The 357,535-nt window shown below is 36.8% G+C and carries 267 protein-coding genes, 2 tRNA genes and 1 rRNA gene; 144 read left to right on the forward strand and 126 right to left on the reverse strand.

Annotation, left to right across the window (positions count from 1 at the left end):
* Nucleotides 1-209 precede the first annotated feature (209 nt).
* Together rrf and O0955_RS15660 are read left to right on the forward strand one after the other, a co-directional pair.
* Nucleotides 210-321: ribosomal RNA gene (gene rrf / locus O0955_RS15655) — 5S ribosomal RNA — on the forward strand.
* Between the two features lie 364 nt (nt 322-685).
* On the forward strand, nt 686-2,455 hold the full coding sequence (locus O0955_RS15660) for a S8 family peptidase (protein ID WP_269428502.1): 1,770 nt from the start codon (nt 686-688) through the stop codon (nt 2,453-2,455).
* A 38-nt stretch (nt 2,456-2,493) separates the two neighbouring features.
* Here O0955_RS15660 and O0955_RS15665 read toward each other — a convergent pair whose 3' ends face one another.
* The 6 genes from O0955_RS15665 to O0955_RS15690 form a co-directional block, all read right to left on the reverse strand.
* The gene (locus tag O0955_RS15665) at nt 2,494-3,273 is read right to left on the reverse strand and encodes a polysaccharide deacetylase family protein (protein WP_269428503.1); all 780 of its coding nucleotides are present in this window, start codon (nt 3,271-3,273) and stop codon (nt 2,494-2,496) included.
* Complete coding sequence (locus O0955_RS15670; protein ID WP_269428504.1) at nt 3,274-4,206, reverse strand: glycosyltransferase family 2 protein; 933 nt, start codon at nt 4,204-4,206, stop codon at nt 3,274-3,276.
* Between the two features lie 329 nt (nt 4,207-4,535).
* A complete protein-coding gene (locus tag O0955_RS15675) occupies nt 4,536-6,134 on the reverse strand; it encodes a SusD/RagB family nutrient-binding outer membrane lipoprotein (RefSeq protein ID WP_269428505.1) in 1,599 nt (532 codons plus the stop codon).
* Nucleotides 6,135-6,143: 9 nt separating this feature from the next.
* Nucleotides 6,144-9,245: a SusC/RagA family TonB-linked outer membrane protein gene (locus O0955_RS15680; protein WP_269428506.1), complete on the reverse strand. Its 3,102-nt coding sequence runs from the start codon at nt 9,243-9,245 to the stop codon at nt 6,144-6,146.
* A gap of 34 nt (nt 9,246-9,279) precedes the next feature.
* The gene (locus O0955_RS15685; RefSeq protein ID WP_269428507.1) at nt 9,280-10,302 is read right to left on the reverse strand and encodes a FecR family protein; all 1,023 of its coding nucleotides are present in this window, start codon (nt 10,300-10,302) and stop codon (nt 9,280-9,282) included.
* Nucleotides 10,303-10,353: 51 nt separating this feature from the next.
* Nucleotides 10,354-10,995 carry an RNA polymerase sigma-70 factor gene (locus O0955_RS15690; RefSeq protein WP_269428508.1) on the reverse strand — a complete coding sequence of 214 codons (642 nt, stop codon included), beginning with the start codon at nt 10,993-10,995 and terminating at the stop codon, nt 10,354-10,356.
* A 279-nt stretch (nt 10,996-11,274) separates the two neighbouring features.
* Between O0955_RS15690 and O0955_RS15695 the strand changes: the two genes are divergently transcribed.
* The 7 genes from O0955_RS15695 to O0955_RS15725 all read left to right on the forward strand — a co-directional run bounded on the left by O0955_RS15695 (nt 11,275) and on the right by O0955_RS15725 (nt 22,846).
* A complete protein-coding gene (locus O0955_RS15695) occupies nt 11,275-12,174 on the forward strand; it encodes an ROK family protein (protein ID WP_269428509.1) in 900 nt (299 codons plus the stop codon).
* 135 nt (nt 12,175-12,309) lie between these two features.
* Nucleotides 12,310-15,459 (forward strand): SusC/RagA family TonB-linked outer membrane protein, encoded by a 3,150-nt coding sequence (locus O0955_RS15700; RefSeq protein ID WP_269428510.1) that lies wholly within the window; start codon nt 12,310-12,312, stop codon nt 15,457-15,459.
* Between the two features lie 39 nt (nt 15,460-15,498).
* Nucleotides 15,499-17,136, forward strand: a complete 1,638-nt coding sequence (locus O0955_RS15705) for a SusD/RagB family nutrient-binding outer membrane lipoprotein (protein WP_269428511.1) — start codon at nt 15,499-15,501, stop codon at nt 17,134-17,136.
* A gap of 77 nt (nt 17,137-17,213) precedes the next feature.
* Nucleotides 17,214-18,695, forward strand: coding sequence for an EndoS/ChiA family endoglycosidase (locus O0955_RS15710; RefSeq protein WP_269428512.1), 1,482 nt, complete (start codon nt 17,214-17,216; stop codon nt 18,693-18,695).
* A 131-nt stretch (nt 18,696-18,826) separates the two neighbouring features.
* Nucleotides 18,827-20,455 (forward strand): LamG-like jellyroll fold domain-containing protein, encoded by a 1,629-nt coding sequence (locus O0955_RS15715; protein ID WP_269428513.1) that lies wholly within the window; start codon nt 18,827-18,829, stop codon nt 20,453-20,455.
* A gap of 564 nt (nt 20,456-21,019) precedes the next feature.
* The gene (locus O0955_RS15720) at nt 21,020-21,274 is read left to right on the forward strand and encodes a hypothetical protein (protein WP_269428514.1); all 255 of its coding nucleotides are present in this window, start codon (nt 21,020-21,022) and stop codon (nt 21,272-21,274) included.
* A gap of 6 nt (nt 21,275-21,280) precedes the next feature.
* The gene (locus O0955_RS15725; RefSeq protein WP_269428515.1) at nt 21,281-22,846 is read left to right on the forward strand and encodes a DGQHR domain-containing protein; all 1,566 of its coding nucleotides are present in this window, start codon (nt 21,281-21,283) and stop codon (nt 22,844-22,846) included.
* A 32-nt stretch (nt 22,847-22,878) separates the two neighbouring features.
* On the opposite strand, the gene O0955_RS15730 is transcribed toward O0955_RS15725, so the two are convergent.
* From O0955_RS15730 to dndC, 10 genes are all read right to left on the reverse strand, one after another.
* A complete protein-coding gene (locus tag O0955_RS15730; protein ID WP_269428516.1) occupies nt 22,879-23,721 on the reverse strand; it encodes a restriction endonuclease in 843 nt (280 codons plus the stop codon).
* Between the two features lie 24 nt (nt 23,722-23,745).
* A complete protein-coding gene (locus O0955_RS15735; protein WP_269428517.1) occupies nt 23,746-24,195 on the reverse strand; it encodes a hypothetical protein in 450 nt (149 codons plus the stop codon).
* A gap of 2 nt (nt 24,196-24,197) precedes the next feature.
* On the reverse strand, nt 24,198-26,162 hold the full coding sequence (locus O0955_RS15740) for an AAA family ATPase (RefSeq protein ID WP_269428518.1): 1,965 nt from the start codon (nt 26,160-26,162) through the stop codon (nt 24,198-24,200).
* 1 nt (nt 26,163) lies between these two features.
* On the reverse strand, nt 26,164-26,364 hold the full coding sequence (locus tag O0955_RS15745) for a CxC ATPase DNA modification system associated small protein (protein WP_269428519.1): 201 nt from the start codon (nt 26,362-26,364) through the stop codon (nt 26,164-26,166).
* Nucleotides 26,365-26,374: 10 nt separating this feature from the next.
* Nucleotides 26,375-28,423: a DEAD/DEAH box helicase family protein gene (locus O0955_RS15750; protein ID WP_269428520.1), complete on the reverse strand. Its 2,049-nt coding sequence runs from the start codon at nt 28,421-28,423 to the stop codon at nt 26,375-26,377.
* 365 nt (nt 28,424-28,788) lie between these two features.
* Nucleotides 28,789-29,940, reverse strand: a complete 1,152-nt coding sequence (locus O0955_RS15755; RefSeq protein ID WP_269428521.1) for a DGQHR domain-containing protein — start codon at nt 29,938-29,940, stop codon at nt 28,789-28,791.
* 1 nt (nt 29,941) lies between these two features.
* Nucleotides 29,942-31,408 carry a nucleotidyltransferase family protein gene (locus tag O0955_RS15760; protein WP_269428522.1) on the reverse strand — a complete coding sequence of 489 codons (1,467 nt, stop codon included), beginning with the start codon at nt 31,406-31,408 and terminating at the stop codon, nt 29,942-29,944.
* 59 nt (nt 31,409-31,467) lie between these two features.
* Nucleotides 31,468-31,863 (reverse strand): DndE family protein, encoded by a 396-nt coding sequence (locus O0955_RS15765; RefSeq protein WP_269428523.1) that lies wholly within the window; start codon nt 31,861-31,863, stop codon nt 31,468-31,470.
* A 6-nt stretch (nt 31,864-31,869) separates the two neighbouring features.
* Complete coding sequence (locus O0955_RS15770; protein WP_269428524.1) at nt 31,870-33,990, reverse strand: AAA family ATPase; 2,121 nt, start codon at nt 33,988-33,990, stop codon at nt 31,870-31,872.
* The gene (gene dndC / locus O0955_RS15775) at nt 33,984-35,309 is read right to left on the reverse strand and encodes a DNA phosphorothioation system sulfurtransferase DndC (RefSeq protein ID WP_269428525.1); all 1,326 of its coding nucleotides are present in this window, start codon (nt 35,307-35,309) and stop codon (nt 33,984-33,986) included. The genes O0955_RS15770 and dndC overlap by 7 nt, the downstream gene beginning before the upstream one ends.
* A gap of 1,383 nt (nt 35,310-36,692) precedes the next feature.
* Here dndC and O0955_RS15780 point away from each other — a divergent pair.
* Nucleotides 36,693-38,246, forward strand: a complete 1,554-nt coding sequence (locus tag O0955_RS15780) for a recombinase family protein (protein WP_269428760.1) — start codon at nt 36,693-36,695, stop codon at nt 38,244-38,246.
* Here the strand turns inward: O0955_RS15780 and O0955_RS15785 are convergent.
* A tRNA-Met gene (locus O0955_RS15785) sits at nt 38,203-38,279 on the reverse strand. The two genes, O0955_RS15780 and O0955_RS15785, sit on opposite strands and share 44 nt — an antisense overlap.
* A 137-nt stretch (nt 38,280-38,416) precedes the next feature.
* Between O0955_RS15785 and O0955_RS15790 the strand changes: the two genes are divergently transcribed.
* The 3 genes from O0955_RS15790 (at nt 38,417) to O0955_RS15800 (ending at nt 41,603) form a co-directional block, all read left to right on the forward strand.
* A complete protein-coding gene (locus O0955_RS15790; protein ID WP_269428526.1) occupies nt 38,417-38,797 on the forward strand; it encodes an START-like domain-containing protein in 381 nt (126 codons plus the stop codon).
* A 28-nt stretch (nt 38,798-38,825) separates the two neighbouring features.
* Nucleotides 38,826-40,256: an LptF/LptG family permease gene (locus O0955_RS15795; protein ID WP_269428527.1), complete on the forward strand. Its 1,431-nt coding sequence runs from the start codon at nt 38,826-38,828 to the stop codon at nt 40,254-40,256.
* A gap of 135 nt (nt 40,257-40,391) precedes the next feature.
* Entirely contained in the window at nt 40,392-41,603 is a 1,212-nt protein-coding gene (locus O0955_RS15800) for a bifunctional 3,4-dihydroxy-2-butanone-4-phosphate synthase/GTP cyclohydrolase II (protein ID WP_269428528.1), read from the forward strand.
* Nucleotides 41,604-41,678: 75 nt separating this feature from the next.
* Here O0955_RS15800 and O0955_RS15805 read toward each other — a convergent pair whose 3' ends face one another.
* A complete protein-coding gene (locus O0955_RS15805) occupies nt 41,679-46,109 on the reverse strand; it encodes a translocation/assembly module TamB domain-containing protein (RefSeq protein ID WP_269428529.1) in 4,431 nt (1,476 codons plus the stop codon).
* 74 nt (nt 46,110-46,183) lie between these two features.
* Between O0955_RS15805 and tsaD the strand changes: the two genes are divergently transcribed.
* A complete protein-coding gene (gene tsaD, locus O0955_RS15810) occupies nt 46,184-47,185 on the forward strand; it encodes a tRNA (adenosine(37)-N6)-threonylcarbamoyltransferase complex transferase subunit TsaD (protein ID WP_269428530.1) in 1,002 nt (333 codons plus the stop codon).
* Nucleotides 47,186-47,223: 38 nt separating this feature from the next.
* The gene (locus tag O0955_RS15815; RefSeq protein ID WP_269428531.1) at nt 47,224-47,430 is read left to right on the forward strand and encodes a hypothetical protein; all 207 of its coding nucleotides are present in this window, start codon (nt 47,224-47,226) and stop codon (nt 47,428-47,430) included.
* A 75-nt stretch (nt 47,431-47,505) separates the two neighbouring features.
* On the opposite strand, the gene recA is transcribed toward O0955_RS15815, so the two are convergent.
* The 3 genes from recA to O0955_RS15830 all read right to left on the reverse strand — a co-directional run bounded on the left by recA (nt 47,506) and on the right by O0955_RS15830 (nt 50,318).
* Nucleotides 47,506-48,519, reverse strand: a complete 1,014-nt coding sequence (recA, locus tag O0955_RS15820; protein ID WP_269428532.1) for a recombinase RecA — start codon at nt 48,517-48,519, stop codon at nt 47,506-47,508.
* 135 nt (nt 48,520-48,654) lie between these two features.
* On the reverse strand, nt 48,655-49,320 hold the full coding sequence (gene nth, locus O0955_RS15825; protein ID WP_269428533.1) for an endonuclease III: 666 nt from the start codon (nt 49,318-49,320) through the stop codon (nt 48,655-48,657).
* Nucleotides 49,321-49,358: 38 nt separating this feature from the next.
* Nucleotides 49,359-50,318, reverse strand: a complete 960-nt coding sequence (locus tag O0955_RS15830) for a hypothetical protein (protein WP_269428534.1) — start codon at nt 50,316-50,318, stop codon at nt 49,359-49,361.
* A 207-nt stretch (nt 50,319-50,525) separates the two neighbouring features.
* Here O0955_RS15830 and O0955_RS15835 point away from each other — a divergent pair, with 207 nt between their 5' ends.
* From O0955_RS15835 to O0955_RS15850, 4 genes are read left to right on the forward strand one after another with little or no spacing between them, the layout of a single operon-like run.
* Complete coding sequence (locus O0955_RS15835) at nt 50,526-51,161, forward strand: hypothetical protein (protein WP_269428535.1); 636 nt, start codon at nt 50,526-50,528, stop codon at nt 51,159-51,161.
* 15 nt (nt 51,162-51,176) lie between these two features.
* Nucleotides 51,177-52,274 carry a fatty acid desaturase family protein gene (locus O0955_RS15840; protein ID WP_269428536.1) on the forward strand — a complete coding sequence of 366 codons (1,098 nt, stop codon included), beginning with the start codon at nt 51,177-51,179 and terminating at the stop codon, nt 52,272-52,274.
* Complete coding sequence (locus O0955_RS15845) at nt 52,264-53,340, forward strand: fatty acid desaturase family protein (RefSeq protein ID WP_269428537.1); 1,077 nt, start codon at nt 52,264-52,266, stop codon at nt 53,338-53,340. The genes O0955_RS15840 and O0955_RS15845 overlap by 11 nt, the downstream gene beginning before the upstream one ends.
* Before the next feature lie 4 nt (nt 53,341-53,344).
* Nucleotides 53,345-53,926, forward strand: coding sequence for a hypothetical protein (locus tag O0955_RS15850; protein ID WP_269428538.1), 582 nt, complete (start codon nt 53,345-53,347; stop codon nt 53,924-53,926).
* Here O0955_RS15850 and O0955_RS15855 read toward each other — a convergent pair.
* The 3 genes from O0955_RS15855 to O0955_RS15865 form a co-directional block, all read right to left on the reverse strand.
* The gene (locus O0955_RS15855) at nt 53,923-55,119 is read right to left on the reverse strand and encodes an MFS transporter (RefSeq protein WP_269428539.1); all 1,197 of its coding nucleotides are present in this window, start codon (nt 55,117-55,119) and stop codon (nt 53,923-53,925) included. The two genes, O0955_RS15850 and O0955_RS15855, sit on opposite strands and share 4 nt — an antisense overlap.
* Before the next feature lie 238 nt (nt 55,120-55,357).
* Nucleotides 55,358-55,549, reverse strand: a complete 192-nt coding sequence (locus O0955_RS15860; RefSeq protein WP_269428540.1) for a hypothetical protein — start codon at nt 55,547-55,549, stop codon at nt 55,358-55,360.
* An 88-nt stretch (nt 55,550-55,637) separates the two neighbouring features.
* The gene (locus tag O0955_RS15865; RefSeq protein WP_269428541.1) at nt 55,638-56,222 is read right to left on the reverse strand and encodes an RNA polymerase sigma factor; all 585 of its coding nucleotides are present in this window, start codon (nt 56,220-56,222) and stop codon (nt 55,638-55,640) included.
* A gap of 261 nt (nt 56,223-56,483) precedes the next feature.
* Between O0955_RS15865 and uvrA the strand changes: the two genes are divergently transcribed.
* The 3 genes from uvrA (at nt 56,484) to O0955_RS15880 (ending at nt 60,406) form a co-directional block, all read left to right on the forward strand.
* Nucleotides 56,484-59,297, forward strand: coding sequence for an excinuclease ABC subunit UvrA (gene uvrA, locus O0955_RS15870; protein WP_269428542.1), 2,814 nt, complete (start codon nt 56,484-56,486; stop codon nt 59,295-59,297).
* A gap of 8 nt (nt 59,298-59,305) precedes the next feature.
* Nucleotides 59,306-59,956 carry a LysE family transporter gene (locus tag O0955_RS15875; protein WP_269428543.1) on the forward strand — a complete coding sequence of 217 codons (651 nt, stop codon included), beginning with the start codon at nt 59,306-59,308 and terminating at the stop codon, nt 59,954-59,956.
* Nucleotides 59,957-60,076: 120 nt separating this feature from the next.
* Nucleotides 60,077-60,406, forward strand: coding sequence for a hypothetical protein (locus O0955_RS15880; RefSeq protein WP_269428544.1), 330 nt, complete (start codon nt 60,077-60,079; stop codon nt 60,404-60,406).
* Nucleotides 60,407-60,461: 55 nt separating this feature from the next.
* Here O0955_RS15880 and rimO read toward each other — a convergent pair whose 3' ends face one another.
* From rimO to O0955_RS15910, 6 genes are all read right to left on the reverse strand, one after another.
* Nucleotides 60,462-61,793, reverse strand: a complete 1,332-nt coding sequence (gene rimO / locus O0955_RS15885; protein WP_269428545.1) for a 30S ribosomal protein S12 methylthiotransferase RimO — start codon at nt 61,791-61,793, stop codon at nt 60,462-60,464.
* A 22-nt stretch (nt 61,794-61,815) separates the two neighbouring features.
* Nucleotides 61,816-62,778 carry a signal recognition particle-docking protein FtsY gene (gene ftsY / locus O0955_RS15890; protein WP_269428546.1) on the reverse strand — a complete coding sequence of 321 codons (963 nt, stop codon included), beginning with the start codon at nt 62,776-62,778 and terminating at the stop codon, nt 61,816-61,818.
* A gap of 83 nt (nt 62,779-62,861) precedes the next feature.
* Nucleotides 62,862-63,017, reverse strand: a complete 156-nt coding sequence (locus O0955_RS15895) for a DUF4295 domain-containing protein (protein WP_010599808.1) — start codon at nt 63,015-63,017, stop codon at nt 62,862-62,864.
* 86 nt (nt 63,018-63,103) lie between these two features.
* Nucleotides 63,104-63,286, reverse strand: a complete 183-nt coding sequence (rpmG, locus tag O0955_RS15900) for a 50S ribosomal protein L33 (RefSeq protein WP_010599807.1) — start codon at nt 63,284-63,286, stop codon at nt 63,104-63,106.
* Between the two features lie 43 nt (nt 63,287-63,329).
* The gene (gene rpmB, locus O0955_RS15905) at nt 63,330-63,563 is read right to left on the reverse strand and encodes a 50S ribosomal protein L28 (RefSeq protein ID WP_131535406.1); all 234 of its coding nucleotides are present in this window, start codon (nt 63,561-63,563) and stop codon (nt 63,330-63,332) included.
* An 89-nt stretch (nt 63,564-63,652) separates the two neighbouring features.
* Entirely contained in the window at nt 63,653-64,153 is a 501-nt protein-coding gene (locus O0955_RS15910; protein WP_269428547.1) for a hypothetical protein, read from the reverse strand.
* 124 nt (nt 64,154-64,277) lie between these two features.
* Between O0955_RS15910 and acs the strand changes: the two genes are divergently transcribed.
* Nucleotides 64,278-66,173 carry an acetate--CoA ligase gene (gene acs / locus O0955_RS15915; RefSeq protein WP_269428548.1) on the forward strand — a complete coding sequence of 632 codons (1,896 nt, stop codon included), beginning with the start codon at nt 64,278-64,280 and terminating at the stop codon, nt 66,171-66,173.
* A 56-nt stretch (nt 66,174-66,229) separates the two neighbouring features.
* On the opposite strand, the gene O0955_RS15920 is transcribed toward acs, so the two are convergent.
* On the reverse strand, nt 66,230-67,597 hold the full coding sequence (locus O0955_RS15920; RefSeq protein ID WP_269428549.1) for a RagB/SusD family nutrient uptake outer membrane protein: 1,368 nt from the start codon (nt 67,595-67,597) through the stop codon (nt 66,230-66,232).
* A 14-nt stretch (nt 67,598-67,611) separates the two neighbouring features.
* A complete protein-coding gene (locus O0955_RS15925) occupies nt 67,612-70,623 on the reverse strand; it encodes a SusC/RagA family TonB-linked outer membrane protein (protein ID WP_269428550.1) in 3,012 nt (1,003 codons plus the stop codon).
* Between the two features lie 355 nt (nt 70,624-70,978).
* On the opposite strand from O0955_RS15925, the gene O0955_RS15930 reads away from it, so the two are divergent.
* The 6 genes from O0955_RS15930 (at nt 70,979) to O0955_RS15955 (ending at nt 84,021) form a co-directional block, all read left to right on the forward strand.
* Nucleotides 70,979-75,121, forward strand: coding sequence for a hybrid sensor histidine kinase/response regulator transcription factor (locus O0955_RS15930; RefSeq protein ID WP_269428551.1), 4,143 nt, complete (start codon nt 70,979-70,981; stop codon nt 75,119-75,121).
* Between the two features lie 110 nt (nt 75,122-75,231).
* Entirely contained in the window at nt 75,232-78,315 is a 3,084-nt protein-coding gene (locus tag O0955_RS15935; RefSeq protein WP_269428552.1) for a SusC/RagA family TonB-linked outer membrane protein, read from the forward strand.
* 21 nt (nt 78,316-78,336) lie between these two features.
* A complete protein-coding gene (locus tag O0955_RS15940) occupies nt 78,337-79,821 on the forward strand; it encodes a RagB/SusD family nutrient uptake outer membrane protein (protein WP_269428553.1) in 1,485 nt (494 codons plus the stop codon).
* Between the two features lie 115 nt (nt 79,822-79,936).
* Nucleotides 79,937-80,995 carry a glycoside hydrolase family 130 protein gene (locus O0955_RS15945; RefSeq protein WP_269428554.1) on the forward strand — a complete coding sequence of 353 codons (1,059 nt, stop codon included), beginning with the start codon at nt 79,937-79,939 and terminating at the stop codon, nt 80,993-80,995.
* On the forward strand, nt 80,985-82,277 hold the full coding sequence (locus tag O0955_RS15950; RefSeq protein ID WP_269428555.1) for an MFS transporter: 1,293 nt from the start codon (nt 80,985-80,987) through the stop codon (nt 82,275-82,277). The genes O0955_RS15945 and O0955_RS15950 overlap by 11 nt, the downstream gene beginning before the upstream one ends.
* Nucleotides 82,278-82,302: 25 nt before the next feature.
* On the forward strand, nt 82,303-84,021 hold the full coding sequence (locus O0955_RS15955) for a hypothetical protein (RefSeq protein WP_269428556.1): 1,719 nt from the start codon (nt 82,303-82,305) through the stop codon (nt 84,019-84,021).
* A 93-nt stretch (nt 84,022-84,114) separates the two neighbouring features.
* Here O0955_RS15955 and O0955_RS15960 read toward each other — a convergent pair whose 3' ends face one another.
* Nucleotides 84,115-87,045: a M16 family metallopeptidase gene (locus tag O0955_RS15960; protein ID WP_269428557.1), complete on the reverse strand. Its 2,931-nt coding sequence runs from the start codon at nt 87,043-87,045 to the stop codon at nt 84,115-84,117.
* Nucleotides 87,046-87,266: 221 nt separating this feature from the next.
* Between O0955_RS15960 and surE the strand changes: the two genes are divergently transcribed.
* The 19 genes from surE (at nt 87,267) to O0955_RS16055 (ending at nt 117,022) form a co-directional block, all read left to right on the forward strand.
* A complete protein-coding gene (surE, locus tag O0955_RS15965) occupies nt 87,267-88,112 on the forward strand; it encodes a 5'/3'-nucleotidase SurE (protein WP_269428558.1) in 846 nt (281 codons plus the stop codon).
* A 10-nt stretch (nt 88,113-88,122) separates the two neighbouring features.
* Entirely contained in the window at nt 88,123-88,395 is a 273-nt protein-coding gene (locus O0955_RS15970; RefSeq protein ID WP_269428559.1) for a stationary phase survival protein SurE, read from the forward strand.
* A 43-nt stretch (nt 88,396-88,438) separates the two neighbouring features.
* Complete coding sequence (gene lpxB, locus O0955_RS15975) at nt 88,439-89,548, forward strand: lipid-A-disaccharide synthase (protein WP_269428560.1); 1,110 nt, start codon at nt 88,439-88,441, stop codon at nt 89,546-89,548.
* A gap of 236 nt (nt 89,549-89,784) precedes the next feature.
* Complete coding sequence (locus tag O0955_RS15980) at nt 89,785-90,789, forward strand: LacI family DNA-binding transcriptional regulator (protein WP_269428561.1); 1,005 nt, start codon at nt 89,785-89,787, stop codon at nt 90,787-90,789.
* A gap of 521 nt (nt 90,790-91,310) precedes the next feature.
* A complete protein-coding gene (locus tag O0955_RS15985) occupies nt 91,311-94,511 on the forward strand; it encodes a SusC/RagA family TonB-linked outer membrane protein (RefSeq protein ID WP_269428562.1) in 3,201 nt (1,066 codons plus the stop codon).
* 21 nt (nt 94,512-94,532) lie between these two features.
* Nucleotides 94,533-96,092, forward strand: coding sequence for a RagB/SusD family nutrient uptake outer membrane protein (locus O0955_RS15990; RefSeq protein ID WP_269428563.1), 1,560 nt, complete (start codon nt 94,533-94,535; stop codon nt 96,090-96,092).
* 311 nt (nt 96,093-96,403) lie between these two features.
* Nucleotides 96,404-98,848 (forward strand): glutaminase family protein, encoded by a 2,445-nt coding sequence (locus tag O0955_RS15995; protein ID WP_269428564.1) that lies wholly within the window; start codon nt 96,404-96,406, stop codon nt 98,846-98,848.
* 44 nt (nt 98,849-98,892) lie between these two features.
* Nucleotides 98,893-102,087 carry a SusC/RagA family TonB-linked outer membrane protein gene (locus O0955_RS16000; RefSeq protein WP_269428565.1) on the forward strand — a complete coding sequence of 1,065 codons (3,195 nt, stop codon included), beginning with the start codon at nt 98,893-98,895 and terminating at the stop codon, nt 102,085-102,087.
* 12 nt (nt 102,088-102,099) lie between these two features.
* On the forward strand, nt 102,100-103,920 hold the full coding sequence (locus O0955_RS16005) for a RagB/SusD family nutrient uptake outer membrane protein (protein WP_269428566.1): 1,821 nt from the start codon (nt 102,100-102,102) through the stop codon (nt 103,918-103,920).
* A gap of 129 nt (nt 103,921-104,049) precedes the next feature.
* The gene (locus O0955_RS16010; protein WP_269428567.1) at nt 104,050-106,215 is read left to right on the forward strand and encodes a hypothetical protein; all 2,166 of its coding nucleotides are present in this window, start codon (nt 104,050-104,052) and stop codon (nt 106,213-106,215) included.
* Between the two features lie 17 nt (nt 106,216-106,232).
* Nucleotides 106,233-108,503: a GH92 family glycosyl hydrolase gene (locus O0955_RS16015; RefSeq protein ID WP_269428568.1), complete on the forward strand. Its 2,271-nt coding sequence runs from the start codon at nt 106,233-106,235 to the stop codon at nt 108,501-108,503.
* A gap of 231 nt (nt 108,504-108,734) precedes the next feature.
* On the forward strand, nt 108,735-109,646 hold the full coding sequence (locus O0955_RS16020) for an ROK family protein (RefSeq protein ID WP_269428569.1): 912 nt from the start codon (nt 108,735-108,737) through the stop codon (nt 109,644-109,646).
* A 28-nt stretch (nt 109,647-109,674) separates the two neighbouring features.
* Complete coding sequence (locus tag O0955_RS16025) at nt 109,675-110,343, forward strand: basic secretory protein-like protein (protein WP_269428570.1); 669 nt, start codon at nt 109,675-109,677, stop codon at nt 110,341-110,343.
* 51 nt (nt 110,344-110,394) lie between these two features.
* Nucleotides 110,395-112,683 (forward strand): GH92 family glycosyl hydrolase, encoded by a 2,289-nt coding sequence (locus O0955_RS16030; protein ID WP_269428571.1) that lies wholly within the window; start codon nt 110,395-110,397, stop codon nt 112,681-112,683.
* Nucleotides 112,684-112,918: 235 nt separating this feature from the next.
* Nucleotides 112,919-113,614: a ribose-5-phosphate isomerase RpiA gene (rpiA, locus tag O0955_RS16035; RefSeq protein ID WP_269428572.1), complete on the forward strand. Its 696-nt coding sequence runs from the start codon at nt 112,919-112,921 to the stop codon at nt 113,612-113,614.
* A gap of 255 nt (nt 113,615-113,869) precedes the next feature.
* Entirely contained in the window at nt 113,870-114,259 is a 390-nt protein-coding gene (locus tag O0955_RS16040) for a LiaF transmembrane domain-containing protein (RefSeq protein ID WP_269428573.1), read from the forward strand.
* A gap of 352 nt (nt 114,260-114,611) precedes the next feature.
* On the forward strand, nt 114,612-115,019 hold the full coding sequence (locus O0955_RS16045; protein ID WP_269428574.1) for a VOC family protein: 408 nt from the start codon (nt 114,612-114,614) through the stop codon (nt 115,017-115,019).
* A gap of 32 nt (nt 115,020-115,051) precedes the next feature.
* On the forward strand, nt 115,052-115,609 hold the full coding sequence (locus O0955_RS16050) for a dihydrofolate reductase family protein (protein ID WP_269428575.1): 558 nt from the start codon (nt 115,052-115,054) through the stop codon (nt 115,607-115,609).
* Nucleotides 115,610-115,702: 93 nt separating this feature from the next.
* On the forward strand, nt 115,703-117,022 hold the full coding sequence (locus tag O0955_RS16055) for a DUF3887 domain-containing protein (RefSeq protein ID WP_269428576.1): 1,320 nt from the start codon (nt 115,703-115,705) through the stop codon (nt 117,020-117,022).
* Between the two features lie 79 nt (nt 117,023-117,101).
* Here O0955_RS16055 and O0955_RS16060 read toward each other — a convergent pair whose 3' ends face one another.
* On the reverse strand, nt 117,102-117,524 hold the full coding sequence (locus tag O0955_RS16060) for a secondary thiamine-phosphate synthase enzyme YjbQ (RefSeq protein WP_269428577.1): 423 nt from the start codon (nt 117,522-117,524) through the stop codon (nt 117,102-117,104).
* Nucleotides 117,521-121,546: a hybrid sensor histidine kinase/response regulator transcription factor gene (locus O0955_RS16065; RefSeq protein ID WP_269428578.1), complete on the reverse strand. Its 4,026-nt coding sequence runs from the start codon at nt 121,544-121,546 to the stop codon at nt 117,521-117,523. The genes O0955_RS16060 and O0955_RS16065 overlap by 4 nt, the downstream gene beginning before the upstream one ends.
* 398 nt (nt 121,547-121,944) lie before the next feature.
* Between O0955_RS16065 and O0955_RS16070 the strand changes: the two genes are divergently transcribed.
* The 7 genes from O0955_RS16070 to O0955_RS16100 all read left to right on the forward strand — a co-directional run bounded on the left by O0955_RS16070 (nt 121,945) and on the right by O0955_RS16100 (nt 133,593).
* Nucleotides 121,945-125,262, forward strand: a complete 3,318-nt coding sequence (locus O0955_RS16070) for a SusC/RagA family TonB-linked outer membrane protein (protein WP_269428579.1) — start codon at nt 121,945-121,947, stop codon at nt 125,260-125,262.
* Between the two features lie 10 nt (nt 125,263-125,272).
* The gene (locus O0955_RS16075) at nt 125,273-127,033 is read left to right on the forward strand and encodes a RagB/SusD family nutrient uptake outer membrane protein (RefSeq protein ID WP_269428580.1); all 1,761 of its coding nucleotides are present in this window, start codon (nt 125,273-125,275) and stop codon (nt 127,031-127,033) included.
* Between the two features lie 152 nt (nt 127,034-127,185).
* Nucleotides 127,186-129,090, forward strand: a complete 1,905-nt coding sequence (locus tag O0955_RS16080; RefSeq protein ID WP_269428581.1) for a heparinase II/III domain-containing protein — start codon at nt 127,186-127,188, stop codon at nt 129,088-129,090.
* A gap of 335 nt (nt 129,091-129,425) precedes the next feature.
* The gene (locus O0955_RS16085; RefSeq protein WP_269428582.1) at nt 129,426-130,619 is read left to right on the forward strand and encodes a glycoside hydrolase family 88 protein; all 1,194 of its coding nucleotides are present in this window, start codon (nt 129,426-129,428) and stop codon (nt 130,617-130,619) included.
* A gap of 28 nt (nt 130,620-130,647) precedes the next feature.
* The gene (locus tag O0955_RS16090; protein WP_269428583.1) at nt 130,648-131,883 is read left to right on the forward strand and encodes a DUF2264 domain-containing protein; all 1,236 of its coding nucleotides are present in this window, start codon (nt 130,648-130,650) and stop codon (nt 131,881-131,883) included.
* An 84-nt stretch (nt 131,884-131,967) separates the two neighbouring features.
* Nucleotides 131,968-132,807 (forward strand): 5-dehydro-4-deoxy-D-glucuronate isomerase, encoded by an 840-nt coding sequence (gene kduI, locus O0955_RS16095; protein WP_269428584.1) that lies wholly within the window; start codon nt 131,968-131,970, stop codon nt 132,805-132,807.
* A gap of 18 nt (nt 132,808-132,825) precedes the next feature.
* Nucleotides 132,826-133,593, forward strand: a complete 768-nt coding sequence (locus tag O0955_RS16100; RefSeq protein WP_269428585.1) for an SDR family NAD(P)-dependent oxidoreductase — start codon at nt 132,826-132,828, stop codon at nt 133,591-133,593.
* 73 nt (nt 133,594-133,666) lie between these two features.
* Here the strand turns inward: O0955_RS16100 and O0955_RS16105 are convergent, their stop codons facing one another.
* Nucleotides 133,667-134,293: a carbonic anhydrase gene (locus O0955_RS16105; RefSeq protein WP_269428586.1), complete on the reverse strand. Its 627-nt coding sequence runs from the start codon at nt 134,291-134,293 to the stop codon at nt 133,667-133,669.
* Between the two features lie 138 nt (nt 134,294-134,431).
* Nucleotides 134,432-135,016, reverse strand: a complete 585-nt coding sequence (locus O0955_RS16110; protein ID WP_269428587.1) for a Crp/Fnr family transcriptional regulator — start codon at nt 135,014-135,016, stop codon at nt 134,432-134,434.
* 109 nt (nt 135,017-135,125) lie between these two features.
* On the opposite strand from O0955_RS16110, the gene O0955_RS16115 reads away from it, so the two are divergent.
* The 11 genes from O0955_RS16115 (at nt 135,126) to O0955_RS16165 (ending at nt 145,506) form a co-directional block, all read left to right on the forward strand.
* Nucleotides 135,126-135,821 (forward strand): HAD family hydrolase, encoded by a 696-nt coding sequence (locus O0955_RS16115; protein WP_269428588.1) that lies wholly within the window; start codon nt 135,126-135,128, stop codon nt 135,819-135,821.
* Nucleotides 135,818-136,465, forward strand: coding sequence for a chloramphenicol acetyltransferase (locus O0955_RS16120; protein WP_269428589.1), 648 nt, complete (start codon nt 135,818-135,820; stop codon nt 136,463-136,465). The genes O0955_RS16115 and O0955_RS16120 overlap by 4 nt, the downstream gene beginning before the upstream one ends.
* Before the next feature lie 368 nt (nt 136,466-136,833).
* Nucleotides 136,834-136,910: transfer RNA gene (locus O0955_RS16125), tRNA-Ala, on the forward strand.
* Nucleotides 136,911-137,172: 262 nt separating this feature from the next.
* Entirely contained in the window at nt 137,173-138,633 is a 1,461-nt protein-coding gene (locus tag O0955_RS16130) for a hypothetical protein (protein ID WP_269428590.1), read from the forward strand.
* Nucleotide 138,634: 1 nt separating this feature from the next.
* The gene (locus tag O0955_RS16135) at nt 138,635-139,147 is read left to right on the forward strand and encodes a hypothetical protein (protein ID WP_269428591.1); all 513 of its coding nucleotides are present in this window, start codon (nt 138,635-138,637) and stop codon (nt 139,145-139,147) included.
* Between the two features lie 135 nt (nt 139,148-139,282).
* Nucleotides 139,283-139,462 carry a hypothetical protein gene (locus O0955_RS16140; RefSeq protein ID WP_269428592.1) on the forward strand — a complete coding sequence of 60 codons (180 nt, stop codon included), beginning with the start codon at nt 139,283-139,285 and terminating at the stop codon, nt 139,460-139,462.
* 504 nt (nt 139,463-139,966) lie between these two features.
* Nucleotides 139,967-140,506: a hypothetical protein gene (locus tag O0955_RS16145; protein ID WP_269428593.1), complete on the forward strand. Its 540-nt coding sequence runs from the start codon at nt 139,967-139,969 to the stop codon at nt 140,504-140,506.
* Between the two features lie 313 nt (nt 140,507-140,819).
* Nucleotides 140,820-141,377, forward strand: coding sequence for a hypothetical protein (locus O0955_RS16150; RefSeq protein WP_269428594.1), 558 nt, complete (start codon nt 140,820-140,822; stop codon nt 141,375-141,377).
* A gap of 70 nt (nt 141,378-141,447) precedes the next feature.
* The gene (locus O0955_RS16155; RefSeq protein ID WP_269428595.1) at nt 141,448-141,945 is read left to right on the forward strand and encodes a cupin domain-containing protein; all 498 of its coding nucleotides are present in this window, start codon (nt 141,448-141,450) and stop codon (nt 141,943-141,945) included.
* A gap of 174 nt (nt 141,946-142,119) precedes the next feature.
* Nucleotides 142,120-142,848, forward strand: a complete 729-nt coding sequence (locus O0955_RS16160) for an acyl-CoA desaturase (protein ID WP_269428596.1) — start codon at nt 142,120-142,122, stop codon at nt 142,846-142,848.
* A gap of 207 nt (nt 142,849-143,055) precedes the next feature.
* Complete coding sequence (locus tag O0955_RS16165) at nt 143,056-145,506, forward strand: TonB-dependent receptor (RefSeq protein ID WP_269428597.1); 2,451 nt, start codon at nt 143,056-143,058, stop codon at nt 145,504-145,506.
* Between the two features lie 245 nt (nt 145,507-145,751).
* Here O0955_RS16165 and O0955_RS16170 read toward each other — a convergent pair whose 3' ends face one another.
* Nucleotides 145,752-147,386: an ABC transporter substrate-binding protein gene (locus O0955_RS16170; protein WP_269428598.1), complete on the reverse strand. Its 1,635-nt coding sequence runs from the start codon at nt 147,384-147,386 to the stop codon at nt 145,752-145,754.
* Nucleotides 147,387-147,432: 46 nt separating this feature from the next.
* Here O0955_RS16170 and O0955_RS16175 point away from each other — a divergent pair, with 46 nt between their 5' ends.
* Nucleotides 147,433-147,885, forward strand: coding sequence for a substrate-binding domain-containing protein (locus tag O0955_RS16175; protein WP_269428599.1), 453 nt, complete (start codon nt 147,433-147,435; stop codon nt 147,883-147,885).
* A 368-nt stretch (nt 147,886-148,253) separates the two neighbouring features.
* On the opposite strand, the gene O0955_RS16180 is transcribed toward O0955_RS16175, so the two are convergent.
* A complete protein-coding gene (locus O0955_RS16180; RefSeq protein WP_269428600.1) occupies nt 148,254-148,775 on the reverse strand; it encodes an NADPH-dependent FMN reductase in 522 nt (173 codons plus the stop codon).
* 181 nt (nt 148,776-148,956) lie between these two features.
* On the opposite strand from O0955_RS16180, the gene O0955_RS16185 reads away from it, so the two are divergent.
* The 11 genes from O0955_RS16185 to O0955_RS16235 all read left to right on the forward strand — a co-directional run bounded on the left by O0955_RS16185 (nt 148,957) and on the right by O0955_RS16235 (nt 165,460).
* Entirely contained in the window at nt 148,957-149,760 is an 804-nt protein-coding gene (locus tag O0955_RS16185; protein ID WP_269428601.1) for a ParA family protein, read from the forward strand.
* Nucleotides 149,761-149,767: 7 nt separating this feature from the next.
* The gene (locus O0955_RS16190; RefSeq protein WP_269428602.1) at nt 149,768-150,676 is read left to right on the forward strand and encodes a ParB/RepB/Spo0J family partition protein; all 909 of its coding nucleotides are present in this window, start codon (nt 149,768-149,770) and stop codon (nt 150,674-150,676) included.
* Nucleotides 150,676-151,404: a DUF5683 domain-containing protein gene (locus tag O0955_RS16195; protein WP_269428603.1), complete on the forward strand. Its 729-nt coding sequence runs from the start codon at nt 150,676-150,678 to the stop codon at nt 151,402-151,404. Before O0955_RS16190 ends, O0955_RS16195 begins: the two co-directional genes overlap by 1 nt.
* Before the next feature lie 87 nt (nt 151,405-151,491).
* On the forward strand, nt 151,492-152,226 hold the full coding sequence (gene dapB, locus O0955_RS16200) for a 4-hydroxy-tetrahydrodipicolinate reductase (protein ID WP_269428604.1): 735 nt from the start codon (nt 151,492-151,494) through the stop codon (nt 152,224-152,226).
* A 110-nt stretch (nt 152,227-152,336) separates the two neighbouring features.
* Nucleotides 152,337-153,527 carry a signal peptidase I gene (gene lepB / locus O0955_RS16205; protein ID WP_269428605.1) on the forward strand — a complete coding sequence of 397 codons (1,191 nt, stop codon included), beginning with the start codon at nt 152,337-152,339 and terminating at the stop codon, nt 153,525-153,527.
* A 176-nt stretch (nt 153,528-153,703) separates the two neighbouring features.
* Complete coding sequence (gene lepB / locus O0955_RS16210; RefSeq protein WP_269428606.1) at nt 153,704-154,894, forward strand: signal peptidase I; 1,191 nt, start codon at nt 153,704-153,706, stop codon at nt 154,892-154,894.
* A gap of 138 nt (nt 154,895-155,032) precedes the next feature.
* Nucleotides 155,033-156,220: an ROK family protein gene (locus O0955_RS16215; RefSeq protein WP_269428607.1), complete on the forward strand. Its 1,188-nt coding sequence runs from the start codon at nt 155,033-155,035 to the stop codon at nt 156,218-156,220.
* Nucleotides 156,221-156,336: 116 nt separating this feature from the next.
* A complete protein-coding gene (locus tag O0955_RS16220; RefSeq protein ID WP_269428608.1) occupies nt 156,337-159,603 on the forward strand; it encodes a SusC/RagA family TonB-linked outer membrane protein in 3,267 nt (1,088 codons plus the stop codon).
* A gap of 20 nt (nt 159,604-159,623) precedes the next feature.
* A complete protein-coding gene (locus O0955_RS16225) occupies nt 159,624-161,231 on the forward strand; it encodes a SusD/RagB family nutrient-binding outer membrane lipoprotein (RefSeq protein WP_269428609.1) in 1,608 nt (535 codons plus the stop codon).
* 57 nt (nt 161,232-161,288) lie between these two features.
* Nucleotides 161,289-162,719 carry an alpha-L-fucosidase gene (locus O0955_RS16230; RefSeq protein WP_269428610.1) on the forward strand — a complete coding sequence of 477 codons (1,431 nt, stop codon included), beginning with the start codon at nt 161,289-161,291 and terminating at the stop codon, nt 162,717-162,719.
* A gap of 26 nt (nt 162,720-162,745) precedes the next feature.
* Nucleotides 162,746-165,460 carry a glycoside hydrolase family 3 C-terminal domain-containing protein gene (locus tag O0955_RS16235; RefSeq protein ID WP_269428611.1) on the forward strand — a complete coding sequence of 905 codons (2,715 nt, stop codon included), beginning with the start codon at nt 162,746-162,748 and terminating at the stop codon, nt 165,458-165,460.
* 104 nt (nt 165,461-165,564) lie between these two features.
* Here O0955_RS16235 and O0955_RS16240 read toward each other — a convergent pair whose 3' ends face one another.
* The 3 genes from O0955_RS16240 to O0955_RS16250 all read right to left on the reverse strand — a co-directional run bounded on the left by O0955_RS16240 (nt 165,565) and on the right by O0955_RS16250 (nt 170,274).
* Nucleotides 165,565-166,650 (reverse strand): Ldh family oxidoreductase, encoded by a 1,086-nt coding sequence (locus tag O0955_RS16240; RefSeq protein ID WP_269428612.1) that lies wholly within the window; start codon nt 166,648-166,650, stop codon nt 165,565-165,567.
* A 48-nt stretch (nt 166,651-166,698) separates the two neighbouring features.
* Nucleotides 166,699-168,285 (reverse strand): bacillithiol biosynthesis cysteine-adding enzyme BshC, encoded by a 1,587-nt coding sequence (gene bshC, locus O0955_RS16245; RefSeq protein ID WP_269428613.1) that lies wholly within the window; start codon nt 168,283-168,285, stop codon nt 166,699-166,701.
* Between the two features lie 138 nt (nt 168,286-168,423).
* Nucleotides 168,424-170,274, reverse strand: a complete 1,851-nt coding sequence (locus O0955_RS16250; protein ID WP_269428614.1) for an alpha-L-fucosidase — start codon at nt 170,272-170,274, stop codon at nt 168,424-168,426.
* A gap of 197 nt (nt 170,275-170,471) precedes the next feature.
* Between O0955_RS16250 and O0955_RS16255 the strand changes: the two genes are divergently transcribed.
* Nucleotides 170,472-173,246 (forward strand): TonB-dependent receptor, encoded by a 2,775-nt coding sequence (locus O0955_RS16255; RefSeq protein WP_269428615.1) that lies wholly within the window; start codon nt 170,472-170,474, stop codon nt 173,244-173,246.
* A gap of 69 nt (nt 173,247-173,315) precedes the next feature.
* Here the strand turns inward: O0955_RS16255 and O0955_RS16260 are convergent, their stop codons facing one another.
* The 4 genes from O0955_RS16260 to O0955_RS16270 form a co-directional block, all read right to left on the reverse strand.
* Complete coding sequence (locus O0955_RS16260; protein ID WP_269428616.1) at nt 173,316-174,326, reverse strand: bestrophin family protein; 1,011 nt, start codon at nt 174,324-174,326, stop codon at nt 173,316-173,318.
* A 163-nt stretch (nt 174,327-174,489) separates the two neighbouring features.
* On the reverse strand, nt 174,490-174,831 hold the full coding sequence (locus tag O0955_RS18225; RefSeq protein WP_428982469.1) for a zinc-ribbon domain-containing protein: 342 nt from the start codon (nt 174,829-174,831) through the stop codon (nt 174,490-174,492).
* Nucleotides 174,832-174,988: 157 nt separating this feature from the next.
* Nucleotides 174,989-176,890, reverse strand: coding sequence for a DEAD/DEAH box helicase (locus O0955_RS16265; protein ID WP_269428617.1), 1,902 nt, complete (start codon nt 176,888-176,890; stop codon nt 174,989-174,991).
* Nucleotides 176,891-177,240: 350 nt separating this feature from the next.
* The gene (locus O0955_RS16270; RefSeq protein WP_269428618.1) at nt 177,241-177,708 is read right to left on the reverse strand and encodes a DUF4293 domain-containing protein; all 468 of its coding nucleotides are present in this window, start codon (nt 177,706-177,708) and stop codon (nt 177,241-177,243) included.
* Nucleotides 177,709-177,792: 84 nt separating this feature from the next.
* Here O0955_RS16270 and truA point away from each other — a divergent pair, with 84 nt between their 5' ends.
* From truA to O0955_RS16330, 12 genes are all read left to right on the forward strand, one after another.
* Entirely contained in the window at nt 177,793-178,545 is a 753-nt protein-coding gene (truA, locus tag O0955_RS16275; protein ID WP_269428619.1) for a tRNA pseudouridine(38-40) synthase TruA, read from the forward strand.
* A 92-nt stretch (nt 178,546-178,637) separates the two neighbouring features.
* The gene (locus tag O0955_RS16280) at nt 178,638-180,407 is read left to right on the forward strand and encodes an ABC transporter ATP-binding protein (protein WP_269428620.1); all 1,770 of its coding nucleotides are present in this window, start codon (nt 178,638-178,640) and stop codon (nt 180,405-180,407) included.
* A 54-nt stretch (nt 180,408-180,461) separates the two neighbouring features.
* Nucleotides 180,462-181,484: an isoaspartyl peptidase/L-asparaginase family protein gene (locus O0955_RS16285; protein ID WP_269428621.1), complete on the forward strand. Its 1,023-nt coding sequence runs from the start codon at nt 180,462-180,464 to the stop codon at nt 181,482-181,484.
* A gap of 57 nt (nt 181,485-181,541) precedes the next feature.
* On the forward strand, nt 181,542-182,828 hold the full coding sequence (dctA, locus tag O0955_RS16290; protein ID WP_269428622.1) for a C4-dicarboxylate transporter DctA: 1,287 nt from the start codon (nt 181,542-181,544) through the stop codon (nt 182,826-182,828).
* A 139-nt stretch (nt 182,829-182,967) separates the two neighbouring features.
* Nucleotides 182,968-183,966, forward strand: coding sequence for a 23S rRNA (adenine(1618)-N(6))-methyltransferase RlmF (rlmF, locus tag O0955_RS16295; RefSeq protein ID WP_269428623.1), 999 nt, complete (start codon nt 182,968-182,970; stop codon nt 183,964-183,966).
* A gap of 271 nt (nt 183,967-184,237) precedes the next feature.
* Entirely contained in the window at nt 184,238-185,110 is an 873-nt protein-coding gene (sucD, locus tag O0955_RS16300) for a succinate--CoA ligase subunit alpha (RefSeq protein WP_269428624.1), read from the forward strand.
* Nucleotides 185,111-185,257: 147 nt separating this feature from the next.
* A complete protein-coding gene (locus O0955_RS16305; RefSeq protein WP_269428625.1) occupies nt 185,258-185,650 on the forward strand; it encodes a GxxExxY protein in 393 nt (130 codons plus the stop codon).
* 215 nt (nt 185,651-185,865) lie between these two features.
* Entirely contained in the window at nt 185,866-186,366 is a 501-nt protein-coding gene (locus O0955_RS16310) for a methionine-R-sulfoxide reductase (protein ID WP_269428626.1), read from the forward strand.
* Between the two features lie 199 nt (nt 186,367-186,565).
* Nucleotides 186,566-186,946 carry a septal ring lytic transglycosylase RlpA family protein gene (locus tag O0955_RS16315; RefSeq protein ID WP_269428627.1) on the forward strand — a complete coding sequence of 127 codons (381 nt, stop codon included), beginning with the start codon at nt 186,566-186,568 and terminating at the stop codon, nt 186,944-186,946.
* 447 nt (nt 186,947-187,393) lie between these two features.
* Nucleotides 187,394-188,368 carry a ribonucleoside-diphosphate reductase small subunit gene (locus O0955_RS16320; RefSeq protein WP_269428628.1) on the forward strand — a complete coding sequence of 325 codons (975 nt, stop codon included), beginning with the start codon at nt 187,394-187,396 and terminating at the stop codon, nt 188,366-188,368.
* Between the two features lie 186 nt (nt 188,369-188,554).
* Nucleotides 188,555-190,939: a ribonucleoside-diphosphate reductase subunit alpha gene (locus O0955_RS16325; RefSeq protein ID WP_269428629.1), complete on the forward strand. Its 2,385-nt coding sequence runs from the start codon at nt 188,555-188,557 to the stop codon at nt 190,937-190,939.
* Between the two features lie 226 nt (nt 190,940-191,165).
* Entirely contained in the window at nt 191,166-191,408 is a 243-nt protein-coding gene (locus O0955_RS16330) for a cysteine-rich CWC family protein (RefSeq protein ID WP_269428630.1), read from the forward strand.
* Here O0955_RS16330 and O0955_RS16335 read toward each other — a convergent pair.
* On the reverse strand, nt 191,405-192,262 hold the full coding sequence (locus tag O0955_RS16335) for a hypothetical protein (protein ID WP_269428631.1): 858 nt from the start codon (nt 192,260-192,262) through the stop codon (nt 191,405-191,407). The genes O0955_RS16330 and O0955_RS16335 overlap by 4 nt on opposite strands.
* Nucleotides 192,263-192,543: 281 nt before the next feature.
* Between O0955_RS16335 and O0955_RS16340 the strand changes: the two genes are divergently transcribed.
* The 4 genes from O0955_RS16340 to fabG all read left to right on the forward strand — a co-directional run bounded on the left by O0955_RS16340 (nt 192,544) and on the right by fabG (nt 197,595).
* A complete protein-coding gene (locus O0955_RS16340; RefSeq protein ID WP_269428632.1) occupies nt 192,544-194,508 on the forward strand; it encodes an SPFH domain-containing protein in 1,965 nt (654 codons plus the stop codon).
* 132 nt (nt 194,509-194,640) lie between these two features.
* Nucleotides 194,641-195,516, forward strand: coding sequence for a carbon-nitrogen hydrolase (locus O0955_RS16345; RefSeq protein WP_269428633.1), 876 nt, complete (start codon nt 194,641-194,643; stop codon nt 195,514-195,516).
* Nucleotides 195,517-195,645: 129 nt separating this feature from the next.
* Complete coding sequence (locus O0955_RS16350) at nt 195,646-196,722, forward strand: agmatine deiminase family protein (RefSeq protein ID WP_269428634.1); 1,077 nt, start codon at nt 195,646-195,648, stop codon at nt 196,720-196,722.
* A 129-nt stretch (nt 196,723-196,851) separates the two neighbouring features.
* On the forward strand, nt 196,852-197,595 hold the full coding sequence (fabG, locus tag O0955_RS16355) for a 3-oxoacyl-[acyl-carrier-protein] reductase (protein ID WP_269428635.1): 744 nt from the start codon (nt 196,852-196,854) through the stop codon (nt 197,593-197,595).
* 71 nt (nt 197,596-197,666) lie between these two features.
* Here fabG and O0955_RS16360 read toward each other — a convergent pair whose 3' ends face one another.
* Nucleotides 197,667-198,401 (reverse strand): L,D-transpeptidase family protein, encoded by a 735-nt coding sequence (locus O0955_RS16360; protein WP_269428636.1) that lies wholly within the window; start codon nt 198,399-198,401, stop codon nt 197,667-197,669.
* A 105-nt stretch (nt 198,402-198,506) separates the two neighbouring features.
* On the opposite strand from O0955_RS16360, the gene O0955_RS16365 reads away from it, so the two are divergent.
* Both O0955_RS16365 and O0955_RS16370 read left to right on the forward strand, forming a co-directional pair.
* Entirely contained in the window at nt 198,507-200,591 is a 2,085-nt protein-coding gene (locus O0955_RS16365; protein ID WP_269428637.1) for a hypothetical protein, read from the forward strand.
* A 12-nt stretch (nt 200,592-200,603) separates the two neighbouring features.
* Nucleotides 200,604-201,215 (forward strand): trimeric intracellular cation channel family protein, encoded by a 612-nt coding sequence (locus tag O0955_RS16370; protein WP_269428638.1) that lies wholly within the window; start codon nt 200,604-200,606, stop codon nt 201,213-201,215.
* A 105-nt stretch (nt 201,216-201,320) separates the two neighbouring features.
* Here O0955_RS16370 and O0955_RS16375 read toward each other — a convergent pair whose 3' ends face one another.
* The 3 genes from O0955_RS16375 to O0955_RS16385 all read right to left on the reverse strand — a co-directional run bounded on the left by O0955_RS16375 (nt 201,321) and on the right by O0955_RS16385 (nt 204,262).
* The gene (locus O0955_RS16375; protein ID WP_269428639.1) at nt 201,321-201,617 is read right to left on the reverse strand and encodes an FtsB family cell division protein; all 297 of its coding nucleotides are present in this window, start codon (nt 201,615-201,617) and stop codon (nt 201,321-201,323) included.
* Nucleotides 201,618-201,795: 178 nt separating this feature from the next.
* Nucleotides 201,796-203,091, reverse strand: coding sequence for a phosphopyruvate hydratase (gene eno / locus O0955_RS16380; RefSeq protein ID WP_269428640.1), 1,296 nt, complete (start codon nt 203,089-203,091; stop codon nt 201,796-201,798).
* 322 nt (nt 203,092-203,413) lie between these two features.
* The gene (locus tag O0955_RS16385) at nt 203,414-204,262 is read right to left on the reverse strand and encodes a DUF2911 domain-containing protein (protein WP_269428641.1); all 849 of its coding nucleotides are present in this window, start codon (nt 204,260-204,262) and stop codon (nt 203,414-203,416) included.
* A 221-nt stretch (nt 204,263-204,483) separates the two neighbouring features.
* Between O0955_RS16385 and O0955_RS16390 the strand changes: the two genes are divergently transcribed.
* Nucleotides 204,484-205,248 (forward strand): hypothetical protein, encoded by a 765-nt coding sequence (locus O0955_RS16390; RefSeq protein WP_269428642.1) that lies wholly within the window; start codon nt 204,484-204,486, stop codon nt 205,246-205,248.
* Here O0955_RS16390 and O0955_RS16395 read toward each other — a convergent pair.
* Nucleotides 205,238-206,371 (reverse strand): alpha/beta hydrolase-fold protein, encoded by a 1,134-nt coding sequence (locus O0955_RS16395; protein ID WP_269428643.1) that lies wholly within the window; start codon nt 206,369-206,371, stop codon nt 205,238-205,240. The two genes, O0955_RS16390 and O0955_RS16395, sit on opposite strands and share 11 nt — an antisense overlap.
* A 166-nt stretch (nt 206,372-206,537) precedes the next feature.
* On the opposite strand from O0955_RS16395, the gene O0955_RS16400 reads away from it, so the two are divergent.
* Nucleotides 206,538-208,886 carry a mechanosensitive ion channel family protein gene (locus O0955_RS16400; RefSeq protein WP_269428644.1) on the forward strand — a complete coding sequence of 783 codons (2,349 nt, stop codon included), beginning with the start codon at nt 206,538-206,540 and terminating at the stop codon, nt 208,884-208,886.
* A 40-nt stretch (nt 208,887-208,926) separates the two neighbouring features.
* Here the strand turns inward: O0955_RS16400 and dacB are convergent, their stop codons facing one another.
* From dacB to O0955_RS16415, 3 genes are all read right to left on the reverse strand, one after another.
* Nucleotides 208,927-210,336, reverse strand: a complete 1,410-nt coding sequence (dacB, locus tag O0955_RS16405; RefSeq protein ID WP_269428645.1) for a D-alanyl-D-alanine carboxypeptidase/D-alanyl-D-alanine endopeptidase — start codon at nt 210,334-210,336, stop codon at nt 208,927-208,929.
* Nucleotides 210,337-210,353: 17 nt separating this feature from the next.
* Nucleotides 210,354-211,376 carry a DUF2931 family protein gene (locus tag O0955_RS16410; protein ID WP_269428646.1) on the reverse strand — a complete coding sequence of 341 codons (1,023 nt, stop codon included), beginning with the start codon at nt 211,374-211,376 and terminating at the stop codon, nt 210,354-210,356.
* A gap of 377 nt (nt 211,377-211,753) precedes the next feature.
* Nucleotides 211,754-212,743 (reverse strand): aspartate-semialdehyde dehydrogenase, encoded by a 990-nt coding sequence (locus O0955_RS16415; protein WP_269428647.1) that lies wholly within the window; start codon nt 212,741-212,743, stop codon nt 211,754-211,756.
* 62 nt (nt 212,744-212,805) lie between these two features.
* Between O0955_RS16415 and O0955_RS16420 the strand changes: the two genes are divergently transcribed.
* Nucleotides 212,806-215,397 (forward strand): lamin tail domain-containing protein, encoded by a 2,592-nt coding sequence (locus O0955_RS16420; protein ID WP_269428648.1) that lies wholly within the window; start codon nt 212,806-212,808, stop codon nt 215,395-215,397.
* 47 nt (nt 215,398-215,444) lie between these two features.
* Here the strand turns inward: O0955_RS16420 and O0955_RS16425 are convergent, their stop codons facing one another.
* The 10 genes from O0955_RS16425 to O0955_RS16470 all read right to left on the reverse strand — a co-directional run bounded on the left by O0955_RS16425 (nt 215,445) and on the right by O0955_RS16470 (nt 225,913).
* Nucleotides 215,445-216,317, reverse strand: coding sequence for a sugar phosphate isomerase/epimerase family protein (locus O0955_RS16425; RefSeq protein ID WP_269428649.1), 873 nt, complete (start codon nt 216,315-216,317; stop codon nt 215,445-215,447).
* Between the two features lie 12 nt (nt 216,318-216,329).
* A complete protein-coding gene (locus O0955_RS16430; RefSeq protein ID WP_269428650.1) occupies nt 216,330-217,223 on the reverse strand; it encodes a hydroxypyruvate isomerase family protein in 894 nt (297 codons plus the stop codon).
* 2 nt (nt 217,224-217,225) lie between these two features.
* A complete protein-coding gene (locus tag O0955_RS16435; RefSeq protein WP_269428651.1) occupies nt 217,226-218,443 on the reverse strand; it encodes a nucleoside permease in 1,218 nt (405 codons plus the stop codon).
* Nucleotides 218,444-218,563: 120 nt separating this feature from the next.
* A complete protein-coding gene (locus tag O0955_RS16440; RefSeq protein ID WP_269428652.1) occupies nt 218,564-219,244 on the reverse strand; it encodes a 3-keto-disaccharide hydrolase in 681 nt (226 codons plus the stop codon).
* Between the two features lie 170 nt (nt 219,245-219,414).
* Nucleotides 219,415-220,872 (reverse strand): Gfo/Idh/MocA family protein, encoded by a 1,458-nt coding sequence (locus O0955_RS16445; RefSeq protein WP_269428653.1) that lies wholly within the window; start codon nt 220,870-220,872, stop codon nt 219,415-219,417.
* Nucleotides 220,873-220,899: 27 nt separating this feature from the next.
* Nucleotides 220,900-221,280, reverse strand: a complete 381-nt coding sequence (locus O0955_RS16450; RefSeq protein ID WP_269428654.1) for a c-type cytochrome — start codon at nt 221,278-221,280, stop codon at nt 220,900-220,902.
* Nucleotides 221,281-221,290: 10 nt separating this feature from the next.
* Nucleotides 221,291-222,349, reverse strand: coding sequence for a sugar phosphate isomerase/epimerase family protein (locus tag O0955_RS16455; protein WP_269428655.1), 1,059 nt, complete (start codon nt 222,347-222,349; stop codon nt 221,291-221,293).
* A 6-nt stretch (nt 222,350-222,355) separates the two neighbouring features.
* Nucleotides 222,356-223,513: a Gfo/Idh/MocA family protein gene (locus tag O0955_RS16460; RefSeq protein WP_269428656.1), complete on the reverse strand. Its 1,158-nt coding sequence runs from the start codon at nt 223,511-223,513 to the stop codon at nt 222,356-222,358.
* 80 nt (nt 223,514-223,593) lie between these two features.
* Nucleotides 223,594-225,294, reverse strand: coding sequence for a GMC oxidoreductase (locus O0955_RS16465; protein WP_269428657.1), 1,701 nt, complete (start codon nt 225,292-225,294; stop codon nt 223,594-223,596).
* A gap of 34 nt (nt 225,295-225,328) precedes the next feature.
* On the reverse strand, nt 225,329-225,913 hold the full coding sequence (locus O0955_RS16470; protein WP_269428658.1) for a gluconate 2-dehydrogenase subunit 3 family protein: 585 nt from the start codon (nt 225,911-225,913) through the stop codon (nt 225,329-225,331).
* 442 nt (nt 225,914-226,355) lie between these two features.
* On the opposite strand from O0955_RS16470, the gene O0955_RS16475 reads away from it, so the two are divergent.
* Nucleotides 226,356-227,303, forward strand: coding sequence for an NAD-dependent epimerase/dehydratase family protein (locus tag O0955_RS16475; protein ID WP_269428659.1), 948 nt, complete (start codon nt 226,356-226,358; stop codon nt 227,301-227,303).
* Nucleotides 227,304-227,388: 85 nt separating this feature from the next.
* Nucleotides 227,389-228,117 carry a YebC/PmpR family DNA-binding transcriptional regulator gene (locus O0955_RS16480; RefSeq protein WP_269428660.1) on the forward strand — a complete coding sequence of 243 codons (729 nt, stop codon included), beginning with the start codon at nt 227,389-227,391 and terminating at the stop codon, nt 228,115-228,117.
* A 238-nt stretch (nt 228,118-228,355) separates the two neighbouring features.
* Here the strand turns inward: O0955_RS16480 and O0955_RS16485 are convergent, their stop codons facing one another.
* The 12 genes from O0955_RS16485 to O0955_RS16540 all read right to left on the reverse strand — a co-directional run bounded on the left by O0955_RS16485 (nt 228,356) and on the right by O0955_RS16540 (nt 249,124).
* On the reverse strand, nt 228,356-229,138 hold the full coding sequence (locus O0955_RS16485; RefSeq protein WP_269428661.1) for a carboxylesterase family protein: 783 nt from the start codon (nt 229,136-229,138) through the stop codon (nt 228,356-228,358).
* Between the two features lie 65 nt (nt 229,139-229,203).
* The gene (gene bglX / locus O0955_RS16490) at nt 229,204-231,498 is read right to left on the reverse strand and encodes a beta-glucosidase BglX (protein ID WP_269428662.1); all 2,295 of its coding nucleotides are present in this window, start codon (nt 231,496-231,498) and stop codon (nt 229,204-229,206) included.
* Between the two features lie 41 nt (nt 231,499-231,539).
* Nucleotides 231,540-233,297: a family 43 glycosylhydrolase gene (locus tag O0955_RS16495; protein ID WP_269428663.1), complete on the reverse strand. Its 1,758-nt coding sequence runs from the start codon at nt 233,295-233,297 to the stop codon at nt 231,540-231,542.
* 14 nt (nt 233,298-233,311) lie between these two features.
* Nucleotides 233,312-233,713: a hypothetical protein gene (locus O0955_RS16500; RefSeq protein WP_269428664.1), complete on the reverse strand. Its 402-nt coding sequence runs from the start codon at nt 233,711-233,713 to the stop codon at nt 233,312-233,314.
* 66 nt (nt 233,714-233,779) lie between these two features.
* Entirely contained in the window at nt 233,780-235,144 is a 1,365-nt protein-coding gene (locus tag O0955_RS16505) for a glucoamylase family protein (protein ID WP_269428665.1), read from the reverse strand.
* A 91-nt stretch (nt 235,145-235,235) separates the two neighbouring features.
* The gene (locus O0955_RS16510) at nt 235,236-236,903 is read right to left on the reverse strand and encodes a glucoamylase family protein (RefSeq protein WP_269428666.1); all 1,668 of its coding nucleotides are present in this window, start codon (nt 236,901-236,903) and stop codon (nt 235,236-235,238) included.
* Nucleotides 236,904-236,976: 73 nt separating this feature from the next.
* The gene (locus O0955_RS16515; protein WP_269428667.1) at nt 236,977-237,801 is read right to left on the reverse strand and encodes a LamG domain-containing protein; all 825 of its coding nucleotides are present in this window, start codon (nt 237,799-237,801) and stop codon (nt 236,977-236,979) included.
* A gap of 17 nt (nt 237,802-237,818) precedes the next feature.
* The gene (locus tag O0955_RS16520; protein WP_269428668.1) at nt 237,819-239,303 is read right to left on the reverse strand and encodes a RagB/SusD family nutrient uptake outer membrane protein; all 1,485 of its coding nucleotides are present in this window, start codon (nt 239,301-239,303) and stop codon (nt 237,819-237,821) included.
* 11 nt (nt 239,304-239,314) lie between these two features.
* The gene (locus O0955_RS16525) at nt 239,315-242,329 is read right to left on the reverse strand and encodes a SusC/RagA family TonB-linked outer membrane protein (RefSeq protein ID WP_269428669.1); all 3,015 of its coding nucleotides are present in this window, start codon (nt 242,327-242,329) and stop codon (nt 239,315-239,317) included.
* Nucleotides 242,330-242,584: 255 nt separating this feature from the next.
* Nucleotides 242,585-245,473, reverse strand: a complete 2,889-nt coding sequence (locus O0955_RS16530; protein ID WP_269428670.1) for a triple tyrosine motif-containing protein — start codon at nt 245,471-245,473, stop codon at nt 242,585-242,587.
* A 150-nt stretch (nt 245,474-245,623) separates the two neighbouring features.
* Nucleotides 245,624-246,565, reverse strand: a complete 942-nt coding sequence (gene trhO, locus O0955_RS16535; protein WP_269428671.1) for an oxygen-dependent tRNA uridine(34) hydroxylase TrhO — start codon at nt 246,563-246,565, stop codon at nt 245,624-245,626.
* A 111-nt stretch (nt 246,566-246,676) separates the two neighbouring features.
* Nucleotides 246,677-249,124, reverse strand: coding sequence for a DUF5686 and carboxypeptidase regulatory-like domain-containing protein (locus O0955_RS16540; protein ID WP_269428672.1), 2,448 nt, complete (start codon nt 249,122-249,124; stop codon nt 246,677-246,679).
* Between the two features lie 248 nt (nt 249,125-249,372).
* Between O0955_RS16540 and kbl the strand changes: the two genes are divergently transcribed.
* The 4 genes from kbl to O0955_RS16560 all read left to right on the forward strand — a co-directional run bounded on the left by kbl (nt 249,373) and on the right by O0955_RS16560 (nt 252,737).
* The gene (kbl, locus tag O0955_RS16545; RefSeq protein WP_269428673.1) at nt 249,373-250,560 is read left to right on the forward strand and encodes a glycine C-acetyltransferase; all 1,188 of its coding nucleotides are present in this window, start codon (nt 249,373-249,375) and stop codon (nt 250,558-250,560) included.
* Between the two features lie 145 nt (nt 250,561-250,705).
* Complete coding sequence (gene pheS, locus O0955_RS16550) at nt 250,706-251,746, forward strand: phenylalanine--tRNA ligase subunit alpha (RefSeq protein WP_269428674.1); 1,041 nt, start codon at nt 250,706-250,708, stop codon at nt 251,744-251,746.
* Complete coding sequence (locus tag O0955_RS16555; protein ID WP_269428675.1) at nt 251,746-252,159, forward strand: Rieske (2Fe-2S) protein; 414 nt, start codon at nt 251,746-251,748, stop codon at nt 252,157-252,159. Before pheS ends, O0955_RS16555 begins: the two co-directional genes overlap by 1 nt.
* A gap of 2 nt (nt 252,160-252,161) precedes the next feature.
* Complete coding sequence (locus tag O0955_RS16560; protein ID WP_269428676.1) at nt 252,162-252,737, forward strand: TetR/AcrR family transcriptional regulator; 576 nt, start codon at nt 252,162-252,164, stop codon at nt 252,735-252,737.
* Between the two features lie 43 nt (nt 252,738-252,780).
* Here O0955_RS16560 and O0955_RS16565 read toward each other — a convergent pair whose 3' ends face one another.
* From O0955_RS16565 to carA, 5 genes are all read right to left on the reverse strand, one after another.
* Nucleotides 252,781-253,473 (reverse strand): XAC2610-related protein, encoded by a 693-nt coding sequence (locus tag O0955_RS16565; RefSeq protein WP_269428677.1) that lies wholly within the window; start codon nt 253,471-253,473, stop codon nt 252,781-252,783.
* Nucleotides 253,474-253,561: 88 nt separating this feature from the next.
* On the reverse strand, nt 253,562-254,638 hold the full coding sequence (locus O0955_RS16570; RefSeq protein WP_269428678.1) for an ABC transporter permease: 1,077 nt from the start codon (nt 254,636-254,638) through the stop codon (nt 253,562-253,564).
* A gap of 107 nt (nt 254,639-254,745) precedes the next feature.
* Nucleotides 254,746-255,510, reverse strand: a complete 765-nt coding sequence (locus O0955_RS16575; RefSeq protein ID WP_269428679.1) for an ABC transporter ATP-binding protein — start codon at nt 255,508-255,510, stop codon at nt 254,746-254,748.
* Nucleotides 255,511-255,611: 101 nt separating this feature from the next.
* Nucleotides 255,612-256,469: a hypothetical protein gene (locus O0955_RS16580; protein WP_269428680.1), complete on the reverse strand. Its 858-nt coding sequence runs from the start codon at nt 256,467-256,469 to the stop codon at nt 255,612-255,614.
* Between the two features lie 74 nt (nt 256,470-256,543).
* Nucleotides 256,544-257,656: a glutamine-hydrolyzing carbamoyl-phosphate synthase small subunit gene (gene carA / locus O0955_RS16585; protein ID WP_269428681.1), complete on the reverse strand. Its 1,113-nt coding sequence runs from the start codon at nt 257,654-257,656 to the stop codon at nt 256,544-256,546.
* A 334-nt stretch (nt 257,657-257,990) separates the two neighbouring features.
* Between carA and panB the strand changes: the two genes are divergently transcribed.
* The 3 genes from panB to O0955_RS16600 all read left to right on the forward strand — a co-directional run bounded on the left by panB (nt 257,991) and on the right by O0955_RS16600 (nt 260,095).
* Nucleotides 257,991-258,806, forward strand: a complete 816-nt coding sequence (gene panB / locus O0955_RS16590; RefSeq protein ID WP_269428682.1) for a 3-methyl-2-oxobutanoate hydroxymethyltransferase — start codon at nt 257,991-257,993, stop codon at nt 258,804-258,806.
* A 19-nt stretch (nt 258,807-258,825) separates the two neighbouring features.
* Nucleotides 258,826-259,512, forward strand: coding sequence for an RluA family pseudouridine synthase (locus tag O0955_RS16595; RefSeq protein ID WP_269428683.1), 687 nt, complete (start codon nt 258,826-258,828; stop codon nt 259,510-259,512).
* Between the two features lie 160 nt (nt 259,513-259,672).
* Nucleotides 259,673-260,095, forward strand: a complete 423-nt coding sequence (locus O0955_RS16600) for a hypothetical protein (RefSeq protein ID WP_269428684.1) — start codon at nt 259,673-259,675, stop codon at nt 260,093-260,095.
* Nucleotides 260,096-260,141: 46 nt separating this feature from the next.
* Here the strand turns inward: O0955_RS16600 and O0955_RS16605 are convergent, their stop codons facing one another.
* The 17 genes from O0955_RS16605 to O0955_RS16685 all read right to left on the reverse strand — a co-directional run bounded on the left by O0955_RS16605 (nt 260,142) and on the right by O0955_RS16685 (nt 279,757).
* Nucleotides 260,142-260,609, reverse strand: a complete 468-nt coding sequence (locus O0955_RS16605) for a hypothetical protein (RefSeq protein WP_269428685.1) — start codon at nt 260,607-260,609, stop codon at nt 260,142-260,144.
* Between the two features lie 129 nt (nt 260,610-260,738).
* A complete protein-coding gene (locus tag O0955_RS16610; RefSeq protein WP_269428686.1) occupies nt 260,739-262,181 on the reverse strand; it encodes a glycoside hydrolase family 30 protein in 1,443 nt (480 codons plus the stop codon).
* A 282-nt stretch (nt 262,182-262,463) separates the two neighbouring features.
* Nucleotides 262,464-263,873 (reverse strand): RagB/SusD family nutrient uptake outer membrane protein, encoded by a 1,410-nt coding sequence (locus O0955_RS16615; protein WP_269428687.1) that lies wholly within the window; start codon nt 263,871-263,873, stop codon nt 262,464-262,466.
* 11 nt (nt 263,874-263,884) lie between these two features.
* A complete protein-coding gene (locus tag O0955_RS16620; RefSeq protein ID WP_269428688.1) occupies nt 263,885-266,791 on the reverse strand; it encodes a SusC/RagA family TonB-linked outer membrane protein in 2,907 nt (968 codons plus the stop codon).
* A 289-nt stretch (nt 266,792-267,080) separates the two neighbouring features.
* Nucleotides 267,081-268,979 carry a 7TMR-DISM family protein gene (locus tag O0955_RS16625; RefSeq protein ID WP_269428689.1) on the reverse strand — a complete coding sequence of 633 codons (1,899 nt, stop codon included), beginning with the start codon at nt 268,977-268,979 and terminating at the stop codon, nt 267,081-267,083.
* 63 nt (nt 268,980-269,042) lie between these two features.
* The gene (locus tag O0955_RS16630) at nt 269,043-270,347 is read right to left on the reverse strand and encodes a sensor histidine kinase (protein ID WP_269428690.1); all 1,305 of its coding nucleotides are present in this window, start codon (nt 270,345-270,347) and stop codon (nt 269,043-269,045) included.
* 32 nt (nt 270,348-270,379) lie between these two features.
* Nucleotides 270,380-271,057: a response regulator transcription factor gene (locus O0955_RS16635; protein WP_269428691.1), complete on the reverse strand. Its 678-nt coding sequence runs from the start codon at nt 271,055-271,057 to the stop codon at nt 270,380-270,382.
* A gap of 45 nt (nt 271,058-271,102) precedes the next feature.
* A complete protein-coding gene (locus tag O0955_RS16640; protein ID WP_269428692.1) occupies nt 271,103-272,305 on the reverse strand; it encodes an aspartate aminotransferase family protein in 1,203 nt (400 codons plus the stop codon).
* Nucleotides 272,306-272,342: 37 nt separating this feature from the next.
* Complete coding sequence (locus tag O0955_RS16645) at nt 272,343-272,786, reverse strand: hypothetical protein (RefSeq protein ID WP_269428693.1); 444 nt, start codon at nt 272,784-272,786, stop codon at nt 272,343-272,345.
* 80 nt (nt 272,787-272,866) lie between these two features.
* Nucleotides 272,867-273,520, reverse strand: a complete 654-nt coding sequence (locus O0955_RS16650) for a hypothetical protein (protein WP_269428694.1) — start codon at nt 273,518-273,520, stop codon at nt 272,867-272,869.
* A gap of 33 nt (nt 273,521-273,553) precedes the next feature.
* Complete coding sequence (locus tag O0955_RS16655; protein WP_131535719.1) at nt 273,554-274,114, reverse strand: RNA polymerase sigma factor; 561 nt, start codon at nt 274,112-274,114, stop codon at nt 273,554-273,556.
* Nucleotides 274,115-274,209: 95 nt separating this feature from the next.
* Nucleotides 274,210-275,166, reverse strand: a complete 957-nt coding sequence (locus tag O0955_RS16660) for a transketolase family protein (RefSeq protein WP_269428695.1) — start codon at nt 275,164-275,166, stop codon at nt 274,210-274,212.
* A 131-nt stretch (nt 275,167-275,297) separates the two neighbouring features.
* Entirely contained in the window at nt 275,298-276,143 is an 846-nt protein-coding gene (locus O0955_RS16665; RefSeq protein WP_269428696.1) for a transketolase, read from the reverse strand.
* A gap of 57 nt (nt 276,144-276,200) precedes the next feature.
* Nucleotides 276,201-276,665: a thioredoxin-dependent thiol peroxidase gene (gene bcp, locus O0955_RS16670; protein ID WP_269428697.1), complete on the reverse strand. Its 465-nt coding sequence runs from the start codon at nt 276,663-276,665 to the stop codon at nt 276,201-276,203.
* A gap of 99 nt (nt 276,666-276,764) precedes the next feature.
* A complete protein-coding gene (locus O0955_RS16675; RefSeq protein ID WP_269428698.1) occupies nt 276,765-278,498 on the reverse strand; it encodes a M23 family metallopeptidase in 1,734 nt (577 codons plus the stop codon).
* Between the two features lie 3 nt (nt 278,499-278,501).
* Nucleotides 278,502-279,113, reverse strand: a complete 612-nt coding sequence (locus tag O0955_RS16680) for a fumarylacetoacetate hydrolase family protein (protein WP_269428699.1) — start codon at nt 279,111-279,113, stop codon at nt 278,502-278,504.
* 116 nt (nt 279,114-279,229) lie between these two features.
* On the reverse strand, nt 279,230-279,757 hold the full coding sequence (locus O0955_RS16685; RefSeq protein WP_269428700.1) for a T9SS type A sorting domain-containing protein: 528 nt from the start codon (nt 279,755-279,757) through the stop codon (nt 279,230-279,232).
* A 178-nt stretch (nt 279,758-279,935) separates the two neighbouring features.
* Between O0955_RS16685 and O0955_RS16690 the strand changes: the two genes are divergently transcribed.
* Complete coding sequence (locus O0955_RS16690) at nt 279,936-281,915, forward strand: KUP/HAK/KT family potassium transporter (protein ID WP_269428701.1); 1,980 nt, start codon at nt 279,936-279,938, stop codon at nt 281,913-281,915.
* A complete protein-coding gene (locus O0955_RS16695; RefSeq protein ID WP_269428702.1) occupies nt 281,915-282,073 on the forward strand; it encodes a hypothetical protein in 159 nt (52 codons plus the stop codon). Before O0955_RS16690 ends, O0955_RS16695 begins: the two co-directional genes overlap by 1 nt.
* A 99-nt stretch (nt 282,074-282,172) precedes the next feature.
* Here the strand turns inward: O0955_RS16695 and O0955_RS16700 are convergent, their stop codons facing one another.
* Nucleotides 282,173-284,122: an amino acid permease gene (locus tag O0955_RS16700; protein WP_269428761.1), complete on the reverse strand. Its 1,950-nt coding sequence runs from the start codon at nt 284,120-284,122 to the stop codon at nt 282,173-282,175.
* A gap of 301 nt (nt 284,123-284,423) precedes the next feature.
* Between O0955_RS16700 and O0955_RS16705 the strand changes: the two genes are divergently transcribed.
* Nucleotides 284,424-285,644, forward strand: a complete 1,221-nt coding sequence (locus tag O0955_RS16705) for an MFS transporter (protein WP_269428703.1) — start codon at nt 284,424-284,426, stop codon at nt 285,642-285,644.
* Nucleotides 285,645-285,740: 96 nt separating this feature from the next.
* Here O0955_RS16705 and O0955_RS16710 read toward each other — a convergent pair whose 3' ends face one another.
* From O0955_RS16710 to yihA, 4 genes are all read right to left on the reverse strand, one after another.
* The gene (locus O0955_RS16710; protein WP_269428704.1) at nt 285,741-286,478 is read right to left on the reverse strand and encodes a hypothetical protein; all 738 of its coding nucleotides are present in this window, start codon (nt 286,476-286,478) and stop codon (nt 285,741-285,743) included.
* 66 nt (nt 286,479-286,544) lie between these two features.
* Nucleotides 286,545-288,260, reverse strand: a complete 1,716-nt coding sequence (locus O0955_RS16715) for a M3 family oligoendopeptidase (RefSeq protein ID WP_269428705.1) — start codon at nt 288,258-288,260, stop codon at nt 286,545-286,547.
* 76 nt (nt 288,261-288,336) lie between these two features.
* The gene (locus tag O0955_RS16720) at nt 288,337-289,194 is read right to left on the reverse strand and encodes a UbiA-like polyprenyltransferase (protein ID WP_269428706.1); all 858 of its coding nucleotides are present in this window, start codon (nt 289,192-289,194) and stop codon (nt 288,337-288,339) included.
* Nucleotides 289,195-289,213: 19 nt separating this feature from the next.
* Complete coding sequence (gene yihA, locus O0955_RS16725) at nt 289,214-289,837, reverse strand: ribosome biogenesis GTP-binding protein YihA/YsxC (protein ID WP_269428707.1); 624 nt, start codon at nt 289,835-289,837, stop codon at nt 289,214-289,216.
* Nucleotides 289,838-289,984: 147 nt separating this feature from the next.
* On the opposite strand from yihA, the gene ubiE reads away from it, so the two are divergent.
* The 13 genes from ubiE (at nt 289,985) to murI (ending at nt 302,037) form a co-directional block, all read left to right on the forward strand.
* On the forward strand, nt 289,985-290,716 hold the full coding sequence (gene ubiE / locus O0955_RS16730) for a bifunctional demethylmenaquinone methyltransferase/2-methoxy-6-polyprenyl-1,4-benzoquinol methylase UbiE (protein ID WP_269428708.1): 732 nt from the start codon (nt 289,985-289,987) through the stop codon (nt 290,714-290,716).
* Entirely contained in the window at nt 290,713-291,510 is a 798-nt protein-coding gene (gene porT / locus O0955_RS16735; RefSeq protein ID WP_269428709.1) for a type IX secretion/gliding motility protein PorT/SprT, read from the forward strand. The genes ubiE and porT overlap by 4 nt, the downstream gene beginning before the upstream one ends.
* Nucleotides 291,511-291,601: 91 nt before the next feature.
* Nucleotides 291,602-292,363 (forward strand): SDR family NAD(P)-dependent oxidoreductase, encoded by a 762-nt coding sequence (locus O0955_RS16740; RefSeq protein ID WP_269428710.1) that lies wholly within the window; start codon nt 291,602-291,604, stop codon nt 292,361-292,363.
* Between the two features lie 131 nt (nt 292,364-292,494).
* A complete protein-coding gene (locus tag O0955_RS16745) occupies nt 292,495-292,941 on the forward strand; it encodes a GatB/YqeY domain-containing protein (RefSeq protein ID WP_269428711.1) in 447 nt (148 codons plus the stop codon).
* Between the two features lie 192 nt (nt 292,942-293,133).
* A complete protein-coding gene (locus tag O0955_RS16750) occupies nt 293,134-293,898 on the forward strand; it encodes an alpha/beta fold hydrolase (RefSeq protein WP_269428712.1) in 765 nt (254 codons plus the stop codon).
* Nucleotides 293,898-294,560 carry a CBS domain-containing protein gene (locus tag O0955_RS16755; RefSeq protein ID WP_269428713.1) on the forward strand — a complete coding sequence of 221 codons (663 nt, stop codon included), beginning with the start codon at nt 293,898-293,900 and terminating at the stop codon, nt 294,558-294,560. Before O0955_RS16750 ends, O0955_RS16755 begins: the two co-directional genes overlap by 1 nt.
* Before the next feature lie 9 nt (nt 294,561-294,569).
* Nucleotides 294,570-295,451 carry an NAD kinase gene (locus O0955_RS16760; protein WP_269428714.1) on the forward strand — a complete coding sequence of 294 codons (882 nt, stop codon included), beginning with the start codon at nt 294,570-294,572 and terminating at the stop codon, nt 295,449-295,451.
* A 1-nt stretch (nt 295,452) separates the two neighbouring features.
* Nucleotides 295,453-296,250, forward strand: a complete 798-nt coding sequence (gene porG / locus O0955_RS16765; RefSeq protein ID WP_269428715.1) for a type IX secretion system protein PorG — start codon at nt 295,453-295,455, stop codon at nt 296,248-296,250.
* 19 nt (nt 296,251-296,269) lie between these two features.
* Nucleotides 296,270-297,010 carry an undecaprenyl pyrophosphate synthase gene (uppS, locus tag O0955_RS16770; RefSeq protein WP_269428716.1) on the forward strand — a complete coding sequence of 247 codons (741 nt, stop codon included), beginning with the start codon at nt 296,270-296,272 and terminating at the stop codon, nt 297,008-297,010.
* Nucleotides 297,011-297,161: 151 nt separating this feature from the next.
* Nucleotides 297,162-299,705: an outer membrane protein assembly factor BamA gene (gene bamA, locus O0955_RS16775; protein WP_269428717.1), complete on the forward strand. Its 2,544-nt coding sequence runs from the start codon at nt 297,162-297,164 to the stop codon at nt 299,703-299,705.
* Nucleotides 299,706-299,955: 250 nt separating this feature from the next.
* Nucleotides 299,956-300,486, forward strand: coding sequence for an OmpH/Skp family outer membrane protein (locus tag O0955_RS16780; protein ID WP_269428718.1), 531 nt, complete (start codon nt 299,956-299,958; stop codon nt 300,484-300,486).
* A 59-nt stretch (nt 300,487-300,545) separates the two neighbouring features.
* Nucleotides 300,546-301,121 carry an OmpH/Skp family outer membrane protein gene (locus tag O0955_RS16785; protein ID WP_269428719.1) on the forward strand — a complete coding sequence of 192 codons (576 nt, stop codon included), beginning with the start codon at nt 300,546-300,548 and terminating at the stop codon, nt 301,119-301,121.
* A gap of 97 nt (nt 301,122-301,218) precedes the next feature.
* Nucleotides 301,219-302,037: a glutamate racemase gene (gene murI, locus O0955_RS16790; protein ID WP_269428720.1), complete on the forward strand. Its 819-nt coding sequence runs from the start codon at nt 301,219-301,221 to the stop codon at nt 302,035-302,037.
* Between the two features lie 29 nt (nt 302,038-302,066).
* On the opposite strand, the gene O0955_RS16795 is transcribed toward murI, so the two are convergent.
* The 4 genes from O0955_RS16795 to O0955_RS16810 are packed head-to-tail and all read right to left on the reverse strand — an operon-like array spanning nt 302,067 to nt 308,874.
* Nucleotides 302,067-303,206, reverse strand: coding sequence for a cytochrome-c peroxidase (locus O0955_RS16795; protein WP_269428721.1), 1,140 nt, complete (start codon nt 303,204-303,206; stop codon nt 302,067-302,069).
* A 3-nt stretch (nt 303,207-303,209) separates the two neighbouring features.
* Nucleotides 303,210-304,790 carry a DUF6850 family outer membrane beta-barrel protein gene (locus tag O0955_RS16800; protein WP_269428722.1) on the reverse strand — a complete coding sequence of 527 codons (1,581 nt, stop codon included), beginning with the start codon at nt 304,788-304,790 and terminating at the stop codon, nt 303,210-303,212.
* A 32-nt stretch (nt 304,791-304,822) separates the two neighbouring features.
* Nucleotides 304,823-306,145 carry a DUF4876 domain-containing protein gene (locus O0955_RS16805; RefSeq protein WP_269428723.1) on the reverse strand — a complete coding sequence of 441 codons (1,323 nt, stop codon included), beginning with the start codon at nt 306,143-306,145 and terminating at the stop codon, nt 304,823-304,825.
* 5 nt (nt 306,146-306,150) lie between these two features.
* The gene (locus tag O0955_RS16810) at nt 306,151-308,874 is read right to left on the reverse strand and encodes a TonB-dependent receptor (RefSeq protein ID WP_269428724.1); all 2,724 of its coding nucleotides are present in this window, start codon (nt 308,872-308,874) and stop codon (nt 306,151-306,153) included.
* A 259-nt stretch (nt 308,875-309,133) separates the two neighbouring features.
* On the opposite strand from O0955_RS16810, the gene O0955_RS16815 reads away from it, so the two are divergent.
* A complete protein-coding gene (locus O0955_RS16815) occupies nt 309,134-311,035 on the forward strand; it encodes an amidophosphoribosyltransferase (protein ID WP_269428725.1) in 1,902 nt (633 codons plus the stop codon).
* Between the two features lie 380 nt (nt 311,036-311,415).
* On the opposite strand, the gene O0955_RS16820 is transcribed toward O0955_RS16815, so the two are convergent.
* Complete coding sequence (locus O0955_RS16820) at nt 311,416-312,042, reverse strand: LysE family translocator (protein ID WP_269428726.1); 627 nt, start codon at nt 312,040-312,042, stop codon at nt 311,416-311,418.
* Between the two features lie 230 nt (nt 312,043-312,272).
* Here O0955_RS16820 and O0955_RS16825 point away from each other — a divergent pair, with 230 nt between their 5' ends.
* The 5 genes from O0955_RS16825 (at nt 312,273) to O0955_RS16845 (ending at nt 318,364) form a co-directional block, all read left to right on the forward strand.
* Nucleotides 312,273-313,706: an MFS transporter gene (locus O0955_RS16825; protein WP_269428727.1), complete on the forward strand. Its 1,434-nt coding sequence runs from the start codon at nt 312,273-312,275 to the stop codon at nt 313,704-313,706.
* Between the two features lie 65 nt (nt 313,707-313,771).
* Entirely contained in the window at nt 313,772-314,227 is a 456-nt protein-coding gene (locus tag O0955_RS16830) for a deoxycytidylate deaminase (protein WP_131535753.1), read from the forward strand.
* A 79-nt stretch (nt 314,228-314,306) separates the two neighbouring features.
* On the forward strand, nt 314,307-315,836 hold the full coding sequence (gene guaA, locus O0955_RS16835) for a glutamine-hydrolyzing GMP synthase (protein WP_269428728.1): 1,530 nt from the start codon (nt 314,307-314,309) through the stop codon (nt 315,834-315,836).
* Nucleotides 315,837-315,944: 108 nt separating this feature from the next.
* On the forward strand, nt 315,945-317,162 hold the full coding sequence (locus tag O0955_RS16840) for an ABC transporter substrate-binding protein (protein ID WP_269428729.1): 1,218 nt from the start codon (nt 315,945-315,947) through the stop codon (nt 317,160-317,162).
* A gap of 41 nt (nt 317,163-317,203) precedes the next feature.
* Complete coding sequence (locus O0955_RS16845) at nt 317,204-318,364, forward strand: RsmB/NOP family class I SAM-dependent RNA methyltransferase (RefSeq protein ID WP_269428730.1); 1,161 nt, start codon at nt 317,204-317,206, stop codon at nt 318,362-318,364.
* Between the two features lie 201 nt (nt 318,365-318,565).
* Here the strand turns inward: O0955_RS16845 and O0955_RS16850 are convergent, their stop codons facing one another.
* From O0955_RS16850 to O0955_RS16860, 3 genes are all read right to left on the reverse strand, one after another.
* On the reverse strand, nt 318,566-319,132 hold the full coding sequence (locus O0955_RS16850) for a MarC family protein (RefSeq protein WP_269428731.1): 567 nt from the start codon (nt 319,130-319,132) through the stop codon (nt 318,566-318,568).
* 106 nt (nt 319,133-319,238) lie between these two features.
* The gene (locus tag O0955_RS16855; RefSeq protein ID WP_269428732.1) at nt 319,239-320,924 is read right to left on the reverse strand and encodes an amino acid permease; all 1,686 of its coding nucleotides are present in this window, start codon (nt 320,922-320,924) and stop codon (nt 319,239-319,241) included.
* A gap of 136 nt (nt 320,925-321,060) precedes the next feature.
* Nucleotides 321,061-323,313, reverse strand: coding sequence for a sodium-translocating pyrophosphatase (locus O0955_RS16860; protein WP_269428733.1), 2,253 nt, complete (start codon nt 323,311-323,313; stop codon nt 321,061-321,063).
* Between the two features lie 242 nt (nt 323,314-323,555).
* Here O0955_RS16860 and O0955_RS16865 point away from each other — a divergent pair, with 242 nt between their 5' ends.
* Nucleotides 323,556-324,971 (forward strand): APC family permease, encoded by a 1,416-nt coding sequence (locus tag O0955_RS16865; RefSeq protein ID WP_269428734.1) that lies wholly within the window; start codon nt 323,556-323,558, stop codon nt 324,969-324,971.
* A gap of 84 nt (nt 324,972-325,055) precedes the next feature.
* On the opposite strand, the gene O0955_RS16870 is transcribed toward O0955_RS16865, so the two are convergent.
* Nucleotides 325,056-325,268 (reverse strand): hypothetical protein, encoded by a 213-nt coding sequence (locus O0955_RS16870; RefSeq protein WP_269428735.1) that lies wholly within the window; start codon nt 325,266-325,268, stop codon nt 325,056-325,058.
* A 70-nt stretch (nt 325,269-325,338) separates the two neighbouring features.
* On the opposite strand from O0955_RS16870, the gene mnmL reads away from it, so the two are divergent.
* From mnmL to O0955_RS16890, 4 genes are all read left to right on the forward strand, one after another.
* Nucleotides 325,339-326,286, forward strand: a complete 948-nt coding sequence (gene mnmL / locus O0955_RS16875; protein WP_269428736.1) for a tRNA modification radical SAM protein MnmL/YtqA — start codon at nt 325,339-325,341, stop codon at nt 326,284-326,286.
* Nucleotides 326,287-326,611: 325 nt separating this feature from the next.
* On the forward strand, nt 326,612-328,000 hold the full coding sequence (locus O0955_RS16880; protein WP_269428737.1) for an ammonium transporter: 1,389 nt from the start codon (nt 326,612-326,614) through the stop codon (nt 327,998-328,000).
* A 26-nt stretch (nt 328,001-328,026) separates the two neighbouring features.
* The gene (locus O0955_RS16885; protein WP_269428738.1) at nt 328,027-329,034 is read left to right on the forward strand and encodes an outer membrane beta-barrel protein; all 1,008 of its coding nucleotides are present in this window, start codon (nt 328,027-328,029) and stop codon (nt 329,032-329,034) included.
* Between the two features lie 88 nt (nt 329,035-329,122).
* Entirely contained in the window at nt 329,123-329,701 is a 579-nt protein-coding gene (locus O0955_RS16890) for a DUF4468 domain-containing protein (RefSeq protein WP_269428739.1), read from the forward strand.
* An 18-nt stretch (nt 329,702-329,719) separates the two neighbouring features.
* On the opposite strand, the gene O0955_RS16895 is transcribed toward O0955_RS16890, so the two are convergent.
* A complete protein-coding gene (locus tag O0955_RS16895) occupies nt 329,720-330,187 on the reverse strand; it encodes an SRPBCC family protein (protein ID WP_269428740.1) in 468 nt (155 codons plus the stop codon).
* A 135-nt stretch (nt 330,188-330,322) separates the two neighbouring features.
* On the opposite strand from O0955_RS16895, the gene O0955_RS16900 reads away from it, so the two are divergent.
* Nucleotides 330,323-332,581, forward strand: coding sequence for a family 20 glycosylhydrolase (locus O0955_RS16900; protein WP_269428741.1), 2,259 nt, complete (start codon nt 330,323-330,325; stop codon nt 332,579-332,581).
* On the opposite strand, the gene O0955_RS16905 is transcribed toward O0955_RS16900, so the two are convergent.
* On the reverse strand, nt 332,578-333,051 hold the full coding sequence (locus tag O0955_RS16905) for a ribonuclease H-like YkuK family protein (protein ID WP_269428742.1): 474 nt from the start codon (nt 333,049-333,051) through the stop codon (nt 332,578-332,580). The two genes, O0955_RS16900 and O0955_RS16905, sit on opposite strands and share 4 nt — an antisense overlap.
* 217 nt (nt 333,052-333,268) lie before the next feature.
* On the opposite strand from O0955_RS16905, the gene O0955_RS16910 reads away from it, so the two are divergent.
* Genes O0955_RS16910 through O0955_RS16925 form a run of 4 tightly spaced genes read left to right on the forward strand, consistent with a single transcriptional unit; the run spans nt 333,269 to nt 337,781 of the window.
* Nucleotides 333,269-333,487: a hypothetical protein gene (locus tag O0955_RS16910; protein WP_269428743.1), complete on the forward strand. Its 219-nt coding sequence runs from the start codon at nt 333,269-333,271 to the stop codon at nt 333,485-333,487.
* A 48-nt stretch (nt 333,488-333,535) separates the two neighbouring features.
* Nucleotides 333,536-334,840 carry a DEAD/DEAH box helicase gene (locus O0955_RS16915; protein ID WP_269428744.1) on the forward strand — a complete coding sequence of 435 codons (1,305 nt, stop codon included), beginning with the start codon at nt 333,536-333,538 and terminating at the stop codon, nt 334,838-334,840.
* A 39-nt stretch (nt 334,841-334,879) separates the two neighbouring features.
* Complete coding sequence (locus O0955_RS16920; protein WP_269428745.1) at nt 334,880-335,110, forward strand: DUF1456 family protein; 231 nt, start codon at nt 334,880-334,882, stop codon at nt 335,108-335,110.
* Nucleotides 335,097-337,781, forward strand: coding sequence for an outer membrane beta-barrel protein (locus O0955_RS16925; protein WP_269428746.1), 2,685 nt, complete (start codon nt 335,097-335,099; stop codon nt 337,779-337,781). The genes O0955_RS16920 and O0955_RS16925 overlap by 14 nt, the downstream gene beginning before the upstream one ends.
* A gap of 67 nt (nt 337,782-337,848) precedes the next feature.
* Here the strand turns inward: O0955_RS16925 and ettA are convergent, their stop codons facing one another.
* On the reverse strand, nt 337,849-339,528 hold the full coding sequence (gene ettA / locus O0955_RS16930; protein ID WP_269428747.1) for an energy-dependent translational throttle protein EttA: 1,680 nt from the start codon (nt 339,526-339,528) through the stop codon (nt 337,849-337,851).
* Nucleotides 339,529-340,007: 479 nt separating this feature from the next.
* Between ettA and O0955_RS16935 the strand changes: the two genes are divergently transcribed.
* From O0955_RS16935 to O0955_RS16945, 3 genes are all read left to right on the forward strand, one after another.
* A complete protein-coding gene (locus O0955_RS16935; protein ID WP_269428748.1) occupies nt 340,008-342,557 on the forward strand; it encodes an ATP-dependent Clp protease ATP-binding subunit in 2,550 nt (849 codons plus the stop codon).
* Nucleotides 342,558-342,693: 136 nt separating this feature from the next.
* A complete protein-coding gene (locus tag O0955_RS16940) occupies nt 342,694-343,200 on the forward strand; it encodes a CAP domain-containing protein (protein WP_269428749.1) in 507 nt (168 codons plus the stop codon).
* A 355-nt stretch (nt 343,201-343,555) separates the two neighbouring features.
* Complete coding sequence (locus O0955_RS16945) at nt 343,556-345,193, forward strand: discoidin domain-containing protein (RefSeq protein ID WP_269428750.1); 1,638 nt, start codon at nt 343,556-343,558, stop codon at nt 345,191-345,193.
* 60 nt (nt 345,194-345,253) lie between these two features.
* On the opposite strand, the gene O0955_RS16950 is transcribed toward O0955_RS16945, so the two are convergent.
* The 10 genes from O0955_RS16950 to O0955_RS16995 form a co-directional block, all read right to left on the reverse strand.
* The gene (locus O0955_RS16950) at nt 345,254-346,318 is read right to left on the reverse strand and encodes a PA0069 family radical SAM protein (protein ID WP_269428751.1); all 1,065 of its coding nucleotides are present in this window, start codon (nt 346,316-346,318) and stop codon (nt 345,254-345,256) included.
* Nucleotides 346,319-346,476: 158 nt separating this feature from the next.
* Entirely contained in the window at nt 346,477-347,709 is a 1,233-nt protein-coding gene (locus O0955_RS16955; protein WP_269428752.1) for a carboxypeptidase-like regulatory domain-containing protein, read from the reverse strand.
* Between the two features lie 94 nt (nt 347,710-347,803).
* Nucleotides 347,804-349,027, reverse strand: a complete 1,224-nt coding sequence (locus O0955_RS16960) for a carboxypeptidase-like regulatory domain-containing protein (protein ID WP_269428753.1) — start codon at nt 349,025-349,027, stop codon at nt 347,804-347,806.
* A 54-nt stretch (nt 349,028-349,081) separates the two neighbouring features.
* Nucleotides 349,082-350,734: a DNA repair protein RecN gene (gene recN / locus O0955_RS16965; protein ID WP_269428754.1), complete on the reverse strand. Its 1,653-nt coding sequence runs from the start codon at nt 350,732-350,734 to the stop codon at nt 349,082-349,084.
* 116 nt (nt 350,735-350,850) lie between these two features.
* A complete protein-coding gene (locus O0955_RS16970) occupies nt 350,851-352,707 on the reverse strand; it encodes a M56 family metallopeptidase (protein WP_269428755.1) in 1,857 nt (618 codons plus the stop codon).
* A 72-nt stretch (nt 352,708-352,779) separates the two neighbouring features.
* Nucleotides 352,780-353,151 (reverse strand): BlaI/MecI/CopY family transcriptional regulator, encoded by a 372-nt coding sequence (locus O0955_RS16975; RefSeq protein WP_269428756.1) that lies wholly within the window; start codon nt 353,149-353,151, stop codon nt 352,780-352,782.
* A gap of 235 nt (nt 353,152-353,386) precedes the next feature.
* Entirely contained in the window at nt 353,387-354,283 is an 897-nt protein-coding gene (gene porD / locus O0955_RS16980; protein ID WP_269428757.1) for a type IX secretion system protein PorD, read from the reverse strand.
* Nucleotides 354,283-355,476, reverse strand: a complete 1,194-nt coding sequence (gene coaBC / locus O0955_RS16985) for a bifunctional phosphopantothenoylcysteine decarboxylase/phosphopantothenate--cysteine ligase CoaBC (protein WP_269428758.1) — start codon at nt 355,474-355,476, stop codon at nt 354,283-354,285. The genes porD and coaBC overlap by 1 nt, the downstream gene beginning before the upstream one ends.
* Nucleotides 355,477-355,555: 79 nt before the next feature.
* Nucleotides 355,556-355,882: a DNA-directed RNA polymerase subunit omega gene (locus O0955_RS16990; RefSeq protein ID WP_056094546.1), complete on the reverse strand. Its 327-nt coding sequence runs from the start codon at nt 355,880-355,882 to the stop codon at nt 355,556-355,558.
* A 3-nt stretch (nt 355,883-355,885) separates the two neighbouring features.
* On the reverse strand, nt 355,886-356,818 hold the full coding sequence (locus O0955_RS16995; RefSeq protein ID WP_269428759.1) for an outer membrane protein assembly factor BamD: 933 nt from the start codon (nt 356,816-356,818) through the stop codon (nt 355,886-355,888).
* Between the last annotated feature and the right edge of the window lie 717 nt (nt 356,819-357,535).

Below are 357,535 nucleotides of genomic sequence, written 5' to 3' on the forward strand. Positions count from 1 at the left end.
AGCCCACCAGAGCCGATGGTACTGCGGTAACACGTGGGAGAGTAGGTCGGTGCCAAATCTTAAACTGCTAACAGCAGATTAATAAGAAACCCTGTAACTATCAGTTGCAGGGTTTTCTTGGTTATATACAAGGGTATAGTTAAATCAATAGCTGTTGATTATTGCCTTGCCCATAGTGAATTGAAATATTGAAATCGATATAAAAACATTTAGGTGCCTATATCGGTGGTGTCCACCTCTTCCCATTCCGAACAGAGAAGTTAAGCCCACCAGAGCTGATGGTACTGCGGTAACACGTGGGAGAGTAGGTCGGTGCCAAATCTTAAACTGCTAACAGCAGATTAAAAGAAACCCTGTAGTTCAATCTGCAGGGTTTTCTTGGTTTATAACCATTCAAGCTAAAACCCATCAATTGAAATGATTTGTGCATTATTCCTATAAAGCACAGCCTTTGGTCAGTTAAACCTGACCGGCATGGAAATCCTTTTTGGTGAAGAGCAAATTACCTTTAAAAACCCATGCTCCAAAAAGATTGTAATAAAGGGCAGGGCGACTGGTACCGATAAAACACCGGCAATCGTTTCTTAATCTCCAATGAAAAATGCTTTTTAATACGTTAAAAAATCATAAATCTTTCCCTCAGGATGCAATAAAACCGTATAATTGCAGTATTACGTAAATCGTTATGATGAATTCTAACTTAAAGAAATTGATGTTTTTCATCTTTTTCCTTTGCTTACAAACATTATCCTTCGCTCAGAGTAAAAAAGTACAGCTGCCTGCAAACTGGCATAATCTTGATTTATTGGAAAGTGGTTTTTTCGGCATTAGTACGGAAAAGGCTTACCGTGAGGTTTTAAAAGATAAAAAACCAAAAGAAAAAATTATTGTGGCTGTAATTGACGGAGGAGTAGACATTAATCATGAGGATTTAAAAGACGTTTTGTGGACAAATACGAAAGAAATTCCGGGTAATGGCATAGATGATGATGGGAATGGTTATGTTGATGATGTACACGGCTGGAATTTTATAGGTTCCAAAAAAGGTAATTTACAGTTTGACAACCTTGAACTGGTACGTTTATTAAGAATTTATACTCCAAAATATCAATCCACTACTAACCTTACTCCTTTGGACAGCACGCAGAAAGAGGAATTTAGACTATATAAAAAGATGGTTGGCGATTTTGGTAAAAAATATGAGGATGCAAGTAATACATTTTCGGTTCTTATTGCCATTAATAAGGTTTTAGATTCTGTTGCAAAAATTAATAATAAAAAAATACCTTCTTTAGAAGACATTGACAGGTATAAAGCAGATGATGAAACAGAAGAGCAGGTGAAGACGATTATTAGAAAGGGAGCAAAGGAAGATGGAAGTTTCGAGAAGTTTTATAAAAATATTAAGGATGGTTACGAGCAATACGATGCAATGCTTAAATATAACCTTAATCCTAAATATGATAAAAGAGCGGAACTGGTTGGTGATGATTATTCAAATGCAAATCAAAGAGATTATGGTAACAATGATGTAAAAGGACCGGATGCGGTGCATGGTACACACGTATCGGGCATTATTGGCGCTAACAGGGTAAATAACGTGGGAATTATAGGTGTGGCTGATTATGTAAGTATTATGGCGATAAGGGTAGTGCCAACGGGCGATGAAAGGGATAAGGATGTGGCTAATGGGATTAGATATGCGGTAGATAATGGTGCAAAGGTAATTAATATGAGTTTTGGGAAAGGTTATAAATGGGATAAGAAAGCGGTTGATGAAGCGATTAAATATGCAGAAACTAAAGGCGTTTTATTGGTGCATGCAGCTGGTAATGATAACCAAAATAATGATGTTGATGAGAATTATCCAAATAAATATTTCGACAGTAAAGAAGCTGAAGACTACAAAATAGCCCATAAAGTAAAAGCCAGACCTGACTTTGTGCCACCAAAAAATATAGCGCAAAATGGTATGGGGATGCGCCCCCCACTGGATGGAAGAGTTATTGAAAAGCCGTTAGCTTTAGATTCGGCTAAATTTAACCTTCCACATGCTAAAAACTGGATTGAGGTAGGGGCAAGTGCTTATAAAGATGACGACAATTTAAAGGCTGATTTTTCAAACTATGGCAAGTATACCGTTGATGTATTTGCGCCTGGATTTTTAATAAATTCAACCATTCCTGACTCTAAATATGAAGATTTGGACGGTACGAGTATGGCATCGCCGGTGGTTGCCGGTCTTGCAGCTTTAATTTTAAGCTATCATCCCGATTTTACTCCTGTGCAGGTTAAGGATATTATTATGAAGTCGGTTTCGAAAGTAAATCATAAGATAAAATACAAAAATGAAAAAGGCGAGAATGTTCGCGTATTTTTTTCTGAGATCTGTGTAAGCGGAGGCATTGTTAATACTTATAATGCATTAAAACTTGCCGAAACGTATAAGAAATAACATCTCTTATAGATTAGCCGTATTGAAACAATAGAATATTATAAGTGATTACGCTCAATGAAATGTTGAAACGTTCCAAAACTATATTTTTTTGACTTCATCCAGAAGATTAATGCATCCATTCTTGCGGTCATTTTTGATCCGGTGTTTTTTCTAACGTAACCAGGAAACCCAAAACGGTTAAAATCGCTTAAATCTGTAAATTCCCAGGGATGAAAATAAATATTGAGGTACTTATCTTTTTTATAAGTCCAGCTGGATAGGAATTTATAAATCCCAAGCGGAAGATTATGAAAGGATAACCAAAATAGCGGAAACCGGATAAGCGGACTTACTGAAGCCGGAATTTGCAGTACATTTTCCTTTCTGAAATACGTTCTGGAAATGTTGAAATTATTGTACCGGCCCGGTAAATAAGTTGGGTTAATGGAAGTATTGTAGGTATAGCCCGCTTTGAAAATTTCATGCTCATCCACCGGCATCATTCTCGCCATGCGATAACCGGTTATTGCTTTACCAGATAATTCTTCTAATTTCAATTTGGATTGTAAAAGATGTTCAGGTTTAAAATCAGAGTGATAATAACCATGTGATGCCAGTTCGTGGCCACTTGAGATAATCCTTTCAATTAAATCGGGAATGTTTTCAGCAAAAGTTACTGTGCAGAAAAAGGTTGCTTTAACGTTATGTTTGTCCAGCAAATCTAAAATAGAAATAGTACCAGCTCTTGAAATGGCAATCTGATCTTCAAAAGAGATATCCTTGCCGTATTCAAATGGCATATCAAACTCTTCAATATCAAAACTTAAAAGAATCATTTATTTATTTTGAATGTTTGTTGAGCGGATAATATAATTCGGACGATTTTTAGTTTGCATAAACATCTTACCAACGTATATACCAATAATGCCTAAAATAATTAATTGTAGTCCTCCAAAGAAAACAATAGTCATAATTACGGAGGCCCAACCCGATACTTCAACATTATTTATAAAAGAGTAAAGTACATAAGGAATGTATAAAACGGAAGCTAAGGAAAGGATAAAACCTAAATAAACTGCAGTATAAAGTGGTTTTATGCTAAATGAAGTTACACCATGCAACGCAAGCCTGATCATTTTTTTAACGGTATACTTACTTTTTCCTGCAAAGCGGGCAGCAGGATTATATTTTAGTGCATATTGCTTAAAACCGAGCCATTTGACAAGGCCTCTTAAAAAAGGCTCATTTTCATGAAAATTTCTAAAAACATTTACAACTTTCTGATCCAGAAGGCGAAAATCTGCAGAGCCTGGTTCCAGTTCAATATCTGATAAATTGTTTAATACTTTATAAAACAAACTGGATGAACTTCTCTTGCTTTTGGATAAGGATTTATCGTCTTCGCGGATGGTGTAAACCACTTCATTTCCTTCTTCCCATTTCTTTAGCATTTCAGGAATTAAATCCGGTGGATGTTGCATATCGCAATCCATAGAGATTACGCAATCGCCAAAAGCATGATCCATACCAGCTTTTACTGCTAATTGGTGACCAAAATTTTTAGAAAATTCAAGAAAAAAGACATTAGCCGATGTTTCAGCATATTCTTTAATTTTTTCGAGTGTTTGATCTGCACTTCCATCATCAACAAGAATAATCTCGTGATCGTAATTAAGGTTTGAAAATACGTTTTTGATACTTTCTATAATTACAAAAATATTATCAGCTTCGTTGTAAGCGGGAATAACTATTGAAACTAATTTTTTCATTTATAAGCAGTCAAATGGCAATCTAAATTATTCTTCATCATCTGGCACAATAGGGTTCCCAAATAAAAACGCAAAAGAGGTATTAGAATTTGCTAAAATAAATTCTTTTAGAAGCGTCTGAAAACAATTGTTGTCGGTAAAACGAAAACAACAACAATTAGGCTACAGATGAAATTACAAACTGGCGTTTCCGGCAAATGTAATTGCTCTTATTAATTTAAAATCACTAATGGAGTTATTTATTTGGTGTTGCAAGATATGAATTTTAAAGAAAACTTATCAATAAAGTTACATTGTTGCAACGATTAAATTCCTTAAAAATAATTCGGTTATTTATCCCACCAAACCCTTGAGGTTAACACGTCGCCTCCTGCCAGGCGGCTTACCGCAGCTTTGTAATTATTGGTATTATTCAGTATTTCGGTAGATAGATAAATCATTCTTCTCGGAATAGTAGCGTTAGTTACATTGCCGGTATAATTAACAGGTACAAGTTCTGGATAACCACTGCGTTTCCAGTTTAACCAGGCTTCGATAAAATTGAAGTTTGTTCCGGTCGTAATCCAGTATTGTGTATTAATGGCTTTAAAAGAATTTTGAATACTGCTTTCATCCAGGGGATTTTGAGCAACATAATTGCTGATTACTGTGGGGTTTATTTCTGCCAACGGATCCAACTGACTCATGGATCGCAAGGAAGCTGTTAAACCATTGTTATAATGAAGTTTGGCCGTACCAGTTACATTCCAGCCTCTAACCTTAGCTTCGGCGAGCAGAAATTCGGTTTCTGCGTAAGTCATTACAAAAATAGGACCGCCCAGTTTCAGGTAAACCGATGTTCTCGGTCTTGAATATTTTCCTAAAGGGGCAAAATCCGTACCCGTTCCGGTGCCGCCGGGGTAGCCTGGCGAATTGCGAATATCAGTAGTGCCTTCCTGCAAATCAAATCCATTTGGCATTCCTATCTGAACTGCAGGATCATTATTGCCTTTTAAATTTTGATTTGAATTTTGAGCTAAACCATCCAGCGGAACTTCTCCAATTACACCCAGTCTGGGATCATTGGTGCTTTTTAACTGGTCTATTAAAGTTTTACTCCATCGAACTTCCAGATAATCTGAAAAAGTTCTTAAGGCAAGAGAGATTCCATTCTGACTGTTAAAAGATAGCATATCTGTAATTAAAATAGCATTGTCATCAACTCCGGAGAAAGTTTTACCGACCGTTTTTTCTGCCCATTCTCTGGCTTTTTCCGGGTTAACTTTGGTTAGCCTCATGGCAACCCGAAGCATTAAAGAGTAACCGAATTTTTTCCATTTATCAATATCCCCTTTGTAAAATAAATCTGCGGTAGGTTTAGGTTTTTGAGGATCAAGGTTGTTAATTGCATTTTCAAGATCATGCAGCATGGTATCATAAATATCTTCCTGCTTATCGTAAACGGGGTATTTAATGCCCTGCATTGCTTTTGCAGCTTGCAAATAAGGTACATCACCATAAGTATCGGTTATTCTTTGTAAAATTAATACAAACATGATGTCGCCGATATTGATCAGGTTAGAGTTGGCCTGCTGGTTTTTTAAACTTGCCAATCTTTGCATTTCTCTAATGGTAGAAGCCTGCGCATAGCCTTCATTAAAAATTCTTCCCTGATAATCGGTAAAACTGGCCACATTAATATACTTGTCGCCATTGTTATAGTAATAATAGGTAGAAGCAAACAATTGCATCATAGTGCTTTGGTAAAGCAGCTGATGATAGCCAATATTGACATATTTTAACTGTGCTGATGAAAGCAAATCATTAGGGTCATAATTTTTTTCGGTTACCTTAGTCGGATCGGTATTTATTTCATCCAACTTTTCTTTAGAACAACCTGAGTAAATTAAACAGAAGAAACCAGCCATATAAATCATTGCTTTTTTCATGATGTGCTATTACTTAAATTTTAAATTAACGTTTAAACCAAAGGTTCGTGTGGCAGGTAAAGATGCGCCCTCAATACCTGCGTATGCAAGTACAGGGGAAAACTCAGACTCCGGATCTATATTCTTTGTATATTTTAACAATGTAAATAAATTTCTGCCAACCAAATCAATACTAATGTTTCTAAAAGGTGTTTTCTTTAAAAAACTTTCTTTAAAAGCATAACCAAGAGTTGCCTGTCTTAATTTGATAAAACTTCCATTTAGTACCGACAATGCAGAAATATTGCTGGCCAGCTCAGGATAATAATTATAGGCGGCTACAACCGTTGTATTCCGGTTTCCATTTTCGTAAACACCGTTGGCAATAATTCCGCTTTCTCTGCCGGGTATGGTGGCCTGATTTAATCCGTTTACATAAGAATAGTCTTCAGTTGCAGATAAAATTTTATTTCCAAACCTAAAATCAATTAAAAAAGAGATATTAAACTGTTTAAGGGTAAAACTATTATTTAAGCCACCATATAATGAAGGAATGGTGCTTCCCATCGGGATAAAATCACCCCGTTTAGGTATGCCATCAGACCCAATTATAACATTGCCGGCATCATCACGCTGATAATCATAGGCCATAATTTGTGTAATTGGTTTTCCTACAACTAAGGCAGTATTGGCATTTAAAGGACGGTAGGCACCTGTTAAAGTATAATTGCTGCTGCCATCAATCGATAATAATTTGTTTTTTACCTGAGTAAGATTAAAGTTAAGCTGCCATTTTTTATTCTTGCGTAAAATTGGAATATATTCTATGGCAAGTTCAGTTCCGGTGTTTTTTGTTTTACCTAAATTAACATAAGCAGAAGTAAAGCCAGTTGTTATAGATTGCTTGGCATTAATAATTTCATTATGGGTTACCCGGTAGAAATAAGTAAAGTCAATATCAAGTCTGCTGCCAAAAAATTTCAAATTTAAACCAGCTTCAAATTCACTTAACGTAAAGGGTTTTAAATTGTAATTTGGTAAATCTTTCGAAAAACTACCCACAGGCACTCCGTTAACCTGATTATCAGATGAATAATAGATCTGTGTAGTGTAAGGCACAATGGGCTCGCCACTGGTTTTTGCATAATCCAGTCTTAACTTTCCAAAGCTTAAGTTTTTAATGGAAAGGAGATCAGAAAAAACAAAACTTCCTGAAATACCCGGTACAAATATGCCTCTGTTATTGGAGGGGAGTGTAGAATAGATATCGTATCTTCCGGTTAAAGATAAATTAAGGAATCTTTTGAAGGCTAAATCGGCAGTATAATAGGCAGATTCAGTCACTATTTTTGAGGTGGTGTTGGTATTCGTTCTGGTAATTAAATTTTCTGGCGTGTAGAGGTAAGGAATAACGAATTGTGATCCCTTTATTTTTCTGGTATTGCCATTTCTTTCCGTATAATTTGCACCTAAGGAAATATCAAGGTTTAAATCCTTAGTCAGATCTCTTTTAATAGAAAGAAGGAAATCTGTATTTAGTTCTGAAGTTTTTAATTTATCAAATGCATTTAATCCCCCTTGCCGGCTCACTGAAAAAGCAGTTCCTGTTGGTAAAACACTTAATATATGGTCGTTACTAATGTCGTAACCAAATCTACCTTGAACAGAAGCCCAGTTATTAAATTTATATTTTACTGATGCCGAAGAAATGTAGCGGTTTCGTTTAGCAAAATCAGTTTGCTTGTTCATCAGGAAATATGGGTTCGTTTTATATTCGTCTGCGTTCCAGCGGGTTTCATTTCCGGTTACCTCGTCATATCCCGGTGCTAAAAGTGCCTGATCTAAACTGGTTGCTAAAGCGGCAATACCATAATTTGCATTAAGCGGACCATCACTTAAATAGCTCTTGTTTTTATTGTTTTCGTAAATAAAATTGGCATTAAAGCTTAAGGTTAGTTTTTTTGTTAAATCAAAAGAGCCATATATATTGAAAGTTTTTCTATTGAGATGCCCGTTTTTTAAAATGGAATTATAATCCAGATTGGAAGCGGAAACACGATAAATATTTTGATGTGTGCCACCAACCAAAGATAGGGTATTGGTAAAAGCCGGAGCAGTTCTGTAAAAATTTGCAATATTGTTTTTGGCGGGTAAATAAGGTTTGGATGAACCATCAATTTGTGGACTAAGTGCACCATCCATTTTTTCTCCCCAGCTTAAAATTCCGGTTGAGGCGGCGTTATAAACATTAACCGGTCGTTTGTTTTGCGAACCCTGGCCATAAATATATTGGAAATCCGTATGGTTCACCGGGCTTTCTAAAGAAAGATTGGTGTTATATTCGATGGTTGGGCCGGCATTATCTTTACCACTTTTTAAGTTGATGAGAATAACACCATTTGCTGCTCTGGCTCCATACAGGGCCGATGCCGCAGAGCCTTTAAGAATGGTTATGGTTTCTATGTCATCCGGATTAATGTTACTGATTCCATCACCATAATCTGCCCCTCCATATTCGTTGGCACTTCCGCGAAGGCTATTATCTATGGGGACACCATTAACCACAAATAAGGGAGATGCTGCAGACATGCTGGCTACGCCACGGAGTAATATCCGGGCAGAGGAGGAGGGACCTCCGCTAACGCCGCTAATGTTTAAGCCGGCTACTCTTCCCTGCAGGGCCATAATCATATTGGATTCTCTGGCCCTGCTTATTGAACTACCCTTGATTGAAGTTACCGCATAGCCAATTTTTCTGTTGTCCTTTTCTATGCCTAAAGCAGTAACCACCACTTCGTTCAACATCTTTACGCTATCCGGCTGGTTTGTGTTTGCAGCAACAGGTTTAATTACAATCAGCGCATTAGGGAGCAAAGCATATTCATAATCTGTGTTTTTTAAAATTCGATTAAGTACCTGAATAACCTCAAGATCATTTACACGGATGGTCACCTTTTTTTGAGGAATTTTTGATTGGCTAAAAACGAAATGATAAATCGTTTGATTTTGGATGGCTTCAATTACGTTTTCGAAATCTGCAGATTTAAAGTCAAGCGTAACTTTTGTTTGCGAATAGCTATTTACTGAAATTAAGAGAAATGTTATAAATAGTAATTTCTGTGCAAGCTTCATAAAAGGGAGTGCGCATAACCTGGGTTAGAGTTGCTTAATTATAAAGATAAACAATTTTACCCTGTACGTTAAAATTAAAATGCTCAATCATTTTTAACGCTTTCAAGGCATCGATAATGCTTTCTCCCTTAAATTTACCAGTAAATTTAAACGATTTTAATGCTTCGTTCTTAAATACAATTTTAACATCATACCATCTTTCAAAAAGTCTGGAAATAGAGGCGAAATCATTGTTTTTAAACATCAGTTCGTGTTTGGTCCATGATGTTTCTATAATTGAATTTACATCACCGGCAAAAAAATATGTTAACTTACTCAAACTGGCTTTATGGTCGTGATTGGTCAGTACGAATTTTTCACCCGGATTAAGAATAAATGGCGTAGCGGTATTATCTTTTAGTCTGATTTCAACCCGTCCTCTGATGAGCGTAGTTTCAGTAAAATCATCATTTGGATAGGCTTTAACATCAAAAGCAGTACCCAAAACTTTAACCTGTATTTTATCCGTATGAATGATAAAAGGACGTTCAGCATCTTTTTTAACATCAAAATAAGCTTCACCAGCTAAATAGACTTCTCTTGTATCGCCCTTAAAATTTGCCGGGTACTTAAGCTGACTGGCTGAATTTAGAGTGACTGTTGTACCATCGGCCAGAGTAAGATTTTTCTTTTCTGAAGCAGGTACATTAATAGATTGCCAGTTAATCCGGTCATTATTAAAATAACTCTTATAAAGCACAACGCCACTTACAAAAAGAATAAGAACAGCGGCAATCTGAAACCAGATTTTAAAATGATGTTTTGACTGGGTTGGTTTAATAATTACTTCCTCATCAACTTGTTCGGGTATTGCAATTCTGGATTTTATCCGGTTAAAAACTTCATCAATATGCTCATCCGGGCCTTCTTTTTCATCAAAATAGGCATTTAGTGATTTATATTCCTGGCGATAGCTTTCGTCGCTGCTCAATAATAATTCCAGCTCATTAGATTCTTCCGGCGAAATTTCACCAGTCAGTTGTTTGCCAAGCAATTCTGTAAATCTTTGATCTGTCATTTATCTTTTACCCTGTTTATACTATATAGTACCTGTTTGCTCCAAAATTGCCTACAAAATATTAAAAAAAGATATCATGCCCAGTATAATAATCAAACTTATAAGCCTTTCTGCAATTTCTTCTCCGGCATTATTTTGCTGGCTCGGCCTTAAAATTAACCTGAGTTTGGCAATGGCCCTGAATAATTGGGTTTGCACAGTTCTCGGACTAATTTCCAAAACTTCCGCAACCTCTTTATACTTCATTCCGTTTTCTTTAATCAACCGAAAAATAATTTTAGCCTGAGATGGTAAAGTCTCTATGGCATCATCTAATTTTTTATGCAGTTCCTTTTGTTCTAAAATACTTTCCGGATTAAAATAATTAACCGGATCATGCACTCCGGTATCTCCTAAATCGATAAACGTAACACCCGAATTTTTTTTTAGATGTTTTAAGGATTGATTTCTAATGGCAACGAAAAAGTAACTTTCGGGATTTAAAATATGAGTGCTAACCTTTCTGTTTTCCCAGCACTTCACAAAAACCTCTGCAACAATATCTTCTGCAATTTCTCTGCTGTTAACGTAGTAGACCGATAATTTAAGCAAACCCGTATACAGATAACGATATAAAGCTTCGAAGGATTTTACATCATCCCCGAGGCAAACATTTGTCCATAAAACAAGAAGATCCGGCTTGGCTGCTTTCAATTTCGGTCAGATTTATTTGATCAATGTAAGGTAATAAATAAAAATAATTTTCAAAAAATGTATTTGCCTGTAGGCATTTTTTTTAAAAAACAGATTCTTGTTAATAACGGCACTCTGGTTTTAACTCCGGTTATAATTTATACCAGCCTAACCAATATAAACCATTTACTATATGAGCAAACACCTGCAGGATACTTTTCTGTTTTTTAAATCTTTTTACATAAAAGGATTTACCTATTCTGTTCAGTTTCTTAATCGATCAAGCTATAACCAATAAAAATGATGACAAATAAACATGTACTAGGCGTAGACATTGGCGGATCGCACATTACCGCGGCCGTATTAAATATGGAAGACAGGTCACTTCTTGGAAATTCATACACCCGAACATGGATAGATTCTCACGGTAAGCCGGAGCAAATTATCCAAAGCTGGACCAATACTATAAATCTTGCTTGTCAAAAGACAGGTTTAAAAGTAGAAAAATTCGGAATTGCCATGCCTGGGCCTTTTGATTACGATCAGGGCATTTCTTACATCGCAGGCAATGATAAATATGAAGCCTTTTATGGCTTAAATGTTAAAAATATGCTGGCCGGGGCACTTAATATTTTACCTGATGATATTTTGATGAAAAACGATGCCTCTTGCTTTTTAGCCGGCGAAGTATTTGCGGGGGCCGCAAAAGGGTATGAAAATGTAATCGGCATTACACTGGGTACAGGTTTAGGTTCTGCGGTTTTAAAAAATAAGGAAGCGAAGGATGCGAATCTTTGGTGCTCCCCATTTTTGGATGGCATTGCAGAGGATTACCTCTCTACCCGGTGGTTTTTGAAACGTTATTATGAAATATCCGGACTTAACATATTAAATGTGAAGGTGATGACTGGATTGTATAATTATAGTCCAACGGTAAGGGAAATATTTATGGAGTTTGCCAATAATCTCGCTGCCTTTTTGAAAGTATTTCAGCAAGAAGTTAAGGCTGATGCCATTGTTATTGGAGGAAATATCGCTAATGCCTCTGAAAATTTTCTTCCATGGGTGATTAAGCAATTAAAGACATTTAACATAGAAATTCCGGTACTGATATCAACATTAAATGAGCATGCCGCCATTGCAGGGGCAGCAAGCTGCTGGGAAAATAAACCAACAGCAGGTCGTTCCGTAAACATCTAAAAAATAATTTACATAAAACGATTTTCTTGTAGGCAATTCATTTAAAATAATGCTCTCTACTAATAACTGCACAGCCGAGCCTTTTGGTTGTGCTGCAATTAACCAAATAATAACCAAAGTTTATTCTTAATGAGTATGAAAAAATCATTACAATTAACATGTTTATTGCTTTATGCATCCACAAGTTTATATGCGGCTGAAATTGTCAATAACCTAAAACCATCAGCATCTTTTAGTGCTTTTTATCAGGATCCGGTAAAAGGAACCGTAAAAGATGCAACGGGCACAACCGTGCCGGGGGTAACCGTGAGCGTTAAAGGTGCTCAGCTGAGTACACAAACAAATGCTTCAGGGCAGTACACCATACAAGCCAAAGCCGGTGATGTATTGGTATTTTCATCTATTGGTTACCAGAGAAAGGAAATTACGGTTGGTACACAAAGTGTTATTAATGTAACGCTAACAGATGATTCTAACGATCTGGAAACGGTTGTGGTAACGGCTCTGGGCATAACCAGACAAGCCAGAACTTTGACTTATGCTACCCAAACCATTAAAAGTGAGGATATAAACAATGTTAAAACACCAAATTTAATTAACAGTTTAAACGGTAAAGTAGCAGGTGTGCAAATCAACCGTACCTCGGGCGGTGCCGGTGGTTCGGCCAGGATAACGCTGCGTGGAGATAAATCTACACGCAACAGTCAACCTTTATTTGTAATTGATGGGATGCCTATTTTGAATCCCACAGGAGGTCCAAACGTAGATATTTATAGTTCAATGCCAGATAACGGGGATATTTTAAGTACCATGAACCCTGAAGATATCGAAAGCGTGAACTTTTTAAAAGGCGCTTCTGCTTCTGCATTATATGGTAGTGCCGGTAGTAATGGTGTAATTTTAATTACAACACGGAAAGGAAAAAATGGAGTAAGTAAATTTGATTTTTCAAGTAGTGTAACTTTCGACAGGGCTTCAGTACTTCCTGAATTACAATACAGCTATTTGCAAACTACAGCACCAACACCAGCTTCAGGAGCTATTGATGCAACCGCAGGAAGCCGTGAAAGCTGGGGAGCAAAAGGAACATCACCTGATTATGTAGATGATTTTTTCCAGACAGGAGCAACCTGGGTTAACAGCGTAAATTTTACTTCTGGAAATGAACGTTCGAATAATTTTTTCTCTTATTCAAATACTGCAAATAAAGGTATAGTTCCAACGAGTAAGTTTGATCAGAATACCATTAATTTTAGAAATTCTAGTAAGTTTTTTAATGATAAATTAACACTTGATGCAAATTTTATGGGCTCTTTGCAAAAAGTGCTCAACCGTTCTAATCCAGGCACTTATTTTAATCCATTAACGGGATTATACCTTTTTCCACGCGGATTGGATTTTGATAATTACAAAAATAACTATGAATATGCATCGCCATCAAGATATTTGAATGCGCAAAATTGGTGGAATCTTAATTTAGACAAGAAGTTTACAGGTTCTGATGAACAGCAAAATCCTTACTGGATTTTGAACCGTAATCCAATCACAACCAACAATAAAAATGCCTATGCTGCTGTATCCTTAAACTATGCTATTAACAATTGGTTAAGTGTACAAACAAGAGGTAACTATAACTATTATTATTCAGAAGCTGAAAGAGATGTATATGCAACCACATCTTCAGTAATTAGCGGTACTAACGGAAAGGTTTATAACAATAAATTAGATTCTAAAACTTTTTATGGCGATTTACTTTTACTGGGTAATAAAAACCTGAATAAAGATTTCAACTTAGGGTTTACTTTAGGTGCTTCTATTTCTGACAGCAAAAAGCTAAATACAACCTTAGAAAATGGTTTCCTTTCTTATCCAAACATTTTTGCCATGTCTAACCTTATTTTTCCAGGTACAAATGATAATGGAAGACATCTAAGGTTAGAAAATCACCACATTCAAACACAGTCTTTATTTGCCAGTGCACAAATTGGCTATAAAAACAAATTGTTTTTGGATTTAACCGACCGACAAGAATGGTCTTCAACCTTAGCATTCACGCCTCAGCAAACTTATAACTACTACTCGATCGGTGCAAATGCTATTTTAACCGATTTATTTAAGTTTCCAACAGCTGTAAATTTTGCTAAAATAAGAGCATCCTATGCAACAGTAGGTAATGGAATTGAAGATAACAGAACAAATCCTCAACCTAATATAGATGCCGGTACTTATGTTGGACCTGATGGTGCCCCGGTTACAGTAGGCGGTTTATATTTAAGGCCTGAGCAAAACCAAACGATTGAAATCGGTACAGAATGGCGTTTATTAAATAATAAATTATCACTGGATGTAACCTGGTATAAATCTAATATCAAACATCAGTTCTTTAAAGATGTTTCTATTACAGGTGGTGTTGCTGCCGGAACCAAAGGTGATATTAGTGCCGGAAACATTCAAAATACAGGGCTAGAGGCTACTTTATCTTACAAAGCATTTGTTGAAAATGATTTTAAATGGACTACGGGACTTAACTTTTCAAGAAACAAAAACAAAATTGTTCAATTGTTCCCTTCCGAAGTTAGTGCAGATCCTAACGCAAAATACACCTTATCAGGCGGCGGACTTAATTATTTGAAACAAGGTGGTTCATTTGGTGATATTTATGGCGCAACATTTAAAAGAAATGCTGCAGGTAACGTTATTGTTGATGCAAATGGTGCGCCTGAAAGAGACGAAAAGAATACTTATTTAGGCAATCCAAATCCTAAAGCCATCATAGGGTGGAATAACAGCTTTAGCTATAAAAACTTTACCCTTAATGTATTGGTTGATGGCAAGTTTGGCGGTAAGGTGTTGAGCTTATCAGAGCCGTATTATGATGCAGCAGGTGTAAGCAAAAGATCAGCTGATGCCCGTGATGCAGGTGGTGTAACGGTTTCAAATGCGGTAACAGAATCAGGAACAGCCTGGACAGGTACAACCACAGCTCAAAATTATTACACGGCAATAAGTGGTGGTGGAAAAAATGTAATCCACGAAGCTTATATGTACAGTGCAACTGCAATTCGTTTAAGAGAACTTTCTATAGCTTATCGTGTGCCTGTTAAAAGCAAAGTATTACACGATTTAACATTGAGTGCAATTGGTTCAAATCTGTTTTTCTTCAAAAAAGATGCTCCGTTTGATCCTGAACAAGTTTCGGGTGTAAATGCGGGCGGTGTTGGAGTTGATGTATTTGGAGCACCAGCATACAGAAGTATAGGGTTTAGTTTAAAATGTGGTTTTTAATAAATAACCAAATTTCTTTATCTGTTTAAAATTATAGAAATGAAAAATAATTTAAAAATAATAGGCTTTTCAATGGCAGTAGCTATGTTGTTCGGAAGCTGCAAGAAAAACTTTGAGGAATATAATACCAGCCTTTCGGGTGTAAATGATGAAGTATTAAATGCTGACTTTACAAAAGTGATTGGCCCGTTAAGAGAAGTGCAAAAAAATCTGATTAATCAAACCAACTGGGTTTATCAGCTTCAGCAAAACTTAAATGCAGATGTTTATAGCGGTTATTTTATGAGTCCTACAACTTATGGAGGAGATAATAACACCAATTACTTTATGAAAGATGGCTGGAATGATCGTATTATGATTAATCAGCTGGATGATGTGATGCAAAAGATTAAGAATTTTGAAACAGGTACTTTAGTTTACCCTTCAACAAGTTTTAATCATACCAGAGGATTTGTAACCATTCTTAAAGTTATCGAAGGACATAAAGTATCTGATATTCATGGACCGGTAATTTATACCAAATTTGGTAAGCCCAATGCAGATTTATCTGTAGACTTCGATTCGCAAAAGGATGCCTACACTGCATTTTTTGCTGATCTTGATGCCGCAATTACAGGTTTAAAAGCTACTGCAAATACAGGCGATGATAAAGTTTTTACTACAGCAGATATTGTTTACGGCGGTGATGTAAATAAATGGATTAAGCTGGCCAATACACTACGTCTTCGTTTGGCAATAAGAATTAACTATGCCGATGCAGCAAAAGCAAAACTGGAGGGCGAAAAAGCACTTAACCCTGCAAATGGCGGCCTTCTTGAAAATAATGACGAAAACGCATTTATTAAATATGGCTCAGCACACCCAATAAATGATATTATTAATGCATGGGGTGATTGCCGGGCAGGTGCACCAATCGGATCAATTTTGGGCGGTTACAACGATCCAAGATTAGCTTCTTATATGTTGCCTGCTACCGATGCGGCCGTAAACGGTCAGTTTATTGGCATCAGAAACGGTATTACACTAGTTGATAATGACAGATACAGAAGTTATTCTAAACCAGCAGCAAAATCAGCAGCGGGCGATTATTTTAGCAGTACAAATGGTATGGCTAAATTATCATGTGCAGCCGAAACATGGTTTTTAAAAGCAGAAGCAGCATTAAATGGATGGGCAGGCGCAGGCGATGCACAAACCAATTACGAAACTGGTGTAAAAAGATCATTTGAAGAATGGGGGCAAACCGCTGCAAGTGCTACAACCTATCTGGCCGATAATACCAGTACGGCAAAACCTTACATTGATCCTAAGGCAGTAGTTGCCGGTCAAAACGATGTGCTTGCCGGTAGCCCATATTTAAGTACAATTACCATTAAATGGGATGCAGCTGCAAATGCAGAGAAAAAATTAGAACGGATCATTACACAAAAATGGATTGCAACTTATCCTGACGGACAAGAAGCATGGTCAGAATTCAGACGTACAGGTTACCCTAAATTATTCCCGGTAATTAATAACGCAAGTGGAGGAACAATTTCTACTACTGCTTTTATTCGCAGATTACCTATTCCCAATAAGTTTAAAGATAGTAACCCGGGCGGTTATCAAAGAGCGGTTGCAACACTTGGTGGCCCTGATAACGGAGGCACCAAACTTTGGTGGGATAAAAAACCTTAAAAAACCATCAACAGGGCTAAATTACCCTGGCCCTGTTGATTCCTTAAACTAACCATTTATAAACCAAATTTGAACCTATGAAAAAATTAATTTTAGTTCCAGCATTTGCTTTAATTGTTGGTTCCTTTTTTTTGCAGTCATGTAAAAAAAACGATCAGTTAAATAGCGATAACCCGGCTATTGGATCGATGTATATGGCCAATAGTAACAATCAGGCCCTAAGCGCAACATCAAATCCCGATCTCATTGCCTATAAACAAAGCAATCATCAAATATCTGCCGCATTCTTCAGGGTGTTTAAAGATGTAACCAATGGCGGTGCAGCCAACGTCGCAACTTTTTCGTCTTTACCAGATAGTTTAGATATTGCAATAGCATTTGTATTTAACAACAATTCGCCAGTTGCAGTAAAAAATGCAATGAAAAATACTTACATACCTGCACTTCATGCAAAAGGAACCAAAGTTATTGTTACCGGAAATTTAGATATTCCTTCAGGTGTTGCTCATAATGCCGCGGGTTATAATATTACGGCCAAACTTATTATGGATAGTATTGTAAATAAATACGGATTTGATGGCTATGATATCGATGTGGAGAGTAACCCTACCGGATCTACCTTAACAGATATGGTGGGTGTTTATAAGGCTTTATCCCAATATTTAGGGCCAAAATCAGGAACCACTAAACTATTAACATTTGATACCAATCAGGATGGTAATAATAATATGTTCAGGCAGGTTTACGATTTAGTTAACTACGTATGGTTACAGGCATATGGCAGGCCGGCCAGTTCACTTCAAAATACCTGGAATACCTTTTCTCCATATATCCCCGCAAGTAAATTTATACCGGGTTTCTCATTTTATGAAGAAAATGGATATCCATCCAACGTTTGGTACGATGTAAGTTATCCACGCAATGGTACCGGCCGGGCTTACGACTTTGCAAACTGGCAACCAAGTGGTACCACTAAAGGAGGTGTATTTTCTTATGCTACCGATCGGGATTGTAACTTATCATCATCAACTGATAACTCAACCAAATTACCGGATTATAGAGTAACAAATGACCTGATCAAAATAATGAACCCGGTAACAACCTCTTCAGGCATTGTTTCAGGATCTACCTATCAACTAATTTCTGCACTAAACAACAGTAGTGTACTTGATGTTACAGCCAGCGGTACAACCGATGGAACCCTGGCAGAACTGTGGAGTGCTAATAACCCTAAAACTAATAATCAGAAATGGAAAGTGGTTAGTGTAGGAAGTGGTTATTATAAATTGCAACCTTTAAATGCACCCACCAAAGCATTAGATGTGAGTGCTTCAGGAACGGCAGATGGAACGCAGATTCAAATTTATACGGACAATGCCACAAACGCCCAAAAATGGAAAATAACCAGCACAGGAGATGGGTATTATACATTAAGCCCTGCTAATGCACCTTCTAAAAACCTGGATGTTAATAATTCCAGCACAGCAAATGGTACAAAAATCCAAATCTGGACCCCTAACGGTACCAATGCCCAAAAATGGAAATTCGTTCTGCAATAAAAATTATAGCTTAAAGGATAAGTACACTATAAAATTTTGAATTATTATATAACCCAATCCACCTGTTAACAGGTGGATTGGATTATCCTGTTAAGATTTAAACTAACCATTTATAAACCAAATTTAAACCTATGAAAAAGCTAACCATCTTCGGAGGGGTGATTGTATCCCTGTTCCTGTTACTTTATGCCTGCAAAAAAACAACAACAGCCGGGGCTACAACCGAAACAGCCAATGCAAAAGGGGCTATGATGGCTGCAAGCCCGGCAGCTTTATCACTGGCATCAGGCCCTTTTGTTACTGCTTATGTAGAAGTTAACAGCAACAATTTTGTAAACCCCGGCTGTTATACCTACGGTGCTCCGGCCAATCAACTATTCGGTATCTCGGTAATTTTTGCTGCAAATATTAATTCAACCAACGGCGTACCAACTTTGTATTTTAACCCACAAGTGCAGGATGTACTTAACTCCGGTAAAGTAGCCTATTTGCAATCGTTAGGCATTAAGGTTTTGCTAGATGTATTGGGCAATCACCAAAATGCAGGCTGGGGCTGTTTTACTACTTACGCTGCTGCTGATGCATTTGCCGTACAATGTGCCAATGCCGTACAGCAATATGGCCTTGATGGAATCGATATTGATGATGAGTATTCAACCTGTACCGCTAACAATAGCTCGCTGGTATTGGCTGCCGCGGCATTAAGAGCAAGGTTAGGTACCTCTAAAATCATCTCTATGGCTGCGTTTGGCCAGTCTAATTATTTTACAGCAACCTATAACGGCCAAAAATTAGGCGATATTTTAGATTATGTTTTTGAGCAAACCTACTTTTCATCTGATTATGCAGGCCGTTTACAGCCCTACATTAACGCCGGGGTGCCTAAAAGTAAACTCGGTTTAGGTACAGATTTAAGCAATAGCGATCAGGCTGCTGTAGCCACTTATGTTAAAAATAATGGCCTTGCAAGCGCTATGGTTTATAATGTAGCCAATAATTCGCAAACCAAACTCTCATCAATATCAAATGTACTTTACGGTTCGGCAACGGCCGTTAAACCTAATTGTATTGATGGAACAGGAACCCCTCCGGTAACGGCTGCAAATATGTCGCTGGTATTTGACGGAACAAATGAATATTTAAATTCCAATACCTTTAACCTGGCAGGTACCAGTTTAACCTACGAAGGATGGATTAAACCAGCAGCATTTAAATCGGTTTTCCCAAATATCTCAACAATTATGGGTATCGAGGTAAGCGATGCCAATGTAGCTTTGCTTCGTTTGGGCGATGCATCCCTGGCCAATAATAAATTACAATTTGTTTTAAATACAGGCGGCGCAACACCTAAAAAATTAAGTTCCGTATCGGCCTTAAACGCCAATACCTGGTATCACGTTGCTGCTACTTATGATGGTGCAACCATGAAAATTTACATCAACGGCGTTTTAGATGCCAGCTTAAGTGCTACGGGTACCATATCGGCAAATGGCGCATTTCAGGTTTCGAGAAGCTGGGATGCAAACCGTGGGTTTAACGGCCAGTTTGATGAACTAAGAGTTTGGAAAACGGCCTTATCGCAAACCTCTATCCAGGCTAATAAATGCAGTGTGGCGGCAAACAGCACAAGTTTAGAAGCTTACTGGAAATTTAATGAAGGTACAGGTACATCTATTGCTGATGCGACCGGCCACGGGCATAACGCAAACCTGGTTAATATGGAAAGCACAGATTGGTCTACCATTGTGCCCTGCCCATAAAATTTTTAACCATTAATATTTCTTAAACATCATCCTTGGCATACTTGCATAGGGTGATGTTTTTGTCTATAGAGATTTACTAAAATTAAACCCCTAAATAGGTTTTTAAACAAAAAAAGCCCATCTTTCGATGAGCTTTTGATCAGTAGCCGTTACTGGACAGATTTCGAATTTTTTCTTGGCTGATTTACAGGAATTGGCGAAAGTTGCAAATTATCTCAGATGATAGAACAAGATTACTGGACAAGTATCGAACTTTTTAAATAGCACTTTCATTGAAAATTGATAGGTCAGCTTTAGTTGACTTAATTTATGTCAGTTTTTGCTAGTGGTAAAAATTAATTGTATTATTATGCGCTAAACGTCTCTTCAAGCATGAGAATCTTCACGGTTATTTGTTATTTTTTCCTGACTATAATTATATTCGCTTCAACAGGCGTTGTAATTCCTTATATTTTGGAGGCTATCTAAGATACCCCACATAAAATCCGGGATTTAAACCAGAACATTGTTACATACTTCATAGCAATCTTCGCTTCAGCCTGTTTGGATCTGATCCTAAAATTGATCGACAAAGAATCTCGTTCCAGAAAAGCTGTTATTCTGGCCTTACTAATCATCTGTATACTAGTGGTTGCCGGAACTGCGTTTTTACTCTATTACAACGCTAATGGGGGCCAGAATGGAATAAAAACATACTTATCTATTGGCGTTATTCTATCATTTGTGATGTGGTGGATTGCGCACTACAAAGACGAGGCTTTCAATCCCCCGGTAAGTTCATTGGGAGGAAGTACAGATAAACCTTTAAGAAACTGATAGGCAATGGGAAATTTTTTAGAATTACAGGCATTAAAGGTTAACCAACCATTAGGGGAGTTTTATGTCGTTTCGATTTCGGCTAAAGATTTACTCTCTGTATCGTTTTCAGAACCCCTGAGATACATTGATAGTTCTGGTGCCGTTCAAGGGAGCCAACGTGTTCAGGATGATAAGCGGTTGAAGGAAATTGCAACTTATATTGAAACGGTTGAAATGGCATTTCCAAATTCTATCATCTTGGGGGCCAATTATAACAAAAATGGCATTATTTCAAAAGATGGGGATGAGCGTTGGAGAATCACCAAAGACGAAAACTGTGGAACTTTCAAATTAATTATACCGCAGGAATTGCCCCTAGCTGCAATCATTGATGGGCAGCACAGGCTTAAGGCCTTTCAACATGTTACCAAGCAAGAGCGGTTTGATGACCTGCAGCTGTTATGCTCTGTGTATTTTGATCTACCAAACTCTTACCAGGCATTTCTATTCGCAACAATAAATTCTAATCAGAAAAGAGTCAATAGGAGTGTGGCGTTAGAGCAATTCGGTTACAATGTTGACGATGAACCGGAAATGGCCTGGACGCCTGAAAAATTCGCTGTATTCCTTTCGCGTAAGCTTAATGTTGATAGCATCAATTCTGCTTTCTACCAGCACATTAAAGTGACCCTGTTAGACGGTGATAAACTTTTTCCAGATGGTTTGAGACCAGGATGGGAAGTATCTACTGCTACTATTGTTGATGGAATAGATGGCCTTATTACTTCAAATGCAAAGCGTGACCGGGTAATGATGCAGGAAGTGAGTGTTTTTAAAGGGCGAAATAGGAGTATGATCAAAAAGGTTAAGGATGTTTCGCCTTTGAGAGAACTATTTATTAACGGAAACGACCAGGCAATTTATGATATAATCACTTCCTTTTTTAATGCATTCAGGAACCAATTTTGGTTGAGCTATAATGAGAAATCGTATATTTTCAAGACAGTCGGCGTTCAAGCGGCATTCGACGTACTGAAACTTATTTTAAACAAAGAATCTGGGACACTGTCCGCAAGTATAGATTTTGAGAATTATCTGGCGAAGGCCAAAGGCATTGATTTTTCTGACAAGTTTTTCCAGGCGTCAGGTATCGGGCGCGGGCGAATAAAGAATATCATTGCATTGGCTACAGGCTTGATTGGAGAATCAAAAATTAAAAAAACTGATATCCCGTTTTATTTAAACATTATAAACGGCAAAACCACGGATACTGAAAAGGAAATCATGCAATGGGATGAGGATGCAGAAAATGCCGTAATTGCTGCTCTGGAAAAAACGAACTGGAATTATGATAATAAAAGTGTCAGCATAGATCTCAATGAAGACTATGAAACGTTAGAGACTTTTACCAAGTATGATGCGTTCTATTCGCATTTGGTCTCGCTTGCCGAAACGGGGTATGCAGGAAGTTTGCCAACTGATCCCGATTTCGCAGAACAACAAAGGGAAAATTTCGATCCGGAAGATCTGGTGAATAGCTGTTTAATTGAATATGAGGTTAACTTGAGGAAGTTAGGGTGGGCTCAATAAAATGGATGCCATCAGGTAAATTTTAAACGATCTTACTCGATGTCCTGTAATACCAGGTCAATCGCGTTGGTGTAAATTGGCAATACTTCCTTTTCAATTCCAAAATTCTTTTCTATCATAATGTCAACAATGGCTTGACCGTCAATCAATACGATCGGTACCGCTCCGTTTTGAAAGGATACGCTTTTTGCATCGTTGCTAAATTTTGATGTGGTAAAAAATATCCCCTGCTGATATTTTCCCTGAATATCTCCCCGGAACTGATTGATCTTCGGCCTTCCTATTGATGCTTTTGTCCATCTTTTGCATTCGAAGGCAACTTTCATATAGACCAGACCGATTTTCAATTCGCCATAGCCATCGATTCCACCATCTTTTGTTTTGCTGGTTACCTTGAGATTCTTGAAGCCGTAAACCAATAACAACCTTTTACAAAATTCCTCAAAAGAAAATGGATCAAGTTGTGTTAACTGATGCAGGGTAGAGGCTTTGAATTCAAGAAGATATTTTTCATGTAAGCTTTTTATCTGCTCAAAATTTGATTCCAGTGGCAGCTGTTCTACTTTTGCTATTGCTGTAGGCGCACTTTTATGGGGAACCCCTTTTACCCAGTAATGCCCGTCAGTTAGAAAGATGAAATGTTTGGATTTATGGGCCGTTGGAAAATTAAGGTTTTCACTATGCCTTCTCAACTGTGTCCTGACAATGTGCTCAGGGTTTATTGCGTTGAAACGGTAAAGGTCATCCTCGATTATTCTTTTATAAATGTCCCCTACACGTAAAGGCTGTCCCTCTCTTTTTAATGCTTCGGCAATCGCTTCGTTGATGGTTTTTTTAGGCATATGTGTTTTGGCTGAATTAAATATTGTTTTCAATGATCATTTTTTAGTGGCCGATCACTATTCATTAATAAATTTATAAAATCCCACTAAAAAACCATCAAGTGTACGTGGCTGCTCTGGAAAATGTTCGATCAGTTCCAGAAAGCCACCATAGGCGTACCGGTTTAATATTTTCATCCCGTCATCACTCAACTTGGTAGCAGTGGCGGGGTCAATCAATGTGGCCAAAACTTTGTTCAGAGCGTTTCTTTCTTTAAAGGAAATCGCCAGCGATGTTAATTCGGTATGGAGAAACAATGCAATGATAAAATGTCGGTGCTGCTTATACTCCCCGGGGAACTGCTGGACAATTTCCGTCGTGTCACTGTTTGTATAAGGATGCTTTTTGCCTTTTTTCAGCCCGGTGATCAGGCAGAAGTAAAAACTGTCAAATTCGAGCTCAAAACCATTTTTTTTGGGAATATGGGTAAACCATTCCCTGGCCTTATCTGGTAGTCTGAATGCCATTTCTATTGTTTGTCTGTGTGAAAATTTTCAAAGTATGCCTGGTCTGTCAACCATATACCATCTTCGCTTTCCTGAAATCCTTTAATGGTTCTTGCACCGGCCTCCAGATCACCACCGTCTTTTCGGAATAGTGTTATGAAATTAATCTGACCCGGTGCTGCTTCAGCCATTGGCCTGACAAAACCGCCTCTCTCACTGGAGATAACAAAGGCTATAAACTGATCGGCCAGATTTGGGATTAGCTTTGCAATTTGTGGCCTGATGTTTAGGTCAATTGGACCCGATGGACTATCTACAACTGATGGCAGGCTGTAACTGTGGTTTCCAAACAGTGAGGAAAGGAACGCATATCCAACTGCCAGGGTTTCTCCCATACTGCCACCATCCTTATCCGCCAATTTTAAAGACCGGTCAATGGCCGCAATTCGGATATTGTTGCTTGGCATAAGCTCCTCTATTCTCTTATTGGCAACCATACAGACTTCTTCGTTGATCGATGCCTTGGACTGTTCAAAAGCATTATCCAGGATACGGAACAATATATCTTTCCTTTCTTTTAAGCCTTTTGTTTTTGTTACCGCTGCAAGATCTTTTTCGGCCTGGTCGTGTCTGCGCGTCAGGATATCAAGGTTCCAGCTGGTATCGGAATCATTTGTTCTATCTTCATATTTATATAAGGTTGTCTGAAGTCGGCCAACCTCGACATGGAGCTGTTTTATACGATCGCTTATCTCTTTGGTTTTAGGATCCCGTTCACTGGCAAGTTCGCGTATCGTGTCAAGGTTCTGTTTCGCAAAAAGCTGTGTTTGTTGGGCTGATTCAAGCTCCTGGATGAGTTCAGGTAACGTTATAGACTGTGCATCTTTTGAGCTTATCCGGTCTTTGATATCGGATTTCATTGCGTTTAACACTGCGACTTCTTCAGATCCAAGATACTGGTCAGCCCTGCTCCTGATCATTTCCTTGATCACGTGGTCTATCGGGCGTCCACAGATACAGTCATCTTCATCGGCAATTTCATCAAAGAATTCACGTGCTGCCACACCTGGTAATTTAACACGGTCTAAGTTTCCCTTAAGTTCAACTATGTTTGCGGCGAAGCTGGGGTTCAATTCCACCGGGTTTTTGATGAAGGTAATTACGGTTAAACTTTTCTCTGCAACTTGCTGCTCGGCTACCTTGAGGTTATCGTTTGCCTGGCTTAGTTGCTGCGTTAGCTCACTGTCCTTCTCAATTTCTTTCCGGAAATCTTTTTCTAATTCATCGATTTTGTTCGTCGTCTCAGTAAGCTTTAATTGATATCCTTCACTTTCAGCCTTTACCTGATCCATTCTGGCTTTTAACGCTTGTACTTTATTCATCCTGGTAGTCAATTCCCTTTTGCCTCCGGTAGTCCCGCTCTTGTTGGCCTCTTCTGTCCAATGTTCATCGATCCGCGCCTTTACCCGGTCAAAAAAATGCAGCTGGTATATCGCTTCTATTGAGTTTTGCGCATTCGTCGATTCTGCATCCAGTAAATTCGCTGCCAGTTCGCCATCAAACATTAACAGATTTACAAAATCAGGTGTCAAGATTGGGCGTAAAATAGACGGAATATTAAAACCTTCGTCCTTTCCGGCCAGTCCAGTAGTATAATAGGTAACTTTCCCGTGATCGTTAAAATTGAAATTAAGTTCAATAGTTAGCCGCTTGGATCCATTGTATAAGAGCCTTAATTCAAAAGAACCGCTGGCAGTGTTTTTGTTTTTTCTGAACTGTAAAGCGATGTCGTGTCCGTTTGACCATATTTCGGGACCCGCCAGAGCTGCCCGTAATAACTTTAAAGTGGTGGTTTTGCCCGTGCCGTTTGGCATTTGTAACAGTGAAATCTTGTGTACAGAATTTTCCCCCTTTGTAAAGGACAAATCATGGTCGGGACAACGCAGGCCCTTTGCTGACCATCCCAGGATTTTTATTTCAATGGCCATATTATTCGGTTAGATCGTTATTTACTATAGTGGTTTCAAAGCATACCCCGGTTCTTCTGCGGTAGGTTTCCTGATCGGCAATGTCCTCGTTGCCTTCCATCAGTTGCTCCATCCACGCAACAAGTTTGGCTGCAAGCTCTGGAGGCTGTCCTTCCTGTGCAACCGCCGCTTCAATCGCACTTTTTATTTTTTTATGTATCATAGCAGTCAGGTTAAGGTCTTATTTTAGAAAGTGATTCCAGGAACTGTTCCCGTTGCGCATCACTGTTCAGGTATTCATCATTGTCACTGTGCCGTATGAAGTCTATCACATTGGCGACTTTTGATGGGTTGTTGGGATCTGTTCTTAAACACCGGCCAATACGCTGGATCGTTTCAAGCATCGCTTTGGACGAAGAAAAAAGGATAACGTTGAGCAAAGATTTAATATCAATACCCTCGGAAATGCGGTGACATGTAAGCAGGCAATCGATCTCGTTATTTGAGAAACGGTTTAAAACGGAAGGATCGTCCTCGCCGAAATAAGTGTGGAAATCAGCATGGTACTGGTGGATAATATCCAGGATACCCTCACCATATTCCTTGGTTTCTACAAACACAATGGTGCGGTCGAGCATTTCGCTGTGCCGTGAGATGAAATCCTTAAACGCGGGAACCTTGCCTTCGGCAGTTTTATATACCCTGGCGATTTCATTGTAAAACTCTTCATCCGAAAGCGGATTTCCCTCCTTTAAACGTGCAGCCTTCTTGCTGTATACATTTTTTAACCTGATTTTGTCATCGGCTGAAAGTTCATAAGGAATCGGGTAGTAGTTGAAAGGTGCGAGTATACCGCCTGCAATTGCCTTTTCGAGCGGGAACTCAAAAATTATAGGACCAATATGATCAAGGATAAACTGTGTTCCTTCTTCGTCATAATCCCTTTCAGGAGTAGCACTTAATCCTAAACGGAACCTGATCCCTTCTGAAAGTCCCTGCAGCTTGGTACGGTTTCCTGCGCTTCCCAACTTGTGTACCTCATCGTGGATCATTAAAGTCCTTCCTGCGATTTTTTCAGGCAGGCTTTTTAAGCTCTTGTGTAACTGAAGCCGGGATGTTAGCAGGATTCTATTGACCGGATTTAACCGGAATGTCTCACTGTCATGAAAATCAGAATAATTCTTTAATACAATCCAGGGAATGTTCTCATTACGCAATAGCTTCAATAACTCAACTTTCCACTGGTTTAGCAGGTCAGTTCCATCACAGGAGATAATTATACAATCGATCTGTTTTCTTTGAATCAGTTCTTTACATATCCTCAATGAGGTCCGCGTTTTGCCGGTACCGGTCGCCATATTCAATACCCCGCGCTCTTGTTCCAGAAATTTTGAAATCGCGTTGTCCTGATGTACCCACTTATTTGGGGTTTGCTGTTCAGGTTCAATGGCCTTGGTATCAGAAGTTAAGCGCTCGCCAATTTTCGACATCTTCGCCACCATCTGCCTCAGCTTTTCGCGCGCAAGGGGAGAAGTCCCTGGATGTTTAATGACCTCGGTAGCCAAAACACATTCTGTTTCAACTAATTCCTTTAAGGTCTTTTTTGGATATTTTTTCTGTAAGGCTACTTTAACATTCTCCAAGGGGATAACCCTAACGGCAGGAGAGGTGCCGTGCCAGGTATTTTCAAACAAACGGATCATCTCCGCAATCCGTTTCTCGGCTATTCCCTGGGCATCCCAGCTGTACTCGCACCAAATGCTTTCAACATTATAATTAAGCGCATATTGTGAAAAGTTCAGTGAACCGTTAAATGCTGCCTGATTGCCCTGTTCATCGGTAAATATGCCGAATTTATGATGTACTATACCAACTTTGTTTTTTCTTGGAACAACTGCAATCAATTCTAGACGACCTGATGAAACCAACCAGGAAAGGCAGTCAAAAAAGTGCTGGTTTCTCTTGGTGAGTGTTTTTGTTAAATTTTCGATATCTTTAATTAATTCCTGCTCATATTCTTCATCACTTTTCTCCTCTGCACCTTTCAAGAGTGCTGCTTTATCTTTTTCGGCCAGGCTGTCATTGATGATAAAACGCATCGTTCCGCCACTACTCAAAAAAGAAGCAAACCCAATGGCAAGTGTGGAAAAACCGGTTGACCTGAAAAATCCAAGTCCAAGATCGAAGCGCTGGCTGTTTATAAGGCCATCAAAAAGGAATTCGCTGGGTTCAGCATCTTCCCCGGAGGTGTAAAATGGTTTGAAGTCAACGTCTTTTAGCATTCGCGAGAGCTCTAGCCTCCAAACAATGGTTTAGAGGAATTTAGATAAACTAATTAACAAATATTTTTTAAACTATACAACGAATTCTCTGTAACTAAATCGTTGACGAAAAAATCCGGTTTTTGGAAAGGCAATGGGCATGGAAATACATAATGTCTATTTGTATGCTTTAAGATTTTGCGTCGGATACTTAATCTGCTAATCCTTTTTGATTTTGGAACCGATATAAATTTCATTTAAAAGCAAAAAGGAGGATAAACCACTGTTATCCTCCTTTGTATGTCTTTTGCTCGTTGGTGTTAAAAGTATAAACAATCCCGATTATGAAGGTGTCTATATTCTATACATGGAGTTCCCAGGATTTTCTAAATAAATAGGCTTAAACCATCTCCCTGAATATAATCTTTAATTTTTTTGAAGCCGGATTCAGAGTTGAAGCCCGAAAAAGGACCGCCGTTTTGCCAATGCTCAATGCGGACTTTGCTTCCCAGGATGATGTTCTTTAACAGATCAATGGATGCTTGGTTCATGCCTTGGTCTCTTACAACATCGCCTATCAGTGGGTTTATCGATTTGATGCCTAGACCTTTCTGGATGTAATAATTTTTATTGTAATATACCTTTACGATTTCACCCTCTTCGCTTCTCACAATATCCTCTTTAAATGCCCCAGCCCATTTTACCTTCACTAAATCGTTCCATATTGCATTTACGAAAAGACTGACTTCCTTTGCCGCTGTTGAACAATATTCTATCAGAGGCTGGCCAGCTAGTGTTTTATATTCAGGGTGGTCCAGTAAATACCGCTCGATCACTTTCTCTATTGATTCCGAAAAGATGGTAACTCCGATGATTCCCAGTGCGTTTTCAGAATGGATGTCGAATTTGATCCCATAGTGCCACACACTGTCTTTAAAATCGGTTTTGAGGTGATATGCAGTTTTTATACCGATGTGCCGGTTGATTTCGTTTAATTTAATACGGTTTTCTTTGATCTGGTAGTCAAACTTGGCAAGTTCTGCAAGATCGGTATTGATCCTTTTACTTTTTGAGTTGATATCGGTAAAGATTTCGAGTTCAATTGAACGTTTATTTTCCGGGGTAAGCAAAATCACTACACTTAAGGAAAAACTATTATATTCTTCCTCTTTTTTTGCAGCTTCCCGCAGTCCGAAGACCCTGTGCTGGCCATCAACAATCCGGAAAAGCTTTAGATCCGAGGGGATTTCGAGGGTTACATGGCCGTGCTCGTCAACTGTGAGGAACTTTTCAATAACTTCTATATCCGCTCCCAGGATGATGGAAGTTGGAAGCTTAAAGTCGATGTCCGGATTGAGCGCAGCAGACTTGATTTTATTATAATGGACAGGGTTCGGCTGCCTTTGATAGCCATCCTCGTCTACAGCATATACTTTTACTTCACTTGCAGCGTCTAAAACAGAGAATGGAAGGATTAAACTTAAATAAGATGTATCCTTCTGATTATACCTGATTACCGGAAATTTTTGTGATGCCATACTATTTAGTTAAATTTTCCAAAAAGTTTATTACTATCTCTTCAACTTTGTCATCAATCGGGTTGAGTTTATCCGAAACCTGGTCTTTGATTGCGAAAATTGCTGAATTTATGTCGATCCCTTCGCCTTCAAGACTAGTTACAAAATCAGCATGATTACCATTAAAATATAAAATGCTGAATAGATTTGCAACTTTTTGAAGAAGATCTGCTTCACCCGAGTATGTGTCCTCCAAAATTTCTTTCACCCGGTTCTGAATTGCCAATACGTCCTGATGTTTCAGGGGATTTAAGAAAATTTCAGCACTTGCACTATAATTGATGAGCGTTTTAAAATATGTATCAAAATTGAATTCGGCATCCTCAATGCTTTCTGATACAAATTCGGATAGTGTCTGAAGGTAGACGAGAAGTACCTCATCAATGTTCTGTTGCTCTACATTTGTTCCCGATAATTGCAACCAGTTCAGGTAAATGGTTTCCAGGTTCATCAGAACAAGACTGTTTGAACGTATTCCGATATACTTCTTTAAGGTCTCATCTTCCGGCTTTAAATCCAGATAGTCAAAATTTAAATCCTGTAGTTTCTGGTTACCCAATTCAAATTTAGTTTTGAAATGCCTTAGGTAACCCGATAATTCCCGGATATTGTAATTTACCCCATATTTTGCCATTAGAAGAGGGGACAGTTCATCTTCAAATGCTTTTTGTATACTTAAGTAGGCTGAATTGTTATCATATTTTCCACCTGATTCCCTTAAATCGAAAAGCAGGGCTTCTATCTTATCCAACAAAAGACCAACATTGTTCATCGTAATCTGAACAGTGTCCTTGATCGGGGAAATGCTATAATCTTTATAAAATAAAGTATGGTCCAGATCCCCCCAGGTTTCATTTATCTTGCTCTTGATTTGGAGTTCGAACCCATAAATGCCCTGAAAGCGGCCTTTGAGACGGTAAATTTCTAAGCCGTTACGCATTTTATCAGGTTGTTGTACTGTTAAATTCTCAAATTTGATATCGTTTGTTAAAAATACGTCTACACTGTTTATTAATAGATTGTGGACACTCTGACAATCCTGCTTCAGTTCAGTCACGATCCTTAATCCAATGATGTCATCCAGTTTTTGAATGGCATTGATAATATCACCCTTTTTTTCGTCAATGACATCTTCAGTTTTGGAGAGCAGGTCCAGCTGGTTAACCAGTTTGACACCGACTTCTTTCCTGATTAACTTCTCATAAAAACTCGAAGGGGCTTTTATCCTGGTTTTGATATAATAATATTTGGTATCATAAACCGAGTTTTTCTTACTCAAGTGATATTCTTGCGACTTTGAATCTAAAAGATCGGAGAAGATTTTTTTTAGTTTATCTGCAGGCGTCTGCAGGTTTTCGAAAATACTTTCGGTATATATTTTTTGTAACCTACGGTATATATTTATACTGTCGTTAATGATATTGGACATATTGGAGCGTTAAAAACATTTAAATATATGCTATTTAAGCATGGGATAAAATTAATCGTTTAATAAAAGTTGGCCAGTCCTTTTTCGATCTCGTTAATCAGGAAATCATTTCCCGATATCGTGTCTTTTTCTGTGACCTCTTTATTTATCAGCGCAAGCCCATCGTCGATGTGCATTTTTACGTATTTTGATATATCTTTATCGGCAGCGGATATTCCGTAATGTGTTGCAATCAAAGCAATGTAGATGTCGGCATAATTTCCGAACAGCACCTTGATATTGTATTCCTTTCCCTGCGCATCCCCGATTTTTTGCAGGTCCATTTTCGTATCCCTTGCCAAAGAATAACTAAAGGCCAATCTGGCAATGACATTTTCTGCCCCTAAATTAAGCTTGTTGGTAAGCTGTGTTACCAATTCCTTATTTGCTTTTGAAGTTTTAATACTGGTGAACATATCGGGTTATGCTTGATTAAACTGTGTGAACAGGTCAGCCGGCCAAAGGTCCGAAAAACTCGAGACATAGTTTTCATCCTGATTGATGAGGTAGGCTTTGCCAACTTTCGGCAACAGCATCTCGTATTCCTGCTCAGAGAGTTCCTTTTCCAAAAGTGGGAATAATACCACCTGTCCGGAAACAGACGGGTAAAATTCGGTTATGATATTTTTCGCGTGGTACTTATCGAGTTTCTGTAGCGGGCTGTCAATAAATACCGGGAACTGGATGTTGGATTCAGTGACCAACGCCTTTAATAAGGCCGTTGCATAAAGCTGTTGCTCTCCCTTGGAAAGCCCCTCTTTATTGATCAGATTTCCAGTAACGTCATATAGGTCTATATCAATCAGGTCGCCGGTTATCTGGACATCCACATAATCAACAAAGTTAGTTTTATGCATCAGGGCATTCAGCTCCTTTTTAATGTTCTTTTCCAGGGAAGCCTTTTTCTTGAGTTTTAGCTCATATATAAACGCTTCAAGCTGTTTGATCAATCGTGTCGAGGTTTCGATTTTTTGTTGATCCTGTTTTTCTACCTTGATGTGCTTTGTATATTCTGATAGCTGGCGGTTTAACGTCACCAGTTCTTTATCGTAAACACCAAGATCCACATTGATGCTGAGGATTTTTGCCGATAGGTTTTCCACGGTGGAATTTAACTCCCGGTGGGACACCCGTAACTCCTTGATTACCGGATCTCCTGATTTGATATCGGCATCCTGTACTTTTTTATTGGTGATATTGTAACTGCTCTGTAAGCGTTTTCCTTCTGCTACCAGGGTTTTAAACTGTTTCGCATAGGACTTCAGAAGATTGTTATAAACCGCATTGAAGTGATTGACCTGGACTTGGGTAAATCCGAGTATAATTGATTCGTTGGTGCTTTCTATCTTATCCAGATGGGTCCTTAAGATTAAATCAATTTCGTCCTGTTGCGCAATGGCAGATCCGCTGAAAGCATTTTTAAGCAATTCGTATTTCTCAGACAAAAGTTCGTTGACCAGATTGATATGTTGTTGACGTTCTTCCAGGGATATCTGATGGTGGACTTTTTGGATTTTATCCATCAGCATTGCAAATGGTGCAAGCTCAAGCAGCTCGGTAAAATTACTTTTGTTCCTGGCAATAGCTTCGCCCAAATTGATCTTCATTTTCCGGTAATCCTGAAGCTCTTCAACAGTCAGAGCACTTCCCAACCTGATCAGTTTTTCAAATATTTCAGACAGATCGTTCTTTTTAACGATCAACTCCTGCTCTTTTCTGTCCAGATCCTCTTTTTTAATTTCAATGAGTTGGGATAACTGGGATTTTCTTTCCTGCAGGTCCTCAATTTTCTTAATGTCTGCTTTCGCGGCTGATTTTTTGGCTACACGTAAAATTACGTTTTGCAGGCTCTGCTTTAAGTCGGTATATTTTTTGATGCCAAGAACTTCGTTATAGGCTTTGCTAAAATAGAGTTTTTCATCTGTACTCTTAACTTCCGCCAGGGCAGTGATTTTCTCCGCATCAAAGAAAAAGAATTTGGCTATTTCCTTGGGTAAAATAAAATCATTGATAAATATTTCAGATCCAATGGTTTTGGTAAGCTCATTGGTTTTTCCGTCAATCAATATTTCGAGTTCCTCGGTGTCGTTTTTTGTATTATATGATCTGTTAACCGTAACTTCATTACAGGCAAGGTGGGGAATAAAAATATTGGTCAGGGTTATGCTACCCCCAAATGTATATAACTCATTGATCTTTTCCTGGATTACACCTTGTTCCAGAACGTTTTGAGTTGCCGCCATTTGAGTGGTCAGCTCATCTAAAGCATGTCTGGACTGCTGTAGGGCAATTCTATTCATTAATTTAAAAACATAACGCTGATAGCCACCGCTCTCATGTATTTCTTTACGGTAACGCTCATCTACATCGACCATCAGCTTACCATATAAAATCCATACAAGTGCAGTTAAAAAGGATGTTTTACCAAAGCCGTTCTGTCCGGAAATTATTGTTACGTGTTTGGACGGATTGGTCGATAAGGAAAGGCTCTGCTGACCTTTATAAGCCCTGAAGTTATTCAGCTTAATCTGATCAATTAACATGCTGCCCTTTTGTTTGTATGTTTAACAATGTGGTTTTCGATATCATTTTGAATACCGTATCTATTGACTAGTATTATTTTTGCTTTTTGCAGCTCCAGCAACTCATTGATCAGTTGGAAATCATCTTCGTCTGCACAAACCTTTTTTAACAGGTCTTTTTCAAATACCTGGTCATCTGAAAATTCCTCCTTGGTCATCTGGGTCTGGTAAACCGAATTATAAATGTCCGCAACATTATGATCGAAAATAGAATCGCGGTGCCATGTTACCTGTATGGCTACGAGTTCCTGATAGTTGATCAGAATAAGGTTGGGATCTTCCTGCTGTACTTCTTTTTGTGCCTTTAAAAGCCACTCTAACATAAAAGCTCTTTTCTCAGGTAAATATGGCCCCCAGTTATTCTCATCCGCATCATCCTGATCCTGGTTCCGGCGCCAGGTTTGCCGCCAGTCACGGTTATTACGTTCATCTACCAGCATATCCCTGAACTCAACCAAGGGTTCCATCCATTCTTCTCCGTTATCTACCAATGCCTCCATTGATTTATCGCGTTTTACAACGCTGCATACCCAGCAACCAAATCTGCTTTGTCCACAGGATGGGGTCGTGGTATCGATTACCAATGGACAATCACCACCGGAAGCATTTTTATAAAGCGTGATCAAATCCCTGTGTGTTCCACCCCAGGGGGGATTGACCTGCAACAAATATGTCCATAGCTCATCTGTTTCAACGTCTTTGATTGGGGCAAAAACAAAAGCATTCGGTAGCACATGCTTGCGGAGCCGTTCACTATCTATATGGATTTTGGTGCGCTCGATACTTTTAGCGCGGTTGGAGCTTTCATCACTTCTGGTTCCCAACAGGATTATCGCTTCTCCAACTTCTGAGATTTTTGATTTGATAAACTGGGTTGTCGGGTCGATTTTCAAACGGTCAGTACACCATCTGAAAGAATTGTTCGGGGCAGGGTAGCCTTTCCCCAATAGATTAACCCAAAATGTATCTTCTAAGCGTGGACTTGTCTGTTGCACTGAAATAGGCATCCCTTCCGCTGCTGCTGCTTTTTGGATATGGTCCAAAGTCACATGAATAAATTTCGCAATTCTTGGATTTTCGACCAAAGTATCATTACACACTACGTATACATGTCGATTTCTCATCAAAGGGTCTATCTTTCGCAGGGCAAGCCATACCAGTTGCAAAAGCATGGTTGAGTCCTTCCCTCCTGAGAAACCCAATATCCATGGACGCGGGTTGTCATCGTTAAGGTACTGGTCCTGTATTTCAGACGCTAAGAACTTTAAATCTAATGCCATATCGTGAAATAGCCAAATATTCAGTGTTTAGTTACCCCAAAGATGGGGATTAATACTCCAAAATGACGCATCTGTTTGTAAGATTTTTTATTTTATCTAATAAGTACTAAATATCTTGTCGAGGGATATTTTTTGTTTTTTTGATTATTAAAATTGAAATCTAGTTATATAAGTAGGTGTACACTTAAACGCTGAGCATTGAAAGTAAACTCTTACGATAGCCCTATCGCTAACTGTCCCATTTTAGGTAATAGAATTTAATATCTCTTAAAGTTATACCTGAATTGATTATATTTCATATTAGTTGTTCTGAAGATGCTTTCCAATAAGAAGGACGTGCAAGCCAGGTAAGTCTGAGTTTTTACTACGAATTTTTGGAGACTATCTTAAAGGCTGTTTAAAAAAAAAGACTATTTAAATCAAGAACTACACTAATATATAGATCGGTGTTCTTTTAGGGTATCTGTAACCACCCGATGATAGATTGTAGCAAACTTTGTAATTGCTTTTAAAGCATAAATAAATTTATTAAATACACTTAAAGAAATCCTTCAACCACTCGGGTGTTTTGCAAGATGTATTTTTGTATACACAAAAAAATCTTGCGCCCTTGAGGTCGGGTATTTCCTCGGAACTCGGAAATACTTAAAACACTAATAAATCATCCAAAAATTCTGCAATACCTAATTGGTAATGTATTCTAAAAAATAATAATCTAGGGTTTCCTAAAGGGAGGACGTGTTTTAACACTACGAATATGCGAGATTTATATCGGTAAATAAGATATCCCTCGTGCAGAGGAAGAAAGCTGAAAATAAGAATGCTTTTATGTCACCCTATAATTATAAGGGTAGTCGTAAAAACCTTTTCAAAGGCAGAAGTTATCTAAGTTTCGAACAAAATTAGCATCATAGTAGTTAAAGATCTGACTAGGTTCTGCTATCATCCGCTTTAATTTATAATCAAGATTGGAACAAATTTATAAAACGCTTTTACAATGGCTAGCGCTCATCTGTGGCTTGTGGGCCCCACCATAGCGTACTGCTAATTTGCTTCTACCGATAAATTTTGATTTCAAAAAAATTATCCGAATCACTATTGTGAAGAAAAGGTCTAAATCCAGATTGCATAATTCCAAAGTAGTACATATGGCAAAAAAAACACGGGATCCCGAACGTAATATACAAGTGCTCATTTAACGTGTAATTAATTTTAGGTTTATCCACAGCTTATGAGACATCTTCCGATAGAGCGAATTACCCCTGAGAAATTAATGAAAATGTTAAAGAAAAAAGGTGTAAAAATGTCTATAAATCAGGCGAAGGAAATCTTGGATTTGCTATATATTTTAGCTATTTTGGAAGTAGAGCAAGTTTTAAAAAGATGATTACAGCAGATTTATACATTAGAGTAAGCACTGATGAACAGGCTGATAAGGGATATTCGCAACGCAACCAAGAGGAGGTTCTTCAGAAATATTGTTTCGCCAGAGATATCAAAGTGAGGAAAGTCGTTTTTGAGGACCATTCCGCCAAAAGCTTCGTGCGTCCCGCATGGCAGAAATTATTGGCTGATCTAAAAAAGAAGAGAGGGCAAACGGATTTGGTGCTTTTCACCAAATGGGACAGATTCAGCAGAAATGCGGGGGATGCCTATCAGATGATAAAAATATTAGGTGATCTTGGTATAGAGCCTCAGGCCATTGAGCAGCCTCTTGATATCTCCATTCCTGAAAACAAAATGATGCTGGCTTTCTATCTCGCAGCTCCCGAGGTTGAGAATGATAGAAGAGCGCTCAATACTTTTCACGGAATGAGAAGAGCAAGGAAAGAAGGGCGATGGATGGGGCCTGCTCCCATAGGTTATACTAACAAAGTAACCGAAGAGGGACGAAAGTATATTTGTCCTGTAGAGCCCCAAGCGTCAATAATGAAGTGGGTATATGACGAATTATCTACGGGTAAGTGGTTCATTGATCAGATCTGGAAGGCAGCATCGGATAAAGGGCTGAAAACAGGCAGAAAAAATTTTTGGCAGATTATTAGAAATCCCATTTACTGCGGTAGGATACCCATTGCGAAATATAAGGACGAGGAAGCCCATACAGTTATAGGGCAACATAAAGCGATAGTTTCGGAAAGAATCTTTTATAAAGCTATGGATGTTTTGAACGGCAGAAACAAACCAAAAAAGACGACTATATCTTCTCCTGATGCCCTTCCCTTGCGTGGCTTTCTGATATGTCCAAAGTGCGGCTACATGCTCTCAGGTAGTGCTTCAAAAGGTTACAGCAAGCACTATCACTATTACCATTGCTTTTCTAAATGTGGGGTGAGGTATAATGCGGACAAAGTCAATAAACTTTTTGTGGAGGAGTTAAAAAAATACACTATAGATCCACTCTTGCATGAGGCGTATGTTATGATTTTGAAGCAGGTTTATCAAGCTTTTGCAAGTGAAGATAATAATGAATTGTCAAATGTAAAAAAACAGTTGGAGGAGTTTAATAATAGAATTTCGAAAGCTAGGGACAAAATGCTCAATGATGTAATTCTTGATTTTGAGTACAGGAAAATAAAATCAGACTGTGAAAGAAATATCCTTATTCTTGAAAATAGACTCATCGATTTATCCAGGGGAAAAGAGAATATTGGTGAATTAATCGGAAAAGCGACTGGGTTGCTCAAAAACCTTCATGAAATATATATAGAGGCAGGTTCTGAAGGAAAAAGGCGATTAATTAGTTCGATCTATCCCCAAAAACTCACTTTTGACGGAACACAACATCGAACTGTTCGAATGAATGAGGCTGTACGCGTTCTAGGTACTTTAAAGGCCGTTTTTGAGGGCAAAAAAAAGGGGCAAACCAAACAAAAATTTGATTTGCCCACTATGGTAGCGGGGAGCAGGATCGAACTGCCGACCTCAGGGTTATGAATCCTGCGCTCTAACCATCTGAGCTACCCCGCCGGGTTTAAATATTTATGTTATATTACAAATATTTGTGTGGTTATTTTTTGGAGTTGCAAATATAGAATAAAATCCTTTTCTTTAGAAAAATAAAATAAAAAAAATCGTCCGGAAGATTATTCTGGTAATGAATTAACATGGCAGAAAAGAAAAAATTTACGCTAGAGTACGAGGTTAAATCGTCACCAAGAATACTGTATAGTTTTATAAGTGAGCCTAATGGCTTGTCGCAATGGTTTGCTGATGACGTTGTTTTTCGTGATCAGGTTTATACCTTTACGTGGGATGACGAACAATTAAAAGCCAAGCTGGTTTCTATAAAAGAAAACAAATTAGTGAAGTTTAAGTGGATTGATGACGAGCCACAGTGTTATTTTGAAATGGAAATTGTACAGGATGAACTCACCAACGATGTTGCCCTTTCAATTACTGATTTTTCAACAGAAGAAACACTTTCTGAGAAAAAATTAATCTGGGATAACCAAATTGATTACCTCATTAGTGTTTTAGGTGCATAATATTTAATGCTTTGTTTACCTTTGTAGGGTGAAAAAAATACATCTTCTTTTAGTTAAAGCATTTATCTGGCCATTCATTACCACCTTTTTTGTGGTTATGTTTATCCTGTTAATGTTTTTTCTATTCAAATGGGTTGATGATTTAATAGGAAAAGGCTTTGAGTGGTACACCATTTTAGAGTTAATGTATTACGCATCTGCGGCAAACGTATCTATGGCTTTGCCGCTATCTATTTTGCTTTCATCTATCATGACATTTGGCTCTCTTGGAGAAAACTATGAGCTGGTGGCCATCAAATCTGCAGGTATTTCTCTTCAAAAAGCTATGCAGCCCTTATTTGTTGTTATTATTATCCTTACCATAGGCTCTTTTCTATTTTCCAATTACATGCTGCCAAAAGCCAATTTAAAATTTGGCTCGTTGCTTTACGATGTAAGGAATAAAAAGCTTTCTTTTTTAATTAAACCAGGTGTTTTTAACAACAGCATTCCAAATTATTCTATTCGCGTAGATAAAAAGGATGATGACGGAACCCTGCATAACATTATGATCTATGATCATAAAGGAAATGGTGGTATTCCTAAAATTATAATGGCTAAGCAAGGCTTGATGGAAAAAACCAGTGATGGTAAATTCCTGGTATTAAAGCTAAAAGATGGTGTACAATACGAAGAACAAGCTAATAATAGCGGTATTTACAATCCCAGACAGATTTTTTACCGAAACAGATTTAAAGAAACCGAACCCCGCTTTGATCTTTCATCCTTTGAAATGAATCGGACCGATCCGAATGCTTTTGGCAACAGCACACCAATGCTTAACCTAAAGGGGATTGCCAGAAAACAAGATTCATTAACCAAAGTGCTGGATACTTTTAACCGGAACACGGGCATTAATATGGCCAATAACTTTAAGCAAAATAACATTGCAAAGGGCTATACTAAAATAAAAGCACCGGTTAAAAAAATCGATGACGTTATTTTAAAAACAATTCCAAACGGGTCCAGAAAACAAAGTATCGAAAATGCATTCGGCTCTGTAAGTGCCATTAACCAAAGCTTAACCAATGATGCCCCAAGAGCGAAAGACTTAACAGGAGAAATTATTTTCGCCCGGATAGAGTATCAGCGCAAGTTTACCCTTGCAGCCTCTTGTATTTTATTGTTTTTTATCGGCGCTCCGTTGGGTGCTATTATCCGCAAGGGCGGTATGGGCTTACCGGTGGTAATGGCAATTTCATTTTTCCTGGTGTACCATATTTTAACTACCGTTGCTGAGAAATCGGCTAGGGAAGGGTCATTAAATCCAATTTTTGCCATGTGGATTGCTGTAATTGTACTGTCGCCGCTGGCTGCATTTTTAACTTATAAAGCAACCGTAGATTCGGCCTTGTTTGATGTCAATTATTACAAACAATTCTTTACAAAGCTATTCAGGATAAAACAAAGACAGCCATAAGTCAGCTTCTTTTCCTTTACTTCAAAATGATATAATATTAATTTTATTGTCTAATAAGGTTGTACCTTTGTATAGCTTTATAATATTACAAGTATTGCTTAGCAAATAATAATCAAATCTTATTGCTTTATAAAAATGCAAACAAAATTAAACACCATACAAGAGGCTATAGAAGATATAAAAGCCGGTAAAGTTATTATCGTTGTGGATGATGAGGGAAGGGAAAATGAGGGCGACTTTGTAACGGCTGCAGAAAATGCAACACCCGAGATCATTAATTTTATGGCAACTTATGGGCGTGGTTTAATTTGTGCACCACTTACTGAAGAGCGTTGTGATGAATTGAATCTGAATTTGATGGTAACCAAAAATACTGCCGTACACGAAACCAATTTTACGGTTTCTGTTGATTTGGTTGGTCATGGTTGTACCACCGGTATTTCTGCCAGCGACCGTTCAAAAACTATGCTCGCCTTAGCTCATCCAAAAACCGATCCTGAAGAACTGGGAAGACCAGGCCATATTTTTCCGTTGAGAGCTAAAGATGGTGGTGTAATTCGCAGAGCAGGGCACACAGAGGCTGCTGTAGATTTAGCAAGATTAGCCGGATTTCAGCCTGCAGGGGTTTTGGTAGAAATTTTAAAAGAAGATGGCGAAATGGCCAGACTTCCTGAATTACTTAAAATTGCAGAACAACACCAGCTAAAAATCATTTCGATAGAAGATTTAATTGCTTACCGTTTGGGTATAGATAGCCTGATTAAACAGGAAGTTTCTGTGGATTTACCCACCCAATGGGGCAATTTTAAAATGACTGCTTATACACAGTTAAATAATAACGCAAATCACCTGGCTATTTCAAAAGGCGAATGGGCAGCAGACGAACCTATTCTGGTACGCGTGCACAGTTCATGCGTTACCGGTGATATTTTTGGTTCTTGCCGTTGCGATTGCGGACCTCAGCTTCATAAGTCATTAGAAATGATCGAAAAAGAAGGTAAGGGCATTGTAGTTTATATGAACCAGGAGGGCAGAGGTATTGGACTGATTAATAAATTACGTTCGTATAACTTACAGGATGCAGGTTTTGATACCGTAGAAGCGAACATTAAGCTGGGCTTTAAAGGCGATGAACGTGATTATGGTGTGGGTGCGCAGATATTAAGATCAGAGGGCGTAACTAAAATGCGTTTAATGAGCAACAACCCAACTAAAAGAGCCGGCCTTATCGGTTATGGTTTAGAAGTAGTTGAAAATATTCCAATTGAAATTGAAAGTAATGTGCACAACGAACGTTATTTGAAAACTAAGCGTGATAAAATGGGACATTCCATTATGAAAGGATAATCTTCTTAATTCAATAATAAAAAAAGGTTGGCCATGTAAATGACCAACCTTTTCTTTTTTATATCCTGTACTCAATTATCTCCTTGGGTTGTTTTTACTTTGATTAATGATAACCTCTTTGCTGATCGACTTATTAACCTTAGGTTGCTGCTGGCTTTGCTTTCTCTTCAAGTTTTTGCGGTAAGCGCCCGAAAGCTTTTGAAGAAACTCTTTAAAAGTATCAAACTGCTGCGTATAAACTAAACCTAACGATGTTACATTGGCCGTGGCACTAATTCCACTGTTTAAGAAAATGCTTTGTTGTGTAGGCGGTTTATTGGCTAATTTTCCAACTAAACTACCATCTTTCTTAATTAAAAATAAAGCCTCAACCTCGCTACCTACATTGTTTTTTGAGAAATCGATAATTGAAAAATCATTCAAACTATTCCGGTCAACAATACCAGCATTTATAATTAACCGATCATTAAAAAATTTGAATGATGCATTAGCCTCACTCAGTGATTTAACATTTAAATCAACAAAGTTTAGGTTTAACGAAGATAGCACATTGTTAAACTGATTAAATACCAGCTCCGTAGCCGTACTTTGCACCGTAGAGCCCAATTGGTTACCAATAGATTCTCCGCCGTTTCCAGGCGCAAAACTTCTTCTGATAATTAAACTGAAAGCTTGTAAATTCAAATTATTCTGATCACTCAGATAAGTTTGCAGCTCTTCTTTAATGGCTGGTTGGGATGGGAAGTTAATGTCCAGTTTAATATCTGGTTTTAATAGCAAGCCCGTTAAACCCATTTCTACTTCAGTATTTACCCGCTGATTAGCGTTACTGCTGGCATCGCGGTTGGCAGCTTTAAACAACTCGTTTAAGTTTGCCCGGAGTGCATATACAGCCTTTAAGTTAATTTGTGCTGCAGTAGGGTTTCCTGTCCACCGGATGGTACCGCCTTGTCTGATCTCGAATTTTTTATTGATGACTTCCTGGGCCGTAAAATCAAAACTTCCGGTTTCGATAATATAATCTCCTGACATTTCGAAATCCCCAAAACTGTTGATATTTAGATTAAGTTCAGCATTACCTTTACCACTTAAATTACCCAGAGTGGTAAAAATGTTGGCTGTTGTATTGGGGTCTATCGTTAATTTAAAGGTTAAGGTTAGTCCGTCAAAGCTGGTTGCCTTTTTAACGACCTTGGTCGAATCCCGGCTTATAAAATTGATAAAGTCATTATCCGATACTGTTTCAGAACTGTTTAATGGCAAATTAAAAATTGTACCCTTCTCCGTTTTGGCTTTAATATCAATTTTCATCTTGTTGGTGGGACCGGTAAATTTGAAAACACCCGTTCCGTAAGCCTTTCCGTAGTAAACCGAATTGTCTCTTGCCGTTGTATTTAAAGACAGGAAGTTTTTAGCATCCACCACTACTTTCAAGGTTGGGTTATCCAGGTTATTTAAATCTACAGTACCATTGGCAATGGCTTCGTTACCCTCTAAATCATTCAGTTTAAAGTTGTCAAGGTTAACTACACTGTTCTTCACCTCAACCTTATCGGTAATTACATAAGTGGTTTTTAAGTAATTAACCATGAGCTGGCCTTTATCCAGTGCAAGCGTACCGTTAATTTCAGGTTTGCTTAACGGGCCTTTAATTTTCAAATCTGAAGAAATATTTCCTTTAAGATTTGAAACCAGTTGTTTTACAAAAGGCTCTAAAATCGTCAGTTTACTATCATTCATCTTAACAGCCAAATCAATCTGTTTTTCCTTTAGATCAACATCACCGGTTAATTTAAAGGTCTCAGTATCATCAGCCATAATTTTGGTAAACACATTGATTTTATTCGATCCTGAGTTAAACGACGAAGTATCTGTTAAAGTTCCGATATAGATGTCGTTAAAATTAAGCGAATCAATCTTAACATCGTCATTGGCCTTCAAGCCCTTCAAAACCCCATACAAGTCGGTTTTACCGTTTACATTTCCACTTAACTTAACACCAAAGCCCTTGGTAAAAGGATTAAGCGTTCTAAGGTTGAAATCTTTAAAACCAACCTGCAATAAATCCTTTGTATCTTCTGATATTAAACCATTAATCGTTATTTGCTGGTTATTGTTTGTTAAATCAAAATTGCTGATTTCAGTTTTGCCGTTGTTAAGAACGATGCGAACTTTTTCCTGGATGCGCCATTCTTCGTTATTGACTTTTAATATAGAAGGCAAAATGCTTAGCCTCGCGGTGGTATCCTGGTTTTTTGTAAACTCCACCAATCCGTTTAAATCGAGTTGGTTGTCTTCATCCGCGTTAGACATTTTTACGTTGAAGGCCAGACTATCATTTCGCAGGGTATTGGAAATGTTTACATCCTTAATATATAAACTATCGTTTAGCCTTACACGGTCAGACGTAATGTTTAGCTGTAACTGCTGCGGTGTCGTGTTCTCATCCAGGATGATGTTATTAACCACAACGCCCCGATAGTCTAATTGTTTAATAAAACCGTTTAAAGTGGCAGTATTGTTCCTGGAATCGAAGTTGCCTATAAAGATGGCGCCTTCTTCGAGTTTTAAACCGGGCGATATAATCTGCGCTAAAGGTTCAAACTTTTTAATCTGCAGATTAAATTTAAAAATCTGATTCTTATATTTTATAATATCCGCCTTTAAAGAAGGAACATAGGTTTTAGCAATAGCTTTATAGTAAGAACCGATTGAATTTAAATCATATTCTCCGGTAATACTGGCATCTAAAATGTCAGATTTAATAGTCAGGTTACGGTTAACACCTGTTCCATTAGCCAGTAATTGTACCGAATCTACATGATAAATGCCTTTCGGATTTTCTAATCTGATTTCCTGAATTAATAAACTACCTGCAATATTATTTAAGTTAGTGCCCGAAAAGTTGGTGCTGAATTTGGCATCAACCATTAAAGAATCGCTTAATAATTTAAGCGCTTTAAGTTTAGCTTTAGTAATGGTTGCATTGAAATTAAATACCGGCAATTTTGGATTTAAATTAACGCCGCCATCAAAAACAAGCTTAACATTTTTATCATTTATGCTCAGCTTACCATCAAAATACTTTTTATTAAATGTGCCGTCAATCTTAACATTCCGGTAACGGTAATTATTAAAATCTATATAATCTACATCACCATTAATTTTTTCCGAAAGGCTTTTAAGTTCAGTTCCGCGGCCTTTAACATATAACGAAGAACTTATTCTGCCTAAACTCTTCTCATCAAGCAAATTACCAATGTTAAAATCGAATGTTTTTATGTTTCCTGTATAAGAAGGAACATCATTTTTATCGATTTTCATGTTCACATCAGAAATAAACTTACCCAATTTGGTTTTAAATTCTCCGTAGGCAATAAAATCATTTTGAAAACCGGTGAAACTACCGTTAAAGTTTATATTTCCGAATTTATTTACAATAGAAGGAATGATTTTAGATTTCTTTCCAGTAATGCCACCAATTACTTCTTCAAGATCAGCTTTATTGGTGCCGGCCATTTCAATTTTAAGATCCATAAAGGTTTCTTCCCATTTTGGAAGGCCCTTTATAATAAAATCGCCTTTGATGTAGGTAGCCTTGCCCGATTTTATGGAGAGTTTTTTAGCTTTCAGGTTATTCACCAAGCCTGTAATCTGACCATCAACATCTACATCGAGCTTCATTTTACCCATTTCAGGCGCAAAAAATGAAATATCTTTAGAGGTGATGTGACTTTCTTTAAATATGGCTTTCATCCTAACATTATCAACATAGTGGTTAAAGTCTTTAAAACTTTTAAACTGCATTTGATAATAATCTGTTAATCTGCTTTGATTGGTTTCAAGCAATAAATTTTTCAGCTCAATAGCATTCGTGTCAACCGTTGTTTCTGCCGTAAGATTTTTTAAGAAAAAGCCACTTTTTTCTCTGAAAGTTAAACCCTTAATATTTGTTTTCAGTAAGTGATCTTTGGTGTCAAGGCCCTCAAAAATCCCACTTAAACTATTTAAACTTACATCGTCAAAATTTACACTCTGTTTTAAAATAGTATCTTTAGCTGCGTAATTTTTATACTTAAAGCTAATTTTATTTAAAATAATCCTTCTGAAATCTATTTTATAAGGTTCCGGTTTCTTTTTCTTTACAGTAGGTTTACCAGAATCGAAGTAGTTAATAATGAAATCAAGATTAGATGTCTTATCTTTATAATCCTTTAGGAAAAAGCTGCCGTTATTAATTTGGACAGTGTTTACATCAATTATTCTTTTCTTTATGGAAAGCTGATTAATGTCTACAAGAAAAGCAGGCGTACTTAATAAAGTGTCTTTTTGCTGGTCCAGAACCAGTAAGTCTTCAAGTACAATAGATTTAAAAGGTTTAATGTATAAACTCTTTATAGAGATTGTAGTGTTAAGTTCTTTAGATAAATAGGCTGCAGCTTTTTGGGCAACATAAGTTTGAACAGGCTTAAACTGTAAAGAAAAAATAACAAGCGCCAGCAGCAAAATTATTGATGCGATTACCCAAAGGAGTATTTTAAATAGTTTTTTAATAATTTTGCAGCTTAAATATAAATAATTTGTCAGTCATACTTGCTATCGAGTCCTCTTGCGACGATACTTCAGTTGCTATATGTAACAACGGCAAAATTACTGCCAATGTTATTGCAAACCAAACAATTCATCAAAATTATGGTGGCGTAATCCCCGAATTAGCATCAAGGGTACATCAGCAAAATATTGTACCTGCAGTACAACAAGCATTAATTGATGCTAAAGTTACAAAACAGGACATAAATGCCGTCGCTTTTACGCGTGGTCCTGGTTTGTTAGGTTCGCTTTTAGTAGGTGTTTCTTTTGCGAAATCTTTTGCATTAGCCTTAAATATACCTTTAATTTCTGTAAACCATATGCATGCGCACATATTGGCGCATTTTATTGATGACCCTAAACCTAATTTTCCTTTTTTATGTTTAACGGTTTCTGGTGGTCATACGCAGATTGTTTTGGTTAAAGATTATTTTGACATGGAAATTGTTGGCGAAACTTTAGATGATGCAGCAGGAGAAGCTTTTGATAAAACCGCTAAAATTTTGCAACTCCCATATCCCGGCGGACCACTTATTGATAAACATGCACAAAAGGGTAATCCTTTAGCTTATAAATTTGCAGAACCTCAAATTGCAGATTTAAACTTTAGCTTTAGTGGTTTTAAAACCTCTATTCTTTACTTTATAAGAAAGCAGGAAAAAGAGAATCCAAACTTTATTGCCGAAAATTTAAATGATATTTGCGCTTCAGTTCAGCATAGTATTATTCAGATTTTGATGAAAAAGCTAAAGAAGGCTGCTGTTGAGTATAACATTAAAGAAATTGCTATTGCTGGCGGAGTATCGGCAAATTCGGGTTTGCGTAATACCTTGCAAAATATGGCTGTTGAGTTGGATTGGAAAGTTTACATTCCGGCTTTTCAATATTGCACAGATAATGCAGGGATGATTGCAATAGCCGGGTACCAGAAGTTTTTAAAACAGGACTTTGTAGGGCAGGAGGTATCACCTATGGCGAGAATGGAATTTTAACTGAACAATTGTAAATAGAATATAGATTTTTAAATGATATGACTGGAGCATCGCTAATATTTTGGATCGTTTGTGCAATTCCTTTAATGGGCACATTGTACTGGATGGTTAGAAAAGATAAAAATAAATTGAGTGGAAGTTGGGGGGTAATTATTTTAGGTGCTTTGCTAATTGCAGCAATCCTGGTTATCGTTTATGTAACGAAAGATTTTAATGCCATTTTTAGTCAGGACGCATCAAAATAGATTTGTTTGCTGATCATAAAAAAAGCCCTGCTTAAATTTTTTAAGCAGGGCTTTTTATTAAAATATTAGCTAAGCTTATTTCTCTGCTAATTTATCTCCGGTTACTTCTGCTTTAATTTTAACTTCTAATTCCTCAGCCAATTCGGGGTTGTCTGACAATAATTGTTTAACGGCATCTCTTCCCTGACCTAATTTTGTATCCCCATAAGAATACCATGATCCTGCTTTTTTAATGATGCCAAAATCAACACCTAAATCTACAATTTCTCCGTTTTTAGAAATTCCTTCTCCAAACATTACATCAAATTCAGCAATGCGGAAAGGTGGAGCAACTTTGTTTTTAACGATTTTAACTTTTACACGGTTACCTGAAACTTCGTCTGAATCTTTAATTTGCGAAATACGACGGATATCTAAACGTACAGAAGCATAAAACTTTAACGCATTACCACCTGTAGTCGTTTCCGGGTTACCAAACATTACACCAATTTTATCACGCAACTGGTTAATAAAAATACAGCAACATCCGGTTTTAGAAATCGTTCCGGTTAATTTACGCAATGCCTGACTCATTAAGCGGGCATGTAAGCCCATTTTACTGTCACCCATTTCACCTTCAATCTCACTTTTAGGAACCAAAGCAGCAACAGAGTCAATAACAATTACATCAATAGCACCAGAGCGGATTAAGTTATCCGCAATTTCTAAAGCTTGTTCACCATTATCTGGTTGAGAGATTAACAGGTTATCGGTATCAACGCCAAGTTTTTTAGCATAGAACTGATCAAAGGCATGCTCTGCATCTATAAAAGCTGCGATACCCCCTTTTTTCTGTGCTTCGGCAATAATATGGGTAGCCAAAGTTGTTTTACCCGAAGATTCCGGACCATAAATTTCAATAACCCGTCCTTTTGGAATGCCACCAATGCCTAAGGCAATATCTAAACTGATAGATCCTGTAGAAATAAAATCTATGGGTTCAATTGCGGTATCGCCCAGCTTCATGATGGTACCTTTACCGTATGATTTTTCTAATTTATCTAAGGTTAGTTGTAGGGCTTTTAATTTATCTGGATTTGCGCTGCTCATGTTTTATCTGTCTGATTACGTGTAATACTATTATTTAATCGGCAATAAGCCTTATCATTTTAAATTTAAATACTAAAATATTTAGCTAAGTTAATTGTTTTTTAGCTAATGTCAATAGTAAGTGTAAAATATTTTTTAAGCTTTTAATTTGTCTCTTTCATTTTGTGCGGTTAACCTTTCAAAATACCTGCACATATAGGTAATTTCGCATACCTCACATTTTGGTTTCCTGGCCAGGCACACATAGCGGCCATGTAAAATTAGCCAGTGGTGGGCAATATGAATATCCTGTTCCGGTAAATTTTTAACCAAATCTTTTTCAACTGCCAGAGGAGTTTTACCATTTGTTAAACCTAAGCGATTGGCTACCCTGAATACATGCGTATCTACAGCCATTGCAGGCGCATTGTAAATTACAGAGGCAATTACATTAGCTGTTTTTCTGCCCACACCCGGCATTTTTTGTAAATCATCTACATCAGCAGGAACCACATTGTTGAACTCATTTAGAAGGATGTTGGCCATACCCACTAAATGTTTTGCTTTATTATTTGGATAGCTAATGCTTTTAATATAATCAAATACAATATCTGGCGTAACCTCCGCCATTGCTTTGGCATTTGGAAAGCGTTGAAATAAGGCAGGTGTAACCATATTTACGCGTTTATCGGTGCATTGGGCAGATAAAATAACGGCAACCAAAAGCTGATAAGGATTGTTGTAATGCAATTCTGTTTCTGCATCAGGTTGTTTGACAGAAAAATGGTCTACAAAAAGTTTGTAGCGTTCTTTTTTAAGCATATTGCAAATATAAGTAATAGATTGTTTCCGAATTTTAATTAGCCATTGTTTATTTCTCTAATCAGGTTGTCGCATTCTGCGAAAGCATTATAGAGGTATTTATTCCGGTGTTTTTCGCCCTGGCCACTAAACGAAACCGATTTCATAATTAATCCCTGCATCCAGTGTTTGGTTTGTTTGCAATAGGCCTGGTCTTCCGTTCTTAAATAATTAAAAGTATTAAATCTATTGTAGCAGGCCATGCGGTCTTTAAAATCAACTAAGTAAGAGATGCTTCCCAAAACATCGCAATTGTACCAGTTGAAAGTATGGTTAGGGTCGATGGTTTTTTTACTGCTAATGGCATACATATTCATGTCGGTAAGGCAATATCTTACCTGCTCTACAATTTTTATAGCCAGTTCGGTATCGGTAAGATGCCCGGCTTCAAATGCATACCTGATCTGTTCCAGTGTGCCTGTTACGGTATCTTTAGACCATATTTCGGTACTAGGTATTTCTAAATAAGTGGCATGCAGCTCTTGCGAAATTTTAATAATTTCATCAGACAGGAATGAAGAATTAAACGGCATTTCCAGGTTATTGGCACTGTTTGACCAAAAGAACAGTTTAAAACTGGTGAGTTCGGGATATTTGAAAAAATGAAATATGGGTATATCGTCTGTGGTAATGGTGATGTGTTTTTTGTTGCTGTTTTTGATGGCTTTGATATTATCCAGTAAGTTTCGGAGGTAACCAATCATGTCTAAATCTTCATTTACACTTAAATAGCTAAAGGTAACCGATAACGATTGTTTCGGGCTATATAAAAATGGAACATCGAAACAATCAGATAATTTGATGATTTGCTGGAAAGTGAGATTGCTGTCGCCCCTGATTTTCTTATAGGCCTCATTGGTGCTTATTCCTAATTCTTCGGCTACACTTAATGCCAGGTTTTGGTAATCGGGTAAAGCTGACTTAATGGCCTGAAAAAATAATGCTTGTTGATTATCCATAAAGATTAATTTATAAGTGAAGTATCGTTAATTTTAATAATCAAAAGGATTGTTTTGAGGCTTTAATTTAATAATTATAATTTGTATTAACCTTATTAGATGAAATATTTCTTTTAAGGATGTATTTTATATATGATATAATCTTTAAGATTAATTCAGGAGAGTTGAGTGTTTTAGATTTGACCAACGAATTTAAAACTCAATCAAATGAATACTTCAAACTCAATTAAGCCCCGTGCCAATGGTGTAAGGCCAAATCAAAAAACGATCAGCTTTAAACTTGCCATTTTTATTCTTGGTCTGTTTCTTTCTGGTTGCGCTTCTTTTTCTGATCGGACCATCAATCAGTATAAAGTTAAGTTATCCGAAGAGAATGTATCCAGGCTTTCCGGAACTTACCGGTTATTTCCAGATTTAATCTACACAAAAAGAGGGGATGCCGAAATACTTGGTTACCAACGTAAAACTGAACAGTTTCACCGGCACATCAGTAAAAATAAAATCGATTTTAGCCCTTCAGACAATCTCTCTGTAGATGTTAAGGTTTTAGAAAATAATCAGATCAGTTTTCTTTTTAAAAAAGATAATTTTCTTCTGGATAGCGTAACGTTATCAGCCAAACTACAATCAAGAGGATTGCTGTTATTGGGCAATAAGTATGTGAAATTTCATGGTGTTCCCTATATCCTGGGCGGTTCGGAAAGTGCAAAAACCAGAATTGGTTTAGCAAGTGATGGGGGGCTTATCCTTAATCATGCACATGATAGGTCAGGTGCACTTTTGTTGTTTATTGCTGCAGGCAGATCTTCTGATTATGCATATCACTTTAAAAGGATTAAGTAAACTAAAAATATAGACATGAAAAAATTAAGATTTATAAAAGATGAAGGCTCGGATTTTTATAAGGAGTTAAATGAACAGGTGGAGTTATATTTCACAATAAATGAGTTGAAGAAAACCGGAAACTATACGATGTATTTCAAGATTTTTTTCTATTTCGGGCTTGATATTTTGTTCTACACCTTAATGATTAATAGCAACTCGGTTGCCCCATTCTTTGCATACTACCTTTTGATGGGTTTGTCTGTTTTACTTACTGCTTTTAATATTTCTCATGATGCCGCTCATGGTGTTGCCGTTAAAAGCAAATTCTGGAACCGGATTTTGTTTTCATTGAGTTTTAACCTGCAGGGGAATAATGCATATGTTTGGGGTAAAAATCATAACGAATCGCACCACCTGTATACCAATATTGAAGGGAGCGATATTGATGTGCTGAATAATCCACTTTTTAGAATGACGGAGAGTCAGGCATTAAAGTGGTATCATCAATATCAATTTATCTATGCGCCCTTTCTTTACCTGTTTTACTCCATTAACTGGTTCTTTTTTAGAGAGGCATTGATGCTTTTCAGGTTTTCGAGCAGAACAATTGAGATCAGCATACCACGAAAGGAAATGATCAAATTGGTGTTTTATAAACTCCTTTATATAGGATATATGATCATTTTACCGGTTTTTTTATTGCCATTTGGTTTGCCAACGGTATTAGTGGCTTTTTTTCTTAATCATTTTATCATCTCCATTTTATTTGTTTCGGTACTTGGTGTTGCGCACCTTTCTGACTTTGTTGCACATCCAACGCCCGATGAAAACAATAAACTGAATATGAGCTGGCCCAAGCTGCAAATGCTCACTTCTATAGACTACAATGCCGAAAGTAAATTTTTGAACTGGACATTGGGTGGCTTTAACGCCCACGCAGTGCATCATTTACTGCCGAATATTTGCCATGTGCATTACCTTAAAATTATTCCAATTTTTAAACATTTGGCTAAAAAGCATAAACTCATTTATATGGAAATGTCCTATCTGGAATCTTTGGCTTCGCATTTCAGGTTTCTCAAAATGATGGGAAACAGTAAACAAATTAAAGTTAGAAATTATGAAAGATAAGCACATTCATGTTCCGGCAGACAGCCAACTGCTTAAGGAAATTTACAGACGGGTGGCAAGTGGAATTGTTATAGAAAAGCCGGCTTTTACCCGAATGATTACCCTTAAATTTGTGTTCTATTTTTCGCTTAGCATTTTTGCTTACACGGGTTTGTTTCAAATCAACAATCCGATGCTGTTTGTGCTATGCTTTATTGCCTACGGACTTATTTCGTTACTATTTGCATTTAACTTTTCGCACGATTTTTCTCACAACACCATTTTCAAGCGTAAAAAATTAAACCATATCGCTTTCGTAATCATTTATACTATTGTAGGGGCACATGCCGAGGCCTGGAAACTTCGTCACATTAATTCTCATCATTATGCGCCTAATGTGGAAGATTATGATTCAGATCTTAAAATATCAAAACTAATCCGGGTAATCCCCGATAGTAAATGTTATTGGTTTCACCGCTATCAACACTTTTATGCCCCGCTTGCCTATACTACATATTCATTGTTTTGGATATTTATTAAGGATTTTGTAATTCTTTTCTCTAAAGATGAATACCGTCAAAAAAAGGGTTTTAAGTATCACTTATCGTTTTGGGTTCAAAAAATTGCTTATGTAAGCTTAGTGGTGATTTTGCCCTTACTGCTTGCACAACAAACATGGACAATTGTTTTAACCGGTTTTTTGATGATGCATTTAATTCAGTCCCTATTTCTGCTGTTTACTTTTTTTATGACCCACCACGTAGAGCAAACAGAATACCCAAAAACGGATAACGAAGGTTACATTAAAACTTCCTGGTTAATGAACCAAATTAAAAGTTCCAATGATATGCATCCTTTTAGTAAGCTTGCAAATTTTATTTTAGGAGGCTTTAATAATCACATTGCACATCACTTATTTCCACATTACCATCATATTTTTTACCCTCAAATCAGTAAGATATTGTATAAGGTATTGCTGGAAAATAACATTAAGCCTAATGTTACAACCTACTTTGGTGGTGTCGTTTCGCACCTGAAACTTCTGAAGAAAATGGGAGAAAGTTCAAAAAACTCAACTAAAATTTAGCACAATGAAATATTTAATCACCTGTTTTTTAATGCTGATCTTATCAAAAGGATTTGCACAGCAAGATACACTTCACAAAAACCATAAAATTTATTTTGCATTGGGCTTTGGTGCTGGCGTTGGAACTGAAAGAGGAACTTATAGTGACAGTTATCTGTCTGTACAGCACAAAACAAACTATATTGCAGTTAAGGCTTCAGAAATGGTAGCCATACGGCTTTTTAGTGATGAACCAACACCAAGTATATCAGATGTTTCTGTACTGGTTGGCAAAAGTTATACTTTTAACCGCTACCTGAATGTGCAGTTTGGAACCGGGATTGCCTTTACCAGGCAAATATCGCGGGGTGCATTTTTATACAATACCTGCCATTCAATGTTTTGTATATTCGATCATGATGTTTACGAAACCGTTGACAGACGTTCAATAGGCTTGCCTTTAGAAATAAAATCTAATTTTATGCTGGGCAGAATTGCAGCGTTTTCAGTAGGGCTAAATGCAAATTTTAATAAACTTAATACCTTTTGCGGCATTTCTGCTGGTTTTAGTTTTGGACGTTTAAGAGACCGGATTCGTAAATATTAATGCAGGGCAATGCATTCCTCTTTTATTACCGTTTCTTCCGCTGCTGCTTTAGCAGAGTTGTTCTTAATTAACCAAAAAGCAAAAAATGCCCCAATTAAAGCCATTGCCGCACCAACATAGGCAGGAGAGGTGTAATCAAAACCATAAACCAGCGGTAAACCTCCAAAAAATGCGCCTAGTGCATTACCAATATTAAAACTGGCCTGACTGGCAGAGGCTGCAAGCATTTCTGAACCTTTTGCCGATTGGATCATTAACATTTGTATAGGCGCAGCCAATGAAAATGCAATTGCTCCGGTAACAAACGTCATCACTAAAGCTAAAGTTTGATTAAAGGATACAAAATGTACAATAACTAAAGTAACAACCATGGCGATCAACAAAAACGCCGATGCCTTTGCAGGCGAAAATCGGTCTGCCAAAATTCCACCAACAAAATTTCCAGCCATCATGCCCAAACCCGCAAGCATTAATATATAGGTTACATTTTCTGCTGAAAAACCTGCAACATCTGTCATAAGTGGCGAAATATAACTGTACCAGGTAAATAAGCCACCCGTGCCGATAGAAATCATAAAGACAATAATCCAGGCGTCGCGTTTTTTAAAGAAATTGAGTTCCGATTTTAAATCCCTGTTTTTAGTTGCTGCTAAGGCCGGTAACCACAATCTAAGACTTAATAAAGTAACGAGCCCAACTAAAACGACAACCGCAAATGAAATTCTCCACGAAAAATTATGTCCTATGTAAGTGCCAAGTGGTACACCTAAAATATTGGCAATGGTTAAGCCTGCAAACATTAGCGAAACAGCCTGAGCCGATTTGCCTTTTTCGGCAATGCGGCTGGCCACCACTGAACCGACCCCAAAAAATGCACCATGAGGTAATCCGGATAATAACCGGGCAATAAATAAGGTATTAAAGGTAGGAGCGAAGGCCGAAAAAGCATTAAATACGGTAAACATAACCATCAGCGCCAGCAAGATTTTTTTAGGCGGGTATTTACCGGCAATCATAATTAATAACGGCGCACCAATAACTACGCCCAAAGCGTAGGCTGAAATTAAATGTCCGGCCTGAGGGATGGTAACTTTAAGATCTTTTGCTATATCCGGAAGTAAACCCATCATTACAAATTCTGTTATACCAATACTGAGACCACCCAGGGTTAGTGGAAGTAATTTTTTGTTCATGCCTTAGTGTTTAAATTACACTATGCAAAGGTAAGGCTTTTCCCAAAAGAGAATTGTAATCGTTGCGACATTTTGAGAGGAGATGTGTGTCAATCTTGATGACATTGCATCAAAAGGAAATACAAATCCAGGCCTTCATTAATAGGAAGGTCAAATATTTAGAAAATAAAAGGGAAATGCTATAAAGACAAAAAAAGCTGCACCAATATCAGGGCAACTTTTTTTGCTCGTGTAAATTTTACTTATTTCTGCTGTAAGTTAAAATCCTGTTGATGGTTTCATCCTGAGGATTTTTAACCAACCCATCTAACTTATTTTTGATTTGATCATAAAACAAGTCGATTTCGGCATCAGATTCATTATCAGTAGTAAGCTGAAACATGTTTTGAGGTAAATTTACATTTTGTTTTGATGTAGAGGTTTTTGTCATAAGCAACTAAATGTGATAAGTTTTATAAACTTAACGATAGTTACTTAGCTTTATTTTACTGCACCAAATTTTTTTTGTAATATTTATGCTACCCCTTGTATGTCACTTCTTTAGTTTTTAACATTTTCCGCAAATTGCTCAATGCATAGCGCATACGGCCAAGGGCTGTATTGATGCTTACATCAGTTAAATCGGCTATTTCTTTAAAACTTAAATCTGCATAATGGCGCATTAAAAGCACTTCTTTTTGTTCATCAGGTAATAAATGAATCATTGCTTTTAAATCCTTATGTGTTTGGTCGCGAAGCATCCTGTCTTCTGCGCTTTCATCATAGAATTGTAGCATATTAAACACATCCATGCCATCAGAACTGGTGATGATTGGTGTGCGTTTTTCTTTTCTGAAATAATCGATTACTAAATTGTGGGCAATACGCATTACCCAGGGTAAAAACTTACCCTCCTCGTTATACCGTCCTGATCGCAGCGTGTTAATTACTTTTATAAAAGCGTCCTGAAAAATATCTTCGGCTAAATATTGGTCCTTTACCAACAAGTAGATAGAAGTATAAATTTTACTTTTATGTCTTTTTAAAAGCTCCTGCAATCCAAGTTCGTTCCCGGCAATATATACCTTTACCAGGTCCTGATCATTATATGATTGTAAATTCATAGGTTTACCTACACTAAATCCCGTACTATTTGCTAAAAATTAATTTGTAGATGTTTAATTTCTATAGCTTATCTCCTATGTTTTTTTGACTGTTGTTAGTTTGGTTTTGAGCGTGTTGATATTCAAAGAAAGTGTTTTTTTTATCAAAAAACAAAAAATAAAATGTTAAAAAATAAATAAACCGTCTCAGTACCTTATTTTTGTATGTTTTAAAAACCCAAAATATACTTCCCGGGTTATATTTCATATCTTAATAAATACATGAGCAAAAAAGAGGCCGAAAAAGATCCGCATAAAAATATTATTATAAAAGGTGCCCGTGTGCACAACCTTAAAAATATAGATGTTACCATTCCGAAAAATAAATTAGTGGTGGTAACGGGTATGTCTGGGTCAGGAAAATCCTCCCTGGCATTTGATACTTTATATGCCGAAGGACAACGTCGCTATGTAGAAAGTTTATCTGCTTATGCCCGTCAGTTTATGGGTAGAATGAATAAACCCGATGTTGATTACATTAAAGGTATAGCACCGGCAATTGCAATTGAACAAAAAGTAATTACTTCTAATCCGCGTTCTACCGTAGGTACATCGACGGAGATTTATGATTATCTGAAGTTACTGTTCTCCCGGATTGGTAAAACAATTTCTCCGGTTTCCGGTAAAGAGGTTAAAAAAGATTCGGTTACCACTGTGGTTGATTATGTAAGCGCAATGCCAGAAGATACAACAGTGACGATTTTTTGCCCCTTATTTCCACATAATAACCGTACAATAAAAGAAGAACTGGCTATTTTACTACAAAAGGGCTTTTTAAGGGTGCTGATTAAAAATAGAATAGAGAAAATAGAATCTGTTTTAGATGATGCAGATTTTAAGGATGCTGAATTGACGGATAGTGACACTGTTCAAATTTTGATTGACCGGATTGTGGTTAATCAGGAAGAAGAAACTTTAAGCCGTTTAGCTGATTCGGCCCAAACTGCATTTTTTGAAGGTAAAGGTGATTGTTATGTAGAAGCGGGAGGAAAAACCAAACACTTCAGTGATCGTTTTGAATTAGATGGAATCCGTTTTGAAGAACCGACACCTAATTTCTTCTCTTTTAATAATCCATACGGTGCTTGTAAACGATGTGAAGGTTACGGGAATGTAATTGGTATAGATGAAGACTTAGTGATACCCGACAAGAGCAAAAGCGTTTATGATAATGCAATAGCTCCATGGAGAGGGGAGAAAATGAGTATCTGGCTGCAAAATTTTATTAAAGCATCGGCAAAATTTGATTTTCCAATTCACCGGGCTTACAGCCAGTTAACCGAGAAGGAACAACAATTACTCTGGACTGGAAATAAATACTTTGCAGGTTTGGATGCCTTTTTTAAGGAATTAGAAGAACAAACCTATAAAATTCAGTACCGGGTAATGTTATCGCGGTATCGTGGAAAAACGGTTTGTCCGGATTGTAAAGGCTCGCGCTTGCGTAAGGATGCATCTTATGTTAAAATAGCTGAAAAATCAATTATTGATGTCGTTTTAATGCCACTGTCAAAAGCATTGGTTTTCTTTAATGAGTTAAAGCTAAATGTAAATGATGCAAAAATTGCCAAACGTTTACTGGCCGAAATTGATAACCGGTTTCTTTATTTAAATAATGTAGGTTTAGGTTATTTAACCTTAAACAGGCTATCGAACACCTTATCGGGAGGAGAATCTCAGCGGATTAATCTCGCTACGTCTTTAGGAAGCAGTTTGGTTGGTTCTATTTATGTTTTAGACGAACCCAGTATTGGTTTGCACCCACGCGATACCAATAAGCTGATAGAGGTTTTATTATCGCTTAGAAATGTGGGTAATACTGTTTTAGTGGTTGAGCATGAAGAAGAAATGATGCGTGCTGCAGATCATATTATTGATATTGGTCCTGAAGCCGGTACGCATGGTGGTAATCTTGTGTTTAGTGGCGATTATGAAGAAATTTTAAAAGATAAGAACAGTCTTACAGGTCGTTATTTATCCGGGGCGGAAAAAATAGCCATTCCTGATCAGCGCCGTAAATGGAAAGACCATGTCTTGATTAAAGGTGCCAGAGAAAATAATCTTCAAAATATTGATGTTAAATTTCCATTAGGTGTTTTTACTGCAGTAAGCGGGGTTTCCGGGTCAGGAAAAACCAGTTTGGTTAAAAAGATTTTATATCCTGCTTTGCAAAAAGCAATTGGAAATTACGCCGGAGAACAAACCGGTGCTTACGATGGCATTTTTGGGAATTATGATTTGGTCAGTGCTGTAGAAATGGTTGATCAGAATCCTATCGGCCGTTCAAGCCGTTCTAACCCGGTAACCTATGTTAAAGCATGGGATGATATCAGAGCCTTATTCTCCGCACTTCCAGCTGCTAAAGCTGCAGGCTTGAAACCGGCCGCATTTTCTTTCAATGTAGAAGGTGGCCGTTGTGATGTTTGCCAGGGTGAAGGAGAGGTTAAGATTGAAATGCAGTTTATGGCTGATATTTATTTGCCATGTGAAGCCTGCGGAGGCAAACGTTTTAAACAACAGGTTTTAGATGTTACTTACAAGGAAAAAAATGTTTCAGAAATTTTAGACATGACTATTGAAGAGGCGGTCGATTTCTTTAAAGACGAACAAAAAATTCTGAATAAATTAAATCCATTGGTTGATGTTGGTCTTGGCTATGTTCATTTAGGGCAATCTTCCAATACACTATCAGGTGGTGAGGCGCAACGTATTAAGCTGGCATCTTTCTTAATTAAAGGTAATAATGCCAATAAAACGATGTTCATTTTTGATGAGCCAACCACCGGATTGCATTTTCACGACATTAAAAAATTGCTGAAGGCGTTGAATACACTGATTGAGCAAGGAAATACCATATTGGTGATAGAGCATAATATGGATATGATTAAATGTGCAGATTGGGTCATCGATATTGGCCCTGAAGGTGGTGATGGGGGTGGTCAGCTTGTTTTTGAAGGCATTCCCGAAGACCTGGTAAAAGAGAAAAAATCTTATACCGGAAAATATTTAGCTGCTCATTTGAATATAAATCCATAATTTCGGCAATGCTTTTTCTAACGTTTTTCATTGGCATCGTTCTCAACGCCATGGGTTATATTCCTCCGGGAAACATTAACTTAACTGTAGCCAAGCTTGCTATAAACCGTGGCATGCGACAGGTATGGTACTTTATCCTGTCATTTTCTATTGTAGAAGTGTTTTTTACTTTCGGAATGATGCGCTTTGCCCGCTGGGCCATGAGTGATATTAATCCCAATGAGGCCGTTAGTGAAGTGAGGTTAAGTACATTGGTAGATTGTTTTATGATTATTATGTTTCTGGTGATGGGAACCATAACGTGGAAAAATCGTAAAAAGGCGCCAAGAACAAGTGATAAAGAAGATAAACGGAGCGGAAGTGTGCTTTATGGACTGATTTTAGGGGTGCTTAACCCAGTTCAAATTCCGTTTTGGCTATTTTTTGGCAATTATGTTATTCTTCATCAATGGATAGAAACTGATTATTTATCGCTGGTTATTTTTGCATTAGGCTCAGGCGTAGGCTCTGCTGCGGCATTATATTTATACGGGCACTTTGCAAAATACATTCAGGAAAAATTTGCACTGAGCAGTCTTTTAATAAATAAATCTATTGCTATTTTTCTTTTTGTACTGGCTGCATATTTAATTATTAAACAGGCTATAGTTGTTTTTTAAGTAAAGATTTTAGACTTTAAATTAAGCCAAAATTTGTTTTGTATTATTTTTGTTAAAAACTTATATCCTTACAAAAACAAAAACAATTCTTAATCGTTATTATAAAAATTATAGATGATTATGAAAAAGAAATTCATTTTTGGACTACTAACATTAGCTTTATTTGGTGGTTTAACTCTAAGTGTTAATGCACAGGAGAAAAAAAGCGGTGTTGAAAAAGCCGGACAAGCTATAGGCAAAACTGCGGATAAAGTAGGTAAGAAAACTGCTGAGGTCGCGGTGAAAGGCGCTTCGAAAGTAGCGGATAAAACCTATAAAGGCAAAATGGCACCAGACGGATCTGATGTTTATATTAATGGCAAGAACGAAAAGTACTACGTTAATAAAAAAGGCGCTAAAATTTGGTTAAAAGCAAGCCAGATTAGAAACAGACCAATCGAGAAAAAATAAGAATAAAAAAATCCCGGTAGCAAAACTACCGGGATTTTTTTATGTGTTTTTGTTTTTAAACAATTGTGCCATATAAATCGAAATCTTCAGCCCGGTCTATTTTAACATTTACAAAGCTCCCATTAGCCGCATAACCAGTGGTGGCATCGATTAAAACTTCATTGTCTACTTCCGGAGAGTCAAATTCGGTACGTCCAACAAAGAAACCGCCTTCTTTTTTATCTACTAAAACTTTAAAGGTTTGGCCAACTTTTTCCTGATTGATATCAAAAGAAATGCTTTGCTGTATTTCCATAATATCATCCACACGTTGTTGTTTTACTTCTTCAGATACATCATCAATTAACGTATGAGCATGTGTTTTTTCTTCATGAGAATAAGTGAAGCAGCCTAAACGATCAAACTTTGTATCTTCAACCCATTGTTTCATTTCCTCAAAATCATATTCAGTTTCGCCCGGATAACCACAAATTAAGGTCGTACGCATGGCAATATTCGGAACTTTATCCCTGATTTGATTAACCAAATCAATTGTTTTTTGTTTGGTTGTACCACGGCGCATCGATTTCAGCATATTATCTGTAATGTGCTGTAAAGGCATATCCAGATATTTGCAGATGTTATCACGCTCATTCATTGCATCTAAAATTTCCATCGGGAAACCAGAAGGGTAGGCGTATTGTAAGCGAATCCATTCAATACCCGGTACATCAGACAGGCGACGCATTAATTCATCCAATTTACGAACGCCGTAAAGATCAAGGCCGTAATAAGTAAGGTCCTGAGCAATTAAAATTAGTTCTTTTGTGCCGTTTTTAGCTAAAATTTTAGCCTCATTAACTAATTCCTCCATGGGCTTGCTTAAGTGCTTGCCACGCATTAAAGGAATCGCACAGAAAGAACATGGACGGTTGCAACCTTCTGCAATTTTAAAATAAGCAAAATGAGAAGGAGTGGTTAACAAGCGTTCCCCAATTAACTCGTGTTTGTAATTTGCACCTAATTCGTGCAATATATTTTGTAAATCGTTTGTGCCAAAAAAGGCATCTACGTTTGTAATTTCAGCTTGCAATTCGGGTTTGTAGCGTTCGGATAAACAGCCAGTCACAATCACTTTGCCTACTTTACCAGCTTCTTTAAGTTCACTGTATTGTAAAATAGTATCGATAGATTCTTGTTTGGCATTGTCAATAAAGCCGCAAGTGTTAATTACAACAATATCATCTTTACCAACTTTGTCTGCTTCGTGAACAACATTTAAGCTGTTTCCACGCAACTGTCCCATCAGCACTTCCGAGTCGTAAATGTTTTTGGAACAACCTAAGGTAATTACATTGATTTTAGGTTGTTTAACCGCGACTTTGTTTTTTACTATTTTAGTATTCATCTTTTACACTTAATCTGTCTAATTATTTAAAAAGGCTGTTTACAAATTCCTTTTTATCAAAAAGCTGAAGGTCATTAATTTTTTCACCTACGCCAATGTATTTTACCGGGATTTTAAATTGGTCAGAAATGCCAATTACAACACCGCCTTTAGCCGTTCCATCTAATTTGGTAATGGCTAAAGCATTAACATCAGTAGCTTCTGTAAATTGTTTACATTGCTCAAAAGCATTCTGACCTGTTGACGCATCAAGAACCAATAAAATTTCATGAGGTGCATTAGGCACAACCTTTTGCATTACCTGTTTAATTTTACCAAGTTCGTTCATTAAGCCAATTTTATTGTGCAAACGACCTGCAGTATCAATAATAACTACATCTTCATTATTTGCAACGGCCGATTGTAAAGTGTCGAAAGCTACAGACGCAGGATCTGATCCCATAGCCTGTGCAACAACCCTTACGCCAACACGCTCGCCCCAAAGTTTAATCTGGTCTACAGCGGCGGCTCTAAAAGTATCAGCTGCACCTAAAACAACTTTTAAATTTGCTTCTTTTAATTTGTGGGCTAACTTTCCGATGGTTGTGGTTTTACCAACACCATTTACACCAACAACCATAATTACATACGGTTTATGATCGCCATATTCAAACTGGCGAAAATCATTGCTGTTATTTTCAGAAAGTAATAATTGAATTTCATCACGTAATATAAAGTTCAATTCAGATGTTGAAAGATATTTGTCCCGGGCTACACGTTCTTCAATCCGTTTGATAATTTTTAGGGTAGTACTTACACCAACATCAGAAGTTACTAAAACTTCTTCGAGGTTATCGAGTACCTCATCATCTACAGAAGATTTTCCGGCAACAGCTTTGGTTATTTTGTTAAAGAAACCATCTTTAGTTTTTTCTAAACCTTTATCCAGTGCTTCCTGATCTTCAGGTGCAGCCTCTTTCTTTTTGAAAAAATCGAATAAGCCCATATCTAAATTTTATATAACAAAAAAAGCCCTTCCGGTTAATACGGAACGGCCTTTAATATTTTCAATATTAAAAAATATTAACCTTATTTAGATGCGATAGCATCTTTAACATGGTCGTTATGTACGATAAGTTCTTTAAATGAATAAGCACCAGTTTTTGGTGATTTAACCATTGTAATTACCTTCGAATATTCTTTACCAGTTCCGGTTTTAAGGGTTGCAACTACTTTCTTTGCCATGATATTTTAATTTTAATGATTAAATGAAATGTGTGTTAGAATGATTGAATGTTACAATTCAATCATTTAATCAAACGATCATTCAATTATTTTATCTCTTTATGTACGGTTACTTTTCTCAATACCGGATTGAATTTTTTCAACTCTAATCTTTCGGTAGTGTTTTTACGGTTTTTAGTCGAAATATATCTAGACATACCTGGCATGCCACTTTCTTTATGCTCAGTACATTCTAAAATAACCTGAACTCTGTTACCTTTTTTTGCCATTTTAATATAAATTTAAACTGTTAATCTCAACAGTTAATGTTTTTTACAAAAATCCTTTTTTTACAAAACGACTAATCGCTTCGCTAATACCCACTTTGTTAATGGTTTTTATCGCTGAAGTAGAAACTTTCAACGTAATCCAACGATCCTCTTCAGGGATATAAAATTTCTGAAGTTTTAAGTTAGGATAAAATTTGCGTTTGGTTTTAACGTTCGAGTGAGAAACATTATTACCTTTCATCGCCATTTTTCCTGTTAAATCACAAACTCTTGACATGACTTGTATATATAGTTGTTAATATCGCTACTTAATTTTTTTAAGAGTGTGCAAATATCTGAATAATTATTGTAAAAGACAATAGTTGTTTAATTATTTTTATAATTAATATTCACATCCCAGCGTCCAGGCTCTTTTAATTCAAATTCAACTATTTCTTTACCTGATTGCATCCTTAATCTCAAAGGATAATTAATGTTTTTAATGGTATAAACGTTTTGATCTGCATTTAGTTTATCAACCTTAATGTCATCATAACCACCATTTAATACATCTATTTTATCAAATAAAGGGCCTACTCTGTTTCTTTCCTGTTCTGATAATGATTTTCCGGAAATACCAGTAGCAGTTGTATTATTATTAATTATTTCTAATTTTTTTATGCCTAAGGTAACATAGACTGTGTTGCCTCCTTTTTTGATCTTTCGGATATTTACAGTTTCAATCCCACCAGTTTTGCTAAATAATGCATAGCCAGTATTTTGGGTTGTATCAATTTTTACTTGTTGAGGCTCTTTTACAAACGCAAACGTGTTGGTCACTGCTATTCCTAACAGGAATAGTATAGTGTATAAAGCGTGTTTTTTCATACTCAAATATAAAAATATTACTGATTATTTTAGTCCAAATATTCATTTTGATACAACTTTACAGCCTTATTCACTCAATATTATTTAAATTAGCGGCTACTAATCCAAAATATATAAACGAGCAATGCAAATTACATCTTTTAAGCAGTACGAAGAAGATTATAAGAAAAGTGTAGAAAACCCCGAACAATTCTGGGGTGAAGTAGCGCAAAACTTTCAATGGCGCAAACCATGGTACAAAGTGCTATCGTGGAATTTTGAAGAACCAAATATTAAATGGTTTGAAGGTGCAAAACTGAATATTACCGAAAATTGTTTAGACAGGCATTTAGCCAAGGATGGAGATAAACCGGCCATTGTTTGGGAACCAAATAATCCTGAAGAAGAAAGTGTTACACTTACTTATAAGATGCTGCATGAGCGGGTTTGCCGTTTTGCCAACGTATTAAAAAGGAACGGAGCCCAAAAAGGCGATCGCATTTGCATTTATATGCCTATGGTGCCTGAATTGGCCATTGCCGTATTGGCCTGTGCCCGTATTGGAGCTGTACATTCGGTCGTTTTTGGTGGATTTTCTGCTAAATCTATTGCAGATAGAATTAATGATGCCGAATGTAAACTGGTCATCACGGCCGATGGGGCTTACCGTGGCAATAAACAAATTCCTTTAAAAGATGTAATTGATGATGCGTTGATTGGCTGTCCGACAGTATCAAAATGTATTGTGTTAACTCACGTACGTACGCCTGTTTCGATGTTGAAAGGGCGAGATGTTTGGTGGGAAGATGAAGTAAAACACGTAAATCATATTTGTGAGGCGGAAGAAATGGATGCCGAAGATTTATTATTTATTTTATATACTTCCGGATCAACAGGAAAGCCAAAAGGCGTAGTACATACTTGTGGAGGCTATATGGTTTATGCCGGATATACCTTTGCCAATGTGTTTAATTACCAGCCGGGTGAGGTTTATTTTTGTACGGCAGATATTGGATGGATTACCGGGCATTCTTATATTGTTTATGGCCCTTTATCTCAGGGCGCTACATCTGTATTGTTTGAAGGAATTCCAACTTATCCAAGCCCATCCCGTTTTTGGGATATTGTAGAAAAACACAAAGTAAATACCTTATATACTGCGCCAACTGCAATCCGTTCTTTGATGAGCTTTGGTGATGAGCCTTTAAACGGAAAAGATTTAAGTTCTATTCGTGTTTTGGGTTCGGTAGGAGAGCCGATTAACGAAGAAGCCTGGCATTGGTTTGATGAAAAAATTGGACATGGTAAAGCGCCGATAGTTGATACCTGGTGGCAAACAGAAACCGGAGGAATTATGATTTCGCCGATTGCTACAGTAACACCAACCAAACCAAGTTATGCCACTTTACCATTACCGGGTATTCAGCCTATTTTAGTTGATGAAAACGGCAATGAAGTAGAAGGTAATGGTGTAAACGGAAATTTATGTATAAAGTTTCCATGGCCAGGCATGTTGCGCACTACCTACGGAGATCACGAGCGTTGTAAACAAACTTATTTCTCTGCTTATCCAAATCTTTATTTTACTGGAGATGGTTGCCTTCGTGATGAAGATGGTTATTACAGAATTACCGGTAGGGTGGATGATGTTTTAAATGTATCCGGACATAGAATTGGTACTGCCGAAGTTGAAAATGCAATAAATATGCATGCCGGAGTAGTAGAAAGTGCTGTTGTAGGTTATCCGCATGATGTAAAAGGGCAGGGGATTTATGCTTTTGTAATTTATCCGGAAATGCATGGAGAAGCCGATTTATCTAAAAAAGATATATTGCAAACTGTTACCCGCGTAATCGGGGCAATTGCAAAACCAGATAAAATATTATTTGTTTCTGGTTTACCTAAAACGCGTTCAGGTAAGATTATGCGCCGTATTTTACGTAAAATAGCAGAAGGCGATATTTCTAACCTGGGCGACACTTCAACTTTATTAGACCCTGCAGTTGTAGAAGAAATTATAGAAGCTTCTAAGAAATTGTAATTTATTCCAAAAAAAGCCCGGTACCAATTGGTACCGGGCTTTTTTTTGGACAATTCTTAGTATCCAGGATTTTGAACTAATGCTTTGTTAGCAGTCATTTCTCTATCCGGAATTGGGAATACCAATTTTGGATCGTTATAAGCAAAAGCGCCTATTGATCTTTTTGTTCTTTTGTAATCATGAAGTCTGAAACCTTCATAATCCAATTCCTTTTCACGTTCATTTAAAATGATTGCTAATGTTGGAACAACATTTCCTAATCCGGCTCTGGTTCTTAGCGTATTAATATCACTTGCCGGTGTAGCACCAATTGCCGTACTTAATCTAAAGTTACATTCCGCACGGATTAAATATTGTTCAGTAATTCTGCAAACCGGAATGTTATCGTAAAAGCTGTACCATTTTTTAGTAAACAAACCAGTTCTGGCTCCCGTACCGTTATAAATCATTTCGGTTTGTCTTTTATCTCCTGCTTCAAAAGAGTTGTAAAATGTTGGATTAACCAATGCATCCGCTCTTCCTACATCGCCGCCTGTATCGTTTTGGTAACTGGCATAAAAAGTAGCTAATCCATCATTGGATGTTCCTGCATTACTTTGTTCGTTTTGAGCAATTTCAAAAATACCTTCGCTCGATTTTTTTGTTCTAAAAGGAGCTTCAAGCGAATTTGTAATTAACTGATAAGGACTATTGGTAATAATATCATTGGCCATATCTCTGGCTAAGCTATACTTACCTTCCTGTAAATAAACCCGGGCTAAAAATGCTTTTGCGGCATACTGATCATTAACAGATGCTAATTTTGTAATTGCAGATTTTAAATCATTTTCCACTGCCGTGTACACTTCGGCAACCGTATTTCTGGCAACCGTATTATTTACATCACCTATACCTTTTACCGCTTTAGTGATAATAGGAACCCCTAAATTGGTGTTAGCACCTGCTGCATCATAAGGTAAAGCGTATAATCTTACCAATTCGAAATGCATAATTCCCCTGATAAATAAAGCTTTACCTTCGATCACATTTTTAGTATCGGCATCGCTCACTACGTTTAATGCTGAAAGCACAATATTTGCCGTATTAATAGCGCTATAGGCTGTTATCCAGGTTCTGGTTACATCGGCATTATTTGATATAATCGCTTTGCTTGAAATGTTACGGTAGGTACTAAAACTTCCCCTCCAGTTCAGGTAATCATCACTGGCATAAATATCTGGTATAAAAACAAGATTTGTACCATATAAATCGCCTGTAGCCAGGAAAGTATATGCACCAATTAATGCGTTTTGCACATCTGCTGTAGTATTTAATGCAGCATTGGCATCTATATTTTGTTTGGGATCTATTTCTAATTGTTTTTTACAGCTGGATACACTTAAAACGAGTAAAAACGCAGCTAATATATTTTTATAATTTTTCATATTTTAAGTATTTTTTATAAGCCAATGTTTACACCAAAAGTGATTGTTCTTGCCTGCGGAGGAGTATAAAAGTCATGACCTAATTGAATGTTTGCAGATTGGGTTGTTGAGCCTCCAGGAGTATTAACTTCCGGATCGTAACCTTTATAACCGGTTATGGTGAAAAGATTAAGCGCTGAAACATATAATCTTAAATTTTGCAATTTATACTTGTTGGCAAATGATTTAGGAATACTATATCCAAATACTACACTTTTTACCCTGAAATAAGATCCATCCTGAATGTACCTGGATGATGGACTTGTACCATTTCCTTCGTTAAATCTAGGTTGTGGAACATTGGTATTGGTATTGGTCGGTGTCCAGTAATTTAACTGATCGATGGTTTGATTATCAAAATAATCACCGTTGGCAGATTGGAAACCGCCTGCCATATTGTAAATGTCGTTACCGGAAACAAATTGAGTTTGAATGTCTAAATCAAAATTTTTGTAGGAGAAATGATTTCCAAATCCTCCAAAGAATTTAGGATTAGGATCGCCTAGTTTTTGATTTTGAGCAGCATTATAATTATTTGTTGTTGTTGATCTTGAAGCATCAACATAATAAAGTGCATCACCGTTAGCAGGATCTACACCAGCATAGGCTTTTCCATAAAAGTAACCAAGAGGTTCTCCAACGGCAACTCTACCCAGTAATCTACCACCCGGATAAATTGGCTGATCGTTAACCAAACGCAAAACTTTATTTCTGTTTAACGATATGTTGAAAGAGGTAGACCATTTAAATTCTCCAATTAAGTTTCTGGTGTTTAAAGAGAACTCAAATCCTTTGTTTTGCATATCGCCAATGTTTTGTACGATAGACGAAAAACCATTTGTTGCTGCAATCGGAGCATTTAATAATAAATCTGTTGTTTTCTTTTTATAATATTCAACGGTTCCGGAAACGCGGTCAGAGAATAAGCCAAAATCTAAACCGATGTTGTAATTCTGTGTATTTTCCCAGGTTAAATTCGGGTCTCCCAGCTGACTTGGGCGTGTACCGCCAACACCAGCGTAGTTAACACCTCTGTATAAATTTCTGGAAGCAAAATCACCAATTTCTGCATTACCCGTTAAGCCAAAACTACCTCTGATCTTTAATAAACTTAACCAGCTGCTTGATTTTAAAAACTCTTCCTGGTTAAGAATCCAGCCTGCAGAAACTGCAGGGAAAGTTCCATACCGGTTGTTAACACCAAACCTGGATGAACCATCTGTTCTTACTGAAGCGCTTAATAAATACTTTTCCGCATATTTATAGTTTACCCTGGCTAAATAAGAAACAAAAGTATGTCTGGTTTCTGATGAAGTACCGGCAGAAATAATCGCAGCACTTGCAATCTTGGTAAAATTATCCGATGGTAATGTCGTTCCTTCAACTGATGAGAATCTAAATTTTGTATCCTGAAATGCAAAACCCGCCATTACATTTAAATTGTGTTTTTCGTTAAATGTTTTGGTGTAATTTAACGTATTGTTAGTGTTAAAGTTTATTGATTTTGCCATATAATCAGAAGCATAACCTCCGGTACTGCCGCCATCCTGAGTTTTTGAGCCTAAAAACTGCTCTTCTTCTAAATTATTAAAATCAAAGCCATACTCACTTCTAAATACTAAATCCGGTGTAATTTTTAGACTGGCATACGCATTTGCAAAAGTTCTGTATGTAGTTGACAAATTTTTCCCGTTTTCTATATCAATTAAACTATTGTAATACACGGTCGAGTTGTTTAATTCTCCTGATGCATCATATATAGGTTGAATAGGCGGCAATGCATTTAACTGCAAAGGATTGGAGAATGCATTATCGGTTGGTAAACGGTAATTATCAACTTTTGATATACTAACAGATCCGCCAACATCCAAAATTTTTGAAACCGTGTGGTCTAAACTCAAGCGACCGCCGGTACGCACATACCTGTTACCCACAATAATCCCGTTATTATTATTATAACTTCCCGAAAGCATAAATCTGGTTTTTGCATCACCACCATTAATATTCAGGTTATATTGTTGTGTGTGCCCTCTTCTCAACGCAGCATCAACCCAATTGGTGTTGTTATTTGAATTCCAATCGTCTGTGCCTGTATAATCCTGCCACATTTCTGCAGCATTACTATAGTCACCATCATCATAGTTGTTATATTTAAATGCTGCATCTAATAATTGACGATATTGATCCGCATTTAAAAATTCCCCTTTTCTGGTTGGGTCACTAAAGCCCGCATAATATCCGAAATCGATATTCGTTCTGCCTTGTTTACCTTTTTTAGTGGTGATCAATACCACCCCGTTGGAACCGCGTGCCCCATAAATAGCCGCAGAAGCCGCATCCTTTAAAACCTCCATTGATTCTATATCATCCGGACTAATCGCTGCCAATGGGTTATCCGCTTCTGTATAAGTACCCAATGCTTCACTTACAATAGGCACCCCATCAATTACAAACAAAGGTTGGTTGCTTGCCGAGATGGAAGAAATACCCCTAACACGAATTTGTAAGGCCTGGCCCAATTTACCGCTACTCGAATTTATAAAAACACCCGGGGCTTTGCCCTGTAATGCACTCTCTACAGTAGGGAGAGGTCTATCTTTTAAATCAGCAGAAGTAACCTTAGCAATTGACCCGGTTAAATCTTTTCTGTTTTGAGTACCATAACCCACCACCACGATATCGTTTAAGGTGGCAGCATTATCTTCCAGTGTAATGTTAAATGTGGTTCCGTTAATGGCCACCTCTTTACTTTTATAGCCAATAAAGCTAAAAACCAGTATTTTAGCATTATTTGGAACACTTAATGTAAATGTACCTGCTGCATTTGTTTGAGTTCCGTTACCCGGAGCATCTTTAACAAAAACGCTTACACCCGGAAGCGGAAGCGCATCACCTGAGGTAACCTTTCCGCTGATAACCTTGTCTTGCGAGAAAGCCTGCGATATCGCAAAGCAATACAATATGAAACATAAGAGTAGTTTTTTCATCAAATTTTTAATTTTAGTTAATAATAGTTTGTTAGCAAATGATGACACAATGTAACAAAAAATAAAGACATAAGTGATATTAATGTGACATAAATAGCCTTTTTTATACTTGCTTAAATATCAATTAATTATTGGCTGTTGTATTTATAAACACCTTGCTAATTTAAAATGCCCCAGTACATACAGTTTAAAAACCCTGGAAAATAGAACTGGTTACCGGTCTAAATAAAATCAGGAGAAACGAGCAGTACAGGTGTGTTTACGTTTTTCGGTAATTGCCAATATTTTTACTTAAATTTAAACATCCTCGAAAAACGCTAAGCCAAATAACTTAATTTTCAATACTAACCTCAAAATGAGAAAAGCGTTTGTTTTTTTATCATTATTGATAAGTTTATCATTTCTTAAAAATGTTAATGCACAGGAGGTAAAACCTGGTGTGTCTTTTTATTCCAGGCAACTGGATAATCGAAATGGTTTATCCAACAGTTCTGTAAATGCAATTCTTCAGGATAAAGACCAGCTTGTATGGGTAGGCACCTGGGATGGCTTAAACCGCTATGATGGTGTTCATTTTAACGTATACAACCACAATATTGATAAAGCCGAAAACAGCATCGGAAGTAATGTAATTCAATCCATTAAAGAGGATAATCAAAATAATATCTGGATTAATACAATCGGAGGAATCTCCAGATACAATAAAAGCTTGGGTACCTTTAAACGCTATTTTTACAAAAATACCTCAACTCAAAAAATTAGAGAAAATGAATATGAACTCGTCGTTAGTGGCGGCGGAGAGGTATTTTGTTATGCCGCCGATGGTATTTTAAGTAAGTATAATACTAAAACAGATCAATTTGATCATTATCAAAAACTGATAGGCAAAGCGGGCATTGTAAAAATGTGTTTTGCTGAAAATAATCTTGTTTATCTAAATAAGAACGGAGATTTAATTATTGCCAAAACTGGTGCAGATAAATTGGAAAAGGTTAAAACCTTTTCGGTTCCAAAAAAAATAAATAATTTTTTTACAGCCAATCATCAAATCTTCTATTCCGATAATGACGACAAACATTCGGTTATTGGTACAGATTTGATACCTAAACCCATTAATCTCAGTACTAAAAAAATAAAAGCAATTGCCTTTTATAAATCCAATTATGTTATTGCCTGGGAGAATCAGGGGGTAAACGTTTACAATAGTAAATTTGAAGCCACAGGGTTTTTAGAAAATGAAATAAAAGCAATCGAAAATTTAAAGGTAACTACTTTAAGCGTTGGGCAGGATAATGTGCTATGGCTGGGCACCGATGGAAATGGATTGATACAAATTTATCCAAAAGAAAATTACTTTGGTTTACTGACTAAAATTAATGGTACAAGCATAAATAAACCAATAAGGGCATTTGCAGAAGATGGCCCCAATTTATGGGTTGGAACAAAAGGAAGCGGTGTGCTTGTTTTCAATAATTTTTGGGGAACGGGTCACGTGGTTTCCAGGCCTCAAAAAATAGACCTCACAAACGGACTTGAAAATAACTCTGTTTTTGCCATTAAAAAAGGAGTAGATCAACTCATCTATATAGGTACAGATGGAAAAGGTTTATCCGTATACGATCAGCAAAGCCATAAAATAATTAGCTGGAAAAATATTAAGGGCAGTGATCAGGTTCCTGATTTCAGATCGGTTTATGCCATTATTCAGGATAAAGACAGTTCGGTTTGGCTGGGCACAAGTGGTTATGGTTTGCTGCATTTAAAACTCATCCGCAATACCGACCAAACCATTTCTGTTAAAAATTTGAAGCAGTATTATTCATCATCCAGCGAGAAAAATGGTCCGGCAAACGATATTATTTATGCCCTGGTTCAGGGTAAAGATGATCGTTTATGGATTGCCTGCCGGTATGGTGGTTTAAGTGTGTTTAATAAGAAAACCAGTCAGTTTAAAACGTATAAGGCTTTTGGTTACGAAGGAAGTTTATCGCATAGTGATGTCTTGTCTTTATTTTATGATAGCAAAAACACACTTTGGATAGGTACAAGTTATGGCTTAAATTACCTCTCGTATGCCGAATCTCTTAAAGATAAGCCCAGGTTTAGCAAAATAACAATGGAAAAAGGCCTGCCCAACAACACCATTCATGCCATACAGGAAGATGGAGACGGAAATATATGGTTAAGTACCAATAAAGGATTGGCCAAAATAAATCCACTAAATAACAGCATAGCCAATTACCAGGAGAGTGATGGTTTACAAAGTAATGAATTTAGCGATGGTGCTGTTTTAAAAACATCAAATAATAACCTGCTTTTTGGTGGTATTTATGGCTTTAATTATTTTTTGCCTAAATACATCACCGAGAATAATAAACAACCCAACCTCTTAATTTCTGATTTGCAATTTGGGGGCAAGCAGTTTCATAATAATCAATATTTAATTATTAAAGCCAAACAACAACCTGTACAGGCTTTTGATTTGGAAAGAAAAAGTAATTTTTTTCAATTCTCTTTTAATGCACTGAATTATTTTAGCGCTTCAAAAAACGAATTTGCCTACAAGTTAAAGGGGCTTGATCAAAATTGGCGCTATACGGGCACTGATGGTAAAATAGCTTATTACAATATTCCACCGGGCAATTATGAATTATTGGTGCGCTGGAGCAATGGAGAAGGAATATGGACCAGGGATGTAGTTGCTTTAAAACTTAATGTTAAACAATATTTTTGGTTAACTTATCCTGCCTATGCCGTTTATTTTATCCTTTTAATGATCGGCGGTTATGCTTTTCATTTATACCGGAAAAATAAAATAGAGATGAAATTTAAGCTGGAACGTGAATATTTGTTCAGGCAAAAAGACGAAGAATCGCACCGGCAAAAAATAAATTTCTTTACCAATATCGCTCATGAAATACAAACCCCGTTAACTTTGATTTTGGGTTCTGTTGAGCACTTTATGCAAAAGAGAAATATGGCAGATAAGCCGGTTGATAAGAATTATTTTCTTTCACTGGTACATCAGCATACGGCTCGTTTAACTTATTTGGTGCAGCAGCTGCTGGAGTTTAGAAAAGCCGAAGCCGGTTATTTGAAGAGAAATGATGATTATTTCGACATTACCAAGTTATTGAACGGCTTAACACAATTGTTTATTCCGGCGGCTGAGAAAAATGCACAAAAATTTACCCGGAATATACAGCCAGGTATAGCGGGTTTTATTGATAAAGATAAGTTTGAGAAAGTACTTTTCAACCTGTTGTCAAATGCTTTTAAACACTCGGGAGAAAAGCAGGAAATTGTTTTTACTGTAAATTATGAACAACAAAATCAACAGTTGGAAATTACCGTAGCCAATTCAGGATGTAAACTGAAAGATGAAGATTTAAAGGATATTTTTAAAGAGTTTCATGTTGGTGGTGATCACCAGTTTGAAAAATTTCGTACAGGTATCGGGCTTGCCTTTACCAAAGAATTAATCTCCATTATGGATGGAAGTATAGAGGTTTCACTTCAAAATGACTGGATAAGTTTCAATTTCAAGCTTAAAATTAAGCAGATGGTTGAAGGTAAACATGATGAGGTTATTGCTTCGGCACCTTCTTATTTATTCGAATCTATTTTAAAACCTTATGAGGATGGAGTAACCGGGAGTATAGAAGAAAATAATAAGATTGCTTTAATTGACGATTTGAAGGGGGGATCAGCATGCAGTATTTTAATTGTAGAGGATGATGTCGCATTGCGTTTTCTGATTAAGAATATTTTGAAAGATCAATACAATGTTTATGAAGCCGAAAACGGTCTTTCAGCTTTGGAATTCCTTAAAAATAATACTCCGGATATTATCATCAGTGATGTAATGATGCCGGATATGAACGGACTGGAGCTTTGTAAATATATTAAAACCGCTCCAGCCACTTGCCATATCCCTTTTATTATGCTTTCTGCCAGGGGTACCGAAGAAAATAAAACTGAAGGTTACGAAACAGGAGCTGACGCTTATATTTCAAAACCTTTTCATATTAATTATTTACAAATGCGGGTTAGGAAACTTTTAGATTACCGCAACCGGATGAACCATTTAATTAAGGATAGAAACATTAATAATCAATTTATCGATGTTGATTTAGAACAAGGCGATAAAGAGTTTTTAAATGCGCTGGTTAAAGCGGTTGAAGATAACCTGGCTGAACCGGATTTGGATGCTTCGAAATTGGAAGATGCACTGTGCATTAGTAAAATGCAATTGTACAGAAAGCTGAAAACTTTAGCCGGAATGACACCATCCGAATTTATTAAAAGAATTCGTTTAAAACATGCTGCGGTTTTACTTCAAAATTCAAAACTTAATGTGTCTGAGATCTTTTACTTAACCGGCTTTAACAACAAATCTTATTTTTTCAGAGAGTTTAAAAAGATATACCATCTGGCCCCTAACGATTACCGGCAAAAACAATACGAAGGATCGGCGACTAACGAAATTACGGAGTAAAATGGCCTTAAATAAGCTGTTTTGCAACAATAGTGAACTAAAATGTAAATATAGTGCACCTTTCCGGGGATACTGTTGGTCTATATTTGTGTTAATCAAATATAAATCAAATGAAAAAAAACAGACGTATTTATGTATCGTTGGTTTTCTTTCTGTTAGCCATGTCCGGTTTTGTGGGTTATGCACAAACCAGGGTAAGCGGTAAAGTAACAGATGAGAATAACCTGCCTTTACCAGGGGTTGTGGTTGTGCAATCCAACACTTCAAATAAAACTTCGACAGACAGTAATGGTGCTTACCAAATTACATTACCTGCCGGAACAGCACAATCTTTAACCTTTAATTATATCGGTTACAATTCGGTAACCCTCTCCGCTAGCGGAAGCAGTTTAAATGTATCATTAAAACCCTCGTCACAATCTTTAAATGATGTAGTAGTTGTGGGGTATACCAGTCAGAAAAAGGCTTCTCTTACGGGTGCTGTTTCTACGGTAGATATGAGCGATTTACAAAAAACCAGAATTGTTGACGTTGGCCAGGCTTTACAGGGGCAAGTTGCGGGTGTTTTTGTTGCGGCAAATACCGGAGCGCCGGGTGATGGTATCAAACTTAGAATCAGGGGCGAAGGAACATTAGGCAATAACGATGTTTTATACGTTGTTGATGGTGTGCCTACCCAAGATATTTCTTTTCTAAACCAGAGTGATGTAAAATCAATGACGGTTTTAAAAGATGCTGCGGCCGGAGCAATTTACGGCTCACGTGCGGCCAATGGAGTCGTGATTATCACAACGGTAAACGGTAAAAAGGGTAAGGCAAATATCAATGTCGAATATTTTGCAGGTTTCCATCAGGCAACCAATTTACCTGAAATGCTAAATGCGGATCAGTACTTAACTATTAAAGACCGGGCATGGCACAATTCTGTAAATGGAGTTGGCGTACAAAATACAGGTATTAGCCCCTATCAGGCAGCAAGAAGCAGAACAGATTTGGCAAATACAAATTGGCTGGATGAATTATTTGAAACCGGCAAATCCAAAAATCTTCAGGCATCAGTAAATGGAGGATCTGATGATGTTCAATACCTGATCTCTACCGGCTATTATAAACAGGATGGTATTGTGGTTGAAGATCATGATGGTTACGAGCGTTTCAATTTCAGAACAAATGTTAATGCCAATGTTACTGATCGTTTTAAAGTAGGTACAAATTTGCAGCTTAGTTTTGCAAAGCAGGATAAATTATCATCAAGCGGAGATGTTCCCGGAGTAATTCGTCATGCCTTATTGCGCCCGCCAGTTTTGGGGGTTTATAAAAATATAACCGATCCTACCTATAACGCAGCAAATCCATATACCGATCTGCCTTTTTATACCGGAAATAATAATGGCTGGGATAAAAACTTCGAATTTAGCAGTAACCCAATCGCTATAGTTCACTTTACCAATGATAAACGAAAAACATTTAAAACCTTTGGAAATCTATATGCTGAATACGCTTTTTTAAGTGATAAATCTTTAACATTCAGATCAAGTGTTGGGGTAGATATCAGTTTTTCACACAATAAAAACTTTGCTCAAAACTTCGGAGATGATAATGACAATAATCCCGATGAGCTTTATCCGGGTAAAGGAAGAAATAACAAGCCTAATAATTTAGATGAAAACAGAGGTGAGATCATGAATTTCACTTTTACCAATACTTTAAATTATGCAAAAATCTTTAACCAAAAGCATAATGTTAACTTCCTGTTGGGTACAGAAAACATTTCAAGTAAATCATCCGCCATTGGGGGCAGCCGACAAAATTTCGATAAAAGTACCTCCGGTTTTCAATACCTGGATTATGGAAGTTTAACTAATATTTACAATTCGGGTTCGGCCGGTAGTTTTAACCTGGTTTCGTTTTTCGGAAGTGGCACCTACAATTTTGATAATAAGTATTTTGCTACGGCAACGTTAAGGGCAGATGGTTCTTCCCGCTTTGGCCCGAACAATAAATGGGGTTATTTTCCTTCTGCATCTGCAGGATGGATGATTTCCAACGAAAGTTTTATGAAAGATGTTCAATGGGTTTCCGAATTAAAACTAAGGGGCAGCTGGGGACAGGCCGGTAATCAGGAAATTCCTAATAATACTTACCAAACATTGGTTTCAGAGTCTGGTGGTATTGTTAATGTGGTTAGGTATGGTAACCCGGATATTAAATGGGAAACCACTACGCAAACAAACTTTGGTTTAGACGTTGGGGTGTTAAAAAACCGACTTTCCTTTTCTGCCGATTACTTTGTGAAAAAAACGAATGATATTTTGTTAACCGTAGGTTTACCGGCAGTAGCTGTTGGGGTAATCGATCGCACTTATGTAAATGCAGGCGAGGTTACAAACAAAGGTTTTGAATTCGGTTTAAATTTTCAAAATAAAGAGCACCAGTTTAAATACAACATTAATGCAAACATTGCTATACTAACCAACCGGGTTGATAAACTTCAGGAATTTGTTAAAAATATTACTGATGATAATACACACACCAAAACAGAAGTAGGTCAGCCAATCAATTCGTATTTTGGATTGGTTTTCGATGGCATCTATCAAACAGCAGGAGAAGTAAGCAGTCATTTATTCTCCAATCCAAACGGCACATTACCGGGTGATATTAAGTTTAAAGACCTGAATGGTGACGGGCAGATTAACGCAGACGACAGAACCTTTATCGGAAATCCGGTGCCTAAATTAACCTATGGTTTTGCCTTTTCATCATCATTTAAACAATTCGATTTTTCATTCTTACTTCAGGGTGTTCAGGGGGTTGACCGCTATAATGATTTAAAGCAGATTATCAATTTCGACAGCCGTCCGTTTAATTCAATGGTTTCTGTTTTAGACAGCTGGAATGGACCGGGCACAAGCAATACGCTACCAAGATTAACCTTTAATAACAATGGAGGAGGAAATGTTTCCAGCGTTTTCGTAGAAGATGCATCATACCTGAGGTTAAAAAACATTGAAGTTGGTTATACTTTCAATGTAAAAAAGATTGGGGTTAAAAATGTTCGTTTGTATGCTTCGGGCCAAAATTTATTAACGATAACCGATTATACTGGTTTAGATCCCGAATCTACTTCGTTAATCGATAAAGGAACCTATCCGCAATCGAAGGCTTTTATCATCGGTTTAAAAATTAATTTGTAAACCTTCCTTGAAAAAAATATTATGAAAAAATTATCTTTTATATGCCTAATGTTTGCTCTGGCAGCATTGGCTGGTTGTAAAAAACAACTCACTACAGAGGCGGTTGGTTTAACAACTTTAGAACAGGTTAACTCTACTCCAACGTTAGGTACGCTTGAAAACTCCGTAAATTCTTCTTATCAGTTATTATCAAACCGGTTAAACATTTTGGCTCAGTGGGATTGGGCCGGTGGTTTGGTTTTTCAAAATGATTTGGTTATGCAAGACATTGCATCGGATGATATGGAGAAAAAATGGAACCCTGACGGAGACCAGCCCTGGATGGATGATATTAATAATTTCACCTTTACATCCACTAATGGCGGTCCTAACGGGCTTTGGAAATATGATTATGAAGGAATCAAAAGATTAAACATTGCCATTGAGCTGTTAACCAAACCAGATATTGAAGCCATTACAGGCATAACAGCGGCTAGAAAAAATCAATTGCTAGGCGAAGCTTACTTTTTAAGGTCATACTATTATTTCTCTTTAGTGACAAACTTCGGCGATGTGCCATTAATCCTTAAACCTGTAAGTACATATCAGGAAGCTTTTGAAGTGGCCGTAAAAGCAGATAAATCAATTGTTTGGGATAAAATTAAGTCGGATTTAGTTTTGGCTAAAGGTTTATTGCCGAATGCTAAATACAGTTCAACTACGGAGAAATGGAGAGCGAATAAAGGTTCGGCTATTGCGTTACTGGCTAAAGCAGCACTATATACTGAAAAATGGGCGGATGTAATTACAAACGTTAATGAACTGCAGGCACTTGGTTTTTACAATCTGAATGCCAATTACTTTGACAGTTTCGATCAGACTAAAGAGTTTGCCGAAAATGAAGTGATCTTTTGTTATGATCATCAAAGTAATCAGAACCCGCTAAAAGGAAATGGTATTTGTGCACCTCTGGGGTGGGGATTTTTTGCGCCGAGCACAGATTTTCTTAACGCTTTTGAAGCCAATGATCCACGAAAACTTTATACTGTAGATGTACCCAACCAAAATGTAAATAAATTATTGGGTAGTTTAAACGGATCAAATAAAGGAAATGATGACGCGGCAAACAATAAAATTTACATCAGATATGCCGATGTTTTACTTTGGAAAGCAGAAGCGCTTAACGAATCAGGCCAGTTTCCTGAAGCTATTGCCATCATCAATCAAATTAGAGCAAGGGCCAGAAAAAGTGTTAGCGCAACCGGGACAGTTCCTTCGGCTGGTACTTTGCCAGACAGAGCCGCATCAACCGATAAAGCCACTATTAAGGCTTGGTTAATCTCGGAGAGAAGAGTAGAACTCGGTTTCGAATCCCAAAGAATGCAGGATCTTAAAAGGTGGAAACTTGCAAAATCTGTTATGACCTCAAAAGGTAAAAACTTTCAGGATAAGCATTATTTGTACCCAATCCCTCAGGGAGAAGTTGATGCTTCTGCAGGTACTTTAAAACAAAATCCAGGATACTAATTGTTAAGTAGTTGTTATTTACACCTCAACCGGTGTAAATAACAACTACTTCCTGACATTCTTAAACTCATTCCACAGCCATTTACCGGCAAAGGACATCTATTACCTAAATATTATGACTGACAGCGCCAAAAGATTTTTACAGAACCCAATATTATCGCCCAAAGATTTAAGCCCAAGTATACCCGGTTTAGAGATTGCTTGTTTACTTAACCCCGGTGTTTTCACCTTTCAGGGTAAAACCTGGCTACTAATACGGGTAGCCGAAAGACCAAAACAAAAAGAAGGGCTAATTTCTTTCCCTGTACTAAAGGGTGAGGGGATTGAAATCATCGAAATACAAGAAAATGATCCGGATTTGGTTGCGGATGATCCCCGGGTAATTAATTATAAAGGAGCAGATTATTTAACTACGCTCTCCCATTTACGTTTGGTTTGCAGCGATGATGGCATTAATTTTTATCAGCCAGAGGGATATCCGCTTTTACAGGGAGAAGGAGAAGATGAAGTTTTTGGTATTGAAGATTGCCGTGTGGCCTTAATTGATGATACTTATTATTTAACTTTTACAGCTGTTTCTGAGCATGGAGTGGGCGTAGGTATGCGTACCACAAAAGATTGGAAAACATTTGAAAAACATGGAATGATTATTCCGCCACATAATAAAGACTGTGCTGTTTTTGAAGAAAAAATTAATGGCAAGTTTTATACGCTTCATCGCCCAAGTAGTGTTGATTTAGGAGGGAACTACATCTGGCTGGCCGAATCTCCTGATGGCATTCACTGGGGAAATCATAAATGTATTATCAAAACCCGTAAAAATAAGTGGGATAGCAAGCGGGTTGGCGCAGGGGCCGCTCCAATTAAAACCGAAAAGGGCTGGCTGGAAATTTACCATGGCGCCAATGCTGAACACCAATATTGTTTAGGCGCTTTTTTAATGGATTTGAATGACCCTTCAAAAGTAATTGCACAAACCGACGAGCCAATAATGAAACCAATTGCCGAATATGAATTGTGCGGTTTCTTTGGTCAGGTTGTTTTTACCAATGGGCATACCATTAACGGTGATGAATTGACCATTTATTATGGTGCTGCCGATGAATTTGTTTGCGGTGCTAAATTTTCTATCCAGGATATTTTATCCCAATTAAAATATAACCATGCTCAATAAACTAAAATCAGAAATTACCCATTTCAAAAATCAATCGTATAATTTCCGGATACTTACACTAACCAATTTAATTTATAGTGTTGTACTTCCGGTTATCGATATTTTTGTAGCCGCCTATGTGATGCGCAGCTCAAACGACCCCACGAAGGTGGTTATTTATCAGCTGACCATTTATACGGGCATACCCATTACCTTTTTTCTTAATGGTTACCTGCTTAGTAAGTTTTCCATTAAAACATTATACTCTTTGGGCATGATGCTGAGCGGAGTTTCCATGATGGTGATGATGTCTTTAACAACCCTGGATAATACCGGGATAGGAATAGCAGGGTTAATTATGGGTATGTCCTTCGGTTTTTATTGGGCCAACCGTGATTTCCTTGCACTGGCCATTACCAATGATGAAAACCGCAATTATTATTATGGTTTAGAAACTTTTTTCTACACGATTATTGCAGTGGTAATCCCTGTTTTAATCGGATGGTTTATTGAATTTAATGCAGCCGGTGGCAATGCACATCTGGCTTACAAAATTGTAACCGGTTTAGTTTTCGTCGTTACCATATTAGCCTCCATTATGTGTTTCAGAGGAAAGTTTATCAACCCGACAGAAAAGAAATTCGTTTATTTTAAGTTTGATCCTTACTGGTATAAACTTTTAAGGTTAGCCACACTGAAAGGTTTGGTTCAGGGCTTTCTGGTTACTGCTCCGGCTATGTTAATTATGCTTTTGGTTGGTAAAGAAGGTGCTTTAGGTACTGCTCAGTCAATTGGTGCAATTATAGCAGCGGTAGCCATGTATATTATTGGCCGAAATACTTCTCCTAAACACAGGCTGTATGTATTTGGTGCAGGCTTATTGTTATTTGCCATAGCAGCTGTTATAAACGGTATCTTATACAGCAGTTTAGGTGTAATCTTATTTATGCTATTTTTATTGCTGGCGAAACCCTTATTAGATTTAGCCTATTTCCCAATTCAGTTTAGTGTAATTGATATTTTAACTAAAAAAGAAAAGCGCAGCGAATTTGCCTATATCCTGAACCATGAAGCCGGATTATATATTGGCCGTTTAACGGGAGCCGGTACTTTTCTAATTCTGGCCTATTGCTTTTCGGTAGAAATTGCCTTACGGTATGCCATTATTATTGTAGCCATATTACAGTTATTATCGTACTGGGTAGCCAAAGGAATTATTAAACAAGGCAAAATTGAAAATATGCAGGCAGCGCCAATATTAAGCAACGAAGAACCCGGAACTATTGCCCCCATTTCTAGTTAAAAGCACTTATTTTTAAGAAAATCAGATGAAAAAATACATTAAGTTAGGAACAGCAATAATTTTAGCCCTGTCATCACTAGCTGTTACAGCCCAAATTAAACAACTAAAGCTGAACCGGGTAGAGGAAATGCCGGATTTGCCCCAGCCATTAAAAATAATAGACTGGAAACTAATGGCCCAAAATTTTGATAAAACCATTTACAATTTTAACGCTAAAGGCGATTATTGGCCGATGGTTTGGATGGACAGCACCAACAAAAATTTTAACCAGCCGGTTATGGGTATTTATACCGCTGTTGGTGATGTTCGGCAGGGAAAAAACCACAATAAAGGCATGTTTCATGAAGCTTTAGCCAATATGGGTGCCGTAATGGGCGCCAGTTTAGTGGGTATTGATAAAAGCAAGCAAAATGGAATGAATTATGCAGCTATGCTTAAAAATTATTTCAACCGCGATACCAAATGGAACATCATGATGAATAATACAGCTCCGGAAGTGGCGCTTTTGGGTGGCGGTTATGGAAGAGACTGGTGGTATGATGTTTATCCAAATGTTTTGTTTTACGCCGTTTGCGAACAATATCCAAACGAAAAGGATTTTGACTGGATTGCCAAAAGCATTGCAGAAAAATTTTATAAAGCCGATTCTATTTTAAAAGGCGACTACAACTATTCTTATTTTGATTATGGGCAAATGAAACCAATGAAAAATCAGATCTGTGCCCAGCAGGATGCCGCGGCCGGGCATGCATGGGTTTTATATGCCGCTTACAAAAAGTTTGGCGATGAACGTTATTTAAATGGAGCGATAAGTGCAATGACAGCCTTAGAAAGCAATAAAATTAATCCAACGTATGAATTGCTGATGCCTTTTGGTGCTTATCTGGCAGCGAGAATGAATGCCGAACAAGGAACCAAATTTGATGTGCAAAAGCTGCTGGGCTGGACATTCGACGGAACTGCTGTTTGCCGTGAAGGTTGGGGTGTATTAACCGGAAAATGGAATGGATATGATATTTCAGGTGTTGTGGGCAGCACGGTAGATCATGGCGGTTACGGTTTTTTAATGAATACTTTTGATGCAGCCTGGCCTTTAATTCCTACTGTTCGTTATGATCCTGCGTATGCAGACGCTATAGGAAAATGGATGCTGAATGCCGTAAATGCATCACGCTTTTTTTATCCGCAATACATGCCGGCAGATCGTCAGACCATTCCACAATTTGCAGATGTAACCAAGGGCGTAATTGCTTATGAAGGTTTTGCTAAAACCTCAACTTTCGATACGCTTTATATGGATAAAAAAGGACCTGTTGCACAAGGAGACGGGCCTAAATGGGTGCCGGGACAAAATCCGGATGTATCGCAATTTAGTGTGTATGGCAGCGGACACGTTGGGGTTTTTGGTGCTATTGTAGAAAAAACCAATATAGAAGGCGTGTTAAAGCTGGATGTTTTAGCGACAGATTTTTATAGAAATAAAGCATATCCAACCTATTTGATTTACAATCCTTATAACAAAAGCAAAATCATTACTTATAAAGTTAAAAGCGCTAAAAAGGTAGATTTATATGATGCGATTGCTCAAAAATTTATCGCAAAAAATGTTTTAGCTAAAAGCAACATCCTGATTGCTGCAAATCAATCGGCTTTAATTGTTGAAACACCTGCAAATAGTAAACTCATTAAAAATAAGGGCAAATTATTAGCCAATGGAATTGTAATTGATTACCAAAAGAAATAATTAATGAATTAAACCTTTGCAATGAATCATAAAAAAAGCGTTCCGGTTTGTACCGGAACGCTTTTTCTTTTTGCATTAAGCTATTAGCTTATTTTAGTATCCAAAAATCTGCTCTAAAGTTAACTTTGTAACCGGGCCAAATTTTTCTAAATCAGCTGTACTTACTTTCTTTTCAGAAGCTACAATACAATAGTTGTAAGGTTTTGCAGATAAATTATTTTGGTGGAAAGTTTTAATGTCAGCAAATGTTAATGGTTTTAAGTTTGTATAAAGATCAATTCTTGAATCATGATCGAAACCTAATTTTTTATCTGCCAAATAAGAGTAGATAATACCATCTTTAGTAATACGTGAGGTTTCCAGGCCATTTAGGCTACTGCCTTTTGATAAGTTGAAAGATTTATCAGACTCTGGTAAAGTTGTTAGCAACTCGTTCATACCTACAACCGCATCATTCATTTTATCCGCTTGTGTACCTACATAAGCCACAACTGTATTTTCTTTTTCTTTACTGTTTGGTGTAGAGTAAAAGGCGAAAGTAGAGTAAGCCAGGGCTTTTGATTCGCGAATGGTTTGGAATACGATTGAACCCATGCCACCACCAAAATAATTATTAAATAAATCTACTTTCGAAGCATTTGCAGCATCGTATAATCCCGAATTGCGTACCCAACGGATTTCTGCCTGTACCATGTCGTAGTCAGCAAAGTAAACTTTGTTGGCATCGGTAGTGGTATAAACAAATTTCTTCATTGGTGCTTCTGGCGTAAACTCTTTCGGTAAAACGTGAACTTTAGCAATGTCTGCGGAGAACGTTTCTGCGTCTTTCGGACCAAAATAGGTAATGGTATGTTTATAATTGGTTAGGTTATGCAAAAGATAAATTAAATCATCAGACTTCATGTTTTTAATTTCATCATTCGTTAAGCCATAGTTAGATGGGTTATCCGAACCGTATTGCGCATAACTCATTAAACCGTTCATAATGGCAGCTTTGTTTAATTTGTTATTTTCTCTTGATTTTAAAAGACGGCCCTTTAAGTCTTCAAGTGCTTTTTCGTTTGGTTTACAATTGGCCAAAACATGTTCTACCAAAGCAACAGCTTTATCAAAATTTTCCTGCAAACCACTTATCGATATTGTTGTTGCATCAGTGCCTACGTTAATGCTGTAAGAACAAGCAATGTTGTAAAATTCTTTACTAATTTGCTCAGCGCTATACTTATCGGTACTTAAAAAAGTTAAATACTGCGAGGCATAAGGTAATAATCTGTAATTGTAAGAACCTTTATCAAAACGATAGGTCATGCGGAAAATACTGTTCTCTGTGTTTTTAACAGAAATTACGTCTGCAATTCCGGCTTTACCAAAATTAAGATCCTTTGCATAATCTAAAAATTTAGGAGCAATTGCTTTTACAGGCGCATCAATAATTGATTTGGTAAAAGGAGAAACCTCATTTACATTAGTTTTAACAGCAGTAATAGCCGGTTTTTCTACTTTAGCAATGCTTTTGTCCTCACCTTTATGTTTAAAAATAACAACGTAATTGTTAATGAAAAACTTATTCGCAAAATCAACAATTTCCTGCTTGGTTACCTTGGCCATTGCATCAGTTGCAGATAAAGTTTTATCCCATTCTGCGCCTCTGTTTTGAATAAAAGCATTCATCGTTGCATCTGCACGAACATCATTGTTGTCATAAGCTTCCAGTTCGCTTAATTTAGTATTGGCAACAGTTGCTTTAATTAAGCTTTCATCGAAATCACCTTTTTTAAGCAAATCAATTTGCTCCAGCAATAACTTTTGAGCTTCTTCAAGGCTCTGTCCAGCTTTTGGCGATGCAGATACAATAAAGAAACCATAATCTTTAAACTGACCATAGCCAGCGCTTGATCTTAACACTTTTTGCTGTTTATTTAAATTAATATCCAGCAAACCCGCTTTGCCATTTGATAAAATGCTGCTGATTAAATCTAACAACAAGCTTTGATGCGAGTTTTGAGCATAACCACGATAAGCAATGTTAATACTTTCGGCACTTGGTCCGTAAACATCAACTTTTTGTATTTGGGTTAATGGTTTTTCAGGAGCAGGATTGTACAATGAAAGTGGCTTTGGAGCCATGTAAGCAAAATCTTTATCAATTTTTTTAATCAAATCATCGTAGTTAATATCACCCGACATAATCAGCGCCATGTTATTAGGCACATAATACTTGTTGTAATATTTTCTGATTTCAACCAAAGATGGATTTTTTAAGTGCTCAATGGTACCAATAGTACTTTGCTGACCATAATTATGTGTTGGAAATAAAGCACGGAGTCTGGCTTCATATACTTTACGGTTATCATCATCAAGCCCTCTGTTTTTTTCTTCGTAAACAGCTTCCAGTTCAGTATGGAAAATACGGAAAACCGGAGCACGGAAACGTTCGGCCTGAACCGCTAAAAATTTATCAATTGCATTAGAAGGAAGGTCTTCTTCGTAAACGGTTTCTTCTACAGCAGTATGCGCATTAGTTTGCTCGCTCCCTATAGATTTCATCATTTTATCGTACTCATTTGCAATAGAATAGTTTGATGCTTCACCAGAAGTTTTATCAATTTCTTTGTAAATCTCTTTACGCTTTGCCGGATCTGTAGTTTTATTATAAACTTCGTAAAGCGATTCAATTTTGTCCAACAAAGGTTTTTCTTTTGCATAATTTAAAGTGCCAAACTTATCGGTTCCTTTAAATAAAAGGTGCTCTAAATAGTGCGCTAAACCAGTATTGGTTCTTGGATCGGTATTACTACCCGCACGGACAGCCATTTTATACACAATCTTTGGTTCTTTGTTATTTTGTGATAAAATAACTGTCAGACCATTTTTTAAAGTGTAAAAACGTGATTTTGTAGGGTCATTGGTTACATATTTATACGTGTAACCGCCCGATGTACCTGTTTTCCACTGGTAGGTTTGTGCCTGTGCGGCAACACCAGTAACCAGAAAACAAGCTAATGTAAAGAGTTTTAATTTCATCTAATTGAGGTTGATTGATGATGTTGAGTAGCTATAGAAATTAATTAAATATTTAGATAACACTCATTAATAATAAGTTATTTATCCAAATATATATGCTTTATTTTACGGAATGAAATGCTTTTTCTTTTTATCTATTAAAAACTTAGTTTAAATCATTATTGCACATAAAATTTGGCTTTTTTGTAATCCGAAAGCTTATAATCCGTATTTTTACCCCTATGACAAAGCAAAGTACAAAACCCAATATTTTAATCGTAAATGACGATGGCATAACAGCAACAGGGATAAAAAACCTGATGGAAGTGATGCAGGAGTTAGGTAATGTGGTTGTGGTTGCACCCGATAGCCCGCAAAGCGGAATGGGACATGCAATAACCATTGGTAAACCCATTCGTTTTGATAAGGTAGACCTTTACAATGGTGTTGAAATGTATAAATGCAGTGGTACGCCGGTAGATTGCGTTAAAATTGCAGTCAATAAAATTTTTAAAGGTAAAAAACCTGATTTATGCGTTTCAGGAATTAATCATGGATTAAATAATTCCATCAATGTCATTTATTCAGGCACTATGTCTGCTGCGGTTGAAGGTGCCATTGAAAAAATTCCTTCCATTGGTTTTTCATTAGATGACTTTGGCGCCGAAGCTGATTTTAGTCACTGTAAAAAATATATTAAAAACATTTGTGAGCAGGTATTAGAACATGGTTTGCCTGAAGGAACTTTATTGAATGTAAATTTTCCAAACGGACCGGAGATAAAAGGAATTAAAATTTGCAGACAAGCCAATGCAAAATGGGCAGAAGAGTTTGAAGAAAGGGTAGATCCTTATAAAAGACCTTATTACTGGTTAACAGGGGTTTTTCAAAACTTTGATAAGGGCGAAGACACAGATGTTTGGGCTTTAGAAAATCACTATGCTTCTATTGTTCCTGTTCAATTTGATTTAACCGCACACCATGCAATTCAAATGCTGAACAGCTGGTCGTTTATTGATGATAAGAAATCAAAAGCAAGCGAGGTTAAAAATACGGTTTCAGCACCAGACGGATTAAATTTAGGTTAAAACCGGGGTCATGAACGATCGTTTAAAAAAACTGAAAAATAATGTTTGGGTTGGCTTAGGCATTGGCTTATTAACACCTGCTATTTTATGCTCTATCGCCTGGTATTTAATTCATCATGTATTTTATCTTGCTAAAGCAGATTTGTTATACATTGGCGGGATTGCGGTAAACGCTTTTACTATGCAATACTTTTTTAAGTACAATAAAGAAAACATTGGACGAGGAATTCTTGCAGCGACTTTTTTATGTGCATTTGTGTTTTTCTTTTATAAAGTAAGCTAAGGATGGAAATTCCGGCTTAATTTTTTCTCTTTACATTTAACTTATGAAATACTACCTCGTAGCCGGAGAAGCATCAGGCGATTTACACGGTGCCAATTTAATTAAAGCCTTGAAAAAGGAAGATGCCCAGGCTGATTTCCGATATTTTGGTGGAGATAAAATGCAGGTCGAAGGCGGGGAGCTGGTAAAACATTATGCCGATATGGCCTTTATGGGTTTTACAGAGGTGGTATTGAATTTAAGAACGATTTTTAAAAACCTGAAATCCTGCAAAACGGATATTCTTGCCTGGCAGCCCGATGTGCTGATTCTGATTGATTTCCCTGGATTTAATTTAAAAATTGCAGAATTTGCCAAAGCCAATAACATTAAAGTTTGTTATTACATATCGCCAAAAGTTTGGGCCTGGAATCAGAAAAGGGTTCTGAAAATAAAACGGGTTGTCGATCATATGTTCTGCATTTTACCTTTCGAAGTCGGTTTTTACAAAGAATGGGGAATGAAAGTTGATTATGTGGGTAACCCTTTGCTGGATGCCGTAGATCAGTTTAATGCTGAACCCGATTTTAGGGAACAACATCATTTAGGTGATAAAAAGGTAATCGCACTTTTGCCCGGAAGCCGGAAACAGGAAATTGAAAGGTTATTGCCTGTTATGCTCAGTATTACCGGCCAGTATCCGGATTATGTTTTTGCTATTGCCGCGGCGCCAACTTTTAACGAAACTTACTACAAACAGTTTACCGGAACAAAGAAAGTTCATTTATTGTTCAATGCAACTTACGATCTTTTACAAATAGCCGAAGCTGCAATTGTGGCTTCAGGTACTGCAACATTAGAAACAGCTTTGTTTAAAGTTCCGCAGGTAGTGGTGTATAAAGGTGGTGCCATTTCCATTGCAATTGCCAGAATGCTGGTTAAAATTAAGTTTATTTCCCTGGTCAACCTGATTGTAAATAAAAAAATCGTAACCGAGCTTATTCAGGAAGATTGTAATACCCAAAAAGTTAATGAAGAACTTCGTTTTATTCTGAACGGAGCAGGAAGAACTTCCATGTTGAATAATTATGACGAGCTTCTGGGGTTAATGGGGAAACCTGGCGCATCAGAAAAAACTGCCCAACTGATTTACAATTACATGCAGCACAAATAGTCCTTCATTAATTTGCTATTAGCAAGTAAACCTCGCTGCTCTGTGTTTGGTAATGAAAGTTAGCTTATTAAGCTTTTTTGTATTTTAATCGTTGTATACAAACAAAAAATCTTAAATTTTTGTTAAAAACAAGGCTAAAAAGATCAGATTTCCTAAAAATCGATGATTAACTATTATATTAGCCAAAATCGAATACTCAATTTATAATCAAATAGATCCTTTAATAATTATTCATAATGAAAAGCCTCTCTATAAAAGATATTGCCTTAAAAGCGAATGTATCCATTACTACGGTTTCCTTTATTATCAATGGAAAAGCTAAAGAAAAATCAATTAGTGAGGCGGTAATTAAGAAAGTTGAAAAAATTATCATTGAAAGTGGTTATAAACCGAACCAAATTGCAAGGAGTTTAAGAACAGGGAACTCTAATATTATAGGATTGATTGTAGAAGACATTTCAAATTCTTTTTTCTCAAAAGTAGCCCGCCTTATTGAAGATAAAGCTTATAAAAAAGGATATAAAATTATCTACTCAAGTACCGAAAATAGTGTAGAAAAGGCTAAAGAGCTTATTAATATGTTTAAATCGAGAAAAGTTGATGCCTATATCATTTCTCCGGTGGCAGGTATTGAGGATGATATTAAACTGCTTTTAAATGATAACAAGCCTGTAATTCTATTCGATAGGAATTTACCAGGTGTAGACACCAACTATGTTGGCGCTAATCATTTTACAGCAACCTACCAATCAATAGAAAGTTTTATCAAAGAAGGTAAAAAAAATATAGCGCTGGTTACAACAGATGTCAGTGTTCAGCAAATTATTGAACGTTTCGATGGTTACAAGCAGGCTTTAACAGATTTTAAACTGCCATATAATGAAAATTTAGTTTTAAAAATACCTTTTGGACAAGCGGAAGAAGAGACCATCAGTAATATAAAGGAGCTTTTTAAAAATAATAAAATAGATGCTGTTCTTTTTGCAACCAACTACTTAGCAATAAGTGGCTTAAAAGCCGTTAAACAGATTAATAAAACGATAGGGAAAGACCTTTCGGTAATTGCTTACGATGATCATGAGGCTTTCGAATTGCATACACCGTTAATTTCGGCGGTGCAACAACCCCTTGAAGAAATTGCAGAGACGGTAATCAAGCTAATTTTAAATCAGCTTTCCTCAAAAACAAAACTGGCAAACCAACAAGTGATTATTCCAGCTAAATTAATTTCAAGGAATTAAGTAACTTTCTTTTTGCCCAAAAAGCCGGCTTTCAAAAAATCATTTTTAAATATAACTACAAAAAGATATGTTGTCAGGCATCTCTTTGTAATATAAAGGATAGTCTAATCCTGATTTTTAAAATACATCAAATTTGTATTTCTACTACTACCAAATTAGAGGGAAATTGTTTAGTTGATATTTGTTGTAACGGGTATGTTACTTTTTGGCGACTTGATTATGACGTAAAATCATTATTATTGATCTGATAAATCGTTTTATCAAAACCAAATGTATGTATGAGCTCAGGATTAGTACTTCCGTATTATGCAATTTCTGGATGCATAATTTATTTAGTTACCTGGATAATCTGCTTAAAAAAATGTAGATCCAACTTACATACTGTTCGTTCATTTTTAAACATTTTCTTATGATTTAGAAAACAAAAAAGCCCGGCGGGCAAATTCTATAAATAATTAGTAAAACGTTTTAACCACTATGAAAGAAAACTAAATTTTAATTAATCATTAACTAAAAAACCTATGAAAATTAATCTACTAAAGATTTCAGGGCTTTCTGCGCTTTTTCTGCTCAATAGTCCTGCTTTCTCGATGAATCATGATGGAAAAGCATCCGGAGGATCATTGACCAGGAACGTACCTTCAACGCTAATCAAGGTTCGAAAAGTAATTACGGGAACCGTACTGGATGAAAAAAATCTTCCTCTTCCGGGCGTTGGGATTAAAAATATCACTTCTGGAAAATCGACAGTTACAAATGATTCTGGTAAATTCAGTATCGAGGCAAATCCAGGTGATGTTCTTCGCTTTTCTTATGTTGGTTACGAAAGTAAAGATGTAACCGTTGGCAGCGAAAATAGCCTCAATATTAAAATTTCACCATCTGAAGCCAGCAAGCTTGATGAAGTGGTGGTAATTGGTTACGGTACAGTTAAAAAAACCGATTTAACCGGTTCTGTTGGAGTAGTAAAAGCCACCGAACTACAGGAACGTCCGGCAGCATCTTTAAACCAGGCCTTAGCCGGAAGGATTTCAGGTGTACAGGTTAATACAAACTCTGGTCGTCCGGGTGGGCAAACCAATATTAAAATCAGGGGCTTTAGTTCCATTAATACCAGTAACAACCCACTCTATGTTGTTGATGGAGTGGCTTTGCCGGTTGGTTCGCAAACACAGAACAGTAATGCCATTGATTATATAAATCCGAGCGATATTGCATCTGTTGAAGTACTTAAAGATGCCTCTTCAACTGCAATTTACGGAGCAAGGGGTGCCAATGGAGTTATTTTAATTACAACAAAAAAAGGTACTGCCAATTCGCAGAGAATTACCTACGATGCTGATTTTGGGGTGAATACTTTATCCTCGCATCACGTTAAAATGCTGGATGCTTATGAGTACATAAAAGTGCAGGATCTTGCTTATGAAAACATCAAAGTTTATGATCCGGCTGGCTGGGCTGCAGGAAATTATGCTTCCACACCGGTTCCAAAAGCAGCTAGGATTGCGTTACCTCAGTTTTTTGATGGTAATGGCAACCCTTTATACAATACAGATTGGTTAAAAGAATCTACGCAGAACAAATTATCACAAAATCATCAGCTTGGTTTTACTGGCGGTAATGAAAACAGTACTTATGGTGTTTTTGCAGGTTATCGCGATGATGAAGGTCTTTTACTTAATTCATTTTTAAAACGTTATTCAGGACGGTTTAACTTTGACAGTAAAATTAAACCCTGGTTAAAAGTTGGTGGTAATTTAAGTTACAATAACCAGGTTGAAAATATTGTAGATCAAGGCACCGGAGGGTTAAATTCAGTACGTATGATCACGGAAGCCTTTCCTTTTCTTCCTGTAAAACTGCCAAGCGGTACCTGGGGCGATAATAAATTAATTCCATGGGCAGAGGGTGGTTCTAATCCCGTTCATATTTTAACCGATCAAAAATATGGTATGATTACCCAAACTTCTTTGGGAAGCATTTATTCTACCATAACCTTTAGCAAAGATTTAGAGTTTCGCACACAGTTAGGCGCCAACATTGTAAGCAGAAATATTAACGAGTACAATGCAAAACAACTTTATGGTATTTCTGACGGGCAAAATGGTACTGCCAACGTAACCAACGACAGAGAAACATTCTGGTCATTGGAGAATTATTTAACTTATAACAAACGCTTTGCAGAGTCGCATGCGGTAAATGCTTTATTGGGTATATCATGGCAGGCTACAAATTTCTTTAGTAATACCAGTCATGCAGAAAACTTCGTAACCGATTTCTTTGGTAATAACAATATGGGATCGGGTAGTAAATCTATCACTGCAGGTTCAAGCCGAAACAAATCGGCCTTTAACTCTTATTTTGGAAGAATAAACTATGCTTACAAAGATAAATACCTGGTTACTTTTACCGGCAGGGTTGATGGATCTTCGAAATTTGGAGAGAATCATAAATTCGCTTTTTTCCCTTCGGCAGCATTAGCCTGGAAAGCTTCAGACGAAGAGTTTCTTAAAGGAAATAAAACCATTTCTAATTTAAAATTACGGACCAGTTACGGTTTAAGTGGTAACTCTGAACTTCCTGCTTATCAGTCTCTATCAACACTGGCTAATAATTTCGCCATTATAAATGATAGCAAAGTAACAGGAATTGGAATTGGCCGACTGGCGAACCCTGATTTGGTTTGGGAAAAAACGGCACAGTATGATGCAGGTATCGAATTAGGCTTGTTCAACAACAGAATTAATCTGGAAGCCGATGTTTATTACAGAAAAACAACTGATATGTTATTGGATGCACCTGTTCCAAGAACAACGGGTTATTCAGTAATTAGAAAAAATATAGGTTCAATGCAAAATAAAGGTTTAGACCTGGGCATTAATACCATCAACATTGAGAGCAAAGACTTTACCTGGAAAACGAGTTTCAACATCTCGTTAAACAGAAACAAAGTGCTTTCTTTAGCTACACCTGATGATATTTTTGGCGTGGGTAATCCTAACTTCACTAACCAAACGGGTATTATCAGAGTAGGGGAGCCAGTGGGTTCTTTCTGGGGCCTTGTACGCTTGGGTACCTGGAGCGAAGCTGAAAGAGCAGAAGCCGCTAAATATGTAAGTTACCGTGGTGGTAAAACCTTGTTGCCGGGCGATATTAAATATCTTGATGTAAATGGAGATCACGCCATAACGGATGCTGACCGTCAGATTATTGGAAACGGAACGCCAAAAGGCTGGGGATCATTCTCCAACTCTTTCCGCTACAAAAACTTTGATTTGATTGTGGAACTTCAATATTCTTATGGTAATGATGTACTGAATATGACCCATCACTCAGGTGAGGACAGACAGGTGCAGGCCAATAGTTTTGCGAGTGTATTAAATGCATGGACACCGCAAAATCAAGATACCCCAATTGCAGCAATCAGAGATCAATCGGCAGGTTATGTAACCAATGTGGATACCCATTGGCTGGAAGATGGTTCTTTTATTCGTGGAAAAAATCTTTTACTGGGTTATACATTTGACAGAGCACTTGTAGAAAAGCTGCATTTAAGCAAATTACGTGTATATACCTCGGTTCAAAATTTCTTCATTTCTACGAAATACACAGGCAATGATCCGGAGGTAACCACTTATGGAAATGCCTTTGCACAAGGACAAACATTTTTTGATTATCCAAAACCGACCACATTTATGGTTGGATTAAACATTGGGCTATAACATTATTAAGAAAGAACAACAATGAAAATAAATATAAAAAACATCACTGCAATGTTGCTTCTGGGTGGAGCAATAATTGGTAATTCAGGATGTAAAAAGTTTTTAGAAGAAAAAGATCCTACAAATTTAGCACCGGGTAGTTTTTATACATTGCCTGAACATGCTGAAGCGGGTATTGCAGCCATATATTCTGAAATCAGGTTTATTGGAAACGGTGCTGGTATTTACTCCAATAACTGGCAAATGCTGGATGCGCCAACGGGGATACAGTCTACGGAGACAGCCCAGAATTCAGATTTAAATAACTTGTATTCATTGATTTACGATGGAACAAACCTGCATATAAACCAAAATTGGAATGGCTTTTATAAGGTTATTGCACAAACCAATTTATTATTGGATAAGGTTCCGGGTATTAATCCAATGGATGCCGTACAGAAAAAAAGGATTTTAGGAGAAGCATCTTTTTTAAGAGCCTGGGCTTATTTTTATCTGGTACGCTTATGGGGCGATGTACCTTTAATTGTTAAGCCGGTAACCAGTCCTAATGATCCTGATTTTTATCCTTCAAGAACACCACAGGAGCAGGTTTATAAGCAAATTGTAGATGATTTGATATCTGCTGAAGCCGCAGGATTGCCTTTTATGGATGGAAGTGGCCGGGTTTCTACCGCTGCCGTTAAATCAGAACTGGCCAAAGTTTATTTAACAATGGCTGGTCAGCCGCTTAATAAAGGCGTTGCCTATTATAAACTAGCTGCAGATAAGGCTAAAGAAGTAATTGATTACGCCAACGGCAATCCAGGATCGTTAAATCTTTTCCCTGCGTATGGTGCATTACATGATGCCAAGAACGACAATAAAATTGAACACATTTTTGGTATTCAATATAATGATGCAGCAGGTGCAGGCAATCCGCTTCAATCTACTTATTTGCCTTTACACCAGCCGTTGGTTTCTAAAATAGACGGAATTGGAACAGCTATTCCTACAAATGATTTTTACGCATCTTATGAAGCCGGAGATTTAAGAGCAAAAAACAGAGATGGTTATTTCTTTACAGATTATTATACAGATGGATTTAAAATGCCATTGGTAAATCGTGGAAAACCTTATATTTTTAAACATTTCGATGTGATTGCTAACGGAACATTGGGCGTAGAAGGAACGAGCAGAAGTGATTTAAATATTCCTCAAATCAGGTATGCAGAGATTTTATTGATCTATGCCGAAGCACAAAACCGGGCAGATGGATCACCGAGTGTTGCTGCCTATACAGCTGTGAATGCAGTAAGAAAAAGAGCATTGCTGGGCGATTTAACAGGTCTTGGGCAAACACAATTTGAAGAAGCCGTTTGGAAAGAACGCTGGCACGAGCTATGTTACGAAGGCATTCTTTGGTTTGATATGCTGCGTTTACGCAAAGCCTATAATGAAAGCACAAACAGCTTTGATAACTTTGTGGGCCATATTAATAAAAGTGTAAATCAGCCATTACAGACAAAAAATCTTTTATTCCCGATCCCAACATCCGAGATAAAGAATAACCCAAAATTAACTCAAAACCCAGGTTACAATTAAATTGTTAATCTATTGCAAAAAGGGATACCTTAACCGGTATCCCTTTTTCATGTACTTATAAATCAGGAGCTTCCTTATTTTATAATAAATTGTATCGTAATAGATATGTTACTGATTTTTGTTTCATTGATCTTTTTTTTTGTTTAAAATTGATTTAGTAAAACGTTTTACTTTATTAAAGCCTAATTGAATAAAAAACAATGCTGCGCTTAATAGCAAAACAATTCAAATTTTTAGTCTTCTTTTTATAGAAGATTTATTTTTGAGCGTATACTAAAACGTTTTATCAGATTTTAACCAGATAACTAATTATGAGAAATTTTTACTTACTAGGGCTATGCCTGTTCTTTTTTATTTTTTCGAAAGCACAAGACAAGGCACCAGCTTATCCTTTAATTACACACGATACTTATTTTAGTATTTGGTCTTTTGGCAACGGTTTAAATCAATCCGTTACTAAACACTGGACCGGGAAAAAACAATCTTTACTGGGCGTTATTAAAGTTGATAATCAATTTTATCGTTTTCTTGGTGAGGAAACCAAAGATTATAAAACCATTTTACCAGCTGCTGATGAAACGGCTTATAATGCAAGTTATTCGTTTAATCAGCCAGAAACAGGATGGAATGCCACAACCTATAATGATGACAGCTGGAAAAAAGCTGCTGCACCTTTTGGAGACGATAAAACGGCGAAAACCAAATGGGATACCGATAACATTTATTACCGCAGGAAGTTTTCAATCGAAAAACCCTCAAAAAGCAAAAAATATCTAAAGCTTAGCCATGATGATAATGTTATTGTGTATCTGAATGCTAAAACGATTTATCAAAAAGAAGGATGGGTACATGAATACATTTATATTCCTATTGAAGATGGTATTTTAACGGCAGGAGAAAATACCTTAGCCATTCACTGTAAAAACACGGCAGGGGGCAGACACCTGGATGCCGGTATTGTGGAAGAGGTTCCTCAGGGCTCGAAAATATTAACTGCAAAACAAACCAATGTGGCTTTTGAGGCCACCACAACCCAATATACATTTAACTGTGGTGCGGTTAATTTGCAGGTAACTTTCACTTCTCCTTTATTACTTAATGATGTTAACCTCACAGCCAGACCAATCAGTTACATCAGTTATGTAGCTAAATCTAATGATGCTAGAGCGCATCAGGTGGATGTTTACTTTGGTGCATCCTCTAATATTGCTGCAAATACCAATAATCAGCCAGTTTCTGCATGGAAAACTGCAAAAAACAATCTTTCTATATTAAAATCGGGTACTGTTGAACAACCTGTTTTACAGAAAAAAGGTGATGACCTCCGGATTGACTGGGGCTATATGTATGTTGCTGTGCCGGCAAAATTCAAGGCCCAGCAATATATAGGAAAGCAAGATCAAAATATAAGCAGTTTTATTGCTCAGAAATATCCGCAACAAAATCAGCTGCTTAATTCAAAAGAGTTGGAGCTCAGTACCGTTATTCCTTTTGGTGCTGTTAGCGCTGCTCCAGTCGAAAAATATGTAATGATTGGTTACGATGATGTAAAATCAGTAGAATATTTTAAAGAACAATTATTGCCTGTTTGGAAAAAATCAGGAGATCAATTATTCGAAACACAATTGGCCAGGGCAGATCAGGAATATTTTTCTCTAAAGAACAAATGTGCTGAGTTTAACAAAAAACTTGTCGCAGATGCCACAAAAGCAGGAGGAAAAGAATATGCTGATTTATGCAAAATGGCTTACCGCCAAAGCATATCGGCCCATAAAATTGTGTATGCCCCAAATGGCGATTTGCTTTTCCTGTCAAAAGAAAATTTTAGTAATGGATCAATAAACACGGTAGATATTACTTATCCATCTGCTCCGCAATATTTAATTTATAATCCCGAATTACTGAAAGGAATGATGAGTGGTATTTTCTATTACTCAGAAAGCGGTAAATGGAATAAACCTTTTCCTGCGCATGATTTGGGTACCTATCCAATTGCAAATGGTCAAACCTATGGCGAAGACATGCCTGTAGAGGAAGCCGGAAACATGATTATTTTAACTGCTGCAATAGCAAGGGCAGAAGGAAATGCCAGTTATGCAGAAAAACACTGGGCAACAATTTCTGTATGGGCAGATTATTTATTAAAGGAAGGTTTCGATCCGGCTAACCAGTTATGTACGGATGATTTTGCCGGGCATATGGCCAGAAATGCAAATTTATCCGTAAAAGCAATTGTTGCCTTAGGCGGCTACGCTCAATTGGCTCAACAATTAGGTAAAAATGCTGAAGCTGCAAAATATAGAGAAGCCGCTTTAACTATGGCAAAAAACTGGATGAAATTAGCTGAAGACGGCGATCATTACGCATTAACATTTAACGATAAAAATACCTGGAGTCAGAAGTATAACATGGTTTGGGATAAACTTTTAAAGCTTAACCTTTTTCCGGATGAAGTTTATAAAAAGGAAATCAATTTCTACTTAACCAAACAAAATGAGTTTGGTTTACCATTAGACAGCCGTAAAACCTATACTAAATCTGACTGGATTATGTGGACCGCTACACTGGCCGATAACCAGACCGATTTTCAAAAATTTGTTAGCCCGGTTTACAAATTTGTTGCCGAAACCGAAAGTAAAGTTCCAATAAGCGACTGGCACGAAACCACCACTGGAAAAATGACCGGATTCCAGGCAAGAAGTGTGGTTGGTGGATATTTTATTAAACTTTTAGCTGATAAATGGAACATTAAATAGCATAACCAAAAAAAATAAATAACCAAGTACAAACCATTTCCATTATGAACAAAAAATTTACTAGGCTCATTAAGCGCAAGCTTATGACGAGGGAGCGTGCAATCAAAATTGGCGCTTTATCCCTGGCTTTGGGTTTAACCTTTAGCGCATCCGCAGATGCAATAAACATTAATTCCAGTACGCCAATTGCCAAAAAAGAACTGAAAAGCGCTGTTGCAGACATTGTAATCAGGGGTATTGTTAAAGATGAAAGCGGGTCAGGGATTCCGGGGGCAAGTATTAAAGTAAAAGGATCTTTAACCGTTGCCGTTACCGATGTAAATGGTGCATTTAGCATTAATGTACCATCTGAATCAGCTGTATTAATTATTTCTTACGTAGGTTATGAGCCGAAGGAAGTAACAGTTGGCAGCCAAAAAAACATTTCCATTCAACTTGCTCCAAGCTCAAAAGCTTTGGAAGAAGTTGCGGTTGTAGGTTTTGGCACGCAGCGTAAGGTTTCTTTAATCGGAGCACAATCTACTATTAATTCAAAAGAGTTAAAACAACCCGTAGCGAGTGTAACACAATCATTAGCCGGTAGAATTGCCGGTGTGGTTGGTGTACAAAGAAGTGGAGAGCCAGGTAGAAGTTCAGCTGATATCTGGATTCGTGGTATTGCTACTTTTAGCGGTTCAAGTGCACCCCTGGTTTTGGTAGATGGTGTTGAGCGTTCAATCACTGCAATCGATCCGGAAGATATTGAATCTTTCACTGTTTTAAAGGATGCATCCGGTACAGCCGTTTACGGGGTTAGAGGTGCCAACGGTGTAATCATTGTTAAAACTAAAACGGGTAAAGTGGGTAAACCCTCTATCTTTTTTGATTACAATGAAGGGATCAGCACATTTGTCAAACATCCGGAATCACTAGATGGAGTAAATTATATGAATCTTGCCAATGAAGCATTGACCGGAAGAGGTCAGGTAGCAAAATACTCGCAAGATTATATTAACAAAACCGCATCTGGTGCTGATCCATTGGTTTACCCTAACGTAAACTGGATGAATGAGTTATTCGATAAATACAGCAGTACCCGCAGAGCCAATTTAAATGCAAGTGGTGGGGTTGATAATGCGCAGTATTATGTATCGCTAGCTTATTACAATGAAGGTGGTTTCTTAAAAACGGATGATTTAGCACAATACAATTCGGCTTTAAATTATACCCGTTACAACTTTACCAGTAACCTGAACCTGAAATTAACCAATACCACCAAAATGGATTTGGGTATTCAGGGTTATGCGTCTACAGGGAACTATCCTGGTGAAAATACAGAAGATATTTTTCGTTCAGCATTGGATGTATCTCCTGTTGAGTATCCTAAAATGTATCCAGGCGGTTTAATCCCTGGCCGGTCATCAAATGGTGGTTTCCGTAACCCTTATGCCGATTTAACCAGAAGAGGTTACCGTACCGAATTTAAAAACCAGTTGTACACCAACCTGAGGTTAACCCAGGATTTAAAAATGGTTACCGAAGGTTTAACGGCTACAGCTATGGTGGCTTTCGATTCATATAATGAAAATTTCACCAGAAGATCGAAAAGAGAAAGCACTTATTTCATTAAAGACATCAACAATCCTTACAAAGCAGATGGTTCTTTAGATTTGTTTCAATCTTTTACCAGCGGTGGTAATTATTTAAGTTACGAACCATCGAGATATGGCAATAGGAAATTTTATACAGAAGCAGCTGTTAATTACGATAGGGCTTTCGGAAAACATCGCGTTGGCGGATTAATTTTAGGTTATACCCAGGATTATACCAATCCATTTGCCGGAGATTTTACTTCATCAATTCCCGAGCGTTTTATTGGCGTTGCAGCCCGTGCAACTTACTCTTACGATGACCGTTATTTTGCAGAGGCTAACTTTGGCTACAACGGATCCGAATTATTCTCTCCAAATAAAAGATACGGAACTTTTCCGGCATTCGGTATCGGATGGATTCCATCAAACGAAAAGTTTTGGGAGTCAATGAAAAGTACCATTTCTTTCTTAAAATTTAGGTATTCTGATGGGGTTACCGGTATTGGTAAAATCTCTGATGCAAACTTAGTCGGCAGAAGATTTGCGTATTTAACCCTTGTGTCTGACGGTGCTGCTGGTTATCAGTTTGGCAAAGGTTATGATAATGGAATTAGCGGTATCAATGTTTCCGATTATGGCGTAGATGTAGTTTGGGCCGAATCGCGTAAACAGGATTTAGGTATGGAGGTTAGGACGTTAAAAGATAATTTATATTTAATTGTCGATTTATTTAAAGAACAACGTACAGGTATTTTCTTTCAGCGTCAGTCTATTCCAGGTTATGTTGGGTTAACGAATCAGCCTTATGGTAACTTAGGCGAGGTTGATAACCGCGGTATTGATGCCACTTTAGAATATAACTTCAAAGTTGGTCAGGTAGATTTTGGAATCAGGGGAACATTTACTTATAATAAAGATAAAATCCTGAAAGACGACCGTCCAATTCAACCTTATCCGTGGATGAGCCGCATCGGAACCAATGTATTATCGAGATTTGGTTATGTAGCAGAGAAACTTTATGATAGTCAGGCAGAAATTGATGCGAGCGCAGCACCAGGATCAAAAAGTAATTTAAGACCGGGCGACATTAAATACAAAGATTTAAACAACGATGGTTTAATTAATGATTACGATAAAGCGCAGATTGGCAGAGGTGACGTTCCAAATAAAGTTTACGGTTTTGGCCTGAATGTATCTTACAAAGGATTTGCTTTATCTACCTTTTTCCAGGGGACACATGGAGCTGATATTTTGCTGGGTGGTTCAGGAATATTTCCATTCAACGGTGGCGGTGGCTTAAGTAATGCTTACAGTGTTGCTCTTGACCGCTGGACACCTTCGAATCCTAATCAAAATGCATTTTATCCTCGCCTGGCTTATGGCGAAGCCGATAATACCAACAATACTTTAGAAAGTTCGTGGTGGGTTAAAGATGTGAATTTCCTGCGTTTAAAATCAGCGCAGTTAAGCTATAACCTTCCAACAAAATTTGCTCAGAAAATATACCTTAAAAACGCAGCAATTTATTTAATCGGTAGCAACTTGCTAACGTTCAGCGATTGGAAACTTTGGGATCCGGAGCTTAACACCAACAGTGGTGGCAGAGCAAACGGTGCTAAATATCCAATCAACAGAACATTATCCCTGGGTATAAATGTTAAATTTTAAGAATCAGAAATCATGAAAAAATATATTTGTATTGCATTTGTAGCTTGTTTAACCCTTGCTACATCCTGTAAAAAAGGTTTCTTAGATCAGGTACCTAATGATAGGTTAACCCTTGACGAGACTTTTACCAACCGTGCTACGGCAGAAAAATTTTTAGCTAATGTTTATAGTCTTATTCCGGATGAGTTTGGCCAAAGAGACCCTGATGTAGGCAGAAGTGCCGGTATATGGACGGGTGCTGCCGATGAAGCAGAATTTGTTTGGGGATTTAACCAGGCCAACAATGTAAATATTGGAAGCTGGGATGCGAACTCCGGTTTTGTAAATGGTTACTGGAATAACTTTTACAGAGGTATCCGTTCAGCAAGTTTCTTTATGGCTAATATTGACCGCGTTAATCAGGATATTACCCCTCAGTTAATTACGCAATATAAAAATGAGGCAAGAGCATTAAGAGCAATCTATTATTTTTACTTAGTTCGTATTTACGGCCCGGTAATTATTTTAGGCGAAGATGTAATCGAGCCTGATGCACCTTCAGAGAGCATTCGTTTACCAAGAAATAGCTTCGATGAATGTATCAACTACATTACTGCTGAACTTCAGGCAGCGGCCGATAATTTGCCGGTTACACCAATAAACGATAGAAATTATGGTAGAATAACAAAAGGTCAGGCCCTGGCTTACCGTTTACAAGCTTATCTTCTGGCTGCAAGCCCACTTTATAACGGTAATGCCGATTTAGCTAATCTTAAAAACAAAGATGGTAAGCAACTGGTTAATCAAACTTACGATGCAGCCAAATGGAAAAGAGCATCCGATGCTTATAAAGCTTACATTACTCAATTTGTTCCGGGTACTTATAGCCTGTACAAAAAGAATAATTCATCAGGTACTTTCGATCCATATTTATCATGTCGTGATATCTTTTTAGATAAATTCAACAATGAAATTATCATGTCGAGATTAGACGCATCAATCGAGGGCAGACAATATGAAATGACGCCATACCACAGTGGCAAAGCTTCTGAAGTTAGAGGTTCGGCTGGTTTAGGCGCAACCCAAAATCAGGTTGATGCATTTTTTACAGCGAATGGACGTAGTATTGATGATCCGGCTTCAGGTTATGTGAATACGGGTTTTACAGATTATAAAGCCCCTGGAAGTCCGATTGCAACCAATACCTTCAATCAGTGGGTTAACCGCGAGCCACGTTTCTATGTTAATATTACTTACCATAACAGTGTTTGGTTAAATACCTCGTTCGGTAACATCATTACAGAATTTAACAATAATGGCAACTCTGGTAAAGCAACCGGCGGTAATGATTATACCGTTACGGGTTATGCGGTAAGAAAAGCAATGGGTTTAGGCAACTGGAGAGAAAGTAATCGTGCCTGTATCCTTTATCGGGTAGGTAATTTATTTTTAGATTATGTTGAAGCATTAAATGAATCAACCCCGGGCGATGCTGACATTTTAATTTACTTAAACCAGATCAGAGAAAGAGCAGGTATCCCAACTTATGGTGCGGGTGCCGGCCAGATTCCTGCTCCGGGAGATCAGGCGGCCATGAGAACGGCAATCAGAAAAGAACGCAGATCCGAACTCGCTTTTGAAAACGTAAGGTTTTTTGATACCAGAAGATGGAAAATTGCCGAAACAACAGATAACGGTCCAATTTACGGTTTGAACATTACCAAGAACCTGCCGGAATTTTTAACCGTAGTTCCTTTTGAAACCAGGGTATTTAACAAAAGACATTATTTATTCCCAATTCCATCAAAAGATGTGAATTCTGATGACTTAATGGTACAAAACCCAGGCTGGTAATGATTAGTTAATAAGGATGATTTCAGGTTGTGCCCGCTAATTTGGCAGGCACAACCCTGATTTCTCTTGCCCTTGAAGTCATCATTAATCATCATAACTGGTTTTTAAATATTGAAGAAATCATTCCAAATGAAGAAAATCAACTTTTATGCAGCCCTTGCTGCTGCTGTTTTTATCTGCGGGCAAAACAATGTCTTCGCTCAGCTAAAAACAAAAGAAAAAACATCCTTTCAGGCTTCAGCACCATGGAGCCCTGATTACGATATCCGTGCAGATATTGCCATGGTTTACGGTATAAACGATGATGGCGGCAAATTTGAAGAACGTGTAAAAAGTTACCGGGATAAGGGTTACGAAGTACAATTTATGACCGGAATTGCCTGGGGACAGTATAAAGATTATTTTCTGGGCCAATGGGACGGCAAAAAACACCTGGATGAAGGTCAGGTTATGCGCAATGGCGAAACCATTTGGCATGGCGAAAATGTGCCCTACATTGTGCCTTCCGAAAATTTTTTAGCCTATATGAAAACCCATGTTAAAAGGGCTATTGACGCAGGTGTTACCGCAATATATCTGGAAGAACCTGAATTTTGGGCTAGAGCAGGTTACGGCAAAGCTTTTGAAAAAGAATGGCAGGCTTACTATGGTTTCCCCTGGATGGCGCAACACGAATCACCTGAAGCAACTTATCTGTCATCCAAATTAAAATATCAGCTTTATTTTAAGGCTTTAAAAGAGGTTTTTAGCTACGTAAAATCTTACAGCGAAAGCAAAGGAAAAAGAGTTAAATGTTATGTGCCAACACACTCATTAATTAACTATTCGTCCTGGCAAATCGTAAGTCCCGAAGCCAGTTTGGCCAATCTGGAAGGAATGGACGGCTACATTGCTCAGGTATGGACCGGAACATCAAGAGAGCCTATATTTTTTAATGGTATAGAAAAGGAAAGAGTATTTGAAAATGCTTTTTTAGAATACGGTTCGATGGTTTCGATGACCGCCCCAACCGGAAGGAAGATTTTTTTCTTAACCGATCCGATAGAAGACAGAACCAGATCATGGGATGACTACAAAGTAAATTATCAGGCCACTTTTACAGCACAACTGCTGTACCCAATGGTTGATAATTATGAGATTATGCCCTGGCCAAACCGCATTTATAAAGGTAAATTTAAAGTAGAAGGCCAGACAGAAAAGCAACCTATTTCTCCTGCCTATGCCACACAAATGCAGATCATGGTTAACTCGCTTAATCAAATGCCCCTGTCAAAAAATAAGTTGAATGGCAGCCATGGCATTGGCGTTTTATTATCAAACTCAATGATGTTTCAGCGCTTTCCAACACACGCAGGTTATGATGATCCTCAATTGTCTAATTTTTATGGAATGGCTATTCCTTTATTAAAAAGAGGCATTCCCGTAGAAACCGTTCACATCGAAAATCTGGCCAATAAAAATACGCTGAAAGATATTAATGTGCTGATTATGAGTTATGCGAACATGAAGCCACTATCAGCCGATTACCATAACGAGCTGGCCAAATGGGTTAAAAACGGAGGTACACTTTTATATTACGGAAGAGATAATGATCCTTTTCAAAACGTAAAAGAATGGTGGAATACCAATGGAAATACATACAAAGCACCATCCGAACATTTATTTAAACAACTGGGTATTAATGTAACCGAAGGCGTTATCGAATATCAGGCGGGAAAAGGAAAGGTGTTTCTGGTTAGAAAAGATCCTAAAGAACTGGTGATGCAAACCAATGGTGATACTGAATTTTTAGCCACTGTAAAAAAAGCATATGAAAAAAGCGGAAAGGAATTAATTACAAAAAACAATTTTGTTTTAGAACGCGGACCATTTACCATTGCTGTGGTTTTAAACGAAATTAAAGATGAACCGATGATTTTAAACGGACAGTTTATTGATTTATTTGACCCCGCGCTACCTGTGCTTGAACAAAAAACGATTCAGCCCGGTACACAAGCTTATCTTTACGATATTAATAAAGCCGAAAACAAGGGCAAGCCACAAGTATTGGCTTCTGCATCAAGAGTAACCAATGAAGTGGTGGGCAAAAAACAATATTCATTTATTGCAAAAAGCCCGGCTAAAACCAATAACATGATGCGGATTTTATTACCCGTAAAACCATCGGGTATTACTGCAAAAACCAAAGGCCAAAATTTATCCCTGACTCAAAATGTTTGGGATGAAAAATCTAAAACCCTGTTACTGGGATTTGAAAACTACAGTGAAGGTGTAGAGGTTAGCATCAATCTGTAAACAAACGAAACACACAAATGAAATTTAAATTAACAACAATAGGTTTATGCTGTATGTTGGTGGCCAAAGGGTTGTTGGCGCAACAGCAGGATTTGGTACATTATGTAAACACACTACAAGGTACAAACTCCAAACACGAATTAACAAGGGGAAATACATACCCCACAACAGCCCTGCCTTTTGGAATGCACACCTGGTCGCCGCAAACCGGTAAAAATGGTGATGGGTGGAAATACCAATACTTTAAAGATAAAATCAGAGGGTTTCAGCAGGCGCACCAGTGCAGCTCATGGACAAGAGATTATGCTGTTTTTTCTTTTATGCCGGTAACTGGTCAATTGGTGGTCGATGAAAATAAACGGGAAGCTAAATTTAGCCATGCAAATGAGATTGCTAAACCCAATTATTATAAAGTAAAATTTGATAACGGAATTACAACAGAAATTTCTCCTTCAGAACGGGGAGCACATCTGCGGTTTACTTACCCAAAAGGAGAAAAGAGCTTTTTAATTTTGGATGGTTACACCCGTTTAAGCGGCGTTAAAATTGATGCGAAACAAAATCGGATAACCGGATATGTAAATAATGGAGAGGGTTTTAAAGAAGGCTGGAAAAGTTATTTCGTTGTTCAGTTTGATCAACCGATTAAAGCATATGGAACCTGGGAGAATAAAAAAAATACCATTAATGCAGATTCAACCTTTGCGGACGGTTTAGGAAAAGGGGCTTATGTTGAATTTAATGCCGGAGCAAAAGTTCAGGTTAAAACCGCTTCATCTTACATTAGTTTGGAGCAGGCCGAATTAAACTTAAAAACAGAATTAGGAAAAGATAAAACTTTAGAACAAACTAAAGCCAATGCTGCGGCTGTATGGAATAAATCATTAGGTAAAATTTTGGTTGAAGGAGGATCGCAAGCAGATACCGAGACTTTTTATTCTTGCTTTTTTAGGGCGAGTTTATTCTCCAGAAAATTTTATGAATTGGATGAGGCTGGCAAACCTTATTATTTCAGTCCTTACGATGGCAAAGTTCATCCAGGTTATATGTTTACTGATACCGGCTTTTGGGATACTTTCAGGGCACAATTTCCTTTAAATACTTTAGTACAACCCGAAATGCATGGCCGTTATGTTAAAGCCATGCTTGATGCCTACGAACAATGCGGATGGCTGCCTTCGTGGTCTTTTCCGAGCGAAGCAGGCAGTATGATTGGTAACCATGCCATTTCTTTGCTAACGGATGCATGGGCAAAGGGAATAAGAACATTTGACCCTAAACAGGCTTTGGAAGCATATTTACACGAAGCAACGAATAAAGGGCCCTGGGGACCCGCGAATGGGAGAGACGGCTGGAAAGAATATTATCAGTTAGGTTATGTTCCTTATCCTAAATACAGAGAGGCCACAGCTAAAACCTTAGAATATGCTTACGATGATTACTGCGCTTATGAACTGGCAAAAATGACCGGGAATAAGTATTACATGGATATTTTTGAACGCCAGATGTATAACTACAAAAATGTTTACGATCCGGGAACCAGGTTTATGAGAGGGCGTAATGTGAATGGACAGTGGACCTCAAAATTTGATCCGATTGAATGGGGCGGACCATTTACCGAAGGAAATGCCTGGCACTGGCAGTGGTCGGTTTTTCAGGATACCAAGGGCCTCATTAATTTAATGGGCGGAAATAATCAGTTCACTTCAAAACTCGATTCCGTATTTACCGAGCCCAACAAAGTTAATGTTGGAAGTTATGGCGGTATGATTCATGAAATGACCGAGATGGTGATGGCCAATATGGGGCAATATGCTCATGGAAACCAGCCTATACAACACATGGTGTATTTGTATAATTATGCCAACCAACCCTGGAAAACGCAATTTCATGCCCGTGAGGTAATGAGAAAGCTATACGATGCAACAGAAAACGGTTATCCGGGTGATGAAGATCAGGGGCAAACCTCTTCGTGGTATGTGTTAAGCGCTTTGGGTTTTTACAGTGTAACCCCAGGCACAGGAGAATATGTAATTGGAAGTCCGGCATTTAAAAAGATCACTATTAATCTGGAAAACGGAAAGAAGTTTATTATTGATGCTGTAAGAAACGATGCCTCAAACGTATACATTAAATCAGCTTCGTTAAACGGAAATACTTATACACGTAACTTTTTAACCCATCAGGATATTTTAAAAGGTGGAGTATTAAAACTGGAAATGGACAACAAACCTGCATTAAACAGAGGCTTGCTGGAAAGCGATAAACCATTTTCATTAAGTAAGTAATAATGACTAATTATTTGAAAAACAGAGGGACGAACATAATCACAATAAGGTGGTTGATTATCCAAAACTTTTTATAATTTCATAAATCGTTTTACCTGTTCAAATGAAAATATAATTTATTGTAAAACAGCAATCTGCACAAAGACTATGCTGAATAAAATAAGGCATTAAACCTGATCAGGTAAAAATTAAGAGTATTAACAGATAGAATTAGCAGCGTTTGGTTTTTTAATGAAAGAAGATAGCATAACAACGAAATTAAAGCCTGTAGCATTAGGCGTGGATATAGGTGGTTCTCATATAACAACGGGTATTGTAGATATAGAAGAGAAAAAACTGGTTGAAGGATCCATAAAAAGAGCGTTTATAGATTCTAACGGAACAGCTGAAAGTATTTTAGTAGGATGGTGTAAGGTAATCCAGGATTCTTTTAGCGGGCATGAAACGGCAGAAAAAACCATTGGAATTGCAATGCCGGGTCCCTTTAATTATGAAAAAGGGATCTCTTTGATTAAAGATCAGGATAAATTCAGGGCACTTTATGGGGTTAATATCAAAACAGAGTTGGCTTTGCGTTTAAATGTTCCTTCAGAAAATATCCATTTTATAAATGATGCAGCAGGTTTTTTACAGGGCGAAGTTTTTGCCGGGGCAGCTAAAGGAAATGCAAGCGTTATGGGTTTAACTTTAGGAACCGGACTGGGTTCTGCATTTTGTTTGGATTATAAAGCAACCGATGCCGCCTTATGGAACTCTGAGTTTTTAAATGGCATTGCCGAAGATTATTTATCAACCGGCTGGTTTGTAAAACGTTATCAGCAGCTTACCAACAAAACGCTGTCGGGCGTAAAAGAACTTGTTGAACTGATTGATACAGACCACATCGCAACCCGGATTTTTATGGAGTTTGGAAATAACCTGGCTAAATTTTTAATTCCCATCATTCAAAAATATAAAATTGAAGTCGTGATTTTTGGCGGAAATATTACCCAGGCTTTCAGCGAATTTTCTCCGGAGTTAATTGCAACTTTAAAAGGAAACCAAATCAATACGGCCATTAAAATATCAGAGTTAAAAGAAAATGCAGCATTAATTGGAGCAGCCAGCTGTGGAGATTTAAGTCTGTTAAAAAACAACGCTTAATTATTAATCAATTCCTAAAAATAATCAAATGAAAAAAATAGTTTTATTAAGCATTTTAGCCCTGCTAATTAGTCCGTTTACAAACTTAAAAGCACAGGAAACCATTAAAAAGAATGGTTATACCTTAACCTTTGAAAGTAATTTTGATGCACTTAATCCGCAGCTAAAGAAAAGATTAATGGAAACCTTTTTTATAGTTTATCCTAAATTAGCAAAAGAATATAATCCTAAAACACTTAAAGCGGTTAAGTTTTTTGTAGACACAGCTTATAAAGGTGTTGCGGCTACAAGCGACGGAAAAGTTACTTTTAGTTCCATTTGGATGGTTAAACACCCTGAAGATATTGATGTGGTTACGCACGAAGTGATGCATATTGTACAGGATTATGGAAATAGTGTAGGCCCGGGTTGGTTAACCGAAGGAATTGCAGATTATGCCCGTTATAAATTTGGTGTAGATAATGAAGGCGCCAAATGGGCTTTGCCGGCATTAAAACCAGAACACAGTTACAAAAATAGCTACCGCATTACAGCAAGATTTTTTGCATGGATAGAAAAAAATGTAAAGGCAGGAACGATAAAAACGGTAGATGCATCTTTGAGAGATCATAGCTATACCAATGAAATCTGGACCAAACTAACCGGAAAAGATTTAGATGCACTTTGGGCAGATTATGTTAAAAATCCGGCACTGTAATCAAGCGTAAAACAAATAAAACCGAATACAACTGAAAACAAAATTATATAGATGAAAAAGTTATTTATCGCCTTACTCAGTTTTGCAGCGTCAACCAGCTTTGCACAAAACGTAGGCAAAATTACCGATCCGGTTGAGTGGATTAATCCTTTAATGGGGTCGCAATCTAAGCCCGATTTATCCAATGGTAATACCTACCCGGCAATTGGTTTGCCCTGGGGAATGAATATGTGGACACCACAAACCGGAAAAATGGGTGACGGATGGGCTTATACTTATGACGCAGACAAAATCCGCGGATTTAAGCAAACACATCAGCCTTCTCCATGGATGAATGATTATGGTGCATTTGCAATTATGCCAGGCACCGGAAAAATAAAAATTGCCGATGATGAACGTGCGAGTTGGTTCAGCCATAAAGCTGAGATTTCCAAACCCTATTATTACAGTGTTTATTTGGCTGATGCCGATGTAACAACGGAAATTACACCAACTGAAAGAGCTGCTCAATTTAGGTTTACCTTCCCTAAAACAGATAGTGCTTTTGTTGTTGTAGATGCTCAAAATAAAGGTTCATACATTAAAATTCTTCCTAAAGAGCGTAAAATTATAGGTTATACCACCAAATACGCACGTGGCCCCTTGCCTAAGAATTTTAAAAACTACTTTGTCATTTATTTTGATAAAGATTTTACACTGGCTAAAACCTGGAGCGGTAAAAAATTAAATAACCAGGATTTAGAACTGGAAAGCGACCACAGTGGAGCTGTTATTGGGTTTAAAACTGCAAAAGGCGAAAAAGTTTCAGCTAAAGTTGCTTCTTCATTTATCAGTTTTGAACAGGCTGATTTAAACTTAAAAAGAGAATTGGCCGGCGATGGTTTCGATGCTACAAAAGCTAAAGCCAAAGCAACCTGGAACAAAACTTTAAGCCGTATTTCGGTTGAGGGTGGAACGATTGATCAGATGCGCACTTTTTATTCTTGCATGTACCGCACGTTATTCTTCCCTAATAAACTTTACGAAGTAGATGCTAAAAACCAGGTTGTACACTGGAGCCCGTATACTGGCGAGATTAAACCCGGTTATATGTTTGCAGGTACAGGTTTTTGGGATACTTTCAGAGCACTTTATCCATTCTTAAATTTAGTTTATCCTTCTATTAACAAAGAAATGCAGGAAGGCTTAATTAACGACTATAAAGAAGGCGGATGGTTGCCTGAATGGAGCAGCCCGGGTTATGCAAATATTATGGTGGGTAATAATTCGGCTTCGGTTGTGTCAGATGCCTATATAAAAGGCCTCCGTGGTTACGATATCAATACTTTATGGGACGCTTTAAAACATGGTGCAAATAACGAAGGACCTATTGAAGCGGTAGGGCGTAATGGTGCAAAATATTACAACGAATTGGGTTATGTGCCATTTGATGTTAAAATCAGTGAAAATGCAGCTAAAACTTTAGAGTATTCTTATGACGATTTTACCATTTATCAATTGGGAAGAGCTTTAAATAAACCAGCTTCAGAAATTGAAATTTATAAGAAAAGGGCAATGAATTACAAAAACCTTTTCGATCCGGCTTCGGGTTTAATGAGAGGTAAAAATGCTGATGGAACTTTCCAAAGCCCTTTTAGTCCGTTTAAATGGGGTGGAGCATTTACCGAAGGAAACAGCTGGCATTATACCTGGTCGGTGTTTCAGGATGTTGATGGTTTAGCCAAACTGATGGGTGGTCATGATAAATTTGTAAACAAACTGGATTCGGTTTTCTCTATGCCGCCAATATTTGACGAAAGCGCTTATGGCGGTGTAATTCACGAAATCCGGGAGATGCAAATTGCCAATATGGGCCAGTATGCACATGGAAATCAGCCTATTCAGCACATGATTTATTTATACAACTATGGCGGTGCACCTTATAAAACTCAGTATTGGGTTAGAGAAACTATGGATAGAATGTATAAAGCCACTCCGGATGGTTACTGTGGGGATGAAGATAATGGACAAACCTCAGCCTGGTACGTATTTTCAGCAATGGGCTTTTACCCGGTTACCCCAGCGGTAGATCAGTATGTTTTAGGTGCTCCATTATTTAAGAAAGTAACGCTAAATTTAGAAAACGGTAAAACAGTTGTGATTAATGCGGCAGAAAATAGCAGCGATAACCGCTATGTTGAGTCTTTACAGCTGAATGGAAAACCATATTCTAAAAACTGGATCAGCCATAGCGGATTACAAAAAGGAGCAGTTTTGAATTTTGGTATGACATCGACTCCAAATAAACAAAGAGGTTCTAATCCTGCAGATTTTCCTTATTCTCTCTCAACGGAGAAATAAAAAAACTATAAAAAAGAAAAAAGTCCTGATTTTCGTCAGGACTTTTTTTATGCTTAAAATTTGAGCAAAAAGAAATGGGGATTCCACTAGTGCAGAATCCCCATCATCTAAATTAACGCTCTCAGATATATAAACGATATAACCAGGATTTATTGTACGACAGATAAATTTTTTTAATAAAACATATTTTCTTTTCCATTACAGGCAAGGGAATTTCTTTTTCTATTTTTACTTTATGGAAGTCACGGATCAAAATCAACAGGATGCTGAAAAATTACTAGCTGCAAAAGAAGCCATAAAATTTGTAAAAGATGGTGATGTGGTTGGGCTGGGTACTGGTACAACCACTACATTTGCCATAAAAGAACTGGGCAAAAAAGTAGCCGCAGGTTTAAAAATAACTGCCGCTTCAAGTTCGGTGCGGTCAGAAGAGCTGGCTAAATCTTTAGGCATACAAATTCTTGATCTGGGAACTTTGTCCTCTATCGATATCAGCATTGATGGGGCCGACGAATTTACCGATACCCTTAATCTGATTAAAGGTGGCGGTGGTGCTTTATTCAGAGAGAAAATTATTGCTTCACTGAGCAAAAATTCGATCATCATTACAGATGCCTCAAAACAAGTTGAAAAATTGGGTGCTTTTACAGTTCCTGTTGAAGTTTTCCCTTTAGCATTGCGATATGTTGCCGATCAGCTGATTAAGTTGGGAGGTAAAGGGATTTTAAGAAAAAAAGAAGGTGAAGTTTTGATTACAGACAATGGTAATTACATTATTGATGCTGATTTCGGTTTAATCGATGACCCTGAAAAACTGGCTACAGATTTAAATCAGATAACAGGTTTACTTGCTCATGGTTTATTTATCGGGCTTACCTCGAAAGTGATTATGGCCAAAGGCAGTGAGATTGTAAGTTTTGATAAGAAATAAAGTAAAAAGCCTAAAGACAAGAGTTAGAATGCCTGATAAGATTTGTACCTCATTGAAATAAATTTCTTAGGTGGAGTACGATATAGGAAGAATGCGTAATGAAGAGTTATTTCACCGGTATTTTGAACATTTCAATAAAAACAAAATATTTTAACCGCCATTTTAATTCCATTTACCGACAATTTATATTCGTTTAAAGAAAAGCCATAGACTGGTGTTCATCTGCGTGATACATTTGAATAAAAAAACAAAGTCATGGAAACTTCAATCAAAAAAAATAGCACAGATAAGCAGTTAGGTTTAGGCATTTTAATCTTAGTTATTGGAGCCGCATTTTTACTTAGAAATATCGGCCTGGATATTCCGCACTGGGTATTTAGCTGGCATACTATAATGCTTGGCGCCGGGTTATGGATCGGGTATCGTAAAAATTATCAGGGAAGTGGCTGGCTGGCCTTAACCATTATTGGAGCTGTATTTACTCTAAATGACATCACCCTTTTTGATTTTGCCTTGTCTAAAATTACGACTGCAATTATTTTAATCGGTTTAGGTTTATATATAATCATTAAGCCTAAAAGAAATAAAAATTTTGATGATTATTTCAAAAATACAAATCAGGAAGCGTCAGAAATAAAAAGTTAAAATCCTCAACTCCATCATATAACTGAAAAGGGACATTTTTGAATTGTCCCTTTTTTTGTGAATTATAAAGTAAAAAGAAATGACGTTCCAGGAAATCTGTAAAAAGAAACGGGGACGTCGCCGAAGCAGCATCCCCGTCATCTAAATTAACGCTCTCGGTAATATAAACGCTCATTTTAAGAATTATTGTGTAGCACCTTTATTTTTTTTAAAAAAAATATAATCTTCTGTTTTCTGTCAGTCATTAACTTGTCGCAAAACACCCCTTCAATTGTCTTTAATACACATTACACTTATCCGTTTCGCTTGCTAAGTTTGTGTTAGTTAATTGATCACCTAAAATATAGAAAACATGGCTACTAAAATTTTTGTCAATCTACCGGTAAAGGATTTAAATAAATCCGTTGAATTTTTCACCAAACTCGGTTATACTTTTAATCCACAATTTACAGATGAGAACGCAACTTGTATGATCATCAGCGAAGAAAATTTTGTGATGCTTATTGTTGAACCTTTTTTTAAAACATTTATTAAAAAAGAAATTTGCGATTCGACGAAAAGTACGGAATCCTTAATTGCATTATCGGCAGAGAGTAAAGAAGAAGTACAGGAAATAGTCCGTAAAGCAATGGCCGCAGGCGCCAAAAAAAATATAGATCCGCAAGATCATGGCTTTATGTACGAAGAGAGCTTTCAGGATTTGGATGGGCACATCTGGTCTTACTTTTATATGGATATGTCAGCTATGCCACAGCAATAAATTTTGCAAAATCCCCATTTAACCTATGAACAATGAGAAAATTAAAGTTACAAATACAAACGTCTATAGATGGGTTTGTTTCAGGTACACTGGGCGAAATGGATTGGGTGATGGGGGATTGGTGTGCTGATCTTAACCAATTTGCAAAGGATCTAACCGATCCTGTGGATACCATTATTTTAGGTCGAAATCTTGCTGAAAAGCTTATTCCTGAATGGATTAAAACAGCAAATAGGCGTAAAAAAGACGATTTTGCAAAGAAAATGGCAAATACAACCAAAATTGTTTTTTCCAGAAATCCGGATCAATCTCTTTGGGAAAACACCAGCACGGCTAATAACCTTGTTGAAGAAATAAAAATGTTAAAACAGGCAAGTGGTGGAGATATGATTGTATATGGGGGTGGTCAGTTTGTTTCGGCACTGATAGAAAATGGATTACTGGATGAAATACATCTTTTTGTTAATCCAGCAGTTCTTGGAAGAGGGAAAACCATTTTTAAAAATAAAGCCTGTTTAAGTCTCATTGGTACTTATACTTTTAACTGTGGTATTGTTGTGCTGACTTACGAACCTTTAAGAAATGAATAAAAACTAAAAGATTAGTTTATTTTAATCAGATTCAGAATCAAATATTATTAACTTTGATATATTGTACTTAACCAAACAATACATTCTGAATACATGAAAAAAAGTATTTTATTCGTAGCAGCCTTATTTTTATTTACAACAACGGCCTTTTCGCAAAACGTTATAAACCTGTTTAACAGTGCCAATCAATTTTTTACTTTAATGCAGGAGGGGAAATTTCCGGAAGCACACAATTATTTTGATGAAAGTGTAAAAACTAAAATTACACAGGAGGCATTGCAAAAACTTTGGACTGATTTAAATGCCAAGCTAGGTAAGGCCGATACTTTCGATGCCATTCAGAGTAAAGTTCAGGGCGAATATTTTACAGTAACTGTTGAAGGTAAATTTGAAAATGGAAGTCAGAACTTTATATTGGGTTTTAATAAAGCTGAAAAAATTGTAGGTCTTTTTCTGACGCCGGCTCAGGGTGCCAAGGCATATTTAAAACCTGCTTATGCAGATACCAATCTTTATGCAGAAAAATCTGTGTACCTGAATACACCGGGGCATCAGCTTGCTGCGATAGTTACAACGCCAAAAAACGTTAAAAACTTTCCGGTAGTTGTTTTTGTTCACGGTTCCGGTCCCGGCGATATGGATGAAACTGTTGGCCCAAATAAACCTTTTAAAGATATTGCAGCAGGGCTGGCTGCAAAAGGAATTGGATCAGTAAGGTATGTAAAAAGAACACTGGTATATCCGAATGATTTTGCAAAGGTTTTTACGGTAAAAGAGGAAGTATTAGACGATGCAACGGCTGCAATTGCAATGGCTAAAACCGTTTCTGGCGCTGATCAAAAAAATATTTATTTATTCGGCCATAGTTTAGGTGGAATGCTTGCACCAAGAATTGCAGCTTTAACCCCGGATTTGGCTGGTGTAATTTTAGCCGCCGCACCAGCAAGAAAATTGACGGATATTATTCTGGACCAAAATAAATACATGTTCGAGCTATCGAAAGATACAACTGAAGCAAACCGGAAAAATTTGGCAGATGCAATAACCCAAATTGAAAAAAGCCGGATTACCCAACTTGGCGCAATTAAACCAGATTCTATTGTTTTAGGTTTGCCTGCAGCATATTGGTCTGATTTAAATAATTACGATCAGGTTGCGGCTGCGAAAAAAATGAGCAAAACCAGGATATTTGTGGTTCAGGGTGGAAATGATTTTCAGATTGGTCAAACCGATTATAATTTATGGAACGAAGCCTTAGGTAAAAAGAAAAATGGAAGACTTAAATTATATCCGGAATTGAATCATTTATTCAGTCCTCAAACTGAAAAAGGCAGTACTGCTCAATATCAGGTTGCGGTAAGTGTATCAGAAACGCTGATTAATGATATTGCTGCATGGATTAAGGCTAAATAGAAATTGCCTTTAACGATAAGTTTTAAAAGAAGAGCTGGTTTAACCGGCTCTTTTTGTTTGAGATAAAAATGGGTTCAGATTATTCTCCCCAGGCCGAAATAATCAACTTCCTCGATCCGCCGTAGTTACGGTGTTCACACAAATAAATACCTTGCCAGGTGCCCAGAGCAAGTTTACCGTTTCGAATTGGAATGGTAACCGAATTTCCCAGTAATGAGGCTTTTAAATGAGCGGGCATATCATCAGCACCTTCATAATCATGCTCATAGTCCGGATCATTTTCAGGAACCGTTTTATTAAAATACATTTCAAAATCAACCCTAACCGTTGGATCTGCGTTTTCGTTAATGGTTAAAGAAGCGGAGGTATGCTGAATAAAAACCTGACAAATCCCTATTTTTAGTTCAGAAATTTGAGGTAAAGCATGCTCGACTTCGCTGGTGATTAAATGGCATCCTCTGCGTTTTTGATTAAGACTTAAAGTTTGCTGGTACATTTTCATACATGCTGCTCTTGTGTAAATTCACTTGGTGTTTTGCCAAAATACTTTTTAAATTCCAAACTAAAATATTTGCGGTCGTTAAAGCCAACACTATAGGCAATTTCGGAAATGTTGCCCTGATTTAATTTAAGCAGTTGAGCAGCTTTCTTTAATCTGATGGATTTTATAAAATCATTAACCGAGAGATCTGTCAGCGCCCTTATCTTTTTATATAAAACCGGCTGGCTCATGCCTATTTCTGTTGAAAGAGTTGGTACATCAAAATCAGGATCAGTAATCCGATCTTCAATAATGGCAATGATTTTATTCAGGAAGTTTTGCTCTGTTGTGTTAATGATTAAATTTTTAGGCTCGAGCTTAACTACCTGGGCAAACTTCTTTTTAATGGTTTCGCGGGCATTTAAAAGATTACTGATGTTAAGCTCTAAAATCCTCAGGTTAAAAGGCTTCATGATATAGGCATCTGCGCCATTTTCAAAACCATTAATCTGATGCACATAGGCCGATCTTGCCGTTAACAATACAATGGGGATATGACTGGTTCTTTCATCGGTTTTTAACTTTCTGCACAATTCAAGCCCATCCATATTCGGCATCATCACATCGCTGATAATGAGATCAGGAATGGTTTCTATTGCATTTTCCCAACCCTTCTGTCCATCTTCACTTTCAAAAATGGTGTAATGATTTTGCAAAGAGTTTTTTATAAAATTTCTAACCTCAGCATTGTCTTCCACTAATAAAATGCTGTAATCTTTCTTTTCAGCTGTTCTTGTTAATGCAGCATCAGGCAACAGCTCTGCCTTTTCATTTCCGGCAACTTTTACGGTGTAATTGGCTGCATCATCATAGTAGATATAATCCTGAATAAAATCTGAAGGTTGAAAATGATCTTTCCCGGTTTTTAAATTAATACTGAAACAGGTAAAGCCAGGTTGGTTATTTTGCTGCGGGCTGCTTTCAAAAGAGATGTTTCCTTTATGCAATTCTGTAATGCTTTTTGAGAAAGATAGCCCCAAACCTGTACCAATATTATCACCTGGATTGGCCTGATAAAAGTTATTGAAAAGGTTGGCTTGATTTTCAACCGGAATTCCCTTTCCATTATCACAAATATTAATGTGAACCAGGTCTTTTTCCAAGCCTATTTTTAAGTTGATTTTGCCTCCTTTTGGTGTAAATTTGAACGCATTGGAAAGAATATTGAAAAACACTTTTTCGAGCTGAACTTTATCGAAGTAAATTTTAATCTCCTCAGCTTCGGTTTCAAAAGTGTAATCAATATTATTGCTGATGGCCATATTTTGGAAAGCCAGAAAAATTTCTTTGCAAAATTTAACGACATCACCTGGGCTTACCTGCAAAGTCATTTTACCACTTTCAGCCTTTCTAAAATCCAATAATTCCGTTACCAGATGCATTAACCGGTCGGCATTATTTTTAATCGGTTGCAGTTGTTTATTCAGTTGAGGGTTATCCTGGGTATGCTCAATAATGTTTTCTAAAGGACCAACGATTAACGTTAATGGCGTTCTGATTTCATGAGAAATATTGGTGAAAAACTCCAGTTTATGCTCGTTAATTTCTTTCTCTTTCTTTAAAACTGCCCTGATTAATAAATAACGTACCCCTAAAATTAAAATCCCGGTAAGTATGCAAAAGTAAAGTAAATACGCCCACCAGGTTTGGTAAAAAGGAGGGAGGACTTTAATGGTTAACTCCGTCGAATTTTCGGTCCATAAGCCATCATTATTGCTTCCTTTAACCAATAATTTGTAATTGCCGGGCGATAAATTGGTATAACTGGCCGTTGGTGTGCTTACATAGTTCCAGTTTTTTTCAAAGCCAATAAGTTTATAAGCGTAGGCATTTTTATCAGATTTAATAAAATTTAAAACGGTAAAGTCAATCGAAAAAACATTTTGATCCGATTTAAAGGTTATGGTGTTCAGTTTACTGATATTGGTTTTTAACAAGCCATCATCTGCATTTAATTTTACAGGTTTGTTAAATAATTTAAGTTGTGTAAAAATTGCATTTGGAGCAACCTTATTCTCCTTAATTTCGGCAGGTATAAAACTGATAAAACCACTTAATCCACCAAAAAAGAACTCGCCATTACTATCCTTTAGTAAGGATTTATAATTGAATTCATTTCCCGGCAAACCATCTTTAATGTTATAGGTTTTAAAAGATTTTTGATCCGGATTATATTTACATAAACCATTATCCGTACTAATCCAAAAATTACGGTTGTCATCTTCCAGTATACCTACAATGTTGTCGCTTGGTAAGCCATCTTTCTGGCTAAGTACTCCAATTTTACGGTTGGAAGCATCCAGTTTATAAATTCCGTTGCGCAAGGTACCAAGCCAGATTACACCTTTTTTATCTTCGGTAATACAGCTTATAGTTTCATATGGTAAAAATTTAAAGCGGTCAGAATTGTGGTCAAGAATGTATAACGCTGAGTTTGTCGCAACAAAGAGTCTGCGTCGCGAGTCTTCAAAAATATAAAATACAGCATCCGATAGTCCGTTAATTTTTTTTCTGACGAACTTCCCTGTGTTGGGATCAAGTGAATTTAAGCCATTACTGGTTCCAATCCAAAAACGGCCATAACTGTCTTCAAAAATACTGGAAATTTCCGCATCAGAACTAATAGTTGATGGATCATTGGGTTTGTTGGTAAAGCGGATAAAACTGTTGCTTTGCGGAACATACAGATTAAGACCACCCAAATGTGTGCCCACCCAAATTCTATTCTTTTTATCTCTGAAAATTGATTTAACCAGATTTGAACTTAAGCTTTTAGGATTGTTAGGGTTGTATTTAAAATGAGTGTAGGTGTTTTTTTTTCGGTCGAAATAGTTTAACCCTTCACCCTCAGTGCCTATCCAAAGGTTATGATTGGTGTCTTCCGTTATCGAACTAATCACATTACTGCTTAATCCATTTTTTGAACTTCTGTATACATTAAAGGGGGTATAATTTGGATAAATCATATTAATGCCACCATAATAAGTCCCCACCCAAATAATACCCTGTTTATCCTGAAAGATATCGTAAACAGAGTTTTGACTCAAACTTTTCTTGTTTTCAGGTTCATTTTGTAAGGTGCTGAAGGTTTTTGTCTGAGGGTTATAAATACTGATTCCATGTAAAGTACCAATCCAGAGTTTACCTTCCTGATCTAAGATGATTTTTCTAATGTTATTGCTGCTGATTCCATTTGTATTTGAACTGGAATATTTAAAAGTTACAAAATCTTTAGTTTGTAAATTTAGCCTGCTTAAACCAGTTTGTTTGGTTCCAATCCAAATGTTATTTTCCCGATCTTCAACTATGCTGGTTACATGGTTATCATTTACCTGATTAATCTGATCGCTAAAAGCTTTTAAAAACTGAAAAGTTGCCCTGCCATTTTTAATCTTCATGATCATTAAACCATTGGAAGTGCCAATCCAGATGTCGCCATTATGGTCCTGAGCCAGAGCGTAAATCTGTTGAGGTAATTTTTTATGATATAGAAAATGCTGGAAGTGATATTTCTTTTTATCCGTTAGCAGGTTTAAACCATTAGCAGTACCAACCCAAATTCTGTTTTCCCGATCCTGAAAAATACAGTTTATCCGTGATTCTGTTAGGCCCTCAGGCTTTTTTGAATCATGAACCATATGGTCAAAATTATCCTGATCTTCATTGTATTTGTTTAATCCCGAAGGCGAACCAATCCAGATTGTTCCGTCTTTTGCCAATAAAATTGTTGATAAAGTTTCTGAATTAATTAAGCTTCCCGGATCATTAGGATCATGCTTATAAATTTTGAAATTCCTTGAATCGTATTTGTTTAATCCAAAGCGGGTACCGAACCACAAAAAGCCCCTTGCATCCTGAGTGATAGATAAAACTGAACTTTGTGAAAGACCATGTTCGACATTAAGGTGTTTAAAAGAATTATTGTTTTGCGCAAAATTGGTCAATGAATAAAACAATAAAAAAAATGTAAACAGCTGTTTCATGTTAAAACATTGAAAGGGGATGGTTAGTGTTTGGTGCAATAAAAATACAATTAAGTTTTGCTTTTCATTACAATTTTTTCAGACCCTGAGACTTCAAAAATTAAATATGAAAATTGTTTTATAAAAGAATGTAAGATTATTTATTTCTGCTGAAATATAGCTTTCTGGCTCTTTAAAATCATTAAATGATAAAATTTTACCCCTATTTGTTAAGGATTTTACCCCCCTTGCTTTAAAATAAACCAACAAATTTGGAATAGTTAATATTCAAAGAATGCTTAATGAGAAGCTTAGAATCATTAACTCAGTTTAAGCTAAATCTATATTATAAGCTTAAACCCTTTTATAATGTTTTTCCTTGCTAACCAATTTAATAAAACAATATAAAACCAAATAAGATGGATAAACTTTACAATGATTTCCAATTTAAACATGATTGGAGCATTAGTCGCAGGAATCTGCTCAGACTATTTGCTGTCATCATGTTTCTGAACCTTATGGCACTAACAGCCTTTGGTCAGTCAATTAAAATTTCCGGTACAGTAAAAGACGCTCAGGGAGGTTCTTTACCCGGCGTTAGTGTAACTGTAAAAGGTACTTCCGTTGCCGTGGTAACAGGTGGCGATGGTAAATATACTATCGGTGTACCTTCTGCCCAAAGTACTTTGGTGTTTACCTATATTGGTTACGATACCAAAGAAATATTGGCCGGTAATGCTACAACCTTAAATGTTACGCTGCAGGAACAGAATAACAGTTTAAATGATGTGGTTGTGGTAGGGTATGGTGTACAGAAAAAAGTTAATGTTATCGGTTCAGTATCAACCATTGATGCTAAAGCCATTGAAAACAGACCTGTTACCAATTTATCATCCTCCCTTGGTGGTTTAAGTTCAGGTGTATTTGTTCGTCAGTCGTCTGGTAAACCAGGATCTGATGGGGCAACCATTAGGATTCGTGGTACGGGAACCTTAAATAACAATAACTCCTTAGTGGTAGTTGATGGTATTATTGGAAGCATGGATGCGGTTAACCCAAATGATGTTGAAAGCGTATCTATATTAAAAGATGCTGCTGCGGCGTCTATTTATGGCTCATTAGCAGCAAATGGGGTTATTTTAATTACCACTAAAAGAGGAAATACTGGAAAAACTACAGTAAGCTATAGCGGTTTAGCATCAATTGCAAGACCCGCAAACCTGCCAACTTTTATTTCGGATTACATTACCCACATGAATCTGGTTAATGAAGGTTACCGTAATTTAGGCCAAAACCCGATTTATACTGATGCAACCATAGCGCAATGGGCGACTGCAAATGCTGATCCTAACGGATTGACTCCACAAGGTGTACCCAATTATATTGCTTATCCAAATACAAACTGGGGCGATGTTATTTTTGAAAATAATGTTGTTCAGCAACATAACATTTCCTTAAACGGAGGATCAGAAAATACAAAATACTTATTATCGGCAATGTACCTTAACAATCCGGGTACAATGGCAAATACAGGTTCTGATAAATACAGCTTGCGTATAAACCTGGAATCTAAAGTGGCTAAATTTTTAACGGTAGGAACACAAACTTTTGCGTCTATGCAAACCTATGGTTTAGCCAATACCGATAATGCATTTAACTTTCTTCGTCAAACTACACCGGGCGTATATCCGGTTTGGGATGGCAAATTTGGTTTTCCTGCTGCTGCTGAAGAATCATCTACAGCAAATAACATTTCATCTTATTTGTACAGTACAGGTGGTGACGATAAAGAAACCCGCATCAATACGACGGTTTTTGCAAAATTCGACATCCTGAAAGGCTTAAATTTTGAAACCAGATTTAACTATCAAACCCGTCAGGAAGAGTTTAATAACCACAGCATTACAAATGAGCGCTGGAACTTTGCAACCAATACCTTAAAAACGGCTAAAACCACACCTGATCAGTTAAGTACAACCTATGGTTTTAATAAAAACTACGGAATGACCATAGATAATATTTTAAAATATAACACCACAATAGCTAAGGATCATGACATTAGTGCATTGGCTGGTTACAATCAATATTACTATAACTATTATAATTTCGGGGCAACAAAAAAAGGTTTAATTGACGAAACGATTACGGTTCTTACACCAGCTACAACCATAACCTCAGCAACAGGTGGTGAGTATGATTATGCCATGCGTTCTGTTTTTGGCCGTTTAAATTATGCTTATAAAAGCAGATACCTTTTAGAAGGCGTATTCAGGTATGATGGTTCTTCGAAATTTGCAGAAGGTCGCCGTTGGGGTTTTTTTCCGGCTTTCTCAGCAGGATGGCGTGTTTCTCAGGAGCCTTTTATGAGCGGACTAAACGATTACGTTGGAAATTTGAAACTTCGTGCTTCATGGGGTAAAACAGGTAACAACGTAATGAATACCGACGCTTCTTTAGGAAACTATGATTATCAGGCCCTTTATGGCTCAACTAACTATTCATATAATGGCATTCAATCCAATGGTTTGGTATCAACCAAATTTGCCAATCCATTTTTAGTTTGGGAAACCACCACCACCACCAATATTGGTTTGGATGGTAATTTATTCCATGGTAAAATGAATTTTGAAATCGATTTGTACAGAAAATATACTGATGGAATTTTATTTACACCAACCATTCCTTTAACCACCGGAACGGCGACTGCAGCAACTCAAAATATTGCAGAAGTATCCAATAAAGGTTTAGAGGTTACTTTAGGTTATAACGGCAAAATCGGTGAGTTTAAATACGGTGTTTCAGGTAATTTTGCTTATAACTTCAACCGTGTAACCAAATATAAAGGTACTTATCAGGCGGGTTATACAACAGATGCATTGGGCAACAGGGTATATAAAACGAATCTGGGCAGTGTTTCAAGCGGCGGTACAAACCGGGTGTTAGAAGGTCATGAAATCAATGAATATTACCTGCAAAAAGTATATAAAGGCGATGGAAATTATTTTACCGATGGCAAGGTTAATATTAATGGCGGGCCAAAAGATGGTATGATCCGTACACCAGATGATATGGCCTGGTTAAATGCGATGATTGCTGCAGGATATTCTTTCCAGCCAACCGGCGGTGTGGGTAAAACCAAAACCTATTATGGCGATTTAATTTATGCAGATAATAATGGAGATGGACTTTATGGTAATGATGTTGATGCACAGTTTATGAATAAATCTTCCACACCAAGATTTAACTATGGCTTTAGCATGAACTTATCTTATAAAAACGTAGATCTTTCTATGTTATGGTCTGGAAGTGCGGGGATGTGGTATTACTGGAATTCAACAGGATATAACAACTCCATTGTATCCTTAGGTAATGCCGTGAGTACTTTAATTGCTAACGATCATTATTATTACAACGATGCAAATCCAAACGATCCGGCTAATAATATTACCGCAAAATATCCAAGATTAAAAAACACTACAGATGCACAAAATGCAGCAGTAGCTAGCGATTTTTACCTGTATAACGCTTCTTATTTGAAGTTGAAAAACTTACAGATCGGTTATACGCTGCCAGAAAAAATTTCTAAAAAAGCAGCCATGAGCAGAGCAAGGATTTTCCTTTCAGGAGAAAACCTGTTTACCATTACAAATTATCCGGGCTTAGATCCTGAAATTGGAGCAGGGGTGTCTTATCCAACTATGCGCCAGTATTCTTTAGGCTTAAATGTTACTTTTTAACGGAAACAAAATGAAAAAGATTTTAACCATAATATTTGCAATTGCTGTATTTACAGGTTGTAAAAAAGATTTATTAACCACTACACCACCGTCACAAATTGCTTCAGAAACAATGTGGACGAGTGATAACTTAACCGACCAGGGTATAACTGGCATTTATGCTACCTTAAGATACGGCATGGCCTCTGGCGGTGCATCCGGACTGGAGCTTTACCAGATGGATTGTTTAGGTTTTACCGGACAAACTTCAGGTGCAGAATCCTTACTTTCAGGCACTATAACGGCCAGCAATGGGTATTTCAGTTCGCACTGGCAAAATCTTTACGAAGGCATTCAGCGTGCAAATGATGCTTTAAAAAATATTCCTGAAAAGTCGCCTTCTTCAACAGAGAAAAAAGCCAGGTATATTGCGGAGGCTAAATTTTTAAGAGCCTATTTCTATTTAAGACTAAATCAGTTGTATAAAGGTGTACCAATTTACCTGGAACCTTATACTGCAGATCAGGCTACAAAACCACGGTCTACTGAAGCAGAAGTTTGGGCGCAGGTAATCAGTGATTTAACCGCGGCCATTGCTGAACCAAATTTACCAGATCGTTATACCAGTGGCAACGGCTCATATGGTCACGCAACCAAAGGTGCAGCTTATGCCTTGCGTGGTAAAGCCTACATGTATACCCAGAAATGGGATCTTGCTGCTGCAGATTTTCAAAAAGTTAAAGATGCCGCTTATGGTTTGTTTGCAAATTACAGCGCATTGTTTAAAACCGCTAATGAGCAATCTAATGAAATGATCTTTTCGATTCAAAACATTGGCGTTTCTGGCTTTGGTTCAACTACCCAGTTTTACTGCGGTACCCGTTCCTCTTTTGGTTCTTGCTGGAATACGTATCATGCTTCTCCAAATCTGGTTGATCTTTATGAAAATGCAGACGGTTCTAAATTTAACTGGGATACAGTTTTACCCGGATATTCATCACTTTCTGTTGCAGAAAGAGAAGTTTATTTTTTAAGAAATAACTTAACAGCAGCCGAAATTACAGCGGCAACAACAAGAGGCGCTAAAATGAGCTTGTATTTGCCAACCGGAAACGAGGCTCGTATTGCGCAGGCTTATGCCAACCGCGATCCTCGATTAGCCGCAAACGTGATTACACCTTACTCCACCTATGTAGGTGTATTTAATGGTGTTAATGCCATCGTTACCTCAAGGTGGCCTTACCGTTCTGAAGGCGCTACAAATGGCGATTTACGTACCGATACGCAAAGTTTATTCTATTATTTATACAGAAAATATGTTTATGAAGGCACCACAGAAACACCTGCCAGAGATTATGGACCAACAGATTTTGTTTTGATCAGGTACGCTGATGTATTATTAATGTGGGCCGAAGCGTTAAATGAGCAGGGGCTAACTGCTGATGCAATTGCTAAGGTTAATGAGGTGAGAACAAGGGCCGGAGTAGCGGTATTACAAACTGGAAATGCAGCTTTACCAACTTTTGTATCCGGTCAGGTTGATTTAAGAGAGCGCATCCGCAACGAAAGAAGGGTAGAGTTTCCAAATGAAGGCATTAACTTTTTTGATGAAATGAGGTGGAAAAGCTGGAAAGATAAAGTTTTTTATACAGGTAATGGTGTAAAACAAATTTGGGGTAAAGTAGTTTATGCCTATTCTTTTAAAGGAGATTATTTATACAACTGGCCAGTACCAGCAGTAGAAATTGAAAGAAATCCGAATCTGGTTCAAACACCAGGTTGGGTAAATTAATAAGTAGTTAGTTGTTAAAGGTCGCCCATCATCAGGTGGCGACCTTTTATTACATTTTAAAGATTGCCGTTTAAAGATTTTCTAACCACATCATGCTTAAAAATAAATTAATCCCATTCTGTTGTCTTTTAATTGGCTTTTCATTTAACAGTATGGCGCAAACTACTGTAAAAAGAAATTGGTTGTTCAATGCTTATCAGCAAGTGTATCCTACTGGAAATGCCCTGCCTGAACTGATAAACTGGCAGCAGAAACAACAAACAGCAGGTTTGAAAGCAATTGCAATCTTGCCTGACAGCACAAAAGAAAAACTCATTCACAATGCAGAACGTGCAAATAATTATAAATGGCCCTCTTTGCCCTCCTCGTTATATTTAGATTATAAATTAACCGGTACCCGTGTAAATTATGAAAACCTGCAGGGAGAAAGAAGAAAAATGCTTTCGCATTTGGTAATAGGAGAATTGGTTGATAACAAAGGAAAATATATTCCCCAAATTGTAAACGGACTTTGGCTTTTGCTTGAAGAAAGTACCTGGGTAGCTCCTGCGCATATTGTTATGCAAAAGGAAGGTGCCGATTTAGCCAATATCGAAAACCCATATATTGATTTAAACGCTTCGCGTACAGCCTTAACGGTTGCCAGTATTTACAGTATGCTTTCTCCTAAATTTGCCGCATATTCTAAAGTGATAAACGGACGTATTTTATATGAGCTGAACCGCCGCATTTTTGATCCATACCTAAAATATGATCATTTCTGGTGGATGGGTTTTAAAGATAATCCGGTTAACAACTGGAATACATACGTTAATGCCAATAGTTTGCAAGCGGCTTTACTGGTCCTTAAACCAGGTGCTAAATTAGATAGTTTAACAGCTAAACTCTTAAAAAGTACAGATAACTTTATTAATCAATATCCCGAAGATGGCGGTTGTGATGAAGGTCCTTCTTACTGGGATATGGCTGGGGGCAGGCTAATCCAGTTAATGCTTATCCTGAATCAGGCATCGGAGGGTAAACTGGATTGGAGTAACAAAGAACTGTTGCACCGAATAGGCACTTACACCTACAAAATGCAGATTGCCGGTAATTACAATGTTAATTTTGCCGATGCGAATGCATTGTATACTCAAAATCCGGAAAGTGTTTACGAATATGGATTGATGTTTAAAGATAAAACGCTTCAGGAATACGCTTCATTTCTATTTAAAGAACGTAAAAATCAAATTCCTGCAGATGACATCAGCGATTTCCTTGCCAGTGCAGGTATTTATAACGACTTAAAAAATCTGCCGGCCAGTGCGCCTTATCCTCAGTATTCGGTATTGCCCGATTTACAGGTTTTTAATGCACGATTGAAAGAAGGGGAAACCAAAGGGTTATTTTTTGCTGCCAAAGGAGGCAACAATGCCGAGAGCCACAACCACAATGATATTGGTAATTTTATTGTTTACGCAGATGGCAAGCCTGCTTTAATAGATGCCGGAGTAGGCACTTATACGGCCAAAACCTTTAGCGATAAACGTTACGAATTATGGAATGTACAATCGCAGTGGCACAACTGCCCAACCATTAACGGAGTTAACCAGCAGGATGGAAAGAAATTTGCCGCAAGTGATTTTAAATATAGCAACACCAATACATTAGCTTCGGTATCTATGGATATTGCCCATGCCTATCCTGCAGCGGCTCAAGTTAAAAAATGGAACAGGAGCATCACCCTTAACCGGTTAGAAAATGAAATCAGCCTGGCCGATGTTTTTACCCTTAACGCTTACAAGGCACCAACCGAATTGAACTTTTTAACACCCTATGTGGCAGAACAAAAAAAGGGGGAACTCTATTTTAAAGAAGCCGGAATAACGATGAGTTTTGATGTAGCTAATTTTGAGGTAAACATGGATGAAAAGCCTATGGATGATATTCGGATTGCTAAAATTTGGGGAGAAAAGCTATACAGGATACGCTTAACCTCAAAAAATAAAAATACATCAGGCACTTACAAAATTTTAATCCGCGAAACTAAATTCAGTAACAATAATAATAGCAGATAAGCTTTTACATGATACACAAAACGCATATTTTAGATCATTTACCAGATGATTTTTATACTGATACAATTGATACAAATGCTGAACGGATTGAATTTAATAGCTGTTGTTTAAACTATTTTGCCTTTGAATTAAAAACTAATCAAATGACAAAAAAAGTTTTGCAAAAATTAATACGGCAGATAAGGCTCAGGATATATTTCAAAAAGCAGCCCACACCGTTCCGTCTGCAAGGCAATTGCGATGGCAACAGTCAAAACTTATTGCATTTTTCCATTAACACCGGCCGAATTTGGCCTTTATAAACGCTCAACACCATAAAACACGCATTCGACACCATGAAAAAAGTAAATTTAATTGCCGTACTCATCGCTTTAACCAGTGTTACATCATTCGCACAAAAAGCGGCGTTACCACAAAAGAAAATGGCTCAGCTTATTAATGATGAATTTAAATTCGCAGCCGATCAGTACAAAATTCTGAGTAAAAACATTCCCGAAGGAAAAACCCCTCAAAGTTTTGAAAAAGGTAAATCTGTAAACTACGATATCAAGTGGTGGTGCAGTGGTTTTTACTCAGGCAGCCTATGGTACATTTATGAGCAAACAAAAGATAATGCCATTAAAAATGAAGCCGAAAAAGCATTAAAAACAATTGAACCAAACCAAACCTTTACCGATAACCACGATTTGGGTTTTATGATGTATTGCAGCTTTGGCAATGCCTACCGCTTAACCGGAAAACCTGAATACAAAGCGGTTATTCAGCGCTCGGCAGAATCTTTAGCCACCCGTTACCGTCCCGCTATAAAATCTATTCAATCCTGGAATAAAAATAAATACTGGGAATGCCCGGTTATTATTGATAACATGATGAATTTGGAAATGATGAACTGGACAAGCGATAATGGCGGCGATCCTAAATATAAAGAAATAGCCATTACACACACCAATACCACTTTGAAAAATCATTTCCGCCCTGATTTTAGCTCTTACCACGTTATTGATTATGACCTAAAAACAGGTGCCGTACGTAGAAAAGCAACCTGGCAGGGTGCGGCAGATTGCTCTGCATGGGCCCGTGGACAAGGCTGGGCTTTATATGGTTTTACAATGATGTACCGCTTTACTAAAAATGAAGCATACTTAAAACAAGCAAAAGGTATTGCGCACTTCATATTAAATCACCCTAATTTACCGGCAGATAAAATTCCTTTCTGGGATTTTGATGCACAAGGTATTCCTTTTACAAAACGTGACGCTTCAGCAGGTGCATTAATTGCTTCGGCTTTGCTTGAACTTGGTCAGTACAGTACTGAAAGTGAAAAAAATGAATTTAAATCTGCTGCCGAAACCATGATTTACTCTCTTTCCAGTGAAGCTTACAGAGCTAAACTGGGTGATAATGGGGGCTTTTTATTAATGCACAGCACAGGTGCACTTCCTTTAAACAGCGAAATTGATGTACCCTTAATTTACGCCGATTATTATTACCTGGAAGCATTGGCCAGATATAAAAAATGGTATTTATAATTTTAGTTTGATTTATAACACTTGCAATATGAAATTGATTTTTAAAATTTCGCTGATCGTAATGGTGTGCTGCACATTTACGAGCGTTAATGCTCAAAATAAAAAAGCAACTACCGGTCAGCAAGATCGTGCTTTTTGGGCTAAAACTTTATACCGCATTTCCTATCCGGTTATCCATAATCTGGCAAACGGAACACTGAAGCAAAACATGCCTAAAGAAATAGGTCCGCAATACTACCTGAATTTAGAGAAAGTAACTTACCTGGAAGCGCTTGGTCGTACCATTGCAGGGGTAGCCCCATGGCTGGCTTTGCCTGATGACAATACTGAAGAAGGTAAAATGCGTAAACAATTGCGTACTGAATTATTAAAAGGACTGGCAAATTCTGTAGATCCATCTAATCCGGATTACATGAATTACAGAACCGAGCAGCAGCCCATTGTTGATGCAGCTTATGTGGCCCATGCTTTTTTACGTGCCCCAAAAGCACTTTGGGAACCTTTAGATGAAACCACCAAGAAACGTTTTGTTGAAGAATTTAAAGCCCTGCGCACCCGTACCGGCGCTTACAATAATTGGTTGCTGTTTTCGGGCTTAACCGAAGGTTTTTTATTAAGTATTGGCGAGCAATATGATCCTGCACGTGTTCAGTTTTCCATCAATAAAATGAAAGAATGGTATGTTGGCGACAGCTGGTATAGTGATGGCGCATTGTTTAGCATGGATTATTATAATTCTTACGTAATCCACCCAATGCTGGTTGATTTGCTGAAAGTACTGGTAGATAAAAAGAAAGCGCCACAAGCAGATTACGATCAGGCTTTAAAACGCATGGTTCGCTATGCGGAATTTTTGGAGCGTGTAATTTCACCTGAAGGTACATACCCGGCTTATGGGCGTTCAATTACGTATAGAACCGCTGCTTTTCAGGCTTTAGCCCAAACAGCATTAATGGAAAAATTACCAGATTATGTGTTACAGGCCCAGGTTCGCGGAGGTTTAACCAAAGTAATGCACAATATGTATGATGGCAATCAGAATTTTGATGATAAGGGCTGGCTCGTATTAGGATTTAACGGACACCAGCCAATGATTGCTGATCAGTACACTTCAACAGGAAGTTTGTATATGGCAACTTTAGGCTTCCTGACTTTGGGGCTTCCGGCCGATCATAAATTTTGGACAGATGCGCCTGCACCATGGACAAGTCTTAAAGCCTGGACAGGAGAAGCTGTTAAAAAAGATTATAAAGTTGAATATTAGTTCTGATTATAAGATTGTATAAATATATTTGTGATTAAGATCCACGACCGAAGCAGATCTTAATCACATCTCAAATTTTAATTAATGAATAAATTCGAAAGCCGTTACGCTCAAAGCCCAAAAGAAGTTAAACAAATGGATACCGCTACTTTGCGGGACAATTTTTTAATCGAAAATGTATTTGAAGCCAATCAGGTAAATTTAACCTTATCACACTTTGATCGTTATATTGTGGGTGGCGCTATGCCAGTTGATCAAAAAATAGATCTTCCAAACCCTGATGATTTAAAAGCAAATTTCTTTTTAGAACGCCGTGAATTAGGCATGATCAACGTTGGCGGAAAAGCAATTGTAACTGCAGATGGTGAACGTTTCGAATTGGAATATAAAGAAGCTTTATACATTGGCAAAGGAACCCAATCGGTTTCTTTCGAATCTGCAGATCAAAATCAACCTGCAAAATTATATTTAAACTCAGCACCTGCACACCATAGTTACCCAACTAAAAAAGTAAGCAAGACAGAGGCCGAAATTGTAGAATTGGGATCACCAGAAACGGCTAATCATAGGATAATTAATAAACTTTTGGTAAACAGTGTATTGCCAACCTGTCAATTACAAATGGGCATGACCGAGTTAAAATCTGGCAGTGTTTGGAATACCATGCCTGCACATACGCACGACAGAAGAATGGAAGCTTATTTCTATTTCGAAGTACCGGAAGGACAAAGTGTTTGTCATTTTATGGGGCAGCCACAAGAAACCCGTCACATCTGGATGCAGAATGATGAAGCGGTGATTTCTCCAAACTGGTCTATTCATTCAGGGGCAGGAACCAGCAATTACACTTTTATTTGGGGTATGGCCGGAGAGAATTTAGATTATGGAGATATGGACCATTGTAAAATTACAGAACTAAAGTAATCTATTTAACTCAACAACATGTCTTTAAATATATTTGAACTAAAAGGTAAAACGGCCCTGGTAACCGGTTGTAAACGAGGCATCGGAATGGCTATGGCCATTGCTTTAGCCGAAGCAGGCGCCGATATTATTGGGGTTTCGGCCAGTCTTGAGCTGGAAGGAAGCGCCATTGAAAAAGAAATTACAGCACTGGGAAAGAAGTTTTATGCTTATCAGTGTGATTTCAGTAAGCGTGAAGCCGTAAACGTTTTTATTAAAAAAGTTAAAACCGATCATCCGGTAATAGATATTTTAGTTAATAATGCCGGTACAATTTTACGCAAGCCCATTGCCGAACATCCTGATGAATATTGGGATGAGGTAATTGCGGTTAATCAAACGGCTCCATTTATTTTAACCCGAGAAATTGGTAAAGAAATGGTTGCCCGCGGCAGCGGAAAAGTGATCTTCACCGCCTCGTTATTGTCTTTTCAAGGCGGAATTACCGTTCCGGGTTATGCGGCAAGTAAAGGTGCTATTGCCTCTTTAACTAAAGCATTTGCAAATGAATGGGCATCTAAAGGGGTAAACGTGAATGCAATTGCGCCGGGTTATATTGCCACCGATAATACTTCCGCTTTACGTGAAGATGAAGATAGAAGTGCTTCAATTTTATCACGTATCCCTGCAGGCAGATGGGGGACACCAGAAGACTTTAAAGGGCCAACCGTTTTTCTTGCCTCAAAAGCAGGAGATTATGTACATGGCACCATTTTAACGGTAGATGGTGGCTGGATGGGAAGATAAATTATCAAGCCAACAGTTTACAATTTTCAACTGGCAGTTTTCAATTATAAACTGAAAACTGCCGGTTAAATACTTAATACAGTTTATAAATCTCCATTATATTTTTCAGAATCGCGTCGAAATCTATTTTCAAATCAATTAAACGCCCGGTATGGATATCAAAAACCCATCCATGTACGGTTAATCCACGTTCATTATAAGCTTCCTGTACAGCTGCGGTTTTAATCAGGTTTACACACTGCTCCTGAACGTTTAATTCAACCAGCCGGTTATAACGCGACTCCTCATCTTCAATTTTATTTAATTCATCACGGTGGAGGCGGTACACATCACGGATATTCCTTAACCAGGGATTTAAAATGCCTAAATCTGCCGGTTGCATGGCCGCTTTAACGCCACCACAGTTATAGTGCCCGCAAACCACAATGTGATTAACTTTTAAATGCCTTACCGCATAATTTAAAACCGACATTACATTTAAATCAACATTATTAACCAAATTGGCAATGTTGCGGTGTACAAAGGCTTGCCCGGGTTGTATGCCCATCAAATCTTCTGCAGTAACCCGGCTATCAGAACAACCGATGTATAAAAATTCAGGGCTTTGGCCCTTTGCCAGGTTGGTAAAATAGTCAGGATCAATAGCCAGTTTCTCAGCGATCCATTTTTCGTTATTTTTAAATACTTCTTCTACGTTCATTCGTTTTACATTTAAATTATGAGATCAAAAATTAACGATGGAATATCAATTGTAAAAAGGGTAAACCTATTCCGTTATAAAACTAAAAAAAGATTTCCTCATATCCATTAATTCATCACTGGTAATCTATTTTCAAGCTCAATTACGATGTATATTCTTTTGTTTTTGCTGTTTTAAAAGCCTATTAAAACTTCTGGTTGATATGCCAAGATAAGCGGCCATATCTTCTTTCGAAATGGTGATGTGTTCTTCAGTTTGTAATTTTAATAATTTATCCAATCCATACTCTAAAGTGTACAATTGCTGAAAAGAAGCCCGGGTACTGGTTTGAATAATTCGAGTAGATAACTCCTGAAGCAGAATATTGTTAAACTCCGTATTTTCTTCAACCAGTTTCAGGAAAAAATAATCCGGAATAGCGTAAACTGTAACCTCACTAATGGCTTCTACATTGCACAGACAGTTAATTTTTTTCAGCGCTTCCAGTTCGCCAACCACTTCGCCCTTACCCAAAAACTCGATAATAAAATCTTTGCCGTTCTCTTCAGAGATAAAACACTTTGTTATTCCATCCTTAACAATATAAATATTTTTAATGGTATCGCCCTGCTCAATAAACCTTGTCCCTTTTGGAAAAGATTTGAGCCTGATGTTTTTTTGCTGATCCACTTCCGTGTAAAAACGCTCTATAAAAGATAAAAATGTAAGGTTTGTTCGTAACATAATTTAAGTCAGGACAATTGTCCTTTCCTGCAGGTTTTAATTGGTTTATTTTTGCAGCAATAAAAGTAAAAATAACTAAGCAATCATACCCATAAAGATATACACACTGATGAAAAATAAGATTACCGTAATTGCTTTTGATGCCGACGATACCCTTTGGGTAAACGAGCCTTATTTTAGAGAAACGGAAACACAATTTGCCGGCCTTTTAGAAGATTATTTGCCTCATCATAGTGTAACTGCCGAATTGTATAAAACAGAAATAGCCAATTTACCCTTATATGGTTATGGAATTAAAGGTTTTATGCTGAGCATGATTGAAACCGTTTTAAGAATATCAGAAGGAACGGTTAACCCGGTAATAATAAGCAAAGCCATTCAGTTGGGGCAGGAAATGCTGAACAAGCCGGTAGAATTGCTTGACGGAGTAGAGGAGGTTTTAAAAGCATTATTCGGCCGTTATAAATTAGTGGTGGCTACTAAAGGAGATTTGCTTGATCAGGAAAGGAAACTAAAAAAATCAGGACTGGATCATTATTTCCATCATATCGAAATTATGAGTGATAAGCAGGAAAAAGACTATTTAAAATTGCTTAAACATTTAGATTGTCCGGCCGATGAGTTTTTAATGCTTGGTAATTCTTTAAAATCGGATGTTTTACCTGTGTTGGCCATTGGCGGTCATGCCGTTCATATTCCTTACCACACCACCTGGGTACACGAACATATTGATTACAGCATTGAGCACGCTAATTTTTATCAGATGGAAAGCCTGTCGGATGTTTTACCAAGATTAACCGCATGAGAAAAAAAATAGATATAAACACCTGGATCAGAAAAGATCATTTTAACTTTTTCAATACCTTTGATGAGCCTTTTTTCGGCGTTACCGTTGATGTAGATTGTACCTTTAGCTATAATGAAGCCAAAGCAATAAACGTTTCATTTTTTCTGCTTTACCTGTATAAATCTTTAGAGGCTGCCAACCACATCGAAGCATTTAAATACAGAATTATAAATGATGAAGTTTGGCATTATGATCAGGTACACGCTTCAGCAACCATTAGCAGGCCTGATGGCACCTTTGGTTTTGGTTATATGGATTTTTACAACGATTTTTCTGAATTTAAAACTGAAGCAATTGCAGAGATTAAAAGGGTAGAAAATACTACAGGATTAATTCCAGCCTCTTCCGGGCAAAACGTTATTCATTATTCGGCCCTGCCCTGGTTAGATTTTAAATCCATGTCTCATGCCCGAAAGTTTTCTTTTCAGGATAGCTGCCCTAAAATTTCATTCGGAAAGGTGAGGAGCGAAGGAGATAAAAAAATCATGTCAGTTTCCATTCATGCCAACCACGCTTTAATGGATGGCTTTCAGGTAAGTCAGTTTGTTGATGGTTATCAGCAATTACTTAATCAGAATATAAAGCAATTAATGCCGGGCTAATATTCTGTTAATAAACAGGGTTTAATTTAGGTGTATGCTTGTGGCTGCATTTATTATCCCTATTTATATTCTCGGATTTATTGCAATGTTTTATATGGATTCTCTGCTTAAAGCTTTGCAGTTTCTGTTTATGATCATGGTGGTTACATTTATGCTCTATTTATTTATCGTTTATCCCTTTCAGTCTGCATTGTTTGTCAGTAGTTTAATGCTCATGTTTACCGTAAAAATGAAAGACTAATCAGATCAACTTTCACTTTAATTTGTAAACAACAAACAAATTGCTATTTTTGCCAACCACAAAGGCAATTGGCTGATCAGGCTCAGGCTTAAAAAGCATAGTTGACAATTGGAAATAAACATAAAACGGGGGATTAGCTCATTCGGCTAGAGCGCTTCGCTGGCAGTGAAGAGGTGATCGGTTCGAATCCGATATTCTCCACCATATTAATGGCTACCTTTAAGGTGGCCATTTCTCGTTTAAAGAGGTTTTCTTTTCTAGTATGATGATCTATTGGTTAATTACTAAATGTTATAGTCCGTTTAAGTTTTTAATTATCTGTCTTTAAACTTTCTTAATGTCCACGTATTAATTGTTGTTTTATTAATGTAGGTTTAATATAATTTATTTTTGTATTTAGGATATTACACATATATTCGCTTAATCATCCCTGAAATTTGTAGCTAAACAATTAAATTTTAAGTAGATGAGAAAAATTAATGCCCTCTCTTTGCCATTAAAGGCAACCGGACTATGTATAATAATCCTAATTTACTTTATTACATCTTGTAAAAAGGATAGTCTGAACAATGAAAAACTTTCTAATGATGAACTTACAATCTTAAAAGGCTGGCAAAGCAAAAACTTTGATCAAAAAAGCATTTTGTTTTCAGGTATGGTTCCAAACTGGAACACTGTCTATGTAAATGAATTAAAGGATAAAACCGTATATGAGGTTGACTTAACAAGTACGGATAGTGCTTTTATAACCAATGGTTTTTTAAGTAAAGGTGATAAAAATAACTATCAATCAGTTAGCAGGTTTAAGCTGTTAATATTTAAAGATACTAAAACAGGTAAAATAACCGATGGTTACTATATGAGCAGTTTATCAAATGAGCCTGTACATTATACTGAGGTAAATAATTTTACGGGCTATATTTATTTTTACAATAGAAAAGGCAATTTTATCAACGGATGGGTTTTTAATGCTGGTAAAGCTTTACAAGCCATTAGCCAGGGTAACGAAGCAGGTTATAGAGAAACTCTTAATGCAGGTTTGAAAGAAAAAATCAATATGAACAATTTTGGTAACGGAAAAATTCAGGTTGCTTCGCAAGAATTCTGCTATACTATTGTAACCCCAATTTATGGCATAAGTTGTATCCAGGCTGGTGATTCACCAGAGCCAGTTTGTAGTACCTACATTAAAGGTTATAACTATGGTAGATATTGTACATCTGTAGAAATACCAACCGATGGAAATGGTGGCGTAACCCCTGATCCTAATAATCCACGTGGACAGACGCCTAATATACCAACTCTGCCAACGGTTCCTGATGAAGGTCGTGGTGACATAGTTAACAAAATTAAAGACCCATGTTTAAAAGCTATGGTGCAAGCTTTATTAGATAAAGGAATTGAATTTACAGCCGAACAAACTTTAAATAGTATTTTTGGAGATAATAGTAGTATTAATTTGAGTTTTGACCAAGCTACATATACCAGTGATCTTACAGATGGAAGCACTACGCCACCAATAGTAACATTCAAAAATGATGGATCAATTAATACTTTTAATATTACAATAAAATTAAATGAAAAGACCCTGCCTAATGCATCAACTGAGTTTATAGCTTCAACTATTATACATGAAACTTTACATGCTTACTTTAGCTATCGTGACAAGGTGTTTGATCCGGATAGACAACATGATGAAATGGCAACTGAACAATATATAGCTTGGTTTCAAGCAGCGATTAAGAAAATGTATTCGCAAATGGATAATACAGATGCTTTAGCTTTAGCATGGGGTGGATTAGAGGGTACTCCTGCTTATGATACTTATAAAACTAATGATCCCTATAGTGTAGGTCAATTATGGCTGACAAATTCTGAGTATGCAGACGGAACAAAAGGTATAAAATGTCCACAAAAAACGAATTAAAATGAAAAGTTTTTTTATAACAATCTTACTAGTAATTGCAATTGCTATACATATAAAAGCACAGAGTATTGCTCAGTTAGATTCTCTAAATAACCTAATTTCTAAGCATTATATAAAGCTAGATTCAATTTTTAAAGACTGCCAGTTGCATTATACATTAATGAAAATGGAGGTTGATGACCATAATAAAATAATTGAAATTAATTCTTTGAATTCTATTCCAGAAGCTTTTTTAAAGTTCTTTAAGCCATTGCAGGAAATGCATTTTTCAAAAGAAACAAATGCTAAAAAAACAATTTTGTTTTTATATGTTGTTTACCCGAGAAGAAAATGCAGCATTAGTAATGGAGAGTCTTATGCTAAATCAGATCTTAAAGCATTTTTACCTGAAATAACATTTTTGTTGGCAAAACAAATAAAAGAAAATCCAAAAACAATTTATGACGATGGAAGTGTCATTTACAGCTATCCCGAATATTTAGAGACCAGGCAAAGGGTGAAGACAAAAAATTAAATAAAAGCCACATGAAATATTTTCGTGTGGCCTTGTTGCTTTTTATGAAGCGATATTACAAATAATGTAGATGATCCGTGTTTAAAAACTATGGTTCCGAAAGAAATAGATTGAGATATTAACTTTTCAGCAACTATGAAAAAAATCTATCCGAATATGGGGGATGAAGATGCATTAGCATTGGGAGGCTTAGAAGGCACTCCTGCTTATAATGCTTATAAATTAGCAGAACCTTATAAAGTAGGTCAGATGTTTTTAGCTAATTCAGAATATAGAGATGGACCAAAAGGAAGTAAATGCTCTACAAAACAATAACAATATGAAACGATTTACTAGTACACTTTTTTGCATTATGCTATAATTTTTATTGGAAATAAATTAATGTCACAAGATGTGGTACAAACAGACTCTGTTGGGAAACTAATTGTTAAATGGGATAAAATTAGATTCCATCTTTAAGGACTGTGAATTGCATTATGCAATGATAAAATGGATATAAATAAGCTTAGCCAAGTTACCGATGTAAGTGCTTTAAATAACATTTCTAATGAATTCTACAATATCTTCGCCCCTTTAAAAAAAATGGTTTTTCCTAAAATTAAGGGTTCAATTAAAAAATGAGTCGTATTTATCTAAGTTATTTATCCCTGAAGGAAATGCAATCCCGCTGAAGTTTCATAAATCTACTTTCACTTATTGTATTCCGGAATTTACGCATTTACTTGCTGAGCAAATAAAGCAAAATACTAAAACAATCTACTATGGATTAATAGAAACTTATCCGGAAAAAGAGTAACTAATAGAAATGAATAAAATGATATGAAAGAACACGCTAGATTTATCTATTTAATAATAGTCTTTTTAGGAATTGTTCCTATGCTTTCTGTTGCCCAAGCTTCCCGTACAGAAACAATTCCTGATTGGCAAAAAAAAGTATACAAAATACTGATGAGAGATAAATCCAGCACAGTTCTGGAAGATAGCATCGCTATGTATTCTTTTAATTTCAGGTTAAAAATTGTTAAGTCAAAAGAAAATAAAATAAAAGTGGATCAATTACTGGTTAGCGATAGTTTGCTATATAAAATATTCCCAACTTATAAAGAGCTTTACAATATTGATTATAGTTCTTTATTAAAAACGCGTAAAAAACTAAATCTTGTTATTCCAATTTTAATATCCAATACTTCACCTACCGGAAAGAGCAAATATGAAAGGCAAAGTGAACAACCACTTGTAAGTGTTGAATCAGCTATGGATATTGCTCAAAATTCGCTAACTTCTATAATTACAAAAAATGAATTTGAAGATATATTACTTTTAAATCCGGTTGTTATTAAAATAGTTAATATAAGATAGAGAACCCATTTTGGTGAAAATTACGGCCTTTAATCTAAATTTTGATGCTTCAGAGGCATTACCTTTAACCGAAACCGGGATTATTCGACGACTTAATCAATCGGAGTTTCAAACTTACAAGTGCACAACTCGATACTTTAAGAGCCGGTGGTATAGAGAAAAAGCAAATCTCATCATCGCAACAGAGTATAGATAATTTGATAGAAACGTTTGGCAAACTAATAGAACTTTTACTAACCGTTACCATCTAACTTGCTAAAGTTCAACAGAAAAAGTTCTTATCTTCATCATAACTTAAATTATTCTGATTGTTATGAAAAAAATGATGACCATTTGTTTTTGCCTGATCATTTGTATCGGGGCAAATGCGCAAAAAAGTGTTCCTGAAATTAAACCCGGTTCAATAATGAATGCAATGGCTTTGGTAAACGGGCAGGAATTTCCGCTGGTTTTAACTGTAAACAGTTTAACAGCACCCCTAAGTATTGGCTGGTCTGTTGATGGTTATGGCGAAGGTGCTTTTGAAATGAGTGCCAAAGCGGTAGATAATGCTACTAAACTACTCAATGTAACCCAGCCCGCTTTAGGTGTAACCAAATTGGCTGATGATGAAACCTTTTGCATTTTATCAAAGGAGGCTTATAAAAGTTTAGTTGATCAAAAAACGTTTACCTACAACGGCATCAAGCTTAAAATAAAATCGCCTGACGATGCCACTCAATTTAAAATTAATGGAAAAGATACCGATGTAAGTCATGTAGTTAGCGAAGATGATAAACTACATCTTTGGATATTAAACAATGCAGCTTTGCCCTTAATTGTACAATCAACGGGCTTAACCACTGATATTACCATAAGTGAAATAAAATAGATTTATTCTTTGAAAAAAATATAAGCCCGAAAGGGCTTTTTTAATTTATAAGCCTTATTTTTACCACCTTATGCAAAACGATAAAAAAGAAATATTCGAAAGCGTTGCACAACGTTTAAAAATTGAAGGTTTTAATGTAGTAAACCGTGATGAAACCCGTCCGTGGGGAGGTTTTTTTGTAATTGATGAAGCTCAGGCTCAACAATTTGCCGATACTTATTTTGATGGCTTAAATGTAGAAGATCTTAAAATAGGCGGTAAATTAAGTCCTAAAATTTTAATTGTAGCGCCTAATACACGCCTTTCGTGGCAATATCACCACCGCAGAGCTGAAATTTGGCAAGTGGTTACCGGTACAGTTGGCATTAAAACCAGCGAAACCGATGAAGAAGGTGAAGTGAAAAAATATAACCCTAAAGATCAGATTAAATTACAACAAGGCGAACGTCACCGTTTAATCGGTTTGGATGATTGGGGCGTTGTAGCCGAAATTTGGCAGCATACAGATGCTTCAAATCCATCTGATGAAAGCGATATCGTTAGAGTACAAGACGATTTCGGAAGATAAAATAATCGAAGACTGTATTAATAATTCCTATGGTTTGCTGAATAACTTTCAGTAATTTCCGATTATTAATACAGTCTTTTTATACCTGAAAACTTAACCTCCAACAGGTTTTATATCTCTTTGAAACCAAAACCCCAAAAAATTCGTTAATAACAGCATACACACAAATAGTAAATGATTATCTTAATATTTTTTCTTGCACATTGGTTTTTATCTCTTTTTAGTCAAACCTTTTTCCTGCACCGTTATTCATCACATAAAATGTTTAAAATGGAGCCTTTCTGGGAAAAGTTTTTCTACCTGGTTTTATTAATCTCGCAAGGTTCTTCTTTTTTAAATCCAAGGGCTTACGCTATTCTACACCGCATGCATCATGCCTACAGTGATACGGAGCAGGACCCGCATTCGCCACATTTTTTTAAGGATGTATTCGGAATGATGATCGCTACAAAAAATATGTACCTCAACTATTTGCGTTATAAAATTGAACCGGAGCCTGCTTTTCGTGGTAACTATCCCGAATGGCCACTTGTTGACCGCATTGGTGATTCATGGATATGGAGAATTTCCTGTGGTTTATTTTACATTGGTTTTTATGTTGCTTTTGCTAACCACTGGTGGATGTTTTTATTATTGCCCATTCACTTTTTAATGGGGCCATTACACGGTGCTATTGTAAACTGGTGCGGACATAAATATGGTTACTCCAACCACGATAACGACGATCATAGTAAAAACTCGCTTCCATGGGATTTTCTGTTAATGGGCGAGTTATTTCAAAATAATCATCACAAAAAACCAAACAGTCCAAATTTTGCCACTAAATGGTGGGAGTTTGATCCAACCTATCCGGTGATGAAAGTGTTGCACTGGATGCGGATTATTAAAATCAGGAAAGTGTAAACCCCGGTTTGCGCAAATGCAAATGGTTTATTCGGTAAGGGCCTTATTCGTCGTTAAAAAACAGCGTAAATAGTAATCTATTGTTATTTACCGGCTGAAGACGTTAGTTTGCCGGTTAATTTGTTTGTGTTGCGTAAAAAGTATTTTGTTATTGTGTAACAAAATGCAACTTGCGTGGACTAATTACAAAAAGAACTAACAATTAACATGAAACGACTTCTACTCTTAATTTTCACTTTAGTAATATTTATAAATGCCCGGGCTCAAATGCCTGGAATGCCAGGAATGGGCGGCGGAGCTAAAAAAACTTCAGTTACTGGGCGTATTACGGCAGTGATCTTAGATTCAGTAACCAAAGCGCCCATTGATTACGCAACAATATCATTAATAAATGCCGGTAATAATAAGTCGGTTAATGGTGGCGTAACAGATCCTAAAGGAAAAATTACTTTACAAAATGTATCGCCTGATACCTATAAACTAATGATAGGTTTTATGGGTTACAAAACAAAATCCATTACGATAACAACAACACCATCTAAACCGGATAATAATATTGGAACGATTTATATTTCATCAACTGAGAATACTTTAGCTGATGTTCAGATTCAGGGTACAAAAGCCATTATTGAAAATAAAGTAGATAGAATGGTTTACAATGCAGAAGCTGATGGAACCAATGCCGGTGGCGATGCTACAGATGTAATGCGTAAAGTACCTATGTTATCCGTTGATGCAAATGGCGATGTACAATTACGTGGTGCGGCAGTAAGGGTTTTAATTAATGGAAAACCATCCGGCACCATGGCCAGCAGTGTTGCTGATGCCTTGAAAATGATTCCTGCAGAGCAGATTAAAAGCGTTGAGGTTATTACCAGTCCATCCGCTAAATATGATGCCGAAGGTTCAGGTGGTATTATTAACATCATCACTAAAAAATCAAATGCACAAGGCGTAAGTGGTAGCATTAATGCATCTGCCGGAACGCGTCAAAATAATGGTGCTTTTAATTTAACGGCTAAAACAGGTCGTTTAAGTGTAAACACCTCTCTGGGAACAAACTTAGCTTATGCCCAAAATTCGCAAACCTCTTTTGTAACCAATACTCAATATAACGACGGTACTTTTAATAACCTGTCTCAGGATGGATTTTCTAAATGGAGCCGTAATGGTTATAACGGTAGTTTAGGTTTAGATTACGATTTTAATGCTTATAACAATATTAGCAGTAACGTTAAATTTAATCACTTTTCTAACGGCGGTCCGGGTGCATCCGTATATAATATTAGCAATAACGCTGGTAATATTATAGCGAATAACATCAGCGATATGGATATGACTTTTAACAATATGGACTGGAACGTTGATTATAAAAAAACCAGTAAAAAAGAAGGTGAGGAGTTTACCATTTCCGGTCAATTATCAACAGGAAGAACACCTACTAGTTTTAGTAATACTATATACAATACATTTTATCCAAATGGACATGAAACACTAAGTAGCAATACTGGTAGAAATAACGAATATACAGCCCAGACAGATTACACCTATCCATTTAGCAAAACGACCACCTTAGAGGTTGGTGCTAAAGGTATATTTCGTGAAATAAAAAGTGAATATGCTAATACTGCAAGCCCTGATTTTAATTATGGACAGGATATTGCCTCAGCTTATGGTGTATTAAGTTTCGATTTAACAAAAAAAATTAAGTTTAAAGGTGGTTTAAGAGCTGAATATACTAACATATCATTTAACACATTATCTGGTGATACGCAGAAAAACGACTACTTAAACCTGTTTCCAAGTGCAATTTTATCTAAAACATTAAAAGGAAACGGAACTTTAAAATTAAGCTATAACCGCAGGATGCAAAGGCCATCATTATCTTATTTAAACCCTTTCCGAAACGAAAGTAACCAGTTTAATGTAATGCAGGGTAATCCTTATTTAAACCCTGAGTTGAGTGATAATTTTGAATTAGGTTATTCAACTTTTATAAAAGGATCTATTATTAATGCATCGGTTTTTTATCGTCGTACCAGTGATATTATAGAAAGTTCAATTTCTCCATTAAGAGGAGACACAACTAAAACCAGCTATATTAACGTTGGTACTTCACAAACCTATGGTTTTAACATTTTTGCATCGTATAATCCTAAACCAAAATGGACTTTGATGACTAATTTTTCTGGAACCACGTACTCTATAACCAATTCCCAAACCAATATAAATACAGGTACTTATTTCAATTTCAACTGGTTTGTACGTTCGGCTTATGGTTTTGGTAAAGGTTATAATTTCGAGGTTTTTAATGTAATTACCTCTAAAAAACGTACCTACCAAGGGGTTACAGATCCTTTTTACATTTATGGCGCATCAATTAAAAAAGATCTTTTTCATAAAAAGGGCAGCATTGGTGTAAATGTATTAAATCCATTTACAAAAAACTTACACATCAAAACGGTTAATAACTCATCAGATGCTACCGGAACGGTTTATCAAAGTACAAACATTTATTATCCGTTACGCTCTTTCGGGGTTAACTTTAGTTATTCATTCGGTAAACTTAAATTTACGGAGAAGAAGAAAATTAAAAATGATGATGCTAAACAAGATCAACAGCAACAAGGTGGGGGAATGGGTGGCATTCAACAATAACACCATTTACCAGTAAATAATTTAAAGCCTTTCAGGAATACCTGAAAGGCTTTTTTGATGTCATACGTTTTTGATATTGATGCAGATGACATATCGTTTTACCACAAATGATTTGGAAAGCAGGTTTCTACTGGTATTGGGTTTAGTCCTTCTTTCTGCTGTATCCCTGATGAAAAAATCAGGGGATGCCGCTGCAATAGGGTTTAAAAACCCGGGACAGCAAAAAGCAATTAAAAAATTAATGCTTATTTCTTTTTTACCCTTTTTAAAATCATCAAACTTAATGGGTTCATTGGGTAACCACTAATGTTATTTTGAAGCATTACCACCGATTGATCATAAAAAATAGGTACAACCGGAGAATAATCCATAATCATTTGATCCATCTGACGGTAAAGTTTAAAGCGCTTTTCGTTATCCGGTTCATAGTAACTTTGCTCAAATAGCCTGTCAAAAGCATTATTGTAAAAAGCGGTGTAATTGGGTCCGTAGGGCACTTTGTTTTTAGAGTAAAACATAGATAAATAATTTTCGCCATCCGCATAATCAGCAATCCACGATCCACGGAAAAAATTCACATTGTTTTTTGCCATTAACTCTCTCAGGCTCGCACTTGGGCTAACATCTATCTTAGTTCTAATGCCAATGGCGCTCAGTTCGCCTTGTATAAATTCAATCAGGTCTTTATAGGTTGTTGTGGTATTTAAGGTAATTTCTTTTAAACCCTTGCCTTCCGGGTAGCCCGCCTCAGTAAGCAGTTTTGCAGCTCGTTTTGGGTTGTAAGGATAACCATGAACAGCCGAACTGTCAAAGCCCGGCATGCCTTTAGGTATAAAACCCGATGTAGCCGGTATTCCAATTCCATTCCGTAAATATTTAATTAATTTATCCCGGTCAATAGCGTAATTAATAGCCTGCCTGATTTTTTTAACCTTTAAGGGCGAGTTTTTTACAATAGCCAGCGAGCTATCGACCAAAATACCCACATATTCTGTACATAAATAGGGCCCTTTTTTAAGCTGAAACTTTCCCTTGTATTTAGTGGTCATGTTTCCACTTTTTGTTAAAATATCGTCGCGGTAACTTCCATCCACACTATAATAAAAATCCAGGTCTTTTTTCAAAAAGCTCATAAATCCACTTTGTTTATCGGTTATGAAGCTGGCTTTTAAAGCATCTATATAGGGTAATTTTATGCCTGTGCTATCTTTTTCCCAATAATGATCGTTTTTTAAAAGCACTAAAATTTCGCCCTCTTTCCAATATTTAAAGCTAAACGGGCCGGTACCAACCGGATGGCTTCTAAAATCTTTACCATAATGTTCAACAACTTCTTTGGGCACAACAGAACAATACTGAGAAGTCAGTAAACTCATTAAAGGAGGGAAGGGCCTGATCAGTTTAATCTGAAAAGTAGAATCGTTAAGTGCAATAAAATTGTGCTGATCTTTAACCTTATCACTAAAAATCCATCCCCCGGATGAAGCCACTTTAGCATCAATTAAACGATAAAAGCTGTAAGCAAAATCTGCTGCAACCACTTTACGCCCTTTCCCGTTTTTAAAAATCGGATCGTTGTGAAAGTAAACATCCTTACGCAAGTTAAAGGTATAAGTAAGTGCATCAGCAGAAATTTGCCAGGTTTTGGCAATGCAGGGCACCGTTTTCAGGGTAGAATCTATCTGTACCAGGCCGTTAAATATTTGGTTGGTCATCCAAATGGCATTCTGGTTTCTGGCAAAGGCAGGATCCAAAGAGGTTAAACCCTGATCGAGGTTAATGTTAAAGACTTTTTTATTTTGATCTGCGGATTTCTCCTGACAGGAAATAAAAATAATGCTGCAAAAAATCCAAAATATATACTTAAATGAGCCTCGCATGAATAAAGGAATGTTATTTTTGCACAAATTAATAAATTTAATGCAGATGTCTTTTTTAAACGATTTATTTATTGGCCTTGATGCTGCTAAACAGGAAGAACTACAGGAACGTTTGGATATTGTAGAGCATAAAATTAAATTTATGGATAAAATTCCGGTTGCGTGTTTAGATTTAAATAACAACCCGAGTTATTTTTTATCAGAAGAAATTGCACAAGCTGGCGGGATGATCGAATCTGATGTGATGAGCGCTGTTTATGTAGTTTATTATCAGCCAGGTAAAACCCTTACCGATTTAATGAGAGAGGTGCCGGCAATGCTTCAGGCAGATTGGCAATCGGTACAAAACAATAGGATTGTTTTATTAAATGACGATGTAAACCGGGAGCGTTCTGCAGAAAATGTGGTTGCTTTAATTGAAGATTTTGCTGAAATGTTGCATCCGGGTTCATTTATTTTTGGCCATGAAGGCGATAAATGGATCAGATTTGGTGCATAAACATTTCGCTGCTGATCGCTTCATTTACGGTTTACGCCTTAGAAAAGCAGAACTAACCTGCTTTGCAGTATCTGAGGTTTTCTAAACCTGATGGAAGCGGAAATCCTTTTTAATTTATAGAGGCCTTGAATATGCTGTCAGGCTGAGGTACGAAGCATCCGTTTTATAGCCGTAAACAGGACCGCGGTTATTAAAAAGATTGCAGCAAACAGCAGGAAAAATTTTAAAATGAAATACAGGTTTTCCTTTTCAAACCTTTTAATTCAATCCTCAACTTTTGTAACCAATAGAAATGCTATTCTTTAAGCTTTCTGCTTTAGTCTTTTAAGGAATGCTATTCTTTAAGCTTCCTGCTTTAGCCTTTCCGCTTAAAACCTGATCAACTTTTCAACCTGTTCACTGATAAATTTAAGGGTATCTTCTTTAATTAAATTCCCTTCGGCATCCAGTTCTGTTTTGATGTTTGGAATGTGTAAACGCAGCGGCAAAATATTGAGGTGGATATAATGGCAAACGCCTGTAAAATGATCTACCCCGCGGATGTTGCCATATTTACCTGAAGAAAGGCCAACCAAAGCCGCCTTCTTATCATAAAAACTATCGGGAAAATTGCTGGCATCAATTAACACCTTTAACACCCCGGGATAACTTCCATTATACTCAGGCATAATAAAGACGAACTTATCGGTGGCGGTAATTAAATCCTGTATTTTTTGAAAAGCTTCTGATCTTTTGCCATACATATCGGTGTTTAAAACATCTGCAGGCAGGTGTTCCAAACTAAATAAACCAGCCTCTACGCCCTTTATTTTAAGCTGGTTTTGATAATATTTAGCAACTTTAAGCGTATTGCTATTGGATCTGTTTGTGGCTGCAATAATTGTAATCATGTGCAATTGTTAATAAGATGTTTAAAACGTAGGCAGCCTTATTGCTAAAATTGCCATATAGTTTGTATCTTAGCTGATTGTGAAAAAGGGCGTAAACAGTGCAAAAATAGAACTTTTTGCCGATTAAATCGCATTAAATAATACCGCCCAAATAAACGTTAAGTAAATTTCGGATAGATAAATGAGCAAAATTATTGCATTAGCAAATCAAAAAGGTGGCGTTGGTAAAACAACATCATCTATAAACCTGGCTGCGAGTTTAGCCGTATTAGAATATAAAACCTTATTGGTTGATGCTGATCCTCAGGCAAATTCAACTTCAGGCATTGGTTTTGATCCCCGGAATATAAAAGACAGTATTTACGAATGTATCATCAACGATATTGATCCAACTCAGGCTATTCAGAAAACGGATACCCCTAATCTGGATTTGTTGCCTGCACATATTGATTTGGTGGGGGCAGAAATTGAGATGATCAATTTGAACAACCGCGAGTACAAAATGAAAGCGGTTTTAGAGAAAATTAAAGATCAGTATGATTTTATTATCATCGATTGTTCTCCATCATTAGGTTTAATTACCATTAATGCTTTAACTGCTGCCGATTCGGTAATTATTCCGGTTCAATGCGAATATTTTGCATTAGAGGGTTTAGGTAAACTGTTAAATACAATTAAAATTGTACAGAACCGTTTAAACCCTGAGCTAGAAATAGAAGGCATTCTTTTAACCATGTACGATGTACGTTTACGTTTATCAAACCAGGTAGTAGAAGAGGTTAGAACGCATTTCCATGAATTGGTTTTTGATACCATTATTCAGCGTAATACCCGTTTAAGTGAAGCGCCAAGTTACGGCGTTTCCGTAATTATGCATGATGCAAATTGTAAAGGAGCCATTAATTACTTAAACCTTGCCCGGGAGATTGTGAAGAAAAACGGCTTGTTAAAAGAAGAAGAAAATATAGGTACAGCAAATTATTAAATTATAGATGACATCTTTTCAGCGAAAAACAGGTTTAGGAAGAGGGTTAAGTGCGCTTTTAGATGATAGCGAATCTTCTCATCCGCCAAAACAGAGTGTAAACCCTGTAAGCGAGACCGAGCAGGTTGGTACCATCAGTCATGTAAATTTAACAGAAGTAGAAACCAACCCATACCAGCCACGTACCGAATTTGATCAGGTTGCTTTAAACGAGCTTGCTGATTCCATCAAAATACAAGGTTTGATTCAGCCCATTACGGTTAGAAAACTTTCTGCAAATAAGTATCAGCTTATTTCAGGAGAGCGCAGGTTCAGGGCTTCAAAACTTGCTGGATTAACTCAAATTCCTGCCTATATAAGAAGTGCCAACGATCAGCAAATGCTGGAAATGGCGCTTATTGAAAACATCCAGCGTGAAAACTTAAATGCGATTGAAGTTGCACTGAGTTTTCAAAGGATGATTGATGAAGTGGGTTTAAAACAGGAACAATTGGGCGAGCGTGTGGGTAAAAACCGGACAACGGTAACCAACTATTTGCGTTTACTAAAACTTCCACCTGCCATACAAGCTTCTATCCGCGATCAAAGGATTTCTATGGGCCATGCCCGTGCATTAATTAATGTAGATGGGGTAGATAAGCAATTATTTATTCACCAGGAAATAGTAGAAAAAGGACTTTCGGTGCGTAAGGTAGAAGAACTGGTGCGCAACCTGCAACATGTTCCACTAAAAGAAAGCGAAAAACCTAAAGAGAAAAGCGTTTCGTTCCAGTATAAAAAATTACAGGATGATTTGGCTTCTAAATTTGCGACCCGTGTAAAATTAAAAGTTGGTCAGAACGGAAAAGGAGCCATTGAAATTCCTTTTATGAGTGATGATGATCTAAACAGAATCTTAGAATTATTAGATTGGTAATGCAAAAAGGTAGGCTGATTATACTGGTTTCTTTGTTTACTTTTTTTCTTGTAAATCTGGCAGCTGCGCAGGTAAGGGATAGTGTATTAAAGCCTGTTGATACCTTAAAAGCTAAAACAGCGGTTAAACCTTTGCCAAAAGATACGGTTAAAAAAAGCAATAGTGCCAAAGCCAATTATGTAAACCCAGGTAAAATAGCTGGGCGTAAAGCCGTACTCAAATCGTTAATATTACCCGGCTTAGGTCAGGTTTACAATATGCAGTTGCTTAACGATGGTTATGGCGAAAGGGCAGGTAAAAGTCAAGCTTTCCAAAAAATATATACCATTGCTAAAATTGGGGCTATTTATGGAGGCTTTACAGTACTTACACTTTCTTACATCGATAACAGCAATAACTATAAAATATTTCTGGCAGAAGCACAATATAGAGAAGCCCGGAAGACAGGTACAACAAATTTGGTTGCAAACCCCTCATTAGCAAGGTATTCTGATGCCGGTATTCTTACGGCCAAAAGTACTTATAAACGGAATCAGCAAATTGTATTATTTTCTTACGGTTTGGTTTATTTTGCCAATGTTGTAGATGCTTATGTTGCTGCCCGTTTGCATTTCTTTAATATAGATGATAAACTTACCTTTAAAGTAGTGCCAACGGTAATTAATAATAATAGTTTGTATAGTTTTAATACGGCAACACCAGCTTTAAAGCTATCTTTAACTTTTTAAAATATAAATCATCATGATTTTCGACATCAAATTGAGTATGGAATCAATCATGATATCCTCATCACAATTTAAAATAAACGTATAAAGATGAAAATTGCGCTTTTAGGTTATGGCAAAATGGGACAAATTATTGAAAAATTTGCACTTGAACGTGGTCATGAAATCGTTTTAAAAATATCAATTGATAACCAGGAAGATTTAACCCGGCAAAACTTAAAATCTGCCGATGTAGCAATTGATTTTAGCACACCTGATTCGGTTTTGAATAATATTAATGCTTGTTTTGATGCCGGCGTTCCTGTTGTAGTGGGTACAACCGGTTGGTATGGCAAACTGCAGGAAGTTAAAAATGATTGCAACACCAGTAACAACACACTGCTGTATGGGTCTAATTTCAGTATTGGCGTTAATTTGTTTTTTAAATTAAATCAAACTTTAGCCAAGCTGATGAACAACTACCCGGCTTACGAAGTGCAGGTAGAAGAAATACACCATACACAAAAATTAGATTCGCCCAGCGGTACGGCCATTACAATTGCTGAAGGCATTGTAGACAGTTTGGAGCGGAAAACAGAATGGTTAAATGAAGTTGTTGGCACAGATGTAGAAGTTTTTCCAAAGGCCGAACAATTGCTCATAGAATCTCATAGAATTGAAAATATACCCGGTACACATACGGTAATTTATAGCAGTGAGGTTGATGAGATTGAAATTAAGCATACAGCACATAGCCGTGCCGGATTTGCTTTAGGCGCTGTTGTGGCCGCAGAATGGTTACAAAATAAAAAAGGTTTCTTCAATATAACCGATATATTTGAGTAAAATCCCTGTAAAGTCATTCAAAAAAGGATGCTTTATTGTTAAACATCATGAATTGCAGATAATAGTTAACCGATTATACCAATAACCAGTTAATCTTGTAAAATAAAAATATGAATTATAAATTCTGGCAGAAAAAAAAGGATGCCGATAAAAAGAAAAAAACCAAAACCCGCGAATGGGTAGATGCCATTGTTTTCGCTGTAATAGCGGCAACCATTATCCGTGTATTTTTTATTGAAGCTTATACCATACCTTCAGGTTCAATGGAAAGATCATTACTGGTAGGTGATTTTCTTTTTGTAAGTAAAGTAAATTATGGTGCAAGGATCCCGATGACACCCGTTGCTTTTCCTTTTGCGCACCATACCATGCCTATTACGGGTACAAAAGCTTATTGGGATGGCGTACAATGGAAATATCGTCGTTTACCCGGACTTTCGGATATTAAAAGAAATGATGTAGTTGTTTTTAACTTTCCGGAGGGAGATACAGTTGCCCTAGAAAATCAAAACCCAAGTTATTATGATTTGGTTCGTAATTCAGACTGGAAAACAGTAAATAGTCAATATACCATAACCAGCAGACCGGTTGATAAACGCGAAAATTATATTAAACGCTGTATTGGTATTGGTGGCGATGTGGTGAGTATGACTAATGGAATAGTGAGCATTAATGGAAAAGCCGAGCCTTTAAAAAATACCGGCATGATGCCATATAAGGTAGAATTTAAAACCAATGATATTAATTTTTCGGTTTTTAATGATATCGGTTTAAAGATTTCTGATATTCAGCAAACCTCAAATCCTATGGTTTATGTTTTAAACGCATCTTCAGAAATGGCAGATGAAATCAGGAAATTTGATTTTGTAAAATCTATAAATATGGCTGCAGAACCTGCTGGCGAAGACGGAGGTTTATTTCCACACGATCCAAACCGTAAATGGAATGTAGATAATTTTGGTCCTGTTAAAATTCCTGCAAAAGGAATGACCGTTCAAATTGACAGCAACACTATGCCAATATATTACCGTGCTATCCGGACTTATGAAGGAAATAAGGTAGAGAAAAAAGGCGACGGCTGGTATATTAATGATAAACTTGCCACATCTTATACTTTTAAAATGAACTATTATTGGATGATGGGCGATAACCGTCATAATTCAGCAGATTCCCGCTACTGGGGTTTTGTGCCGGAAGATCATGTGGTAGGCAAGGCTTTATTTATCTGGATGAGCTGGGATAGTGAAGCCTCATTTTTCCATAAAATCAGATGGAGCCGGTTATTCAGAGGGATTAACTAAAAGGAATTTCAATTGATGAAAAGCGGAGGATTTAAAAATCTTCCGCTTTTTTTATGATCAATTTTTATGGTTAGCTAGAATATAAAGTTAGCTGATGTAACAATATAAGGGCTAATTGATCTAAAAACGTATTACAATAAACGGTTCCAATTAAAAACCTTACCAAATCGTTAACTATGAACTGGAAATTTTGGCGGAAAAAGAGTAATGTCGATAAGAAGAAAAAAACTAAAACAAGAGAATGGTTGGATGCCATCATCTTTGCTGTAATTGCGGCAACAATTATCAGGGTATTTTTTATCGAAGCCTATACCATTCCCAGTGGTTCAATGGAAAAATCTCTTTTAATTGGCGATTTTCTTTTTGTAAGTAAGGTAAATTACGGAGCCCGGGTTCCAATAACGCCTGTTGCTTTTCCATTTGCCCATCATACCATGCCTGTTATTGGAACAAAAGCCTATTGGGATGGTATACAATGGAAATATCGTCGCTTGCCAGGCTTATCTGAAATTAAAAGAAATGATGTAATCGTTTTTAATTTGCCTGTCGGAGATACTGTAGCACTTGAAAACCAGGAGCCCAGTTATTATAATTTAGTTCGTCAATCAGACTGGAAAACGGTGAATAGCCAATATACCATAACCAGCAGACCAGTAGATAAAAGAGAAAATCTGATCAAAAGATGTATAGGTATTTCCGGCGATATAGTGAGTATGAAAGATGGTATTGTAAGTGTGAATGGAAAAGCTGAGCCACTAAAAAATACAGGACAAATGCCATACAAAATTCAGTTAAAAACCACTGATGTTAATTTTGATGTATTTGCGGAAATAGGTTTTACAGTTAGTGAAATGCAGCAGATTAATGCAGATACTTATATAGCCAACGCCAGTCCGGAAATGATAGAGAAGTTAAAAAAACTTGATTTTGTAAAGTCCGTTGCTTTAGAGGTGAAACCAGAAACAGCAAACGATGGCGATCTTTTTCCATTAGATCCTAACCGGAAATGGAACGTAGATAACTTTGGACCCATAAAAATTCCGGCAAGGGGCTGGACGGTTCAGCTGGATAGCAATACCATACCATTATATTACAGGGCAATAAGAACTTACGAAGGAAATAAGGTAGAGCAGAAGGGAAATACCTGGTATATTAATGATAAACCCGCTACATCTTACACTTTTAAAATGAATTATTATTGGATGATGGGCGATAACCGGCATAACTCGGCAGATTCCCGTTACTGGGGGTTTGTACCTGAAGATCATATTGTTGGTAAGGCACTTTTTATTTGGATGAGCTGGGATAGTACGGCTTCTTTTTTCCATAAAATCAGATGGGGCAGATTGCTAAGCGGAATTAATTAAAAACGATATAAATAGATGAAAAACGACTCCCATTATTGGTAAGTCGTTTTTTTATAGACAATTAATCTTTTTAATTTTTTTAAAAAGATATGTATTGTTTTATATTTTTTTATTAAGTTTGTTTTAAAACCAAATTAAATGTCTGTTATAATAGAAAAAGGTCAGCGATTAAAAGCGGATATTATTAAGTTTCTTTATTATAAGAAAGTACTGTCGTTAACAGATTTAAGTAAGCTTACTCAAAAAAGTTTGCCTTTGATTACCTCTATTGTGAACAGTTTGGTTGAAGAAGGTCAGGTTATTGAGCAGGGCCTTGCTCCTTCAACAGGAGGTCGCAGACCGATCATGTTTCTTTTAAATCCCGATTATAAAAAGTATATAGTTGCCGTGGCAATGGATCAGTTCATTACCCGTCTTACTATTTATGATTTGTCTAATAAAAAAGTTCTCCCAACCCAGCTGGTTAATTTAGATATGTCTGCGGCAGACAGTGCAGATGAATTAATTGAATTTATTAATCGATGCATTGCTAAATCCAATATTGACAGAGAAGATTTGTTAGGTGTGGGCATTGGAATGCCGGGTTTTGTGAATGCAGAAAAAGGCATGAACTATTCCTTCATGCAAATAGAAGATGGTTCAAGTCTTCAGGATTATCTTTCTAAAAATTTAAACTTATCCGTTTTTCTCGATAATGACTCCAGTTTAATTGCACTTGCAGAACTAAATTTTGGTGAGGCTATAAATTTAAAAGACGTGTTGGTTGTGAATATTGGGTGGGGAACAGGGTTAGGAATGATTGTTCATGGACAATTGTACCGTGGCAGTAGCGGTTATGCCGGTGAGTTTAGTCATATACCTTTATCAAACTCAGATGCTTTATGCTCTTGTGGTAAACGTGGCTGTCTGGAGGTAGAAACTTCATTATTGGTTATGGTTCATAAGGCAGAAAAGGCCGTTAATGATGGTGCTGAAACCAGTATGAAGACACTGTTTAAAGATAAAAGTAAAAGTCATGCAGATCATTTCCTTGATGCAGTGGTAAAGCAAGATCCTGTAGCCATTTCTATCTTATCTGATGCTGCCTTTCAAATTGGTAAAGGTTTGGCTACGTTAATTCACATTATGAATCCAGAAAAAATTGTATTAAGCGGGCGTGGCGCCAGAGCAGGGAAAATGCTTTTACCACCTATTCAACAAGCTATAAATGAGTTTTGTATTCCAAGGGTGGCGGATCAAACAACGATAGTACTTTCTAAACTCGCAGAACAGGCAGAATTATTAGCAGCAGCAAGTTTACTTGTTGAGCATAGTCATTTCAATTAATCAAAAGATATACAAACCCTCTAAACCTAATATTATGATGAAATAAAGACCCTAACAAATAAAATCATCTATTTGACCGACAACTAACTAAATAAATTACTACTAACTACAAAAAAATGAAAAAAATGTACTTAATGTGTTTAAGTACGCTATTGTTAACCATTTTTACAATAGCTGCTTACGCACAAAAAACTGTTACGGGAACAGTGAAGGATGCGTCAGGTGTAGTGCCGGGTGTAAGTATTTCTGTAAAAGGAACATCAAAGGCTACCCAAACAGACGGGAACGGAAAGTTCTCTATTTCAGCCAATCCAACTGATGTACTTGTTTTTAATGCAATCGGTTTTGCCAGACAAGAGGTAGCCGTGGGCGATAAAACTACATTTGTAATTGTATTAAAGGAAAGCGCTAACCAACTTGATGAGGTTAATGTAGTAACTACTGCATTAGGTATAAAGCGCCAAGAAAAGTCGCTTGGTTATGCTGTTAGTACAGTAACTGCAAAACAATTAACTGAGGCTGGTAATACTAACTTTGCTTCTGCATTGTATGGTAAAGCTGCAGGTGTAAAAATTACAACAGCTCCGGGAGGCGCAAGTAGTGCTGTAAATGTTCAAATTAGAGGGATTAACTCTATAAACTACAACCAGCAACCACTTTATGTTGTTGATGGGGTTATGATCAGAAATGATGGCCAAAATGGTGCTGCAGGTGCAAACAACAATAACTATTGGGATGATCAGCGTGTTAGAGGTAATGGTATTTTAGATATTAACCCTGCGGATATTGAAAGCTTAACTGTATTAAAAGGTGCTAGTGCATCTGCATTGTATGGCTCCGATGCTGGTAGTGGTGTTGTGGTAATTACCACTAAAAAAGGTTCAAAAAGCAGAGGTTTAGGAATTGATTTTAACTATCAGGGTTCAATGGATCAGGTGGCTTTTTTACCTAGATTTCAAAATACTTATGGCCCAGGTTACGATAGAGAAACAAACGTAGCAAATGGAGCTACAGAAGAAGGTTGGATCGCAGACCCAGCTTCTCCAAGTGGTTTCAGACCATATTTTAGATCTTATGCGAATTTTGGACCTAAAATGGAAGGTCAGCAAGTTAGATGGTGGGATGGCTCAATTCGGTCATATTCCCCTCAACCTGATAATTATAAAAATGTATATCAAACAGGTTATACTTCTAATGCAAACATTGCAATATCTAACCAGACTGAAGCATTAAACTATCGTTTTTCTGCATCAAGATTAGATTACAGAGGAACACAACCTGGAAACACAGGATCAAAAAACTCTTTCAATTTAAACTCTACAATTAAACTTGCACCAAAATTATCGGCAGATGTAATTGTAAGCTATGTAAATACGATTACCAGAAACAGACCATATCAATTAGGTCAGGTATTGGGTTCTTTCGGAGGTTTCTTTAGCCGTGCCGAAGATATGGACTTAATGAAAGAAAAATTCCAAACTAGTAACGGATACAAATATGCAACCTTTGATCAAACCAATCGTCCAGAGCCTTACATATTTAACATCAGAGCAACAAATCTTTTAGATTTTTACTGGCAGCAATTAAAAAATACTTACGATGAGAATGAGAACAGATTGTTATCAAGTTTCACTTTAAATTATGATTTTGCTAAAAACTTAAAATTTAGAGGTCGTATTGGTAATGATTATACAGGTGCCAGAACAGAAAATCGCCAGTATACAGAAATTCCAAGTGCATTAAATGGCAATACCAGTACAGGAGCTTATACAACTACACAAGGCCAGTATGCAATTTTATATGGTGATGCGTTAGTAACTTATTCAAATAAAATTGGTGAGGACTTTAATGTGTCACTAAGTGGAGGTTATCAGGGTAGAAAAGAGAATTATAAAGATCAAAAATCCAATACTAAAGATGGTTTAGTATCGGAAAACTGGTTTGCTATAACCAATTCATTTGGTGTTGCTGAGACTTCGGATACCCGTAAAGAGCAATTGAAATATGCCTATTTAGGGATGTTAAACTTAGCTTATAAAGATTATTTATTCTTAGAAGGAACCGCTCGTCAGGAATATGTGTCTACACTTCCGCCAGCAAACAATAAATATTCATACTATTCAGTAAATGGAGGTTTTGTTTTTAGTGATTTATGGAAATTACCTTCGTTTTGGAGCTATGGTAAATTAAGAGCTTCTTACGGTGTTGTAGGTAATGCGCCACCAATATATGAATCAAGTATTCTGTATAAACAAGTTTCTCTTCAAACCATAAATGGTTCAGTTCCTGCTTTAAGTTCTGCAAGTGCTTATGGAAATCTAGACTTACTGCCAGAGAAAAAACATGAGGCAGAATTTGGTTTAGAAACTCGTTTTCTAAACGGCCGTATTGGTTTAGATGTAAGTTATTACAACAATAAAATTAAAAATCAAATCATACCATTAGATGTAACATCTACCAACGGTGCAAGAAGTCAAATTGTGAACGTTGGAGAAATTGGTAACCAGGGATTTGAGTTAGCATTTAATGCAACTCCTATAACAGGTAAATTTAGATGGGATACCCGATTAAATTTCTCTACAAATAAATCAAAAGTAAATTCATTGAAAGATGCTAATTCTGAAATTAACTTTTATGCATCAGATCAATCAACAGCTAAAATAGTAGCAAGAACAGGCGAAGATCTTGGAAATATTTATATCCGCCCAAGAAAAACTGATGCCAATGGAAATTATCTTATCAATAATGATGGTTTTTATGTAATGGATAATTCTACTTACGTTAAAGCTGGTAACATTATGCCTAAAGCAGTTGGAGGTTTCTCAAACACTTTTAGTTATGGTAATTTAGCTTTAGATTTTACAATTGATTATCGCTTTGGTGGTAAAATGATTGCTCCAAACCTTAAATACATGAGAGGTGCTGGTATGCTAGAAAACTCTATGGAGTTTAGAGATGCAGCAAGTGGTGGCTTAGCCTATACCGCAAACGGCAAAACCTATAATGATGGTGTATTGCTTCAAGGCATTAATGAAAATACAGGTTTACCAAATAGCAAAGTTCTTTCTGCAGCAGATTATTACTTAACAACATATAACTGGGGTGAAGGTTCTTTAACAGAAGCTGAAATTTTTGATAATAGCTATGTTAAAATGAGAGAAATAACTTTGAGTTATAAAATACCTGCTTCATTTACTAAAAAGTTAAAAATTACCAATTTAAGATTTTCGGTAATTGGACGTAACCTGTTTTACATCTATCGTACCCTTAAAGATTTAGATCCAGAGGCCCCTCTTGGAAACAAATGGTGGTCGCAAGGAGTGGATGTAGGTTCAACAGCAGCATCAAGAAATTTCGGATTCTCTTTAAACGCAAATTTTTAGCCTAAAAATTAATTGATATTATGAAAAAGTTAATTATAAAAGTAAGTTTTCTTTTGGTTGCGATAACAGCTATAGTTGGCTGTAAAAAGGAGCTTGAAGATAAATTTAATAATCCGGAACAAGCAAAAGATGCCAATGTTGCCGGCTTGTTTACAGCTATGTTAAATAATGACAGGGTAGCTGCAAAATATTGGAATGTACGTACATTTTTAAGTCAAATGCCTGGCGTATACGCCCAAACTGCTTATATATCTAATAGTAATTCTATTTATCAGCAAAGTGATGGATATTCTCAAAACTATTGGGATGATTTTTATTCCACAAATGGTAATGGTAGTGGTGTTATGGCGCTTTATAGAGCAATGGAAGTGAAATTCAACTCTTTGCCTGCAAATGAGCAAGCTACTCAAAAAATTATTATGCAAGCTGCTAAGGTTGTGTTGATAGAACAAGCTGCTAAAATGGTCGATTTATGGGGAGATATCCCATATTCTGAAGCAGGAAATCTTCCATCAAATAATACAATCAAAAACCCTAAATACGATGAGCAAAAAGCATTATATAATACTTTTTTAACTGACCTTGCAAGTGCATCAACTTATTTTAAAAGCAATGCATCCAATGCGGCATTCTCAAAATCTGATATCCTGTTAAAAGGAGATGTAAACAGATGGGCTCGTTATGCAAATTCATTGCGTTTAAGATTATTAATGCGCATTTCGAAAACAGATGAAGCAACCGCCAAAACTGCTGTATTAGAAATGTTAAACAATCAGGCAACTTATCCTTTGGTTGATGGTGGAAATGTAGGTCAATACAATCCAGCAACAGCAGATATTTTATTGCAGCCCCTTAGCAATAGCACGAGCGATTTACACGATGCTTTTTTAGAGGGTAGCTTTTACGCTACAGATTACATGTTAAATTCAGTAATGTTGCCAGCAAACGATCCACGTATTCCTGTTGTGTATGATAAATTTGGACGTACCGTTAAAATTAATGGTAAGGACGTTTTTGTGCCAAACAAAAACTATAAAGCAATGCCAGTTACGTTTACCACAACGGAGCAGGAGAGCAGTTTCCCTGATTATTCAGTATTGGATTCTGCAACATTCCTTTACAATCAAAAATTACCGGGTATCGTAATTACTGCTTCGGAAGTTAACTTATTAAAAGCAGAAGCATACGAAAGATGGGGAAGTACTACAGATGCTAAAACTGCATATGATAATGCATTAAAACAATCAGTAGCTTTCTATTATTACTTAAATAATTTAAATCAAGGAAATGGTTATGTAAATGTAACTGCTCCTGCCAGCACAATTGTTGATACCTGGGTAGATGCATCATCTGCGACTTATTCAGGATCATCTGCAGATAAACTGACTAAGATTTATACCCAAAAGTGGGCACATTTTGGCGTTTTACAAGCTACAGAAGCATGGTCTGAATATAGAAGAACTGGTTTTCCTGTTTTAACTTTTCCATCTAATGGTAAATTATCAGGATACGACAGTCCACCAACTCGTTTAATATATCCTGCTAAAGAGAAGACATTAAACAGTGTAAACTATCAAGCTGTACAAGCCAAAGATACACGTAAAGCAAAAATATTCTGGATGCCTTAATCCATTTATTAATTAATCCCGGCAGTATTCCTGTCGGGATTTTTTATCTTTCGTAACATGAAAAAAAGCATCTCTTTAATCGTATTTATCTGCTCTTTTAACATTTTATTTGCCCAGCAAAATGGCATTCATCAGCAATCAACCAAGTACGAATGGCCTTCAGATCCTTTAGTTAAAGAAAAACTAAATAACTGGCAGGATAAAAAATTTGGGATGATTATTCACTGGGGTTTATACTCTGTTCCCGGAATTATGGAATCATGGAATCTTTGTTCAGAAGATTGGATTGACCGCGATAGTACCATTGCTTATGAAGACTATAAAAAATGGTATTGGGGTTTGAGTAAAGATTTTAATCCCGTTAAGTTTAATCCGGAACAATGGGCAAAGGCTGGGAAAGATGCAGGAATGAAATATTTGGTTTTTACGACCAAACATCATGATGGTTTTGCCATGTTTGATACAAAGGAATCTGATTTTAGTATTGCCAAAGGTCCTTTTGCGAATAACCCCAAAGCTGATGTAGCAAAATACGTTTTTGATGCTTTTAGAAAAGAAGGTTTTATGATTGGGGCATATTTTTCTAAACCCGACTGGCATTCGCAATACTATTGGTGGCAAAAATATGCAACCGCCGACCGCAACAATAATTATGACATTAAAAAATACCCATGGCGATGGAATAAATTTAAAGGTTTAGTTTATAACCAAATTGGTGAGTTGATGCACAATTATGGTTCTGTAGATATTCTTTGGCTTGATGGTGGTTGGGTACGCCCTTTAGAAACGGTAAATGAAGAAGTGCTTTCATGGGGTGCTAACATTCCGAAATGGAGTCAGGATGTTGATATGCCTAAAATTGCACAAATGGCGAGAAAGGCACAGCCAGGATTGTTGATGGTTGATAGAACGGTGCATGGTCCTTATGAAAATTATCAGACACCGGAGCAGAAAATTCCTGAGAAACAATTGGATCACCCCTGGGAAAGCTGTATGACATTAGGTAATAACTGGGGTTTTGTGGCCAACGAACCTTATAAACCGGCAAAAGAGATTATCCATAAACTGATAGAGATTGTAGCAAAGGGTGGTAGTTTGCTTTTAGGTGTCGGACCGAAACCGGATGGAACATTACCTGATGAAGTTATCAAAAGATTAAATGAAATTGGCAATTGGACATCTGTAAATGGTAAGGCGATATACAATACCCGCATCACTAAAAATTATAATAGCGGACAAACCTGGTTTACGCAAAGTAAAGATGGAAAAGTAAAGTACGCTCTATATTGTGTTAAAAATGATGAAAAACCAGCTAAAACCATTGTTTGGAGTGGCAATACACCTAAAAAAGGTTCATCGGTTATTTTATTGGCAAGCGGAAAAAAATTAAAGTGGAAAGCTTTAAATGGGCAGACAATGATAGAGCTGCCTGCTGATATTGGGAGCAACGAACAGATTGCTTTAGCTTTTGAATTTACAGCAGAATAAATTTAAACATCCCTAAGAATTAGCTAATGAAATTTAATAAAATAATTTGTAGCCTGTTTTTACTTATTGCACTTGGTTACACTGCCTTTGCAGGTGAGTCTATAAAAAAAATCGGCAAAAGAGTAAATAAAAAAGAGAAACCGGCTGACCCAATATATAAAAACCCGAAAGCAAATATAGAAGACCGGGTAAATGATTTACTCTCCAGAATGACGCCCGAAGAAAAATTCTGGCAGCTGTTTATGATTCCGGGAGATTTAGATGGCGTAGATAAAAGCCGGTATAAAAATGGGATTTTTGGCTTGCAGGTTAGTGCTGTTTCCCAGGGCGGAGGCGGAGCAAACCAAATGTTAAGCTACAATACGCAGGAGAATGCTTATACACTGGCTAAAAAAATCAATGCTATTCAACGCTATTTCATTAAAGAAACCCGTCTTGGGATTCCAATAATTGCATTTGACGAAGCGCTGCATGGCCTGGTTAGACAAGGCGCTACAGCCTTTCCACAAGCCATTGGTTTAGCTGCAAGTTTCGATACGTTAATGATGAGCAGGGTTGCAGGTACCATTGCACAGGAGACTAAACTAAGAGGCATTCGGGATATTCTGACACCAGTGATCAATATTGCATCTGATGTGCGCTGGGGAAGAACTGAAGAGACTTATGGTGAAGATCCTTTTCTAACTTCGCAAATGGGACTGGCTTTTGTTAAAGCTTTTGAAACTCAAAACATCATCACTACCCCAAAACATTTTGTGGCAAACGTTGGCGATGGTGGCCGCGACAGTTACCCAATCCATTTTAACGAACGTTTGTTGGAGGAGATCTATTTTCCTCCTTTTAAAACAACTGTGCAACAAGGTAAAAGCAGGTCTTTGATGACGGCGTATAACACTGTTGATGGTACACCAGCAACTTCAAACTATAATCTTTTAACGCAAAAATTAAAAATAGACTGGGGCTTTAAAGGCTTTGTTATTTCTGATGCTGGTGCAGTTGGTGGTGCAAATGTATTGCACTATACTTCTGCTAATTATGCGGAAGCTACAAAACAAGCCATTATAGGTGGTCTTGATGTGATTTTTCAGACGGAGTTTGATCATTACAAATTATTTATCCCTCCGTTTTTAGATGGTTCAATCCCGCAAAAAAGAATAGATGATGCCGTTGCACGGGTGCTCAGAGCAAAATTTGAATTGGGTTTATTTGAAAACCCTTATGTATCAGAAAGCGAAGCCCAAAAAGCAATAAATGATAAAAGCCATAAGGTTATGGCTAAAGAAGCGGCATTAAAATCGTTTGTTCTGTTAAAAAATGAGAAATCCGTATTGCCTTTTAAAGATGTAAAGAATATTCTTGTACTTGGTGAAGATGCAACTGAGGCCCGTTTAGGCGGATATAGCGGAAGCGGAAATGGGAAAATCAGTATTCTGGACGGATTGAAAAAAAGAGCCGGACAAAATGTAAACATAGTTTATAGTAAAGGCAGCAGCAGAATCCCTGTTTTGTATACACCAATTGATCAGGAGTTTTTAAAAGCTGATACAGCTAAAGGTCTTGCGGCGGAGTATTTTGATAACCTCAGCTTATCCGGTAATCCTGTTTTAAGCAGAATTGATCAGGTGATTAATTTTATGTGGACACTCCATTCGCCCAATAAAAAATTAGCAAAAGATCAGTACTCCATTCGCTGGAAAGGAACAGTTTCTGCTCCAAAATCCGGAACCTATCAAATTGGTTTGGAAGGTAATGATGGTTATCGTTTATATCTGGATGGTAAATTATTAATCGATCGCTGGGAAAAAAGGTCTTATCATACCCAGTTGGTTCCTTTCCGTTTTGAAGCAAATAAAAATTATAATATTCAGGTAGAGTTTAAGGAATCGAAGGGTAATGCTTACATCAAACTGGTTTGGGATTACAATGTTCCGAATACACTTAATCAGCAATTGGAAGAAGCCGTTAAGCTTGCTAAAGATGCGGATGCTATTGTAGTTGCCGCCGGTATAAAGGAAGGAGAGTTTCTGGATCGGGCTATGTTAAGTTTACCGGGCAATCAGGAACAGTTGATTAAGGACATGGAAAATACCGGTAAACCTGTAATTGTTTTATTGGTTGGTGGCAGTGCCATTACAATGAATAATTGGTTTGACCAGGCCGCAGCTGTTTTAAATATCTGGTACCCGGGTGAGGAAGGCGGAAATGCCGTAGCAGAAACTTTATTCGGCGATTACAACCCGGCAGGAAGATTGCCTATAACTTATCCAATCCACGAATCTCAGTTGCCTTTAATTTATAACCACAAACCAACCGGCCGTGGCGATGATTACAATAACCTCAGCGGCGAGCCGCTTTTCCCCTTTGGTTTCGGTTTAAGTTACAGCACTTTTGATTACAAAGATTTAAAATTGTCTAAAAAACAGATTAATGCTAAAGAAAGTATTACAGCCGATTTTACACTTCAAAACACAGGGAAATATGATGGAGAAGAAGTGGTACAATTATACATCCGCGATTTACTTTCAAGTGTTGCACGACCTGTTTTAGAGTTAAAAGGGTTTCAAAGAGTTAAACTAAAAGCAGGTGAAAGTAAAAGATTAAGCTTTGCCATTAGCCCTGATATGCTCCAAATGCTTAATGCAGAAATGGAAACCTTAACAGAACCGGGTGATTTTAGAATTATGATTGGTTCTTCAAGTAAAGAATTACAGCTTAAGGATACGCTTACCGTAATAAAGTAGAAATATTACTTTAAAAATCCTTGCCCTTTATGGTGGGCATAAAACCATTGTACTTGGTCAATATTGCCGTAGATCCTGGTTAGATCTGCGGCTTTTTTATGTCATTAATTTAACGGAGCGATGCCCAGTTTTTCAGCAAGTTCGTTTAAGTCTTTAACTACAACATCAATAATCGGAATCCCTGAAACTTTTCTTTCCTGTTCAAATTCATGTTCAGGCTCACCGGGAATAATTACTTTTTTATCCGAATTTATTGTTTTAGCACTTTTAAAACGTTCAATCCAGTTGTCTAAATGATCTTTAAATTCTGTTGCAGGACGAAAACCATCAACCCGCATGGCACCCAGGAAATGACCAAGTCCTTCGCCCACTGGATTTGCTGAAGGTTCTAAAAATGCGACGAAAGGTGGCACCCAAGGGCCGTAATTTGCACCAGAAAGCACCGCTGATAAAATATCTACAGTTGCACTCAAACCATAACCTTTATGACTGCCATGGTCTTTATCGCTTCCCAGCGGCAGTAAAGATCCACCATTTTTTAATTCATTCGGATCAATAGAAGCATTGCCATTTTTGTCCTGCACCCAGCCATCCGGAACATTTTTATTGGCTCTTTGAGCAATTTCCAGTTTTCCGTTTGCGGCAGCAGCAGTAGCCATGTCTACAATTACCGCAGGATATTTTCCCGCCGGGAAAGCATAACACATTGGATTGGTGCCCAACAAACGTTCATTTGCATAAGTAGGGGCAACTAAGGGGCTTGCATTGGTCATACTAACCCCAATCATATCTTTTTCTACCGCCATTAAAGCATGATAACCTGCAATACCAAAATGATTGGAGTTTTTAACAGAAACCCAGCCACTACCGTATTTCTCTGCTTTTTCTATGGCCACTTTCATGGCAAATGGAGCAACAACAAGGCCTAATCCGCCATCACCATCAACCGTTGCTGTTGTAGGCGTTTCATAAACTACTTTAATATCCGGCGTTGCATTTATTCTTTTCTTTTCCCACAAACGAACATATCCACTTAACCGGGCTACTCCATGTGAGTCAATTCCTCTGAGATCAGAACGCAGTAACACATCAGTTGCCAAGGTTGCATGTTCATCAGAACAGCCAATCTTTTTAAAAACGTTATAAGTAAAAGTTCTGAGTTCGGTTTCGGTAAAAGTGATGAAGTTCATTTTTTTATCAAATAGTGAGTATCAAGGTCAAAACATTTGCTTAAAGCTTTACGGTAGCAGCAAAGTAAAATCGCCACCTAAAGGTTCAAAGTTTTCAATTAATGAAGAAAGAAAATCTTCTCCATAATTTACGTACATAGGCGCAATATTAGAAATTCTTTCCTGCAATGTGCCATTTGGGAAAAGCCTTTTCTTTACATTTTCTATTTGTTGCAAAGAAAATTCATGTTTCCTTTTTTCCGCTCTGAACAATTTTTTCTCCAGATTGGATAAAAGATGATTGGTTTTTTGTCTGGCAGAATCCGTTGAAGCCGAAAGCGTTTTATCGACTTTAAAAGAATTCAGTTTAATCTGATCAAAAATACTGTTAACGGCTCTTATTTCATCTGAAAGACTCAATTGTGCAGTCGAATTTTTCTTTACCCAGATGTTTTTTAGTTCTTCGGCAGGAAGGAAAATATCTTCCAGCGTAAAACCTAAACTATGAAGATTTTCGGCACTTCGTTTATCAATTAATAAAGCCGAATTCCGCAAAAGCAATACCGGGAAATCAATTTTATAAAAATCGAAATTGGCTTTAAGCTGCATCCAGTATGATACTTCTGCACCACCACCGATGTAGGCAATATTTGGTAAAATTAATTCCTCGTACATTGGGCGCATCACCACATTAGGACTAAAACGCTCCGGGTTTGAATTAATTTCCACTTTTAATTCTTCTTCTGTAAAATGAATACTGGTATGGTTTACTTTATAAGTTTTGCCTTCTAGAATAATTCTTTCACGTAATTCATCCTTAAGGTAAAAGAAGTTAATATCACGGCCGTTAACCTGGGTTTTATAACCTAAATCTTCGAGTTTTGAAGAGGTTTCCTGAATAATTCTTTCGCTATTTTGCTGCAAAATATCAGCTGTTATTATAGGCGCAAAAAGGCTTTTTAACCGTTTATCATCTGCATTTACAATAACAAGCCCATATTTTTCGAACAAACTGTTCACCATAAATCTGGTGGCATCCGCTAAATTATCATGCTGCAAATAGGCTTGCTCAACCAGTTTGGCAATTCGTTTACCGTTTTTTGAAATACCCAGATAACCTTTGTAAGCCGTAACTGCTGCGGCAACAGTTTTGGTACTCAATCTTCCGGTTGCACCGTTAGTGGTTTGTATCCAGCTTATGTTTTTTTCATCAACACTTACGTGATTAATTTCATCAAAGTCGTGATCTTCTGTTGCCATCCAGTACACCGGAACAAAATTTTTATCCGGATGTGCGATTTTTAGCTCTATGGCCAGGTTTATTGCCGTTACAATTTTATAAATAAAATAAAGCGGCCCGGTAAATAAATTTAACTGGTGACCTGTTGTAACTGTAAAAGTTTGATCTGAAGCTAAAAGTTCAATGTTTTTACTTACTGATTTATTAACCTGCAGGTGTTGGTATTGTTGTTTTAAAACATCAACTAAAATGGTTCTGTCGCCTTTAAAATTTCTGTTTGCTATGGCTTGTGCCAAACCATCCATATCGGGGCGGTAACTGTAAAAAGGAGCAAGTTGTTCCTCGTTATTTATATAATCTAAAACCAGTTTGGAGAACGAACCGGTTTCCTGATAAGAAATATATTTTGCCTGCATGATTTGCGAATTAAGGCAAATTTAAGCAGAAATTGTTTTTAGCCTGCATATTTTACAAATAGTAGATAAAATCGTGATTGGATTAGACTATGTTATTGGGTTAATTTGAAGGCGAGTCTGCCTCCGGCCACTGCTCAATTACAAATTGCTTTCTATGGCACCTACTTTCTCTCTGTACAAATCAATTGGTCCATCCAGTAATACGGCAATTACCGTTAAATTTTTATCTAATTTATCTTGTGGTACAGGAATATAAATAATGCCTGGTATTTTACTCCAATATAGTTTATTGTAAACTTCGTGTGGAAGCATGGTCCCCTCGCCAACAATCCTGATTCTGCTGATTTGATTTTTAAGTCCTTTTATTGCAATAGGGCCGGTTGGTTTCCCTTCTACAAATAAGTAAAGCGTTTGCTTATCTGCAGATAAGGTCGTATTCCCATCGTAATGACCTGCGGGAATACCAGCAGTTGTTTTATACAATACTTCAGCATTTTTAACAATCCATTCTTTTGCTTCAGTATCCAATGGTTTTACATCAGAAGTAAAGCTTAATCCATCGGCCGATAAATTTGTATTATTAAAAATGTTTGTTCCTTTATTTAAATCGGTTGAAAGCTTTTTAAGTTTGGAAACCGTGGAAGATTTTGTTTGAGCATTTAATAAAGTAGCTAAATTCAGCGTAGCACCAACCGGATTAACTGTTTTTATTGCTTCATCAAATTTTACAGCAACTACCGTTACATCTTTATCGTAAGCATTTTCCGGAACTTCAATGATGTAATTTTGATTATCAGCTGCTTTAAAATTAATCTTGCCCTCATAGCCAATAACTGAAACGGATTTAATTTTAGTCGCTAAACCTAAAAGTGTTATGCCTGCTTTATCCTGGTAATCCAGATACAGAAATAAGGTTTTTTTATCCTTAGACAAAGCTGTTTTTCCGTTAAAATGTCCCGGCTCTAATCCAGATTGTGTACCGTAAATGGCTTCTGCATTTTTTTTAGTCCAGCGACCCAAATCTTTCAATATCGAAACCTGTTCAGTCGCAATTGTACCATCTGCTTTCGGACCAATGTCCAGTAGTAAATTTCCACCCATGCTGATGCAATCCACCAGGGTACGAATAATCATATTTGAGCTTTTATACTTTTGATCGTAAGGTTGAAAACCCCAGGAATCATTCATGGTATAACAAAGTTCCCAGTAAGGTGCGTTTGGCTTTACAACAGGTACGCCTTGTTCTGGTGTCTCGTAATCTCCGTGTTCATCCAGGCGGGAATTAATAATGATGTTCGGATTATAACTACTCAATAACTTACGTACTTTGTCGGTCTGCCATTCTGTTGCAGAATGCTCCCAGTTCCCATCAAACCATAATAAATCTGGTTTAAATTGAGCCGAAAGTTCATTTAACTGGCTTTGGTAATAGGTTAGAAAAGAATTCCAGCGTTTTGGGTCAGCTTTGAAATCATAACGCTTGCGGTCTCTGGTAAAAACGTCATAGTTTTCATAACTCCAATCCGGTAAAGAAAAATATAAACCAGTTTTTAAGCCAGATTGCTTTAAAGCGGCAACAAAAGGTGTGATTAAATCTTTTTTTGCTGCACTGTTTTTTAGCGTGGTTGTAGCATCAATGGCCTTTGTATTCCAAAGAGATACACCATCGTGATGTTTGGTCGTTATTACCGCATATTTTGCCCCACTTTCTTTAATTAACTGAACCCAGTTGGCAGGATCATATTTGGAAGCATTGAAACCTTCCAATTGCTTCATATAAGCCTCGTGATTAGTGTAATTGTTAAAAAAAGACCAGGATTCTGAAATTCCATTTACAGCATACACGCCCCAATGGATAAAAATGCCAAGTTTAGCATCTCCAAACCATTCCATTTTACGATTCGGTTCAATAGGTTTAGCGGTTTGTCCGTAAATGTTTCCGGTAATTGCAAGGAGTAATAAGCAGGTAACTATCTTTTTTAAGTGCATTTTTATATTAATAACCTGTAAATGTATTTTATTTGGCGGATAACTTATTGAACTTAAAAGGTAAAATATTAAGTGTAATTGGAGTCAAGGCCTCTTTAGGTAAATGGTAACGAAAAAGTTATAGTATATTAAATCTATAGATTTTATTCGTATATTTGTGATTTACAATTAACATGTAAATTAATACAAATTAGCTTATGAAAAATAAATTTTACCTGATTATTTCTTTATCTTTTTTATTTGCATCGGGGCTTAAAGCTCAGGTGGTAAGGGGAGTAGTGAGCGACTCGCTTCAAACAATTATCGGGGCAACTATTTCTGTATCAGGCCAAAATATTAAGGCTGCTACAAATGCACAGGGAAAATATGAGTTGAAATTTCCTGCAGCGGGAACCTATACCATTAATGCGGCTTATGTGGGCTACCAAAGTCAGCAGAAAAAGATTACTATTGCTGCAGGAGAAACTAAAGAATTAAATTTTGCACTTGCAGAGAACAAAAACGACCTGGAAGGCATTGTAGTTGTAGGATCAAGAAGTGCACCACGTTCTCAAATGGAAACGCCTGTGCCTGTTGATTTAGTCGATGTTAAAAAGATTGCTCAAAATTCACCTCAGGTATCTTTGGCTCAGATTTTAAATTATGTAGCACCCTCATTTACTTCAAACGTGGCCAACCTCACCGATGGAACCGATCACATAGATCCGGCTTCTTTACGTGGCCTGGGACCAGATCAGGTTTTGGTATTAATTAACGGGAAACGCCGTCACACCACTTCACTGATCAACATAAATGGTAGTTTAGGAAAAGGCTCAGTAGGAACGGATTTAAATGCAATACCTACAGCTGCAATTAAAAGGGTAGAGGTTTTGCGTGATGGGGCAGCAGCGCAGTACGGTTCTGATGCCATTGCAGGTGTAATTAACATCATTTTAAATGAAGATGTGAATAAACTTTCTGCCAGTATCACCGGTGGTGGCTTTGCAGGTAAACATTCTGACGGCTTAGATGGGGAAACAGCTCAGGCGAATGTAAACTACGGTGTTAAATTAAATGATAAAGGAGGTTTCTTAAATCTTTCCGGCTCTTTTGATTACCGTGATTTCGCTTCACGCACCACTCCTTACCGTGGTGTTATTTTTACCGATTACAATAATCCAACTTTGTACCCTGCGCCTACAGGAGTGGATATAACCGATGCTGAATTGGCCAGAAGAGGCCTAACCCGTGGAGATTTTGTTCCAAATATTGGTCAAAGCAAAAACCGTGGCGGTGCATTATTTTTAAACTCAGTGATTCCCGTTTCTGATGGTGCTGAAATTTATGCTTTTGGTGGTTTAAACTATCGTAATGGTACATCAACTGCATTTTACAGAACACCGAGACAATTAACACAAACCAATGCAACCATTTATCCTAATGGTTTCCTGCCGGAAATTATAACAGACAATAACGATCAGTCGCTGGCAATTGGTATCCGTGGAAATTTAGGTGAATGGAAAGCTGATTTCAGCAATACTTACGGACGCAATTATATTAATTTCACGACGTCGAACACCTTAAATGCTTCTTTATTAACCGCATCTCCAACTTCATTTGATGCAGGAGGTTATGATTTTGTGCAAAATACAACCAATTTGGATTTTACCCGCTTTTTTAAAAATACCTTAAACGGAATTAACGTTGCATTTGGTGCAGAACACCGTTACGAAAACTATAAAATTATTGCCGGTGAAGAAGCTTCTTACGTAAATTATGGTAATGCCATTAATGTAGGTACAACAGCTAACCCAATTCTAATTCCTGATCCAAAAGGAAATGTTTCTACACGTTTTGCTGCCAATGGAGCTGCTTATGGCGGTGGTGCACAAGGATTTCCGGGTTTTAGTAAAGATAATGCAACCAACGTTGGCCGCTCATCTGTTGCCGCTTATGGTGATGTTGAGGTTAATTTTACAGATAAATTTTTAGTAGATGCAGCTTTACGCTTTGAAAATTATTCTGATTTTGGTTCTACCCTTAATTTCAAATTAGCGGGCCGGTATAAATTCTCTGATCAGTTTGTATTGCGTGCTGCGGCAAGTACAGGTTTCAGGGCACCTTCGTTACAGCAACGTTATTTCAATGCCACATCAACGGTATTTATTGATGGTAACTTTGTTGAATCGGGAACTTTTGCAAATGACAGCCGTGTAGCACAACTTTTAGGAATTCCTAAATTAAAAGAAGAAACATCGACCAGCTACAGTGCCGGATTTACTTCAAACTTAGGAAAGTTTAAAATTACGGTAGACGGATATTTTATTCGTATTAACGACCGAGTGATTTATACAGGTCAGTTTAGCGGAAGCAATGCTGCATCTGCATCCGCTCAGGATAAAGAAATTTACAATCTTTTGCGTTTGGCTAATGCCAGTACGGCACGTTTCTTTGCAAACGCCGTAAATACTGAAACCAAAGGTATTGATGCGGTAGTTACCTATACAACCAGTTTAGGTAAAGGTACTTTGAGAACAGATTTGGCCGGTACAATTTCTAAAACTTCATTGATTGGCGGTATCAATACCTCTCCTTTATTGGCTGGTAAAGAAAATACTTATTTAGATGAAGCCAGTGTGATTTTATTAACAAAAGTGGTTCCACGTATAAAAGCTAATTTAACATTTGATTATACCCTGAATAAGTTTAACGTGTTTTTGCGTAATGTTTATTTTGGTAAAGTATCGCAACCCACCAATGTTGTGGCCAACAGACAGGAATTACCAGGTCGGGTAATTACCGATTTAGGCTTGGGTTATAACCTGACTAAAAACCTGAAATTAACTGTTGGAGCCAATAATATTTTTGATGTTTATCCGGCAGAACTTTTATTAGGAAGCCAGGGTACTTCGGGTATTTTGTATCCAAACCAGGCACCGCAATTTGGTTTCTTGGGCCGTTATGTGTTTACCAGAATCAATTTGAATTTCTAGTTATTAACCTGATATTTAATACAAAAGGTCTGCAAATTTAATTTGCAGACCTTTTTTGTTTTATAGTCTTTATAAGATGATGTTGTTTTTTGGCTGAAGGGCAGGAGGTAAATCGGTTTCACCCAGCATTTCTCTTAAATCTATTTCTATGGTGCGGCTCATTTGTGAAATAGGGACATCATTTGCACTGCCTTCAAATGGGTTTTCTGTACTTTCACCCACTTGTTCTAATGAAGTATAAACCCACGAAATTAAAACGCTGAAAGGAATAACCAGCCAAACCATATTGCCTTTCATCATTCCCTCTACGCTTTCATTGAGTTTATCAAATTCTTTTAACATTCCGAAAGGGAGTAAAAGGCAAAACAACTTAATGAAAAAAGCATTTATCGTGGCAAACTGGCGTGGATAAGGAAAGTTTTTGATTCTTTCACTGCGTCCTTGCTGATCATAAAAATCTCTTATCATTTTTTGCAGTTCGATAAACTGAAGCATATCTATTGCCTTGGCGGCCAATAATTCTTTAACCGTTTTAGATTGTAAACTCATTAATTGCACAGCCCTGTTTTTGGTACCTAAAATATAATTCAGCTCTACTGAAGGAATATATTTAGCGAGTTCGGTTTCTAAAGCGCTTTCTTTTTCCGGAATGGTAAAGAAATTCCGGTATTCGGCATTGTAAGATTTGTTGCCGTTTTCCCACACCCGGCTGTCTCTCATTTGGTAACGCAATGCCGTTAACCAGGCAAAATGACGGTAAATAAGTTCTTTTGTTTTTTGAGGATTGTCGGTTAAAAAGTCCCGGCTCATGGTTCCCCAGGTTCTGCTGCTGTTTAAAATGGCACCCCAAATTTGTCTGGCTTCCCAGGTACGGCTATACGTTTGTGTATTTTTAAAACCTACAATAAATGCTGTGGCTGTACCCAGCAAAGCAACAACTGTCCAGGGTATGGCTAGCCAGGTAAACCCAAATATTTTATATAAAACGGTTGGAACAACACCTATAAAAAATAGGATAAAAATGTTTCTCCTTGTCCACAGGAGAAATTCGGACAGCCTGTAAGATTTACCGGAATGCATAGTTTGTTATCTGATTGTGAATTTACTAATGAGCATTCCGGGCAGGCACAACAAGGCATAACCCGACCGGAAATGTTCAGGCATGAAGTTACGGGTTTTCTGTAATGATTATTGAAACCGGTTTAAAAAACCAATATTTCAGACCATTAATAAAACAAGTAATTTATTTTTTGAGAATTGAAGATACTATAGCAAAAAGAATTGGTATAGAAATTAAAAACAAACCAATAAAATGCCAGATAGGTGTTTTGGCTCTCTGCGCAATTTCTGTAAGGCTATTTCTATACTCATTAGGCATTTGTCTTTGTGCCAATGTTTGTTTGCAATGTGTACAATACGAATAGTATTTTTTACCTATTGGAAAAACAGGTATCCAAAACACATGGAAATAGCTGGAAATAGCAGTGATGTAAATCGTGTCTTGCTGCTGGCAATGAGCACAAGTACAGTAGTTTAGCTTTTCTGTAAGTACTGTCGAACTTCTCGTCCCGAAGAAAAAAATCATAATAGTCTTTAGTTTACGGGATGAAAAAAATAGGGAGCGTTTTTATCTGATGCCCCGAAAATATAAATAATTTTCTAAAAGTTTAAATATTTTTTAAAATCATAAAAAAACCGGTTTTGAATTAACAAAACCGGTTTTAAATATTTGGATTAGGGTGTTACCACTTTTTTCTGCGTTCGCCACCACCTTCTCTGCTTCCACCTTCACGTCTTCCGCTACCGCCAGTGCTGCCACCACGATCTTCGCGTTTACGGCCAGAGAAATCTCTGAATCCGCCACCGCTGTTTCCACCTTCACGTCTTTCGCCACCACCAGAACTTCTTCTGTCGCCACCATAACTGCGTCCACCTCCGCCACTTCTTCTTTCTCCGCCAAAACCACCGCTGCGTCTTTCGCCACCATCACGTCTTGGTCTGCCATCACTTCCGTCACGACCACCATCACCGCTTTTCTCGATACGAACATTACGGCCTTTGAATTCTACAGCTTTGAAACCTTCGAAAACTTTCTCAGCAACATCATCTTCAACTTCGAAGAAAGAATAAACACCTTTTAAATCGATTTTACCAACGCTTTTGCCACCAATTTTTGCATTATTGCAAATAAAAGATAACATATCGCCACGGGTAAATTCATCAACAGAACCTAAGTTGATAAACAAACGGGTGTAACCTTCGCTACCTCTGTTGTTACCACGTACGCGATCACGTTCGTTACGATCTTCAGCTACTGCAGCATTTAAATCAGGTGCTTTAGAATAATAATCTAAAAAGCGGTTAAATTCTAAAGATGCAAAACGTTTGATCACTTCTTCTTTACTTAACTCCGCAAATTCGTCCATAATACGGGGAATGTACTGATCTATTTGCTCGGTATTTACTTCTACATTATGTACTTTGTGTACTAAAGAGAATAATTGTTTTTCGCAAACATCAAATCCTGTAGGAAGCTCAGCTTTAGTAAATTGTTTACCAATGATGCGCTCCAGCTGACGGATTTTACCAACTTCTTTAGAGTTGATGATACAGATTGAAATACCTGTTTTACCAGCACGGCCTGTACGACCAGAACGGTGGGTGTAACTTTCAATTTCATCAGGTAAAGAGTAGTTAATTACGTGTGTTACGTTATTAACATCGATACCACGGGCGGCAACATCAGTCGCAATTAACAATTGCATGTTACGCTCACGGAAACGTTGCATTACTTTATCACGTTGTTGTTGTGATAAATCACCGTGTAAAGCGTCAGCGTTGTAACCATCTTTAATTAAATGCTCTGCAACATCTTGTGTATCCAGTTTGGTTTTACAAAATACTACTGCAAAAATTTCAGGGTTAAAATCTACAATCCGTTTAAGGGCTGCATATTTATCACGTGCACGAACGATGTAATATTCGTGTTCGATGTTTACGTTACCTGTGTTTTTAGTGCCCATGGTTAATTCAACAGGCTCGTTCATGTATTTTTTAGCAATACGGCGAACTTCTGCAGGCATGGTAGCCGAGAATAACCAGGTTTTTTTGTCATCCGGAGTGGTTGATAAAATGTCGTTGATGTCATCCTGGAAACCCATGTTTAACATCTCGTCAGCTTCATCAAGCACAACATATTTAACACCAGAAAAATCAATTGCCTTACGGCCAATGATATCCAGCATACGGCCGGGCGTGGCCACTACGATTTGTACGCCCTGGCGTATTTCGCGTAGTTGTTGCATAATGTTAGCACCACCGTAAACGGCAACTACATGAGCATTAGCAACGTTTTTAGAAAAGTTTTTAAGGTCGTTAGCGATCTGTAAACATAATTCGCGGGTAGGGCATAAAATTAATGCCTGCGGTTTATTGCTTTTAAAATCGATTAGTTCTAACAGCGGCAAACCAAATGCGGCTGTTTTTCCTGTTCCTGTTTGGGCCAAACCAACAAAATCATTAGTGCCTTCTAACAGTACAGGAATACTTTGCTCCTGAATAGGCGTTGGATTTTCAAATCCAAGGTCCTTTACGGCATTAACGACGTCATCACTTATCCCCAATAATTGAAATGGGTTTGTCATTCGTCTTTTTATTATTTTAATTGAGCCGCAAAGGTACGGTTAATAATCCGTATTTTATTGATAGTTAAGGAAATAATAAATTGAGGTAATTATTTGAGAATTAAGGAGAAAGGGCAAGTATAGATTGAAAGCATTAAAAACACAATAGATATTTAACCAAATAATCTTCTTGATTGTTGATAGGGCTTTAATTTTCTAATGATTATTTTTATTAGCTATTACAATTCTCGTTTCATTATAAAAGCATGTTCTTTACATTTTAGTGAAGAAATCCTGTCATCCTGAGGCACGAAGGATCTGGTTTTGCTAAGAGATGCTTCCTTTGTCAGCAAGACAGTTTCTGCTTGCCACTATCTCAGTCTTTCGGCAGAACGGATTAACTTTTCGTCTTTATTGATGCCGATGATAGCCATTATACAAAACAGGATTGATACTGCAGGCAAATAAGCACCGAAATCAAAACGTGCCCCATCGATACCCCCGGGCAGCTTTTGAGCAAAAATACTACACCAAAATGCAAAACCACCTATTGCAATGATTGAAAACACAGCAATGCGCTTTTGCATTGTTCTTCTTTTAAAATTAAAAATGTTAATAAAACAAAGCACAGCAACCACAATATTTGTAATTAAAAGTGGGGTAAATTGCTCCATTAAAAGACCGGGGCCTGGTTTTCCAACAACATCCTTATATAAGCCTACCGTGTGAATTTCTGTTTCGGTAGTTTTATTTTCTTTGCTTACCAATGGTAAAAACATCATTAAAATCAATGCTATCGTTGCAAGTAGTAACCAGATGGACTGTATTCTTTGTATCATGTTAATCAAATATTTTTCACAAATATATTTAAATCTGATTTACCAGCTCATCTAATAAAAGGAAAAAAGTATTTTTGCATCGCTTTGAGTAAAAAACGATATTTCATACAACTTGCTTATGATGGCAGCTTATACCACGGCTGGCAAATTCAACCGAATGCAATAACGGTGCAGGAGTGCCTGGATAAAGCTATGTCTATTTATTTTAGGCAAACCATCGAAACCCTTGGTTGTGGCAGAACGGATACCGGAGTGCATGCAACAGAATTTTTTGCCCATTTTGATATTGAAGATGTAGCAGAAGAGTGGGTATTAAATGCTATATCAGGCATTAATGCTTTGCTGCCATATCAAATCGCTGCTAAAAAAATAATTGCAGTAGCTGACGATGCTCATGCCCGTTTTGATGCAACAGCAAGGGCTTATAAATATTACATTCACTTTGAAAAAGATCCCTTTAAGCTTAACCGGTCCTGGTTGGTAAAAGATAAGCTGGATGTTGTTTTAATGAACGAAGCTGCAAAAGAATTGTTTAATTATCAGGATTTTTCCTGTTTTAGTAAATCGAATACACAAACATTTACCAATAATTGCACAATTAGCAAAGCTATTTTTGAAGAAACAGAAGGAGGCTTGGTTTTTACCATTAAAGCCGATCGGTTTTTGAGAAATATGGTACGTGCCATTATGGGTACACTGATTAGGGTTGGTAAAGGCGAAATTGATATTGAAGACTTTAAAAAGATTATAGAAAGTAAAAACCGAAGTAAGGCAGGTCAATCTGTTGCGGCCTGTGGCTTATATTTGGTAAGGGTAGAGTATCCTTATTTGGGGTAGCAATTGGTTCAGTTAACCGCATAAATTGGTTAACTGGTTAATCGAAAATTAAGCCACTTGTATAATAACAATTTAAACAATTAACCATAAAAATGGCAATAACGGGCGACGTATACAATACAGGATTATTAAAACGTATTTTTCAATACGTAAAGCCTTATCGTACCGTTTTTATTTGGTCGGTAATTTTAACGGTTATGCTGGCGGCCATTTCTCCAGTTCGTCCTTTTTTAATTAAATATACACTCGATAATTATATTTTAACAAGCAAATATTCTGGTTTGGTTAACATGACGATGCTGATGGTTTTCATGTTGATTCTGCAAACCATTATTCAATATAATCATACGCTTTTAACCAACACTTTGGGGCAATCGGTTATCCGGGATTTACGCATAAATGTTTTTAACCACATTACTAAACTCCGGCTTAAATTTTTTGATAAAACGCCAATTGGTCAGCTGATTACCAGAACGGTTTCTGATTTGGAAACCATTGCTGATATTTTTTCTGAAGGATTAATTTCTATGATTGGTGATACTTTGCAAGTCATTGTAATTATCGGAGTAATGCTTTATACCGATTGGGAGTTAAGTATCGTGGTGCTTTTACCCATCCCCCTGTTAATTGTCGCGACAAGGAAATTTCAAAAATCTATAAAGGTTGCTTTTCAGGAAATCAGAACGGAGGTTGCAAACCTGAATACCTTTTTACAGGAACATATTACCGGTGTTTCAATTGTGCAGTATTTTGCGAGAGAGAAACAGGAGTACAGAAAGTTTAATGCAATTAATAAGCGTTACCGCGATGCAAACATTCGTTCTAACTGGTACTATTCTATATTTTTTCCGGTGGTTGAGTTAATATCAGCCATGTCATTAGGTTTATTGGTTTGGTATGGGGCAAAAAGTATTCTCGCTAAACCAATGGATGTAACTCCTGGCACTATTACCCAATTTATTATGTATCTGGGTATGGTTTTTACGCCTATCCGCCAACTGGCAGATAAATTTAACACCCTGCAAATGGGTATGGTTGGTGCCGAGCGTGTTTTTAAGGTATTGGATACTGATGAAAGTACACCTAACGAAGGGAAACAAAAGCTATCACATCTGGAGGGTAATATTAAATTCGAAAATGTTTGGTTTGCCTATAATGATGATAACTATGTGCTTAAAGATTTGTCATTCGAGGTTAAATCCGGACAAACTGTTGCTTTGGTGGGGGCTACCGGTGCCGGGAAATCTTCTACCATTAATATTTTAAACCGTTTTTACGAAGTTAAAAAAGGCAATATTACAGTTGATGGTATTCATATTCAAGATTTTGAACTGGATTATCTGCGTAGTAATATTGCAACGGTTTTGCAGGATGTTTTCCTGTTTTCGGATACGATATTAAATAACATTACCTTAAATAACCCTCAAATTACTCTTGAAGAAGTGGTTAATGCGGCTAAAAAGGTAGGGGCGCATGATTTTATTGAACGTTTACCGGGTGGGTACCAATATAATGTAATGGAAAGGGGGGCAACGCTTTCGGCCGGACAGGCACAACTCATTTCATTTATCAGGGCTTTGGTTCATAATCCGGCAATTTTAGTTTTAGATGAGGCAACTTCATCGGTAGATACTGAAACAGAATTGCTGATTCAGAAAGCAATAGATAATTTAATGGATGGGCGTACTTCTATTGTAATTGCACACCGTTTATCAACCATTCAAAAAGCCGACCAGATTATTGTACTGGATAAAGGGGAAATAAAAGAAAAAGGGACGCACCAGGAATTATTGAAACTAAACGGTTATTACAAAAAGCTTTACGATTTACAATTCTCTTCCGAAGGAATAGCGAAGGCTTAATGCTTGGTTATTCAGTAGTTTTCTTAATTTAACGTCTTCAAACTAAATAGAAAGATGAAATCATTAAAACTACTTCTGGTCATGTTATTTTCTTGGGTAACATTAGCGGCTTCTGCACAGCAAAAATATGTTATGGTTATTCATGGTGGCGCCGGAACCATTCTAAAAAAGAATATGACCCCTGAAAAAGAGGCGGCCTATATTGCTGCTTTAACACAGGCACTAAAGGCAGGTTATGCAGAGATTAAATCCGGAAAGTCTAGCCTGGATGCCGTGGAGGCAACCATTCATGTGATGGAAAATTCTCCTTTATTTAATGCAGGTAAAGGTGCCGTTTTTACACATGATGGCCGGAATGAGTTAGATGCAGCCATTATGAATGGCAAAACTTTAGAGGCGGGGGCAGTTGCAGGTGTTACGACCATTAAAAATCCAATTTCTGCCGCACGTGCAGTTATGGAGAAATCAGAACATGTGATGATGATGGGTGCCGGTGCAGATCAGTTTGCTAAAGAAGCCGGGCTTGAAATTGTAGATCCAAAATATTTCTGGACTAAGGAAAGATGGGATGGTTTACAAAAAGCAATTAAAGAAGATTCTACAAAAGCAGTATTGGATCACGGAAGTAAGAAATCTGAACTTTTAGGCATCAAAAATCGTGATTATAAATTTGGAACAGTAGGCTGCGTAGCTTTAGATAAAGCAGGTAATTTAGCTGCCGGAACTTCAACAGGGGGCATGACTAATAAAAAATATGGCCGCGTAGGAGATGCACCAATTATTGGTGCAGGCACTTATTGCAATAACGAAACCGCTGGTATTTCCTGTACCGGTTGGGGCGAATTTTACATTCGCAACGTGGTGGCCAAAACCATTTCAGATTTAATGGAATATAAAGGTTTATCAGTTGCCAAAGCATCGAAAATTGCGTTAGATAAAGTGGGTAAAATGGGTGGTGATGGTGGTTTAATTGCGCTGGATAGAAAAGGAAATGTAACCATGCCTTTTAATACCGAAGGGATGTACAGAGGTACAATTACGGCTGATGGTAAGATAGAAGTGCTTATTTATAAATAGATATTTCCCGTGCCAAATAAAAAAATAGTTCTATATTTCGTTTCCCAAACAAGGTAAATGACATTTTTAAAATTTGCAAAGCAGGTATTCTCCAATTTAACATTTCAGGTTATTATTGCCATTATATTGGGGATATTTATCGGTACTTATTTTCCAGGCTTTGCGCCAACAGCCAAATTAATTAGTCAGGGCTTTATTAACCTGATTAGCATGTTAATTGCCCCGATTATATTCTTCACCATTGTTTTAGGTATCGCACACATGGGCGATATGAAAAAGGTAGGCAGAGTGGGCGGAAAAGCACTATTGTATTTCGAAATTGTAAGTACAGTAGCTATTGCAATTGGCTTATTAGTTGCTAATATTTTAAAGCCGGGTGCCGGAATGGTGGCTAAAACTGGCGATGCTACAAAAATTGCAGGTTATGCTGAGCAGGCTAAAGATATGAACTGGGCAGAGTTCTTTCTGCATATTATTCCTCATAATATTATTGCATCATTTGCCGAAGGGAATATTTTACAGATTTTATTATTTGCCATTCTTTTTGGTTATGGTTTGAATAAATTGGGTGGAGAGGGCACAGCGGTTTTAAATGCCTTTGATAAAATCTCGAAAGTGCTCTTCAAAATCATGAAGGTAATTATGCGTTTAGCGCCAATTGGTGCTTTTGGCGGAATGGCTTTCAGTATTGGTACGCATGGTTTACAAAGCATAGTGGGTATGGCGAAACTAATGGGCTCAGTTTATTTAACCTGTATTTTGTTCATCTTTGTGATCTTAAATGGCATTTGCAGGTATTATAAATTCAGTTTGTGGCAATATTTAAAATACATCAGGCAAGAAATTTTAATTGTTTTAGGTACTTCATCATCCGAATCGGCACTACCCAGTATGATGCAGAAAATGGAGGCAATAGGCTGTGATAAATCAGTAGTAGGTTTAGTTATTCCAACCGGTTATTCGTTCAATCTTGATGGAACTGCCATTTATCTGGCAATGGCGGTAATTTTTCTTTGCCAGGTTTTTCATGTCGATTTATCATTAGGACAGCAGATTACCGTTTTGGGTGTGCTTATGGTTACCTCTAAAGGTGCTGCTGGCGTAACCGGAAGTGGTTTTATTGTATTGGTATCTACACTTACGGCACTTAAAATTATGCCTATTGAACACATTTCGATCTTAATAGGTGTAGATCGTTTTATGAGTGAAGCAAGGGCTATAACCAATGTAATCGGAAACGGTGTTGCCACAATTGTTATTGCAAAAAGTGAAAACCAGTTTGACGAAGCGAAGTATTTAAAAGCAATTAGTCCGGCTGAGATTGAGAGAATTGAAGAAAGTTAATTTGGAGTTTTCCGCTCAAATCAAGCGCTATTCCTTTTTTAAAGTCCTCCGTTAAACTGCTCCCTAAAAACTCCCAACTCTTTTCGCTACCTTTGCAATAGAAATAAGCACACAGCTTATTTAATTAATCCATAGCATATTGGCTCAGCAAAAAGAAAATAGCCGCTCTGAAAAGAGCGAGCTGCACCCACGCAACAAACACCGTTCGCGTTACAATTTCAAACAACTTATTGGTACCTCCAAAGAACTTAAACGTTTCGTTTTTAAAAACGACCACGATGAAGATTCTATAGATTTTGCAGATCAAAGTGCGGTAAAAGCACTTAATAAAGCTTTGTTGAAACATTTTTATAATATTCCGCAATGGGATATTCCTAAAGATTACTTATGCCCGCCAATACCTGGAAGAGCAGATTATATCCATTACGTAGCCGATCTTTTAGGATCAAGCAATAAAGGTAAAATTCCAAAAGGAAATAACATTAAAGTGCTTGACATTGGAATGGGGGCTAATTGTATTTATCCGATTATCGGACATCAGGAATATGGATGGAGTTTTGTAGGGTCTGATATCGATCCGCTTTCTATTGAATCTTCGAAACGTATTATTGATGCCAATAAACCTTTGCAAGGTGCCATCGAACCCCGTTTGCAGGCCTCGAAGATGGGGATTTTCAGAGGTATTGTTGGTGCAAAAGAACAATTTGATGTAACCATTTGTAATCCACCATTTCACGCTTCATTAAAGGAGGCAGAGCAAGGAACCCGTCAAAAATGGAGAAACCTTAAAGGCGAAGCCGAAGTAAAACACGTTTTAAATTTTGGTGGAAATAAAGCCGAATTATGGTGCCCTGGAGGAGAGCGTGCTTTTGTTGAGCAAATGATTATTCAGAGTGCGCAGATTTCGAATCAATGCTTATGGTTTACCTCTTTGGTTTCTAAAAGTGCAAACTTAAAAAGTATTTATAGCGCATTAATTAAAGCGAAAGCTTTCGAAGTAACCACTGTTCAAATGTCGCAGGGACAAAAAATCAGTCGTTTTGTAGCCTGGACTTTCCATAATGAAGCTGCGCAGGTAGAGTGGGCAAAGAAATGGAAAACTGAAAATAAAAAGACCGAAGAAGTTAAAAGTCTTTAGTCTGTATAAATATCAATAAGCAAAGCCTGATTAACAATTAATATTAATCAGGCTTTTTGCTTTGCTTTAAGTTTTCTTTTAAGCCTTTATTGAAAGTATTCATAAAGCTGATTGTGAAGATCCCGGTATCAAATCGGGAGAAGCGTAAAACAGAACAGAAGTCGAGATATTGTAATTCCTTACATTTACATGAAATTTACAACTAAATAATATGCTTTTGGGTTTGACTTTCCAGTCAATAATATTAGCTTTGCACAAAAAAAATTGATACATGAGCGTTTTAGTAAATAAAGATTCTAAGGTTATCGTTCAGGGTTTTACCGGAAACGAAGGAACTTACCACGCCGAGCAGATGCTGGCCTATGGTACAAACGTAGTTGGTGGTGTAACGCCTGGCAAAGGTGGGCAATCGCATTTAGATAAGCCTGTTTTTAATACTGTTAAAGATGCCGTTGATAAAACGGGTGCAAATGTATCTATCATTTTTGTGCCACCAGCTTTTGCTGCTGATGCAATTATGGAAGCTGCCGAAGGTGGTATTAAAGTTATTGTTTGTATTACTGAAGGTATCCCGACAAAGGATATGATTCAGGTTAAAGAATATATTGCTGACCGTGATGTTACGCTTATTGGCCCTAACTGTCCTGGTGTAATTACTGCTGATGAAGCTAAAATTGGTATTATGCCAGGTTTTATCTTCAAAAAAGGTCATGTAGGTGTGGTTTCTAAATCAGGAACTTTAACATACGAAGCCGTAGATCAGGTTGTTAAAGCTGGTTTAGGTATTACAACGGCTATCGGTATCGGTGGTGATCCAATTATTGGAACGCCAACTGTTGAAGCAGTTAAATTATTAATGAACGATCCTGAAACTCACGGTATCATCATGATTGGTGAGATTGGTGGAGGTATGGAAGCTGAGGCTGCCCGTTGGATTAAAGAACATGGTACTAAGCCAGTTGTTGGTTTTATCGCTGGTCAAACTGCGCCTCCGGGACGTAGAATGGGGCACGCTGGTGCTATTGTTGGCGGTGCTGACGATACTGCCGCTGCTAAAATGAAAATTATGCGTGAGTGCGGTATTCGTGTAGTAGAAAGTCCTGCTGAAATTGGTGCTGCAATGGCAGAAGAATTAGCCAAGTAAGATTTAAAATTTATATATAAAAAAGCGTTTCGATTTGGTTCGGAACGCTTTTTTTTTAAAAAAATTAGCCACAGAAACGCAGAGAACACGGAAAAATAAAAAGGAAAACATTAAAATTATAATTAAATTGGTTAAAAATTATCGCTCATGGATTATCAAATTAAACAAGATTATTTTCCCTATAAAAATGAAACTGATTTAATTATTAATGCTGCAATTGAGGTTCATAAAAATCTTGGTAATGGTTTCTTAGAAATTGTATATAAAGATGCTCTTTGTATGGAATTTGAATATAGGAGTCATTTTTATGAAAGAGAGAAACATTATCCTCTCTATTATAAAGATGTTCTATTACCTCATAGTTTTTATGCTGATTTTGTAGTTTTTGATTCAGTTATATTGGAGACAAAGGCAAAGAGTGGAATAGCTAATGAAGACTTAGCTCAAACCATAAATTATTTAAAATGCTCTGAATGTAAAGTAGGATTGATTTTAAACTTTGGAAAACCACTCCTTGAAATAAAAAGAGTTGTATTATAACAATTCAGTGTAATTCTGTGCTTCCGTGGTAAAAAGTGTAACTGGCACTCAACTTATCAGATGCCGAAATCTGTATTTCTATGTATCAACCCTAACGAAATATAATTTATCACCAATTTGTAAACTGTACTATAAATTTTTATAACAACAAACCAAAATCAATAGCTTAGCGTATATGTGTTTATAAAGCCATTGGCTATTTAAATACACACAAAATGAAAACGATGTTAAATAAACTAATTTTAGTTTCCGCTGTTATTATAACAATGGGATTTAGTGCTTGTGCACAGAAGCAGGATAAGCAGGCAAAACAAGCCAAAGAAACAGAACAAATAACACCAAAGAAAAAGATGAACTGGAATCCATTAACACCCGAAGAAGAAAGAGTAATTGTTAATAAAGGAACTGAATACCCTGGTACCGGAAAATACGAACATACTACGGATAAAGGAACCTATACCTGTAAAAGATGTAATGCAGCACTTTACCGTTCAGAAAGTAAGTTTGATGCACATTGCGGATGGCCAGCGTTTGATGATGAAATTAAAGGAGCAGTTAAACGTATTCCGGATGCAGATGGATCACGTACAGAAATTGTTTGTGCAAATTGTGGGGCCCATTTAGGTCACGTATTTTTGGGAGAAGGATTTACCAATAAAGATACCCGTCACTGCGTAAATTCAATCTCTATGAATTTTGTGCCGGATAAAAAATAAGAGTTGGATAAGTTGGGTTAGGATAAGGTGTAAAACGAAAGTTTTACACCTTTTTTTATGTCCGTTTAAAATGTTGTTACCCTTTTTAACCCGTATAATTTATTGGCTTTAACTTGTGTTGAATGCTGATTTTTCGGTTAAAAGTTTGATTATAAACTAAATGCTTATATTTGCAGGCTCTTTAAAAAAGATTTAGCTTATGAGATACCTTCTGTTATTAAGTAGCTTGTTTTTGTTTTTACATAGCAACGCACAAAATTCTGATTCGAATAATGAACCGGACAGCATCAAAAAAACAGGATATGCAACCTATTACCACAGAAAATTTGAAGGCCGCCGCACCTCAAGCGGGGTAAAATACAGAGGCAGTAAACTAACGGCTGCACACAGAACACTTCCATTCGGAACTAAAGTTACAGTAACTAATCTGGTTAACGGAAAATCGGTAACGGTTAAAATCAACGACCGGGGTCCATTTGTTAGAAAATACGCCATTGATTTATCAGAAAGTGCTGCAAAAAAAATTGGCATCTTCCGTTTGGGTACAGCTAAAGTACAGCTGAGCTATATTGTTGAATAATACTCTTTTTAAGTCTAATTTGGAGACCAAATTTAAGTTATTAACACTCGTTTTGGTTTCCTAAACCCTTAAAAAGAAATGATTAGCTTTTTTTTCCATCGAAAATGATATTTATCTGATCGTTTTCTCCACCAAATCAAACCCAGTGTTAACAACTTTGATTAACAAAAAAGGGCTCACTTCTATATATTTGTTTAACAAAGTTCTTTAAGTTCTTGCGTTTGAAAACAAATATAAAAGCTTAGTTTTTAGTAATTTAAAAAGCGGATCTCCTGATTTAAAAATTAAATTTCCTTAACTAAAAACCAAGTTGTTTGCCAAAAGCCGGGCTTAGCACTTTCACAAAAGAGTTTTGATACAAGACCAAACAATCATCATATAAAATTGATGGCTGCGGTGCTTTGTCTGCTCTGATTAAATGGATTAAAAGATTAAAAATATCAGCGTATGGAACAGGATGAATTACTATTAAGAGAAAACAAAGACCGATTTGTGCTTTTACCAATTAAGTATCCGGCAATCTGGGAGATGTATAAAAAAACCGAAGCCAGTTTCTGGACTGCAGAGGAAATCGATCTTTCTGACGACCAAAAGCACTGGGATAATTTGAATGACGGTGAAAGACATTTTATCTCTCATATTTTGGCTTTCTTTTCTGCCAGTGATGGTATAGTAAATGAAAACCTGGCTGTAAACTTTATGAGTGAAGTTCAGTTACCTGAAGCCCGTTGTTTTTATGGTTTCCAGATTATGATGGAAAATATCCATGCCGAAACATACGCTTTATTAATTGATACTTATATTAAAGATCCGGAAGAAAAAGACCGTTTGTTTCATGCTATCGATACTGTTCCGGCTGTAAAAAGAAAAGCAGAATGGGCGCTTCGCTGGATTGAAAACGGAAATTTTGCAGAACGTTTAGTTGCTTTTGCTGCAGTAGAAGGTATTTTCTTTAGTGGTAGTTTCTGTTCTATTTTCTGGTTAAAAAAACGTGGTTTAATGCCAGGTTTAACGTTCAGTAACGAACTGATCTCAAGAGATGAGGGTTCTCACTGTGAGTTCGCATGTTTGTTATACAGTATGTTAAGCAATAAACTATCCGAAAAACAAGTGCACGCCATCATTAGCGATGCAGTTGAAATTGAAAAAGAGTTTATTACAGATGCCTTACCGGTTGCTCTAATCGGTATGAATGCAAAATTAATGAGTCAATACATCGAGTTTGTAGCCGACAGGTGGTTACAGGAACTTGGATATAAAAAGATATACAATGCATCAAATCCATTCGATTTTATGGAAATGATTTCATTACAGGGAAAAACAAACTTCTTCGAAAAACGCGTGGGCGATTATCAAAAAAGCGGTGTGTTAACATCTGCTGATAATAAAGCACAGGCATTTTCATTAGATGAAGACTTTTAAATAGAGCTTAAAAACTAAAGCGTAAAGATTGCACCTCCCTTCATTTGCGAAGCACGAAGCAATCTTAACGCAATAGCAAAAAATAAATAAAATTATAAAATGAAAGCATAACGGATAATTGAGCATATCAATTTATTCAAAACCTACTCATTTACCTTTAAACATTAAAACTAAAATCTCAAATATATGTTCGTACAAAAAAGAGATGGCCGCAAAGAAGCGGTACAATTTGACAAAATAACTGCCCGCATTCAAAAGTTATGCTACAGTTTAAATTCTGATTTGGTAGATCCTATTGATGTAGCCAAGAAGGTTATTGAAGGATTGTATGATGGTGTTACCACTTCTGAGTTGGATAATCTTGCGGCTGAAACTGCTGCATCGTTAACGACGAAACACCCTGATTATGCTTTGCTTGCATCGCGTATTGCGGTTTCCAATTTGCATAAAAACACTATAAAATCATTCTCGGGTACGATGAAAATGTTGTACGAATATTTCGACCCGAAAGCACAGAAAGCTGCTCCGCTTATTGCTGATGATGTATATGAAATCATTGAAAAACATGCAGATATTTTAGATAGTTCTATTATTTACGATCGCGATTTCGGTTTCGATTATTTCGGTTTCAAAACTTTAGAAAAATCTTACCTTTTAAAAGTTAATGGTAAAATTGTTGAGCGTCCTCAACATTTGTTTATGCGTGTTTCGGTTGGTATTCACAAAGAAGATATCGAAAGCGCTATTAAAACCTATAACTTGATGAGTGAGCGTTGGTTTACACATGCTACACCAACATTATTTAATGCAGCTACACCAAAACCTCAAATGTCATCATGTTTCTTGTTAACCATGCAGGATGATAGCATTGAAGGTATTTACGATACTTTAAAACAAACTGCTAAAATTTCTCAAAGCGCTGGTGGTATTGGATTAAGCATTCACAATATTCGTGCAACAGGATCATACATTGGTGGTACTAACGGTACAAGTAACGGCATTATCCCGATGTTACGTGTATTTAATGATACCGCACGTTATGTAGATCAGGGTGGAGGTAAACGTAAAGGTGCTTTCGCAATTTATTTAGAGCCATGGCATGCAGATGTTTTTGAGTTTTTAGATTTGCGTAAAAACCATGGTAAAGAAGAAATGCGTGCCCGCGATTTATTCTATGCACTTTGGATTAACGATTTGTTTATGCAACGTGTTAAAGATAATGGCGACTGGACCTTATTCTGCCCACATGAAGCACCAGGTTTAGCAGATTGTTTTGGCGCAGAATTTGAAGAATTATATACCAAATATGAAGCAGAAGGCCGTGGCCGTAAAACGATAAAAGCACAGGAACTTTGGTTTGCAATTTTAGATTCGCAAATTGAAACCGGTACACCTTATATGTTGTTTAAAGATGCAGCGAACAGCAAATCTAATCAACAAAATTTAGGTACCATTAAGAGTTCTAACTTATGTACCGAGATTATTGAGTACACTTCAAAAGATGAAGTTGCTGTTTGTAACTTAGCATCATTAGCCTTACCTCGTTTTGTAATTGGTGGGCAATTTGACCACCAAAAATTATATGATGTAACTTATCAGGCTACATTAAACTTAAATAAAATCATCGATCATAACTATTATCCGGTTCAGGAAGCTGAAAACTCTAACATGCGTCACAGACCAGTTGGTTTAGGTGTGCAAGGCCTGGCAGATGCATTTATTTTAATGCGCTTACCTTTTGAAAGTGATGAGGCTAAACGTTTAAATAAAGATATTTTCGAAACGATCTATTTTGCTTCAATGAGTGCTTCGCATGATCTGGCGGTGAAACATGGTCCTTACCAAACTTTTAAAGGTTCTCCATTATCTAAAGGTAAATTCCAGTTTGATCTTTGGAATGTAACACCAGATAGCGGTCGTTGGGACTGGAATGCATTACGTAAAAAGGTTGTTAAAGATGGGGTGTATAACTCGTTATTGGTTGCGCCAATGCCAACTGCATCTACTTCACAAATTTTAGGTAACAACGAATGTTTTGAACCCTATACTTCAAATATTTATACCCGCCGTGTATTAAGCGGAGAATTTGTGGTGGTAAACAAACACTTATTGAAAGATTTAGTAGCGTTAGGTTTATGGAACAACGATATGAAAAACAAAATCATATTGGCGAATGGTTCTATCCAGGCTATTGACGAAATTCCTGATTATATCAAAGAATTATATAAAACAGTTTGGGAAATTAAAATGCGTAACATCATTGATATGGCTGCCGATCGCGGTGCTTATATCTGCCAGTCGCAATCTTTAAACCTGTTTGTAAATGCACCAAATACATCAAAATTAACTTCGATGCACTTCTATGCATGGGAAAAAGGTTTAAAAACCGGTATGTATTACCTGCGTACACAGGCAGCTTCTCAGGCGGTGAAATTTACAGTAGAAAATCAGGGCGGTAAAGCAATTGAGGCGGTAATTCCGGCTGAAATGTCACAAGATCAGGTTGCAGAAGAAATCGTTGACGGACCAGTTTGTTCAATGGAAGAAGGTTGCATTAGCTGTTCAGGTTAAGGCAAAATAGCTGAATGAAGAAAGCTTAAGCGAAAACCTGCCCAATTGTCGCCATTGCGAGGCACAAAGCAATGTTAAAATCGCTTCTCATTATAAAGCAATAAAATTAATAAGGTTTTGGGCAAACGCTCAAAACCTTATTTTTTGTTTATACTTTTGCGCTAAGCTAATTAGTTCATTAGCCAATGGTTCATTAATTTCTAAAGTGCCAAACATCAATGAACTAATGACAATTGAACCAATGAGCAATACCTTAAAACATAGCGCTAAACACGAAATCATTCCCTGCGAAAGATGTAATACTGCTATTGAATGCAAGGCAAATTCTTATACCAAATGCCAGTGCAGTGTGGTACAGCTTAGTATTAACGAAGTACAATACATCAGCGAATTATATGATGGCTGTCTTTGTGCCAAATGCTTAAAAGAACTTCAGGAAGAATATCAGGAAGAACTGGGGGTTAGTTAGCGATAGGTTAACCAATCAATACCAAACAAACCTCCGTGCGTTTCAATAAATACATAATCGCCCTGTTTAAATCTTTTAAATACTTTCCATTTCATTTTTCGACGCTCATAGTTTAAATCTTTTTGCATCAAAAAATAGTATCTTAAACGTGTTCCTGGCGGATACCCAGAAGAGATAAATCTTCTTCTTATGGTGTCAGTTACCTTTTTCTTATCAAATATTCTATAGTGCTCATTACCTGATGTTGCAAATTTGTGTTTATAAATACCGCTAAAATTATTATGAATTTGTTCACTTACTTCAACCCATTTTGCAGGCTCAATAGCTTTTGGAGCAGGTACTAAATCAAAATAATAATTGTGCACATCAATACCTTCTGAACTATTATCAGTGCTGGTTAGTTCATGGTTGTCAATAAGATAATATCTTTTAGTGGCAGGTTTAGAAAAGTCGAAAGTATAATTAACCGCAAAGAAAAAAGGTAAAATATAAAAGCACATAGTAGTGAAAAACCTGTTGTGGTTATTGGGGAGCACGTGTGTGGCTACAATACAGCTGTAATAAATAAGGGTAGGTATCAACAATACAGCAAGCCCCAGCCAGTAAGAGAAATCATAAACTGCTAAAATATGCATCGTTACAAAAGCATATAGTATGGGCATAATAGACATGGTAACCATGTTGGAGCCTTCTTCCATTTCATTCTCAGTGGCTGTATAAATAACGTACCTCAAAATGGGAATACAGAAAATGATCACTATAGTGTATTTAAATCCGTTAGACAGGGGATCCTGGAGCACCAAAAATATGCATAAAGCAATACGGGTGTAAATGGAGAAAACTATTTTATTCAAAAACCACTCAACTGATTTTAGGTAAATTTCTGACCTCATAGCAATATTAATAATAGCGTTGTTTAGGGAAATACAATATACCAATAAATAATTGTTATTTAATTTTTGTGTTTTCACTTGAACAAAATGCTTTTAAATCGTTTAAACCCAAATGCTTTTTACTGGTAATTTTTTTGAAAAAAAATATGTTAAAAAAAGTAACAATTAATAGGGTGCTGTATCTATATTGTGCTCGATGAAATAAATCATCTTGTGAAAAAATTAACTAAAAAATAAATATTATGGAATCGCTCGTTTCTAATTACTGGTGGATTTTAGTGGCACTGTTGTGCGTGGTTTTATACAAATACATTTTACGTTTCTTATTCGGAATGGTTATCGTTCCGGAAGATAGAATTGGTTTAATAACCAAAAAATTTGTTCTTTTTGGTTCAGACCGGGAGTTGCCTGACGGTCGAATTATTGCAATTAAAGGTGAAGCTGGTTTTCAGGGTAAAACATTAGCCCCGGGATTATATTTTGGAATGTGGTTTTGGCAATATAGTGTTACAATGGAACAGTTTACCGTTATCCCGGAAGGTAAAATCGGGTTGATTATGGCAAAAGATGGTGCCGAAATTCCTACAGGAAACATTTTAGGACAAAGAGTAGACTCAGATAATTTTCAGGACGCTGTGAAGTTTTTGGAAAATGGTGGTCAGCGTGGCCGTCAAACTTCTTATATCACTTCCGGTTCTTACCGGATCAATACCATGTTGTTTCAGGTTTCAGTTACCGATATGATCCGGATTCAGGAAAGTATGGTAGGTATTGTAACTACTTTGGACGGTTTGCCGATTGAAGCCAATCAAATTGCTGGTAAACTGGTTGATGGACACAACAACTTTCAGGATTTTGATTATTTCATTAAAAATGGAGGTAATCGTGGCTTACAACCCCAGGTTATTCTTGCAGGTTCATATAACTTAAATCCATGGGCCATACAGCTGGAAGAAATTCCGATGACTGAAATTGCCATTGGTTATGTGGGCGTTGTAATTTCTTTTATCGGTACCGATGGAAATGATTTAACAGGTGCAGATTTTAAACATGGCAATATTGTTGGAAAAGGCTCTAAAGGTGTGTGGCTGGAGCCGCTTGGCCCGGGTAAATATCCAATTAATAAATACATTATGAAGGTAGAACTGGTACCAACAACCAATTTGGTTTTAAACTGGGCATCGGCCAGAAGTGAGGCACATAATCTCGATAAAAATTTATCAACCATTACGGTGCGCTCAAAAGATGGTTTCCCGTTTAACCTGGATGTGGCTCAAATTATCCACGTTCCAACAACCGAAGCACCAAAGGTAATTGCCCGTTTTGGTAATATGGTTAACCTGGTTTCGCAGGTTTTAGAGCCCACTATTGGTAACTATTTCCGCAACTCGGCGCAGGATAGTGATGTAATTGCTTTTTTAAGTACCCGTAAAGAACGTCAGGAATCTGCCAAAGAACACATCCGCAAAGTGCTGGATGAATATAATGTGAATGCGGTGGATACCCTTATCGGAGATATTGTTCCGCCGGAATCGTTGATGAAAACCTTAACCGACCGTAAAATTGCAGAAGAACAAAAGGTGACCTATAATACGCAGAAACAGGCTCAGGAAACTCGTCAGGGAATGGAAAAAGAAACTGCGATTGCAGATATGCAGAAAGATATTGTTAAGGCACAGCAAAGTGTTGAAATTGCCGAACGTACTGCAAGTGCAACGGTAAAAAAATCAGAAGGTGATGCCGCTGGCGTTAAACTGGCTGTAGGAGCAGAGGCTGAGGCTACAAAAATGAGGGCACATGCTGAAGCTGAAGCAACTAAAGCAAGAGCACAGGCAGATTCAGAAGCTATAAAATTAAGGGCATCTGCAGAGGCCGAACAAATTTCGTTAACAGGTAGTGCCGAAGCCGGAAAGATTTTAGCAGTAGGTAAATCAACTGCCGAAGCTTATGAGCTTGCAGTAAAAGCGCTGGGTGGCGAAAACTTTACCCGGTATAAAATTACCGAAGAATTATCTAAAGGTAATGTTAAGCTTATTCCTGATGTATTAATTGGAGGAAATGGCAATAACGGTGGTTCAGCAATGGATGGTTTACTAGGGTTGAAATTAATGGAATTAATGGATCCCGAAAAACGTAAGGAAGTTGTTGCGGTAGCTGAAATCGTAGAAACAAAACCAAAGCCTAAACAGGATAATATCAATCCTTAATCAGATAGCCAAAAGCCTCGATGAAAATTGAGGCTTTTTGGTTTTTATTCATTTCGCTTTCGAAAACAATTACATAATTATGCCGTTCTACATTTAAACAAAATAGTAACTTTGCGTTTTAATTTTTTAAGGATGAGTAAAGTAAAAGTTGGTCTGGTACAGATGACCTGTACTAAAGATAAACAGGAAAATTTAGATAAGGCAATTGTAAAAGTTAGAGAAGCCGCTGCAAAAGGTGCACAAATTGTGTGTTTGCAAGAGCTTTTTACTTCGTTATATTTTTGCGATGTGGAAGATTATGACAATTTTGATTTAGCCGAAGCCATTCCGGGTCCTTCAACTGATGCTTTATCAGTAGTGGCTGCAGAATTGGGTGTGGTTATCATTGCTTCTTTATTTGAAAAACGTGCTCAGGGTTTATACCACAATACCACAGCCGTTTTAGATGCTGATGGTAAATATCTGGGTAAATACCGTAAAATGCACATCCCTGATGATCCTGCCTTTTATGAAAAATTTTACTTCACGCCGGGCGATTTAGGTTATAAAGTTTTTGAAACCAAATTTGCAAAAATCGGAATCTTAATTTGTTGGGATCAATGGTATCCTGAAGCCTCACGTATTACGGCGCTAATGGGTGCTGATATTATGTTCTATCCAACAGCAATTGGTTGGGCAACCGATCAGGATGAAGAAACCAATCAGGATCAGTATAATGCGTGGCAAACTATTCAACGTTCTCATGCGGTAGCAAATGGTGTTCCGGTGGTTAGCGTTAACCGTGTCGGTTTTGAACAGGATGGTGCCATGAAATTCTGGGGCGGAAGTTTCGCAACTAATGCGCAGGGTAAATTACTTTATTTAGCCTCTCATGATAAAGAAGAAACTGAAGTAGTAGAATTAGACCTGAACCAAAGTGATTTTATGCGTAAGCACTGGCCATTTTTAAGAGATAGAAGAATTGACTCTTATCAGCCGATTACTAAAAGATATATAGACGAAGACTAAGCTGAAAGGTTAAAGGCCATAGCTTAAAGTGAAAAACCGTAAATTAGTGTTATACTGAGTCCTGTAGAAAGACTAAACATTTCGACAAGCTCAATGTGACACTTTTTTTAACTTATAAGACGAAAAAAAATGTCACATTTTCCTCCAAGAAAAGAGTTAAATATTAATCAATTTGATTATTCGCCAAAACAACAAGGATATTCTTTCCCTGCTGAATGGGCTAAACATGAAGCAACCTGGTTAAGCTGGCCACACAAAGAAGCAAGCTGGCCGGGTAAAATAGAAAGTATTTACAAGCCATATTGCGAATTTATAAAAGCAGTAGCAGAAGGCGAAAAAGTCCGCATTAATGTAAAAGATGAGGCAATGAAAGCATCTGCTGTTGCAGAACTGGAAAAGGCAGAGGCAGATTTAAGTCAGATTGAATTTTATTTTAACGAAACCAACGATGCCTGGTGCAGGGATCACGGGCCTGCATTTATATTAAATGGAAGTCAAAAAGCCATTGTAGATTGGGGATATAATGCCTGGGGTGGAAAATATCCACCTTTTGATCTGGATGATGTTGTTCCGACGAAAATTGCCAAACATTTTAATCTGCCTCTATTCTTGCCTGACATTGTGATGGAAGGTGGTTCGGTTGAATTTAATGGTGCAGGAACGGTTTTAACCACTACAGCTTGTTTGTTGAACGAAAATCGTAATCCGCATTTAACAAAAGAGCAGATTGAAAAATATCTTCAGGAATACTATGGCGTTGAACAGATTTTATGGCTTGGCGATGGTATTGTTGGCGATGATACCGACGGGCATATTGATGATATTACGCGTTTTGTAAATGAAGACACAGTTTTAACCGTAATTGAAAGTAATCCTTTGGATGAAAATCACCTTCTTTTAGAGGAAAACTACGAAATGCTAAAAGGAATGAAATTAAAGGATGGCAGACCTTTGAAAATTGTAAAATTACCAATGCCATCTCCAGTTATTCATGAAGATACCAGACTGCCAGCATCTTATGCTAATTTTTACATTGCAAATGCAGCGGTTATTGTTCCAATATTTAATGATGTGAATGATCAGATTGCTTTAGATATTATTCAGGGTTGTTTCCCGGATAGAAAAGTAGTAGGCATTAATTCTGTAGATATTATTTGGGGCCTGGGAAGTTTCCATTGTTTAAGTCAGCAGGAACCTGCAGTTTAAGCTGAAAAGGAAGAAAGTATTATTTAAAGAAGACTGGGAAGAGATTGACGGATTATCTAACCTTAAAAAGGAAAAATAGATATATTTGGTTTTAAACAGGCTCAGACGGACAAACAAATAAAATAACGAATGAAATTATTAGAAGGAAAAACAGCATTGATTACCGGTGCATCAAAAGGTATAGGTCGTAAAATAGCAGAAAAATTTGCCGAACAAGGTGCAAATGTAGCTTTTACCTATTTATCTTCAGTAGAAAAAGGACAAGCGTTAGAAGAAGAACTTAAAAGCTTTGGAACCCAGGTTAAGGGCTACCGTTCTGATGCTTCTAAATTTGATGAAGCTGAACAATTGATTAATGATATTGTTGCAGATTTTGGTGCTTTAGATATTGTTGTAAACAATGCAGGGATTACTAAAGACGGTTTACTAATGCGTATGAGCGAAGAAAACTGGGATGATGTAATTAATGTAAACCTTAAATCGGTTTTCAATGTGACTAAAGCGGCTTCTAAAGTTATGATGAAAGCCCGTAAAGGTGTTTTTATTAATATGAGCTCGGTAGTTGGTGTTACAGGTAATGCTGGACAAGCGAATTATGCAGCATCAAAAGCCGGGATAGTTGGCTTTACCAAATCGGTGGCAAAAGAGCTGGGTTCAAGAAATATACGTGCTAATGTTGTTGCGCCAGGATTTATCCGTACAGAAATGACAGAAGTTTTAGACCCTAAAGTGGTTGAAGGCTGGGAAAAAGATATTCCTTTAAAACGTGCCGGAGAAACTGAAGATATTGCTAATGTTTGCGTGTTTTTAGCATCAGATATGAGTGCTTATGTAACCGGACAAACCTTATCGGTTTGCGGCGGAATGTTGTAATTTAAGCTGAAAGCTTAGAGACAAAAGGATAAAAGACAAAATCTGCTGGAGTTAACTTTAGCAGATTTTTTTTATTTTACAATATATTTTCCCTTAACCTCTTTAACTTCTGAAAAACTCTTGTTTTTTTGGAAAGCATTATAACCTTGTTGCAAGGTCTTCCAAAAATTAACTTGCTTAGGAAATTGTACTGAATATTTCTTCAAATTAGCATCAGTCATTTTAAAAGGATAAATGTTAACCGGTATTCTCTCTTGTCCGGCGTTACGTGCTTCAACCCCTAAAACATACACTTCTTTAATCTTTTCATCCGTTAATGGAATACAACCAACGGTTACACAATTTCCATGAATGTAAATATCGCCCCCGGGCTTTTTGTCTTTCCCTGTTCTGGCATAATCTACATTGTTTGGGTAATTTACACCTAACGAGAGATGAAAATTGCTCATTGGATTAAAAACATTTACATAATAAAATCCTTCAGGCGTCTGGCCATCACCTTCTATAACTTTTGGACCAATAGTGCCTGAGTGCGCACAAAAATCATAGGTTCTAAATAATGTATATTTCTTATCGGTATTATTTTTCAACCAAATTTCCAGTTTGCCTTCAGTTTTATAGGCATTAATCACCATAGAGAAACGATCTCCGAAACCATCATGCTTCAGGATTTTTTTTAAGTCCGTCCATTTTTCCTTGTATGCTGTTTTAACCCGGTCGAATTTGAGTTGTTGGGCTTTAAAATCATCCTGAGCTTTAGCGCTAATGGTTAGGGATAAAAGGATCATAAAATAAAATAACTTCATAAACTTTGGTTTAAAGTAAAGCTAATAATTTCTTCGAAATAGCAAGGCGTGGTTTAAGCTTAAAAAAAATTGAAAGTTTCTCTAAAATTATCATCTTTATAAATTATGAATGGCTTTTTTTCCGGTACTTCTATTTTATTTTTTCTGGGTTGTATAGCGTTAGGCCTGTTATATGCATGGTTGCTTTATCGTGGGAATAAAAATCTTGAAAAAAAACTTCAATATATTCTTGCAACTTTAAGAGTAATAGTGGTTTCGGCCATTGCCTGGTTGCTTTTTGCTCCACTCATTAAAACCTTAAACTATACTTTAGATAAACCAATTATTATCATCGGGCAGGACAATTCCTTGTCGGCAGGACAGATAAAGACCGCAGGATTCGATCAGAAATTATATGAACAAAACTTAAAAGCCTTACAAAATAAGTTAGCAGATAAATACGAAGTTAAAACATATAACTTTTCTGATTCCGTAGCCGATGGTTTTGATTTTAAAAATCAGGGGAAACTAACTGACGCTTCAGCATTGTTTCAGAAAGTTAAAGATGAGTATACCAATAGAAATGTTGGTGCAATTATACTGGCAACCGATGGGATATTTAACCGGGGTGGTAATCCGCTTTATAGCATCAATCAAATCAATGCGCCGGTTTATACAATTGCTTTAGGAGACAGTATTCCTAAAAGAGACGTACTGATTGCGAATGTTAACTACAATAATATCGTTTACCTGGATGATGATTTTACGATTGAAGTACAGGTACAGGCTTACCAGAGTGATGGCGAAAGTACAAGTTTAACGGTTACACAAAATGGGGGTAAAGTAGAGCAACAGAATCTAGCCATTACAGGAAACGCTTTTGTAAAAACCATTCCGGTTAAACTGCATGCAGGTAAAATTGGTGTCCAGAAATATACGGTTCAGCTCGGGGTATTAAAAAATGAAATTACAGGCAGAAATAACAGCCAGACTTTTTATGTTGAGGTTATAGATGGACGACAAAAAGTATTACTCGCTGCTGCCGCTCCACATCCCGATCTGGCTGTATTAAAAGAGGCTATTTCACTTAATAAACATTATGAGGCTAAATTGGTCATGGCTGATGATTTAAATGCTGCAGACCCTGCTAATTTTGATCTGATTGTTTTATATCAACTGCCAGATGCACAAAGTACATCTAAAGCCTTTTTACAAAAACTTACAGGTTTAAATAAACCTGTTTGGTATATTTTAGGTGCACAAAGCAATGTAGCCACATTTAATCAGATGCAAAATCAGGTTAACCTTTCTTCTTTTAACGGTTCAGTGCAGGAAGTCTACCCTGATCTCGCTGATGGTTTTACTACTTTTAACTTATCTGAAGAAGAAAAGAAACAATTCTTAACCTTCGATCCGTTGCTTATGCCATTTGGCAGGTTAACGGTAAATGCAAATGCAACACCTGTTTTTAATCAGCGCATCGGAAAAGTAAGTACCCAATCTCCATTATTGTTTTTTACAGTCGAAAACGGCTCAAAAGCTGGTTATTTAATGGGAGAGGGCCTGTGGCGGTGGAAATTAGCAGAAGCTGAAAATGAAGCACCTCAATCTGTTTTAAATAATTTAATTTCCAATACGGTTCAATACCTTTCAGTAAAAGATGATAAGCGAAAATTTAAAGTGTTTACATCTAAATCAGCTTATGATGAAAACGAAAGCATTCAGTTTAATGGTACGCTTTATAATGAGAGCTATCAGCCTGTAAACGAACCGGAAGTGAACTTACAGGTGAAAAATGAAGCTGGTAAAGTTTTTAGCTATACCTTTTCAAAAACAGAAAGCGGTTATCAGCTGGATGCCGGAACCATGCCTGCCGGAAATTACACTTATATTGCCGGTACTACTTTAGGTGGGAAAAAGCTTACTGCAAGCGGAAGTTTTTATATCAATGCTTTAATTGCTGAATACCAGCAAACAACAGCTAACCATCAATTGTTAAATACAATTTCTAAGCAAAGTAATGGCAAGCTGTTTATGCCTGCTGATTTACTGAAAATTGCAGACGAAATTTTGAAGAATGAAAATATTAAAACGATAAGTTACGAAGACCGCAGGTATGATGAACTCATTAATATGAAATGGTTATTCGGATTAATATTAATTTTGCTGGGTACAGAGTGGTTTTTAAGAAAAAGAAACGGAGAATTATAAGATTCTAACCAGATGGATATAAGTACTACAGAAACGATTGAGATTTTAGGAACCATATCTTTTGCGATATCGGGTACTTTTGCGGCCATGCAAAAGCGGCTGGATCCTTTTGGAGTACTTATTATAGCCTTTGTAACATCTATTGGCGGTGGTACAGTACGTGATCTGCTGTTGGGCGACACTCCTGTTGCATGGATGCGTGATGTAAGAACCTGTTTATTGATTTTGTTTACCTCCATTGCAACCATCTTTTTTAAAACCCATATTAAAAAGTTTAAAGTAACCCTTTTTCTGTTTGATAGTCTTGGCCTTGGACTCTTTACGATGTTAGGACTTCAAAAAGGAATCGCATTTGGGCTTAGTCCGGGTATTTGTGTGGCTTTAGGAACCATTACAGGTTGTTTCGGTGGCATTATCAGAGATACACTGTTAAATACCATTCCTTTAATTTTCAGAAAGGAAGTGTACGCTACGGCTTGTATTTTAGGCGGAATCCTTTACTTTATATTAATCCAGTTTACAATAAGCGTAGTGGTGGCAAAACTAATTGTTATCGCTTTTATATTCGTGCTGAGGATTTTGGTTGTAAGGTATAAATTAACGCTTCCGAAATTCGTTTATTGAAACAGAGGAAAAAGCTAAAAGCATTAGATTGAAAGTAGAAGGCCAGATAAGTTCTTCCAGCGTTCGGGTGGACAAAAAATAAGATGGAGTATTTAAAGGGAAATTTTATTTTTTCTCTTCGTGGATAATTACATAAACATCTTCATTATCTTTTTTCATGAAGTATTTTTCGCGGGCAAATTTTTCTGCAGTATTCAGGTTGGTATTCAATTCGTTTAAATCTTTTTTAACCTGAGCCGTTTCTTTCTCGAAATATTCTTTCTCTTCCTGAAGTTTATTGGCCTGACTGCGGTACTCATACTGAGAAAGCATATCATTTTTATCGAAAAATAGCATCCACATTACAAAGGCAACTGTTGCCAGAAAATATTTATTGCGGAAAAGGTCTATTAATCGTTTCATAATATTTTTAAAAGATCGTCATTGCGATGAGGTAAATGTAAATAAAAACATCCGAAGATTTAAAATCTCCGGATGTTTTACAAATAAGTTTTTCAACTTATTAACAACTGATATTATATGTTGAAGTTGTAAAAACATCATTATCAAATGCTTTCTACAAATTCAGATCAATAAAAGCTTATTTTTTAGCGTATTTGAAGTTTTTACCGATGAAACGAGCATTTTCACCTAATTCTTCTTCAATACGCAATAGTTGATTGTATTTTGCAATCCTGTCAGAACGTGATGCTGAACCCGTTTTAATCTGTCCACAGTTTAACGCAACCGCTAAATCAGCAATCGTAACATCTTCAGTTTCGCCTGAACGGTGACTCATTACGGATGTATAACCATTAGTTTGAGCTAAAGTTACAGCATTAATGGTTTCAGTTAACGAACCGATTTGGTTTACTTTAACTAAAATTGAATTCGCTGTATCTTCGTCAATACCACGTTGTAAACGAGTTACATTGGTTACAAATAAATCATCACCTACCAATTGAACGCGGTCGCCGATTTTTTCAGTTAATAACTTCCATCCAGCCCAGTCATTTTCATCCATACCATCTTCAATAGAGATAATTGGATATTTAGCTGATAAATCTGCTAAGTATTGAGCCTGCTCTTCGCTTGAGCGAATAGCGCCTTTATCGCCTTCAAATTTAGTATAATCGTATTTTCCATCTTTGTAAAACTCAGATGAAGCACAGTCTAAAGCCAAACAAATTTGTGAACCTGGTTTGTAGCCTGCTTTTTCAATCGCTTTTAATACTGTTTCAATTGCATCTTCAGTACCTTCAAAAGTAGGGGCAAAACCACCTTCATCACCTACGGCAGTAGATAAACCTCTATCGTGAAGAATATTTTTTAAGTTATGGAAAACCTCAGTACCCCAGCGTAATGCCTCAGAGAAAGATGGCGCACCAACCGGCATAATCATAAATTCCTGAAAAGCGATAGGCGCATCAGAGTGAGAACCACCATTAATGATGTTCATCATCGGAATTGGTAAAGTGTTTGCATTAACACCGCCAATATAACGGTATAAAGGCTGACCAATTTCATCGGCTGCAGCTTTAGCAACTGCTAAAGAAACGCCTAAAATAGCATTAGCACCTAAATTACCTTTGTTTTCGGTAGCATCAAGGTCTAACATAATTTTGTCAATTGCATTTTGCTCAAAAACATCAACACCTCTAAGTGCAGCGGCAATTTTAGTGTTTACATTTTCAACTGCTTTTAAAACACCTTTGCCTAAGTATGTAGATTTATCCCCGTCACGTAATTCAACAGCTTCGTATTGACCTGTAGATGCACCGCTTGGTACAGCAGCACGGCCGAAAGCACCAGCTTCTGTTACTACTTCTACCTCTACTGTTGGATTGCCTCTCGAATCGAGAATTTGTCTGGCATGGACATTAATTATTATGCTCATTTTATTTGATTTTTGTTGATTTTTTATTCTGCTTAGTGTATAAAGTACAATTACTAAGTCTAACACCAAAGTTAATATATTTTTTAAATAAATAAAGTGTTTTGGGCGTTAATGTTAGGATAGTTTTTATCCGTTAATTTAAGGTTAATTTTAAATTAATGACTGGTTTTTGAGCAACTAAAACTTATAACTCCTTTATTAAAACCGGTTCTGCTTTTTGTGATAATGCCCGTCATCCATAAGAGGTTTGTTTTTGAGATGCTACAGAAATAAAAAAACCGCTGAATTTAATTCAACGGTTTTGAAGAGTAGTGTGATCGTTTTATTTTTTTGCCTCTGCCAGTAATTCAGAATTTAAACGTACATATTCGTCAATTTTTGCTGCTTTTGCCAGGTCAATACCCGTTTGTGCTGTAGCCTGTGCACCGGCTTTATCGCCCATTTTTAATTGTATGCGGCCTTTCCAATATTTAAACCAGGGTGCTTTCATATCCGATTTTTCGGCTTCGTTCATCCATCCTAATGCTGTTTTCAAATCCTTTCCGTTTTGATAGTAATACATTGCTGAATTAAAATAAGGTTTCTTTTCACCTTTCATTGCCTCTGCAATATTGGCCATCACCTGCTCATCAATGGATGTAGTAATGTTTAAAGCAAAAGCAGTATTCTCCCACATTAAACTTAATTGCGCCGAAGTTTCGGTAACATTGATAAATTGCATATTAAGGGTTTCAACCTTATCCTTCAACGCTATTGGTTTTACTTTTACGCGTAATATGTCGGCACTTTCCTTATAGTCGTATGCGCCCCATTGATCGGCCGTTTTGTTAAAAATAATGGTCCATTCTTTTTTGCCTGGGATACTGAACAGGGCATATTCGCCAGCTGGTAGGTCTTTGCCTTCAATTTTAACAGCATCAGTAAATTTAATTCGGGTGGCCGCATTTGCACCTGTACGCCAAACGGCTTCCATTGGTTCCATTCCGCCAAAAATTTTACGGCCTTTTACATTCGGACGGGAGTAAATTAAAGTTATTTTGCCCAACCCAAAATCCTGGATGATGGTTTGGCCGCTACTGGCCTGGGGAAATTTTGCTCCCTGAGCATTTGCAAAATCTGCTGCGCCCAAAAGCACAATAAACAGCATCACTGATTTAATCGATAATTTCATTGCTTTGTTGTTTTTGGTTTATACGAATTTAGGCAATAAGCTTCAGTTTTAACACAATTTTTAAATGTTTTATTGTCCGTATATCAAAATGTAAATAATAATTAACCTGAACATTTAAACCGTTTTTATCAGGGGAAAACGAAAATCTGTTTGATCAAAAAAACTATAATTATAATTTTATTTAGTTAATATTACGCTACATTTTAATTAGTTCTATCACATTGAATAAAAAAGCAGGCATTGGCGCAACATCAATTCTGGTTGTTTTTTTGGCATTGGGCAGAATGTTTATTGCTGACCAAAAGGAAAAAATTGAAGCTGAAAACAATAAATTAATGGAAGGCATTAGAAAAGCTTACACATTAAAGAAAAAACGTGCCGATTTTTCGATAGACAGCCTTCTGAATGCTCAGGGCAAAATTTACCTTTATACAAATGATCGTTCTGCAAAATTGGCCTGGGCACCGAATATAGAAAACAACAACTACGCTTCAGGTAAGGCTATGGTTTATGATGCGATAATGGCAGAAAAATTTGTAAATAAAAAAGATTCGCTTGGATTTTTATTGCTTTTAAAAACTGGGAGCAATGCAATTTATCCGGTTAATCAGGGCATATTTTTAAATCAAAGCGATGCAACTAAAAAACTATGGTTTGTTGGTTTGGAGGATAAAAATAAAAAGCCGGTCGATGCTGCAAAAACTAAATTAAATAGTGATGTTTTTTACACCAATTGGGGGATAGGTTTTAGTGATATTAAAGAGATAAATGTAGAAAAACTTAGCAGTACGTCCGCATTGGGGTGTATCTACCTGGCTAAAAACAGCGATAGCTTTCTTTTTTATATGGTGGGCTATCAGAAAGATAATAACCAATTGGGTATAGATTCTACAGATTTTGCTAAAGCAACAAAAGCATTTGGTCATTTGCTTCAAAAGGAAGGCATTAGGACTAATAACTTTGCTGTAAAAATGTTTAATGAGTAGCAATAAATCTATAAAAAGGTACAAATTCGCGGTGCCAAAACCATTCCGAGTGCTTACCATCCTCACGTGCTGTAAAAACAACATTTTTATTGAAACCGTCAGGATTTAAAATGGTAAACACTTTTTTCATATCAAGAATCATCGATGATCCTTCTTTATCACCTGCAACAAAAAATATCCTTTTATTCTTTAACCCGGGTAAACGTTCAGTTAAATCGGTGTAAATCTTTGGGGCCAGCCAAAATGCAGGACTAAAAATTCCTGCTGAACCAAAAACCTTTGGATATTCGGCAATGGCATACATCGAAATTAAAGCACCCATTGAACTGCCTGCAATAGAAGTATTTTTTGCATCTTTTAATGTTCTGTATTTTTGATCAATAAAGGGTTTTAAAGTCTCAACCAGAAATGCTGCGTAAGCTTTCCCTTCGCCTTTACCGTATTGACTATCGTAAGGATTATATTCTTTCAGGCGATCATTGCCACCATGATCAATTCCTATAACGATCATTTCTTTTGCACCTGTGCTGATCAAACTATCCATTACAGAATCTACTGCCCACTCGTTATTACGTGCAGGATTTGAATGAAAAAGATTTTGGCCATCCTGCATATAAATTACAGGGTATTTTTTTTTTGAATTTTTGTAGCTTTTAGGAAGATAAACCCAGATTTTTCGATATTTATTTAACTGAGGCATATAAAATGCTGAATCAACTACTTGTATGTGATCGCCAAAGCGGTATTCTTCTTTCACCTGTTTGAAATTATCGGCCCAATCGGCAATTCTTAGATCCATAACAGTATCAACATGGAGATTTAAACCTCTGTTTGCAATTGGTTTCCCATCAATCTGTGATTCCACTTTATCCCAATTTCCACGTGTAATTTTAAATTCATGATTTCCCTTTGGTAAATTCAATTCAATAAAATAAGTCAGGCTGTCTTTTTGTTCTAAATTAAAGGCTTTGTTTTTTGGATTCCAATCATTAAAATTTCCTGCAATAAATAAACTATCAACTGTTCTTTTTGAGATATGCACCGTAACATAAACTTTAACCTGTGCAGTTAAAGCAAAAGGAATTAAAGAGAGTAAAATTGCCTTAAATATAAGTTTTAGCATCACACTTAATTATAAAATTGATTTGCAAGGTATTTAATCTTAATGATATGTTAAAATACTGATTTAGTCGGTTATAAATTCTAATTTTGCATTCCCTGTTTAGGCTCACACTTAGTTGTACAGGCTATATTTAAAAGTTTATAGAAATATGTTTTTAAAAAATCTTTTGAAAAATAAGGTTCTTTCTTTTTTAATTGTAATCGTTTTATTTTCTGTTCAGCAGGTAGTTGCGCAACATAAAACCAACACAAAAGAAAAGCCTGAAACCAAAGAACTGGAAGAAAGCCAGGTGCCGGTTTTAGTGAATAAAATAGAAACTTACAATTTTATAATTGACCGGAATAAATTTTTATTGCAGCGGGGTTACGACGTAAGTAAGATTGAAAATGCCCTTCCTGATATCGAAAAAAAGATAAAGGGCTTTAAAACCAGATTTGAAAAAAACGGGCAGCAAATGAATTTACGCAGTTTAAACAGTGCAGTAATTTTATTGAGCGAGGTTTCAGATAATTTAACGGATTATAAAAAGATTCTTTCAGAATATACAGCGGAGCTGGAAAAAAGTGAAAAAGATTTAAAGAAAATTATTAACGATATTGGTTTAAAGGTTGCTGTAGAAGATTCGACCTTAAGAACGCAATTATCGGATGTTATAAACGAAGGTAAAAATGCAAATATTTTAGAGCGTAGAACGCAGACTAAAATAAATTTATTAAGCAGCCGGATTTCTGTCAACCTTTTGCAAACCAAAAATCTTTCTTCTGATATGCTTTATTTATCCATATCGAAGAAAATCAATATGTGGTCGCAGGAAGAATCTCCACTGTTTAAGGCCAAACCTAGCGAGTACGAAAGCTCATTGTTTGAGGTGGTCACTAAGGCATTAAGCCGGTCTGGGAAAATTATTGTTATTTATTTAGGTGCTAAAATCCATATTATAGTACTGAGTCTTTTGATTTTAATCGTGGTAACCGGTTGGATGATATCTAACATGCGCAGAATTAAGAAAATGGAGGATTCTGAAAGCATTTTAGCACAGGTAAAGTTTTTAAAACGAAGTGTTATTGTAGGGTCTTTAATGGGTTTCTTTACCTATATCCCTTTTTTATTTGCTAATCCAACGATGTCGCTGCTACATACCTTCGAACTGCTCAGGTTGGCAGCGCTGTGTTTTCTACTTCCACCATTTTTAACCCGTGAAGCAAGAATAATGTGGTTTACATTAACTGGCTTATGGGTTTTTTATGCACTGGATGATATTCTGTTAGATTCGGCATTTGGCGAACGATGGTGTTTATTCATTGCCGCTATTATATTATTGGTTTTGTGTGTTAAAATTATTAGAAACCGGACAAAACTTTTTATAGGTCTGGATGCTTCACCGGCAACAAAAGCACTGGTTATTTTTACAATTTTTCAGATCGTTCTGTCGATCATTTTTAACCTGACTGGTCGTGTTTCACTGGCAAAGATTTTTGGCGTAAGTGCGGTACAATGTTTAATGCTGGGCATTACTTTAAAAGTTTTTTGCACAATGGTTTTAGAGAGCATCTATTTACAAACCGAAGCTTATCAATCCAGCCGTTTTTCAGATTTTATAAACTTTAAAGAATTACAACACCGTTTTCAAACCTATTTATGGGTGATTGCTTCTGTTGTATTTTTCATTTCATTTGTTAGAAACCTAACATTATACGATTTGCTAACGAGTTCTGCTTCCCAGTTTTTTTACGAAACAAGAAGCATCGGCAGTTATAAATTCACCTTTGCCAGCATTGCCATATTTATTTGTATTATTTGGCTTTCCTCAATTATATCGAGCTTTATCAGCTTTTTCTTTGGACATGAAAAGGCGGTTTCAGGAGGTAAAAGAAGTAGTTTAAATTCTATGATGCTGCTTATCCGTCTGGCCATTTGGACGGTTGGATTTTTAATTGCGGTTGCAGCTGCAGGAATTCCTATCGACAGGCTTTCTATTATGCTGGGTGCATTGGGAGTCGGTATTGGTTTTGGTTTGCAAAATATCGTAAATAACCTGGTATCGGGTGTTATCCTGGCTTTCGAACGTCCGATCCAAATTGGAGATCAGATAGAAATTGGAACAAAAGCAGGAGTTGTAAAAGAAATTGGTGTACGTTCGAGCAAAATACACAGTGCTGAAGGTTCGGATATTATTGTGCCCAATGGTGATTTGCTTTCGCAGCATTTAATAAACTGGACTATGCAGGATCGCAGCAAAAGGGTTGAGTTTATCATTGGCGTTCCTTACAGTACTAATTTGGAAGAAGCCAGAAAATTAATTTCAGATAAACTAGCACTCAATGAAAGGGTACTTCCTATTCCAAAACCTGTTATTATTCTTCAGGATTTTGGCGAATACGCCATCGGAATCAGGGTGTTATTATGGGTTGCTGATTTAGCTGTAGCCGGAGAGGTTAGGACAGAGGCTATGATTGATGTTAAAGCTGTTTTATCTGAAGCTGGTATTCAACTTCAGGTAAGGCCATTAAGCTAATATTTTAGTATAAATTATATTGCCTGGACAAGACAAAAAATTATTTCAATTCGTCCAAAACTTTGAATAATTTTTTATTGATGCCACTGCCGCTGTAATTATTAATGTTGATCACAATGATATATTTGTTCCCATTGGTATCGGTATGGTAGCCTGCAAAGGCTGAAACATCATTTATGGTGCCGCTTTTTATTTTCATACCATTATATTCAGGTAGTGCTTTATAAAAGTCAGGATACCAGCTTTCCTTTTGAATTTGGAATAAAACACTAGCCATTGCAGCAGTTGTAATCCGGTTACCCGGAGATAAACCACTGCCATCGATAATATTTAGTGCACTTTTATCTATTCCTTTATCTGCCCAAAAGTTAATTTCTGTTTCTGCGCCTTTAGCTGTTGTAGCGGCTTTACCAGATTTTAAGGCAATGGTTTTTAAAAGGGTTTCGCCATAAAGATTAATGCTTTTCTTTAAAAACCAATAAGTCATTTCACTTAAAGTTGGTGAGCTAATGGTATTTATTTTTTGTGTAACCGCCGGAACCGCTTGATTATTTAAAGTTAATAATCTGGCAGTGGTTGCTTGCTGGCCAGCATTTATGCCTAAACGTTTTAAGGTATCTTGCAAACGGTAAGCACAATCAAAGGCCGGATCAGGCAATGCAATAGAAATTCCTGATTTGTTAATGCCCATTCCCCAGCTGCCACGCAAATAAGCCACATTGCTGTAAGGTGGTAGAAAAGCATAGGCACGGTCGCCAGATCCTGTGCTTCCGGTTTTTAGTTCGTTTACAATTTTTATATAATCGGTCTCCGGAACTGTTTTTATAATCCCAACGGCATCAGCAGTGCTATTTCCAGGCTTTAAATGTACATCAAATTGGTTTTCTCTCCAGGCCAGTCCAGAAGTTCCGGCACCATAATAGTTTCCAATATCTTGCCAAACCCAACCTTCGGGGGTAGTTTGTGTACCAAAAATACGATCATCACCAATAACTGAACCTTCAATTTTTTTGATTCCTGCTGCTTTAATGGCTTCTACCCATTGCGTTAAAACTACATTTTCTTTATTCTGATAACGATAAGAGCCAAGTGTCGGATCGCCACTGCCGGTGATAATCAAATTGCCTTTTAGAGTACCATCTGCGGTGATATTTCCGGAGTAGCCTAAAGTAGTTTGAAACTGAAAATCTTTACCTAAAATGCTAAAAGCTGTTGCTGCGGTTATGGTTTTTAAAGTTGATGCTGTAGCTAAACCAATCTCCTCGTTTTTAGCAAAAAGTATTTTCCCGGTGCTGGCATCCAATACACAAAGTGAAGTAATGGCATGTTTGGTTTGTTCATCAGCCAGCAAATTATTAAAGGCACTTTCCAGTTTTTGAATCCTGGTTTGAGAAAAAGCTACTGTATTGAGCAATAAGAATAGAAATATTAAAAATTTTTTAGACATCATATTTTAAAATCAATCAACTAATCTTCTTTTTGTGGTACCCGTTCGTAAATTTCAGCGTCAAATCTGGATTGGAGATCAATAACTGTGCTCCCTTTTTTCAAACTAACCGTAACCTTATTATTTGTATCATTTACTTTAATCTGTAAAACCATTTGATTGTTTCCTGGTAAAGATTGTAACCTTTTGAAGGCCGACAAAATATCTCCATCTTTAAAATAACATTCTGTTGAGTATTCCTTTTGGTCATTACCCCAGGTGAAACTAATGTTTTTAGGGATATTTTTAAAAACGGGTATTTCAGGCTTCTCCTTATCCAGGTGCCAGTTAGCCTGATTATAAGGCTCAACATCTAAATTACGTAATGATAAAGACTCAGGAGAATGCACTTCTATTGTATGTGGATATTGATCCATAACCAGAGCAACTTGTGTGGGGATATCTATTTTATCCGGTTTCTCATCACTGTGGCGATCATCAAAAATTTCCCATGTCCTTTTTACTTCTTTAGCCTGATATTTGCCAATTTCCAGATATTTTGTTCTGTCGCTTAACCATACCGTTAATTTTCCACCGGGCAATAACTCCGCAAAAAAGTAAAGCTCTATGTGATCAGGATAAGTTTTTGCATAATCGCTGTATTCTTTGGTTGTACTGCGAAGCTCTTTTGCCATATCCTTAATGAGCCTGTAAGGCAATAAGAAATCGCCTTCATAAAACTTTCGTTCCGTGTAAGAGAACCAGCAAATCTTCAAACTGTCAGGATAAAAAGAGTTGTCTTTGCTATTTTCGGTATAGTTTATATTCTCAACGCCGCTATTTAATATTTGATCTTTTCTAACCGGGTAAGCCCAATAGCCCGAGTGGAAGAAATTGCATTCGGCTACCTGAACCGTATTGCCCGGCCTGGTATAAACGCCACTACGCCATTCAAATCTTTCACCACCCTTATAGTTGATGACCTTAATAATAATGGCAATAATGATAAACCCGAGAATGGCACCTAAAACGATATTGATGATATTTGCTCTTTCTTTAAACATATGCTGAAATTAATGTGAAAAAGCTCCGGAAAGCCCGGTAAGATAAATCAATATGGCTATTGTAAAGATGAAGATCACACTCCAAATTATTAAAATGATTTTAAATACCTTGCGGTACAGCGTATTCTTATTGCTGAAAAAGAAGATGAATAAAAGCAGTACTTCTATAACTATAGGAATTACAAATTCCGCCGCACCTTCAGACCGATCTTCGCCAAAACTAAAAAAATACATAATGGATAAGGCAATCGCAAACAGAAGGAAAAGGGTTACAAAAACTTTCATTACAGGATATGATGCTTTGCGGTTATTTGTGACTCATTAAAATAAAAAAAGTGATGCTGTTTGAGCATCACTTAAATTATGGAATTAATTTTTTAAACTAATTCTTTCTGAATTAAGTATTCTGCAATTTGAACTGCATTGGTTGCAGCGCCTTTACGCAGGTTATCTGCAACAATCCAAAGGTTTAAAGCTTTTGGTGCTGATTCATCTCTGCGGATGCGCCCTACAAAAACTTCATCTTTTTCGTGTGCATCTTTTGGCATTGGATATTTTAAATTGGCAACATCATCAACTACAATAACGCCGGGTGCTTTTTCTAAAATACTGCGAACTTCAGCAAGGTCGAAATCATTTTCAAACTCGATGTTTACCGATTCTGAATGTCCACCCATTACCGGAATACGAACAGTTGTAGCCGTAACCTTGATGCTATCGTCGCTCATAATTTTATTCGTTTCCTTAACCATTTTCATTTCCTCTTTTGTATATCCGTTTTCAGTGAAAACATCAATATGAGGCAATACGTTTAAGTCAATTTCATATGGATAAGCTTTTGGCCCGTCAATACCTTTACGTTCATTCATTAATTGCTCAACAGCTTTAACACCTGTTCCGGTTACCGATTGGTAAGTAGAAACCACTACACGTTTAATTTTGTATTTATCGTGCAAAGGTTTTAAAACCACCACCATTTGGATGGTAGAGCAATTTGGGTTAGCAATGATTTTATTATCAATAGAAAGCTCATGTGCATTAACCTCAGGTACAATTAATTTAACTGAAGGATCCATACGCCATGCAGATGAATTATCAATTACGGTTGTACCAGCTTCTTTAAAACGGGGTGCATGCTCTAAAGAGGTTGTACCACCGGCAGAAAATAAAGCGATATCCGGTTTCATGCTAATTGCAGTGTCCATGCTAACGATTGGAAACTTCTTACCCTTAAAAGTAATTTCCTTACCAACGCTCTTTTCTGATGCTACGGGAATTAACTCTGTTAAAGGGAAATTTCTTTCTTCCAATACTTTTAACATTACGGTACCAACCAAACCAGTTGCACCTACTACTGCTACTTTCATTTTTTAATTTTAATTATTATATTAGTTAAACATTTGATATAAGCCCAAATATGATAAAAAATTTGCTTATATCCCTATTATTGCTCTCTAAAATTGCACACTCCCAGGTTAACGATCATTTCGATGATGGCGATTTCTCCCAAAATGCCGTGTGGCTTGGTGATGTAAATTCTTTTAAAATTAACCCAGTCAAGCAGCTGCAGTCTTCGGGACTGCAAGTCGCATCACAAACAATTTCTCTTTCTACAGCCAATCAGCAAAGTTTAAATGCCAAATGGGAATTTTTTGTGCAGCTTAATTTTGATCCAACGGCCACTAATTTTACCCGGGTTTACTTAACCTCTGATCAGCAAGATTTAAAAGGTACTTTAAATGGATATTTTTTACAGATTGGAGAGACAGGAAGTGTGGATGGCTATCATTTGTATAGACAAACGGGTACCTCCATCAGCAAAATAATTGGTGGTGCGCCAAAAATAAGACCAAATGCTAATGTGTTGATGGCGAAAGTTAAAGTAACCAGAGATGAAAGTGGTCAATGGACAGTATACACCGATATAACAGGTGGAAGTAATTATAGTTTAGAAGGTAGCACTGTTGATAATACGTTTAAAACTTCCGCTTTCATGGGGGTATACTGTAAATATGCTACAGCATCCAGGTACAATCAGTATATCTTTGATGATTTCGAAGTAAATGATCTGGTGCCTGATGTTATCCCTCCAACGGTAAAAAGCGTAGCTGTAATAGATGCCTTACACCTGGATGTAACCTTTTCTGAGCCGTTGGAAAATTTATCAGCGTTGCTGTCGTCTAATTATAATTTATCAAGTCAGGGTAGTCCGGTCAGTGTGGAAGAAACTTCTTCTGATACTTATCGTTTGACTTTTTCTGCCGCGTTTGAAACCCAAAATTACAAACTAAGTGTAAGCAATGTAACCGATAAAAAAGGAAACATCATAACTGCTGATAATAGTGTTGATTTCTTTTACATTAAGCCTTATATAGCTAAATATGGGGATATTGTAATCAATGAAGTATTTGCAAATCCGGGCGGGACTTCGACTTTACCGCAGAAAGAATTTGTTGAGCTTTGGAATACAACAAACCAATATATTTTAACCAAAGGCTGGAAATATGCCGATCAAACCTCCACTTTTGCATTTGCACTGGATACCATTAAACCAAATCAACACGTTGTTTTATGTGCAAAAGCTGATACGACATTGTTTAAAGCTTACGGAAAAACCATTGGACTTTCGCCATGGCCAAGCCTGAATAATGATCATGATGTTTTAACGCTAAGCAGTGCTTCAGGTATATTGATAGATAAGGTAGCTTATTATGATACCTGGTATAAAGACGAAGTTAAAAAGAAAAGCGGTTTTAGCCTGGAGTTAATCGATCCGGAAAATGTTTGTACAGGCATTCAAAACTGGATGGGGAGTAATGATGCGGCAGGAGGAACCCCGGGAAAACCAAATTCGGTTTACCATGCTCAAATCAGTACCGAGATTCCAAAATTAATAAACGCAAGTGTTACGGATAGCCTTTCGGTTTTGGTTCAGTTTTCAAAAACTGTTGACAGTCTGTCTGCTTCCAAATTAATAAACTATTCTATAAACAATGGGATTGGAAAGCCGGTATATGTAGATGTTCAATCGCCTTTGTTTAATTCGGCTGTTTTAAAATTTGGCCAGCCTTTAGCAAGGGGAATAGAAAATACATTAGTTATTGAAGGGTTAACCGATTGCGCAGGGAATTTAATTAGCAATACCGCTAATACAGCAAAGTTGTTTATAGCAAAGAAAATTGGAGTACATGATCTTTTGATAGCCGAAATTCTTGCTAACCCTGGATTAAATGGAGTAGACTTTGTCGAAATTTACAATGCTACCGATCATGTTTTGGATTTAAAAGATTTGCAATTGGCGAATGTAGATAGCCTTGGAAAACCTGCCAGTATAAAAAAGGTTTCTGCTTCAAATCTTCTCATTCAACCGGGTGCTTATTGGGTGCTAAGCAGTAATGTGGACAAAGTAAAAGTGAATTATTTTAGTGAGTATCCAGATCATTTTACGCAGTTAAGCAGTATGCCGGTTTACAATAATGATAAAGGAACAGTAGTTTTGCTCAACAATCATTTAATTGTTGATCAGTTTGATTATAATGCTAAAATGCACAATGCTTTATTGCGGGATGCAAATGGAGTATCTTTAGAAAGAGTTTCTTTTGTGAAAGGAGCAAATGAATTCGGAAACTTTAAATCTGCGGCGGCCTCGGTTGGTTTTGCTACACCGGGTTATAAAAACTCTCAGGAACTTAATGGGGAAGAAGCTTATGTGAAACTGTTATCTAAAACTTTTTCACCCGATCATGATGGATTCGAAGATCAGCTCCAGTTGGATTATCAACTTACAGAAAATGCCAGTTTAGCAACCATTAATATATTTACGGATAAAGGTATTTTGGTAAAAAGACTATTGAAAAATCAAACGGTTGGCACCAAAGGAAGTTTATTTTGGGATGGTCTGAATGAAAACGGGCAACTTTCAGGTGTTGGAATTTATGTGGTGGCCTTTGATGTTTTTGATTTGAACGGCAATACCCATCGATACAAAAATACCTGCATGCTGGCAGCAAAATTGAATTAAAAATTATCGGATGAGTAAATACTGAACTCATCCGATAATAAAATATTTTAGATTAAATTGGCTTTAATATATGCACAGCTTGCCGCAACAGAACCCATTGGATTAGGTTTGTAATTGGTTTCATGCTCTACAAAGAAATGTTTCATGCCAGATAGTTTTGCATCAGCAAAAATGGTTTTGAAGTCTATAGAACCCGTTCCAACTTCAGCATTAAGTGCTGGGTTAGTTTTGTCCATATCTTTAACGTGCCACATTGTAAAACGACCTGGATTTTCTTTAAATAATTTAATCGGATCGTTACCCGAGCGTACTACCCAATATAAATCCAGCTCGAAATCAACGAGGTTCTTATCTGTATTTTTTAATAGAATTTCGTAACCGGTTGTATCACCTTGTTTTTCAAACTCAAAATTGTGATTGTGGTAAGCTAACCTTAAACCAGCATCTTTACACATCTTTCCAGCAGTGTTAATTCTTCCGGCAATTTTCTTGTAATCTTCAGGGGTTTTTCTAATGCGTTCGTCCAACCACGGAATGGTTACATATTCACTTTTTAAAACTTTAGCAGCTGCAATAGCGGCCTTAAGTTCATCTGTATTTCCATCAGCAAGATAAGTGCCTAAACCATAGTGACCGCTAACCGCTTTTAAGCCATTGTCATCTAAAATTTTCTTAAATTGAACCGGTGTTAAGCCCCAGAATTGATCTTTGATAGAGAAACCATAAGTTTCAACTTCTCCAAAACCTGCTTTTGCTATTTTTTCTAAAGTACCTTTAACATCTTTAGGAAGTTCATCTCTTAAAGAGTAAAGTTGTAGACCGACCTTCCTTTTTCCGGCTGCAAAAGCCAGCGAAGGAATTAAGAATGCAGCTGCCGCAGCCATACTGCTATTGATTAAAAAACTTCTTCTTGATAACATAGTTTAAAATATTTAAATGTCGCAAATAGAGATGGCCTTTTTTAAGGAAGCCAGTTTATCTGCATTTTTTGGAATAAACTCTTGAGCAACAAAGCCTTTAAAGCCGGTATCGGCTATGGCTTTCATAATTGCCGGGTAATATAATTCTTGTGTTTCATCAATTTCATTACGTCCCGGAACACCCGCAGTATGGTAATGTGCAATGTACTGATGATAATTTTTGATGTTGCTGATCACATTGCCTTCATCAATCTGCATATGGTAAATATCATATAACAGCTTAAAATTTTCAGAACCTAAACGCTTGGCAAGTTCTACACCCCAGGCTGTGGTATCACATTGATAATCTTTATGGTCTACTTTGCTGTTTAACAGCTCCATAACCAAAACTACGTTATGCTTTTCTGCCAATGGTATTAACTGCTTTAAACCCTGTACACAGTTGTTCCAGCCTGTTTCATCACTTTTACCTCTACGACTTCCGCTAAAACAGATCAGGTTTTTATATCCTGCTTCTGCAACCAGAGGAATCATGGCTGAATAATTTTTGATCAGCGTGTCATGGAATTTGGTATCGTTAAACCCATCAACTAAATTAATTTCTGCGCCATTACACATAGAAGAGGTAAGGCCATATTTTTTTAATGTTGGCCAATCTTTCGGCCCAACTAAATCAATGCCTTTTAAGCCCAACTTCTTCGCTTCAGCACAAAGTGTATCTATATCTAAATTGCTGAAACACCATTGACAAACGGAATGGTTTATATTTCCTTTCAGCTTTGCTGCTGATTTTTTTAAATCTTGCTGATCCATAGCCAATGCCGAAAATCCAGAAGAAACACCGATTGCTGCGGTTCCTGCCAGGATATTTTTTAGGGCTGTTCTTCTATTTAAGTTCGATTCCATGGTTAAACTTCAGTAGCTTCGGTCACTGCCTTATTTTTATCTCTAAAGAATAATATGAATAATAAAGCAACCAATGCAGCAATTGCAGCAGGAATGATCCAGATGCTTTGCCAGATATGGCCACCATCAACAACATATTTGTTAACAACCATTCCTGAAATGATAGAACCAATTAACATACCAACTCCGTATGTTGCCAGTGTTATAAATCCCTGAGCTGCACTTTTAAATTTTTCTCCCGCAAGTCTGTCTGTATAAATTTGCCCGGTAACGAAGAAGAAATCATAGCAAATGCCATGAAGTACAATACCTCCGATAAGCATCCAATAGTTTGAATCTGCATTTCCAAATGCAAAAAACAGGTAACGGATAACCCAGGCAATCATTCCAATAGCCAACATTTTTTTTACGCCAAGACGAACAAAAAACAGAGGCATTAACAACATAAACAAGGTTTCTGAAACTTGCCCTAATGATTGGACACCTGCGGCGCCTTTCATGCCAACCTCATTCAGAAATGGGTTTGTAAAATTATAATAAAACGCCAGCGGAATACATATTGCAACTGAAGCCAGGAAAAAGAGCAGATAAGATTTATTTTTTAATAAACCTATTGCATCTAAACCGATAATTTCGCCAATAGTAGTTTTTTCGCCTTTTTTAACTGGTGGCGTATTTGGAAGAACAAAACTTAACAAGCCTAAAATTATCGAAGCTACTGAAGCCATTTTGAAAGTTAGCACTAAACTTCCCGATTGTTCCCAGTTTAACCATCCGATTACTAATCCGGCAATAATCCATCCAATGGTTCCAAATACACGGATAGAAGGAAATTCTTTACCCGGATCTTTCATTTGCTTAAAAGAAATTGAATTAACCAGGGCCAGGGTTGGCATGTAAGCAATCATATAACCCAAAATGAATGGGAAAAAGCTGTCAAAGTTTAGCGATGTGCCGGCAAACCATAAAAGAGCACCTCCAACCAGGTGCAGCACGCCTAAAACCTTTTGTGCTGAAAAAAACTTATCGGCAATTAAACCGATAATAAATGGCGCAATTATAGCACCTAAGGACTGGGTACTGTAAGCTGAGCCAACTTGTACATCATTTGATAATAAGTTTTTGCCAAGGAAAGTTCCCATGGTTACAAACCAGGCGCCCCAGATAAAAAATTCCAGGAACATCATGGCAGAGAGTTTAAAACGGGTAGTGGTATTCATTTGGTTTATATAAGGTTAGGTTAAGGAATAAGGTCGGGGTATAAGGTTTATTGTTTGAGTTTAAGGTGTAAAGTTTTAGAACTTCAACCTTTACCTTACACCCTTTACCTACTACCTCAATTATAGTTCTTTAATCAGGATGTTTTTGAACCAAACTTCATCACCGTGATCCTGTAATGCAATTTTTCCGGTTTTATAAGTACCAAAACCTTCCCATTTGGCAAATTTACTTCCTGCAATCAGTGTTTTCCAGTTTTCATCCCAAAGGGTGGTATTTACCGTTTTAACGCCGTTTAAAATCAGCGTTAATTTACCATTTTTACTGATAATTTCTGCCCTATTCCATTGGCCAACCGGTTTAACAGGTTCCGAGTAACTTTTAATTAAATCGTACAAATCTCCTGAGCGGTGTTTGGTTATTTTGCCATCCGGATGACCATCATTATCCAATACCTGCATTTCAGGTCCTGTAGAATAGGTTGCATGGAATTTAGGCTCTTCGTGAACGAAAAAAATTATACCACTATTTGATTTAGGCGCAACTTTCCAATCTAATTTTAAGTGGAAGTTTGAATATTCTTTATCGGTAACTAAATCGCCACCGCCATCTTGCCCTTTTTTAGAAGGATCTAAGTGTAGGGTGCCATCTTGTACTTGCCAGGCACTTCCAACTGTTGTTTTGCTATAAGTATGCCAGCCAGTAGTTGTTTTGCCATCAAATAAGGGTTTGAAACCTTTTTGAGCTTTTGTTATTTGTGTTACTGCAAGCAGGATGCAGGCAGAAAGGAAGATTTTTTTCATGGTTTTAAATTTTTTGCCACTGAACTTGAAAATACACCGAAAAATGATCTTGTGTATTATCCGGACTTCCGTGGCTAATGTTTTTTAATTTTAAATTTTGTCACATTGAGCTTATCGAAACGAATTATGATAAAGTCTTTCGACAAGCTCAGGATGACAATTTTAATATTTTAAAGGGTTAAATTATTCCAGCCTTTGCGGTATTCGCGTTTAACAAACTGGTTAGCTTCATCAAAATTGGTAATCTTCATGTTGTCGTTATCCCAAAGCATTTTTATGTATCTGCCTGGGTAAGAATCTTTTCCGTTAACCGTTTTTTTAATGTCAAAACTTCTGATCGCTAAATTGGCCATTAACAAGGCTTCGGTAAGCGGACCAGCGATTTCAAAAGGAGAACTTACTTCTTGTTTACCATAACCAGCAATTGCAGCTTCTACCCATTGGGCGTAGTGGCCATCGGCACCTCCTTTAACACGGGCATATTTTTCAGGAACTTTAATATCCTTATTTCTGCTTAAAGGCAATAATTTCGGATTGGCGCTATAAGTTTCGCTCATCATTTTACCTTTGGTACCAATAAATAATGTTCCGTTACCACCATCACCAAAGGTTTCGTTTGCTTCTAACTCTGCAGGGCGTTCTGGCTGAATACCACCATCCATCCAATGCAAGGTTACATCGCCTTTAGTTTTATTGGTTTTAGGGAATTTTAAAGTTACATGGCTTGATGGCGGACAGCTTTCCGGGAAATAACCGCGTTTAAATTCATCCACATATACAGAACCTACACTTGCCTCAACTTCTTTGGCGTATTTTAAATTTAATACACTAAAAGGCGCTTCAATCAAATGACAACCCATATCACCTAATGCTCCGGTTCCATAATCCCACCAGCCACGCCAGTTAAAAGGAACCAGTTTATCCACAAAATCTTTTTCCGGTGCAGTACCTAACCACAGGTTCCAGTCTAATTCTTTAGGAATTTCGGCTTTTCTTGTTGGCCAAGGAATACCCTGAGGCCATACCGGACGATTTGTCCAGGCATAAACGGTATGTACATCACCAATTAAACCTGCTTCGTACCATTCTTTCATTTGTCGGGGCCCATCATTTGATGCACCCTGATTTCCCATTTGGGTAACCACTTTATATTTTTTCGCAGCTGCCGTTAAAATACGGGCTTCGTGAATGTCATGTGTTAAAGGTTTTTGCACATACACATGTTTACCCAGTTGCATAGCAGCAAGGGCTTGTATCGCATGGTTATGATCTGGTGTAGATACAGAAACGGCATCGAAATTCTTGTGTTCCTTATCCAGCATTTCACGCCAGTCTTTATAATACTTGGCCTTTGGAAATGCCTTTACACTATTTGCTGCACGGCGATCGTCTACATCACATAAAAAAGCAATATCTGCTTTACCACTTTTGGCAAACATGGCAATATCACTTTGTCCTTTTCCACCCGCACCAATACCAGCAACCAACAGGCGATCACTAGGCGCTAAAAATCCTTTTCCACCCAACACATGGCGTGGAACGATCATAAAGGCTGCCGCAGCAATTGCACTGGTTTTAATAAAATCACGGCGGTTACTCGTGTTTTTATTTTCTTGCTCTGTTTTCATAATTAGGGAAGTTTATACAGGTTTATTTTATTTTTTTAATGATAAAATATATTTAACCATCAATTTAGCATCGTCTTTTTTAACAGTAGGGTGGGCCGTCATTGGCATGCTTCCCCAAACACCTGTGCCCCCTTTAATAATCTTATCAGCAAGGTAGTTGATGTTTTTTTCGTTAGCCGGATATTTTTTAGCGATCTCTACATAAGCAGGGCCGATAATTTTATTCACTTTATTGTGGCAACCAATACAATCAGATTTATTAATCAATTTTTCGCCGGCAGACATTTGCAATGCATGATTGCTTAAAGTTGACGTGGCTACAACTGTTTTCTCTTTCTCTAAATCTGCTTTCGAAAATGACGCCATAAAAATGACTACAGCGCCTAAAATTAAAAATGTTTTTTTCATGTGTGTTTTGTTAATCTTTTAGTCCTAATATTCTTTTATTGAAAGCGCTATCACTTCCTGATGCAGCAAAATCATCAAATGCCTTATCAGTTACGTTAATGATGTGATTTTTTATAAATTCGGATCCCTCGCGGGCGCCGTCTTCCTGGTTTTTAATGCAACATTCCCATTCCATTACAGCCCAGCCTTTAAAATCGTATTGAGCCAGTTTACTAAAAATGGTTTTAAAGTCTACTTGTCCATCTCCCGGAGAACGGTAGCGGCCTGCACGGTTTGCCCAGCTTTGATAACCACCAAATGTGCCTTGCTTACCGGTAGGGTTAAATTCTGCATCTTTAACATGAAAGGCTTTAATGCGTTCGTGGTAAAAATCGATGTATTGAATATAATCCAGTTGCTGCAGCACGAAATGAGATGGATCGTATAATAAACAGGCTCTGGGATGGTTATTGACGGCTTTTAAAAACATTTCATACGTTTCGCCGTCAAATAAATCTTCACCCGGGTGAATTTCATAACAAACATCCACGCCGCATTCATCAAATTCATTTAAAATTGGTGTCCAGCGTTTAGCCAGTTCTGCAAAACCTTCCTCTACCAAACCTGCCGGACGTTGTGGCCATGGATGAAAATATTGCCATAATAATGAACCGCTAAAAGTTGCGTGCGCATTTAATCCTAAATTTTGAGATGCTTTTGCCGCAAATTTTAATTGCTGAACCGCCCATTCAGTTCTTGCCTTTGGGTTTTTATGAAGCGCTTTTGGTGCAAAAGCATCAAATAAATCATCATAAGCAGGGTGTACTGCAACCAGTTGCCCCTGTAAATGGGTAGAAAGTTCAGTAATTTCTAATCCATAAGAAGCAATGGTTCCTTTTAGTTCATCTGCATAGGTTTTACTCTCAGCAGCTTTTTGTAAATCAATAAACCTTGTATCTAAAGTTGGCATCTGGAGGCCTTTAAAACCTAAGCCTGCAGCCCATTTACAAATATTATCAAGGGAGTTAAACGGCGCTTTATCGCTAATAAACTGAGCTAAAAATACCGCTGGTCCTTTTATTGTTGTCATTTTTATTTAGATTTTAAAGTCTAACCATTTTTGATCTGATTTCCCTGAAGCTATTACATTCTCTATAAAAGTCATGCCACGAACGCCATCGTCTACACCTGGAAAATCAAGCATCTCTGGAGTTGCCTCTCTGCCCTCAAGTTTTGCAGATAAGGTAAGGGCGAAATTTTTATACAAATTGGCAAAAGCCTCTAAATAACCTTCAGGATGACCACCCGGAGTACGTGTATTAAAAGCAGCAATCGGATCTAAATAGCCACCACCAGCACGGTAAATTTGTGTTGGTGCATCTAACCATTTTACCAACAGGGTATTAGGTTCCATTTGGTGCCATTCTAAACTGCCTTTTTCTCCGTAAACTTTAATTTTTAAAGCATTTTCTTCCCCTGCAGCAATTTGCGAAGCCACTAAAATCCCGTTTGCACCATTGTCAAATTTCAATAGCACATTTCCATCGTCGTCCAGCTGTCTGCCTTCTACAACAATGTTAATATCTGCGCAAATTTTTGAGATTTTTAGGCCCGAAATGTATTCTGCAAGCTGCGCAGCATGTGTGCCAATATCGCCCATGCAACCGCTTATTCCACTTTTAGATGGATCTGTTCGCCATGCAGCCTGTTTATTATCGTCTTTTTCTGATAAGGTGCTTAACCAACCCTGAGGGTATTCGACCATTACTTTTCTGATTTTCCCAAATTGACGGTCGGCTACCATTTTACGGGCCTGTTTTACCATCGGGTAGCCAGAATAAGTATGTGTAAGACATAAAATTAAACCAGTTTCTTTTACCATTTGCTGAAGTTTTTTAGCTTCATCAAGGGTAAGTGTAATGGGTTTATCTATTAAAACATTAAAGCCATATTCCAAAGCCATCATTGCGGGTGCAAAATGGGCAAAGTTAGGTGTAACAATACTTACGAAATCCATGCGTTTCCCGGCAGGAAGATTACTTTCAGTTTTAATCATTTCTTCATAAGAACTGTAGCATTTATCTTCAGGCAGGAATAAATCTTTACCAGAGGCTTTAGAAATTTCAGCATTAGAGCTGAATGCTCCGCAGTGTAATTCTATTAAACCATCTATATTAGCAGCAATACGATGAACGGCGCCTATAAAGGCATTTTTTCCGCCACCAATCATGCCCATTTTTAATTTTCTATTCATAAGGAATAAGGTGTAAGGTATAAAGTTTAAGGCCCGGAGGTTAATTCCCTATGCCTTTTACCTTATACCCTAAACCCCTTTTAAATGTTCTTTTTCTTTAATTCTTTAACAGCATAATCTGCAGCACGTGCAGTAAGTGCCATAAAGGTTAATGATGGGTTTTGACAAGCAATAGAAGGCATACATGATCCATCGGTAACAAATACGTTATTTACTTCGTGCATTTGGTTCCATTTGTTCAAAACAGATGTTTTTGGATCATTACCCATTCTGGCAGTACCCATTTCGTGAATCGCCATGCCCGGATAACAACCATTATCGTATGTTTTTACGTTTTTCATACCTGCTGCTTCCAGCATTTCTGCTGCATCATTCATCATGTCAACACGCATTTTCTTCTCATTTTCTTTGTATTCGCAATCAATTGCCAATACAGGCTGTCCCCATTTGTCTTTTTTGGTTTTATCAATATATACCTTGTTTTCATAGTAAGGCAACATCTCCCCAAAACCACCCAATCCCATCGACCATTTTCCAGGTGTAGTCATTTTATCTTTAAGGTCGGCACCAAAAGAAAGTTCGGCAACATCATTTTGCCAGTTGCTTCTGCTTGCACCACCCTGATAACCAAAACCACGTAAATAATTACGTTTATCGTTGCCTACGTTTTGATACCTTGGAACATAAACGCCATTAGCCCGACGACCATAAGTGTATTTATCATCAAAGCCTTCAGCCTCACCTGATGCACCGCAACGGAAATGGTGATCCATTAAGTTATGACCTAACTGTCCACTTGCATTACCCAAACCATTTGGATGAGCCTCTGAAGTAGAGTTTAATAAAATGAAAGTAGAACCTAAAGTAGAACCATTAACGAAAACAATTTTAGCATAAAACTCCATTGTTTTGTTGGTTTGGGCGTCGATAACCATTACACCTTTAGCTTTTTTGGTGTTTTTGTCGTAAATAATATGGTTTACAATAGAATATGGTCTTACAGTAAGACGTTTAGTTGCCATTGCTGCAGGTAGCGTAGACGATTGAGTGCTGAAATAAGCCCCAAACGGACAACCTCGGCTACATAAATTTCTGTACTGACAGTTTCCACGGCCTTTATGCGGTACGGTTAAGTTGGCTACGCGTCCGATGGTGATAATGCGTTCTCTTTTATAATGTTCTTCAACACGGGCTTTTACTGATTTTTCAACACAGTTTAAATCCATTGGAGGTAAAAACTGCCCGTCGGGTAGGAGTGGCCAGTTTTCAGCCTGCCCGCTGATTCCTGCAAAACGCTCTGCATAATCATACCATGGTGCTAAATCTTTATAACGGATTGGCCAGTCGTTACCATGACCATCTTTAGCATTATCTTCAAAATTATGATCGCTTAAACGGTAACTTTGACGGCCCCACATCAGTGATTTACCACCCACGTGAAACCCACGGTACCAGTCAAATCTTTTATCTTCAGTGTAAGGGCATTCTAAATCGTTTACCCACCACTTTGCAGTTGCCTCATTATAAGGATAATCTCTTTTTTGAACCGGATGGGTTCTTTTCATTTCCTCGGTTAACTTACCTGCATGTTTAATGTCCCATGGGTTTTTCATTGCAGAATCATAGTCTTTAATGTGTTCTATGTTCATGCCTCTTTCCAGCATTAAAACGCGAAGACCTTTTTCTGTAAGTTCCTTTGCAGCCCAGCCGCCACTAATCCCTGATCCTATAACAATAGCATCGTATGTATTTTCTGCTTTTAAATTTGTATTTAAATTCATGATGTTTTGCTCGAAGTTGTTGTTGATTGTTGAATTAGGTTGCCCAGGATCTTTGTCCAGGTTTTAAAGGCGCACTACCATCGTATCTGCCTGGAATAAGTACATATTCGCGGGCTTTGGTACAGCCAATTTCCGATGAATAATACCCGAGAAGTGTTAAATCTCTTGCGGTAATAAAGAAATAAGCCAAATCATTGTTTTCTTCAGCTTTGGTTTCCTTTTGAGCAAGAGTTATGGTTCTAACATCTCCCATTAATTTTTCACGGTCCTGAACACTTAACAGTGCAAAACTCTTTCCTAAGTCTTGTTTTGATTTTGCTTCAAATGCTGCTAAACCTTTAGCAAATGAGGTTTGCTTGGTCGCCGGGTAGCAATCTTTAATCATCATTGGAATAAAGGTTCCAACTCCAGCGGCTTTGGCACCGGCTGATGATTTAGTTGTTGGAACAATGATATCAGCAAATTCTGCTAAAATCTTTTCTTCCTCAGGGCTAAATGAAACAAAATTCTTCTCATTTTCGGGCAAGGTAAAACTCTCAAACAAAATGCCCATACTACTTGCTGAGATGGCTCCTCCCAGCAATAAAGCAACGCTTTTTAGTGCTTCTCTTCTATGCATCGTCTTTATGATTTTATATTTTGGTTATCTATGTGTTGAATTAGTAATATTAGAAAAAATATACCAGAAACTGCACGATAAAATCATTAAATTATCAGTATGCAATAGGATTGTTACCCCATAGAATTGTTCTAAATAAATGTATTTTATTTGTTTTAATAGATTACTAAAACGTTTTTTCTTTTTATAAATCCTTGGTGTAAAAAATACATTAAGATTATCCCCGCATCTTTTTTTAATTCGGGGATTAAAAAGTCAAAAATTAGCGTTTAAAAATGAACTTAAATTCAGCAGTTTGTTGGTTTTATTTCTCTTTTTAAATTGAATTATTCTAGGCCTTAATTTATTGAGCTTTAAGCAATTTTTATAAAGTGATATAAAGAATAAATATTTATGTTTCTTTTTACCTCATTTTTTTACCTTTGCTAAATTTCGATAAAATATGCAGGAAAAAATAGTTGTTTTAGGCTCTAACGGGCAAATAGGTACAGAGTTGGTAACCATGTTACGCAAAATTCATGGTGATGATAATGTTGTTGCGTGTGATATTCGCAGACCTGACTATGATATTAAAAACGCAGGACCTTTTGAATTCGTTAACGTTTTGGAAAAAGATATCATTAATGGTATTTTTCAAAAATATAAACCGACCCAAGTTTATTTACTTGCTGCATTATTATCTGCAACAGGTGAGCAGAATCCTAAACTTGCATGGGATTTAAATATGAATGGTTTACTTAACGTTTTAGATTTAGCCCTTGAATATAAAACAGCTAAGGTATACTGGCCGAGTTCGATTGCTGTTTTCGGACCAAACTCGCCGAAAGACAATACACCACAATATTGCATCATGGACCCGAATACGGTTTATGGAATTAGCAAACTGGCTGGCGAACGCTGGTGTGAATATTATCACCAAAAATACGGATTGGATGTTCGCAGTATCCGTTATCCTGGATTAATCAGCTGGAAAGCTGCCCCGGGTGGTGGAACTACAGATTATGCCATTCATATTTTTCACGATGCATTAAAAAAAGGCAGCTACCAGAGCTTTTTAAACGCAGCTACTGAATTGCCAATGATGTATATGGATGATGCCATTCGTGGAACTATTGAGTTGATGGATGCACCTGCAGATCAGATTAGCGTAAGAAGCAGTTATAATTTTGGAGGGGTACATTTTACACCTGAGGTTTTAGCCGCTGAAATCAGAAAACATATTCCGGATTTTAAATTAACTTACACCGATAACGATCCTCGTCAGCAAATTGCAAATAGCTGGCCACGTTCTATCGATGATAGTTATGCAACAAAAGATTGGAACTGGAAGCCTGAATTCGATTTATCGAAGCTTACAATTGATATGTTGAATAACTTAAAGAAATCATAAAAGATTATTGATTACTGTTTAAATTGGTTAATGATCCAGACCAGTTTTTGCAGTTAACCGATAACCAAATTGTACAAGAAATAAAATGGGAAGAGCATTCGAATTTAGAAAAGAGAGAAAATTTAAGCGTTGGGCCAAAATGGCTGTTCAGTTTACACGTATTGGTAAAGATATCGTAATGGCTGTTAAGGAATCGGGACCTCATCCTGAAACCAATTCTCGTTTACGTACGGCTATGCAGAATGCAAAAGCGGTAAATATGCCAAAGGACAGGGTTGAGGCTGCAATTAAACGTGCATCTGATAAATCGTTGGCTAACTATGAAGAAATCGTTTACGAAGGATATGCACCGCATGGGGTTGCGGTTTTAATTGAAACTGCTACAGATAATACCAACCGTACGGTAGCTAACGTACGGAGCTACTTTAATAAAACAAATGGTACTTTAGGTAAAACAGGTTCATTGGATTTTGTTTTTAACCGTAAGTCTATCTTCAGATTTGTACCGGCTGAGAATTTAGACCTTGAAGAATTAGAGTTTGAATTAATCGATGCTGGTCTGGAAGAATTATATGTTGAAGCCGATGAAGAAGGAAATGATGTGGCTGTAGCACAAGGTGCTTTCGAAAACTTTGGTTCTTTACAAAAAGCTTTGGAAGAAAAAGGAATTGAATTGAAAAGTTCAAAATTAGAACGTATTGCACTTTCTCACCACGAGGTAACAGAAGAACAGGCTGCTGATGTATTAAAATTAATTGATAAACTGGAAGAGGATGATGATGTTCAGGCGGTTTATCATAACATGGCAGAATAGATTTTAAAATCTTTCATTTATAAATAAGGCTTAAAGATTATTTCTTTAAGCCTTATTTGTTTGGAAACCTAAAACTTGTTTAAGAGGGTAATTAAATATCAGGAAACGAACCTGTAGTAGTTCTTTTCAAAATTAGTCCCGCCATTCGCTGCTTCCGATGAAGAATCGGAAACGCTGCTGTCGGGTTTATTTTACAGCGGTTAACCCAAGCAATTTTAAATTTGTCGAGTTTGAAAGATTAATTCCTTTTATGCGAAAATAACCAGGGTAATAATTCAGGTTCTGCAAAGGCACTATCCCAGCTGTTGTGGTTATCCTTTGGATAAAGGCTAAATTTAACTTCGTCGCCCACAACTTTTAAACGTTCTGCAATGGCAATAGAGAAAGCCGGATCAACTACATCATCTTTGGCACCATGAAAAATCCATAATGGGATGGTCTGATATTTTTTGATGTTATTGGTGTTGTCTCCGCCACAAATAGAAAAAGCTGCGGCAAAAGTATTTCGTTTGCGTCGTAATAATTCAAATGTGCCCATACCGCCCATTGAAAGACCGCCCACGTAAACCTGCTTTTTATCGACAAAAGGTTTTTTTAGAAAATCTTTAACCATACCTGTTAATGCATGCATAATTTTGGTTGGCTTGCCACCTTCAATAAAACTTATTCTGTTTTTTCCTTTATCAGTAGTTGAAAAGTTAATATTGGCCCAAAAATCATTTGCCGGACATTGCGGAAAAATAACTATTGCAGGAAATTTCTTACGTAAATCATCTTTCAAAAATAATTTACCACCATGAACGAGTTGTTTCTCATTATCGTTTCCACGTTCGCCACTTCCATGAAGAAAGAAAATAACCGGATATTTTTTAGAAGCATCAAAGTTTTCAGGAAAAAGAATTCTGTAATAAATGGAGTCTTTACCTTTTATAAAGCTTCCTTTATCATATTTCTTAAAATCCTGAGCCTTAGAAAAAAGCACACACAACAATACTATGGTTATTAGGGATAACTTCTTCATATAACAAAAATATAAAACCCCGGCTATTAAACAATAGACCGGGGCTTGTGTAAGGTGTAATTTTTTTATTTTAATGTAAAAGCAGACTCCTTAACATCGTGGGAGTTAGCGCCGATAAATAATTTAAAATCACCAGGCTCAGCTATATATTTTAAGTCTGAATTGTAGAATTTAAGGTCATTTTCTGAAATCGTAAAACTGACTTCTTTACTTTCACCAGCTTTCAGGCTGATTTTTTGAAAGCCTTTTAATTCCTTAACGGGGCGGGTACTGCTTCCAACCAAATCTCTTGTATACAACTGAACAACTTCTTTACCTTCCACAGCACCATTATTGGTTACGGTTACTGTTGCGGTAATTGATTTCCCTTTTGTTAAAGTATTTGAGCTTAATTTAATGTCGCTGTATCCAAATGTAGTATAACTCAATCCATAACCAAAAGGGTAAAGCGGGTCGTTGCTAACATCTAAATAGTTTGAACGGAATTTAGTAAACCATTTTCCTTCAGCTAGCGGTCTGCCTGTATTTTTATGGCTATAATAAATTGGCACCTGACCAACATTTTGAGGGAAAGTAACCGGTAATTTTCCAGAAGGGTTAACATCACCAAATAATACATCACCGATTGCATTTGCAGACTGAATACCTCCAAACCAAACATTTAAAATAGCGGGTACATTTTCACTTTCCCATTTAATGGCTAGTGGTCTGCCGGTAAATAAAACCAAAACAACAGGTTTTCCAGTTTTTAGTAATGCAGCAAGCAACTTTTTTTGCGTTTCAGGGATGCCAATATCGGTACGGCTCGAACTTTCGCCACTCATTTCAGAACTTTCTCCCAGTGCAGCAACTACAACATCCGCGTTTTTAGCAATTTTTACGGCTTCTTCTATAATTTCTTCCTCTGGTCTGTTATCTCTTGGAATATCACGGCCAAACATGGTAGAATGCGTTTGTAAAGTTGCATCAGCGGTAAGATTAGCGCCTAAAGCATGTACAATTTTAACCTTATTACCCGCAACATTTTGCAATCCTTCCAATAAAGATGGGGTGTTAACCAAATCTGCATTTACACTCCAGGTACCGGGCATGTTTGCTCTTGTATTGGCCAATGGACCAACCAATGCAATGGTACCCGATTTTTTTAAAGGAAGTGTTTTATTGTCGTTTTTCAACAAAACAAAACTTTGCGTAGCAGCTTCTCTCGCTGCTTTTAAATTGGCTGGTGTTAATATTTCGTTTTTAGCACGCTCGTCGTTACAATGTCTGTAAGGATCTTCAAATAAGCCTAATTTATATTTTGCTTCTAAAATTAAACGGCAGGAGTTATTGATTTGCGCAAGGGTTACTTTTCCTTCCTGTAATGATTTTTTTAAGGTGGTTAAAAAACCTTCGCTAACCATATCCATATCATTACCTGCGTTTAAAGATTTTGCGGATACGGTTTGAAGATCACCTAAACCATGCTCAATTAATTCGCTAACACCGGTATAATCCGAAACTACAAAACCATCAAAGCCCCATTGTTTACGCAGAAGATCGGTTAACAACCATTTGTTCGCGGTTGCAGGTACACCATTAATATCGTTAAAAGAAACCATGATACTCCCTGCGCCAGCATCCAGGGCGGCTTTATATGGCGGCAGGTAATCGTTGTACATTCTATCTAAGCTCATATCGGTTGTATTGTAATCACGGCCGGATTCTGCAGCACCATACAATGCAAAATGCTTAACACAGGCCATAATGGTGTTAATTTTTTTCAAATCATCACCCTGATAACCCTTAACCATTACTTTTGCAATTTCTGAACCTAAAAAGGTGTCTTCTCCGCTACCTTCAGAAATTCTTCCCCATCTAGCATCGCGGGAAATGTCAACCATAGGAGAAAACGTCCAGTTTATTCCATCAGCACTTGCTTCTGTTGCGGCAATACGGGCAGAATTCTGAATCATTGGCAAATCCCAGCTTGCTGCCAATGCCAATGGAATAGGGAAGGTGGTTTTATAACCATGAATTACATCCTGACCAAAAATTAGAGGAATTTTCAACCGGCTTTTCATGGCCACTTCCTGGGTTTTTCTAATTTTTTCTGGCGTAGTCATGCTGAAAATGCCACCGACACTTCCTTTTGCAATTTTAGCCTCAACATCCGTACTCACTGTTGATCCGGTTGTTGCTTCGCCGCCTGTTACCAAATTTAACTGACCAATTTTTTCGTCTACCGTCATCTTCGCCATTAAGCCGGAGATGAATGCATTCATTTTTGCCTGCTCTGCAGAAACAGTTTTTTTGGTTTGTGCCATTGAATTCATGGCGGCAAGGGCTAGTAAAATAAATAGGAAATTCGCTTTTTTCATGCTGTGTGTTTATTATTTAATCAAATATATTTTTGTGTGTATTATTCAACCTTTATCACCTGAGTTTTTTGAGAAACGCCGTTTTCGTTAATGGCTTCGATGGAAAAGTAATAAGGTTTTTGATTGTCCATTCCTTTATACCAGTATTCGTTTGCGCCATGAACCATCATGCAGTTGTACAACTTATCGGGCGCAATACCAATGTATATGTTGTAAGCATAAGCATGATTTACAGGTTTCCATTTCAACCAGGCGCTTCGCTTATCTTTTTCAGTACGTAAAACGATGAAATTTTTAACTTCTTCGGGTTTAGCGCCACCACCATTACCAAAAACCCTTAACCCGCTGATGGCAAATTTTCCGGTTGGCATATGCATGTTAACCAGTTTAATGTATCTGGCTTTAACAGGTTCTTTTAATTCAATATAATCATGCGGAACATCGGTTTTGTTATTGCTTTTATCGGTCAGCATTTTCCAGCTTTTGCCATCGGCAGAATAAAATAACTGATATTGATGATAAATGTTAAGTTGTTTGCCTAAAAATTCAGCATCCTGATCTGCATAGTTAATCTGAACAGCGTTTACCGTTGAAACCTGGCCTAAATCACTTTGAATCCATTCTCCTTTATTTGCAGTTGCGGCACTCCAATAAGTTTTAATGCTCTCATCAACCGTATTATTTGCATTGTAATTGCCTAAGGTTGAAGAAACCTGAACGGGCTTGTTATAATTTAGCAACATCCAGCCTGTAAATAAAGACCTTATCCCAGGCCTGGCTTCACCATCCAGAGATGTCGGTAAATAAGTAGGGTAATCGCCAAAAGCAGTATTGGTGTACATGTTGTTATCCTGATCAAAACCTGCAGGCCAGATCCCAATCCTGCGTTCAAAATTATTTTTAACCGAAAGTACCACCGTGGATACATGCCAGTAGTTATTAAAATTATCCTGAAAAGTTGCGCCATGTCCTGCACCACGGGCAAAGCCGCCAGGTTTCCATGAAAGGGGTAATGATTGGTGTTCAAAGGGGCCTAATGGATTTTTTGAGGTGGCTACGCCATCTGCATATCCGCTAAATTCGGTTCCCGGTGCACCATATTGTAAAAAGTAAGTTCCATTGTGTTTGGTCATCCAGGCGCCTTCCATAAAAGGATCTAAAAAGGTGTTATCCAATTCCTCTCCAAAACGCTGCCAGCCAAATCTGCCGGGGTTTAAAAGTAAAAGTTCTTTACGTGTACCAATCGGTTGAAAGGTTTTTCTGTTTAATTCTATTCCATAAAGTGGGTAAGAATTACTGCTCCCATTATACATGTACAGTTTTCCATCTTCATCAACGAAATGTCCAGGATCCCATCCGCCAATTTCAAATTCATGTACTGCCTCTTTCCATTCGTTGCCTTTAGGATTGGTACTCATCCAGATGGGGAAGTTTTTCGAATAAGTTGAACCAAAAACAAGCATGGTATCGCCCTGAATCCAAACCGAGGGTGCACAAAGATCATCGTAAACTTTATGCTCTGGTCTTAAAAAATGGCGGGAAACAAATTTCCAGTTGGCCATATCGCTGCTGTACCAGTAACCCCATTGATTGGTAGAGAATAAATAATAATCGCCTTTAAAATTAACAATTACAGGATCTGCAGTTGCCCTGTGCTTTCCCCATTCGGCAAAATTGGGAATAGGCGTATAGCCATAATCTACGTTAACCGGATTGCAGTATGTTTTTTGCTGTGCGGATACATAAATACCGGACAACAGCAATAAAATGAAAAATGTTTTGAATAAATGCTTAGCCATTATAAGTACTGGTGTTAATTAAAAATGTTTATTCGGGCACAGCTTGAACAGCCAATCGACATCCCGCTTACACTCAGGCCGGTAACATGCGATTGATGTTCCCAATAAATCCACATATCGTGCGCACCTCCAGTTGAAGTCAATTTTGCAGTATAACTGTCACTATTTTCAGGTATTTGTCCAATTATAGTTCCATTTGGTGAGTTTGGAGGGATAAAGAATACGTAAGCACCACCACTTGTATTGTTTTCTAATCTTACATATACACCGTCGCTGGTAGAGTTTGTGGCAGTTACATTTACATTGGCAAATTTTGTTTTTATAGAAGTATGTTTACCCTTCGAAATTGTTGTAAAACTTGAATTCAGGATGGTGAATCCTATCATTGCTGTTAAAATTAAAATTATTCTTTTCATGGTTCTGTAGATTTAGTTTGAAATAATTTAAAATATATAATGGCTAAACATTTAATGAGCAATTGATTATTGTTTTGTGAATTGAAAATCTAGTTTTTTTAATCCACTCTGTACATCACTATTTTGCATAAATAATTTCCAAAGTAATCCCGAGCGATAGTTCTCAATCATCACGACCATTGGCCCCTGATCTATACCTAAATATCTTTTTGGATACCAATTATTGGTTTCAGAAAAAGCATCATAAAAGCCATATTTCCCCCACACTTTATCGCCCAGGTCTTCGTATAAATGCCTGATGACTTTCATAGATTCTTTAGGCGTATATGGAATAGATGAAATGGCTGCGGTAGGAGAGATTACGCCCAAATCTTCCTGTGGGCTGTGGGCCGAATAACCCCCAATAGAATAGCTAGCGGTTAAGCCCCAAGTATTTTCTCCATAACCTTTAAATTTCTTCGGATTAGCTACACAGTAATCGTGAATGGCCAATGTTTGATTAACATTGTTTTCCCAGTAATCGGCGTAGCGGTCTTTTAGCCCTTTGGGATTTAAACCTAAATATGAATAATGCGCCCAGAATAAAGGCCCCACAGAATTTTTTGCGCCTTGATAATCTAATGGTATCTGGTGACCATAGCGTTTGAAATTTGCTTTAATGGCTCCGTTTCTTGCCCATCCTTTATGGTATACTTCGGCAGGAATAGTATGAGTAGGAGAGGAAGCCGCCATAACGTACATAATTAAACATTCGTTATAACCTTTTACCGGAAAGTTCATTTCCCATTGATATTGTGGCGACCAATGCCAGTACAATACGTTTTGATTGTTACGGAACCAACTGAAATCAATGTCTTTCCAAAGCTCATTTGCTTTATTGGCCACTGATTTTTCTTCGTCTGTACCGTTTTTGTAATATTCATTAATACAGATTAAAGCTTGAGCAACAAAAGAGGTTTCTACTAAATCGCCTCCATTATCTTTTTTGCCGAAAGGACGAACCTTTCCGGTTTCTCCATAAAACCAGTGTGGCCATGCACCATGGAAACGATCTGCTTTTGATAAGAAATTTAATATTTTATTTAACCGGGTTAATCCTTCAGCTTTGCTCACATAACCTCTGTCTATACCGCTTAATATAGCCATTAAACCAAAACCGGTTGCACCGGTGGCTACTGTACTTTTATCATTTTCAGGATAAACATTGTCTACATGGTAACGCTCTCTGGCGGCCCCTGAAGTCGGTTCTGCACCATCCCAGAAATAATTGAAGGTTTGTTTTTGTACCAGATCAAGTAAGGCCTCATCAGATAAACCTTTTTCTATTTTTTGGTGGGATATAGAATCCGTTTCTTTAGCAGGTTTATTTCTAACACAAGAGTGTGTTAAAATACAATATAAAATAAGTGGGATGATGATGATTTTTTTCATCTGTAAAATTTGTTTTCAAAATTGATAAACTACTGAAGCATATTCTTTTTTGTTTACAGGATATACTTACAACGGTTTTGTTAAATAATAATTAGAGATTCGGGCTATTAAAGCCTAAACCTTTCATTCCACTTTTAATTTCTGGCGCACTCATAAATAAATTCCATAATAAACCACTTCGATAATTTTCGATCATCACAATAATTGGCCCCTGATCTATGGCTAAAGTAGAATTGGCAAACCATTGATCTTTTAAAGAAAATGCATCATAAAAACCATATTCTCCCCATGTTTTATTGCCCAGTTTATAGTAGAAATATTTTAGTGCCTGCATAGATTCGGTTGGGGTATATGGAAAAGAAGATAAAGCGGCTGTTGGTGCAATAACGCTTACATCGTTTCCTGGAGCGCTAGCTGTGTATCCATTTGGAACATCGCTTGCAGTTAAGCCCCAGCAATTTTCACTATAACCATAATAATTTAAAGGATTTGTCTTCGCGTAATTGTAATTTATTAAAGTATGCGCTTTAGTTTGGGTTTCATAATTTGCATAAGCATCCGTTAAGCCCTTAGGGTTAATACCCAGAAACGAATAATGAGAAAAAAATAAAGGCCCACCGTTTGTGGTTCCCAAGGGAAGCTGAATGCCATAGTAGGTATTGCCATTTTTAATGGCTCCATTTTGAGCCCAGCCATTATCATATACTATTTTTGGAATAGCGTAAGTTGGAGATGAAGCAGCCATAACATAGGTAATCAGACATTCGTTCCAACCCTTTACAGGTAGGTTCATATCCCAGTTATAATTAGGACTCCAATGCCAGTAAAGCGTGTTGCTATTGTCTTTTCTGTACCAGTTCCATTCTACTGTATTATAAATGGCATTTATATCTGTTCTTAAAGCTGTTTCACTTGCATCAGTCCCATTAAAGTACTGACGAGCTGTAATTAGTCCTGCCATTAAGAAAGATGTTTCTACGAGATCGCCACCATTGTCTTTTGCGCTGAATGGAATTACTTTTCCGGTACTTCCATCCAACCAATGTGGGTAAGCACCATGAAAACGATCGGCGGTTTTTAAGAAAGTAACCATTTTCTGAATTCTGGTTAAACCTTCGGTTCTGCTAATAAAACCACGATTGATGCCGGCTATCATAGCCATAACTCCAAAACCTGATCCGCCGGATGTTACGATATTGCCAGACGTATTTCTTTCTCTTGCCAGTCCACTTGTTGGATGACCAAAATCCCAGAAATATTTAAAAGTTTGTTTTTGTACCAGTGTTAAAAGTTCATCATCGGGTATGCGGGCAAATTTGTCAGTATCATCAATAGCAGTAATTAAATTTAATGCAATACTGCTTTGAAGCTTGTCGCCGGTTTTTGATAAAAGACCAGTATTAATGGTTAAAATATATTTTGTAATGGGTTGTAGACTTGTTGGAATAATAACAACCGTATTATCATTGTTTTCTAAAGTTGAAGTAAATGCTGCCGAATTTCCAGAAGCATCGGTAAGGGTAATATTTTCGCTAAGGGAAGAAGCGTTGATTGGAGATGAAAAAGTAATTTTTATAACTGGAATATTGTTTAGACCATAATAGGTAAAACCATTGTAAGTATCATTTACTTTTAAATCAGTAAAAGAATAAGAGGTTTGTGAAGGCGTTTCAGGACCAACAGCTGATGGAGTATCTCCTTTTTTACAGGCAACTACAAAAAGAAAAAGAATTAAAAAGTATTGGAGTATTTTTGTCATCATGCATCGTTAAAAAGGGTTGTCAAATCTGACAACCCTTAATATATTTAGTTGCCCTTTATGAATTCAAGGATTATTTTCCTCTGCTTTCAAGAATAGATAAAGCACTGATTTCGGCATCTGATAAAGCTTTATCGTAAACTCTCACTTCATCTATCTGTCCGGTTAAAAAACTAGCCCAATCCTGTTTGGTTGTTCCGGAGGTTTGACTTGGTGTAGTTTGAAATTGAACGGTTCCGAAAACGAATCTTCCTGTGTTTGTAAATGCAAGCGGACCAGTAACAGTAGATGCAATTGCTGCAACTCTTGAGCCATTGATGTAAACTTTAACCATAGATGTCGTTTCATCATAAGAAAGACTTAGGTTAACCCATTTTCCAAAAATGCTTTGCAGATCATTTACAGAGTAGGTTTTATCGCCTCCTCCCTGATTTAGGTGTATTCTTAGTTGACCATTGGTAGCTGTACTGCCATTTTCAATGAAGATTTCAATATTACCCCAAAACTGAGTGGTATTTGCTAAGCTAAATAATCCAATGATCCCGGTGGTTGGGGCAGGGCTGTTAAACCATTCGGTAACGGTAAAACTTTTTAAAGCATTTACTTTAGCGGATGGTGTTCCCAATACATAACTGTTTAAAGCGCCCTGTAAAGATTGTTTTTTAAAACCGGCTCCAAATGTCGTACCCGTATTTACACCTGACGTGCTTGATGCACTGTCAATCAAACTGCCATCAAATGCATAGTAGGCTACAAGGTTATTTGGTGCAATTTGTTTTGCACTTGTGTAACCACCAATATTTAATGCTGGCGCATAACTTGATGGATCAAATTTTTTCTGGCAGGACGATAACCCTAAAGCTACAGTTGCCATCAATAAAAAATATTTTGTTTTCATTTCTATTAAATTAGCGGTTAATAACCTGGATTTTGAATGATTGTTCCTGCACTTTTTTCGATTTCCTGTGAAGGAATTGGCCAAACTTCGTTTTTGCCTGCTTTCCAGCCTTTAGGACCAAAAACGGTAGCAGCACGTCCCTGACGAATTACATCGAAGTAACGGTCAGATTCCATAGCTAACTCAACAAATCTTTCTTTCCAGATGGCCTGACGCAGTGCATCTTTATCTGTTGTGGTTACATCAGGTAAAACACCAGCAACGCCACCTCTTGCACGAGCTCTTACTTTATTTAAAGATGATTGAGCAAGCGTAATATTTCCCAATTCATTAGCAGCTTCAGCATTCATCAATAAAACTTCAGCATAACGCATTACTCTAACGTTTTGATCAGCGCCCTGATTAAAACTGGTAACAATTTTATTAAAAGGCACGTATGCTTTTTGGTTGTACATTGGATTATCTGCAGTATTAGAAATAGCATCACCCTGGGGAGTAGTTTCGCCTCTGTAAAGAATAGTGGCGTTACGGCGTACATCACCTGGTTCGTAAGCAGATTCTAACGCTGTTGTTGGTACGTTAAATCCCCAGCCTGTATCAGGTGTATTTCCTCTTGCCCCTTGTACCTGACTGTATTGAGAGTTAGATGCATCTTTATTATTTAGCAATAATTCGCACTGGATCTCGAAAATAGATTCAATATTATTTTCATTATTTAAACGGAAACTTTGCTCGTAGTTAGGGAACAAATTGTATCCTAAAGTCATAACAGTGTTGGTTAAAGCCAATACCTGATCCCATTTTTTAAGATACATAGCCACTTTTGCGTGAAGTGCTAAAGCAGCTCCTTTTGTTGCTCTGCCTAAATCTGCTGCCGGGTAGGATTGAGGCAATACTGCTGCTGCTTCATCTAAATCTTTTTCAATTGCAGCATAAACCTGTGCTTTTGGTGTTCTTGGAATATTAAATTCAGAAGCATCTTTAGGCACATTTAAACGTAAAGGAACATCGCCAAATGCACGTACCAATCTGAAATAAGAATAAGCACGAACAAATTTTGCTTCAGCTAAATAGCGGGCTTTAAGATTAGCATCCATACTAATTGCTGGAACATTATCTAATACCTGGTTACAAAGGTTGATGTTTTGATACTGGCCTTCCCAAAAACCATTTAACTGTATAGTAGTAGAAGAGGCCGTAAACTGATCATACTCATTCATATAACTTGAATCATTTGGGCTACTGCCTTTTTCAGCTTCATCACTTCCCATGCTTTCTATTGCAAGTGCTGGAAATGCTGTATTGGCCCAGTTTCTCAGGTTTCCATAAATAGAATTTACAGCTGCGGTTGCATCATCAGCAGTTTTCCAAAATGTAACTGCAGGTTGTTTTGCCTGCGGATCTACATCTAAAAAACTCTTTTTACATGCAGACATTACTAAAAGAGAGGAGCATATGGTCAGCATTCCAATCTTTTGTATATAAGTATTTTTGTAATTCATTTTCGTAATAATTAAAAAGTAACTTGAACACCAAATCTGTATGTGGCTTGTAAAGGATAAACATTTGAATCTATACCTGCATTCATAGGCGTGCCACCTACCTCAGGAGTAAAACCTTTGTAACCAAATAATGTTACCGGGTTTTGTGCATCAACAAAAACACGCAGTCTTTGCATTTTCCACTTGTTTACTAAAGCAGAAGGCAGTACATAACCTAATTGTACATTTCTTAAGCGGATATAAGATCCATCTTCTACATAAAATGAGTTAGGAGCAGAATTGGCCGTAGTACCCAGATTTACTGATGGATAAGTATTTGAGGTGCCTTCGCCATGCCATCTGTTATCATAAAAATCCTTAGTGAAGTTTTCGTTACCAAAACGCGATGCAATATTAGCGTTATATATATCTATCCCAGCTACACCTTGAAAATCAAGGGTAAGATCAAAGTTTTTATAACCTAAATTTGCACTTAAACCATAAGAATAAGTTGGATTTGGATTTCCTAAAACAATACGGTCATTGCCGTCAACTACACCGTTACCATCGGTATCAATATATTTAAAATCACCAGGTTTAGCCCCTTTTTGGGCAGAGGCTGCAATCTCTGCTGCATTTTGGAAAATGCCTGCAACCTGATAGCCAAAGAATTCGCCAATAGCACCGCCTTGTATAGTACGTGTAGAAAGACCACCGTTGGTAAGGCCTGTACCACCCTGATAAATAGGGTTTCTACCTGTTACAACAGATAAAACTTTATTTTTGTTATAACCTAAATTACCACTAATGGAGTAAGAAAGACCAGCTTTGCTTACATCTCTCCATGTTGCTGAGAATTCAAACCCGCGATTTCTTAAATCGGCCTGATTGCCAATTAAATCACCTGAACTTGTACCAATAGAAGTTAAGACAGGAATTCCGAAAATCGCCTGTTCGGTTTTTTTGTTATAATAGCCAGCCTCAATATTTAATCTGTTTTTTAAGAAAGCAGCTTCAAAACCAATATCTGTTCCGGTAGTACGCTCCCAGTTTAAAAACGAAGGAACTAATGAACTCACGTTTTTACCGGTATAAGCTACACCATTAAATATAGCCACATAGCCACCAGGTTGTGATATGGTTAAAGTTGTAGGGTTCACTGGTACGCCAGCATTACCTACCTTACCCCATGAAGCTTTTAACTTTAAATTATCAAATATCGTTTGGTCTTTCATGAACTCTTCCTGAGTAATTACCCAACCTGCACCCACTGAAGGGAAATAACCCCAAAGATCACCGCCATTAAAAAATTGAGAAGCAGCATCCGCACGAAGGGTTGCATTTAATAAATAACGATTCTTAAATGAGTAATTTACTCTTCCGAAATATGAAGCATAAGTTGTTAAAGCTCCACCATCAGTAACCGAACGCGTACCTGCATTACCAAGAGTTAAATATAAATCGCCCTCACTTGAATAAGGTACATCAAATGCAGTTGCATTTACGAAGTAAGACTTTCTTCTTTGTGCTGTTTGACCTGCTAATACAGTTAAATTATGATTTCCAAATGTGTTTTTATACGTTAAAGTGTTTTCAATGATCCAGTTTCTGGTTTCATCACGTTTAACATCTAACTGACTTTGAGTGCTTGACTGACCTTGAGTAGCTTTGTATACAGGAATGTAAGCTCTTACTTCATTTTGACCAAAATCTCCGCCTAAACTGGTTTTGAATGTAAAATTTTTAGCAATGGTTAATTCTGCATATACATTTCCATTTATTCTGTAGTTCAGAGATTTTTGATTAAAGAAATCTATCGTTGCCTGAGGGTTAAAGTTATTACCTCCACCCAAACTAAAATCGTTGGCATCACCATAAGAACCATCAGCGTAATAAACAGGGACAACCGGACCTGCTGCATATAACTGACGGAATATTGAACCTGGTATATCTTTAGATTTGATTGCTGTACCAGAAACGGTATAACCAATTTTTAAAGGTTTTAATATTTGAAAATCATTAGACAATTTTGCTGTGTATCGCTGATAATTTTGTGTTTTTACAATCCCGTCTTCATTGGTATAGCCTAAAGAGAAATTATAGTTTGTTTTCTCAGTCCCACCATTTACCGATAATTGATGGTTAGTTTGCAGTGCGTTTCTAAATACTTGATTATACCAATTGGTACCCGTGCCATAGCTGGCTGGATTAGCAAACAGGTTAGGTTTGCCATTTGAAGCTGATAACTCATTTATAACTGTTGCATATTCTGTAGCGTTAGCCATTTCTATTGGATTGGTTACAACTTTATAACCTACAGATCCGTTATAGCTGATGACTGCCTGACCTTTATTGCCTCTTTTAGTCGTAATTAAAACAACTCCGTTGGCCGCTCTGATACCATAAATAGACTGTGAAGATGCATCTTTCAGAATACTTAAATTTTCAATGTCAGCTGGATTTAAAAAACTTATGTCATCATACCACACGCCATCAACAATATATAAAACGCCTGTGTTGCCATAAATTGTTCCGGTACCGCGAATGGTAATTTGAGGAGACGAGCCTGGAGCACCATTATTGGTAATGGATACACCTGCTACTTTACCCTGTAATGCACTTATCGCGTTAGTTGATGCCTGTTTTGAAATGTCTTCTCCTTTTACAGAGCCTACCGATCCTGTTACATCAATTTTTCTTTGTGTACCATAACCCACAACCACAACTTGCTCCAGTTGTTGCGCAGATGATTGTAAAACTACATTAATGGTTGCTTGATTGTTTACTGCAATCTCCTGGGTGGTATAACCAAGGTAAGTAAATACTAAAGTTGCATTTGCAGGAGCGCTGATGCTGAAAGCACCATTCGCATCTGTTTGTGTGCCATTTTGTGTGCCTTTAACTAACACGCTTACGCTGGGAATGGTGGTTTTGTCGCCCCCATCCGTTACCCTACCTTTTACGGTAATGTTTTGCGCAAACGCTACGTTAATCGCGAGTAAACAAATTCCGACCAGAACAGAAATTCTTGTAAAAATTCTTTTCATGCTTTTTATAAAATTAGGTTTAATTGTTACTTAAATGTGGGGTTGTTTTCCCGCTTGTGCAAGTGGTTTTACCTCAACATTAATACATCATTTTAAAGACCTGGACATCTCAATGAACAAAACCAATATCGATTTGAGCCCAAAAACACAGTTTTTGGAATTACAATGAAATAATTTTAACTATACAAGTGTAAAAAATACACGAAGTATTTTTGTGGGGTTGCAGAAGGTGGTATGAGAGGTAATGATGTAGTATTATAACTCCATTAGAAACTCGGTAAGGTTCTTATCATGGGGTACTTCCAGTTTTTTACGCAACCGGTAACGACGAATTTCTACTCCCCTTAAAGAGATATTAAGTAATGATGACATTTCTTTACTACTCATGTTCATTCTCAAATAAGCACATAATTTCAGGTCATTCGGCACAAGATCGGGGTGTTGTGCTTTTAGCTTTTTAAAGAAACTTTCGTGTGCTTCGTTAAAGCTGTTTTCAAATAAATGCCAGTCGCGTTCGTCATTCATTCCGTCATTAATTACCTTCTGAATTTTTCGGGTTTGATCTTCAGACAGCTTCTTGCCATTTTCGTCTTTTAGCTTGGTTATTTCATCGCTTAACTTTTGCAATAACTCATTTTTGTAAACCAGGGTCATGGCAGAGTTAGCCAGTTCCCTGTTTTTTGAAGCCAGTTCGGCCTGGAGTTTTTCTGTTTGAAGTTTTATTATTTGCTTTTCGTTTGCTTCTGTCTCCTGCCTTATAATTTCATCCTGTTCAGCTTGTAAACGGTCACTAATTTTTTTACTGTCTTTCTCCAGTTTTCGCTCATAAATTTTCTTTCCTAAGATTAAAACAATTGCAAATAGTATAAAATAAAATAGTATGGCCCAATTGCTTAGATACCATGGCCGAAGCACGGAAAATTCAAATGTTGTAATTTCACTGACCGATGAATCGTCTATTTTAGCCCTTACCTTAAACTGGTAATGACCGCTGCTTAAATTGGTGAAGTCTTTTTGTGTTGCATAACTCCAGTCAGACCAATCTTTAGAATAACCCTCTAAAAAGTATTGAAACTTTATCTTGGCTTGCCGGTAGTAGGGCAGAGCGAAAGATATACGGATATTGTTTCGGCTATAGGGAACCTCTGTGGGTTCTCCATTGTTGCCGGTTTCACTAATGGTAAAGTACTTATCCGTAATATCGTCAATTCTTCTGATCAATACTGAAGGAAGTTTGTTCTGTTTTCCACCAACTAAATCCAGTGTTGGGTTGTAAATTACAAATCCATCATCTACACTAATTAAATAGATGGAGTTACTAATACGGCTTATATTTTCGTAATATTGAACCATTCGCCCATCTAAAAGGCTAAACTGATTAGAATCTATTTCAGTTTTTCCCGGTTCAGTAAAGTTTACTAAAGCGGTTTTTCCATGATTTATAAACCAGTATTTCTTCTCGCCGGCATTTATAATTTTATTTGAGGTTGCAAACGAGCCAAGTTTATGGTTTAAAACATCGTACTTGGTAAACTTATTGCTTAACTCGTCATAAGTATAAAAACCTGCATCAGAAGAAAAAACAATCTTGTTCTCCAGGTTAAACATATTGATGTTGTAGTTTCCCGGAAGTCCGTTTTGCTCATCGTAATATTTGGTGCTGGTAACTTTTCTGTAATCGGCACTTAAAGTTACTTTATATAGGCCCTTATAAGCATGACTTACCCATATGTCGCCTTTATTATCCTGTTCTATATATCTTGAGGGTGCATCGAATCCGCTCACTTTGGAAATAAATTTAAAATCAGAACCTGGCGATTTCATAAATAAGGATAAGCCCGTGTAGGTTCCCTGAATAAGATAATTGGGATTAGAGTTCAATTTTTTAATGGTCCAGCCACCACTTATAGTTGATATTTTTTCTATTCTGTCATCTATAATTCTGAATGTGCCGCTATTATGGCCACAAATTAATTGGTTATCAACAATAGAAAGTTCCCAAACCTGACCCTGAGAATTTGGAATCAATCGAAAATTAAAAGGTAAAAGTTCTTTGTTTGTAGACCATTCGCTATAAAATATGCCCTGATTGGTGCCGAGATAAATTTTATTGTTAAAAATAATGCTGGAATAAACAGTACCAAACTGCCCGGTTTTATCAAAATAAAAGTATAGCGGAGAGTTAAGCTCTATACGGTCTATACCATTATCAAGTCCTGTCCAAAGGTTTTGCTCATTATCAGCGTATAAACTTAAAACGGTGTTGTTTTGTAAACCACTTGATTTATTAATCCGGTGCACAATCCGTCCGTCCTCATCAATAATAATTAAGCCATTTAAAATAGTACCGTAAGCATAGTACTTACCCAGTAATCTTACTCCGTTATTGAGCTGATATGTTTTTAGGTAGGCATTTGCGGGTGTATTTAATGGAGTAAAATTCTTGCCATCATAGGTAAATAATCCGTTTTTTACGGTACCGATGATAAAACCACCATTTTTATACGGAAGAATGGATAGAATACCTTCTTTGCCCAATTGTTCACTTAAAGGCACATGAACAAGTTTATTTCCAATAAGCTCAAAAAGGCCTTTTTCCAGTACCTCAACAAAAAATCTGTTATTTACCCTATGAAGAAACAGAAAGGATGAAGGACCCGTAACAATTTCAATTTTATTATTTTTATAGATGTAAATAGTTTTGAAGGATTGAAAAATAACACGGTCTTTTTCTACATAAATCTTCCAGATTTCATCGTTAACACTTTTGCCCTTTGGTAAAAGTGAAATTAAGGAGTTGTAGTTTAATTTATTATTTTTTATTGCCCAGTAACCAAATTCTCCAAAACAACCTGTATAAATTTTGCCATTATTATCAGTTGCTACCGATCGAACAATTTGCCGGTTGGGCATTTGATATTTTTGCCAGTAACGCCCATCAAAAGTAAGCAGGCCTTCGGCATTGCCAAAATACATCACTCCGTTTTGGTCTTTAGTAATGCTCCAGTTTTGGTTTCCGGCTGAATAAACAGATTTAGGAAAATTTTCTATGTAAGGTACGCCGATGCTTTTTATATCAGCAGCGTAAATACTCGTATGGGCACAAATGATAAGCAGAAAAAGACAACGCAGAAGTTTTTGCATGTAATGCTAATTAGGAAAGCCTGTTTAATACACAAAGTAAATAAAAAAATAGGAATTGGTTAATCTGTTCATCAATACAAACAAAAAAGCAGCTGCGGCGTGATTGTTTCACACTGCAGCTGCCTTTTATAAAGAAGCTTAAAATTAAGCTTAAGCTAAAGTAATTTTTCCAACAGGCTGAGGAACTTTTACGTAGTAACCAGTACCATCATACGGGCGTTTACGTGGGTTTGTAGTACATGCTGTTGAGCAGCATCCTTCCAGTTTTTCACCACAATCATCGCATTGTGTAATGTGCTCATTACACTCCGGGTTGGCACAGTTAATCATTTTTGGCGTTGTTTTGCCACAGTTATAGCAAACAGAAACAATTGTAGGATTTACCTCGTTTACATCAACGGCAATGCGGTTATCAAAAACATAACATTTGCCTTCAAAATCTTTTCCGCCTGCTTCTTTTCCGTATTTTATAATGCCGCCATGAAGCTGGTACACATCATTAAAACCGTGGTGCAACAGCAAAGCCGAAGCTTTTTCACATTTGATCCCCCCGGTACAATAGGTTAGGATTTTTTTATCCTTGTATTGTGCCAGTTCGTTTATCTTATCCGGAAAATCACGGAAATTTTCGATATCCAGTGTAACTGCATTTTTAAATTTGCCAAGATTATGCTCGTAATTAGACCTTACATCTAAAATCACTACATCTTCATCATCCTTCATGGCCATAAAATCAACAGGCTCCAAATGTTTACCGGTTTGCTTATTAGGGTTGATAATTGAAGTATCTCTCAAGCCCGAATGCACAATTTCAGATTTATAACGGCAGTGCATTTTTATAAAAGAAGGCTCTTCCACAGCATCAATTTTAAATTCTGTTTTAGCAAACCTTTCATCAGCATGTATTGCTTTCATATAAGCTTCGCAAGCTTCAACAGTACCGGATACGGTGCCATTTAAACCTTCCTCAGCCACAATAATTCTGCCTGTTAAGTCTAAAGATTTACAAAATTTAAGATGATCTGCAGCATATTGTTCTGCATCGGCTATGTAACTATAGCAATAGTAAAGTAGTGTTTGATATTTTTTCATAACGCTGTTGATACCGTTGCAAACGGCGTTTAAAGCAGGGCAAAGATAGTAAAATAAGCTTAAAGCAAAAAGCCCTTAGCTTTAAGATTTAAGCATTCGGAATTAGATTTTTTAAAATCCGTAACTAATCCTAAAACCCTGGGATATTTTCTTGCCACCATCGTAAGCAAAACCATAACTGGCTCTTAATATCAAACGTTGTATGCCAAAATAAAACTCCTTATAATTTCTCTTTTCAGGTGAAGATAAATAACCACCGCCCATAAATTCTTCAAGTTTTAATTTACGCAGTAAAGGAACTTTATTTAAGAAGAAACCTGCAAAATTGTGTTCTACATGTGCTTCAAAATATTGCTTATTGGTGCTGAACTGATAGAATTCAAGGTATTGGAATTTTCTGATGTTAGGTGGGAAAATGGTTGAAATATTACCCGAGAAATGTTTATAATCCGGGTAGTACATTTTATTGTTGTTTAAAAACTTTCCTGCTCCCACTAAAAATGAGGTATAGCCCCAAAGACCTAAACCAATTCTTTCCTGCGAAACTTCTGCTTTTACAAAATCGTAGTCCACGTCGCTTTCTAATACATTTTTAAATCCTTTTTTATACAAAGCTGTAATTTTTGGATATTTTGATTCGGTATAAAACTTGCCATCAGGGCGGCTAATGTATTTCTGCCCAATGGTATAAGTTAAATTTACGGTTGCACTTAAGGTGTTATAAGTTGGGAACAAAGGAGTTTCAACTTCAGGTGAAAAGGGGTTGTTTGAAGTAAATTCTCTATCCTTAGCATCAATAAACTTAAAGTTTGAACTGTTGGTTAAAGTTTTATTTTTGCTGTAATCAATATTTACCGTTCCCTGCAAGCCATTTATCAACTCTCTGGATGTATTGATGTTAATGAAGTTCTTTTCATAAAATTTAGAGAAATTCTTCTCGTAAAAAAGGGAGTTTATAGAGTTCCCTAAAAGCGTCATGGAGCCCAGATTGTTGAGATCGGAAATGCTGTTTCCAAAGGAAGCACCAACACTTGCCCGTTTTAAAGGATTGTAAAAGTAATATCCGGTTAAACTTCCGGTTAGTTTTTGATTGGCAAAACCATATCTAAGCTCAGGTCTGATGCTATAAAAACGGTTATTTTCAAATACTTTGCGGTAAGTAACTCCATACTTGATGCCAAAACCTTCTACTGTGTTGTAAAAGATTGCCCTTAAAACAGGATCGAAACTATAATACTCCTTATCGTAACGATCGTTAATGCTATAGCCATGAAGCAAGAGTTTTAAAATACCGAATTTATTATTTTCTTTTTCCAGTGAATCCAGATAATATTTAGATTCTTTTCGCTTCGCAATACTATCTTTTTTAACATAGTTCAGGCGCTCATCGGCTGTTAACGGAATTGGCCGATTGTTTTTCCAGTATATAGAATCTTTTTTGTTGACCATTTCGGTTACTTTCAAAATCTCTCCGCTAAAGTAATTTTTAGGAAAAACCGGTGCAACGTCATAATTGCTGTAAACCCCTAAGTAATAACCCGAAAATTTGAAACCTAATACATTACCATCAAATTGAAAGTTAATGTTGGTTGGCATGTAAACATCTTTAACCTTAGTAAATTGCTGACTGATATTTAAGGTATCGATAAAATTGATCCCTGCATTTTTGGTCAGGTATAAATCTGTATTGTAAATTCTCCAGCTATCTTCCAAAATGTAAATAATACCTCTGAAAACCGGATCGTTGGTACGGCGTGGAATCACTTCAATTTTATTCACAACTTCGCCATTTTCTCTGGTTTCGCCGAGATATTTGTATTTGTAGTAAAACATGGCATTATCTGCAATTGGCGAAACAAACCCCCTTGCACTTAAAGTGTTTTCCAGTAAGTAATTGTCGTAAAAATTAATAACCAAATCAGATGCTTTATTAAAACTAAAAGCGTTGTTCCGTCCGGCAACTTTTGAAGATATCATTTCTTCATGTACATCATTCGGGCGTCTGAAGCTAAATTTACTTTCAGATTCCGATAAATAAATAATCCCTTTTCTATTGGTATCAAGCTCCAAAACCTTTTGAATATCCTGTCCGAAGAATTTTTTTGGTGCGCCTTTCAAGCGTTGTACACCTTTAATGTATACATCGCAACTAAAAGCATTCACTTCATTTAAATGTGCTTTACGTTGCTTAATGGCTTTACGGATAATTTCATAAGCCGGATCTTCTGCATTACCTTTAATGTTAACGTTATTTAAAGTATAACTTTCAGATGCCAGAATAACATTTAAAACCTGATTTTCTGTTCCATTAACCTCCCGGTCCTGTTGTTTGTAGCCAACTGCTCTAAAACTTAAAGTTTGTTCACCTTTATTTAATTTGATGCTGTATTTGCCATCCACATTTGCTGAAGTACCTTGTGTGGTATTTTTTACATAAACCGAAGCAAAAGCAACAGGTTGTCCGCTTGTATCTTTAATTGTTCCTGTAATGGTAAGGTTTTGTGCAATTGCTACGTGGCCGAGGCCGCAAAGAAGGACGAGTGCGCAGAATCTGATCATAGAGTATTAAGTAGTTAAGCTATAAATATCGAATAAGTTTTTACACTATACATATAGAAGGGTGTTAAAGTTTGTTAATGTATATTATTTTGTAGAGTATTTTAACAGAGCAATGGTTGCATAGCCAACAAAAAATAATTTTTTTGCAACATTTGGGCCAAAAAATTACAAAATCGATAATTGCGGATTATGCATGCTAAAATAGATTTTTTTATAACTTTGGCAGCTAATCAATCATTAAAAAAGCCATGTATAAAACACTACAACCGGTTCTGCAAAAAGAACTTGAAGAGATACAAAACGCAGGATTATTTAAACGCGAAAGAATTATAATTTCCCCACAAGGTGCGGATATTAAAATAAGCAGCGGTGCTGAGGTGATCAATTTTTGTGCAAACAACTATTTAGGCCTTTCTTCGCATCCAAAAGTTATAGAAGCTGCAAAAAAAGCGATAGATGATCACGGTTATGGAATGTCTTCAGTACGTTTTATTTGTGGTACGCAGGATGTACATAAAGAGCTTGAAGCAAAAATATCTAAGTTTTTAGGTACCGAAGATACCATTTTATATGCAGCAGCTTTTGATGCAAACGGTGGTGTTTTTGAACCGTTGTTTAATGCAGAAGATGCGATTATTTCTGACGAATTAAACCATGCTTCAATTATTGATGGGGTTAGACTTTGTAAAGCACAACGTTTCCGTTTTAAAAATGCGGATATGGAAGATCTGGAAAAACAGTTAATTGCAGCGAAAGATTGCAGACACAGAATTATTGTTACCGATGGTGCTTTTTCAATGGATGGTTCTGTTGCGCCATTGGATAAAATCTGTGACTTAGCAGATAAATACGAAGCCCTGGTTATGATTGATGAATCTCACTGTACTGGTTTTATTGGTGCTACAGGTCGTGGTACACACGAACATTTTAATGTGATTGACCGTATCGATATCATTACCGGTACACTTGGTAAGGCTTTAGGCGGTGCATCCGGTGGTTTTACATCCGGTAAAAAAGAAATTATCGATATGTTGCGCCAGCGTTCACGTCCATATTTATTCTCTAATACCCTTGCGCCAGCAATTGCGGGTGCGTCGGTAGCGGTTTTAGATATGTTAAGTGAAACAACTTCTTTAAGAGATAAACTTGAGAATAACACTAAATATTTTCGTGAAAAAATGACTGCGGCTGGATTTGACATTAAGCCAGGTTTTCACCCGATTGTTCCGGTAATGCTTTATGATGCTAAGATTGCTCAAAATTTTGCAGCAAAAATGCTGGAAGAAGGTATTTATGTAATCGGATTTTTCTACCCGGTTGTACCACAAGGAAAAGCCCGTATCCGTGTTCAGTTATCTGCTGCGCATGAGCAACATCATTTAGATAAAGCTATTGCTGCCTTTACCAAAGTGGGTAAAGAATTAGGGGTAATTTAGTTTTAAAAATAAAATAAAAAGAAAAGCTGCGTAATCGCAGCTTTTTTTGTTTCGGGTTCATTTTCTTTTATAATACTAGTGTAAACAGATTTTTTGAACCCGTTAACATTAAAAAAATAAGATAATTTGACGTATATTTGAAGCCATGTTACAGGATAAAATAACACAGTATACCGAAAAAATTAATGCTTTTGTAACTGAAAAAGCAGATGAATTAGAGCAGTTCCGTATAAAATATTTAGGAAGTAAAGGGATCATTAAAGAAGTTTTTGATGACTTTAAGTCTGTTTCCATCGAAGAGAAAAAATCATTGGGTAAGGTTTTAAATGAGTTTAAACAACTTGCCGAATCAAAATATCTGACCTTAAAAGAATCTACGGAGCGTTTAGACCTGAAAACTGAAAACTCTGAACAGGATTTAACTTTACCGGGAGAAGGATTTGAAATTGGTTCCCGCCATCCTTTAGCATTGGTTCGCCGTGAAATTGTGGAAATTTATGCTAAACTTGGTTTTACTGTAGCAGAAGGACCGGAAATTGAAGATGACTGGCATAATTTTTCTGCTTTAAACTTTCCTGAAGAACATCCGGCAAGAGATATGCAGGATACTTTCTTCATTAAAAAAGGTGGAGAAAAAGGCGATATCGCTTTGCGTACACATACTTCATCGGTACAGGTTAGAATGATGGAGCAAGGGCAACCGCCTTTCAGGGCGATTATGCCGGGGCGTGTTTACCGTAACGAAGCCATTTCTGCCAGAGCACATTGTTTTTTTCATCAGATTGAAGGTTTATATGTAGATGAAAATGTGTCGTTCGCTGATTTAAAACAAACCCTGTTTTATTTTGTCCAGGAACTTTACGGGGAAGGTACTAAAGTACGTTTCCGTCCATCATATTTTCCGTTTACTGAACCATCTGCTGAAATGGATATTTCCTGTACCATTTGTAAAGGTGCCGGTTGCCAGTTGTGTAAATACAGTGGCTGGGTAGAAATTTTGGGCTGTGGTATGGTAGATCCGAATGTACTGGAAAACTGTGGCATTGATTCTAAAAAATACAGTGGTTTTGCATTTGGAATGGGAATTGAACGTATTGCAAATTTGAAATATGAAATTAAAGATTTGCGGTTATTCTCTGAAAATGATGCCCGTTTCTTAAAACAATTTAAATCGGCTTTAATATAATGAAGAAGGTAATTTACAGCATATTATTTGCACTTGTTTTGTTTACAAGCTGCGGTAAAGAAGATAATTATATCCCGGAAGTTGCTGTTAATTTTACAACTCAGTTAACCGATCCCCGTTTAAGTGGATTAGTTTCCGGAACGCCAATATTTATAAACGGTTATGGAGTGGCTGGCTTAATTCTTTATCGCTCTAATGGCCGTTATATGGCTTATGATAGATGCAGTACGGTTAATCCACAACAGAAATGTGCGCTGATTAATGATGAATCTCAGGGCATAACCGTTACCGACCCATGTTCTGGTGCTAAATTCCTGCTTTTGGATGGTAGTCCTGCAAAAGCACCGGCTGAAAAATATTTAAAACAATACACGGTAGCGGTAACCTTAAATACAATAACCGTTAGCAATTAAAAATGGAAGCTGAAAAAATAAAGGAAACTGTAAAAAAAGCAGCTAAAGAACTTTTTAGAAAATATGGTTATCATAAAACCAGTGTAAACGAAATTGCGAAAAAAGCACGTATAGCTAAAGCAACTATTTATAAATATTTCGAAAGTAAAGAGCAGGTATTGGATAGTATTTTAATGGATTATCTGGATCAAAACCTGCATGAGATTTTAAATAACAAGATCAGCTACAGTTCAGAAGAAGAGCATTTAAAGGCTTTGGTAATGAAAACAAGCCGTTTATCTTTTACAGCCTGTAATGAATTTATTGGCTGGGATTTTGTTCGTGAAAACGCAAACTCGCAAGAGTTTTTAAAACATTTATCTGATCAGCTGGAAGCTTTGCTATTGGCGGCCTATTTACAGCTCGATAATTTCAAAAATAACCCTGCCCGACGTGAAGGTTTGGCGTTTTTGCTGAAAGCTAGTAAAAGTATTGTATTCTCGTTTGCGTTTACTTCGGTCAGCGACTCTGATGTCCGCAAAAACTTTGTAAGTTTTCAAAAGGAAATTCTTCCTTTTTTAGTTAAAGCTGCACTATAAAATAAAGTTTGATATTGCCATAGAAAGTAATATCAAACTTCAACTAGTTATCTTCTTTGTAATATTCTTTGGTTTTAAATCGTTCGATGGTTCTTTTGGTTTTACCATCAACAAGTTTTTGGGTAATCACGGTTACATAATCTCCAATGCTGGAATCTTCTATTACCGAAGACACTTCTAATAAACCCTTTTTAACGTCTAATCTATAATTGGTGGTTTTATTGTAGCAACAGCCATCTTTTTTATAAACAGATAATTGTTTGCTTTTCCGGTCTATTTTGAACATGCCCGAATTGCTGCTGGCCAATGTTGTTAATTCTTTATCCAATGCAAATTTGTTTTTGCCATCAAAGATGTAAACATCATAGGAAGGATCGTTGTAAGCACTTTTACTGCCATTTCTTATTGCAATATCCTCATTTCCATCAAAGTTAAAATCACCAAATATTAAAGGACTTTGGTATTTGCCTAACTCTACCGTACTTGTTTTAGGATCCTGATTTGTTTTTAAGGAGAAATCCAAATCGTTAGAACGGAATGTCTGAATTTCCTTTCCTGTTATTTTATCAGATAAAATAATCGTTGCCTTGCCACTGCACAAACCATCGATGCAATTTTCTACATTTATTTTAGCCTCATATTTTTCCGAACTGGAATGATCCGCAAGTTTATATTGGGCTATAGCACAGTTGCTTAAAAAAGGTGTTGCGAAAACCAGAAATAATTTCTTCATCATGTTCTGCAAAACTAACTCAATATAACTTGCCAAAAAGTTAAATAAAGTTAATACGCTTTTTTCCCTTTGAGATTTCTAAGCAGAAAAATTATTCCCACTTAAATACTTTCACGGCAACGGCATAAATTCCAATACCCCAGATAATTAAAATTAAGATTTGCTGTTTTACATCCCATAATCCCTGTCCTTCAAAAGCTACTTTACGCATAGCATCATTTAAATAGGTAAGTGGTAAAGCCCTGCTGATGGGTTGCAGCCATGATGGGAAGGCCTCTATTGAAAAGAATGTGCCCGATAACAGAAACTGTGGTAAGGTTACAATATTTGAAATAGGAGGTACCATGCTTTCATTTTTAGCTATACCTGAAATGATAAAGCCAAAGCCCATAAATACAATTACACCCAAAGTAGCCAGTATGAGCATATTGAGGACGGTTAAGGCGCCATGGACCAATGTAAAACCGAAAAAGAAATGCCCAAGTAAAATGATGAATAATGCACCAATTAAGGCAAAACCAATTCTGGCAATACCCTCGCCAATTACAATGCTCGACCGTTTAACGGGTGTGGCAAAAAAACGCTTAATTACAAGAGTTTGGCGCAAACTTAAAAATACAAAAGCGGTACCAAACACACCGGTACTTAAAAGAGAGAAACCCAGCTGGCCTGGTAAAATAAAGTCGATGGTTTTATATTCTCTACCTTCAACTGTACTTTCTTTAATTTCGGCTACCGAAGGTTTAAGTTGTTTATCATAAAAAAGGTTATTCAATACCGATTTTAAAATACCGCCTTTATCTCTGGAAGCGGAAGTATAGGCAACATTTACGGAGTAAGCTACTGAATTTATTTTTCTGTGCACATCAATTACAGCATCTACATTTCCTTTTTCCAGTAGGCGTGTTAAATCTGCTTGTGATTTGTTTTTAACAAGACGAATCATACCGGTTTTCTCCAAAGTTCCGATCACAGGATTGTTTACATCTGAGTTTGGTGCAATACCAACATCGATGTGTGTACCTCCTCCACCTAAAAACCCAAATACCAGAATAAAAATTAGTGGAAAAGCAAGAGTAAAAACCACTGCTGATGGGCTTCGCATAATGGAACGAAAACTGGCCTTTGCAAGGGCTAAAGTTGCTTTTGTATTGCTGTATTGTTTCATTTACTATTTTAATTTAATAGTGGTATGGTTTATACAGGTCTCGTCTTTTATCCCAAACGGACCAAATTGATTGATTTAAAATTTGTTTTTCCAGTAAATCAGGGCATTTATTCCCGCCATTCTTTGCCGGTAAGATGGATAAATACATCTTCCAGGTTGGCCTTTTTTACTTCTTTTTTACGCTCGAAACCGCTGTTAACCAGGTTATCAATAAGCTGATCTGGCGTGTCTAAGGCAATAATTTGTCCCCGCTCTACAAAAGCCACCCGATCACAAAGTTGTTCAGCCTCATCCATATAATGCGTAGTAATAACCACCGTTGTACCATTACTGCGGATATCAGTAATTAAATCCCAAAGATTTCTTCTGGCCTGCGGATCCAAACCGGTAGTCGGTTCATCCAGGAAAATAATTTTAGGCTGGTTAATTAAAGTTGTCGCAATTGAAAAACGTTGTTTTTGGCCCCCGGATAATGCTTTGTACCTGGCTTTAGCTTTATCCTGCAGATTAACTTTTTCAAGCATTTCCATAGGTTTAATATCTGCACCGTAAAGACCAGCAAATAACTCCAGTAATTCTACGAGGTTAAGATTGGGATAATAACCTGCCGCCTGTAATTGTACACCTATAATTTGCTTAATTTCCTGAGCTTGTTTGTCAACGGAGAAACCATCGACAATAATTTCGCCGGATGTTTTATCTCTTAAGGTTTCTATAATTTCTAATGTGGTGGTTTTTCCGGCACCATTTGGGCCTAATAAACCAAAGATTTCATTTTCATAAACCTCAAAACTTAAGTCCTGAACGGCTACAAAATCATCATACTTTTTTACCAGATTATTAACGGTGATAATGGCCTTTTTTGTTTCCATGAGTCTAAATGTAAGCAGCTTTAAATGAATAGAAAATGAATTTCGATATAATCGCAGAAAAATGTCGGTAAAATGATGTTTACAGTAGGTAAAGTCATGTTTTAGTTATTGCTGCGGGTTAAAATAATGATATCCCGGTCAATTGAATCTATTTTGTAGGTGTTTTTTGAACGATTAAATGCCTCGTCAAAAACAATTTTATCCTTTGAAAATTTAAATTTCCCGCTGGTATTTAAGCTGTCGTCAGCAATAGAATAAGATTCCCGGTAAGTTCTGTCATATTCCCTTCTATGCTTCCAGGGATTTTGATATTTGCCTATTTTTTTACCCCTATAGGTTCCATTTGAATGAAGGGATACAAAATAAGTAGTTTTTAAATCATAGGATTCAGCACTCCATGTAGTATCGGGTTTTTTTGCAGATCTGAATTTATAGTCTAACCCATAATCCATTTTTTGCACAAAATCGCGGCTATTCGTTACCGAATTATAAGGCCTGAAATTGGTATTTGTACCATATAAAGTATCGAGATTTTTATTCGCCGCAAATTTCCAATTAGAATAGATGAAATCTTCAACTTTGATAACCTCATTTATTCTTTTGATATAAATTGTATCCAGATTGGCTGTTGCTCCTTTACTTTGCCCGCCACCAAATCTGTGAAAGGCTTCAATGCTATAATTTAAAAAACCTTCTTTTTCAATTTTCTCCATATAATGAAGCGGAGGGGCCTCCATGTAGAACATTTCAGGAATAAAGAACTTATTATATCTGATTTCCTTTAAATAAAACTGACCATTTGCATCAGTCATGGTTTCCCCAACTTTACAGCCAGCAACAGGTTTGTTTTGGTAATCCTGTATAGTCCCTGTAATTGCTGGTCTGGCCAGTCGGGAAATACAAGCACTTAAAAGGCTGACCGAAACGATGAGAAATATAAAAAAGAGTTTTTTGTACATGTTCTAATTTAAATAAAAAAACACTGCCAATAGAAATGGGCAGTGTTTTAATGTTTTAATTGAAGGCCTGAAATTTACCAGGTTAATTCGCCTGTCATTACCTTTACAAAATCATCAAATAAATAACGGGAATCATGCGGACCCGGAGAAGATTCAGGGTGATATTGCACCGAGAATGCCTTTTTACCTTTAACACGAATACCTTCAATAGATTTATCGTTTAAGTTAATATGGGTAATCTCTACTTTATCCGAGTTTCTAACCTCATCAGGAATTACACCAAAACCGTGATTTTGAGAAGTTACCTCGCAATGATTTTTAATTATATTTTTAACCGGGTGGTTTAATCCGCGATGACCGTTAAACATTTTCATGGTTCCAATTTCATTCGCTTCTGCCAATAATTGGTGACCCAGGCAAATTCCGAACATTGGCTTGTTGGCTGCTAAGATTTGTTTTAAAGTTTCAACTGCGTACGGCATAACGGATGGATCGCCGGGGCCATTTGAGATAAAATAACCATCAGGATTCCATTTTTCCATTTCTGCAAAAGTGGTTTTCGCCGGGAAAACCTGAACATATATGTCACGATTTTCGAAGCTGCGTAAAATATTTTTCTTAATACCTAGGTCTAAAGCAGCCACTTTTAAAGCTGCATCAGGGTTTCCATAAAAATATGGCTCTTTGGTACTTACTTTAGATGAAAGTTCTAAGCCTTCCATCGATGGTACTTCAGCAAGTTTATTTTTTAATTCGTCCAAATCTGTAATTTCTGAAGAAATGATGGCATTCATTGCTCCTTTATCTCTGATGTGACGAACTAATGCTCTGGTATCAATGTCAGAAATCGCAACAAGATTATCATTTTGAAAATAATCCTGAATAGATTCTGTCGCTTGCTTACGGCTATAAACAATGTTATAGTTTTTACAAACTAAACCTGCAATTTTTATCGAGCCAGATTCGATTTCATCTTTATGGATACCATAATTACCAATATGAGAATTGGTGGTAACCATTATCTGTCCAAAATAACTTGGATCGGTAAAAATTTCCTGGTAACCTGTCATCCCGGTATTAAAACAGATTTCGCCGGTTGTGGTACCAATTTTTCCGGCAGCTTTGCCGTAAAAAACAGTGCCGTCGGCCAGTAATAAAATCGCAGGTAACTTGGTGTAGTTGGTCATGTTAATTACAATATGGATTTTTGATTAAAAAAGAGTTGAAAAAAGAATGGCTGTCGGCAATAAAGCCGTTTTTGCAGGGGGCAAAAAATGATGAATATATCCCTTCCATTTCGGGGTACAAAGATAGGATTAAAGATCGGTAATGTAAAGAGAAAAATGAAATAGATATAAGATGATGATGATCGCTATTTTGCTCTAAAAGTGATTTCTTATACAGTGGGGCGACTTATATTTTTATATTTAGTAACCTAAAATAAGGCTTTTGTCATATACGTTTTACGATACACCTTTTTAAAGAAAAATATAATACTTTTGACAGCATAAAACAAAACAGATGTCGGTACATAAAGAAATAAAACGCATTACCACGCATATTTTGCAAGAAATGAAACAGCGTGGAGAAAAAATATCTATGCTTACGGCTTACGATTATTCAATGGCAACGATTTTGGATGATGCCGGGCTTGATGTTTTGTTGGTTGGCGATTCTGCCTCAAATGTAATGGCTGGTCATGAAACAACTCTTCCAATTACGCTGGATCAAATGATTTATCATGCTGCATCGGTAATCAGGGCAGTTAAACGTGCTTTTGTAGTGGTAGATTTACCTTTTGGTTCTTATCAGGGCAATTCGAAAGAAGCTTTAAATTCGGCAATCCGTATTATGAAAGAATCTGGCGCCCATGGTGTAAAATTGGAAGGTGGAGAAGAAATTATTGAATCGGTACAGCGCATTATTACTGCAGGTATTCCGGTAATGGGCCACTTGGGTTTAACGCCACAATCTATTTATAAATTTGGAACGTATACCGTACGTGCTAAAGAAGAAGAAGAAGCAAATAAACTTAAAACAGATATTATTGCTTTACAAAATGCTGGTTGTTTCGCTGTTGTTTTAGAAAAAATTCCAGCAGCGCTGGGTAAAGAAGTATCAGAAAGTTTACTGATTCCAACAATTGGTATTGGTGCAGGTCCGCATTGTGATGGACAGGTTTTGGTTGTTAATGATATGATTGGATTAACCAAAGGATTTAAACCACGTTTTTTGCGTCAGTACATTAATTTATATGACGAAATTTTGGGTGCGGCACAATCTTACATCCGTGATGTAAAAGCCAACGATTTTCCGAACGAAAAAGAACAATATTAGTTTCTTCTTAATCTAAATAATGCCAATTACAGATCAAGACATCCTTTTTGAAGATAACCATTTGATAGCCATTAATAAAAGGGCAGGGGATATTGTGCAGGTTGATGAAACGGGTGATGAACCTTTAGATGAACAGGTAAAAAAGTACATTGCAAAAAAATACGACAAACCTAACGGTGCATTTTTGGGTGTTGTTCATCGTTTAGACAGACCGGTTAGCGGTGTGATTTTATTTGCCAAAACAAGTAAGGCGCTGGAGCGTATGAACGCTGCATTTAAAAACCGGGAAGTAAAAAAAACGTACTGGGCCGTAGTTAGAAAAAAACCTGAAAAACCAGCAGGTACTTTAGTACACTGGCTGATTAAAAATCCGCAAAAAAATGTGGTAACTTATTATAATTCAGAAGTGCCTGGAAGCCAGCGGGCAGAATTATCTTATCGCTTAATTACGCCTTTTAATGATTATTACCTTATCGAAGTTGATCCTTTAACCGGGCGCTCTCACCAAATCAGGGTGCAATTATCATCAATGGGCTGTCCAATTGTTGGTGATAACAAATATGGTTACCCTCGCGGGAGCAGAAAAGGGAGTATTTGCCTGCATGCACGCCGGTTACAATTTATACACCCTGTTAAAAAAGAACCTGTAAATATCTTCGCTAAATTGCCTGTTGATGGTTTTTGGGAAAAATTTGAAAACTTTTAAGGTTAATGCCATCTTTTTGTAGACTTTTTACTCAGGTGTAGAAAAAAGTACTCGTAATATGTCCTGTTTTTATTATGTTAACTCTTGCTGATATGGTCTTTTATGACAATTCACAATTTGGCATAATATTTTACTGTGTGTTACAAACAATAAAACAAAAATGAAAAAAGTAATATTATCTGTGGCAGCAATAGGCTTGCTTGCTACGACTTTAGTTTCTTGTGACAGCACTAAGAAAACAGAAACTACAACAGATTCAACTGTTTCGGCTAATGGCGATACTACAGTTAAAGTTGTAACTAAAACGACTGAAACTACAAGAACTGAAGCACCATCTTTTTCAAGCGAAGAAGTTAATAAAAGTCTTGCTGATTTTAATAAATTGAAAGATGATTATGTTGCGGCATTAAAAAGTAAAAATGCAACTGAAATCCAGGCTTTGACTGAAAAATATAAAGTTTGGTCTCAAAAGGCAACAACATTTGCGGCTAAACTGAAACCAGAAGAAATTCAAAAATATACTGACTACGTTTCAAAAGTTAGCCAGGAGTGGAGCGAAGCAGCACAAGAAGCTATTAAATAATTTTAATTTATAAGTTTAAAGGTTGTACCAAACGGTACAACCTTTTTTATTTGCAATCGGTTTTAGAAAATTCGATTGCCTTGCCAAATTTTAGCTTACTGATGTTTTTGAACTTCACTTTGCCATCCGCTTCTTCCACATCGCCAAAACCTTCAACAAGTTTGCCCGATTGTTTTAACCATACAATTTGTCTTACGGATTGCATGCCTTCTGATTGGAAAGTATAATCAGCAATTAGTGTATCGCCTTTAACAATTCCTTCAATTTTACCGGTATTTTTATCTTTTTGGAAGAGGTTGTAGCTTAAATCTCCTGAAATCAGGGTATCTGTAGTATTAAGCTTTAATGTAGCAGTATCTCTATTTTTAGCATACAAAAAACACTCACTGGCATTTGCTGCATCATCGCTTTTTGTAGTTGTCGAATCTGTTAACTTATTGTTTTTCGTGGTATTGCTTTGGCAGGATGTCATCAATACAGTCGTAACTGCAATTATTGGAAGGATATTTTTCATGATCTATAGTGTTGATTATTGGTATGTTATCAAAGTGCCTGCCAAGATTGACTTTATAGCCCGGATAACCCCTTAAAAACAGAAAGCCCCGCAAATGCGGAGCTAACTCACAATTAAACTTAGATTTTTTTACCAAACGTAGGTGGCAACAGCTCCCTGACCTAAAGTAGAGGTTACACTTTTTCCATTATATTTAATATTGAAGGTTGTATCACTATTATTGTTGTTGCAAATAATTAAAACGGTTTTACCTTCGGGGGTTTTAAAAGCTACATTTTGCAGGTTATTGGTTAGGTTAGATCCAATACGAACTGAACCGGGTGTCACAAATTTTGAAGCATGCCCGATTACGTAATATGCTACATTTCTGCTCAGGGCAGGCGCAATGGTAATGGCACCCAAACAACTGGTACAGCCACCCTGATCGGTATGTGGATTATAATTTGCATCGGCAGCTAAATTCCACTCCAATACAGTACGACTCCAGTTGCGGGTTGCCCCAATAATCAAAGTCGATACATGCCATTTTAAGTCCTCAGGGAAATTACCCGGACCACCAACCCATTGCTCTGTGAAGTATACGTTTTTATCCGGGTGCGCATCGTGTACTTTGGTAAGCGCAGAGATGTTACCTGCATATAAGTGAAAAGCAGAACCATTGACATATTTCTTTGCTTCGGGATCATTTAAAATGGTAATCGGGTATTCAGGTTTATCCGCATTGTGATCGTAAACAATAATTTTAGTTTCAATGCCTGATGATTTGAATACAGGGCCTAAAGCAGTTTTAATAAAATCAGCCTGTGCTAGTGCATCCATATACATACTTGGATTATTGCCGGGATGCAGCGGTTCATTTTGTGGGGTAATGGCATCAATAATAATACCTTCGGCTTTCATAGCCTGAATATATTTAACCAGGTATTTGGCATAAGTTTGATAATAGACTGTTTTTAAACTGCCGCCAATAAAACTGTTATTAGTTTTCATCCAGGTAGGGGCTGTCCATGGCGAACCCAAAAACTTAATAGACGGGTTTATGGCAACAATTTTTTTAAGTACCGGAATTAAATCTGCCTGTTCTTTTGAAAGAGAAAATTTAACCAGATTTTCATCCGTTTCACCATCTGCAAGGTCATTGTAAGTAAAAGGAGTGGCACTTAAATCTGATGCACCAATACTTAAGCGGATATAGCTAACACCAATAGCTTCATCTGTTTTACCAAAAAGCTCATTTAATAATTTATCTTTTTCGGTTGGTGGTAAGGCGTTGATCAAACTTGCACTTCCTCCGGTTAATGTAAAACCAAAACCGTCTATACTTTGAAAAGTTGTTTTAGGATCTACCTCTATTGTTGGATTGTTATTTGTGGCCTCGCTAAAATTGAGGGCAATATTTTGTTTTTGGAGTAATGCAGACTGATCGCCTTTGGTGAGCCAGAAACTAACGTCAGTTTTAACTGGCGTTGTACCCGTCTGTGGATTTCCGATGTCGCCGGTTACGGTCTTTTTAGAAGCACAGGATGTAATTAAAAGACCTAATGCTAGGCTTACGCTATAAATTGATTTCATGTATTTGTGGTTAATAAACGATAGATTGTTACAATAAAAGGATGAAGGGACTATTAATCCCTTTCATCCTCAGGTTTTAATTTGTGTAATTGAAATTAATTTTCTGATCACCGGTTTGAACTTTAAATCCTCCGGTGTCAGTTACCTAGCTTTGTTTTTATCTTGAGCGTGAGCAACAATAACGGTACCTAATGTGAAGAGTGACAAAAGAGTTTTTCGGATCATAAGGGATTTTTTATAAAACAAAGGCGACAATTGCCGCCTTTGTAAATTGATGAGTAATTAACGAAGGTTTGGATTTCTGTCCAGTTCGGTTTGCGGAATCGGGAATAAAAGCTTTGCAGCTGTTACATTGTAATTTAAAGCATTACCGTTTCCATCTTTTTGAGCGTTCATAACTGCAATCGCCCTGTTTGTTCTTAACAGGTCGTACCAGCGGTGACCTTCAAACGCCAGTTCTAAACGGCGTTCTTTTTCAATTGCCAAACGCATACTTGCCTGATCGGTTGCTGGTGTTGCACCTAAATTAACACGACCACGAATGGTATTTACAATATCTTTTGCTGATGACCACCCGCTTGCACTGGCTTCGTTTAAAGCTTCTGCTTTTAAAAGCATAATATCTGCAAGGCGTAAAAGATAAGTATCTGTTTTATCGTCAGCTCTGTATTTATTGATATGGGGATAAACTGCAGCATCTTTCCAATAATCATCGTCCCATCCAATGCCATCAATTAAAATGCTCGATTTTTTACGAACAACATCATTTTCTGCATTGAAAACATTGACTAAATCGTTGGTAGGTGTGTTGAATTTTTTCCAGCCGGCTCCAAAAAGCTGACTTGGCATCCAGTTACCATGTAAACCGCCCCAGCCATCGTATTGCATTTCCCAAATGGCCTCTGAGTTGTTTTTATGCTGAGAATCCCATAGGAAATCATAATTAGATACCAAAGAATAACCACCGCCAATTACTGCATCGGCATAGGTAATTACTTTTGCCCAATCTGGATTTGTTTTGGTTGCATACACCTTAGCCAATAAAGCATTGGCCACACCTTTGGTCATAATGCCTTTGGTTGCCGCTGTTGTACGGGCATTAGCTGCTCCATATTCTAAATCAGCAATAATTTGAGCGTAAATCTGATCAGCAGTAGCTTTAGAAGGAGATAAATCTTCGGTGGTTACCGGAATTTTTACTACAAGTGGAGCCGAACCCCATAATCTCACAATGTTAAAATAAAGGTAAGCACGCAAAATTCTCGCTTCTGCTAAAATTTGTTTACGTCTGTCGTTAACATCCAGTTTAGGATCTGCAATTTTAGGAACATTATCTGTCACCAGGTTACAGTTTTTAATGTCCTTGTACAAAGCCGTATAATCTCTGCTTACATTGGCATTTGTGTTGCTTACGGTAAACAAATCAAGCTGAATATTATTAGGGTTATCACCACCTGCATAACAGTTGTCGGCAACTACATCACCATTTGTCATGAAATCCATAATGTGGAAATCGTTATACATACCATCATAAACACCCTGGATTAATTTCTCTGCTGCTGCTGCATCGGCAAAAGCAACATCGGGCGTTACCTGACTGATTGGCTGTTTATCTAAAAAGTCTTTCTTACAGCTGCTTAACGCCAATGTAATGGTGCCGGCAGCGATTATTGAATATATTTTAAGTTTCATTCTGTTTAAAATTAAAAGCCTACGTTAACACCAAATAAAAATGTTCTGGATTGTGGATAGGTTCCATAATCGATACCCATTGACGGGCTGTTCGCATCATAACGCTGTACCTCCGGATCGAAACCTGTATACTTGGTAAACGTTAACAGGTTATAACCGGTTGCAAAAATGGTTACTTTGCTCATGTTCAGTTTTTTAAGCGTATTTGCACCAAAATTGTAAGATAATGTTGCTGATTTTAAGCGTAAGTAAGAACCATCTTCAACAAATCTGCTTGATGTACGGGAGTTATCTGTATTTCCTTTGGTCACTTTTGGAATATTGGTTACCTGACCAGGAGTTGTCCATCTGTCTAACACGGCTGTCGATTGATTTTTAGAATCATATAAACCTTCTAAATCAATTCTTGAGGCATTAAAAATGTCATTACCCTGTACACCCTGGAAAAAGAATGATAAACCAAAAGAACCGTAGGTTAAATTATTGTTTATGCCATAAGTGAATTTTGGTTGTGCATTTCCAATATAAGTACGGTCATCGGCATCAACGCTACCATTTTTATTTAAATCTGCATAAACAGCATCGCCCGTTTGTGGGTTAACACCCTGATAAACATAACCATAAAAAGCACCCAAAGGTTGTCCTACCTGTACTCTGATGGCCTGATCACGGCTATCAATTCCACCAAAATCAATTGATGATAATGAATTACCTAAACTGGTTACCTTGTTGCGGTTTAATGAGAAGTTTAAATCTGTAGACCACGTAAATTTACTTTTAACAAAGTTTTTGGTCGATAAAACAAATTCCAAACCTTTATTTTCCATTGAACCTACATTTCTCGCCTGCGTATCAAAACCTGTACTAAGCGCTAAAGGCACATTTAAAAGCAAGTCGTTTGTTTTCTTTAAATACGCATCTGCTGTAAAAGTAACTCTTGAATTGAACATGCTTAAATCCAAACCAATATTGGTTTGAGTTGTTTTTTCCCAGGTTAAATCAGGGTTAGCCAATTGAATAAAGTTATAAGAACCTTGTGTAGTTGGCTGGTATAACTCTAAGTAAGCATAATCTCCAATACCTTCGTCGTTACCCACTTTACCCCAGCTACCTCTGATTTTTAAATCATTAATGGTTTTGCTTTCTTTCATAAAGTTTTCACCCGAAATACGCCACCCTACCGAAGCGGAAGGGAAGTATCCGTAACGTTTTTCTGGTGCAAAACGCGATGAACCATCCGCACGGAAGTTGGAACTGAATAAATATTTTCCATCATACGCATAGGTAACACGTGCTAGGTATGAGCGTTTAGACCACTGTGCAAATGCAGGTAATGTTGGTGAAATTGAAGTTGCAGCCGGTAAAAGATTTTTATTGGCATCTAAATATTTAGAATCCTCATAAGTGTAATATTTGTAATCAGACTCCTGAATCGTCATACCGCCAGTTGCTGTAAATGCATTTTTACCTACATTTTTGGTGTAGTTTAAAATATTTTCATTTAGCCAAACATTGTCTTTAGTTCTGTTGCTTTGGAACCTTCCTTGCTGAGTTCTGCCGTATTCAGACATGAACGGATCAAGAAAACTTGTGTAGCCATTTCTATTTAAATTGGTACTAATACTTGATTTTAAATATAAATCTTTAGTAAAGTTAACCTGAGCAGCAAACGAACCTAGAAAGCGGAAATTTCTTGTACCGTTAGTCATGCGGTATGCATATGCAATCGGGTTCTCCCAACCACCCTGATTTGGGTTACCCGCATATTGTCCTAAATCGTTATAAATGCCAATTGTTGGAGGTGTTGAAAGGGCGGATAGAATTACTCCACCACCTGAAACACCGCTGTTATCGCCAACATCAACTGATTTTCTATAGGTAAAAGCAGCTGTACCGGTTAATTTTAACCAGCTTGTAATGTTTTGAGAACCGTTAAAGTTGGCTGTATATTTATCTAAAACAGCCGGAGCAACCGTACCTTTATCTTGTTGATAACCTGTAGAGAAATAATATTGACCACCTTTAATACCACCGGATAAAGAAACCTGATAGTTGTTTTGTGTTCCCGTACCGAAGGTAACGTCCTGCCAGTCTGTATTCTGGTTCCCAAATGTAGTATAATTCATGTCTTTCATTAAGGCATTATATTGCGATGCATTTAAAACATCGATTTTTTGCCATAAGTTAGAAAAACCCGTAAAAGCATTAAATGCAACTCTCATCTTATCAGAACTTCCTTTTTTAGTTGTGATTAAAACCACACCATTTGCACCACTCGAACCATAAATGGCTGCAGCAGATGCATCTTTTAAAATGGTTAAGGTTTCAATATCGCCTGGATTTAAAAAGTCAGCATTTCTGGATGTTACTCCATCAATTACATATAAAGGGCTGTTTGAAGCAGTAATAGAAGTATTCCCCCTAATGCTAACCGATACACCAGAACCTGGTTTGCCTGATTGAGAAATAACCTGCACCCCCGCTGCTTTACCCTGAATGGCTTGCAATGGATTGGTTACCGGTTGATTTTCTATATCTTTTGAAGAAATAGAAACGACTGCGGTTGTTAAATCTTTTTTAGTGGTTGTACCATAACCAATAACCACAACCTCATTGAGCTGCTGGTTATCATCAGAAAGGGTTACGTTAATGCTGCTGCGGTTATTTACAACTTCTTCAAGGGTTTTAAAACCAATGAATGAAAATTCTAGTGTCGCATTGTTAGGAGCACTAATGGTATAAGAACCATTATCTTGTGTAGAGGCGCCCTGGTTAGTTCCTTTTACCTTTACAGAAACTCCCGGCAAGGGCAGACCTTTCTGGTCTTTTACCAGGCCTTTTATAGTTACATTCTGTGCCATACTCAGAGAGATACCGCATAGAATACATACCATAAGCAATGTAAATTTTTTTCTCATAATTTGCTTTTGTTAATTAATATGAAGTAAAGTTAACACCGATTTAATCTAAAATGCAAGCTTTTTGGATAAATATTTTATCGTAAGTTGTTGATAGTTAGTTTGTTGTGATAAAATCGATACGCTTTAATACCGTTGATGCAATCTGCGTTTTAACGTTGATTATCAGGTGTTAAGCATTGTAATTACGAAGGTTTGCTGTACGATTTTGATACGCTTAAATACCTGTTCAATTCTGCATAAAAAATATGCAAAACAACAACATTGTGACTGATAAATGAGGTCGTTATTACTCGATTACGAGCTGACTCCAGCCATTTTTAGCTGATTTCTTTAACGTTTTCTTCCGGTCATCCATTACCTTTTTTATGCGGGAACCAAAAGTCCAGCAAGTACTTTGTCTGATGGAAAGTAATTCGGAAAGTTTATGAGATGATATTTTTCCTTTAGATGAATAAATGAGGAAGATCATGTAAAAGGCTTTATTAATCGGAATTCTTGTGTTATGAAAAATGGTATAGGTGGTTACCGATTCTTCGTATCCACATTTACTGCAGCGGCGGCTATGCAAAATATGTCCATTGAAATAATGATCGTTGCTGCATTTGCGGCAATGGTAACCATTACTCCATTTAAGTGCTGCTAAAAAATCATAACAACTTTCTTTATCCGGGTATATTTTGCTGAATTCTTCAAAATCTACCTCAGTAGACATAACCCTGTCTCTGGATACCTTTTCCACGCTGGTCTGTAATTCCTCATTGTCATGTTCAAGCAAAACATTCATCCTCGAAATTTCTTCTGCCTGATGCTGTAATAAAGCATTCGCTTCTTCCAATGCCTGGTTTTTGCTTTCGATAATCAACGATTTATGGTAAACCTCGCGTGTACGCTCTTCAACCTTACTTTCAAGCTCCTGGTTTAAGGTATCTTTCAGCTTTGCATTAACAGCCATTTGCCTGATCATTTTCTGCTGAACGCTATCCTTTTTCTTTTTTAAAATCCGCACCTTATCACCAATGGCAAAAGAAAGGAATACCATTTCTAAAACAAAGCAAAAGCTTAAGCTATAATAACTGACCACACCAAAATTTAGCCAGCTAATGCCCAGCATAATTAAAAACTTTAAAGTAAAGCCGGCAAAAAGGAAGCTGTAGCCCAATACAAAGAAACGGGCAGGCTGATAACCATTTTTATAGATGTAAATTCCGGTAAAAAAGGCAACGGAAAGTGGAATGGCTTCTATAAATTTATAACTGAACAGGGATTGATCAAACAGGTAACAATAAATAAAGAAGATCAACCGGCATACAATAACCGCAATAATAAGTTGATTTAATTTTGGCGCTTTGATTTTAACCAGCAATAATTCTCTGGTAAAAAGCAAGGCAAAAATACTGGTTGCGCAGAGGGCAAAGGCATACGCTACCTGATTCCAGCCGGGCGCATTAGGCCATAAATACTGATAGGCAATACCATCTGTACTCATTTCAAAAAAGCCAACACTTAAATTGTACAATACGTAGTATAAATATTGTTTTTGCCTGATGGCGATAAACATGATGAGGTTATAGAAACTGAAAACCAATATCATCCCATAAAAAATACCGAAATAGAAATATTCATCCAATGCATAGGAAATGAACCATTCGGCACTGCGCAATACGATAATTACATCAGAAATTTGAGAAGATTTAATCTTAAAATAATAGGTTTGTAACGTTTTTCCATCATTTTGAAGCGGTATTTCGAAATTTTTATGATGAATCAGTCTTTTGTTAAAAGGATTTGAATCGCCCAATTCCTCTACTTTAAAACTTTGATCACTTTGTGGAATGTAAGCGGTTATCTGATCTATGGTCTGATCAAAAAACTCCAGCAGAAAAGGTTTTTTAGTTAAATCGTTGCTTTTTATTTTAATCCTGAACCAATACGTTTTATTCAGATTTTTAGTTTGAGGTGTGCTGCTGGTACCTGCTATAAATTTTTGATTAAAAGACTCACTCTTTACGTCCTCAAATGAATATTGGTCCTTATCATCCTCAAGTACTTCAATTTCTTTGAAGGTAAAAATATGCTGAGGTACTGAATCCTGAATTTGCACAACTTTCTGAGCCTTTAATCCGGTTATGGAAAAAGCTAAAAAGGAGCAGATGAAAAAGAATTTAATTTTAAAAGGATTCAACATAAACTACAAAGGTACTAATTTGAGGCCATGTGTTAATGATCAGGTGATCAGGCGAATTTCATTTTAAAAACTTAACACGATGGCTGTACCTTTTCCTTCTTCTGACTGAATGCCTACTTCAATTTTATGGAATTTAGCTATACTTTGAACAATGGCAAGGCCAAGACCAAAGCCATTCTCTTCTGTATTGCCCCGTTTAAACCGGTCAAAGGCATTGTCAAGTACCTCTTTATTCATGCCTAAACCGGTATCCATTATCGTCAGGATAAATTTTTCCTGTTGCATTTCGCCTTTTATATGGATAGAACCACCTTCAACATTATACTTAATCCCATTATTAATGATATTCATAAGTAAAGTATGGATAAGGGCTTTATTTCCTTTGAATTTAAAATCATGCTGTAAAGCAATATGAAAATTGATCTTTTTATCAGTAATCCGGTCTTCCAGATCTTCGTAAATATCCGCAAGCTCCTGTTTGATGTCGATTTCTTCGGTTTTTAAATACTGATTATTTTCTACTTTAGAGATTAATAACAAGCTGTTTATAATCACTTTAAGCCGGTTTAGTGTTTTTAAAGAAGCAAATATTTTGTTTTCGTGCTCAATTGGAATATTTGCAGTACTTAACATGTTCTCAAACCGGGTACTTAAAATAGAAATAGGGGTAAGCAACTCATGAGAAACATTTGCAATGAACTGCTTTTCGAGTAAAAACAGGTTATTTATCTTCCGCATTAAAGAGTTAATACTATTATCCAGAATTTTAAAATCGTCAGTATTTGTTGGAATATTATCGTAATTGTAATGCAATGGATCATCGACAAGATTGATTTTTTTATCAATGATTGAATAAAAGGGCTTTAGCAGAAAATTTGAAAAGGCATAATCCGTTATCAAAGTGATTAATAATGCCGCAATAAGCACAATTAACATGTAGAAACGAATGGCATTTTTAATAGACTGCATGGAAGTCATGCTTTCGCCAATTTCCAAATTGTACCAGTTGGTGTGGTAAAGAAACTTATAATTTAAAATTCTGTAGAATTCCACATCGCCTTCAATTTCTCTCTCTTCGGTAATAATTACGTGTGCCGAGTCTTTTTGGTCATCAGGAATATCAGTTAAAGTGATGAATTCTTCCTTTAATATGTTGTAATCGGTAAAGGATTGCTGATTATTTAAAAGGCTGTCAATTTCATTATCGCTCAGGTTTTCAATGATTTTTCCTTTCTTTTTGATTAGCCTGTTATCGAGTTGGTTGTAGGCAAGTTTGTCGAGTGAAAATAAAATAATTGCCCCTAAAACCAGGATAATGGCAATTTTGGTCACTGCATTATATAAAGAAAACTTAACCTGTAATTTCATTTTTGTCTTTATACCTTGAATTTATGCTGTTTTTAGCAGTTAATGCGATAACCAATGCTTCTAACGGTTTCAAACCAATCGGTTTGATTTACAGCTGAAAGCTTTTTACGAAGGTTTTTTACATGGACATCTACAAAGTTTGAATCGGAATTTACCTCTAAAATATCTCCCCAAACATGTTCTGTAAGACTCATTCTGGATACCACCCGGTTTTTATTCAGCACCAGGTAATTAAAAATCTCGAACTCTTTTTTGGTTAAATTTAATCGTTCATCCCCAAAAGAAACTGTTCTGTTTTGGATATTTAAAAGGAAATTATGAATATTAATCTCATTCTTTTCCAATTTATGTTTTCTGCGGATGATGGCATGCATGCGGGCCAGTAATTCGTTTAAAGAAAATGGTTTTGGCAAATAATCATCTGCACCTTCATCCAAACCTTTAATACGGTCGTCTACGGCACTTCTGGCTGTTAAAATAATAACGGCATCATCACGATCTTTTAATGTTTTGAGTTGCTTTAAAACATCAAAGCCATCGCCATCCGGTAAACCTAAATCCAGCAGGATGAAATCGTAGTTGTTTACGAAAATCTTTTCTTCAGCCGATGCTTTTTTCCAGGCATGTTCTACAATAAATCCTTCATTGCTTAAAAATTCATCCATTTCAAGCGCAAGGCTTTTTTCATCTTCAACAATTAAAACGTTCATTTATCAGCAGTTTTTGATGAGTGGTTTTTCCATGTTTGCCCATAACTAATTACTGGAATCGCCAGCAACTAAGTTAATGTTTTTCAAAATTATAGTACAGGCTTCGGTAATTTCTTCTTTGGTGATAATAAGAGGGGGGGCAATCCGCATAGAATTGCTGCAGTGTAAAAACCAATCGCTTATAATACCATCAGCAATACAGGCATCAATGATTTTTTTGTTAATTTCAAAATTTTCGAATTCTGCTGCAAGCATCAGGCCTTTTCCTCTCACTTCTTTAATTGCAGGATGTTTTAACAAACTTTTAAAAAGCTGTCCTTTTTCTTCAACCCCGGCAACAATCTGATCGTTTGTCAATGCATTCAGCGTAGCTAAACCTGCAGCGCAACAAACCGGATGACCTCCAAAAGTTGTCATATGACCTAAAATAGGATTATTAGAGAGCACCGACATAATTTCGGCTGAAGAAATAAATGCGCCAATGGGCATACCGCCACCAATGCTTTTAGCAAGCAATAAAATATCGGGAACAATATTGAAATGTTCAAAAGCAAACATTTTACCTGTGCGACCGAAGCCACTTTGTATTTCGTCGAAAACCAGCAGCGTTCCGGTTTCTGTACATTTTTTTCTGAGTGCATCAAAATAAGCTGTATCTCCAACACGAATTCCGGCTTCACCCTGAATAGGTTCGATAAATACAGCTGCAGTTTCGGTAGTGATCAAACTTAAATCGTCTGATTTATTGAAATTAATAAAACTCACATTGGGCAGGAAAGGGCCGTAACCTGAAGAATAAAAATCGCTCTCCATTAAACTTTCAGCACCTTGTGTACTGCCATGATAAGCATTTTTACAAGCTATAAAACCCTTTCGGCCAGTATAACGTTTAGCCAGTTTCATGGCCCCTTCTACGGCTTCGGCGCCGGAATTTACAAAATAAGTACAACTCAGGTTTCCGGGTAAAACATCGGCTAGTGCTTTTGCAAAATTTACCTGTGGATTTTGAACATATTCGCCATACACCATTAAGTGCATATAGGTTTCGGCTTGTTGTTGAATGGCCTTTACTACCGAGGGGTGGCAGTGACCAACATTGCTTACGCCAATGCCGGCGATAAGATCCATATATTTTTTGCCTTCCTGATCGTAAATGTATAAGCCTTTGGCTTTTACAAATTCCAATAAAAGAGGCTCGGGTGATGTTTGTGCATTATGTTGTAAAAACAACTGACGTTGTGTAAGCATGGCACAAAAGTACGGAAATGATGCAGGCTTTTTGTTTTTAATTTCCAGGCTTGCCGCCTTTATATCTGTTAAGCAACTCCCGCTTAAAGCCTTCCTGCGCTCTGTAATATTTGCCGATAATTTTTATAGGTAAAACAGATTTCATTTTGGCGTAGTATTTTTTATCGAGATTAAGGTCCCTTTGTTTAAAATCAAATTCGCTGGTAATTAAACTTTGGATTTGTGAATCGCTTAAATTATCGATTTCTGTTACTTTTCTGAAAGAGATCATTTTTTGCATGCGTTCTTTACGCAAGTCATTTTGTTCTCTTTGCATTTCATTATAAATTGGCCAGAATACCTTGGCTTCATCTGGAGATAAATCAAGCTTTTGAGTAAAATAAGCTATTTTAAGTGATTCTATTTCTTCTCCTTTTTGTCTTTGCGCCCAAAGTAAAGTTGGTAATAGGAATAGTAAGCCGGCGAAAAATAAGTTTTTCATCTGTATAAATTTGTTTTCAGCGATGATGAAATGATCATGATTTATTTACTGTATTTGAAAATCATGATGATTCATGGTCATTAATTGTTTAATTCCTGAGCTAAATCGTTTGAAGAAAAATTGCTCAATATATAGTTTTCCATTTCTGTATCTGACGCAGAAGTAGTTTTTGTATCTGGTTTTGTGGTATTTTCTGCTTCTAAATGATCGATGATGGTACTTTCATCAATATCATAAAGCATTTGTTCATTAGCAAACTCTGCAGATTGAATCTGATTTGCAGAACTTCCCTGATTTTGGTAAAGATAAAACCCAAAAGAAGAGATTAAAAGAAAACAGGCTGCGCTTGCATATTTAACTAAATTTCTGCTCCAAAGGGAAACCACTTTAGCTTCTTTTTTCGGTTCTGAAGCTTCAATTTTGCCGGCAATTCTACTTTGTAAGGTATCAAAATAATTTTCAGGTACTCCGAATGTGCTTTCTGCTTTAGGCATTGCGGCCAATGCAATTTTGGTTTCAATACGTTCTGTTAGTTCTTCAAAATAATTTTGCGGAACTTTAAAGGCATTTACATCTGTTTTTTGCTTTAATCCATCCACAAAAATGGATGAAAAAATCGTTTCACCGAAATTATCGAAATATCCATCAGGAACACAAAAAGGATTACGCCTGCTCATTGCCGCCAGGGCAGGGGCTTCATTAATCCAATCGTTATTTTCTATATTTTCATTCATCACAGATATATGATACAATTCAGATCAAAAGGTTTAATAGTCTATTTCATCATTTGTGATAATTGCTTCAATTTTTTTTGCAGCAATGTGAAATGATGCTTTTAAGGCTCCAACTGAAGTGCCTAAAACTTCAGATATTTCTTCATATTTCATATCATCAAAATATTTCATATTGAAAATAATCCGTTGTTTTTCGGGTAAGGTTAAAATGGCTTTCTGAAGTTTAAGCTCTAATTTATCTCCATTAAAATAAGAAGATGCGACAAGATTATCTGCCAGTTCAGATGATACTTCATCTAAAGGCGTATTGTTTCGCTGCTTTTGCTTATTTAAAAAAGTAATAGATTCGTTTGTCGCGATCCGGTAAATCCAGGTGTACAGTTGGGAATCACTTCTGAATTTATCCAGGTTTTTCCAAACTTTAACAAATACTTCCTGTATCAGGTCGTCACAATCATCATGATTGAGCACCAACCGCCTGATGTGCCAGTATATTTTTTGCTGATATTTTTTTAAAAGCAGGTTAAAGGCTTCATTTCGAGTTTTCTCGACAGCAAACATTGCAAGAATTTCTGAATCTTCAACTTGTTTCATTAAAGCCTTTGCTTTATATAACTACAAAGACACAAAACTTGCAAAGCTTTATTATCGCTTCGTAAGCTTTGTGTCTGAGCGGTTTGTTCTTATAATTATTTTTTTCTGCTGATTACCTTTTGTACAGCTTCAACAATGTTTACAGCATCTAAGCCATATTTAGCCATTAACTGATCTGGTGTACCGCTTTCGCCAAAAGTATCATTGGTTGCAACAAACTCTTGTGGACTTGGTAATTCAGTTGTTAATAAACGGGCAACACTTTCGCCTAAACCACCAAATTTGTTATGTTCTTCGCAAGTGACTACACAACCGGTTTTCTTAACAGATTTTAAGATTGCTTCCTCATCCAAAGGTTTAATGGTGTGGATATTTATAATTTCTGCATCTATACCCAATTCTGCTAATTTTTCGCCAGCTTCAATTGCTTTCCAAACCATGTGGCCGGTGGCAATAATGGTTACATCGGTACCTTCGTTAACCATCCATGCTTTACCAATCTCAAATTTTTGATCAGGATCTGTAAATACAGGAATAACCGGACGACCGAAACGTAAATAAACAGGGCCTTCGTATTCGGCAATGGCTAATGTTGCGGCTTTAGTCTGGTTATAATCACAAGGATTAATCACCACCATACCCGGTAACATTTTCATTAAGCCTATATCTTCTAAAATTTGGTGGGTGGCACCGTCTTCACCCAGAGTTAAACCAGCATGTGAAGCACAAATTTTAACGTTTTTATTTGAATAAGCTACTGACTGACGAATCTGATCGTAAACACGACCTGTAGAGAAGTTAGCAAAAGTACCTGTGAAAGGAATTTTACCGCCAATTGTCATACCTGCTGCTATACCGATCATGTTTGCTTCAGCAATACCAACCTGAGTAAAACGCTCAGGGAAATCTTTAATAAAAGCATCCATTTTTAATGAACCAACCAAGTCGGCACATAAAGCCACAACATTTTCGTTTTTCTTTCCAGCTTCATGTAAGCCAGCTCCAAAACCAGAACGTGTATCTTTTTTCTCTGTGTATGTATATTTTTTCACGATGTTTTATATTTTTTATTTAACTGCGTTCAAGCTTGCTTCGCAGGTTTTCATAAACCAAATCCCTGATGGGACTTTATTTGTTAGTGTGAAATGTTATTTTAATTTTGCCAAAGGTGTAAAGGAAGATTTTAGTAATCTCCCAAAGTTTCTGGTAATTGCGCTAAAGCGGCAGCCAATTGCTCATCATTTGGAGCGGTACCATGCCATTTGTGCGATCCCATCATATAATCTACACCAGCACCCATTTGAGTACTCATTAAATTTAAGATTGGTTTACCTTTTCCTGTTAACGTTTTAGCATAATGTAAACCTTCTACAATGGCTTGCATATCGTTACCATCGGTATTAATTACATGCCATCCGAAAGCTTCAAATTTAGCTTGCAAACTATCTAAAGAAAGAACTTTATCTGTTGGCCCGTCAATTTGCTGACCGTTATAATCAACAGTGCAAATCAGATGGTCTAATTTATGGAAAGGGGCAAACATAGCTGCTTCCCAGTTTTGGCCTTCCTGTAACTCTCCATCACCATGTAAAGTAAACACATAAGAATTATCGCCGTTTAATCTTTTTGTTAAAGCTGCTCCAATTGCTACAGACATGCCCTGACCTAATGAACCAGATGCAACACGTACTCCCGGAAGGTGCTCGTGTGTAGTTGGGTGACCTTGTAATCTTGAATCAAGTTTACGGAAAGTAGCCAATTCAGATTTATCGAAATACCCTGCATGGGCTAAAGTACTGTACCAAACCGGAGAAATGTGGCCGTTTGAAAGGAAGAATAAATCCTCACCAATACCGTCCATTGTAAACTCTTTTTTGTGGTTTAAAACTTCGAAATATAATGCTGTAAAAAAGTCTGTGCAGCCTAATGAACCACCCGGGTGGCCAGATTGACATCCGTGAACCATTCTTACAATATCTCGTCTTATCTGCGAAGCAATATCTTCTAATTCTTTAATTGTATGTTTCATTAAAATAAGCGGTTGTTGTTATATAACAAAGGTAATATTTTACCTGCTATATCATAATTAGTTATTGATTAAATCGAGTACTTGCTGTGTTGAGTTTTTTGTATCTACTTTTTTAATAATATGTGCTATTTTACCTGCTCCATCAATCACAAAAGTAGTTCTTACGGTACCCATATATTTTTTGCCGTACATATTTTTTTCTGCCCAAACCCCGTAGTCATTTACGATTTTCTGGTCAGCATCTGCAAGCAGGGTAAAGGGTAAATTATGTTTGGTTACAAATTTCTGATGTGATTTTTCATCATCAACACTCACCCCCAAAACAATAATGCCTTTAGCCGTCAGGCCCTGGTAGTTATCCCTGAAATCGCAGGCTTCGGCTGTACAGCCGGGGGTATCATCCTTTGGGTAAAAATAAAGTATAACAGTTTTACCTTTGTAATCACTTAAAGAAATAGAATTTCCATTTTGGTCTTTTGCTGTGATAGCTGGTGCCTGATCACCTTCTTTTAACTCTGCCATTTTATTTATAATTAATTTATTTCACCATGTTTATTGCCAGGCTAAGTTACCAATACCTATGGCTAACCGTAAGCAAATCAACAATTAATTGGAATAATTTTACTTAAAAAAGGAAATTGAATATCGCTTTACATTATCCTTCATATCCGCAACAACCAATTCGAAAGTATGTTTCCCCTTGGCTGTTCTTTCATCAAAGCTGTGCCACAGCGTTGCTGATTTTGTATCAAATTCCATTAATACCCATTTGCCATCTATATAACCGTTAAAACTTTTAATCCCCGAAAGGTTATCGCTGATTTTAAAGGTCATTTTAGAAAGGCTGGCCATGTTTTTTCCATCGGCAATATTAACGGGTGTAATATTTGGTGCAATGCTGTCGACAGAAATAAAGAAAGCACCAAAACTTTTAGGATTGGCTTTTACATAACCATTTTCATAATAACCACCTTGAGCAGAACGGTTTGCATTTACGATTAAAGCTTTATTCCTCATGTTTTCCGGTAAATTATCGGCTTTAATCCACAGTTCAAAACCCACATGAAGGGGGGTATAGGTATTTTGTATCTGGTGCATAGCCGACCAGGCATTGACCGTTGGTTTAGGCAAAAGTTTATAAATGAAATTTAAATCATTGTATAAAGTTCCTTTTGGTAACAGCACCTTAATGCTCTCTGTATTAAACTCATTTACTTTGTTATACGGAAAAATAGTTCCTTTTGTTTCAGCTGGAGAAAGTACTGCAGCATTACCGGCGTTAACCGCAAAAGATAATACAGATGCGTTCCCTTTTGAATCTGTAATCACATAGCGAAGCTGATGTACAGCACCATCTGTAAAATTAATCCGTCCGTTATTTACCAGGTTGCTGTATATTTTTAGCGGGTTTCCGGGGTCAACAAAACTTTTCTGAATACTTCTTTTGGTATTTAAATAGGTAGGATAATCAGTATGCGAATTTATGGCCTTACTATCTTCAAATGCAAAACGTTCTAAAGCAGAAGTATAAACCATTTTGCCATTTACTTCCAGTTGAATAGAATAGACGCCATTAATACCTGATAAACCATTGTGTTTGTCGGTAGTAACTACACCAAAGCCAACCTCACCACTTAAATTTAACGGGGCAGATGTTTTATAAACGCCATTTGCTCCGCTAATGGCAATAGCTTCTTTTGGTGTAAACTCGCTAAAAGATTTGCCATTAAGACGGTAAACATATAAACCATGGATGACCGGAGGAATATTATCCGGAATATTGATGCCGAAAAACTGAGGATTTATGGTTTCTTCGGTTTTGGTATCTCTGATTTCGAAGTGTAAATGCGGTCCGCCGGAACTGCCACGATTGCCAGACCAGGCAATAATATCTCCTTTGTGTACCGGAATTAATGTGGCATCAGGAAATTCGTCTATTTCAAAAGATTTTTTCTCGTATTCGAGGTTTTTTACAATCGTTGCAATTTTAGGTGCAAAACGTTGCAAGTGACCGTAAACTGTGGTAAATCCGTTTGGATGATTGATATAAATTGCCTGCCCGAAACCACTATTTTGCACGCGGAGCCTTGATATGTAGCCATCTGCAACTGCATAAACCGGATAACCTTCGCGTTGATTTGTTCTGAAATCTATTCCCGAATGAAAATGGTTCCCCCTGATTTCACCGAAAGAGCCCGCAAGTGCAGGAGGTGTGATATCCAAAGGCTGTCTGAAATCTGTGATGGGATATTTATTGGTGCTAAATATTTGCTGTGCTTTTGTTAGTGGGGTAATTAAAATATTTAAAACGAAAAGGGAGATGTAGATTTTAAAATTGAATGGTCTTTTACACATGCTTTACTTCACATCAAAATTTAAGAGTTGTTTACCTTCTAACCAGGCTTCCAGTTTATCACCTTTATTTACTTTGCCTACACCTTCAGGCGTACCCGTAAAAATTAAATCGCCTTTTTTTAAGGTAATGTATTGCGAAACGAAACTGATTATCTTCTCAAACGAGAACAAAAGATCTTTAGTGTAACCCTTTTGTCTGGTTTCGTTATTTACTTTTAACTCAAAGTTTAAATCGTAAAGGTTTTCAAAATCACTTTTTGGAATAAAAATACTAACCGGAGCAGAGTTATCAAATGCTTTGGCAAGTTCCCAGGGTAATCCTTTTTCTTTATGTTTAGTCTGAATATCACGGGCAGTAAAATCTACACCTAAACCAATTTCATCATAATAATTTGATGCGAACTTTTCTGCAATGTGTTTTCCTTCTTTACAAACTTTTAAAACAACTTCCAGTTCATAATGAACATCGTCAGAAAAATCAGGAATGTAAAAAGGTTTATTGTCTTTTAATATTGCCGTGTCGGGTTTTAAAAATATAACCGGGGTAGTGGGAACAGGATTATTTAACTCTTTGGCATGCTCAGCATAATTTCGGCCAATGGCTATAATTTTCATTCGTATTATTGTAAAGAACCTGCACCGTTTGAAATAGAAATGCAGGCGAATTTAAAAATTGACAATTATAAGGAACAGATTAGCTGTCCTGTTCAAAAATAGAAAAGAAAATGGTGTTATAAAACAGATATTCTTTTTACCTGGCTTTCTGAGCCTGCAATTACTCTTAAAAAGTAAATTCCGGCATTTAAGCGGCTTGGAATGGTGAAAGATTTGGTAATTTCTCCGGCGCTTAAGCGTTCATTAGATAAGGTTACAACTTCGTTTCCTAACAAATCCATTATTTTAATGCTTACCTGAGTATCTTTACCTAAAGATAAAATAATGTTCAGTTGATCTTCAACCGGGTTAGGATAAATTTTAACAATGGTTAAAAGCTTGTCTTTATTTACGGTTACGCCAGCAGGTTTTGTTGTATTGGAATAGGTATTAAACATACCGGCTCCTCCTATAGAAAGAAATGAAGGTTTGTAAGGTTGTATGTTTGCTTTGATTTCCGGAACGCGGCTAACCTTTTTAGTCCTTGGCTTTAAACCAATTTTTAAACTGTCCGTTTGTGCCCAAGAATTTACGCTGCATAACAGTACAATACACAATGTGCATGCAAGTTTTAGGAGAAGCGTTATCTTAGTACTGAGTTTCATCAAATTTATATAGCAAATGTATTAATTTAAAACAAAGAAATTAAACATTTTGTTTAAAAGCCACAATTTAACACATTTTAACATAAAAAAATGTATTTCTTTGTGTTAAAAATACACAATAAATTGGTTGTTAAATTGTTATAGTTAGTTTACTTTTGCCGCACTAAAAAATATTAAAGTGTCAAATCATAAAAATGTAAATGCATTAACCGCCGGTGGGGTTCTGATTAGTTTAGGAATCGTATTCGGAGATATCGGTACTTCTCCCTTATATACGCTGAATGCCATCTTCAAAATTATTTTGGGTGTACATGGCGGTGTTGTTGCAAGTCCAGGGGCAATTACGCCGGATGTTGTATTAGGTGTTCTTTCCTGCATCATCTGGACATTAACCTTACAAACAACCATAAAATACGTAATTATTACTTTAAGAGCGGATAATAAAGGGGAGGGTGGAATTTTCTCTCTTTTTTCTTTAGTACGCAAAAAGGCAAAATGGCTCGTAATTCCGGCAATTGTTGGTGGTTGTGCGCTACTTGCTGATGGTATTATTACGCCAAGTATTACGGTAACCTCTGCAATTGAAGGTTTGACCAATAAATTTGATGTGCCGGTTATTCCAATTGTATTAAGCATTTTAACGGTATTATTTATTATCCAGCAATTCGGAACCAATCTGGTTGGAAAGCTTTTCGGGCCGGTAATGTTTATTTGGTTCGCAGTTTTGGGGCTGCTTGGTTTAATGTTTATTGTCAAAGATTTAAGCATTTTAAAAGCACTTAATCCATACTATGCGGTACATCTGTTAGTTACCAATCATAATGCTTTTTATATTTTAGGTGGTGTATTTTTATGTACAACGGGAGCTGAAGCTCTTTATTCGGACTTGGGTCACTGCGGTAGAAACAACATCCGCATCAGCTGGGTTTTTGTTAAATTAACATTGATTCTTAATTATTTAGGACAAGGTGTATGGATTTTGCAAAATTCAAACAGCTTTGTGCCTGGTGCGAAAATGAATCCATTCTTTCAAATTATTCCGGAGCAATACCAGATTGCGATGGTTATTTTGGCTACCATGGCCGCAATTATTGCCAGTCAGGCCCTAATTAGTGGTTCATTTACTTTAATATCAGAGGCTGTTCGTTTAAACCTTTGGCCTAAAATCAAAATTATTTATCCAACAGTTTCAAAAGGACAATTATATGTGCCTTCCATTAACTGGATGTTATGGATTGGATGTTGCGGTATTGTTTTACTGTTCAGAGAATCGGAACGAATGGATGCTGCGTATGGTTTATCAATTACCATTGCCATGTTGATGACGACTATTTTGGTAAGTTTTTATCTCAGAAGCCGGCGTTTTCCAAAGTATTCAATTTTAATATTCTTTTTAACCTATATCATTATTGAGGGTACATTTTTGGTCAGTAACCTAACTAAATTTGTACATGGTGGTTGGGTAACGGTATTAATCGGCTCCTTATTATTTACCATTATGTGGAGTTGGTTTGTTGCTCGAAAAATTAAAAACCGCTTTGTAAAATATGTCGAAATTGAGGATTATTATGAGATTATTAGTGAATTAAGTAATGATGAAACGGTTCCAAAATATTCTTCTCAGTTGGTTTATTTAACCAGCGCTAACTTTAAAACTGAAATAGAATCTAAAATTATTTACTCTATTATTCAAAAAGAGCCCAAACGTGCAGATGTGTATTGGCTGGTGCACGTAGATGTAATGGACGAACCATATACTTTAGATTATAAAGTTGAATTTTTAATTCCGGGTAAATTAATCCGTATTGATTTTAAACTGGGTTTCAGGATAGAGCAAAGGGTAAATCTTTTATACCGTAAAGTGGTAGAAGAACTGGTGAAAAATGGCGAAGTGGACATCACAAGTCAATATACATCGTTAAACAAACATAAAATTGCCGGTGACTTTAGATTTGTTCTTTTAGAAAAACATCTTTCTAAGTTTACCAAATTGAGTTTCTACGAGCGTACCATCATGGATTACTACTTTATCCTTAAGAAATTAAGTTTATCTGAAGAACGAAGTTTTGGTTTAGATAGCAGTTATGTAGATGTAGAAAAAGTACCGCTAATTTTTGTAACACCTGATGATATTGAGTTAAACAGGCTTCCTGTATAATGGCAAGAAATAGCTTAATTATACTGGCAATAGTGTTATTTATTGCAGGTCCGGTAGCAAAGGTTAATGGTTTGCAGCATAGCGAATATTATCTTATTCTTTCTGCATTAGGATTAGTTATTTTAACCGTTCTGATGTTTAAGAAAAAGTCTTCATAACAAGATTTAGATATAAATGAAAAACTCCTCAGTACGACAAGTGCTGAGGAGTTTTTTTATAGAGAATGAAATTTATCTCCGATCTTTGATAATGCTTAATTAGTCTTCAGCCTTTGCCAGTTTGCTATGCTTATAACCATACATAAAGTAAATTACAAGGCCTATAATCAACCAGATGCTAAAACCGATCCAGTTAGAAATTCCAAGTTCACACATCATGTACAAACAACTTACTAAACCAAGCACCGGAATCAGGGAAAGGTTTTTAGTAATGCTGAAATAAGCAATAAACACACAAATAATCAAAAAGATCCACATCGGAATTTTATGTTTAAATAAGCTCCAGCCGTTTTCATATTTCTTATCCATTGAAACTTTAGAGGCGGAGATAAATTGCTCATAACGATCAGCAGGCAGGCTGCTTAAATAAGATTCAGCATCTACTTTCTCTGTCAGGATAATTTGTGGAGCCGCATTTTTAACAATCTCCTCCTTCACAATTTTAAGTTCCTCTCCATTTAATGAGGTTACGAAGGAGATGGTTTCAATGGTTTTAGGGCTGTTAAAAACGAAAGCTTTTGTTTCTTTATTGTATTTTGTAAAAGCGAAAACAATGCAGGCGATAAAGACTACCGGGATAATGTATTTACTGTTTACATAAGGAATTTTAAATTTTCCTCTTTGTACATCAGGTCTGTTTTGTAAAACTAAAACACCTGCACAAACCAGCACAAAGGCAAATAAGGTGCCTATAGAACAAAGGTCGGTTACGATGGTCAGGTTCATAAATAAAGACGGTACCGCAACTACAAAACCAACCACAATGGTTGCAAAAGAGGGTGTTTTATATTTTGGATGAATTTTGGAGAACGATTTTGGCAATAAACCATCACGGCTCATGCTCATCCAAATACGTGGCTGCCCCATTTGGAACACCAAAAGAACACTTGCCATTGCAAATACTGCACTTACAGCAATAATTCCACTCATTAATTTCAGGTCAATCTGATCAAAAACAAAAGCTAGCGGATCGCCAACGGCTAGTGTGTTTGATTTTACAATTCCGGTTAAAACAAGCGCTATGGCCACATAAAGTATGGTACAAATGATAATTGCCCACATCATTCCGCGGGGTAAATCACGTTGAGGGTTTTTACATTCTTCAGCTGTTGTAGAAATGGCATCGAAACCGATGTAGGCAAAAAATACTGCAGAGACACCTTTTAATACACCCGAAACGCCATTCGGGGCAAAAGGATTCCAGTTTTTAGTATCGACGTAGAAGACACCAACAGCTAAAACTAAAAGGATAACGGCCAGTTTAACTACAACCATGGCATTGCTGGCATTGCGACTTTCTTTCATACCACGATAAACCAACCAGGTAATAAATATGATAATGGCTAAGGCAGGAAGATCGGCTACGATGTGAAAACTACCAATTTTTGGAGCCGAAAGCCATGCACTGTTTGCTGCTGCTGTTACGGCATCCAGACTGTTAATGCTTTTACCCGCATTTATAAGCGCTTCAGCATGTTTATGTCCGTTAAATGCACTTAGATAATCCATGGTCATCCAGCCCGGAAGATTAATTCCGTCTATTCCCCATGCCGGTATTCGAATGGAGGAGAGGAGCCCGGTAAAGTAATCGGACCAGGAAATGGCAACGGTTATATTTCCAATGGCATATTCCATAATGAGCGACCAACCGATAATCCAGGCCACCAATTCACCAAAAGCAACATAAGAATAAGTGTAGGCGCTACCCGAAACCGGTACCATGGATGCAAATTCTGCATATGCAAAAGCCGCGAAGCTACAGGCAACGGCCGTAAAAATAAAAAGAAAGATAACTGCCGGACCACCGTCTGCACTGGCTTTACCAATCGTACTAAAAATACCTGCCCCAATAATTGCTGCAATACCAAAAGCCGTTAAATCGCGGACACCGAGTGTTTTATGAAGTGAACTTTCATGATCGCCATAGCCTTTTGCTGCATCCTGTAATATTTTGGAAATAGATTTCTTTCTGAATAGCTTTTCGAACATCGTTAGTTTGGTTGTTGTATTCTCCAAACTTAAAAAAATATGTTCTAAAAGTTTCTAATGATGGGCATAAATTTCATTACATAAAAAAATGGGGCTCTACAGTTCTTATAGAGCAGAAACCCCGATGAATTACCTGAATTATTAGATTAAAGTAAAATTCGAGATTACTTTCAATGGAATAATTGATTCTTTGATTCGCATAACTCTATATTCTGTTAAAAGCCTAATTTTGCCACTCAGATATAGAATAATCAATTTTTTAAGTTTGATTAATGCTATTAAATAATAATTATTGAGGGATATGAGAACAGCTACTAAAACAAAAAACATAAAAGAAAGTCATCAGGGCATAGCAACACTTCTGGCTTTTGCATTAATTCCACTATCAGGCTTCGCAACAGATATTTACATCCCGTCCCTGCCAACAATGGCCGGGGTTATGAATATTTCGAGTATTCAGGTGCAACTTACCTTGAGTCTTTTTTTAATCAGTTACGGCGTTTCACAACTTTTTATAGGCAGCGTGCTGGATAGCTTCGGGCGATATAAAATTGGTTTGTACTCTTTGCTGATTTTTGCAGCAGCCAGTTTAATTATTGCAAGTACACATAATATTTACCTGATTTATTTAATGAGAATTATTCACGGTTTTACCGTTGGAGCCATTGTAGTGGCTAAAAGAGCTTATTTTGTCGATCTTTTTGAAGGAGATACCCTTAAACATTATTTGAGTTTATTTTCGATTATCTGGTCTACCGGGCCAATTATTGCTCCATTTATTGGCGGATATTTGCAGGCTGCTTTCGGCTGGGAATCTAATTTTTACTTTTTGGCAGGCTTTGCGCTGGTGTTTGCCGTGCTGGAGTTAGTTTTTAGTGGAGAAACGCTTAAGCATTACACTGATTTTCACATTAAAAAAATTGCTGGTATTTATGCTCAAATGATTAAAACCACCAGTTTTACTTTAGGTATTGTAATGCTGGGTTTGGCTTATTGTATGGTTATGGTTTATAATATGACTGGCCCATTTATCATCGAACATCATTTGCACCTGTCGCCGGTTATTGCCGGTTACAGTTCGCTGGTTTTAGGTTTTGCCTGGATGGTTGGCGGTTTTATTGGTAAAGCGACTATTAACCGTCCTTTTTTTAAAAGATTGGCTATTAATTCTGTAATGCAGCTTGTTTTTGTAATTGTGATGATTATAAGCCTGAGTTTTATAAGCAATTTATACTCATTAATCTTTTTTGCCTTTATTATTCATGTTTGCGCAGGTTTTACTTTTAACAACTACTTTACTTTCTGTTTAAGTAAATTCCCGAAAAATGCCGGAATAGCGGGCGGGCTTACTGGCGGAATTACCTACGTGATTGTATCGTTTTTAAGCTATGGAATTGTGAATTTAGTGCCTGCTAAGGATGAACGTAACCTGAGCTACAGTTATTTAATTATGATTATTTTATCTCTGCTGGTCATGTTTATAATTCTGAAGATCAGAAAAAGAGATGAAGTTGCTTTGTAGCTTGTAGCCAGCCGAAAGTCTGACTATTTTTGAAAATTAGGATTTAATAAGAAAGCCGAAGTGTATGACTTCGGCTTTTGTATTAATCAATTAAGCTTATTTTATTTTGAGGTAAGTACCCTCTAAGGTTGCATTATGTCCAAATTGGCAATCATTTAATTGGTCTGGCCGCCCTTCGGTAATGGTTAAGAAGTCATTATAAAACTTAACAATAAATCTGCATGATTTATTAATTTCAATTAAAAACTGATTGTTTTTTAAAACAGCCTTTCCTGATGCGTCAGCAATATTTCTACCCGGGGCATGCGTAACCGAGCCAATATCATAAGAATAAGTGTTACCACTTAATTTTTTAATGATAATGCTTCCCTGATAGCCATTTTCTCCATACTGATAACTATATTTTCCGGCCAGGCTATTGGGCGAAATCGGTAAAATTACTTCCGGTTTAACATTTTTATTGGCTTTGGAGTTTAGCAGGATAGTGTAGCTGGTATCGGTTTTTGTTGAGCTCCAGTCACCTTGAAGTTTGCCATCTTTTAGTGCAGCATAAATATTTCCGCTAATGTTGCCATCCTTTTCAAATTCGTGCAAAACATACTGGTTTTCCGCATTCAGTTCGCCGATAATTTTAATTGGTGTTTTAGCTTTGCTGTTGAGGTACCTGATATTGCCCAGGATAATATTTTTTGAAACGGTGATGTTTAACTCAACCGGAATTTTTTTATTGATAAAACCACTAAGACTGTAATTATGAGACGGATTACTTTGCTGCGCATGGCAAATACCAATACAAAAGCATAAAAGAAATAATGTTTTTTTAAGGTAGTGCATAATCAGATTGTTTAAATAGAAAAGTCGTTGCAATTTGCCGCGACTTTTGCATAGATAAATATAAAATTATCCTAGTTTTTCTAATTCTTGTTTTACAAAATCTGCCAATTCTTTAACATAAGCAGCGCTGAAATCAAATTTGATTCCGGCTGTTTCGTAAATTTGATTCATGGGTTTGGTATAACCTAAAGCAAGGGCATCCAAATACTGATCTAAAGCTTTTTCCGGATTTTCCTTATAATTTTTCCAAACGGCAATGGCGCCTAACTGGGCAATTGCATATTCAATATAATAAAATGGAACCTCGAATAAGTGTAATTGTTTTTGCCAAACATTACCAAATTCATGTTCTAAGCTATCCCAGTTAGCAAAACCAGCACCAAAACGATTGTAAATCTGCTTAAAGGTTTCTTCCCTGTCTGCAGCGGTGTGATTTGGATTGGTATAAATCCAGTGTTGAAACTGATCTATTACCGCAACCCATGGTAATGTTTTTAAAACATCAGCAAGCTGCTCTTTCTTTGCCCGGATTAAATCTTCTGGATTATTGAAATAAACATCCCATTTATCCATAGAAATTAATTCCATACTCATGGAGGCCAGTTCGGCAACTTCCGAAGGGCAATGTTTAAAGTCGTTAAGTTCTAAATCTGCAGTTAAAAAAGTATGTATAGCATGACCGCCTTCGTGAACCATTGTGGTTAAATCACGAAGTGAATTGGCCGAATTCATAAAAATAAACGGTGCTCCGGTTTCAGCCAGCGGATAATTATAACCACCAGGTGCTTTACCTTTTCTGCTTTCTACATCAAAAAGATTATTGGCTTTCATTGTAGCCAGTTTTACACCTAATTTTTCGTCAATGGCATTAAAACATTCAATGCTTTTGTCAATTAGTTCTTCCCCATTGTTAAAAGGTTTCAAAGCTGCTTTGCCGCTTATACTTACTTCCATATCCCAGGGTTTAAGTACGTCTAAAGCTAAAGCCTCACGACGTTTTTCTGCTTGTTCTTTTAAAATCGGAACGATCTCTTTTTCAATGGCATTAGCAAAGTCATAACAATCCTGTGGCGTATAATCAAAACGGCCCAATGCCTGAAACATGTAATCGCGGTAATTTTCAAAACCAGCGTTTAATGCCACCTGATTACGCAACCTGATTAACTCATCAAACAGCATGTTTAAGTCGTCCTTATCAATTAAGCGTCTTTGCTGAATGGTTTTCCAGGCCCTTTCTCTCAATTCCCGGTTTAAATCTTTGACCAAAACAGAAGCCTGTTCCAGTGTATATTCCTGCCCATTGATTTCGACACTCATGGCACCCGTAATGCCCTGGTATTTTTGTTGTTTAACCTGCAATTCGGTAAACAATTCGATGTTCTCTTCCCGGTACAACTCTAAAGCTTTTTTAATGGCCCGGCTGTAAACAAAATATTTCTCTTTATCGAGATCGTCCATAAAAGGACTTTCTACAAATTTTTTATTTAACGCATTAGATAAAGGCGAAATTTTAGGCTCAATCTCAGTAGCGAAGTACTGAAAGTTTTTAACCAGTTCTTCATTTGCCGTATCACAACTCATTTTAATATATCTCCAGGCAAAATCTTCTTCTAAAGCAGCTTCCAATTCAGACCGGTCTTTTAACCACTGTTCCAATGCTGAAGAACTATTAATTTCACGGTTTTGCAGTTCTGAAAATAGAGGTTCAAGGCTTTCCCAGGTTATAGTTAAATCCTTTGGGATGTATGTTCTTGGTTTTTTATTTATAATTAAATTGCTCATATTTTTATATCCGATTTTTTGTCAGGAAAATCTTTCAAACAAGTTTGTTGTCTTTAAAAACTGGTGTTAATTAATTTTAGCGGGTTCGTAAAAAAGCATCAATTAAAAAACAAACTGCAAATACCACGGAGGCATAGCCGTTTGTGGTTTGAAAAGCACGGTTTACTTTACTAATGTCGTTCGGTTTAACCAATAAATGCTGATAAATTAACATGCTGCAGAAAAACACAACCCCAATGTAATAAACCCAGCTAAACGTAGTAAAGAATATTGGGATAATTACGCAGGCTGCTGATAATATGTGCAACAACACCGAAACATTTAAAGCATTTTTTATGCCAAGGGCAGATGGAATGGAGTGTAAATTTTCTTCACGGTCAAAATCTTCATCCTGCAAGGCATAAATAATATCAAAACCGCTAACCCAAAATAATACCGTTAAGGAATAAAAAACAGGAACGAGGGCAAAATGTCCGGTTACGGCAATATACGCTCCAATAGGCGCAAGACTAAGTCCTAAACCCAAAACCAAATGGCAAAGCGCTGTAAATCGTTTGGTATAACTATAAAACAGTACCACAAATAAAGCCACTGGCGATAAATAGAAGCAAAGCGGATTGATAAAATAAGTGGTTGCTGCAAATAAAACACAATTGGCAATCACAAAAATTAAAGCTTCATTTGCCGAAACTTTTCCGGCCGGAATATCCCGCATTTGGGTACGTGGATTTTTAGCATCAATGTTTCTGTCCAGATAACGGTTAAAAGCCATTGCAGCGTTGCGGGCAAATACCATGCAAAGCAGTACTAAAATTAGTTTATACCATGAAAATGGCGATTCAGTAGTGGTTACACCCAAAAAGAAACCAATCATTGCAAATGGTAATGCAAATACGGAGTGGGCGAATAATACGAGTGAAAAATACTTTTTCATTTAATTAGAAAACAGAAATCTAAAACTGTTTAAATATCGTTGGTTTTACAAAATCTTTATTTACTTCCTGGATAAAATGTAAAACCTCATCTCTTCCGGTTTGTTTTTCAGCGGAAGTAATAATGGTTGTCGGAATTTCTTCAAACCAATCACCTAATTTTCTTTTAAAAGCAGCAACGTTTTTGGCTGTTGTTGTTCCACCTTGTTTATCGGCTTTAGTAAAAAGTAAGGCAAAAGGAATTTGCTTTTCGCCTAACCAGTAACAAAATTCAAGATCTATTTGTTGTGGATCCAATCTGCTGTCAATTAAAACAAAAACACATTGTAAACTTTCTCTTTTAGTTAGGTAAGCCCGGATAAATTTCTCCCATTTCTCGCGGCTTGTTTTTGACACTTTAGCATATCCATAACCGGGTAAATCAACGATATACCAGGCTTCATTTATCAGAAAGTGATTAATTAACTGGGTTTTACCCGGACGTTGCGAAGTTTTTGCAAGACCATGCTGATTAACCAGCGCATTAATTAAGGAAGATTTACCCACATTAGAACGCCCTATAAAAGCATATTCGGGCATAGTTGGTGGCGGCAAAGCCGATACCTGGGTGTTGCTGCAAACAAATGTTGCCGTTTTAATAACCATAATACAAAGGTAGGGTTTTGAGTCGGAAGTCGGAAGCTCGAAGTCTTTAGTCAAAATCCTTAATTTCTTTATTATGTAAACTTTGGGTTTTGTCTTCGGGTTCCAGACTAAAGACTCCCGACTTTTTGTCTATCTTTGCCGCATATCATGAATCAAAATATTACTCCATATCAAGTTGAAGATGCAACTAAGAAAGAGCAGGTTGCAACGATGTTTAATAACATTTCAGGTACTTACGACTTCTTAAATCATTTTCTTTCGTTAGGAATTGATGTTTTGTGGCGTAAAAAAGCAATTAAAGAATTGGTTTCTATCCACCCCAGAATTATGCTTGATGTAGCAACCGGGACTGGTGATTTTGCTTTTGAAGCCGTTAAAAAGCTGCACCCTGAAAAAATAATTGGTGTAGATATTTCGGAGGGGATGCTCGATGTGGCCAAAAAGAAAATCAATGACCGCAGTTTGAACGAAACATTTACCGTTCAGCTGGGTGATTCTGAAGGGCTTCATTTTGAAGATCATACTTTTGATGCCATAACCTGCGCTTATGGTGTGCGTAATTTCGAAAACCTTGAAAAAGGTTTAACCGATATGTACCGCGTTTTAAAACCAAACGGTAAAATGGTTATCCTTGAATTTTCTAAACCACGCGTATTTCCGGTAAAACAATTGTACAGCTTCTATTTTAAACAAATTACGCCGTTCTTCGGTAAAATGTTTTCAAAAGACCACAGAGCCTATACTTATTTGCCTGAGTCGGTTGCTGCTTTTCCTGATGGAGAGGATTTTACAGCTTTAATGGAAAAAATTGGCTTCAAAAGTACCAAACAACAAATTTTAACGTTTGGAATAAGTTCTATATATACCGGTACTAAATGATAAGAAAATTAAGCCTTTTCATCCTTCTTTTTATGGTTTCAGCAACATCTTTTGCCCAAAATTGGGGTGGGGGTGTAGATGATGAAGACTGGAGTTGGGGTTTTAATTTTCAATACATTTCTGCTGAATATAAAATTTTAAAAAAGAACAATTGGCGGGACCCTTTTTACGAGGTTCCCAATTCAAATTCGGTTTCTTACGATCCTTCATCCGGTAATATGGTAACCAATTCGTTAAGGTCTATATCAAGTCCTCCATCACAAGGTTTTGGTTTAGGCTTTGTAATGAACAGAAGAATTACAGATAACTTTGACGTCCGGGCTACACCATCATTAATATTCAGCGATCGTATTGTAAGGTATGAGTACGAACCCATTCCTCCTCAAACTTTGCCAAATGGACAAACCAAAACTTACGAAAGCATTATAGATAAAAAAATTCAGGCAACCATGTTTGAATTTCCGTTAGGTATTAAGATTAAATCCAACAGACAAAATAATTTTAGAGCCTACTGGATGGGGGGCGCTAAGTATTCTATTGATATTGCCTCGAAAAAGAAAACCTTTGATGAAGGTTTACCAGCAGCTGAGAAATTTTTAAAAAGTAAAAGAAATTACTTGTCTTACGAAACCGGAATAGGCTTTGATTTTTATTTTGAGTATTTTAAAGTATCTCCTGAAATCAAGCTTTCTTATTCTACCAACGATTTGCTTCAGCACGACAATACGGCTTTTGCAAATCCTATTGATAAGTTAAAATTACGTCAATTAACTTTCAGTCTGATTTTTCAGTAAAGCTTAGCAAGCAAAAAAACTTACCTTTGTCATCGTTTATAAATCTTAACCTTTCAGGAAAAGATTATATCGGTAATAAAATTTCATCAATATGTCTAAAATTGCATTAATTACAGGCGCAACTTCAGGAATAGGCGAGGCTTGCGCACATATATTTGCTCAACACGGTTATAATTTAGTTTTACTGGCACGGAGAGAAGATCGTCTGGCTAAAATAGCAAATCATCTGGAAGATAAATATGCAATTACAATCAAACAGGTTTTTGCAGATGTCAGAGAAAAAGAAAATTTAGCTGCTGCCCTGGATGCTATTCCTGCGGAATGGAAAAAAGTAGATGTTTTAATCAATAATGCAGGTTTAAGTCAGGGTTTAGATCCAATTGATAAAGGAAATACCGATGATTGGGACACCATGATTGATACCAACGTAAAAGGTTTGCTTTATATAACTAAAATTGTTTCCAACTGGATGATTCCGAATAAACAAGGGCATATTATCAATATAGGTTCTATTGCAGGACAGGAAGTTTACCCAAACGGAAATGTATATTGTGCCAGTAAGCATGCTGTAGATGCTTTAAGTAAAGGCATGCGTATAGATCTTTTGCCTCATGGAATTAAAGTAACAGCAATTAATCCGGGCATGGTTGAAACAGAATTTTCTATTGTTCGCTTTAAAGGAGATGCAGATAAGGCAAAGAAAGTTTACGATGGGTTAGAACCATTAATTGCAGATGATATAGCCGATGCCATTTGGTATGTGGTAAGCCGTCCAAAACATGTAAACATTAACGATATGCTAATTATGCCAACAGCGCAGGCTACCGCAACCATCGTTTCGAGGAACGGATAATTTAGAACGGTTAACTGCAGAGTTGTTTAAACGTTAAGTGTAAAAGCATTTAACTGATAAACAAGTAATTAATCAATATAATTTAAAACGGTTAACCAATTTAAACAGTTAATCAACTAATAATAAAAGAAATGATATCTAATATAATAGACCAGGAAATTAAAAAAGCCATGCTGGCTAAAAATGATGCACAGTTAAGAGGTTTAAGAGCAATAAAAGCGGCTTTGCTTTTAGCAAAAACTGAAAAAGGCGCATCAGAGGAAATTACAGAAGAAACGGAATTAAAAATTCTTCAAAAGTTAATTAAACAACGCCGCGAATCTGCTGATATTTATAAGCAACAAAATCGCGAAGACCTTTATAAAGTAGAAGAAGAAGAGATTGAGGTGATCAATCAGTTTTTACCAAAACAATTGGGTAGAGAAGAAGTTGCAGCAATAATTGAAGGCGTTATCAAACAATCTGGCGCTACATCAGTTAAAGATATGGGAAAAGTGATGGGCATGGCCAATAAAGAACTTGCAGGTAAGGCTGATGGCAAACTTATTGCCGAAATTGTAAAAGAAAAACTAGCTTAATCTTACGGCAAGGCAGTTGATAAAAACTTTTAGGTACCCATTTAATGCTGAATTAATGCTTGTATGTGCTTCCTGATGTTTTTACAGGTGTTTTTGTACCGTTTTGTGTTTTATTTCAGAAAAATGGTGCATAAATGCAAAAATTTAATTTTACTCTACTAACTTAGTAGCACAATACCATCATAAAATAATATGACTTACGAGATAATTGAAGAAGACGGATTTAAATATGTAGAAGCTGGAAAGGGCGAGACATTGGTATTGCTGCATGGCCTTATGGGCGAATTAAGCAATTGGGAACTCGTTATAGAGCGTTTCAAAGATCGTTATCATATTGTTGTCCCTATTTTGCCTATTTACGATTTACCTATTTTAACCTTGGGTGTAAAAGCTTTATCAAGATATGTTCATCGTTTTTTAAAATTTAAAGGCTTAAACCAGGTTGTACTTATTGGTAACTCTTTAGGTGGCCATGTTGGATTGGTTTTTACTGTTGCACATCAGGAATTTGTAAAGGCATTAGTACTTACAGGAAGTTCGGGTTTGTATGAAAATGCTTTTGGCGGTTCTTTTCCACGAAGAGAAAGTTATGATTATGTAAAAGAAAAGGTAGCATTTACTTTTTACGATCCGGCTATAGCAACAAAAGAACTGGTTGATGAAGTTTTTAAAACAGTTAATGACAGGTCGAGGGTAATCCGGATCTTAACCATGGCAAAGTCTGCTATCAGGCATAACATGGCAAAAGAATTATCTAAAATTACCATTCCTGTTTCATTAATTTGGGGCAGAAATGATCAGGTTACACCTCCCGAGGTTGCTCAGGAATTTCATGAGTTGTTGCCAAATTCTGAATTGAATTGGGTAGATAAATGCGGACACGTACCTATGATGGAACATCCCGAAATATTTAACGCCTTTTTAGAGAAATTTTTAGAAAGAATATTGCTGAAATAATGTTTGCTGAAGAAATCATATCAAAGGTTATACCACCTGTAAGGACCGATGACACGGTGCAGAAAGTTTTAGATCGTATGAACGAGTTTAAACTAAAGCATATGCCCGTTGTTAACGATGCTCAGTTTATTGGTATTGCCGTTGAAGATGATGTTTTAGGTATCCGGGACCCTAATAAGTTAATTAAAGAGGTGCCTTTAAACCTGTTAAATGCATTTGTATTTAATAATGCACATACTTATGATGTAATTCGCTTATTAAGTCAGCTTAAACTTACTGTTGTTCCTGTGCTTGATCAGCAGAAAAACTATTTAGGGCTGATATCAATTAATAATATAGTCGATTACGTTGCGGATCAGTATGCGATAAATGAACAGGGCGGAATTATTGTACTGGAAATTAGCAACCGCGACAACTCTTTAGCACATATTGCGCAGATTGTTGAGGCAGATAATGCACAAATATTATCTTCTTATGTTAATTCTTTCGAAAATTCTACCTGCTTAGAAGTGACCCTTAAAATCAATAAAACTGAAATTACAGCTTTGGTGGCTTCATTTGAGCGATACGACTACCAGGTAAAAGAAGTTTATAATAATACTCAAATTGATAATGGCTCGCAGGAGCGATATGATTCTTTCATGAATTATTTAAATGTTTAAACACAACGTATGAGGATTGCAATTTACGGAAGAGATTTTAACGATACAGTATTGCCCTATGTACAGGAAATTTTTAATCATTTAAGTGAGCATAATATTCAGCCGGTTTTATACTCAAGGTTTAAAACCTCTTTGCATGGCAAAATTAAATTGCCGGCCAATACCGTCATTTTTCATAACCATAAAGAGTTAAAAGAACATGCAGATGTTTTATTGAGTTTGGGTGGTGACGGAACTTTACTGGATACACTTTCACTCATTCGTAATTCGGGTATTCCTGTTATCGGAATTAACTTTGGGCGCCTGGGCTTTTTAGCGAGTATTAATAAAAACGAAATAAAATCGGCATTAAATGCCTTAATTAACCAGGAATTTACTTTAGATACCCGTTCGCTTTTAACTTTAGAATCAGATAATAACCTTTTTGGAGAAGAAAATTTTGCACTTAATGATATCACCATTCACCGTCGCGATAATTCAGCGATGATGATTATCCATGCCTCCATGAATAACGAATTTATTAATTCTTATTGGGCTGATGGTTTAATTATTGCAACCCCAACAGGCTCCACCGCTTATTCTTTAAGCTGCGGCGGACCAATTATTTACCCGGATTCGGAAAATTTTGTAGTTACCCCAATTGCCCCGCATAATTTAAATGTAAGGCCTGTTGTAGTGCCTGATGACAATGAATTATCCTTTGAAGTAGAGGCCAGAGAGTCGAAATTTCTGGTTTCCTGCGACAGCAGAACTGTAACCGTGGAGCGGTCAGTAAAAATTACCATAAAAAAAGCTGATTTTTGCATAAATCTTATTCGCCTTAACAATGAAACGTATTTAAACACGTTAAGGAATAAATTATTATGGGGCATTGATACCCGTAACTACTAATATGTCGCTAAACAAACCCATTTTAATCATTCTTTTTTTTCTTTGCAGTGCCCGCTTTGTACAGGCGCAGGAGGCTACCTGGGAAATTGGTCTTGCTGGAGGAGCTGCAGGATATATGGGTGATTTAAATCAGAATAACCCACTTCAAATCAGTGGCATTTCTGCCGGAATTTTTGCCAAACGTAATTTCAATCCTTATCTGGGCCTTCGGCTACAATATAATTATGCGCAAATTCAGGCCAAAGATGCCAATTCTAACAACGAACAATTCAGAGAGCGGAATCTTAGTTTTAAAACACCTTTAAATGAGGGCAGTTTAATTTTCGATTTTAACTTTTTCGATTATAAAATAAACGGAGGTAGCAGAAGGTTTTCGCCTTATTTATTTGCGGGTGTGGGTTTTGTACAATTTAAGCCCCGTGTAAAATATAATGGAGAAACTTACCGGTTAGATCGATTGGCAACAGAAGGACAACCGGAGGCATATAAAAATACAGTTTTAACCATTCCTTATGGGGTAGGGTTGCGTTATAATTATAAAGACGCCTGGAGTATCTTTACTGAAATTGGCTATAGAACACCGCTTACCGACTATATTGACGATGTAAGCGGAGTTTATCCTGTTAATCAGGTAATTGTTGGAAATCCGCCAAATCAATTAAATTTAACCGATCCATCGCTGCATCAAACCGGTTTTGCCGGCACCCAAAGAGGCGATTTTAGAAAAAGGGACACTTATCTATTTGTTAGTGTTGGCATATCTTTTACCTTTGTATCCTCAAAATGCTATTCCTTTTAAGCTGATTTTGACATAATTAATGGGATTTAAAGAACAAATAGACTATAACCGCCTGCCAAAGCACATTGCCGTGATCATGGATGGTAACGGACGCTGGGCGAAAGGCCAGGGTAAAATGCGTGTTTTCGGGCACGAACATGGCGTACTTTCTGTAAAAGATATAGTAGAAGGTTGTGTAGAAGTGGGGATTGAATACCTTACACTTTACGCTTTTTCTACAGAAAACTGGAACCGGCCAAAAGAAGAAGTTGACGCTTTAATGCAAATACTGATTTCTACCATCAATAAAGAAACCGAAACGCTGAATAAAAATAACATTAAACTCAATGCAATAGGCAACATTGCTTCTTTACCGCAAGAGTGTATTGATGATTTGAAAGAAGCGATGGCGAAAACGGCGCATAACGAAAAATGTACCTTAACATTAGCGCTTAGTTATAGCGCCAAATGGGAAATTTTACAGGCGACGAAAAATATTGCAGCTGCGGTTAAAAATAATACCATTAAGCTTGAAGATATTGATGAAAACCTTTTTTCAGCAGAATTGACTACAGTAAATATCCCTGATCCTGAATTAATGATCAGAACTAGCGGAGAGCATCGCATCAGCAATTATTTGCTGTGGCAAATGGCTTATACAGAATTTTATTTTACCGATATTTTATGGCCTGATTTCAGAAGGGAAAACCTTTTTGAGGCTATTGTAGATTATCAAAAACGCGAACGCCGTTTTGGCAAAATTAGCGAACAATTAAACTAATTTTTCTTTTAACACTTTTTAACAAGCGTTTAAACTAACTTAGCACCACTTTTATACGATAAATGAAACCACAATAAGGGTAATTAATAAAGAAAATTTTGCTTTATAAAACATTGTTACCTTCGTGGTCATTACTGAACAAATTATTTTAATGAAAAGAATATTTCAAGTTTTAATCCTATTAGTTTTAGCCGCTCCGGCCTTTGCTCAAATACGTCCAACAGGTCAGGCACCGGCAACACCCTCATTAAAGGTTGGTGGCTTAGATCTCGATTATTTTAGTCCTAAAGAATTTATCATTGGTGGTACAAGCGTTACCGGAACTCAATACTTAGATAAAGAGGTATTGGTTACCTTATCTAAATTAACTAAAGGTGATAAAATTGTGCTTCCAGGCGAAGCAACCGCAGATGCAATTAAAACACTTTGGGCGCAGGGATTATTTGATGATGTTAAATTAAATATCGAAAAATTTGTTCAGGATACTGTTTATTTTGAAATTGAAGTCGTTGAACGTCCGCGTTTAAGCTCCATTGATTTAAAAGGTGTTCGTAAATCTGAAAGAACGGCTATTCAGGAAAAACTGAATGATAAAACCGGAAAAATTGTAAACGACAACTTATATAATACTACTTCAGCCATCGTTAAAAAGTATTTACTGGACAAAGGTTATTTCTTTACAAAGATTAACTACACAACCCGTAAAGACCCAAACACTGAAAACAGTGTAGTGCTGGAGGCCAATATTGATAAAGGACATCGTGTAAAGGTTCAGCATATTGATTTTACAGGGAATAAAGATTTTAAATCCGCAAAACTTAGAAAGTACCTTAAAAATCCAAAACAATTTGCATGGTGGCGTTTTTGGGGTTCTGGAAAATTCAGTAAAGAAAAATACGAAGAGAACAAGGTAAAAATGATTGCTAAAATGCATGAAAAAGGTTACCGTGATGCAGAACTTTTAAGCGATAGCATTTACCAGTATAATGCCAAAAAAGTTAATATTAAAATGAACCTTTACGAAGGTAAAAAATATTACTTCGGTAAAATTACCTGGGCAGGAAATGCAATTTATCCGGATAGTATTTTAAGTAAAGTATTAACTATTGAAAAAGGTGATGTGTTTAGTGAAGAACGTTTAAATAAAAAATTAAATGGTGGTGGCGAAAACGGTGGTGATATAAATAGTATGTATACCGATAATGGTTACTTAACTTTTAACATCGATCCGGTACAAACCAAAATTTACGGCGATACCGTCGACGTGGAAATGCGTATGTATGAAGGTCCGCAATACACCAATAACCGCATTACGTTAAAAGGCAACACCATTACCAATGATAAAGTGGTGCTACGTGAGATTCGTACCAAACCGGGACAAAAATTCAACAAAAGTGATTTAATCCGTACCATTCGTGAGATTGGCCAACTGGGTAACTTTGATGAGTCTAAAACGGTACCAACTCCAAGACCAAATCCGGCAGACGGAACAGTGGATATTGAGTATGCGGTAGAAGAAAAACCTTCAGATCAGATTGAGTTATCAGGTGGTTTTGGTGGTGGCCGTATTATCGGTACTTTAGGGTTAACCTTTAATAACTTCTCATTACGTAACTTATTTAATTTAAAAGCTTACAAACCGTTACCAAAAGGTGATGGACAAAAACTAAGCTTACGTGGACAAACCAATGGTAAATATTACCAATCATATAGCTTCTCTTTCTCTCAACCCTGGTTTGGCGGCGAGAAACCGGTTAGCTTTGGTGTGAGTGCATTTACTTCGCTACAATCTAATGGTTACGATAGTGGAAGTTCAATGTATCAAAAAATTCGTTTAAATGGAGTAACCGTAAGTTTAGGAAGAAGATTAAACTGGCCGGATAACTATTTCCAGTTAAGCCACGCGGTAAGTTTCCAACAGTATATTTTAAATAACTATACAGGGTTTAAATTCTCTACCGGAACATCTTATAACTTTAATCTTTCACAAGAAATTAGCCGGGATTCAAGAGATTCTCCTATTTTCCCTAAATCGGGTTCGTTTATCAGATTTACCGTACAGGCAACGCCTCCATATTCATTGTTTAACAAAGTGAATTATGCAACGGCTTCAGATAAACAAAAATATAAATTCACAGAATATCATAAATGGAAATTCGATTCACAATGGTATCAGCGTGTAGCCGGTAATTTTGTAATCAAAGCACAAGCGCAATTTGGTTTCTTAGGATCGTATAACAGTGCAGTTGGTCAGTCAGCCTTTGAACGTTTTAAATTAGGTGGTGACGGTATGCAAGGTTTCGATTACCTTCAGGGTTCTGAGTTAATCGCAATGCGTGGTTATGCAAACAATACGGTTATTCCGGTAGGTTCAAACCCAAGTTTGGCTCAAACATCAGGAAGTCCTATTTATACCAAATATGTTTTAGAGGCACGTTATCCGGTAATCTCGAGTCAGCAGGCTACAGCATTTGTTTTAGCATTTGCTGAAGGTGGTAATACCTGGGATAATTTTAAAGAATTTAATCCTTTTAACATCAGAAGATCCGTTGGTGTTGGTGCCAGAATCTTCCTGCCAATATTTGGTTTATTAGGAATTGACTATGGATATGGCTTTGATGCAATTCCGGGCTTACCTGATGCAAACAAAGGACAATTCCACTTTAGTATTGCACAACAGCTTGGTGGTTTTTAAAACCAATCTAAAAGCATAAATGGAAGGCAGCTATTTAATGGCTGCCTTTTTTTGTTGATAACCTGATCAATGAATATTAAACGTTTTTGTAGTATTCCAAATGTTAAAAAGAGTTAAAAGCCCCGGTTTTCTTTGGCTTTTGTTTTTTGGTAGTATCTTTGTGTATAGTTTCCAGAATCGTGAACAATAAATTATATATTTGGATTTATTAAACACACTGTTAACAAGAGTTATTAAAACACACATACAAATGAAAAAATATCTTTTTATTGCTTTCTTACTTTGTACCACCTTCGGCGCCTTTGCGCAGAAGTTTGCTTATGTAGATTCTGAATACATTTTAAAACATTTGCCAGAATATAAATCGGCATTAAGTCAGCTGGAAGTTGCTTCAAAACAATGGCAGCAGCAGGCAGATCAGAATTTTTCTGAGATCGACAGAATGTATAAAGCGTACCAGGCAGATCAGGTTTTATTAACCGATGATATGCGTAAACGCCGTGAAAATGAAATTATTGAAAAAGAAAAACAAGCTAAAGAATTTCAGCGTCAAAAATTTGGACCGGATGGTGAGCTTTTCCAAAGCAGAATAAAATTAATCAAACCTATACAGGATAAAGTGGCTGATGTAATTAAACAAATCGCAAAAGCTAAATATCTTGATTTTATTTTTGATAAAAGTAGTGAGGCTACAATGATGATTTACGCCAGCAGTAGTTATGATGTTAGTAATGATGTGATTGTAAAATTAGGTTATAAGCCGGGGACTGTAAATAATTAATTATATTCGCCCGTTAAATTTTAGAAAAAACAATTAAAAAAATAAAGTAAAACAGAAAAATGAGAAAGTTAATTAACGTATTTGTTGTGGCAGCGGGGTTAGTGTTTACGGCTAATATGGCAAATGCACAACAAAAACTAGGTCACATTAATTCAGAAGAAGTATTTGCTAACTTACCTGAAGCTAAAGCTGCTCAGGCTACTTTAGAGACTTTAGGTAAACAAAAACAAACTGATATTGATGGAATGATCAAAGAATATCAAACTAAATTAGCTGCAGCTCAAGCTAAAGAGAAAACATTAAGTGAGGCAAACAAAGAAACAGTAGGTAAAGAATTACAAACTGCAGGAATTGAATTGCAAGAACTTGAAAAACGTATTACTGATGCTCGTACTAAAGCTTCTCAAGACATTGGTACTAAACAAGGTGAGTTATTTCAGCCAATCCAAACTAAAGTGGCAGGTGCTATTTCATCTGTAGCTAAAGAAAAAGGTTTAGCGTATGTTTTTGATATTGCAAACGGACAAGGTGGAAATAACTTAGTATTCTGGGATGGTGGTGAAGATATCACTCCAGCAGTGAAAACTAAATTAGGCATCACTGCTACTGCTAAGCCAGCTGCACCTAAAAAATAATAATTAATTAAAAACTCAGGTTTTTAAAATTATATTGCGGGATCAAGTTCAACTTGATCCCGTTTTTTATTTTAAGCAATTTAGAAGATTTTGTAATATGAGCACATTGGCACCAATTGGTATTTTTGATTCGGGCTATGGAGGTTTAACCGTTTTTAGATCAATAGCAGATAAACTACCGGATTATAATTATATCTATCTGGGCGATAATGCACGATCTCCTTATGGCGATCATTCTTTTGAAACCATTTATAAATACACTTTAGAATGCGTAGAATGGCTTTTTAATCAAGGCTGCCCTTTGGTTATCCTGGCTTGTAATACGGCTTCAGCAAAGGCGCTAAGAACCATTCAGCAGAAAGATTTACCAGCTAAGCACCCTGGCAAACGGGTTTTGGGTGTAATCAGACCTACAGCAGAGGTGATAAACAATTTTACCGAAAGTAAAGAAGTTGGCGTAATGGGTACCCGTGGGACGATAAATTCTAAATCATACCTTTTAGAGATCAACAAATTTTTCCCTGATCTTAAAGTTTATCAGCAAAGCTGCCCGATGTGGGTTCCTTTAATTGAAAATAATGAGCATTTACAACCCGGAGCAGATTTTTTTATAAATGAATACTGCAACGAATTACTTAAGCAATCTGATGAAATAGATTGTATTCTTTTGGCATGCACGCACTATCCGTTATTAATGCCAAAACTTAAGGCTTTTTTACCCGACCATATTAATATTTTAACCCAGGGGGAGATCGTAGCCAATAGTTTGGCTGATTATTTACAAAGACACCCTGAAATTGAAACTACACTGGGTAAAGGCGGACAAAAAGTATTCTACACCAGTGGAGATACTACAGTCTTTGATGGACATGCTTCCATCTTTTTTGGAGAAGAGTTGAAATCTTCCAGAATGTAATTTACCTTGTAAAGACGAAAACAATTAAACTATTTTGGCAATTCCTCAACCCGGGTTAAAACAGTTGGTGAAGATAAAGCCTCTAAGAAAGCCACAACAGCATCCTTTTCTGCTCCACTCAGTTTTAAACCTTTTAAAAGTTTATCATTTTTAGGAAGTAATGGATCATTTTCCTGCTCTGGTTTAACTCTTTGCACCGGCATACCTACATTATACATATTCATTACGCCATCCATATCCGGAAATAAGCCATTGTGAAACCACGGTGCTGTTTTCATTACGTTTCTTAATCCCGGCGTTTTAAATTTACCTACATCTTCAGGTTTTTTAGTTACATTGTATAATCCCAAATCTTCGTATTTACGGCCATAATAGGTTAATCCGTCGTTGTGAAATTCGTTGTCGGTAAACAAAGGGCCATTGTGGCAATTAATACAACGGGCTTTGGTTCTGAAAAGGTGTAAACCCAATATTTGTTGGTCTGTTAATGCGTTTTTATCCTTAGCAAGAAAGCGGTCGAAGGATGTTCTTCTGCTTACAATGGTACGTTGAAAAGTAGCCAGGCTTTCAAAAATTCTTTCGCTGGTAATTTGAGCAGAACCGAAAGCACCTATAAAGTAAGGTTTATAACCTTTTATTTTACTTAGTTTCTTAGGCAGTGCCTTTATGTCCTGATGCATTTCATTATGCGCAGCCACAGGATTCCCTGCCTGCTCTTCTAAACTATTTGCCCGTCCATCCCAAAATAAACGTTTGTAAAACCAAACATTCTCCAAAGAAGGCGCATTTCTGATGTTATTTAAGTGATCGTGCCCTACCGAAACCTGACGGCCATCTGTCCAGTGCAAATCTGGCGCATGACAGCTTGAACAGGAAATTTGATTTGAACCGGATAAACGGGGGTCAAAAAATAATATTTTACCTAACTCCGCAACTTTTTTAACTGAATCATTTTTTAAATTAACAGGAGAGGGCGGAAGCTCAGCTAATTCCTGAAAAACAGCATCTTTATCTACTGTGGGTTTAGGCCATTGATCTGTAGATTTAGCATATACCTTACGTAAACTATCGATACTCAAATCGTCTTCACGATTGAACTCGGAAGATTGAAATGAAAATAAAATTAAACCGGTAAGAATAATAACCAGTCCACAAAAAACTTTATTCATGGGTTAAAAATACAGATTTAGGCTGATATTTGAAGAAAAACGATCTTTGCCAGGCGTATTTAATGTTGTTCTTTGGAGATCAACATAGTTACCCACATGCTGAATATAATTCCCTGAAACCTTTATAGAAGTTTGTATTCCTTTATAAGTAGGGAATGAATAGTCTGCCGATAATCCTAAAGCATAATTATTTGAAGTATTAAATTGATAATCAGGATAGATCACATAGTTATAAAATACATTTTCGTTTTCTGTTCGTGCAAAAAAACTGGATGATGTTTTTAAGCTATACACAGCAGAAATTGCTGCGCCGAAGCTATGGTTGTTGCTTAATTGTTTATTAATTCCCCAGCCAGCATTAAAATTAACCCTGCTGCAAGAAATATCTACTGCATAATTCCCATCTTTCTTAATATCTTCAAGATGCTGAACGCCAAAATTTAAATTATGCACCAGTCCATTTTTATTTTTTAAAGTATAGAATAACTTCAAACCGTAAGATTCCTGGTCATTTATATAATTTATACCAGCAAGCTCATTGTCATAACCTGCACCAGCATTATAGTTGTAGTTAACTGATAGATTAACCTCACTTCTTTCTGTGTTTTTGTGCCAGACTAAATTTGCTGAAGAATGTTTAATATCATAAGTCATAAACTCACTGAAACCAACATCATCTGTAAAATTTCTTTTAAAAAGTTGTGATTCATTACCTTTTTTTAAGGTTAAAAGTATATTGTCGTCTGTAGTTATGCTATAATTAACATACGCCTTAGCATATTGACGGTCCTGGTTATTATCATACCTTAATAAATTCTTTACCTGAACAATTTGGGCACTACCATAGCCTTTTATTAAATAATTTGTAAAAATTTCACTAACTGTATTTTCGAAATACGAACTATTTTTATAACCAACTCCAATTTGCTCTCGTCCATAGCCATATTGATATCCAACCCCAACCAGTAATTTATCTGAAAGGTTATAGCCAATAGCAGGGTTAATGTTTAGCTGAAAATCTCTTACATCTCCCCGCGGATCATTATTACTAAAATGATTGCCAATTCTATAGTCTATTGCTAAAGATAAAGGAAGATTGTCAGCTATCATTGCTCTGCTTACTGCCGCATTAATTTTATAAACCGAACGCTCATAATGATTGTTTTTAATTGAACCAAAATAATATGGAGAACTGTTGCTAAATCTGGATTGATGTGCCCAGCGTGTGCTGTCTTCTGTACTTCTTTGATAATTAAAAGATCCATAAAGATGAAATTTTTCAAGTGTTGTTTTCCCTTCACTAAATAATGAAAGAGATTGAACTTTAGAGGCACCCTGAACAGGTATATAATGTCCTTTATCAAAATCATATCTAACGGTTAGATTATTGTACTTATTCGGCATCATTTTTTCCATAAAAAATGGATTTTCCTTTGAAAATTGATACAATTGGGTTAAGGCCGAATCTACAGAATAGCTTTTACTAACTAACGATTGAGTTCGGAAGGCCTTTTCGTTAGTTTGTGCAAAAACTTTAAATATGGATAAAATTATTACTATTGATATAATGATGAGTTTTCTCATGTAAATCGAAATGGTATATGTTTGGTATGTTTTTATTTAAAAGCTCTTGGCAGGGCAATATCCAAAAAGTTAAAATCTTCAGTTGAATTATTAGTGTCTTTTAATACAACTCTTCCATTTTCTGTTTTTTCTGTTTTTCGGATAACAGATTGAGAGGTGTAAGCTCCTTTTGGAACAAATGCAAAGCCAGCATCAAGATCAGCGCCTAATTTTTTTGGTAATCTCGAGGTTGCTACGTTTGGCTGAATTTCCATAGCATCAATAATGTACTTTGAGGGGATTTGATAATATTTACGGACTGTTGGAGAAGGAGCTGTTTTAAGTGGCTCATTATACATTGGCCAGTTTTTAACATTTTGTGTTCCATCTACTTTAAAAATTGCTATCCCTGTTCTGCCGGGATTATCCAAAATCATATCTGTACCCGTGTAAGAAAGTACTTCAACATTAGGAACAAGTGGATTATCTATATCAGAATCTAATGGTTTCGGTAAAAAAGATCCATAATATGCTTCAAAATCTGCTTTACTCAAATCTACAGTTAACTCCGGGTTGCGGACCGAAATTGTTTGACCATCGGTTCCGGTAAAGGGCGATTTATGATTTAATGCAGTTTGGGCCAGGATAATACTTTCTCCTGGTTTAACAGGGTAAGTTTTGCCATTTCCCGGAATCATAAATAATGTTTTTGCATAGACAAAATCAGTGTTAGGATCTCCGTTTGTTATGATCATATTAAGAGATTTAGACCAATCATACTGACCGTTTGCCTGGAAATTATAATTGGTATTGGTTGTACTTTGTCTGCCCCATATCTCAGATATATACAAACTATCGGCATACATTATTTGATCCGTGTTATTATAAATCTCAATAAATTGATCTCTGTAAAGTGCGCCCAGGGTTCTGTCTGATCCAGCATAATACACCTGCTTTATTAACCAGGTACCAATAGTGCCTGATTTAAGATTTAAAATTAGTTCTGCTTGGTTATCTTTGTTAATCAACTTGTTTTTTTCAGCAGCATTAAATATTACTGGTTTTGTTGTTATTATTCCAGTAATCGCTGTATAGTCGCTTGCAGATATTGTGTAACTCACATCCACATCATACCTTCCTGCTGGCAGATCTGAGAAAGTCCCTGTACCTTTATCATTTGTAGTAAGTGATAGGTATCTTCCACTGATTAAACTTTTTATTCTAACAGTAATATTGGCAACCGGGAACGTATAACCACTATTGGCCAGATCAAAAGCTACTTTTACATTTAAATCGGTGGGAAGAACATCAGGTAGGTGTTCCTTTTTACAAGCAAATAATAACCCTATAACTATTACGAATAAAATTTTTTTCATGGCTATTAAAGTTTTAAAGATAATTCAATGCCAAATGTTGGTGCACCGTTTGGAAATACCAGGGTGTTACTGTTCGGCTTTTTATAGGTGGGTTGATAGTTCAGGAAGTTATATGCATTAAAAGCGAACTTAAATCTCTTTTTGATTTCCTTAGCCAGACTCAAGTGATAATTTGAATAAATTTTATACTGATTATCAGATGTAAGTTCATTTTCCGGTATAAACAAATGACCGTAAACTTTATTGTTTGGATCAGGGTTTGTTATTTCAATATATCTTACATCGCGGGTAAAATAGGCCTTCGGAACCCCATCATTGACATTTGTAAGTGTTTTGTTTAAGAAGCTAAACTCTGCTGTTAATTGTACAATCAGACTAATGGCTGGAATATGCGTAGATGATGTTACTCTGCCCGAACTGAAATATGTTGTTTTTTTTCTTGGAGCATAAACGCCGGTTATAGGGTAGTCCGGAATGGTGTTGTTATCCGAAATTGTAGTTTCAAAACGATCTGATGTTTCCTGATAACTTGAACGGTATATTCCACCACTGATATTAAAGGAAGTTGAGATTACCTCGTATTTTGGAGTGCTTAATATTACATCAAAACCCTGGTTGTTTGCTTTGAGATCGTTATTAAACTCGTTATGATTAACCAAAAATCTTTTGGTTCCATTTTCAGTAATCGAAGGCTTGGAGCCAGGTGTAAAAACCGCTGCATATTGAGGAAGTGTTAATATTTCGAATTGCTTAACAGTATTGTATCCCTGAGTATTTAACTTGTGGAACAAGGAAAAGGATAGTTGATAATCTTTTATTTTGTATAATCCTGAAAGCTCAAAGGTCTGTCCTTTTGATGATTTTAGCTTACTGCCATCAGGATCATATCTGCGAACATAATAAATACTTGCACTTTCATTCGCATTTCCATTGTAAGCATTAATTAACGGTACATCAACAAAAGTTGGTCCGGGATATCTTTGTGCCAGACCAGGGGATTTAACAGAAAGACCATACGCAAAACCAAGTCTGAAATTTTTTGTTAGCTGATAATTAATATTGGTACGGGGAGATAATGTTACGAAGCCATTTTGTCCATCCAAACGCAATCCACCTCTAAAGTTCAAATCGCGGCCACTAACTTTTAAGGTAAATACATCTTCTGCATACAGGCCAAAATCTTTCTGTGCATAGGCTAATGAAAAATCATAATAGCGTTCAGATGGACCGGCCGATAAACTATTGCCCGTTGTATTATAACCAGGTCTTGATCTTGCTGGATCAGAAAGCCTGCCTAAACCATTGTTTGCAGCATATGAAAAATTAGCGCCGAAGTTTAAGAAATGGTTTAAGTTACCTGTTTTGTATTCGGCATTTAAATCAAGCTGTGCTGAAGCCGTAATTGGCCTTCCATCCACATCACTTATTGCAGTATAAATACCTTTATCATAAATTCCGTTAACAAGACCAGTTTCTGTAGCATTATTGTATAAAATATAAGGACTATTTACAAATTGTTCTGTATAACTGCGTTGGTGTGAAGCCCCATATCTTAAATTTAAACCAATATTTTTAAGGAAATCAGTATTTAACCGATAACTTGTTCGGTTACTTACACCCATGTTCCAGCTGTGGAAACTTACAATTCTACTTGTAGGATCATCATCATCCTTTTTAATGCCATCTAGGTTTCTACTATAGTCAAAACTTAGAGTATTTTTTATTCTTTTATCCTTACCAAAGCTATTTGTCCACATGGCATTGGTGTTAATCCGCTTATAGGCTTTTATCTTATCCCTGTTATCAGCATATGAGTTAACATAATTTACACCTACATTAAAGCTGCCTAATTGTGGACTAAGCATAAACCCCCTCGAGAAACTATATGAAGTTGCGTTATCACGAACCTGCATGCGTACATAAGCAGGTGATTTGCCAGCCTGTCTTTCTATTATAACTGCTCCGTCAGACAGATCACTATATTTTACCGAAGGAACACCTGCAATAACTTCAATACTTTCAATATTATCTGCTGATATTTGCCTTAAATCCGTTCCTCCATATGCGAAATCTCCGCTATAAGAACTTGTAGAAGTTGTACCTGTTAAACCAAAGTCGTTGCTGCTAATACTGGTACTTCCTAAACCTCTTAAGCCTGGATTATACCCTTGCATATTTGCATTATTAGAAATATTATTGCCATCTACGATTATGGCAACACCAAAAGAATTGTTTAGCGTAAAAGGATCCCTTCCATTAGTTGTGAGCTCAAAAGCCGATCTTAAAGTTAAATTTTGAATATTTTGCAAAGAGGGCGGTGTTATCTTCCGATTGGGTATCTGATTTAATAAATCGTTAACGCTTAGTGCTGGAGTTTGCTCAATTAAATCTCTTGTAATAATTAAAGATGAGTTGGTAGACCCAGAGTAATTCCTTTTTGCATTAATTTCGATGTTTTCTAAACTTAAATCTAAAATTTTAAGCGAAATATTTCCCAGATTAGTTTCTCCCGATTTGACAGTAACAGGAATTCGCAGCTTTTGAAAACCGATATAAGAGAATTCTAAAGTCAAAACGTTATTTATCTCTGATCCGTTAATTCTAAAAACACCCGATTTATCGGTAGTAGCGTATTGATTGGTTTCAATAACTTTGATATTAACAAGCTCTAACGGTTTGTTTTGGGAATCTACCACTTTTCCGGTGATCTGGTTTTTTATCTGTGCCACCCCGGCAAACCAAATAAAAACAAAAATGAATGAAATGTAAAGTTTTCTCAATTTAGACTAATTCTAATTACCGGGCAAATATGTAAAATTTAACAATAATTAACAAATTGTTTAGACTAATTCTAATTAATAATACAGGTTGCTGATTGATCGCATTTAGAAATTGCTCTGTCAGCTAAACTTCATCATTAAAAAGAATCTATTTTTATTTAGGTTGTAAATATTTAAAAGGATAACTTTGCGGCTTCAAACCCACACAATGAGTGATCAGATAAAACACGAATGCGGAATCGCTTTTATTCGCCTGTTAAAACCACTTTCTTACTACCAGCAAAAGTACGGTACAGCACTTTACGGCCTTAATAAATTATACCTTTTAATGGAAAAACAGCATAACCGGGGCCAGGATGGCGCAGGTATTGCAACCATTAAACTGGATATGAAGCCGGGAAGCAGGTATATCAGCCGATATCGGAGCATGGCTTCGAATGCAGTTGCAGATATATTTGAATATGTGCAGAACAAGTTTGTAGATATACAAGAAAATACGCCTGAGTTAATGCAGGATACAGAGTGGCTCAAAGACAACGTAAGCTTTATAGGCGAAGTGTTAATGGGCCATTTGCGTTATGGTACCCACGGTAAAAACAGCATCGAAAATTGCCACCCTTTTTTAAGGCAAAACAACTGGATGACCCGTAACCTGGTAATTGCCGGTAATTTTAACATGACTAATGTTGATGAATTACTGGAGCAACTCTACGAATTAGGCCAGCATCCAAAAGAAAAAGCCGATACAGTAACGGTTTTAGAAAAAATCGGTCACTTTTTAGATGATGAGAATCAGGAACTTTTTGATACTTATAAGAAAGAAGGCCACGACAATGTAGCAATTACTAAAAAAATTGCGGATAATTTAAATATTGCCAATATTTTGCGTCGTTCAGCTAAAACATGGGATGGTGGTTACTCTATCTGTGGTATGATTGGTAATGGCGATTCGTTTATCATGCGTGATCCGGCAGGTATTCGTCCGGCTTATTACTATTACGACGACGAAATTGTAGTTGGTGCTTCAGAAAGACCAGCACTGCAAACTGCTTTCAACATCCAGTTTAAAGATGTTAAAGAAATTGATCCGGGACATGCTTTAATCATCAAGAAAAATGGTGAAGTAAGCATGGAGCAATTCAGAGAGCCTACTGAAAAGTTATCTTGTTCTTTTGAGCGTATTTACTTCTCTAAGGGCAGTGATGTTGAAATTTATCAGGAACGCAAGCAATTAGGTCGTTTACTTTGTAATCAGATTTTAAAAGCGGTTGGTCACGATTTAAAAAACACTGTATTTTCGTTTATTCCCAATACTGCCGAAGTTGCTTTCTTTGGAATGGTTGAAGGTGTAAATCAATATATCCGTAATTATCAAAAAGATACCTTGTTAACCAAAAAGGAGCAATTAAGCGATACACAGCTTGATGAATTGCTTTCTATGGCGCCAAGAGTAGAGAAACTTGCTGTAAAAGATGTAAAACTACGTACTTTTATTACCCAGGATGCAGATCGTGGTGAAATGGTGGCACACGTATACGATACTACTTATGGTATTATTAAAAACCACCAGGATACTTTGGTGGCACTTGACGATTCTATTGTTCGTGGTACAACCCTAAAACAAAGTATTATTAAGATTGTAGATCGTCTTCATCCTAAGAAAATTATTATTGTTTCTTCAGCACCTCAAATTCGTTATCCGGATTGTTATGGCATTGATATGAGTAGAATGGGGCAGTTTGTCGCTTTTGATGCCGCAATCCAATTGTTAACAGAACGTGGTATGTGGCAATTAATTGAAGATGTTTATCAGAAATGTAAAGCTTCTTTATTACTACCAAAGGAGGACATTGTAAATCACGTAAAGGAAATTTATAAACCTTTTACGCCTGAAGAAATTTCGGCTAAAATTGCACAGATTATTACACCTAAAGGAACTGTGGCAGAAGTTGAAGTGATTTATCAAAGCCTTGAAAACTTACATAGCGCCTGTCCTAAAAATAAGGGAGATTGGTATTTCTCAGGAAATTATCCAACACCAGGTGGAAATAAAGTGGTAAATAAAGCTTTTGTTAACTGGAAAGAAGGAAATAATCAAAGAGCTTATTAATAGTTAAGTTCTTCTAAAGAATTAAATAGCTCATATTTTATATGGGCTATTTTTTTGGGTGGAGCTTTTGTAATTGCTATCCCGCTTCAATCCGGTTTAGAAACACTGGGCTTTGCAAAATAAACCTGACATAAATGGAAAGCCCACAGGTTGAGGAATGAAACCGAGGACTTGTAATGTTTGGCAGGACTAACTTTAACCAAAGCGCTGTCTTTGCTTTTCTAATAAAAAAGAATAATATTTTATGTTTATCGAAAGCAGTTTTTGTGCTTTTGGCTTGCTGTAGTTCCTGCTTTACGCTTTATCTCCAATAAAAATTGGGAGACGCCGCTTCAATCAGATTTAGAAACTTTTGCCTGTAAATTAAGGACTTAGAAAATCTATGCATAGAATTTAAAATAGGTTTTGACGATCATCCATATTGCGAAAAAGATAATGACTATGCCCGCAATTTTGTTTAGCCTTTTAAGCGCATCTTCTTTGATTTTGTACCGTAATTTACTGGAATAAAAACTTTTTGCTCCATCTATACTCAACTGGGTTGCCATCGCAATAAAAAAACAAACTAATTTTTCATTAAGCATGTTGTTAAGCTTAACCGAAATAATCCCACTTACAATAATCCAAAACATTAAAGTAGAAGGAGTAAGGATGCACATTAAAAATCCTTTTAACAAATAGCCCCGCTTACTTACTTTTTGTAAGGTATTACTGTTATAATGAATAGATATTTTTGAAAACAGATAATATACGCCAACGGCAAGTAGAAATAAACCACCAATTAGACCTACATATTTATCAAAACTGGCTTTATATTCAAAAAACTGGCTGCCAAAAAGCACGATGCCAATTAAAACTATATCACTTATAATTACGCCGACAGCTAATGAAAAACCTGCCTTAAAGCCTTTTTCTATACTGGTCTTAATCATTGCAAAAAAAACCGGACCAGTTAAAAACGACGAAATAATCCCTGCCCCAATACCTAATAATATGGCTTCAAACATGCGTTTTTGTATTTACGATTTGCGAATATGCAACTTTATAGTTTAAACAACCAACATTAGTGCCATCTATTTTATTAATGATACGTAATAGTTTTAATAATTTGAAGAGGCACACGTAGAAAACAGAGCTATGCAGAATAGATAGTGTTATCCGTACACTAATTTCGTTAGAATGTATTGATTATTATTTTTTTTATTTATGTTTAGCCTTCCAAAAACTAATATATAAAATGAGTTCAGATCAACAGCAAACCAAATGGGGGCAATTTATTCCCTTAGTTACCGTATTCTTTTTTTGGGGATTCGTTGCAGCCAGTAATGATATATTAATCCCCGTATTTAAGCAGGCTTTTAATTTATCTCAACCTCAAAGTCAGCTTGTTTCATTAGCCTTTTACATTGCTTATACAGTTGGATCACTTATTTATTGGGGTATTTCTGTGCTTATGAAGCAGGATTTAGTGAATAAAATAGGCTATAAAAATGGCTTGGTACTCGGCTTATCTATTTCAGCTTTAGGAACACTTTTGTTTTATCCTGCAGCAAATACAGGATCATTTGCACTAATGTTATCAGGCTTATTTATTGTAGCACTTGGCTTTTCATTACAACAAACCGTAGCAAATCCTTTAGCCATTGCGTTAGGGCCCATTAAAACAGGTTCACAGCGTTTAACATTGGCAGGTGGTATTAATAACTTTGGTACAACCATCGGGCCGCTAATTGTAAGTTACGCTATATTTGGTTCTCCATCATCTTCGTCAGGAGGCATTAGTGTGGAGAGTGTGAAAATTCCTTACCTTATTTTAGGAGCAGCTTTTTTACTTGTTGCCGTTTTTCTTAAATTTTCTTCTCTCCCAAATAAACCGGAATTGGTTGAAGCAACTGAAATTGATCCAACTGTAAAAGGATCTGCTTTAAAATACCCGCAGTTACTTTTGGGTATGCTTGCCATTTTCTTATATGTTGGTGTTGAGGTATCTACAGCAAGTAATTTACCTGCTTATATGGAGCATAAACTTGGTTTTGAAATCAAAGATATTGCACCTTACGTTTCTTTATATTGGGCAAGTATGATGATTGGAAGATGGACAGGTGCTGTTGAAGCTTTTACAGATAATGTTTCGACTCAAAAAATATTAAGATTTATTGCTCCATACCTTGCTTTTGGTGTTTTCTTAGCTGTAAATGCTTTGGGCGGACATGATTTAGCTCCTTTTTACATTTATGCAGCTATTATTTTAGTGCTCATTATTGCCGATATGGCAAGTAATGGTAATCCTGCGAGAATGCTATTGATATTTTCACTTATCGGAATAACCGCCCTTTTAATAGGAATGTTTACAACTGGAATGGTGAGTGTATATGCTTTTACCAGTGTTGGATTATTCTGTAGCACTTTATGGCCATGTATTTTTACTTTGGCTGTTAGTGGATTGGGTAAAAATACCAGTCAGGGCAGTAGCTTCTTAATCATGATGATTATGGGTGGTGGTATTATCAGTTGGTTGCAAGGTGTTGTTTCAGAAACAACTGGCATTCAATACAGTTATATTGTTGGTGTAATTTGCTTCGCTTATCTTGCATTTTATGCATGGAAAGTAAGCAGCATACTAAGATCACAGGGAATTTCATTTGATAAGAAACTTTCTGGCGGACATTAATATTTAATAAACTAATTTTGCAGCCACAGAAGGTTAAACTTTCTGTGGCTTTTTTAATTTTATAAATGACTGAAAAACCAAGCTTCGATTCTATTTTTATGAATTTGGCGACTGATTTAGCCGCCCGTTCTCATTGCGTAAGGGCACATGTAGGCGCAGTTTTAACAAAAGATACCCGCATCATTTCCATCGGCTATAACGGGCCGCCTGCCGGAACACATAATTGCGATGAAGAATGGCCGGGTGAAGGTTGCCAGAGAGATAGCAAGGGGAGTTGTTCTTTAGCGCTTCATGCAGAAGAAAATGCAATCCTTTATGCATCAAAAAATGGCTCTAAAATAGAGGGTTGTACACTGTACACCACTTTGTCGCCTTGCATTGCCTGTGCTCGTTTAATTTTATCATCGGGTATTAAATTGGTTTATTATTCAAAATCTTATGCAGCTTACAAAGGCCTGCCAAGTGATGAAGGAGTAGATTTTTTAAGGAAGTTTGGGGTAGAAGTGGTGCTTTTATCTTAAATATTGAGGCAGAGATTTTTAATGTAAACATTTTGCCTCTTACCTTTCTCCTTTTACCCTTAAAATCCTACCTTTGCGCATGCAAGAAAAAATCATTATCGTCGATTTTGGTTCGCAATTTACACAACTCATTGCCCGCAGGGTACGCGAACTAAATATTTACTGTGAAATTTATCCTTTTAACAATCTTCCTGAGATCTCTGAGGATGTAAAAGGTGTTATCTTTTCAGGAAGCCCATATTCTGTTCGTCAGGACGATGCTCCTCAAATCGACTTAGCTAAATACCATTTAAAATATCCATTATTAGCTGTTTGCTATGGCGCACAATACATCGCACAGCACTCTGGTGGTGATGTTCAGCCCTCGTCAACCCGCGAATATGGCCGTGCTAACCTGAGCTTTGTAGACCAGGAAAATAAATTATTCAAAGGCATTAACATCGATTCTCAGGTTTGGATGAGTCATGGCGATACCATTACAGATATTCCTGAAAATTTTGAATTGATTGCGAGTACTGACAGCGTAAGAGTTGCCGCATACCACATTAAAAATTCTGATACTTATGCCATTCAGTTTCACCCGGAAGTTACCCACAGTATTGATGGTAAAATCTTATTAGAAAACTTTCTTGTAGATATTTGTGGTTGCAATCAGGACTGGACTTCTGCATCTTTTATTGAAACAACTGTTGCCGATTTAAAAGAAAAACTAGGCGATGATAAAGTTGTTTTAGGTTTATCAGGCGGGGTAGATAGCAGTGTAGCTGCGGTTTTATTGCACAAAGCCATTGGCGAAAACTTGCATTGCATCTTTGTGGATAATGGTTTATTGCGTAAAGATGAATATAACCAGGTGCTTGAACAATACAAGCATATGGGTTTAAATATTAAAGGAATCGACGCTAAAGAACGTTTTTTGAGTCAGCTTGCCGGATTAAAAGATCCTGAATTAAAGCGAAAAGCAATTGGACGTGTTTTTATAGAGGTTTTTGATGATGCTGCACATGAGGTAACGGGTGTAAACTGGTTAGGGCAGGGCACTATTTATCCGGATGTAATCGAATCTATTTCTGTAAATGGGCCATCGGCAACTATTAAATCTCACCATAATGTAGGCGGTTTGCCTGATTTTATGAAGTTGAAAGTGGTTGAACCCCTAAATACTTTGTTTAAAGATGAGGTAAGAAGAGTAGGTAAAGCTTTAGGCATCGATGATGTGATTTTAGGCCGTCATCCTTTCCCGGGGCCTGGCCTGGCTATCCGTATTTTAGGCGATGTTACTGCAGAAAAAGTAGAGATTTTACAACATGCTGATGCAATCTACATCAACGAACTAAAAGCAGCAGGGTTATACGACAAAGTTTGGCAGGCAGGTGCAATCTTTTTGCCGGTTCAATCTGTTGGTGTTATGGGAGATGAACGTACTTACGAAAATGTAATTTGCCTGAGAGCGGTGGAATCTGTAGATGGAATGACAGCAGACTGGTGCCATTTACCTTATGAGGTTCTTGCTAAAATCTCTAATGAAATTATCAATAAAGTAAAAGGAATTAACAGGGTTGTTTACGACATTAGCTCTAAACCGCCCGCAACCATAGAATGGGAATAACCAAATTCTCCTTCTGATAAGGGGCTTAAGGATTTCTTTACCACGAAAATATAAGATTATGCTGGCAAGGTTAAACCTTTGCCGGCATATTTTGTTAAAACAATAGCTATGAATTTTAAAAGTAGATACAGTCTTTTTGTTTTGTTTGCGCTTTTGCTGGCGGCCTGTTCTCCAAAGGTCAGGACACCTAAAAAGGACGATGTAAAGCCAAAAGAAAAGGAAAAAATAACAGAGAAAAAAACAATTAAAAAGTTTTCTCAAGCCAGTATTTCTTTACTTGTTCCTTTTAAACTTAATCAGATTAATTTAAAAACCACGACCAAAGCTGATATTGAAAAGTATGCCATGCCAATTGATTTTTACCAGGGATTTCAGCTTGGTTTAGACTCGGCTGCTACAGGCGGACAAAATTTTAAACTTAATGTTTTTGATACGGAAGACGATAATGCACATCTATCTTCTCTGTATAAAAACGAACGGCTTAAACAAAGTAACTTAGTTATAGGACCGGTTTTTCCGGATGGTGTTAAGCATATTAAAAATTTTGCACTCGAAAACAAGCTACTGGTTGTTTCTCCTTTGGCCGCCACTAACCCAACCGAATTTGACAACCCGAATTTAATTTCCATTGTAAACAACATCAATTTGCATGCTGGTAAAATTGCTTCTTATATATCGAAAACCTATAATCCGGCAAATACCATTGTGGTGTTGATTAATCCTAAAAAAACGGAGGATGAGCAATTTGCGGCACCAATAAGAAACTATTTCCAAACGCAGAGTAATAATAAGTTTATTTTTCAGGAATATGCTTCGGCCTTTACCTTCGAAACTAAAATGATCAAAGGTAAACAGTATGTGGTAATTATAAGTACTTCCGACAAAGCTTTTGTGCAATCAACAATTGATAAGCTTTATAAGTTAAAAAATCTTCCAACCGGAGGATATGCAATTAATTTATTCGGGCATCCAAATTGGATAAAACAAAACTATACTGCTGATAAATTACAGGGCTTAAACACCATTATCAGTTCTTCTTATAAAATAGATTATAAAAATGCTGCTGTAGTTACCTTTATTAAAAAATATCGAAGCAAATACGGCTTTGAGCCTGGGGAATATGCTTTTAAAGGTTTCGATATTGGCTATTACTTTGGCAGATTGTTAACCAGTTATGGCGAAGAATATCAGGATTATATTGTAAAAGACAAATATAAAGGTCTTCATAATAGCTTTTCATTTATACATGACGAAAAATTGGGTTATATTAACACCAGTTTGATGTTGCTCCGGTATAAAAACTTTGCACTTAACCTGGTTGAGTAGCGTATTTAACTGATATTTAATAACAATTTTCTTTAGTTTACATGAGAGCAGAACATCAGTTAAGAGCATTTGAACAGATTTTGCAGCAATATGACGGGAATGTACCATTACATCGTTTTTTGCCTGGTTATTTTAAACAGCATAAGCAAATGGGCTCATCAGACAGGAGATGGGCAACCCGGCATATCTACAGTTTTTATCGTTTAGGAAAGGCTTTACCTGCTTTAGGTAATGAAGAAAGATTAAGTATAGCTGATTTTCTTTGCCATGAAACTTTAAGTCTGATTGTTGAAAAAAATCTGCCTGAACTGGTTGAACACATTACAGTTCCTGTTGAAGAAAAAATCAGATTAATAACACGTAAATATCCTGATTTTAATTTAGAGGCTGTTTTTCCTTTTAACAGCCACCTATCTGAAAACGTAAACAAGACTGATTTCTTTTTATCATTTTTCAAACAACCTGACCTTTTTATCCGGGTTCCGGCTCAGGATGCGAAAGCCATTATTACAAGGCTGAATGACGAGCAAATAGAAGTTAAACAAATAACGGATACTGCTTTATCCTTACCAAACGGAACAAAGCTTGAAGGCATTTTAAAGGAAGGTAGTTATCAGGTTCAGGATTTATCATCACAGCATACGGGCACTTATTTTAAACCAAAAAAATGGGATAAATGGTGGGATTGCTGTGCAGCATCAGGCGGAAAAACATTGCTTCTCCACAGTTTGGAGCCTGTTATTGATTTGCTGGTTACTGATTTGAGAGAAAGTGTGCTGAACAATCTCGATGAACGTTTCAGGCTGGCGGGTATAAAGAAATATCATAAAAAAGAATTAGATCTTTTACAAAATAACGATCAGGTGCTGCATCACTATCAATTTGATGGAATTATTTTGGATGCACCTTGTACCGGTGGGGGCACTTGGGGAAGAACTCCTGAAATGTTAACCTTTTTTGAAGACAGAAAGATAAAACAGTTTTCTGCGATGCAAAAAGCAATTGTACAAAACGTAGTTAAATATTTAAAACCAGGGAAGCCACTTATTTATATTACTTGTTCTGCTTTTGCAGCCGAAAATGAAGGGCTGGTTCAACACCTGCTGGAAACTTTACCTCTGGAACTGGAAAGTATGGAATTGATTAAAGGTTATGAAAATAATGCCGACACCATGTTTGTAGCCAGGCTAATTAAAACCTAGGCGTGATTAAACCAGGATTTAATTTTTTTCCTGACAAATTTTACAGTTTCTATTAAAACTGCAATTGCTCCAATGATGAGTGTATATTCTTCAAAGCTGTTCATTTCTTTAGCTTTATGTTTAGATGAATATAAGCTTTTTTTGTTACAAAATCTATAAATCTTATCAGGTAAGCTTACAAAGCTTAAGCCAAAATTAAAATTATAATCCGGTGTTATTTCTGAATAATTTAATGGCTATAGCTAATAAAATTACTCCAAAAGCTTTACGCAGAACGTTTAGACCTGATTTTCCGAATAATTTTTCCAAACGATTGGTGTTTTTTAACACGAAATAAACAAAAAGCATATTAAGTAAAATACCAATTAATATGTTTTGCGTATCGTATTCAGTTTTTAAAGATAGTAAAGTAGTCATGGTTCCGGCGCCCGCGATTAAAGGGAAGGCTAATGGAACGATAGAAACAGTTTCCGGCGCTTCTTCTTTAAAAATGGTTAAACCTAAAACCATCTCCATGGCAATAAAGAAAATTACAAATGAACCGGCTATAGCGAAAGATTCAACATCAAGTCCGATAACTTTTAGCAGGGACTCTCCAACAAATAAAAACAAGATCATTAAGCCTGTGGCAACCAAGGCAGCTTTTTCAGACTCAATATGGCCTGCCTTCCTTCGGAGTTCAATAACAACCGGAATGGCGCCCAGGATATCAATAATGGCAAATAAAACCATTGTGGTGGAGAGAATCTGACTGAAATTGAATTTCATAACAATAAAGATTTCTACAAAGGTATGGCAATTAAATTCTTACCGAAATTATTGGCATAAAAAAAGCCCCTCAGGTTATTGAGGGGCTTTCTATAAAATTTAAATATTATCTAGGTTGAATCGATTTTAGATTTGCAATTCTAAGTCCATAAATAATCAAATGCAATACTGCAAATGCTAATGAGAAATAGTAAATGCCTAAATCTGCTCCACCTGTTGTATGGTGGTGAATCATGGCTACCACAATTAATAATACCGCTAAAGCTAAACCAACCAGTGATACAACTTTATTGCTGTTTCTTAATGTTTCTACCTTATTATCTGATAAAAGACTGCTCTTAATACCATAAAATAAATAAACGTTGATACCAATAATCATCCAAACCAATAAACGCACCCAGGTATCTAATGGTAAAAATAACATCATACCCAGGCAGGTTAATACGCCTAATATTGGAATTAATGGAACAAGAGGTGTTTTAAATGCTCTTGGGATTTCAGGGTTTCTGTATCTTAAAACAACCACACCTACGCAAACTAATATAAAGGCAAATAACGTTCCAATACTGGTCATTTCACCCACCACACGTGCAGGTACGAAAGCTGCGAATAAACTCACAAACACCATGAACAATAAATTGCTTTTTGCTGGTGTGCTGAATTTAGGGTGTACACTTGAAAATACTTTTGGTAATAAACCATCTTTACTCATCGAGAAGAATACACGTGACTGACCCATAAGCATTACTAAGATTACAGATGCATAACCGCCTAAAATAGCTAAAATAATTGCTTTGTTTAACCATGGATAAGCAGGTACAATTGATCCGTCTGCTGCAACAGTTCCCATTTTGTTAATGGCTACAGCTACTGGTGCAATGCCATCCTGACCTTTAAAATCAGTATAGTTGGCAACACCTGTCATTACGTGAGCAAACAGGATATAAAGAATGGTACAAATAAATAAAGAAACCAGAATACCGATTGGCATATCTTTCTTAGGGTTTTTAGCTTCCTGCGCAGCAGTAGAAACGGCGTCAAAACCGATGTAAGCAAAGAATACAATACCAGCAGCACGAACAATACCTGACATACCATACTCACCAAAAGTTCCGGTATTTGCTGGAATATAAGGGGTATAATTTTCAGTATTGATGAAATGCCATCCTAAAGCTATGAAGATAATTACAATAACCACTTTAATGGCAACGATAATACCATTGATGGTTGCAGATTCTTTAGTTCCTTTAATCAGAATTAAAGACATTAATACAACGATAAAAACAGCTGGCAGGTTGAACATACCTGACACGGTTGATCCATCTGCCATGGTTTCCGAGTCAAACGGCGACATGGCTATCTGGGCGGGCAGGTGTATGCTAAAGTAATCCAAAAACTTGACCAGATACCGGCTCCAGCTAATGGCAACGGTTGCAGCCCCAACGGCATATTCAAGTACCAAATCCCATCCGATAATCCAGGCAACAAATTCGCCCAAAGTAGCGTAAGAATAGGTATAAGCACTACCTGCAACAGGAATCATGGATGCAAACTCTGCATAACATAAACCTGCAAAGGCACAGCCTATGGCCGCAACAATAAATGAAATGGTGATGGCAGGTCCTGCATTATTTGCTGCAGCACCTCCGGTAATGGAAAATAGGCCGGCTCCAATAATAGCACCAATACCCAGTGCAACAAGATTAACAGGCCCCAGGGTACGTTTTAGTGTTCCTTCGCCGGTCGCGTTAGATTCCTGTATAAGCAAGTCGATCGACTTTCTAAAATTCATAGTTTAAAGTTTAAGTGTTTCGATAGTTTTTGGTTAATGTAATAATTAAATCAAGCCGTAAACCTAAATAAAAATTACTGAAAAGTAAAAGGGATTTTTAACCAAAATCCCTTTCGTTGTTATTTTATCAATGTTTTTACAACTTACGACTTAAAGTATCTGTCTTATTTATTAAAGTATCTGTAATTGTATTGCCTAAACTATCGGTTTTTTGGGTAATTCTGATTTCTTTCCGAACTTCTGTCTTATGTTCACCTGTTACAGCCTTAACTGCTATGTAAGGCGCAATAACCAATGAAACTATAGACATTAATTTAATTAAAATGTTCATCGAAGGGCCGGATGTATCTTTAAAAGGATCTCCAACAGTGTCTCCGGTAACCGAAGCTTTGTGCGGTTCAGATTTTTTGTAAAACATCTCTCCGTTAATCATTACGCCCTGCTCAAAAGATTTTTTAGCATTATCCCAGGCGCCACCAGCATTACTTTGAAAAATACCCATTAATACACCTGTTACCGTTACACCGGCCAGTAAACCACCTAAAACTTCGGGTCCGAAAGTAAAACCAATAATAATAGGTGTAATTAAAGCAATTGCTCCCGGCATCATCATTTCACGAATGGAAGCTTTGGTTGATATTGCCACACATTTTTCATACTCAGGTTTAGCTTTGTATTCCATAATGCCCGGTATTTCTCTAAACTGCCGGCGCACTTCCTGTACCATATCCATTGCCGCTTTACCCACAGCCTGAATACACAGTGCAGAAAATATAAAAGGAATCATACCGCCCACAAATAAACCTGCTAAAACCGGGGCTTTGTAAATGTCAATTGCTTTAATACCTGCAATACCTACAAATGCTGCGAAAAGTGCGAGCGAGGTTAATGCTGCCGAAGCAATAGCGAAACCTTTTCCCGTTGCCGCAGTTGTATTACCTACTGCGTCTAAATTATCGGTGCGTTCACGCACTTCAGGAGGCAATTGGCTCATTTCTGCAATACCACCAGCATTGTCGGCAATTGGGCCAAAAGCATCAATAGCCAGCTGCATTGCGGTTGTAGCCATCATACCCGCTGCTGCAATTGCTACACCATATAGTCCTGCAAAGTGATAAGAAGCCATAATTCCGCCCGCTAATACTAAAATAGGAATAACAGTAGATTTCATTCCAACAGACAAACCTGCTATAATATTAGTAGCATGGCCGGTTGAGGATTGCTGAATGATGGAATTAACCGGACCTTTTCCCATAGCGGTGAAATACTCGGTTACAATACTCATAATCGTACCTACTACCAGTCCTACAATAATTGCATAAAAAACATTAATGCTTGTAAATTCGTAACCACGAAGGTTTAAAGTTTCAGGCAGCATCCATTTCACAATAAAAAAAGAAGCTACTGCTGTAATAATTATAGAAGACCAGTTGCCTAAATTTAAGGCATTTTGAACATTTGATTTATCATCTTTAATCGTTACAAACCAGGTGCCTATAATCGAAAATATAATACCAAGGCCACAAATAACCATGGGTAATAAAATAGGAGACATGCCCCCGAATTTATCTGTTACCGTAATTTCCTGTCCTAAAACCATAGTGGCCAATATCGTTGCCACGTATGATCCGAATAAATCGGCACCCATTCCGGCAACATCACCCACATTATCACCTACGTTATCGGCGATGGTTGCAGGGTTTCTAACATCATCTTCCGGAATTCCGGCTTCAACCTTACCAACTAAATCTGCACCTACATCGGCCGCTTTAGTGTAAATACCTCCACCCACACGGGCAAATAAAGCAATAGATTCTGCACCCAAAGAGAAGCCTGTTAATACCTCTATAGCCGTTCTCATTTCTTCACTGTTTGCACTGGTTACATGGAAAATCTGTAAAAAAACAATAAACAAACCGCCTAAACCCAATACGGCAAGTCCGGCAACCCCTAATCCCATAACGGTTCCACCTGTAAAAGATACTTTTAAGGCTTGTTTTAAACTGGTTCTGGCCGCTTGTGTGGTTCTAACATTAGCCTTGGTTGCTGATTTCATTCCGATGTATCCTGCTGTAGCAGAAAATACCGCTCCAATAATAAAAGAAATTGAAATGATCCAGCTTGAATGCATTGGAACGCCTTTAATTTCAGTTATAGTTCCCGAATAGGCCAGTAAAGCAGCAGTAAAAACTGCAAAAATACTTAATACCCTCCATTCGGCTTTTAAAAATGCCATTGCCCCGTCGGCAATGTAGCCTGCAAGTTCCTGCATGTTTTTGTCGCCGGCATCCTGTTTGTTTACCCAGGCGCTTTTAATCATCATCACAATAATTCCTACCAGGCCCAAAGCTGGAATTACATAAATTAAATTGTTTTGTAAAAAATCCATAGTTAAAAATTGGTTTATCGTTTTGGTTAGATTTACAAAATAGGAAATTTAGTTAACAAATTAATTTTCAGTTCACATAAATTTGTTTTTATCGTGTTTATACTTGCTTAATTCTGTCAGTTTTACTGGCCGGGATTTATTTTGCATACGGAGAAATTCTTTATTCCATTAAAATAATACAGAGCAAGAGATTACGATTTGTTTTTTTTTAAATAAATTTAGCCACAAACTAAACTTAAATTATGGAGAAAGAACCACAGGACAATACGTTTAAAAGAGCGCTTGGCCTTTTTGATGGTACTATGCTGGTCGTTGGCTCAATGATCGGTTCGGGTATTTTTATTGTTAGTGCTGATATTACCAGGCAGGTGGGCTCTGCCGGATGGTTAATTTTAATTTGGGCGCTAACCGCAATTGTTACCATTATTGCAGCGGTAAGTTATGGCGAATTAAGCGCCATGTTTCCAAAAGCCGGCGGACAATATGTTTACCTTAAAGAAGCTTATAATAAACTAATTGCTTTTTTATATGGCTGGAGTTTTTTCGCGGTAATTCAAACCGGAACCATTGCAGCAGTTGGCGTAGCCTTTTCTAAATTTGCCGCTTATTTGTACGAGCCGCTAAGTGATAAAAACATTCTTTACGATGCCGGGAGCTTTAAACTTAATGCTGCTCAGCTGGTTTCGATAGCTACGATTATTTTGCTGACTTATATTAACAGCAGGGGAGTTAAAGACAGTAAAATTTTGCAAACCATTTTAACCATCATCAAAATCCTTTCACTTTTTGGCTTAATTATTTTTGGTTTTTCTTTGGCAGCAAATGCCGAAATATGGCACGCCAACTGGGCTGATGCCTGGACAACAAGATCTTTTGATTTAAAAACAGGTGTTTGGACAGCTGTTGCCGGAAAAGCGCTGGTATCTGGTATTGCAGCAGCCATGGTTGGCTCGTTGTTTAGCAGCGATGCCTGGAATGGAGTAACTTTTATTGCCGGAGAAATTAAAAACCCTCAGCGTAATGTTGGCTTAAGTTTGTTTCTGGGTACTTTTATTGTAAGTGTAATTTATATTTTAGCCAATGTAATGTATCTGGCGGTTTTACCCCTGCAGGAAATTGCCACAGCAGCAGAAGATAGGGTAGCTGTAGCTGCTGCACAACCAATATTTGGCAGCATGGGTACCATTATTATTGCAGTTATGATTATGATATCAACCTTTGCCTGCAATAATGGTTTAATTATGGCTGGTGCAAGGGTGTATTATACTATGGCTAAAGACGGCTTGTTTTTTAAAAAGGCGGCGGTTTTAAATAAGGCGAGTGTACCCGGTTGGGCTTTATGGGCACAATGTTTATGGGCTTCGGCGTTATGCCTTACCGGTAAATATGGCGATTTATTGGATTTTGTAATCATTATTGTAATGATTTTCTATATTTTAACCATTGTAGGTATTTTTATTCTGCGCCGTAAAATGCCAGATACCGAACGGCCTTACAAAGCATTTGGTTATCCTGTTTTGCCAGCTTTTTATATTATTGTTGCCACAGCAATTTCAATAGCGCTTTTAATTTTTAAAACCAGTACCTGTGGCTGGGGCGTAGCCATCATGCTCGCGGGTATTCCGGTTTATTATTTTACCAAGCCAAAAGAAGAATAGGCTAGAAATCATTTATCATATATTTATTAAAAGAAGGAGCAGATTTATTTGCTCCTTTTTTATTTGAAAAACAGGTTTCTGTGTTTATCGGATTCGAAAGTCCCGTTCTTTGCTTAATCCCGATGAAAAATCGTGATAACGCTGTTGCCCGGGTTTAGTTGGCTGGTTACCTGCAGTAAAATTAATTTCTAAACCCGACATTGACGGATACCGGCCTGCGTGTAAGGCCTGCAGGCGTATGAGCATGTGGCGGGGACTAACTTTAAAATGAAATATGGTAACTGCTTTTCTGATCATTATTAAGCTTATGTAATCTTGATTGCCAATGTGCTTATAACTTAATAGTATTTGTGTATTTTTGCAGCAAATGGGAACACAGGTAGATTTAGGCATTAAAGGATATAAAAATTACGGTACGCATTTGCGTGAAAAATATAACGGGCAGCGTGTATTTAAAGTAATTGTTGATGGTGGTTTTACCTGCCCCAACCGGGATGGAAGCAAGGGCTACGGCGGATGTACTTATTGCAATGTAGATTCTTTTACGCCCGAACCGTCCAGAAAAAACCCAGGCATTAAAGATCAGCTTGCTGAAGGCATGTTTAGAGCTAAAAATTCATATAAAGCCGATAAATTTATTGTTTATTTTCAGCCCAATACCAATACTTACGCACCTGTACATTATTTAAAGATGATGTATGATGAGGCTTTATCAATTAATACCGAAGATATTGTTGGTTTTGCGGTGGGCACCCGGCCAGATTGTATTGATGCCGAAAAGGTAGCGTTGCTTGAAAGTTATACCGATAGATTTGATGTGGATTTGGAAATGGGTATGGAATCTATTTACGATGAAACACTTGATCAGATTAACAGAGGTTGTAGTCACGGCGAATTTGTTGAAGCGGTAAAACTTTTGGAAAACAGTAAACTCGATTTATGTGTGCACACCATTTTTGGCTTTCCCTGGGAAACCAGAGAGATGATGCTGGGTTATATCCATGAGATCAATCGTTTTCCTCAAATTAAATTTGTTAAATTTCACCACCTGCATATTGTAGAAGGATCAATTATGGGGGTTAAATACAAAAAGAATCCTTTTCCTTTATTCTCACTCGAAGAATATACCGATTTACTTTGCGAATTAATTCCTTTATTACGCCCTGATATTGTAATTCAGCGCTTATTTGGCATTTCAGACTGGGATTTGTTAATTGCGCCAAACTGGGGGTTAAATAAATCTGCTATTCAAACCTATATTGATAAGGAACTCGAAAGAAGAGGAATTGTACAAGGATCAGCCTATATTTTATAAAAAAAAATAGAAATTTTATATTTTTTAATTAAAAACCCGTAATTATTTGCGGGTTTTTCTGTTTTTGTGTGATTGTTTTGTGTGTTTTGTTGTTTTTTCTCTGATATTTCATTTTATTTTTAATAAAAAACGTTATTTGTTGGGGTGTTAATTTTGTTTAATTGTATTTTTTGATTGTTTTTATTTATTTTTTAATAAAAAATCAAGATTTTATTTATAATAATTTGATTTTATAGTGTAAAAATTACAATAAGTCGTATTTTTATGAAAATAATTATTGAGTTTCAAGTTATTTAATCGAAATAAACAAATTAAACTAAGAACTATGAATAAATTTTCCCTAAAACAGTATGCACCATTCGCGATTCTGATGATCTTCGCAATTTTAGCATTATTTGTTCCACTACTTCCCAATTTTGACGAAGGGAAATACAGTGCACCGGATATTGCTTTTGTATTGATCTCTGCCGCATTGGTTTTTTTGATGACACCAGGTCTTGCCTTTTTCTATGGTGGTATGGTTCATCGCAAAAATGTATTGTCTACCATGATTAAAAGTGTTGTAGCAGCGGGTGTAATCACCGTATTATGGACTGTGGTAGGTTTTAGTCTTGCCTTTGGCGATACAATTGGTGGGTTTATTGGAAATCCTAAAACCTATTTGTTTTTTCAAGGGGTTAATTCAGGCCCGGCCTGGGGAACTATTCCATTATCGCTATTTGCTGTGTTTCAGCTCATGTTTGCCATTATTACCCCAGGATTAGTTGTGGGTGCCGTTGCAGAACGTATTAAGTTTACTTCATACATTTTGTTTATCGTATTGTTCGCCGTATTTGTATACTCACCTTTGGCACACTGGACATGGTCTGCAAATGGTTTCCTGTTAAAAATGGGCGTTTTAGATTTTGCAGGCGGTACAGTGGTACACATTTCTGCAGGTATGGCCGCTTTAGCAGGTGCTATGGTGCTTAAACGCAGAAAATCGCACATGGAACATAAAGAAGTTCCGCCAGCAAATATTCCTTATGTATTAATTGGAACGGGTTTGTTGTGGTTTGGTTGGTTTGGCTTTAATGCGGGTTCTGCATTGGGGGCAAATGCTTTAGCCGTTTCGGCTTTCATTACCACCAATACAGCAGCAGGTGCAGCAGGTTTATCGTGGATGTTTTTTGATGTAGCACGAGGTAAAAAACCTTCGGTTTTAGGTTTCTGTATCGGAGCTGTAGTTGGTTTAGTAGCTATTACACCGGGCGCAGGCTTTGTAAGTATTCCTTCCAGTATTTTTATTGGGGCAATTGGAGCCGTAGTCTCTAATCTGGTTGTATCGTGGAAAGAAAAAACAAGTCTTGATGATACTTTAGATGTTTTCCCTTGTCACGGAGTTGGTGGTATTGTAGGTATGCTTTTAACAGGTGTATTTGCAACTAAAACGGTAAATCCATTAGGTGCTGATGGTTTGTTTTATGGTAATCCAAGCTTTTTCTTTACACAGTTAAAAGGTGCAATAATTGTAATTATTTTCAGTTTTGTTGTATCATTTTTAATCTTCAAGCTCATTAATCTGGTACAACCAATCCGTGTAAGTGCCGAAGAAGAAGAAGAAGGTTTGGATGCTACCCAACATAACGAAAAGTATACTCAGGGTACTTTGCTGGTAGAAGAAAAAATAGCTTACATAGAGAAAAACAGCCCATTACAAGAGTTATTATCTTAAACGATACTTAAACCATCCCGCTCATTATGAAGAAGTTTTTAACCGCTATGTTTAGCATAGCCAGCACTACGTGTGCCCTGGCCCAAGAGGCGTCATCTCCACTGGAAATTTCCGGTTCGGTAGATACTTATTATAAATATGACTTTGCTAAAAAGCCAAATATTGGAACTTACTTTGCCTCAGATCATAATTCTGTTTCTCTGGGGATGCTTGATATCGCATTAAAGAAAAAAACAGGTAAAGCTTCTTTTGTTGGCGAGTTGTCTTTTGGTCCGCGAGGTCAATATCAGTCCATTCCAAACGGAGATGGCACCGATCAAAATACTTTTCATATCCAGAATTTATATATTAATTACGAATTCTCAGATCAGTTTTCAATGACGGCCGGGTACATGGGCACTTTTGTAGGCTATGAAGTGATTTCTCCGGTTGGAAACTTTAATTATTCTACTTCTTATTTGTTTGGTGCAGGCCCTTTTCAAAACGCCGGAATCAAGGCTACTTATAAATTCTCGGATAAAGTGAGTTTAATGGCCGGATTGTTTAACGATTGGAACTTGTATAAAGCTACAAGAGGAGTTTCCAGTATAGGCGGACAACTTACGGTATCTCCCGTGGAGGGCTGGACGGCCTATTTAAATGTCTTATCCGGTGCAGATCCTTATGGCTACGGTACCATTGAAGATTTAACCACTTCGTATCAAGTTACCAAAGCATTTAAATTAGGCTTAAACGCTGCAAATTATGATAAAAGTAGTAGTGATGAAGGTTATGCCGGAGTAGCTTTCTATCCGCAATACGCATTAGGTGATGCTGTTACACTTGGTTTGAGAGGTGAATACTATCAAACCAAAGGCGCAGATAAAACAACCTATACCGGTTTAACATTAACAGCCAATGTGAAATCGGGCGGTTTAACCTTTATTCCCGAGATAAGAATTGATCACAATGGTGATAAACCTTTTCTTAACAAAAATGGTTCGGCAGCTCCAAATGCAGGTCAGTTTTCTTTAGCGGCTGTTTATGCCTTTTAGTACAGGTTATTTTACAATTCGCCTTCAGTAATTTTACTGAAGGCTTTTTATTACATTCGTATTCATAGCCCAAAAAAACCAATCACTAATGAAATATCTTTCAGCAGCAGTTTTAGCTTTCATTTTTTTTAACGTTTCGGCCCAGCAAAAGCAATTTCCTTTGGATGAAAGGGGAAAGTATATTTATTATGAGGTGGTTAATGCTAAATCTTTAACTAAGGATAGTTTAATGGACAGGGCTGATGTTTTTATAAATAAGCTTTACGCTAAAAATATTAAGCAGGAAAGTAAAACAGATACCTCGATAATTTCTAAAGGGAAAATGATTATTGATAAAACGCTTTTGGTGGCCAGCCATCCAAGCGGAGAAGTAAACTATAACTTTACGGTTGAAGTGCGTGATGGTAAATATAGATTTTGGCTAACTGATTTTGAATTTATTCCTTATCAACGAGATCGTTACGGTAATTATGTAGCCACTACGCCAATGGGTACGGCTTTAGAAAAAACACCCGGAAAGCTAAATGCTGGTGTCTGGAAAGATATTGTAGCCAGTGCTTATGCTAAAACGGTTAAATTTGCTGAAGAATTTAAAAAGGTTTTGGAAACGGGTTTAAAAGAAAAAACGAAAAAGAAAACGGAAGCCGTTTCTACTAAAAATTGGTAAGCCAAATTTATTTGAGGGCTAAAGCTTTCCAAATAATTCTTCTACCTTTTTACGTCTGAAATTAAAAATATCATTTATCTTTTTGGCAACAATTAGGTTATTGGCAATTAAACCCAACGGACCCCAGCCAATACTGTAGTGCAAAATATCACGCATTAAAACCCCACCGTCAATGGCTTCAAAATGATGATTATGATGCCAGAATGCAAAAGGACCAAAGCGCTGCTCATCAATAAAATAATCTTTGTCTTTAACATGCGTAATTTCGGTAACCCAATTCAACTTAATACCTAAAAGTGGCGAAACTTTATAAGTAATAATCATGCCCGGATACATTTTAGCCTGCTCCGTGTCAGGAGACGTTACATCAAAAGTCATGTCCTCCGGCGTAATTTCAGTCAGGTTTAATGGTGTTGAAAAGAAGTTCCATGCCCTGTCTAAATCAACCGGTATTTTTTGAGTAAATTCTAATCGGTAAGTTTTCAAATTGCTGTTTATTGTTTAACACTAATCCACATGTTTTGTTAGTAAAGCGCTATCTTTTTTAGCTAAACGTTAATCCTGGAGTGAAATTTCTAAAACAAATATTTTCTTTATTTTAGTTTTAAATACCGCAACCAAATGAAATTTAAGCTAATATTTCTATTGCTTTGTATGGGCAATAGCTTCTCTATTTATGCGCAATCTAACATTAATCGTTATAGTATTATTCCGGCACCAGTAAAACTGAAGCCAATTAAAGGTGCATTTATCTGGACGAAAAATACAACAATTAAATTATCTGGCGATGCATCGTTTGATATTGTAAAAAAAGAATTAAGCGCAATTGGCTTAAAATTAAGCGTTTCGAGCCAAAAAAGCAGTATTTTAATTGTTCAGGATAAAAATATTCAGGCTAGTGAAGGTTATAAATTATCGGTTAATCCAAACCAAATTACTATTGCTGCGGCCAATATAGAAGGCGCTTATTGGGCGGTTTCTACTTTAAAACAATTGGCCGGTACATCTATATATGGTAAAGTGGCTAACATTCCTTGTGTGGAAATTGAAGATCAGCCAAAGTTTGGCTGGCGGGGCATGCACTTAGATGTTGCCCGTCATTTTTTCGATTTAGCAGAATTACGCCTGATGATTGACCGCATGACTTTGTATAAGTTTAATAAACTGCATTTGCATCTTACGGATGATCAGGGCTGGAGACTGGAAATAAAGAAATATCCTGAATTGACGGCAAAAGGTGCCTGGCGAACCTTAAATAATCAGGATTCTGCCTGCCTGAAAATGGCTGAAACAAACCCTGATTTTAATCTGCCTGAAAAGAATTTCAAAGTAATTAATGGAAAGAAAATGTACGGAGGGTTTTATACTCAAAGTGAAATGAAGGGATTAATTAAATACGCCCAGGATCGTGGTGTGGAAATTATACCGGAAATTGATATGCCTGGTCATATGATGGCGGCTACAAAATTATTCCCCTGGTTGAGTTCTTCAGGTGCAGGCGGATTGGGTAAAGATTTCTCCGAACCAATCTGTCCGTGTAAAGAAAGTACATTTGAATTTGCTGAAAATGTATTTACGGAAGTAGCGGCACTTTTTCCAAGCAAGTACATACACCTTGGAGCGGATGAAGTAGAAAAAGACAGCTGGAAAAAACTTCCTGAATGTGATGAATTAATGAAAAAGGAAGGACTTAAAAGTGTGGAAGAACTACAAAGTTATTTCATTCACCGGATGGAGAAATTCTTCATCAATAAGGGCAAAAAACTAATTGGCTGGGATGAAATGCTGGAGGGCGGAATGTCTGCTACAGCAACCATGATGTATTGGAGAGCCTGGGTGCCGGGTGCACCAAAAAAAGCGACAGAAAATGGAAATGAGGTGATTATGCTGCCCGGCGAATTTTGCTATTTTGATGCTCCGCAAGATGCAGGATCATTAAAAAAGGTATACTCATTCGATCCATATAATTACAACTTAACCGAAGCGCAGAAGAAACTTATTTTAGGTGTTCAAGCTGCAACCTGGACAGAAACTATACCTTCTTTACGCCGGTTAGAGTATATGATTTTCCCGCGGTTGCTTGCCCTTGCTGAGGTTGCGTGGACAGGCAGTGCTGCCGGATGGGATGATTTTTTAAAGCGCTCAAATAATCAGTACAGCATGCTGGATGCGATGAATGTAAATTACCGGATGCCTGATATTTACGGGTTTTCACCTAAAAGTGTTTTTGTAGATCAAACGTATTTAAAGTTAGATAATCCTTTAAAAAGTACGGTTTTGCATTATACAACAGATGGTTCAACGCCGGTTAAAAGTTCTAAAATTTATAGCGGCCCTTTACTAATCAATAAGCCACAGCAGATAAAACTGGCCGCTTTCAGGCCAAATGGAAATCCGGGCGAAGTATATGTTATCAATTATGAAAGGCAAGCCTATCAAAAAGCAATAACTTCAAACGGTTTTCAAAAAGGGCTGAAATTTTCATATTACCCAAAATACTATAAATCCGTTACTAAAATTAAGGAAACTGACCGGACAGATTCAGCTATAACAGCTAAAATAGATATTCCTGTTAAAGAAAAAGCACCATCTTTTGGTACTAAACATACAGGGTATTTTTATGCCCCACAGGATGGAATTTATACTTTTTATTTAAAGGCGGATGATGGAAGCAATTTATATATGGATCAAAAACTGCTTATAGATAACGATGGGTTACACAGTGCTATCGAAAAATCAGCGCAAATTGCTTTAGGCAAAGGATATCATCCTTTTGAACTTTTATTTATAGAAGGCGGAGGTGGTTATACCCTTCAGCTGGAATACAGCGTTGGTGATGGCAAGCGCAAACCACTTTCCGAATCAGACTTTTATCATTAATGAACCATTTTATCAGCGCAAGTAGAACTTGCAAAGGCTTCTGGTTTGGCTTTAAAGATAAAACCCATGCTTAAAATATAACCCATCGCGTCATTTAATGCTTTATTTGATTTAAATGACGGGTTGGTGTTAATATCTGCATGAACTTCAAGGGCAACATTATAAAGGTCGAGCAAATCACAGATAGAATACGCAGTTTCGATGGATTTTTGTACTTCCATTAACATACGTTCTTTAATGCCGACCTGTTGAGTGCTTTTTTCCTGGTGGATGTACATAAAACCACCATGATGCTCTCTTACTAATACAATAACTGTGGCAAAATCGGTAATGTTTCCTTTAACTTGCGAATCTGTACCGATGCAGACTTTTAATTTGTAGCCGTTTTCTGTTTCTCTTACAATTGCTTTCTCAACTTCTTCAAGGATCGTAGAATGAATAATTTCACCGCTAAATTTTTTCCAGGTCATACACTATGTTTTTTGGGTTAACAAATGGTAATCAGGTTTTTAATAAAAATAAGAGCAATAAATTAAATTCACGTTAAATCATTATTGTTTATTTGCTAACAGGAATCTAGTTATCAACAAGTTAATGCTTTAAGTTGATATAATATGATATTTGCGACAACAATATTCGCCAGGCAATCGTTATATTTATCTATTGTTTAACCAAATCACATCCGTCATGAATATTGAGCTTATCCAGGAATTTCAATTATTACAACAAAGCAGAGCCAACAAGTTTGCAGGCGAATTAACCGACAGGATTTTATCATCAGTTGATGCTGTAAATGAAAAAGTTACCTATTCTATCGCTCAAAGAGGAAAAATGTTAATGCTGTTAGATAAGCGATTAAACTTTGCCGTTTTGAAAAGATTAAAAAACAGATTCTTTAAAGGTTAACCATCGCAGCTGTAAGCTAACCGTATAAATGCTTACCTTTATGGCATAATGATAGAAAATGCCCTAAAAAGATTAAATATACTGGCGCTTAATGAAATGCAGCAAGCTGCTGTTAAATCAGCAAAAGCCGATAATGATTTAGTACTTATTGCCCCAACAGGATCAGGTAAAACACTTGCTTTCCTATTACCTGTATTGGCAAATTTAAAACCTGACCGAAAGGGAGTTCAGGCATTGGTTTTAGTTCCATCGCGTGAGCTGGCTTTGCAAATTGAGCAGGTTTTTAAACAAATGGGTACATCTTTTAAGGTAAATTGCTGTTATGGTGGTCATGCCGTAAGGATAGAAAAGAATAATCTTGCTCATCCTCCGGCCGTTTTAATTGGTACGCCTGGTCGTATTGCTTATCATTTAGAACATCAGAATTTTGATGAATCTACCATTGAGACTTTGGTTTTAGATGAGTTTGATAAATCACTTGAATTTGGATTCGAGGCCGATATGTCTTACATCATTGGTACTTTACTTTCCTTAAAACAACGGATTCTTACCTCAGCCACAAAAATGGAAGAAATCCCTGCTTTTGTAAAGTTATCAAACCAGGTAGAAATTGATTTTTCGAAAGATGCACAGGTAAAACCCGATTTAAAGCTTAAAAAGGTAATGGCACTTGCTGCCGATAAACTTGATGTTTTGTTTAAATTATTGAGTAAAATCGGCAATAAAAACACACTGGTTTTTTGTAATCACAGGGAAACGGTAGACCGGATTAGTGATTTGCTTTTTGAACACGGCTTAGGACACGATGTGTTTCATGGTGGCATGGAGCAGGATGACCGCGAAAAAGCATTGCTGAAATTTAGAAACGGAAGTCATAAAATATTAATCACAACTGATTTAGCCGCACGTGGTTTGGATATACCGGAGGTAGAGCACATTGTTCATTATCAATTGCCCTATACCGAAGATGCTTACATACACCGCAATGGACGTACAGCCAGAATGAATGCTAAAGGAACGGCATATGCTATTTTAACAGCGGAAGAACATTATAAATACCTGCCTGAAAAAATAGAAGAAGAAATTTTAACCGGTCATTATAAATTACCTGAACAAAGCGATTGGCAAACCTTATATATTGCCCACGGTAAAAAAGATAAAATAAATAAAATTGATATTGTTGGTTTGTTTTTACAAAAAGGTGGTTTGCAGAAAGATGAATTGGGTTTAATTGAAGTAAAAGACACCACCAGTTATGTTGCTGTAAAAAGAAATGTAGTCAATAAATTGCTTAACGCTTTGCAAGGCGAAAAAATTAAAGGAAAAAAATTAAAACTGGAAGTTGCCCGTTAACTTGTAAAATGGTAAAGGCATCTGATATTAAATATACATATGAGTAACAACGATATATTAAAAAAACTTAGAGTGGCCCTATCTTTAACCACAGAAGATATTATTAAAATATGTGGTTTAGCTGGCTTAAAAGTAACGAAGGCAGAAATGGGCGATATTTTCAGAAGCGACGAGCACGAAAATTTTAAGCCCTGTGGCGATCAGATTCTTCGCAATTTTTTAAATGGCCTTGTCATTTACAAAAGAGGTCCGAGGGATGAAAAAAAGTAATGGATTATATTTTCTATTATTTTTTTTATTTTTCGCTTTAAGCTTTAGCAGTAAATCTCAGGCACAGCGTAAAGTATCCGGTAATGTATTGGATTCGCTGAAAAAACCTGTAGAAGGCGTTAATATTCAGTTAATTACCGGTGATGATACGCTTAAGGTTAATTCAAATTCAAAAGGAAACTTCTCTTTTAACCATGTACGCAGCAATAAGTTTTATATTTATGTAAGCGGAATTGGTTACAGGTCTTTTATTACACTTTACGAAGTAAACAAAACAGAGAAAAATATCGTTCTCGATCCGATTTTAATTAAAGCCGAAAGTATAACCTTAAAAGAGGTTGAAGTTAAGGTTAAAGTAGATCCTATTGTTATAAAAAAGGATACTGTCGAATATAATGCAGCTGCATATACCATCAGGCAAAACGATAAAGTTGAAGATTTATTAAAGCAGTTACAAGGGGTAGAAGTTGATGCCAATGGTGCTGTAACCGCAATGGGTAAACCAATGAATAAGCTGCGGGTAAATGGCGAAGATTTTTTTACCGGCAATGTTCAGGATTATATCAGACAACTGCCCGCTGATGTGATTGCCAAACTTCAGGTAATTGAAGATTATGGTGATGAAGCTAATTTTACAGGAATAAAAAATGGTCCTCCCCAAAAAATGCTCAACCTGGTTACCAAACCCGGGATGAACAAAGGTGTTTTCGGTAATTTAGATGTGAATTCGGCAACCAGCAATGCCCATAATTTAAATTTTAATGGTAATTTATGGAAAGAATCCAGGCAAATTGGTTTAGGCGCTAATTACGGATTTACAAATAACGAATTCACAGATAACCAAAACAGGCGTGCAAATGCCAATATTCGAAATAAAATATCTAAAGAACTAATCGTTAACGGGGGTTATACCTTTTCTAATGCCAATACAAAATCGATTCAATCCAGTTATTTGGAAACCTTTAACCCTTTAGGTGTCATCTATGATTTAAGACAAAGTTCTAACAATGCCAGGTTGAATAATAATAGTTTAAACCTCGGTTTAAATCTCGTTACTAAAAAAAATTATCTTAATATGGCTGTATCGGGTGTGTTAAATAATAACCGTACCGATGCCATTTCCAGTTCCAATAAATCAGGATACATTAAACAGGATTTGTTCTCTAATTCAGGATCAGCACAAAAAACACCAAATTTTAATGGAAATGTTAACTGGTCGAGAAAACTTTTAAACGCTAAAAAATCCCTTTCGGCGAGCATTAATTTTGGGCGTAATAAAGGAACATCCAACAGCACAATAGAAGATATTATTAAATATTATAACGAAACCACCAATATATTGGTAAAAGACTCTTTGCTTAACCGCTTGGTAAATAGCAACACTTTAAGTACTAATTTTGGTGGTAATATTCAGTTCGCCAATTCACTAAACACTAGAGCTGATTCTATAAACTCTAGGTTCCTCACGTTTTCGTATCGTTTTGGGATTAATAAAACTAAAAATCTGCAAACCACAACTGTATTTGATCAGGCTGGGAATGGTAAAGAGGTAGATTCGTTGGGATTAGATTATGCATCTACATTTATTAATCAAACAATAAATTTGAGCTATAGTGCTAACAATAAAAATTTGAGTTACAGCTTCGGCTTTAGCTTTATGCCCAGTATTATTATTGGTAAATATGAAAAGACAGGGGAGCGGCAGCAAAATTTTCAGCTTAATTTTTCGCCCAGTGCAAACTTAAGTTATTTAATTAAAGACAGTAAAAGTCTTTCATTCGGTTATAACGGTTATGCCAATGCACCCGATTTTAATAAACTACAACCGGTTAAAAATACCAGCGACGTGCAGAATATTGTAGTTGGTAATCCTGATTTAAAAGCCACTGCAACCCATATTGTTAATTTAGATTACAATCAGAATAATTTAAAATCAGGATTTAGTTTAATGTTGGGTTTGTCTGGCACCTTTACTTTTAACAGCGTAGTAAACAATACCATTTTTTTAGCGGATACTTTAAACAGTTTAAAACAACAAACCACTTACGAAAATGTAAATGGGGTGTATAATATTGGTGGAAATTATTCCATTTTTCAACGATTTATGGATAATAAGCTATCCTTATCATACAGTGGAAGCGTAGCTTACAGCCACAATGTTTTTTATACTGACAATGTTTTAAATAAAAGTGGAGGAATTAATCTATCAAACGGAGCGAGGTTAAGCTTAAATAAGGAAAAGTATTCTATAAATGCAGGTGCAAATTATAGTTACAGTTCCAATACCTACTCCGTCCAAAATCAAAATATTAAAAACATTCAGGTGCTGAGTATGAATTTTGGTGGTACCTGGATTGTTAGTCCTAAATTTAGAGTGAACACTACAGTTTCAAAAAGCCTGAATTTAGGCTTCAATATTAATAATGGAAACCCTTTTATTATGAATTTGGGCATCAACCAGTATTTCCTTAAAAATAACAGACTTAGTTTTTCAGTTCAGGCGAATGATTTGTTTAATCAGGGAGCGCTTTTCAGAACGAGTGTAAACAATAATTCAATATCTGAAAACAGAACGCGGTTTATCAGTCGTTTTGTACAAGCCAGTTTGAGCTACAACATCAATAATTTTGGTGGCAAAAGAGTAAATAGAAATAGTGATGTTTTATACTAAAGTAATATTAACAGGGCTTAACCTTATACAATAAAAAAGTCCTGACTTTCACCAGGACTTTTTCTTTTTAAGTTAATTTTTTATACCGGATTCGTTTTGGCGTAACATCACCTAAACGTTTCTTTCTGTTTTCTTCATAGTCAGAATAGTTTCCTTCAAAGAAATAAACTTCCGAGTTCCCTTCAAAAGCAAGAATATGCGTACAAATTCTATCTAAGAACCACCTGTCGTGACTGATTACAACTGCGCAACCACCAAAATTCTCTAAAGCTTCTTCCAGCGCACGTAAAGTATTCACATCAATATCATTGGTTGGCTCATCGAGTAAAAGTACGTTTGCACCTTTTTTCAATGTAATGGCCAGGTGAACACGGTTACGTTCTCCACCGGAAAGGATTCCTACTTTTTTCTGTTGATCGCCACCGTTAAAGTTGAATTTAGAAACATAAGCCCTGCCATTAACGGCTTTAGTACCCAACTGAATATTGTCTAAACCATCGGTAATGTTTTCGTAAACAGTTTTATCTGCATCCAGGTCATTATGCATTTGATCTACATAACCTAATTCAACGGTTTCGCCTACGCGGAAAGTTCCTGTATCTGCCTCTTCCTGTCCAGTAATTAACCGAAATAAGGTTGTTTTACCTGCACCGTTTGGACCAATAATACCAACAATACCTGCAGGAGGTAACGAAAAATTCAAATTATCAAATAAAACCTTATCGCCATAGGCTTTGGTTACATTTGTAGCCTCAATTACCACATTTCCCAAACGGGGCCCTGCCGGAATGAAAAGTTCCAGTTTATCTTCTCTTTCTTTGCCATCTTCAGAAGCCAGCTTATCATAGTTTGCCAAACGGGCTTTTGATTTCGCGTGACGGGCTTTTGGCGCCATACGCACCCATTCCAGTTCACGCTCTAATGTTTTCTGACGTTTGCTTTCAGTTTTTTCTTCCTGAGATAAACGTTTAGCCTTTTGGTCTAACCAGCTGCTGTAATTTCCTTTCCATGGAATACCTTCACCACGGTCTAATTCCAAAATCCAGCCTGCAACGTTATCTAAGAAATACCGATCGTGGGTTACAGCGATAACAGTACCTTCGTAATTTTGTAAAAATTGCTCTAACCAATCAATACTTTCCGCATCTAAGTGGTTGGTAGGCTCATCCAGTAATAAAACATCAGGATGCTGCAATAACAAACGGCACATGGCCACACGACGGCGTTCACCACCAGAAAGTACACCTATTTTAGTTTCAGGGTCAGGGCAACGCAAGGCGTCCATCGCTCTTTCTAATTTAGAATCGATTTCCCAGGCACCTAAAGCATCAATTTTATCTTGCAATTCGCCTTGTCTGGCCATGAGTTTATCCATGGCATCTGCATCTTCATAAATCTCAGGTAAGCCGAATTTTTCATTTACTTCTTCGTATTCCTTTAAAATAGCCGTTACTTCAGCTACGCCTTCTTCAACAACTTCACGAACTGTTTTTTCCGGATCCAAAATTGGCTCCTGTGCTAAATAACCAACAGAATAACCTGGAGAGAAAACTACTTCGCCTTGATAAGCTTTATCTAAACCGGCAATAATTTTTAGTAAAGATGATTTACCGGAACCATTTAAACCGATAACACCGATTTTTGCGCCGTAAAAAAAAGAAAGGTAAATATTTTTTAAAACCTGTTTTTGTGGGGGGTAAATCTTATTTACACCCGCCATTGAAAATATGATTTTTTCGTCTGACATTATTGAATTTTATTTGGACAAAGATAGCGGTTAAAATGGAAGATGGAAGTTTAAGGCCATTTGTAATTTTCGATTTCAGCAAACCTGGATTTATTAATACATTAAACCATAAAACATGTGTTTGTTAAATGATGTCATTGTTTTTTATTTTTCCTGTCAAAAGTTGTAAATTGCATAAAGAAAAAGCAACAAATTGTCAGGTTATTGACTTGTTATAATCCTTACAAAAAACCGACAAAATGAATTTAACAATGGGTTAATCTAAATTATCCTTTTTCAAAACCCATGTAAAGGCTTTTTACGTAAATAGAATACAATCCAGAACAAGAGATTATTATTGTTTTTAAAGCATTAGTTTTTGGTTTATCTGCCTTTTATCCACTGATATGGCGCAATTGTTGATAAAATAAACAAAACAGCACGTTCGTTTTTATAAAGTTATTTTATAGATTAGTGGCGAGCTGTTTAAGAAAGGTATTATGGAAGCAAAATTTTCACCACAGGTTAAAGATGTAATCTCTTTTAGTAGAGAGGAGGCCTTGCGTTTAGGGCACGATTACATTGGTACCGAACATTTATTGTTGGGCCTCATCCGCGAAGGCGATGGTATGGCCATAAAAATTCTACGATCTCTAGGGGTCGATACCGGTAAATTACGCCGCTCAATTGAAGATGCCGTTCGCGGTACTTCGAGTGTTACCGTTAATTTAGGAAATATTCCTTTAACTAAACAGGCAGAAAAAGTTTTAAAGATTACATACTTAGAAGCTAAGATATTTAAAAGTGACTTAATTGGTACCGAACATTTATTGCTTTCGGTTTTGAGAGATGATGATAACATTGCTTCCCAGATTTTATTGCAATATGGCGTTACCTATGATGTTTTTAAACAGGAGGTAGAAGTGAACAAAAACGGTTTCAGAGATGATATCTCTAATAGTGCCTCCACCGGAGGCGATGACGATTATCGCGAAGACGAAGCTTTTAGCACACCTAAGAAAGTTTCTGATATTAAATCGAAAACCCCTGTTTTAGATAACTTTGGTCGTGATTTAACAAAGGCCGCAGAAGAAGGTCGTTTAGACCCGATTGTTGGCCGTGAAAAAGAAATTGAGCGTGTTTCTCAAATCTTATCCCGTCGTAAAAAGAACAACCCGATCTTAATTGGAGAGCCTGGTGTTGGTAAATCAGCCATTGCTGAGGGTTTAGCCTTGCGCATTGTGCAACGTAAAGTATCACGTGTATTGTTTAATAAACGTGTGGTTACGCTGGATTTAGCTTCATTAGTAGCTGGTACAAAGTATCGTGGTCAGTTTGAAGAGCGTATGAAAGCCGTGATGAACGAGCTTGAAAAATCAACAGATGTGATCTTATTTATTGATGAGATTCACACCATTGTTGGTGCAGGTGGCGCATCGGGTTCTTTAGATGCTTCGAACATGTTTAAACCGGCATTGGCCAGGGGAGAAATTCAATGTATTGGTGCAACAACTTTAGATGAGTATCGCCAGTATATAGAAAAAGACGGTGCTTTAGACCGTCGTTTTCAAAAAGTAATGGTTGAGCCTGCTACGCCGGATGAAACCGTAGAAATTTTAACCCGTATCAAAGATAAGTACGAAGAGCATCATGGTGTAACCTACACTGATGAGGCAATTTTAGCCTGTGTAAGTTTAACATCACGTTACATTTCTGATCGTTTCTTACCAGATAAAGCCATTGATGCTTTGGATGAAGCGGGGTCGAGAGTTCACTTAACCAATATCCATGTTCCTCAAAACATTATTGATATCGAAGCTAAAATTGAAGATATCAAGTTAGAGAAAAACAAGGTTGTTCGCAGTCAGAAATATGAAGAAGCAGCTAAACTGCGTGATACAGAGAAAAATTTAATTGAAGAATTAGATAAAGCTAAAGCGGAGTGGGAAGCAGAAACCAAAACTAAACGTTACGAAGTATCAGAAGATAACGTAGCCGAGGTTGTGGCCATGATGACTGGTATTCCGGTACAACGTGTTGGGCAAACTGATAGCCAGAAGCTATTAAACATGTACGATAAAGTTGCAGAGAAAATTATTGGTCAGGACGATGCAATTAAGAAATTAACCAAAGCGATTCAACGTACCAGAGCCGGATTAAAAGATCCTAAAAAACCAATTGGTTCATTTATTTTCTTAGGCCCTACAGGTGTTGGTAAAACTGAATTGGCAAAAGAGCTTGCACGTTTCATGTTTGACAGTGATGATTCACTGATTCAAATTGATATGAGTGAGTATATGGAGAAATTTGCAGTTTCACGTTTAGTGGGAGCGCCTCCGGGATACGTGGGTTATGAAGAAGGCGGACAGTTAACAGAGAAAGTTAGAAGAAAACCTTATGCTGTAATCTTATTGGATGAGATTGAAAAAGCGCATCCGGATGTATTCAATATTTTGTTGCAGGTTTTAGATGAAGGGCAATTAACAGATAGTTTAGGCCGTAAAGTTGATTTTAGAAATACAATCATCATTATGACTTCAAATATTGGTGCCCGTCAATTGAAAGATTTTGGTCAGGGTGTTGGTTTCTCTACTTCAGCAAAAACCAATCAGGCCGAATCCCACAGTCGTGGTGTTATTGAAAGCGCCTTAAAACGTGCTTTTGCGCCTGAATTCTTAAACCGTGTTGATGATGTAGTGGTATTCAACAGTTTAGGTAAAGAAGAGATTTTCAAAATTATCGATATTGAATTAAAAGCTTTATTCGGTCGTGTTCACAACTTAGGTTATGAAATTGCATTGACTGAAAATGCTAAAGATTATATTGCTGAAAAAGGTTTTGACAGTAATTTTGGTGCTCGTCCTTTAAAACGAGCCATCCAGAAATATTTGGAAGATCCAATTGCGGAAGAGATTTTGAAAGGCGAATTGGCAGAAGGTGATGTTTTGGAAATCGATTATGACAAAACAACAGAGCTAATTTCTATTCATCATAAAAAAGGCGAATCTAAAAAAGAAGAGTCTAAAGAAGAAGATTCTTCAAACAAATAAGAGAAAGCTCCCGGTGAAAATCGGGAGCTTTTTTTTACTGAAAATAGTTGAAAGATGTTCTTCATTAAATTATTTCCGGAAGAAAATCAGTCATTTATTAAATTACCCGTAATTTAGGGATAACAAATCCCTTGTTATGAAATTCATCCTAGCCCCAATGATCTGCATAGCGGCATGCTTTGCATTATCATGTAAAAAAGCAAGTAATCCAGAGGTTGTCAATCCCGATAACGCTGTTCTTACTAATATAAATAACGATTTATTGTTGAAATTGGTTAATGATACCCGTGCTGCGGGATGTAATTGTGGTACAACGGTTATGCCGCCCGTGGCTACGCTTTCATGGAATAATATATTGGCTTCGGCTGCTATAAGTCACAGTAAAGATATGGCCAATAAAAATGCCCTGACGCACGATTCATCTGATGGAAAAAATACGGGAGAACGCCTAACAGCCTTCGGCTATAAGTGGGTGGCTTACTCAGAGAATATTGCACAAGGCCAAACTACAGAACAGCAGGTTTTTAACGATTGGATTAAAAGTGAAGGGCATTGTAAAAACATAATGAGTGCCCTGGTAACGGAGATGGGTGCCGCCAGGCAAGGTACATATTGGACACAAGATTTTGGAAAGCATTATTAATGCTACAAATAATGTAGCATTATTTCGTTTTAATTTGAATTAATTTTAGCACAAACGTTTGTCTTTGCTTTTTTATTTACGCACTTTGTTAGCTTGTTTTCTACGCTTTGCGGGCACATATTACCCAATATAAAAGTGATTTAGGTATTACTCGAAGATAAATTTATCAAAACTTTATTTTATGCAGTTTTTTCATGATTTACACTTTAATGAAACTTCTTTATTTTTCGAATATAACCAAATCAGAACCTATAATAATGGCTTAATCAAACGTTTGTTCGCACTTTTTTTATTTTACTTTTGGGTTCAATTGTTAGTTTAGTTCTCAATCTAACTAATCAATAAACCTAAATTTATGAAAAAAATTATTAATTTATTACTGCTCGCAGGTATAATCATATCTGGTTGTAAAAAGGGAAATATTCAAACTGAGCCAGAAACAATGAGGGCTGGTGGTATTTCTGCAGTGTCTTTGGCTTCCGGTCCTCCAATGGGTACTTTCACCTCTGACAAATCGAGAAACCTTAATGTAGTTTATTTTGTACCCAATGATGTGAGCCCGATTTTAAACTATCAAAGCCGGTTAAGTTCGTTAATGATTTGGGTACAGGATTGGTACAAAGCTCAAATGACCCAGAATGGCTATACCGATAAAACATTTGGTTTGTTTACAGATGCAAACAGAACTAATGTGAAAATTGTTACTATTTACGGAACAAAAGGAAAAGCAGACTATACTTATGCTGGTCAAGGGGCAAATAATGTTATGGCAGAAGTAAATAGTTACTTTGCTGCCCACCCTGAAGATAAAACCAGTGATCACTCTTTGGTAATTTTACCTCGCTATGAAATAAAAGCGGACGGTAGTCCAACTGGCGGACCATTTTTCGGAACCGGTAAATGGTGTTTTGCTTTAGATTATGAAGAAATGGATATTGCAAACTTGGGTAAAACGGATGCAGTAGGTTACCGTTTTAGCGTTTGGTTTGGCGGCATGGTGCACGAACTTGGGCATGGATTAAATTTACCGCACAATTGTCAAAAGGTTTCTGAGAATAACGATCCTAATAAAGGCATGGCCCTAATGTGGGCAGGAAATGGAACGTTAGGTAAGTCACCAACCTTTTTAACAGCCGCAGATGCAGCTACCTTAAACGCAAATCAAATCTTTAATAACGATACACAAACTTATTATGGAGCCGTAGCTGCCGACATAACAAAAATACATGCTGATTATTCTGCTGCAAAACAAGCTATTGTGCTTTCCGGAAGATTTAGTGCCGCTGTAAAAGTGAATAGTATTCTTTACTACAATGACCCTAATGTTAATAATGAAGGAACAGGTGGAGGCCATGATTATAATGCGGTTACCTGGGAGTCTAAAACAATAGGTACGGATAGTTTTTATGTTGAAATGCCCGTTAGTGAATTTAAATATAAGGACGGTAGCCCGTATGAGTTGAGAGTAAAATTGGTTCATGAAAATGGAACAATTAACGAAAGAACGTATAACTATACTTTTGTAAATAATATTCCCGTGCTTACTTTTTCTTCTAAAAATGAGTTCAGCAAACAAGGTTGGTCTATCGCTTCGTTCAGTTCAGAAGAAACATCAGGAGAAGGCGCTATAAACGGACGAGCCAGTACTTTAATTGATGGAAATGCATCTACTTACTGGCACTCAAGATGGAAAGGAGTAATTGCAACTTATCCGCATGAAATTGTAGTAGATATGGCGGCTGTAAAAAATTTACAGGGCATAAGCTTAACCCAAAGAAGTTCTTTGCAAAGGGCGGTTAAAAATTTAGAAATATTAACAAGTACAGATGGAATAAGCTTTACATCGGCAGGTAATTATATTGCTGCAAATTCAAATAAAGTTCAATATTTTGATTTTCCAGCCAGTAAATCCGCCAGATATTTTAAAATAATTGCTAATTCAGCATACGATGGTTCGCAGTATGTGGCTATTGCAGAATTGGGCGCTTTCTAGATTATTTATTTTTGTTTTTAGGTAGAGAAGCCTGGTTCGAAAGAACCGGGTTTTCTCTTTTTAAAATAAAGTCATTTGTGAACCGGGTATTTTAAAGAGGCTGTGATTTAGATGAATTTCTTTAACATTTAAGCCATTCAACCTGCAATGTAGCCTAAAGTTATCCCTGATCATTTGTGAGATGTTTCCGTCACCCCGCATCCGGTCTCCAAAACGGCTGTCATTTACACTTCCACCGTGGCAACTTTGAATCATGTGCCAGACTTTATCAAATCGGTCCGGAAAATTTTTTCTTAACCAGTCTTCGAATATAGGACCGATTGCCCCATTTAGTCTGACAACAGTATAACCTGCCTTTATTGCACCAGCCTGAGCAACCGCTTTTAAAACTGCCGGTATCTCGTGATCACTTAAACCGGGTACAAGTGGGGCAACCATTACCCCGATGGGAATGTTGAGCTTACTTAGTTCTTCTACCACTTTGAGCCTTTGTTTTGCTGTTGTTGTTCGGGGTTCCATGGCTTGCCGCAAACTTTCGTTTAAGCTGTTAATGGATAAATAAACCATACACAGATTTAATTTGGCCATTTCCTGTAAAATATCCTGATCCCTTAGGATTAAAGAATTCTTGGTAATCATGCCAATGGGCTGTTTATATTCCAGCGCAATTTCTAAAAGTTGACGGGTAAGCTTAAATTTTCTTTCTGCAGGCTGATAACAGTCTGTATTTCCAGATAAAGAAATGGTGGTTGCATCCCAGCCTTTTTTCTCCAGAAATTTTTTGAAAAGGGCAGGGGCATCTTTTTTAACAATAATTTTTCTTTCAAAATCTAAACCAGCACTATAACCCCAATATTGATGTGCATTTCTGGCATAACAATAAGTACAGCCATGTTCACAACCTTGATAAGGATTTAATGAATAAGCCATGCCTACATCCGGACTTTCAACTTTGTTGACTATTGTTTTAGAATTTTCGAATAAAAAGGTTGTTTTATGATCACTTTCTTCCCAGTCATCAATACCTTCGATATGTTCCTTTACATAATCATCTTTAAGAAATTTATTATGTGGATTAACCTGGGCACCCCGTCCTCTGAAATATTGTTTATCATCCTCAATCATACTTTAAAATTACTAATATTTTTAGTAATTTTAGTTGATTGTTGAAAAAATGAATGAAATACCTACCCGGATTTTATTTTGGTTATTTGTGTTAAATATTGATAATCAAATATTTAGTTTCTATTTGTTGCGCGGGTATTTCAAATCATTGAATCTGATTACTTTTTTAAGGGTACATAATCCATTGGCACCATATCTGCTACTTTCTCGTACGCCCAATAACCTTCAAAAAGAAGAGAACGGGAATCATAAATGCCGCCATTTTCATAGAAACGAACCGGCCCCTGCATTAAATTAATAACAGAAATTTCATTTTCGGGAATGTCCAGTGGTCTGAAAACCCAGAACCCTGTTTTTGAATAAGCCAAAGATTCTTTTTCTTTTGTGTACTGCACGCAAAGCGCATCGGTATAATTAAGCCACTTTAAATTTTGATTGTAATCATGTACCAATGTGTCTGTTAATAATTCAGCACGACTAAATTTGTCGATAGTTTTGGTCATTTCCTTTTGTTTTGTCCAAAAGGCAAGTAAAGCAGTATCAATTTTGCCTGCCGTTTTTCTAATGCCTGTTTTTTCCGGAAGGGTTCTGATTTTATTTAAATTTTCATTAATAACTGCCTCAGGATATCGGTTAGGGTTAGGAATTTTAACCATTTTAGTTAGGATAAAACCTTCTTCCTTAATGTTATTGCGGTATAAAGATTTAAAAAAATGTTGTGAAGAACCATAGTAGGCAATTTCCCTATTGGCAATATATTTTTTCTTTTTTGCTGCGGAAGCATTTAGCTCTTCAAAAAATGGATGGCCCGAGTAATAAATAATATGCGTTCTGCTGTTGTATTCGAAATTATCAAGCATGTACTTCAGTCGATAACCCAGCGCTTTATTTTCTACAATTAAAAACTCTGTGGTAGTTACCGTTAAAGTACTTTTGGTTGCGTCATAATCCACATTTAAAACCTGAGGATTCAATATTTTACATTGCAATGCATTTGGTGTTTTGCCAATAAAAAATTCTTTAAACTGATTAATATACTTTGCCCGGTTAGGATCTGCCCGGATCACAACTTCACCAAGCTGAACCGTATTTTCTTTTAAAATTAAATCCAGCTGAACCGATTTATCCGAAATAATTACACTTTTGGAATAGGGAAGGTATCCAACCATTTGAACCAGAATATCATAACTGCCAGGTTTTAGGTTAGAAATTTTAAATTTACCATCATTATCGGCAACAGTTGATACCTTGTAGCCACTTAAATATACGCCAGCACCAGGTAAACTTTCCCTGTGATCTTTAACTGTACCACTAATTGTAAAGGTATTTTGAGCGAATGCATTAGTACCCACAATAATTAGAATGAGGGATAGCAAAAGGCTTTTAATCATGAAAGCGAATGTAGCCAAAACGCTTAAGATTTATTAAAAACTAAAAGGATTTTTAACAAATTTAACATTTACGTAAGTCTTTATTTATATATCATTATTTCCCCGGCGGAAGGTAGTCCATAGGAACGCTGTCAGCAATTTTTTCCCATGCCCAGTAGCCTTCAAAAATCATTGACTTTGGATTATAAACGCCACCATTTTGATAAAAATACACTGGCATTTCAACTGCATTAATTAACGATATCTGATAATCTGGAATATCAAGAGGTCTTGAGATCGAAACATTTAAAAGGTTAGCATAGGCTTGATCTTCCCGCTCTTTAGTATAAATTACATATAAAACATCGGAGAAATTTAAATACTTAAGCACTTCATTTTGTTTATGAACGAGTGTATCAGGTGCTACAATTTCACGGCTAAGAACAGAAATACTTTTAGGTAATCTTTTCTTTTTGGCCCAGTAATTCAATGAATCATTATCCAGATTAATACGGGCACCATCTTTTAAGGTAGCGATACTGTATTTTTTTAGGTTTACCGAAATTAAACTATCAGATGGCCTTGCAGGATTTGGCACTTTACGAAGTTTATGCATAAGAAATCCTTCTTCTGTAGCTTTTCCATGATATAAAGAGGTGAAAAAATGTTGTGCAGAGCCCTGATAAGCAGTTAGCCTTTTTTCAGCCCATTTTTTAATTTTACCTGCAGAACCTTTTAAATCTTCATAATAAGGATAACCTTCATAATAAATAATCCTGGTTTTATAATTGTATTCGAAATTATTAACCAGGTATTTAATCCGGTAGCCTAATGCTTTATTTTCAATAATTAAAAAATCGGTTGTTTTAACTTTTAGTGTTTGCTCTTCTTTATCATAGTCTACATATAAAATCTCCGGGTTTAAAATTTTGCACTGGGCAGCATTTGGCGTGGTACCAATAAAGTAATCTGTAAAAAGTCTAATATAGCCTTGCCGGTTAGGATCAGCAGTAATGGTTACTTCATTTAACTGAACAGAATTTTCTTCTAAATTAAGCTGAATATTAAGGTTTTTATCTGTAATAACGATATTTTTGTTGATCGCCTTATAGCCAATCATCTGAACCAGGATATCGTAATTGCCAGGTTTAAGACTTAAAGAAAAAATACCTGCATCATTTGTTGAAGTCGCAATTTTATAACCACTTACATAAACGCCTGCACCTGGCAAAACATGACCCTGTTTATCTTTTATCGTTCCGCTTAGTATAAAACTTTGCTGAGCCAAAACACCTGTTGAAATATGAAAAAATAGAAATATAGAGAGAATTCTTTTCATACTCAAATATAAACTAATTTTTTAGTTTATAAAGTGCGTTAGTTTTTTGAAAATTTAACCCAATAATTCTTTAGCATTTTCTATTGCCGAAGCGCCCGGGTTTTTACCACTTAACATTTCCGCAATAGCCCCAATTCTTTCTTCCTGTTTTAATTTTCGGATTGCGGTTGTGGTTTTGCCGCCATTTTCGTTTTTATGAACAAAGTAGTGCGATTTACCTTTTGCTGCAATCTGGGGTAAATGCGTAATAGAAATTACCTGCATATTTGCACCCAATTCAGCAATTACTTCACCTACTTTTAAAGCAGTTTCGCCTGAGATACCCGTGTCAATCTCATCAAAAATAATAGTTGGGAGGGAAGTATGTTTTGCTAATAATCCTTTAATGGCCAGCATTAAGCGGGATAATTCACCGCCGGAGGCAACCTTATTAACTGGTGCAGGTGCTTGCCCCGCATTTGCCGTAAAGAGTAAAGCAATTTCATCAAGACCATCTTTATTTAATTCTGCAGCTGGTTTTTGCTCCAGAATTAACTTAGCATTAGGCATTCCTACCTTTTTAAGTGTTGAAGCCGTTTGTTCTTCAACCAGTTTGATGGCTTTTTTACGATTTAAACTTAATTGCCCGGCTTGTTTGATTAAATCCTGTTTAAGTTTTTCAGTTTCCTTTGTTAATTTTTCTATGGCTTCATTAGAAGACAACAATTGATTTAAATTGTTTTCAAGCTGTTCCTGAATTGCTAATAATTCGGTGTTATTTGCAACACGGTGCTTTTGTTGCAAAGAATAAAATAAATCCAGTCGCTCACTAATGGTTTCCAGGCGTTCGGCGTTATGTAATGTATTACTTTCTATTGAAGCTGTTTCATCGGCTATATCCTTAATCTCTATAATGGCCGAACGTAAACGTTCAAATAAAACGTTTATGGCAGGGTCAAATTTTTCTATCCCTTGCAACTGTAATGAAGATTCTTTTAACAATTGAATAGCCGACGGCTCACTTTCACTTAATAAGCCATTGGCGGTAAGTAAGCCTCTTTTGATGGTTTCGGCATGAGTCAGACGCTCTAACTCTAATTCCAAATCTTCCTGCTCAGTTTCTTTTAAATTTGCCTGTTCCAGTTCGTTAAACAAAAATTGTTCATAATCTTGTTTACTTCTTGCTTCATCAGCTTCACTGATTAATTTTTTTAAGCGGGAGTAATCTTGTTTTAATTTTTTAAAACCTGTTCTATATTCAAAAAGTAAAGCGGTATGGCTGGCCAGAGCATCTACAATTAATAATTGAAAATCAGCATCGTTAACTTCCTGCGTAGCATGCTGAGAATGAATATCAATTAATTTTTCTCCAATTTGCTTTAAAATGGTCAGGTTGACTGGCGTATCATTAATAAAAGCCCTTGATTTTCCATCAATGGAAATCTCGCGTCTTAAAATATTTTCATTGAAAAAATCAAGATCCTGTTCTTCAAATAAAATCCTCAGGTTTTCATCAGCCAATAAAAAATTGCCTTCAATAACACATTTTTTATCCTGGTTAAAAAAATATTTACTTTCTGCCCGCTGACCTAAAATTAAAGATAATGCACCTAAAATAATGGATTTACCAGCTCCGGTTTCGCCAGTAATAATGTTTAAGCCTTTATCGAATTCGATATCGAGGCTATCAATTAATGCGTAATTACGTATAGAAAGTTTTTGTAGCATAACTATTGCGAAAATAAACAATAAAGCTTGTAGGTTTTAAAAAGGAATAAGATTTTTTCAAACAAAAAAGGCGAAGAGATCTCTTCGCCTTTGAATTTATAGTTTGTGTGGTGGTGCTAATTTTTTTCAGGTTTTTCCTTTTTTTCTTTTTTCTCTTTCAATTCCTGAACATCTTTTTCGAATTTTTCTCTTAATTCCTGATATTCCGGAGAATCCTGAAGTTCTTTCATTTCTTTAATTTTTTGTTTCCACTCAGGAGAATTGTATTTTTTAGTAATCTCCTCAGCATTTTTTTCTATCCTTTCAATGTTTGCTTTCCACTCCGGAGAGTTATATTTTTTAGCAATTTCTTCAGCGTTTTTTTGGACTTTTTCGATATTTGCTTTCCATTCAGCCGAATTATACTGTTGAGCAATATCTAAAGCATTTTTTTGTATTTTTTCCATATTCGCTTTCCACTCCGGAGCGTTATATTTTTTAGCAATTTCTTCAGCGTTTTTTTGGACTTTTTCAATATTTGCTTTCCATTCAGGCGAATTATATTGTTGAGCGATATCTAAAGCATTTTTTTGTATTTTTTCCATATTCGCTTTCCACTCCGGAGAATTATATTTTTTAGCAATCTCCATTGCATTTTTTTGGATAGCAGCCATTTGAGCCTTCCATTCCGGAGAATTGAATTGCTTATGTATAGCAGCAAAACCAGCCGTATCAAAGTTGATTGCAAAATTGCTGCTATCCAAATTGAAGTTAAAATTGTTATTGAAAGAGAAGTCTTTGTCCAAAAAGTTTATTTTTAAACTATCAGGCATGTCTTTTATTGAATTATACTCTGTCTTTACTCCATTGGCATCTACAGTTATAATCTTAACTTTTCTTTTCTTAGTTGTATCAGTATAAGCTATCGTTTTTGCATCATCAATAGCGGTGCTGTTTAACAAGTATGTTTTTATCGTTTTTATGGCTTCTTTTTTCTTTTCACTAGGATTAATCCATGCAATCGAAAACAAGCAGGCAATACCTAATGTTAAGGCAGCCATTTGCTGTTTGGTGTTTAAATAGTTCGTTTTCATATTGGTTATTCTTTTTATGCGTTGATATAAATTTTGACTTTTTCCTGTTGCAGCCATTGCGTATGCAGGTATATTTTTATCTTTTAATATTTCTAATTTGAGTAGGGCATGGGCATAGTTAAGTGGCTTCCCTGTTAATTTTAAAACCAGGTCATCACAAGAGTGCTCACGTTCTATGTGGATAAATCTGCCTGCAAGCCAAACAAATGGGTTGAAGAACAGGATGGTTTCTATTGCAGTTTTAATTAGATTTAATAAGAAATCGTTTCTGCGGATGTGTGATAGTTCGTGGATCAGAATTGCTTCAACCTGATCAGAGTCCAGTTGGTTTACCAAAGCTACCGGAAACAAAACAATGGGTTTTAAATACCCAATAACCAGGGGAACATTTACAATTTCTGAAAGGTGGAAACGTAGTTTTTTATTAATTTTAAGGTTGCAGGTTACTTTTTCAAAAAGTGCTGTCCATTCTGCCGGAACCTCACTTAAATATTTATTTTTAAACAGGGCCAGTTGTTTATAACCTCTTAATATTACAAATAACTGAAGTATAATGCCAATAATATAAAAAGCAACAACAATCGGGAAATAATGTTCGGCTTTATTGCTTAAGCTTTGCGGTATGTTGTTTAAATACTGGTAGGTTTCTATGTTTTCGATAATTATTCCGTTGGCTTTTTTGGGTGCATATAAAAACATCTGCTTTCCAACATTGTACCCAAAACAAATAAACATAAGTACAATAGAACTAAAGGCCATGTTGTGCTTATGTTTTGACGCCAGCTTAGGCAAGCTATATAATAAGATGAACAATACTCCGTAGATCAGTGCGCACTGCCAAAGAGAACTTATAATGCTCCAGCCAAATGCTTTGATAAATTGTTGTACTAAATTTTCCATGCTTATTGTTTTCTAATTTTTTTAAGAGACTGTTAAATTTGATAAAAGTTGCTTTCTTTAATTTTGCCTGATCTATTTCAGACCATCCAGGTACTTTTTAATTTCCTCAATTTCATCTGCACTTGCACTATGGTTACCCAGTGCCTGCATTACTAATCTGGCTGCTGAACCGTTAAATACATTGTCAATCATTTTATTTACCAGTTGTTTCTCGGTTTTATCCCGGTTAATAAGAGCTTTGTAAATGTGCGTTTTTTGGTTTGTATCTCTTTCTACCATACCTTTTTCGTGCATAATCTGCATTAACTTTAAGGTCGTGGTGTAGCCAGAATCTTTTTTATTTAAAGCCTCGTGAACATCTCTTACCGTTGCATTGCCTTTTCCCCAAAGCACTTGCAATATTTCCATTTCACCTTCAGTTGGTTTGATACCTGTATTATTCATTTTGTTACAGTAGTTATACGAATTATTTCGTATTCAAATGTACGAAAATATTCGTAATAACAAAATATTTTTTAAAATAAATTAGTAGAAAAGAAAATAGTAGGTGTAAAACTCTTGTTTACAGGTGGTTATTTTTTTTATTTAGAAATAGAATTGAATAATTAATTTCTTTTAGCGCAGTATAGATTTAATGGAGAAGGGCAGTTCGAAGCCTGCTCAATAAAGGCAATATCAGTTAGTTTTTCTTCAAACCTTCGTATTTACCAATATTTGCCGGATCAATTTCTGCAAGCATATTATAAGCCCTCACGCGTTCCTGAGGATTTAATTTTGAAAGCACATTGGTAATTTCTTCCGCTTTTGTGGCGAAGTATACATTAGGGAAAATAGAACCGAGCTTTTGCTTGTCCATTTGCTGAAGCGCAGGTAGTGCAGCAACAATCTGTGTTAAACCCTTATCATTATCGGTTAACTGATCCAAACCATTTAAATGGTAACTGTAAATGAAATTGCGTAGTTCGCTGAATACCGGATTAAGGACATTTTCATTCAACCAAAAACGATTACGAAGACCATCTGCAGCCTTCCAGCCAGCGTTACCCGATGCCTGAGCAAGGTTAAGTATGTTTTGTGCCTTTTTAAAGTATGGAGTTCCGCCAAGTTTTGCAAAGCTGTCTTTATCAAGGCCAATAATGGTATAAGCGTAATAACTTAATAAGGCACTAATGTTAGAAATATAATTTTGGTCAGAGAAATCGATTGTGGAGCCATCATTAAAACTAAAGTCGAAATTTTTATCGCTCATGTTTAATAAAGTACTGTTGTATGTGCTGTTAAAAACCGGGCGACTGCTTTGGATTTGTGCTTCAGCTGTATATCCCGAACCTCCATCCCAGGAGTTTATAGTGATAATTAAGTTGCAATCTATACGTTCTTGCGGCTGGTAGCTCTCGTTGCTAAATTTATTATTATTTAAAAAATCACGAATTGTTTTTTGTAGCGCATCAAGTGTTGGTTTGCTCATATTAGAAACCTGCGGCGCAAGTAAAGTAACCCTTGCGTTAAGTTCCTGAGCCTGTATTTTTCCAATACCAGTTAACAATAGCAGTAAACAAACAATCCTCTTTATCATTATATAATCTTTAAAATAGCTTCACAAATATCTTTGGCAACTTCAGTTTTCGATTTTACCTCAAACACAGTACGCTCAAATGCTTTGTTAAAAATAGTAATTTTATTTGTATCCGATTTAAAACCTGCACCTTTATCATTTAATGAGTTGAGCACAATAAGATCAAGGTTTTTCTTTTCCAGCTTTCCTTTAGCATAGTTTTCTTCATCATTGGTTTCTAAAGCAAAGCCTACTAAAGTTTGATGTTCTTTTTTAATTTTCCCAAGGGCGGAAAGAATATCAACTGTTTTTTCAAGTTCTAAAGTAAGATTGTTTTCCTGCTTCTTGATTTTTTGAGCTGATACAGTCTTCGGACGATAATCGGCAACGGCAGCACACATAACGGTTATATCTACCTGATCAAAAATGCTTGTGCATGCATTAAACATATCCTGTGCACTTACCACATCAATACGATGAACCGGGAAGTTTGATTTTTGAGTGCTTGGACCTGAAATTAACGTGACTTCGGCACCCAGTCTGGTTAATTCGTCGGCTATGGCATAACCCATTTTTCCGGAAGAATGATTGCCAATAAAACGAACAGGGTCAATAGCCTCGTAAGTTGGACCAGCTGTTACCATCGCTTTTTTCCCAAACAGGGGCATACTTTTCTGAATCGCTTCCTCAAGAAAAGAAACAATCTCTTCAGGTTCTGCCATTCTGCCTTCACCATATAATCCACTGGCAAGTTCGCCACTGGCAGGAGAAATCACTATATTTCCAAAACCGCTTATTCTTTCGATATTCTCCTGGGTACTTTCGTGTTTCCACATGTCAAGATCCATTGCCGGGGCAACATAAACCGGGCATTTAGCCGAAAGGTAAACAGCCGTTAACAAGTTGTCACAAATACCATTAGAAAGTTTGGCAAGTGTATTGGCACTAATAGGGGCAATAACCATTAAATCAGCCCAAAGACCTAATTCTACATGGTTGCTCCACACACCGGTTTCGGCTTCAAAATATTGGGTGTAAACCGGATTTTTAGAAAGTGTAGCAAGCGTAAGTGGCGTAATGAAATTTGCGCCATCAGGGGTAAGAATAACCTTAACGTTTGCACCAGCTTTAATTAATAACCGAACAAGAAATGCCGATTTATAAGCCGCAATGCTACCGCAAACGCCAAGGATAATGTTTTTATTTTTAAGCATGTGTAGAGGGCATGGGGCATAGAGCATTTGCAAATGCACTTAAAGGTGTTTTACCTTATTGCTCCGTGCCCTGTACTAATTACTTTTGTTCTTTAGCAGGATTTCTGTGATAAATTTTTTCATTCAAAAACTCATCAATGGCAACTAAAACAGGCTTAGGCATACGTTCGTAGTGCTTGCTGATTTCAATTTGCTCACGGTTTTCAAAAATTTCTTCTAAGTTGTCGTTACTTGAAGCAAATTCTGCCAGTTTACCGTGCAATTCCTCTTTCATGTTATTCGAAATCTGGTTTGCTCTTTTAGCAATCACAACTAAAGATTCGTAAAGGTTATCTGTAGTTTTGTCTAAATCGTGTACATTTCTGGTAACCGTAGTATTAGGTACAGCAGGTTTGTTAGTATTCATGTGTTACTTATTTTTTATGTCGGTGTTATTAACTGTAGTGGTATCTTTTAACCTTCCGGTTCTTTTAAGCATTTCTTTATATTTCGCTTCCTGAGCAGCATAATCTGCCAATTCTCTTTTTGCAACAACCAAACCGGTTTCTATGTCTTCTTTTAGTTGTTTTGCTTCACCTGCAAATTTACTTTCCGGGTGGTGCTCCATAAACTCATCATATAAAGCTAAGGCTTCATTATAACGATCTTCCTGACGAATAGCATAACTGTTTTTTGCATATAAATATTGCGATTTAATCATCAAAAAGTCCATTTCTTCTGCATATTTAATATCAGGATAGTCTCTTTGAGCATTTTTTAAAGCAATAACAGCCGCTCTGTAATTGTCTACATTACTTGGGCCTGTAGTTAAATACATTTTTGCGTTTGCAAAAGCCTTATCTTCCAGTTTACCTCTTAAATCAGCAATATATTTACCAGCTGCAGCAGCACGTTCACTGGTTGGATATAAGTTAATAAATAGTTGTAAAGCATCAATTGCTTTATAAGTATTCTCCTGGTCTAATGAAAACGCAGGCGATTCTAAATAATAGCAGTAAGCACCCATATAGCGGGCTTCTTCAGCATTTTTACTGGCTGGATAAGTATCCGCAAAACTTTTAAACTGGTATCTCGCAGTCGTATAATCACTTAATCTATATAAGGTATAAGCATAGTAATAGTTCAAATCTTCAGCTTCAGCACGTCCACGATACTTTTGAGAAAGGTCTTCAAAAAGAACCAATGCTTTGCTGTAATCCCTTTTATTGTATAAACGAAGGGCTTCCTGATACTTCTTAGCTACGTCATTACTGGCTCTAAGTTTTTCGAAACGGCTTTTACAACCCGCCATACCCAAAGCGGCAACAAATACTAAAATAATTAAGTGTTTAACTTTAAACATTCTGCAAAGATAATTAATAATACGATAACATCAATAAAAACAATTGGCCGCTAAGCTATGCAAAGCAATTAGCCCTTTCAAAACACTTAACAATTTTTAACATATACTTTATATAGGTAAAGTAATATAGCGTATATATAGTATAAAACCCTCTTTTTAAATTTATATAGGTTTAAATGAATCATGGGTAATCTTTAAAAAGAAGATGTGTATTTAAGATAATTTTATGCAGGGTACTAATCAGACCTCATTCCTTTATTATATGGTACTCCATATATACAAATGCGTTGGTTGTAAAAGAATGCAGAAGAAGCGAAATGTTAAGAGCAATTGATGAATTATAATAGGATTTAGAAAATCAGGCGTATTTGAGGTATTTGCGTTTGGTCCCGCCCTCCATTTCAAAGCCTCTGTTCGTGCCTCACCTTCGGGTTTTTCATTAGGGTCGGGTTTATTTATTTGGGGTTTGTGCGGTAAAACGCCCGATAAACCTTTCCTTTTTCTCAGTTTTTGGTTCTTGGGGTACAAATCTTCTATTTTTTCTTATTGATATCCATTAAGTTAAGGGGTTTTGGCGGGATAAAAGGGTTTTATGTTTTGTTAGTGCGGATAATTTTTCTACTTTTGCAACCCGGTTCGGAAGGGCTGGAAGAGGGTGGGAAGATGCAGAGGGATTAGAATTGAAGGAATGGGAGAAATGAGGATTTAAGTTGGGTT

This window comes from Pedobacter punctiformis (genome assembly GCF_027213715.1).
Taxonomy (GTDB): Bacteria; Bacteroidota; Bacteroidia; order Sphingobacteriales; family Sphingobacteriaceae; genus Pedobacter; species Pedobacter punctiformis.

Bases quoted from the DNA above. Each gene is read 5' to 3' on its own strand.
- O0955_RS15660 (WP_269428502.1), top strand. From the start codon at position 686: ATGATGAATTCTAACTTAAAGAAATTGATGTTTTTCATCTTTTTCCTT.
- O0955_RS15665 (WP_269428503.1), bottom strand. From the start codon at position 3,273: ATGATTCTTTTAAGTTTTGATATTGAAGAGTTTGATATGCCATTTGAA.
- O0955_RS15670 (WP_269428504.1), bottom strand. From the start codon at position 4,206: ATGAAAAAATTAGTTTCAATAGTTATTCCCGCTTACAACGAAGCTGAT.
- O0955_RS15675 (WP_269428505.1), bottom strand. From the start codon at position 6,134: ATGAAAAAAGCAATGATTTATATGGCTGGTTTCTTCTGTTTAATTTAC.
- O0955_RS15680 (WP_269428506.1), bottom strand. From the start codon at position 9,245: ATGAAGCTTGCACAGAAATTACTATTTATAACATTTCTCTTAATTTCA.
- O0955_RS15685 (WP_269428507.1), bottom strand. From the start codon at position 10,302: ATGACAGATCAAAGATTTACAGAATTGCTTGGCAAACAACTGACTGGT.
- O0955_RS15695 (WP_269428509.1), top strand. From the start codon at position 11,275: ATGATGACAAATAAACATGTACTAGGCGTAGACATTGGCGGATCGCAC.
- O0955_RS15700 (WP_269428510.1), top strand. From the start codon at position 12,310: ATGAAAAAATCATTACAATTAACATGTTTATTGCTTTATGCATCCACA.
- O0955_RS15705 (WP_269428511.1), top strand. From the start codon at position 15,499: ATGAAAAATAATTTAAAAATAATAGGCTTTTCAATGGCAGTAGCTATG.
- O0955_RS15710 (WP_269428512.1), top strand. From the start codon at position 17,214: ATGAAAAAATTAATTTTAGTTCCAGCATTTGCTTTAATTGTTGGTTCC.
- O0955_RS15715 (WP_269428513.1), top strand. From the start codon at position 18,827: ATGAAAAAGCTAACCATCTTCGGAGGGGTGATTGTATCCCTGTTCCTG.
- O0955_RS15725 (WP_269428515.1), top strand. From the start codon at position 21,281: ATGGGAAATTTTTTAGAATTACAGGCATTAAAGGTTAACCAACCATTA.
- O0955_RS15735 (WP_269428517.1), bottom strand. From the start codon at position 24,195: ATGGCATTCAGACTACCAGATAAGGCCAGGGAATGGTTTACCCATATT.
- O0955_RS15740 (WP_269428518.1), bottom strand. From the start codon at position 26,162: ATGGCCATTGAAATAAAAATCCTGGGATGGTCAGCAAAGGGCCTGCGT.
- O0955_RS15745 (WP_269428519.1), bottom strand. From the start codon at position 26,364: ATGATACATAAAAAAATAAAAAGTGCGATTGAAGCGGCGGTTGCACAG.
- O0955_RS15750 (WP_269428520.1), bottom strand. From the start codon at position 28,423: ATGCTAAAAGACGTTGACTTCAAACCATTTTACACCTCCGGGGAAGAT.
- O0955_RS15755 (WP_269428521.1), bottom strand. From the start codon at position 29,940: ATGGCATCACAAAAATTTCCGGTAATCAGGTATAATCAGAAGGATACA.
- O0955_RS15760 (WP_269428522.1), bottom strand. From the start codon at position 31,408: ATGTCCAATATCATTAACGACAGTATAAATATATACCGTAGGTTACAA.
- O0955_RS15765 (WP_269428523.1), bottom strand. From the start codon at position 31,863: ATGTTCACCAGTATTAAAACTTCAAAAGCAAATAAGGAATTGGTAACA.
- O0955_RS15770 (WP_269428524.1), bottom strand. From the start codon at position 33,990: ATGTTAATTGATCAGATTAAGCTGAATAACTTCAGGGCTTATAAAGGT.
- dndC (WP_269428525.1), bottom strand. From the start codon at position 35,309: ATGGCATTAGATTTAAAGTTCTTAGCGTCTGAAATACAGGACCAGTAC.
- O0955_RS15780 (WP_269428760.1), top strand. From the start codon at position 36,693: ATGATTACAGCAGATTTATACATTAGAGTAAGCACTGATGAACAGGCT.
- O0955_RS15790 (WP_269428526.1), top strand. From the start codon at position 38,417: ATGGCAGAAAAGAAAAAATTTACGCTAGAGTACGAGGTTAAATCGTCA.
- O0955_RS15800 (WP_269428528.1), top strand. From the start codon at position 40,392: ATGCAAACAAAATTAAACACCATACAAGAGGCTATAGAAGATATAAAA.
- O0955_RS15815 (WP_269428531.1), top strand. From the start codon at position 47,224: ATGACTGGAGCATCGCTAATATTTTGGATCGTTTGTGCAATTCCTTTA.
- recA (WP_269428532.1), bottom strand. From the start codon at position 48,519: ATGAGCAGCGCAAATCCAGATAAATTAAAAGCCCTACAACTAACCTTA.
- nth (WP_269428533.1), bottom strand. From the start codon at position 49,320: ATGCTTAAAAAAGAACGCTACAAACTTTTTGTAGACCATTTTTCTGTC.
- O0955_RS15830 (WP_269428534.1), bottom strand. From the start codon at position 50,318: ATGGATAATCAACAAGCATTATTTTTTCAGGCCATTAAGTCAGCTTTA.
- O0955_RS15835 (WP_269428535.1), top strand. From the start codon at position 50,526: ATGAATACTTCAAACTCAATTAAGCCCCGTGCCAATGGTGTAAGGCCA.
- O0955_RS15840 (WP_269428536.1), top strand. From the start codon at position 51,177: ATGAAAAAATTAAGATTTATAAAAGATGAAGGCTCGGATTTTTATAAG.
- O0955_RS15845 (WP_269428537.1), top strand. From the start codon at position 52,264: ATGAAAGATAAGCACATTCATGTTCCGGCAGACAGCCAACTGCTTAAG.
- O0955_RS15850 (WP_269428538.1), top strand. From the start codon at position 53,345: ATGAAATATTTAATCACCTGTTTTTTAATGCTGATCTTATCAAAAGGA.
- O0955_RS15855 (WP_269428539.1), bottom strand. From the start codon at position 55,119: ATGAACAAAAAATTACTTCCACTAACCCTGGGTGGTCTCAGTATTGGT.
- O0955_RS15860 (WP_269428540.1), bottom strand. From the start codon at position 55,549: ATGACAAAAACCTCTACATCAAAACAAAATGTAAATTTACCTCAAAAC.
- O0955_RS15865 (WP_269428541.1), bottom strand. From the start codon at position 56,222: ATGAATTTACAATCATATAATGATCAGGACCTGGTAAAGGTATATATT.
- uvrA (WP_269428542.1), top strand. From the start codon at position 56,484: ATGAGCAAAAAAGAGGCCGAAAAAGATCCGCATAAAAATATTATTATA.
- O0955_RS15875 (WP_269428543.1), top strand. From the start codon at position 59,306: ATGCTTTTTCTAACGTTTTTCATTGGCATCGTTCTCAACGCCATGGGT.
- O0955_RS15880 (WP_269428544.1), top strand. From the start codon at position 60,077: ATGAAAAAGAAATTCATTTTTGGACTACTAACATTAGCTTTATTTGGT.
- rimO (WP_269428545.1), bottom strand. From the start codon at position 61,793: ATGAATACTAAAATAGTAAAAAACAAAGTCGCGGTTAAACAACCTAAA.
- ftsY (WP_269428546.1), bottom strand. From the start codon at position 62,778: ATGGGCTTATTCGATTTTTTCAAAAAGAAAGAGGCTGCACCTGAAGAT.
- O0955_RS15895 (WP_010599808.1), bottom strand. From the start codon at position 63,017: ATGGCAAAGAAAGTAGTTGCAACCCTTAAAACCGGAACTGGTAAAGAA.
- rpmG (WP_010599807.1), bottom strand. From the start codon at position 63,286: ATGGCAAAAAAAGGTAACAGAGTTCAGGTTATTTTAGAATGTACTGAG.
- rpmB (WP_131535406.1), bottom strand. From the start codon at position 63,563: ATGTCAAGAGTTTGTGATTTAACAGGAAAAATGGCGATGAAAGGTAAT.
- O0955_RS15910 (WP_269428547.1), bottom strand. From the start codon at position 64,153: ATGAAAAAACACGCTTTATACACTATACTATTCCTGTTAGGAATAGCA.
- acs (WP_269428548.1), top strand. From the start codon at position 64,278: ATGCAAATTACATCTTTTAAGCAGTACGAAGAAGATTATAAGAAAAGT.
- O0955_RS15920 (WP_269428549.1), bottom strand. From the start codon at position 67,597: ATGAAAAATTATAAAAATATATTAGCTGCGTTTTTACTCGTTTTAAGT.
- O0955_RS15925 (WP_269428550.1), bottom strand. From the start codon at position 70,623: ATGAAAAAACTACTCTTATGTTTCATATTGTATTGCTTTGCGATATCG.
- O0955_RS15930 (WP_269428551.1), top strand. From the start codon at position 70,979: ATGAGAAAAGCGTTTGTTTTTTTATCATTATTGATAAGTTTATCATTT.
- O0955_RS15935 (WP_269428552.1), top strand. From the start codon at position 75,232: ATGAAAAAAAACAGACGTATTTATGTATCGTTGGTTTTCTTTCTGTTA.
- O0955_RS15940 (WP_269428553.1), top strand. From the start codon at position 78,337: ATGAAAAAATTATCTTTTATATGCCTAATGTTTGCTCTGGCAGCATTG.
- O0955_RS15945 (WP_269428554.1), top strand. From the start codon at position 79,937: ATGACTGACAGCGCCAAAAGATTTTTACAGAACCCAATATTATCGCCC.
- O0955_RS15950 (WP_269428555.1), top strand. From the start codon at position 80,985: ATGCTCAATAAACTAAAATCAGAAATTACCCATTTCAAAAATCAATCG.
- O0955_RS15955 (WP_269428556.1), top strand. From the start codon at position 82,303: ATGAAAAAATACATTAAGTTAGGAACAGCAATAATTTTAGCCCTGTCA.
- O0955_RS15960 (WP_269428557.1), bottom strand. From the start codon at position 87,045: ATGAAATTAAAACTCTTTACATTAGCTTGTTTTCTGGTTACTGGTGTT.
- surE (WP_269428558.1), top strand. From the start codon at position 87,267: ATGACAAAGCAAAGTACAAAACCCAATATTTTAATCGTAAATGACGAT.
- O0955_RS15970 (WP_269428559.1), top strand. From the start codon at position 88,123: ATGAACGATCGTTTAAAAAAACTGAAAAATAATGTTTGGGTTGGCTTA.
- lpxB (WP_269428560.1), top strand. From the start codon at position 88,439: ATGAAATACTACCTCGTAGCCGGAGAAGCATCAGGCGATTTACACGGT.
- O0955_RS15980 (WP_269428561.1), top strand. From the start codon at position 89,785: ATGAAAAGCCTCTCTATAAAAGATATTGCCTTAAAAGCGAATGTATCC.
- O0955_RS15985 (WP_269428562.1), top strand. From the start codon at position 91,311: ATGAAAATTAATCTACTAAAGATTTCAGGGCTTTCTGCGCTTTTTCTG.
- O0955_RS15990 (WP_269428563.1), top strand. From the start codon at position 94,533: ATGAAAATAAATATAAAAAACATCACTGCAATGTTGCTTCTGGGTGGA.
- O0955_RS15995 (WP_269428564.1), top strand. From the start codon at position 96,404: ATGAGAAATTTTTACTTACTAGGGCTATGCCTGTTCTTTTTTATTTTT.
- O0955_RS16000 (WP_269428565.1), top strand. From the start codon at position 98,893: ATGAACAAAAAATTTACTAGGCTCATTAAGCGCAAGCTTATGACGAGG.
- O0955_RS16005 (WP_269428566.1), top strand. From the start codon at position 102,100: ATGAAAAAATATATTTGTATTGCATTTGTAGCTTGTTTAACCCTTGCT.
- O0955_RS16010 (WP_269428567.1), top strand. From the start codon at position 104,050: ATGAAGAAAATCAACTTTTATGCAGCCCTTGCTGCTGCTGTTTTTATC.
- O0955_RS16015 (WP_269428568.1), top strand. From the start codon at position 106,233: ATGAAATTTAAATTAACAACAATAGGTTTATGCTGTATGTTGGTGGCC.
- O0955_RS16020 (WP_269428569.1), top strand. From the start codon at position 108,735: ATGAAAGAAGATAGCATAACAACGAAATTAAAGCCTGTAGCATTAGGC.
- O0955_RS16025 (WP_269428570.1), top strand. From the start codon at position 109,675: ATGAAAAAAATAGTTTTATTAAGCATTTTAGCCCTGCTAATTAGTCCG.
- O0955_RS16030 (WP_269428571.1), top strand. From the start codon at position 110,395: ATGAAAAAGTTATTTATCGCCTTACTCAGTTTTGCAGCGTCAACCAGC.
- rpiA (WP_269428572.1), top strand. From the start codon at position 112,919: ATGGAAGTCACGGATCAAAATCAACAGGATGCTGAAAAATTACTAGCT.
- O0955_RS16040 (WP_269428573.1), top strand. From the start codon at position 113,870: ATGGAAACTTCAATCAAAAAAAATAGCACAGATAAGCAGTTAGGTTTA.
- O0955_RS16045 (WP_269428574.1), top strand. From the start codon at position 114,612: ATGGCTACTAAAATTTTTGTCAATCTACCGGTAAAGGATTTAAATAAA.
- O0955_RS16050 (WP_269428575.1), top strand. From the start codon at position 115,052: ATGAGAAAATTAAAGTTACAAATACAAACGTCTATAGATGGGTTTGTT.
- O0955_RS16055 (WP_269428576.1), top strand. From the start codon at position 115,703: ATGAAAAAAAGTATTTTATTCGTAGCAGCCTTATTTTTATTTACAACA.
- O0955_RS16060 (WP_269428577.1), bottom strand. From the start codon at position 117,524: ATGAAAATGTACCAGCAAACTTTAAGTCTTAATCAAAAACGCAGAGGA.
- O0955_RS16065 (WP_269428578.1), bottom strand. From the start codon at position 121,546: ATGAAACAGCTGTTTACATTTTTTTTATTGTTTTATTCATTGACCAAT.
- O0955_RS16070 (WP_269428579.1), top strand. From the start codon at position 121,945: ATGGATAAACTTTACAATGATTTCCAATTTAAACATGATTGGAGCATT.
- O0955_RS16075 (WP_269428580.1), top strand. From the start codon at position 125,273: ATGAAAAAGATTTTAACCATAATATTTGCAATTGCTGTATTTACAGGT.
- O0955_RS16080 (WP_269428581.1), top strand. From the start codon at position 127,186: ATGGCGCAAACTACTGTAAAAAGAAATTGGTTGTTCAATGCTTATCAG.
- O0955_RS16085 (WP_269428582.1), top strand. From the start codon at position 129,426: ATGAAAAAAGTAAATTTAATTGCCGTACTCATCGCTTTAACCAGTGTT.
- O0955_RS16090 (WP_269428583.1), top strand. From the start codon at position 130,648: ATGAAATTGATTTTTAAAATTTCGCTGATCGTAATGGTGTGCTGCACA.
- kduI (WP_269428584.1), top strand. From the start codon at position 131,968: ATGAATAAATTCGAAAGCCGTTACGCTCAAAGCCCAAAAGAAGTTAAA.
- O0955_RS16100 (WP_269428585.1), top strand. From the start codon at position 132,826: ATGTCTTTAAATATATTTGAACTAAAAGGTAAAACGGCCCTGGTAACC.
- O0955_RS16105 (WP_269428586.1), bottom strand. From the start codon at position 134,293: ATGAACGTAGAAGAAGTATTTAAAAATAACGAAAAATGGATCGCTGAG.
- O0955_RS16110 (WP_269428587.1), bottom strand. From the start codon at position 135,016: ATGTTACGAACAAACCTTACATTTTTATCTTTTATAGAGCGTTTTTAC.
- O0955_RS16115 (WP_269428588.1), top strand. From the start codon at position 135,126: ATGAAAAATAAGATTACCGTAATTGCTTTTGATGCCGACGATACCCTT.
- O0955_RS16120 (WP_269428589.1), top strand. From the start codon at position 135,818: ATGAGAAAAAAAATAGATATAAACACCTGGATCAGAAAAGATCATTTT.
- O0955_RS16130 (WP_269428590.1), top strand. From the start codon at position 137,173: ATGAGAAAAATTAATGCCCTCTCTTTGCCATTAAAGGCAACCGGACTA.
- O0955_RS16135 (WP_269428591.1), top strand. From the start codon at position 138,635: ATGAAAAGTTTTTTTATAACAATCTTACTAGTAATTGCAATTGCTATA.
- O0955_RS16140 (WP_269428592.1), top strand. From the start codon at position 139,283: ATGAAAAAAATCTATCCGAATATGGGGGATGAAGATGCATTAGCATTG.
- O0955_RS16145 (WP_269428593.1), top strand. From the start codon at position 139,967: ATGAAAGAACACGCTAGATTTATCTATTTAATAATAGTCTTTTTAGGA.
- O0955_RS16150 (WP_269428594.1), top strand. From the start codon at position 140,820: ATGAAAAAAATGATGACCATTTGTTTTTGCCTGATCATTTGTATCGGG.
- O0955_RS16155 (WP_269428595.1), top strand. From the start codon at position 141,448: ATGCAAAACGATAAAAAAGAAATATTCGAAAGCGTTGCACAACGTTTA.
- O0955_RS16160 (WP_269428596.1), top strand. From the start codon at position 142,120: ATGATTATCTTAATATTTTTTCTTGCACATTGGTTTTTATCTCTTTTT.
- O0955_RS16165 (WP_269428597.1), top strand. From the start codon at position 143,056: ATGAAACGACTTCTACTCTTAATTTTCACTTTAGTAATATTTATAAAT.
- O0955_RS16170 (WP_269428598.1), bottom strand. From the start codon at position 147,386: ATGCGAGGCTCATTTAAGTATATATTTTGGATTTTTTGCAGCATTATT.
- O0955_RS16175 (WP_269428599.1), top strand. From the start codon at position 147,433: ATGTCTTTTTTAAACGATTTATTTATTGGCCTTGATGCTGCTAAACAG.
- O0955_RS16180 (WP_269428600.1), bottom strand. From the start codon at position 148,775: ATGATTACAATTATTGCAGCCACAAACAGATCCAATAGCAATACGCTT.
- O0955_RS16185 (WP_269428601.1), top strand. From the start codon at position 148,957: ATGAGCAAAATTATTGCATTAGCAAATCAAAAAGGTGGCGTTGGTAAA.
- O0955_RS16190 (WP_269428602.1), top strand. From the start codon at position 149,768: ATGACATCTTTTCAGCGAAAAACAGGTTTAGGAAGAGGGTTAAGTGCG.
- O0955_RS16195 (WP_269428603.1), top strand. From the start codon at position 150,676: ATGCAAAAAGGTAGGCTGATTATACTGGTTTCTTTGTTTACTTTTTTT.
- dapB (WP_269428604.1), top strand. From the start codon at position 151,492: ATGAAAATTGCGCTTTTAGGTTATGGCAAAATGGGACAAATTATTGAA.
- lepB (WP_269428605.1), top strand. From the start codon at position 152,337: ATGAATTATAAATTCTGGCAGAAAAAAAAGGATGCCGATAAAAAGAAA.
- lepB (WP_269428606.1), top strand. From the start codon at position 153,704: ATGAACTGGAAATTTTGGCGGAAAAAGAGTAATGTCGATAAGAAGAAA.
- O0955_RS16215 (WP_269428607.1), top strand. From the start codon at position 155,033: ATGTCTGTTATAATAGAAAAAGGTCAGCGATTAAAAGCGGATATTATT.
- O0955_RS16220 (WP_269428608.1), top strand. From the start codon at position 156,337: ATGAAAAAAATGTACTTAATGTGTTTAAGTACGCTATTGTTAACCATT.
- O0955_RS16225 (WP_269428609.1), top strand. From the start codon at position 159,624: ATGAAAAAGTTAATTATAAAAGTAAGTTTTCTTTTGGTTGCGATAACA.
- O0955_RS16230 (WP_269428610.1), top strand. From the start codon at position 161,289: ATGAAAAAAAGCATCTCTTTAATCGTATTTATCTGCTCTTTTAACATT.
- O0955_RS16235 (WP_269428611.1), top strand. From the start codon at position 162,746: ATGAAATTTAATAAAATAATTTGTAGCCTGTTTTTACTTATTGCACTT.
- O0955_RS16240 (WP_269428612.1), bottom strand. From the start codon at position 166,650: ATGAACTTCATCACTTTTACCGAAACCGAACTCAGAACTTTTACTTAT.
- bshC (WP_269428613.1), bottom strand. From the start codon at position 168,285: ATGCAGGCAAAATATATTTCTTATCAGGAAACCGGTTCGTTCTCCAAA.
- O0955_RS16250 (WP_269428614.1), bottom strand. From the start codon at position 170,274: ATGCACTTAAAAAAGATAGTTACCTGCTTATTACTCCTTGCAATTACC.
- O0955_RS16255 (WP_269428615.1), top strand. From the start codon at position 170,472: ATGAAAAATAAATTTTACCTGATTATTTCTTTATCTTTTTTATTTGCA.
- O0955_RS16260 (WP_269428616.1), bottom strand. From the start codon at position 174,326: ATGCATTCCGGTAAATCTTACAGGCTGTCCGAATTTCTCCTGTGGACA.
- O0955_RS18225 (WP_428982469.1), bottom strand. From the start codon at position 174,831: ATGATTTTTTTCTTCGGGACGAGAAGTTCGACAGTACTTACAGAAAAG.
- O0955_RS16265 (WP_269428617.1), bottom strand. From the start codon at position 176,890: ATGACAAACCCATTTCAATTATTGGGGATAAGTGATGACGTCGTTAAT.
- O0955_RS16270 (WP_269428618.1), bottom strand. From the start codon at position 177,708: ATGATACAAAGAATACAGTCCATCTGGTTACTACTTGCAACGATAGCA.
- O0955_RS16280 (WP_269428620.1), top strand. From the start codon at position 178,638: ATGGCAATAACGGGCGACGTATACAATACAGGATTATTAAAACGTATT.
- O0955_RS16285 (WP_269428621.1), top strand. From the start codon at position 180,462: ATGAAATCATTAAAACTACTTCTGGTCATGTTATTTTCTTGGGTAACA.
- dctA (WP_269428622.1), top strand. From the start codon at position 181,542: ATGACATTTTTAAAATTTGCAAAGCAGGTATTCTCCAATTTAACATTT.
- sucD (WP_269428624.1), top strand. From the start codon at position 184,238: ATGAGCGTTTTAGTAAATAAAGATTCTAAGGTTATCGTTCAGGGTTTT.
- O0955_RS16305 (WP_269428625.1), top strand. From the start codon at position 185,258: ATGGATTATCAAATTAAACAAGATTATTTTCCCTATAAAAATGAAACT.
- O0955_RS16310 (WP_269428626.1), top strand. From the start codon at position 185,866: ATGAAAACGATGTTAAATAAACTAATTTTAGTTTCCGCTGTTATTATA.
- O0955_RS16315 (WP_269428627.1), top strand. From the start codon at position 186,566: ATGAGATACCTTCTGTTATTAAGTAGCTTGTTTTTGTTTTTACATAGC.
- O0955_RS16320 (WP_269428628.1), top strand. From the start codon at position 187,394: ATGGAACAGGATGAATTACTATTAAGAGAAAACAAAGACCGATTTGTG.
- O0955_RS16325 (WP_269428629.1), top strand. From the start codon at position 188,555: ATGTTCGTACAAAAAAGAGATGGCCGCAAAGAAGCGGTACAATTTGAC.
- O0955_RS16330 (WP_269428630.1), top strand. From the start codon at position 191,166: ATGACAATTGAACCAATGAGCAATACCTTAAAACATAGCGCTAAACAC.
- O0955_RS16340 (WP_269428632.1), top strand. From the start codon at position 192,544: ATGGAATCGCTCGTTTCTAATTACTGGTGGATTTTAGTGGCACTGTTG.
- O0955_RS16345 (WP_269428633.1), top strand. From the start codon at position 194,641: ATGAGTAAAGTAAAAGTTGGTCTGGTACAGATGACCTGTACTAAAGAT.
- O0955_RS16350 (WP_269428634.1), top strand. From the start codon at position 195,646: ATGTCACATTTTCCTCCAAGAAAAGAGTTAAATATTAATCAATTTGAT.
- fabG (WP_269428635.1), top strand. From the start codon at position 196,852: ATGAAATTATTAGAAGGAAAAACAGCATTGATTACCGGTGCATCAAAA.
- O0955_RS16360 (WP_269428636.1), bottom strand. From the start codon at position 198,401: ATGAAGTTATTTTATTTTATGATCCTTTTATCCCTAACCATTAGCGCT.
- O0955_RS16365 (WP_269428637.1), top strand. From the start codon at position 198,507: ATGAATGGCTTTTTTTCCGGTACTTCTATTTTATTTTTTCTGGGTTGT.
- O0955_RS16370 (WP_269428638.1), top strand. From the start codon at position 200,604: ATGGATATAAGTACTACAGAAACGATTGAGATTTTAGGAACCATATCT.
- O0955_RS16375 (WP_269428639.1), bottom strand. From the start codon at position 201,617: ATGAAACGATTAATAGACCTTTTCCGCAATAAATATTTTCTGGCAACA.
- eno (WP_269428640.1), bottom strand. From the start codon at position 203,091: ATGAGCATAATAATTAATGTCCATGCCAGACAAATTCTCGATTCGAGA.
- O0955_RS16385 (WP_269428641.1), bottom strand. From the start codon at position 204,262: ATGAAATTATCGATTAAATCAGTGATGCTGTTTATTGTGCTTTTGGGC.
- O0955_RS16395 (WP_269428643.1), bottom strand. From the start codon at position 206,371: ATGCTAAAACTTATATTTAAGGCAATTTTACTCTCTTTAATTCCTTTT.
- dacB (WP_269428645.1), bottom strand. From the start codon at position 210,336: ATGATGTCTAAAAAATTTTTAATATTTCTATTCTTATTGCTCAATACA.
- O0955_RS16410 (WP_269428646.1), bottom strand. From the start codon at position 211,376: ATGTTTAAAGAAAGAGCAAATATCATCAATATCGTTTTAGGTGCCATT.
- O0955_RS16415 (WP_269428647.1), bottom strand. From the start codon at position 212,743: ATGAAAGTAGCAGTAGTAGGTGCAACTGGTTTGGTTGGTACCGTAATG.
- O0955_RS16425 (WP_269428649.1), bottom strand. From the start codon at position 216,317: ATGTTATCAAGAAGAAGTTTTTTAATCAATAGCAGTATGGCTGCGGCA.
- O0955_RS16430 (WP_269428650.1), bottom strand. From the start codon at position 217,223: ATGGAATCGAACTTAAATAGAAGAACAGCCCTAAAAAATATCCTGGCA.
- O0955_RS16435 (WP_269428651.1), bottom strand. From the start codon at position 218,443: ATGAATACCACTACCCGTTTTAAACTCTCTGCCATGATGTTCCTGGAA.
- O0955_RS16440 (WP_269428652.1), bottom strand. From the start codon at position 219,244: ATGAAAAAAATCTTCCTTTCTGCCTGCATCCTGCTTGCAGTAACACAA.
- O0955_RS16445 (WP_269428653.1), bottom strand. From the start codon at position 220,872: ATGAAAACAGAGCAAGAAAATAAAAACACGAGTAACCGCCGTGATTTT.
- O0955_RS16450 (WP_269428654.1), bottom strand. From the start codon at position 221,280: ATGAAAAAAACATTTTTAATTTTAGGCGCTGTAGTCATTTTTATGGCG.
- O0955_RS16455 (WP_269428655.1), bottom strand. From the start codon at position 222,349: ATGACAACAATAAAAGGACCAGCGGTATTTTTAGCTCAGTTTATTAGC.
- O0955_RS16460 (WP_269428656.1), bottom strand. From the start codon at position 223,513: ATGAATAGAAAATTAAAAATGGGCATGATTGGTGGCGGAAAAAATGCC.
- O0955_RS16465 (WP_269428657.1), bottom strand. From the start codon at position 225,294: ATGAATTTAAATACAAATTTAAAAGCAGAAAATACATACGATGCTATT.
- O0955_RS16470 (WP_269428658.1), bottom strand. From the start codon at position 225,913: ATGCATAGAAGAGAAGCACTAAAAAGCGTTGCTTTATTGCTGGGAGGA.
- O0955_RS16475 (WP_269428659.1), top strand. From the start codon at position 226,356: ATGCAGGAAAAAATAGTTGTTTTAGGCTCTAACGGGCAAATAGGTACA.
- O0955_RS16480 (WP_269428660.1), top strand. From the start codon at position 227,389: ATGGGAAGAGCATTCGAATTTAGAAAAGAGAGAAAATTTAAGCGTTGG.
- O0955_RS16485 (WP_269428661.1), bottom strand. From the start codon at position 229,138: ATGAAGAAGTTATCCCTAATAACCATAGTATTGTTGTGTGTGCTTTTT.
- bglX (WP_269428662.1), bottom strand. From the start codon at position 231,498: ATGAAAAAAGCGAATTTCCTATTTATTTTACTAGCCCTTGCCGCCATG.
- O0955_RS16495 (WP_269428663.1), bottom strand. From the start codon at position 233,297: ATGGCTAAGCATTTATTCAAAACATTTTTCATTTTATTGCTGTTGTCC.
- O0955_RS16500 (WP_269428664.1), bottom strand. From the start codon at position 233,713: ATGAAAAGAATAATTTTAATTTTAACAGCAATGATAGGATTCACCATC.
- O0955_RS16505 (WP_269428665.1), bottom strand. From the start codon at position 235,144: ATGAAAAAAATCATCATCATCCCACTTATTTTATATTGTATTTTAACA.
- O0955_RS16510 (WP_269428666.1), bottom strand. From the start codon at position 236,903: ATGACAAAAATACTCCAATACTTTTTAATTCTTTTTCTTTTTGTAGTT.
- O0955_RS16515 (WP_269428667.1), bottom strand. From the start codon at position 237,801: ATGAAAACAAAATATTTTTTATTGATGGCAACTGTAGCTTTAGGGTTA.
- O0955_RS16520 (WP_269428668.1), bottom strand. From the start codon at position 239,303: ATGAATTACAAAAATACTTATATACAAAAGATTGGAATGCTGACCATA.
- O0955_RS16525 (WP_269428669.1), bottom strand. From the start codon at position 242,329: ATGAAAAGAATTTTTACAAGAATTTCTGTTCTGGTCGGAATTTGTTTA.
- O0955_RS16530 (WP_269428670.1), bottom strand. From the start codon at position 245,473: ATGCAAAAACTTCTGCGTTGTCTTTTTCTGCTTATCATTTGTGCCCAT.
- trhO (WP_269428671.1), bottom strand. From the start codon at position 246,565: ATGAAAAAATATCAAACACTACTTTACTATTGCTATAGTTACATAGCC.
- O0955_RS16540 (WP_269428672.1), bottom strand. From the start codon at position 249,124: ATGATCAGATTCTGCGCACTCGTCCTTCTTTGCGGCCTCGGCCACGTA.
- kbl (WP_269428673.1), top strand. From the start codon at position 249,373: ATGTATAAAACACTACAACCGGTTCTGCAAAAAGAACTTGAAGAGATA.
- pheS (WP_269428674.1), top strand. From the start codon at position 250,706: ATGTTACAGGATAAAATAACACAGTATACCGAAAAAATTAATGCTTTT.
- O0955_RS16555 (WP_269428675.1), top strand. From the start codon at position 251,746: ATGAAGAAGGTAATTTACAGCATATTATTTGCACTTGTTTTGTTTACA.
- O0955_RS16560 (WP_269428676.1), top strand. From the start codon at position 252,162: ATGGAAGCTGAAAAAATAAAGGAAACTGTAAAAAAAGCAGCTAAAGAA.
- O0955_RS16565 (WP_269428677.1), bottom strand. From the start codon at position 253,473: ATGATGAAGAAATTATTTCTGGTTTTCGCAACACCTTTTTTAAGCAAC.
- O0955_RS16570 (WP_269428678.1), bottom strand. From the start codon at position 254,638: ATGAAACAATACAGCAATACAAAAGCAACTTTAGCCCTTGCAAAGGCC.
- O0955_RS16575 (WP_269428679.1), bottom strand. From the start codon at position 255,510: ATGGAAACAAAAAAGGCCATTATCACCGTTAATAATCTGGTAAAAAAG.
- O0955_RS16580 (WP_269428680.1), bottom strand. From the start codon at position 256,469: ATGTACAAAAAACTCTTTTTTATATTTCTCATCGTTTCGGTCAGCCTT.
- carA (WP_269428681.1), bottom strand. From the start codon at position 257,656: ATGACCAACTACACCAAGTTACCTGCGATTTTATTACTGGCCGACGGC.
- panB (WP_269428682.1), top strand. From the start codon at position 257,991: ATGTCGGTACATAAAGAAATAAAACGCATTACCACGCATATTTTGCAA.
- O0955_RS16595 (WP_269428683.1), top strand. From the start codon at position 258,826: ATGCCAATTACAGATCAAGACATCCTTTTTGAAGATAACCATTTGATA.
- O0955_RS16600 (WP_269428684.1), top strand. From the start codon at position 259,673: ATGAAAAAAGTAATATTATCTGTGGCAGCAATAGGCTTGCTTGCTACG.
- O0955_RS16605 (WP_269428685.1), bottom strand. From the start codon at position 260,609: ATGAAAAATATCCTTCCAATAATTGCAGTTACGACTGTATTGATGACA.
- O0955_RS16610 (WP_269428686.1), bottom strand. From the start codon at position 262,181: ATGAAATCAATTTATAGCGTAAGCCTAGCATTAGGTCTTTTAATTACA.
- O0955_RS16615 (WP_269428687.1), bottom strand. From the start codon at position 263,873: ATGAAACTTAAAATATATTCAATAATCGCTGCCGGCACCATTACATTG.
- O0955_RS16620 (WP_269428688.1), bottom strand. From the start codon at position 266,791: ATGAGAAAAAAATTTACATTGCTTATGGTATGTATTCTATGCGGTATC.
- O0955_RS16625 (WP_269428689.1), bottom strand. From the start codon at position 268,979: ATGTTGAATCCTTTTAAAATTAAATTCTTTTTCATCTGCTCCTTTTTA.
- O0955_RS16630 (WP_269428690.1), bottom strand. From the start codon at position 270,347: ATGAAATTACAGGTTAAGTTTTCTTTATATAATGCAGTGACCAAAATT.
- O0955_RS16635 (WP_269428691.1), bottom strand. From the start codon at position 271,057: ATGAACGTTTTAATTGTTGAAGATGAAAAAAGCCTTGCGCTTGAAATG.
- O0955_RS16640 (WP_269428692.1), bottom strand. From the start codon at position 272,305: ATGCTTACACAACGTCAGTTGTTTTTACAACATAATGCACAAACATCA.
- O0955_RS16645 (WP_269428693.1), bottom strand. From the start codon at position 272,786: ATGAAAAACTTATTTTTCGCCGGCTTACTATTCCTATTACCAACTTTA.
- O0955_RS16650 (WP_269428694.1), bottom strand. From the start codon at position 273,520: ATGAATGAAAATATAGAAAATAACGATTGGATTAATGAAGCCCCTGCC.
- O0955_RS16655 (WP_131535719.1), bottom strand. From the start codon at position 274,114: ATGAAACAAGTTGAAGATTCAGAAATTCTTGCAATGTTTGCTGTCGAG.
- O0955_RS16665 (WP_269428696.1), bottom strand. From the start codon at position 276,143: ATGAAACATACAATTAAAGAATTAGAAGATATTGCTTCGCAGATAAGA.
- bcp (WP_269428697.1), bottom strand. From the start codon at position 276,665: ATGGCAGAGTTAAAAGAAGGTGATCAGGCACCAGCTATCACAGCAAAA.
- O0955_RS16675 (WP_269428698.1), bottom strand. From the start codon at position 278,498: ATGTGTAAAAGACCATTCAATTTTAAAATCTACATCTCCCTTTTCGTT.
- O0955_RS16680 (WP_269428699.1), bottom strand. From the start codon at position 279,113: ATGAAAATTATAGCCATTGGCCGAAATTATGCTGAGCATGCCAAAGAG.
- O0955_RS16685 (WP_269428700.1), bottom strand. From the start codon at position 279,757: ATGAAACTCAGTACTAAGATAACGCTTCTCCTAAAACTTGCATGCACA.
- O0955_RS16695 (WP_269428702.1), top strand. From the start codon at position 281,915: ATGGCAAGAAATAGCTTAATTATACTGGCAATAGTGTTATTTATTGCA.
- O0955_RS16700 (WP_269428761.1), bottom strand. From the start codon at position 284,122: ATGTTCGAAAAGCTATTCAGAAAGAAATCTATTTCCAAAATATTACAG.
- O0955_RS16705 (WP_269428703.1), top strand. From the start codon at position 284,424: ATGAGAACAGCTACTAAAACAAAAAACATAAAAGAAAGTCATCAGGGC.
- O0955_RS16710 (WP_269428704.1), bottom strand. From the start codon at position 286,478: ATGCACTACCTTAAAAAAACATTATTTCTTTTATGCTTTTGTATTGGT.
- O0955_RS16715 (WP_269428705.1), bottom strand. From the start codon at position 288,260: ATGAGCAATTTAATTATAAATAAAAAACCAAGAACATACATCCCAAAG.
- O0955_RS16720 (WP_269428706.1), bottom strand. From the start codon at position 289,194: ATGAAAAAGTATTTTTCACTCGTATTATTCGCCCACTCCGTATTTGCA.
- yihA (WP_269428707.1), bottom strand. From the start codon at position 289,837: ATGGTTATTAAAACGGCAACATTTGTTTGCAGCAACACCCAGGTATCG.
- ubiE (WP_269428708.1), top strand. From the start codon at position 289,985: ATGAATCAAAATATTACTCCATATCAAGTTGAAGATGCAACTAAGAAA.
- porT (WP_269428709.1), top strand. From the start codon at position 290,713: ATGATAAGAAAATTAAGCCTTTTCATCCTTCTTTTTATGGTTTCAGCA.
- O0955_RS16740 (WP_269428710.1), top strand. From the start codon at position 291,602: ATGTCTAAAATTGCATTAATTACAGGCGCAACTTCAGGAATAGGCGAG.
- O0955_RS16745 (WP_269428711.1), top strand. From the start codon at position 292,495: ATGATATCTAATATAATAGACCAGGAAATTAAAAAAGCCATGCTGGCT.
- O0955_RS16750 (WP_269428712.1), top strand. From the start codon at position 293,134: ATGACTTACGAGATAATTGAAGAAGACGGATTTAAATATGTAGAAGCT.
- O0955_RS16755 (WP_269428713.1), top strand. From the start codon at position 293,898: ATGTTTGCTGAAGAAATCATATCAAAGGTTATACCACCTGTAAGGACC.
- O0955_RS16760 (WP_269428714.1), top strand. From the start codon at position 294,570: ATGAGGATTGCAATTTACGGAAGAGATTTTAACGATACAGTATTGCCC.
- porG (WP_269428715.1), top strand. From the start codon at position 295,453: ATGTCGCTAAACAAACCCATTTTAATCATTCTTTTTTTTCTTTGCAGT.
- uppS (WP_269428716.1), top strand. From the start codon at position 296,270: ATGGGATTTAAAGAACAAATAGACTATAACCGCCTGCCAAAGCACATT.
- bamA (WP_269428717.1), top strand. From the start codon at position 297,162: ATGAAAAGAATATTTCAAGTTTTAATCCTATTAGTTTTAGCCGCTCCG.
- O0955_RS16780 (WP_269428718.1), top strand. From the start codon at position 299,956: ATGAAAAAATATCTTTTTATTGCTTTCTTACTTTGTACCACCTTCGGC.
- O0955_RS16785 (WP_269428719.1), top strand. From the start codon at position 300,546: ATGAGAAAGTTAATTAACGTATTTGTTGTGGCAGCGGGGTTAGTGTTT.
- murI (WP_269428720.1), top strand. From the start codon at position 301,219: ATGAGCACATTGGCACCAATTGGTATTTTTGATTCGGGCTATGGAGGT.
- O0955_RS16795 (WP_269428721.1), bottom strand. From the start codon at position 303,206: ATGAATAAAGTTTTTTGTGGACTGGTTATTATTCTTACCGGTTTAATT.
- O0955_RS16800 (WP_269428722.1), bottom strand. From the start codon at position 304,790: ATGAGAAAACTCATCATTATATCAATAGTAATAATTTTATCCATATTT.
- O0955_RS16805 (WP_269428723.1), bottom strand. From the start codon at position 306,145: ATGAAAAAAATTTTATTCGTAATAGTTATAGGGTTATTATTTGCTTGT.
- O0955_RS16815 (WP_269428725.1), top strand. From the start codon at position 309,134: ATGAGTGATCAGATAAAACACGAATGCGGAATCGCTTTTATTCGCCTG.
- O0955_RS16820 (WP_269428726.1), bottom strand. From the start codon at position 312,042: ATGTTTGAAGCCATATTATTAGGTATTGGGGCAGGGATTATTTCGTCG.
- O0955_RS16825 (WP_269428727.1), top strand. From the start codon at position 312,273: ATGAGTTCAGATCAACAGCAAACCAAATGGGGGCAATTTATTCCCTTA.
- O0955_RS16830 (WP_131535753.1), top strand. From the start codon at position 313,772: ATGACTGAAAAACCAAGCTTCGATTCTATTTTTATGAATTTGGCGACT.
- guaA (WP_269428728.1), top strand. From the start codon at position 314,307: ATGCAAGAAAAAATCATTATCGTCGATTTTGGTTCGCAATTTACACAA.
- O0955_RS16840 (WP_269428729.1), top strand. From the start codon at position 315,945: ATGAATTTTAAAAGTAGATACAGTCTTTTTGTTTTGTTTGCGCTTTTG.
- O0955_RS16845 (WP_269428730.1), top strand. From the start codon at position 317,204: ATGAGAGCAGAACATCAGTTAAGAGCATTTGAACAGATTTTGCAGCAA.
- O0955_RS16850 (WP_269428731.1), bottom strand. From the start codon at position 319,132: ATGAAATTCAATTTCAGTCAGATTCTCTCCACCACAATGGTTTTATTT.
- O0955_RS16855 (WP_269428732.1), bottom strand. From the start codon at position 320,924: ATGAATTTTAGAAAGTCGATCGACTTGCTTATACAGGAATCTAACGCG.
- O0955_RS16860 (WP_269428733.1), bottom strand. From the start codon at position 323,313: ATGGATTTTTTACAAAACAATTTAATTTATGTAATTCCAGCTTTGGGC.
- O0955_RS16865 (WP_269428734.1), top strand. From the start codon at position 323,556: ATGGAGAAAGAACCACAGGACAATACGTTTAAAAGAGCGCTTGGCCTT.
- O0955_RS16870 (WP_269428735.1), bottom strand. From the start codon at position 325,268: ATGATCAGAAAAGCAGTTACCATATTTCATTTTAAAGTTAGTCCCCGC.
- mnmL (WP_269428736.1), top strand. From the start codon at position 325,339: ATGGGAACACAGGTAGATTTAGGCATTAAAGGATATAAAAATTACGGT.
- O0955_RS16880 (WP_269428737.1), top strand. From the start codon at position 326,612: ATGAATAAATTTTCCCTAAAACAGTATGCACCATTCGCGATTCTGATG.
- O0955_RS16885 (WP_269428738.1), top strand. From the start codon at position 328,027: ATGAAGAAGTTTTTAACCGCTATGTTTAGCATAGCCAGCACTACGTGT.
- O0955_RS16890 (WP_269428739.1), top strand. From the start codon at position 329,123: ATGAAATATCTTTCAGCAGCAGTTTTAGCTTTCATTTTTTTTAACGTT.
- O0955_RS16900 (WP_269428741.1), top strand. From the start codon at position 330,323: ATGAAATTTAAGCTAATATTTCTATTGCTTTGTATGGGCAATAGCTTC.
- O0955_RS16905 (WP_269428742.1), bottom strand. From the start codon at position 333,051: ATGACCTGGAAAAAATTTAGCGGTGAAATTATTCATTCTACGATCCTT.
- O0955_RS16910 (WP_269428743.1), top strand. From the start codon at position 333,269: ATGAATATTGAGCTTATCCAGGAATTTCAATTATTACAACAAAGCAGA.
- O0955_RS16915 (WP_269428744.1), top strand. From the start codon at position 333,536: ATGATAGAAAATGCCCTAAAAAGATTAAATATACTGGCGCTTAATGAA.
- O0955_RS16920 (WP_269428745.1), top strand. From the start codon at position 334,880: ATGAGTAACAACGATATATTAAAAAAACTTAGAGTGGCCCTATCTTTA.
- O0955_RS16925 (WP_269428746.1), top strand. From the start codon at position 335,097: ATGAAAAAAAGTAATGGATTATATTTTCTATTATTTTTTTTATTTTTC.
- ettA (WP_269428747.1), bottom strand. From the start codon at position 339,528: ATGTCAGACGAAAAAATCATATTTTCAATGGCGGGTGTAAATAAGATT.
- O0955_RS16935 (WP_269428748.1), top strand. From the start codon at position 340,008: ATGGAAGCAAAATTTTCACCACAGGTTAAAGATGTAATCTCTTTTAGT.
- O0955_RS16940 (WP_269428749.1), top strand. From the start codon at position 342,694: ATGAAATTCATCCTAGCCCCAATGATCTGCATAGCGGCATGCTTTGCA.
- O0955_RS16945 (WP_269428750.1), top strand. From the start codon at position 343,556: ATGAAAAAAATTATTAATTTATTACTGCTCGCAGGTATAATCATATCT.
- O0955_RS16950 (WP_269428751.1), bottom strand. From the start codon at position 346,318: ATGATTGAGGATGATAAACAATATTTCAGAGGACGGGGTGCCCAGGTT.
- O0955_RS16955 (WP_269428752.1), bottom strand. From the start codon at position 347,709: ATGATTAAAAGCCTTTTGCTATCCCTCATTCTAATTATTGTGGGTACT.
- O0955_RS16960 (WP_269428753.1), bottom strand. From the start codon at position 349,027: ATGAAAAGAATTCTCTCTATATTTCTATTTTTTCATATTTCAACAGGT.
- recN (WP_269428754.1), bottom strand. From the start codon at position 350,734: ATGCTACAAAAACTTTCTATACGTAATTACGCATTAATTGATAGCCTC.
- O0955_RS16970 (WP_269428755.1), bottom strand. From the start codon at position 352,707: ATGGAAAATTTAGTACAACAATTTATCAAAGCATTTGGCTGGAGCATT.
- O0955_RS16975 (WP_269428756.1), bottom strand. From the start codon at position 353,151: ATGAATAATACAGGTATCAAACCAACTGAAGGTGAAATGGAAATATTG.
- porD (WP_269428757.1), bottom strand. From the start codon at position 354,283: ATGATAAAGAGGATTGTTTGTTTACTGCTATTGTTAACTGGTATTGGA.
- coaBC (WP_269428758.1), bottom strand. From the start codon at position 355,476: ATGCTTAAAAATAAAAACATTATCCTTGGCGTTTGCGGTAGCATTGCG.
- O0955_RS16990 (WP_056094546.1), bottom strand. From the start codon at position 355,882: ATGAATACTAACAAACCTGCTGTACCTAATACTACGGTTACCAGAAAT.
- O0955_RS16995 (WP_269428759.1), bottom strand. From the start codon at position 356,818: ATGTTTAAAGTTAAACACTTAATTATTTTAGTATTTGTTGCCGCTTTG.